This is a genomic window from Pseudomonas sp. SK2 (assembly GCF_016772395.1).
Lineage (GTDB): Bacteria > Pseudomonadota > Gammaproteobacteria > Pseudomonadales > Pseudomonadaceae > Aquipseudomonas > Aquipseudomonas taiwanensis.
Genome location: NZ_CP061944.1, coordinates 5031700 through 5444993, shown reverse-complemented (window position 1 = coordinate 5444993; position 413294 = coordinate 5031700). Strand labels below are relative to the sequence as shown.

Genomic DNA, 413294 nt, shown 5'->3' with positions numbered 1-413294 from the left:
GGATATCCCCTGAGTTGAAAGCCGGATGAGGCAAAAACAAACCGCCATTGTACCGGTCGGGCGACCAGTTATCCACATGTGGAAACGTTCTGATCCATGCCAAAACAGCCATTTAGCGTCCAAAAAGACATTTGCCGTGTACGCATAAGCTCTGTGGATAACTATGACTGAGGGCTATGCACAACCCTAGAGCTTAGCCTGTGGATAACACTGCTGTGGATAAACGCCGATTCAATCCACAGGTTCTGCGCACGTCCGGCACATCATCAGCACCCGTTACCGACAGGGTTAAAGTTTTCTGTACAGCACGTCATTTCTGGCCTACAGCAGGTTATCCACAGAAGACTGCTCCCTAAAGATCTATAAGTTCTTCAGAAAAGCTTTTTATATGTCTCTTCTTTTTTTCATGTTGAGCTTCCGTTCAGTGATCTGTCCAGCCACCCACGGGTGCTCCACTCGTGGGCATCAGCCGACGCTCCACCTATAAGGAAAGGCTGGTTGGAAATTGACCTATTGGCTTGCTTTCTCTAGAATCGCCGATCTCTTAAAAAGGGGGCCATTCCGGCCCGTTGTCGACAAACCCAGGTAACACGCCATGAAACGTACTTTCCAACCAAGCACCATCAAGCGCGCGCGCACCCACGGCTTCCGTGCCCGTATGGCTACCAAGAACGGCCGCGCTGTTCTGTCGCGTCGTCGTGCCAAAGGCCGTAAGCGTCTGGCAATTTGATCTTTCGGCACAGGTGGTGAGTCAGGACTTCAGTCGGGATAAGCGACTGCTTACACCCCGGCATTTCAAAGCGGTCTTCGACTCCCCAACCGGCAAGGTTCCAGGGAAAAACCTGCTGATCCTTGCTCGCGAGAACGGACTCGATCACCCGCGCCTAGGCCTGGTGATTGGCAAGAAGAGCGTCAAGCTCGCCGTTCAACGCAATCGCCTCAAGCGCTTGATGCGCGATTCCTTCCGTCTGAACCAGCAGATGCTCGCTGGCTTGGACATCGTGATCGTCGCGCGCAAGGGATTGGGTGAGATAGATAACCCGGAATTGCACCAACACTTTGGCAAGCTCTGGAAGCGCCTGGCACGCAGCCGGCCATCTCCAGCGCGAAACGCCGATTCCGTAGGGGTAGACAGTCAAGATGCGTAAACTGGCACTCGTTCCGATCCAGTTTTACCGTTACGCCATTAGTCCTCTGATGGCCAGTCACTGTCGTTTCTACCCCAGTTGCTCCCATTACGCTTATGAAGCCATCGAAAATCATGGCCTCGTACGTGGTGGGTGGCTAGCCGTTCGTCGCCTGGGGCGTTGTCATCCGTGGAACGACGGTGGTTTCGATCCCGTTCCCCCCGCTCCTTCCTCCCGAACTTCTTCGATAGCCGAGTAATCATGGATATTAAACGCACGATCCTGATCGTCGCCCTGGCAATCGTGTCCTACGTCATGGTCCTCAAATGGAACCAGGACTATGGCCAGGCAGCCCTGCCGACTCAGAATACTGCTGCCAGCACTACCGCTCCGGCCTTGCCGGATGGCGTACCGGCCGGAAACGCCGGCGCCAGCGCCGATGTGCCAAGCGCCAATGCCGAATCGACCCCTGCCGAACTGGCGCCGGTCGCGGTCAGCAAGGACCTGATCCGGGTCAAGACCGACGTTCTGGAACTGGCTATCGACCCAGTGGGTGGCGACATCGTCCAACTGACCCTGCCGAAGTACCCACGTCGTCAGGACCATCCGGACATTCCATTCCAGCTGTTCGACAATGGTGGCGAGCGCGTCTACCTGGCCCAAAGCGGTCTGACCGGCGTCAACGGTCCGGATGCACGCCCAGCCGGTCGTCCTCTGTACGCCACCGAGCAGAAGAGCTACCAGCTGGCCGATGGTCAGGAACAACTGGTGGTCGACCTGAAGTTCAGTGACAACGGTGTCAACTACATCAAGCGCTTCAGCTTCAAGCGCGGTGAATATGACCTGAACGTCACCTACCTGATCGACAACCAGAGCGGCCAGGCCTGGAGCGGCAACATGTTTGCCCAGCTCAAGCGCGACGCCAGCTCGGATCCATCGTCGAGCACCGCCACCGGTACCGCCACCTACCTGGGTGCCGCCCTGTGGACAGCTTCCGAGCCGTACAAAAAGGTGTCCATGAAGGACATCGACAAAGGTAGTTTGAAAGAAAATGTGTCCGGCGGCTGGGTCGCCTGGCTGCAGCACTACTTCGTCACCGCCTGGATCCCGGCCAAGTCGGACAACAATGTCGTCCAGACCCGCAAGGACAGCCAAGGCAACTACATCATCGGCTACACCGGCCCGGCAATCAGCGTTCCAGCTGGTGGCAAGGTCGAAACCAGCGCCATGCTGTATGCCGGTCCGAAGATCCAGTCCAAGCTCAAGGAGTTGTCCCCAGGCCTGGAACTGACCGTCGACTACGGCTTCCTGTGGTTCATTGCCCAGCCGATCTTCTGGCTGCTGCAACATATCCACAGCCTGCTGGGTAACTGGGGCTGGTCGATCATCGTTCTGACCATGCTCATCAAAGGCCTGTTCTTCCCGCTGTCGGCTGCCAGCTACCGTTCGATGGCGCGTATGCGTGCCGTTGCACCGAAGCTTGCGGCGCTGAAGGAACGCTTCGGTGACGATCGCCAGAAGATGTCCCAGGCGATGATGGAGCTGTACAAGAAAGAGAAGATCAACCCACTGGGCGGCTGCTTGCCGATCCTGGTGCAGATGCCCGTGTTCCTGGCCCTGTACTGGGTACTGCTGGAAAGCGTCGAAATGCGCCAGGCCCCATGGATGCTGTGGATTACCGACCTGTCGATCAAGGATCCGTTCTTCATCCTGCCGATCATCATGGGCGCCACCATGTTCATCCAACAGCGTCTGAACCCGACGCCGCCGGATCCGATGCAGGCCAAGGTTATGAAAATGATGCCAATCATCTTCACCTTCTTCTTCCTGTGGTTCCCGGCTGGTCTGGTGCTGTACTGGGTTGTGAACAACTGCCTGTCGATCGCACAGCAGTGGTACATCACTCGCAGCATCGAAGCAGCAACCAAGAAAGCTGCTGCTTGACGGGCTACTGAGCTAGCCTGTGAATAAAAACGCCCCCTCGGGGGCGTTTTTGCTATCTGTCGTATTCGTCCTAGAGGCTTTCGAGCATGAACACTGTGCGTGAAACCATCGCTGCCATCGCCACTGCCCAGGGCCGTGGCGGGGTAGGTATCGTCAGGCTGTCCGGGCCGTTGGCCGCCAAGGCTGGCCAAATGATCACCGGGCGTACACTGACACCGCGCCACGCCCATTACGGTCCATTCCGCGACGAGGATGGGTTGGTGCTGGACGAGGGCATTGCGCTGTTCTTCCCTGGGCCGAATTCCTTCACCGGTGAGGATGTGCTCGAGTTGCAGGGGCATGGTGGCCCGGTGGTGCTGGACATGCTGCTCCAGCGCTGCGTGCAGGTGGGTTGCCGTTTAGCGCGCCCAGGGGAGTTCAGCGAACGGGCATTTCTCAATGACAAGCTCGACCTGGCTCAGGCCGAAGCGATTGCCGACCTGATCGAAGCCAGCTCCAGCCAGGCCGCACGCAATGCCTTGCGCTCTCTGCAGGGTGAATTCTCCAAACGTGTGCACAGCCTGACCGAAGCGCTGATCGCCCTGCGGATCTATGTCGAGGCGGCTATCGACTTTCCCGAGGAGGAGATCGATTTCCTCGCCGATGGCCATGTGCTGTCGATGCTCGATGCGGTGCGCAGCGAGTTGTCCACAGTGCAACGCGAGGCCGGGCAGGGCGCACTGTTGCGTGACGGCATGACGGTAGTCATCGCCGGTCGACCGAACGCTGGCAAGTCGAGCCTACTCAACCGCCTGGCTGGCAGGGAAGCCGCGATCGTGACCGATATTGCAGGCACCACTCGGGATATCCTGCGGGAACATATCCACATCGATGGTATGCCGCTGCATGTGGTCGACACTGCCGGGTTGAGGGATACCGACGACCATGTGGAAAAAATCGGCGTGGAACGTGCTCTGAAGGCCATCGGTGAAGCGGACCGTGTCCTGTTGGTGGTGGACTCCACCGCACCCGAGGCGAACGATCCGTTTGCATTGTGGCCAGAGTTCCTCGATCAGCGGCCAGACCCCGCCAAGGTGACGCTGATCCGTAACAAGGCTGACCTCAGCGGCGAGCGGGTAGGGCTGGAGCAGTGCGACGACGGCCACGTGACGATCACCCTGAGTGCCAAGGGCGACGATCAAGGCCTGCAGATGCTGCGCGATCACCTGAAAGCGTGCATGGGCTATGAGCAAACCGCTGAAAGCGGCTTCAGCGCCCGTCGCCGGCATCTGGATGCGCTGCGTCAAGCGAGTGCACACCTGGAACACGGGCGCGACCAACTGACATTGGCGGGGGCTGGGGAGCTGCTGGCTGAAGATTTGCGCCAGGCTCAACAGGCATTGGGTGAAATTACAGGAGCATTCAGCTCGGATGACCTGCTTGGGCGGATCTTCTCCAGTTTCTGCATCGGTAAGTAATCCACAGCCCACATGACCAAGGCCGCTCCTTCTGGAGCGGCTTTTTTTTGCCTGAAATTCCCCCACAGAGCCCTGTATGAGCGGGCTTTGCCCCGCGACGTGACCGTCCATCCAGCGAAATGCTCGTGGATGAGTGGTCGACTCGCGTCCCTGTCCTCGTTTTGCCTGCTCTATGCAGTACATTTTTTTCATCAACAGGCGCCACCAGGCTCCCAGGAGCTCTGTGGAAAACTCGCCTTCAGCTCCGTTGATAACCGGCATTTTTCTCTGAGGACAAACCCGCTTGTGGGTAAAGGGGCATTTAATCCACAGGCTAAATCCTGTTATCCAGAGCCCTCATGGCACTCCAGCCACAGGGTTTAATTTTCCTGTATCCAGCGTCACATATGGGGTATAGAACGTTATCCACAGAAGACCCTGTGCATAAGAATAAACATAAAAACAAAGCTTTTTTAAATTTTTCCTCTTTGATTTCTGTTGTCTGCCATTCATCCACAGACTGATCAAAAATTGCTCAGACGGTTTCTTTAAGAGGGGTGAAGTCCCTATACTTGTCCGCTTACCTTTTCTAATCGCAAAACAGGCACGAGGTGCGTGGTGGATTTCCCTTCCCGTTTTGAAGTGATCGTCATCGGCGGCGGCCATGCCGGTACCGAGGCTGCGCTTGCGTCTGCACGCATGGGTGTGAAAACCCTGCTGCTGACCCATAACGTGGAAACCCTCGGTCACATGAGCTGCAACCCCGCCATTGGCGGTATCGGTAAAAGCCATCTGGTCAAAGAGATCGATGCGCTCGGCGGCGCCATGGCGCTGGCCACCGACAAGAGCGGCATTCAGTTCCGTGTGTTGAACAACCGCAAAGGGCCCGCCGTGCGTGCGACCCGTGCGCAAGCTGACCGCGCCATCTACAAGGCGGTGGTGCGCGAGATCCTGGAAAACCAGCCGAACCTGTGGATATTCCAGCAGTCCTGCGACGACCTGATCGTCGAACAGGACCAGGTCAAAGGCGTGGTTACGCAGATGGGTCTGCGTTTCTTCGCAGAATCGGTGGTGCTGACGACCGGCACCTTCCTCGGCGGGCTTATCCACATTGGATTGCAGAACCATTCCGGTGGCCGCGCCGGCGATCCGCCCTCGATCGCCCTGGCTCACCGCATGCGTGAACTGCCGCTGCGCGTTGGCCGCTTGAAAACCGGTACCCCACCGCGTATCGATGGGCGTTCGGTGGACTTCTCGGTGATGACCGAACAGCCAGGCGACACGCCGATTCCGGTGATGTCGTTCATGGGCAACGCTCAGATGCACCCGCGCCAGGTCAGTTGCTGGATTACCCACACCAACGCGCGTACCCATGAGATCATTGCCTCGAACCTCGACCGTTCACCGATGTACTCGGGTGTCATCGAAGGGATCGGCCCGCGTTATTGCCCGTCGATCGAAGACAAGATCCACCGCTTCGCCGACAAGGAAAGCCACCAGGTGTTCATCGAGCCTGAAGGCTTGACCACCCATGAGCTTTATCCGAACGGTATTTCCACCTCGCTGCCGTTCGATGTGCAGCTGGAGCTGGTGCGTTCGATCCGCGGCATGGAAAACGCACACATCGTGCGCCCGGGTTACGCCATCGAGTACGACTACTTCGACCCGCGTGATCTGAAGTACAGTCTCGAAACCAAAGTCATCGGCGGCCTGTTCTTCGCTGGCCAGATCAACGGCACCACCGGCTACGAAGAAGCTGGCGCCCAGGGCCTGCTGGCCGGGACCAACGCGGCACTGCGTGCGCAAGGCCGTGAAAGCTGGTGCCCACGCCGTGATGAGGCATACATCGGTGTACTGGTCGACGACCTGATTACCCTCGGTACCCAAGAGCCGTACCGCATGTTCACCTCTCGCGCCGAGTACCGACTGATCCTGCGTGAAGACAACGCCGACCTACGCCTGACCGAGAAGGGCCGTGAACTCGGCTTGATCGACGACGCGCGTTGGGCCGCCTTCTGCGCCAAGCGCGATGGCATCGAGCGCGAGGAACAGCGACTGAAGTCGACTTGGGTACGACCCAACACGCCGCAAGGTCAGGCCATTGTGGATAAGTTCGGCACTCCGCTGAGCCACGAGTACAGCTTGCTGAACCTGCTGGCACGTCCGGAAATCGACTATGCCGGCCTGATTGAAGCCACCGGTGGGCAAATCATCGATCCACAAATCGCCGAGCAGGTGGAGATCAAGACCAAATACGCGGGCTACATCGACCGCCAACAGGAAGAAATCGCCCGTCTGCGGGCAAGCGAAGACACCCGCCTGCCTGTGGATATCGACTACACCACGATTTCCGGCCTGTCGAAGGAAATCCAAAGCAAGCTAGGCCAGACCCGTCCTGAAACCTTGGGCCAGGCTTCGCGTATTCCCGGTGTTACGCCGGCGGCGATTTCCCTGTTACTGATTCATCTGAAAAAACGCGGCGCCGGCCGCGAATTGGAGCAAAGCGCTTGAGTTCCCTGGTCACCCCACAACACGCAGAAGAGTTGTCCACAGGTGCGCGCCAGCTCGGCGTCGAGCTGAGCGCCGAGCAGCAGGAAAAGCTGCTGGGCTACCTGGCCCTGTTGATCAAGTGGAACAAAGCCTACAACCTGACCGCCGTGCGTGACCCGGACGAGATGGTTTCGCGCCATCTGCTCGACAGCCTTAGCGTCATGCCGTTTATCCACAGCGACCGCGAACATTGGCTGGATGTCGGGAGCGGTGGTGGCATGCCTGGCATTCCCTTGGCTATTCTGCACCCGAGCAAGAACGTGACGGTGCTGGACGCCAACGGCAAGAAGACGCGCTTCCTGACCCAGGTAAAAATGGAACTGAAATTGGACAACCTCACGGTTATCCACAGCCGGGTCGAAGCCTTCCAACCGCCGCACCCGTTCAGCGGAATCATCTCCCGCGCCTTCAGCAGCATGGAGAACTTCACCAACTGGACCCGCCATTTGGGCGACACCGGGACGCAATGGCTTGCAATGAAGGGGCTGCATCCTGCCGATGAACTGGTAGCATTGCCCGCAGACTTCACAGTGGAAAGCGAGCAGGCCCTGACCGTTCCGGGTTGCCAGGGCCAGCGCCATCTGCTGATACTGCGCCGCAAGGCATGACTGGGAACACACGCAACAATGGCTAAGGTATTCGCAATCGCGAACCAGAAAGGGGGTGTGGGTAAAACCACCACCTGTATCAATCTTGCAGCATCGCTGGCTGCGACCAAGCGTCGTGTGCTGCTGATCGACCTCGATCCGCAGGGCAACGCCACCATGGGCAGCGGTGTGGACAAACATGAACTCGAGCACTCGGTCTATGACCTGCTGATCGGGGAATGCGACCTTGCCCAGGCCATGCACTACTCCGAGCACGGCGGCTTCCAGCTGCTGCCGGCCAACCGCGACCTGACCGCCGCGGAAGTGGTGCTGCTGGAGATGCAGGTCAAGGAGAGCCGCCTGCGCAACGCCTTGGCGCCGATCCGCGACAACTACGATTACATTCTCATCGACTGCCCACCGTCGCTGTCGATGCTGACGCTCAATGCCCTGGTCGCCTCCGATGGCGTGATTATCCCGATGCAGTGCGAGTACTACGCACTGGAAGGCCTCAGTGACCTTGTGGATAACATCAAGCGCATTGCCGCTCGTCTGAACCCGGCGCTGAAGATCGAAGGCCTGCTGCGAACCATGTACGACCCGCGACTGAGCCTGAACAACGATGTTTCGGCGCAGCTCAAGGAGCATTTCGGCGAGCAGCTCTACGACACGGTCATTCCACGCAACATCCGCCTGGCTGAAGCACCGAGCTTCGGCATGCCCGCGTTGGCTTACGACAAGCAATCGCGCGGCGCACTTGCCTACCTGGCCCTGGCCGGGGAACTGGTGCGCCGTCAACGCCGTCAATCACGCACTGCACAAACAACTTAAGGAATCCGCATGGCCGTTAAGAAACGGGGTCTCGGACGTGGGTTGGATGCACTGCTAAGTGGTCCTTCCGTCAGCGCGCTCGAAGCGCAGGCTGTCAAGATCGACCAGAAAGAACTGCAACACCTGCCAGTCGAGCTGATCCAGCGTGGCAAGTACCAGCCGCGCCGCGACATGGATCCGGAGGCGCTCGAAGAACTGGCGCACTCGATTCGCACTCATGGCGTCATGCAGCCGATCGTGGTTCGCCCGATCGACGGCAGCCGCTATGAAATCATCGCCGGTGAGCGCCGCTGGCGCGCCACCCAACAGGCCGGCCTGGACACCATCCCGGCGATGGTCCGCGAAGTGCCCGACGAAGCCGCCATCGCCATGGCGCTGATCGAGAACATCCAGCGTGAAGACCTCAACCCACTGGAAGAGGCCCTTGCCCTGCAGCGCTTGCAGCAGGAGTTCGAACTGACCCAGCAGCAGGTGGCCGACGCCGTGGGCAAGTCGCGGGTGACCGTGGCCAACCTGCTGCGCCTGATCTCGCTGCCGGAAGTCATCAAGACCATGCTCGCCCACGGCGACCTGGAGATGGGCCACGCCCGAGCTTTGCTCGGCCTGGAGGAAGATCGCCAGGAAGAGGGGGCGCGTCATGTTGTCGCACGTGGGCTGACCGTGCGCCAAACTGAGGCACTGGTACGCCAGTGGCTCAATGGCAAACCTGAGCCGGTCGAACCGAGCAAACCTGATCCGGACATCGAGCGCCTTGAACAGCGGCTGGCAGAGCGCCTGGGCTCCCCGGTGCAGATCCGCCACGGCAACAAGGGCAAAGGCCAGTTGGTTATTCGTTATAACTCGCTTGACGAGTTGCAAGGCGTGCTTGCTCACATCCGCTGAAACAATTCCCGTTGTAGCGCGCAGTCGGAAATCACTACCGAAGAGTTGAATAGGGGTTAATCCACCCCTATACTCTGCGCGCATTTTGTCGGCACAAATTATGCCAAGTCATTGCTGACTTGTTGGTCGACTTCCGAGGAGCAGTTCTGATGGAAATCCGCACGCCAAACCGCTTGCCTTTCCATCGCTGGGCAGTTTTTCCGGTACTGCTGGCTCAATTTGTCGTACTGCTACTGGCAACATTGGGGTTGTGGCAGTGGAAAGGGACGGTCAGTGGATATTCAGGCCTCTGCGGAGGTTTGATTGCCTGGCTACCCAATATGTATTTCGCCTGGAAGGCTTTTCGCTACAGCGGAGCCCGGGCGGCGCAGGCCATCGTCAAGTCGTTCTACGCAGGCGAGGCAGGCAAGATGATTTTGACGGCAGTGTTGTTTGCACTGACCTTCGCAGGAGTGAAGCCATTGGCGCCGTTAGCTGTATTCGGCGTCTTCGTGCTGACCCTTTTGGTCAGCTGGTTCGCGCCCCTGCTGATGAATAAAAGACTTTCGAGACCTTAGGGCGTTTGAGGCAACCATGGCAGCAGAAACCGCTTCGGGCTATATCCAGCACCACTTGCAGAACCTGACCTACGGTCAACTACCAGACGGCAGCTGGGGCTTCGCCCATTCGGCTGCAGAAGCCAAAGCGATGGGCTTCTGGGCGTTCCACCTGGACACCCTGGGCTGGTCCGTTGCACTGGGTCTGATCTTCCTGTTCATCTTCCGCATGGCGGCGAAGAAGGCGACCTCCGGCCAACCCGGCGGCCTGCAGAACTTCGTCGAAGTGCTGGTCGACTTCGTCAACGGCAGCGTGAAGGACTCCTTCCACGGCCGTAGCCCAGTGATCGCCCCGCTGGCGCTGACCATCTTCGTCTGGGTATTCCTGATGAACGCCATCGACCTGGTTCCGGTCGACTGGATTCCTCAGCTGGCCATCCTGATCTCCGGTGATCCGCACATCCCGTTCCGCGCGGTTTCGACCACCGACCCGAACGCGACCCTGGCCATGGCCTTCTGCGTGTTCGCCCTGATCATCTTCTACAGCATCAAGGTCAAGGGCCTGGGCGGCTTCATCGGTGAGCTGACCCTGCACCCGTTCGGCAGCAAGAACATCTTCGTTCAGATCCTGCTGATCCCTGTGAACTTCCTGCTGGAATTCGTCACCCTGATTGCCAAGCCGATCTCGCTGGCACTGCGTCTGTTCGGCAACATGTACGCCGGCGAGCTGGTGTTCATCCTGATCGCCGTGATGTTCGGCGCCGGCATCCTGTGGCTCAGCGGCCTGGGTGTGGTGCTGCAGTGGGCGTGGGCTGTGTTCCACATCCTGATCATCACCCTGCAAGCCTTCATCTTCATGATGCTTACCATCGTCTACCTGTCGATGGCTCACGAAGATAACCATTAAGACCGCCTGGCGTGTCTGATAGCCTTCCCCGCTCGTTTGGGGGGAGGGCTCTAAAAGTCCGCAAGGGCAGCTGTACCAAACGATTTGTTTTACCGCTTCAAACTAAAAACCTAACCAATACGACGTAAAAGTCGGGAGGAAAGATGGAAACTGTAGTTGGTCTGACCGCTATCGCTGTTGCTCTGCTGATCGGCCTGGGTGCTCTGGGTACCGCCATTGGTTTCGGCCTGCTGGGCGGCAAGTTCCTGGAAGGCGCTGCTCGTCAGCCTGAGATGGTTCCGATGCTGCAGGTGAAAATGTTCATCGTTGCCGGTCTGCTCGACGCCGTAACCATGATCGGTGTTGGTATCGCTCTGTTCTTCACCTTCGCGAACCCCTTCGTTGGTCAGATCGCCGGCTAATCACTCGTTCCCACGAGTTGATTGGTGTGATGGACAAAGACCGAGCGAGGTGTTGGCGTGAACATTAATGCAACCCTGATTGGCCAATCCGTTGCTTTTCTGATTTTTGTACTCTTCTGCATGAAGTACGTATGGCCTCCGGTCATCACTGCCCTGCAAGAGCGCCAAAAGAAGATTGCCGACGGCTTGGACGCTGCCAACCGCGCAGCTCGCGACCTGGAGCTGGCCCAAGAGAAAGCGGGTCAGCAACTGCGTGAAGCGAAGGCACAGGCAGCTGAAATCATTGAGCAAAGCAAGAAACGCGCTGCTCAGCTTGTCGAGGAAGCCCGTGAACAGGCTCGCGTCGAAGCTGACCGTGTGAAGGCTCAGGCTCAAGCCGAGATCGAACAGGAACTGAACAGCGTCAAAGACGCCCTGCGTGCCCAAGTGGGTGCCCTGGCTGTCGGCGGTGCTGAAAAGATCCTTGGCGCCACAATCGATCAAAACGCGCATGCAGAGCTGGTTAACAAACTGGCCGCTGAAATTTAAGCGAGGGCGATCATGGCAGAACTGACCACGTTGGCCCGACCTTACGCTAAGGCTGCCTTTGAGCATGCCCAGGCCCATCAGCAACTGGCCAATTGGTCAGCCATGCTCGGCCTGGCTGCTGCGGTGTCGGAAGACGACACCATGCAGCGCCTGCTCAAGGCCCCGCGACTGACAAGCGCAGAAAAGGCCGCCGCATTCATTGAAGTGTGCGGTGACAAGTTCGATGCACAGGCACAGAATTTCATTCATGTTGCCGCGGAAAACGACCGTCTCCTGCTTCTGCCGGAGATTTCCGCTCTGTTCGACCTGTACAAGGCCGAGCAAGAGAAATCCGTGGACGTGGAAGTCACCAGTGCTTTTGCGTTGAACCAAGAACAGCAAGACAAACTCGCCAAGGTTCTCAGTGCACGGCTCAGCCGGGAAGTGCGCCTGCACGCGTCGGAGGATGCCAGCCTGATCGGCGGCGTCGTCATCCGCGCCGGCGACCTGGTAATCGATGGCTCGGTTCGCGGCAAGATCGCGAAACTGGCCGAAGCATTGAAATCTTGAGTTTGAAGGGGCAGCAGAGCAATGCAGCAACTCAATCCTTCCGAAATTAGTGAAATCATCAAGGGTCGCATCGAGAAACTCGATGTCGGCTCCCAAGCCCGCAACGAAGGTACCGTCGTATCCGTTTCTGACGGTATCGTACGGATCCACGGTCTGGCCGACGCTATGTACGGCGAAATGATCGAGTTCCCGGGCGGCGTATACGGTATGGCACTGAACCTGGAGCAAGACTCCGTAGGTGCAGTGGTACTGGGTGCGTACACCTCCCTCGCCGAGGGCATGAGCGCCAAGTGCACCGGTCGCATCCTGGAAGTTCCAGTCGGCAAAGGCCTGCTGGGCCGCGTCGTCGACGCGCTGGGTAACCCGATCGATGGCAAAGGTCCTCTGACCACTACCGAAACCGACGCAGTCGAAAAGGTTGCGCCGGGCGTTATCTGGCGTAAATCGGTAGACCAGCCTGTACAGACTGGCTACAAGTCGGTCGACGCCATGATCCCGGTTGGCCGTGGCCAGCGCGAGCTGATCATCGGTGACCGTCAGATCGGTAAGACCGCCATGGCGGTCGACGCGATCATCAACCAGAAGAACAGCGGTATCTTCTGCGTCTACGTCGCCGTTGGTCAGAAGCAGTCGACCATCGCCAACGTCGTTCGCAAGCTGGAAGAAGCCGGCGCCCTGGCCAACACCATCGTCGTTGCCGCCAGCGCCTCGGAATCCGCCGCACTGCAGTTCCTGGCACCTTACGCCGGCTGCACCATGGGCGAATACTTCCGTGACCGCGGTGAAGACGCGCTGATCGTTTACGATGACCTGTCCAAGCAGGCCGTTGCCTACCGTCAGATCTCCCTGCTGCTGCGCCGTCCGCCAGGACGTGAAGCGTACCCAGGCGACGTGTTCTATCTCCACTCCCGTCTGCTGGAGCGTGCATCGCGCGTTTCGGAAGAGTACGTCGAGAAGTTCACCAACGGTGCTGTGACTGGCAAAACCGGTTCCCTGACCGCTCTGCCGATCATTGAAACCCAGGCTGGCGACGTTTCCGCGTTCGTTCCGACCAACGTGATTTCCATCACCGACGGTCAGATCTTCCTGGAATCGGCCATGTTCAACTCGGGCATCCGTCCTGCAGTTAACGCCGGTGTTTCGGTATCCCGTGTAGGTGGTGCCGCTCAGACCAAGATCATCAAGAAGCTGTCCGGTGGTATCCGTACCGCTCTGGCTCAGTACCGTGAACTGGCTGCATTCGCCCAGTTCGCTTCCGATCTGGACGAAGCGACCCGCAAGCAGCTGGAGCATGGTCAGCGCGTCACCGAGCTGATGAAGCAGAAGCAGTACGCGCCGATGTCCATCGCGGACATGGCTCTGTCGCTGTACGCCGCTGAGCGTGGTTTCCTGACTGACGTAGAAGTCTCCAAGGTCGGCAGCTTCGAGCAAGCGCTGATTGCCTACTTCAACCGTGATCACGCCGATCTGATGGCGAAGATCAACGTGAAGGGTGACTTCAACGACGAAATCGACGCTGGCATGAAAGCTGGTATCGAGAAGTTCAAGGCCACCCAGACCTGGTAAGCCGCAGCGGGGGCTGTAGCCCCCGCTTGCTAACCTGATAGGTGATACATGGCAGGCGCAAAAGAGATTCGCAGTAAGATTGCGAGCATCAAAAGCACGCAAAAAATTACCAGCGCCATGGAGAAAGTGGCGGTCAGCAAAATGCGCAAGGCACAAATGCGCATGGCTGCTAGCCGTCCTTACGCGGAGCGTATCCGCCAGGTGATCGGTCATCTGGCCAACGCCAACCCGGAATATCGCCACCCGTTCATGATCGAGCGCCCTGTAAAGCGCGCCGGTTATATCGTGGTGAGCAGTGACCGTGGTCTGTGCGGTGGCTTGAACACCAACCTGTTCAAGGCCCTGGTCAAGGACATGAACGAAAACCGCGAACAGGGCGTTGAAATCGACCTGTGCGTGATTGGTAGCAAGGGTGCGACTTTCTTCCGCATCTTTGGTGGCAATGTCGTAGCTGCGATCAGCCACTTGGGCGAAGAGCCATCGATCAACGACCTGATCGGCTCCGTCAAAGTGATGCTGGACGCCTACCTGGACGGCCGTATCGATCGCCTCTCGGTGGTTTCGAACAAGTTCATCAACACCATGACCCAAAAACCGACGGTCGAGCAATTGGTACCGTTGGTGGCAACCCCGGATCAGGATCTCAAGCATCACTGGGACTACCTGTACGAACCCGACGCAAAAGAGCTGCTGGACGGCTTGATGGTGCGTTACGTGGAGTCGCAGGTGTACCAGGCGGTGGTCGAGAACAACGCTGCTGAACAAGCGGCCCGGATGATCGCCATGAAGAACGCCACAGACAACGCCGGTGACCTGATCAGCGAACTCCAGCTGATCTACAACAAGGCGCGTCAGGCTGCGATCACCCAGGAGATCTCGGAAATCGTCGGCGGCGCTGCCGCGGTTTAACGGTTCAAATATTCAGAGGATCCAGCTATGAGTAGCGGACGTATCGTTCAAATCATCGGCGCCGTCATCGACGTGGAATTCCCACGTGACGTCGTGCCGAGTGTTTACAACGCGCTGAAAGTACAAGGCGCGGAAACCACCCTGGAAGTTCAGCAGCAGCTGGGCGACGGCGTGGTTCGTACCATTGCGATGGGCTCGACCGAAGGCCTGAAGCGTGGTCTGGATGTCGTCGACACCGGCGCTGCCATTTCCGTTCCAGTTGGTAAGGCCACTCTGGGCCGTATCATGGACGTTCTGGGCAACCCGATCGACGAAGCTGGCCCGATCGGCGAAGAAGAGCGTCGTGGCATTCACCAGAAAGCCCCTTCGTTCGCTGACCAGGCAGGCGGCAACGACCTGCTGGAAACCGGCATCAAGGTTATCGACCTGGTTTGCCCGTTCGCCAAGGGTGGTAAGGTTGGCCTGTTCGGTGGTGCCGGCGTCGGCAAGACCGTTAACATGATGGAACTGATCCGTAACATCGCCATCGAGCACAGCGGTTACTCCGTGTTCGCCGGTGTGGGTGAGCGTACTCGTGAGGGTAACGACTTCTACCACGAGATGAAGGACTCCAACGTTCTCGACAAAGTAGCGCTGGTCTACGGTCAGATGAACGAGCCACCAGGAAACCGTCTGCGCGTTGCGCTGACCGGCCTGACCATGGCTGAGAAGTTCCGTGACGAAGGTAACGACGTTCTGCTGTTCGTCGACAACATCTATCGTTACACCCTGGCCGGTACCGAAGTATCCGCACTGCTGGGCCGTATGCCTTCTGCAGTAGGTTACCAGCCGACCCTGGCCGAAGAGATGGGCGTTCTGCAAGAGCGTATTACTTCGACCAAAGAAGGTTCGATCACCTCGATCCAGGCCGTATACGTACCTGCGGACGACTTGACCGACCCGTCGCCAGCCACCACCTTCGCCCACTTGGACGCCACCGTCGTTCTGTCCCGTGACATCGCCTCCCTGGGTATCTACCCAGCGGTCGATCCGCTGGACTCGACTTCCCGTCAGCTGGACCCGAACGTGATCGGCAACGAGCACTACGAAACCGCTCGTCAGGTTCAGTATGTTCTGCAGCGCTACAAAGAGCTGAAGGACATCATCGCGATCCTGGGTATGGACGAACTGTCCGAAGCCGACAAGCAACTGGTAGCCCGCGCTCGTAAGATCCAGCGCTTCCTGTCGCAGCCGTTCTTCGTGGCCGAGGTCTTCACCGGCTCGCCAGGCAAGTACGTTTCCCTGAAGGACACCATCGCTGGTTTCAGCGGTATCCTCAAAGGCGACTACGACCACCTGCCAGAACAAGCGTTCTACATGGTCGGCAGCATCGACGAAGCGATCGAGAAAGCCAAGAAACTGTAATCCCGGCGCCCCGCAAGGGGCGCTAATCAGGTTGAGGCAAGCAGATGGCTATGACAGTCCATTGCGATATCGTCAGCGCGGAAGGAGAAATCTTCTCCGGTCTGGTCGAGATGGTAGTAGCGCACGGCAACCTGGGCGATCTGGGTATCGCTCCAGGCCACGCGCCGCTGATCACCAATCTCAAGCCAGGTCCGATCACGCTGACCAAGCAGGGTGGCGAGCGCGAGGTGTTCTACATCTCCGGTGGCTTCCTCGAAGTGCAGCCGAACATGGTCAAGGTACTCGCCGACACCGTGCAACGTGCCGCCGACCTGGACGAAGCCTCCGCTCAGGATGCCGTCAAGGCAGCTGAGAAGGCCCTGCATGAGAAAGGCGCGGATTTCGACTACAGTGCCGCATCCGCACGTCTGGCCGAGGCCGCAGCTCAGCTGCGCACCGTCCAGCAGATCCGCAAGAAGTTCGGCGGCTAATACCGCTGGGTTCATGCAGATTGAGAAAAAGGGTAGCCATCGGCTACCCTTTTTCTTTTTTCACCCCTCAATACCGGTCATGCCACTGACCGCCCAGGATTGGTAGCCAGTCAATGTCACTCGATATCGTTATTCTCGCCGCCGGCCAAGGCACCCGCATGCGCTCGGCGCTGCCCAAGGTCCTGCACCCCGTGGCCGGCAATTCCATGCTTGGTCATGTTATCCACAGCGCGCGCCAGCTCAAGCCGCAAGGTATTCATGTGGTGATAGGGCATGGTGCCGAGCTGGTGCGTGAGCGCCTGGCTGCCGACGATCTGAATTTCGTCATGCAGGACAAGCAACTGGGCACCGGCCATGCGGTTGCCCAAGCGCTGCCTGCCCTGAGTGCGGATACTGTGCTCGTGCTGTACGGCGATGTTCCACTGATCGAAGTGGAAACGCTGCAACGCCTTCTGGCCAAAGTGAGCGAGCAACAGCTGGGACTGCTTACCGTGACGCTGGACGATCCGACCGGCTATGGCCGTATCGTGCGTGACGAACGGGGCCAGGTAGCGGCGATCGTCGAGCACAAGGATGCCAACGAAGCTCAGAAGGCGATCAAGGAAGGCAACACCGGAATTCTGGCCGTACCGGCTGCACGTCTGGCGGATTGGTTGGGCCGTCTGTCGAACAACAACGCTCAGGGTGAGTATTACCTGACTGATGTTATCGCCATGGCGGTCGCCGATGGCCTGGTGGTAGCGACCGAGCAGCCGCACGACCCGATGGAAGTGCAGGGCGCCAACGATCGGCGCCAGCTGTCTGAACTGGAGCGCCATTACCAGCTGCGTGAGGGGCGTCGCCTGATGGCCCAGGGCGTGACCCTGCGTGACCCTGCGCGTTTCGACGTGCGTGGCGAAGTGACCGTGGGGCGCGACGTTATGATCGACGTCAACGTGATTCTCGAAGGCAAGGTCATCATCGAGGACAACGTAGAGATTGGCCCCAACTGCGTCATCAAGAACAGTACGCTGCGCAAGGGAGTGGTGGTCAAGGCCAACAGCCATCTGGAAGGCGCGGTAATGGGTGAGGGCAGCGATGCCGGCCCGTTCGCTCGCTTGCGTCCGGGCAGCGTGCTCGAGGCCAAGGCCCATGTGGGTAACTTCGTTGAACTGAAGAATGCGCACCTGGGCGAAGGTGCCAAGGCCGGTCACCTCACCTACCTCGGCGATGCTGAAATCGGCGCTCGTACGAACATTGGCGCAGGCACCATTACCTGCAACTACGACGGTGCCAACAAGTTCAAGACCGTGATGGGCGAAGATGTGTTCATCGGGTCGAACAACTCGCTGGTAGCCCCTGTTGAGATCAAGGCTGGCGCCAACACCGCTGCAGGTTCCACGATCACGCAAACCGTAGAGGCTGGGCAATTGGCTGTGGCACGCGCGCGCCAACGCAATATCGATGGCTGGAAACGGCCGGAGAAGATCAAGAAAGACTGATTATCCACAGCCGTTGGATCGAAAGCCGACTTATGTGAATAAGTCGGCTTTTTTTTGGGGATCCGTCAACGCCGGCAAGTCAGCGCTTACTCGTTATCCACAGAGCGCTTTTCCGATAACGGGCCTTGACGAACGAATGTTCTTAGGTTTTGATTGCAACCATTATCTTTCGAATCGAAACTTAAGCGCCCATGTCGAAACGAAATACCCCTCAACGCCGTCACAACATCCTGGCCTTGCTCAGCGAGCAGGGTGAGGTCAGCGTTGATGCCTTGGCAAAGCGCTTCGAAACGTCGGAAGTGACCATTCGCAAAGACCTTGCCGCGCTGGAGGCCAATGGGCTGTTGCTGCGCCGTTATGGGGGGGCGGTGCCAGTGCCGCAGGAAATGCTGGGCGAGTCCGTGCAGCCGGTTTCTGCCTACAAGAAAGCCATTGCCCGCGCCGCCGTAGGTCGTATCCGTGAGCACGCGCGCATCATCATCGACAGCGGCAGCACCACCGCAGCCATGATCCCCGAGCTTGGTCGACAACCCGGTCTGGTGGTGATGACCAACTCGCTCAATGTGGCCCGCGCCATCAGCGAACTGGAACACGAGCCGGTGCTGTTGATGACCGGTGGTACCTGGGACCCACATTCCGAGTCGTTCCAGGGCCAGGTCGCCGAGCAGGTACTACGCTCTTACGATTTCGACCAGCTGTTCATCGGCGCTGATGGCATCGACCTCAATCGTGGGACCACAACGTTCAACGAGTTGCTGGGCCTTAGCCGAGTGATGGCCGAAGTGGCCCGGGAAGTGATCGTCATGGTCGAGTCGGACAAGGTCGGGCGCAAGATCCCCAACCTTGAGCTGCCGTGGAGCAGCGTGACCACCCTTATTACAGATGAGCGCCTGCCCGCATCGGCACGCGAACAGATTCAAGCCCGCGGCATCAACCTGATCTGCGCCGCGATCAGCCAGGAGCAATAATCATGTGTGGAATCGTCGGTGCCGTAGCCGAACGCAACATCACTGCCATCCTCATCGAGGGCCTGAAGCGCCTTGAGTACCGCGGGTACGACAGTGCCGGCCTTGCTGTCTACACCCAACAGGGGCAGCTCGAACGCCGTCGCCGTATCGGTAAGGTGAGCGAGTTGCAGGCTGCCGTTGCAGCCGAGCCGCTGGTAGGCCAGTTGGGCATCGCTCACACCCGCTGGGCGACCCACGGCGCGCCAACCGAAGGCAATGCCCACCCGCACTTCTCCGGCAATGAGGTTGCCGTGGTGCACAACGGCATCATCGAGAACCACGAGGAGCTGCGCGAGGAGCTCAAGGGGCTGGGCTACCTGTTTGCGTCCCAGACCGATACCGAAGTCATCGTCCATCTGATCCACCACACCCTGAAGTCTACTCCGGACCTGGCCGACGCGCTGAAGACGGCGGTCAAGCGCCTGCAGGGTGCCTATGGTCTGGCGCTTGTCAGCGCGCATCAGCCTGATCGCCTGGTCGCGGCGCGCAGCGGTAGCCCGCTGGTGATTGGCCTGGGACATGGCGAGAACTTCCTCGCCTCCGACCAACTGGCCTTGCGCCAGGTCACCGACCGCTTCATGTACCTGGAGGAGGGGGACATCGCTGAAATCCGCCGCGACCAGGTACAGATCTGGGACCAGGCCGGTCACCGGGTTCAGCGTGAGACCGTGCAGTACCACGAAGGTGCGGAAGCTGCGGACAAGGGCACGTACCGTCACTTCATGCTCAAGGAAATCCACGAGCAGCCGACCGTCGTTCAGCGCGCCCTCGAAGGTCGCCTGGGCAAGGATCATGTCATGGTCCAGGCCTTCGGCCCGCAGGCTGCCGAGCTGTTCGCCAAGGTGCGCAATGTGCAGATCGTTGCCTGCGGCACCAGCTACCATGCCGGTATGGTTGCCCGTTACTGGCTCGAGAGCCTGGCCGGTATTCCGTGCCAGGTGGAAGTGGCCAGCGAGTTCCGCTACCGCAAAGTGGTGGTTCAGCCGGATACGCTGTTCGTTTCTATCTCCCAGTCTGGCGAAACCGCAGACACCTTGGCCGCGCTGCGCAATGCCAAGGAGCTTGGCTTCCTCGGTAGCCTGGCGATCTGCAACGTCGGCATCAGCTCCCTGGTGCGTGAATCCGACCTGACCCTGCTGACCCTCGCAGGTCCAGAGATTGGTGTGGCGTCGACCAAGGCCTTCACCACCCAGTTGGTATCGCTGATGCTGCTGACCCTGGCGCTTGGCCAGGTCCGCGGAACCCTCGAGGCCGGCATAGAAGCAGAGTTGGTCGAAGAGCTGCGCCGCTTGCCGGCACGCCTTGGTGAGGCACTGGCTATGGACGGTACCGTCGAGAAGATTGCCGAGTTGTTCGCTGACAAGCACCACACTCTGTTCCTGGGCCGCGGCGCCCAGTATCCGGTGGCAATGGAAGGTGCGCTCAAGCTCAAGGAGATTTCCTACATCCATGCTGAAGCCTACCCTGCAGGTGAACTCAAGCATGGCCCGCTGGCGTTGGTAGACAGCGATATGCCTGTGGTGACTGTGGCGCCGAACAACGAGCTGCTGGAGAAGCTCAAGTCCAATCTGCAGGAAGTGCGTGCCCGTGGCGGCGAGCTGGTGGTATTTGCCGACGAGCAAGCCGGCATGAGCAACGGTGAAGGTACCCACGTGATCAAGGTGCCGCACATCGCCGATGCCCTGGCACCGATTCTGTACACCATTCCGCTGCAACTGCTTTCGTACTATGTGGCAGTGCTGAAGGGGACTGATGTGGACCAACCTCGTAACCTGGCTAAATCGGTTACGGTGGAATAAGTCTCACCGTCCAGTGGATTGAATTGTCTGCAAAGAATAAAGATTGTCACAAAAGAATAAAGGTTGTCACAAGCTCTTGCCCCGACCGTACATCGGGGCAGGAGCAGGTCTGGCAGATTAGGATCAGAATCCTTTGGACCGCTGTGACTGTCGTCCTGGTTGCGCCCGCTCCTGACATCTCCAACGCCACGTTTACCCCAGTGCCGTACCGGTCGAGTGGGTCGCCCATCGATGAGCGACTCGATAATGACATCTGTACCAACTGCATCAGTTAAGCCCGCGCATTCCAAGCTGATGACTCAGCAGAAAATCGATAGGAGAATCAAATCTGGTCGTGGGAGCGGCGTGAAAGAATCCTATGAGCCGTGGATCAAGGTGTGGGATATCAAATCCAAAGGTGTCTCTCACCTTGTGTCAGGGGGTGAAGGTACACCGCACTCATCACCTGATATCTAATGCCGAGCGCGACTACCTCACAATTCTGGAGCACGAAAATTCCATTATTGATATCCGTGAGCAGTTTCCTCTGCTAACGCAAGCCGAAACCCAAGCAATTGCTAACAGCTTAAACTATCGCCATCCGGTCTACCCAGGAACTCAGATTCCAGTAGTAATGACGACCGATTTCCTGATCACCTATCTCGATTCATCGGGGGAAGTGAAAGTTGCTGCGCGCTCCGTCAAATATAGGAAAGAGTTTGAGGATGCCAATATTGGTGTGCAGAACAGGATGGCAGAGAAACTAGCTATCGAGGAAAAGTATTGGGCATCTAGGCAGATAGAATGGAGGCTTGTGCTGCACGAAAACTTGTCAAAAGTTCGGATAGCGAACCTCACTATTCTCCGGACCTACGCAAGTATTCACCCATCTTTACCTACCGAAAAGAACATTGGTAAACTATTCGAGCTTTGGCGCCGAAGTAATATTGATTGCCCTTCTTCGTCTGATGCATCTCGGGATCGCGCTTGCCGTCCTTGTTTTTGGTCGAGCTGGGCGCGTGAATCAAGGTGGCATCGACGATGGTGCCCTGGCGCAACGACAAGCCACGATCCCCCAGATACTCATTGATGACACCGAAAATCCCACCCGCCAACTCATGCTTTTCCAGTAGACGTCGGAAGTTGAGAATGGTGGTTTCGTCCGGGATTCGTTCCAGGCTCAGTCCGGAAAACTGGCGCAGGATCGTTGCTTCATACAGCGCCTCTTCCATTGCCGGATCGCTGTAGCCAAACCAGTTCTGCAGCAGATGTACGCGCAGCATCGCCATCAACGGATAGGCCGGACGACCGTCTTCGCCCTTTGGATAATGCGGTTCGATCAGGGCGATCAAGCCTGTCCACGGCACCACCTGATCCATCTCGATCAGGAACAGCTCTTTGCGGGTCTGCTTACGCTTGCCGGCGTACTCGGCATCGGCGAAGGTCATCTGCTTCATCAGGCGTCTCGGCGGTTGAGATCAGGCATTCTGCCAAATATGGAAGTCCTCTTCAGAGTTTCCCTAACCCGATTCGCTTTCCGGGCCAGTATCAGGACAATGAAACTGGGCTACATTACAATCGTCACAGGTATTACGAGCCTCGGCAAGGACGGTTCATCAGCAAAGATCCAATTAGTTATCGAGGTGGGTTGAACCTCTATGCGTATACGCCGAATCCAGTAGGCTGGACAGATGCTTCTGGGCTGTGTAGTACTAGGCTGGATAGAAATTTAGGTGGTGTGAAATATGACAACCACCAAGCGCATCACATTATTCCAGAGGAAGTATGGAAGAATAACATTAACTTCCTGACTGATATTGGAATTGGTGCTGACATGGACAACAAGGAAAATGGTGTTTTGATGCCACATAGCGCAGCTAAAGCCACGCAAATGAAACGTAAATTTTATCATTGTGGGAGCCATGATATTTACAGTCGCGGTGTCCAGAAAGAAATTGATAAAATTCACTCCGCATTTTATAGCGAGCGCATTTCCAAAGATGAAGCCCGTCAAAGAATCTCGGCGATTCAGACTCGTAATAGAGCGCTGCTAAAGACTCCCTCCATCCCTGGTACCTCGCCTATCCGTCTGAGCTAATTGCTATGAAATATTATATGTTGTCGCGAAAAAAAGAACCGGCCTGCCCTATGGGCATGCTAGATGCAACACTTTACGACAAGGTCTACGACGACTGGGGCTCGGTCGCGCATGGCTACTTCCCATGGTATGCAAATGCAGGAAGGCCAAATCTTCATGAAAAGCTGCCGTCAGGTTTGATTCTTGTTGGTCGATCAAAAAAATATCTATTTGGTGCACGCCAACTGATACGCGATCTTTATGTGTTTAGCTCCAATTTTGTCAGTGCGTGCCGACAAGCAAATGCCTCATTTTTTGATTTTGAGCCAGTTGATTTCAAGGTTTCAAATGGTTCAGAAGTTAACCCTTTAGGATATTATGTTGGGGTGTTTGAAAGCTACGCAATCGAAGAGGTCGTGGACCCTCAATCTGTATTGCAGGTTGATGAGTTTGATCAGGTTGAATCATTTTCAAAGCTAGTGATTCGAGAAGGGTTTTCAGCGGCATTGTTTAGGATAAAGGATTTCAACCCCGAAGTAAGTACGCTTTTCTGTAATGAGATATTTATGCAGAAGGCAATGGATAATCATGTTCAGGGTATTGAGTTTTTATCACTTGACGAGTGTGATTCTTCTTCTCTTGATACGATTTGACGCCACTTGGTGAATTTTTCATGAGATTAGAGATAAATACCAGTCCAAGCCGATCCACATTGCGTTTAGATTCAAAGAAGACGCCCATGCGGATAGTCGCACGCTAGATAACCGAAGGACTAGGATGGTCTGAGATAGCCATGCATTTCTGGCTGACTTCTGCGGCGGGCAAAAGAGTAGAAGTGGGCGGATCTAATGTCCTGCTTTAATCGAGCTGCCCTTGCCCAAGAAAGGCAAGCCGCACTACAACGGCATCGATTCGTTCACCTTCGTGCGCACGGGCGAACAGCAACTGGTGCTGCTGCGTGGCCTGGACCGCCAGGAGACCTATCCCGGATCAGTTCAAGTCACTGAAGATCGTCATCTGCATGTGCTTCGGTGGAGAAATCCATGAGGCTCTGCGCGTCAACGTTGCTCAGTTCACTGCAATGAAAACGACGGAGCGCATTTCGTTTCAGGCAACGGCTCGCACGCACACTTCACCTGGGACCTGTTCGACCGGCTGGCCAGCTACAACGACGACAAGCTCAAGGTCGACTACAGCTACGACGCGTTGGGCCGGCGCCTGCACAAGCATTCGGTGGCGCACTTCTGGGACAAGCCCGAAGCGGGCACTGGCTGGAACCAGATGCAGCGCGCCAAACGGCAGCGTGATCTGGAATGTGGCTTTACCCTGTTTGGCTGGGATGGCAACAACCTGGCGTGGGAAAGTTCACCGCCCCGGGACGACGGTGATAGCGGCCGCACCGTGCACTACCTGTATGAACCGGGCAGCTTCGTGCCCGTCGCCCAGGCGCTGCGCAAGAGCCCGATCCGTTTGCACAAGCAGCCGGATTGGAGCCAGCGCGAGTACGATTTCGATCAGGATCCGTTGTGGCATACGGAGGTGAAGCCTCAGGGGTTCGATGCAATTGCCTGGTACCAGTGCGATCACCTTGGGACACCGATGGAGCTGACCGACGAGCAGGGTAATGTCGCTTGGGCAGGGCAGTACAAGGCGTGGGGGGAGGTGCGGGAGGAGCGTTCTGAGTGGGCAAGGCAGCAGGGGCTGAGTAACCCGATCCGCTTCCCTGGGCAGTACCAGGACTGTGAAACGGGGCTACATTACAATCGCCACAGGTATTACGAGCCTCGGCAAGGGCGGTTCATCAGCAGAGATCCAATCAGCTATCGAGGTGGGTTGAACCTCTATGCGTATACGCCGAACCCCGTAGGCTGGACAGACGCTTCTGGGCTCTGTAGTACTAGGCTGAATCGAAATCTGGGGGGCATAAAGTACGACAATCTCCAGGCGCATCACATTATTCCAGAGGAGATATGGGAAGATAACATCACCTTTATGGATGATATTGGGGTCGGCGGCAATATGGACAATAAAGAAAATGGTGTGTTGATGCCGGATAGCGCAGATAAAGCAAAGCAGATGAAGCGAAAGTTTTATCATTGCGGAAGCCATGATGTTTATAGTCGAGCAGTCCAAGAGGAAATTTCCGAAATCGCTTCTGCATTTTACAGTGGCGCCATATCCGATGGAGAGGCGCGTCAGGAAATATCGGCAATTCAAGTTCGTAATAGAATGTGGCTTAAAATGCCTGCTATTCCCGGGACTTCACCAATTCGTTTGAGGTAACCCAATGAAATACTACATGATGTCGCGTAAAAAAGCGCCAGGTTGCCCTGTGGGTAGACTAGACGCCACTTTATATGATAAGCATTATGATGATTGGGGTTCGGTCGAACATGGTTACTTGCCTTGGTATGCGAATTCAGTGAGGAGGCGCCCTCACGAAAAACTGCCTTCTGGGTTGGTTCTTGTGGGGCGATCAAAAAAGTACCTTTTTGGTGTGCGCCAACTTATTGGTGATATTTATATTTTGAGTGACAGTTTTTTCAAGGCATGCCAACAAGCCAACGTTGTACTCGTAGATGCCGAGCCTGTTGAGTTTAAGGTTTCTGAAGGTTCGGCTCTAAATCCACTTAGCTATTATGCCGGCTTGTTTGAAAGTTTTTCGAGCAAGGATGTCTTAGAGCCTGCTTCAGTTGTAGAGCGTGACAAATACGGAAGGGTGAAATCATTTGAGAGGCTAGTGATTAGTGAGGGGGCGCGTGCGCCTGTATTTAAGATCAAAGACTTCAATTCATACGTTGATACACTTTTTTGTAACGAGGAATTCAGGCGTAGAGCCGAGGAGCAAAAGATTCAAGGTGTTGAGTTTTTGCCGCTAGATGAGTATGGCTCTGCCTCACTTGATACAATTTGAAAGCACATGGCGGGGAATTTTTGACGTAAGGAAATACTGCCAAGGGGGCCCTCACTGCTCTGAGCTATGGCTCAGCCAACAAGAGCAGATAAGGTGTTAGGCGGCAAAGGGTTTGGTTATACTAAGCCCCTTCCTCATTATGGAAAAACATGGCGATTGTGATGCATGACTCGTAATGAGGCCAGATGCCTTCAGGGGGCAGATGTCGTCGACATCTGCCCCCTGAAGGACAACATCAACCTGCTGGCCAAACTCGACATCACCGCCAAGATCGAGCTGGTGATCCAGGGCGGCGGCAGCGCTACCAAGCTGCGCAGCGGCGCCGGGGCCATGCTGCACTACTAGCACCGCCACCATGACCAGCCCGTGCTGTCGGACATCAACACCTACCAGGACAACGACCCGAGCAAGGTGCACCTGCAGCTTGGGACGTTGCATGACGACCACGGCCACCTGCAGGGCCTGTGGCAGGTTGTCGACGGCAAGCCGCTGCGCCAGCTGTGTGCCTATCACTACGATGACCAGGGCAACCTCATTGGCGCCCAGGACGAGAATGGCGCCGCCTGGCATTACCAGCACCGCAATCACCTGATCACCCGCTACAACCTGGCGTGGGAAAGCTCACCGCCACGGGACGACGGTGATAGCGGACGTACCGTGCACTACCTGTATGAACCGGGCAGCTTCGTGCCCGTCGCCCAGGCGCTGCGCAAGAGCCCAATCCGTTTGCACAAACAGCCGGATTGGAGCCAGCGCGAGTACGACTTTGATCAGGATCCGTTGTGGCACACGGAGGTGAAGCCGCAGGGGTTCGATGCGATTGCCTGGTACCAGTGCGATCACCTTGGGACACCGATGGAGCTGACCGACGAGCAGGGAATATTGCTTGGGCAGGGCAGTACAAAGCGTGGGGGGAGGTGCGGGAGGTGCGTTCGGAGAGGGCAAGGCAGCAAGGCTTGGCTAACCCGATTCGCTTCCCGGGCCAGAATCAGGACAATGACGACAATCTCCAGGCGCATCACATTATTCCAGAAGAAGTATGGAAGGAAAACATTACTTTCCTGGGATTGGAATTGGCGGAAATATGGACCATAAGGAAAATGGAGTGTTGATGCCCGATAGTCCAGCTAAGGCCAATCAAATGCGACGGCAGTTTTATCATTGTGGGAGCCATGCGGCGTATAGCAAGGAAGTCCAGGAAGAGATTGATGCTATTGCATCAGATTATTACGACAATGACATCACAAAGGAGCAGGCTCGACAACGGATCTCAGCGATCCAGAGTCGTAATAGAGCACTACTCAAATCTCCCGCCATCCCGGGGCTTTCACCCGTACGTTTGAGCTGAATAATATGAATTACTACATGCTGTCCTGTAAGAAAGAACCGGCCTGCCCAGTGGGGAAGTTGGATGCAGTTCTATACGATAAAGCGTATGGTAATTGGAGTGGTATTGAATATGGTTACTTTCCATGGTACTCGAATTCTGTAAGAAGGCAGCCACATGAAAAGCTGCCTGCAGGACTGGTTCTTGTCGGGCAGTCAAAAAAGTATCTTTTCGGTGTGCGAAGACTGATACGTGATCTGTATGTATTGAGCGATAATTTCAAAAAAGCCTGCGAGCTAACAAATGTTAATTTTATTGATGTTGAAGCAGTGGATTTCAGAGTGTCTGCAGGGGCGCATGCTAATCCAGTTAGCTACTGCGTCGGAATGTTCGAAAGCTATTCTAGCGAACGCGCATTAGATGCTAGCTCGATAGTGGAGCGCGATGAGTTTAACAAAATCATATCATTCTCAAGGCTTGTTATTAGTGATAATGTATCTTCGCCTCTATTCAAAATTCAGGGTCTTCGCCCAAAGATAGATACGCTTTTTTGCAGCGAGGAATTCAAGATCAGATGTGTCGAGTTAAATGTGAGAGGAATTGATTTTCTGCCGTTGAGTACGTCCATGTCCAGCACCTTAGATTCAGTTTGAAGATGCTTGCAATTTATGTTGTTTATCTAATAAGTGCGAATGCTCTCTTCTTCATTGAAATCCTGCCTATAAGCAAAGCAGAGCACGCGTGGACGTGCTCTGGCGTAGCGTGTATTCGCTTTGCTTATGGGATTTACAGTTTTCAAATTGAAGGGCTACTCCCTCGCATTTAGCCTCCTCAAAACCGTGCCAGAAAGAACCATAAATTTCCGCACAGCCTCGGGAAATCGTGGTCTGTACAGGGAGATTGAGCTTGCCTTTATCGTAAGCGCTCCATGAACCCCACATTCAAAGCGCTTACCTGATCCCCGATGCTGTGCTCCCGATTTCTTTCTGGAGCTCGCCGACCATGATGCGACCCGACGCCAAAGTCGAAAAAGTGTACCTCTACCCCAAGCCTGTCGACTTTCGAAAATCCATCGATGGCCTGGCCGCGCTGATCGAACTCGATATCAAGGTGGCGGTGTTCGACCCAGTGCTTTTCGTCTTCCTCAACAAGCCGCGCAACCGCGTGAAGATCCTGTATTGGGAACGCAACGGCTTCTGCCTCTGGCTCAAACGCCTGGAGTCCGAACGTTTCAAAACTTCACCCGATGCGACTGACGTCGCCATTGTCCTGACCGTTCGAAGTTGTCCACGAACTGCCCGAGCATGAACTGACCTGCGCTTGTGGCTGCCGTAAACATGCCATCGGTGAAGAAGTCAGCGAACAGCTTGAAATCGTCCCGATGCAGATTCGCGTCATCAAACATGTTCGCAAGGTGTACGGCTGCCGGGACTGCGAGTCAGCGCCCGTAACGGCGGACAAGCCCGCCCAGATGATCGAGAAAAGCATGGCCAGCCCGAGTGTGCTGGCCACGCTGCTGACCACCAAATACGTAGACGGCTTGCCGCTTCACCGCTTCGAAAAAGTGCTGGGGCGTCACGGTATCGATATCCCGCGCCAAACCCTGGCACGCTGGGTGATTCAATGCAGCGAGCACTTTCAGCCGCTGCTGAATCTGATGCGCGAAAGCCTGTTGAACAGTCGGATCATCCACTGCGATGAAACACGTGTGCAGGTGTTGAAAGAGCCGGGGCGTGAGCCCAGCAGCCAATCCTGGATGTGGGTACAAACCGGCGGCCCACCTGATCGGCCAGTGATCCTTTTCGACTACGCCACCAGCAGAGCGCAGGAGGTGCCGGTGCGCCTGCTGGACGGCTATCGCGGCTATGTCATGACCGACGACTACGCCGGTTACAACGCGCTGGCTGCACAGGACGGACTGGAGCGATTGGGCTGCTGGGCGCACGCGCGCCGCAAGTTCGTCGAAGCGCAGAAAGTACAGCCCAAGGGCAAAACAGGACGCGCTGACATCGCATTGAACCTGATCAATAAGCTCTATGGCGTCGAGCGCGACTTGAAGGACAGTGACGACGAAGATCGTAAGGTTGCCCGCATGGAGCGCAGTCTGCCATTGCTGACTCAGCTGAAAACTGGGTAGAGAAAACGCAACCTCAGGTCACGACGCAGAATGCCTTGGGCAAGGCCATCGGTTACTTGGCCAGCAACTGGAGCAAATTGGAACGCTACGTCGAGCACGGCTACTTGCCGATGGACAACAACGCGGCCGAGCGTGCGATCCGCCCGTTTGTCATCGGGAGAAAGAACTGGTTGTTCAGTGACACGCCCAAAGGTGCCACTGCCAGCGCACAACTTTACAGCTTGGTAGAAACGGCCAAAGCCAACGGCCAAGAACCCTATGCGTGGCTGCGCCACGCACTGGAACGCCTGCCGCAGGCGTGCTCAGTGGAAGACTACGAAGCGCTACTCCCATGGAATTGCACACCTCAAATACACAGCTAGGTGCGCTGCCCATCTTTGGTTGGGTGGGGTTTATGGAGCGCTTACAAACCATTTAGTATCCTGCTTAGAGTTTTTCGCTCAGCTCCAAGGACACAGATCAGAAAGATACCATCATAATTTCCCGGGGTTTTGCACGGCATATCCCTGTCATTTTCTGTGGCTGAACCTTTGCTGTGACAACCTTTATTAAATGACAAAGCTGAAGAACTCTTAAAAAATTATTTTTTGTGACAATCTTTATTTTTGCTTTCCAAGGATCAGCGGCCCCGCTAGGCCGCGAAATCCTAGGGATTTTGTGACAAAGTTTATTAATCGGCAACATGAATTGATTCTTGAGAATAAAAACTGTCGCTAGACAATAAGGACTGTCGCAGAGGAAGGGAGCCGTCCCGGCTCCCTTCGTCGGCTCAGGCTTATTTCTCTGCAAACTCAGCCTGATGAGTCCCTCTCCTTCGTACGTCAGGCCTGATGGCCCAGGCGCCCGGACCAGTGATGGCCAAGCCTGCAAACAGGATGGTGAACAGCCACGCGAATTGCGCTTGTTCCAACGTCCAGTCGGGGTGGACTACCACCAGCGCAACTCCGAGCACGGCCAGCACTGGCAGGCAAGCGAGGCGCGCGAAAACGCCCAGGATCAACAAGATCGGGCAAACCACTTCCGCAAACACCGCCATCGAGAGTGTCAGGGTTGCCCCCAGACCGAACGGATCCTCGATCCGTTGCAGCTCGCTGCTCCAGTGAAGAAGCTTCGGCAGACCGTGGATCTGAAGAAGCAACAGAGCGGCAGATACGCGTAGAAACAGCAGGCCAAGCGGCAATGAGATTTTTGCCAGGCCCGCGGGCCCCTGGCGGATTTCAGTTGGAGTCATTTTCAAAGGTCCTCTTGCGACGTCCGCGCTTTAGCGGTGATGTGTATGTGATTCAGCCAGAAGGTGGCGGATACGCACGGGAACATCTTCGGTTTGAAACTTCCGCACGCGGGCCTCGATTTTCAGCTCACCCCGTGTGACGCGGTGGTGATGGCGCAAGTGTTCAAGCCACGATTCCTCGAAGAAGAACTCCTGCCACAGTGCGGGTTCGGCACTGTCTTGCATCAATCCCCAAGACAACGCGCCGTTACGCTTGCGCATTGCCTCCAGGTCGCGGGCAGCCTCGGAGAACGCCTCGGCCTTCGCAGGGTCGATGTGGTATTCGACCGTCACCATTACCGGTCCGCGTTCTTGATCCATCTCAGCGTTGATCAGAGGGGTTGGCCAGTGCAGTGAGGGCGCGAGTTCGTCGGCTTCGGTCTCGGGAAGCGTAACGTTGCATGTGAGAATCGTGCCTAGCGCCAACCCGCCAGAAGCCACCAGCAAGCTCAGGGTGATCGAGGCATGGCTCGCCACGGAGCCCCACAAAAAGCCTCCGCTGGCCATGGCCCCGAAGAAGACCAGGATATAAACCGACAGCGCACGGGCTCTGACCCACGCTGGGACCGATGTTTGCGCAGCGACCTGCATGTTCGAGAGCACCGCGATCCAGGCCGCACCGCTCAACAGCATGGCGGGCATCAGCACATAGAAATTTCGCACCAAAGCCAAAACCAGCAGGAAAAGCGCATAGAGAAGGCTGGCGATCATCACCAGTCGATCTCTGCTGATGCGTTCGCGCAGGCGAGGCAGCAGGGTAGCCCCACCCACTGCGCCAATACCGATGGCGGCGAGAAGCATGCCGAAGTCAGCGGCGGTACCTTGCATTTCACCGCGGACGATCAGCGGCAGCAGCGAGGTACCGGCACTCGCGAACAAGAAGAATGCCAGTGCACGAATCAGCACTGCTTGAAGGGGTTTGGAACTGCGAGCGAAGCGCAAACCAGTACGCATGGCACCCATGAAACGTTCTGCTGGAAGCAGTGGCTCCTTGATCTCACGTTTCCATGTGAACAGCACCAGGATGACACCCGCGAATGAAATGGCGTTGAGGGCGAATGTCAGCCACGGGCCGACCAGGCTCACGACAACGCCTGCTAACGCTGGGCCTATCGCGCGCGATACGTTGATCCCGACACTGGAGATCGCCACCGCATTGGGCAGGTCGTCCTTGCTGACGAGCTCAGGCGTCAGTGCACTCCACGCCGGCATCATCAAGGCCGTACCGATGCCCAAGGCGAGGGTGAGCATCAGCAGCAAAGGAATGTTCATCAGCCCCAGCAAGGTAAGGCCAGCGAGTGTTACCGCTACTGCAGACATCCACAGCTGCACGAGCAGCAGGTAGCGACGTTTATCGACGATGTCAGCGGCGGCACCGGCGGGTAGCGCCAGGAAGAACATTGGTAGCGAGCCGGCCACTTGGATCAATGCCACGTGGAGCGGGTTGGCGGAAAGGGTCGTCATCAACCATCCGGCGCCGACCTCATGCATCCAGGTACCGATGTTGGAAGCAATCGTTGCGATCCACAACATGCGGAAGGTGGTGTTGCGCAGGGGGCTCCAAGCGCTTGCAGTCGATGTGTTCATTCCGTTGCTGCCCTTTAGGTGTTATCGGGTCCAGGTGATTCCCGGTGCTTGGTAACGAAGCCTGGCAGTGCGAGAAAGCATGCGCAGCCCAGTACGCAGGCTTCGAGGTTTGCGATGAGAGGAATCTACTGTCAATGCCTGGGTTGAAAAACCCGCTTCGGCAGGAATAAGTGTCTCGCTGAGTGGGACAAACTGAGCTCATCAGCCAGTGGGAGACGCCCGCCCTGCCGCAGGCATTCATGCGAGAGCAGGGCGACTATCTGTTACAGTCCGCCAGTCAATCCCCAGGAGATGTACAAGGATGTCACTTCACGATTGGTTCGGCTTTGTCGTCGTCGCCATGCTGGTCACCCTGACCCCAGGTCCCGGCGTGATCATGGCGCTGTCCAATTCGGTGGCCTTTGGGCCGCGACGGGCCATGCTGGGTTCGGTCGGAAACGCCTTGGGCTTGCTGGTGATCTCGGCCGCCACCAGTGCGGGACTGGGCGTGCTACTGCAGGCGTCGGCCACGGCCTTCCTGCTGCTGAAGGTGCTCGGTGCAAGCTATCTGATCTACCTGGGCGTGAAGCAGTGGAAGAGCCGCACCAGTGCCTTCGATAAACTCGATCAGCCGGCCAGGCGCGCTACCCCCCTCAACAGACTGATGCTCAACGGTGTGACCGTGGCGCTGACCAATCCCAAGGCGATTTTGTTCTTCGCAGCGTTCCTGCCGCAGTTCATCCGCCCGGGTAATGATTCGAACGTGCAGTTGGGCATTCTCGTGCTGACCTTCGCGGCCTGCTCGATGATCTCCCATGCCTTCTATGTGACCTTGGCCCAGGTGCTGCGCAGCAAGCTTGCTGCGCCGAACCGTGCGAGGCTGATGAATCGGCTGTTCGGCGCCTCGTTCGTGGCGCTGGGGGCGAGCCTGTTCACCGTTCAGGCCAAGGTAGCCTGAATCTCGGTCATCATCCCTGGAGGGGAGAGAGGGGTATCTGAGCGCCAGACACGCTGGCGCCATCAACCAAGCCACCCTTGTCATGGAACTTGCGCACCCAGCCGCCCAACAGTGAATGTTTTTTTTCACGAACCGATCCTGTGAAACTGTGTATCGCGGAGGAAATCCTTCTTCAAGCACTTTAGCGCGCGGTACTTCAAATTTCCCCCTTCTCGAAACGTCCGGTCAAATCCCCAAAACCAGCTAAATAGAGCCTTTTCTATGGGTTTAGTGTCATTCTGCATCTGACACAAATATTTCTGCATTGTAGATTTATGAAAATAAACGTGTCATAAATGCTGCCGAAACCGGTCCCGTGAGCGGGTAGGCTTTCACGTCAGGGCTGCACGCAGGCTCTAGGACTTGGCGCTGAAAAGCTTGCCACTCGGTGCGGGAAAAGAACTGTCAGGAGCAGGGGTGAAGCCCTGCGTCGACAACCACCTCGCCCCAGTCAGGAGTCAATAAGATGAACAAGATCGTACTTCTCGGAGCACTGGCGCTCTACGCCTCCACCAGCATCGCTTCCGCCAGCGAAGACACCCTGCGTATTGGTATCGAAGCGGCTTATCCGCCCTTCGCCTTCAAAACCCCTGAAGGCCAGATCAGCGGGTTCGACTACGACATCGGCAACGCCTTGTGTGCCGAAATGAAGGTCAAATGCGAGTGGGTCGAGCAGGAATTCGATGGGCTGATTCCATCGCTGAAAGTACGCAAGATCGACGCGGTGCTGTCGTCGATGTCCATCACTGAAGACCGTCTGAAGTCAGTGGATTTCACCAAGAAGTATTACCAGACCCCAGGCAAGCTGGCGATGAAAGCTGGCAGCGTGGTGAATGATCCATTGGTTGACCTCAAGGGCAAGAAGGTCGGTGTACAGCGCGCGTCTACCTACGATCGCTTTGCCTCCGACCAGTTTGAACCCGCTGGCATCGAAGTGGTGCGTTATGCCTCACAAAACGAAGCCTTCCTCGACCTGGTGGCCGGTCGGCTGGACGCTACCTTGGCCGACATCATCAATACCAGTGAAGGGTTTATCAAAACCCCCATAAGCAAGGGCTTCGCCTTGGTCGGGCCGGACTTCAACGACCCAAGGTACTTCGGCAAAGGGGCTGGTATTGCGGTTCGCAAGGGCGACAGCGAGAACGCTGCGCGCATAAATGCTGCGATCGACGCGGTACGTGCCAACGGCAAGTACCAGCAAGTGCAGGCCAAGTACTTCGCGTTCGATATCTACGGCAAGTGACTGCTGGGAGCGCAACCGCTTCCACCTTTTAGTGCTTGAGCGCCGCCTCGGACGGCGCCGGTTGAGGACCCCCACCATGCTGCACGGCTATGGCCCGACCATTCTCCAGGGTGCCTGGCTCACGCTGAGCCTGGCGCTGATTTCCATGACGGTGGCGATTGCCCTTGGCTTGTTGGGGGCGGCGGTTCGCTTGTCGCATGTGAAATGGTTGGCAGCACTCGGCGAAGGCTATGCCACGGTCATCCGTGGCATTCCCGACCTGGTGCTGATCCTGCTGATCTTTTACGGAGGCCAGGACCTGGTCAACCGCTTGGCTCCCTTGCTGGGTCACCCTCGATACATCGACATCAACCCTTTCATCGCTGGCGTCTGCACCATGGGCTTCATCTTCGGAGCCTACCTCTCGGAAACGTTTCGCGGGGCTTTCATGGCTATCCCCAGAGGACAAGCGGAAGCCGGTGCGGCCTACGGCATGAGCGGGATGCAGGTATTTCGGCGGGTGCTGTTGCCGCAGATGATTCGCTTTGCCATCCCAGGTTTCACGAACAACTGGCTGGTCCTGACCAAGGCGACGGCACTGATATCGCTAGTGGGCTTGCAGGACATGATGTTCAAAGCCAAGAACGCCGCTGACGCTACCCGCGAACCCTTCACCTTTTTCCTGGCCGTTGCCGGGTTGTACCTGCTGCTCACTACGGTGTCCCTGGTGATTCTGCGCTGGGTGGAACAGCGCTACGCCGTCGGTACCCGCCTGGCCGAATTCTGAGGAAACGCCCGTGCTGGATTTCAAGCTGATCGCCGACAGCCTTCCGCTCTACGCTGGAGGCGTCCTGGTGACCTTCAAACTGCTTCTGATCGCCCTGGCCGCGGGCCTGGCATTGGCCATTCCCTTGGCACTGCTGCGCATATCCCGCACGCCTTGGCTCAACCGCTTGGCCTGGTTGTATACCTACGTGATCCGGGGCACGCCAATGCTGGTGCAGCTTTTTCTCATCTACTACGGGCTGGCGCAATTCGAGGCCGTGCGGGGGAGTGTGTTCTGGCCGTACCTCTCCAGCGCCACTTTTTGCGCTTGTCTGGCGTTTGCCATCAACACCAGTGCCTACAGTGCGGAGATTCTTGCTGGCGCCTTGAAAGCTACGCCCAGTGGTGAAATCGAAGCGGCGCGAGCTGTGGGCATGTCGCGCTTCACGCTGTATCGCCGGATCCTGTTGCCCTCGTCCCTACGCCGGGCGCTGCCGCAATACAGCAATGAAGTGATCATGATGCTGCACACCACTTCGCTTGCCTCGATCGTCACCTTGGTCGATATCACCGGCGTGGCGCGTACGGTCAGCTCGCGCTACTACATGCCGTTCGAGGCTTTTGTCACCGCTGGCCTGTTTTACCTGTGCCTGACCTTTATCCTGCTGCGCCTGTTCAAGCTGGCCGAAGGTCGCTGGCTTGCGCACCTGGCCCCGCGCAAGAGTTGAGAGATATCCATGGAACATATTCAACACCCACTGCCCTGGAGCACCGCTGGAACGGAGCGTCGACTCTCGGTGTTTCGCTTTGGCAGCGGCCCGCGCAAGGCCTATATCCAGGCCGCCCTGCACGCCGACGAACTGCCAGGCATGCGCGTGGCGGTGGAGCTCAAACAACGTCTGATCGAGCTGGAGCGGCAGGGCCAACTCAACGGCGTCATCGAGCTTGTACCCGTGGCGAATCCGATTGGCCTGGGGCAAATGTTTCAAGCCACCCATCAGGGACGTTTCGACCTGGCCAGCGGACAGAACTTCAACCGCGATTTTCCTGCGTTGGCGGAGCTGATCGTTCCGCAGCTCGAAGGCAGGTTGAGCGACGATCCGCAGGTGAACGTCACGCTGATTCGCCACCTGATGCAAGAGGCCATCGCCGCGTTGCCGCCGGCCAGATCGGAGCTCGATGGGCTGCGCCGCTTGCTGCTGCAACAGGCCTGCGATGCGGATGTGGTGCTCGACCTGCATTGCGATTTCGAATCGATCATGCTGCTCTACGCGCTGCCACAGCTTTGGCCAGCCCTGAAGCCGTTGGCCGCTCGTTTGAACGCGGGCGCGGTGTTGTTGGCCGAAGACAGCGGCGGCAATTCCTTCGATGAAGCCTGCGCGCTCCCTTGGCTGCATTTGGCGCAGCGCTTCGCGCAACACAACATTCCGCTGGCGTGCACGGCTACCACCATCGAATTGCGTGGCATGGCCGATACCGATCGACCACAGGTACAGCAGAGTGCCGAGGACATACTCGGCTTCCTTGCCGACCAAGGGTTGATCAGCGGCGAGTGGCCAGCCGTGCCTTCTACATGTTGTGAAGCCACCCCTTTTTCTGGCGCGCAGTATGCCTATGCACCGCACCCAGGCGTAGTGAGTTTTCTCCAGCCGCTAGGCAAGCAGGTCAACGTCGGCGACCCATTGTTCGAGGTCATCGACCCGCTCAGCGATCGGCACTCTGTGGTGTACGCCACGACCTGCGGCGTTCTCTATGCCCGCGAGCGTCTGCGCTATGCCCAGCCCGGCCTGTGGCTGGCCAAAGTTGCCGGTCGGCACCCGATTCGTCAGGGCCGCCTGCTCACCGACTGACAACAAGAGCACCGACTGCCATGTACACCTTGGAAATCGACAACCTACACAAGCGCTACGGCACCCATGAAGTGCTCAAGGGCGTGTCCCTGACGGCCAAAGCCGGTGATGTCACCAGCATCATCGGATCCAGCGGGTCGGGCAAGAGTACCTTCCTGCGTTGCATCAACCTGCTGGAAGAGCCGCATAGCGGGCGCATTCTGCTCAACAACGAAGAGCTCAAGCTGCGGTCGCACAAGACCCGCGGAACCCTCACTGCCAGCGACAGCAGGCAATTGCAACGGATGCGATCACGCCTGTCCATGGTCTTTCAGCACTTCAATCTGTGGTCCCATATGACTGCCCTGGAGAACGTCATGGAAGCACCGGTGCATGTGCTGGGCGTTGGCAAGAAAGAAGCCCGTGAGAAAGCCGAGCACTATCTGGCGAAGGTTGGTGTTGGCCATCGCCGAACCGCATACCCGGGGCACATGAGTGGGGGAGAGCAGCAGCGCGTGGCCATTGCCCGAGCCCTGGCTGTCGAGCCTGAAGTGATGTTGTTCGACGAACCGACCTCGGCGTTGGATCCGGAGCTGGTTGGCGAGGTGCTCAAGGTCATGCGTGACCTGGCGCAAGAGGGGCGGACCATGGTGGTCGTCACCCACGAAATGGGTTTCGCCCGGGAAGTCTCCAACCAGCTGCTCTTCCTTCATCAAGGTCGCGTCGAGGAAAGGGGCTGCCCACGCGAAGTTCTGGCCCAGCCAAAGTCCGAGCGCCTACAGCAGTTTCTGGCCGGTAGCCTGAAGTAGGCGACGCGCAGGACACCCAGTAGAGCGCTACACCGGCGCTCTGCTTCGGATACACTTCAGCCGGAACTTCCCAAGCCTCGCCCCGATAGAGCGCGTAGGTCCATTCATTCAAACGTGCTGAAAGCCCATCCATGCCGACATCTACCAAGCATGTAACCGTCTACGCTGCCCCGGTGATGCGCAAGCTGGCGGAGGCTGCACCCCATCTGCAACCCTCGCTGCGCAAGGTGGCCGACTTCATCCTGCGTCATCCGCTGAAGGCTGCGACCCTGACCATCGAGGAGATGGCAGTTGAAACCGCCACTTCGCCAGCCGCGGTCAACCGCCTGGCCAAAGCGATAGACATGGGCGGCTATACCGGTCTGAAGGCCGAACTGGTAGCCACACTGCAGCAGATGGTGTCGCCAGTGGACAAGCTGCGTAATGAGCTTGCGCATCGCCCGGACGGGGCCTTCGGCCTGCATGAGCAAATACAGATCGCCGCCAGCAATCTCGACACCGCTGGCGCCAACAATTCCGCCGATACCTTCGAAATTTTCATCCGTTGCCTGACCCAGGCACGCAAGATTTTCATCCTGGGCTTTGGCAACAGTGCGTACATGGCAGGCTTGGCGGCAGCGAACCTGGTACCGTTCTGTGCCGATGCCACGGCGGTGAGTATGGAGGGGGGCAATGAAAACGCCGCTTATCGCCTGGCGGCTATCACCGAACAGGATGTATTGCTGTCGATTTCCCTGCCGCGCTACTCGCTCGATACGCTGCAGCTGTCGCGCTTTGCACGCGAACGCGGGGCAACGGTCCTGGCGATAACCGACTCGCCCGCTTCACCGCTGACCAATATCGCCGACCATGCGCTCTTTGCCCCAGCGGACCACCCTGTGCTGATCAGTTCCAACGGCAGCGTACTGGCGCTGATAGAGGCATTGGTGGCGGGTGTGATGGCCCGCAACACAGAAGCGGTGCAGTTGGCTTCAGAGCTGACCGAAAGCGTGATGTCCTACCTGCACATGCCGAGCAACGATAAGCCGTTGCGCAAACCGATCAAGCGCCGAGTGAAATCCGTTTAGACCCGACGGCCGAGCTGATTCCACGAGCTGAGCGTCTGCTTGGCCAGGCGCCAAACGGTGGCCTACCACCGTCTGGCACCGTACCCTGGGGTCAGATCTGCATCGCCATCCCATCGACGTTCATCGCGGCCTGGCGCAACGCCTCGGACCGGGTCGGGTGTGGGTGGCAGGTGAGGGCGATGTCCTCGGCCGAGGCGGAGAACTCCATGGCCACGCAGAACTCACCGATCATCTCGCTGACGCTCGGGCCGACCAGATGCACGCCCAGCACTTCATCGGTATTGGCGTCGGCGATGACCTTGGCGAAGCCTTCGGTCTCGTGGTTGATCTTGGCGCGGCTGTTGGCGGTGAAGGGGAACTTGCCTACCTTGTAGGCACGGCCTTCGGCCTTTAGCTGCTCCTCGGTCTTGCCCACGCTGGCCAGTTCCGGCCGGGTGTAGATCACGCCGGGGATCAGGTTGTAGTTGACCTCATGGGGCTTGCCTGCAATGCGCTCGATGCAGGCCACCGCTTCGTCTTCGGCTTTGTGCGCCAGCATCGGGCCGGAGGTGACGTCGCCGATGACCCAGATGCCTGGCACCGAAGTGCGGTGATGCTGATTGTCGAGCATGCCGCGCTTGTCAGTTTCCAGGCCCACGCTTTCCAGGTTAAGGCCCTTGGTATAAGGACGGCGACCGATGGCCACCAGTACGTAATCGGCTTGCAGGGTTTCGGCGGCGCCCCCTGCGGCGGGTTCGAGGGTAAGGCTGACGCCATCGGCCGAGGCGTTTGCCTGAGTGACCTTGCTGCCCAACTTGAAGGCCATGCCTTGCTTGGCCAGGGCTTTTTGCAGGGTCTTGGCGGTTTCTTCGTCGGTGCCAGGGCAAATGCGGTCAAGGTATTCGATGACAGTGACCTGGGCGCCCAGGCGACGCCACACCGAACCCAGTTCCAGGCCAATCACACCGGCGCCGATCACCACCAGGTGCTTGGGCACCTGGGGCAGGGCGAGGGCACCGGTGGAGTCGATGATGCGCTGGTTATCGATTGTCACACCTGGTAGCGGGGTGGGCTCGGAACCAGTGGCGATGACGATGTCCTTGGCTTGCAGCGTGGTTTCGCTGCCATCCTCTGCCTTGACCACTACCTTGCCGACGCCATCCAGGCGACCCCAGCCTTTGACCCAGTCGACCTTGTTCTTGCGGAACAGGTACTCGATGCCCTTGGTCAGGCCGGTCACGCTCTCGTCCTTCTGCTTCATCATCTGGGCGAGATTGAGGGTGGGCTTCACCTCGATGCCAAGGTGCGCAAATTCGGCCCCGCTGGCGGCTTCGTACAGTTCGGAGGCATGTAGTAGCGCCTTGGACGGCATGCAGCCGACGTTCAGGCACGTACCGCCCAAGGTCGGGCGGCCTTCCACACAAGCAACGCTCATGCCCAGCTGACCTGCGCGAATTGCTGCGTTATAGCCACCGGGGCCGCCGCCGATGATCACCACGTCATAGGATTTCATGGGTTCTACTCCAGGATGAAGAAGCGCGAGAGGGGCACAAGGTTAGTCGTAGTGCCTTGAATTGTATACAATCTGCGTCGTTTTCATTGCTGTTGGTTCTAGACGATGGTCGTGATAAGCGGAAACTTTGTTTCAATGAACTACCCTGTTGCGGTGGCGTCCCAATTTTCAGGGGGCACGTCCGTTACATGAAGGGGAGGGTCATCGATGCTTGCGCAACTTCCACCAGCCTTGCAAAGCCTGCACTTACCTTTGCGTCTGAAGTTGTGGGACGGTAACCAGTTCGATCTGGGGCCCAGCCCGCAAGTCACCATCCTGATCAAGGAACCTCAACTCATTGCCCAATTGAATCATCCTAGCCTGGGTGAACTGGGTGAGGCGTTCGTTGAAGGCAAGCTGGAGCTCGAGGGCAATATCGGGGAGGTCATTCGGGTTTGCGATGAGCTCAGTGAAGCCCTGCTCACGGATGAGGATGAAACCTCGCCGCAGCGCATTGCCCATGACAAGGCAACCGACGCCGAAGCCATTTCCTACCATTACGACCTCTCCAACGAGTTCTATCAGCTGTGGCTCGATCCGGACATGGCGTACTCCTGTGCCTATTTCAGAGAGCCCGACAATACACTTGCCCAAGCCCAGCAAGACAAGTTCGACCACCTGTGCCGCAAGCTGCGGTTGCAGGCCGGTGACTATCTGCTGGATGTCGGTTGTGGTTGGGGTGGGCTATCACGTTTCGCCGCGCGTGAGTACGGTGCGAAAGTGTTCGGTATCACGCTGAGTAAAGAGCAGCTCAAACTTGGCCGTCAGCGCGTCAAGGAGGAGGGGCTGGCCGGCAAGGTCGACTTGCAGATCCTCGACTACCGCGACTTGCCCCAGGACGGTCGTTTCAACAAGGTGGTCAGCGTCGGCATGTTCGAACACGTAGGTCACGCCAACCTCGCCTTGTACTGCCAGAAGCTGTACGGGGCTGTGCGTGAAGGCGGCTTGGTCATGAACCATGGGATCACTGCCAAGCACGTGGATGGTCGACCGGTCGGGCGTGGCGCCGGGGAGTTCATCGACCGCTACGTGTTCCCCCATGGTGAGCTGCCGCACCTGTCGATGATCAGTGCCAGCATCTGCGAGACCGGCCTTGAGGTGGTGGATGTCGAGAGCCTGCGTCTGCATTACGCCAAGACCCTCAACCACTGGAGCGAAAACCTGGAGAACCAGTTGCACAGGGCCGCAGGCCTGGTGCCCGAAAAGACCCTGCGCATCTGGCGCCTGTACCTGGCCGGTTGTGCCTATGCCTTCCAGAAGGGCTGGATCAACCTGCACCAGATACTGGCGGTGAAGCCGTATGCCGATGGACACCATGACCTGCCCTGGACTCGGGAGGACCTGTACCGCTGAGCCATTCAGAGAATCGGTGAGATCAGCCGGGCGATACGCATCCCAAGTTGTTGCAGGCGATGCGTGTCGCGGCTGTCTTCTGCGGTGATCTCCCTGGCATGCTCGAAGTCATGGGACAACATCGCTTCGACCTGGTCGGCGAACGTGCGGTCGATGGTCAGCAGGGTGATCTCGAAGTTCAGGCGAAACGAACGGTTATCCAGGTTCGCGCTACCGATAGCGCTGACCTCATCATCCACCAGTACCACCTTCTGGTGCAGAAAGCCCGGCAGGTACCGGAACATGCGCACGCCTGCGCGTACCGCTTCGAAGGCGAACAGACTGGAGGCGGCGTAGACGATCCTGTGGTCTGGGCGCGACGGAATCAAAATCCTCACATCCACGCCCCGTAGCACTGCCAGACGCAAGGCCGCGAACACGGCTTCGTCGGGGATGAAGTAGGGGCTGGTTATCCAGACTCGCCGGGTCGCGGAATGGATCGCTTCGATGAAGAACAGCGAGCAGGTTTCCTGAGAGTCTGCCGGGCCACTGGCCAAGGCCTGGCAGAGTACGCCGTTCTCTGGGTACGCATCTGGCAGGATCAGCGGCGGTAGCTGGCGCGTGGCCCAGTACCAGTCTTCGGCGAACGACTCCTGAAGGCAGGCCAAGACAGGCCCGCTGACTTGCACATGGGTGTCGCGCCACGGTGACAATCGAGGATGCCCGCCCAGGTACTCATCACCCACATTGTGGCCACCGATGAAGCCCAGCAGGCCATCCACCACGACGATCTTGCGGTGATTGCGGAAGTTGACCTGGAAACGATTGAACCAGCCGCGGCGGGTGGCGAACGCATGGATCTGCACGCCGCCCTCACGCAGCACTTGGCTGTAGCTTGCTGGCAGCGCATGGCTACCAACCCGATCGTAAAGCACGAAGACCCTCACCCCCTCGGCAGCTTTGCGTAACAACAGCTGCTGAAGCTCCTGGCCGATGACGTCATCGTGGATGATGAAGAACTGCACCAACACTGCTTCTTTGGCGTCGGCGATGGCAGCGAAAATGGCATCGAAGGTCGCCCTGCCATTGACCAGCAACTTCACCTGGTTGTTAGCCAGGCAAGGCATGCGCCCAAGTTTGGGCATGGCACGCAGGGCGGCGTAGCTTTCCGACTCTCTGGCCGTGAGGGCTTCCTCGACCCAGGGCCGCCAGTTGAGGTTAGCCATGGCCACGTGCATTTCCTGGTTGGCCTGGCGTCGGGCGTGGATGTAGGCGTAGAAGGAGCGGGCGCCGAACACCAGGTAGGGGATCAACGTGAAGTAGGGAATGAAGAAGAGTGACATCGCCCAGGCGATTGCGCCTTGGGCAGTGCGCACGGTGAACACCGCATGGAGGGCGGCGAAAATCCCGATCAGGTGAATCACACCAAGCACGTAACCGAAGAAGTAGGGGCTGTGGTAATCCATACGCATCCTGCTTGCCGAATACACTTGGGCTAACAGAACACGTTCAGGGTGTGGCTTGCAACCTGCGTGCGGTTTTAGCGTCTAAGGCTCAGTCCGGCCCGTTGACCGGTTTTCTCTAGGAGCGTTCGTCCATGAAGATTCGTCTGCCACTGTTGGTCTTGGCCGTGGGCCTGAGTAGCCCCGTGGTGCATGCGCAGATGTTGCAACCAGGCCTGTGGGAACTGACCACCAGCAACATGCAGGTCGATGGTAAACCGCTGCCCGACATGGAATTCATGCTCGGCCAACTGAAAAATCTTCCACCGGAGCAGCGGGCGATGATGGAGGGGGTGTTGGCCAAACAAGGTGTGACGGTAGGGGGCAAGGGCGTGCGTTCGTGCCTCACGCCGGAGCAGGTCAAGACCAACGACATCCCCCTGCAGGATCCTCAGTCCGGATGCACGCAGAAGATCACCGACCGCACGGGTAATGTCTGGAAGTTCCAGTTCAGTTGCCCTCGCGCCCAAGGCAGCGGGCAAGCGACTTTCCTCAGCGATCGGGAGTTTCACACGCAGGTCAGCGGGACCTTCAATGCCTCCGGGGTTCAGCAGCAGGGCAGCATGAATACCAAAGCGGTCTGGCTGGGAAATGATTGCGGTACCGTCAAACCACGAAGCTGATGGTTCACCATTGCCACTGGCTCGTGGCGACCGCGTCGTGGGCATGCAGACTTTCCGCATGTTCCACGCGCAAGGTGAAAGCAGTGCTCCAACTCAACTGCCGCAGCGTCTGATGAACGCGTCGTGCGGCGTCCTCACAGAACATCAGGTTCTGTCCGTTGGCCAGTGCGAAGGCTTGTTCATCGGCGCGCTTGACCGCCGTCTGCACCGGCGTGCCCAGGCTCGATTCGATGCTATCGATCAGTTCGGTCACGGGTAAACGGTCCAAGTTATCCTGCAATCGTACGCCCACCAGTGCCAGGCTGCGTTGGCTATGGGGTGTCGCGACGATTCCCTGGGTGCTGCCCAGCCACTGCAATACGGCTTCATGATTGATCGGTTGCCCGGCAAAATCTGCCTGAAACTGCTGTTGAATCAATTGTCTGGCCAAGGCCGCCGAGCAGGGGCAGGTCGACGAATAGGGCACACGCACCGATAGTTCCACGTGGAACATTTCGTGTTCCATCCTAGCGTCCACGGTGATGGCGTAACTTTTCCAACCCGCCAACGGGCTGACCAAGGCTGGCCGTTTCAGCAGATGATCGAAACGTAGGCGCAGGTATGCACCGGATGACAGCTCCGCGTGGCTGGCCAGAAACTCCGCCAGGCATCGCCGAATGGCGAGTGGAGTGAGTGGTTGCCGCTCCAATGCTTCCAACGAAAGGTACAGCCGCGACATGTGAATACCGCGCGATGCTCCGTCGCTCAGGTTCACCCCTGCGTCGGCCAGTGCAGCCACGCTGCGTGTCTCGAACTGAATAGGCACGGCGATCCCACACATGCCAACCCAGTCCAGCGGGGTTGCGTGCTGTTGGGTTTGTGCGGCGATATCGGGAAGCGTGAGGCTGGTCATGTGAATATCCAAGGGAAGTATTGTCAGCGGCAACCGCCGACCAGGCTGCAATGCAGGTTGAACCGGGCTCCGCTGGAGCTCGATACACGATTGAGCGTGGTCCAGCCGACGCGGTGGCTGTAGCCGACCCAAGCTTCGCCGTCGCTGGCCAGACCAGTGAAAAAGGTCATCGCGCCGAAGCGGCTATTGGTCTGTGCCCACAAGCGGCGGCTGGCGCTGTCATAACCCCGCAGGTAAAGCGTGCCCCGTTCGCTGCGCACGCTGTAGTAATTGCCTTTGCCATCTTGGCAGGCCAGCAGCGTGGCGCTGCGTGTGCACAGCGCCAGGTTGCCGACCTTGGGCATGGCGAACAGTGGCAAAGGCGTGAAAAGCAGCAGCAATGCCACCGCGCGCGACAGGTTCATTTACAGCTCCGGGCAACACGTCCGACGAGAACGGCTTGGCGAAATTGTATTGTTACTTTATAACATTATGCAATGCATCGTTTCGAATGCGTCCGCCTGATGAGGTTTACCATGTCCAATCGCTTACCCGTTACCGTGTTGTCCGGCTTCCTTGGAGCGGGCAAGAGCACGTTGCTCAACCATGTCCTGCGTAACCGCGACAACCTGCGTGTGGCGGTGATCGTCAACGACATGAGCGAAATCAACATCGACGCCAGTGAAGTGCAGCGCAACGTCAGCCTTAACCGCGCTGAAGAAAAACTGGTGGAGATGAGCAACGGCTGCATCTGCTGCACGCTACGGGAAGATCTGCTGGAGGAAGTTGCCCGGTTGGCGCAGGAGAAGCGTTTCGATTACCTGCTGATCGAGTCCACGGGGATTTCCGAACCCTTGCCCGTGGCGGAAACTTTCACTTTCCGCGACGAGCAAGGGCGCAGTCTGTCTGACATGGCGCGCCTGGACACCATGGTTACCGTCGTCGATGGCCTGAACTTCATGCGTGACTACCAGGCGGCCGAAAGCTTGGCCAGCCGTGGTGAGACACTGGGCGAGGAGGATGAACGCTCGATCAGCGACCTGCTGATCGAGCAGGTGGAATTTGCCGATGTGCTGTTGCTGAGCAAGATCGACCTCATCAGCCAGCACGAGCGAGAAGAGCTGACGGCCATCTTGCGCAGCCTGAACGCTCGGGCGCAGATCGTGCCGATGGTCATGGGGCAGGTGCCGCTGGCGCGCATCCTGGACACGGGTCTGTTCGACTTCGACCAAGCTGCACAGTCGCCGGGCTGGTTACGTGAGCTGCGGGGCGAGCACGTGCCAGAGACTGAGGAATACGGCATCGCCGCGAGCACCTGGCAGGCCCGTCGACCCCTGCATCCACAACGCTTCTTTGATTTTATCCACAGCCCTTGGAGCAATGGTCGTTTACTGCGCTCCAAGGGGTTCTTCTGGCTTGCTAGCAAGTTTCAGGAGGCCGGCAGTTGGTCGCAGGCTGGCGGCATGATGCGCCATGGGTTGGCGGGGCGTTGGTGGCGGTTCGTGCCGAAGGAGCAATGGCCTCAGGACGAGGAGAACATCGCCGCCATTCTTAAGCTGTGGACCGAAGAATGCGGAGATTGCCGGCAGGAGCTTGTATTCATCGGGCAGAACATCGACTTCGAGAGGTTATCCACAGAGCTCGATGCATGCCTGTTGACCGACCAGGAGATGGCGCTTGGCGCAATGGCTTGGCTGCGGTTGCCTGATCCTTTTGGTCCCTGGCATGAGGAGGCGGCGGCATGACGCCCGCGCTCAGGGCTGTGGATATCCGTCAGGTCGCAGGTGAATCACCGCGCAGCCTGTCCGACATTCTGCTCGATGGCGTCAACCTGGCCGTGTGGCAACGTCGACTGCCGGTCCAGGTGCAGGACTTTGCCAGCTTGCTGCTCGGTCAAGGCCAATTGCTGGCGGATGCGCGTGTGCTGGAGGTGAATGAAGATCGCCCGCTCCAACTGAGCCCTCTATTGCCCGAGGCGGCTGATCTGCATGGTTACGAAGGGTTCGTCGCCGATGTCTACTGGCTGGTCTCTGCGTTTACCTGCCTTGTCGGTGCGCGCCGTGTCGGCCTGCGTGTGCGCGTACTGGAGGGGGCCATGTGTCCCCGCTTTCATGTTGATCATGTGCCTTTGCGCTTGCTCACGACCTACGCCGGCCCCGGTAGCGAGTGGTTACCCGAGGGGTCTATAGCCCGCGACGGCCTGTCGCTGGCGCACGAGCCTGTGGATAAGATACAGCGCCTGCAAGCGGGCGAAGTTGCCATTCTCAAAGGTGAGAAATGGTTGGGTAACGAAGGTGCCGGATTGGTCCATCGTTCGCCGTCGAGTAACGAGCGGCGTTTGCTGCTCAGTCTTGACTGGTTGGCGTGACGGGGCATAGTGGGTGACACACCCGCCTTGAACTCATCGCATGCTGCAGAATATTCCCACCCATGTCATCGCCGGTCCCTTGGGCGCTGGCAAGACCAGTCTGGTTCGCCAGTTGCTGGCCCAGCGCCCACTCAATGAGCGTTGGGCGGTACTGGTCAACGAGTTTGGGCAAATAGGACTGGATGCCGCCCTGCTGCACCGCGATGACGATGGCATTGCCATCGGCGAGGTGGCAGGAGGCTGCCTGTGCTGCGTCAATGGCATGCCGTTTCAGGTAGGATTGGGCCGGCTGCTGCGCAAAGCTCGGCCCGACCGCCTGTTCATCGAACCCTCGGGGCTGGGTCACCCTGTGCAGCTGTTGAAGCAGCTTGGGCAAGCGCCGTGGACTGGGGTCCTGGCTGTCCAGCCGCTGTTGATGGTGGTGGACGCAGAAGCGCTGGCGCGCGGCGAGCCTCTGGCAGATGCTCAAGCACAGGCGTTACAGGCATCGGGTTTGGTGGTTTTCAATAAGGCCGCTGCTGTGGATGAACAGAAACGGCTGTTGATAACTGCCGCCTTGGCCGGCCAGGAAGGCTACTGGACGGACTTTGGCGCATTGCCCTTGGCCCGACTTCCGGTTTCGTCCACAGGGACGGCCGGTCGAGGTTCGGTAGAAGCACTGGCTGTGGGTAATGCGCCGGCTCCACCTCAGCCCCTGTGGACAGACCCACGAATCCCAATGTGCCTTGTCCACGCGGGAGAGGAGAGTTGGAGCATCGGTTGGCGCTGGCACCCCAGCCAGTGTTTCGATCAGCAGCGGCTGCGCGGTCTTCTTGAGTCCTGGCCTTGGCGTCGCGCCAAGGGTGTTATCCACAGTGCGCAGGGCTGGAAATCGTTCAACGGTGTCCATGGCAGGGCGCCTGATTGGCAGCCCAGCGATTGGCGCAGGGACACCCGTATCGAATTGATCTTCGACCAAGCCCAGCCCCAGCAAGTCCTGCAGGACGCGCTGGCTGACTGCCGGATCGATTGATCAATTGCGCCAGCGGTTGTGCTCCTGGCGCCACTGCTGCATCTCGATCACGTTGTCGCCGCGAGGCGGGGTCTTGATCTCGAACGGGTAAGGCGCCAATTCGATCTGCATACTGTGGGCACCGAATTGCGTTACGGTGCCTGGGTGACGTTGCTCGCCTGTGACAGTGAACTCGAAGGCGTATACCCGCGCCAAGCGCTTGCGCCCATTGGCATCGCGGACAAAGGCGATGCGCTTGAGGGCGACGGCGTCGTCGAGCAGCTCAAGGTCGAGCTTGGCGCAATGCTGCTTGACCCGTTCCAAGGCTTTTTCGCGCAGCCCATGGTTGTGCCACAACCAAGCGCCTGCCGTGGCCACCAGCATCAGGACGAGAAGATTCTCAAGGGTCAACATTTGCATATGCTCCAAACAGGTCGAACCAGCTTAACTGCGTCCCTGGCCTGTCGTACAGGTGGCAATCGAGTTCATACTGCGCTGCGCACAATCCTTGAAACAGCTTTGGAAATCTCCCGCATGAAACGTACCCCGCACCTGCTCGCAATCCAGTCCCATGTGGTGTTTGGCCATGCCGGAAACAGTGCTGCGGTGTTTCCCATGCAGCGTATCGGGGTCAACGTCTGGCCGCTCAATACCGTGCAGTTTTCCAATCACACTCAGTATGGCCAGTGGGCAGGAGAAGTGCTTGCTCCAGCGCAAATTCCTGCGTTGGTGGAAGGCATTAGCAACATCGGGGAGCTAGGCAACTGTGACGCCGTGCTTTCCGGCTACCTGGGCAGTGCGGAGCAAGGGCGGGCGATTCTGGCGGGAGTGGAGCGTATCAAGGCGGTGAACCCGAATGCCTTGTACCTGTGCGACCCGGTCATGGGCCATGCGGAAAAGGGCTGTATCGTCCCGGTCGAGGTGAGCGAGTTCCTGCTCGAAGAGGCCGTCGCGAAGGCTGACATTCTATGTCCGAATCAGCTGGAGCTGGACAGCTTCTGCGGCCGGCGCGCAGAGTCGCTGGCCGATTGCGTGGCCATGGCGCGCAGCCTGCTCAAGCGTGGCCCGCAGGTGGTGCTGGTCAAGCACGTGTCCTACCCCGATCGGGCGCCAGATTCGTTCGAGATGCTGCTGGTTACCGAGCAGGCGAGCTGGCATCTGAAGCGGCCGCTGCTGGCCTTCCCGCGCCAGCCGGTGGGTGTCGGTGACCTTACCTCGGGGCTGTTCCTGGCGCGTGTGCTGCTGGGGGACAGCTGGCAGCAGGCCTTCGAGTTCACTGCGGCGGCGGTGCACGAGGTATTGCTGGAAACCCAAGCCTGCACCAGCTACGAATTGCAGCTGGTGAGGGCCCATGATCGCATCGCCCATCCGCGTGTGCGCTTCGAGGCGCAACGCCTGGCGTTCTAGATCGAGTCGGTCTTCAGGTCCTGGTAGCGCTTTTCCAGTTCCTGGCGGATCTGGCGGCGCTGCTGGCCTTGCAGGAAGCGCCGCTTCTCTTCGCTGGTTTGTGGCTGACGCGGTGGTACCTGGACCGGGCGGCGATTGTCATCGACAGCCACCATGGTGAAGAAGCAGCTGTTTGAGTGGCGAACGGAGCGTTCGCGGATGTTCTCGGTCACCACCTTGATGCCCACCTCCATCGAGGTATTGCCGGTGTAGTTGACCGAAGCCAGGAAGGTCACCAGTTCGCCGACGTGTACCGGCTCACGGAATATCACCTGGTCCACCGACAGCGTCACCACGTAGCTGCCGGCATATCGGCTGGCGCAGGCGTAAGCCACTTCATCGAGATACTTGAGCAGGGTGCCGCCATGTACGTTGCCGGAGAAGTTGGCCATGTCCGGCGTCATCAAAACGGTCATAGTCAGCTGGGCGTTTCCAGGTTCCATAGAGTGCTCACGGTGAGGTTGCGCTGAAGCGGGGTGGGTATCTACAGACACGTCGGTTCCCCTCTTGGTGTTTGCCATCCTGATACGGGACGTTGGCTGACGCTCCATCGTCACGCCGATCACGCCATCGGCGGCGGTTAAGTAGCCGATCTGTTTCTGCATATTGCACCGGCAATTTGCGGCGAGGTGCGATGTTAACCTGAGTACGCCCCTGCAACATGGGCTTTCCAGCATTCAATACAGTATGTACTTGCTGCTCGCTCGGGGCTGCTTTGGCAGAGGAGCGGTCTGCCTTGGCATCGAGAAAAAGGAGAATCGCGCCATGCATGCCATCAGCTTCATCCAGGACCTCGCAGTGATCATGCTTGTCGCTGGTGTCGTGACCATTCTCTTTCATCGGCTCAAACAGCCCGTGGTGCTGGGCTACATCGTCGCAGGCTTCATCATCGGCCCGCACACTCCGCCCTTTGGCCTGATCCACGACGAAGACACCATCAAGACCCTGGCCGAGCTTGGGGTGATCTTCCTGATGTTCTGCCTGGGCCTTGAGTTCAGTCTGCGCAAACTGTTCAAGGTCGGTGCCACCGCCTTCATCGCAGCGTTTCTGGAAATCGTCCTGATGATCTGGATCGGCTTCGAGATAGGCCGCTGGTTCGGCTGGAGCACCATGGATTCGCTGTTCCTAGGGGCGATCCTGGCGATTTCGTCGACCACCATCATCGTCAAGGCGCTCAATGACCTGAAGATGAAGAACGAGCGTTTCGCACAGCTGATCTTCGGCGTGCTAATCGTCGAGGACATCCTCGGTATCGGCATCATCGCCTTGCTGTCAGGAATCGCGGTCAGTGGCACTGTCAGCTCCGGGGAAGTGTTTTCCACCGTAGGCAAGCTGTCCTTGTTCATGATCGTGGCGCTGGTCATCGGCATTCTGCTGGTGCCGAGGCTGTTGGCCTACGTCGCCAAATTCGAAAGCAACGAGATGCTGCTGATCACCGTGCTTGGGCTGTGCTTTGGCTTCTGCCTGCTGGTGGTGAAGCTCGAATACAGCATGGTACTGGGGGCCTTCCTGATTGGCGCGATCATGGCCGAGTCGCGGCAGTTGCTGAAAATCGAACGCCTGATCGAACCCGTTCGCGACCTGTTCAGCGCGATCTTCTTCGTCGCCATCGGTTTGATGATCGATCCTCAGGTGCTGGTCGATTATGCCTGGCCGATCGTGGTCATCACCTTGGCGGTGGTGCTGGGCAAAATGCTGTCCTGTGGCATGGGGGCATTCATTGCCGGCAATGACGGCCGCACGTCGCTACGCGTGGGCATGGGCCTTTCGCAGATTGGCGAGTTTTCGTTCATCATCGCTGCCTTGGGCATGACCCTGCAGGTAACCAGCGACTTCCTTTACCCCGTCGCCGTTGCGGTGTCGGCCATCACCACGCTGCTGACGCCGTATCTGATCCGCGCCGCTGATCCGCTTTCGATCAAACTCGGGCACGTGGTGCCGCGCCGCCTGGCACGGGTGCTGTCGCTGTATGGCGAGTGGTTGCGCAGCATCCAGCCGCAGGGCGAGGGCGCGATGCTGGCCGCGATGATCCGTCGCATCCTGCTGCAGGTGGGGGTGAATCTGGCACTGGTGATCGCGATCTTCTTCAGCGGAGGCTATTTTGCTGGCCGTATCGGCAATTGGCTGACCGAGTGGGTGAGCGATGTCAGTCAGCAGAAGGCGGTGATCTGGGGCGCTGCACTGCTGCTTTCGCTCCCGTTTCTGATTGCGGCCTATCGCAAGCTCAAGGCGCTGTCGATGCTGCTGGCGGAGATGGGCGTCAAGCCGGAGATGGCCGGGCGTCACACGCAGCGCGTGCGGAGGGTGATTGCCGAGGTGATCCCGCTGTTGTCGTTGCTGGTCATCTTCCTGCTGCTGTCGGCGCTATCGGCGAGCATTCTGCCCACCAGCGAGTTGCTGCTGGTGATCGCGGTGGTGGCGGCATTGGTGGTGGCGTTGCTTTGGCGTTGGTTCATACGCGTACACACGCGCATGCAAATCGCCCTGCTTGAAACCCTGGAGAACAGTCGCGATCACTCGCACTGAGCGGGTTGGGCTTTCTGCGCCAGCGTTCACCGAAGTCCGAGGGGATGGAGCGGTAGCGATGGCGCCAAGCGCAGAAAGCCTGGGGATTCTACGGGGCAAAATGGCCATGGGCCATTATTTTGTGAGTTTAATTCTCACTCAGCTTTCAAGCCAGACGTCCCGGGCCCAGTGCCAGACCGACTCCCAGCTGTCTTCGCCCAAGGCTTCCTCTTCGGCATCCCACAACACGACAGTGCCGTCTTCCTCGACGCAGTAGTAGTTGTCGCCGTCCTGGCAGATGGGGATCAGGTCGCGCGGTACGCCAGCATCCCAAGCGTTTGCCGCGACGTCGGGCAGGTAGGTGTGCGACTGCGGGTCGGTGACGGTTACCGGTTCAAGAGAGCCATAGACCACATCGCTGACGGTCAGCAGGAACTCTTTGAACACGAAAGGGATGTTGATGAACAGTTGTTCCTCGATCTCGACCAGCAGATCTTCGTCGGGAAGTTCCAAGGGTACCGGTACCGGCTCGTTGGCTTCACGGAGTTGTTCGATCACTTCTTCCACGGTTCACATCCTCTAACCTTGATGAACGCTGCGCGTTATACCCTAGTATCCCACTTTGGCAAAAGCAAAAACCCCGGGGCAAGCCCGGGGTTTTTTGCACAGCGTGCGTCGGTTAACCGTTCTGGCGGATACCGGCGACCAGCCACGGCTGGTTCTCGCCTTGAGCGCGAACCATGTGCCAGCTCTCGCTGAAGGCCTCACCTTGATCGAAGCGCGAATTCTTCGACACGCCACGGAAGGTCAGGGTAGCGTCGGTGCGGTCTGGGCGATCGTCTACACCGTCCAGTTGCACATCGAGGTTGTCGATGTAGGTGGACTGGAAGCCATCACCCAGTTCGGCACGTTCACGCTTGAGGAACTCGAGCATTTGCGGGGTCACGAACTCAGCGATCTTGTCCATCTCGTTGGCATCCCAGTGCTGCTGCAGCGCCTGGAAGTGGTTGCGAGCGGCGGCCAGGAAGTTCTGCTCGTTGAACCAGGCTGGTGCGTTGATCACCGGAGCGGCTGCGGCGGCTGGCGCGGCCGAACCACCGAAGATCGACGGCTGGGCAGGCTGGGCGTGAGCTTCACGCTGGAACGGCGCATGGCCAGGCGCGGCCATTTGCGGCTGCTGCTGGCGGCGGCGCGCAGCAATGAAGCGGAACACCAGGAACGCGATCAGGGCGACGATCAGGAAGTCCATGATCTGCAGGCCCTCGAAGCCGTCACCCATGAACATGGACGCCAGCAGGCCACCGGCGGCGAGGCCGGCGAGTGGGCCCAGCCAGCGCGAAGCACCGCTGGCGGCGGCCGGAGCACGGCCAGGAGCGGTCGGCGCGGCAGCAGGCGTGGTTGGCGTGGCCTGGCGGGTCTGGTGGATAGGCGCGGAGCCCGAACTCTTGCCGCCGCCGAAACGCTTGGCGTTGGCGTCCAGGCTCAGCGTCAGGCCGACGCAGAGCGCCAGAGCGATGCTAAGAAAACGTTGCATAAATGGGATTTCCCCTGTTGTGGATTGCACGCGCGTCATGTTGCACAGGTTCCTGGGCACATGACCAGCGTCATAATGTTTCGAGCTTTTGCCTGATGTTGCCAAGACCTTGTGGCGGGCAAGCCGGCTCCTGCCCGTATGGCACCGATCCCGAAATCCCGCAGGAGTCTACTTGCCAGCGATGGCGGCGCAGGAGCCTCAGATAGCCTCGAGCTTGGCGTACCCCAGCATGAGCCACTTGCTGCCTTCGGCGAAGTTGACCTGCACCCGTGCCTGGGCGCCGGAACCTTCGAAGTTGAGAATCACCCCTTCGCCGAACACTGCATGCTGCACGCGCTGGCCAAGGTTGAAGGCGGTCTGCGGAATACTGGCGTTGGCGAACAGGCTACTGGCCGAGCTGGTCTTCGCCCCACCGAATGGTCGGCTGACGCTATTGGACAAACGCACTTCCTGAACCAGGCCGGCCGGGATTTCCCGTACGAAACGCGACACTTTGTTGTAGGTCTCGCTGCCGTACAGGCGTCGGGTCTCGGCGTAAGTCATGATCAGCTGACGCATGGCGCGGGTAATGCCCACATACGCCAAGCGGCGTTCTTCCTCCAAGCGGCCAGGCTCTTCCAGGCTCATCTTGTGCGGGAACAGGCCTTCTTCCATGCCCACCAGGAACACATAGGGGAACTCCAGGCCCTTGGCGCTGTGCAGGGTCATCAGCTGAATGCTGTCCTCGTGCTCGTCGGCCTGCGCCTCGCCCGCTTCCAGCGACGCATGACCCAGGAAGGCCGAGAGCGGCGTCAGATCGGCATCTTCTTCGCCCGCTTCGAAGTTGCGTGCTGCGCTGACCAGTTCCTCAAGGTTTTCTACCCGTGCCTGGCCCTTTTCACCTTTTTCTTCCTGGTGATAGATGATCAAGCCGGACTGTTCGATGACCGTCTGGGTCATCAGGTGCAAGGGCATGTCAGCCGTTTTGCCTGTCAGGCTTTCGATCAACTCGATGAAGGCCCCCAGGGCGCTGGCGGCGCGCCCCTTGAGAGCCTTGGCGGCCAGCAACTGGCACATCGCCTCCCACATCGACAGTTGGCTGTGGCGGGCATGTTCACGGATGGCCTCGACGGTTTTCTCGCCGATGCCCCGTGGCGGTACGTTGATGACCCGCTCGAGAGCGGCATCGTTGCCACGGCCTTCGAGCAGGCGCAGGTAGGCCATGGCGTTCTTGATTTCGGCACGCTCGAAGAAGCGCTGGCCGCCGTAGATGCGATACGGGATGCGTTCGCGAAGCAGCGCCTCTTCCAATACCCGCGACTGGGCGTTGGAGCGATAGAGAATGGCGATGTCGCTGCGCGAGTTGCCTTGCTTGATGAGGCTCTCGATGGTCTCGACCACGTAGCGCGCTTCGTCATGCTCGTTGTAGGCGGCGTAGAGGGTCAGCGGTTCGCCTTCGCCCAGGTCCGTCCACAGCTCCTTGCCCAGGCGCCCGCTGTTGTTGGCGATCAGCGCGTTGGCGGCCTTGAGGATGCCGCCGGTGGAGCGATAGTTCTGCTCCAGGCGAATCAGTTCGGCGTCGGGGAAATCGGCGGTGTATTGGTGGATGTTCTCGATCTTGGCGCCACGCCAGCCGTAGATCGACTGGTCGTCGTCACCCACGGCCATCAGGCTCACGCCGCCGCCGGCCAGCAGGCGCAGCCAGGCGTACTGCACGGCGTTGGTATCCTGGAACTCGTCCACCAGTACATGGCGGAAGCGCCGTTGGTAGTGCTCCAGCAGGCCGGGGTGGTCGCGCCACAGGTCGAGGGCGCGCAGCAGCAGTTCGGAAAAGTCGATGACCCCGGCTCGCTCGCAAGCCTGTTCGTAGGCTTCGTAGATGCTGCGCATGGTGCCCAGGAACAGGTCGCCGCTGGCCTGGATGTGCTGCGGGCGAAGCCCTTCGTCCTTCTGCCCGTTGATGAACCATTGTGCCTGGCGTGCTGGCCAGCGCTGTTCGTCCAGCCCCAGGTCGCGGATCACCCGCTTGATCAGGCGCTGCTGGTCGTCGCTGTCGAGAATCTGGAAGTTCTGCACCAGCCGCGCCTCCTGCCAGTGCGCGCGCAGCAGGCGGTGAGCCAGGCCGTGGAAGGTACCGACCCACATGCCAGCCGGGTTGATGCCCAGCAATTGCTCGATTCGATGGCGCATTTCTGCTGCGGCCTTGTTGGTGAAGGTCACCGACAGGATCGAATGCGGTGAAGCCTGCTCGACCTGGATCAGCCAGGCGATACGGTGCACCAGCACACGGGTCTTGCCGGAGCCGGCGCCAGCAAGCACCAGTTGACGCCCCAGCGAGGCTGCTACGGCCTGGCGTTGGGCATCGTTGAGGGAGTTCAGCAGGAGGGAGAGGTCATCATTGTGCATCCGGCCATTCTAGGGCCGTGCAGGGGACAGGGGCAAACGCCGATGGGGCAAAACTTGCCGCTCGTCCGTTGCCGTTCATCCGGGCTTGTGCCAGGGCAGCGTAATTGAGCGGTTCGGTGCGGGTTTGTCGGGGTTTTGGCAAATCATGATCCAGAGCAGTTTGGTCTGGCGCGGCGCTTGTGTATTCTCCCAGCACGTTTGCGGTCATCCATAACAATAACAGCACAAGAACCCGACATTATGACCCAGGATTGCGTGGCGATCGGAGCATCGCCGGATACGACACGGAGTGTTCGCAGGCAATTCGCTACCCAGCTTTCGATCGAGCGCACCCGTCTGCTCTACCAGGGCTCTTTGTTGCCCACCTTGTTCATGCTGCTCAACGGCCTGCTCTGCGCCTGGTTGCTGTGGAGCCCTGAGCGCTACCTGCTGGTCAGTGTCTGGATTGTCTGGCTGCTGGCGCTGGTGGCCTTGCGAGTCATTCAGGTAACCGCTTTCGAAGCGGCCGACACCCAGCGCCAGGCCCGGCCTATATGGTGGCGGATGTTCCTGCTTGGCTCGGGTTTCAGCGGCCTGACCCTGGCCTGTGCGGCCATCGCTCTGGTACCTGCGGAGAGTTTCGTCCAGCAGGCGTGGGGGTTTGGCCTGTTGGGCGCGGCTACGCTGTCGGCCAGTGTCGCCTACGCGGTGAGTTTGCCAGCCTTCCTCAGCTTTGCCCTGCCATGCCTATTGCCACCTATTGCGTTTCTGTTCTTTTACGATGCCGGCGAACAACGGGGTTGGGGATGTTTTGGCCTGATTCTGCTGGCGGCATTGCTGGTCGTGGCCTGGCAGGTTAATCGCCTGATCGAGCGCGGGCTGTTGCGGCGCTTCCAGAACCAGCTGTTGACCGAGGACCTGCAGCGCGTCCAGGCCCAGAAAGCCCTGGAGGACCACCAACGGCTCGCGGCCTCGGTGTTCGAGGCTTCCAGTGAAGGTATCGTCATCCTGAGCGCTGACTTCACGCTGCTGACCGTCAATCGGGCTTTCTGTCAGATGACCGGTTACTCGCGCAGCGAGCTGCTGGCGCGCAATGTCCTGGATCTGCCCTGCAGCAGCGATGCTCGGCGGCACAGCGGCCAGATCGAGCAGTCGCTGCGTCAGCAGGGGTACTGGCAGGGTGAGTTGGTGGAAGCTCGCAAGAGTGGAGAACTGTACCCGCAATGGCTGCAGTTCACGGGCGTTCGTGATGCTTCGGGGAATTTGAGCAATATCGTTGGCTTTTTCTCCGATCTTTCCGCGAGACGGGCGTCCGAAGAGCGCATTCGTTACCTGGCCCAGCACGACGAGCTCAGTGGCCTGGCCAACCGTGCGTTGTTCCGCATGCGCCTCGATGAGGCCGGGCGGCGTGTGCGTCTGAGTGGCCGCAGCCTGGCGTTGCTGCACATCGACCTGGACCGCTTCAAGCTGCTGAACGAAAGCCTCGGCCATGAGCATGCCGATCAACTGTTGAAGAAGATCTCTCAGCGAATCGCCAATGCCGTACCCGAGGCCGACACCGTGGCGCGCTTGTCTGGCGATGAGTTTGCCGTGCTGTTCGACGGTTATAGCAACCTGTCGAGCCTGGTGCGGGTGACCACCCGGCTGCTGGACAAGCTGCGCGTGCCGTTGCGTCTGGGCGAGCATGAAGTGGTGATCAGCGCATCGGTTGGCATCAGCCTGGCGGCTGACGGCAGTTTCGAACCCAACCAGTTGATCAGCCAGGCTGACATGGCCAAGCAGCACGCCAAGCACCTGGGTGGCGATAATTTCCAGTTCTACACCGAGAGCCTGCGCGCCAGCACCTTGGAGCGTCTGCAACTGGAGAACCAGCTGCGCAAGGCCATTGATGAAGGCCAGCTGCTGGTCTACTACCAACCCAAGCTCTGCTTGCGCACCGGGCGTTTGCATGCGGCTGAAGCTCTGGTGCGCTGGCTTCATCCTCAATGGGGCATGGTACCGCCCGGTGATTTCATCGGCCTGGCCGAGGAAACCGGGCTGATTGCGCCAATGGGCGAGTTCGTTTTGCGGCGTGCCTGCTGGCAGGCTTGTCAGTGGCAGCGTCAGGGGCTGGATGTGCGTGTCTCGGTGAACCTGTCGGTTTACCAGGTGCGCCAAGGCAAGATCGTCAGCCTGGTGCGGCAGGTGCTCGAAGAAACGGGCCTGCAGCCGCATCTGCTGGAGCTCGAACTGACCGAGAGCCAGTTGTTGGAGAATGTCGAGCACATCATTTCGACCTTCAGGCAGCTGCACGAACTCGGTGTGAAACTGGCCATCGACGATTTCGGAACCGGTTACTCCTCGCTCAGCTACTTGAAGCGCTTACCGGTGGATTTCGTGAAGATCGACCAGGCCTTCATCCGAGGCTTGCACGAAGGCAGCCAGGATGCGGCCATCACCCGGGCAATCATCGCCATGGCGCGTAGCCTGAACCTGAGAGTGGTCGCGGAAGGGGTAGAGACGCAGGAGCAGATGGCGTTCCTGCGTGAGCAAGGGTGTGACGAGGCACAGGGTTATCTGATCAGCCGACCGATCTGCGAAATGGACTTCGAACGCTTGATCGCCACCCGCCAGGCCTGATGCGCACCTGGCGTCGCGCGGTAACTTGAGCTCAGCTGTGCCACGCCCGTCCCTGATGGGCCAGCAGGCTATTGGCCTGCTCGGGGCCGTTGGTGCCCGCCGGGTAGTGGCGTGGCGCTTGGAAATGCTCCTCCCAGCCCTTGATGATCGGGTCGATCCAGGCCCAGGCCGCTTCGACCTCGTCGCGCCGCATGAACAAGGTCGAATCGCCTTCGAGCACGTCCAGCAGCAAGCGCTCGTAAGCTTCCCAGCGCCGGGTCTGGCCAAACACCTGGGCAAGGTTCAGATCCAGGTCGACCGGTTCCAGGCGCATGCCCTTGCCGGGGGTCTTGGTCATCATGCGCAGGCTGATGCGTTCGTCCGGTTGCAGCTGTATCAGGAGCTGGTTGGCCTGGCCGCCGTTGAACAGCTCATGGGGTACTGGTTTGAATTGGATGACGATTTGCGAGGAGCGCCTTGCCATTCGCTTGCCGGTGCGCAAGTAAAACGGTACGCCCGCCCAGCGCCAGTTTTCGATATGAGCCTGAACGGCGACGAAAGTCTCCGTATCGCTGTCGTTGTCGACATCTTTTTCGAAGTAGTACGCCGGCACTTCCTGGCCACCAATGCGTCCAGCGCCGTACTGACCGCGCACGGTCTTGTCCTGCACGTCTTGGCCGGTAATCGGTTTGAGGGCTCGAAGGATCTTCACTTTCTCATCACGCACCGCCTCGGCTTCGAATTGGGCAGGCGGTTCCATGGCCACCAGGCACAACAGCTGCAGCAGGTGGTTCTGCAGCATGTCTCGGGTCGCGCCAGCACGGTCGTAATAGGCACCACGATTCTCGACGCCCAGTGTTTCACAGACACTGATTTGCACATGGTCGACCTGGCCATTGCGCCATACCGGCTCCAGCAGGGCGTTGGCGAAACGCAGGGCCATCAGGTTTTGCACGGTCTCCTTGCCCAGGTAGTGATCGATCCGGAACACGTGGGACTCGTCGAACACCGCGCCAATGGCTTCGTTGATGGCGGTGGCCGATTCCAGCGAATGGCCAATGGGCTTTTCCAGCACGATGCGGGCTTCGCTGTCAGCCAGGCCGGCGATGCGCAGGTGGTTGACGATCGGCACGAACAGGTTGGGCGCGGTGGCCAGGTAGTAGATGCGGGTAAGCCCACCGGGTTCGCCAAGGTAGCGGGCCAGGCGCCCGAAGTCCGCGCTTTGCGAAGCATCCATGGCGAAGTAGTCCAGGCGTGCGGAAAAACGCCGCCACACTTCTTCGTCGAAATCGTTGCGGGCGATCTGTGCCCGGCAATGGCGTTCGGCGAGCTTCACATAGTCGTTGTGTGGCAGGTTGCGCCGGGCCAGCGCAATGATGCGCACGGCATTATTCAGGCGAGCCTCGCGATACAGGTGGTAGAGCGCCGGCAGCAGCTTGTGCAGGGCCAGATCGCCAGTGCCACCGAAAACCAGAATGTCGCAAGGAATAGTCAAAACCACCACTCTCCACGTTCGTTTAACTGGGCGGGTTGGCGTGCATGTAGTATAACTACAAGAAAGCTACATCCCGGCCAGCCGATCATAACCGAGTCCAGCCTGTGAATCTGTTGCAACATATCGCTCAATCGCGCCACCTGCTGCGCAAATCGGAACTGAAAGTGGCTGACCATGTGCTGCTTGATCCGGCTGCAGTCATGCACAGCTCGATGGCCGACCTGGCTCACAGCGTGGGTATCAGCGAACCTACCATCGTGCGCTTCTGCCGTGCGATTGGCTGCTCGGGTTTCCAAGACCTCAAGTTGAAGTTGGCGCAGAGCCTGGCGGCCGGTGCCAGTTTCGGCCAGTTCGCGATCCACGAGGATGACTCGGTCGCCGACTACAGCCTGAAAATTTTCGACACCACGCTGCACACCCTCATGGAAGTGCGCGAACACCTCGACCCTCAGGCGTTGCAGCAGGCGGTGAGCGCCATGGCGCAGGCGCAGCGCGTGGAGTTCTATGGGTTCGGTGCCTCGGGTGCGGTGGCCGCCGATGCCCAGCACAAGTTCTTCCGTCTGTTGCTCAGCGCCGCGGCGTACTCCGACCCGCACATGCAGGCGATGTCTGCCGTCACCTTGAAACCTGGTGATGTTGCGGTCTGCATCTCGCAATCCGGGCGCTCAAAGGACTTGCTGATCACCGCCAACCTGGTGCGTGAGAGCGGTGCCAACCTGATTACCCTGTGCCCAAGCCAGACGCCATTGGCGGAGCTGTCCACGGTGAACCTGGCGATCGATGTGCACGAGGACACGGAAATCTATACGCCGCTGACCTCGCGTATCGCCCACCTGGTCGTGATCGACGTGCTGGCCATGGGCGTAGCCATGGCGCGCGGGCCAAGCCTGGTCAACCACCTGAAGAGCGTGAAGCGCAGTCTGCGCAGCCTGCGGTTGTCGCCGAAGTCGATCAAGGCGATGGACGACTGACCGGGCAGGCACTGCAGGCGTCGGCTTGCCGGCGATGCTCCGGTACCCAAACGACCAAATTTCACCATTTTGTCACCGTTTCACAGCCAAACCGTAAACCGCCAACGTCACGCTGAAGCTCCCGCATCTTAATCTGGGAGACAGGCAATGGCTCGTGACTACGACGGTACGTACCAACCCAGCGCCAAGGCTCGCAAGCAGCAGGAAAAAGATCAGCGTCGCATGGAATATCGACGCGCGATCGAAAGCTACTGCGACCAACGTCAATTGCTCCGCGACCTGGCGGACTACCCTGAGCTACAAGCGCTCACGGTGTGGCGGGCATCGTCGGCAGCTTCCCCGAAAAACGCTCAACAAGCGCACTGATCAAAGCACGTTCGCTGCGGATGAACGCCAGAAACGCCAAGGCCACCGGCGACTGTCGCTTGGCCTTGGACTGCACCACGCACCAGCTGCGATACAGGGGCAGCTCTTCGACCGGCAGCTCTTTGAGCACCCCAGTGGCGAGCTCCAGGTTCAGCGCATGGCGGGTCAGCAGGGCAATGCCAAGCCCGGCGATCACACATTCGCGCTGGGCATCGGCCGAGGCCACCTCCAAGGTCTGGGTGAAGTGCACGCGCTTGTCCTTGAAGTACTCCTCGCAAGCCTTGCGCGTGCCGGAACCCTGTTCCCGCACGAGCAGGGTATGAGGCTCAAGATCTTGCAGGCGCAAGTGTTCGAGCTTGCACAACGGGTGGTCCGGAGGCGCTACGGCAACGATCGGGTTGTTGAGGAATGGCAGAAACTCCAAGCCCATGTCCTGGGGCACCATCGACATGATGATCAGGTCATCGCGGTTGTCCGAAAGGCGCCGGATGGCCTGGGCGCGGTTGACCACCGTCAGGGTCAGGTTGACCTCCGGGTGACGCTGCTTGAAGGCGGCGAACAGGTGTGGCACGAAGTATTTGGCACTGGACTCGATCGCCAGCTTCAGCTGCCCCTGCAATGAGCCCTGCATGTCCGACAGTTGCATGTCGAGGCTTTCCAGGCGACCGAAGATATCCCGGCTGGCGCGCTGCAAAGCTTCAGCCGCCTCGGTCAGGTAGAGCTTCTTGCCGACATACTCGAACAGCGGTTGGCCGATCAGCTCTTCGAGCTGCCGAATCTGTAGACTAACGGCGGGTTGCGTCAACGCCATTTCTTCCGCAGCCCGGCTGTACGAGCGCAAATCGCACACCTCGTTGAAGATCTGCAGCTGACGCAATGTCATACGCATCAAGGACTTACGCATTTTTATCCGGGCTCCTGCAAAACCTTGTAACTGCACTATAAGCTTTTGCTAATACAGCCTCTAACAAATATTGATTTTTGTTTATCGACCTTCGGCGCTAGGGTGAATACGCGACTGGCCATCAACGTCTGGTCACGCGCCGACCGGTAGAACCGGCTCGTCTGTTCCTACGGCTTTGGGAAGACTCCAGTGATAAAAAAAATCCTGATCGCCAACCGAGGTGAAATCGCAGTTCGGATCGTGCGTGCTTGCGCCGAGATGGGCATTCGCTCGGTGGCGATCTATTCCGACGCCGACCGTCATGCCTTGCACGTCAAGCGTGCCGATGAGGCCTACAGCATTGGTGCCGAGCCGCTGGCCGGTTACCTGAACCCGCGCAAGCTGGTGAACCTGGCTGTGGAAACCGGCTGCGATGCGTTGCACCCCGGTTACGGTTTCCTGTCGGAAAACGCTGAACTGGCAGAGATCTGCGCTGAGCGCGGCATCAAGTTCATCGGGCCGGCTGCCGACGTCATTCGCCGTATGGGCGACAAGACCGAAGCGCGCCGTACCATGATCGCCGCTGGCGTTCCGGTGACCCCTGGCACCGAAGGCAACGTTGCCGATATCCACGAAGCCCTGAGCGAAGGCGACCGCATCGGTTACCCGGTGATGCTCAAGGCCACCTCCGGCGGTGGCGGCCGCGGCATTCGCCGTTGCAACAGCCGTGAAGAACTGGAACAGAACTTCCCCCGGGTCATTTCCGAGGCCACCAAGGCATTTGGTTCGGCTGAAGTGTTCCTGGAGAAGTGCATCGTCAACCCCAAGCACATCGAAGCGCAAATCCTCGGTGACAGCTTCGGCAATGTGGTGCACCTGTTCGAGCGCGACTGCTCGATCCAGCGCCGTAACCAGAAGCTCATCGAAATTGCCCCAAGCCCACAGCTGACCCCCGAGCAGCGCGCCTACATCGGCGACCTGGCGGTGCGTGCGGCCAAGGCAGTGAATTACGAGAACGCCGGTACCGTGGAGTTCCTGCTCGCCGATGGCGAGGTGTACTTCATGGAGATGAACACCCGGGTGCAGGTGGAACACACCATCACCGAGGAAATCACCGGCATCGACATCGTCCGTGAACAGATCCGCATTGCCTCTGGCCTGCCACTGTCGGTCAAGCAGGAAGACATCCAGCACCGCGGCTACGCGTTGCAGTTCCGTATCAACGCTGAAGATCCGAAGAACAACTTCCTCCCAAGCTTCGGCAAGATCACCCGTTACTACGCTCCCGGCGGCCCGGGCGTGCGCACCGATACGGCGATCTATACCGGCTACACCATTCCGCCGTTCTACGACTCGATGTGTCTGAAGCTGGTGGTCTGGGCGCTTACCTGGGAAGAGGCCATGGACCGCGGCCTGCGGGCTCTGGACGACATGCGCGTGCAAGGGGTGAAAACCACCGCCGCGTACTACCAGGAAATTCTGCGCAACCCAGAATTCCGTAGCGGCCAGTTCAACACCAGCTTCGTCGAAAGCCATCCTGAACTGACCAACTACTCGATCAAGCGCAAACCCGAAGAGCTGGCCCTGGCCATCGCTGCCGCCATCGCCGCCCACGCAGGCCTGTGAGGAATTCCATAATGTCCAAGAAAATTCACGTAACCGACACGATCCTGCGCGACGCCCACCAGTCCCTGCTGGCTACCCGCATGCGCACCGAAGACATGCTGCCGATCTGCGACAAGCTCGACAAAGTCGGCTACTGGTCGCTGGAAGTCTGGGGCGGTGCCACCTTCGATGCCTGCGTGCGCTTCCTCAAGGAAGACCCGTGGGAACGCCTGCGCAAGCTGCGCGCTGCGCTGCCCAACACCCGCCTGCAAATGCTGCTGCGCGGCCAGAACCTGCTGGGCTATCGTCACTACAGCGATGATGTGGTCAAGGCTTTCGTGGCCAAGGCTGCTGTCAACGGCATCGACGTGTTCCGTATCTTCGACGCCATGAACGACGTGCGTAACCTGCGTGTGGCCATCGAGGCGGTCAAGGCTGCGGGCAAGCATGCCCAGGGCACCATTGCCTACACCACCAGCCCGGTACACACCATCGATGCGTTCGTCGCCCAGGCCAAGCAGATGGAAGCCATGGGTTGCGACTCGGTGGCGATCAAGGACATGGCCGGCCTGCTGACTCCCTACGCCACCGGCGAACTGGTCAAGGCGCTGAAAGCTGAGCAGTCGCTGCCGGTGTTCATCCACTCCCATGACACTGCCGGCCTGGCAGCCATGTGCCAGCTCAAGGCGGTGGAAAACGGTGCCGACCACATCGACACCGCCATCTCCAGCTTCGCCTGGGGCACCAGCCACCCGGGTACCGAGTCGATGGTCGCCGCGCTCAAGGGCAGCGAGTTCGACACCGGCCTGGACCTGGAACTGCTGCAGGAAATCGGCCTGTACTTCTATGCCGTGCGCAAGAAGTACCATCAGTTCGAAAGTGAATTCACCGCCGTGGACACCCGCGTGCAGGTGAACCAGGTACCCGGTGGCATGATCTCCAACCTGGCCAACCAGCTCAAGGAGCAGGGCGCTCTGAACCGCATGAACGAGGTGCTGGCCGAGATCCCGCGTGTTCGCGAAGACCTTGGCTTCCCGCCGCTGGTCACCCCGACTTCGCAGATCGTCGGCACCCAGGCGTTCTTCAACGTGCTGGCTGGCGAGCGCTACAAGACCATCACCAACGAAGTGAAGCTGTACCTGCAAGGCGGTTACGGCAAAGCGCCAGGCGTGGTGAACGAGCAACTGCGTCGCCAGGCCATCGGTAGCGAAGAAGTGATCGACGTGCGTCCGGCCGACCTGCTGAAGCCGGAAATGGCCAAGCTGCGCGCCGATATCGGCGCCCTGGCGCGCTGCGAGGAAGACGTGCTGACCTACGCCATGTTCCCGGACATCGGCCGCAAGTTCCTCGAAGAGCGTGAAGCCGGCACCTTGGTCCCCGAAGCCCTGCTGCCGATTCCGGAAGCCGGCGCAGCGGCGGCGCCAGGCGGAGAAGGCGTGCCGACCGAGTTCGTCATCGACGTGCATGGCGAAACCTACCGCGTCGACATCACCGGTGTGGGGGTCAAGGCCGAAGGCAAGCGTCACTTCTACCTGTCGATCGACGGCATGCCGGAGGAAGTGGTGTTCGAGCCGCTCAACGAGTTCGTCAGCGGTGGCGGCAGCAAGCGCAAGCAGGCCAGCGCGCCGGGCCACATCAGCACGACCATGCCAGGCAACATCGTCGATGTACTGGTCACGGAAGGCGTTGTGGTCAAGGCCGGCCAAGCGGTGCTGATCACCGAGGCCATGAAGATGGAGACCGAAGTGCAGGCGGCGATCGCCGGCAAGGTCGTGGCTATCCATGTGGCCAAGGGCGACCGTGTGACGCCGGGTGAGATCCTGATCGAGATCGAGGGCTGAGATACGCCCTCATCTACAAGCGGTTAACCTCTGGGGAGCGGGTGCTCCCCTTTTTTTGCCTGGACGCCGGCAAGTCGGTCCAGTACCACCATCAGCCGTTGCGGCACGCCTCGAGTGTCTTGATCTGGCCCTCGGGACGCTGGTTGTCAGCACTCAACCACTGCTCGAACCCCGCGGCCACTCGCGGCCACTCATCATCGGTAATCGAATACCAGGCCGTGTCGCGGTTACGATCCTTGACCACCAGGTGCTTGCGGAACACGCCCTCGAACTGGAAGCCGAATCGCTCTGCAGCCCGCTTGGAGCGAGCGTTGGCGTTATTGCACTTCCATTCCAGGCGGCGGTTGCCCAGCTCGAAGCTCAGCTTGCCTAGCAGGTACACCGCCTCGGTGCTCTTTGGCGTGCGCTGCATGGCGGCGCCGAAGGCGATATGACCGATCTCGATGCGGCCATGATCGGGCACGATCGACATCAGGCTCAGGATGCCCTGCGCCTGTCCGCTGCGGCGGTCGATGACGGCATAGTAGAGCGGGTCACGCCCCGCAGCGTTGCTGTCTAGCCAGCGGTCGAAGGTGGCGCGCTCGGTGAAGGGTCCGTAAGGCAGGTAGTCCCATAGCCGCGGGTCCGAGGCTGGGCCTTGCAGCACCTCCCAGAGGTCGTCGCCATGGCGCGCTGGGTCGAGCTTTTCCAGGCGGATGAAACGGCCTTCGATGGGTTCTGCCGTAGGCGTAGATGCAGGTTTCCAGTTCAATGCGTCAGTCATGCTCAGCCTACAGCCCTTTGCGGAATTGGATGAAGCCAGGGCGCTCGGCAACCTGCTCGTACAGGCTGATGGCGGTGGCGTTGGTCTCGTGAGTCAGCCAGTGCACCTTGATGCAGCCAGCGGCCTTGGCCGTGGCATAAACGTGTTCGATCAGCTGGCGGCCGATGCCCAGGCCCCGTTGCTTGCTGTCCACGTACAAGTCCTGCAGGTAGCAGGAATTCTCGATGCTCCAGTTGGAACGATGATAGATCCAGTTGACCATCCCGACCGCCTCGCCATCGACCCAGGCCAGCGCCGAATGGGTAGGCTCGTTCGGGTCGAGCAGGCGCTGCCAGGTGCTGACGCTGACCTCCTCTGCCAGTTCGGTTTCATAAAAGCGCAGGTAGGCTTGCCACAGGGCGAGCCAGGCGGCGTGGTCTTCGGCGCGGACGGGGCGCAGGGTGACGCAGGTCATGGGGCTTTTCCTTCAGAGTTGGCGCATGTGCGCCGCGAGTTGATTGTCCAGGTGGTCGGCGCTGGCGCTGAGGCCTTCGCGCACGCCAGCGATGTCCTGCTCCGAGCGGTTCTGGCTGAGCTTGCGTGCTCCCTGCAGGCGGGCAATGGGCATGCGGATGCCGACAATGGCGCGGAGCATGCCGTCCACGTAGTCGGTGGGAGCGTCCGTCACGCTCCATGGCAGGTTACGGCCTTGCTCGTGGCGGTCGGTCAGGCGGCTGACGATGTCCAGCAAAGGGGTGGCATCGTGGATGACGTCGACCGAGCCATAGGCATGAACCGCCAGGTAGTTCCACGTTGGCACGACCTTGGGGTTGTCGGCTTTGCTGGGGTAGTAGCTGGGGCTGACATAAGCGTCCGCTCCTGGGAATACCAGCATTGCCTCGCTGCCGTGCTGCAGGTCCTGCCATTGGCGATTGGCTCGGGCAAGGTGAGCATAGACGGTGCCGAACTCGCCTTCGCTTGGCTCGACAAGCACGGGTAGGTGGCTGGCCAGCAGGCCGTGCTCGCCATGGCTGACCAGCACGGCAAGGCGTGTATCGAGCATGTGCTGGTGCAGGCGCTGGAGATCATGTTCCTGATGAGGCTTGCTGTTGTACATGGCGAGGTTCCTTGTCGAATCACTCCATCCTAGGCAGGCTATTGGCACCGAGTAAGAGCCATTAACGGCTGATTTCATAGGTCCAATTCCATGAGCGAGCGTCCTCTCGTATTGCCATTCGACCCTGCCGGCATCGTCCTCGACCGCCGCCGAGGCCTCAGCCAACAGCTGTATCAGGCACTGCGGGCACGGGTGCTCGATGGCCGGCTCAGCAGTGGTACACGTTTGCCAGCAACCCGCGACCTGGCCGCCATACTGGCGTTGTCCCGCAACAGCGTGATCCGCGCGTATGACCAGTTGTATGCCGAGGGCTACATCGAAAGCCGGGTTGGCGATGGCACCTATGTCAGTCGGCTGCCAAAACTATCCACACAACTATCCACAGGGTTATCCCGGGGTTTATCAACAGAGTTATCCACATTTTCATCGAAAAACACTGAGGATATATCCAGCCGAGAGCGTTCCAGCGAGCCGCTTGAGCGTCTGAAAAATAACCATTTACCACCCCCAAAAAGTGGCGCGCCACGGGCATTTCGGGTGGGCATTCCCGCGTTCGACCTTTTCCCGTTCGAGGTCTGGGCCAAGCTGCAAGCGGGTTTCTGGAGAAATCCGGATCCCGCGCGACTCGGCTATGGGGACCCCGCAGGCGAGCGAGCTTTGCGAGAGCTGGTAGCGGCCTATATGCGTCGTTCCCGAGGACTTTCGTGCACGGCTGAGCAAATTGTGATCACCCATGGCGCGCAGCAGGCCATCAGCCTTTGTGCACAGTTGCTGCTGCAGCCCGGCGACAAGGTGGCTGTGGAAAACCCAGGCTACCGGGCAGCAGGTCACGCCTTCGCCATTGCAGGGGCCAGGGTGATTGGGGTAGCGGTGGACGAGCAGGGCATGGACTGCCAACGACTGGCGCAGGTGACGGACTGCCGGTTGGCCTATGTGACGCCCGCTCATCAGTACCCCACGGGGGTAACCATGAGCCTGGCGAGACGCCTGGCGTTGCTGGACTGGGCCGAACGCAACGAGGGCTGGATCGTCGAAGACGACTATGACGGCGAGTATCGCTACAGCGGCGCGCCATTGGCACCCTTGGCCGCCCTCGATCAGCAGGGGCGCGTGTTGTACGTGGGTACCTTCGGCAAGATTGCCTTCCCGGCCTTGCGCCTGGGGTATCTGGTATTGCCTGCGCGCCTGGCGGAGGCCTTCAGCCAGGGCCGCGCGCTGGCGGTGCGGCATTCGGAAGTGGGCTCGCAGTGCGTAATGGCCGAGTTCATGGCCCAGGGGCACTTTCAGCGGCATATCCGGCGCATGCGCCGGGCAGCGTTGAGCCGCCGCAACGTGCTCAAGGCGGGATGGCCGGTGGATGTTCCCGGGCTAGGCGAAATGCCGGAAGTCGAGGCTGGGCTTCATGTGAAGGTAGATGTGGATAACCATGCCCGGGAGCAGGAACTGGTAGCCAAGGCTGAGGCGGTGGGGGTCGAGGTCAATCCGCTGAGCAGTTATTGGCTTGAGGACAGCGAGGTGCCTGTGGATAAACGCGCTGGGTTGGTTCTTGGGTTTGCGGCGGTGCCAGAAGGGGAGATCGCCGAGGCGTTGATGCGCTTGCGCAAGGCATGGAAGCAACGGTGACGCTGATGGCCACTTCGCGGGCGTATCCGCTCCCACAGGCACGGGTGTTCAAGGATATCGCCCCCGAGGGTTGGATTTGGGTCCACTTCCTTGGGGGCATACCCTTACGGGGAGCGGCTTTGCCCGCGAAGTGAGCGACTCAGGTGCCTGACTTGATCCGTGTCCAAGCCCGCGTGCGTGCCCGCTCCGCATCCCGTGGCAACGGCTTGAGGGTATACAGCTTGGTCATCGCCTCCGCTGTCGGGTACAGGTTGGGGTTGTTGCGAATAGCCGGGCTCACTTTTTCGGTGGCATCCTTGTTCGGGTTTGGATACCCGACGAAGTCGCTAATCGGCGCAATCACCTCTGGGCGCAGCAGGTAATTGATGAACGTGTGGGCATCTTCCGGGTTAGCCGCATTCTTCGGAATCGCCAGCATGTCGAACCAGATCGGCGCGCCTTCCTTGGGCAGGCGCATATCGACCACCACACCATTCTTGGCATCGCGGGCGCGGTTGGCGGCCTGGGAGAAGCTGCCCGAATAGCCCACTGCGACGCAGATATCGCCGTTGGCGATGTCCGCCATGTACTTCGAGGAATGGAAGTAGGTGATGTGCGGGCGGATCTTGAGCAGCAAGGCTTCGGCTTTCTTGTAGTCGTCAGGTTTGCCGCTGTTGGGGTCCAGGCCGAGGTACTGCAGAGCCAGCGGTAGAATCTCTGATGGCGAGTCGAGCAGTGCGACACCGCACTGCTTGAGCTTGGCGATGTTCTCTTCCTTGAAGATCAGGTCCCAGCTGTCCACAGGTGCTTTGTCGCCCAGCGCCGCCTTGACCTTGTCCGGGTTGAAACCGATGAGCACGGTGCCGTACATGTAGGGCACGGCGAACTTGTTGCCAGGGTCGTTGGCTTCGATCAGCTTCATCAGCGCAGGGTCCAAGTGTTGCCAATTCGGCAGCTTGGCGCGATCCAGCGGCTGGAACACGCCCGCCTCGATCTGCTTGGCCAGGAACACGTTGGACGGTACTACGACGTCATAACCGGAGTTACCGGTAAGCAACTTGGCCTCGAGCGCTTCGTTGGTGTCGAAGATGTCGTAGATCAGTTTGACGCCACTGTCCTTCTGGAAGTCGGTCAAGGTCTGTGGCGTGATGTAGTCGAACCAGTTGTATACGCGCAGGGTACGCTGTTCGGCCTGGGCATTGAGGGCGCCGGTGAACAGCGTGGCGGCGATGAGCGGGGCGAGCAGACGCTTGAGTCGGACCATTACCGGGCTCCTGGTTGTGCTTGCTGGAAGCCTTCCAGCACATTCACTGCGTTGATACCGATTTCTTCCACAGCGTAGCCACCTTCCATCACGAACAAGGTCGGCTTGCCCAGGGCGGCGATGCGCTTGCCCATTTCCAGGTAGTCCGGGCTGTCCAGTTTGAACTGGGAGATTGGATCGTCCTTGAAAGTGTCCACGCCAAGGGAGATCACCAGCACGTCCGCGTCATAGCTGGCGATGCGTAGGCAGGCGTCTTCCAATGCGGCGCTCCAGGCTGCCCAGTCGCTGCCAGCCGGCAGTGGATAGTTGATGTTGCACCCTTCACCCGCACCCTCGCCGGTTTCGTCGGCGTAGCCGAGGAAGAACGGGAATTCCGCTTGTGGGTCGCCGTGGATCGAGGCGAAGAACACATCGTTGCGGCTGTAGAAGATGTCCTGGGTGCCGTTGCCGTGGTGGTAGTCGACATCCAGGATCGCCACTTTCCCATAGCCTTGATCGAGGAAGGCCTGGGCGGCGATGGCGGCATTGTTCAGGTAGCAATATCCGCCCATGACTTCGGCGGCAGCGTGGTGCCCCGGTGGACGGCACAGGGCGAAGGCGGAATGTGCGCCTTCGACGATGGCGGCCTGGGCGGTCAGGGCTACCTGGGCGGCGCTGTAGGCCGCCTGCCAGGTCCCGGCTGTGATCGGGGCGCCAGCGTCGAAGCTGTAGTAGCCCAGTTCGCCATGCAGGCCAGTGGGCTTGACCTGGCGCAATGTGCGGGCGGGCCAGGTGAAGGGCAGCAAGTCGCCCTCGTGACCCAATGCGGCCCAACGTGCCCACGCACCTTCGAAGAAGTTCAGGTACTCGGCGCTGTGGATGCGCTGCAATGGCGCACGACCAAAGTCGCTCGGCCCTTTTACCTCGCCGAGGTTGCGCTTTTTCACGCGTTCGAGCACATGATCGGCGCGCGATGGCATTTCGAAGCAAGGCATCAGCTTGCCGTCGATCAGCTCGCAGCGGCCGTGGTGCAGGCGATGATCATCGGAATAGATCGTCAGCATTGTTGTTCTCCGGTTTTACTGGCGTAGGCCCATTGTCATGGGCAGGCTTGGGGTGGAGAACGACGCAAACGGCCAAAAGGGGATAGATGTGGCCAAGCTCGTTGGCCGTTCAACGACCCATGGGCCGACTTGCCGGCGATAAGACCCGTCAGCCTCGATAATGACTTGGCGCCACACCACTCCAGCGCTGGAACGCATGGCGAAAGCTCGCTGTTTCGCTGAATCCCAGGGTTTCGGCGATCCGGTAGATCGGCATCTGCGCATCGGCCAGCAGCTGCTTGGCCCGCTCGAAGCGCAGCTCATCCAGTAGTTGTTGATAACTGCAGCCCAGCGCTTGCAGGTGCCGGCGCAGGGTGCGCGATGAACAGTTCATCTGCCGCGCCAGGCCGTCCAACCCAGGTGCGGCATCCAGCTGTTGCAGCAGTAATTGGCGAATGCGCCCGAGCCAGGCCTGGCGACCGGTGAACTCCAGGTTCAGGCGCCGGCAACGCTCGCTCATGGCTTTGTGCGTGATGGGGTCGGCCAGTGGCAGTGGCGTGTCTAGCCAGCGGCGCTCGAAGGCGAAGGCATTGTCCTCGGCATCGAAACCCAGCGGACACTGGAATGCACCGGTATAGAGCGCATGGTAGACGGGCCGACGGTGTTCGAAGCGGGCACCAAGCAGCGGCAGTGTGCGTCCCAGCAGGTCATCGCAGATGACTTTCAGCGACACCAGGCAGAACTCGGCATTGAAGGCCGCCAGCGCTGGGCTGTCGCGGTAGTCGCTGGCACTGAACCAGACGCGCTGGCCATCATCCACCAGGCGCAGCTGGAAGACTGTTCCCAGCAGTGCCGGGTAGCGCAACGCCAGGCGCAGGGCGTCACCCAAAGTGGCACTGGAGAGCAAGGCGTAACCGAGCATGCCATAGCACGACACATGCATCCGCCGGCCCAATTCCAGGCCGATATCCTCGCGCCGAGCCACAGCATTGGCGCAGACCTGCAGCTCCTGCTGGGTGGTGATGCGCGCATCGGGATGCCCCAGGTCTGCCGGGCCTATGCCACTGCCGGCCAGCAGCGACGCAGCCTCGCAACCTTCTTCCTGGAAGAGGTTGAGAATCAGCGAAACCGCGTTGAGGGTGGTGAGGTGGCTGTGCAGCATGCTCGGAATCCCGTTGGGCTGGGCAGATTCTGGAGCAATTAGCGTGCCTTTTCACTTTAACAACGGCGATAGAAGTGAATTAGACGGGTACGACGCCAAATACGGCCTCGATGTGTGGCCGTGGATGGCCCCGCAGCGTGCCCAGGGGCGTGAAGTCATTGTGCTGCTGGATGGCGAAGCATTCACTCGCCGCGAGTTGATGGCCGCCCTGGGCAGCGACCGATGGTGCGCGCTTCATAGCCAGACGCCGGCCGCCTAATCGTCTAATGCTGGCCCAGTGGCATTCCGGGTGATGCCTGGCGAGCCAAGTCTGGCCGAGCCTGACCGTTCGACGCCGCAGCAGAATTGGGGTTGGTTGGCCAGCTTGGCCCCGGCTGAGCTGCCCGCTTACCACCGTGGCCGGAGGAAACACCCGAGACGCATTTTCAGCGGATGCGACGGTTTGCGCCGCTCGGCGCTAGGGGGTGTGAAATGAAATATTGTTTGAAACGAGTCGTTGTGGTGACCGCAGCATGGTTACAGACCAATTGTTTTGAAGAGCAATCGAATACGTTCACGTAGGTAAGTGAGCTACCGCCAAACTTTTCTTATTGGCTGGTGTGATTTACAAGCCCGAGCCAGGCACTCACAGCACAGTGACATCCTCGCCATGCTCGACGCTGAGGACGACCCGTCCGACCCGTTGAATTTGATATAAAAAAAGGGCCCTAAGCGTGCGCTAGGGCCCTTGAAAGGTTGAGAGGTGTCTAGTCCCTCGACCTGGTGAGACGTTTCAAGCGGTCGGTTACGCCTTCAGCGGAACCAGACGTGGAGCGATCATGTTTTCCGGACGCAGGATGTCGTTGAGCATCTCTTCGTCCAGCAGCTGTTCTTCGCGCACCAGTTCCAGTACGCCGCGGCCGGTTTCCAGGGCAACGCGGGCGATACGGGTGGCGTTTTCGTAGCCGATGTAAGGGTTCAGGGCGGTGACCAGGCCGATCGAGTGCTCGACCAGTTCACGGCAACGCTGTTCGTTGGCGGTAATGCCGACGATGCAGTGCTCGCGCAGCATGTCCATGGCGCGTTGCAGCAGGCGGATCGAGTCGAAGATCTTGTAGGCGATCAGCGGCTCCATCACGTTCAACTGCAGCTGGCCACCTTCGGCGGCGACGGTCAGCGCCAGGTCGTTGCCCATGATGGCGAAGGCGACTTGGTTCACCGCTTCCGGGATAACCGGGTTGACCTTGCCTGGCATGATCGAGCTGCCTGGCTGGCGTGCCGGCAGGTTGATCTCGTTGATGCCGGTGCGTGGGCCGCTGGACAGCAGGCGCAGGTCGTTGCAGATCTTCGACAGCTTGACCGCGGTACGCTTGAGCATGCCGGAGAACAGCACGAAGGCGCCCATGTCGGAGGTGGCTTCGATCAGGTCGGCAGCCGGTACCAGCGGCTGGCCGCTGATGGTAGCCAGGCGCTGCACGGCCAGGGCCTGATAGCCAGGGTCGGCGTTGATGCCGGTACCGATGGCGGTGCCGCCCAGGTTGATTTCGGTCAGCAGCTCCGGAGCCAGCGAGCGCAGGCGCTGCAGGTCTTCGGTCATGGTGGTGGCGAAGGCGCGGAATTCCTGGCCCAGGGTCATCGGCACGGCGTCCTGCAGCTGGGTACGACCCATCTTCAGTACGTGGTCGAATTCCTTGCCTTTGGCGGCGAAGGCCTGGATCAGGCTGTCGAGGCTGGCCAGCAGGGCGTCGTGACCCAGCAGCAGACCCAGGCGGATCGCGGTCGGGTAGGCATCGTTGGTCGATTGAGCCATGTTCACGTCGTTGTTCGGGTGCAGGTACTGGTACTCACCCTTCTGGTGGCCCATGGCCTCCAGTGCGACGTTGGCGATGACTTCGTTGGCGTTCATGTTGGTGGAAGTACCAGCACCACCCTGGATCATGTCCACCACGAACTGGTCGTGGAAGTCGCCTTTGATCAGGCGGGCGCAGGCTGCGGTAATGGCAGCATGCTTGGCATCGCTCAGGTGACCCAGCTCACGGTTGGCGTCGGCAGCGGCCTGCTTGACCATGGCCAGGGCCACGACCAGCTTCGGGTAGTGCGACAGCGGAACACCGGAGAGGTGGAAGTTGTTGGCAGCGCGCAGGGTCTGGATGCCGTAGTAGGCATCGGCAGGGACTTCAAGGGTACCAAGCAGATCTTTTTCGACGCGGAACGATGCAGCGGAGGACATGATGGATATCATCTCGATTTTGACCCGGCACATGCCGGAATGGCGCCAATCCTAGGGCTGCCGCGATTTTGCGGCCAATGCTGTTGCACGCTAACCTATGCATAAACGGCATACGGTTTGATGTGACGCCGATTGACAATCGAGCGTGTTCCATTTTGGTGCACGCCTTGCGGAGTAGTCGATGAACCTCGAAAGCAAGTGGCTGGAAGACTTCAGTGCCCTGGCCGCCACACGTAGTTTTTCTCAGGCGGCAGAGCGCCGCTTCGTCACCCAGCCAGCCTTCAGCCGTCGTATCCGCAGCCTCGAAGCTGCCCTGGGCTTGACCTTGGTGAATCGTTCCCGCACGCCCATCGAGCTGACTGAGGCAGGACAGCTTTTTCTGGTCACGGCGCGCACGGTTGTCGACCAGTTGAGCGAAGTTCTCCGCCATTTACATCATCTTGAAGGTGGGCAGGGTGAGGTGATCCAGGTGGCTGCGGCGCACTCCTTGGCATCGGGCTTTTTCCCCCGTTGGGTGGCACAGTTACGCAACGATGGGTTGAACATCGCCACGCGCCTGGTCGCCACCAACGTGGGGGATGCCGTGCATGCCTTGCGTGAGGGTGGCTGCGACCTGATGCTGGCTTTCTATGACCCGGATGCCGCCCTGCAGATGGATGCCGAGATCTTCCCGTCGCTGCACATGGGCACCACGGAAATGCTGCCGGTGTGCGCGGTGGGCGCAGATCGCAAGCCGTTGTTCGACCTCGATGGTGACAGCAGCGTGCCGCTGCTCGCCTACAGTGCCGGCGCCTTCCTGGGGCGGTCGGTGAGCCTGCTGCTACGTCAACGCAACCTGCGCTACACCACGGTCTACGAAACGGCCATGGCCGACAGTCTCAAGAGCATGGCTCTGGAAGGAATGGGCGTGGCCTGGGTGCCGCGGCTTTCCATGCGGGGTGAACTGGAGCGGGGCGAACTGGTGGTCTGTGGTGGTAGCCAGTGGCATGTTCCGCTGGAAATACGCTTGTACCGCTGCGCCCTGGTGCGCAAGGCCAACGTGCGTTTGTTGTGGCGCAAACTGGAGTCGGCCGGTAACCAGGCGGACCCTGCACTCTGAATCATTAGGGGGTAAAAAGTTGTCCCGCGAGACAGCTTGCCCTTTGATCCGACATGTGCTTGTGGGGGTGGGCGGGCTGCTTCGCTATACGCTATAATCCCGCGCCTTCGGCCGGCTAGGTCGATTCAGAATCCGTATGACAAGCCACGCCGGTCGACCTGCGTGGCTTGTTGCTTTTAGCGCGCCTGAAGGCGCTTGCAGGAGAGGCTCGACGATGAGTGCACTGGTTGGCGTGATCATGGGCTCCAAGTCCGATTGGTCCACCCTTAGCCACACCGCCGATATGCTGGAAAAACTCGGCATTCCCTATGAAGTGAAGGTGGTTTCCGCCCACCGCACCCCGGACTTGCTGTTCCAGTACGCTGAAGAAGCCGAAGGGCGTGGTATCGAGGTGATCATCGCCGGTGCTGGTGGTGCAGCCCACCTGCCAGGCATGTGCGCGGCCAAGACCCACCTGCCGGTGCTGGGCGTACCGGTGCAGTCGTCGATGCTGTCGGGCGTGGACTCGCTGCTGTCGATCGTGCAGATGCCTGCCGGCGTACCGGTTGCTACCTTGGCTATCGGTCGCGCCGGAGCTGTTAACGCCGCTTTGCTGTCGGCGAGCATCCTGGGCGCCAAGTACCCTCAGTACCATGCAGCGCTCAAGCAGTTCCGCACAGAGCAGACCGAGACCGTCCTGGACAATCCAGATCCACGTCAGGCTTGAGGCTGAACCCATGAAGATCGGTGTAATCGGTGGCGGCCAGTTGGGCCGCATGCTGGCTCTGGCGGGTACTCCGCTGGGCATGAACTTCGCTTTCCTCGACCCGGCGCCGGACGCCTGTGCCGCCGCACTGGGCGAGCACCTGCGTGCCGACTATGGCGACCAGGACCACCTGCGCCAGCTGGCCGACGAAGTCGACCTGGTGACCTTCGAGTTCGAGAGCGTCCCGGCCGAGACCGTGGCTTTCCTGTCGCAATTCGTACCGGTGTACCCGAGCGCCGAGGCGCTGCGCATCGCCCGTGACCGCCTGTTCGAGAAGAGCATGTTCCGTGACCTGGGCATCCCGACCCCAGCCTTCGCCGACATCCTCTCGCAGCAAGATCTGGACGCTGCCGTGGCCACCATCGGCCTGCCGGCGGTGCTCAAGACCCGCACCCTCGGTTACGACGGCAAAGGCCAGAAGGTCCTGCGCACGCCCGAGGACGTGGTCGGCACCTTCGCCGAACTGGGTAGCGTACCGTGCCTGCTCGAAGGCTTCGTGCCGTTCACCGGCGAAGTCTCGCTGGTGGCCGTGCGTGCCCGGGATGGCGAAACCCGTTTTTACCCGCTGGTGCACAACACGCACGAGAGCGGCATCCTGCGTCTGTCGGTGGCCAGCGAGGCTCACCCGCTCCAGGCGCTGGCTGAAGACTATGTTGGCCGTGTACTGCAGAAGCTCGACTACGTGGGCGTCCTGGCGTTCGAGTTCTTCGAAGTCGACGGTGGCCTGAAGGCCAACGAAATCGCCCCGCGGGTGCACAACTCCGGGCACTGGACCATCGAAGGCGCCGAATGCAGCCAGTTCGAGAACCACCTGCGCGCCGTTGCCGGCCTGCCACTGGGTTCGACCGCCAAGGTGGGTGAGAGCGCGATGCTCAACTTCATCGGCGAAGTCCCGGCGGTCGACAAGGTCTTGGCTATCGAAGATTGCCACCTGCATCACTACGGCAAGGCCTTCAAGGCCGGACGCAAGGTGGGTCACGCCACATTGCGCTGCCAGGACATGCCCACCCTCAAGAGCAAAATCGCCGAGGTAGAGGCGCTGATCAGCAACTGATCGAACTTCTGCCACGGGCAGGGTCTCTGAAATGGCAACAAGCCAAAGCGCTGTCTAGGCTTTGGCTTGTTCCATCTTCACTGCAGAGGGACTGCCATGGGCATCATTGGAACTATCTTCATCGGCCTCATCGTTGGCCTGCTGGCGCGCTTCATCAAGCCAGGGGACGACAGCATGGGCTGGATCATGACCATCCTGCTGGGTATCGCCGGCTCCTTGCTCGCCACCTACGGTGGGCAGGCCTTGGGGATCTACCAGGCGGGCCAGGCTGCAGGCTTCTTCGGAGCGCTGGTAGGTGCCGTCGTCCTTCTGGTGATCTATGGATTCATCAAGAAGCGTTGAATAGGCGGTAGAATGCCCGGCAATTCATCCGAGTTGCCGAGCATTTCATGCGAGCCTTTTTTCTCATTCCCTTGCTTCTGGCCAGCACCCTGGCCCATGCCGAACTGCCCGAGACCGACTGGCTGGAGCTGATGCCCAAGTCGGATCAGAAAGCGCTCGAGCAGATGCCCGAGATCGACCACAACTCGCCGGAGGCCATGGGCACCTTCACCGACAAGGGCGGCCTCAAGCAGAGCAAGGGCTTGCCGGCGGTGATGTACTCGACCAAGACCGTGGCGGCGATGGACGGCCGGGAAATCCGCTTGGGTGGCTACCCGGTGCCGTTGGAAAGCGATGCCAAGGGCAACAGCACCTTGTTCTTCCTGGTGCCGTACCCAGGAGCTTGCATTCACGTGCCACCGCCGCCGCCCAACCAGCTGGTGCTGGTGCGCTACCCGAAGGGACTGAAGATCGACGATATCTACACCCCGCTTTGGGTCAGCGGCAAGCTGAAGGTGGAGAAGGTCAGCAATGACCTGGCCGATGCGGCGTATGCGATGGATGCGGGGCAGGTGAGGGTGGTTGAAGACGCCGACCTCTGAGTGCCTGCGCCGGCCTCTTCGCGAGAGAACCCTAGAAGAGGCCCATGAGCTAGGCGCAGGCTGTCAGATCGTGTCACTACCCACCCGGACCTGCAGCGAACTGCTGGCCCCAGGTTCCAACTCCACTACGTCATCCCACACGTTCGCCGTCTCGATGCACAGCATCCGTTGCCAGCCATCATCGGCCATGTCTGGCAGTTCGCGGGCGCGGTCGGTCCATGGGTTCCAGATCACCGCCGAGCGTGAACCCTGGCTGCTCAAGGTGATGCGCCGGTTCCAGTGTGGATCGACGATGCTCAGTCGAGCGGGTGTGTTCAGGTAGATGCGGTCGGTCTCGCCGGTGAAGCCCAGTGCACCCTGTTGTTGGCGTTGCTCCCAGTCTGCCAGGGTCTCGATGTAGCTCAGCCCCTCGACGCCTTCGACCCGCGCCTGTCGCACATCGCTGAGCGCAAAGTAGCTGTGCAGGGCCTGGCTGATGGTGACCGGGGTAGTGCCCTGATTACAGCTGGTCAGCGTCAGCGTCAGGTCCTGGTCCAGCTCCACCACAAGCTTGAGTTCGACTTCATGAGGCCAGCCGGGCAGTTCACCCTTTGCCTCGGGCAGCTCGAACTCGATGCGCAGGCCATCGCCAACTTCTTCGATACCCAGCAATTGCCAGTCACGCGTGCGCGCCAAACCATGGGCAGGCGGCTGCTCGCCACGGTACATGGCCTGCACCGACTGGGGGTTGCGCTGCAGATTGCCGAACCACGGCCAGCACACTGGCACCCCCGCGCGCACCGACTTGTCCTTTCGGAAGATGGCCTGGTCGCTCAGCCACAGCAGCGGTGGCTCGCCCACGCGCTGGTAGCTGAGGATCTGCGCACCCTGCTGGGCGATCAGTAATTCGGCGCGGTCGCTGGTGATGCGCCAGCAGTTGAGTTCGCCATGTTGCTCGGATTCGACCTTGAAGGTAGCCATTGCGCTCGTCTCATTGAATGCCTGTGGGTCTTGGACCCTGTGACTTGCAATGAGTTTACCGCTCGCCGGGCTCAGCGACGAGGCACAGAGCGGGTGCGGCCGCTGCCATCGATGGCCACGAAAACAAATACCGCTTCGGTCACCTTGCGCCATTCGCTGGACAGCGGGTCGTCGCTCCAGACTTCCACCATCATCTGGATCGAGCTGCGGCCGATTTCCAGGGTCTGGGTATAGAACGACAGCTGCGCGCCGACGGCCACCGGGACCAGGAATGCCATGCGATCGATGGCCACCGTGGCAACCCGGCCGCCGGCGACGCGGCTGGCCATGGCGGTGCCGGCCAAGTCCATCTGGGCAACCAGCCAACCGCCGAAGATGTCGCCGAAACCGTTGGTTTCGCGGGGGAGTGCGGTGATTTGCAAGGCCAGGTCGCCTTGCGGAATAGGATCTTCTTGTTCGAGCTCAATCATGCGGTGGGGCCTCTGACCCGTGACGCTTCGTTGGTATGGCGCAAGGCCGTGAAAACGATTCAGCTCGAAACATACTACGCTGATTTCGCTTTGCTGGGCGGCCGTAGGGAAACTCTGCGAAACCGCCTGAGCATAGTGACCGGCGTTTTCGCACAACATCCCACAGTTGGACCAACCTTTTTCCTACGAGTGGGCAGTATATAGAGCAGAACAGCCAGCGACGACCGTGCATTGATGAATATCTGTATGGATTTTGTATCGCTAACGATGCGCCTCGGCAATTTGCTATCTTCGCCTGTCTCCCAATCCAGAAGCCGCGTGCCAAGCGGTCTGCATGACCTACAAGAGAACAACGAGCGATGACCTCCGTGCCCAGCAGTATCGAGCAGCCTTCGCGGCCGCTGACCCGCAGTGACTACAAGACTCTCTCACTGTCCGCCCTTGGCGGAGCGCTGGAGTTCTACGACTTCATCATCTTCGTATTCTTTGCCACCGTGGTCGGCAAGCTGTTCTTCCCGGCCGACATGCCTGAGTGGCTGCGCCTGATGCAAACGTTCGGCATCTTTGCCGCCGGCTACCTGGCGCGGCCGCTGGGCGGGATCATCATGGCCCACTTCGGCGACCTGCTGGGTCGCAAGAAGATGTTCACCTTGAGCATTTTCATGATGGCGCTGCCAACCTTGGTCATGGGCCTGCTGCCGACCTACGCGCAAATTGGCATGTGGGCACCCATCCTGCTGCTGCTGATGCGCGTCATCCAGGGCGCGGCCATTGGTGGTGAGGTGCCGGGTGCGTGGGTATTCGTCTCCGAGCACGTACCAGCGCGCAACACAGGTTATGCCTGCGGCACCCTGACTGCGGGGCTTACCGCCGGCATCCTGCTGGGTTCGCTGGTCGCGACCCTGATCAACAGCGTGTACAGCGCCGAGGAAGTCGCCGGCTACGCCTGGCGTATCCCATTCCTGCTCGGTGGCGTGTTCGGCCTGTTCTCGGTGTACCTGCGTCGTTGGCTGCATGAAACCCCGGTGTTCGCCGAAATGCAGGAACGCAAGGCACTGGCCGAAGAGCTGCCATTGCGCGCGGTACTGCGCGATCACCGTGGCCCGATCATCCTGTCCATGCTGCTGACCTGGATGCTGTCGGCGGGTATCGTCGTGGTGATCCTGATGACTCCGGCGTTGCTGCAGAGCATCTACCACATCAGCCCCACCGACTCGCTCAAGGCCAACAGCCTGGCGATCGTGCTGCTCAGCCTCGGTTGCATCGGTGCCGGCAGCCTGGCCGACCGCTTCGGCGCGGGCCGCGTGTTCGTGGTTGGCAGTCTGCTGCTGCTGGCAAGCTCCTGGACCTTCTATCACAGCCTGCCGGTCCGGCCTGACCTGCTGTTCCCGTTGTATGCCTTCACTGGCCTGTGCGTGGGCGTGATCGGGGCGGTGCCTTACGTAATGGTCAAAGCCTTCCCGCCGGTGGTGCGTTTCAGTGGCCTGTCGTTCTCTTACAACGTGGCATACGCCATCTTCGGCGGCTTGACGCCAATGGTGGTCACTGCGCTGCTGAAGGTCAGCCCGATGGCGCCCGCCTACTATGTGGCGGGGTTGTGCGCCGTTGGTCTGGTCGTGGGCCTTTATTTGCTCGCCAACAAACGCTGATTGGCAGAGGTACCGCTCCGATCGCTGGCAAGCCCCGACCCTGTAGGTGCCGGCTTGCCAGCGATAAGGTTCCCCCTTTCTGAAACATCCTGAAAAGGCCATCCCGGCAACCGGTGATGGCCTTTCATCCAATTGTCACATTGAAGTCATATCGTGTTCATGCGGCCTGCAGATACTTGGGCCCGATCCATCCAACACCCCCAATATTCCTGCTAGGAGCAAGGCATGAAACTGAAGCGTTTGATGGCGGCCCTCACCTTTGCCGCCGCTGGCGTTGCAACCGCCAATGCGGTAGCCGCTGTCGATCCTGCGATCCCGACCTACACCAAGACCACCGGTGTATCGGGCAACCTCTCCAGCGTCGGTTCCGATACCCTCGCGAACCTGATGACTCTGTGGGCCGAGGCCTACAAGAAGGAATATCCGAACGTAAACATCCAGATCCAGGCTGCCGGCTCCTCCACCGCGCCACCTGCGCTGACCGAAGGCACCGCCAACCTCGGCCCGATGAGCCGCAAGATGAAGGATGTCGAGCTGCAGGCCTTCGAGCAGAAGTACGGCTACAAGCCGACCGCCATCCCGGTTGCCGTCGACGCCCTCGCCGTGTTCGTACACAAGGACAACCCGATCAAAGGCCTGACCATGGCCCAGGTCGATGCGATCTTCTCCTCGACCCGCCTTTGCGGCGGCAAGGCCGACGTCAAGACCTGGGGCGACCTGGGCGTGACCGGCGACCTGGCCAACAAGCCGGTTCAGCTGTTCGGTCGTAACTCGGTGTCCGGCACCTACGGCTACTTCAAGGAAGAAGCCCTGTGCAAAGGCGACTTCAAGCCTAACGTCAACGAACAGCCTGGCTCGGCTTCGGTCGTGCAGTCGATCAGCTCCTCGCTCAACGGCATCGGCTACTCGGGCATCGGCTACAAGACCGCCAGCGTCAAGACCGTAGCCCTGGCCAAGAAAGAAGGCGGCGAGTTCATCGAGGACAACGAAGCCAACGCCCTGAACGGCACTTACCCGCTGTCGCGTTTCCTGTACGTCTACGTCAACAAGGCCCCGAACAAGCCTCTGGCCCCGCTGGAAGCCGAGTTCGTGAAGCTGGTCCTGTCGCAAGCTGGTCAGCAGGTCGTGGTGAAGGATGGCTACATCCCGCTGCCGGCCAAAGTGGTCGACAAGACCCTGGCTGACCTGGGCCTGTCCCACGCAGGTAACGTTGCAAAGAAGTAAGTAACTGAGGAAGAGGCCGGCGCGGATGCCGGCCTTTTCCACGAATTCCCAGTCCGAAGCCAGGGTTCCTGAGCGGCGGGCTTTTGTGCGTCAACGCACTGTCATGTTTTTGTCATACGGGACCGCTAGGGTGTGCGCATGAATGATCTGGCCAACTCCACAATGACCCAAAATTCCCCTCCCGTGCGGATTGACTTCAATACGCCGGAGCTGCAACGCAAGCGCCGCATGCGCGCCCTCAAGGATCGCCTGACCCGCTGGTATGTACTGGTGGGCGGGCTTGCCGTATTGGCAGCCATTACCCTGATCTTCTTCTACCTGGCCTATGTGGTGCTGCCACTGTTCCAGGGCGCCGAGCTGACCAGCAAGAAGGCCCTGGAGCCGACCTGGTTGCAGCAGGACGCCGGCAAGCCGCTGATGATCGCGCTTGAAGAGCAGAACCTGGTGGGCATGCGGGTTTCCGACAAGGGGCAGGCGCTGTTCTTTGACTCCAAGACCGGTGCCGAAGTGAAGCGCGTCGACCTGCCGTTGCCAGCTGGCACCCAGGTCAGCTCGATCAGTACCGACCAGCCGGGCAGCCCGCTGGTGGTGTTGGGGTTGTCCAACGGCCAGGCGTTGGTGTTCCACCACACCTACAAGATCACCTACCCGGACAACAAGAAAACCATTACCCCCGACATCGACTTCCCGTACGGCCAGGCGCCGTTCGTGCTCGATGACGAGGGTCGTCCGCTCGAGCACGTAAGCGTGAACCTCAATGGCGAGACCTTGCTGCTGGCTGGTTCCACCGGTTCGCACCTGCAGGTGGTCGAGCTGACGAGCACCGAGAACATGATGACCGGCGAGGTCACCACCGAGCAGAACCGTATCGAACTGCCGCAGATGACCGAAGTGGTGAAGAACATCTTCATCGACCCGCGTCAGCAGTGGCTGTACGTGATCAACGGTCGCGCCACTGCCGACGTCTTCAGCCTGCGTGAGAAAAGCCTCAATGGCCGCTACAAGCTGCTTGAAGACGGCCAGGCCGAAATCACAGCCACTGCCCAGCTGGTCGGCGGCATCTCGCTGATCTTCGGTGACTCCAAGGGGGGGCTGAGCCAGTGGTTCATGGCGCGTGACCCCGATGGCGAATCGCGCTTCAAGCTGATCCGCAGCTTCCAGATGGGCAACGCGCCTGTCGTCCAGATCGACGCCGAGGAGCGCCGCAAGGGCTTCATTGCGCTGGATGCGGCAGGCAAACTGGGCGTGTTCCACAGCACTGCGCACCGAACCCTGTTGGTCGAGCAAGCGGCTGAAGGCCCGGGTATCCTGGCGCTGTCGCCGCGCGCCAACCGCATCATCATCGAGGAAGGTGGCAAGCTGCTGCCACTGAGCCTAAAGAACCCGCACCCTGAAATTTCCTTCAGCGCGCTGTGGGGCAAGGTCTGGTACGAAAACTACGACGAGCCGAAGTATGTATGGCAGTCGACCGCATCGAACACCGATTTCGAACCCAAGCTGAGCCTGTCGCCGCTGACCTTCGGTACTCTGAAGGCCGCCTTCTACGCGATGATCCTGGCTGCTCCACTGGCCATCGCCGCCGCCATCTACACCGCTTACTTCATGGCCCCGGGCATGCGCCGCAAGGTCAAGCCGGTGATCGAACTGATGGAAGCGATGCCGACGGTGATCCTGGGCTTCTTCGCCGGCCTGTTCCTGGCCCCGTACCTGGAAGGCCACCTGCCAGGTGTGTTCAGCCTGTTCGTGATCATGCCCCTTGGTATCCTCCTCACAGGCTTCACCTGGAGCCGTCTGCCTGAGTCGATCCGCCTGCGTATTCCAGACGGCTGGGAAGCCGCGATCCTGATCCCGGTGATCCTGGTGATCGGTTGGTTCGCCCTGTACATGAGCCCGTTCATGGAGACCTGGTTCTTCGGCGGCGACATGCGCCTGTGGATCACCAACGACCTGGGCATCACCTACGACCAGCGCAACGCCCTGGTAGTTGGTATCGCCATGGGCTTCGCGGTCATTCCGAACATCTACTCCATCGCCGAAGACGCCGTGTTCAGCGTGCCGCGCAGCCTGACCCTGGGCTCCCTGGCCCTGGGTGCGACACCGTGGCAGACCCTGACCCGCGTGGTCATCCTCACCGCCAGCCCGGGTATCTTCTCGGCGCTGATGATCGGCATGGGCCGTGCGGTTGGCGAGACCATGATCGTGCTCATGGCCACCGGCAACACCCCGGTGATGGAGCTGAACCTGTTCGAAGGCATGCGCACCCTGGCCGCCAACGTGGCGGTGGAAATGCCTGAATCCGAAGTCGGCGGCAGCCACTACCGTGTGCTGTTCCTCGCTGCCCTCGTGCTGCTGATGTTCACCTTCATCATGAACACCTTGGCCGAGCTGATTCGCCAGCGTCTGCGCAAGAAATACTCGTCGCTTTGATAGGAAGGTAGAGATCCGTGAAAAAGGATTCCCTCAAAAGCTGGTTCAAGAGCGGCGCCCCAGGCGTCTGGATCAGCGGTGGCGCGGTCGCCATGGCGGTGATCATGACCGTCGGCCTGCTGGCGGTGATCGCCGTGCGCGGCCTGGGCCACTTCTGGCCGGCCGACCTGGTCCAGGCCACCTACAAGGTGCCGGGCCAGGCCGACCATATCGTCATCGGTGAAGTGGTACAGAAAGAAGAAGTCCCGCGTGCCCGTCTCAAGGGTGCTGGCTTGCCAGTACCGGACGAGGGGCCGGAGTTCATGACCCGCGAGCTGATCAAGGTCGGTAACCGCGACCTCAATGGCAGCGACTTCACCTGGGTGGTCGGCGAATGGCTGGTCGACGAGCAGAAGCCGGTCGACCTGATCGCCCTGGAACGTCGCGAGTGGGGCAACTTCTACGGCTACCTGGTCAGCGTCAAGGAAGAGGGCAAGGTCGTCGCCGAAGGCCCTGCGGCCTGGAACGAGCTACAGACTCGCCTCAAGCGCGCCAACCAGCTCAACAGCGAGCTGCAGAGCCTCGAGAAGAAAGACATTGGTGCCATCAACCATGGCCTCGAACGCCTGCGCCTGCATGCCCGTAAACTGGAGCTGGACGGCAAACTGGACGCCGCTGCCCAAGCAGACATGGACGCCGAGCGTGCCGAGCTGAACAGCCGCTACAAGGCCATCGAAGACCGACTGACCAGTCTGCACCAGGCTTTTGCCCGTGACAGCCTGGTGGCGCGTGACGGTAATGGCCGCGAAGTCGAGATCAACCTGAGCAAAGTGGTACATGCCATCCAGCCGAACGCCATGTCCGGCATGACGAAGATGGGCACCTACTTCGCCAAGGTCTGGGAGTTCCTCAGCGACGACCCGCGTGAAGCCAACACTGAAGGCGGTATCTTCCCAGCCATCTTCGGTACCGTGATGATGACCCTGATCATGGCCGTGATCGTCACCCCGTTCGGTGTGCTGGCCGCCGTTTACCTGCGCGAGTACGCCAAGCAGGGACCGGTGACCCGCCTGATTCGTATTGCGGTGAACAACCTGGCGGGTGTTCCGGCCATCGTCTACGGCGTGTTCGGACTGGGCTTCTTCGTCTACGTGCTGGGCGGTTCGATCGACCGTCTGTTCTTCCCCGAAGCGCTGCCGGCACCGACCCTGGGTACTCCGGGCCTGCTGTGGGCCTCGTTGACCTTGGCACTGCTGGCCGTGCCCGTGGTGATCGTGGCCACCGAGGAAGGCCTGGCGCGCATTCCACGTACCGTGCGCGAAGGCTCCCTGGCCTTGGGTGCGACCAAGGCCGAGACCCTGTGGAAAATTGTCCTGCCGATGGCCAGCCCGGCCATGATGACCGGCATGATCCTCGCGGTGGCCCGCGCTGCCGGTGAGGTCGCGCCGCTGATGCTGGTGGGTGTGGTGAAACTGGCACCGTCGCTGCCGGTTGACGGCAACTACCCGTACCTGCACCTGGATCAAAAGATCATGCACCTGGGCTTCCACATCTACGACGTCGGCTTCCAAAGCCCTAACGTCGAGGCCGCGCGGCCGTTGGTGTACGCCACCGCGCTGCTGCTGGTGCTGGTGATCGCCACCCTAAACCTCTCGGCGGTGTGGATCCGTAACCACCTGCGCGAGAAGTACAAGGCTCTCGACAGCTGAACCTGATTGCAAGCGTGCCGCCCGCCCGTCGGGCGGCCCTTTGAAACGCATTGATAGCGTATGGAGTTGACCATGCAGCATGAATCCCACGCCCACGGCATCGACATGTCGGCCCTGGGCCGCGACAAGCAGAGCCTGCGCCTGGCCGAAGAAACCGTGGCCATCGAAGTACCGGGCCTGTCCCTGTTCTATGGCGAGAAGCAAGCGCTGTTCGATGTGCAGATGAATATCCCCAAGCAGCGCGTGACCGCCTTCATCGGCCCGTCCGGTTGCGGCAAGTCGACCCTGCTGCGTACCTTCAACCGCATGAACGACCTGGTTGACGGTTGCCGCGTGGAAGGCGCGATCAACCTGTACGGCAACAACATTTACCGCAAGGGCGAAGACGTGGCCGAGCTGCGTCGCCGTGTGGGCATGGTGTTCCAGAAGCCCAACCCGTTCCCCAAGACCATCTACGAGAACGTGGTCTACGGCCTGCGCATCCAGGGCATCAACAAGAAGCGTGTGCTCGATGAGGCTGTCGAATGGGCACTCAAGGGCGCTGCCCTCTGGGATGAGGTGAAGGACCGCCTGCACGAATCGGCACTGGGCCTCTCTGGCGGTCAGCAGCAGCGTCTGGTCATCGCCCGCACCATCGCGGTAGAACCGGAAGTGCTGCTGCTCGACGAGCCATGCTCGGCACTGGACCCGATCTCGACCCTGAAGGTCGAAGAGCTGATCTACGAGCTGAAATCCAAGTACACCATCGTCATCGTGACCCACAACATGCAGCAGGCGGCCCGTGTCTCGGACTACACCGCGTTCATGTACATGGGCAAACTGGTCGAATTCGGGGATACCGACACCCTGTTCACCAACCCGGCGAAGAAGCAGACCGAAGACTACATCACCGGTCGCTACGGCTAACAACCGAAGCCAGGGAACGACACGAACTTCTTGAAGCTTGCAGCTTCTTCGCGGAGCGAGACGATGATCAACAAAGAAAGCCTTACGCATCACATTTCCCAGCAGTTCAACGCCGAGCTCGAAGAGGTGCGCAGCCACCTGCTGGCCATGGGTGGCCTGGTCGAGAAGCAGGTCAACGACGCCGTTACCGCGCTGATCGAGGCCGACTCGGGCCTGGCCCAGCAAGTGCGCGAAGTGGACGAGCAGATCAACCAGATGGAGCGCAACATCGACGAGGAGTGCGTGCGCATCCTCGCTCGCCGTCAGCCTGCCGCGTCCGACCTGCGCCTGATCATCAGCATTTCCAAGTCGGTGATCGACCTGGAGCGCATTGGTGACGAGTCGACCAAGATCGCCCGCCGTGCCATCCAGCTGTGCGAGGAAGGCGAATCGCCGCGTGGCTATGTCGAGGTTCGCCATATCGGCGACCAGGTGCGCAACATGGTGCGTGACGCGCTGGATGCGTTCGCCCGCTTCGACGCCGACCTGGCATTGTCGGTGGCTCAGTACGACAAGACCATCGACCGCGAGTACAAGACCGCGCTGCGCGAGCTGGTGACCTACATGATGGAAGACCCGCGCTCGATCTCGCGGGTACTGAGTGTGATCTGGGCCCTGCGTTCGCTGGAACGCATCGGCGACCACGCGCGCAACATCTCGGAGCTGGTGATCTATCTGGTGCGCGGCACTGATGTGCGCCACCTGGGCCTCAAGCGCATGAAAGAGGAAGTCGAAGGAACGGCCGATAGCGCTAATGTTCCGGCCGGAGCGGACGATAAATAGGATTGCTCCCGAGCCTCAACGCCCGGCCTGTGCCGGGCGTTTTCGTTTGCGGTCGAGCAGCCAGCAGGCACCCGCGAATGATGTGAAGAACTCCCGGCGTGGTCCATGTTTTGGCAAATGGCCATCAGTCAGCGTTATGCTAGCCGGGATTCAAGAGGAGTATCGATGAGTAAAGTCAATGTGCTGGTCGTGGATGACGCACCGTTCATTCGTGACCTGGTGAGGAAGTGCTTGCGCAATGCCTTCCCCGGCATGGTCATCGACGATGCGGTCAACGGCCGCAAGGCCATGACCATGCTGAGCAAAGAACCGTTCGACCTGGTGCTGTGCGACTGGGAGATGCCGGAAATGTCCGGTTTGGAACTGCTGACCTGGTGCCGTCAGCAGCCCGAGATGAAGAACCTGCAGTTCATCATGGTAACCAGCCGTGGTGACAAGGAGAACGTGATCCAGGCCATTCAGGCCGGCGTCTCAGACTTCGTCGGCAAGCCGTTCACCAACGAGCAGCTGCTGACCAAGGTAAAAAAGGCGCTGACCAAGATCGGCAAACTCGAAGGCCTGGTGGCGGGTGCGCAGGCACGGGTCAACTCGGCATTCGCCAACGACTCGTTGAGCGCCCTGACTGGCGGCAAGCCTGAAGCGGCCAAGGTCTCGGCGCCCGCGCCTGCCTCAGCCCCGGCCCCTGCCAAACCCTTGATCAACGCGCCAACCCCCACTACCGCCGCTGCTGCTGCGCAGACGGGCCGTGGTCAGGGGCAGCTGCGGTTGTCCAGCGGTACACAGCCTTGTGTGATCAAGGCCTTGAGCCTCAAGGAAGCCTTGCTGGTGGTTCGGCGTAGTGCGGTCCTGCCACAAGTGCTAGAAGGTGCGGTGTTGGACCTGGAGCAGGGCGAGAACGCCGAGGTGGCACGTTTGAACGGCTACTTGCATGCGATTGCGGCTCTGGAACCGAAACCAGAGAGTGATTGGCTGCAATTGACGTTCAAGTTCGTCGATCAGGATGCACAGAAGCTGGATTACCTGTCGCGCCTGATCGCGCGCGGCACCCAGCAGAAGCATTTCACTCCGGGGGCCTGAGCCCATCGTCGATAAGCTGGCGCCTTGGGTTGCACGACCACCAGGTGCCGGCTTGTCGGGTGCTGGCTGTTCACCCGACCAACTGCAGCCCATCGGCCAAATCCCCCTGCTAGGCTTCGACAGACAATAACTGTCAAAAAGCCACTATCATGCCAGCCTCTCGCCTGCTGCTGTTCTGTGCCTTGCTCACGGCTTCGGCGTCGAGCCTGGGCATGACCATCTACAAGACCGTCGACAATTTCGGCGTGGTCTCGTACTCCGACCGTTACAGCCCCGGCGCGAAAACCTTCGAGCTGCGTGAGCCGATGCTCGAACGGATCGAGGGCAAGGTGCGTTTGCAGACCGAGACCTTTCCTGGCGGTGTGCGCTTTGTCGTGCGAAATGACCTGTACGTACCGATGCAGGTCGAGCTGCGTATCGACAAGCTGGCCAACGCCTTTGGCGGCAACGCGCCCCGCACCGTGCGCGCCATCGTCGGCCCGCGTTCGAGCAAAACGTTGAGCTCGGTGCTGGCGGCGCCGGGCGGGCCGCTCAAGTATGTCAGCCAGTTCCAGTACGCCATGGGAGACCCCACTCAGCGCTCGCTGGCTTACCGATATCCCTTCCCCTGGAAAGGCGGACCGTTCCGCTTGACCCAGGGGCCCAATGGCCGTTTCAGCCACTTCGGCCCTAAGGGGCGCTATGCCATGGACATCGCCATGCCAGAGGGCACGCCGATCATCGCTGCGCGGGGTGGGGTGGTGGTCAGGATCGAGAACAACCAGAGTGGGCGGGGCACCAACCCGTCGGGCAACTTCGTGCGTATTCTGCACCCGGACGGCACCATGGGCGTCTACCTGCACCTGATGCGCGGGTCGGTGGTGGTCGCTGAGGGGCAACAGGTGGTAGTAGGGCAGGCCTTGGCCAAGTCGGGCAACACGGGCAACAGCACCGGGCCACATCTGCATTTCGTGGTGCAACGCAATGTGGGGCTGGCGCTGGAGTCGATACCCTTTCAGTTCGACCGGCCGATTGGCGGGCTGCCGGATTTTACCGCTGGCAACCCTTGAGGAGGGTGTGGGCTTCACCGTCGGCAAGCCGGCTCCTGCAGGTTCGGGAGTCGGCTTGCCGGGTGGCGCCACGGTCGGTCAATCCAGCTTGAGCACCTTGGCCAGCACGATCTTTGGCCCTTTCATCTTCTTGATGATGATACGCAGCCCCTCGACCTCCAGCACTTCTTCTTCCTCAGGTACCCGCTTGAGCGTCTCGTACACCAGGCCAGCCAGGGTTTCTGCCTCGATATGGTCCAGGTCGATGCCCAACAGGCGCTCGACCTTGAACAGCGGTGTATCGCCACGCACCAGCAGTTTGCCCGGCTGGTAGGCGAGGATGCCGCGTTCGGTCTTGCGGTGTTCGTCCTGGATGTCGCCGACCAGCACTTCCAGCACGTCTTCCATGGTCAGGTAGCCGATTACCTTGCCATCGGCTTCCTCGACCAGCACGAAATGCGCGCCGCCCTTGCGGAACTGCTCCAGCAGTTGCGCCAGCGGCATGTGCCGGGAAACACGCTCCAGCGGGCGGGAGAGGTCTTCCAGGTCGATGGTCTCGGGCAGGTGCTCCAGCTCGGCAAGCTCCAGCAGCAAGTCCTTGATGTGCAGCAGTCCGGTGAACTCCTCGCGCTCGGCGTCGTACACCGGGTAACGGCTGAACTTGTGGCGGCGTACCAGGGCCAGGATCTCCCTCAGCGGCGCATGGGCGTCGATACTGACCATGTCTTCGCGCGAGTTGGCCCAGTCGACCACCTCCAGCTCGCCCATTTCGACCGCCGAGGCGAGTACGCGCATGCCCTGGTCACTCGGGTCCTGGCCTCGGCTGGAGTGCAGGATGAGCTTGAGCTCCTCGCGGCTGTAGTGGTGCTCGTGGTGTGGGCCGGGCTCACCCTGGCCGGCAATGCGCAGGATGGTGTTGGCGCTGGCGTTGAGCAGATAGATGGCCGGGTACATCAGCCAGTAGAACAGGTACAGCGGCACGGCTGTCCACAGCGACAGCAGTTCCGGTTTGCGGATGGCCCAGGACTTGGGCGCCAGCTCGCCGACCACGATGTGCAGGTAGGAGATCACGAAGAAGGCGACGAAGAACGAAATCGCCTTGATCAGCTCAGGCGTGTCCACACCCATGTATGCCAGCAATGGCTCGAGCAAGTGGGCGAAGGCCGGCTCACCGACCCAGCCCAGGCCTAGGGAGGCGAGGGTGATACCCAACTGGCAGGCCGAGAGGTAGGCGTCCAGCTGGTTGTGAACCTTGCGCAGGATGCTGCCGCGCCAGCCGTGCAGTTCGGCAATGGATTCGACGCGGGTAGCGCGCAGCTTGACCATGGCGAACTCGGCGGCAACGAAGAAGCCGTTGAGCAGCACCAGCAGCAGGGCGAAGATGATCATGCCGAAATCGGCGAATAACGAGGTGAGGCTGATACCAGGGGAAGGGTCCATGATGGAGTTTTTACGGGGGCCGTCTTTGGGAAATTAAAAAATAAAGTGCCAGCTTTTGCTGGCACAGGGGATCCAATGTAGCGGCTGAGGGCGCAAAAGCAAAGGGTGGTGGTCCTATTGGGGCCGACTGCACGCCCAAACGCTTCGCCGACAGGTCAGTCCTGGTCAGCTTTGCCGTTGGCCAATTGAGCCGGTGCGAAGTGACAGGTGAAGGTGCTGCCATGCCCCGGAACGCTGCTGATCTCCAGCTTGCCGCGATGGCGCATCAGCACATGCTTGACGATGGCCAGGCCAAGCCCGGTACCTCCGGTGTTGGAAGCGCGGCTGGAGTCGACCCGGTAGAAACGTTCGGTCAGGCGGGGCAGGTGCTTGGCGTCGATACCCACACCTGAATCCTGCACAGACAGATGGGCGCCCTGTTCATCGGCCCACCAGCGGATGCGGATGCTGCCTTCGTCCTGGGTGTACTTGACTGCATTGAACACCAGGTTGGAGAACGCGCTGCGCAGCTCCGCCTCGCTGCCCTTCAGGCGCAGGCCCGGCGCAGCTTCCAGGCTGATTCGCTGGTTACGTGGGCCAGACAGCGCCTGGGCATCGCTCTTGATCGACTGCAGCAGGGCGTCCACAGCCACCGGATGGTTGTCCGATGGGTAGTCCGTGGCTTCCAGCTTGGCCAGCAGCAACAGGTCGTTGAGCAGGGTCTGCATGCGTGAGCCCTGCTGGCTCATCTGCTGCAATGCCCGGCCCCAGCGTGGGTTCACGTCATCGACGTTGTCCAGCAGCGTTTCCAGATAGCCAGTGATCACCGTCAGCGGGGTGCGCAGTTCATGCGAGACGTTGGCCACGAAGTCCTTGCGCATCTGTTCGAGCTGATGAATGCGGGTGACATCGCGCACCAGCATCAGATGCTCGTTGTTGCCGTAACGGGTGATATGCAACTGGACCCGCATGCGGTCGTTGATCGGCGACGGGATTTCCAGCGGCTCGGCGTAGTTCCCGGCCTCGAAGTATTCCTTGAAACGGGGATGACGCACCAGGTTGGTGACGGGTTGTCCGCCATCCTGAGGGGTCTTGAAGCCCAGCAGGGTTTCAGCGGCGCGGTTCCACCATTCCAGGTTGCCGTCGCTGTCGAGCATGATCACTGCATCGCGCAGCGCGGCGGTGGATTCCTGAACCCGGTCGATCACTGCCTGCAGGCGGCCACGCACTCGTTGGTCGCGCCGCTGCAGGTGGTAGATGCTGTCGAAGACCTCGCCCCACAGGCCGTAGCCATCGGGTGGAGCTTCGTCGGGCTGATGGTTGCGCAGCCAGTCATGCAGGCGCAGCAGTTGCTTGAGGGTCCAACCCAGGTAAAGCGCCAGGCCAATGGCCAGGCTCCAGCCGTAGTAGCCACTGATCAGTCCACCGATCAGGCAAACGGTGATCAGTAGCAGCAGGTGACGAATCAGGGTCGCGTGCCAGTTCTGGTTCAATTGACGGTCCTTGTACAGCGGCGTGCGGCTGGCTTGCGGGTTAGTCAGCTTTTGGTCGAGAAGCGGTAACCCGTGCCCCGGACGGTTTGTACCAGATTTTCATAGGCCTCACCCAAGGCTTTGCGCAGGCGGCGGATATGCACGTCGACGGTGCGTTCCTCGACATAGACGTTGCCGCCCCAGACCTGGTCCAGCAGTTGCCCACGGGTGTAGGCGCGTTCCTGGTGGGTCATGAAGAACTGCAGCAGGCGGTACTCGGTAGGCCCCATTTCCGCAGGCTTGCCATCGATGGTCACGCGGTGGCTGATCGGGTCGAGCAGCAGGCCGCCGACTTCGATGGGGGCTTCACTGTCACTGGGGCCGGTGCGACGCAGCACGGCCTTCAGGCGTGCCACCAGCTCGCGCGGCGAGAACGGCTTGGTGATGTAGTCGTCGGCGCCGACTTCCAGGCCTTGGATCTTGTTGTCCTCTTCACCTTTGGCGGTGAGCATGATGATCGGGATGTCCCCGGTCAGCTCGTCACGCTTGAGGCGACGAGCCAGCTCGATGCCGGAAGTGCCGGGGAGCATCCAGTCCAGCAGGATCAGGTCGGGCTTGCGGTCGACGATGATCGCGTGGGCCTGCTGCGAGTTCTCCGCTTCCAGGCAGTCATAGCCGGCCATTTCCAATGCAACGGCGATCATCTCGCGGATAGGCGCCTCGTCGTCGACGATCAGAATGTTTCTGCCAACCATGCTCAAAACCTCTCCCAGGAACGATGTCTTGGCCCGCATTAGATAACGGAATTATTGCAGCTGTGTGACAGGGCGTTGGCCGTTCTGGCGACATTCCATGACTGGACTAGGCTTCAAAGGGCCGCTGCGGCGGCTCTTCGAACCCATAGCCCCCGAACAATGGTGATTCCAATGACACGACATACGCTGAGCTGGATGGCCCTTTTCGCTGCCCTGGCGCTCCCGGGGGTGGCGTCCGCCCACCATGCCATGGAAAAAGATGGCATGTGGGTCGATGATGCCGGGATGACGCTCTACACCTTCGACAAGGACAGCGGTGGCAAGTCGATGTGCAATGGTGAGTGTGCGAAGAACTGGCCGCCGCTGATGGTCTCGAAGGACGATGAGGCACCAAAGGACAAGTGGACCCACGTCACCCGCGACGATGGTTCAATGCAGTGGGCCTATGACGGCAAGCCGCTGTACACCTTCATCAAGGACAAGAAAGCCGGGGACAAGACCGGCGATGGCATGAAAGACGTCTGGCACATCGCCAAGCCTTGAGGTCCTGCGGGCCCACACGCCGCGTCGATCACGAACCTGCTGCGGCTGTTGCACAGCCCTTTCTCGACATAAGGCCGCTCCTACAAGGCACGCGCGTTGCCTGTAGGAGCCGGCTTGACTGCGATGAACTCAGCGCAAGGCGTAATCCAGCACCACGCCAATGAACACCAGCATCCCCGCCCAGTGATTGTGCAGGAAGGCCTTGAAGCACGACTCGCGGTCCAGCTTGCGCGTCGACCAGAACTCCCAGGCGAAGCACAGCGCCGCACCCAGCAGCCCCAAGTGGAACCAGCCCCCCAGCTCGAAGCGGTTTCCCGCCAGCAACAGGCAGCCCAGCGACAGCATCTGCAGGCTCAGGATGATGACCCGGTCGGCCTCGCCGAACAGAATCGCGGTGGATTTCACCCCAATCTTCAAGTCGTCGTCGCGGTCGACCATGGCGTAGTAGGTGTCGTAGCCCACCGTCCATAGCAGGTTGGCGATGTACAGCAGCCAGGCACTGGCTGGCAGTTCACCACCGGCCGCCGTGAATGCCATGGGGATACCCCAGGAATACGCGGCGCCCAGCACCACTTGGGGGTAGTAGGTGAAGCGCTTCATGAACGGGTAGCAGAAAGCCAGGGCCACCGCCCCGAACGACAGCCAGACCGTCTTGCTGTTGGTGCACAGCACCAGCAGGAAACTCACCCCGACCAGAATCGCGAACAGCGCCACGGCCTCGCGTGGCCTGACCCGGCCGCTGGCCAGGGGACGATCGGCGGTGCGCTTGACGTGGCCGTCCACTTTGCGATCGGCGAAGTCGTTGATGCAGCAGCCGGCGGCGCGCATCAGTACCACCCCCAGGCCGAAGATCAGCACGTTGGCCAGTGTCGGCGAGCCATTGCCGGCGATCCACACTGCCGACAAGGTTGGCCACAGCAGCAGGTAGATACCGATGGGTCGATCCATACGGCTGAGCTGTATGAAATCCCAGGCACGCGGATGGACGCGATTGAGCGACTTGAGCATTTGCAGGTACATCAGCGAGTTTCCTCCTTGGCCGCTTGCCATAGCGCCGGCAGGAAGACTTCCGCCACCAGCAGGTCGAGGCCATCGCGTTCGAAGCGTGAGCGTCGTCCCCACAGATTTGCCTGGGCTGCTTCGGCGGGCAACCAGGCCTGTGGATACTGGCAGGCCTCGATCGGGTGGCGAACGAATGCCTGGTCGCAGAACAGTAGCTCGCCGAGTGAGCGGCTGCCCAGCGACTCCAGGTCCAGGCCGCCACGCGCCAGTGCACTGCGGCTCGAGACGCTACGGGCGAAGACCCATGGTTCGCCATGGCCGCGCAGGAACACTTCGCGCACCCAGCCTTCGGCCCCCGTGGGGATGCCCAGGGCCAGGCATTCGTCCTCGCGCAGGGCTTGCCAGCCCTCGAACAGCGGGGTGACGGTGAAGTGGTTCTGGGAAAGATGGGTCAGGCGGCGGGTCAGCGAGCCTTCGTCGAACAGCCAGTCAACAATGGGCTGGCCCAGGCCGGTTGCCAGTTGCGAATACGGCAGCCACGCGGCAGCGGCTGCTTGCGGGGTTTCGTACGACACGTCGGTATGCTTGTTACAACCAGAGAGGCGGCGAGCTTAGCATGATTGCCCCGACTGCTTGCATACTGCTGGCTGGGCCATTACAAAGCCCCACCTGACTGAGGAACGAGCCTGATGAAAAAGTGGCAGTGTATTGTTTGCGGATTGATCTACGACGAAGCCGAAGGCTGGCCGGACGACGGCATCGCTCCGGGCACCCGTTGGGAAGATGTACCGGAAGATTGGCTGTGCCCCGACTGCGGCGTCGGCAAGAGTGACTTCGAAATGATCGCCATCGGCTGATCGAACCTGTTCAAGAGCGAGGAAAGCACGACATGTCATCCCCTGTGGTCATCATCGGTACTGGTCTGGCGGGCTATAACCTGGCCCGTGAGTTTCGCAAGCTCGATACCCAGACGCCGCTGCTGCTGATTACCGCCGACGACGGCCGCTCCTACTCCAAGCCAATGCTCTCCACCGGCTTTGCCAAGCACAAGGATGCCGACGGCCTATGCATGGCCGAACCTGGCGCCATGGCCGACCAGCTCAATGCCGAAATCCGCACCCATACCCGCATCAGCGGTATCGACCCAGGCCACAAGCGCCTGTGGATTGGCGAGGAGGCCATCGAGTATCGGGACTTGGTATTGGCCTGGGGCGCGCAGACAGTGCAAGTGCCCATCGAAGGGGATGCTGGTGAATGGGTATTCCCGATCAATGACCTGGAAGACTACGCCCGGTTTCGCGCCGCCGCTGCGGGCAAGCAGCGCGTACTGATCCTGGGTGCCGGGCTGATTGGCTGCGAGTTCGCCAACGACCTGACCTTGGGTGGTTACCAGGTCGATGTCGTGGCCCCGTGCGAGCAATTGATGCCAACCCTGCTGCATCCGGCTGCCGCCGCGGCGGTACAGGACGGGCTGCAAGAGTTGGGCGTACGCTTTCATCTGGGGCCCGTGCTGACGCGCCTGCAACGGGCGGGTGATGGGCTTGAGGCGCATCTGTCGGACGGTACCGTGATCGCCTGCGAACTGGTGGTGTCCGCCATTGGCCTGCGCCCACGCATCGACCTGGCCGCTGCCGCGGGCCTGCAGACCAATCGCGGTGTGGTGGTGGACCGACAGTTGCGTACGTCCCACGGCAATATCTTCGCGCTGGGGGACTGCGCCGAGGTCGACGGTATCAACCTGCTGTATGTGATGCCGCTGATGGCTTGTGCCCGTGCCTTGGCCCAGACCCTGGCCGGCAACCCCACCACAGTCAGTTATGGGCCGATGCCGGTCACAGTGAAGACCCCGGCCTGCCCACTGGTAGTCTCGCCGCCACCTCCGGGCCGGGAGGGTATTTGGCGGGTGCACGGCGAGGGTCGTGACCTCAAGGTGCTCTGCCACGATGCTGACGGCCAGTTGTTGGGCTATGCCCTGACGGGCGCCGGGGTGATGGAGAAACTGGCCCTGAATCGGCAGTTACCACCCCTGATGGCGTAAATGACAGGCGTTCTGTCGGGTTTACCCTTTAGTTGCCACTACAATGGCCGCCCAGATACTGGCGCGGCCTCGGTGGGCGTGCCATTCTCACTCCCGTCTGCCGCAGATTAGAGCCTGCGGTGCCTTGAGCGCTGCCTCTTCGGGCAGCACGGCATAACAACAAGAATTCCGTCAAAGAGGCTTCACTATGCGTAAACCAGAACTCGCCGCCGTCATCGCCGAAAAGGCCGATCTGACCAAGGAAAAAGCCAACCAAGTGCTGAACGCGATTCTCGACAGCATCACAGGTGCCCTGGACAAGGACACCGTCACCTTGGTCGGCTTCGGCACCTTCGAAAAACGCCATCGTGGTGCCCGCACCGGCAAGAACCCGCAAACCGGCCAGCCGGTGAAGATCAAGGCCAGCAACACCGTTGCCTTCAAACCTGGCAAGAACCTTCGTGACAGCGTCAACGCCCCAGCCAAGCCGGCTAAAAAAGGCAAGTGATGCACACCTGACAATCCCCAGTGTCAGTAAGACGGGCGCCCCAGGGCGCCCGTCGTGTTTTGCAAGCGATGCATTCGGCAGAGCTGTATAAAAAGTTCAGGAAACGGATAAACTCCGCGTCTCAGTCATTTTTTATTCGAGGCGCGTTGATGAAGTTTCGCTTTCTTCTTTGGGCCATGGGGCTATTGATGGCCAGGGCCAGCCGCAGCAACCCGGCCTTCCAACAGCAGCTCAAGGACAAAGACCTGGTGTTCCAGATGCAGACACTGGACGGCAAGGTTGCGCGTCACTTCATCGTCAGCGGCGAGCGCGTCAGCAGCAAGGGTGGGTTGCACCCGCAACCGGCTTTCGCCATTGCATTCAAGGATGCGGCTTACGGTTTTGCCACGATGCAGGCGGGTAACAAGCAGTTGGCCTTCATGCAGGGTATCCAGGACAAGAACATCCAGATCAAGGGCAATCCAGCGTTGGTGATGTGGTTCCAGGGTTTGATGAAGTACCTGAAGCCGAAAAAGAAGGGTTGAGATCCCAGAAACTGTTGCGCTGAACCTGTGAGCGCGGGCTCATCCGCCAAGCCCGCGCCACAGGGGCGAATACCCCGAAAGATTGGACGGATCCAACCCTGGGGATCAATGCGGTGCGTGGAATTGCGAGGCCAGCTCGCGCAACAGGCTTTCGGCCTCCAGCACCTTGTTCACCACATCCTCCGCCTTTTCCCGCGTGATGCCCAGACGGTCCAGTAAATCATCAGGGATTTCAGCCTGTGGCCCTGAGCCGATTCCGCGCGAGCGCAGCAGCCGGGTCGCCAGGCACACCAAATTGGGGAATGCTGAATTTTCGCCGTCGTAGGACGGGTCATGCTGGAAACGCAGCGCGGCCGACAGCTCTTCTGGCATGTCCCACAGCTTCATCAGCCAAGTGCCGATCTGTTCGCGGCTGATGCCCAGCAGGTGCTGTTCCACATAGGTGTGGCACAGGTGCGGGTTGACCTCCAGATGACGGCAGATCAGCGAGAAGTGCGGTGGGAACACGTGGGCCAGCAGTAGATAGCCGAAATTGTGCAGCAGCCCCGCGAGGTAGGTCAGACCGGCTTCAGGGCGCTCGGCCCGTGGCATGGCGCGGGTCAGGCCTTCGATGATCGCGGCGGTGTAGATCGACTGCTGCCAGTAAGGCGTGGCTTGCTGGGGGTGGTCTTTCGGCAGGCTCAGGGTCTTGCCCAGGGCCAGGCCCAAGGCCAGGTTGATCACCAGGTCGAAGCCCAGCACGCGCACGATGGCGTCCTCTACCGAGCGGATCTTGCCGGGTGAGGCGTAGTAAGGGGACGCCGCCCAGCTGACCACTTGGGCAGCCAGCGCTGGATCGGTTTCCACTACGCCGGTGATGTCATCGATGCTGGCATTGGGGTCGACCCGCAGCTTGATGATCTTCTGTGCGGTGTCTGCCAGCGGCGGAATTTCGATGGTCTGCTCCAGTCGTTGCTGGATGCGCCGGGCGGTGAAGGCCTGCACGGCCTGGGTGATTTCCTTCGAGTCGTCGTCGGGGCGGTCCAGGTTGGGGCGGATGTCCCTGACGGGCTGTCCGAAGCTGCCTGCGCTGGCTTTCTTCAGCATTCGCTTGAAGTCATCCCGCTCGATTCTCAGCAAAAGACCGGTTTCTCCGGACTCGATGAGCAGCGTCTGGCTGTCGAGCAGTTTCTGTTCGTACAGGCAAGGCGAGCTGGTCAGCGCCGGGATGCCAGGCAGCGCCTTGAGACTGTGCTTGTCGAGCATCTGCTTGAGGCGTGCAACGGGGACCGCACGGAGCTTGCGTCCGGTCAATTCCTCAAGGCGATTGAGGTCCAGCAGCTTGCTCTGTGGGAACAGCACCATCAGGGCGCCGACCTCATCGTCGAGCAGAATCGCCTGTACCCGCGAAGCCGCCGGCAGGGCCGGATCCTCAGGCACCTCGCGATAGCTGACGCCAAGCTTTTCCAGCAGCAGCTTGATCACCGAGGGTGCATGTGGGGTTGCGGTATCCAGGGCAACTTCAGTCATGGTCCGTATCCACTATTTCTTTTAAACGCGAAGTATAACCAGCCTGGCCCGCAAGCTGGATCCAATTTGGGACAATCGTCACACTTGGCCATATTGCTGGCCATGGCGCAGCCAGCGATCGAGCAGCGGGCTGACATGGTCGGGCCAGCGGGCTAGCAGGGCCTGGGCCGCGTCACGCACGGCCGGCAGCAGATCGGCATCGCGCATCAAGTCGGCAACCTTGAACTGTAGCAGGCCAGTCTGACGGGTTCCGAGCATCTCGCCAGGGCCACGCAGCTCCAGGTCTTTCTCGGCGATGATGAAGCCATCGTTGGTTTCCCGCATGATCCCCAGCCGTTCGCGGCCGATCTGCGACAGGGGCGGGTGGTACAACAGGACGCAATGGCTGACCGCGCTGCCACGGCCGACGCGGCCACGCAGCTGGTGCAACTGGGCCAGGCCAAGGCGCTCGGGGTTCTCGATGATCATCAGGCTGGCATTCGGTACATCCACCCCGACCTCGATCACCGTGGTGGCCACCAGCAGTTGCAGCTTGCCTTCCTTGAACTCGGCCATCACCGCCGCCTTCTCGGCCGGTTTCATGCGGCCGTGGATCAAGCCCACGCGCAGCTCGCCCAGGGCGCTGCCCAGCTCCTCGAAGGTGCTTTCTGCCGCCTGGCAGGTCAGCTCTTCGGACTCCTCGATCAACGTGCACACCCAATACGCCTGGCGCCCTTCGGCACAGGCAGCGCGGACCCGCTCGACCACTTCGAAACGCCGGCTGTCTGCGACCAGAACGGTGTTGACCGGTGTGCGGCCAGGCGGCAGCTCGTCAAGGATCGAGGTGTCGAGGTCGGCGTAGGCGCTCATGGCCAGGGTGCGGGGGATCGGCGTGGCCGTCATGATCAGTTGGTGCGGGCACAGTTCGCCGGCCACACCTTTCTTGCGCAAGGCCAGGCGTTGCTGGACACCGAATCGGTGCTGCTCGTCGATGATCGCCAGGGCCAGGTGCTTGAACCGGACCTCGTCCTGGAACAGCGCGTGGGTACCGACCACCATGGGTGCGCCATTGGCGATCTGCTCCAGGGCACTGGTACGGGCCTTGCCCTTGAGTTTGCCGGCCAACCAGGCCACCTCTATGCCCAGTGGTTCCAACCAGCGCTTGAACGTGATGTAGTGCTGCTCGGCCAAGATCTCGGTCGGGGCCATCAGTGCCACCTGGTAGCCGGCTTCCAGCGCCTGAAGCGCCGCCAGGGCAGCTACCACGGTCTTGCCGGCGCCGACATCGCCTTGCACCAGGCGCATCATCGGCTCGGCCTGGCTGAGGTCGTAGGCAATTTCATTGGCAACCCGTTGCTGGGCGCCGGTCGGCTTGAAGCCGAGGTTGGCCAGGTATTGCGCTTGCAGACGGCCAGCCTTGGGCAGCACGGGGGCACGTAGGCTGCGCAGGCTTTCGCGCAGGCGCTGCTGCGAAAGCTGGTGGGTCAGCAGCTCTTCGAACGCCAGGCGATGCTGGGCCCAGTGCTGGCCTTCGGCGAGTTCGTCGAGGTCAGCGTCAGCCGGTGGGTTGTGCAGGTAGCGGATGGCATCGTCCAGCGGTGCCAGGTGGTAATCGCGAGCCAATTGCTCCGGCAGCCAGTCCGGCAGGCTGCGCGGGCCGAGCATGCCCAGGCTCTGTTGGCACAGCAGGCGCAAGCGCTGCTGGGTGAGCCCTTCGGTGGACGGGTAGATCGGCGTCAGTGTCTGCTCGACAGGAGGCGGTGGTTCGTCTCCGTTCAGTGCACGGTACTCTGGGTGGTAGATTTCCAGCCCTGATGCACCTGGCCGGGCTTCGCCGTAGCAGCGCAGGTGCGTGCCACGCTTCAGGCCCTCTTTCTGAGCATTGCTGAAGTGGTAGAAGCGCAGGCTCAGCACGCCGCTCCCGTCACCCAGGCGTACCACCAGGCTGCGGCGTTTGCCCATGGTCACATCGGCACCGCTGACCACACCTTCGATGACCGCGTCCTGGCCGGGGCGCAGGGCCCCGATGGGAACGACGCGCGTGCGGTCCTGGTAGCGCAGCGGCAGGTGGAACAGCAGGTCCTGCAGATTCTCGAGTCCAACCTTGGCGAGTTTTTCCGCCATGGCTTCGCCCACTCCCTTGAGTGCCGTGACCGGCACCTTAGACAGCTCAGTCATGGTTCAGGCCGATTGTTCCACGGGCGGCTTGGCGACCGAGCAGAGGCGGATCGAGTCAGCGAGGATCTCGATCGCCTTGGGCCGTGGGAAGCTGGCGCGCCAGGCAATGGCCACGGTGCGGAACGGCGCGGGCGGTGTGAGTGGACGCACTTCGATGACGCCGGGCGCATAGTGGTGGCTGTGCACCGCCGACAACGGCAGGATCGATACGCCGAGGCCTGAGGCAACCATGTGGCGGATGGTTTCCAGGGAGCTGGATTCTACGGTGGTGTGTTTGGAACCTTCGCCTTTATTCAAGGTCGGGCACGCTTCCAGCACTTGGTCGCGGAAGCAGTGGCCTTCGCCGAGCAGGAGCAGGCTCTTGTCGTTGAGCATGGAGGTGTCGATGGTCTTTTTGGCCGTCCATGGGTGATCGGCGGGCATCAGCGCGCAGAATGGCTCATCGTAGAGTGGCAGGGTCAGCACGTCGGCCTCGTTGAACGGCAGGGCGATGATCACTGCGTCCAGCTCGCCATTGCGCAACTTCTCGCGCAGGACGTGGGTGAAGTTCTCTTCGATGTACAGCGGCATCTGTGGGGCAACCCGGTGCAGCTGTGGGATCAGGTGCGGGAACAGGTAAGGGCCGACGGTATAGATGGCGCCCACCTTGAGCGGCGCGGTCAGCTGGTTCTTGCCGGCTTGGGCCAGTTCGCGGATGCCCTGTGCCTGCTCCAGCACCTTCTGCGCCTGGGCCACGATGCTTTCGCCGACCGGTGTCAGGCGCACCGCGCTTTTGCTGCGCTCGAAAATCAGTACACCCAGCTCGTCCTCAAGCTTCTTCACGCCGACCGACAGGGTCGGTTGGCTGACGTGGCAGCGCTCGGCGGCATGGCCGAAGTGCTGCTCTTGGGCGAGTGTGACGATGTAGCGTAATTCTGTGAGGGTCATAACGTGCGTCCATGAAGTTGCGGGCCCAGCATAGCGGCTGCAAACGATAGACGCACGTTATCAGACTTGTTGATTTGTGACAGAAACAACCGTATCAGCGGCGATCCAGCGAGTAGACGAAAGGTGCCACTACTTCGATGGTGCCATTGTTCAGCAACTCGGCCGGTGGCTTAGGCACCGTACCGGCACGACGGATCATCTCCAGAGTCGCCCGGTCCAGTGCTGCGCTACCGGAGCCGCCAGCCAACGAGTACGACACCACCTTGCCCTCGGCGTCGACCACGAACCGCAGGCGGTTGATGCCTTGCAGACCGCGGCGTCGCGCGTCTTCCGGGTAGCGCTTGTACTTCGCCAAGTGGCGCAGCAGGTCGCTTTGCCAGGTCGGCAACGCTTTGCTGTTGGACGCGATGCTTGGCGCCGGTGCCGCCGACTTCTGCGGTGGCGTGTTGCTTGGCGGCGTGTCCGCGACTTCTTCCTTGGCCGGTGGCTCATCCTTCGGCGGCTCAAGCTTTTTCTCTGGCTTGGGCGGCTGCGGCTTAGGCTTGGGCTTCGGGGGTTTCGGGATGGCGATCTTGGGCTTGGGGGCCTCCGCCAGCTTGGGTAACGGCGGTTCTTCAACCGGTGCCGGCGGTTGTGGAGCCGCTTTGGGAGGTGGTGGTGGCGCGGGCTCGGGCAGCGGCGCCAACTCGACCATCATCGCTGCCGGGGGCAGTTCGATGGCCTGGGGCACCGACCAGTTGAGCGTAAGCAGCACAGCGACGGCATGGACACCCAGCACGAGTGCCAGGCTGCCGCTGTAACGCGCCAGATTGTGCCGCGTCTTCGTCATTTCTTGGCTGCCGTCTCGAGACCTACCAGGCCGACTTTCAGGTAGCCGGCCGCGCGCATGTTGTTCATCACTTCCATCAGGTCACCGTAATCCACGCCTTTATCGGCCTGGAAGAAGATGGTGGTTTCCTTGTCGCCCTTGGTCTTGGCGTCGAGCATCGGGCCAAGCTGGTCGGGTGCCGGAACCTGATCGTCGCCGACATAAAGCTTTTGGTCGGCCTTGACGCTGACGAACACCGGTTTCTCGGGCCTCGGCGCCGGTTTGGCGGTCGAGGCGGGCAGGTCGACCTTGATGTCAACCGTGGCCAAGGGGGCGGCGACCATGAAGATGATCAGCAGCACCAGCATCACGTCGATGAACGGCGTGACGTTGATTTCGTGGTTTTCGGCGAGGTCATCGCCACCTTCGTTCAGATGCAGGCCCATGGTTTACCCCACTTTCACCATGTGCGGGGTGGCGCGCTCGCTACCCTGGTGGTCGAGGTCACGGCTTACCAGCAGCAGTACCTGCGCCGACGCGTCGGAGACTTGAGCCTTGTAGCCCGCGATGGAGCGGGCGAAGACGTTGTAGATCACCACGGCCGGGATAGCCGCAACCAGGCCCAGTGCGGTGGCCAGCAGGGCTTCAGCGATACCAGGGGCAACCACGGCGAGGTTGGTGGTCTGGGTCTTGGCGATGCCGATGAAGCTGTTCATGATGCCCCAGACGGTACCAAACAGGCCGACGAACGGTGCGGTCGAGCCGATGGTGGCGAGGACCCCGGTGCCGCTGCTCATGCTGCGGCCGCTGGCTGCTACCAGGCGCTCCAGGCGGAAGCTGACGCGTTCCTTGATGCCTTCTTTCTCGCGGGCATTGGCCGACAAGCGCATTTCCTCCAGTGCATCGTGGACCAGCGTGTGGGCCAGCGTGCCTTCCTTGTTAGAGGCGTCGCTGGCCTCCTTGAGGCTGGCGGACTTCTTCAGGACCGCGATCTCACCGCGCAGACGACGTTTGGCGCCCATCAGTTCGAAGCCTTTGGCGATCCAGATGGTCCAGGTAATGATCGAGGCGATGGCCAGGCCGATCATCACCGCTTTGACCACGACGTCGGCGTTCTTGTACATGCCCCATGGAGACAGGTCATGTGCCATGCCCAGGGAGTTGTCCTCGACGATTGCTTGCGTCTGTTCGCCTGCTGGCGCCGCTGAATCTACCGGGGCGGCGGCGTTGGCAGCTGGGGCAGCGGCCTGAGCATCGCCAGCGGGCGCGGCAGCCGGTGCAGTGGCAGCTGCAGGGGTGGAGGCATTGGTGCTTGGTTCATCAGCCATGGCAGCTGGGGCCAGTACCAGGCTGAACATCAGCGCGGCAATGGCGCGCCAGGCGCGCGAGGTGGTTGGCGAAGCGGAAGGTTGAGTACGTGTCATGCTGGCCGGACCTGATGAAGAAGAAAAGTCAGCGTTCTTCAAAGCCTCGAAGCAGGCCGAGAACAGATAGGGGTGCCATTATTGCAAGTAATTCTTGTTAACAAAAGTAATCTCGTTGCTTTTTTCCACCTTGGTCTAGCCGCCTATCGCGTAATCCGGCTAGCCTGACCCTTTGATCTTCGGAGTTTTGTGATGTCAGACCTATCCGCGATGATCGTAGGATGCGGTGATGTAGGCGGCCGCCTGGCCCGGCAACTGCTGGCTCGCGGTTGGCAGGTCAGTGGCCTGCGACGTTCGGTTGGCCAACTGCCGGCCGGAGTGATACCGGTCGCCGCAGACCTCTTGAGCCCGGAGATTCCCCAGGCATGGCCAGTGCGTGCGCCGGACTACCTGGTGTACTGCGTAGCGGCCAGCCAGCACGATGAAGCCGGTTACCAGGCTGCGTACGTAGAGGGTTTGCGGCACGTATTGTCTTGGTTGAACGAGCGAGGACAACGCCCGCATCGCCTGCTGTTCGTCTCCAGCAGCAGTGTCTATGCGCAGAAAGATGGCGAATGGATCGACGAGACCGCCGCCACCGAACCCGAGGGTTACTCCGGGCGGATCATGCTGGAGGCAGAGCGGCTAGCCCTGGGCAGTGGCATTCCAGCTACCCTGGTGCGCTTGACGGGAATCTACGGGCCAGGTCGCGAATGGCTGCTCAGCCAGGTGCGTCAAGGTTACCGCGTGGCCGAGGAGCCGCCGCTGTATGGCAACCGCATCCACGCTGAAGATGCCGCAAGCCTGCTCGCCTTCCTGTTGCAGGCCGACGCTAAGGGTGTGACGTTGGAAGATTGCTATATCGGTGTCGACAATGACCCGGCGCCCTTGGCCGATGTGGTGGCCTGGCTGCGAGCGTACATGGGTGTCACCGAGTGGTCGGATGAGCAACGCGTGCGGCGCACCGGTAGCAAACGCTGCAGCAACGCCCGGGCACGCGCGTTGGGGTGGGCCCCGGTGTATCCGAGCTACAAGGAAGGGTACGCAGCCATTCTTGCGCAGCGTTGACCTTGTCGCCGACTTGCCCGCATCCCCAAATCTCACATAGGGCTGGCCTGCCCCCAAGAAGCTGGACACAAATCCAACCCTTGGGGGCCGTCCAGGGCAGTGCAGGTCGTTATGCCGCGATCAGCCGCGCTCGAGCACCCACTTGCGAGCGCCCGGTGCCAGGGTTGGCACCTCATCGGGCTGTGCGCTGTTGATTGCCTGGAAGATCTCCAGCTTGTCGCCATCGCGTTTGAAGATGAATGGCGCGCCACGCTGGTCACGCTCCAGCCACAGGCTGTCATTGCTGCCGCCCATGGCGGCGCAGTCGCCGGCAAGGCACAGGGCATAGCGGTCCGGGCCGGGCAGGCCAGTGACGCTGCCGTTATCGGCGAAACGCACCACGCCGCCTTTACCCTGTCCTTCGACGATCTTCCATTCGCCGCCCAGATAGGACTGGTACAACGCCTTTTCGAAGCTGCTGCCAAGCGGAGCGTCAGCCGCATTCGGTTGCTTGGCACGGACGAAGGTCTGCTCAGCGCCGCGCTGGTCGGTGGCTTTCAGTTCATCGCCATCCAGTTTCAACTGCTCGGTCTGGCCACCGGGGAAGCTGGCTTGCCATTGCTTGTCATTGGCGCTCAACTGGCCATCGGCAGCTTCGAAGCCGTTGCTGTAGCTGACTTGCTGGTTGGCGACATCGAGTTTCCACTCAAGGACCGGCCCATGCTTGTCCAGCGCCTGGCGCAGGCTACCGCCCTTGGCGGCCTCGATGGCGTCCTGGTTGATCCAGACGCCGTTGAAATCTTCGGGTTTGTGGCTGGCACAGCCGCTCATGAGCAGGGCGGCCAGTGCGAAGGGGAGTGCTTGACGCATGGCTGTATAACCTTGGCAGGAAGGTGACGGGCAGGGCGCCCGTCACCAGGGCATCATTCGATGACCAGAATGGCGTCCATTTCAACCTGGGCGCCTTTCGGCAGTGCGGCAACGCCGATGGCGGCGCGGGCCGGGTACGGCTGCTCGAAGTAACGGCCCATGACTTCGTTGACTTTGGCGAAGTGGCTCAGGTCAGTGAGGAAGATGTTGAGCTTGACGATGTCCTTGAAGGAACCACCAGCAGCTTCAGCCACGGCCTTGAGGTTTTCGAATACCTGTACGGTCTGGGCTTCGAAACCTTCGACCAGTTCCATGGTTTTTGGGTCCAGCGGGATCTGGCCCGACATGTACACGGTGTTACCGGCCTTGATCGCCTGGGAGTAGGTGCCGATAGCGGCAGGGGCCTTGTCGCTGTTGATAACAGTCTTGCTCATGATGACTCCTTGCTGTTGACGGACTACGCACGCATGCGGGTGATGCGGACCACGCCGGTCAGCGTACGCAGCTTCTTGATCACTCGCGCCAGGTGCACGCGGTCGTGCACGCTGACCACCAACTGGACCACGCTGATTCGACCGTCGCGTTCGTCCATGCTGATCTTCTCGATGTTGCCATCGGCGGCATTGACACTGCTGGCGAGCAGGGCGATCAGACCGCGCTGGTGCTCCAGCTCGACGCGCAGCTCGACATTGAATTCGCCAGTGATGTCCTTGGCCCAGGAGAGCTGCACGCACTTCTCTGGGTTGTGTCGGATTTCGCTGATGTTCCGGCAGTTCTCAAGGTGCACGACCATGCCTTTGCCTGCGGACAGGTGGCCGACGATGGGGTCGCCCGGAATCGGTGTGCAGCACTTGGCGTAACTGAGCACCAGGCCTTCGGTGCCACGAATGGCCAGCGGGCCTTCCGGAGCCGGCAATGGTTCGCCTTCGGCCGAAAGCAGGCGGCGGGCGACGACATAGGCCATGCGATTGCCCAAGCCGATGTCTTCGAGCAGGTCTTCGATCAGTTCCAGACGGTACTCGGCAAGAATCGCCAGGATACGGTCCTGCGGTATCTGCTCCAGACTGCTGTCGAACCCGGTCAGCACTTTGTTCAGCAGGCGTTCGCCCAGGCTGATGGATTCGGAGCGGCGTTGCTGCTTGAGCGCGTGGCGGATGTGCGTGCGCGCCTTGCCGGTGACGACGAAGTTGAGCCAGGCCGGGTTGGGCCGGGCACCTGGCGCACTGACGATTTCCACGGTCGAGCCGCTTTGCAGGGGTTCGGAGAGCGGTGCCAGGCGGCGATTGATGCGGCAGGCGATACAGCTGTTGCCAACGTCAGTGTGCACGGCATAGGCAAAGTCGACAGCGGTGGAGCCTTTGGGCAGCTCCATGATTCGCCCTTTGGGCGTGAAGACGTAGACCTCGTCGGGGAACAGGTCGATCTTCACGCTCTCGATGAATTCCAGCGAGTTGCCGGCGCGTTGCTGCAGTTCGAGGATGCCCTTGACCCACTGGCGGGCGCGGGCATGGCTGCCTTTGGGCTGCTCGTCCTCGTTGGACTTGTAGAGCCAGTGCGCGGCGATGCCGTTGTTGGCCATCTCTTCCATCTCGCGGGTGCGGATCTGGATTTCGATGGGCACGCCGTGCATGCCGAACAAGGTGGTGTGCAACGATTGGTAGCCGTTGGCCTTGGGGATCGCGATGTAATCCTTGAACCGGCCCGGCAGCGGCTTGTACAGGTTGTGCACGGCACCGAGCACGCGGTAGCAAGTGTCGACCTTGTCGACGATGATGCGGAAGGCATACACGTCCATGATCTCGTTGAAGGCGCGACGCTTGCCGCGCATCTTCTTGTAGATGCCATAGAGGTGTTTCTGCCGGCCGCTGACTTCGCCCTCGATACCGTCTGCAGCCAGGCAGTTGGCCAGTGACTGCTCGATCTTGGCGACGATTTCCTTGCGGTTGCCGCGAGCGCTCTTGACTGCCCGGTGGATGAGCGACGAGCGCATCGGGTGCATGGCCTTGAAGCCGAGGTCTTCGAACTCCACGCGCACGGTGTGCATCCCCAGACGATTGGCGATGGGGGCGTAGATTTCGAGGGTTTCCTTGGCGATGCGCCGGCGTTTTTCGCCCGACAGCACTTCCAGGGTGCGCATGTTGTGCAGGCGGTCAGCCAGCTTGACCAGGATCACGCGGATATCGCGAGCCATGGCCATGGCCATTTTCTGGAAGTTCTCGGCTTGCGCCTCGGCCTTGGTTTCGAAGTTCATCTGGGTCAGCTTGCTGACCCCGTCGACCAGCTCGGCGACGGTTTCGCCGAACTGCTGGCAGAGGGCTTCCTTGGCGATGCCGGTGTCTTCGATCACGTCGTGCAGCATGGCGGCCATCAGGCTTTGATGGTCCATGTGCATGTCGGCAAGGATGCTGGCCACGGCCAGCGGATGGGTCACGTAGGGCTCACCGCTGCGGCGGCGCTGCCCGTCGTGGGCCTGTTCGGCGTAAAAGTAGGCGCGACGAACCAGGTTGACCTGCTCCGGGCCCAGATAGGTCGACAGCCGTTCGGCTAAGGCTTCTATACCCGGCATGGATTCACCTCTTGCCGAGGAAGAGGGCCTTGTGCCGCACGATGTCGACCAGGCATGGATCAGACCGCCTCGTTGGACTCGTCCTCGAACGCGGCGAAGACCGGATCCTCGGTGACGATCTCTTCTGCGGCGATGAACTCAGGGGTAACGATACCTTCGGCGATTTCGCGCAGGGCGACCACGGTCGGCTTGTCGTTTTCCCAAGCTACGCGCGGTTCTTTGCCGCCGGTAGCCAGCTGACGTGCGCGCTTGGTCGAGAGCATGACCAGCTCAAAACGGTTATCCACGTGTTCCAGGCAGTCTTCAACAGTAACGCGGGCCATGGTCTTCCTCAGTAGCAAATGCGGTAGGCGTGCAGCCCAATATGGGCGGGCGGACTCGATAGTTTAAAAAATCACCAGCCAATAGGGAAGCGCTGTTTTGTCCGGTGGCTCGGTGTCGGCTTCTGCGCGGGTACATCCGCGTCTGCTGGGAATGCGCGGGTCATGAACCGCGGCAGCCGCGAAAGGGCCGTTACAGAAACCCTCGATGCATGATTCCGACGATAACGTCCCAGGCCCCAGGAACACAACATCCCTTACAACATTGCGTCGCGCAACCGGGGTGTCAGTTCTTCGAAGAGTGTCTGTACCGAGCGCAACGCCCGGCAGTCCGGCCGCGTCAACAGCCACAACTGGGTGTCGCAACCCGGTAGCGGGCCGCTCAGCGCCTCCACTCCAGGCAATGCGTGCACCATGTAGTCAGGCAGCGCCGCTACACCAAGGCCAGTGCTCACCAGCTGGGCGATGGTCGACATGCCGCTGCACTGGTAGCGCGGGCTAAGCCCTGGGTACTGCTGGTTGCGCCAAACCACCGTGGGGTGATCCTGCATCGAGTCGTCCGGGGCGATCCACGGCACGCTGCTGGCAGACTCGGCCAGGCGTTCGCGCCACTGCGCTTGGCCGCAGATCACGTAGGAGGTGGACCCCAGGCAGCGTCCGACCAGATGTTCCGGTGGCGTGTTGGTCAAGCGCAGGGCGATGTCGGCATCGCGTCGGCTCAGGTTGGCGAAGGTGTTGGACGTACCCATCTCCAGCGACAGCGCTGGGTAGTTCGGCATGAACGCAGCCAGCGCGGGCAGCAGCAAGGTGTGCATCACCGCCTCGGTGCAGGTCAGTCGAACCGTGCCGCTGACTACCTGCTCGCCGCTGGTCATGGCGATGCGCGCAGCGTCCAGCGCTTGTTCGGCACGTTCGGCCTGTTCTGCCAGGGCCTGTGCGGTGTCGGTGGGCAGGTAGCCCTTGCGGCTTTTGACGAACAAGGCGGTGCCCAGCGCCGACTCAAGGCGACGTATGGAGCGGAACACGGTCGAGACGTCGACCTTGAGCAATTCGGCAGCCTTGGCCAGCGAGCGGCCACGTTCCAGGGCCAGGACCAGAGAAAGGTCGGCATGGGTAATCTGATATTGCATTGGTGCACGCTCTGCTTGCCGAATTGCCAATGTCTGTTGCGTTGAGGCCATTTTATAGTGAAACGGCCCCCGGTAATCAATGCAGCCGGTCGGGCAACCTATCCCCCGATGGGAAAGTGAAAAGAACAACAGTAGCAACCATCGCCGCCGCCGAGGCGCCAGCCGTATCCCCTCACATCGCCGCAGCAAATCAAAGGATGTACAGCCATGACGTCGGTAACCCCGTGCGCCAGTTCTTCCAGCGAGATGAATGAATTCCTCAAGGCCCATCCGGACACTCAGTACGTCGATCTGCTGATCTCCGACATGAATGGAGTGGTACGTGGCAAGCGTATCGAGCGCGCCAGCCTGCACAAGGTGTACGAGAAGGGCATCAACCTGCCTGCCTCGCTGTTCGCCCTGGATATCAACGGCTCGACCGTCGAGAGCACCGGGCTTGGCCTGGATATCGGCGATGCCGACCGCATCTGCTACCCGATCCCTGGGACGCTTTCCGATGAGCCGTGGCAGAAACGTCCGACCGCCCAGTTGCTGATGACCATGCACGAACTGGATGGGCAGCCGTTCTTCGCCGACCCGCGCGAGGTGCTGCGTCAGGTGGTCAGCAAGTTCGACGATCTTGGCCTGGACATCTGCGCCGCGTTCGAGCTGGAGTTCTACCTGATCGACCAGGACAACCTCAACGGTCGTCCGCAACCGCCGCGTTCGCCCATTTCGGGCAAGCGCCCGCAGTCCACCCAGGTGTACCTGATCGACGACCTCGACGAATACGCCGACTGCCTCCAGGACATGCTCGAAGCTGCCAAGGAGCAGGGCCTGCCGGCTGACGCCATCGTCAAGGAAAGCGCCCCGGCGCAGTTCGAAGTCAATCTGCACCATGTCGCTGACCCGCTGAAGGCCTGCGACTATGCGATTCTGCTCAAGCGCTTGATCAAGAACATCGCCTACGACCATGAGATGGATACCACCTTCATGGCCAAGCCCTATCCGGGTCAGGCGGGCAACGGCTTGCATGTGCATATCTCGTTGCTGGACAAGAAGACCGGCAAGAACATCTTCGCCAGCGATGATCCGCAGGAAAGTGAAACCCTGCGCCATGCCATCGGTGGCGTCCTGGAAACCATGCCTGCCTCCATGGCGTTCCTGTGCCCGAACATCAATTCCTACCGCCGTTTCGGTGCGCAGTTCTATGTACCCAACGCCCCGAGCTGGGGCCTGGACAACCGCACAGTGGCTGTACGCGTACCCACCGACAGCCGCGAAAACGTGCGTATCGAGCACCGCGTGGCCGGTGCGGACGCCAACCCGTACCTGATGCTCGCGGCGATTCTCGCCGGTATCCATCACGGCCTGACCCACAAAGTCGAGCCAGGTGAACCGATCGAAGGCAACTCGTACGAACAGTTGGAGCAGAGCCTGCCGAACAACCTGCGCGATGCCTTGCGCGCGCTGGACGACAGCGAAGTGCTCAATCAATACATCAGCCCGGACTACATCGATATCTTCGTGGCCTGCAAGGAAAGCGAACTGGCCGAGTTCGAAGTATCGATTTCCGACCTCGAGTACAACTGGTACCTGCACACGGTGTAAGCCCATGAGCGCAATTGCGGTCCCCTTGATCGGTGTCAGCGCCTGCCGTCAGCAGGTGGGGAAGAACTCGTCGCACACGGTGGGCGACAAGTATGTCGAGGCGGCGGGCTTTGCCGGGCTGCCACTGCTGTTGCCGGCTCGCGATGCCGGCAGTGACACGCAGGCGCTGTTGGCGCAGCTCGACGGCATTGTTTTTACCGGTTCGCCTTCAAATATCGAGCCGCATCATTACAATGGCGCCCCCAGCGCGGAAGGGACCCGGCACGACCCTGCTCGTGACCGCCTGACCTTGCCGCTGCTGCAGGCGGCCATTGCCGCCGGTGTACCGGTGTTCTGCATTTGTCGTGGTTTCCAGGAATTGAATGTGGCCTTGGGCGGCACTCTGCACCAGCGCGTGCAGGAGCTGCCTGGCTTCCTGGACCACCGTGAACCTGAGGATGCACCCCTGGAGGTGCAATACGGCCTTCGTCACCCCGTCAGCATCGAGCCGGGCGGGTTGTTCGAGCGCCTGGGCCTGGCTGCGCAGTTCGAAGTCAATTCGTTGCACAGCCAGGGTATCGACCGCCTGGCCCCAGGGCTGCGTGTCGAGGCACGGGCCCCGGATGGCCTGATCGAAGCGGTGTCGATGGTTGATGCACCTGGCTTTGTGCTGGGTGTTCAGTGGCACCCTGAGTGGCGTTTCGCCGAAAACCCGGTCTCCTTGCGCCTGTTCCAGGCGTTTCGTGAGGCCTGCATTGCCCATGCTGCACGGTAGGGTCATGACCCGAAGGTCTTGGATGACCTAAACCGATTCGCAAGCTTTCAATGAGTGAAAGCGCCTTGCTTGCAAGGCCTGTGACAACAATTCCAATAGTTACGGCGTTTTCTCATGAGCAATTACACAGAAGCCGGCCGCCCACCTGACGTGGCGACCGACTCGGGCAATACCTCGCGCGGCAAAGGCCTGGCCAAGGGCCGTTTGGGCTTGCTGGCCAGCGTGGTGCTGGGCATTTCCACCATCGCGCCGGTCTACACCTTGACCGGCGCCCTCGGGCCAACCGTCCGCGAAGTCGGCGCTCACCTGCCGGCGGTGTTCATCGTCGGTTTCCTGCCAATGCTGCTGGTGGCCCTCGGCTATCGCGAGCTCAACTCGGCGGAGCCTGACAGCGGTACTTCATTCACATGGTCGGCCCGTGCCTTCGGCCCAATGATCGGCTGGATCGGCGGCTGGGGGTTGGTAGTTGCCACCACCATCGTGTTATCCAACCTGGCGGGCGTGGCGGTCGACTTCTTCTACCTGTTCCTTGCCCAGATCACCGGTCAGCACGAACTGGCGGCCCTGGCGGACAACCTGTTGATCAACATCACGACCTGTTGCGTGTTCATCGCCTTGGCGGTGTGGATCTGCTGTCGCGGCATGACCACGACCATGACGGTGCAATATGGCCTGGTAGCCTTGCAGCTGTTGGTATTGATCGGCTTTGCCTTTGCAGCGTTCGGCGAGACCACGGCGCCGCCCCCGCTGGAATTCGATTTTGCCTGGTTCAACCCGTTTGGCGTCGAGTCGTTCTCGGCGTTCGCTGCCGGGCTGTCGCTGTCGATCTTCATCTTCTGGGGTTGGGACGTATGCCTGACCGTCAGCGAGGAGTCGATTGGCAGTGACGAGGTGCCGGGCAAGGCAGCGACCTGGACCGTGCTGCTGATTCTCGGGCTGTACCTGCTCACGGCCATCGCCACCCTGCAGTTCGCTGGCATCAGTGAGGAAGGCCTGGGCCTGAACAATCCGCGCATTCAGGAAAACGTCTTTGCCCACCTGGCCGGTCCGGTGATGGGGCCGTTGGCGATCCTGATGTCCATTGCCGTGCTGGCCAGCACCGCCGCTTCGTTGCAGTCGACCTTCGTTTCGCCCGCGCGCACCTTGCTTGCCATGGGGTACTACGGTGCCGTTCCGCAGAAGTTCGCCAGCGTCTGCCCGCGTTCGCAGACGCCGCGTTACGCCACCATCTGCGCAGGCGTTGCCGCGGGGCTGTTCTACGTTACCATGCGTACCCTCAGTGAGAACGTGCTGGCCGACACCATCACCGCGCTGGGGATGATGATCTGCTTCTACTACTCGCTGACGGCTTTCGCCTGTGTCTGGTACTTCCGTGACAGCCTGTTCGACAGTCTGCGCCACTTCTTCATGCGTGGCCTGTGCCCGTTGGTGGGTGGGGTGATTCTGTCGGTGATCTTCGTGCGCACCGCGATCGACAGCGCTTCGCCAGACTTCGGTAGCGGCTCGCATGTGGGGGGGCTGGGGTTGGTGTTCGTGATTGCAGCGATCATCTCGGCACTGGGGATCGTACTGATGATGCTGTCGCGGATGCGCGCGCCGGCCTACTTCCTGGGGGCTACCCTGCGTCAGCAGGCTACCCTGCCTCTGCCGGAGTGATGTTGGGGCCGCACAGCGGCCCCTGTGAACCTTCAGCCGACCAGCTGCTTCAACAACGCCCCATGCCGCTGCTGTTGTTTCTTCAGCAGCAGCCGGTTGGCGACGAACACCGCCTTCAACTCCTGCAGCGCGACATCGAAATCATCGTTGATGATCACATAGTCGTACTCGTCGTAGTGCACCATCTCGCTGACCGCTTCCTTCATGCGTCCGGCGATGATCTCTTCGCTGTCCTGTCCACGGCCATCCAGGCGCTCGCGCAGCGCCTGCTGGCTTGGCGGCAGAATGAAAATCGACAGTGCGTCCGGCATCAGCTTGCGCACTTGCTGCGCACCTTGCCAGTCGATCTCCAGGATCAGGTCGTAGCCCTGGTCGAGGGTCTGCTGCAGTGCGCTGCGCGAGGTGCCGTAGAAGTTGCCGAAGACTTCGGCATGTTCCAGGAAGTCGCCTTGCTCGATCAGCGCCTTGAACTCTTCGTGGATGACGAAGTGGTAGTTCACGCCGTGCGTTTCGCCTGGGCGCATGGCGCGCGTGGTGTGCGAGACCGAGACGCGGATCTGCTGGTCGTCATTGGTCAGGGCGGTGACCAGGCTGGTCTTGCCGGCGCCCGAAGGGGCCGAGACGATATAGAGGGTGCCGCTGCTGTGATTCATGGTAGGGGTGGCCTTACTCGATGTTCTGTACTTGTTCACGCATCTGTTCGATCAGCACCTTCAGGTTGACCGCCGCTTGCGTGCTGCGCGGGTCGAAGGCCTTGGAGCCCAGGGTGTTGGCCTCACGGTTGAGTTCCTGCATCAGGAAATCCAGGCGCCGTCCCGCTGCGCCACCGGACTTGAGTACCCGGCGCACTTCGTTGACGTGGGTGCTCAGGCGGTCCAGTTCTTCGGCGACGTCGCTCTTCTGGGCCAGCAGGACCATCTCCTGCTCCAGGCGCTGCGGGTCGAGCTCGGCCTGCAGGTCGCCGAAGCGATCAAGGATCTTCTGCCGTTGGGCTGCCAGCATTTGTGGCACCAGGGCGCGTAGGGTGGTGACCTCGCTGGCCATACTGTCCAGGCGCTCGTTGATCAGACGCGCCAGCTCCTGGCCTTCGCGCAGACGACCGGCCTTGAGCTCGGCCAGGGCTTCGTCGAACAGCGCCATGGCCTCGGCGTTCAGGGCCTGCGGGTCACTGGCGTCAGCCACCAGTACCCCCGGCCACGACAGCACTTCCAGCGGGTTGAGCGGGGCTGGCTGCTTGATCAGGCCGGCGACCTCTTCGGCTGCGGCAACCAGTTGCGAGGCGCGCTCACGGTCGACCTTGAGCGGCTTGCCGGCGTTGTCTTCATTGAGACGCAGGGTGCATTCCACCTTGCCCCGGGACACGCCCTGGCGCAGACCTTCGCGGACGGCGCCCTCAAGGTCGCGCAGCGCTTCGGGCAGGCGCAGATGGGGTTCCAGGTAACGGTGGTTGACCGAACGCAGCTCCCAGACCAGGGTGCCTTGGCTGCCGGCGCGCTCGACTCGAGCAAAAGCGGTCATGCTGTGCACCATGGGGAGTACCTCGCGTTGATGGAGTGAACGGAAAAGCCTTTCGGCTGCAAGGCGCAGGATTGTAGCGCAGTGGGACCTTGGCGCCCAATCCACCCATGTTACAGAGTGGCCGCTGGGCAGTGGGAAAAGTCGACAGGCTGCCAGGCGCACGACAATAGGCATGTCCTCGCAAGGCGTCGGGCCCTATAATGCAGGGCAGATTCAAAGTCCCGGTACAGGTATCCCAGATGAAACGTCCAAGTGGTCGCGCCGCCGATCAGCTTCGCTCGATCCGCCTCACCCGCAACTACACCAAGCACGCCGAGGGGTCGGTACTGGTCGAGTTCGGCGACACCAAGGTCGTCTGCACGGTCAGCGTCGAGAATGGTGTTCCCCGCTTCCTCAAAGGCCAGGGCCAAGGCTGGCTGACGGCAGAGTACGGCATGCTGCCGCGCTCCACCGGTGAGCGAAACCAGCGCGAGGCCAGCCGTGGCAAGCAGGGTGGTCGCACCCTGGAAATCCAGCGTTTGATCGGCCGTTCGCTACGCGCCGCCCTGGACATGAGCAAGCTGGGCGACATCACGCTGTACATCGACTGCGACGTGATCCAGGCCGACGGTGGTACGCGCACCGCTTCGATTACCGGTGCCATGGTCGCCCTGTGCGACGCCCTGGCGGTGATCAAGAAGCGTGGTGGCCTGAAGGCTGGCAACCCGCTCAAGCACATGATCGCCGCCGTGTCGGTGGGTATGTATCAGGGTGAGGCCGTGCTGGACCTGGACTACCTGGAAGACTCCGCTGCCGAGACCGACCTGAACGTGGTCATGACCAGTGCCGGCGGCTTCATCGAAGTGCAGGGCACTGCCGAGGGCGCGCCATTCCAGTCGGAAGACTTCAACGCCATGCTGGCGCTCGCGCAGAAGGGCATGAACGAAATCTTCGAGCTGCAGCAGGCTTCGTTGGCTGACTGATTCCAGTCGATCCAGACGAAAATGGGGCCGCAAAAGCGGCCCCATTTCGTTTAGATGGTCAGCGTCCAGTCGTAATCCACAATCAGCGGCGCATGCTGCGAGAAGCGCGGCTGGCGTGGCAGGCGGGCATTGCGCACGAAGCGGCGCAGGCCTGGAGTGAGGATCTGGTAGTCGAACCGGTAACCCAGGTTGAGCATCTCAGCCTGCTCGTTGTCCGGCCACCAGCTGTACTGGTCACCTTCACGACTGACCTCGCGCAGCGCATCCACGTAACCCATGTCGCCGGTGATGGCGTCCATCCAGGCACGCTCCGGCGCCAGGAAGCCTGGCGACTGCTGGCTATCACGCCAGTTCTTGATGTCGAGCTTCTGCTGCGCCACGTAGAACGAGCCGCAATAGATGTATTCACGACGCTTGCGCCGCTGCTTGTCCAGGTACTTGGCGAAGTCGTCCATCAACTTGAACTTCTGGTTCAAATCTTCGTCGCCGTTCATTCCCGAAGGTAGCAGCAGGGTAGCGATGCTTACCTTGTCGAAGTCGGCCTGCAGGTAACGCCCGTAGCGGTCGGCTGTCTCGAAGCCCAGGCCCGTGATGACTGCCTTGGGCTGCATCCGCGAATACAGTGCCACGCCACCTTGGGCAGGCACTTCCGCGTCGCAGGCATAAAGGAAATAGCCATCGAGCTGGAAAGCTGGGTCATCGAGTTCAAAGGCCGAGGCGCGGGTATCCTGAAGGCAGATGACGTCGGCATTCTGGGCTTGCAGCCAGCTGAGCAATCCTCGCTCGGCCGCAGCCTGAATGCCATTCACGTTCACACTGATGATCCGCATAAATGGCCCCAAAAATCTCGTGCGTGTATGATACCCGAGCTCAACTCATTTAGCTAAATCCGTGGTGCCCGGGACATTTATGCAGCCGTATCAGCGCGACTTCATTCGTTTTGCCATCGATCGCGGGGTTCTGCGTTTCGGTGAATTCACCCTGAAATCGGGGCGTACCAGCCCGTACTTCTTCAATGCAGGCCTGTTCAACACAGGCTCCGCCCTGGCGCAGCTGGGTCGTTGCTACGCGGCGGCCATCGTCGACAGCAAGATCCCGTTCGACGTACTGTTTGGCCCAGCCTACAAGGGTATTCCCCTCGCAGCGGCCACTGCCGTGGCCCTGGCCGAGCAGCATCAGCTCGATGTGCCATGGTGCTTCAACCGCAAGGAAGCCAAGGACCACGGCGAAGGCGGCAGCCTGGTTGGCGCGCCGCTGGCCGGCGACGTGCTGATCATCGACGATGTGATCACTGCCGGTACCGCCATTCGTGAAGTCATGCAGATCATCAATGCCCAGCAGGCCAAGGCCGCGGGCGTGCTGATCGCGCTGAACCGTGAAGAACGTGGCAATGGCGAGCTGTCGGCGATCCAGGAAGTGGAACGCGACTTCGGTATTCCGGTGGTCAGCATCGTTTCGCTGACCCAGGTGCTGGAGTTCCTGGCCGATGACCCGCAGCTCAAGCAGCATCTGCCGGCTGTCGAGGCGTATCGGGCGCAGTACGGGATCTGATCCTGGCCCGGTAATGAAAAAGGCGACCTTCGTGAGACGGTCGCCTTTTTTGTGTCGCCTGTTCCGGCCCTTTCGCCGGTTAGCCGTGACGCTTGCGGTTGGTGATCAGGGTGCCGACACCGCTGTCGGTGAAGATCTCAAGCAGCACCGCATTCGGCACGCGGCCGTCGATGATGTGCGAGCTGTTCACGCCACCCTGGACCGCTTCCAGGGCGCACTTGATCTTCGGCAGCATGCCGCCGTAGATGGTCCCGTCGGCGATCAGTTCGTTGACCTGCTCGGTGGTCAGGCCGGTCAGGACCTGGCCTTGCTTGTCCATCAGGCCGGCGATGTTGGTCAGCAGCATAAGCTTCTCGGCTTTGAGCGCCTCGGCCACTTTGCCAGCCACCAGGTCGGCGTTGATGTTGTACGACTCGCCATTGGCGCCCACGCCGATTGGCGCGATCACCGGGATGAAGTCGCCCTTGACCAGCATGTTCAGCAGGTCGGTGTTCACGCCCACGACTTCGCCGACGTGGCCGATGTCGATGATTTCCGGCGTGGTCATCTCCGGGGTCTGACGGGTGACGGTGAGCTTCTTGGCGCGGATCAGCTCCGCGTCCTTGCCGGTCAGGCCAATGGCACTACCGCCATGACGGTTGATCAGGTTGACGATGTCCTTGTTGACCTGGCCGCCCAGCACCATTTCCACGACGTCCATGGTTGCCGCGTCGGTAACGCGCATGCCGTCGATGAAGTGGCTTTCGATCGACAGGCGCTTTAGCAGGTCGCCAATCTGCGGGCCGCCGCCGTGAACCACCACCGGGTTGATGCCGACGGCCTTCATCAGCACGATGTCACGGGCAAAGCCGGTCTTGAGCTCTTCGCTCTCCATCGCGTTGCCGCCGTACTTGATCACCAGGGTCTTGCCGACAAAGCGGCGGATATAGGGCAGCGCTTCGGACAAAACCTCGGCTACATGGGAAGCGGCATCGCGATCGAGGGTCATGCAGGGCTCCAGTAAGGAACAGATAGTCGGTCAGAACGGCAGTTGCAGCTCAGGGGCAACCCGCAGCAACTGAGTGCGGAAAACATCCTTGATACGTTGCAACTCGGCGTCGCTTTCGGCCTCGAAGCGCAGCACCAGCACCGGCGTGGTGTTGGAGGCGCGAACCAGGCCCCAGCCGCGGGCATAGTCCACCCGGACACCGTCGATGGTGGTCAGGCTGGCTTCGCCCCAGTCGGCGTCGCGTTGCAGTGCATCAATGATGCTGAATTTACCCTCGTCGGTCACATCAATATTGATTTCCGGCGTGGAAATATCGTTCGGGAACGCTGCGAACAGGCTTTCGGCATCCTGGTCGGCCTTGCTGAGGATCTCCAGCAGGCGCGCGGCGCTGTAGATGCCGTCGTCGAAACCATACCAGCGTTCCTTGATGAAGATATGGCCGCTCATCTCGCCCGCGAGCAAGGAGCCGGTCTGCTTCATCTTCTTCTTGATCAACGAGTGACCGGTCTTCCACATTAGCGCGCGGCCACCGTGCTGTTCGATCAGCGGGGTCAGGCGGCGGGTGCATTTGACGTCGAAGATGATTTCGGCGCCAGGGTTGCGGGCCAGTACGTCCTGGGCGAACAGCATCAGCAGGCGGTCTGGGTAGACGATGCTGCCGGTGTTGGTCACTACGCCGACGCGGTCGCCGTCACCGTCGAAGGCCAGGCCGATGTCGGCACCGGTTTCCTTCACCTTGGCGATCAGGTCCTTGAGGTTCTCGGGTTTGCCTGGGTCCGGGTGGTGGTTGGGGAAGTTGCCATCCACCTCGCAGAACAGCGGGATGACTTCGCAGCCCAGCGCTTCGATCAGTCGCGGTGCGATGACGCCTGCGGCGCCGTTGCCGCAGTCCACCACCACCTTGAGTTTCTTGGCCAGCTTCACGTCACTGACGATCTGCTGGAAGTAGCGGTCCAGAATCTCGACCTTTTCCACACTGCCCTGGGCGCGCGGCACGTCGTTGGTCTGCAGGCGGGTCAACAGGGCCTGGATTTGCTCGTTGGCCAGGGTGTCGCCGGCGATGACGATCTTGAAACCGTTGTAGTCCGATGGGTTATGGCTACCCGTCAGCATCACGCCTGATTTGCCGGCCAGTACATTGGCGGCGTAGTACAGCGCGGGGGTCGGCACCAGACCGACATCGCTGACATGGCAACCAGCATCGGCCAGCCCCTTGATCAGTTGTTCGACCAGCATCGGGCCGGACAAACGGCCGTCGCGGCCGACCGAAACCTTTGGCTCGCCCTGGGCAATGCTTTGGGCACCGATGGCGCGGCCAATCCAATAAGCCGTTTCAGCATGCAGGGTTTTGCCGACCACGCCGCGAATGTCATAGGCGCGGAAGATGCTCTCGGGCAGTGCGGGTACCAGGTGGGCCATGTCATTCATCTCGGGAAGCTCCATTAGTCAAAGGCTTTCTGGGCAGGCACAAACTGAACGCTTGGACGGTGGAATTGCCAGAGAGTTCGCCATCCTTGGCCTGAACGGTTGTCGGTCGGCTCAGTGGCTGCCGGAGTGACCGAAGCCGCCCGCGCCACGCTGGGTCTCATCGAAGGCCTCGACGATGTCGAAGTGAGCCTGCACCACCGGCACCAGCACCAACTGCGCGATGCGCTCGCCGACGGCGATGGTGAAGGGGGTATTGCCACGGTTCCAGCACGACACCATCAGCTCACCCTGGTAGTCCGAGTCGATCAGCCCAACCAGGTTGCCGAGCACGATGCCGTGTTTATGACCCAGGCCCGAGCGCGGCAGGATCATGGCGGCCAGGCCTGGGTCGCCGATGTAGATCGACAGGCCAGTGGGAATCAGCAGGGTCTGGCCGGGTTCGAGGACAGTGTCCTCCTTGAGCAGTGCGCGCAGGTCCAGGCCGGCGGAGCCGGGGGTGGCGTACTGCGGCAGGGGGAATTCAGTGCCCAGGCGTGGGTCGAGAATCTTGGCTTGAAGAGCGTGCATGTAACTTATTGAACCTGGTTGAGCCGTTCGGCGATGAAGGCGACCAACTGGCGGGCAATCTTGCCCTTGCTGGTCTGCGCGAAGAGGGTCTGGTGCTGCTGGCGGTCGATCACGGTCAAGGCATTCTCTTCGCTGTTGAAGCCAATGCTGGGGTTGGCCACATCATTGGCGACGATCAGGTCGAGGTTCTTGTCCTTGAGCTTGCGCGTGGCGTAATCGAGCAAGTGCTCGGTCTCGGCGGCGAAGCCGACGCTGAACGGGCGGTCGTCACGGCCAGCAATGGTGGCGAGGATATCCGGATTGCGCACCATCTGCAGCAGCATGCCGTCGCCAGTCGTAGGATCTTTCTTGAGTTTCTGTGTGGCGACGACTTCCGGGCGGTAGTCCGCAACCGCTGCCGAAGCGATGAACAGGTCGCACGGCATGGCCGCTTCGCAGGCCGCAAGCATGTCCCGTGCGCTCACCACGTCGATACGGGTCACCCGGTCGGGTGTTGGCAGGTGGACAGGGCCGGTGACGAGGGTCACCCGAGCCCCGGCTTCTGCAGCCGCCTCGGCCAGGGCAAAGCCCATCTTCCCGGAGCTATGATTGGTGATGTAGCGCACCGGGTCGATGTTTTCCTGGGTCGGGCCGGCGGTAATCAGTACGTGCTTGCCGGTCAGGGCCTCGCGCTTGAAGCTCTCGGCGGCGCACCAGGCCAGGTCGGTGGGTTCGAGCATGCGGCCGAGGCCGACATCGCCACAGGCCTGGCTGCCGGAGGCCGGGCCGAACACCTGGATGCCGCGGCTCTTGAGCAGGTCGAGGTTGGCCTGGGTGGCAGGGTCGCGCCACATGGCCTGGTTCATTGCGGGGGCTACGGCCACGGTGGCGTCGGTCGCCAGCACCAGGGTAGTCAGCAGGTCATCGGCCATGCCCTGGGCCATGCGCGCCATGAGGTCGGCGGTGGCGGGGGCGATGAGCACGAGGTCGGCCCACTTGGCCAGTTCGATATGGCCCATGGCCGCTTCAGCGGCAGGGTCGAGCAAATCCATGTGCACGGGGTGCCCGGAGAGCGCTTGCAAGGTCAGCGGGGTGATGAACTCGGCACCACCACGGGTCATGACGACGCGCACCTGCGCGCCGTGCTCCAGGAGTCGGCGAATCAGTTCGGCACTCTTGTAGGCGGCGATGCCGCCTCCCACGCCGAGAACGATGCGCTTGCGATACAGCCGCTGCATAGGCTTGCCTTTTTCCAGTGAAAGCGGGCGGCGACGAAGACTGCCTGCGGCAGAACGTCGCATGTACGAGGCGAAATAGATTAACACAGGGCCGAAACGCGCCGCAGTAGGTTGCCAGGAGGGGGCATGAACATGAGGGAGTGGCCGACTGAAGAGCGGCCGAGGGAGAAGTTGCTGCAACGGGGAGTGGGTAGCTTATCGGATGCTGAGCTATTGGCGGTGTTCCTTGGCTCTGGTGTTCGCGGTCGGAATGTTGTGGAGCTGGCGCGAGGGCTGTTGGTGAAATTCGGAAGTCTGCGCCAGTTGCTTGAGGCCGATAGAGAGGCATTCATGGCTGAACTTGGGCTTGGGCCAGTGAAGTACAGTCAGTTGCAGGCGCTTCTGGAAATCGGGCGAAGGCATCTGGCTACGGCTATCGAGCGCGAGTCGGCCATGGAGAGCCCATCGGCGGTTCGGCGTTATCTGAAGGCCATGTTGCGCCATGAGGCCAGTGAAGTGTTCGGTTGCCTGTTCTTGGATACCAAGCATCGGCCACTGGCCTTCGAGATCTTGTTCAGGGGCACGATAGACCGGGCCAGCGTCTACCCGCGTGAAGTGGTCCGGCGGGCGTTGCTGCATAACGCCGCGGCCTTGATTCTGTGCCACAACCATCCTTCGGGTAACTGCGAACCGAGCCAGGACGATGTGCACCTGACGCTATCGCTGAAGCGGGGGTTGGCGTTGATCGATGTGCGGGTGCTGGACCACATCATCATCGGCGACGGGGAGCCGCTGTCGATGGTCGAGCATGGGTGGATCGTGGCTTAGGGGGGAAGTGCTTGTCTTGCTGGAGGGGGAGCCTGTGAGATCGAGCGCCGCCCGTGCGGCGCATCGCGAGCAAGGCTCGCTCCTACGATTGTTTTTGGCCAGTAACGCCAAGGGCAAATGCACGACCGCCTTGTTTGTACGACGTGGATTGGGCCAAGTCACCCAAGCGGTCGCGCGCAAATCCTACAGAAATAATTGGCCCGAAACAGGCGTAGGAGCGAGCCTTGCTCGCGATGCGCCGCACGGGCGGCGCTCGATTTCACAGGCTCTCCCCCTCAAGTCAGCCGCGGAATCAGCGGTTCACCGAAACCTTGCTGAAATCAAGTCGCCCGAACGGGCTGACCTGATACCCCTCGACGCCCTGGCGCAGCAGTGTCGTCGCCGTCGGGTGCGCCAGCGGTACCCACAGCGCCTGCTGCTGAATCAGCGTCTGCGCCTGCTGGTAAAGCCGGCTGCGCACGCTCTGGTCGTTGGTGGTGCGTCCAGCGCTGATCAACTGGTCCAGCCGGCTGTCGCAGAACCGTGCGAAGTTGGTCCCCGACTTCACCGCAGCACAGGCAAACTGAGGGCTCAGGAAGTTGTCCGGGTCGCCGTTATCACCGGCCCAGCCCATGAACAGCAGGTCATGTTCGCCCGCTTTGGCGCGGCGAATCAGCTCGCCCCATTCGATGACCTTGATCTCGGCCTTGATGCCCACCTTGGCGAGGTCTGCCTGGAGCATCTGCGCGCCCAGGCTGGGGTTGGGGTTGAGCAGGCTGCCCGACGGACGGGTCCAGATCGTCGTGGTGAAGCCATCCGGCAAGCCAGCCTTGGCAAGCAGGGCCTTGGCCTTGGTGGGGTCCAGTGCATAGCCCGGCAGATCCTTGGCATAGCTCCAGGTGTTCGGCGGGTAGGGGCCGTTGGCGGCGGTGGCGGTGTCTTCGAACACGGCTTTGAGGTAGGCCTGTTTATCGAACGCCAGGTTGATCGCCTGGCGTACCTCAGGCTTGTCCAGCGGTGGGTGCTCGCTGTTGATAGCCACGAATGCGGTCATGAAGGCCGGAGTGGTCGCCACCTTGAGGTTGCCGTCCTTGCCTGCTTCTGCGATGTCCAGCGGCTTGGGCGACAGGGCCACCTGGCATTCTCCGCGCTTGAGTTTCTGCAGGCGGACGTTGGCGTCAGGCGTGATGGCGAAGATCAGTGGGTCGACCGTGGGCTTGCCGTCGAAATAGTCGGGGTTCGCGCGGTAGCGAACCACGGAGTCTTTCTGGAAGCGCTGGAAGACGAACGGACCGGTGCCGATCGGCTGGCTGTTGAGTTTCTCGGGAGTTCCTGCCTTGAGCAGCTTGTCGGCGTACTCGGCGGAGTAGATCGAGGCGAAGCCCATGCTCAGGGTGGCCAGGAAGGTGGCATCCGGATGAGTGAGGGTGAAGCGCACGGTGCGTGGCTCGGGCGCCTCGATCGACTTGATCAGGTTGCCCAGTTGCAGCGACTGAGCGTGTGGATAACCACCCGGAGCGGTCTTGTGCCAAGCATGGGCGGGGTAGAGCATTCGCTGGAAGCTGAACAGCACATCGTCTGCATCCAGATCACGGCTGGGCTTGAAATAGGGCGTGGTGTGGAATTTCACACCGTTGCGCAGCGTGAAGTCATAGACCAGGCCATCGGCCGACACCGTCCAGCTTTGCGCAAGTCCCGGCACCACCTTGCCCTGGGTCGCATCGAATTCCACCAAGCGGTTCATCAGCATGTCAGCCGAGGCATTGGTGGTGGTCAGCGAGTTGTACTGGACCACGTCGAAGCCCTCGGGGCTGGCTTCGCTACATACGCTCAGCGGGGCCGCCTGGGCGAGTCCGGTTGCAAGCAGGGAGGTGAACATTAAGGAAAGGGCGGCGGCACGCATCAAAGCTCCTTGGCGAGTCAGTGGCCCATCTGCCAGTGCAGTCTGGAAATGTCCTACCCTAGTGCGCGCGTCGGGAAATGGCCACCCCCTTTTTATGCCAGTCTGCGACGAGCGGTCGACAGGCCGGCGCGCGAGTCGCTATGCTGCCCGCGCGCCATCGGCAGCAATCAGATGCTCATCTTCTGTTGTTGCGGCGTAGTCTTTCTGGTATAAAGCAGCGCTCTTTTCTAGGGGCTCGGCCTGTCGCATCAGCGGATCCGGTCGATAAGACCTCCAGAATCACGGCGCCTGGCGCCAAAGACTGAGAGATTAAGCGGCCAACCCATGCCGGGTTGGGCATGAGGTTTTAGAGGGCTGAGTCATGTCGAGAGTCTGTCAAGTTACTGGTAAGGGTCCAGTAACCGGGAACAACATTTCCCACGCAAACAACAAAACCCGTCGTCGTTTCCTGCCGAACCTGCAGCACCACCGTTTCTGGGTTGAGTCCGAGAAGCGTTTCGTGCGTCTGCGCGTTTCTGCCAAAGGCATGCGCGTCATTGACAAGCGTGGTATCGACGTAGTGCTGGCCGAGCTGCGTGCTCGCGGCGAAAAGTTCTAAGGAGAACGTCATGCGTGAATTGATCCGTCTGGTTTCGAGTGCTGGCACTGGCCACTTCTACACCACCGACAAGAACAAGCGCACCACTCCGGACAAAATCGAGATCAAGAAGTACGATCCCGTTGTTCGCAAGCACGTGGTGTACAAGGAAGCCAAGATCAAGTAATTGATCGGCGACCAAGAAAAACCCGCATCCGAAAGGACGCGGGTTTTTTTATGCCCGGATGCCGGTCATTGGAAGCGGAAGCCCTGAATCACGGCGTGTGCATCGGTCTTGATGTGAACACGGTTGATGTCGTACTCGCGAGTGGTGATTTCATTGGGGCCGACGACCCGAGGGCGGCCGGTGATCGCTGTGATGGCGTCCTTGATCGATGGCTCGTACGGGGTGCCGATCAGGTGAGCCAGGGCTTGCAGGACTTCTTCGTTGTTCATGATGTATTTCCTTTGGTAGGAGGACAGCCCGACATGGGCAGGGGCATCCTCCTCCAGAGGTGCAAGGCGCCTGCGCTACATAGTTACTTTTGCTCGAACATCACATAGATCTTGCGGCAGGGCTCCAGCACCTCCCAGGTACCTTTGAAGCCGGCCGGGATAACGAACCGATCACCGGTACGCAGGGTCTTGGCGTTGCCTTCCTGGTCGCGCAGTACCGAAACGCCTTGCACGATTTCACAGTATTCGTGCTCGGTGTAGTTCACGCTCCATTGCCCCACTTCACCTTCCCACACGCCCGCAGCGAACTGCCCGCAGGGGCTGGAGTAGTGGTTGTAGACGGTCTGGTCCGGCTCGCCTTTGATGATTTTTTCCGCAGCCGGGCGGTAGCGTTCGGCCTCGGTGAGGGCCTGGGCGAAGTCGATGATGCTGGCGATGCTCATGGTGCGGCTCCTGTTGTTGTTTAATAAAATGCACATCAGTAGGCTTTTAGGCCTTTCGTGTCAAATATATTGATAGTTTGCATCGGCTGGTTTAGGGTATCGCGTGCCAGTGTGCGCTTGTCGCCCGGCCAGATTTCTGACAACGCCAGTGAGTCCTCAGTGCGGCGTTGCACCTTAACAAGAGGAGGAGTTTCGTATGACCACCCTGACTCGTGCGGACTGGGAACAGCGTGCCCAGCAACTGAAGATCGAAGGACGCGCCTTCATCAACGGCGAATACACCGACGCCGCATCCGGTGAAACCTTCGACTGCCTGAGCCCGGTCGACGGACGCTTCCTGGCCAAGGTCGCCAGCTGTGACCTGGCTGACGCCAACCGTGCCGTGGATAACGCCCGCGCTACCTTCGACTCCGGCGTCTGGTCGCAACTGGCCCCGGCCAAGCGCAAGGCCAAACTGATTCGCTTCGCCGACTTGCTGCGAAAGAACGTCGAAGAGCTGGCACTGCTCGAAACCCTGGACATGGGTAAGCCAATCGGCGACTCCTCCACCATCGACATTCCGGGCGCGGCCAACGCCATCCACTGGACTGCCGAAGCCATCGACAAAGTGTACGACGAAGTCGCGCCGACGCCGCACGACCAACTCGGCCTGGTCACCCGCGAACCTGTTGGTGTGGTCGGTGCCATCGTGCCGTGGAACTTCCCGCTGCTGATGGCATGCTGGAAGCTCGGCCCGGCCTTGGCCACCGGTAACTCGGTCGTGCTCAAACCGTCCGAAAAGTCGCCACTGACCGCCATCCGTATCGCCCAGCTGGCCATTGAAGCTGGCATCCCGGCAGGTGTGCTGAACGTGCTGCCAGGCTACGGCCACACCGTGGGCAAGGCCCTGGCCCTGCACATGGACGTCGACACCCTGGTGTTCACCGGTTCGACCAAGATCGCCAAGCAGTTGATGGTCTATGCGGGCGAGTCGAACATGAAGCGTATCTGGCTGGAAGCCGGTGGCAAGAGCCCGAACATCGTCTTCGCCGACGCTCCGGACCTGAAAGCCGCCGCCGAGGCTGCTGCCAGCGCCATCGCCTTCAACCAGGGCGAGGTCTGCACCGCCGGTTCTCGCCTGCTGGTCGAGCGCTCGATCAAGGACAAGTTCCTGCCCATGGTGGTCGAAGCCCTCAAGGGCTGGAAGCCAGGCAACCCTCTGGACCCTGCCACGACTGTCGGCGCTCTGGTCGATACCCAGCAGATGAACACCGTGCTGTCGTACATCGACGCCGGCCACAAGGACGGCGCCAAACTGCTGGCCGGCGGCAAGCGCACCCTGGAAGAGACCGGCGGTACCTACGTCGAGCCGACCATCTTCGACGGCGTGACCAACGCCATGAAGATCGCCCAGGAAGAGATCTTCGGCCCAGTGCTGTCGGTGATCGCCTTCGACACCGCCGAGGAAGCCATCGCCATCGCCAACGACACCCCGTACGGCCTGGCTGCGGGCATCTGGACCTCGGACATCTCCAAGGCCCACAAGACCGCTCGTGCCGTGCGCGCGGGCAGTGTCTGGGTCAACCAGTACGACGGCGGCGACATGACCGCGCCGTTCGGTGGCTTCAAGCAGTCGGGCAACGGCCGTGACAAGTCGCTGCATGCGCTGGAGAAGTACACCGAGCTGAAGGCGACCTGGATCAAGTTGTAAGTCCAGGGGGCCGCTTAGCGGCCCAATCGCCAGCTTGTCGTGGCGACGAACCACAGCCGGGACGGTTCACACCGCCCCGGCTTTGTCGTCTTTGCAATTCATGAAGACTGCCTGGGAGGCTGCAATGCGTTGGGGAACCTATTTCGCCGTACTGGCATCGGTGCTCAGTGTCGGGCTGGCGCTCGGCGTGAGCATGCCGCTGGTGTCCCTGCGCCTGGAAGCCTGGGGCTACGGCAGCTTCGCCATCGGCGTCATGGCGGCGATGCCGGCGCTGGGTGTACTGGCAGGTGCCAGTGTGGCCAGCCGTCTGGCCGGGTGGGTCGGCGTGCCCTCGGCCATGCGCCTTTGCCTGTGGGGCGGGGCGCTGTCGATCGGCCTGCTTGCATTGCTGCCCAGCTACCCGTTGTGGTTGCTGCTGCGGCTGATGATCGGTATGTCGCTGACTGTGGTGTTCATCCTGGGCGAGAGCTGGATCAACCAACTGGTGGTCGAGCAATGGCGGGGACGGCTGGTGGCGCTGTACGGCAGCAGCTACGCGCTGAGCCAGCTGGCCGGGCCGTTGGTACTGGGCTTTCTCGGCTCGGATGATGACTTCGGCTTCTGGGCGGCGACTGGCCTGCTGCTAGCCGCGCCGCTGGTCCTGCTAGGCCGTGGCGGTGCGCCGAGCACCGAAGCCTGCAGCGTGACCTTCGGCGACCTGCTCGCGTTCTGCCGGCGTTTACCAGTGATTGCCTGGGCGATTGCCCTGTTCGCGTCCTTCGAGGCGATGATCCTCACCTTGCTGCCGGTGTATTGCCTGCAGCAAGGCTTCAGTACCGAAATCGCCTTGTTCATGGTCAGTACCGTGGTGGTGGGCGATGCTGTGCTGCAGTTGCCGATCGGTGCGCTCGCCGACCATATGTCGCGACGGGCTCTGTTCACGGGCTGTGCGGTAACCTTGCTGGTCTCAAGCCTGGCGATCCCATTGCTGTTGCACACACCTGTGATCTGGCCGTTATGGGTGCTGTTCGGGGCTAGCGCCGGGGGGCTGTTCACCTTGTCGCTGGTGCTGATTGGCGAGCGTTATCGCGACGATGAGCTGGTGCGGGCCAATGCCCATGTGGCGCAGCTCTGGGGTATCGGCTGCCTGCTCGGGCCATTGTTGGCCGGAGCAGGCAGCCAGTGGATCAGCGGGCACGCGTTGCTGTTGCTGATGGCGGCAGGGGCGGCTGTTCTGGTGCTGTTGACCCGGCGGCGCGGGGCGTTCGAGCCAGCCTCCGCCTGAGGCATGGGGCTAGAGCATCTTCTCCAGCCCCACCGCCTTGCTGATCCAGGCATTGAAACGCCGCCACAGGCCGCCAGGCTCGGAGGTCAGCATGCGGCGCTTGCCATTTTCCTCGGTTACCCAGACCAGCTTGTCGTCCACCAGCCTGGGCTGGTAACTCAGTGCGGGTGCCATGCCTTGTACCGCCAGAAAACGGGTGTATTCAGCCAGTTCCGGGCTATCGACCAGCACTCCAACCTCGGTGTTCCACAGCAATGATCGCGGGTCGAAGTTGAACGAGCCGATGAAGGTCTTGCGCCGGTCGAAGACGATTGCCTTGCTGTGAAGGCTCGAATCCGAACTGCCATGGAAGCTCAAACGGTATCTGGCGTTGGTGTCACCAGGTTGGCGGCGCAGTTCGTACAACTGCACGCCGTGCTCCAGCAGGGCGCGGCGGTAGGGCGCATACCCGCCATGCACAGCCGGCACGTCGGTGGCTTCCAGGGAGTTGGTCAACAGCTTGATCGAAACGCCCGCATCGGCAGCGCCGGTCAGGTACAGCAGGCCTGACTTGCCCGGCACGAAGTAGGCCGAAACCAGAATCAGCTCGTGATGCACGTTGTCCAGGTCCGGCGCCAGTTGCTGGCTAAGCAGCAGGTGCGGGTCTGGCTCGTCGTCGGCCAGGACTTTGCTCGGCGCATCCCACAAGGCCTGGCTATGTGCCCAGATCAGTTCGTTGCGCCAGATATCCAGGCGCGGCTGCGTCTGGTAGGCCATCAACCTGTCGTACAGGGCCTTGTGCCTGACCCGCGCCTCGGCCAAGGACACCTCAAGGCGTCGACGGCTGGCATGCAGGTCGCTGGCATCTGGCTGGCGCCATAGGAAGTCTCCAATGGGACGGCTCAGCGCGCTGTTCCAGTACTGGTCGAAACCATGACTGAGCTGCTCGGCCACGGGGCCGACTCCCAACAGGTCGATGTCGGTGAAGTTGAGGTTGGGCTCGGCATCGAAATACTCGTCACCCAGGTTACGTCCGCCGACGATGGCCATGGCGTTGTCCACCACGAACAATTTGTTGTGCATGCGCCGGTGTTGTCGGGAGAGGTTGAACAGACGTCCTGCGGCGCGTGTCACGCCTGTGCTGCGGCCGAGGTGCAGCGGGTTGAACACGCGAATCTGGATGTTGGGGTGGGCGTCGAGGGTGCCCATGATGGTGTCGAGGCCATCGCTGGTGGTGTCATCGAGGAGAATGCGCACCCGAACGCCACGGTCGGCCGCGCGCAGCAGTTCGTGGACCAGCGCCCGCGTGCTCAAGCCGTCATGGACGATGTAGTACTGCAGGTCGATGCTGGCCTGTGCGTTACGGATCAGCTCGGCCCGGGCGCGGAAGGCCTCGTTGCTGTTAGGCAGCAGCCGGAATCCGGAGCGGCCGTCATAGGGTGCGGCCTGGCGAAGTACGGAGCGGCCGAAGGCCGACTCGTTCGCTGGCAGCGCCTGGCTGACTTCGCGGGTCGTACCGACGCTGGCGCAGCCCGCGAGGCCGAGCAGCAGCGCTAGCAACAGAGGCAGGGCAGGCGTGAATCTCAAGGGTGGATCGTCCTGTGCAGCAAGGGCCTGAAGGTTGGACTGTGGAGGGCGGCGCAAAGTTACGCTCAGGTGATGTCCTGATCCAGTAGACGAAGGGCGGTTTCACCGACCTTGCGCACGGCATCCTCGATCTGTGGTGTGGGGCGCGAGGCGAAGTTCATGCGCAGGCAGTGACGAAACTTGCCCGAGGCCGAGAAGATGCCGCCTACCGCGATTTGCACTCCCTGCTCCAGTAAAGCTCGGTTCAGCCGCAGCGTGTCGAAATCTTCAGGCAATTCGACCCACAGCATGAAGCCCCCTTGTGGCCGGCTGACACGCGTCCCGCTCGGGAAGTACTGGGTGACCCAGTCGCTCATCAGGTCGCGACCGCGCTGATACTGGCTGCGCATGCGGCGCACATGGGGTTGGTAGTGCCCGGCGGCGATGAAGTCGGCGATGGCCAGTTGCGGTTGGGTGGCCGTGCTGCCGGTGCTGATGTACTTCATGTGCAGCACCCGCTCCAGATAACGCCCCGGCGCGACCCAGCCTATGCGCAAGCCCGGGGCCAGGGTCTTGGAGAAGGAGCTGCACAGCAGCACGCGGCCGTCGTCGTCGAACGACTTGAGGGTGCGCGGGCGAGGGTAGGTATATGCCAGGTCGCCATACACATCGTCTTCGAGAATCGCCACGTCATAGCGCTGGGCCAGGCTCAGCAGCGCCTTCTTGCGGGCCTCGGGCATTATGTAGCCGAGCGGGTTGTTGCAGTTCGGGGTGATCTGGATGAGCTTGATCGGCCATTGTTCCAAGGCCAGTTCCAGCGCTTCCAGACTGATTCCGGTGACGGGGTCAGTGGGGATCTCCAGGGCTTTCATGCCCAAACCTTTGAGGGTTTGCATGGCGCCGTGGAAGCTCGGCGAGTCAACCGCGACGATGTCCCCCGGGTCGCACACCGCGCGGATGCTGCAGGACAGCGCTTCATGGCAGCCGGTCGTCACCACCAGGTCAGCCGGCCCCAGGCGGCAGCCGGAATCGAGCATCAACCGGGCGATCTGCTCGCGCAGGGCCAGGTTGCCGTGGATGTTGTCGTAGTAAAGGCCGGGCATGTCCTGGCGCCGGCTCAACTGGGCGAGGCTGCGCAACAGCGGCTTGAGGGTGGGGCTGTCGATGTCGGGCATGCCGCGGCCGAGCTGGATCACATCCTTGCGGGGCGTGCTGCGCACCAGCTCCAGCACCTGTTCCCACTGGGAGATATCCACAGGGCGCTGCGCCGGCCGGCTGACGGCGGGCAGGGCGGGGAGGTGGCGTCCTTCGCTGACGAAGTACCCGGACTTTGGGCGTGGCGAGACCAGGCCGCTGTCCTCGAGCATGCGATAAGCCTGCTGTACGGTGCTGAGGCTGACGCCATGTTCCTCGCTGAGGGCTCGCACCGATGGCAGCCGCTGACCAGGGCGATACAGGCCCTGCTCGATGCGGGCGCCGAGCAGTTCGGCGAGGTTCAGGTAGAGGGTCACGGCATACTCCTGCGCTGCATTGGCATAGCGACCGGTACAGTTGGGTTGAAAATACAGCATTCAGTCGATCTTCAGCCAATTCTGTATGGGAATAATAAGGCTGTATTGGATCTGTATTGCCGGTGCTGCCGACGTGCATGCTTTCTCCACGGTATCAACTGAACGGGAGAATGCAGCGATGGGTGGCATGAGCGATATGCGCTTGCAACTGTTGGCCAAGGAGCTGGAAGTCGGGCAGCAGGCCAAGGTATTCAACGCGCCGGAGGGTTTGGGGCGTTGGGGGCTGATGCTGCATCGCTGGCACACCCGCAGGGCGCTGCTGCAGTTGACGGATGACGAGCTGCGCGATGTCGGGCTGAGCTGGGAGCAGGCCCGGACAGAAGGGCGTAAGCCCTTCTGGAAAGATTGAGGCCTTAGACCAGTTCTTTAAGCCGGTGCCACAGCATCCCCAATGCCAGCAGCGGCGAGCGCAGGTGCTTGCCGCCGGGGAAGGTGATGTGTGGCACCTTGGCGAACAGGTCGAAACGCCCGCTCTGCTGGCCGCTGATGGCTTCGCCCAGCAGGCGCGCGGCCAGGTGGGTGGCGTTGAGCCCATGGCCTGAATAGGCTTGGGCGTAATACACGTTCGGCTGGCTGACCAAGCGGCCAACCTGTGGCAGGCGGTTGGCGCCGATGCCGATCATGCCACCCCACTGGTAATCGATGCGCACGTCGGCCAACTCAGGGAACACCTTGAGCATCTTCGGCTGCATGTAGGCGGCAATGTCCTTCGGGTCGCGGCCCGAGTAATGGCAGGCCCCACCGAACAGTAGGCGGTTGTCGGCAGACAGGCGATAGTAGTCCAGCGCCACACGCTGGTCGCACACCGCCATGTTTTGCGGCAGCAACCTGCGCGCGCGTTCCTCACCCAGCGGCTCGGTGGCGATGATGTAGCTGCCGGCTGGCAGCACCTTGCCGCCCAGTTCGCGGTTGAGGTTGTTGTGATAGGCGTTGCAGCACAGTACCAGGGTCTTGGCGCGCACCCGGCCTTGGGCAGTATGCACCTGAACCTCGGGACCATAGTCGATACGGGTGACCTCGGACTGCTCGAACAGCTTCACGCCTAGGCGGGCTGCCACGGCGGCTTCGCCCAGGGCCAGGTTGAGCGGGTGCAGGTGCCCCGAGCCCATGTCGACCAACCCACCCACATAGCAGTCGGCGCCGACCACACTGTGGATATCATCTTTGCCGACCAGACGCAGTTCATGCGCGTAGCCCAGGCTGCGCAGTTCTTCGGCGTCCTCGGCAAAGCCCAGCAATTCGACGGGTTTGTTGGCCAGGTCGCAGTAACCCCAGGTCAGGTCACAGGCGATGGCATGCTTTTCCACCCGCTCGCGCACGATCTGCACGGCCTCCAGGCCCATCAGCTTCATGCTGCGCACGCCGTCCTCGCCAATTACCGGCAGGAACTGTTCAAGGCCATGACCAACGCCACGGATCAACTGCCCGCCATTGCGCCCACTGGCGCCCCAGCCCAGTTTGCGTGCTTCCAGCAGGATGACCGAGAAGCCGCGTTCGGCCAGTTCGATGGCAGTGTTCAGGCCCGAGTAGCCCCCGCCGACGATGCACACATCGGCGCTGTGTGCGCCTTGCAGGAAGGCGTAGTCAGGGTGTGGCGCGCTGCTGGCGGCGTAGTAGGAGGCGGCGTGCTGCGCGCTGTGAATCATTGTGCAGGTCCCGAGGTTATCGACAAAGCATGGAGGATAAGCTCGGGACCAAGAGGGGGCAACCAAGCGGCTATTCAGGTCTGTCTTGTTATCCCAACCGTCAACGGTAGAGATTGCGCTGGGTCGGGCGCATCCATGGTACCGGCGCCACGGATGTCGTAAAGCTGGTGAGCTGTAGCTACCGCAGCAAGAATCCCGTTGTCGGTTTGTGTGGGCAGCTTGTTTTTACTCATCCGTAACAGAGTGTTGGTTGCCTTCAAGGACACAGCCGCCGGGAGTGCTCTGTTCCCGGCTTGAGCGTTTGCCCGGGTAAGCTCAATAAGTGAGTTGACCACCCTTATATTGCCATTGTGCATTTCCAGAACTTGCTCCCCATTCATTGGGGTTACGTGATACGGCCTTGTCTGATTACCGTTGGATTTCAGCGGCGCATTTGAGTCGTACGGCGGCGGTGGCTCGCCCCAACCAAAGTACGTTGGTGGGGCCGGGCTTTTACCTGTGACTACTGCTCCGGGGGCGGCTGGTGAATAGTGAGGCAGCGTAGGCTGTGCCGGAGGCTGGTTACGGTTGTTTCGGAAGATTGAATGAATAAGGCTTTGCGGAGCTTTCCGGAGGTCACGCAACCTGACTCGCCCCGACGGGTCCGAGTAGTTGACCGGATCGTTCGAGCAGTAAGCATGAGTATTGATCCCGCCTCTGAGGAACGGGCTTTGTGAGTCGGGGCTATGGAAGCGCATCAATTCAGGACTGTAGCTGCGATGACCCGCCCCGAGTAGGTAGCAACCACTGGCAAGATCCAACCGCTCCCCGACGAATCCAATGCTCACTGAGATTGCAGTGGGCATATGGCCAAAAGGAGTAAATGCAAAAGAGTGGTGAGTTTTACTCGATCCGATCATTACGGGCGTTCGTCTTTGATCTAGAGCGACCAAGGCAACACCCGCGGTTTTCCTTTCGGCGAGAGGGAGGTCCAGTGCCTGAACGATGCGAAGCGTATCCTGGGTGCCTTTCAGCACAACAAGCTTCTTTCGGCTGTAGAAGAGTAGAATATGGTTCTTCATTCGCTAGGCTCGATTAGCTGGACTGGGTCGCTGTCTCGTCAGTGTGTGTAGCAAGTAGGCTTACCCACAACTGTCAGAACTACTAGGTCCGCTACCTTTACCGAGCACAAGCGTTATCCGGATAAAACAGCCATCTTCGCCATGTCCTGCAACCGCCACAAAATCCACTTCCTGCGCGAACTCATCCCCTCATTCGAGTGCGAACCCGGCTGCCACGACTGCTGCGGCCCGGTCACCACCTCGGCAGAAGAAATGGCCCGCCTCCCGCGCAAGTCCCAGGCCGAACAGGACGCCGCTCTGGAGCGCCTGGACTGTGTGCACCTCGGCCCCAACGGCTGCACGGTGTATGAAGAACGGCCCATGATCTGCCGCCTGTTCGGCACCACCCCGCGCATGGCCTGCCCGCGTGGCCGTGGCCCTGAACCGATGATCGACCCTGCCGCCGAGCAACTGGTCCATCAGTTCATTGCCACCACCCGCCAGGTGCTGGTCTAGCCTCAGTCCGGAATCGGCAGGCAGAGGCTCTCCTTTACCTCCTCCATCACGATGTAGCTCTTCGATTCGCGCACATGCGGCAGCTTCAGCAGGATGTCGCCAAGCAGCTTGCGGTACGACGCCATCTCCGAAATACGCGCTTTCACCAGGTAGTCGAAGTCACCCGACACCAGGTGGCATTCCAACACATGGGGCAGCTTCAACACCGCGCGGCGGAACTCCTCGAAGGTGTCGCCCGATTTGTAGTCCAGGCTGATTTCCACGAATACCAGCAGGCTGCCCTTGAGGTGCTGCGGGTTCAGGCGGGCGTTGTAGCCCATGATGATGCCCTCGCGCTCCAGGCGGCGAACCCGCTCGGTGCAAGGGGTGGTGGAAAGCCCAACTTTCTCGCCCAGTTCGGTGAAGGAAATACGCCCGTCATTCTGCAGGATGCGCAGGATGTTGCGGTCGATCTTGTCCAGCTCACGCTTACTCTGGTGCTGGGTTCTCATAGGGGATGCCCCTCCGTGAAAGGCGATTTTGCCGAGAATTCTCGCCAATAATAGGCTTTTATATAGTGAATTGCACTGGGCCTACCTTTTTATACTGCGCGCATCCATGCCATTTCAACAAAAGACAGCGGTGCGCCGCGTGCGAGGAATAAACGATGCGAGTTCTGGTACTTGGTAGCGGTGTGATCGGAACCGCCAGCGCCTACTACCTGGCCCGTCAAGGTTTCGAAGTGACGGTGGTCGACCGCCAACCCGCGGTGGCCATGGAAACCAGTTTTGCCAACGCAGGTCAGATCTCGCCTGGTTATGCCTCGCCCTGGGCTGCCCCTGGCGTACCGCTGAAGGCCATCAAGTGGCTGCTTGAGCGCCACGCGCCCCTCGCCATCAAGCTGACCGGCGATGTCGACCAATACCTGTGGATGGCGCAGATGCTGCGCAACTGCACCGCCAGCCGTTACGCGGTCAACAAAGAGCGCATGGTGCGGCTGTCCGAGTACAGCCGCGACTGCCTCGACGAGTTGCGCGCTGAAACCGGCATCGCCTACGAAAACCGCAGCCTGGGAACTACCCAGCTGTTCCGTACCCAGGCCCAGGTGGATGCCGCGGCCAAGGATATCGCCGTGCTCGAACAGTCCGGCGTGCCTTACGAGCTGCTCGACCGCGACGGCATCGCCCGCGTCGAACCGGCCCTGGCGGGCGTGAAAGACATTCTCGCTGGCGCCCTGCGTCTGCCCAACGACCAGACCGGCGACTGCCAGCTGTTCACCACCAAGCTGGCCGAGATGGCCGTGAAGCTGGGCGTGGAGTTCCGCTTCGGCCAGGACATCCAGCGCCTGGACTTCGCGGGTGATCGCATCAATGGCGTGTGGATCGACGGCAAGCTGGAAACCGCCGATCGCTATGTGCTGGCCCTGGGCAGCTACTCGCCGCAGATGCTCAAGCCGCTGGGTATCAAGGCCCCGGTGTACCCGCTGAAGGGTTACTCGCTGACCGTGCCGATCACCAACGCTGACATGGCGCCGACTTCGACCATCCTCGATGAGACCTACAAGGTCGCCATCACTCGCTTCGACAACCGTATTCGTGTCGGCGGCATGGCTGAAATCGCTGGTTTTGACCTGTCGCTGAACCCGCGTCGTCGCGAAACACTGGAGATGATCGTCAACGACCTTTATCCTCGCGGCGGCGACCTGAGCCAGGCCAGTTTCTGGACCGGCCTGCGCCCGGCTACCCCGGACGGTACGCCGATCGTGGGTGCGACCTCGTTCCGTAACCTGTTCCTCAATACCGGTCACGGCACACTGGGCTGGACGATGGCGTGCGGCTCCGGTCGCCTGCTGGCTGACCTGATCGCGCGCAAGAAGCCGCAGATCAGCGCCGAAGGCCTGGATATCTCTCGTTATGGCAACCGCCGTGAGGTTGCCAAGCAGGGTCAGACCGCGCCAGCCCATCAGCAGTAAGGTCGACTGACCCGGCCTCATCGGCGGCAAGCCGGCTCCTGCAGGATCAGCCTGAAGTTCTGGTCCTGAGGAGAACCGGCCTGCCGGCGATCAATCCAACACCGATGACAACCCGAACACCATAAGGCAGCCGCCATGCGACCCGCCCGCGCCCTGATCGACCTGCAAGCCCTCCGCCACAATTACCGCCTGGCCCGTGAACTGTCCGGTGCCAAGGCCCTCGCCGTGATCAAGGCCGACGCCTATGGTCACGGTGCCGTGCGCTGCGCCCTGGCGCTGGAGCCGGAAGCCGATGGCTTTGCCGTGGCCTGCATCGAGGAGGCGCTGGAGCTGCGTGCAGCGGGTATCAAGGCACCCGTGTTGTTGCTCGAAGGCTTTTTCGAAGCCAGCGAGTTGGCGCTGATCGCCGAGCATGACCTGTGGTGTGTCGTGCACTCGCTGTGGCAACTGGAGGCGATCGAAAGGACTCAGGTGCACAAGCCCCTGACCACCTGGCTGAAACTCGACAGCGGCATGCACCGGGCGGGCCTGCACCCCAAGGATTACCACGAGGCCTACCAGCGGCTGCTGGCCAGCGGCAAGGTTTCGCGCATCGTGTTGATGAGCCACTTCGCCCGTGCGGACGAGTTGGATGCCGATGCCACCGCCCAACAAATCGCCGTGTTCGAGGCTGCCCGCCAAGGCCTGGCTGCCGAGTGCAGCCTACGCAATTCGCCCGGTGTGCTGGCCTGGCCTCAGGCGCCAAGCGACTGGGTGCGACCTGGCATCATGCTGTACGGCGCCACGCCCTTCGAAGTGGATCAGGCCCAGGCTGCGCGCCTGCAGCCGGTGATGACCCTGCAATCGCGCATCATCAGTGTGCGGGAGCTGCCGGCTGGCGAACCGGTGGGTTACGGCGCCAAGTTCATCAGCTCTCGGCCGACCCGTGTGGGTGTGGTCGCCATGGGCTATGCCGACGGCTACCCTCGCCAGGCACCCACTGGCACGCCGGTGATGGTCGCTGGCAAGCTCACCCAACTGATTGGCAGGGTTTCGATGGACATGCTCTGCGTCGACCTCACCGACGTGCCTGAAGCCACCATCGGCAGCCCGGTCGAGTTGTGGGGCAAACAGGTACTGGCCAGCGACGTGGCCATGCGCGCTGGCACCATTCCGTACCAGATCTTCTGCAATCTCAAGCGTGTACCGCTGGACTATTACGGCGAATAAGGCGCCGAAGCGGACAGGATGGAGGGGGTGTGTTGTAAATACTGAACGGCATTGCCATGATATCGTTCACATCACCCCCCATTTCTACCGTTTCAGGAGGCTCCAGCTTTGGACGTCGGCGAACGACTGCAAGCCATCCGCAAGCTCAAGGGCCTGTCCCAGCGTGAACTCGCCAAGCGTGCGGGTGTGACCAACAGCACCATCTCGATGATCGAGAAGAACAGCGTGAGCCCTTCGATCAGCTCGCTGCGCAAGGTGCTCAGTGGCATTCCCATGTCCATGGTCGAGTTCTTCTCCGTCGAGCTGGAACCCGAAAGCCCTTCCCAGATCGTCTACAAAGCTCACGAGCTGATCGACATCTCGGACGGTGCGGTAACCATGAAGCTGGTGGGCAAGTCGCACCCCAACCGCGCCATCGCTTTCCTCAACGAGGTCTACCCGCCGGGTGCCGACACCGGAGAAGAAATGCTCACCCACGATGGCGAAGAGACCGGCATCCTGCTGGAAGGGCGCCTGGAGCTGGTGGTCGGGAATGAGACCTTCATCCTCGAAGCAGGCGACAGCTACTACTTCGAAAGCACCCGGCCGCATCGATTCCGCAACCCCTTCGCAGAGCCAGCACGGCTGATCAGTGCGGCGACGCCTTCGAACTTTTGATCCAGCGCAGCGTATTGTTTCGCTAATACCCCTTTCACCTGTGGGGTCGTTTCACGGGTTCCGGGTTCCCGCTATACTTTTCAACGCTCGCAATTTCGTGGTGCGGGCATGATTAGCCACCATGAGGGTGTTCGCGTGAACCAAATCAAGAAGATGCTGGCCTTACCAGCCGCCGTACTCGCCCTCTGGGCAATCAATGCAACTGCTGCAACCAACGACGACATTGCCAAGCGCCTGGAGCCTGTAGGGCAGGTGTGCATTCAGGGTCAGGAGTGCAAAGGCATGGAAGTGGCTGCCGCAGCGGGCGGTGGCGGGGCCAAGACGCCGGACGAGATCATCGCCAAGCACTGCAACGCCTGCCATGGCAGCGGCTTGCTCGGTGCGCCGAAGATTGGCGATACCGCCGCGTGGAAAGAGCGCGCCGACCACCAGGGCGGCCTGGATGGCATCCTGGCCAAAGCCATTACCGGCATAAACGCCATGCCACCGAAAGGTACCTGTGCCGACTGTTCGGACGAGGATCTCAAAGGCGCGATCAAGAAGATGTCGGGGCTTTGATCCAAACCTGAATTGCACGAGGCCCGCCATCGATGGCGGGCTTTGTTTTTGTGCTGCGTGTGTCGGCCGCTTTCGTGGCTAAAGCCTTCGAGTCCTATGCTGCCCATGTGGGAGCGGCTTTAGCCGCGAAAGGGCCGGCACAGGCAACTAACCCCACCCAATCTCTGAAACCATGGACAATCCAGAAAGCCCCGGTGTTTGAACCATGCTGATGATTAACTAGCATTTTTACCAGTTTTATTTTTCGGGTCTACGAATAACACTCAAGCTTCTGGTAATGGTGTTGGATGGGAGCCAATAGACTTGAGAATAGCGGACAATAACGGTCGGAAGCAGAATGCAGTCAGCCGGGTGAAGCTGCAAAGGCAACCCTCCGGCAGTGCCCCTCTGCATCGGGGCTATTCGCCCTATGGCTATCATTCGCTCCTACGCACCATGCTCGGTTTCAATGGTGGCCGACTCGATCCTGTTACAGGGTGTTATCCATTGGGCAATGGGCGTCGATCATTCAATCCATCATTGTTGCGTTTCATCAGCTCGGACAGCATGAGCCCCTTCGCGGCGGGTGGGTTAAATTCATATTCATACTGTCTAGGTGATCCGGTGAACCGCGAGGACCCGAGCGGGAATTGCTGTTTATTTAAGCCCTTCGCACGAATGTTTAGAAGGGGTTTTTCCTAAAAAAGAGCTCCCTGGTAAGTTATATGTGTCGCCTATCATCGAGAGAATGGTTATTAACAAAGACTACAAGAATATTAATTCTGTCATCAACATCAGCCTGGTGGGTAGTTCAGGGCGTGTGCCGCAGGGCTATGAGTTGATCGGCTTTCATGGGAGTCAAGCAAAACATGCGCGGTCGTTGGAATCAGGCCTTGATCCTGGTTACTCAAAGGGTGGAACTTACGGCAGCGGCTTCTACTTTTTCACTAATCTCGATGTGGCCAATAAGTACGCAGGTTCGGATGGAGACGGAATCGTATTCGGCGTGTACGCAGAAAATTTCGGGGAATGGAAAAAAGGGAAGGACTATTTCAGCGCTAATCGAAACGTAATGGTAATCAGGGAGAATGCTTATGGGAAGGTCGCTGTGCGCAGGGAAGTAGCGTTTCCAATTTTAATCAGTGATAAAACCACTGTCACATACTAACAGCGCCAGCATTGATAGCCGGTACGTAGGTGTTTCTGGTGAGTCGAGCACTATTCAGGCCTCTGCGAATATAGGAGGTGCAAAGTCTGTGTGGGAGATTGACCACGAAGACACCTCCTGAGGCAACCAAGCCGCGCGAATTCGTGTCCAACCTCTGACCCCCATGGATGAATGAGGAGATCTCGATGCACCTCTGCTCCATCGACCAGGCTGTCGAGCAAGTGCTGTCGCGCCTGCCAGCTCATATTCACATGGGCCTGCCCTTGGGCCTGGGCAAGCCCAATGCTTTCGTCAACGCTCTCTATGCCCGGGTGCGTGACCTACCCGAACGGCAACTGACTATCTACACGGCGCTTACACTAGGCCGCCCCCCGCTGGGCGACGGTTTGCAACGGCGCTTTCTCGAACCCTTCGTCGAGCGTGTGTTCGCTGACTACGAAGAACTCACTTACCTTGCCGACCTGCGCAACGACAGCTTGCCGCCGAACATCCGTGTCGAGCAGTTCTTCATGCAGCCCGGCAGCCTGCTGCATAGCGAGGCTGCCCAGCAGGACTATGTCAGCAGCAATTACAGCCACGCTGCCCGTGACATCAATGCCAAGGGGCTGAACCTGATCGCGCAGTTGGTCGCCGCCACACCGGAAAGGCCCGTGCACCTGAGCCTGGCCTGCAACCCCGACATCACCCTTGACCTGCTGCCGATGATTGCCAAGCGCCGCAAGGCTGGTGAGACCATCCTCATGCTTGGTCAGGTCCATGCCGAGCTGCCTTACATGCCAGGCGACGCAGAGCTGGGTATCGACCACTTCGACCTGCTGATCGACGTAGCGGAGCAACGCCGGCTGTTTTCGACCCCGAACATGCCGGTCACCACCCAGGACCACTGCATTGGCCTGTTCGCCAGCGCACTGGTGCGTGATGGCGGCACCCTACAGATCGGCATCGGTGCCATGGGCGATGCGCTGGCGGCTGCCTTGCTGGCGCGCCAGGGCGACAACGCGGGCTATCGCGCCTTGCTCGACGAGTTGGACATTCGCCCCTGGCAGACGCTGATCGAGCGGGAAGGGGGCTTGGAAGCGCTTGCCCAAGGGCTGTATGGCTGCAGCGAAATGTTCGTCAACGGCCTGCTGGCGCTGGCCGAAGCCGGGGTAGTTCGGCGCCCGATCAATGGTCAGGGCGTGCTCGTGCATGGCGGGTTTTTCCTGGGGCCGCAGTCCTTCTACCGGCGCTTGCGAGAGCTGCCGCTGGAGCAGCGGGCGCGTTACGCCATGACCCGTATCAGCTTCATCAACGAGCTGTACGGGCAGGAAGCCCTGAAGCGTCGACAGCGCCGCGATGCCCGTTTCGTCAATACGGTGTTCGGCATGACCTTGCTTGGCGCCGGGGTGGCTGACCAGTTGGAAGACGGCCGTGTACTCAGCGGTGTCGGTGGGCAGTACAACTTCGTCGCCCAGGGCCATGCCCTGGCGGGTGGGCGTTCGGTCTTGCTGCTGCGCAGCTGGCGCGAGGCGGGTGGTGAGGTCAGCTCGAACCTGTTCTGGACCTATGGCCACTGCACCATCCCCCGACACCTACGCGATATCGTGGTGACCGAGTACGGCATCGCCGACTTGCGCGGGCAGACCGACAGCGAAGTGATTGCGCGGTTGCTGGCGGTGAGTGACTCGCGGTTCCAGGACACGTTGATGGAGCAAGCCAAGCGTGCCGGTAAATTGGCCAGGGACTTTCAGCTGGATCCGCGCTTCACCGACAACACGCCCGAGCGGCTTGAGGCGGTGCGGGCACGGCACGCACGGTTGTTCCCAGAGTATCCGCTGGGCACGGATTTCACGGCACAAGAGCAGGATTTGCTGCGCGCGCTCAACTGGTTGAAGAGCAAGTTCAAGCTCAGAGAGGTGCTGGAGCTGGGCAAGGCGGCACTGGAGGCACCGGGGCCGGAGGGGTATGAGGCGCACCTGGCGCGGATGCAGCTGGATCAACCGCAGGGGCTGAAGGAAGAGTTGTATCAGCGGTTGTTGCTGGCGGGGCTAGAGGCAACCCGCTAAACCAAGGTTCAGCGCCTTACCCTGTGGGAGCGGGTTCACCTACGAATGAGAGGGTGACGTCACCGTTGTCTTCGCGGGTAAACCCGCTCCTACAGGAGAGGTGCTCAGGCTTTAGTCGATGAAGCTGACCACACCACCTTCCAGCGACTTTACCCGGGCCAGCGATTCGACGCGGTAACCCTGGCTGTCCAGCTCGGCACGGCCGCCCTGGAACGATTTCTCGATGACGATACCCAGGCCCGCCACGGTAGCACCGGCTTGCTTGATGATCGAGATCAGTGCCTGCGAAGCCTTGCCGTTGGCCAGGAAATCGTCGATCACCAGCACGCGGTCGCTGCTGTTGAGGTGGCGCGGCGAGATGGCCACGGTGTTCTCGGTCTGCTTGGTGAAGGAGTACACCGAGGCGGTCAGCAGGTTCTCGGTCAGGGTCAGCGACTGGTGCTTGCGCGCGAAGATCACCGGTACGCCCAGCTTCAGGCCAGTCATCACGGCCGGGGCAATGCCCGAGGCTTCGATGGTGACGATCTTGGTCACGCCGGCGTCGGCGAACAGGCGGGCGAATTCGTCACCGATCAGCTGCATCAGCGCAGGGTCGATCTGGTGGTTGAGAAACGCGTCGACTTTGAGAACCTGATCGGAAAGCACGATGCCTTCTTCGCGAATCTTCTGCTGCAGTGCTTCCACTGTGTATTCCTCGATGTAGCAAAGGTGGCCGCATGAAGCGGCAGTGTTAAAGAGTAATGGTTGATCAGCGTTTGAGCATTGCCCGGATGTCGGCCAGGGCGTTATTGCCGCGAGCGGCTTTCACTTCTACCGGCGCATCGTCCAGGCCTTCCCAGGCCAGGTCCTCCGGCGGCAGCTCGTCAAGGAAGCGGCTGGGCGTGCAGTCGATGATTTCGCCATACTGCTTGCGCTTGGCGGCGAAGGTGAAGGCCAGGGTCTGGCGGGCGCGGGTGATGCCCACATAGGCCAGGCGGCGTTCCTCTTCGATGGTGTCGGCTTCGATGCTGGAACGGTGCGGGAGGATTTCCTCTTCCATGCCCATGATGAACACGTAGGGGAATTCCAGGCCCTTGGACGCATGCAGAGTCATCATCTGCACGCCTTCGGCGTTTTCTTCCTCTTCCTGCTGGCGCTCGAGCATGTCGCGCAGCACCAGTTTGCCGATGGCGTCCTCGATGGTCATGTCACCCTCTTCGTCTTTCTCGAGGGTGTTCTTCAGCGCTTCGACCAGGAACCAGACGTTGCTGATGCGGAACTCCGCCGCCTTGTCGCTGGCGGTCTGCTGGCGGATCCAGTTCTCGTAGTCGATGTCGCGGATCATCTCGTGCAACGCGGCAATCGGGTCTTCCAGGGCGACCTTGTGACGCACGCCATCGAGCCAGTGCTTGAAGCGCTGCAGGCGCTCTGTGTAGCGGGCATCCAGGTGCTCACCCAGGCCCAGCTCTTCGCTGGCGGCGTACATCGAGATGCCGCGCTCGGTGGCGTAGTTGCCGAGCTTTTCCAAAGTGGTCGAGCCGATCTCCCGGCGCGGTACGTTGATCACCCGCAGGTAGGCGTTGTCGTCGTCCGGGTTCACCAGCAAGCGCAGGTAGGCCATCAGGTCCTTGACCTCCTGGCGGCCGAAGAAGCTGTTGCCGCCGGACAGGCGATATGGCACCTGGTGGTGTTGCAGCTTCAACTCGATCAGCTTGGCCTGGTAGTTGCCACGGTAGAGGATGGCGAAATCGCTGTAGGGGCGATTGGTGCGCAGGTGCAGGGTGAGGATCTCCATGGCCACCCGCTCGGCTTCGGCTTCCTCGTTCTTGCAGCGGATCACGCGGATCTCGTCGCCCACGCCCATCTCGCTCCACAGCTGCTTTTCGAACGCGTGGGGGTTGTTGGCGATCAGCACGTTGGCGCAGCGCAGGATGCGGCTGGTGGAGCGGTAGTTCTGCTCCAGCATCACCACTTTCAGGGAGGGATAGTCCTCCTTGAGCAGCATGAGGTTCTCCGGGCGGGCGCCACGCCAGGCATAGATCGACTGGTCATCGTCGCCGACCACGGTGAACTGGTTGCGCATGCCGATCAGCATCTTCACCAGCAGGTACTGGCTGGCGTTGGTGTCCTGATACTCGTCCACCAGCAGGTAGCGCACACGGTTCTGCCAGCGTTCGAGCACGTCGGGGTGTTCCTGGAACAGCTTGACCGGCAGCAGGATCAAGTCGTCGAAGTCCACGGCGTTGAACGCCTTGAGCGTGCGCTGGTAGTGGGTATAGACGATTGCGGCGGTCTGTTCGCGCGGGTTGCGCGCTTTCTCCAGCGCCTCGGCAGGCAGGACCAGGTCGTTCTTCCAGGCACCGATCATGTTCTTGATCTCGTCGATGCCATCGTCGCCGGAGTATTCCTTCTGCATGATGTCCGACAGCAATGCCTTGATGTCGGACTCGTCGAAGATCGAGAAACCAGGCTTGTAGCCCAGGCGCTCGTGTTCTTTGCGGATGATGTTCAGGCCCAGGTTGTGGAAGGTGCACACCGTCAGGCCACGGCCTTCGCCCGGACGCAGCAGGGTAGCGACCCGCTCCTTCATCTCGCGGGCGGCCTTGTTGGTGAAGGTCATCGCCACGATGTACTGGGCGCGGATGCCGCAGTTCTGGATGAGGTGGGCAATCTTGCGCGTGATCACGCTGGTCTTGCCGGAGCCAGCACCGGCGAGCACCAAAAGAGGGCCGCCGACGTAGTCTCGGGCTTCTTGTTGCCGGGGATTGAGTCGGGACATGCTAGAAACCGGGGGTCGCCAGAAAATAGCCGCGCATTCTAACAGGCATGGGGCAGTTGTGGCGCGACCGTCTGACGTCTGAGTCAGACTTTTGTCTCTGGCTACTATTAGTCAGACTCATGATATCCAAGAAAAAAATCGGATTTGCTGGTTTAGCGAGTTTCGCGCAGGATGCACGTCAAAATGCGTCGGGGAGCACTGCAGGCAAGGATATGTCTAAAAGTGAAAATCGTTTTCATTTATGCAGTAGCATATCCGGCCTCATACGCTTCACTGTCCAAGCCTTTAAGGAGCCCGCTTGTCCACGCCTGTCGAACCTTTGCGTTTGCTGTTGTTGGCTGATGAGCCGGAATGGGCTGCCCTGTTGCGCGACTGCCTGCTGCCCTTGGGCGGCAGCGCCGTATTGCTGACCGCACCCAGTTGGGAGGCTGTCGACACCCTGTTCAACCAAGACCGCCAAGCGGTGGTGCTGGCTACCCCGGCCTTGCAACCCGCGCCGGGGCGTTGCGAACTCCCCACCATCTTGCTGCTTGAGCATGAGCCTGACTCACCACCGACGGCTGTCAGCGATTGGTTGGTGCGCGATCAACTCAGCGCCGACGCCATCCGCCGATCCTTGCGCCATGTGCGTGAGCGCGGCGTACTGGTGGCCACCCTGCAGCGCCTGGCCGAACAAGACCCGCTTACCGGCATCGCCAATCGTCAGGGCTTCCAGGCCTTACTGACCGCGCGCCTGGCCGAGAATGACGGGCGCGGTCTGGCGCTTGGCCACCTGGACCTCGACAATTTCCGCCACGTCAACGATGCCCTTGGCCACCAGAGCGGCGACCGGTTGATCTTGCAGGTGGTGGCCCGGCTGAAGCAGCAACTGGAAGCGGGGGACCAGCTGGCACGTCTGGGCAGTGACGAATTCGCCCTGCTGATCGACACCCGACGCGATGCCAACCGCGCCGAATGGATGGCCGAACGGATCGTCGAAGCGCTGGCCGAACCCTTCTGGATAGACGGCGAGAGCCTGCTGCTGGGCTGCAGCCTGGGCCTGGCCCATGCCCGCGCTCAGGCTGGGCCAGACCCATTGATGTGGCATGCCCACATCGCCATGCGCCAGGCCAAGGGCAGCCAGGGCTGCACCTTCCATGTATTCAATGAGCGCATCAACCGCAACGCACGCAGCCTGGCCGACCTGGAAAGCGAGTTGCGCCGTGCGCTGCGCCGCGATGAGTTGGAGCTGCATTACCAGCCACGATTGAACCTGGAAGACGGTCGTATCGTTGGCCTGGAGGCCCTGGTCCGTTGGCGCCATGCCGAACGTGGCCTGCTGCCGCCCAGTGAGTTCGTGCCGCTGGCCGAGCAGAGCGGGCTGATCGTGCCGTTGGGATACTGGGTGATTTCCCGCGCCCTGCGTGACATGCAAGCCTTGCGTGAAGAGGGCCTGGCCCCCTTGCACATGGCGGTGAACCTGAGCTTCCGTCAGTTCCAGGACAGCCAGTTGCTGGCTACCCTGAGCCGCTTGATCATCGAGCACGGTGTCGATGCCCGCTGGCTGGAGTTCGAGCTTACCGAGACCGCCGTCATGCGTCGCAACGAACTGGTCCGCCAGACCATGGATGCCCTGGCGCGCCTTGGCGTGCGGTTTTCGCTGGATGACTTCGGTACCGGCTTCTCTTCGTTCGTCCACCTCAACAGCTTGCCGATCACGCTACTCAAGGTCGACCGCAGCTTCGTCGCTGAAATGGAGATGCGCGAAGAGAACCGCAAGTTGGTGCACGCCATGATCAACCTGGCGCACAACCTCAACCTCGAAGTGGTCGCCGAGGGGGTGGAGAGCGAAGAGCAGATGCAGTTGCTGCGCGAGTTCGGTTGCGACCAGGTACAGGGGTTCCTGGTCAGCAAGCCGTTGCCGGTCGAGGCGTTGATCGATTACCTGTTGCAGGTTCCGGGGCGGCGGTCGGCCTGAGGCGCACCGCCGGTCCCGCAGGGCTCATCGCGGTCCATGCACGAGCTGCCCAGCCAGCGTAGGTGCCCTGGACTTCAGCAACCGCTTCATCCGCCACTCGAAGCCGATCGTCAGTGCCACCGAAGCGCACGCCAGCCCCAAGGCCAGCCCCCACCACACGCCGACCGCACCGCCGCCCAGGGTGAAGGTGAGCAGCCACGCTGCCGGTGCGCCTACCAGCCAGTAGCAGCACAGCCCGATCAGGAAGGTGGTCTTGGCATCCTTCAGCCCACGTATCGAGCCCATGGCGATGGTCTGCACGCCATCGAACAGCTCGAACCAGGCCGCGACCATCAGCAGGCTTACCGCCAGCTGGTAGATCGCCGCGAAGGCTGGGTCATCGCCGTCGATGAACAGGCCTACCAGCATCTCCGGACGCAGCCAGAACAGCGCGGCAAAGGCGAACATGATCATCGCGCCGAAGCCGATCCCCACACGCCCAGCGCTGCGTGCCGCCAACAGGTTGTCGGCGCCGTAGTAAAGCCCCACTCGCATGGTCACCGCGTACGACAGCCCGGTTGGTACCATGAATGCGGTGGACACGATTTGCAGGGCGATCTGGTGCGCCGCCAGTTCCGTGCTACCGAGCACACCCATGCACAGCGCGGCGAAGGCGAACAGCCCCACCTCCACCATGTAGGTACCGCCAATCGGCAGACCTAGCCGCCACAGTTCCCGCAGGGCAGGCAGGGAAGGGCGCGACAGGCCCCGGCGTAGCGGGTAGGGTGTATAGGCCGGGTGCCAGTGGATGTACAGCGCCAGGGCAATGGCCATGCCCATCGACACCACGGCGGTGACCAGGCCGATGCCCATCAGGCCAAGCTTGGGCAGGCCGAACATGCCTTCGATCAGCGCGACGTTGAACAGATAGTTGAGCACCGTGCCCACCAGGCTGATGACCATCACTGGCGTCGAGCGACCCAATGCGCTGGTGAATCCGCGCAAGGCCATGAACGTCAGGTAGCCAGGCAGGGCCAAGGGCAGCAGGGTAAGGAATTCGGCCGCCGAGGCCACGTTCTCGGGCTTCTGGCCGAACAGCAGTAACACAGGCTCGAGGTTCCACAGCACCAGGGCCGCGACCAGCGCCAGACCCCAGGCCAACCACAGGCCGTTCTGTGCCAGGCGGGTAGCGCCCTCGATGTCATTCGCCCCTTTGCGAATCGCCACCAGAGTGCCGACTGCAGCGATCACACCCAGGCAGAAAATCGACACGAACGAATAGCTCGCCGCACCCAGGCCGCCACCTGCCAGGGCCTGTGGGCTGATACGGGCCATCATCAAGGTGTCGGTCAACACCATCAGCATGTGCGCCAACTGCGAGGCGATCAGCGGCCCCGCCAGGCGCAGCAAAGCCTTGAGTTCAGTAGCGGGCGCGACATGCATGGTTGAGGTCCTTGATGCTTATCCTGTAGGCGAGGCGACGATTCTGAGGCTTTGGTCAACTTTCCACAAAAGGATAATAGCGATGCTTGGCATGAGTTGAACTCATGCATATATGATTATCTGCATTCCTTTCCACGCCCTCTTTCAGGTGCCCCATGTCCCGTCAGTTGCCTGCGCTCTATGCACTGCGCGCATTCGAAGCCGCCGCTCGGCTGAGCTCTTTCACCCGCGCTGGCGAAGAGCTCTCGATTACCCAGAGTGCGGTCAGTCGACACATTCGCACCTTGGAGGATCATTTCGCCTGTCGCCTATTCGTACGCAGCGGGCGCAGCCTGCAATTGACCGAGGCCGCGCGGGTGCTGCTGCCGGGTGTGCGCGAGGGCTTCGCCGCGCTGGAGCGGGCTTGCGATACCCTGCGCGGTGAAGATGACATCCTGCGCATGAAGGCGCCTTCGACCTTGACCATGCGCTGGTTGCTGGCACGCCTGAGCCGCTTTCGCCATTTGCAGCCGGGTAACGAGGTGCAGCTGACCAGCGCCTGGATGGACGTCGACCATGTGGACTTCAATCAGGAGCCGTTCGACTGTGCAGTGTTGCTCAGTGACGGTGTGTTCCCACCAGACTGGGAAGTGCGCCGGTTATTCAGCGAGTTACTGATCCCGGTGGGGGCGCCGGATTTGCTCAAGGATGGCCCCTGGGACGAGCGCCGGTTGGCGGGTATCGAGTTGCTGCACCCAACGCCGGACAAGCGTGACTGGCGGGCTTGGCTAGAGCGCATGGGGCTTGCCGAAAAGGTTTCGCTCAAGGGCGGCCAGGTATTCGACACGCTGGAGCTGGGCATGATTGCGGCTGCCAGGGGTTATGGGATTTCCATGGGTGACCTGCTGATGGTGGCGGAGGACGTTGCGCAAGGACGCCTGAGCCTGCCGTGGCCCACGGCGGTGCCCAGTGGCATGGACTACTATCTGGTGTGGCCGCGCACCCGACCGGGTGGCGAGCGGTTGCGACGGCTGAGCGTGTTTCTGCAGGAGGAGGCGGCTGCGGTGAGTTTGCCGGATGTGCAGATGCTGCCTCCCCTCTAGCCGGCAAGCCGCCTTCTTCGGGGCTGGGTGGGATCCTGGGCTTGCTGCAACAACGAAAACGTTTGCGAATATCCCGGCCCGACACTCAAGTATTGGCTTGCGACGCCGATTCTCTGGCACCAGCGTCCCGGAAGAGGATGCGATTTTCGTCGATAACCCGCAGGTGGCCTGGGTGATCAGGATGATCCCGGCCACTTGTCAGGAGCTTCCCCATGTCGCAACCGCGTGCACGCATCGCCTCGCAGCTCGGAATCGCCCTCGCCATCGTGCTGGCGTTGGTGATCACCGGCAGTACCTTGTTCGCCCTGCGCTCGTTGGACCAGGCCAACCTCGCCACCCGCCAGCAGCACCTGGCCAGCGAGGCCCGGCTGTTGGCCGACCAGCTCGAAACCTTCCACAGCTCGCTCAAGGACAACACCCAGCGCCTGAGCGGCTTGTTCGAGCGGCGTTTCGCCTCGGGCCTGACAGTGCATGCCGGTGAAACCGTCAATGTCGCAGGCCAGGCTACGCCTGCGTTGTACTTGGGCGAGCGGCTGCTGAACAACGACTTCCAGCAGGTGGACGAATTCCAGCAGATGACCGCGGGTGTCGCGACGCTGTTCGTGCGCAGCGGTGACGACTTCGTGCGCATCAGCACCTCGCTGACCAAGCAGGATGGTAGCCGCGCCATCGGTACCCAGCTCGACCGTCAGCACCCGGCTTATGCAAAGCTGATGGCGGGCCAGACCTATGTCGGGCGTGCCGTGCTGTTCGAGCGCAACTACATGACTCGCTACGTGCCGGTCAGCGATGGCAGTGGGCGGGTGATAGCTGTGTTGTTCGTCGGCTTCGACTACACCGACGCGCAGAATGCCCAGTTCGCCAACCTCAAGCGGTTCCGCATTGGTGAAACCGGCTCGCTGGCCCTGCGTGATGAACGAGGTCAATGGCTGGTTCCGCCGGCCAATGCCGAGCAGCCACTGTTCAGCGTCACCGCGCCCTTCGCCGAAGGCCCATGGACGGTGGTGGCGAGCATGCCGGAAGCGGAGATTCGTGAGGTGACCTGGAGCGTCGGCTGGCGCCTGGCCATCGGCAGCCTGCTGGCCATGCTGCTGGCGGTGGCGGCGACCCTGTGGTTGTTGCGGCGCAAGCTTCGGCCCCTCGATGACCTGGTGCTGCAGGCCGAAGCCCTCGGAGCAGGCGACCTCAATGCACGTCTGAATGTCACCAGTCATGACGAAATCGGCCAGCTGGCACGCAGTTTCAACAAGATGGGCGAGGCCCTGTCGACCATGGTCGAGCACATTCGCAATGCATCCGAGCAAGTCAGCGGGCGGGCACGCTCGTTGGCCGGGTTGTCGGCCGGGGCTTGCGAAGGCATGGACCAACAGTCCGGCGAGATCACCAGCATGGCAGGCGCGGTGGAGGAGTTCAGCGCCACCTCGATGAACATCGCCGACAACATGGCGGGCACCGAGCGCATGGCCCGCGACAATGCCCAGCAGACCCGCATCGGCCGTAACGCCATGGATCAGGCATCGAGCTCGCTACGCCAGATCGCCGAGGCGCTGGGTGGCACGGCTACGGTGATGGACACCCTGGGTGCTCGCTCCCAGGAAATCGGTGGGATCGTTGGGGTGATCACCGCGATTGCCGAGCAGACCAACTTGCTGGCGCTCAACGCCGCCATTGAAGCGGCCCGGGCCGGCGAGCAGGGACGAGGCTTCGCCGTGGTGGCTGATGAGGTGCGAGGACTGGCTGCCCGCACGCGCCAGGCGACGGACGAAATTTCCGGCATGATCGCCAGTATCCAGCAACAGACCGGGCATGCGATCAGCACCCTGGAGCAGGGCAACCAGTTGATGCAGGAGGGCCTGGAGCGCAACGACAAAGTGGCCGAGGCACTGGCGCGCATCGATGAGCAAAGCCGCGTTGCCGGTGAACAGTTCGCCGTCATCAGCACCGCGACACAGGAGCAGAGCAGCACGGCAACGGTGCTTAGCCGCAACCTGCAGAGCATCGCGCAAGCCAACAGCGAGCAACGCGACGTGGCCAACGAGCTGGCGTTCACTGCCCGGGAGCTGGAAGGGCTGGCAGCGCAGTTGAGGCAGGAAGTGGATCGATTTCGGGTAGGCCGCTGACTGCTACGGACCTGTCGCCGGCAAGCGGGCTTGCCGGCGACTTTATGACCGAGGCTTAGATCGAGCCGAGGTTCAACGCCTGCGCACATGCCTGCAGCGAACGCTGTTCACTCTGTGCATACAGCGTCAATTCATCCTGTACCTTCAGCCCAAGTGCCGCCTCGAAAGCATCCCGGTTGGCATTGCTACCGTACTCGGCCTGGGCATCGTCACCGAGGTTGGATTGGAAAATGCCCGCGGCACTGACCGGCAGGAAGTCTTCGTACACCAGCGCCTCGAAGTGCACATGGCCAGCTTCGATCAGCCCTTCCAGCGTGGTCGGGCGATCATCCTGATCCCGTACGGCCAAGCCCTTCTCGGTGGGGAAGTAGCGGAAGTAGGCCAGACCCTGTTCGCGCATTTGGGCCAGGTCATCCGGAAATGCGGCGAATTGCTCCTTGAGCAACACCATGTAGCGTTCGGCGTTGGCCTCGGCCGGGGCGCCGCCCAGGGCCGCGCGGGTCGCATCCAGCAGCGTGTCGTAGAGCTGGCGGCCTTTGGGCGTCAGTGCCGCGCCGCGTTGCTCGATTTCGCCGAAGCGCGCGGTGTGGCTGCCTTCGCTGCCCTGCTGACCGCTGAACGCGACCGTCTCTTGCAGCGCCTTGAAGCTGGTCTGGCGCAACAGGATCGGGTGACGGCGAGTAGGAGGGCCTTCGACCACGGCTTTTGGCGGGATGCCCTTGGCAGGCATGCCGGCCTGGATCGCGTCGATATCCAGCGTGCGCGGCGTCAGGTGGTTGATGTGTGGGCCTTTGAAGGCCACCACATCGGCGATCAGGCGGTGCTGGTCATGCAGCTGCTGATACTGCTCGGCGGTCACCGTGGCATCCTGGTGCCAGCGGAAGGTGTGCAGCGCCTCTTGGACGAAGGTGTGGGCATCGACTGCATTCAGGCCGCCGTCACGCTCGCTTTGGGCGATCAGTTCCAGTACCCGTGGGGTGAAGATCTTGCGCTTGGCCAGAATGGTCTGGGCCAGTTCACGCAGTGGCGGGTTGTCGATCAGCTCCAGTCGTAACAGCGAGGTGAATACCCGGAAGGGGCTGACATGCAGGGACTGCTCGTGCACCGCGCGGAACGCGGTGGAATGGACCGGTACACCGGCCGAGCTGAGATCGTAGTAGCCGACAGGTTCCATGCCCATGACGGCGAACAATTTGGCGATGGTCGCCAGTTCCTCTGCGGTGCCCACGCGGATCGCGCCGTGGCGCTCCTGGTCCAGGCGCTCGATTTCGCCGGTCCAGCGCAGGGCCTCGGCCACTGCTGGCTGTTGGGTCATGACCTGCTGGTTGACTTCGCTCACCAGCTCCAGCAGCGTGCCGTACAGCGGCACTTCCTGTTTGTACATGAGTGACATGGCGGCAGAGAACTGCGCACGGATGCTGTCGGGGCTGACGAAATCGTGGGCGGGCATCGCAAGCTTCCTGGTTGGGTTCGGACACTTACATGAAAACTGGGAATGCACGTTGGCCACAAGCGAAAAAAAGTGAGTGTGTCATTCCTTTTTTGATCGACCCTGAGTCGTTGCGACCGCCGCTGCAGAATGTGGCAGGCCGCGCCACGCGCCTGACAACGTCAAACCGACAACTGCTCGTTGATCCACGCCATCAGCGCTCGCACCTTCGGCACCTCGGCCGCATGTTCGGCATACGCCAGGTAATGCGCCCCCGCGCTACGCATCGCATGATCCCAGGGGATGACCAGGCTTCCCTCGGCCAACTCCTTGGCAGCCAGGTATTTGGGCACCAGCGCCACTCCACACCCCGCCTGCGCCGCGCTTAATGCCATGTAGAACGTATCGAAGCGTGGTCCGTGGTAGGCGCTGACACTGTGCAGTCCAAGCTCCAGGAACCATTCATGCCAGGCCTCTGGGCGAGATGTGCTTTGCAACAGCACCAGTTCCGCCAGTTCAGCGGCATCGGCCAGGGTTCGGCCGGCCAGCAATTCCGGCGCGCATACCGGCACCACGTCCTCACGGAACAGTTCAAGGCAGGTAGCGCCCGGCCAGGTGCCCTGGCCGTAGAAGAACACCACATCGGCCGAGCCTTGCAGCAGGGCAAAAGGCTCCATTTCGTTGCGGATATCCAAGTGGATATTCGGGTGGCGTTTGCCGAAGCCCTTGAGGTGCGGGATCAGCCAGCGCACGCCAAAACTCGGTTGAGTGGCTACCTTCAATATCTCGGTCTGCTCGCCATAGGTCAGGACATAGCGGCTGGACATGTCGACCTGGGTCAGGATCTTGTTCACCTCGGCCAGGTACAGGCTGCCGGCAGGCGTGAGTTGCAGACGCCGGCGAATACGCAGGAACAGGTGGTGACGCAGCATGTCCTCAAGCTGTGCCACCTGTTTACTGACCGCGCTCTGGGTCAGGTGCAGCTCTTCGGCGGCACGGGTAAAACTCAAGTGACGGGCTGCGGCTTCGAAGCACTGCAGGGCGGTCATGGAGGGAACCAGGCGTTTTGACATAGCGGTCTCTGCGGCAGAAATCATTACCTGACGGAATGATATGCGGAATAAAGGTCGTTTGTTGCACTGGTGTGATCGGATTAATACTGATCCACATCATTTTTCCATCCCTTCACCCGATGTAGGAGAAGCACAAATGGTTGCTGGATTGCTCGAGCGCCTTGGCGTTGCTGCCGAGGCTCACACCCAGGGCGACTACCCTGTTCACACGCCGATCGACGGCAGCCAGATCGCCTCGGTGAAACTGCTCGGCAAAGCCGAGACCATCGCCTGCATCGACAGGGCGCAGAACGCCTTCGAAGCCTGGCGCAGCGTCCCGGCCCCACGCCGTGGCGAGCTGGTGCGCCTGTTCGGCGAAGTGCTGCGCGAGCACAAGGCCGACCTCGGCGAGCTGGTATCCATCGAAGCGGGCAAGATCACCCAGGAAGGCCTGGGCGAAGTACAGGAAATGATCGACATTTGCGACTTCGCCGTTGGCCTGTCGCGTCAGTTGTACGGCCTGACCATCGCGTCCGAGCGTCCTGGCCACCACATGCGTGAAACCTGGCATCCGCTGGGCGTGGTCGGCGTCATCAGCGCTTTCAACTTCCCAGTCGCCGTCTGGGCCTGGAATACCGCCCTGGCCCTGGTGGCCGGTAACTCGGTGGTATGGAAACCGTCCGAGAAGACCCCGCTGACCGCCCTGGCTTGCCAGGCGCTGTTCGAGAAAGCCCTGAAAGCCTTCGGCGATGCTCCGGCTGGTCTGTCGCAACTGGTGATCGGCGGCCGCGAAGCGGGTGAAGCCCTGGTCGACGACCCACGCGTTCCGCTGGTCAGCGCCACCGGCAGCACCCGTATGGGTCGCGAAGTCGGCCCGCGTGTGGCCGCACGCTTCGGCCGCAGCATCCTGGAGCTGGGTGGCAACAACGCCATGATCCTGGCCCCGAGCGCCGACCTGGACCTGGCCGTGCGCGGCATTCTGTTCTCCGCAGTCGGCACCGCGGGCCAGCGCTGCACCACCCTGCGTCGCCTGATCGTGCACCGCTCCATCAAGGACGAAGTGGTTGCTCGCGTCAAAGCGGCATACGGCAAGGTGCGCATCGGCGACCCGCGCAAAGACAACCTGGTTGGCCCGCTGATCGACAAGCAGTCGTTCGATGCGATGCAGGGTGCCTTGGCCAAGGCCCGTGATGAGGGTGGCCAGGTATTCGGTGGCGAGCGTCAGCTGGCCGATCAGTACCCCAACGCCTACTACGTGTCGCCCGCCATCGCCGAGATGCCGGCGCAGAGCGATGTAGTGCGCCACGAGACCTTCGCGCCGATCCTGTACGTGCTGGCCTATGACGACTTCGAAGAGGCCTTGCGCCTGAACAACGAAGTGCCACAAGGTCTGTCCTCGTGCATCTTCACCACCGACATTCGTGAAGCCGAGCGCTTCCAGAGTGCTTCGGGTAGCGACTGCGGTATCGCCAACGTCAACATCGGTACCAGCGGCGCGGAAATCGGCGGTGCTTTCGGTGGCGAGAAGGAGACTGGCGGTGGTCGTGAGTCGGGTTCGGATGCCTGGAAGGGCTACATGCGGCGCCAGACCAACACCGTGAACTACTCCCGTGAGCTGCCGTTGGCGCAGGGGATCGTGTTCGACTGATGGATTGATGCTGCATGGCCGGGGGCGTTGCCCCCGGTTCGCAGTGGTGCGGCGACCCAATATACCCGTTCCCACAGGTTCTCCACTGCCCTCGAGGCCTGGGTGGCCCCTGTGTGAGCGGGTTTATCGGTTCGTCGTACCGCCGCGAATGGGCCGCTTGGCGGCCCCAACAAGAACAAATCGCTGGAGCCGGGCCATGTCCGAACTGCGTCAAGAATGTCTGTGGGAACACGTCACCAAACCGACCGTCGCCGCCCAGGCCCTGGCCGGTGAGCACAAGGCTGACGTCTGCGTGATCGGTGGCGGTATCACTGGCCTGTCTGCGGCCATCCACCTGCTGGAACAGGGCAAGTCGGTGATTCTGCTGGAGGCCTGGAAGATCGGCCACGGTGGCTCAGGGCGCAACGTAGGCCTGGTGAACGCTGGCACCTGGATTCGTCCCGACGATGTCGAGGCAACGCTTGGCCAGAAGCAAGGCAGCCGCCTGAACAAGGTACTGGGTGAAGCCCCAGCCGAAGTGTTCGCCATGATCGAGCGCCTCGGCATCGACTGCCAGGCGCAGCACAAAGGCACCCTGCACATGGCGCACAACGCCACCGGTATTGCCGACCTGCAAGCGCGTCACGAGCAATGGCGCCGTCGTGGTGCCGATGTGGAGTTGCTCACTGGCGTGCAATGCCAGGAATACTGCGGCACCGACAAGATCTCCGCCGCGCTGCTAGACCGCCGCGCCGGCACCATCAACCCCATGGGTTACACCCAAGGCCTGGCCGCCGCTGTCTCCCGCCTGGGTGGCAAGGTGTTCCAGCAATCATCGGTCGAAGGCCTGGCGCGTGACGGCGATGGCTGGCAGGTAAGAACCGCGCGCGGTTCGGTATGCGCCGACAAGGTGGTGATATCCACTGGCGCGTACACCGAAGGCGATTGGAGCAACCTGCAGAAGCAGTTCTTCCGCGGCTACTACTACCAGGTGGCCTCCAAGCCGCTGCAGGGTGCTGCCGCCGACAAGGTGCTGCCCTATGGCCAGGGTTCGTGGGATACCCGCACCGTGCTCAGCAGTATTCGCCGTGACGATCAGGGCCGCTTGTTGCTTGGCAGCCTGGGCCGGGTCGACAACAAGCCAACCTGGTTCGTGCGCAGCTGGGCCGACCGCATCCAGAGCCACTACTACCCCGAACTGGGCAAGGTCGAGTGGGAGATGCACTGGACCGGTTGCATCGACTTCACTCCAGATCACCTGATGCGTCTGTTCGAGCCTGCGCCCGGATTGGTGGCGGTGACGGGTTACAACGGGCGTGGCAATACCACCGGAACGGTGATTGGCCGGGCGTTCGCTGAGTTCCTGCTCAAAGATGATCCGGACAGCCTGCCGATTCCCTTCTCGCCGATGACGGGGGTCAGTGCGCCGTCGCTGCGCACCGCGTTCTACGAGTCTGGGTTCTCGCTGTACCATGCCGGGCAGTGCTTGAGAGTCGTGCTCTAGCTGATGGCCTCATCGGCGGCAAGCCGGCGATGGGGCCCGTTCCAACAACGGCCTACTTGTGCAGCCAGCTTAGGAAACCGCCCTTCTTGATCAGGGCCGGCTTTTGCAGCAAAAGCGACTCCCGGCTCTGGCGCCGGAAGCGCTGCAGTTTGGTCAGCGCGGTCTGCACCTCGCCCCGCTGGGCCAGGCAGCTGCGCACCTGCTCCTTGTCGATGCGGAACAGCACACAGCTGGTCAGCGTGCGGAATTCGGCGAACGAATCGTCCTCGTCGATCAGACCCTCGATCCCCAGCACTTCTCCCGGTCCCATACGCCCAGCCTCCAGCAGCTTGTCACCGTCGCGTACCGACGCCGAGACCACGCCGCTGCCAATTACCAGCAGGTGATCGGACTGCTCGCCCACCCCCAGGATCACCTGATCGGCCAGGTACTCCACAGCGGTCATGCGCTGGCTCAGGGTGTCGCGCTCTTCGTCGGTGAGCGAGCGGAACACGCGCACCTCGTCCAGCACTTCACGCTGGCGACTGCGCGCAGGCATGGCCAAGTCGACGTTCCACATCACACCGCTGGCTTCCAGATGCCGATGTGCCAGATCGAACAGCTGGTTGCGCACTTCGGTCTTGCGCGCCATGTCGGCGATGAAACCACTGGCCTCGTACTCGACCGACTCCAGTGTCGAGGCCTTGACAGTAACCTTTGGCGCGGGGTTCGCGAGCAGGGCGCTGGTGCCTTGCAGTGCTTTCTCCAGGGCATCGAAAACCCGCCTCGGCCGCACCTTGGCAGGCACCACCACGCTGATTGACACCCCATGGCGGTCGATGGGACGGCTGTGGTTGAGCAGTTTGGCCTTGGCCGCCACGGAGTTGGGGATGACCGCCAGACTACCGCTGCCGGTGATCATGCGCGTGGCGCGCCAGTCGATATCCACCACCTTACCCTCGGTGCCGTCGATGGAGATAGCATCGCCGATCTGGTAAGGCCGGGTGGTATTCAGCACGATGCCGGAAAACACGTCGGCCAGAGTGCTTTGCAGCGCAAGACCAATGACGATGGCCATGACACCAGAGGTGGCCAGCAGGCCCTTCACGGGCAGTTGCATCACGTAAGCCGCGGCAGCTACCACCGCCGCCAGGAAGATCAACGCCCCTAGCACATCCTGCAACAGCCGACCGCCGTGGCTGCCCCGTGCCACCAATAGCAGCCCGAACACTACGGTCACCGTTCGTGCGCCGAACAGCCACCAGCCAATCGCCAGCACCGTGGCCAACAGGTTACGCGAAACATCGTCTGGCCAGGGTGGCGGTTGCAGCGGGCTCATGCCAGCGGCCACCAGCACCGAACTGAACAGCAGGAAGATCACCAACCGCGTGCCGATGCGCCAGGCGTGGCGCTGGAGGGGGATCAGTTGCCAGAGCACGAGGTCAAGCAGGATCAAGGCGGTGCCGAGCAACAACGGGGACGACTGGATGAACGCCAGCATGATGGTCTCGGGATGAGGGAGGGCTGCGGGTAGTAATAGAGTAGGTTGAGGTGGCAGGCAATGGGGGAGGGGTGAGGTTTCTCCAGTGGCGGGGGCCGTTGCCCTGCCACTGAAACGGCCCCTTTGGTCCAGGCTAGTGTCCTGTCTTGGAAATACGTTCTCTTCTGGCGAGTGGCCTGGGTGTTCGGCAAAGGCGCCGCGACGAGTCATAGCAGGGCTATGGCGAGGAGTGGCAACGCAGGCCGAAAGCCCAGGACGCCGCCAAAAGTGAAGAGCTTATTTCCGAGACAGGACACTAGGTAAATGTTGGGGTCAAATCAGCGCTGCGTGACCTGCCACGTAGACGAAAATGGCGGTGATCGGCAACCAGCTGATCATTATCCAGAAAATATTAACCCAGGTGATTTTAGAGTTTTCCAGTCCCAGTGGATCACCTGCACATGCATTGGCGGCTTGCTGAATTCTCAACAGTGAAACGGTGCCAAAGGTCGCGATCGCAAAGACGAGAGTGATAGTCATCAAAAACCTGACCATCAGGGGTAGGCTGTTAAGGAAATTCTCGGGATTAAACAAATCCCAAGACAGCGTGACCAAATAGGGAATCCACCACATCAACGTGACGCCGAGTGCAGTACCTTCGACAGATTGATTCACCTCGCGGCTGCGGGCGACTATGTTTTTCATTAACCTATACATTGTGAGTCCGCCAAATAGCGTGCACAGCAGCGGAGTGAGTTTTAATCCGCGTTGGCCTCGAATATGTAGCCAGTGTCGATAATTGCAGTATGCGATGTAAAGGCCAAGGGTGAATACCCCCATGATTGCGTATTTTGATATAGAGACTACGTGAAACTGAGTGCGATCATTGGGTAGGTGTGATTGTTGCTCGGTGTTATGTGTCAGGGGTTTGTTCAATTTGTTGCTCCCGCCGCGAAAGTTACATGAAGAAATGATTGAAAGTTAGCCAGATGCATGCGGCTACGTTTAATTGCGAGGATATAATGAGTCTTTTTTTGAGGCGGTGAGGGAACGCCCTGTAGTCTTGCGCGTCTAGTGAACCTCTGCGAATGCAGAATTTAGGAGATGTGAGGGTGCCGGCTATCATGGAAATAACGAGTACTCTCGAACGTAAACTGGTCTCTCCCCAAAGCGTTGTGGCGTATGACAGGCATGGGCTTCTTTGAAGTGCTGACGTCATTATTTTATAGTGGCGAGTGCAGGCGATATGGATATCCATTGCCAGCCCGATCAAGCCTATGAAGAAAGGAGCGGCCAATGAGAATAATTTTACCTTGAAGTCGAGGTTATCAATCATCTTGAAAGGCCTCGAAAAGTATTTCCCCAAGTACTTCTCCGCCGTCCATCCCTTGTGTGCTGCCGACATAGACTCCTAATCCAGTTACTGCTATTCCGCATATCAAGGCGCCGGCACCCGGTCTAATGCAAACTGTCGCAGCCAATTTTGATCCTGCTCTACCTCCAATCCAGCCCCCGGCTAAACCGCCGGAAAAATTTCCCGCCTCAGTGATCTTGACTTTTTCACAGGCTCTTGTATTACCCGCTCGGCATACGTCGGCAACTTTCATGGCCGAACCAACCCCTCCGATAGCAACGCCTAGACGTCCTCCTGCCTTCAAATACTTAGAGATGCTTGCCAGCTTATTGAGGTGTGTCGAATAGCCGGGAATCTGGCCTGGCGCCCCTATTTTACTCCAGTGGTGCACCAGGCTTTTTGACGAAATTCCGAGGTGTCGGCGTAGGGTTTCATAATTTCCAAGGTTAAGGCGCTTGTTCAGAACGGTCGCTTTCAAAATTGTATTTAATTGCTTGAGTAGCTTCATGCGTTCTTCAAAAAACTCTTTGCTATGCAGGTGTCCGTACTTGGCAAACTGCTGCTGATGCAGTTCTTCAATCTTTCGCAATATAAGACCCAGTTCGTCCAGCGACTTTGCCAGCATCGCCTCGCTCACCCCCATCGCCTGGCTCACCTCACCAAGCAATCCGGCAATGTCGGCCTGATGTTGCATCATGAACTCGGCCTCTTCCGGCGTCAGGCTTGCCAATGCCTCCCGCGCCTGTTTTGCCGCGCTCATCGAATACAGCTCTTCACGGGTGCAAACCGGTCGGCTCAGGCCGTCGCCGATGACGAAGATCTCTCCTGCCTTGAACCCTTGCTGATAAGTCGGGTTCAGGCGCTGCAGAATCGAGCTCGGCAGGTTCGCCTGCTGCGCGCCGAGCTCAATCAGAACCTCCTGGTAGGTCATGCACCGCGGCACGATATAGAAGCCAGGCTCCATGCCTTGAGGCGCGGTCGATGATTGAAATGCCGAAGGCCGGTACCTGTTCACGTGCGGGGTTGCCTGGGCTGGGGCTTGTGCCTCGACAACGGTTCCAGCCGCCGTCATGCGACGCGGTGCAGGGCCCTGATTCAACGGCGCCAACACGCGGTTGCTGCCCAACGGGCAGCCGCACTTGACCAGCGAGCCGTCCACGGCGGTGGGCCGACCGTCCTGCATCCAACGTTGCTCGCCTTCGATGATGACGCCTTCCTCACCACAGCGTGGGCAGGCGGTAGTTCGGTCGCCTTCGATCAACCACCGGCGGCCATTGAACGTGCCCCGGGAATGGCTGGCGATGCACGTGGCACCTGTGGTGGTGACGTCGCCGTCGAGGCCTTGGCCGTTACCGAAAATGTTGGTGCGCTGATTCATGTCTCGATTCCCTGAGATGTGAATCCGGCAAGCTATCACTCTGAAGGCCCCTATTTTCGGGCGGGGCAGCGCTTAAGACATGCCTTACGCAAGATGCAGATTGACCTGTAGGAAAGGTCCTGCTTTTAGGGTGAAGGTATCCAAAAGTATGTCGTGTGCGTGGAGCCGAGCGGGTAGGCAACGCTTGTAACGGTGTGCTCAGATCGTTCACATAATGGAACGCTAAAGCCAAAATTCACTATCTTCCGCGCCAAAGGGTCTGGTTTTAATCTTCTCCCATCAACGCGAAACACCCCACTTACTGAAGATCAGAACCCCTTAGGAGCGACGACCATGACCCAGTTCAAATACAACCGCCTGAACAAAGACGACGCTGCCGTGCTGCTGGTCGACCACCAGGCTGGCCTGCTGTCCCTGGTGCGCGACATCGAGCCGGACACGTTCAAGAACAACGTGCTGGCCCTGGCGGACCTGGCCAAGTTCTTCAACCTGCCGACCATTCTCACCACCAGCTTCGAGCAAGGCCCCAACGGCCCACTGGTACCGGAACTCAAGGCGCTGTTCCCGGATGCCCCGTACATTGCCCGCCCTGGTCAGATCAACGCCTGGGACAACGAAGACTTCGTCAAGGCGGTGAAGGCCACCGGCAAGAAGCAGCTGATCATCGCTGGCGTGGTGACCGAAGTGTGCGTGGCGTTCCCGGCGCTGTCGGCCCTGGAGGAAGAATTCGATGTGTTCGTGGTGACCGACGCTTCGGGCACCTTCAACGAGATGACCCGCGATGCTGCCCACAACCGCATGAGCCAGGCGGGTGCGCAAATGATGACCTGGTTCGGCGTGGCCTGTGAGCTGCACCGCGACTGGCGCAACGATATCGAAGGCTTGGCGGCACTGTGCTCGAACCACATCCCGGACTACCGCAACCTGATCACCACCTACAACGCCCTCACCGCCGGCAAGTAAGCCCCGCCGCCCGGGCACCAAGCATCGGTGCCCGGGCAAGGCAGCACACCCATCCAATCCTCAGCCCGTCCGCCGTTGCACAGTGGATGCGGGCAAGCTCATCCCAAGGAACGCCGATGAACACCGCATTCCAAGACAACCGCAACGTGGTGACCCTGGTCATCCAACACAAGGTCCGCGCCGAGTCGCTGGCGGGCTACGAGGCGTGGCTAAAGCGCACGGTCAGCACCGCGCGCCGTCAGCCGGGGCACCTGGATGTCAATGTCATTCGCCCCGACGACGGTGGGCGCCACTTCACCACCGTGGTTCGCTTTGCCGATGCCAGTCTGTTGCAGGCCTGGGTCAACTCGGCCGAACGCCAGGCGCTGGTCGAAGAGGTGCTGCCGCTGCTCGAAGACGGTGACCACACCCAGGTCCACGAAGATCCCGAGTTCTGGTTCACCCCGCCCAGCACCAGCGTTGCACCGCCGCCGCGTTGGAAGCAGGCGCTGCTGACCTACCTGGTGATCTGTCCGATGACTCTGGTCATTCCTCAACTGCTGGCACCCTTGTTCGCGCACTTCCCGCTGTTGGGCGGCCGGGTTACCAGCAACCTGATCGTCAACCTGTTCGTCATCCTGCCCGTGGTGTTCTACATCATGCCTTGGGTAACCCGCCGCTGCGCCAAGTGGCTGCGCGGCTGATTCACACCTCACCTGCAGACTTTCAAGGAGATACCGACATGAGCACACTCGTCACCCGCGATGGCACTTCGATCTATTACAAGGACTGGGGCAGCGGCAAGCCTGTACTGTTCAGCCACGGTTGGCCGCTGGACGCCGACATGTGGGATTCGCAGATGGAGTACCTGGCCAGCCGTGGCTACCGTGCCATCGCCTTCGACCGTCGAGGGTTTGGCCGCTCCGATCAGCCGTGGACCGGTTATGACTACGACACCTTCGCCGATGACATCGCACAACTGATCGAACACCTCGACCTGCGCGAGGTAACCCTGGTGGGCTTCTCGATGGGCGGTGGCGATGTCAGCCGCTACATCGCCCGTCACGGTAGCGCGCGCGTTGCCGGCCTGGTGCTGCTGGGGGCGGTGACGCCAGTGTTTGGCAAGATCGAAAGCAACCAGGAGGGTGTCGACCTTTCGGTGTTCGAAGGCATCAAGGCTGGCCTGCGCGCCGATCGCGCACAGTTCATCGCCGACTTCGCCACGCCATTCTATGGCCTGAACCATGGGCAGCAGGTATCTCAGGGCGTGCAGACCCAGACCCTGAATATCGCCCTGATGGCGTCGATCAAGGGCACCCTCGATTGCGTGACGGCATTCTCCGAGACCGACTTCCGTCCGGATATGGCCAAGATCGATGTGCCAACCCTGGTAATCCACGGGGATGACGACCAGATCGTGCCGTTCGAGACCACCGGCAAGCGTGCCGCGGAACTGATCCGTGGGGCCGAGTTGAAGGTGTACAGCGGTGCACCGCACGGCTTTGCGGTGACCCATGCGCAACAGCTGAACGAAGACCTGCTGGCGTTCCTGCAGCGCTGAAGGCGGGGCCGCTGTGCGGCCCATCGCCAGCGAGTCGGCTCCCGCATCGATCGTGTCGTCACTGGGATCCGCGGGAGTCGGCTTGCCGGCCAAAGGGCTGGGGCAGGCGGCACGAATCCGAGTGGTTGCTAGTCTTCAACCACTTCACCGCACATCCATCCAATCCTTAGCCCGGCGCGAACCGGCATGCTCGGCAGTCGCCTGCCGCCCCAGCCAGACGGAGAAGACCATGTCCCAGGACCCCAACGACAAGACCCGTCGCCAGTTCATCGCCACCAGCACCCTGCTCGGTGCCGCTGGCGCGCTCTGGTCCGCATTGCCCTTCACCGGCCAAGCCGGTTCCGCTCACGCATCGACCCAAGGAGGTTCCATGATCGCCGACCTGATTCTGTTCAACGGCAAACTGCACACCGTTGACCGCGAAAAGCCCACCGCGACTGCCGTCGCCATCAAGGATGGCCGCTTCATCGCCGTGGGCAACGACGCCGAGGCCATGGCCCACAAGGGCTCCGCCACGCAGATCATCGACCTCAAGCAACGCACCGTGATCCCCGGCCTCAATGACTCGCACCTGCACCTGATCCGAGGTGGCCTGAACTACAACCTCGAACTGCGTTGGGAAGGCGTGCCATCGCTGGCCGATGCCCTGCGCATGCTCAAGGATCAGGCCGAGCGTACGCCAAGCCCGCAGTGGGTGAGGGTGGTGGGCGGCTGGAACGAATTCCAGTTCGCTGAAAAACGCATGCCGACCCTGGAGGAAATCAACCAGGCCGCACCCGACACCCCGGTGTTCCTGTTGCACCTCTACGACCGTGCGCTGCTCAATCGCGCAGCGCTCAGGGCCGTGGGCTACACCAAGGATACGCCGAACCCGCCAGGTGGCGAGATCCAGCGCGACAAGTTCGGCAACCCGACCGGCATGCTGATCGCTCGTCCCAACGCCACTATCCTGTATGCCACCCTGGCCAAGGGGCCGAAGCTGCCGCTGGAATACCAGGTCAACTCGACCCGTCAGTTCATGCGTGAGCTCAACCGCCTGGGCTTGACCAGCGCCATCGATGCCGGCGGTGGTTACCAGAACTACCCGGACGACTACCAGGTCATCCAAGAGCTGGCCGACAATGACCAGTTGACCGTGCGGATTGCCTACAACCTGTTCACCCAAAAGCCCAAGGAAGAGCTGGCGGACTTCAAGAACTGGACCACCAAGGTCAAGCCGGGCGACGGCACGGACTTCTTCCGCCACAACGGTGCCGGCGAAATGCTGGTGTTCTCCGCCGCCGACTTCGAAGACTTCCTCGAACCGCGCCCTGACCTGCCGCAGACCATGGAGCAAGAGCTCGAACCGGTGGTGCGTCACCTGGTTGAGCAGCGTTGGCCGTTCCGCCTGCACGCCACCTATGATGAGTCGATCTCGCGCATGCTCGACGTGTTCGAGAAGGTCAACCGCGACATCCCGTTCAACGGCCTGCCGTGGTTCTTCGACCATGCCGAAACCATCTCGCCGAAGAACATCGAGCGCGTGCGCGCCCTGGGCGGTGGCATCGCGATTCAAGACCGCATGGCCTTCCAGGGCGAGTATTTCGTCGACCGCTATGGCGCCAAGGCCGCCGAGAAGACCCCGCCGATCCAGCGCATGCTGGCCGAAGGTATCCCCGTCGGGGCCGGTACCGATGCGACCCGCGTGTCCAGTTACAACCCATGGACCTCGCTGTACTGGCTGGTCAGCGGCAAGACCGTTGGAGGCCTGGAGTTGTACCCCGAAGGCCTGAGCCGCGAGACCGCACTGCAGTTGTTCACCCATGGCAGCGCCTGGTTCTCCAGCGAGCAGGGCAAGAAAGGTCAGATCAAGGTCGGCCAGCTGGCAGACCTGGCCGCACTGTCGCTGGACTTCTTCAGCGTCGAGGAAGAAGCCATCAAAGGGATCGAGTCGGTGCTGACCATCGTCGATGGCAAGGTGGTGTACGGCGCGGCAGAGTTCGACAAGCTCGGCCCGGCGCAGGTGCCCGTGCTGCCAGAGTGGTCGCCAGTGGCCAAGGTGCCAGGGCACTGGCGTGCCGGCGCGCCAATGGCGGCGGCCTTGCACCAGTGCGTTGGCCCATGTGGGGTGCATGCCCACAGTCATGAGAAGGCTCGCCATTCCAGTGTGCCGGTCAGTGACTTCCAGGGCTTCTGGGGAGCGTTGGGTTGTTCGTGCTTCGCGTTCTGAGGTAAGCGGGGGCCATCAGGGCCCCCTCCGTTGGCAACCTGGCGCCTATACGATCTTGTAGGTGCCGGCTTGCCAGCGATTCAGTTCAGAAAACCCCTTTGAGCGGGTATTCGATGATGAGGTACAGGCGGTCGATATCGTCGCCCGCCTGGGCCTCGTTGGCGCGATGGCTGACGTGGGACAGCGACACGCCGAGGTCCTTGGCAGCGCCGGACTGCACCACGTACTTGAGGTCCAGGTCACGCTCCCAGTGGCGCCCTCCTTTGCCCTGTTGCGACACATAGGCACCCGCCGCCGGAGCATGGCTGCCATCGATGCCGCGCCCGCTGACGTAGCGCCCCATCACGCTCAGGCCCGGCACACCGAGGGTGGCGAAATCCAGGTCGTAGCGCAGTTGCCACGAGCGTTCGCCGGGTCCGTTGAAGTCTGCATACTTGATCGAGTTGGCGAGGTAGATGGAGTCGCCGCCGACGAAGTCGAACGGGGTGTCGCCCTCGACCTTCTGATAGGCAAGGGTCACGGCCTGGGCGCCGGCTCTGTACTTGGCCGCCAGACTGTAAGCCAGGGTGTCGATGTTGCCTGCACTGGCTGCACCGGTATCGCGGGTGTGATAGAGGTTGCCGTCCAGCCGCCAGCGGCCTTCCGCCAGGTTCAGGTTGAGGTAGGCCTGGTTCCAGGTGTCCTGCAGCTGCGAGGCGAACAGTGCTCCGCCAAACGGACCGTTGGGGGCGAAAGTGACACCCGCCAGGCTGATCGCGCGCCCATGGGTGCTGGCGCCGTAGCCGGCGAAGTCGTCGTGCGTCGAACTGTTGTCTTGATTATTGAACGCGGTGAATCGCCCGGCTTGCACGCGCCAGTCGGTTAAGTCGGTGTTTTCCAGTAGCCAGCCTGTGGCGTACTCCGGGTGCAGGCGCTTATCGCCGGTATCGAACACTGGCGTTTCCACTGTCATTTCGCCATAGCGCAGCACGGTGTTGCCCAGGCGCATTTTCAGCGCAGCGCCTGCGCTGGAGTAGTCAGACTCAGCGCGCCCGTCGCTGTCTCGGGGCAACAGACCCGTGCCGGCGTGACCGCGTCCACCGTCGAGCTTGAGCCCCAGGAAACCGTGGGCATCCACACCGAGGCCGACCGTGCCCTCGGTGAAGCCCGAGCGAATTTCACCGATGAAACCCTGGGCCCATTCCTGGCGATAGCTTTGGCCGCTGGGTGACGGCGAGCGGAAGTCACTGTGCAAGAAATAGTTGCGGCTGAGCAGTGACCAGCCTGGCTCGTCGGCCAGTGCAAAAGCAGGGCCGAGGGCGGCGAAGGCGATCAGCAGGGCGCGAGGAGGTAAGGTTCCGTTATGCATGAGCCGGGACTGTGCACCAGCGACGCGTGAGGTTCTTGTATGGGTGTGCTGGCCTCATCACGGGCAAGAGGCATCGGGCCGCTCCCGTAGGAGCCTGCTTGCCGGCGATAAGGCCAGGGGAACCCGAATCAAGCCATGTCGCTGGCCGCGAACTCTTCCGCCAGATGATCGATCAACGACCGCACCGAAGGCAGCAAGCCCCGCCGCGACGGGAAGATCGCGTGCACGATACCGCAGCGCGGGTGCCACTGCGGCAGCAACTCCACCAGCCGCCCCTCGGCCAGGTCCTCGCGCACCGCTACCCGTGGCAAGTGGGCGATACCCACGCCAGCCACGACGAAGTGGCGTAGCGCGAACAAGTCGTCAGTGACCATGCGCGGTGTATGCGGGATCACCAGGCTGTGCGTCATGTCCTCGCCCTGGAACAGTTCCCACTGATACTCGCGCTGGGCGCTGCCCCAATGCAGGCTGGGAAGTTCGCCGAGTTTTCGCGGGTCGAAGCCCTCTGGCAGTTGTTCCAGAAAGGCTGGGTGCCCGACCAGGCACTGGGTGCTGTTGCTCAGCACCTTCATCACCATGTCGGTGTTCTCCAGCGGTGGAAAACGCACGCGCAGGGCGACGTCGAAACCTTCATGAAGCAGGTCGACGCGGCGGTTGGTGCTCTCGATGAACAGCTCCACTTGCGGGTACTTGAGCATGTAGCGGGTCAGCATGGGGCCGACCCAGGAGTTGAGCAGCGTGGTCGGGCAGCTGATGCGCACCAGACCGCGTGGTTCGCTGCGGTTGCGTTCGATGATCTCCGCTGCGCCTTCGGCCTCGACCCGCATGGCCAGGCATCGGTTGTAGTAGGCCTGGCCGATCTCGGTCAGCGAACAGTGCCGGCTGGTGCGGTGCAACAAGCGCACACCCAGGCGGTCCTCAAGGTCGGCGATGCGCCGGCTGAGCTTGGATTTGGGCATGTCCAGCGCTCGCCCTGCGGGAGCGAATCCACCGTGCTCGACCACTTGGGTGAAGTAGTAGAGGGAGTTGAGGTCTTCCAATGATCGTTCTCCAAATGGAACGCTAAGGGCAATTTTCGCAGTCTACCGCGCCAAAGGTGATGAATCTAATCTTTGCTCATCAACGCGAAACACCCCACTTACTGAAGATCAGAACCCCTTAGGAGCGACGACCATGACCCAGTTCAAATACAACCGCCTGAACAAAGACGACGCTGCCGTGCTGCTGGTCGACCACCAGGCTGGCCTGCTGTCCCTGGTGCGCGACATCGAGCCGGACACGTTCAAGAACAACGTGCTGGCCCTGGCGGACCTGGCCAAGTTCTTCAACCTGCCGACCATTCTCACCACCAGCTTCGAGCAAGGCCCCAACGGCCCACTGGTACCGGAACTCAAGGCGCTGTTCCCGGATGCCCCGTACATTGCCCGCCCTGGTCAGATCAACGCCTGGGACAACGAAGACTTCGTCAAGGCGGTGAAGGCCACCGGCAAGAAGCAGCTGATCATCGCTGGCGTGGTGACCGAAGTGTGCGTGGCGTTCCCGGCGCTGTCGGCCCTGGAGGAAGAATTCGATGTGTTCGTGGTGACCGACGCTTCGGGCACCTTCAACGAGATGACCCGCGATGCTGCCCACAACCGCATGAGCCAGGCGGGTGCGCAAATGATGACCTGGTTCGGCGTGGCCTGTGAGCTGCACCGCGACTGGCGCAACGACATCGAGGGTCTGGCGGCGCTGTGCTCGAACCACATCCCGGACTACCGCAACCTGATCACCACCTACAACGCCCTCACCGCCGGCAAATAACGCCAAAGCGCTTGAAGGATGAGGCCGGCCCCTGTCGCAGGGGCCGGCTTTTTCGTTCAGCCCTGGTAGCGCGCTGCTGCCTTGTTCAAGGTGTTGGCAACTTCCTGCCGCAATTCGATCGGCAGCTCCACTTCGATCTGGTCGCCCTGGCTCAACAGCCACCATCGCAGCGGCCAGCCATCACTTAAGGTGGCCTGCAGCCGGTGCCCCTGGTCGAGGGCTGTCAGTCGCATGTCGGCACACAGCGGGGACTCACGCAGTTGGCGTGCCAGCGTGTCGCTGATCCATAGTTGCACTTCCAGGCCATCGCCCTGTGGCGGCTGCAAGGCATCGCCACGCAGGTACCCTTGCAGATCGAAGTTGCCGCGCAGGTCGCCCACGGGATTGGCCGACCAATGCCAACCGAACGGAATGCTCTTGTCATTGCGCTCAAGCGGGAAGATCAGCGACAGCTCGTTAAGGTCGCGCTCGACCGTGCGCTTGCTGACATTGAAGCCTACATCACGCAGGCGCCAGACCAGTTCGGCGCTGGTGGTTCCGGGGGAGCGGCTGGGTAGCTGGCGCAGCAGCGCCCACTGACGGCTAAGGGTGGCGCGGGTGGTGGCGAACGGCAAAAGAAACGTCCTTGTCTAGGCTTGCCGCACTAGGATGGCGGCACGGGCGCGGCATGGCAATTGGCCATTGGTTGATCAGATCAACGATTGTGCATTTGGTTGCCTGTGCTTGAATCGTTCGCGACAGGTTCTGTCGTGGTGTCGCGCAGAATCACGCCTCATCACAGCCGAGGTCGGGACTGTGGGTCGTTCAATGAGGATGAACATGTCTGCTGCCAGCAATATCCATTCGCTGCTCGCCCGTCTTCTGCCTGAGCGGGTCTTCTCGTCTCCAATCCCCGCCCAGAGGCGGCTCCGTCAGTTCGCAGGCGTTGGGATGCCCAGCCAACGGGCGTTACTGGTCAGCCGTCTGGACGAAGCGGTCGACGTGCAAGTGGTGTACGACGATCTCCGGCGTCAGGCATTGCAAGGGAATGTTGCCGCACTCAATGACCTGGGCTGGATCTGGCTCAACGGCAAGTACTGGCACGCCGATACCGATCTGGCCGGACACCTGCTGCGCATGGCGGCATTGCAGGGTCATCCGGTGGCCTGGTTCAACCTCGGGCAGCAGCATTATTTCGGCAAGGGCGTCGCGACCTCCTACGTGCAAGCAGCCGAGTGCTATCGACAGGCGTTCGAGCGCGGCGTTTTGCAGGCTGCCGCTGCGCTGGCCGATCTGTACGAGGAAGAGGTCTGCGATGAGCAGTTGGCCTGGCAGGTCGACTTTCCCCAGGCCTACCAGTGGTTTCTTCGGGGGGCCGAGCAGGGTGAGGCGCGCTGTCGGTTCGAGGTGGGGTACCGGCTGCTGCATGGCTTGACGGTGGCGCGCGATGTGAAGGCGGCCTTGTACTGGCTGGAGCTGGCGGCGGCGGCGGGGGTGATGCAAGCGGCCGAGGAGCTGGCCGTACATTTCAGCCGCAGCGACAGTGCGCGTTACCTCGACTGGCGCGACCGAGCGGTGCGATTGGGCAGTAGCCTGGCGCTGGCGATGAAGCTGGAGGACCAGGTACAGACCTGATCCGCCCGGCTTGGCGGCGATATCCCGAGCAGGCCCGGGGAACTGCCGAATAAAAAACAATTCATCCAGGCTGTCCGTCGCCCACGGTTGACGACAGGGGGAGGGCGAAGCGTATATTGATAGTTAGCAAACTATGAATATGTTCGGTTTCTCTCATGACGCTCGATGCACTGCACCTGAAAGTCAGTAGCGGTATGGTCGTGGCCGCCCGCCATTGGCGGCGGATCTGCCATGCCGCGCTGACCAGCTACGGCATTTCCGAGGCCTGTGCCGCGCCTTTGCTGATGATCGTGCGCCTGGGCGATGGGGTGCACCAGGTGGCGGTGGCTCAGGCTGCGGGCCTGGAAAGCCCGTCGCTGGTGCGCCTGCTCGACCAGCTGTGCAAGGCCGGCCTGGTGTGCCGCAGCGAAGACCCCCTGGACCGTCGCGCCAAGGCCTTGAGCCTCACGGCTGAAGGTCGCGCACTGGCCGAGGCCATCGAAACCGAGCTGGTGCGTCTGCGTCGCGACGTACTGCACGGCATCGACCAGGCAGATCTTGAAGCCACCCTGCGGGTGCTGGGCGCGTTCGAGGCTGCTGGTCTGGGCACGGTCGGCGGGGTGGCATGAACGGTTTCTTCAGCTCAGTGCCCCCGGCCCGCGACTGGTTCTACGGCGTGCGTACCTTTGCCGCGTCGATGATCGCACTGTACATCGCTCTCTACATGGAGCTGCCACGCCCCTACTGGGCCATGGCCACGGTCTACATCGTCTCCAGTCCCTTCGTCGGTCCGACCAGTTCCAAGGCGCTGTACCGTGCCTTGGGTACCCTGCTTGGGGCGGGCGGGGCAATCTTTCTGGTGCCGCCGCTGGTCCAGTCGCCCTTGCTGTTGAGCACCGCTATCGCGCTGTGGACCGGCACCCTGCTGTTCCTCTCGCTGAACCTGCGCACCGCCAACAACTATGTGCTGATGCTGGCCGGCTACACCTTGCCGATGATCGCCCTGGCGGTGGTCGACAACCCTACGGCGGTGTTCGACGTGGCCTCTTCACGGGCACAGGAAATCTGCCTGGGTATCGTCTGTGCAGCGGTGGTGGGCGCAATCTTCTGGCCTCGCCGCCTGGCACCGGTGGTGGTCGGCTCGACCGGCAATTGGTTCAACGAAGCGATCCGCTACAGCGATACTTACCTGGCGCGCGAAGCCGCCGCCGACAAGGTAGGCGGCATGCGGGCTTCCATGGTGGCGACTTTCAACACCCTGGAAATGATGATCGGCCAGCTCGGCCACGAAGGCGCCGGGCCTCACACCCTGAAGAACGCGCGTGAATTGCGTGGGCGGATGATCCACCTGCTGCCTGTGATCGATGCCCTGGACGATGCCCTGGTCGCCCTCGAAGGTCGGGCCCCGGCACAGTTCGCTCAATTGCAGCCGGTGCTCGGCGCGGCCCGCCAGTGGCTCGAAGGGACCGCCAAGGACGCCTCGCTGGCCCGCTGGACCGTCTTGCATGAACAGATAGATCGCCTGCAACCTAGCGCAGCGGCGCTGGATCAGCGCGCCGAGTTGCTGCTGTCCAACGCGCTGTATCGCCTGACCGAGTGGGTCGACCTCTGGCAGGATTGCTGCGCCCTGCAGCATGCCCTGCGTCTGGATGACGCCACGCCTTGGCGTGCCACCTACCGTCATTGGCGCCTGGGTCGCCTGACCCCGTTCTTCGACCGTGGCCTGATGCTCTATTCGGTGTTCTCCACCGTGACCGCGATCATCGTCGCCAGCGGCCTGTGGATTCTGCTGGGCTGGAACGATGGTGGCAGCGCGGTGATCCTTGCTGCCGTTGCCTGCAGCTTCTTCGCCGCCATGGACGACCCCGCGCCGCAGATCTACCGGTTCTTCTTCTGGACGCTGATGTCGGTGATTTTCTCCAGTGTCTACCTGTTCCTGGTGCTGCCCAATCTGCACGACTTCCCGATGTTGGTACTGGCCTTTGCCGTTCCGTTCATCTGCGTCGGCACGCTGACGGTGCAGCCGCGCTTCTATCTCGGCACCTTGCTGACCATCGTCAACACCGCGACCTTCATCAGCATCCAGGGCGCCTACGACGCGGACTTCCTGACCTTCATCAACGCCAACCTGGCCGGCCCCGTTGGCTTGCTGTTCGCCTTCATCTGGACCCTGCTGCTGCGTCCGTTCGGCGTGGAACTGGCCGCCAAGCGCATGACCCGGTTCGCCTGGCGCGACATTGTCGAGATGACCCAGTCGGCGACCTTGGCCGAACACCGCCAGGTCGGCGTGCAGATGCTCGACCGCCTGATGCAGCACCTGCCGCGCCTGTCGCAGACCGGACAGGACAGCGGCGTGGCGCTGCGTGACCTGCGCGTGGGCCTGAACCTGCTCGACCTGCTGGCCTACATGCCCCGTGTCGGCCCACAGGCCCGCGAGCGGCTTGAGACGGTGATCCACGAAGTCGGTGCCCATTACGCCGCCTGCCTGCGCGCCAACCGCCGCCTGCATGCGCCAGCAGAACTGCTGCGCAGCATGGAGTACGCCCGCCAGGGCCTGGCGCTGGACGAGCACAACGACCGTGGCGATGCCCGCGTGCATCTGCTGCACGCCCTGAGCGGCCTGCGCCTGGCCTTGTTGCCGGGTGTGGAGGTCATGCTCGAACCAACCGAACAACCGCAACTGCCCGAAGGCATCGATGGAGCGCCCCTGTGATCGGTGATCTGGATATCAGCGGGGTATTCCTGCCCACGCTGCTGGTGATGATGGTGTTCACCTACTTGCTGTTCCTGGGCGTGCACGCCGTGCTGGTGCGCCTGCATTTCTACCGCCTGGTCTGGCACCGGGCGTTGTTCAACGTTGCCCTGTATGCCGTGCTGCTGGGCGCGGTCGACCACTTTTGCCGAAACCTGATGCTGCCATGAAAAAACCTTTGCTGACCCTGGGCCGCGTGGTCCTGACCTTGCTGGTAGTGAGCTTCGCCGCCGTGCTCGTGTGGCAGATGGTGGTGTACTACCTGTTCGCCCCCTGGACCCGCGACGGCCATATCCGCGCCGACGTGATCCAGATCGCCCCAGATGTATCGGGGTTGATCCAGAAGGTCGAGGTGCGCGACAACCAGGTGGTCAAGCGCGGCGACGTGCTGTTCACCATCGATCAGGACCGCTTTACCCTGGCCTTGCGCCAGGCCAAGGCGACCCTGGCCGAGCGTTCGGAAACCCTGGCCCAGGCCTCCCGCGAGGCGCAGCGTAACCGCAAGTTGGGCAACCTGGTGGCGGCCGAGCAGTTGGAAGAAAGCCAGTCCCGCGAGGCCCGTGCCCGCTCGGCGGTGAACGAGGCCCAGGTGGCGGTCGACAGCGCCCAGCTCAACCTCGATCGCTCCGTGGTTCGCAGCCCTGTGGACGGGTACCTCAACGACCGTGCGCCGCGAAATCATGAGTTCGTCACTGCTGGCCGCCCAGTGCTGTCGGTGGTCGACAGTGCCTCGTACCACGTCGATGGTTACTTCGAGGAAACCAAGCTCGGTGGCATCCACATCGGCGATGCCGTGGACATTCGCGTGATGGGCGACAACACCCGTCTTCGCGGCCATGTGCAGAGCTTCGCCGCCGCCATCGAAGACCGCGACCGCAGCAGCGGTGCCAACCTGCTGCCTAACGTCAACCCTGCGTTCAGCTGGGTACGCCTGGCCCAACGGATTCCGGTGCGTATCGCCTTCGACGAAGTGCCGGAAGACTTCCGCATGATCGCCGGTCGCACCGCGACCGTCTCGATCATCGAGGGCCAGCGCCCATGAAACAGTTGATCCTGGCCGGTTTGTGCCTGTCTCTGGGTGCCTGCATGATGGTTGGCCCGGACTATGACGTGCCGAAGGACGCGGCACTGCAGCGCCGCGACCTCAACGGCCCGTTGCGCCAGGATGCCGACAGCGTGGTATCGGCGCCGGTGCCCGAGGACTGGTGGCAGCTGTATCAGGATCAGCGGCTCAATGCGTTGGTGCGCCAGGCGTTGAGTGCCAACACCGAGCTGCGCGTGGCGGCGGCCAACATCGCCAAGGCCCGTGCCCAGGTTGAAGTGGCTGAATCGCAGGGTGGTTTCAATGGGGGGGTGAAGCTCGGCGCGCAGCGCTTGCAGGAGTCCGGCGAAGCGTTCCTGCTGAGTGAAAAAGTGCCGGTGGCCAACATCGGCGAAGCGATCATCAGCGCGTCCTACCAGTTCGACCTGTGGGGTACCTTCAAGCGAGGTACCGAAGCGGCCAAGGCCAATGCCGACGCCGTGCAGGCCGCTGCCGATACCGCCCGTATCACGCTGGTGGCCGATGTGGTCAAGGCCTATACCCAGGTGTGCTCGGCTAACGAGGAGTACCACATTGCCCGTGAGTCGCTGGATTTGCAGCAGCAGAGCGTCGAGCTGAACCAGCGCCTGCGCGATGCTGGCCGGGGTGACGAAACCCAGGTGACCCGTTCGCAAACCCAGTTCAAGTCGTTGCGCGCCGAGTTGCCGCGCTTCACGGCCGAGCGGGAGACGGGCTTGTACACCTTGGCGGCGCTGCTGGCCAAGCCGGTCGACCAACTGCCGGCCGGGACGGCCGATTGCGCGGAATTGCCGCACCTTGCCCAGCGGGTGCCGGTGGGTGACGGCGCCGCACTGCTCAAACGCCGCCCCGACGTGCGTCAGGCGGAACGTCAGCTGGCTGCTGCAACGGCCAACATCGGCGTGGCCACCGGCGCGTTGTACCCGGACATCAGCATCGGCGCCCAGGTCGGCACCATCGGCATTCTTGAGAATCTTGGCGAACCTGCAACCAACCGCTGGGGCTTCGGGCCACAGGTCAGCTGGACCATTCCCACCAACGGCACCCGCGCCCGCATCCGCATGGCCGAAGCCTCGACCCAGGCGGCACTGGCGCACTTCGATGGCGTGGTGTTGAACGCTATCCGCGAGACCCAGACGCGGTTGGCCCAGTACAGCGCGCTGCTTGATCGTCGAGATGCCCTGGCCGAGGCTGAAAAGTCGGCCAAGGAAGCGGCTGAACAGACGCACCGGTATTACCTGGCTGGACGTGAGTCGTTCCTGGCGGATTTGCAGGCGACACGGACCTACACCGACATGCGGGCGCAGTTGGCGGCAGCCAACAGCCAGGTGGTGTTGGGGCAGATTGGGGTGTTCCTGGCGTTGGGTGGTGGATGGAAGGATACCGGCAAACAGTAATGGCTTGACCACTTGTAGGCGCACTGCCTTGGTCAATTTCTACAAGCTGGCGAGATTCATGTGGCTACAGGTTACGCCGCTTCATGGCGGTCGCGCGCGGGCAGGCTGCTGTCTGGCCGGGTCTACTGTACCTCGGGTCTCACTTCGTGCATGACTGCCACTCCAATCCATGGGACGAAGAGGAAGGGCAGGGCATTCCCCACCGCCTCTGGAAGCATGCGACGAATTGATCGCGCAATGAGCTATCGCCGCCTGTCGGTCTTACAGAGTTGTCACAAGATTTTTCATGAAATCCGCCGAGAAACCTTGAGTGAAATAGAGTGGAAGTGAACAATGTTCTCTTTCGCATTCCCTTCGAGACTGCCCATGAAACATTCCCGTCTGCTTGCCTGGCTCTCGTGGCCGGTGCTGGCGCTGTGCAGCACCTTGGTATTGGCCGGTGCGCCCGCCGAGGCGAGCAAGGCCATGCATCTGCTCGACTACCTGAGCGCTGACTACCCGCCGACCGTGCGCGACGGCAACGTGGTCGACGAGAGTGAATACCGCGAGCAACAGGAGTTCAGCGCGGTGCTGGCGGAGCTGGTCAAAGGTTTGCCGGCCAATGCCGAGCAGGCCGCATTGGCGCAGGGTGTACAGACCCTGCGCCAGGCCATCGACCAGCGCCAGGATGGGGCGGTGGTCGCCAAGCAAGCGCGTCAGCTGGGCGCTCGCCTGGCTGTTGCCTATGAGGTCAGCCAAGCTCCGGTGATTACCCCGGACCCTGCACGTGGCGCATCGCTGTACGCGCAGAACTGCTCGATCTGCCACGGTGACACCGGCGCGGGCGATGGTCCGGCCGGGGTGGGACTGGAGCCACCTCCCGCCAACCTGCGCAGCGCCGAGCGCCTGGATCGGTTGAGCCTGTTCGACCTTTACAACACGCTAGCACTGGGTATCGACGGCACCGAGATGCCCTCCTTCGCCGACCAGCTCGATGACCGTCAGCGCTGGGATGTGGCTGCGTACGTCGCCAGCTTCACCGCCGACCCGCAGGCTGCCAAGGGCGGGAAGACCTGGAACCTGGCCGATCTGGCCCGCCAGACGCCAGCGGAAGTCGCGGCCAGCCAGGGTAGCGACGCCGTCGCGGCGTTCCGTGCCCAGCGTGCCCAACCACCACAGGTCAAGCGTGGCCCGGCGCAGTTGCTCGAGTACACCGCCAGCACGCTGGACAAGAGCCTGGCGGCTTACCGCGAAGGTGATCACGATCAGGCCTATGACCTGTCGGTCGCTGCCTACCTGGAAGGCTTCGAGCTGGTGGAAAGCTCGCTGGACAACATCGATAGCCAAGCGCGCAAGGAGACCGAAAAAGCCCTGATGGCCTACCGTCAGTCGTTGCAGGATGGCGTACCGGTGGCCCAGGCCGAACAGCGTCTGGTCGAGGCCAAGACCAAGCTCGACCAGGCCGCCAAGCTGCTGGGCAGCGATGGCCTGAGCTGGTCGTTGAGCTATATCTCCGGGTTGCTGATTCTGCTGCGTGAGGGCATCGAGGCGATTCTGGTGCTGGCGGCGATCCTCGCTTTCCTGCGCAACACCGGCCAGCAGTCGGCGGTGCGCAGCGTCAACGTCGGTTGGGGCCTGGCGTTGGCCGCGGGCTTCGCGACCTGGGCGTTGGCAGCGTATGTGATCGACGTAGGCGGCGCACAGCGCGAGCTGCTCGAAGGCAGTACGGCGCTGTTCGCCAGTGTCATGGTGTTGTGGCTTGGTGTGTGGATGCATGACCGCCGCCACGCCGCCGCATGGCAGAACTACATCAAGAGCTCGCTGGTCAGTGGCGGTGGGCGGTTTGGTTTCGCGGTGCTGGCGTTCTTCTCGGTGTACCGCGAGCTGTTCGAAGTGATCCTGTTCTATGAAACCCTGTGGTTGCAGGCAGGCCCGGCGGGTCACCAGGCAGTGCTGGCCGGTGGCGCCACGGCACTGGTGTTGCTGATGGGGTTGGCCTGGGTGATTCTGCGAGGTTCGGCGAAGCTGCCGCTGTCGCTGTTCTTCAGTATCAACGCCGCGCTGTTGTGCGCGCTGTCGGTGGTGTTCGCCGGGCATGGCGTGAAGGCGCTGCAAGAGGCTGGCGTGCTGGGCACACGGCCAGTGTCGTTCTTCGAGTTCGATTGGCTGGGGATTCATGCCGATGCCTATTCGCTGGCGGCGCAGGTGGTGGCGGTGATGGCTATCGTTGTGTTGTATGGGCGCAGTCGCCTGGCCGAGAAGCGCCGGGCCGCGGCGAGCTGACTACAGTGTGGGCCGCTTCGCGGGTTTACCCAGGAAAGGGCCGGACCTGACACAATGCCGACCTCACAGAAGATGGGACAAGTTGCATGCGTGTATGGATCGATGCCGACGCCTGCCCCAAGGCAGCCAAGGACCTGATCGTCAAATTCGCCCTCAAGCGCAAGATCGAGGTGGTGATGGTGGCTGGCCAGGCCGTGGCCAAGCCGGCCTTCGCCCTGGTGCGGCTGATCGTGGTGCCAAGCGGTATGGATGCGGCGGACGACTATCTGGTCGAGAATGCCGTGCCCGGCGAACTGGTCATCTGCAGTGATGTGCCGTTGGCCGACCGCTTGATCAAGAAGGGCGTGGCCGCGCTCGACCCCAGGGGGCGCGAGTTCGATGAGCGCAACATGGGCGAGCGGCTGGCAGTGCGCAACCTGTTTACCGAGTTGCGTGAGCAAGGACAGGTAGGGGGCGGGCAAGCGCCCTACGGCGAGAAGGAAAAGCAGGCATTTGCCAATGCGCTGGACCGGATTTTGACGCGTTTGTCGAAAGGGTAGTGGGTCCAATGGCCGGCGAGCCGGCCCCTGCAGTCACCGCAACGGTGGAGGGGCCGGCGCACTGGCGATCGCCTGTGAAGCAGGCGCAAGGCGCTTACTGCTCGCCTTCGTGGGTCAGCTCCAGCACCCGGTCCACCAGCTTGTAGATACCGCCCGCCGCTTCGCTGATCGATTGGGCCAGCATGTAGGCCGGGGTGGTCACCAGCTTGCGCTGGGTGTCTTCGACGATGTCGTGCACATCGCACTCTTCATGGGTCCCGCCCATCTTCGCCACCGCCGCAGCGGTGCCGGCATCGTTGCCAATGGTGCAGACCACGCCAGGGCCATAGATCTTGGCCGCCAGGGCGGGCGAAATGCAGATCAGGCCAACCGGTTTGCAGGCGTCGGCAAAGGCTTCGGCCAGGGCCAGCACGTCCGGATTGACGGAGCAGTTGGCGCCCTCGACGGCAAAGTTCGAGAGGTTCTTCGCCGCGCCGAAACCGCCCGGTACGATCAGCGCGTCGAAGTCTTCGACCTTGGCTTCGCGGATGTCCTTCACCTCACCACGTGCGATGCGCGCCGACTCAACCAGCACATTGCGTGACTCGGGCATTGCCTCGCCAGTCAGGTGGTTGATCACATGCATCTGCGCAATGTTCGGCGCGAAGCACTGCACCTGCGCTCCGCGCTGGTCGAGGCGCAGCAGGGTGATCACGCTTTCATGGATTTCGGCGCCGTCGTAAACGCCACAGCCGGAAAGAATCACCGCTACTTTTTTCGTCATGCTCATTACTCCAGTGTCGAGGCGCTAAATGTCCTCTAGTTTGGCAGATGTCGCCATAGGGTTTCCTGTGGCCGCGGCCTAATCTCTTCAGATCATGCCGGAGCCGTTGCCCATGGACCTGATTCTGCTGGCCGTGCCGTTCTTCTTTGTGCTGATCGCTGTCGAACTGGTGGCTGACCTGGTGCGTGGCCAACGCAATTTCACCGTGGCCGACTCGATCAACAGCCTGAGCACGGGGGTGCTGTCGACCAGCACCGGGCTGCTGACCAAAGGGGTTGGGCTGGTGACCTACGCCGTGGCCTGGGAGCACCTGGCGTTGCTGCGTTTGCCAGAGCAGGCCGGGTGGGTATGGCTGCTGGCATTCGTGCTGTATGACCTGTGCTACTACTGGCTGCACCGCCTGGGGCACGAGCGCAACGTGCTGTGGGCGGCCCATTCGGTGCATCACCAGAGTGAGGAATACAACCTCACCACCGCCCTGCGCCAGACCAGCAGCGGTTTCATTTTTTCGTGGGTCTTCTACCTGCCTCTGGCCTTGGTCGGCGTCCCGCCGGTGGTGTTCATCACCGTAGCGTCGCTGAATTTGCTGTACCAGTTCTGGGTGCACACCCGGCACATACCTAAACTGGGTTGGCTCGAGTGGGTGCTGATCACGCCATCCAACCATCGCGTCCACCATGCGCAGAATCCTGCTTACTTGGATCGTAACTATGGCGGCGTGTTCATTCTCTGGGACCGCTTGTTCGGTACCTTCAAGGAGGAAGACCCGGCCGAGCCCGTGGTGTTCGGCGTGACCACGCCACTGGCCAGCTGGAATCCGTTGTGGGCCAACCTGCAGTTCTACGCCCAGCTTTGGCACGATGCATGTCGCACCCATCGCTTTTGGGACAAGCTGCGCATCTGGTTCATGCCCACTGGCTGGCGGCCGGCCGATGTCGCGGCTGGTTATCCACAGGCCAAGCAGGACCTGGCGTCGTTTCGCAAGTTCGACGTGGTCATCGGGCGTGCGCAACAGCGCTACGTGGTGGCGCAGTTTGCGGTGCACGTCGCGTTGGGCAGTTACTTGATGGGGGTGGCAGAGCAGGTGACGACTGGCGCCCTGGTGCTGGGCTGGTCGGTAATGGCGTTTGGTTTGTTCGTGCTGGGCGCGATGCTGGAAAACCGCCGCTGGGCGCCGCGTCTGGAACTGGCGCGCCTGGTCTGCAACGTACCGGCGCTCTACCTGGCTGGCGTGCTGGGCTTAGCGCCGGTCACGGTGCTGGTCTGGGGCCTGCTCCTGGCCTACAGCTTGGCCTGCCTCTGGGCCCTGGCCATTTGCCGCCGCCTTGCGCTCGGCACGCAGGGTGCGGAACCGTCGGCGCAGCCACAACAGGCCGCCCAGCACCAGCAGGCCGCCAAGCACCCATAGCTCGTACTTCTTCACATTGCCCAGCAGGCCTTCGAGGATGGCGCCGAAGTGATAGGCGGCCGCGCCCAATGCCAGGGCCCAGACCGCAGCACCGATGCCGTTGAGCAGCAAGTAGCGGCGCGGCGGGTAGCCGGACAGCCCGATCGCTACCGGCATGACCGTACGCAGGCCATACACGAAGCGGAAGCTCAGCACCCAGATGTCGGGATGTCGGCGAATGTGGTCCAGCGCTCGGTCGCCCATGGCCTGCCAGCGGGGCTTGCGCGCCAGAATCTTGCGGCCGTGGCGACGGCCCATGAAGTACCACAGCTGGTCGCCAGCGTAGCTGCCGAAGAACGCGGTCAGCACGACCAGGTTGATGTCCATGTAACCGCGGAACGCAAGGAATCCCGCAAGCACCAGGATGGTCTCGCCTTCGAAGAAGGTGCCAAGAAAGAGGGCGAAGTAGCCGAAATCCTGCAGGAATTGTTGAAGCATTTTCTGAGGTGCTGGCGAAATGAACGCGCAGCCTACCCCTTCGCGCGCATTCGTGAAAGTGTCCAAATGTGTCTCGACGTGAACAATCCCTGTGCGGACAATGCCTGCGGCCATAAGTCGCGACTTGCCTTGGTATGTAACACAGGCGTCATAATGGCCGCTTATCGTGCCGCTCAATTGATGATAGGGCGTTAACGTCCTCCAGGAACGCCAGATGAATAATGAAGTGCTAACCCCTGTCGCGATCAAGGACGCCCAGGCTCTTCCCGAAGAAATGGTGCAGACCCCGCCGGACCTGCCAGAGGCACCGGAACCTGTGGTCGAGGCCACTGCCACGCCAGCCCCCGCGCCAGCACCGGCAATCGCCATTCCGAGCCTGGACGACAGCAGCCTGTACATTCATCGCGAGCTTTCGCAGCTGCAATTCAATATCCGAGTGCTGGAGCAGGCGCTGGATGAGTCCTATCCGCTGCTCGAACGCCTCAAGTTCTTGCTGATCTTCTCCAGCAACCTGGACGAATTCTTCGAAATCCGTGTTGCCGGCCTGAAGAAGCAGATCAACTTTGCCCGGGAACAAGCCGGTGCCGATGGCCTGCAGCCGCACCAGGCGCTGGCACGGATCAGCGAGCTGGTGCATGGCGAGGTGGACCGTCAATACGCGATCCTCAACGATGTGCTGTTGCCGGAGCTGGAAAAACACCAGATCCGCTTCATCCGCCGCCGTTACTGGACGCCCAAGCTCAAGACCTGGGTGCGTCGTTACTTCCGCGACGAGATCGCGCCGATCATCACCCCCATTGGCCTCGACCCGACGCACCCGTTCCCGTTGCTGGTGAACAAGAGCCTCAACTTCATCGTCGAGCTCGAAGGTGTCGACGCCTTCGGCCGCGACTCGGGCCTGGCGATCATCCCGGCCCCGCGGTTGCTGCCACGGGTCATTCGCGTACCTGAGGACGTGGGGGGGGCAGGCGACAACTATGTGTTCCTGTCGTCGATGATCCACGCTCACGCCGACGACTTGTTCCAGGGCATGAAGGTCAAGGGCTGCTACCAGTTCCGCCTGACGCGAAACGCTGACCTCGCGCTGGACTCCGAAGAGGTCGACGACCTGGCCCGTGCTTTGCGCGGTGAACTGTTTTCGCGTCGTTACGGCGACGCCGTGCGTCTGGAAGTGGCCGACACCTGCCCGAAGCACCTGTCCGACTACCTGCTCAAGCAGTTCAGCCTCAGCGAGAGCGAGCTGTATCAAGTCAATGGTCCGGTCAACCTGACCCGCCTGTTCAGCATCACAGGCCTGGATAGCCATCCTGAACTGCAGTACACCCCGTTCACCCCGGCGATTCCCAAGCTGCTGCAGAACGCCGACAACATCTTCAGCGTGATCGGCAAGCAGGATGTACTGCTGATGCACCCGTTCGAGTCGTTCACCCCGGTGATCGACCTGCTGCGCCAGGCTGCCAAGGACCCGCATGTGCTTGCCGTGCGCCAGACGCTGTACCGCTCCGGCGCCAACTCGGAGATCGTCGATGCGTTGGTGGACGCAGCGCGCAACGGCAAGGAGGTCACCGCGGTGATCGAGTTGCGTGCGCGCTTCGATGAAGAGTCCAACCTGCAAATGGCCAGCCGTCTGCAGGCAGCTGGCGCGGTGGTGATCTATGGCGTGGTGGGCTTCAAGACCCACGCCAAGATGATGCTGATCCTGCGCCGCGAGCAGGGAGAGATCGTCCGTTATGCACATCTGGGTACTGGTAACTACCATGCCGGCAACGCCCGGTTGTACACCGACTACAGCCTGCTCACCTCCGACGATGCCCTGACCGAGGACGTGGGCAAGCTGTTCAGCCAGCTGATTGGCATGGGCAAGACACTGCGCATGAAAAAGCTGCTGCATGCGCCGTTCACGTTGAAGAAGGGCATGCTCGACATGATTGCCCGCGAGACGCAGTTCGCCCTCGAAGGCAAGCCGGCGCACATCATCGCCAAGTTCAACTCGCTGACCGATGCGAAGGTCATCAAGGCGCTGTACAAGGCCAGCCAGTCTGGCGTGAAAATCGACCTGGTGGTGCGTGGCATGTGCTGCCTGCGGCCGGGCATTCCCGGGGTGTCGCACAACATCCAGGTACGCTCGATCATCGGCCGCTTCCTGGAGCACACCCGGGTGTTCTACTTCCTCAATGGAGGCGAAGAGCAGATCTACCTGTCCAGTGCCGACTGGATGGAGCGAAACCTCGACAAGCGTGTGGAGACCTGCTTCCCGGTAGAAGGCAAGAAGTTGCTGCTGCGGGTTAAGAAGGAGCTGGAAGGTTACCTGACCGACAACACCCATGCCTGGGTCCTGCAATCGGACGGCCGCTACGTGCGCACCGCCCCGACCGGTAACCAGAACGCTCGCAGTGCCCAGGCCGCTCTGCTGGAGCGCCTGAGCAACCCGGTCCTCAACGTACGCTGAGGACGAAGCCGACCCGGGCCAGCCACTCCGCTTCGTTGGCGAAGTCGGCCTGGGTCAGCTGGTTTTGCTCCAGCCAACCATTGGGGAAGGCCACATCCAGCGATTGCTCGCCAGCCTGCAGTGACACGGTGGGCATCTGTTGGGTGCCACGGATGTGGTGGAACAGAATGGCGAAACGCAGCAGCACGCACAGACGCAGCAGCTTCACACCTTCCTCGCCCAGTTCGGCGAACTTGTCCTTGGGGATGTTGCGCCGATGGCCACGCACCAGCAGGGCCATCATCTGCTGGTCTTCGCGCGAGAAGCCGGCAAGGTCGGAGTGCTCGACCAGGTAGGCGCCATGCTTGTGGTAATGGTAGTGAGCGATATCCAGGCCAATTTCATGGATTTTGGCTGCCCATCCCAGTAGATCGCGCCAGTTACCGTCTTCCAGGTCCCACGCCTTGGCCACTTGGTCGAAGGCATGCAGTGCCTTGCGCTCCACGCGAGCAGCTTGGCCCTGGTCGACGTGGTAACGCTCCATCAACGAATTGAGTGTGCGCTCGCGCACATCTTCGTGGTGATGGCGGCCGAGCAGGTCGAACAGCACGCCTTCACGCAGGGCACCGTCGCAATGGTCCATGCGTTGCAGTTCCAGGGCGTCGAAGATGGCTTCGAGAATCGCAAGGCCGGCCGGGAAGATGGCGCGGCGGTCCGGTTTGACCCCTTCAAAGTCGATCTTGTCGACGTCGCCGAGCTTGAACAGTTTGCGTTTGACCCAGGCCAGGCCTTCGGCGTTGACTTCGCCGTTGCCCAGGTTGCTGGCCTTGATCGCGGCGCCGATGGCGCGAATGGTGCCGGACGAGCCGATGGCTTCATCCCAGGTCAGTCGGTGCAGGGCATTCTCGATGCTCATCAGCTCCAGGCGCGCCGCCGTGTAGGCCTGTGCATAGCGCGCCGGGGTGATCTTGCCATCGCGGAAATAGCGCTGGGTGAAGCTCACGCAGCCCATTTGCAGGCTTTCGCGCAGTAGCGGTTCGAATCGCTGGCCAATGATGAACTCGGTGCTGCCGCCGCCAATGTCGGCCACCAGGCGTTTGCCGGGGGTGTCGGCCAGGGTATGGGAGACACCGAGGTAGATGAGGCGAGCCTCTTCGCGGCCGGAGATCACCTCCACTGGGTGGCCCAGAATGGCCTCCGCGCGCTGGATGAACTCATTGCGGTTGCGCGCTTCGCGCAGGGCGTTGGTGCCGACGATGCGCACGGCGCCGGAAGGCATACCGTTGATCAGTTGAGCGAAGCGCTTGAGGCATTCGAGCCCCCGTTGCATGGCTTCTTCGCTCAGCAGACGATCCTCGCCGATGCCGGCGGCCAGCTGAACCTTCTCGCCAAGCCGTTCAAGAATACGGATCTCGGTGTGGTGAGCCTTGGCCACGACCATGTGAAAACTGTTGGAGCCAAGGTCGATGGCGGCGATCAGAGACAGGTTCTTCGCGGTTGTTTGCGGCATGATCTGAGTGTTCTCGGTCGTTAACCTGGCAATCGTGCCACGATACGTGGCTGTCGCCAACGCGGGGCACGCCAAGGTTTGATGCAAGGCAATGTGCCATTCGATGCTATGACACTTATGTGACGGTTTCGATTCGCGGCGTCTTGCACAACTATAGTTACACTCAATCGTCCGTGACTTCCTGTAGGCAGCCTGTGCGGCTATGATGGGCCACGTTTTTTGCTTACGACCCTGGAGATATCCATGAGCAGCGATCTGATCAAACACGTCACCGACGCCACCTTCGAAGCCGAAGTCCTGCAGGCTCAAGGCCCGGTGCTGGTCGACTACTGGGCTGAATGGTGCGGTCCATGCAAGATGATCGCTCCGGTTCTGGACGACATCGCCGCCACCTACGAAGGTAAACTGACCGTCGCCAAGCTGAACATCGACGACAACCAGGAAACCCCGGCCAAGCATGGCGTGCGTGGCATCCCGACCCTGATGCTGTTCAAGAACGGCAACGTCGAAGCTACCAAGGTCGGCGCTCTGTCCAAATCCCAGCTGGCTGCGTTCCTCGACGCCCATCTGTGATGTGAAAAAGCCCCGCGAATGCGGGGCTTTTCTTTTGCTCGACGACCCTGTGGGAGCGGGATCCCCCGCGAATCCAAGGTTCAGCCGGTCAATGCCTTCGCAGCTAAATCCGGTCCCAAAAGGTTCGATTTCCCTCGTCAAAACCACTAGACGTCGAAAAATGCAAGTGTTACATTCGGCCTCGCACTGCTTCTTCAGTGCCCTCTGCACGCCGTCGCCGAAGCATCCCTAATTCGAATCAGTACGCGATCCTGTCGCCATCTAGCGGCGCGGCCTCATTAAGCCAAAGCTTAATTCTCCCTTCTTACATGATTACGTCACTCCCCTTATGAACCTGACTGAACTCAAGCAAAAGCCGATTACCGATCTTTTGGAAATGGCCGAACAGATGGGCATCGAAAACATGGCCCGTTCGCGCAAACAGGACGTGATTTTCGCCCTGCTGAAAAAGCACGCGAAAAGCGGCGAAGAGATCTCGGGTGACGGCGTGCTGGAGATTCTCCAGGATGGTTTCGGTTTCCTGCGTTCGGCTGATGCGTCCTACCTGGCCGGCCCCGATGACATCTACGTCTCGCCTAGCCAGATCCGCCGTTTCAACCTGCGTACCGGCGACACCATCGTCGGCAAGATCCGTCCACCGAAGGAAGGGGAGCGTTACTTCGCGCTGCTGAAGGTCGATACCATCAACTTCGACCGTCCGGAAAACGCGAAGAACAAGATTCTGTTCGAGAACCTGACGCCGCTGTTCCCCAACGAGCGCCTTAAGATGGAAGCCGGCAACGGTTCCACCGAAGACCTCACCGGCCGTGTCATCGACCTGTGCGCCCCGATCGGTAAAGGCCAGCGTGGCCTGATCGTCGCTCCGCCGAAAGCGGGTAAGACGATCATGCTGCAGAACATCGCGGCCAACATCACCCGTAACAACCCCGAGTGCCACCTGATCGTCCTGCTGATCGACGAGCGCCCGGAAGAAGTGACCGAGATGCAGCGCACCGTGCGCGGCGAAGTGGTCGCCTCGACCTTCGACGAGCCGCCAACCCGTCACGTGCAGGTGGCCGAGATGGTCATCGAGAAGGCCAAGCGCCTGGTCGAGCACAAGAAGGACGTGGTCATTCTGCTCGACTCCATCACCCGTCTGGCCCGTGCCTACAACACCGTGATCCCGAGCTCCGGCAAGGTGCTGACCGGTGGTGTCGACGCACATGCCCTTGAGAAGCCGAAGCGCTTCTTCGGTGCCGCCCGTAACATCGAGGAAGGTGGTTCGCTGACCATCATCGCCACCGCGCTGGTAGAAACCGGCTCGAAGATGGACGAGGTGATCTACGAAGAGTTCAAGGGTACCGGCAACATGGAGCTGCCCCTGGACCGTCGTATCGCCGAGAAACGTGTGTTCCCTGCCATCAACATCAACCGCTCCGGTACCCGTCGCGAAGAGCTGCTGACCGCCGACGACGAGTTGCAGCGCATGTGGATTCTGCGCAAGCTGCTGCACCCGATGGACGAAGTCGCTGCCATCGAGTTCCTGGTCGACAAGCTCAAGCAGACCAAGACCAACGATGAGTTCTTCCTGTCGATGAAGCGCAAGTAAGCACTTCAAGCTGGAATTGATTGGGGCCGCTTCGCGCCTCTTCGCGGGCAAGCCCGCTTCCACAGGGTCAGTGTGATGCTTGTGGGAGCGGGCTTGCTCGCGAAAGGGGCGCGAAGCGGCCCCACATCATTTTTGCCCCCAATAAAGGCCTGAACGGCGCTACACTCTGCACCCCGACCGATACGGCCAATACGAGGCTCATGCATGCAGTATCGCGACTTGCGCGACTTCATCCGTGGCCTGGAGCAGCGCGGTGAACTCAAGCGCATCCAGGTTCCGATCTCCCCAGTCCTGGAAATGACCGAGGTCTGTGACCGTACCCTGCGCGCCAAGGGCCCAGCTTTGCTGTTCGAAAAGCCCACCGGCTTCGATATGCCGGTGCTGGGCAACCTGTTCGGCACCCCGGAGCGGGTGGCCATGGGCATGGGCGCCGAGTCGGTCGACGAACTGCGCGAAATCGGCAAGCTGTTGGCCTTCCTCAAGGAACCCGAGCCGCCCAAGGGCTTGAAGGACGCCTGGTCCAAGCTGCCGATCTTCAAGAAAGTCGTGTCCATGGCGCCGAAAGTGGTCAAGGACGCGGTCTGTCAGGAAGTGGTGGTCGAGGGCGAGGATGTCGACCTTACCCAGCTGCCGATCCAGCATTGCTGGCCGGGCGACGTGGCTCCGCTGATCACCTGGGGTCTGACCGTCACCCGCGGCCCCAACAAGGACCGCCAGAACCTGGGCATCTACCGCCAGCAGCTGATGGGTCGCAACAAGGTCATCATGCGTTGGTTGAGCCACCGTGGTGGTGCGCTGGACTACCGTGAGTGGTGCGAGAAGCACCCAGGCCAGCCTTTCCCGGTCGCAGTGGCGCTTGGGGCGGACCCGGCGACCATCCTTGGCGCGGTCACGCCTGTGCCTGACACCTTGTCCGAGTATGCCTTCGCCGGCCTGCTGCGCGGCAACCGTACCGAGCTGGTCAAATGCCGTGGCAGCGACCTGCAGGTCCCGGCAACCGCCGAGATCATTCTCGAAGGTGTGATCCATCCGGGTGAAATGGCCCCGGAAGGCCCCTATGGCGACCACACCGGCTACTACAACGAGGTCGACAGCTTCCCGGTGTTCACCGTGGAGCGCATCACCCACCGCCAGAAGCCGATCTACCACAGCACCTACACCGGCCGTCCACCGGATGAGCCGGCGATCCTCGGTGTGGCGCTGAATGAAGTGTTCGTGCCGATCCTGCAGAAGCAGTTCCCGGAAATCGTGGACTTCTACCTGCCTCCGGAAGGTTGCTCGTACCGCATGGCGGTGGTGACCATGAAGAAGCAGTATCCAGGGCACGCCAAGCGCGTAATGCTGGGCGTGTGGTCGTTCCTGCGACAGTTCATGTACACCAAGTTCGTTATCGTTACCGACGATGACATCAACGCCCGCGACTGGAACGATGTGATCTGGGCGATCACCACGCGCATGGACCCCAAGCGTGATACGGTGATGATCGACAATACGCCGATTGACTACCTGGATTTCGCGTCGCCGGTATCGGGGCTTGGGTCGAAGATGGGCCTGGATGCCACCCACAAGTGGCCAGGCGAGACCACGCGGGAATGGGGCCGTGCCATCGTCAAGGACGAGGCGGTCACCCGCCGTATCGATGAGCTGTGGGATCAGTTGGGAATAGATTGATGCAGGTAACGTTGCAGCCGTCCGGGGCAGTGCTGGCGCTCGAACCCGGGGAACGGATCCTGGATGGGGCGCGGCGACTGGGCTATGACTGCCCGAACAGCTGCCGCAATGGCAATTGCCATGTCTGCGCCGCGTTGTTGGTGGAGGGGCGGGTGCGCCAGGATGGCGAAGTCCGTGACCATGGCGAGCTGTTCACCTGCATTGCCGAGCCACTGGAGGACTGTGTCTTGCTGTGGGATGGTGTGCTGGCGTTGGGCGAGCTGCCGGTGCGTAAACTGGCTTGCACCGTGAGCGAATGCGCCGAGGTAGGTGGCGATGTCTGGCGCGTGCGTCTGCGTGCGCCGGCCGGAAAGCCGCCGCGCTACCACGCCGGGCAGTACCTGATGATCGAGCGCAAGGGTGGCAAGCAGGCGGCCTTCTCGCTGGCTTCAGCCCCCCATTGCGGGCGGGACCTGGAGCTGCATGTGTTGGTCCGCGAAGACAGCGCCCGACAATTGATCGAGCAACTGCAGCGTGATGGCGTGGCGCGCATCGAAATGCCATTTGGCGATGCCCACCTGGCCGAGCTGCCCGACGGGCCGTTGGTATTGATCGCTGCGGGCACGGGTATGGGGCAGATGCACAGCCTGGTCGAACATTGCCGCGCTCAAGGTTTCAAGCACCCGGTCCACCTGTACTGGGGAGTGCGGCGCCCCGAAGATTTCTATGCCATCGAGCATTGGGACGAGTGGGAGCGCCTGCCCAATCTGTACTTGCACAAGGTCGTCAGCGACCTGTGCGATTGGGAAGGGCGCTGCGGCATGCTGCATGAAGCGGTCTGCGAAGACATGGACGACCTGAATGCCGTGCATGTTTACGCCAGTGGCTCGCCCAACATGGTCTATGCCACGCTCGATGCATTGGTCGAGGCTGGTATGGACGCGCACCGTATGCGTGCCGATGTGTTTGCCTACGCCCCCCGCAGTTAATAACCGAAGTTTGAAAGCGTCGGTATAAGGCGGTAACTATTACCGCCTTGGTTAATAACTTTCGCGTTTTTCGGAATAATAATTCCCAATCGTCGGAAGGCCCCATGAAAATTTCGACATATACTTGAGCTAAGGCGGTGGCTGTCTTAAGTTAGACATGACGCCTCCACGGGAGCCGGCCAGCCGGCGATTTGGCTGGCATGGGCAGCAGAGTAAGATCTGCCTTGAATCGTCTTTTCCGCTACAAGCGCTATTCACAGGGAATCATGGCGGCAGCTTATGTCGGCACTTGAAAGTTCATCCTGGAAAGTTTCATATCCACCCTCGCTTGACTTCGGGCAACAACTGACCCGTGAGCAACTGTACAACTCCATGCAGACGACCATGTCACGGCACCAGGGCGGCCCGGTCTGGCTGTTCGCCTATGGTTCCTTGATCTGGCGCCCGGAATGCAACTCCGTGGAGCGCCAACGCGCGCGGGTGCATGGTTACCACCGTGGGTTGTACTTGTGGTCGCATGAGCACCGTGGCACGCCTGAAACGCCCGGCCTGGTGTTTGGCCTGGATCGGGGTGGCTCTTGCAGCGGTTTTGCCTACCGGCTTGATGAAAGCAACCTGGACGACTCGCTGATGGCCCTGTGGCAGCGCGAAATGCCTTACCCGGCGTATCGGCCGCACTGGTTGAGCTGCCGGCTCAGCGATGGGAGCAAGGTCCAGGCCCTGGGGTTCGTGTTGGAGCGGCATTTGCCCTGTTACGCAGGGAACCTGCCGGATACCTTGCTCAGCCAGATCCTGGCCAGTGCCAAGGGGCGCTATGGCACTACGCGCGATTATGTCGAGCAGACCTTGAATGCCTTGCGCAGCCACCAGATGCCGGATCGCAACCTCGAGGCGCGTTTCAGGCGCTGCCATAACCTGCGCGAGGTTTGAGTTCCCCACTGCCTGTACCTTCCCAAGCATCCCCCTTCAGCAGACGCCTGGCCGGCGATAGGGCGGGTACAGGCAATGAACGCTTCCAGCCCTACTTGGCCAGCACCACCAACTTACCCACAGCTTGCCGCTGCCCCAGTCGATCGATAGCCGCCCCAGCTTCGGCCAGTGGATAAGTCTGCGAGACCAGCGGTTTCAGCTTGCCCTGGCCATGCCAGACGAACAGCTGTTGGAAGTTGGCGGCATTGTCCTCTGGCTGGCGCTGGGCGAATGCTCCCCAAAACACCCCGAGCACCGCTGCGCCCTTGAGCAGCACCAGGTTCGCCGCCAGCTGAGGGATGGTGCCGCTGGCAAACCCCACCACCAGCAACCGACCATTCCAGGCCAGCCCGCGCACTGCCTGTTCGAACAGCTCGCCTCCCACTGGGTCGTAGATCACATCCACGCCCTGGCCGCCGGTCAGTCGCTTGATCTCATCCTTCAGGCTGGCCTTGCTGTAATCGATCACTTCATCGGCACCCGCAGCCTTGGCCACGGCGAGTTTTTCCGCGCTGCTGGCTGCAGCGATCACCTTGGCGCCCATGGCCTTGCCAATTTCCACAGCCGCCAGGCCGACGCCCCCGGATGCACCCAGTACCAGCAGGGTTTCGCCAGGCTTCAGTTGGCCGCGCTGTTTGAGCGCATGCATCGAAGTGCCGTAGGTCATGCCGAAGGCAGCGGCGGTGGCGAAATCCATACCCTGCGGGATCGGCATCACGTTGTAGAAGGGCACCGCCACGTGTTCGGCGAAGGCGCCCCAGCCGGTCAGCGCCATGACCCGGTCACCGACCTTGAAAGCGCCGGCCTTCTCGCCTACCGCCGCCACCACACCAGCCGCCTCACCACCGGGAGAGAAGGGCAGTGGTGGTTGGAACTGGTATTTGCCTTCGATGATCAGGGTGTCAGGGAAATTCACCCCGGCCGCGTGTACGTCGAGCAGGATCTCGTTCTTCTTCAGCACCGGGCTGGCCACTTCCTCCACTACCAGGTTGCTGGCAGGGCCCAGGGTTTTGCACAACACAGCTTTCATCGGGGCTATTCCTTTGCGTGTGGTGGCCGATAAGTGTAGGAGTGCCGCCTGCCCGGTCAACGAGCATGCCCCGGCCTGATGGGCTGGCATAAGCCGGAGCTTGGGTTTGAGCGGCGTGCTGGGTAAGCTGGCGCCAACTGTATTGAGGAGCTAATTCGTGAAAGCGTGGATCTTGATGGTACTGGCCCTGATGCTGCCAGCGGCGGCCATGGCCGAAGAAGCCAAGGAAGGAGAGCCCAAGGTCTCCTACATCAGCCTGAGCCCGCCCTTCGTCGGCAACTATGCCCTCGATGGTGGCCCTAAGCTGCGCGTGTACAAAGCCGATGTGGCCCTGCGTGTGACGGGCGATGCCGCCGCTGCTGCGGTCAAACACCATGAGCCGTTGATTCGCAATCAGCTGGTGGCGCTGTTCACCCAGCAGGGTGTGGATAACATGAGCAATGTAGAGGCCAAGGAAAAGCTGCGCCAGGAAGCGCTGAAACAGGTGCAGCAGGTAATGGAGGCCGAGGAAGGCAAGCCGATCGTCGAGGACCTGCTGTTCAACAATTTGATCGTGCAGTGATGCTGCCTCGATAGGCTCGCCGGTAATTGTGTGGTGCGGTTGAGATCGCGCGCCGCCCGCGCGGCGCATCGCGAGCAAGGCTCGCTCCTACGTTTGTTTCTGGCCAGTCATGTCTGTGCCAACGCACGCGACCGCCTTGTGTGCACTCGCGCGCATTTCCCACAGGAATAATTGGCCCGGAATAGACGTAGGAGCGAGCCTTGCTCGCGATGCGCCGCGCGGGCGGCGCTCGATGGTGACGGCGCTGAACAACGCCAGACGGACCACTCGAATTCACCGGGCCAAGGCAATAATCGCCGCCCACTGCTCATCGGTCACGGGCATCACCGACAGCCGCGTGCCCTTCTGCACCAACGGCAACGCCTCCAATGCACTCTGCTGCTTGAGCAAGCCCAGCCCCAGCACCTGGCTGAACGTTTTTACGTGCGCCACGTCCACTGCGCTCCAGGGGTTCTTATCGGTAGTGGCCTTTGCGTCGAAATAGTGGCTTAGCGGATCCAGCGCAGTCGGGTCCGGGTAAGCTGCGTTGACGACTCTGGCAATGCCGGCGATTCCCGGCTGCGGGCAGCTGGAATGGTAGAAAAAGAACTCGTCTCCGACACTCATGGCGCGCATGAAATTACGTGCCTGGTAGTTGCGCACACCATCCCAGCGCGCTTCCCCCAGCCGGCCCAGGCCTTCGATCGAGAGCTCGTCGGGCTCGGATTTCATCAGCCAATAGGCCATGGATGCTGCTCCTGAAAAAGTTTGAAATAACCTGTTGCATGAAACCGACAGTCGGTTGGCGTCAACGTTTGCGTGTCGACTCAGGTTGTCGGAAAATGCGCCGATTTTAACGCTAGACGCTCCGGCGACACCAAGAAGGTCGCCGAGCCTGACCATTGCCTAGGGGGGCAATTTTCGATGAACCAACGTAAACCAGATCTGCTTTGGATCCTGGTATTCATCTTTGGACTTGGCGTGGTCACCACCGGTTATGCGCAGGGTATCTGGGAGCGCAAGCTCGATGCCGCTTACCAGGCGCCAGTCGACGCCGGCCAGCAGCAGCGCTGATTCCCCCGCTGGCGCCGATCAGTTCGGCGCCATGTACCAGCCGCGGTCCGAGACCGTGCCTTGTAGCGGTACATCCCAGCTGGCCTGAGCCAGTCGCTCCACTTTCTGACACTCATGGGCCAGCCCCAGCAGCAGTGGCTTTTTCCAGGTTTGACGACGAGCCTGGTAGGCGAGGCTGCGATCATAGAAACCGCCGCCCATGCCCAGGCGTCCGCCGACCTCATCGAACCCCACCAGTGGCAGCAGGATCAGATCCAGCGACCAGATCGGACGCTGACGCTTGCGGTCGGTGACCGGTTCTGGAATGCGAAACCGATTGCGTTTGAGTTTTTCGCCGTGCTCGAAGCGTTGGAACACCATGCGCGTGCGCGGCCAGGCGTGCAGCACTGGCAGGTAGGTGCGCTTGCCACGACGCTGGGCTTCGCGCAGTAGCAACTGCGGGTCGATTTCGCCATCGTTGGGCAGGTACAGGGCAATGTGCCGGGCACGGCGGAACAGCGGGTGCTGCGCCAGTTGGCGATACAGGCCACGTGCGGCTCGATGTTGCTGTGCCGGCGTCAGGGCGCGGCGGGCATCGCGAAGCAGGCGACGAAGCTGGGGGCGGGTGAGCGGCGCGGTGTCGGTCATGGCACGGGCGTTCCCAGGTGTGCTGGCCGACTGGGCCGGCCAAAACGAATTGCCCGCCAGAGGAGGCGGGCAAGCGAATTCAGGCTCCCCGATAAGACCGCTATCGGTGTAGCCCTTGAACCCGAAAGTTCAAGGTGGAGATTGCAGGGGGCGTTAAGGCTTTCCGTCGGGCGGACATGCACACCGGCCCCAGCGTGCAACCCCCGTGGTTGTGCGTATCGGCTCAGGGACATAACCGACTGGCGCATCCCCCAGGGAGTGGCGCCAGTATACCAATCTCAGCCGATTTTGGTATCCGCGTCGTCGGACAGCGCTTGGTCGACCCGTTCCAGCAGGTCGCGTACCTGTTCACGGGTAGTGCCTGTGCTGGCCGTTTCCGGGGTGTCCTGGCGGTGCAGCAGCTCGTGGGTGATGTTCAGGGCCGCCATGACGGCGATGCGGTCGGCACCGATGACCTTGCCGCTGCTGCGGATCTCGCGCATCTTGCTGTCCAGATAGCGTGCGGCGCTGACCAGGTTGTTGCGTTCTTCCGGAGGGCAGATGATCGAGTACTCCTTGTCGAGGATCTGCACGGTAACGCTATTGCTTGAACTCATGAGTCTTGCTCCAGGGCCTTCAGGCGTAAAATCATCGACTCGATCTTGCGCTTGGCGATTTCGTTCTTTTCGATGAGGTGGGCGCGTTCCTCGCGCCAGGATTTTTCCTGAGCAATTAGGAGTGCATTTTGCCGTTTAAGTTGCTCGACACGTTCGATCAGCAACTCGAACCGGCTCATCAGCGCTTGCAGGTCTTTCTCTTGCATGGGTTGCACTCGATTCGCTCCGTCGTTGACTCACCTGGCGATGATGCCTCTCCCTGGGCAATGGCGGCCAGTGCCGATGGTCTTGGCGCGCCTGCCGGTGCTAGGATACAAGGTCTTCATTCTAGTCATTGCGCCGCCTGGCGCCTAGCTGCCCATGCCTAATACTCAATCGCCTTACACCGCTTTCGCCTCGCTGCTTTCGAGCAACGGTCACCCTGTATCTCCCGCCGAACTGCATGGTCTGCTGATCGGCCGCAGCTGCGCTGGCGCGGGCTTCGACCCCGAAGCCTGGCTGGCCGATGCCGCAGGCGCGCTGGAAAGCGAGCCCGCGGACTCCGTGCGCAATGCCTTGGTTGGCCTGCAGGAAATGGTCAAGGCCGAACTCACTGGCGAGGACATCGCCATCGTCCTGCTGCTGCCAGGCGACGAAGCCCCGCTGACCGAGCGCGCCACCGCGCTGGGCCAATGGTGCCAAGGTTTCATTACCGGCTTTGGTCTGAACGCTGGCGGCAAGGACCTGTCCACCGATGCGAAAGAGGTCCTGCAGGACCTGGTCGCCATTTCTCAAGTCCAGGAAGCCTTGGAAGAGTCCGAGGATGGCGAAAGCGACTACATGGAAGTGATGGAGTATCTGCGTGTCGCGCCGCTGCTGCTCTATACGGAGCTGGCCGCACCCGCCGCACCCGCACCCAAGCCATCGCTGCACTGATTCGATCACCCTGGGGGGAAGTCTTGTCCATGAGCCACATACCCAAGGCCGAGTATGCCCGTCGGCGCAAGGCGCTGATGGCGCAGATGGTTCCCAACAGCATCGCCATCCTGCCTGCCGCTGCAGTCGCCATTCGCAACCGCGACGTCGAGCATGTGTACCGCCAGGACAGCGACTTCCAGTACCTCAGCGGCTTCCCCGAGCCTGAAGCCGTGATTGCGCTCATTCCTGGGCGCGAGCACGGTGAGTACGTGTTGTTCTGCCGTGAGCGCAACCTCGAGCGTGAGCAGTGGGACGGTGTGCGGGCCGGCCAGGAAGGGGCGATTCGCGACTTTGCAGCCGATGACGCCTTTCCGATCACCGACATCGACGAGATCCTCCCGGGCCTGATCGAAGGGCGCGAGCGGGTGTACAGCGCCATGGGCAGTAACCCCGAGTTCGATCGCCGGCTCATGGACTGGATCAACGTGATCCGTTCCAAGGCCCGTCTGGGCGCCCAGCCACCGAACGAGTTCGTTGCGCTGGATCATCTGCTGCATGACATGCGCCTGTATAAATCGGCGGCGGAGGTGAAGGTCATGCGTGCTGCCGCGCAAATCTCCGCGCGCGCCCATGTGCGGGCCATGCAGGTCTGCCGGGCGGGGCTGCACGAGTACAGCCTGGAAGCCGAGTTGGATTACGAATTCCGCAAAGGTGGCGCCAAAATGCCGGCCTACGGCTCGATCGTCGCGGCCGGGCGCAATGGCTGCATTCTGCATTACCAGCAAAATGACGCCCTGCTCAAGGATGGCGACCTGGTGCTGATCGACGCTGGCTGTGAGATCGACTGCTATGCCAGCGACATTACCCGCACCTTCCCGGTCAGTGGACGCTTTTCCCCCGAGCAGAAGGCGATCTATGAACTGGTGCTCAAGGCCCAGGAGGCCGCGTTCGCCGAGATCGCTCCGGGCAAGCACTGGAATCACGCCCACGAGGCGACCGTGCGGGTCATCACCGAGGGCCTGGTGGAACTGGGGCTGCTCAAGGGCCAGGTGCAGGCGTTGATCGAAAGCGAGGCCTATCGCGCCTTCTACATGCACCGAGCCGGACATTGGCTGGGCATGGATGTGCACGATGTGGGCGAGTACAAGGTCGGTGGCCAGTGGCGGGTGCTCGAGCCCGGCATGGCGCTGACGGTAGAGCCAGGTATCTACATTGCTGCCGACAATCAGACGGTGGCGAAGAAGTGGCGTGGCATTGGTGTGCGAATCGAGGACGATGTAGTGGTGACCAGGCAGGGCTGTGAAATTCTGACGTCGGATGTGCCCAAGACAGTCGCTGAAATCGAGGCACTGATGGCGGCCGCGCGCAGGGATGCAGCATGAGCCGGGTCAACCTGGCGATCATCGGCGGCGGCCTCGTCGGTGCAAGCCTGGCCTTGGCCCTCCAGGCAGGTGCCAAGGCACGAGGCTGGAAGATTCTGCTGATCGAGCCGTTTGCCCCGGGTGATAGCTTCCAGCCCAGTTATGACGCACGTTCATCCGCGCTGTCGTTTGGTACCCAACAGATCTACCATCACCTGGGCCTGTGGCCGACCATCAGCCGACGTGCCGAACCCATCCTGCAGATCCAGGTCTCCGACCGTGGACGCTTTGGCGCAACACGCCTGGATGCTTCGCAAGAAGGTGTGCCGGCACTGGGCTACGTGGTGGAGAACGCCTGGCTTGGCCAGTGCCTGTGGCAAGGGTTGGACAGCGAGGTGGTGAGCTGGCGCTGTCCGGCGGAGGTCCGGTCGATGCAGGCCGTCGACGGTGGATACCGATTGCGACTGGACGATGACACCAGCCTGGAATGCGACCTGGCGATTCTGGCCGACGGCGGCCGCTCGGGTCTGCGTGAGCAATTGGGCATCCATGTGCGTCGCAGGCCCTACGAACAAAGTGCACTGATCGCCAATATCACACCGGGTGAGGCCCATCGCGGGCAAGCCTTCGAGCGTTTCACCGAACAAGGTCCGATGGCCCTGCTGCCATTGCCGGACAATCGCTGCGCGCTCGTCTGGACCCGCCAGGGAATGGACGCCCAGCGCCTGGCGGATATCAACGAGCGCCATTTCCTGCGTGAGCTGCAGGACGCCTTTGGCTATCGCCTCGGCGCCCTGCGTCAGGTGGGCGCGCGGCACCTTTATCCGCTGGCGCTGGTGGAGGCCGAGGAACAGGTGCGACCGCACCTGGTGGTACTGGGCAATGCTGCGCACAGCCTGCACCCGATAGCCGGCCAGGGCTTCAACCTTTCATTGCGCGATGTGCAGGCACTGACCGACGCGCTGTTGGCTGGCCCGCAACATCCGGGCGACCTTGCGACACTGCAGGCCTATCACCAGCGCCAGCGACTCGACCAGGCGCTGACCATCGGCTTTTCCGACCAGGTGACCCGCCTGTTCGGCAGCAGCCAGCCATTGCTGGCGGCAGGGCGAAACATCGGATTGCTCGGGCTTGACCTGCTGCCGCCGGCGAAAAGTTGGTTCGCGCGCCAGGCCATGGGCCTGGGCACCCGCCCTGACGCGCGGGGCCAGGCATGAGCGATTCACGCCGCCTGGCTCGCCGGGCTCGCATGCTGCGTTGGTTGCTGAACCTGTACCCTCCCTACCTCGGCGCCGGTATCCGCGTGCAGCACATCAGCCCGGACATGCGCAGCGCCAAGGTCCGCATGAAACTGACCCGCTGGAACCGCAACTACGTCGGTACCCAGTTCGGTGGCAGTCTGTACTCGATGGTCGATCCGTTCTACATGTTGCTGCTGATCGAACAGCTGGGCCGCGAGTACATCGTCTGGGACAAGGCTGCCAGCATCGACTTCATCGCCCCGGGCAAAGGACCGGTGTACGCCGAGTTCCACCTCGACGATGCGTTGCTGGACGACATTCGCCAGCAAACCGCTTCCGGCAAGAAGTACCTGCCGCGTTTGCAGGTGGATGTACGCGATGGCGCCGGCGAGCTGGTGGCGCGGGTCGATAAAACCCTATACGTGCGGCTCAAGCCGCAAGCGAGGCAGGCGTAAAGCATGGAAATGCGCGCAGATGTACTGATTGTCGGTGCCGGTATGGTCGGTAGCGCCCTGGCCCTGGCCTTGCGCCACAGTGGCCTGGATATTCTCCTGCTCGACGGCAGCCCGCTGTCGGTCAAACCCTTCGATGCCCAGGCGCCGTTCGAGCCCAGGGTGAGCGCCTTGTCCGCAGCGAGCCAGCGAATTCTGGAGCGCCTGGGGGCCTGGGAAGGCATCGCTGGGCGACGCGTGTCGCCCTATACGGACATGCAGGTCTGGGACGGAAGCGGCACCGGCCAGATTCATTTCTCGGCGGCCAGCGTGCATGCCCAGGTACTTGGCCACATCGTCGAGAACCGGGTGGTGCAGGATGGGTTGCTGGAGCGCCTGCACGACAGCGATATCGGCCTCTTGCCCAATGCACGCCTGGAGCAGCTGCGCCGCTCCGGTGACGAGTGGCTGCTGACCTTGGCCGACGGTCGCAGCCTGCGAGCTCCTCTGGTGGTGGCCGCCGACGGCGCCAATTCGGCGGTGAGACGCCTGGCGGGTTGCCAGACCCGTGAATGGGATTACCTGCACCACGCTATCGTGACCAGTGTGCGCTGCAGCGCGGCGCATCGAGCCACCGCCTGGCAGCGTTTTACCGACGAGGGGCCGCTGGCGTTTCTGCCTTTATCGCGCGATGGCAACCAGCAGTGGTGCTCGATCGTATGGTCGACCACGCCTGAACAAGCCGAGCAGATCATGGCGTTGGAGGACGACGCCTTCCGCAGGGCGCTGCAGGAAGCCTTCGAGGGGCGACTGGGCGATGTGCTGGAGGCCGACCCGCGTGTTTGCGTGCCGCTGCGCCAACGCCATGCCAAGCGCTACGTGGATGAAGGCCTGGTGCTGATTGGCGATGCCGCGCACACCATTCATCCGTTGGCCGGGCAGGGCGTCAACCTGGGGTTCCTCGACGCCGCCGTGCTGGCCGAGGTGTTGGTCAATGCCTGTGAGCGTGGTGAGCGGTTGGCGGATGTGAAGGTGCTGAGCCGATACGAGCGCCGGCGTATGCCGCACAACCTGGCGCTGATGGCGGCCATGGAGGGCTTCGAGCGGCTGTTCCAGGCCAATCCGCTGCCGTTGCGCTGGCTGCGTAACACCGGCTTGAAGCTGGTGGAGCAGATGCCGGAGGCCAAGGCGGTGTTCGTGCGCCAGGCGTTGGGCTTGAGTGGGGATCTGCCTGAGTTGGCCAAGGCCTGATGCGTGGGTGCCGCTTGGCGGCCTCATTGCCGACAAGCCGGCTTCTGGTGGTGCTGGGGCTTTGCAACATCCGGTAACGGCTCCGAGGATGAGCTGCAAAATGGGATTCACTACCATTTGCACCTCTCATACCATTCGAGGAGTGCTTTTCATGTTGCCACGCAAGCCCCTACTGGCCGTTCTGGCCTTGACCCTGCTGGGCGGCACTGCCCAGGCAGCGGACGAAGTGGTGGTGTACTCCTCGCGCATCGACGAGCTGATCAAGCCAGTTTTCGACGCCTATACCGCCAAGACCGGCACCCAGATCAAGTTCATCACCGACAAGGAAGCCCCGCTGATGCAGCGCATCAAGGCCGAGGGCGAGAATGGTGTGGCCGACCTGCTGCTTACCGTCGATGCCGGCAACCTGTGGCAAGCCGAGCAGATGGGCATCCTGCAGCCGATCAAGTCGGACATCATCGACAAGAACATCCCCCCGCAGTATCGCGCGTCGTCCCATGACTGGACCGGCCTGAGCCTGCGTGCGCGGACCATCATCTACTCCACCGAGCGGGTCAAGCCTGAAGAGTTGAGCACCTACGAAGCTCTGGCCGACAAGCAGTGGGAAGGCCGCCTGTGCCTGCGGACGGCGAAGAAGGTCTATAACCAGTCGCTGACCGCCACGATGATCGAGACACACGGTGAGGCCAAGACCGAGCAAATCATCAAAGGCTGGGTCAATAACCTGTCCACGGACGTGTTCTCCGACGACAACGCGGTGATCCAGGCCATCGCGGCAGGCCAGTGCGATGTGGGGGTGGTCAACACCTACTACTACGGACGTCTGCACAATCAGAATCCACAACTGCCGGTGAAGATCTTCTGGCCAAACCAGGGCGACCGAGGCGTGCACGTCAATCTCTCGGGTATCGGCCTGACCAAGCATGCGCCGCATCCTGAAGCGGCGAAGAAGCTGGTCGAGTGGATGACCGGCGAGCAAGCGCAAAAGCTGTTCGCCGATATCAACCAGGAATTCCCGGCCAACCCAAAGGTCAAGCCATCGGACGAGGTGGCGGCCTGGGGTAGCTTCAAGGCCGACAGCATTCCGGTTGAAGTCGCCGGCAAGCGCCAGGCCGAAGCGATTCGCTTGATGGACCGGGCTGGCTGGAACTAAGCCCCAGGCCTTATCCTTTCGGGGGCCTGCGAAGGCCCTTTCGCGGGTGAACCCGCTCCCCCAGGTATTTCGCCGTCATCAAGAGCGGCGCCGCACCCTGTGGGAGCGGGTTTACCCGCGAATGACCCCAAAGCGGTCGCAATTCAGCCTCAGAGACAGTCAACTTGCCGCACACGCCCCAACGCCGTTGGTACCTCCCGGTCTTGATGACCGCCGCCCTGGTGCTCTTGCCCCTGAGCGTGCTGCTGCTGTCGTGGCAGTCGATCGACCCGCAAATATGGTCGCACCTGCTCGATACCCAGATGAGCCGCTTGCTGGGCAACACGGCCACCCTGGTACTCGGGGTCGGCGTCGGGGTCACCGTGTTAGGCGTCAGCCTGGCCTGGCTCACCAGCCTCTGTGAATTCCCCGGCCGACGCTGGCTGGACTGGGCGTTGATGCTGCCATTCGCCATTCCGGCGTATGTGCTGGCCTTCGTCTTCGTCGGCCTGCTGGATTTCTCCGGCCCGGTGCAGACTGCCCTGCGCGAAATGTTTGGGCCGATGCGCTTGCCCCGTGTGCGCTCCACGGGCGGGGTGATCGTCGTGCTGGTGCTGGTGTTCTACCCCTACGTCTACCTGCTGGCGCGCACGGCGTTCCTCGCCCAGGGCAAGGGCCTGATGGAAGCGGCGCGGGTGCTGGGGCTGTCGCCGCTGCAAGCGTTCTGGCGGGTCGCGTTGCCAATGGCCCGACCCGCCATCGGTGCGGGTATTGCCTTGGCGTTGATGGAGACACTGGCCGACTTCGGCGCAGTTGCGGTATTCAACTTCGACACCTTCACCACGGCCATCTACAAGACCTGGTACGGTTTCTTCAGCCTCTCCAGCGCGGCGCAGTTGGCCAGCCTGCTGCTGCTGGCGGTGATGCTGGTGCTGTATGGCGAGCGTCGTGCCCGGGGTGCCAGTCACCATGGCAACGAGCGGCCACGAGGGCGGGCGCTTTACCATTTACGCGGCGGCAAGGCGCTGCTGGCCAGTGGCTGGTGCCTGCTCGTATTCGCCTGTGCCTTCGTCATTCCGCTGCTGCAATTGCTGGCGTGGTTCTGGCAGCGCGGGCGGTATGACCTGGATGAGCGATACGTCAGCCTGGTGCTGCACACCCTGTATCTGGGCGCCATGGCGGCGCTGATCACCGTTGGCGTGGCGTTGGTGTTGGCCTTTGCCCGACGTCAGGCACCGACGCACGTCATCCGTGCTGGCGTGAGCCTGGCCAATGTGGGTTACGCGTTGCCGGGGTCGGTGTTGGCGGTGTCCATCATGCTGGCCTTCAGTTATCTGGATAACCAGTTGGTGGTGCCGCTGTCCCAGTGGCTGGGGGGCGCAGGCAAGCCACTGTTGCTGGGCAGCCTGGCGGCGCTGCTGCTGGCGTATCTGGTGCGTTTCATCGCAGTGGCTTACGGACCCTTGGAAAGCAGCCTGGAGCGTATCCGGCCTTCGCTGCCGGAGGCATCGCGCAGCCTGGGTGTCGGTGGCGCGAGATTGTTTTGCAAGGTGTATCTGCCATTACTGGTTCCAGGTGCTCTCAGCGCGGCCTTGCTGGTATTTGTCGATGTGCTCAAGGAAATGCCGGCAACCTTGCTGATGCGTCCTTTCGGCTGGGATACGTTGGCGGTGCGGGTGTTCGAGATGACCAGCGAAGGGGAGTGGGCGCGTGCTTCGTTACCCGCGCTGACCCTTGTGCTGGTTGGGCTGCTACCGGTCATCGGCTTGATCCGCCGTTCGGCCAGACGTCCCGGTCACAGTCAGTAAGGATGCCAGCCCGCGCCCTTGCGGCTACAATGCGCGGCATTCGCAGCGGCGGGTCCTATAACAAGAGTTGACGACCAAACGTCATCGCCCGCTGCCGCTTCGCCAAGCCCGGAAGGAGAAACCCATGGGACAGCGCACGCCTTTGTATGACCTGCACCTGGCGCTCGGCGCCAAGACGGTCGATTTCGGCGGTTGGGATATGCCCCTGCACTATGGCTCGCAAGTCGAAGAGCACCACCAGGTGCGTAGCGACTGCGGGGTTTTCGACGTGTCCCACATGACCGTCATCGACATCGATGGCAGGGCCGCCACGCCTTGGCTGCAACAGCTGCTGGCCAACGATGTCGCTCGCCTGGACAGCCCCGGCAAAGCCCTGTACAGCCCGCTGTTGAACCACGCAGGCGGGGTCATCGATGACCTGATCGTCTATCGCACCGAGGACGGCTACCGCCTGGTGACCAATGCCGCGACCCGAGCCAGCGTGCTGTCCTGGCTGACGACACGCAGCGCGGGTTTCGAGGTGGGTGTGGATGAGCGTTCCGACCTGGCCATCCTTGCCATTCAGGGCCCCCACGCCCGCGAGAAGGTCGCCGCGCTGGTCAGTGCCTCGCGTGCCGCGCTGATCCGCGAATTGCGCCCGTTCGAAGGCATGGCCGAAGGTGACTGGTTCATCGCCCGAACCGGTTACACCGGTGAAGACGGCCTCGAGATCATCTTGCCCGGTCATCAGGCCCCTGCATTCTTCAACGACCTGGTCGGTGCCGGCATCGCCCCCAGCGGCCTTGGCGCCCGCGATACCCTGCGACTGGAAGCCGGCATGAACCTGTACGGCCAGGACATCGACGAAAACCACACGCCGCTCACCTCCAACCTGGGCTGGAGCATTGCCTGGGAACCTGCCGAGCGCGACTTCATTGGCCGCACTGCGCTGCAGGACGAGATCAAGAGTGGCGTGAAGGAAAAACTGGTTGGGCTGGTGCTCGAAGAACGTGGCGTGTTGCGTGCCCATCAGGTGGTACGTGTCGCTGGGATTGGCGAAGGAGAGATCACCAGTGGTAGTTTCTCGCCTACGCTGAGCAAGTCCATCGCCTTGGCGCGCGTGCCCATGGCCACTGGCGACCGCGCCGAAGTCGAAATTCGCGGCAAGTGGTACCCGGTGCGTGTGGTAAAACCCACTTTCGTGCGCCACGGCAAGATTCTGATCTGAACAATCAACGGCGGACCGACCGCTGAGCCAATCGAGGAATACAAGACATGAGCAATATCCCCGCCGACCTGCGTTATGCCGAAAGCCATGAATGGGCACGCCTGGAAACTGACGGGACCGTCACCGTGGGCATCAGCGATCACGCCCAGGCAGCCCTGGGTGATGTGGTGTTCGTAGAGCTGGCGGAAGTTGGCAAGGTGTTCGCCGCTGGCGACGCTGCCGGCGTTGTGGAGTCGGTCAAGGCCGCTTCCGACATCTACGCCCCGGTCGGTGGCGAAGTCATCGCCGTCAACGAAGAACTGGCCGACAGCCCCGAGCTGCTCAACGAAAAACCTTACGAGTCGTGGATCTTCAAGCTCAAGCCAAGCGACACGTCCGAGCTGGACAAGCTGATGGATGCCGCCGGCTACAAGGCTGCCATCGGCGAGTAATCGCCTGGTCGCTGGCTCCTGCAGCAGGCACCCTCCTGCAGGAGCCCGGTACTGCAACCCCAAGAATTCCCGCAGAATCGGCAATCCTTCCTAGACTTATAAGTCTCCATGAGGCCTGGTCTAGGAAGAGAGCGTCGTCATGTCCCAGTCGCCATCCCTGCATCAACTGCAAGAGCTCAACCCTTTCCTGCGTCGCCACCTGGGGCCTGATGCCTCGGAGCAGCAGGCCATGCTCACCACGTTGGGCGTTGCCAGCCGCAGTGAGCTGATCGAGCAGACTGTCCCCCCTGGAATCCGACTGAACCGTCCGCTCGACCTTCCGCCGGCCCTGGATGAACAGGCTGCACTGGCCAAGCTCGCTGGCTATGCCGAGCAGAACCAGGTATGGACCAGTCTGATCGGCATGGGCTATCACGGCACGGTCACGCCGACGGTGATCCTGCGAAACGTGTTGGAGAACCCCGGCTGGTACACCGCCTACACGCCCTATCAGCCGGAAATCGCCCAAGGCCGGCTGGAGGCGCTGTTGAACTTCCAGCAGATGATCATCGACCTGACCGGGCTGGCCCTGGCTAATGCGTCGTTGCTCGACGAGGCCACCGCTGCCGCCGAAGCCATGGCCTTGGCCAAGCGTGTGGCGCGCAGCAAGAGCAACGCGTTCTTCGCTGATGAGCATTGCCACCCGCAAACCCTCTCGGTGCTGAAAACCCGCGCCGAAGGGTTTGGCTTCGAGCTGATCGTGGACTGCGTGGATAACCTCGCCAAGCACTCGGTATTCGGCGCGCTGCTGCAATACCCGGATACCCACGGCGAGGTGCGCGACTTGCGTCCGCTGGTCGACCAGCTCCACAGCCAGCAGGCATTGGCCTGTGTAGCGGCCGACCTGTTGAGCCTGGTGGTGCTGGCACCGCCCGGCGAGTGGGGTGCGGACGTAGTGCTGGGTTCGACCCAGCGCTTTGGCGTGCCCATGGGCTACGGCGGCCCCCATGCGGCCTATTTCGCCTGCCGCGATGATTACAAGCGCGCCATGCCGGGGCGCATCATCGGTGTCTCCCGCGATGCCCGCGGCAACACCGCGCTGCGCATGGCGCTGCAGACCCGCGAGCAGCACATTCGCCGTGAGAAGGCCAACTCCAACATCTGCACGGCCCAGGTGCTGCTGGCCAACATCGCCGGTTTCTATGCCGTCTACCACGGCCCGGAAGGCCTGCAGCGCATCGCCCAGCGGGTCCATCGGTTGACGTTTATCCTGGCAGCAGGGCTTGAGGCCAAGGGTATAAAGCGCCTCAACCAGCATTTCTTCGACACCCTTACACTGGATGTCGGTGGCGCCCAGGCCGCGATCATCGAAAGTGCCGAACATGCCCGGATCAACCTGCGAATTCTTGGACGCGGGCACCTGGGCGTGAGCCTGGACGAGACCTGCAACGAAGCGACGGTACTGCGGCTGTTCGACATCTTCCTCGGTGTGGACCATGGCCTGGACATCGCTGAACTCGACAAGCATGCCTTGCCCGAGGGTATTCCTGCCGCGTTGGTACGGCGCACGCCCTTGCTCGCTCACCCGGTGTTCAACCTGCACCACAGCGAGACCGAGATGTTGCGTTACCTCAAGCACCTGGAGAACAAGGACCTGGCGCTGAACCAGTCGATGATCCCACTGGGCTCATGCACCATGAAGCTCAACGCGACCAGCGAGATGATTCCCATCACCTGGCCGGGCTTTGCCAACATCCACCCCTTCGCGCCGGCCGCCCAGGTGACGGGCTACAAGGCGATGATCGACGAGCTGGAGGCTTGGTTGTGCGCCATTACCGGCTTCGACGCCATCTGCATGCAGCCCAACTCGGGCGCCCAGGGTGAATATGCCGGGCTCATGGCCATCACCCGATATCATCACAGCCGTCATCAGCCCCACCGCACCTTGTGCCTGATACCCTCATCGGCCCACGGCACCAACCCGGCTTCGGCGCAGATGGCGGGGATGGAGGTGGTGATCGTCGAATGCGATGACGAGGGCAACGTCGACCTCGACGACCTCAAGGCCAAAGCCCGAGCGGCTGGCGACCGGCTGTCCTGCCTGATGATCACCTACCCGTCCACCCATGGGGTGTACGAGGAGGGTATTCGCGAGATTTGCGACGTGATCCACCAGCACGGCGGCCAGGTGTACATGGATGGCGCCAACCTCAATGCCCAGGTTGGCCTGACCAGGCCGGCGGACATCGGCGCAGACGTTTCGCACATGAACCTGCACAAGACGTTTTGCATCCCCCACGGCGGGGGTGGCCCAGGCATGGGGCCAATTGGGATTCGCGCCCACCTCAAGCCGTTCGTCGCCAGCCACCCGGTAGTGCCGGTGCCTGGGCTGGACCCGAACAACAGCGCGGTCAGCGCCGCGCCGTGGGGCAGCGCGAGCATCTTGCCGATCAGCTGGATGTACATCGCCATGATGGGCCCGCAGCTGGCTGACGCCAGCGAGGTGGCGATCCTCTCGGCGAACTATTTGGCCAGCCAGCTGAGTGGCGCGTTCCCCGTGCTGTATCGCGGCCGCAACCAGCGGGTGGCGCACGAATGCATTCTCGACCTGCGCCCGCTCAAGGCGCAGACCGGCATCACCGAGGAAGACGTGGCCAAGCGCCTGATGGACTACGGTTTCCATGCCCCGACCATGTCGTTCCCGGTGCCTGGCACGTTGATGGTGGAGCCGACCGAAAGCGAGTCGAAGGCGGAGCTGGATCGCTTTGTCGATGCCATGCTGGCAATTCGCGCCGAGATCGGCGAGGTGCAGGAGGGTAATTGGCCGGCGGAGGACAACCCGCTCAAGCACGCGCCGCATACGCTGGCTGATGTCCTCGCACCGTGGAATCGGCCGTACAGCCTGGAGCAAGGCGTCGCCCCCAGTGGCCACGTTCGCCAGCACAAGTATTGGCCAGCGGTGAACCGGGTCGACAATGTCTATGGGGACAGGAATCTGTTCTGTGCGTGTGTGCCGGTGGAGGCCTACCGCTGAGAGAAGGGGCTGCGTTGCAGCCCCCCACGCTTACTCGGCTACTGCATTCTTGGCAAGAATGGCATTGGCCAGTTCCATGTCGCTGGCTTCAATCCCTGGGTTCTCGGTGCGTACCTGGTGCAGGGCTGCCTCCAGGAAAGGTCCGCGAATGGCGCCTTCACTGGCGACGAAGCTGCCGGCATCATCCTGTGCCGCCAATACCAGCTTGTGATCTCTGGACGTCAGGTAGCTCGACGCTGTGGTCGCACCTGTCGTCATGAGGTTACGCAAGAACTCATCGGCCATGGCGGAGCCAATCGGCAGCGACAGCAAGGCAGTAGCTGCGATGGCGGTTTTGAGACGCATGATGAAACACCTCAAAGGGTGGGGGTTGAAGATGCCCGCTTTGATCCTGCCGCACTGACGCAAGTTCCTTGAATACAAGGCTTTTTTTGCTCAGGTGCAGACCCTCAGGACCTCCTCGAGGCTGGTCAGACCCAGCGCCACTTTCGCTTCCCCGCAGCTTCGAAGATCCTTTAGTCCATCCTCCCTGGCCTGGTCACGCAATGCTGCAAGGTCGGTGCCCGGGCTTATCCGCGCGCGAAGCTCGTCGCTTGGGGTCAGCAGCTCGAAAAGACCGGTTCGGCCTTGGAAACCAGTGCCACGGCAGCGGCGGCATGGCTGGCCTTCTCCCATCGTCGGACGTCCATTGCACTCGTCGCACAAGGTGCGCACCAGACGCTGGGCCATGACGCCGATAAGGGTTGCCTTGATCAGGTAATCGGCGACGCCCAGCTCTTGCAGCCGAGTGATGGCGCTACAGGCGTCGTTGGTGTGTAACGTGGACAGCACCAGATGCCCGGTCAAGGCCGCCTGAACCGCCACCAGCGCCGTTTCGCGGTCGCGAATTTCACCGATCATGATGATATCCGGGTCTTGGCGCAGCAGGGCGCGGGCGCCGTTGGCGAAGCTCAGGTCAAGGCTTGGTTGGACTTGCAACTGGTTGAACGCAGGCTCCAGGCGCTCGACAGGGTCTTCGATGGTGCACAGGTTGACCTCGGGCGTGGCCAGCGACTTAAGGCTCGCGTACAGGGTGCTGGTCTTGCCGGAGCCGGTGGGTCCGGTGACCAGGATGATGCCCTGTCGTCGACGCAACAGTGCTTGCCACAGGGCAAGCTGTTCGCCTTCAAGACCCAGGCTGTCGAAGCGCTCATGCAATTGCTGCGGGTCGAACAGGCGCAGCACCAGTTTTTCGCCAAACGGGGTAGGGAGGGACGAAAGGCGCAGCTCGACTTCTTCGCCGCCAGGCAGACGGCTCTTAAGTCGACCATCCTGAGGCCGGCGTTTTTCCGCGACATCCATGCGCCCTAGGTGCTTGAGGCGGCTGACGACCGCCAGGGTCACGCCGGCAGGGAAGGCATAGACCGTGTGCAGCAGGCCGTCGATGCGGTAGCGCAGTCGGCCCTGGTCGCGGCGGGGCTCCAGGTGGATGTCACTGGCCCGTTGTTCGACGGCATACTGCAGCAGCCAATCGACGATGTGCACGATATGGGCATCGTCAGCCGAGGCTTCGGCCTGGCGCTTGCCCAGCTCCAGCAACTGCTCCAGGTCGCCCAGGCTGGCCGATTGCTGATGCTGCGCGCCCTTTACCGAATGGGCCAGGCGAAAGAGCGACTGGCCTAGCTGGCGGAGTTGCACCGGGTTGGCCAGCACGCGGCGAATGGGTTTACCCAGGCTGCGCGCCAGGTCGGCCTGCCAACTGTCCTGAAAAGGTTGGGCGCTGGCGACGGTGACGCGCTGGGCATCGGCGTGCACGACCAGGATGCCATGGCGTTGAGCGAATGCTGGGGAAACCAGACCCGTGACCTGGGACAGGTCGAGCTGCATGGGGTCGATTTGCATGTAGGGCTGGCCGACCTTGTTCGCAAGCCATTGGCAGAGGCGGTCCAGATCAAGGCGTTGGCCTGGCTGCTGGCGATCTTGCAGGCCACAGGCGGCGATTTGTTCCAACGGATGGCGGGCGGGTTGGGTGGCGGCGTGCCTAAGCACCTGCAGGGTGTCGTTGGCGTGCAGGTGCTGGTCGGTGAGCAGGGCTTCGAGCACGCGCCTGAGGTCGAGTGCCGGATTGTCTTGGCTATGCATGGAGGCGTCCGTGCCTGATGGAGGTGCTGCTCAGGCTAGCCGGGCGGGGGGAGGTTGCCGAACATGAAGGGTTTCTGGATCTTGCAGGGCCTGTCACTGCCCGGTCATTGGCGAGACGGCGCTTACAGTGATCGTGACGACCTGACGAGCCACTGCTGGTTGGTCAGGCTCACCTCACCCACACACACCAGGTTACGCAGTTTTTGCGCTATCACCTCGGCCCGGTGCCAGCTCAGTCCACCGATGCCCACCTCGATATTCAACCAGTCATCCTGCTGGCTGACCTGCACGCTGTGTGGCGTGAGGAACTGCAGGGCAAACAGGTTGAGTACCCGGCACAGGCTGTCGGGTTCGGCCTCGGCCTGCAGGCGATAGTTGACGGTGCTGTGGGCGTTGTTGGCCGCCCAGACGTCGGTACGGGGCTGTGCGTTCATGCTGTTCTCCGCAAGAGTGGGAAGAATTCTTGCACGTTTCCAAAGGCATTTTTTCGCTATGATGGGTGGATTTCGCCGTTGAGGCGAATTGATCAATTCAAAAAACACTCTATGAGAGAATTAAAAATGCATGGCGAGCTGGACGCCTACGACCGACGCATTCTTGAGCTGCTGCAGGAGGACGCCTCGCTGTCCAGCGCACAGATCGCCGAGCGTGTCGGGCTTTCGCAATCGCCGTGCTGGCGTCGCATTCAGCGCCTGAAGGAGGAGGGGGTGATTCGGGGCCAGGTGACCTTGCTCGATCGCAAGAAAGTCGGGCTCAACACGCAGATTTTCGCCGAGGTGAAACTCAACGCTCACGGGCGCTCCAACTTCACCGAGTTCACCGAGGCAATTCGCGGCTTTCCGGAAGTGCTGGAGTGTTATGTGCTGATGGGGTCGGTGGACTTTCTGTTGCGCATCGTCACGCCGGACATCGAAGCCTACGAACGGTTTTTCTTCGAGAAGCTGTCGAATGTGCCGGGGATCCAGGAGGTCAATTCGATCGTGGCCTTGTCCGAGATCAAGTCCACGACCAGCTTGCCGCTGGCGCGCTGAGCGACTGCGATGATCCGCAAATCATCGCAGCCCCTGCATGAGCGGCTAGCCGGCGGGGTTTACGCTGACTCAAGCCTTGATCAGATACTTCCAACCGCGGCTCTGATCCACCGCGCGGGCCTGCTCGATGCGCGCTTCGAGCAGCTCATCGGACAGGGGTTGTTCGGCCAGCTCGTGCAGTTTCTTCAGGTCGCCATACAGGCGGTCCATCTGCGGCGCTTCGAGCACCTGGCGTGCGTGGTGCAGCCAGGCCAGCAGCTGTTCGAGACGCGGCAACTGCTCGGCCAGGTCTTCTGGACGCTGAGTGTAGAGCGGCAGCTTCAGGGCGCGGCCTTCCTCGCCCAGCAGGTGGCCCAGCCAGCTGGCCAGTTGCGCCTTGCCCTGGCGCTCGCCACGGCCTTTACGATCCAGAGTCCAACTACGGGCTAGCAGCCAGCGAGACGTTTCCAGCGAGAACTGGCCCCAACGGATGTCTTCCAGCTCTTCGGCGAACTGCTCGGGCGCGGCGCGGCGGATGTCTTCGTCATCGTTGCCGGCCTGAACCAGCGGGCGCCAGTCTTCCAGCAGTGCGTCCAGGCGGGTGCGCAGGGCGCGAGTAGTCGGGCGTGGTGCGGCCTGGCCCAGGCTGCTGGTCAGGGCGCGCAGTTCGCTGAGGCACAGGACCCATTCCTGCAACAAGCGCCAGTGACCGTTGTGGCGGTATTGCTCAGCCAGGCGCTGGCTGCTGCCCAGCAGTTGCCAGGCGAGTGCGGCGTAGGCGTCGTCCACGGCCATTTCGGCGTCCAGCTCGGTGTGGGGCAGGCCCAACTCGTAGCTGTCGGGATCCAGCAGGCGGTAGCCGCGCTCGGCCTTGCTGATGTCGCAGGGCATCAGTGGCAGGCTGGCGGCCAGCTCGGCGGCAAGTTCGAGCAATGCCTCCGGGGCACCTTCGCGCAGTTCGAGTTCCAGCTCGCAGATCTCTTCCTTGCGTTTGCCGGCGATCACGAAGCCCTGGTCCAGCGCGGCTTCGATCACCACCTTGCTCTTGCCCCGACCCCAGGCGATTTCAGCGTATTCGCGGGTGAAGTCGGTGGTGAACAGCGGCTTGATGGTTTTCTTGTCCAGGTCGGCCAGTTGCTCGGGCCAGCAGGTGGCGTCGAGCTTTTTCAGGTCCAGCTTGACCTTGTCCAGCTGCCATTCGAATTCGTTGCGCTCGGACAGGCCGGCAACGCTTTGGCCACGGCACTTGAGGGTCTGGATGATCACATCGCCGTCACGGCGCAGGCGCAGGGCGACGCGGGCAGCCGAGAGGTCGCGCTCGGGGGTATCGAAGTACTGGTTGAGCAGCTCGCGGGTCTGCCAGCCGGACTTGTTGCGCTTCTTCAGCAGGGGGTGCTCGCGCAGGGCGGCAAGGGTCTCGCGGCTGGCGCGGAGCTTGAGTTCGGTTTCTTTGTGCATCACAGGCTCGAAGGGAGGGGCGTGGTTGGCGGTGAGTCTACAGGAGTCGGCTGTGGACTGTTGAGTTTGCCAGGGCTTTGCCCTGCTTTGGCGACGCAAGGGGACATCCACAGGGCCAGCGGGTTGCCCGCGAGCAGGAATGCGTTGCTATGATGGGCAACGCTTTCGAGGAGTATGCGCATGCCGTTGCCGACGCTCAAAGACCAGTTCGCCGCCTTGGTTGCCGCGCCCTCGGTCAGTTGCACCCAGCCCGCGCTGGACCAGTCCAACCGCCAGGTCATCGACCTGCTGGCAGGCTGGTTGGCCGACCTGGGGTTCAAGTGCGACATTCAGCCAGTCAGCCCCGGCAAGTTCAACCTGTTGGCCAGTCGTGGCACCGGCCCTGGCGGCCTTGTGCTGGCAGGTCACAGCGATACGGTGCCCTATGACCCGCAGCTGTGGGCGAGTGATCCGCTCAAGCTGACCGAGGTCGATGGTCGCTGGGTCGGGCTTGGCAGTTGCGACATGAAGGGCTTTTTCGCCTTGGTGATCGAAGCGGTGCTGCCGTTGCTGGAGCACGACTTCAAGCAGCCGTTGCTGATCCTGGCCACCTGCGACGAAGAAAGCTCCATGTCTGGGGCCCGCGCCCTGGCAGAAGCCGGGCAGCCTCTTGGGCGTGCGGCGGTGATTGGCGAGCCCACGGGCCTGCGGCCGATTCGCATGCACAAGGGCATTCTCATGGACCGAATCGACATCCTCGGGCGCAGCGGCCACTCCTCCGACCCAAGCCTGGGGCGCAGCGCCATGGAGGCCATGCATGCGGTCATGGGCGAGTTGATGGGCTTGCGCCGGCAATGGCAGGAAACCTACCGCAACCCGCAGTTCTCCGTACCGACACCGACCATGAACTTCGGCTGCATCCACGGTGGCGACAACCCTAACCGCATCTGTGGCCAGTGCGCGCTGGAGTTCGACCTGCGTCCTTTGCCTGGCATGGACGTGGAGCAGTTGCGCGCGGCCATCCGCGAGAAGTTGGTGCCGCTGGCTGAGCGCCATGAGGTGCGTATCGACTACGCGCCGCTGTTCCCGGAAGTGCCACCGTTCGAGCAGGCCGCCGATGCCGAGCTGGTACAGGTAGCCGAACGTCTGACCGGGCATCGCGCCGAAGCGGTGGCGTTCGGCACCGAAGCGCCTTATCTTCAGCAGCTGGGTTGCCAGACCATCGTGCTCGGCCCCGGTGACATCGCCTGTGCCCACCAGCCGGGCGAATACCTTGAAATGTCACGAATCGAGCCTACCGTGCGTCTATTGCGTGACCTGATCCGGCACTATTGCCTGAATTAAACGTCAATCGAGCTGATTCGTTCTTGCCTAGAGGAGACCGCGCGTGACCGCAAGCCTGTTCCGACGATGATCCTGAACGCCGTGTGATCCACCGTTCTCCGTCCACTTTATCCACAGGCCCTGTCATGCCCGAATACGTCAACTGGCTGCGTCATGCCTCCCCGTACATCAATGCTCATCGCGATTGCACCTTCGTGGTCATGCTCCCCGGCGATGGTGTGGAGCACCCGAACTTCGGCAATATCGTCCATGACCTGGTACTGCTGCACAGTCTTGGCGTGCGGCTGGTACTGGTGCATGGCTCGCGTCCACAAATCGAAAGCCGCCTGGCGGCTCGCGGGCTGACGCCGCACTACCACCGCGGCTTGCGCATCACTGACGCGGCCACCCTGGACTGCGTGATCGATGCAGTCGGCGCCTTGCGTCTTGCCATCGAGGCGCGGCTGTCGATGGATATCGCCGCCTCACCGATGCAGGGCTCGCGCTTGCGTGTGGCCTGCGGCAACCTGGTCACCGCACGGCCGATCGGCGTACTCGAAGGGGTCGATTTCCACCACACCGGCGAAGTGCGTCGGATCGACCGCAAGGGCATCAGCCGCTTGCTCGACGAGCGCTCCATCGTGCTGCTGTCGCCCCTGGGGTATTCGCCTACGGGTGAAATCTTCAATTTGGCCTGCGAAGACGTCGCCACCCGGGCGGCCATCGAATTGGGTGCTGACAAGCTGCTGTTGTTCGGCGCCGAACCGGGTTTGCTGGACGAGAACGGCAAGCTGGTGCGCGAGCTGCGCCCGCAACAGGTCGCACCGCATTTGGCCCGTCTGGGCAGCGATTACCAGGGCGAGTTGCTCGATGCTGCCGCCGAGGCGTGCAAGGGGGGCGTGGCGCGCAGTCATATCGTCAGTTATGCCGAAGATGGCGCGCTGTTGACCGAGCTGTTCACCCGTGAGGGTGGCGGTACGCTGGTTTCCCAGGAACAGTTCGAGGTGGTGCGCGAGGCTACCATCGACGACGTCGGCGGCTTGCTGGAGTTGATCAGTCCGCTGGAAGAGCAGGGCATTCTGGTACGTCGTTCGCGCGAGGTGCTGGAGCGGGAGATCGAGCAGTTTAGCGTGGTCGAGCGTGAGGGCATGATCATCGCCTGTGCGGCGTTGTACCCGATAGCCGATTCCGAAGCGGGCGAACTGGCGTGCCTGGCGGTCAACCCAGAGTACCGCCATGGCGGGCGCGGGGACGAGTTGCTGGAGCGCATCGAGAGCCGGGCGCGGCAGTTGGGGTTGAATACCTTGTTCGTGTTGACGACGCGTACCGCGCACTGGTTCCGCGAGCGTGGGTTCGCGCCCAGTGGGGTCGAGCGGCTGCCGGCGGCGCGAGCTTCGCTGTACAACTATCAGCGCAATTCGAAGATTTTCGAGAAATCCCTGTAAGCCTGTGCTTGCCGGCTTCGCGGCCCGCAATGAAAAACGCCGCCCTTGTGGGCGGCGTTTTCGTTTACACGGTATGCAGGTACCAGTTGTACTCGAGGTCGGAGATCGAGTGCTCGAACTCCTCCAGCTCGCTTTCCTTGCACGCGACAAAGATGTCGATGTACTTCGGATCGATGTACTTGTTCAGGATCTCGCTGTCGTCCAGCTCGCGCAGGGCATCGCGCAGGTTGTTCGGCAGGCTCTGTTCCAGCTGCTCGTACGAGTTGCCTTCGATCGGCTCGCCTGGCTCGATTTTGTTGGTCAGGCCATGGTGCACGCCCGCCAGGACGGCCGCCATCATCAGGTACGGGTTGGCATCGGCACCGGCAACGCGATGCTCGATGCGCACGGCATCTGGCGAGCCAGTCGGCACGCGCAGGGCCACGGTGCGGTTGTCCAGACCCCAGCTCGGCGCGTTCGGCACGTAGAACTGGGCGCCGAAGCGGCGGTACGAGTTGACGTTCGGGCAGAGGAACGCCATGGACGCGGGCAGGGTCTCGAGCACACCGCCGACAGCGTGACGTAGCGCGGCGTTCTGCTCGGGATCCTCGCTGGTGAAGATGTTGTTGCCATCTTTGTCCAGCACGGAGATGTGTACATGCAGGCCGTTGCCTGCCTGGCCCGGGTAGGGCTTGGCCATGAAGGTGGTGTCCATTTCATGGTCGTAGGCGATGTTCTTGATCAAGCGCTTGAGCAGCACGGCATAGTCGCAGGCCTTGAGCGGGTCGGCGACGTGGTGCAGGTTGACTTCGAACTGCGCCGGGGCGCTTTCCTTGACGATGGCGTCGGCCGGAATACCTTGCTCCTTGGCACCTTCGAGGATGTCCTGGAGGCAGTCGGCGTATTCGTCGAGGTCGTCGATCAGGTACACCTGGGTCGACTGCGGACGCTTGCCCGAAATGGGTGAACGCGGTGGCTGTGGACGGCCGTTCACGTTCTCCTGGTCGATCAGGTAGAACTCCAGCTCGAAGGCTGCGCAGATGGTGAGGCCCATCTCGGTGAATTTGCTCACTACCTGACGCAGCACTTCGCGCGGGTCGGCGAAGAACGGCTCGCCTTCGAGCTCGTGCATGGTCATCAGCAGCTGAGCGGTGGGGCGCTTCTGCCAGGGTTCGTTGGAGAGGGTGCCGGGAATCGGGTAGCAGATGCGGTCGGCATCGCCGATGTCCAGGCCCAGCCCGGTGCTTTCAACGGTGGAACCGTTGATATCCAGGGCGAAGAGGGAGGCCGGCAGGTTGATGCCTTTCTCGTAAACCTTGTGGAGGCTGGTGCGTTCGATTCGCTTGCCACGAACCACACCATTCATATCTGCAATCAGAAGGTCAACGTAGAGAACCTCAGGATGTTCCTTAAGGAACGCGTTCGCTTCGTTAAGCTGAACGGCACGCGGGGGTACCGACATGATGCAACACCTTTGTTGTTAAAAATATCAATCAAGGGGGGCTTGCAGGTCCAGTCAATCGAAAAGACATACTGATGTCAAGCCAACCCCATGATGCCCTGAAATGGCACATCGACGGCAGATTTGCTGCATATCGGGGCAATCCATTATCCGCTATTTCCGCTGCGAAGGGCTATCTCCGACACGCCGTGTTTTATTTTTTACGGAGGTGTTGTGTAAAAAAATGAACAAGGCTAAGCTCGGTCTCAACCCAGAACACAATAATACGAGGGTCACATGGTCCGCTTGTCGCGACCTGTACGTGCTGCCAGTGCAGCACCATCGGGTATCTCCGTCCTATTTGCGCGCCCCGACGATTGGTCGGCTGCACTGGCCGCAATAATTGACGCCTGGCCTTCGCGGACCACGCCCCGTAGCGGTCTATCGCACCTCTTTTCGCCTTTCTGCCCATCGAACTCATTACGGATACGCCTGTTTCCAGTGTATCCACTGCGGTCCTGCGCGCGGGTTTTTGCTTTAGCAATGTACTCCATCCAGAATCAGAGCGCGGACCACCTTACCTCCTGAGGTATTTATGAGTAACAACCTCGACCAGCTCACCGATTGGTTGAAAGAGCACAAGATCACCGAAGTCGAGTGCCTGATCAGCGACTTGACCGGCATCACGCGCGGCAAGATATCGCCCACCAACAAGTTCATCGCCGAAAAAGGCATGCGCCTGCCCGAGAGCGTGTTGTTGCAAACCGTGACCGGCGACTACGTCGACGACGACATCTATTACGAACTGCTCGATCCTGCCGACATCGACATGATCTGCCGCCCGGACGAGAACGCCGTGTTCCTGGTGCCGTGGGCCATCGAGCCAACCGCCCAGGTCATTCACGACACCTACGACAAGAAGGGCAACCCGGTCGAACTATCGCCGCGCAACGTCCTGAAAAAAGTGCTCAAACTCTATGCCGACAAGGGCTGGCAGCCGATCGTCGCGCCCGAGATGGAGTTCTACCTGACCAAGCGTAGCGAAGACCCGGACTTCCCGCTGCAGCCCCCGGTGGGCCGTTCGGGCCGCCCGGAAACCGGTCGGCAGTCGTTCTCCATCGAGGCAGCCAACGAATTCGACCCGCTGTTCGAAGATGTCTACGACTGGTGCGAGCTGCAGCAGCTGGACCTCGACACGCTGATCCACGAAGACGGCACGGCGCAGATGGAGATCAACTTCCGTCATGGCGACGCCCTGCACCTGGCCGACCAGATCCTGGTGTTCAAACGCACCATGCGCGAGGCGGCGCTCAAGCACAATGTGGCCGCGACCTTCATGGCCAAGCCGATGACCGGCGAGCCGGGCAGTGCCATGCACTTGCACCAGAGCGTGGTTGACGTGCACACCGGCAAGAACATCTTCTCCAATGAAGACGGCAGCATGAGTCAGCTGTTCCTCCACCACATCGGTGGCTTGCAGAGATTCATTCCCGAAGCGCTGCCGCTGTTCGCTCCCAACGTCAACTCGTTCCGTCGTTTCCTGCCCGATACCTCGGCGCCGGTGAACGTCGAATGGGGCGAAGAGAACCGCACGGTTGGCCTGCGGGTGCCGGATGCCGGGCCACAGAGCCGGCGTGTCGAAAACCGCCTCCCCGGTGCTGATGCGAACCCCTACCTGGCCATCGCGGCGAGCCTGCTGTGCGGCTACATCGGCATGGTCGAAGGTATCGAAGCCAGCGCACCGGTGGTGGGCCGAGGCTATGAGCGGCGTAACCTGCGCCTGCCGCTGACCATCGAGGATGCCCTTGAGCGTATGGAAATCAGCCGCGCGCTGACCCAGTACCTGGGCAAGAAATTCATCACCGGCTACGTCGCCACCAAGCGCGCCGAGCATGAAAACTTCAAACGCGTCATCAGCTCCTGGGAACGTGAGTTCCTGCTGTTCGCTGTCTGATCAACCCTGAGGCCGCTCAAGGGCGGCCGCCGGAAAATGGAGAGGCACATGAGCGTCAACAACCCGCAAACCCGTGAATGGCAAACCCTGAGCGGCGAGCACCACCTTGCACCTTTCTCTGACTACAAGCAGTTGAAGGAGAAAGGGCCGCGCATCATCACCAAGGCGCAGGGTGTGCATTTGTGGGACAGCGAGGGGCACAAGATCCTCGACGGCATGGCTGGCCTGTGGTGCGTTGCAGTCGGCTATGGCCGTGAAGAGCTGGTGCAGGCGGCAGAAAAGCAGATGCGAGAACTGCCGTACTACAACCTGTTCTTCCAGACCGCCCACCCACCTGCGTTGGAGCTGGCCAAGGCCATTACCGACGTGGCGCCGAAGGGCATGACCCATGTGTTCTTCACCGGTTCCGGCTCCGAAGGCAATGACACCGTGCTGCGCATGGTCCGTCATTACTGGGCGCTCAAGGGCAAGCCGCAGAAACAGACCATCATCGGCCGCATCAACGGTTACCACGGCTCCACTGTCGCCGGTGCAAGCCTGGGTGGTATGAGCGGCATGCACGAGCAGGGCGGCCTGCCGATCCCGGGCATCGTGCACATCCCTCAGCCGTACTGGTTCGGCGAGGGCGGCGACATGACCCCTGATGAATTCGGGGTTTGGGCTGCCGAGCAACTGGAGAAGAAAATTCTGGAGGTTGGCGAAGACAACGTCGCGGCCTTCATCGCCGAGCCGATTCAGGGCGCTGGCGGCGTGATCATTCCGCCAGTGACCTACTGGCCGAAGGTCAAGGAGATCCTTGCCAAGTACGACATCCTGTTCGTCGCCGACGAAGTGATCTGCGGTTTCGGCCGTACCGGCGAGTGGTTCGGTTCGGACTACTACGACCTCAAGCCAGACCTGATGACCATCGCCAAGGGCCTGACCTCCGGTTACATCCCCATGGGCGGTGTGATCGTGCGTGACACAGTCGCCCAGGTGCTCAGCGAAGGTGGTGACTTCAACCACGGCTTCACCTACTCCGGCCACCCGGTTGCGGCGGCGGTGGGCCTGGAAAACCTGCGCATCCTGCGCGACGAGAAGATCGTCGAGAAGGCTCGCACAGATGTGGCACCCTACTTGCAAAAGCGTCTGCGAGAGCTGCAAGACCACCCGCTGGTTGGCGAAGTGCGCGGCCTGGGCCTGCTCGGTGCGATCGAGCTGGTCAAGGACAAAGCCACCCGCAGCCGTTACGAAGGCAAGGGCGTAGGCATGATCTGCCGCAACTTCTGCTTCGAGAACGGCCTGATCATGCGTGCGGTCGGCGACACCATGATCATCGCCCCGCCCCTGGTCATCAGCCATGCAGAGGTGGACGAGTTGGTAGAGAAGGCGCGCAAGTGCCTGGACCTGACCTATGAAGCGATCAAGTGAGCGCCTGCTAGGCTAGCGTTGTGACATTAGTTGCGGACAAGGCTCTGCTTTCCTTGAAACAGCGCCTTGGAACTTGCCAGACTAGCGACTGTTTCAGTCGCCCAACGCGTGTACTGCGGGACCTGGCAGCTGAACGGATGGCTAATCAAAAAAATCTGGAGCATGACGCATGAAGAAAATGGGCAAGACGTTGCTGGCCGCAGCCCTGATGGGTGCCATGGCCACCGCTGTGCAGGCTGAAGACAAAGTCCTGAACGTCTACAACTGGTCGGACTACATCGCTCCGGAAACGGTCGCCAAGTTCGAGAAGCAGACTGGCATCAAGGTCAAGTACGACGTCTTCGACAGCAACGAAACCCTGGAAGCCAAGCTGCTGGCGGGCAAGTCCGGTTACGACATCGTTGTGCCGTCCAACAACTTCCTGGCCAAGCAGATCAAGGCTGGTGTGTATCAGGAGCTGGACCGTTCCAAGCTGCCGAACTGGAAAAACCTCGACGAAGACCTGCTCAAGGCCGTCGGCGATGCCAGCGACCCGGGTAACAAATACGCCTTCCCCTACATGTGGGGTTCGATCGGTATTGGCTACAACCCTGAGAAGGTCAAGGCCGCGCTGGGCGTCGACAAGATCGACTCCTGGGACGCCGTGTTCAAGCCAGAGAACATCGCCAAGCTCAAGAGCTGCGGCGTGAGCTTCCTCGATGCGCCGACCGAAATGCTGCCGGCCGCACTGCACTACCTGGGCAAGCCGACCAACAGCACCAAGAAGGAAGACCTGAAGGCCGCCGAGGACCTGTTCCTGAGCATCCGTCCTTCGATCACCTACTTCCACTCGTCCAAGTACATCGGTGACCTGGCCAACGGCAACATCTGCGTCGCCGTCGGTTACTCGGGTGACCTGGAGCAGTCCAAGGCGCGTGCCCATGAAGCGGGCGACAAGGTCAAGCTGGACTACGTCATTCCGAAAGAAGGCGCCGGTACCTTCTACGACATGGTCGCCATGCCGAAGGATGCCGAGCACAAGGACGCTGCCTACAAGTTCATGGACTTCCTGATGCAGCCGGAGATCATGGCCGAGATCACCAACGCCGTGCGCTTCCCGAATGGCAACAAGGCCGCGACCCAGTTCGTGGACAAGGACATCACCAGCGACCCAAGCATCTATCCGCCTGCCGAAGTGAAGAAACAGCTGTACGCGATTGCTGCTCCAGAAGCCGCCGCCCAGCGCGTCATCACTCGCAGCTGGACCAAGATCAAGTCGGGCAAGTAAACCCGATGCTGAACCCTCTGGGCCGGGGCTTTCCGGCCCAGAGGCAGTGAAAGGCAATTGATGATTGCGGCATCGAGGCTGCGAAGGTAAGTTGCGCGCCGGTTTTACGTGTGCGGCAGCGCTCGTACCCATGAAGCGAGCCGTCACCGAGGCACTGATTGTGAGGACCACCCACTTGTCTATTTCTGTTTTACGCAAGGCCTTGATGGCTGGAGCGGGCCTGACGCTGGCATGCAGCGTCCAAGCGGCGCCTACGGTGCACTTCTACAACTGGTCCGATTATATCGGCCCTAACACCCTCGCGGATTTCGAGAAAGCGACCGGTATCAAGCCGGTGCAGGACGTCTTCGACTCCAATGAAACCTTGGAAGGCAAGTTGCTGGCCGGTAACACCGGCTACGACGTAGTCGTGCCGTCCAACCATTTCCTGGGCAAGCAGATCAAGGCGGGCGCGTTCCAGAAGCTCGACAAGAGCCTGCTGCCTGATTATTCCAACCTGGACCCGGCGCTGATGAAGCGCCTGGAAAAGAACGATCCGGGCAACCAGTACGCCGTGCCGTACCTGTGGGGCACCAATGGAATCGGCTACAACGTCGACAAGGTCAAGGCCGCGCTCGGCGTGGACACCATCGACTCGTGGGCGGTGCTGTTCGAGCCCGAGAACATGAAGAAGCTGTCCAAGTGCGGTGTGGCCTTCCTCGACTCGGCGGACGAAATGCTGCCGGCGGTGCTCAACTACATGGGTTTGAACCCCAATAGCACCGATGCCAAGGACTACGCCAAGGCTGAGAAGAAGCTGCTGGCGGTACGCCCCTACGTGACGTATTTCCACTCCTCCAAGTACATCACCGACCTGGCCAACGGCGACATCTGCGTCGCGGCAGGGTTCTCCGGTGACGTGTTCCAGGCCAAGACCCGCGCTGAAGAAGCGAAGAAAGGCGTGAACCTGGCCTACGCGATTCCCAAGGAGGGCGGCAACCTCTGGTTCGACGTACTGGCGATTCCCAAGGACGCCAAGAACGTGAAAGAGGCCCACGCCTTCATCAACTATTTGCTGAAGCCTGAGGTTATCGCCCAGGTCAGTGATTACGTCGGTTACGCCAACCCGAACCCCAAGGCTGGCGACCTGATGGACCAGGCCGTGAGGACTGACGCTGCGGTTTACCCACCGCAGGAAGTGCTGGACAAGATGTTCGTGAACAGTGAGTTGCCACCCAAGGTGCAACGTTTGATGACCCGCAGCTGGACCAAGGTCAAGTCGGGCAAGTAACAATCCAGGCCTGCCGCGCCAGACGGGGCGGGCACACAAATCTTGTTGGGAGTTTCACTCATGGCAGTTGCCTCCGGTGCCTATAAAAAAGCCCTCGAGGGTGGCCAGCAACCCAAGCAGGTGCTGGTCAAGATCGACCGGGTCACGAAAAAATTCGACGAAACGGTAGCCGTGGACGATGTGTCCCTGGAAATCCGCAAGGGTGAAATCTTCGCCCTGCTGGGAGGCTCCGGTTCCGGTAAATCGACCCTCCTGCGTATGCTGGCGGGCTTCGAGCGTCCGACCGAAGGGCGGATTTTCCTCGATGGCGTAGACATCACCGACATGCCGCCCTACGAGCGGCCGATCAACATGATGTTCCAGTCCTATGCGCTGTTCCCGCACATGACCGTGGCGCAGAACATCGCCTTCGGCCTGCAGCAGGACAAGATGCCCAAGGCCGAGATCGAAGCCCGCGTGGCGGAGATGCTCAAGCTGGTGCACATGACCCAGTACGCCAAGCGCAAGCCGCACCAGCTTTCCGGTGGTCAGCGTCAGCGTGTGGCACTGGCCCGCTCGCTGGCCAAACGCCCAAAACTGTTGCTGCTCGACGAGCCGATGGGCGCTCTGGACAAGAAGCTGCGCTCGCAGATGCAACTTGAACTGGTCGAAATCATCGAGCGGGTCGGTGTGACCTGCGTGATGGTGACCCACGACCAGGAAGAGGCCATGACCATGGCCCAGCGTATCGCCATCATGCACCTGGGCTGGATCGCCCAGATCGGCAGCCCTATCGACGTCTACGAGACCCCGACCAGCCGCCTGGTCTGCGAGTTCATCGGCAACGTCAACCTGTTCGAAGGTGAGGTGGTCGACGACGCCGAAGGCCACGCGATCATCGCAAGCCCGGAGCTCGAACGTAAAATCTATGTCGGCCACGGTGTCACTACCTCGGTAGAAGACAAGCACATCACCTACGCGTTGCGCCCGGAGAAGCTGCTGGTCACCACCACCCAGCCGACCTGCGAGCACAACTGGTCGCGTGGCAAGGTGCATGACATCGCTTACCTGGGTGGCCATTCGGTGTTCTACGTCGAACTGCCGAGTGGCAAGGTCGTCCAGTCGTTCGTTGCCAACGCCGAGCGCCAGGGTACCCGCCCGACCTGGGGCGACGAAGTGTACGTATGGTGGGAAGACGACAGCGGCGTGGTACTGCGGTCATGAAACCGAGCAAGCTCAAGCGAGCCTTCAAGCGCATCACCCCGGAGGGGCGGCATCTGGTGATCGGCGTGCCCTTCATCTGGCTGTTCCTGTTCTTCATGCTGCCGTTCTTCATCGTTCTGAAGATCAGCTTTGCCGAAGCCGACGTGGCGATCCCGCCGTACACCGAGATCTACAGCTACGTCGAAGACAAGGTTCAACTGGTGCTGAACCTGGCCAACTACGGACTGCTGACCGAGGATGAGCTGTACATCTCGGCCTATCTGGGTTCGTTGAAGATGGCGTTCTTCAGCACGCTGTTGTGCCTGCTGATCGGCTATCCCATGGCGTATGCGATTGCCAACGCCAAGAAGGAAACCCAGACAGTACTGCTGCTGCTGATCATGATGCCGACCTGGACCGCGATCCTGATCCGCGTCTATGCCTGGATGGGCATTCTCAGCAACAACGGCCTGCTCAATGGCTTCCTGCTGTGGACCGGGTTGATCGACCAGCCGCTGCAGATCCTCAACACCAACCTGGCGGTGTATATCGGCGTGGTCTATTCGTACCTGCCGTTCATGATCCTGCCGCTGTACGCGAACCTGGTCAAACACGACCCGAGCTTGTTAGAGGCCGCGTCTGACCTGGGTTCGAGCACCTTCAACAGCTTCTGGAAGATCACCGTGCCGCTGTCGAAGAACGGCATCATCGCCGGCTGCATGCTGGTGTTCATCCCGGTCGTGGGTGAGTTCGTGATTCCTGAACTGCTGGGTGGCCCGGAAACCTTGATGATCGGTAAGGTGCTGTGGCAGGAGTTCTTCAACAACCGTGACTGGCCGGTGGCATCTGCCTTGGCGGTGGTGATGCTGGCGATCCTGATCGTGCCGATCCTGCTGTTCAACCGCAGCCAGGCCAAAGAAATGGAGGGCAGGGCATGAAGCGCTTCAGTTTCTCCAAGCTGATGCTGGTGCTCGGCTTGCTGTTCATCTACCTGCCGATGCTGATCCTGGTGATCTACTCGTTCAACGCCTCGAAGCTGGTGACGGTGTGGGGCGGCTGGTCGGTGAAGTGGTACGTTGGCCTGCTGGACAACAGCCAGTTGATGGGTTCGGTGATGCGCTCGCTGGAGATCGCCTGCTACACGGCGGTGGCAGCGGTGGCGCTGGGTACCCTGGCGGCCTTCGTGCTGACCCGTGTGACACGCTTCAAGGGCCGCACGCTGTTCGGTGGCCTGGTGACCGCGCCGTTGGTGATGCCTGAGGTGATTACCGGTCTGTCGCTGTTGCTGCTGTTCGTGGCCATGGCGCAGATGATCGGCTGGCCGCAGGAGCGTGGCATCGTCACCATCTGGATCGCCCACACCACGTTCTGTGCGGCTTATGTGGCGGTAGTGGTGTCGGCGCGCTTGCGTGAGCTGGACCTGTCGATCGAGGAAGCGGCGATGGACCTGGGTGCCAAGCCGTGGAAGGTGTTCTTCCTGATTACCATCCCGATGATCGCGCCCTCGCTGGCGGCGGGCGGCATGATGTCGTTCGCCCTGTCGCTGGATGACCTGGTGCTGGCCAGCTTCGTGTCCGGCCCCGGTTCGACCACCTTGCCGATGGAAGTGTTCTCGGCGGTGCGCCTGGGCGTGAAGCCGGAAATCAACGCCGTGGCCAGCCTGATCCTGCTGTCGGTGTCGCTGGTAACCTTCCTGGTCTGGTACTTCAGCCGCCAGGCCGAAGAGCGTCGTCGCAAGGCGATTCAGCAGGCGATCGAAGAAGGTGCGGCGGCGAACGTATCGCAGCCCCAGGTGCGGCGCCCGGCTCCGGCCACTGCGTCGGCCTGACCGGCCTCTTCGCGGGTGACCCGCTCCCACAGGTCTCATGCAGGCTGCACTGAGCCTGTGGGAGCGGGTTCACCCGCGAAGACCTCACCAGGGACTCAAAGCCAAGCCGCATCCCAGAGGGGTTGGGTCGCTGACGCAACATGCGCCAAACGTTTCTCCCGCCGCACAGGCCAATCATGGGCAGGTTTTCTGTAGCGATGGGCTCATGCGGAATCTGCAAGCGCAGGTTTCCCCGCGAAGGCGCCCTCGAAGCCGCCATGATTTCCCCACCTTCCTGCCATCAGTGCCGTTTCCCAAAGCCTGATCTACGCTAACAGTCGCATCCCAAGAATCGTTCGCGCGCAAGCCAGGAGGCCTGCATGACGGTGACGCGTCTGCTGTCGGTCGTCTGCCTGGGGCTGTTGTACATGCTCACGGGCTGTAGCAAGGAAGAAACGCCTGAGGTACTGCCTCGGGTGGGGGTACTGGAGGTCCAACCAACCGATTTCGCCGCCAGGGTCACGCTGACCGGTGATGTACAGGCGCGGGTGCAGACTGACCTGTCGTTTCGGGTCGGCGGCAAGATCATCTCGCGTAGCGTCGATGTGGGGGATCACGTCAAGGCCAACCAGGTGCTGGCGAGGCTGGATCCGAAAGACTTGCAGAACAACGTCGACTCGGCCAAGGCCGAGGTGTTCGCTGCCCAGGCTCGGGTCACGCAGACCAGCGCGGCGTTCGTCCGGCAACAGAAGCTGCTGCCCAAGGGCTATACCAGCCAGAGCGAATACGACTCCGCCGAAGCCGCCCTGCGCAGCAACCAGAGCGCGCTGAAGGCCGCCCAGGCGCAACTGGCCAACGCCAACGAACAACTGAGCTACACCGCGTTGGTGTCCGAAGCCGATGGCGTCATCACCGAGCGCCAGGCCGAGGTCGGACAGGTGGTGCAGGCGACCATGCCGATTTTCAGCCTCGCCCAGGATGGCGACCGTGATGCAGTGTTCAACGTCTATGAATCGTTGCTGGTAGCGCCGCCCAGCGATGCAGGTGTCATCGTCAGTCTGCTGGATAACCCGAAGGTGAAGGCGCGGGGCTTCGTTCGGGAAATCACCCCGACCGTCTCCGCGCAGAGCGGCACGGTACAGGTCAAGGTAGGCCTGCGCGATGTGCCGCCCGGCATGCAGCTGGGCGCACCCGTCACCGCCACCACCAATGCCGAAGGCCGGCCGAGCATCGAGCTGCCCTGGGCCGCGCTGACCAAAGCCCTGCACGAGCCAGCGGTCTGGGTGGTGGGCGAGGGCGACAAGGTCGAGCTGCGCAAGGTCGAAGTCACCCGCTACCTCACCGGCAAGATCGTGGTCGCCAGCGGCCTCAAGAGCGGCGAGACCGTCGTGGTCAATGGTGGGCAGCTGCTGCACCCGGGCATGCAAGTGGAGAAGATCGACGCCAAGGCCGAAGGAGGTGAGCTATGAAGCGCCTGCTGCTGTTGCCATTGGCCGGCCTGCTGCTTGCCGGATGCGGCGATGAGCAACAGGTGGCTGAACCGATCCGGCCAGTACTGTCGGTCAAGGTCGAGCCGCTGGAACAATCCCAGCTCGGGCGCTTTGCCGGGAGCATCCAGGCGCGCTTCGAAAGCACCCTGGGCTTTCGTGTTTCCGGTCGCATCGCCCGGCGCTGGCTGGACGTTGGCGCCCAGGTGAAACCAGGCGATACCTTGGCCACGCTCGACCCGACCGACCAGCAAAACCAGTTGCGTGCCGCCGAGGGCGACCTGGCGAAGGTGCAGGCGCAGTGGATCAATGCCCAGGCCGACGCCCGCCGCCAGCAGCAATTGTATGATCGCGGTGTCGGCGCCCAGGCCCAGTTGGACATCGCCCAGACCAACCTCAAGACGACTGGCGCTGCGCTCGAGCAGGCGCGCTCGGCAGTCAGCCAGGCTCGCGACCAGCTCGACTACAGCACCTTGCGCACCGATCACGCGGCAGTCATCACCGCTTGGCAGGCCGAAGCCGGGCAGACCATCACTGCCGGTCAGGCCGTGGTCACCCTGGCCCGCCCGGACGTCAAGGAGGCGGTCATCGACTTGCCGATCAGCCTGGCCGACCAGCTCGGCAAGGGCGTTACCTTCACCGTGGCCTCTCAGCTCGATCCCACTATCAGCACCACTGCCACCCTACGGGAACTGGAGCCCCAGGCGGATGCCACGACCCGCACACGACGTGCACGCCTGACCTTGGCGAGTACGCCCGCGGCTTTCCATTTGGGTACTGCCATCAGCGTGACCCTGAGCTCGGCGATCACGCCACGCAGCGAACTTCCCCTGAGCGCATTGCTCGAGCGTGATGGCAAGCCGCAGGTCTGGGTGATCGATCCGCAGCAAAAGACTGTGGCTGTCCGCGACGTGAAGCTGATCGAGCGCACCCACGACAGCATCGTTCTGGCCTCAGGCGTTCAGCCCGGCGAGCGGGTCGTCACGGCGGGTGTGAACAGTCTCAAGCCTGGCCAGAAGGTCGCCTTCGATGAGGACGCGCAATGAAAGGAAGCTTCAACCTGTCCGAATGGGCGCTCCGGCATCAGTCCTTCGTCTGGTACCTGATGTTCGTCGGTTTGCTGATGGGGATCTTTTCGTACTTCAACCTGGGGCGTGAGGAAGACCCTTCCTTCACCATCAAGACCATGGTGATCCAGACCCGTTGGCCAGGGGCGACTCAGGACGAGACGCTGTACCAGGTCACCGACCGCATCGAGAAAAAGCTTGAGGAGCTCGACTCGCTCGATTACACCAAGAGCTATACCCGCCCCGGCGAGTCCACGGTCTATGTCTATCTTCGCGATACCACCAAGGCCAAGGACATCCCGGACATCTGGTACCAGGTGCGCAAGAAGATCCAGGACATACGCGGTCAGTTCCCCCAGGGTATCCAGGGCCCTGGTTTCAACGACGAGTTCGGCGATGTGTTCGGTTCGATCTACGCCTTCACCGCCGATGGCCTCACCCTGCGCCAATTGCGTGACTATGTGGAGCAGGCCAGGGCCGAGGTCCGTGATGTGCCCAATATCGGCAAGATCGAGCTGGTCGGCACCCAGGACGAAGTGCTGTACCTGAACTTCTCGACCCGCAAACTGGCGGCGCTGGGCATAGACCAGCGGCAGGTCATGCAGGCCCTGCAATCGCAGAACGCCGTCACGCCGGCGGGCGTGATCGAGGCGGGTCCGGAGCGCATTTCGCTGCGGACCACCGGGCAATTCGCCTCTGAGAAAGACTTGGAAACCGTCAACCTGCGCATCAACGACCGGTTCTTCCGCCTGGCGGACATTGCCGACATCGAGCGCGGTTACGTCGACCCACCATCGCCCATGTTCCGCTACAACGGCCAAACCGCCATCGGCCTGGCCATCGGCATGAAGGCCGGTGGCAATATCCAGGTGTTTGGTGCGGCGCTGAAAAAGCGCATGGATCAGGTGGTCGAAGACTTGCCGATAGGGGTCGGAGTGCACACTGTTTCCGACCAGGCGGTGGTGGTCAAGCAGGCTGTCGGTGGCTTCACCAGTGCCCTGTTCGAGGCGGTGGTGATCGTGCTGGGGGTGAGCTTCGTCAGCCTTGGGGTGCGTGCCGGCCTGGTGGTGGCCTGTTCGATTCCATTGGTGCTGGCGATGGTGTTCGTGTTCATGGAATACAGCGGCATCACCATGCAGCGGATTTCCCTGGGTGCACTGATCATCGCCCTGGGCCTGCTGGTGGACGATGCGATGATCACCGTGGAGGTCATGGTCACGCGGCTCGAGATGGGCGAGAGCAAGGAGCAGGCAGCCACTTTCGCCTACACCTCCACCGCTTTTCCTATGCTGACCGGCACCTTGGTGACCGTGGCGGGCTTCGTGCCCATCGGGCTCAATGCCAGTTCCGCCGGTGAATATACCTACACCTTGTTTGCCGTGATCGCCGTCGCGCTGATGGTGTCATGGGTGGTGGCGGTGTTCTTTGCGCCGGTGTTGGGTGTGCACATTCTCAGCAGTCAGGTGAAGCCCCATGAAGCCGAGCCGGGGCGGGTGGGCAAGGCCTTCGAAAATGGCTTGCTGTGGTGCATGCGCAACCGCTGGCTGACCATCATCGGCACCGTGCTGCTGTTCGTCCTGGCCATCTTCTGCGAGCGTTTCGTGCAGAACCAGTTTTTCCCCTCCTCGGACCGACCGGAAATCCTGGTCGACCTGAACCTGCCGCAAAATGCCTCGATCGAAGAGACCCGCAAGGTAGTCGACCGGCTGGAAGCCAAGATCAAGGACGATCCGGACCTGGTGCACTGGAGCACCTATATCGGCCAGGGCGCCATTCGCTTCTACCTGCCGCTCGATCAGCAACTGCAGAACCCTTACTACGCCCAGCTGGTGATCGTCAGCAAAGGATTCGAAGAGCGCCAGGCCATGATGGACCGCCTGCAAAAGCTACTGCGCGAGGAGTTCGTCGGCATCGGTACCAACGTCCAGTCGCTGGAAATGGGCCCACCGGTAGGGCGGCCGATTCAGTACCGGATCAGCGGCCCGGACATCGACCAGGTGCGCAAGCACGCCATCGAACTGGCGACCTTGCTCGACCGCAACGAGCATATCGGTGAAATGATCTATGACTGGAACGAGCCCGGTAAGGTGATGCGCATCGAAATTGCCCAGGACAAGGCACGCCAGCTTGGGCTTTCGTCCGAGGATGTAGCCAATGTGATGAACAGCATCGTCAGCGGCGTGCAGATCACCCAGGTCAACGACAACATCTACCTGGTGAACGTGGTCGCGCGCGCCGAAGACAGCGAACGAGGCTCGCCCGATACCCTGCAGAACCTGCAAATCGTCAGCCCCAACGGGACTTCCATTCCGCTGCTGGCCTTCGCCACCGTGCGCTATGAGCTGGAGCAACCGCTGGTGTGGCGTCGTGACCGCAAGCCGACCATCACCATCAAGTCCTCGGTGACCGGCGACATACAGCCCACCGACCTGGTGACCCAGCTCAAACCGAGCATTGACGAATTCATCAGCAAACTGCCGACCGGCTACGAGGTGGCCACCGGCGGTACCGTGGAGGAAAGCGCCAAGGCGCAGGGGCCGATCCGCAAAGTCATTCCGCTGATGCTGTTCCTCATGGCGACCTTCCTGATGATCCAGCTGCACAGTGTGCAGAAGCTGTTCCTGGTGGTGAGCGTGGCACCGCTGGGATTGATCGGTGTCATCATCGCCCTTGTGCCCACCGGCACGCCCATGGGCTTCGTGGCAATCCTGGGGATTCTGGCCCTGGCCGGGATCATCATTCGCAACTCGGTGATTCTGGTGACCCAGATCGACGAGTTCGAGGCGCAGGGCTTCTCGCCCTGGGATGCCGTGGTGGAGGCCACCAACCACCGGCGCCGGCCGATTCTGCTGACGGCGGCAGCGGCGAGCCTTGGCATGATCCCGATTGCCCGCGAAGTGTTCTGGGGGCCGATGGCCTACGCCATGATTGGTGGGATCATCGTGGCTACCCTGCTGACGCTGTTGTTCCTGCCGGCGTTGTATGTGGCCTGGTACAAGATCCGCGAGCCTGAACACAGCACTAAAACCCAACATTAAACCCTGTGGGAGCGGGCATGCCCACGAATGCGATGGTGGATTCACTGCCGCATTCGCGGGCACGCCCGCTCCCACCGAGGCTTTTTGTCGCGTGTAAAATCGCGATTTAATTTTGGTTATATAAAAATTCTTAAACAGTATTTTTAAGAATAAACCCACCTCACTACTATTGCACTCAAGCCAGGCGTACATCCCCTTCAAACCTCTGCCCGGCACCTCACTCCAAGGAGAACGAGCATGAGTGCATCTCTGCGTAGCATCGACGGTCAGGACGAAGCCACCATTCTGCGTGAGATCCAGAGCGCCTTGCGCGATCTGCGTTTCGGTGCGGTGGAGATAACCGTGCACAACGCGCAGGTCGTACAGATCGAGCGCAAGGAGAAGTTCCGCCTGCAGCAGCCTGGCAACAAGTCCGGCTGATCGCGATTCACATTCAAAACTAGAAAAATGCCAATCGGGAGCTTCACCATGTCCATCCGCCGTTATGCGCTCGCCGCCCTGGCCAGTGCTGTTTTTGCCGGTTCCGCCATCGCCAAGGACTACGAACTGTTGAACGTGTCCTACGACCCGACCCGTGAGCTGTACCAGCAGTACAACGCCGAATTCATCAAGCACTGGCAGCAGGCTCACCCGGACGACAAGGTGAAGATCCAGCAATCCCATGGCGGCTCGGGCAAGCAGGCCCGCGCGGTGATCGATGGCTTGCGCGCTGACGTGGTGACCCTGGCCCTGGCCGGAGACATCGACGAAGTCGCCAAGCTTGGCAAGTCGCTGCCCGAGGACTGGCAGAAGCGCCTGCCGGATGCCAGCACCCCGTACACCTCGACAATCGTGTTCCTGGTGCGCAAGGGCAACCCGAAAGGCATCAAGGACTGGGGCGACCTGATCAAGCAGGATGTCTCTGTCATCACCCCCAACCCGAAAACCTCTGGTGGCGCCCGCTGGAACTTCCTGGCCGCCTGGGCCTACGGCCTGAAAACCGGTGGCAGTGAAGACAAGGCCAAGGCCTATGTGCAGGAGCTGTTCAAGCACGTGCCAGTGTTGGATACCGGCGCCCGCGGCTCGACCATCACCTTCGTCAACAATGGTCAGGGCGATGTTCTGCTGGCCTGGGAAAACGAAGCTTTCCTGGCGTTGAAGGAAGATGGCGGTAGCGACAAGTTCGAGATCGTCGTGCCTTCGCTGTCGATTCTGGCCGAGCCGCCGGTGGCCGTGGTCGACAAGAACGCCCAGAAGAAGGGTAACGAGAAGATCGCCGAGGAGTACCTCAAGCATCTGTATAGCCCTGCAGGCCAGAAGATCGCCGCAGAGAACTTCTACCGTCCGCGTGACGCGAAGGTGGCCGCCGAATTCGGCAAGCAGTTCCCGAAACTGGAACTGGTGACGATCGACAAGGACTTCGGCGGCTGGAAGACTGCACAACCTAAGTTCTTCAATGACGGCGGTGTATTCGACCAGATCTATCAGGCACAGTAAGGGTCATGAAAAAGCGCGGGGGCCGCTATGCAGCCCTTTCGCGACACGAGGCCGCTGCCATTAGGAATCGCGATCTCCTGTGGCGGCGGCCGCGTGATTCAGAAGCTTGCACCGGCCCGGCAGAATTGCCGGGCCAAGTGCGTTAAACCAGGGATATTTATGTCGCGTCGCATTTCCCCCGTCATACCCGGCTTCGGGCTGACACTGGGCTACACCTTGGTGTACCTCAGTCTGATAGTGCTGATACCACTGGCCGCCATGTTCGTGCATGCCGCACAGCTCACCTGGGAACAGTTCTGGAACATCGTCAGCGCGCCGCGAGTGCTTGCCGCGCTCAAGCTGAGTTTCGGCACTGCGCTGTTCGCCGCCATCATCAATGGCGTGATCGGCACCTTGTTGGCCTGGGTGCTGGTGCGCTACACCTTCCCGGGACGCAAGATCATCGATGCGATGATCGACCTGCCGTTCGCCCTGCCCACCGCGGTGGCGGGTATCGCCCTGACGGCCTTGTATGCACCGGCCGGCTGGGTAGGGCAGTTCGCCACCGATCTGGGCTTCAAGATCGCCTACACCCCGCTGGGCATCACGCTTGCGCTGACCTTCGTCACCCTGCCGTTCGTGGTGCGCACCGTGCAGCCGGTGCTGGCGGATATCCCGCGTGAAGTCGAAGAAGCCGCTGCCTGCCTGGGTGCCAAGCCGCTACAAGTGTTTCGCCACATCCTGGCGCCAGCGCTGCTGCCCGCCTGGCTGACCGGTTTCGCCCTGGCTTTTGCCCGTGGCGTGGGTGAGTACGGTTCGGTGATCTTCATTGCCGGCAACATGCCGATGAAGACCGAGATCCTGCCGTTGCTGATCATGGTCAAGCTCGACCAGTACGACTACACCGGCGCCACGGCCATCGGCGTGCTGATGCTGGTGGTTTCCTTCATCCTGCTGCTGCTGATCAACCTGCTGCAGCGCCGCATCGAAACCCCTTGAAGGAGGCCGTGGCTCATGTCTAGTTCATCCATTGGCGCCGCTGCCGCCGCCAACGCCGCCCGTCGTGGCAGTGCTACTTCGCGACGGGTACTGATCGGTCTGGCTTGGCTGGTCTTCACGCTGTTCCTGTTGTTGCCGTTGTTCATCGTGGTGTCGCAGGCACTCAAGAATGGCTTCGGTACGTTCTTCGAGGCAATCTTCGAGCCAGACGCACTGTCGGCGCTCAAGCTCACCCTGCTGGCGGTGTTCATCTCTGTGCCGCTGAACCTTGTATTCGGTGTCAGCGCCGCATGGTGCGTGAGCAAGTACACCTTCCGCGGCAAAAGCCTGCTGGTCACCCTGATCGACTTGCCGTTCTCGGTCTCGCCGGTCATCGCAGGTCTGGTCTATGTGCTGATGTTCGGTGCACAGGGCCTGTTCGGGCCTTGGTTGCAGGACCATGATATCCAGATCGTGTTCGCCCTTCCGGGCATCGTCCTGGCGACCATTTTCGTTACCGTGCCCTTCGTGGCCCGTGAACTGATCCCGCTGATGCAGGAGCAGGGGACCCAGGAAGAAGAAGCAGCACGCCTGCTCGGTGCCAACGGCTGGCAGATGTTCTGGCACGTGACCTTGCCGAACATCAAGTGGGGCCTGATCTACGGCGTGGTGCTGTGCACCGCCCGGGCCATGGGCGAGTTCGGCGCGGTGTCGGTGGTCTCTGGCCATATTCGCGGCGTCACCAATACCTTGCCGCTGCACGTGGAGATCCTCTACAACGAGTACAACCACGTCGCGGCCTTCAGCGTGGCCAGCCTGCTGCTGATCCTGGCGCTCTTCATCCTGCTGCTCAAGCAGTGGAGCGAGAACCGTATTAACCGCCTGCGCCAAAGCGCAGCGGAGGAATAATTCATGTCGATCGAAGTTCGTAACGTCAGCAAGCGCTTCAACAGCTTCCAGGCCCTGGACAACATCAACCTGGATATCCACAGCGGTGAGCTGGTGGCTTTGCTCGGCCCGTCCGGCTGCGGCAAGACCACGCTGCTGCGCATCATCGCTGGCCTGGAAACCCCGGATCAGGGCAGCATCGTGTTTCACGGCGAGGACGTATCCGGCCACGATGTGCGCGACCGTAACGTGGGTTTTGTGTTCCAGCACTACGCGCTGTTCCGCCATATGAGTGTGTTCGACAACGTTGCCTTCGGCCTGCGCATGAAGCCAAAGGGCGAGCGTCCGAGCGAAAGCAAGATTGCCGACAAGGTGCACGAGCTGCTGAACATGGTTCAGCTCGACTGGCTGGCCGACCGTTACCCCGAGCAGTTGTCCGGTGGCCAGCGCCAGCGTATCGCCCTGGCGCGCGCACTGGCGGTAGAGCCCAAGGTGCTGTTGCTCGATGAACCATTTGGCGCCTTGGACGCCAAGGTCCGTAAAGAGCTGCGCCGCTGGTTGGCGCGCCTGCACGAGGACATCAACCTGACCTCGGTGTTCGTCACCCATGACCAGGAAGAGGCCATGGAAGTGGCTGACCGCATCGTGGTGATGAACAAGGGCGTGATCGAGCAGATTGGCTCGCCAGGTGAGGTGTACGAAAAGCCGGCCAACGATTTCGTCTATCACTTCCTGGGTGACTCCAACCGCCTGAGCTTGAGCGAAGGCCACCATGTGCTGTTCCGCCCGCACGAGGTGTCGCTGTCGCGGCACGAGACGGAAGGACATCACGCGGCAGAGGTGCGGGACATTCGCCCATTGGGCGCCACGACCCGGGTGACCTTGAAGGTGGAGGGGCAGAGCGAGCTGATCGAGGCAGAGGTGGTCAAGGATCACGACAGCCTTACCGGATTGGCCCGTGGGGAGACCTTGTTCTTCCGGCCGAAGGTTTGGCAGAAGGTGGCGGATATCTGAGCCGCCAGAAACAAAGAACCCGGGCATGTCCCGGGTTTTTTGCATTCACGGACGGCAGTAATTTTGGTTATTAATAAATAGCTTCTTATTCCTTTACGAATATAACTCCCTCCCTATACTGGTCTCCAAGCACGCAAACTTACTGGAGGCGTCCCCATGCGCAATGAGTCGATTCGTTACCTGATTGTGCCGGGCTGGCAAGGATCGCCAGACAACCACTGGCAGAGTCACTGGCAGCGTACCTTGCCCAACAGTGCCCGGGTCGAACAGCACGACTGGCTGACCCCGCAACGCCATGATTGGGTTCAAGCACTGGAGCAGGCCATCGCCGCTGAACGCTCGCCGGTGATTCTCATTGCCCATAGCCTGGGTTGCATTACCGTGGCCCATTGGGCTGCACACGCCAGCCCGTCCCTGCTACGTCGAGTGCGCGGTGCATTGCTCGTGGCGCCCGCCGATGTCGAGCGCCCTACCTGTGCGCCGGCACTGCGCAACTTTGCGCCTATCCCGCTGCAGGCACTGCCGTTCCCCAGCCAGGTGGTCAGCTCCGACAATGACCCGGCGGTGAGCGTGCCCCGTGCGCTGTACCTGGCTCGCGCCTGGGGTGCCGAAGCGGGGTTGTTGGCCAACGCCGGACATATCAACGTGAAGTCCGGACATGAGCGCTGGGAGCAGGGCTTCGCCTACCTGTACCGCCTGCAAAGCCGGGTCGAACAGCGCGCACTGCGCCGCGCCTGAGCGACCCTACCGATTACCGCTGCACCTGACGCCCGGCCATCGCAGGTCTGGGGCGGGAGTTCGTCATGACCCTTCAAAACCCATTTGGCCAGCCGCTGCTGACCTTTCCTGAACTGGACAAAAGCCCCCTGAGCATCCGTGCCAAGGCGCTGGTGTTCATCGACCCTCGTTCGCAGGCCTTGCGTCAGGCGCTGGAGCGACTGGCCCCCCAACCGCTGCCAGTGTTGATACGGGGTGAAACCGGCACCGGCAAGGAATTGCTGGCGCGTCAGGTCCATCGGGCCAGTGATCGCAGCGGGCTGTTCGTGTCGGTCAACTGCGCGGCCATCAGTCCCACCTATGCCGATGCCGAACTGTTCGGCTACAGCGCCGGCGCCCATGGTGGAACCGCCAGCAGTCGAGCCGGTTGGTTCGGGTCGGCCAATGGCGGCACCTTGTACCTGGACGAGATAGCCGACTTGCCGCTGGCTGTTCAGGGCAAGCTGCTTGCCGCCCTCGAGACCCGTGAAGTCACCCGGGTCGGCGCCCAGCAACCGCAGGCGGTTGATGTACGCCTGGTCGCTGCCTCCAGCGTCGATCTGGCGCGAGTGGTGAAGGCCGGTCGATTCAACGAGAGGCTTTACCTGTACCTGCGCGAAGGCGCGCTGGACCTGCCGCCGCTGCGCCAAAGGCGTGGCGATATCCTGCCGCTGGCCGAGTATTTCGTCGGCATCTACAGCGTGCGGCAACAGCGCGCTGTGCCGCTGATCAGCGAGGCTGCGCAGCACGCGCTCGAAGCCCACGCCTGGCCTGGAAATACCCGCGAGTTGGAAAATGTCATCCACTTCGCGTTGCTGGTCTGTGACGGTGAAGAGATCCTGCCGGAGCACCTGGACCTGCTGAATATCCCGCGCTAGACGGCGGGCAACAGGGCTCATAAGCAAAGTGGGTGATGGCTTTTTGATTTTGGAATAAGCAGCTAATTAAAAGATATTGTTACGGTATAAAAAATCTCGGTATTGTCCGCCTCACGCCCCCCCGCTAGAACGGTTGGGCACCCGACTTTGCCATCACCGATGGCCCAGGTTCATAACAAGGAACACCATGAAGAAGACTCTGTTGACCACTGCCCTGGCCGCTGCGCTGTCGTTCGCCGGCCTGGCCTGCGCCGCCGAGAAACTGGTAGTTGCAGCGACCCCCGTACCGCATGCCGAGATCCTGGAGCTGATCAAGCCGACCCTGGCCAAGGAAGGTGTCGACCTGCAGATCAAGGTCTTCACCGACTACGTCCAGCCCAACGTGCAGGTCGACCAGAAGCGCCTGGACGCCAACTACTTCCAGACCTTGCCGTACCTGCAGAACTTCAACGAAGGCAAGGGTACCCACCTGGAAACCGTGATCGGCGTGCACGTCGAGCCGTTCGGTGGCTATTCGAAGAAGGTCAAGTCCCTGGCCGAGCTCAAAGAAGGCGCCACCATTGCAATCCCTAACGAGGGCAGCAACAGCGGCCGTGCCCTGCTGCTCCTGCAGAAGGCTGGCCTGATTACCCTGAAAGATCCGAAGAACGCGCTGGCCACGCCGAAAGACATCGCCGAGAACCCCAAGAAGCTCAAGTTCCGTGAGCTGGAATCGGCCATGCTGCCGCGTGTGCTGGACCAGGTCGACCTGGACATGATCAACACCAACTACGCGCTGGAAGCCGGCCTGAACCCTGCCAAGGATGCCTTGGTGATCGAGGGCAGCGACTCGCCGTATGTGAACTTCCTGGTGGCGCGTCCGGACAACAAGGACAGCGAAGCCATCCAGAAGCTGGCCAAGGCCCTGACCAGCCCCGAGGTGAAGGCATTCATCACCAAGAAGTACCAGGGTGCAGTGTTGCCGGCGTTCTGATGCGCCGTTAACGCGTTGCCTGATGTGAAAACGCCGACACCTGTGTGTCGGCGTTTTCGTTTTCGGCCGATAGGAGCGCGCCGTTCTTCTCAGGCGCTGCGCGGCAACCAGCTCAGCAGGAAATCATTCACCACCTGCGGGTTCTCAAGGCTGGAGATGTGTCCTGCAAACGGGATCTGCGCCGCCAGGCAGCCGATGATCCTTGCCATTTCGCCAGACTCGGCCGGCGGCCGGGGGATGTCCTGGTCGCCACAGAGGACGATGGTCCTGTGCGCCGCCAGTTCACCCAGCCGCGCCAGCAGGTCGGGGCGTCCGAAGATCACCCGGCCCATGGGGTCCAGGCTGTTGCGAATGGCCTGCGCGGTGCTGGCCTTCAGGTCCGCGCGGAAACGCTCGCGAACCGCTGGCACCGTCTGGCCTTCGGCATGGAAGAAAATCGGCACGACGATATCCAGCAGCGGCTCCGGGAAACAGCCTGCTGCACTGGCGGCATCCAGCAGGCCGAAGTACTTCAGCCGGGTCGCTTCAGGTTCGGCACCCAGGTAAGTGTCCATCAGCACCAGGCGGTCGATGCGCGTCGGGTGCTCGATGGCCAACTGTGCGCCCCACATGCCGCCGACCGACAGGCCTACCAGGTGGCACTTGGGAATATCCAGGGCATCCAGCAACGCCAGGTGCTGGCGAGTCAGGGCGCCCATGTCGGTAGTGGTGGCCGGTGGCGCGTCGGAGTCGCCATGGCCCCACAGCTCGGGGACGATGACTCGGAAGTGTTGTGACAGCGCCTCGATCTGCGGTTGCCACATCTGGGCCGACCACAGGTAGCTGTGGCCCAGCAGGACCGGGAAGCCCTGGCCTTGGTCGACGTAGCTCATGCGGGCGCCGTCGATTTCGATGAAGTGTTTCTGCATGGGGGTGCCTTGCTGGTTAATGTGCCGGGTTCAATCGTAGCGTGCCTTGGGCCGGTATGACGCCCATTTGCGCTTTGGCGTAGCGGCCGTTGATGTAGTCCTCGGCCTGGTCGGCGTAATGGGTGTCGAACAGCACGCCACTCTGCCCGACCGGGTTGCTGGTCAGCGCTTGCGAGGCGTCTGCGAAGTCGATCAACCGCCGCGTCGAAGGCCCGTAGGTGACCGGCCAGGGCGCCGGGCCGATCTTCGCCGAGAGGTTGTTCGGTACCTCATGGGTGCCGGGCGCCGCGAATGGACCGACATTGAACAACAGGTTCAGCGGCTTCTTCGCTCCCAGCGGGTGGTTGTGGGTGAGGGTGTGGGCCTTGCCCCATTGCCAGCTCGCCGGGTCCTTGCCGAAGGTATCCCGCAGGTGCACAAGGCTCTTTTGCCAGGCCATGCGCACGATGGCCGTCCGGTCGGTGCGTTCATTGCCGCCGCGCAGGTTCCACCAGGGCGACTGTGGGTCGGCGGCCAGGCGTGGGAGGGCGGCGTCGATGGCACGGGTGCTGATCAACACCGGGAACCAGGTATCACCCAGTTCGTCATGCAAGGCCGCGAACGCCAGCTCATAGAGAAACTGGTTGAACAGCGTGGCACTGATCGAGTCCAGCGGGTAATCGCCGCGCCAGGCGGCCAGCTGTTCGACCAGCTCTTTTTCCTCGTCGCCCTGGGCCACCGCACGCAGGGTCGACAGCAGTGGTGCCAGGGTGCGAGGGCCATAATCGTTGCTGGTGTCCAATTGCAGGGACTGGCTGTTGCGGGTGTCCCACTTGATATCAGGGTCGGCCAGCCGGCGGTCGAGTTGGCGGCCCCGATCCGGCAAGTTGTAATAGCCCGGTATGGGCACCGTGGCGGGTGGCTGGAAGTTGGCTGACACGATGTAGCCGCTGGCTGGGTTTTCCTGCTGTGGGTTGACGCTGAACGGGTAGAAGCCCAGCTTGTTCGCCTGCGCGCTGGCGCCGTCGAGGATGAAGGTTGGGTTCACGCCATCGGGGCGTATCGGCAGCTTCGCCGCCGCCCACCAGCCGATGTCGCCGCGCGCGTTGGCCCAGACGAAGTTCAGGCCGGGCGCCTGCACCTTGGCCACCGCCTCGCGCATCTTGCCCAGGGTGTCCGCACGGTTGAGCTGGTAGAAGCCTTCCAGGATTGGGTTCTCGGTTTCGAGGAACGCCCACCACATGGCAATGGGCGTGGTGCTGGCGGTGGCACCGAGCACATCGTTGACGATCGGGCCGTGGGGGGAGCGGCGCAGGGTGAGGGTGACTGGCGCTTCACCTTTGACTGCAATCTTCTGCTCTGTCTTTTTGAGGGGGCGCCACTTGCCATCGACCATCACGTGTTCGGCATTGGCCGGATTGGTCCGCTCCGCGATCAGATCGACATCGTCGTTCTGGAACATGGTCAGGCTCCAGCCGAAGTCGCGGTTGTGCCCGAGCATGGCGAAGGGGTTGAGTGCCTGAAAATACCCATACAAGTTGAAGCCGGGGGCTGAAAGCTCGGCTTCATACCACACCGCCGGCACCGCAAAGCTGATGTGCGGGTCGCCGGCCAGCAGGGGCAGGCCGCTGCGGGTGCGGCTACCGGCTATGGCCCAGGCGTTGCTGCCCTCGAACTGCGGGATGCCCGCATCGCCCAGCGCTTCTTGGCTGAGCCGGGCGAGGGTTTCCAGGCTGGTCCAGTCGGCAGCCGCCAGGGGGGCGTTCAAGTCACCCTGGGGCTTCCAGTCCAGATCGAACAGAGTCAGGTACTGTGGGCCGAGTTGATCGCGAATGTAGGTCAGCGCAGGCTCGGTCCGGAACGCAGCGGCAAAGCTATAGGCCAGGTAGCCTGCGATGCTCAGGGTGTCCTCGGCGGTGAACGGGCGCGGCGTGATGCCTAGCAGGTCGAACTCCATGGGCTTGGGGTGGCTGCTCTGCCAGGCGTTGACGCCATCGAGATAAGCTTGCAGGGCTTGCCAGGCCGGCGCGCTGTGGTCTTGGCGGCGCGCCATGAGCGCAGCCTGCTCGCGGATGCGCAAGCTGCGGAACAGGGTGTCTGTGGGCACCAGCTTGCTGCCCAGCACTTCGGCCAGTTCACCCTGGGCCAGCCGGCGCATGATTTCCATCTGGAACAGCCGATCCTGGGCGTGCACATAACCCAGGGCGCGGTACAGGTCTTGCTCGTTCCGTGCCTGCAGGTGCGGCACCCCCCGGGCGTCGTAGCGCACGCTGACCGGCGCTTGCAGGCCGGCCAAGGCAACCTCGCCCTCGCGTCGCGGCAACTTGCCTTGCACGTACCAGTAACCGGCTCCCGCGGCCACCGCCATGACGAGGGCCAACACGGTCAAGCTGCGCTTCATCGATACTCCTTGTGTGCATGAACGCCAAAACTGTGGTCCGATCATCGACGGATTCGCGAACAGAGCATAGCCCTTGGAGAGCCGTACCCATGTCCCTCAGCGAAAAACAGAAGATGCTCAGTGGCCAGCTTTACCACGCCAGTTGTCCTGAACTCCAGGCCGAGCAGATCGCCAACAAACACTGGATGCAGCGATACAACAACAGCTTCGAATTGCTCAACGAACAGCGCCATGGCCTGCTCGCCGAACACTTCGGTCATGCTGGCGAAGGTGCGGTAATCCGGCCGCCGTTCTATTGCGACTATGGCTACAACATCAGCATCGGCCGCAACAGCTTCATGAATTTCAACTGCGTGATTCTGGATGTGCTGCCTGTGCGGATCGGCGACGACTGCCAGGTCGGACCCGCCGTGCAGATCTATACCGCCGACCATCCCCTCGACCCGGCACTGCGGCGAACCGGCCTTGAAAGTGGTCGGCCGGTGACTATCGGTAACAACGTGTGGATCGGTGGGGCGGCGATCATCTTGCCAGGCGTGACCATCGGTGACGATGCCGTGATCGGCGCGGGCAGCGTGGTCACGCGCGATGTGCCTGCGGGTGCTGTGGTGGTGGGTAACCCTGCGCGCGAGCGTCACCCTGCCCAAGTGCAATAGCAGCCGACGGCCAAGGTGTTGGAGGCCGTGACTGGGCGGCCGTCGAGCAACGCCTTGAGGATGGGTTCAATGAAGCTGTTGCTGGCATTGCACACCGCGCCTTCGCTATAGGGGCCGAAGTAGGCCAGGCGGCCCTGGCGGTCCCAGATCGCCACGGCAGGTGAGGCTGGCAGCTGCTCGCTGCCGGGAAGACGGGTGATAGGTTTCAGGCTGCTGAGGTTGGCTGGCAACTGGCCGTGGCTGCCTGGCTTGTGCACGACGAAGAAGGTGACGCCTTGGTCGGCAAAGTGGCTGACCAGGTCACCCAGGTGCTGCTGGTTGCCGACGTTGCAGGGGCAAGCTGGGTCCCAGAAGTGCACCACCCGGATCGGCCCGGGGCCCGCCAGCTCTGCAGGCAGGCGCAGTTGGCTGCCGTCGAACAGGGTGGCCTGGTTGTCGAACGAGCGCAGGTAACGGGACTGGAAACTATCGTAGGCCCACCACAGTCCGGCGGCGCAGAGTGCAAGTGCCAGTAGGGTGATTGCAGGCTTGATGACGTGGGCGTTCATGGGGTTTCCGGAGCCTTGTGCGAGCGGCAGTGCAGTGCGTTCGAAGGTCAGCAAGCTTGCCATGACGCCAGGCAGAGCTGAATATCCCAGATCAATACTTGCTCTACCGTGGATGCACCTGATGCCCGCTGTTTTCGACCCCAATCACCTGCGTACCAGCCTTGCACCGCTGACAGCCTGTGAGCGTTTGTCGGCGCAGGCCCAGCAATACCAGCGCTTCTACGGCCTGGACCTGCCGGCCCGCAGTTGGCTTGGCCGCTTCCAGGCAGCGGGTTTCGAGGTGGTCGGCCAGGTGTGGCTACCCAGGGAGCCGACGGCAACGCTATTTCTGATGCACGGTTACTACGACCACATGGGCCTGTACCGACATGTGATCGAATGGGCCCTGGGCCTGGGTTATGCGGTCATCAGTTGCGACCTGCCAGGCCACGGCCTGTCTAGCGGCGAGCGCGCCAGCATCAAGGATTTTGCGCTGTACCAGCAGGTGCTCGATGCGTTGTTCGAGCAGGCGCGCATGCTTGAGCTACCTCGTCCATGGCACCTGTGTGGGCAAAGCACGGGTGGGGCAATCGTGATCGACCACCTGTTGAGCAAGGGCGAGCATAGCCCGTCCGATGGCCAAGTGATTCTGTTGGCGCCGTTGGTGCGGCCAAGGGGGTGGCGCTGGTCGAAGTTGAGCTATTGTGTGTTGCGCCACTTCGTCAATGGCATCGAGCGGCGCTTCAGCGAGAACACCAACGACCCTGCTTTCTTGCCCTTTCTCGAAGCGGACCCGCTCCAACCTCGGCGCCTGCCCACGGCCTGGGTTGGGGCGTTGGCGGCTTGGGTCAAGCGGATCGAGGCGGCGCCGCGCAGCACGCGGCAACCGCTGATCGTGCAGGGCGAGGCAGACGGCACGGTGGATTGGCAGCATAACCTCAAGGTGCTCAAGGCCAAATTCCGCGAACCACAGATTCTGATGCTGCCGGAAGCACGACACCACCTGGCCAACGAGTTGCCTGGCATCCGCCAGCGCTACTTCGCATTCATCGACCAGCGGCTGGGCGTGACTACTTGAGATCCTCGGTACTTTGCCCCACCGCCAGCCCCGCACGCACAGCGGCAAGGGCTGCCTGGTAGTACGCCTTGCCTTCAGGCGACTCGGCGAAGGTGGCGAATTGCTCCAGCTCGGCATCGGACAAGTCGCGATAGACATACAGCAGCGTGTTGTTCAGGTCTTCGCCGATTTGCGACATCAGGCGCTGGCGCTGGCCGTCGAGCATGCCCTGGGCCTGCCCGCCCCCGAACAGTCCGGGGATCATCGAGCTGAGGCTGTCGGCGGCCACGCCGGCGATCGCCAGGCTCACTTCGGCTCCGGCCTCGCGTGCCGGCAAGGCCTGGGCCAGGTGGCCGATGATCAGCAGGCGGTCGTCGCTGGCCTGGACCTTTGGCAGGCCCTTGGCATTCTTGGCCAACTGGTCCTTGCGGGTAGCTTGAAGTTCAGCCGCCACCACCTTGCGCCCCAGTGGCGACTGGAAAAAGGCCAGCGCTGGCGAAGGGTTGGGCAGGGTAGCGCGCAGTTGCGCCTGGGCACGGCGGTCCATGGCCTGGGCCTGGAAGCGCTGGTTGCTGTTGTTGACCAGGGCCTGGTAGACGGCAGGCGGCAAACTGTTGCGGTAGCGCTGCTGGGCAGCGGTCAGGGCATCGTTGAAATGGGCGCGCTGGTCGGGCCAGCCGGCGGCCTTGTACAGTTGATCGAGGCTGTCTGCCCAGACAGGCATGGTGCAGATCATCAGCAGAAGCAGGGAAAACAGACGGCGCATTCAGGACTCCTGTCGGCAGGCGGCTATTGTCCTTGGCTCGGCGGTATTTTGTCGAGATATCAGAGTGGTTCTCAGCCAAGTGGCGCTGTCCGTGGTCATGGCTAATGGATATGATGCGCGCCATGCACATCTCTCCTGAACACCCTATGCTGTCGGCCGTCGTCGATGACCTCGCCACCCGTGGCTGGTCGCAGCAGGCCCTTTTCTTGCCTGCGGACCTGGTGCGCGCCCTGGCGGCCGAGTGTCGGCGCCGTCATGCCGAAGGCGAACTCAACCCTGCCGGGGTTGGACGGGGCGCTTCCCAGGAAGTGCGCGAGGCCATTCGCGGCGACCAGATCCAGTGGATCGACCCCGGTCAGGCCGACGCCTGCGATCGCTATCTCGAAGCCATGGACTGCTTGCGTCAGGCCATCAACCGTAGCCTGTTCCTGGGGCTCGAGGACTTCGAATGCCATTTCGCCCTGTATCCACCGGGTGCATTCTATCGCCGGCACCTGGATCGTTTCCGCGACGATGATCGCCGCAGCGTTTCGGCGGTGTTCTACCTCAATGAAGACTGGCAGCCCCAGGACGGCGGCCAGTTGCGCATGTTCCTGGCCGACGAAGTCGAGCACGACGTCCTGCCGTTGGCCGGCAGCCTGGTGGTATTCCTCTCGGGTGATGTTCCCCATGAAGTCTTGCCGGCCGGGCGCGAGCGCTTGTCGCTGACGGGCTGGTTCCGCCGCCGTGGCAACGAACCCTTCTGACTTGCCGAAGGTCCTGGTCAGCGCCTGCCTGCTGGGGCAACCGGTGCGCTACGACGGCCGGGCCAGCGGGCACCACGATCAGTTGCAGCGCTGGCAGGCCGAAGGCCGTGTAGTGCCGTTGTGTCCGGAAGTGGCCGGCGGCTTGCCGACGCCGCGTCCTCCTGCGGAGATTCCGGGCGGGCAAGGCGGACAGGTACTCGATGGCATGGCGCAGGTGCTGACAGTCACCGGGGAGGATGTCAGCGGTGCCTTTCTGGCTGGGGCGCGGCAGGCGCTGGCGTTGGTGCGCCAGCACGCGATCGGCGTGGCGGTGCTCAAAGCCGGCAGCCCCTCGTGTGGCAACCGTTTGACCTACGATGGCACCTTCAGCGCGGTGAAGGTGCCGGGGGAGGGCGTCACGGCGGCATTGCTGCGGCGCGAGGGCGTGCTGGTGTTCAGTGAGCTGGAGTTGGAGCAAGCGCAGCGGGCGCTGGCTCGGCTGTCTGAATCGCCTTGAACCACTTCTGTTCGAGTTGTGCGGTACGGCCACTGTCCTTCAGGCGCTGAAGGGCATTGTTCAGCGCGCTTTGGAAGGCCGGGTTGTCCTTCTGGAACGGAATGACCAGCTGCTTCTCGCCATAAGGCTGGCTGACATCCAATGTGCCGTTGGCGGCGGTCTGTGCTTGCTCCGCCGTCAGTGCGACGTCGTACTTCCCGCTTTCTACGCCTGGTAGCACATCGGCAGCAGGCGCCTCGATGAACTCGGCGCGCAGGTCCAGCTCACGGGCAAGGTCCTGGCCAAACTCGACCTGAAAGCCGGTCAGGCGGTCGTTTTCCTTGAAGGCGTAAGGCTTGTTATCAGCCTGCACGACAATGCGCAGTTCGCCGCGGTCGTTGATTTCATCTATCAGCTCGGCCTGAGCCAATGGAGTGATCAGTACTGCCAGCAGTACGCCTATGGTCGAACGCATGAATGCCCCTTTTATTTGGCAGATGAATAACCTTCGCCGCGACTTTCTTCCTCGTCACGGTCGAGCGCAGCCTATGACCTTGAAGCCTTGGCGAGGTTTAACCCTAACTGAAAAAATTCTCTTTGTGGGCTATGGTGAATTACCGCCGCCATTCGTTTTACTGGGGGCGGCCAATAAGTGAATCACAGGAGAAGTGAATGAACAGCCTATTTTCGCGTGCTGCCGTCGCCGGTTTGCTGATGGGGGTATCGGTGTTCGCCGGCGCTGCGGATGCGCTCAAGAGCCAGGAACCGCCCCAGGATGCCAAGGTCTTCATCGTTTCCCCCGCCGATGGTGCCACGGTCGACAAGACCTTTACCGTCAAGTTCGGTATCGAAGGCATGGCGCTCAAGCCCGCTGGCGACCAGACCCCGCACACCGGCCATCACCACCTGCTGGTGGATGTCGACACAGCACCGGCTGCCGATCAGCCATTGCCAACCAGCCTGATGCCGGAGAACAACGCGCCGCTGCCGGCCGGCCCGCAAGTGCTGCACTTCGGCAAGGCGCAGACCGAAGCGACCATTACCCTGACCCCAGGCAAGCACACCTTGCAGCTGGTGCTGGGCGACCAGTATCACGTGCCGTTCAAGCCGAGCGTCGAGTCGAAGAAAATCACGGTAACCGTGAAATGATTGCTGCTCCTTTCGCATGCTGAAGCTGCCGGAGCGGGTTCATTCGCGAAAGAGCCGGGACACAGGCAATAAAAAAGGCGACCTTCATCGAAGGTCGCCTTTTTCGTTAGCGGTGGAAACTCAGAACAGTACGCGGGAACGGATGGTGCCCTTGACGTGCTGCAGTTTCTCTTGCGCCAGGTCCGAGTACTCGGCGTCCACGTCGATTACCACGTAACCCACTTTCTCGTCGGTCTGCAGGAACTGACCGGAGATGTTGATGCCGTTTTCGGCGAAGACCTTGTTGATCTCGCTGAGTACGCCAGGGATGTTTTCGTGGATGTGCAGCAGGCGATGCTTGCCTGGGTGCGCTGGCAGGGCCACTTCCGGGAAGTTGACCGACGATACCGAGGTACCGTTGTCGCTGTACTTGACCAGCTTCTCGGCCACTTCCAGGCCGATGTTGGCCTGCGCTTCGGCGGTGGAACCACCGATGTGCGGGGTCAGGATCACGTTGTCCAGGCCACGCAGCGGGCTTTCGAACTGCTCGTCGTTGGAGCGAGGCTCGACCGGGAATACGTCGATGGCGGCGCCGATCAGGTGCTTGTCCTTGATGGCGGCGGCCAGGTGATCCAGTTCGACCACGGTGCCACGGGCGGCGTTGATCAGGATCGAGCCCTTCTTCATCGCACGGATTTCCTTCTCGCCAATCATCCACTGGGTGGAGGGCAGCTCAGGAACGTGCAGCGAGACGATGTCGGCCAGGCCCAGCAGTTCGTGCAGGCTGGTGACCTGGGTGGCGTTACCCAGCGGCAGCTTGGTCAGCGGGTCGTAGAAGTAGACCTGCATGCCCAGGCTTTCGGCCAGGACCGACAGCTGGGTACCGATCGAGCCGTAGCCGACGATGCCCAGTTTCTTGCCACGGATTTCGAACGAGTTGGCCGCGCTCTTGATCCAGCCGCCACGGTGGCACGAGGCGTTTTTCTCAGGGATGCCGCGCAGCAGCAGGATGGCTTCAGCCAGTACCAGTTCGGCCACCGAACGGGTGTTGGAGTACGGGGCGTTGAACACGGCGATGCCGCGCTCGCGGGCAGCGTTCAGGTCGACCTGGTTGGTACCGATGCAGAAGCAGCCGACAGCGACCAGTTTCTTGGCACTGTCGAAGATCTCTTCGGTCAGCTGGGTACGCGAGCGGATGCCGATGAAGTGGGCATCAGCGATCTTTTCCTTGAGTTCCGCCTCTGGCAGCGAGCCAGTGTGGTACTCGATATTGGTGTACCCGGCAGCCTTGAGGGTATCCACCGCGTTCTGGTGCACACCTTCAAGAAGAAGGAACCTGATCTTGCTCTTGTCGAGAGAAGTCTTGCTCATCTGCGTAAACCTGTATCCCGGAGAAAAAATGGCGAGGGGGTAAAGCGGCGCGGTGTCGGCCTTAGCACGAACAGCAGGGGGGCTATGCTAGCATACGCGACACAATCTGAGCTTATCCCGACAGGTGAAGAGTGCTCAGGGTGACTATGAATAAGTCGAGAGTTCCGGCGATGACCCACCCGGCGGTAATTGATGAACTGAAGACCCTGGTCGACCCTGGCCGGGTGCTGACCGACGCGGCTTCTCTTGATACCTACGGCAAGGACTGGACCAAGCATTTTCCCCCAGCACCCTCGGCCATCGTCTTTCCCAAGACGGTCGAGCAGGTACAGGCCATCGTCCGCTGGGCCAATTACCACAAGGTCGCGCTGGTGCCTTCTGGCGGGCGGACCGGGCTTTCTGCCGGCGCCGTGGCGGCCAACGGCGAAGTCGTCGTCGCTTTCGACTACATGAACCAGATTCTCGACTTCAATGCCTTCGACCGCACCGTGGTCTGTCAGCCGGGTGTCATCACCCGCCAACTGCAATTGTTCGCCGAAGAACATGGCTTGTATTACCCGGTGGACTTCGCTTCCTCCGGCTCCAGTCAGATTGGCGGCAATATCGGCACCAATGCCGGTGGGATCAAGGTCATTCGCTACGGCATGACCCGCAACTGGGTCGCGGGCCTCAAGGTGGTCACTGGCAAGGGTGAACTGCTCGAATTGAACAAGGACCTGATCAAGAACGCCACAGGCTATGACCTTCGCCAGCTGTTCATCGGTGCCGAAGGTACGCTGGGCTTCGTGGTCGAGGCCACCATGCGCCTGGATCGCGCTGCGCGCAACCTTACTGCCATGGTGCTGGGCACACCGGACTTCGACTCGATCATGCCAGTGCTGCATGCCTTCCAGGCCAGGCTGGACCTGACCGCCTTCGAGTTCTTCTCCGACAAGGGCCTGGCCAAGATCATGGCACGAGGCGATGTGCCGGCACCGTTCGAGACCGACTGCCCGTTCTATGCCCTGCTGGAATTCGAGGCCACCACCGAGGACGTCGCCAACGAGGCCCTGGCCACCTTCGAGCATTGCGTCGAGCAGGGCTGGGTGCTGGATGGGGTGATGAGCCAGAGCGAGACCCAGCTCAAGAACCTGTGGAAGCTACGCGAGTACCTGTCCGAGACCATCTCCCACTGGACGCCGTACAAGAACGACATCTCGGTCACCGTTTCGAAAGTGCCGGCTTTCCTGCGTGACATCGACGCCATTGTCGCCGAGCACTACCCGGACTACGAAGTGGTCTGGTATGGCCACATCGGCGACGGCAACCTGCACCTGAACATCCTCAAGCCCGACTCTATGAGCAAGGATGATTTCTTCGCCTCCTGTGCCAAGGTCAACAAGTGGGTGTTCGAGATCGTGCAGCGCTATGACGGCTCGATCTCCGCGGAGCACGGCGTAGGCATGACCAAGCGCGACTACCTGGGCTACAGCCGCTCGCCTGAAGAAATTGCCTGCATGAAGGCAATTAAGGCCGTCTTCGACCCTAACGGGATCATGAATCCGGGTAAGATCTTCGCTCCTGAATAAAAAGCAGTATCCAGAGGAGTCGGCCATGAGTTACCAGCACCAGTACGTAGACGGCACGCGCATCCACTTCCCACTGGGCAAGGTGGTGTGCATCGGCCGTAACTATGCCGAGCATGCCAAGGAACTGGACAACCCCATTCCCACCGAGCCGCTGCTGTTCATCAAGCCAGGCAGTTGCGTGGTGCCGCTGGAAGGTGGCTTCAAGATTCCGACCGACCGTGGCTCGGTTCACTACGAAGCGGAGATCGCAGTTCTGCTGGGCAAGCCGCTGTCCACCAAGCCGACCGAGGAAGAGGTGCTCGACGCTATTTCCGGTTATGCGCCAGCCCTGGACCTGACCCTGCGCGACGTGCAGGCCAAGCTCAAGGAAAAGGGCCTGCCGTGGGAGCTGAGCAAGAGCTTCGATGGTGCCTGCGTGCTGCCGCCGTTCGTTTCCGCCGCCAGCTTCGAGGATCTGACCGACATCGGCATTCGCCTGACCATCAATGGCGAAGTGCGCCAGGATGGCAACAGCGCGATGATGCTCAACCCCATCGTGCCGATGATCCAGCACATTGCCGCGCACTTTTCCCTGCAGGCGGGCGATGTGGTTCTGACCGGCACGCCAGCCGGCGTTGGCCCGTTCAGCGTGGGCGATGAGCTGGTGCTGGAGCTGCCGGGCGTCAGCCGTTTCGAAAGCCGCGTGCTCTGACGGCTGGCCTGCCGGCATCGCCGGATATCGCCGGCAAGCCGGCTCCCACAGGTTGCACGGTTTGACCGGGGAGCCGGCTTGTCGGCCAGGTGGCCTTCAGCGCGTGTGCAAGACAGTTTTTTCACAAACCATCTGGATAATGCGCTGATCATCGTCCATCTACCGGCGCCAGCGTTAGCCCGGCACATTCCAGGAACTCTTCGCATGGCTCCCTCCCCCAGCGCCTCTGCCACCTCCCGTCACAAGCGTCGCTTCTTCCTGCGCTGGCCGTTCGGGCTGGCCGTGGCGGCCGTGATCGGTTACGGCGTTGCCGTGGCGATGCACTGGGATGACCGGGGGCTGCTGTGGGTCAAGGAGCGCTTCGAGAGCTCGGCCGAACGCAGCGAGAGCGTCTGGCTGCCGAACTATCGGGTTGACATCGACGCCAAGGTCTTGCCGGGCATGGAGGACGACGAGGCATCGGACCTGTCCTTCAACCCGCGCACCCGCACCCTGTTCGCCGTCATGGGCAAGAATCCGTTCCTGGTCGAGTTGAGCCTCGATGGCGATGTGCTGCGCAAGATGCCACTCAACGGCTGGGAGAACCCCGAAGGCGTCGCTGTGCTGGAGGACGGGCACCTGGCTATTGTCGACGAGCGCCGCCACGACCTGACCCTGGTCAAGGTGGATGAGCACACCACGGCCTTGAACCGAACCGACTTCCAGAGCTACGACCTGGGTGAGTCGGTCAAGAGCAACAAGGGCTACGAATCGGTGGCCTGGGACCCCCTGCGACAGCGGCTGGTCATCGGGGAAGAACGCCCGCCGAAGCTATTCACCTGGAGCACCGATGGCCGCAGCCCTTTGAAGGGCGAGAAGCAATCGCTGCCTAATGACGAACTGGACCTGCGCAACCTGTCGGCCCTTGACGTTGACCCGCGTACCGGCCATTTGCTCGCGCTGTCGGCTGACTCCAACATGCTGCTTGAGCTGGACGAACAGGGCCAGCAAGTCAGCTTCATGACGCTGCTGGGCGGTTTCAACGGCCTGGAAGACACCGTGCCGCGTGCCGAGGGGGTGGCCATGGATGACCAAGGCAACCTGTACATGGTCAGCGAGCCCAACCTGTTCTATCGCTTCAGAAAAGACTGAAGATTGCTTCGGGCCATTCTTACGCCAGCATTAAGCTTTACTTCAGTTGATCATGGTTAGATTCGCCATCCTCACGTCGAGTCTGCCGTTATGCGCCGTTTTGTCCGCCCGCCACTGATCCTTGCCACCTTCGGTTTGCTTGCCTTGTGCATGGTGGTGGTGGCCGGCTATGAGTTTCGCCTGTTCGAGCGGGGCTGGTTCAACCTGAAGACCTGGTGGCAGCCTGCGCAGCAGAGCATCGGCCTGGATCGCTACCGGGTGGTGGTCGAGGCGCAACCTGTCGAAGGGCTGGACGATGACGTTTCGGCGCTGACCTACGACCCCGACCGCAAGACCCTCTTCACAGTGACCAACAAGCGCTCGGAATTGATCGAGCTGTCGTTGGCTGGCCGCATTCTACGCCGTGTTCCATTGACCGGGTTCGGCGATCCCGAAGCTGTGGAGTACGTCGGGCCGAACAGCTACGTGATCACCGACGAACGCCAGCAGCGGTTGATCCGTGTGCGTCTGGACGATGACACGATGTTCCTTGATGCCCATGATGCCGAGCAACTGACGCTGGGCATTGGCCTGAACGGAAACAAGGGCTTCGAGGGCCTGGCATACGACTCGACGGGCAAGCGCCTGTTCGTGGCCAAGGAGCGGGATCCGATGATGATCTATGAGGTTCATGGCTTCCCGCATGCCAACCCCGAACAGCCCTACGCCGTGCATGTGGTGCAGGACCGCGAGCGCGATTCACGGCTGTTCGTACGGGACCTGTCGAGCCTGCAGTTCGATGAGCGCAGCGGGCACTTGCTGGCGCTGTCCGACGAGTCGCGCCTGGTGCTGGAACTGGATGTGGAGGGCCGGCCGCTGAGCTCCTTGTCGCTGCGCAAGGGCTATCAGGGGTTGAAGGAAACGGTACCGCAGGCAGAGGGTATCGCCATGGATGAAGCCGGAACGATCTACCTGGTCAGCGAGCCGAATCTGTTCTACGTGTTCAAGCAGCCGGCTGACTGAAGGTCCAGCGCGCCGGCTGATGGCCTTCAATCGCCGGCTGCAGTTCCCAGGAACTTGCGCAGGAACTGCCGTGTGCGCTCTTCCTTGGGGTTGGCGAACAGTGCCTTGGCCTCGCCCTGTTCCACGATCACGCCCTTGTCGAAGAAAATCACCCGGTTCGCCACGTCGCGAGCAAAGCTCATCTCGTGGGTGACGATGATCATGGTGCGTTTTTCCTCGGCCAGCCCACGGATGGTGGCCAGCACTTCTCCGACCAGCTCGGGGTCGAGCGCCGACGTCGGCTCGTCGAACAGGATGACTTCCGGCTCCATGGCCAGGGCGCGGGCAATGGCGACCCGTTGCTGCTGGCCACCGGACAGGCGCCGTGGGTAGGCATCTTCCTTGCCAGCCAGGCCCACCTTGGCCAATAACCGCCGGCCCAATTCCGCCGCTTGTGCTTTCGGGGTCTTCTTGACGATCACCGGCCCCTCGATCACGTTTTCCAGGGCCGTGCGGTGGGGGAACAGGTTGAAGTTCTGGAACACGAAGCCGGCTTGCTGGCGCAGCTGGCGGATTGCACCTTGCTGGCTACCCAGCGGACGGTTGGCATCGATGCGAATGTTGCCGATCTGGATCTGCCCGGCATCAGGGGTTTCCAGCAGGTTCAGGCAGCGCAGGAAGGTGGTCTTGCCCGAGCCGCTGGGGCCGATGATGGCCACCACTTCGCCGGGCTGCACCGTCAGGTCGATACCGTTGAGCACGGTCTGGCCCTTGAACTGCTTCGTCAGGCCTTTTACTTCGATCATGCTCAATGCTCCTGGTCGTGCTGGTTGACCCGCGCTTCCATGCGGTTCTGGAAGTGCGCGAGGATGCTGCAGAGAATCCAGTAGATCACCGCAACAGCCAGGTACATGGTGAAGACTTCGAAGGTGCGTGCGGTGATCAACTGCGCCTGGCGGAACAGCTCTGGCACCTGGATGGTCGCCGCGAGGGCAGTGTCCTTGACCAATGAGATGAAGCTGTTACCCAACGGCGGCAGTGCGGTTCGCAAGGCCTGCGGCAGGATGGCCCGGCGCATGGCCTGGGTGCGGGTCATGCCGATACTGGCGGCGGCTTCCCACTGGCCGCGGTCGATCGACGAGATGGCCGCCCGCAGGATTTCGCAGATGTAGGCCGCCATGTTCAGCGACAGGCCGATCAGCGATGCCGGGATCGGGTCGAGCTCGATACCGATCTGTGGCATGCCGAAATAGATGACGAACAACTGCACCAGCAGGGGGGTGCCCCGGAAGAACGACACGTAGACACGTGCCAGCCAGTTCAGTGGCAGGATTTTCGACAGGCGCATCAGTGCCAGGGCAAACCCCAGCACAAGGCCGAAGAACATGCCGCCGACACTGAGCAGTACCGTATAACCCGCGCCCTTGAGCAGGAAGGGCGCGGAATCGACAACGAGTTGCAGGCTTTCAGCGATCATTTAGTGACATCGGCACCGAAGTATTTCTCGGACAGCTTGGCCAGCGTGCCGTCAGCCTTGAGCTTGTCCAGCGCCTTGTTGATGGCCGCCAGCAGCTCAGGCTCGCCCTTGCGCAAGGCAACACCGGACTCCAGGCGCGAGAACGCATCGCCGGCCAGTTGGGTGTCCTTGGCTTTCTGCGCGTACTCCAGCGCGGCCAAACGATCGATCAGGATCGCGTCGATGCGGCCGTTGCGCAGGTCGGCGAACTTGCTTGGGTCATCTTCATAGGTGCGCACATCGGCTTGCGGGACGTCCTGTTTCACCCACTGTTCGTAGTTGGTGCCCAGGCCCACGCCGACCTTCTTGCCCGCCAGGTCTGCCGCCTTGTGGATGTTCAGCTGGTCAGCCTTCTTCTTCAGGATCAGGGCCTGGATACCGGAGACGGTGTAGGGCTCGGAGAAGTCGTACTTCTTCTTGCGCTCCTCGGAAATGGTGACCTGGTTGATCACCACGTCCAGGCGCTTGGATTCCAGTGCTGCGAGAATGCCATCCCATTTGGTCGGCTGGACCTTGGCCTTCACCCCAAGCTCTTTGGCCAGCAGCTCGGAAAGCTCCACTTCGAAGCCGGTCAGCTTGCCGTTTTCGTCCTGGAAGCTGAAGGGGGGATAGGTGCCTTCCAGGCCGACGTTGATCACGCCTTTTTCCTGGATGGTTTTCAGTTGCTCGCCAGCGAAGGCCTGGCTGAGCAGACCGGCGCCCAGCAGGACGGCCAGGGTAGCGTTGAGTAGCGGTTTGGCAAATTTCGGCATGACAGGCCCCGCGCTTGTTGTGGAAGTAGTGGTTGGCGACTATAGGGGTGAATTTGATAGGTCGGGAAATAATAAAAAATCAGGTTGTTATTCCTAAATCCCGATTTTGAATCAGCTTATGCCCGAGTTAGCTCAGGATGGAATAAAGCGTTGTTTTTTCCAAGGGGGAGAATTGACGTATCGTGGGACAAAAGGCTGGCACTTCCTTTGTGGGCGGCGGATGCCGTAGCCGACAAGCCGGTTGCTACAGGGGATGCGTGCCTATTCGAGAACACCGGCAGGAGAACACCGTGAGCGAACAATCTTCATCTGGGCATTGGCAATTGCAGAGCATCGTCAGCGGCCTGCGCAGCGCCCGGGAGCAGTGGCGCACCCGCAATGGCCGTAGCAGTGGTGAGCAAGGCGGGCGCGAACTGCCCTCGCGCGAGGCCATGCGGCACATTCTCGAACAGTTGTGCGGGGCGTTGTTTCCCATGCGCCTGGGGCCGGTGGACCTGCGGGAAGAAAGCGAAGACTTCTATGTCGGTCATACCCTCGATGCCGCGCTGACCGCGCTGTTGGCCCAGGCGCGCCTGGAGTTGCGTTACGCGGCAAGGCACAACAAGGGCGACCTGAGTACCGTGGACGCCCAGGCCCTGCGCTTGATCCAGGACTTCGCTGCGGCCCTGCCGAATCTGCGTGTGCTGCTCGACACCGATGTGCTGGCCGCATACCACGGCGACCCAGCGGCACGTAGTGTGGATGAGGTCCTGCTGTGCTACCCCGGCATTCTGGCGATCATCCACCATCGCCTGGCGCACCACCTCTATCAGGCCGGCCTGCCGTTGTTGGCGCGGATCAGCTCGGAGCTGGCGCACTCGGCCACGGGTATCGACATACACCCGGGTGCGCAGATTGGCCCGAGCTTCTTCATCGACCATGGCACCGGTGTGGTGATCGGTGAAACCGCCATCATTGGTGAGCGGGTCCGTATCTACCAGGCGGTGACGTTGGGCGCCAAGCGCTTCCCCAGCGACGAGTCGGGAACGTTGCACAAGGGCCTGGCGCGCCACCCGATCGTCGAAGACGATGTGGTGATCTACGCCGGGGCGACTATTCTGGGGCGGATCACCATTGGCAAGGGGTCGACCATCGGCGGCAACGTGTGGCTGACGCGCAGCGTGCCAGCCGAGAGCAACATCACCCAGGCGAATTTGCAGTTGGATTGCCAGGACAAGACTTGACCTGATGGGGGGCGGGTCGGGTTGGCGCCATCGCGGGTGAACCCGCTCCCACAGGGGCCTGAGTGAGCCTGTGGGAGCCCCGCCACAAGCTGGTTCTACCTTCGCCAGTCGGCACCCCAGGTCGCATTGAAAGTCGATCCATGTTTAACTTGAACGCTTGTTCAACGAAAAACGCTGGTCCGCTGCCGGTGTTCAACAGGAGGATTCCTTTGCTGAACCCGTTCAATCCGAACCTCACGTCCTTCGACGAGGTGCATGCCCAATGAGTGCACCGACCGCTTCCCTTGCCCACGGCAAGATCCGCATGAACCCTCCGGTGTTCTACTTCGCGGCAAGTTTCATCCTTTTGTTCGGCCTGGTGGTCATCGCATTCCCTCAAGCCTCAGGTGAGTGGCTGCTGGCGGCACAGAACTGGGCGGCCAACACGGTCGGCTGGTACTACATGCTGGCGATGACCCTGTACCTGGTCTTCGTGGTGGTCACCGCCTTGTCCGGCTACGGCAAGATCAAGCTCGGTGCCGACCACGACGAACCCGAGTTCAGTTACCTGTCCTGGGCCGGCATGCTGTTCGCCGCTGGCATCAGCATTACCCTGTTCTTCTTTTGCGTCTCCGAACCGCTGACCCACATGCTGCAACCGCCTCAGGGCGAAGCGGGTACGGCGGAGGCCGGGCGCCAGGCGATGCAGATCCTGTTCCTGCACTGGGGCCTGCATGGCTGGGGCGTGTTCGCCTTCGTCGGCATGGCCCTGGCCTACTTCGCCTACCGCCACAACCTGCCGCTGGCCCTGCGGTCGGCGCTGTATCCGCTGATCGGCAAGCGTATCAACGGCCCCATCGGCTATGCGGTGGACGGCTTTGGCATCATTGCCACGGTCTTCGGCCTCGGTGCCGATATGGGTTTCGGCGTGCTGCACCTGAATTCCGGGCTGGACTACCTGTTCGGTATCAGCCATAGCCAGTGGGTGCAGGTCATCCTCATCACCCTGATGATGGGTGCGGCGGTAGCCGTTGCGGTGGCAGGGGTCGAGAAGGGCGTGCGGGTGATGAGCGACATCAACCTGTTCCTGGCCTGTGCGCTGTTGCTGTTCGTGCTGTTCGCCGGGCCTACCCAGCACTTGTTCAACACCCTGATCCAGAACCTCGGCGACTACCTCGGTGCCTTGCCGCGCAAGAGTTTCGATGTATACGCCTACGGTGAGAATCGCGACTGGCTCGGCGGCTGGACGGTGTTCTACTGGGCCTGGTGGATTGCCTGGGCTCCGTTCGTGGGCTTGTTCATCGCACGTATTTCCCGTGGCCGGACCATCCGCGAATTCGTCTTCGGCGTGCTGCTGATTCCGCTGGGCTTCACCCTGGCGTGGATGTCGATCTTCGGCAACAGCGCCTTGGACCAGGTGATCAACCACGGCATGACCGCGCTCGGGCAGTCGGCGCTGGATAACCCGTCGATGAGTCTGTACCTGCTGCTGGAAACCTACCCGTGGAGCAAGACCGTCATCGCGGTGACGGTCTTCATCAGCTTCGTGTTCTTCGTCACGTCGGCCGACTCGGGCACGGTGGTGCTGTCGACGCTGTCCGCCAAGGGCGGTGGTGCCGATGAAGATGGGCCGAACTGGCTGCGGATCTTCTGGGGCGCGATGACGGCGCTGATCACCAGCGGGTTGCTGTTCGCTGGCAGCATCGACTCGCTCAAGTCGGCGGTGGTGCTGACTTCGCTGCCATTCTCGCTGATTTTGCTGAGCATGATGTGGGGGCTGCACAAGGCGTTTTACCTGGAGTCCCAGCGGCAGATCGCGCAGATGCACTCGTTGGCGCCGTTCGCCCAGTCACGTCGTGGTCGTGGTGGCTGGCGCCAGCGTCTGAGCCAGGCGGTGCACTTCCCGTCACGCGATGAGGTGTATCGCTTCATGGATGACGTGGTGCGCCCGGCGATTGCCGACGTGACCGAAGTGTTCGAGCAGAAGGGCCTGGCGCTGATTACCCAGGACGACCCGAGTCACGACAACGTCAGCCTGAAGATTGGCCATGGCGAGGAGCAGCCATTCCTTTACCAGGTGCAGATGCGCGGGTATTTCACGCCATCGTTCGCCTTGGGTGGATTGGGGACCCAGGATTTGAAGAACCGCCGCTACTACCGGGCGGAGGTGCATCTGAGCGAGGGCAGCCAGAACTACGACCTGGTGGGCTACAGCAAGGAGCAGATCATCAACGACATTCTCGACCAGTACGAACGGCACATGCAGTTCCTGCACCTGGTCCGATAGATCGCGGGGGCCGCGTTGCGGCCCTTTCGCGACACAAGGCCGCGGCCACCAGCCGAGGGCATTCAGAACGGCGCGTCCCCCAGGATGGTCGCCCGATGCATCACCCGCCGGCTCGGCCGGTAATCATCCACCGCGAAATGCTGGGTCACGCGGTTGTCCCAGAAGGCCACGTCGTTCTCCTGCCACCGCCAGCGAATGCTGAACTCTGGCCGCGTGGCGTGGGCGAACAGCAACTTCAGCAGCGCCTCGCTCTCCAGTTCGCTCAACTCGTTGATGCGAGTCGTGAAGCCTTCGTTGACGAACAGCGCCTTGCGCCCGCTCACCGGGTGGGTGCGCACCACCGGGTGAGACAGCGGCGGGTTGTTGCGGCGGGTAGCTTCCCAGCGCGCCAGGTCTTCAGCCGTGGTGCCGAAGCGCTCGAGCGGGAACGACTTGGTGAAGTCATGGGTGGCGGTCAGACCGTCGAGCATCTCGCGCAGCGGCGCTGACAACGCCTCGAAGGCGGCGATACCACTGGCCCACAGTGTATCGCCGCCGTAGGCCGGCAGCTGCTTGGCGCTAAGTACCGCGCCCAGCGCCGGGGTGCGCAAGAAGGTCACATCGGTGTGCCAGACCGCGTTATCGCGCATGTCGGTGACCGCGGTGTCGAGGATCAGCACCTGCGGGGTTTCCGGCACATTGGGGTAGATCGGGTGAATGTGCAGGTCGCCGAAGCGGGCAGCGAAACGGGCCTGCTGTTCAGGCGTGATCGGTTGGTCGCGGAAGAACAGCACCTGATGCTTGAGCAGCGCTTGTTCGATGGCATCGCGTTGCTCGACGGTGATCTCGCGGCTGATATCCACGCCACTGATCAGCGCACCGAGCGCTGGGCTGAGAGGGGTAACGGTCAGGCTCATGTCTTGTCTCGTTCTAGCGCCGGCGTGCCAGCGTGGTCAGTCGGTAATCAGTGGCTTTGCCCATGCCAGGGCACCAGCTTGCGTTGCAGGGCGCGCAGGCCCATCTCCAGGGCGAAGGCGATCAGCGCGATCAGCAGGATGCCCAGTACCACCACGTCGGTAACCAGGAACTGCGCCGCAGACTGCACCATGAAGCCCAGGCCGCTGGTGGCGGCGATCAGCTCGGCGGCCACCAGGGTCGACCAGCCGACACCCAGGCCGATCCGAATGCCGGTGAGGATGTCGGGCAGGGCACTTGGCAGGATCACGTGGCGAATCAATTGCGCCTGGGTAGCGCCCAGCGATTGCGCGGCCCGCAGTTTGGCAGGGTCGACGGTGCGCACGCCGGTGGCGGTGGCGATGGCGATCGGAGCAAAGATCGCCAAGTAGATCAGCAGCACCTTGGACAGCTCGCCGATACCGCACCAGATGACGATCAACGGCAGGTAGGCCAGCGGCGGAATCGGGCGGTAGAACTCGATCAGCGGGTCGAGGATGCCCCGGGCCACGCGGTTGTAGCCGATGGCGATGCCGACCGGGATGGCGGTCAGCGTTGCCGCGACCAGCGCCAGCCCGATGCGGCCCAGGCTTGCGCCCAGGTGCTGCCACAGGCTGGCGTCCATGTAGCCTTGGGTAAGCAGCGTCCACGCCTTGGCCAGGATGTCGGCGGGCGAGGGCAGGAACAAAGGTTCGATCCAGCCAGCGGCAGTGACCAGCCACCACAAGGACAGTAGCAACCCGAGGGTCAGAGCGCTGATCCAGCGGGTTGGCAGTGGCTTGCGGGGCTTGGCCGCTGGCGCGGTACGCTTGGTGGCAACCGGCAGTTCGAGGATGCTCATGCGGATGCCTCCCGGCGGGCCGTTTCACGTTCGGAAAACACTCGCGCCAGCACGTGTTCGCGGGTTTCGATGAAGCGAGGATCGGACTTGATCGCCCGGGCCGATTCGCCAGCCGCGTAGCGCTGGCCAAAGTCCAGTTGCAAGCGTTCGACCACGCGGCCGGGGCTCGGCGCCAGCAATACGAGTTCGGAGGCCAGGAAGACCGCCTCCTCGATGTCGTGGGTAATCAGGAACACCGGCTTGGCGGTGCGCTGCCATACCTGCAGCAGCAGCTCTTGCATTTGTTCGCGGGTGAAGGCATCCAGGGCGCCGAACGGTTCGTCCATCAGCAGTATCCGAGGGTTTGCCGCCAGCGCCCGGGCCAGGCCCACGCGTTGTTTCTGGCCGCCGGACAACTGCCAGATGCGCCGCTCGCCGAAGCCTTCCAGGTCGACCAGGGCCAGCATCTCGCGAGCTTTGGCCTCGCGCTCCGGGCGAGCGACACCGGCCAGTTCCAGGCCAAAGGCGACGTTGCCCAGCACGTTCTGCCAAGGCAGCAAGGCATCGTCCTGGAACACCACGCCACGCTCGGCGCCAGGGCCTTGCACCGGGACACCATCCAGGGTGATGCGTCCGCCGCTGGGGGCGACGAAGCCGGCGATCAGGTTCAGCAGCGAGGTCTTGCCGCTGCCGGAAGGCCCGAGGGCCACCAGCAGCTGGCGCGGCCCCAGGCTCAGGTTGATGTCGGCCAGCACCGGGGTGGTGGCGCCGGGGTACTGTGCGCTGATGCGCTCCAGCTCAAGCAAGGCCATGACAGCCTCCCGTCGGTTGCAGTCTTAGTTGGGGATGTACTGGGCGCTGACGTACGGCGAGTAGTCAGGCAGCACTGCGTCGACCTTGCCTTGCTGCTTGAGGAAGGTGGCCGTGTCAGTGAGGGCCTGGGTCGTCGGCGCGCCAAGCGCACTGGCCTGGTCGGCGGCCAGCGGGTAGACGTTGCCTTGCAGCAGCACAGGGATGTCCGATGGCTTGGCGCCGGACAGCTTGGCCAGCTTGGCGACGTTGTCAGGGTTGGCCAACCAGGCTTTAGGGTCCTTGCGGTAGTCGGCGTAGGCGTCGAGGGTGACCTTGGCGAAGGCCTTGACCACATCAGGGTGCTTGGCGGCGAAGTCCTTGCGCACGATCCACGCGTCGAAGGTCGGTGCGCCTTTCTCGGCCAGCTCGCCGGAGGTGATCAGCACCTTGCCGTTCTCCTTGGCGACGCCCAGGGCCGGGTCCCAAACGTAGGTGGCGTCGATGTCGCCACGTTTCCAGGCGGCGATGATGGCCGGAGGCGCCAGGTTGAGGATCTGAACCTTGGACGGATCGATGTTCCAGCTCTTGAGCGCCGCCAGCAGGCTGTAATGACCGGTCGAGACGAAGGGCACCGCGACCTTCTTGCCGATCAGGTCTTGCGGGGTCTTGATGGTGTCGCGAGCGACCAGCGCTTCGCCGGCGCCGATCTGGGTGGCGATCAGGAACGTCTCGACCGGGAGTTTGCGGGTGGCGGCGGCAGCCAGCGGGCTGGAGCCCAGGTAGCCGATCTGCACATCGCCGCTGGCCACCGCGGTGATCACGTCGGCGCCATTGTCGAATTTGCGCCAGTCGATGCTGGCCTTGCTGGCTTTTTCATAGTCGCCATCGACCTGGGCCACTTTGGCCGGATCGACGGTGGTCTGGTAGGCCACGGTCAGGTCAGCGGCCTGGGCCAACCAGCTGGCGCTGGCGAGGGTCAGGGCGGCGAACAGGCGCAGCGGAGCGTGCGGGATCATGGTTGAACTCCTCGTCAGGCAATCGTGGTGATGGATGGCGAGAAGACTAGATGATCTAAGAAATCAGAAATAAATAACGTTTTGGAATTAGCTTAGGAGCCAAAGGTTTTAACCCTTGTCAAGTGGTCTGGGTGCCGCTGGCGAAACAGGTTTCCGCTGCTAGGCTCTTTTGCCTTTAGAAGAGAGGTGGGGGGCTAGCAGGTTGGCAAACGTTTGCAAATAACCTAAAGGTATGATTTGCGCGGACGATACAACTTTTGGCTGTAAAGGTTCCTACCTTATTCCGCAAAAATCTTAGAAATTCATAAAACGGTCATTTTTGATTTATAGGATTGTCATTATCCTGTAGCCCAGGCGGCGCCTTAGACCAAAGTCTAGAAATGTTTAGTAACCATTGACTAGACAGTCACACTTTGGGACTAAATCGCCAATCCATGGTGAGCACGGCAGAAGACCTGGCCACCTGAGACCTACAAGAATTAGAACGTAGAGGAGCAAAACATGTACAAGTCCAGCCTGGCTCTGGCCGTGGCACTGGGGGTTCTCGCCCAACAAGCAGGCGCTGCCGGTTTCGTAGAGGACAGCAAGCTGTCCCTGAGCTCGCGCACCATGTATTTCAATAACGATAACCGTGCGGGCGGTGCCGATAACCGTGAATCGGGTCAGGGCTTCAAGCTCGACTACAGCTCCGGTTTCACCGAGGGCACCGTAGGCTTTGGTGTCGATGCTCAGGCTCTCTGGGGCATTCACCTGGACGGCGGCCGCGGCAAGCACCCGAATAGCAGCACCTTCTTCCCAAGTGAAACCAACGGTTCTGCGGTGGATCAGTGGGCTCGTTTCGGTGCCAATGCGAAGGCCCGCTTCTCCAAGACCGAAGCGCACTTCGGTAGTGCACTCGCACCTATGCTGCCAATCCTGGTCTCTAACGATGGCCGTCTGCTGCCGCAGACCTTCGAAGGTGGCACCATCACCTCGAAGGAAATTGACAATCTGACCATCAATGCTGGTCAGCTGACTCATGCGATGGGCCGTGCATCTAGCAACCGAACTGGTCTGTCGGTCAGCGGTGCTACCGCAGATAGCAACAAGTTCCGCTACGGTGGTCTGGACTACAAGCTCACGCCTGATCTGACCCTGCAGTACTACTACTCGAATCTGGAAGACTTCTATAAGCAGCACTTCTTGGGTGCCACTCACATCTTCAAGATCTCTGATGATCAGTCATTCAAGACTGACCTGCGCTACTTCGATAGCAGCAGCGATGGTAAGAATGGCGAGGATGATGCCTATGCCTTTGACAACAACAAAGGCTATGCCAAGCACAAAGGTGAGGTGGACAACAAAACCTGGTCCGCGATGTTCACCTACACCCTCGGTTCGCACTCCTTCCTGCTGGGGCATCAGCAGGTCAGTGACGACGGTGCTTTCGTATGGCTGAACCAAGGTTCCGTGCGTGATGGAAACAACCGTCCCGAAGGTGCTGGTGGCTCAAGCTTCTATCTGTTCACCGACAGCATGATCAACCAGTTCGCTCGTGCCGGCGAAAACACCACTTTCGGCCAATACTCCTATGACTTCGCGCGTTTGGGTGTACCGGGCTTGAAGGCTTCCGTCTCGTACCTGCGTGGTACCGATGTTCGTTACGCCTCGGGCAACGGCACCTACAGCGAGTGGGAGCGTGATGCACGGATCGACTATGTGATTCAAGAAGGCACGCTCAAAGGCCTCGGTTTCAGCCTGCGTCAAGGTGTCTACCGTGGGACCAATGGTGACACCGGCGAGTTCACCAAAGACACCGACCAAACTCGCTTCATCGTGAACTACACTTACAGCTTCCTGTAAGTCGTAACCACAAAAAGAGCCTCGCCTAGTGCGAGGCTTTTTTGTGTCTCAACTTCTGTATTCCGCCTGGTTATAAATAAATCAATATTTATTCTTTTTGTTTTGAATCGAATGCAGGCACATTGAATCCCATAAGGCAAACACAGCACAGGAGCCGCAGCCCATGAGTCTCAAACTTGGCGACATCGCCCCCGATTTCGAACAAGCGTCCAGCGAAGGCAATATCCGCTTCCACGAATGGCTCGGCAACAGCTGGGGTGTGCTGTTCTCCCACCCGGCCGATTTCACGCCGGTATGCACCACCGAGTTGGGCCTGACCGCCAAGCTCAAGGACGATTTCGCCAAGCGCGGCGTCAAGGTCATCGCGCTGTCGGTAGACCCAGTCGACTCCCACCACCGTTGGATCGACGACATCAACGAAACCCAGAATACCGTGGTGAATTTCCCGATCATCGCTGACGCCGACCGCAAGGTGTCCGACCTGTACGACCTGATTCACCCCAACGCCAGCGATACCCTCACCGTGCGATCGCTGTTCGTCATCGACCCGAACAAGAAGGTGCGCCTGACCATTACCTATCCGGCCAGTACCGGGCGCAACTTCAACGAAATCCTGCGGGTGATCGACTCGCTGCAGCTCACCGACAACCACAAGGTCGCCACGCCAGGTAACTGGCAGGACGGCGACGACGTGGTGATCGTGCCGTCGCTGAAGGACGAGGACGAGATCAAGCAGCGCTTCCCTAAAGGCTACCGTGCCGTGAAGCCCTATCTGCGTCTGACCCCGCAACCTAATCGTTAAGGATCCTCGTTGCATTGCTCTTAGCCATAGCAGGGATATTCGGGCCGTTTCGACGGCCCTTTTTTATGGCTGCAGGAATGGTGTTCGGGCCGCTGGGTGATTGGCGCGAGAGGTACGGTGATCATGAGAACGAGCGCCGCCCGCGCGGCGCATCGCGAGCAAGGCTCGCTCCTACGTTTGTTTACGGCCAATAACGCCTGTGACAGACGCGCGCGACCGCCTTGTTTGTTCGGCTCGATATCGCGGCGCACGCCAAAGCGGTCGCGCGCATTTCCCGCTGGCATCACTGGCCCGAAACAAACGTAGGAGCGAGCCTTGCTCGCGATGCGCCGCGCGGGCGGCGCTCGATTGACGCATCAATGCAAATGCAAAATGGAATAAACAAATAAAAAAATATGATTTCTAGATATATAAGCCGACTGTTAATGTCTCTCCCCATAGAACTCAAGGAAGCGCTCCAATGCTGGTCGTCTCTATCGGTGGTAGCCCCAGTCCTCGTTCACGCTCTGGCGTGCTGCTCGAGCGTTCGCGCAATTGGCTACAGGAGCGTGGCGTCGAAGTGGTGAACTTCCAGGTGCGTGACTTTCCAGCCGAGGACCTGCTGCATGCGCGTTTCGACAGCCCGCATGTCCAGCACTTCCAGCAGGTGGTCGCCCAGGCCGATGGCCTGATAGTCGCAACCCCGGTGTACAAGGCGTCTTTCGCTGGTGCCCTGAAAACCCTGCTCGACCTGCTGCCCGAGCGCGCCCTGGTGCACAAGATCGTTTTGCCCATCGCTACCGGCGGCAGCATTGCCCATATGCTGGCGGTGGATTACGCACTCAAGCCCGTGCTGTCGGCACTTAAGGCGCAAGAGACCCTGCAAGGGATCTTCGCCGACGACAGCCAGGTCAGTTACGCAGAGGGCAGCAAGCCTGCCCAGCTGACACCCGCGTTGGAAGCGCGGCTGCTGGACTCGCTGGAAACCTTCCACGTTGCCTTGGCCCGTCGGCCGAGCGCCGTGGCCCCTGGCGTACTCAACGAACGCCTGATCAGTGCTCGCTGGAGCATCTGACCCGGCAACACCGCTTCACTGCTTTTCCACCTTACTCGCCCGTCAACGAGGCAAGCAGGTGCAACCCGAACCTCATTCGCACAGGAGAGCGCCATGCGCACAGTCTTCTTGCGTCGTGGTCTGGTCGCCCTGTTCGCGGCGGCTGTGTCCTTCGGCGCCATCACTCAGGCCCAGGCTGAAAGCCTGCGTATCGGTTATCAGAAATACGGCACCCTAGTGCTGCTCAAGGCCAAGGGTACGTTGGAAAAGCGCCTGGCCGAGCAAGGCATTCAGGTGCAATGGACCGAATTCCCCGGCGGTCCGCAGCTGCTCGAAGGGTTGAACGTTGGCTCCATTGACTTCGGCGTGACCGGCGAAACGCCACCCGTGTTCGCCCAGGCAGCTGGCGCTGACCTGCTCTATGTCGCTTATGAGCCACCTGCGCCGCACAGCGAAGCGATCCTGGTACCGAAGGGTTCGTCGATCCAGTCGGTCAAGGATCTCAAAGGCAGGAAAGTTGCCCTGAACAAGGGCTCCAACGTTCATTACCTGCTGGTCCGCGCCCTGGAAGACGCCGGCCTCAAGTACAGCGATATCCAGCCGGTCTACCTGCCGCCTGCCGATGCCCGCGCCGCTTTCGAGCGAGGCAGCGTCGATGCCTGGGTGATCTGGGACCCTTACCAGGCCGCCGCTGAGCAGCAGCTGCAGGCGCGTACCCTGCGCGACGGCAAAGGCCTGGTCGACAACCACCAGTTCTACCTGGCTACCCGCAATTACGCGACCCAGCACCCGGCGGTGATCAACACGCTGATCGATGAGGTGCGCGGTGTGGGTGAATGGTCCAAGGCCAACCCGCAGCAAGTCACCGAACAGGTAGCGCCGCTGCTTGGCCTACCTGCCGACATCACCCTGACGTCGGTCAAGCGCCAAGGCTACGGTGCCGCGCCGCTGACGCCGGAAGTGGTCGCCGCGCAGCAGAAGATCGCCGACACCTTCCAAGCGCTCAAGCTGATTCCCAAGCCGCTGAGCATCAAGGACGTGATCTGGACACCCCCGGCCAAGGTCGCCAGCGCGCCTTGAACCATTCGCTACGCCGGGGCGCCGCGCCGGCTTGAGCCACCCTTGAGGAGACAACTCCAATGAGCCTTAACATTTTCTGGTTCCTTCCGACCCACGGCGACGGCAAGTACCTGGGTACTTCCGAGGGCGCCCGCGCAGTCGATCATGGCTATTTGCAGCAGATCGCCCAGGCCGCCGACCGCCTTGGCTTTGGTGGTGTGCTGATTCCCACCGGGCGCTCCTGCGAAGACTCCTGGTTGGTCGCGGCATCGCTGATCCCCGTGACTCAACGCCTGAAATTCCTCGTCGCCCTGCGCCCAGGCATCATTTCGCCGACCGTCGCTGCCCGCCAGGCGGCGACCCTCGATCGTCTGTCCAATGGCCGTGCGCTGTTCAACCTGGTTACCGGTGGCGACCCGGACGAGCTGGCCGGTGATGGCCTGCATCTTAACCACCAGGAGCGCTACGAAGCGTCCGTCGAGTTCACCCGCATCTGGCGCAAGGTGCTCGAAGGCGAAGTGGTGGATTACGACGGCAAGCACATTCAGGTCAAGGGCGCCAAACTGCTCTACCCGCCGATCCAGCAGCCGCGTCCGCCGCTGTATTTCGGTGGCTCTTCAGAGGCTGCCCAGGATCTGGCCGCCGAACAGGTCGAGTTGTACCTGACTTGGGGCGAGCCGCCGGCCGCCGTGGCCGAGAAAATCGCCCAGGTGCGTGAGAAGGCCGCGGCGCAGGGCCGGGAAGTACGCTTTGGTATTCGTCTGCACGTAATCGTGCGGGAAACCAACGAGCAAGCCTGGGCCGCCGCCGACAAGCTCATCTCGCACCTGGACGACGACACCATCGCTCGCGCCCAGGCCTCGTTGGCGCGGTTCGATTCGGTCGGCCAGCAACGCATGGCGGCCCTGCACAACGGTAACCGCGACAAGCTGGAAGTCAGCCCCAACCTGTGGGCCGGCGTCGGCCTGGTTCGCGGTGGCGCAGGCACTGCACTGGTGGGCGACGGCCCGACGGTGGCGCAGCGGGTCAAGGAATACGCGGCACTGGGCATCGATACCTTCATCTTCTCGGGCTACCCACACCTGGAAGAGTCCTATCGCGTGGCTGAACTGCTGTTCCCCCACCTGGATGTACAGCGTCCACAGCAACCGAGCAGTGGTGGCTACGTGAGCCCGTTTGGCGAGATGGTGGCTAACGACATCCTGCCCAAATCCGTCGCGCAGAGCTGAGGGCCAGGCCATGAGTCGTGCAACGTCATCCAACTTGCAGCAGCGTCTGGCGCCATGGGCGCTGCCGGTATTGCTCCTGGCCGTCTGGCAACTGTCGGTCAGCGCTGGCTGGCTGTCGACCCGCATCCTGCCGGCCCCGAGCGCGGTGATCAGTGCCGGGGTCGAGCTGGTGCGCAGCGGTGAGATCTGGTCTCACCTGGCCATCAGTGGCTGGCGGGCAGGCCTAGGTTTCTTGATCGGTGGCAGCATCGGCCTGGTGCTGGGCTTCATCACCGGGTTGTCGAACTGGGGCGAGCGCCTGCTCGACAGCTCGGTGCAGATGATTCGAAACGTGCCGCACCTGGCGCTGATTCCACTGGTGATCCTGTGGTTCGGCATCGACGAGTCGGCGAAGATTTTCCTGGTGGCGCTGGGCACGCTGTTCCCCATCTACCTGAACACCTACCACGGCATCCGTAATGTCGACCCGGCATTGGTGGAAATGGCGCGCAGCTACGGCCTGTCAGGCTTCTCGCTGTTCCGTCAGGTGATCCTGCCGGGGGCGCTGCCCTCGATCCTGGTGGGCGTGCGCTTCGCCCTGGGCTTCATGTGGCTGACGTTGATCGTTGCCGAGACCATTTCGGCCAACGCCGGCATCGGTTACCTGGCCATGAATGCCCGTGAGTTTCTGCAAACCGACGTCGTGGTGCTGGCCATCGTCCTGTACGCCGTGCTTGGCAAGCTCGCCGACCTGGCGGCCCGTGGTCTGGAGCGTGTCTGGCTGCGTTGGCACCCGGCCTATCAGCCGGCGAAGAAGGAGGGCGCATGACCGTGCTCAATGAACAGCCGCCACGCCTGCTGCGTGGCATCCCCCTGGCTGCCAACGACCTGCGCAAGACCTTTGGCAAACGTGAAGTGTTGCGTGGCATCGACTTGCACATCCCGGCCGGTCAGTTCGTCGCCATCGTTGGCCGCAGCGGCTGCGGCAAGAGCACCTTGCTGCGTCTGCTGGCCGGTCTCGACAAGCCTACTGCCGGCGAGCTTCTGGCCGGTGCTGCGCCTCTGGCCGAGGCGCGCGAGGAAACCCGGTTGATGTTCCAGGACGCACGCCTGCTGCCCTGGAAGAAGGTGATCGACAACGTCGGCTTGGGCCTGTCGGGCGACTGGCGGACGAAGGCGCTGGATGCCCTGGAGGCGGTCGGCCTGGCCGATCGCGCCAACGAGTGGCCGGCGGCGCTGTCCGGTGGCCAGAAACAGCGCGTGGCCCTGGCCCGTGCCCTGATCCATCAGCCGCGCCTGCTGCTGCTGGATGAGCCGCTCGGTGCGCTGGATGCTCTGACCCGGATCGAAATGCAGCAACTGATCGAACGGCTGTGGCGCCAGCACGGTTTTACCGTGCTGCTGGTTACCCACGATGTCAGCGAAGCGGTTGCCGTTGCCGACCGCGTGATTCTGATCGAGGACGGTGAGGTCGGTCTCGACCTGGTCGTCGACTTGCCAAGGCCCAGGGCGCGTGGCTCGCACCGCCTGGCGGCGTTGGAAAGCGAAGTGCTCGACCGTGTTCTTTCCGTGCCGGGCGCTGCGCCCGAGCCGGACCCTGTAGCCCCTTTGCCCACGCAACTGCGTTGGGCGCACTGAACCCCAGAAGCCAAATAGAAGGAATCAAGTCATGACCATCAAAGCGATCAATGTCCGCAACCAGTTCAAAGGCACTGTGAAAGAAATCCTCGAAGGCCCGGTACTGTCGGAAATCGACGTGCAGACCGCCTCCGGCATCGTCACCTCGGTGATCACCACCCGTTCCGTGAAGGAGCTGGAGCTGCAGGTTGGCAGTGAGGTCATTGCCTTCGTGAAGTCGACCGAAGTGTCCATCGCCAAGTTGTGAGGTTGGCCATCCGGGGCCGCGCAGCGGCCCCAACAATCTCAAACCGGACGCTTGCTCAGAAACGGCGGCAGGTAAAGCCCCAGATACGCCTCGAACACCCGTTTGCCTTCCTCGGCCATGCGTGGGGTAATCGCCTCATGCAACTGCACCGACCGCGCATACACCCGGTCGCTGAGCTCCATGGCCAAGGCGAACACATCCACATCCACAGGCATCACCGGCAACTGGAAGTGCTGGTTGAACAGCTTGTGCATCAGCTCGCCCAACTCCATGTCGTGCTGGCGGTCAGCCTGCACCACTTCACTCAAGCCGTGCTGCGCCAGAATCAACTGGCGGGCAGCGGCGTCTTCGTTGTAGATGGCGAGCATGCGCTCTTCGATCAGCCGTGACAGCTCATGCCAGGTGTTGAATGCCGAGCTGTCGATGGGCGCGCTGAGGGCCTCGCGGAAGGCGCGATGCACATCGGCGGTCAAGGCTTCGAGCAAGGCCGGAACACTGGCGAAGAAGTGGTACACCGACGACGGTGGAATCTGCGCCCGATCGGCCACGCTGTAGATCGACAACCCTGCCACCCCTTGATCGGCCAGTAGCTCGCGTGCCGCTGCCAGGATCGCTTCGATCCTGGCCTGGCTGCTGGCGCGTGGCTTGCGCGGGGTGACGGTACGGGTCATCAGTTGCTGATCGCCAGAATGCTGGCCTGGTAGGCGCCGACGAACAGGTCGAAGTCGCCGACCTCTTGCTGTTCCAGGCGCGCCTGCTCGGCCAGCGACTCGCGGGCTAGGGTTTCGAAAGCCTGCTGGCGCTCGACGGGCAGGGGCTGGTCGCGGAAGGTCTCGGCGTGCAGGCGGCTCTGGCGCAGGGCGAACTTGACGAAAGATTCGTCATGTTCGGTCATGCGCGCCAGTACCTGGGCAGAAGGGGTCAGCGAAGCGTCATCGACCTTGGCCTGCTGGGCACGCAGCGCCTTGGCGTGCTCGTCGCCACCGTTGGCTCGGTCGAGCAGTTCGGCCAGTTGCCCGATACGCTCGATCAGCTCGCTGGCCCATGCCTTGAGGCCGATCGGTTGGCCGTCACGGCGCAGTTCGAGGCCAGGACGGCGGCCTTCCTTGACCACGGTAAGGAAGTTGCTGGTGCACTGGCCGCATTCGCCGTTGTCCAGCTGCGGGCTGTTCTCCAGGGCGCAGAACAGCAGGAACGCGTCGAGGAAACGCGCTTCGGTCAGGTCGATGCCTACCGGCAGGAACGGGTTGATGTCCAGGCAGCGCACCTCGACATACTGCACGCCACGCGAGGTCAGGGCCTGGATCGGCCGCTCGCCGGTGTAGGTCACGCGCTTGGGGCGGATGTTCGAGTAGTACTCGTTCTCGATCTGCAGGATGTTGGTGTTCAGCTGCACCCACTCGCCATCTTTGTGGGTTCCCACTTCGACATAGGGCGGGTAGGGCGTGCCGACGGCCTTGCGCAGGCTGTCGGTGTAGCTCGACAGGTTGTTGTAGCAAGGCGTCAGGCCCGCCTGGGCGTTGCTCTGGTAGCCCAGGTCGCTCATGCGCAGGCTGGTGGCGTAGGGCAGGTACAGGGTCTCGGCGTCCAGCTCTTCGAGCTGGTGCGGGCGACCGCGCAGGAAGCCTTTGTCCAGCGCCGGCGAGGCACCGAACAGGTACATCAGCAGCCAGCTGTAGCGGCGGAAGTTGCGGATCAACGCAATGTAGGCCGAGGACTGGTAGTCGCGGTCGCTCTCCTGACCACCCTCGGCCTCGCGCAGCAGCGGCCAGAGGGCTTCAGGCAGGGAGAAGTTGTAGTGGATGCCGGCGATGCACTGCATGGTGCGGCCGTAGCGCAGGGCCAGGCCCTTGCGATAGACATGCTTGAGCTTGCCGATGTTCGAGGTGCCGTACTCGGCGATCGGAATATCCTCCTCGGCCGGCAACGTGCAGGGCATCGACGGGCTCCACAGGTACTCGTCGCCCAGCTTGCTGTAGACGAAGCGGTGGGTCTGTTCAAGGCTTTCGAGCACCTTGGCCGGGTCGGCCAGTGCCGGGGTGATGAACTCCAGCAGCGACTCGGAATAGTCGGTGGTGATCTGCTCGTTGGTCAGCGCCGAACCCAATGCTTCCGGGTGTGGGGTCTGGGCCAGGCGACCTTCGTCGGTCACGCGCAGGCATTCGCGCTCAATACCGTGCAGGCACTGCTTGAGCAGGGGAAGATTGGCGCCGAGCAGGCTCAGGCGGCGGTTGAGGAGGTCGCTCAAGATGGATTCCTTCACGCGTCAGTCGCCCCAATATGGGGGTAGCGTTGACGGTCTACAAGGGTAGTTGGAAAAGGAACTGGCGTTGTCGCCTGGTTTGCCTGGGTTCTCGGCAGTGCCAGCGCCGACTTGGGACCGCCTCGCGCGGCGAAGCGGCCCTCATCTGCTGCCGAAAATACCGCAGATACTGCTTTGGGAGCTAGAGAACAGCGAAGGTTCCTTGCGCTTTGGCCACCAGCTTGTCGCCTTGGACTACGTCAGCGTCGACAACCAGCGTGCGGCGCCCGGCGTGCAATACGCGGGCGGTGCACAGCACGTCGCCGTCGCTGACGGCGCGCAGGTAGTTGATCTTGCATTCGATGGTCACGCTTTGCTGGTCGAAGCCATGGCTGGCCGAGCAGGCCAGGCCCATGGCGATGTCCACCAGGCTGAAGATCGCCCCACCGTGCAACTTCTGGCCACGGTTGCGCAGGTGCGTTTCGACCGCCAGAGCCACCTCGGCAACACCTGTGTCCAGGCGTTGCAGGCGGCAGCCCAGCAGTTGGCTGAAGGCGCTTTCGACGTATTCGCGAGGAACGTCCATTACTTCTTCTTCAGCTGCTTGGCGTTGGCGAACAATGCCGCCATAGCGTTGTTGGCCGGCGCGGCTGTCGCGGTTTCACGCTGGCGGGGCGCCTGCTGCGAACGGTTGCCGCCGTTGCCGCGGTTGCCGCCCCCACGGTTGCCCTCGACCTTCTCGCCCGGGGTATCGCTCATGCGCATGGACAGGCCGACGCGCTTGCGCGGGATGTCCACTTCCATGACCTTGACCTTGACCACATCGCCGGCCTTGACCGCTTCACGTGGGTCCTTGATGAACTTCTCCGAAAGCGCCGAGATGTGCACCAGGCCATCCTGGTGCACGCCGATGTCGACGAAGGCACCAAAGTTGGTGACGTTGGTGACCACGCCTTCGAGGATCATGCCGGGCTCCAGGTCCTTGAGGTCTTCGACGCCGTCCTGGAAGGTGGCGGTCTTGAACTCGGGGCGTGGGTCGCGGCCGGGCTTGTCCAGTTCCTGCAGAATGTCGGTGACGGTCGGCAGGCCGAAGGTTTCATCGGTGAACTTCTTCGGGTCGAGGCGCTTGAGGAAGGCGCTGTCGCCGATCAGCGAGCGAATGTCGCGGCCGGTGTCGGCGGCGATGCGTTGCACCAGCGGATAGGCCTCCGGGTGAACCGCGGAGGCATCCAGCGGGTTGTCGCCGTTCATCACCCGTAGGAAGCCGGCGGCCTGCTCGAAGGTTTTTTCGCCCAGGCGGCTGACTTTCTTCAGCGCGGCACGCGTGGCGAACGGGCCATTGGCGTCGCGGTGGGCGACGATGTTCTGCGCCAGCGTGGCGTTCAGGCCGGAGATGCGGGTCAACAGCGCAACGGAAGCCGTGTTGACGTCCACGCCCACGGCGTTCACGCAGTCCTCGACCACGGCGTCCAGGCCGCGAGCCAGCTTCACCTGCGACACGTCGTGCTGGTACTGGCCGACACCGATGGATTTCGGGTCGATCTTGACCAGTTCGGCCAGCGGGTCCTGCAGGCGGCGGGCGATCGACACGGCGCCACGGATCGACACGTCCAGGTCCGGGAATTCGCGGGCAGCCAGTTCCGATGCCGAATACACCGAAGCGCCGGCCTCGGAGACCATGATCTTGGTGATCTTCAGTGCGGGGTACTTTTTCACCAGCTCGGCCACCAGCTTGTCGCTCTCGCGGCTGGCGGTGCCGTTGCCGATGGCGATCAGTTCCACCGAATGCTTGGCGCACAGGGCGGCCATGATGGAAATGGTGCGGTCCCAGTCATTCTTCGGTGCGTGCGGGTACACGGTGGTGTGGTCCAGCAGCTTGCCGGTGGCGTCGACCACGGCGATCTTGCAGCCGGTGCGCAGGCCCGGGTCGAAGCCCAGGGTAGCGCGTGGGCCAGCTGGGGCGGCCAGCAGCAGGTCATGCAGGTTGTGGGCGAAGACGTTGATCGCCTCGCCTTCGGCGTTGTCGCGCAGCTCGCCGAACAGGTCGGTTTCCAGGTGGGTGTACAGCTTTACCTTCCAGGTCCAGCGCACCACCTCGCCCAGCCACTTGTCGGCCGGGCGGTTGCGGTTCTCGATGCCGACGTGGTTGCCGATCATCAGTTCGCACGGGTGCAGGGTGCCGGGCAGCTCTTCGCCGACTTTCAGCGAGGCGCTGAGCACACCTTCGTTACGGCCACGGAAGATGGCCAGGGCGCGGTGCGACGGAGCGTTGCGCAGCAACTCGTCGTGGGCGAAGTAATCGCGGAACTTGGCGCCTTCCTCTTCCTTGCCGGCCACCACGCGTGCACTGAGCACCGCTTCCTGCTTGAGGAAGTTGCGCAGCTTGTCGAGCAGGGCGGCGTCTTCGGCGAAGCGCTCCATCAGAATGTACTTGGCGCCTTCCAAAGCGGCCTTGACGTCGGCGACGCCCTTGTCGGCGTTGACGAAGCGCGCGGCCTCGGTTTCCGGCGTCAGCTGCGGGTCGTTGAACAGGCCGTCGGCCAGCTCGCCCAGGCCGGCTTCCAGGGCGATCTGGCCCTTGGTGCGGCGCTTTTGCTTGTAGGGAAGGTAGAGGTCTTCGAGGCGGGTCTTGGTGTCGGCGAGCTTGATCTCGCGGGCCAGTTCCGGGGTCAGCTTGCCCTGTTCCTCGATGCTGGCCAGGATGCTGGCGCGGCGCTCGTCGAGCTCGCGCAGGTAACGCAGGCGCTCTTCCAGGTGGCGCAATTGCGTGTCGTCCAGGCTGCCGGTCACTTCCTTGCGGTAACGGGCGATGAAGGGCACGGTCGAGCCTTCGTCCAACAGGCCCACGGCCGCTTCGACCTGCTGGGGGCGTACGCCCAGTTCCTCGGCGATACGGCTGTTGATGCTGTCCATGTAAACCACCTGACAAATGTGAATGCTGGGGGCCGCGGTGGGGCTCAAGGCCCGGCGACACAGGGTGAAAGCCGCGCATTATACCCATCGGGGACGGCTTGCGGTGATGGCGCCCAGCCACTGCTGCGCGGCCAGGAAGTGGCACCATGGGAAAAATCTGCTAACAATGCTCACGGCACGCGCAGCAATGGCTACGCCATAATGCACGGCGATATCAGAGGAGTTATTCATGACCGGCACTGCAAACAACGCTGAAGGCGAAAAAATTCTCATCGTCGATGACGATCCAGGGCTGAGCAGCCTGCTGGAACGTTTCTTCACCAGCAAGGGCTACCGCGCCCGTGCAGTGCCCAACACCGAACAGATGGATCGGCTGCTGTCGCGTGAAGTGTTCAACCTGGTGGTGCTGGACCTGATGATGCCTGGCGAAGACGGCCTTTCCGCGTGCAAACGGCTGCGCCAGTCCAACAACCAGATCCCCATCATCATGCTCACCGCCAAGGGCGACGAGCTCAGCCGTATCAAGGGGCTGGAGCTGGGGGCTGACGACTACCTGGGCAAGCCGTTCAACCCGGACGAGCTGATGGCGCGGGTCAAGGCCGTGTTGCGTCGCCAGGCGCCAAGCGTGCCGGGTGCGCCGGGCAGCGAGGACGAGTCGGTCACCTTCGGCGACTACGAGCTGTCGCTGGCCACCCGCGAACTCAAGCGTGGCGATGAAGTGCACATGCTCACCACCGGCGAGTTCGCAGTGCTCAAGGCCCTGGTCATGCATGCCCGCGAGCCGCTGACCCGCGACAAACTGATGAACCTGGCCCGTGGTCGCGAGTGGGACGCGTTGGAGCGCTCCATCGACGTGCAGATCTCGCGCCTGCGCCGCATGATCGAGCCGGACCCGTCCAAGCCGCGCTACATCCAGACGGTCTGGGGTGTGGGCTATGTCTTCGTGCCGGACGGAAACGCCGGCAAATGATGGTCGGCCTGCTGGCTTGCCAGGACGCGACAGGGCGACCCGAACGGGTCGCCCTGTTTTCGTCTGCGCCGGTCGGCGTTGTTGGCGAGCCAGTCTCGCGTCTGTGCAGTAGTTGTCCTCGATGAAAACGCCTCTCTGGTTTCCGCAAAGTTTCTTCGCCCGCACCCTGTGGCTGGTGCTGATCGTCGTCCTGTTCTCCAAGGCGCTGACCCTGGTCTACCTGCTGATGAACGAGGACGTGCTGGTCGACCGCCAGTACAGCCACGGCGTGGCACTCACCCTGCGGGCCTATTGGGCTGCGGATGAAGAAAACCGTGACAAGATCGCCGAAGCGGCAGGGCTTATCCGGGTCACGGGTTCCGGGGTGCCCGAGGGTGAGCAGCACTGGCCTTACAGCGAAATCTATCAGCGGCAGATGCAGGCCGAGTTGGGCGAGGACACCGAAGTTCGCCTGCGCGTGCATGCGCCGCCGGCCTTGTGGGTCAATGCGCCTAGCCTGGGGCCTGGCTGGCTCAAGGTGCCGCTGTACCCGCACCCGCTGCGCGGGCAGAAAATCTGGAACGTGCTGGGCTGGTTCCTGGCCATCGGCCTGTTGTCCACCGCGTCGGCGTGGATCTTCGTACGGCAGCTGAACCAGCCACTCAAGCGCCTGGTGTTTGCGGCTCGCCAACTGGGCCAGGGCCGCAGCGTGCGCCTGCCGATCAGCGATACGCCCAGCGAGATGACCGAGGTATACCGCGCATTCAACCAGATGGCCGAGGATGTGGAGCAGGCCGGTCGCGAGCGCGAGCTGATGCTGGCAGGGGTATCGCACGACCTGCGCACACCGCTCACGCGCCTGCGCCTGTCGTTGTCGCTGATGGCCAACGACAGCGAGCTGACCGACGACATGGTCCGCGACATCGAGGACATGGACGCTATTCTCGACCAGTTCCTGGCCTTCATTCGGGATGGCCGTGACGAGCCGGTGGAGGAAGTGGACCTGGCGGACCTGGTGCGCGAGGTGGTTGCGCCCTACAACCAGCCCGAGGAGCGAGTGCGCCTGTGCCTGGAGCCGATTCCACCGTTCCCGCTGCGCCGGGTTTCGCTCAAGCGCATGCTCGGCAACCTGATTGGCAATGCGTTGCACCATGCCGGCAAAGGCGTCGAGGTGGCGGCTTACGTGTCGGGTGATGAAAGCGCGCCGTACGTGGTGCTCAGCGTGCTGGACCGTGGGGCAGGGATCGACGAATCGGAGCTTGAGACCATCTTCAACCCGTTCATCCGCGGTGACCGTGCCCGGGGCGGCAAGGGCACCGGGTTGGGCTTGGCGATCGTCAAGCGGATCGCGGCGCAGCACGGCGGAAATGTGGAACTGCGCAACCGGTCTGGCGGCGGGATCGAGGCGCGGGTGCGTCTGCCGTTGGGGCTGTTGCTGCCGCGTAATGCCGTCTGATCCTTCAGGGCTGTGCCGGTCTCTGCGCGGGTAGACCCGCGCCTATAGGGACTGCGCAGTGCCTGAGCGCTGCGCTGTAGCTGTGGGAGCGACTCTAGCCGCAAAATAGGCCGGCGCCATCACCCTCATCCCTTACCTTTGGTTCGGGTCTGATTCGGCCCGCCATTTTTCTCCAGATGCTCGATGATCATCCCGGCCACGTTCTTGCCGGTGGTCACCTCGATGCCTTCAAGCCCTGGCGATGAGTTCACCTCCATCACCAGCGGCCCGTGGTTGGAGCGCAGGATGTCCACCCCGGCTACGCTCAGCCCCATGACCTTGGCGGCGCGAATGGCGGTCATGCGCTCTTCAGGGGTGATCTTGATCAAGCTGGCGACGCCACCTCGGTGCAGGTTGGAGCGGAACTCGCCCGGCTTGGCCTGGCGCTTCATCGAGGCGATCACCTTGTCACCAACCACGAAGCAACGGATATCCGCGCCACCGGCCTCCTTGATGTATTCCTGAACCATAATGTTCTGCTTCAGGCCCATGAACGCCTCGATCACCGACTCGGCCGCCTTGGTGGTCTCGCACAACACCACGCCAATGCCCTGGGTACCTTCGAGCACCTTGATCACCAACGGGGCACCATTGACCATCTGGATCAGGTCGGGAATGTCATCCGGCGAGTGGGCGAATCCGGTGATCGGCAAACCGATGCCACGGCGTGACAGCAACTGCAATGAACGCAGCTTGTCCCGCGAGCGGGCGATAGCGACCGACTCGTTGAGTGGGTAGACACCCATCATCTCGAACTGGCGCAACACTGCGCAGCCGTAGAATGTCACGGAGGCACCGATGCGCGGAATGACCGCGTCGAAGCCTTCCAGTGGCTTGCCGCGGTAGTGGATCTGCGGCTTGTGGCTGGCGATGTTCATATAGGCCCGCAAGGTATCGATCACTACCATTTCATGGCCCCGCTGGGTACCGGCCTCGACCAGGCGGCGGGTGGAATACAGACGCGGATTGCGCGACAGCACAGCGATCTTCATGCAGCACCTGTGACAGTGGAGAGAGTGGCCGGGAAGGCCGGTTTGTCTTGAACGTATTTAAGGCCCGGGTTGACCACCAGTTGGCCATGGATGAGTGCCTTGGACCCCAGCAGCAGTCGGTAACGCATGTTCTTGCGGCAGGCCAGGGTGAATTCGACCTCCCACACACCATCGCCCAGGGCCAGCGATGTGCGGATCACGTAGCGGGTCTGGGCCTGGCCGTTGGAGCTCTTGATGGTTTTCATGGTCACCAGCGGCGCCTCGCAGCGACGGTGACGCAGTTGCACCACCGAACCCAGGTGAGCGGTGAAGCGCACCCACGGCTGGCCATCGCGCTCGAAGGGTTCGATGTCGGTGGCATGCAGGCTGGACGTGCTGGCGCCGGTGTCGATCTTGGCGCGCAAGCCTGCGACGCCGAGGTCGGGCAGGGCGACCCACTCGCGCAGGCCGATCACTGTCAGATGGTCAAATGTCTTCACTAAGCACACCCTGCGAATGAGGTGGTGAACTGTAAGCACGGCGCGGACTTTTTGCATCCGTTAGTGAAGGTAGTACAGTTCGATGAAAGACAGAATTTGAGGTATCGGGATGGCTCAGAAGCCGGAAGACGACGACAAAGTACGCCTCGACAAATGGCTGTGGGCAGCGCGCTTCTACAAGACCCGCGCCCTGGCCAAGGCGGCTATCGAGAGTGGCAAGGTGCATTGCCGGGGCGAGCGCTGCAAGCCTGGCAAGGAGCCACGGGTGGGGGACGAATTCGTGCTGCGGACCGGCTTCGATGAACGCACGGTGGTAGTCAAGGCGCTATCGGTGGTGCGCCGTGGCGCGCCAGAGGCGCAGACCTTGTACGAGGAGACCGAGGATAGCGTGCGGCGCCGGGAGCAGGCCGCCGAGATGCGCAAGGCAGGGGCGATGGGCGTAACCACCGATGGCCGGCCGAACAAGAAGCAGCGGCGTCAGATTCACCAACTGCACGGCAGTTTCGAGTAGTTGGGATGCCTTGCGCCCTATCGCTTTCAAGCCAGCCCCCACGATGATTTTTGCAGGAGCCGGCTTGTCGGCGATGGCAGTGGGGCAACGCTCAGGCGGCTAACGAAGGATCGCTAATCGCCCGACAAACGGTACCCGCCCCAGCAACCCGAACAACGGTTCTGTCCAACGCACCAGTGCTTCGCTTGCCTTGGCCGCCAGCGGCGTGTGGCAGCTCCAGCCCAACGCCAGCACCGCCATCAGCAGGCCGCCGATGTAATCGTCCTGGCCCCAATGCGCGCCCGCGACAAGGCGCGGCATCATGAACAGAAACGCCAGACCCCAGATCACCAGGTGCTGAATCAGGCGGCGGCTGAACAAACTCATGAACAGCGCCCAGATCAACAGCACCGAGGCATGGTCGCCAGGGAAACTGTTGCTGGAGCGGTCTTTGAGCTCCCACTTGGCTTCGAGGTTGGGGTAGTAATCCTTCAGGTGCACGGCGTCGTCGAACATCATCGACGGACTGTCGTGTTGCCAGCCCATTGCATCCACCCACTTGGAAAACAGCGCGCGAATCACCACTAAGAGCAACAGGGTGACCAGGAAGCCGAAAAACGCCTGGCGCACCTGACAGGCTTTGAACACCCAGTCGCCACGGATGAGCAGGGCTAGCAGGATCAGACCCACGACGATGTCGAAGGGCCGTAGGCTGCCGACGGTCCAGGTGTAACGCCAGAGGGTGTGATCGGCCAGCGGTGAGTTCAGGCTATGGAATAGCCATTCGTCGACTGTCAGACACAAGATCTGGCCAATGGGCCATAACCAGAAACACAGTAGGGCGATAGGCAGCAAAGTGCAGGCTGCCAAGGGGCCCCAGGACCACCTTGCTTGGAACAGTGGTCGATTGTCCATAAAATACCTCTATTGCCAACAGGAATCGGAGCGGCCTTTTGAGCGCTCTGCCACGGGGGTTCGTAACTCCCTGTAATTATTTTGTCATCATTTTTAGATAGCCAGACAACCATGAGCGACTTGCCAGATACAGATTTCACCCAACGTTTCATCTTCGACGAGCGCGATGTGCGCGGTGAGTGGGTGTCGCTCGACCAGAGCTATGCCGATGTGCTGGCTCGCCATCCGTACCCGCAACCGGTCGCCAAGCTGCTTGGTGAACTGATGGCGGCGACCTCGCTGCTGGTCGGTGCGCTCAAGTTCGACGGGCTGCTGATCCTGCAGGCGCGTTCGGCAGGGCCGATCCCACTGCTGATGATGGAGTGCTCGAGCGAGCGCGAGATCCGCGGCATGGCGCGCTATGAGGCTGACCAGATTCCTGACGACGCGACCCTGTCGCAGTTGATGCCGGACGGCCACCTGACCTTGACCATCGACCCGATCAAAGGCCAGCGCTACCAGGGCACCGTCGACCTCGATGGCGCCACGCTGTCGGAATGCTTCACCAATTACTTCGTTCAGTCGCAGCAGCTCAACACCCGCTTCTGGCTCGATGCCAGTAATGGCGAAGCGCGCGGATTGTTGCTGCAGCAGTTGCCGCGCGATCGTCAGCCGGACGATGAAGAGCGTGAAGACAGCTGGCAGCACGTCATTGCGATGGCCAGCACGCTCAAGCCCGAAGAGTGGAAGCTGGGCAACGAAACCCTGCTGCACCGCCTCTACCACGAAGACGCCGTTCGCTTGTTCGATATCCAGCCGCTGCATTTCAAATGCAGTTGCTCGCGCGAACGTTCCGGCAATGCGCTTGTCAGTCTTGGCGAGCACGACGCTACGCAGCTGGTGGAAGAATGTGGCGGACAGGTCGAGATCGACTGCCAGTTCTGCAACGAGCGCTATTTCTTCGATGCCAGCGATGTTGCGCAACTGTTTGCCGGCGGTGGCACGAACTCGGCGTCAGAAACTCGCCACTGAAACGTTTAATTTCAGGGAAATCTCCTGTCGAATTGCGCAAAAGAGCAGTTCTGACAGGAGGGGCCTACTTTTTTTGGGCGTTTCTGGCATAATCCGGCCACTTTTTTCGCTGTAGTAGTTTTTTACAGACAACTACAAAACGTTTGGAGCACTCGGCCTCGGGCCGGATGGGGTATCTCATGACGCAAGCCAACAACACCGTGTACACCGACCTGAGCGTCGATGAGCTGGTAAAAGAAGCGCTGTCCCGCGGTGAAGGCGTGCTGGCCGATACTGGCGCACTGGTAGTCGAGACCGGTCACCGTACTGGTCGTTCGCCGGCTGACCGTTTCATCGTCGAAGAACCTTCCACTCAGGACGCCATCGCCTGGGGCCCGATCAACCGCAAGTTCCCGGCCGACAAGTTCGATGCCCTGTGGGATCGCGTCGAAGCGTTCAACAACGCTCAGGATCACTTCGTTTCCTACGTTCACGTAGGGGCTGCCGCCGAGCACTACCTGCCGGTCAAGATGACCACCCAGACCGCCTGGCAGAACCTGTTCGGCCGTTGCCTGTTCATCAACCCGGAGAAGGGCCAGTACAACCCGGCCGGTCGCGACCAGTGGCAGATCCTCAACGTCGCCAACTTCGTCTGCGAGCCTGAGCGTGACGGCACCAACTCCGATGGTTGCGTGATCATCAACTTCGCCCAGAAGAAAGTGCTGATCGCTGGCATGCGCTACGCCGGTGAAATGAAGAAAGCCATGTTCTCGGTGCAGAACTTCCTGCTGCCGGCCGCCGACGTGCTGCCGATGCACTGCGCCGCCAACATCGGCGAAGAAGGCGATGTAACCCTGTTCTTCGGCCTGTCCGGCACTGGCAAGACCACCCTGTCGGCCGACGAAAGCCGTTACCTGATCGGTGACGACGAGCACGGTTGGGGTGAAGGCGTCGTCTTCAACATGGAAGGCGGCTGCTATGCCAAGTGCATCGACTTGTCCGAGAAGAACGAGCCGGTCATCTGGAAAGCCATCAAGCACGGTGCAGTGCTGGAAAACGTCGTTCTCGACGCCAACAAGCACGCCGACTACGCCGATGTCAGCCTGACCCAGAACAGCCGCGCTGCCTACCCGCTGGAGCACGTTGCCAAGCGTTCCGAAGCCAACCTGGGCGGCGAGCCTAACGCGGTCATCTTCCTGACCTGCGACCTGACTGGTGTTCTGCCTCCGGTTTCGATCCTGAACAACGAACAGGCTGCCTACCACTTCCTGTCCGGCTACACCGCGCTGGTCGGTTCCACCGAAATGGGCTCGGGCGGCGGCATCAAGTCGACCTTCTCCACCTGCTTCGGCGCACCGTTCTTCCCGCGTCCGGCTGGCGAGTACGCCGAGCTGCTGATCAAGCGCATCAATGCCTTTGGCTCCAAGGTCTACCTGGTCAACACCGGCTGGACCGGCGGTGGCTACGGCGTCGGCAAGCGCTTCAGCATCCCGACCACCCGTGGCGTGATCTCCGCTATCCAGAGCGGCGCACTGATCGGTGCCGAGACCGAGCACCTGGACATCATCAACCTGGACGTGCCCAAGGCTGTTCCAGGCGTCGAGACCGAGCTGCTCAACCCACGTAACACCTGGGCTGACAAAGCCGCCTACGATGAAGCCGCCAAGGGTCTGGCCAAGCTGTTCACCGAGAACTTCAAGAAGTTCGACGTATCCGACGCCATCAAGGCCGCTGGTCCGCAGCTGTAAGCTGTCGCTGGTTGCAACGAAGAAGCCGCCCCAAGGGGCGGCTTTTTCGTGTCTAGCGTTGCTACCGGCGGTCAAGCCGATTCCCCATCGCTGGCAAACCAGCGCTTGCAGGTTCTGCGCTGCCTCTGTGCCGCCATGGGCCCTTTAGCAGCCGGTAAAATTTATCCGCCTTCAGGAAAATTCTGTTTCACTTGTCGATATCCGTGCAAATCACCGGGCCAGGTCAATGACAGAATCCCCAAACCGAACCGCCTTTTCCCACTTTCACCCGATACTCACTCGCCCTCAGGACAACGACCACAACGGTCATGTCGCCGGTGCCACCGTGCATGGCTTCTTCGAGACCGCCATTCAGGCATTTCTCGTCGAGCAAGCCGATATGGACTTGCGCGATGGTGAGTTGGCAGCCTTCGTGGTCAGTTCGTCGGCGGACTTCTATGCGCTGCCGGGTTTCCCGGATGTGCTGGAGGTGGGCTTGGGTATAACCCGCCTGGCGGGCAGCACGGTGGAGTACCGTCTGGCGCTGTTTCGCCCTGGGGATCAGGATGCCTGTGCGGCCGGTAGGGTGGTGCAGGTGTTCATCGAGCGGGAAAGCGGTCGCCCGGTGCCGCTGCCGAGCGCGTTGAGCAGCATTCTCTCGGGCCTGCAGTTGGACCCTCAGACATAAAAAAGCCCCGCGGGTGAGGGCGGGGCTTTTTGTTGCCAGGCCAGAGGCCTCAGGCATTAGTCGCGCCAGTGGCGCTTGTGCTTGCGGTGACCGTAGTGGTGGCCACGGTCCCAGTGACGACGGTCGTCGTAGTCACGACGATAACGGCGGTGCTCGTGACGCTCGTCTTCATCGGCCTTGTTACCCATGTAGTTACCCAGCGCACCACCGGCACCACCGCCGGCTGCTGCGCCAATGTAGCTACCGGTGGTACCGCCTACGGAGCGACCTACCACGTTACCGCCTGCCGCACCCAGCGCACCGCCGATGGCGGCCTCACCACGCTGGTGCTTGTCGGCACCTACCGCACTGCCTGCGGCACCGCCCAGGCCAGCGCCAATGGCGCCGCCGGTGCTACCACCGATGGACTGGCCCACAACCGAGCCCAGTACCCCACCCAATGCGCCGCCAATGCCGGCCTCGGTGGTGCCGCCTGCCATGGCAACGCCGCTGAGCAAGCTGAAAGACAACAACAGAATCGAGGAGTACTTCTTCATCGAGAAAGCCTCATAGGGATGACGAGGCGAATTTGAGGCTCTGCGAGGCTGCTGGCAACGAAAATCCGACGAGTAACACGAGTTGTACACAATTCTCTAAGTTACTGTTTTTTCGTTGAAACTTTCTCGATTTTCGCTTGTCTTAGGCTGTTATGACAAAAGCCCTGAGCCATTACGGACAGGGCTTTTTTCGTTTTCGCAGGTGCGTTTTCAGGCCTGATCGTCGCCCAGCCGGTGCCTACAGAATACGGCCATCATCCCGCGCTCGCTCCAGTTTGATGGCGACGAATTTGGAGGTTGGCGTATGGCTGCCCTCACCGATGCTCTCAAGCGGAATCAGCGGGTTCACTTCCGGATAGTAAGCCGCTGCCTGGCCAGCCGGGATGTCGAACGCCAGCAACGTGAACCCGTGCACACGGCGTACATGATCATCCCCCCACAATGAGACGATGTCGACCTTTTGCCCCGGTTGGAAGCCCAGCCGGATGATGTCCGCTTCGTTGGCGAACAGTACTTCGCGCTGACCACGTACCCCCCTGTAGCGGTCATCCAGGCCGTAGATCGTGGTGTTGTACTGGTCGTGCGAGCGCATCGACTGCATGATCAGGTCGGGCAACTGGCCGCTGGCCTGGACGCGCTCATCGAGCAAAGTGTCCGGTAGCAGGTTGGCCTTGAAGTTGGCGCGACCGGTGTTGGTTTTCCACTCACGGCTGCTGGCGCTGTTACCCAGGTAGAAGCCGCCGGGATGACGAAGGCGCTCGTTGAAGCCGCTGAAACCGGCAATGGTGTCGCCGATCAGGTTGCGAATACGGTCGTAGTCGGCCACCAGCCAGTGCCAGTCCACCGGACGCTTGCCCAGTGTGGCGGCGGCGATGCCGGCGATAACGGCTGGTTCCGAACGCATCAGGGTCGACAGCGGCTTGAGCTGGCCGTTGGAGGCGTGGACCATGCTGAACGAGTCTTCCACAGTGACCGCCTGCGGGCCTTCGCTCTGCAGGTCGATGTCGGTGCGGCCCAGGCACGGCAGAATCAGCGCTTGCTTGCCATGGATCAGGTGGCTGCGGTTGAGCTTGGTGCTGATGTGCACGGTCAGATCGCAGTTGCGCAGGGCCTGAGCGGTGCGCTCGGTGTCCGGCGTGGCCTGGGCGAAGTTGCCACCCAGGCCGATGAACACCTTGGCCCGGCCATCGAGCATGGCGTGGATCGCCTCGACGGTATTGTGGCCATTGTGGCGTGGCACACGGAAGTTGAAGCGCTTCTCGATGGCATCGAGCAGCGCTGCCGGTGGGCGTTCGTTGATGCCCATGGTGCGGTCGCCCTGCACGTTGCTGTGGCCACGTACCGGGCACAGGCCGGCGCCTGGTACACCGATGTTGCCGCGCAGCATCTGCAAGTTGACGATTTCCTGGATGGTTGGCACCGAATGGCGATGCTGGGTGATGCCCATCGCCCAGCACATGATCACGCGCTTGCCGCGGCAATACATGCGCGCTGCCAGCTCGATGTCGGCAAGGGCCAGGCCGGACTGGGCCTGGATATGCTCCCACGAGGTGGCATCCACTGCTGCCAGGTACTCATCGACGCCATGGCCGTGCTCGGCGATGAAGGCATGGTCGAATACGGCTGGCTCGCCCTTGGCCTGGGCTTCGCGCTCCCACTGCAGGACGAACTTGGCCATACCGCGCAGCATCGCCATGTCGCCGCCCAGGGCCGGGCGGAAAAAGGCGGTATTGGTCGGGCGGTCGCTGTTGGTCAGCATTTCCAGCGGGTTTTGCGGATGCTGGAAGCGTTCCAGGCCACGTTCCTTGAGCGGGTTGACGCACACCACCTGGGCGCCGCGTTTGACCGCATCGCGCAGTGGGTCGAGCATGCGTGGATGGTTGGTGCCGGGGTTCTGGCCCCAGACGAAGATCGCGTCGGCATGCTCGAAGTCGTCGAAGGTGACGGTACCCTTGCCGACCCCGACGCTCTGGCTCAAGGCTACGCCGCTGGCCTCGTGGCACATGTTCGAACAGTCGGGGAAGTTGTTGGTGCCGTAGGCGCGCACGAACAGCTGGTAGAGGAATGCCGCTTCGTTGCTGGCCCTGCCCGAGGTATAGAACTCAGCTTGATCGGGGGTGAGCAGGGCGTTCAGCTCGCGGGCGATCAGGGCGAAGGCGTCGTCCCAGGCGATAGGTCGGTAACGGTCGCTGGCCGGATCGTAAACCATTGGCTCGGTCAGGCGGCCCTGGTATTCGAGCCAGTAGTCGCTTTGTTCGAGCAATGCGCTCACGCTGTAGCGTGCAAAGAAGGCCGCATCCACCCGACGCTTGGTGGCTTCCCAGTTGACCGCCTTGGCGCCGTTCTCGCAGAACTTGACCATGCCGCTTTCGGGCGAGTCGCCCCAGGCGCAGCCGGGGCAGTCGAAGCCGCCGTTCTGGTTGGTCTTGAGCAGTGCGCGAATGTTCTTCAGCGCGTTGTCGCTCGCGACCCAGGCCTTGGCCACGCTGCGCAGCGCGCCCCAGCCTCCGGCGGGGCCGTCATAGGGCTTGTAGCGAGGGGTGGAAGCTGGGGCGTTGTCTGGAAGGTGCTGGTACGAGGTCACGACTGTTACGACTCCGCCGCTGGGCTGTAGACCCGCGGTGCGCTGTGTTTGGGCAGGTGGATGAGGTTGAGGTTGTGCTTGCGCGCCCACTGCAGGGCCAGGCCGGTCGGGGCCGAGAGGCTCACCAGGGTCTGGATCCCGGCGCGCAGGACTTTCTGGATCAGTTCCAGGCTGCAGCGGCTGGTGACGATGGCCAGGCCGCCGTCGGTGCTGATTTCCCGACGCAGCAGCGCGCCGATCAGCTTGTCCAGGGCGTTGTGTCGGCCGATGTCTTCACGGCCGAGCAGCAACTCGCCGTTACGGTCCATGAACAGTGCGGCGTGTACCGCCCCACAGTGCTGCCCCAAGGGCTGGAACTGGTCGATACGCTGGCGCAGGCCGACCAGCCAGGCCGCCGGCGGCAGGGGCGCGCCGGGCAACTCGGTCAACTCTGGCAAGGCCTGTTCCAGGGCCTCGACCCCGCACAGGCCGCAGCCACTGGTGCCGGCCAACTGACGGCGTTGGTTCTTCAGGTTCCAGAAGGCGCGGCTGGATATCTCGATGTCGGCATACATGGCCGAGCCGCTGCCCGAGAGCTTGAGGTCGTAGATTTCCGCTGTGCCTTCGACGATGCCACTGCCGACACTGAAGCCGACCGCGAAGTCCTCAAGGTCGGTGGGGCTGACCAGCATCACGGCCTGATTGAGGCCGTTGTAGGCGATGGCCAGGGCGACTTCCTCGGCAAGCGGGGTGCTGGCTCGTTCGCCATCGTCGAGCTGCACGTAATCGTAGGTATTGCTGGCGGCCGGCATGGACAGGGGTGTGGAGGCCGCGCAGACCGGAGGCTTGCTGTTCATCGGAGCTGGCTTTCGACGGCTTTTTGATAGCACAAGCCTAGGCGCGTGGGCTGCCCACGTCTAATCGCTAGGGTCTATGCCTTGATAGAGCGCGTCGATTGGTCGCAGGGGAGCGGGGGCGGCGATCCTGGCCTAGACTCCTGGCTCCGAGGTTTCATCAACAAGGAGCGCGTCATGAGCCTGTTCAGTTTCGTGAAGGAAGCCGGCGAGAAGTTGATCGACCTGCTGACCCCCGGCAATGCCAAGGCCGAGGAACAGCTCAAGAAGCATGTGGAGACCGTCGGGCTGGGAAACCCGAACATCAGCGCCACTGTGGAAGGAGACAAGATCATCCTCAAGGGCGAGGTGGCCAGCCAGGAGGAAAAGGAAAAGATCATTCTGGCAGCCGGCAATATCGCCGGAGTGGCCACTGTCGAGGACCAGATCACCGTCACCGGGCCGGTTGCCCAGGCCGCGCGGTTCGTCACGGTCAAGAAGGGTGACACCCTCAGTGCCATCGCCAAAGCCGAATATGGCGATGCCAACCAGTACAACAAGATCTTCGAGGCGAACAAGCCGATGCTCAAGCACCCTGACAAGATCTATCCGGGGCAGGTGCTGCGGATTCCGGACTGATCGGGTGGTGCTATCGAGGCCAAGCCGGCTCGTGCAGGGGAAGGCTTGGCGTCGATCACGGTGCTACAGCCCGGCCAGTAATTCCCGGTAATCCTCGACCGCCGCAAACTCCTGGGTGTCCCGCGGGGCTGCCTGGCTGTCGGGTTGGCGTACCGCCAGCAGATGCCCCACGCCAAACCTTTGTGCACTGCGCAGAATCGCCAGGGTGTCGTCGATGAACAGGCTACGGGCCGGATCGAAACCGATATCGGCTTGCAGTGCGTCCCAGAATTGCGGGCTTTCCTTTGGGTACCCATAGTCATGGGAGCTGATCAGCCGCTCGAAGTAACACGCCAGCTCCACACGCTCCAGTTTCAGCGACAGCGAGTCGCGGTGGGCATTGGTGATCATTACCACCCGCTTGCCTGCCTTGCGGACTGCCGCCAGGAAGGTGTCGGCATCGGGTCGCAGGGCGATCAGGTGGGCGATTTCGCGTTTGAGTTCGCGGATCGGCAGGTTCAGTTCGCGACTCCAGAAATCCAGGCAGTACCAGTTGAGCGTACCGGCGTTGCGCTCGAACAACGGTTGCAGCTCCAGTTCCGCCATGACCCGGCTCACCCCATGCAGTTCGGCGTAGCGCTGGGGCAGGTGGTCCAGCCAGAAACGGTTGTCGTAGTGCAGGTCGAGCAGTGTGCCATCCATGTCCAGCAGGACGGTATCGATGGCGGACCAGGGAAGAACAGGCATGGGAAACTCTCGATCAGTCGGCAAGCCACGGTATAGTAACCCGTTCACGCCAAGGAGCCGCCCCATGCGCCAGAAACCTACCGTCCTCAATCGCGAGATCGTCGCCAGCAGCCGCCTGTTTCGCGTCGAGGCCGTGCAGTTGCGCTTCGCCAACGGCAACGAGCGCACCTACGAGCGCTTGGTGGGCCGAGGCAACGGTTACGGCGCGGTGATGGTGGTGGCTATGCTCGATGCAGAGCACGCGGTGTTGGTCGAAGAGTATTGCGGCGGTACCGACGAGTACGAGCTGTCGCTGCCCAAAGGCCTGATCGAACCGGGCGAAGACGTGCTGGCGGCGGCTGACCGTGAGCTCAAGGAAGAAGCCGGTTTCGGCGCTCGGCAGCTTGAGCACCTGACCGAGCTGTCGCTGTCGCCGGGCTACATGAGCCAGAAGATCCAGGTGGTATTGGCCACTGACTTGTACGAAGAGCGCCTGGAAGGTGACGAGCCGGAGCCGATGCGGGTCGACAAGGTCAACCTGCGCGAGTTGTCCGCCTTGGCCATGCACCCGCAGTTCACCGAGGGCAGGGCGCTGGCGGCGCTGTACCTGGCCCGCGACCTGCTGATCCAGCGGGGGCTGCTCGACGCATGAACGACCAACAGCTGATGCATGAAGTGGTGAAGCTGGCCGTGCAGGCGGGCGAGGCTATCTTGCCGTTCTGGCAGTCGGACGTAGCGGTGACCGCCAAGGCCGACGATTCGCCGGTGACGGCTGCCGACCTGGCAGCGCACCGGGTCATCGCCGACGGCCTGGCGGCCCTGGCGCCGCACATTCCCGTGCTGTCGGAAGAGGACTGCAACATCCCGCTGACTGAGCGCCAGGGCTGGACGCGCTGGTGGTTGGTCGACCCGCTGGATGGCACCAAGGAGTTCATCGCCGGCAGCGAAGAGTTCACGGTCAATATCGCCCTGATCGAGGAAGGCGAGGTGGTGTTTGGCGTGGTGGCCATGCCGACCAATGGTCGCTGCTACTTCGGTGGTCGGCAGTTCGGTGCCTGGCGTGCCGATCCAGGTGCCGATCCCCTGTCTATTCGGGTGCGCAACACGCCGCCTGCCGGTAGCCGTTTCACGGTGGTGGCCAGCCGTCGTCATTCCAGCCCTCAGCAGGAGGCGCTACTGGCGGGGTTGGGAGGCACTGTCGGTGAGCTGGAACTGGCCAATATCGGCAGCTCCCTGAAGTTTTGCCTGCTGGCTGAGGGGAGCGCCGATTGCTACCCGCGTCTGGCGCCGACTTCGCAATGGGACACGGCAGCTGCCCAGGGTGTCGTGGAGGGTGCGGGCGGCGAGGTCATCGAAGTGGACGGTCAGCCATTTCGCTATCCCGCGCGGGAGTCGCTGCTCAACCCCTTCTTCCTGGCCTTGCCGGCCGCTGCCAGCTGGCGTGAGGCGTTCATCGAGCACTGTGTCAAACGTTGATGGTGTGCGGGTCGATCGCCGGCTTGCCGGCGATCTGCTGCTTTAGCGATGCAGTACGTACTGCCCGCTGAAACGCACCGCAGGCTCGTCGCTGCCAAGATTGCTGACGGTGGTTTCCAGCGTCAGCCGCGCCCGTCCGCGACGCTGATACAGCGTGATGAACCGCTCCCAGGTCTTGTCGTCTGGCGCCGGGCACCGCGCCTGGGCCGCACCCGTCACCGGCAGCGGATAGCTGATCTGGACTTCCTGAATGACGATGTGGCCGTCATCGATGCCCAGCTCGCGTAGACGCAGGTGCAACCAGCCCCAACCTACCAGCACTGCGGCGCAATACAGACTGCCGCCAAACATGGTGCTCTTGTGGTTGACGTTGGCCTCCAGCGGTAGTTGCAGCTGCAGGCAGTGATTTTGCCAGCCAACGACTTCCAGCCCCATTTCGCGGGTCAGGGGAATGTCATGGTGCAGTACGGACTGCAGGTACTGGCTGTCGGTGGTCATGGGCGAGGGTCCTCTTGGTCGTCGTTTCCGCTGCTGGCGCCTTCGAAGCTAAGGCCATGCTTGCGCAGCTTGTCGTGCAGGGTCTTGCGGGGGATGCCAAGGGCTTCGGCCAGGCTGCGCATCGAGCTGTGCGGCTGGGCCAGCTCGGCGGCGATCAGCGAGCGTTCGAACTGTTCGACCTGTTCGCTGAGATTGCCGCTGAGCACCGGGGCTGCCGGTGCCGTCGCGGCTGGCAACTGGCCGTCGAGGGCCAGCTCCAGGCCCAGGGCGAAACGCTCGGCGGCGTTCTGCAGTTCGCGCACATTGCCTGGCCAGTCGTGGCGCAGCAGCATGGCGCGTTGCGCCGGTTGCAGGCTGTGTGGCGCAAGACCGTGGCGCTGGCTGGCGGCATCGGCAAAATGCTGGAACAGCACCAGAATATCGTCGCCGCGTTCACGCAGTGGCGGGATACGCAGCGGGGCGACGTTCAGGCGGTAGTAAAGGTCGGCGCGGAAGCGGCCCTGGTCGGCGGACTGGCGCAAGTCTTCCTTGGTGGCAGCGATCACGCGGATATCCAGCGGGATAAGCTGGTTGCCGCCCAGGCGTTCGACCACGCGTTCTTGCAGCAGGCGCAGCAGCTTGACCTGCACATCCAGGCTCATGCTCTCGATTTCGTCGAGGAACAGCGTGCCACCATTGGCGAACTCGAACTTGCCGATGCGGCGTTTTTGCGCGCCAGTGAAGGCGCCCGGCTCATGGCCGAACAGTTCGCTTTCCACCACCGACTCGGCCAGCGCCCCGGCGTTGATCGCCACGAACGGCCCATCGCGGCGGCTGGAAAGGTCATGCAGGGCACGTGCGACCACCTCTTTGCCGGCGCCAGTCTCGCCCAGAATCAGGACATCCGCGCGGGTACCGGCCAGGGCGCCGATCTGCTCGCGCAGGCGCTGCATGGCGGGCGACTGGCCAACCAGGCGAGTGGACAGCTGCTGACGGTCGCTCAGGGCCAGACGCAGGCTGCGGTTGTCCAGCACCAGGCGGCGCAAGGCCAGGGCGCGGCGCACGCTATCGAGCAAGGCATCGGTGGCGAACGGCTTTTCCAGAAAGTCGTAGGCCCCGGCGCGCATGGCCTGTACCGCCAGCGGCACATCGCCGTGGCCGGTGATCAGCAGCACCGGCAGCTCGTTGTCGCGCCCGTGCAGTTGTTCCAGCAGTTGCAGGCCATCGATGCCAGGCATGCGGATATCGCTGACCACCACCCCCGGCCAGTCAGGCTCGATGCGCCCGGCCAGGTCCTGTGCATCGGCCAGGGCGACCACCTTCAGCCCCGCCAGGTCGAGGGTCTGGCTCAGGGCCTGGCGCAGGTGTGGATCGTCGTCCACCAGAATGACCTGGGCGTGGCTGTCGATGAATGTCTCGGTCGTCATGCCGAGGGGTCCTCCGAAGGTTGCAGGTTGGCGCCAGGCTTGGCCACACGCAGCTGCAAGGTCAGCAGGGCGCCACCTTCCGGGTGGTTGCCGAGCAGCAGTTCGCCACCCAGGGCGCGCATCAGGCTTTCGCAGATAGCCAGGCCCAGGCCCAGGCCTTGGGTGCGGGTCTTGGTGGTGAAGAATGGCTCCTTGGCATGCTCCAGGGCCTGGCGGCTGAAACCTGGGCCATTGTCGCGAATGTACAGGTAGACGTAGTCGTCACGCTTTTCGGCACTCAACCAAAGTCGACGTGGGTTGGCTTTTTCGGTCAGTGCATCGAGGGCGTTGGCCAGCAGGTTACCGAGCACCTGGCGCAGGCGGGTTTCACCGGCCTGCACCCAAAGGGTGGCGTCCGGCAGGTCGCGGATCAGTTCCACGGCCATGGCGCGCCGACGCTTGGCCAGCAGGGCCAGGGCATCATCCAGGGCCGGCTGCAGGGCCACGCTCTCCGGGGCATGGCGATCGCGCCGGGCGAACGCACGCAGGTGGGCGATGATCGAAGCCATGCGCCCGGTCAGCTCGCCGATCAGCTTGAGGTTGCCGCGGGCATCTTCGGTGCGCTGGTGGTCGAGCAGGATCTCGGCGTTTTCCGCGTAGCTGCGGATCGCGGCCAGGGGCTGGTTGAGCTCATGGCTGATGCTCGCCGACATGGTACCGAGCACCGACAGCTTGCCGGCCTGGACCAGCTCGTCCTGGGCACGGACCAATTCCTGCTGGGCATTCTCACGTTCGAGCACCGCGCTTTTGAGGCGGGCGTTGAGGCCTTCGAGGTCGGCGGTACGTTCCATCACACGCTTTTCGAGCTCTTGGCGGCCACGTGCCTCGAAGTCGATGCGATCGATATAGTGGCGTCGTCGCTGCATTACCAGCCCGGCCAGCAACATCAGCACCAGCAAGGCGCCGCCACCGATGGCCATGACGGTCTGCACCGAGCGGTCGACCAGGATGCGTGGGGCGAGAATACTGACTTGCCAGCCGGTTTCCTTGATGTCGCGGGTCTGGATCAGCCAGGCCTGAGGGTCCAGGGTCAACGGCTGCGGCGCCTGGGTCGGGTAGGGCTGGATGGCGATGATCGCCTGGCGTTCGGCCTCGGTCAGCTCACGGGTGGAACGGAAACGCCAGTCTGGCCGCGAGGTCAGCACCACCACGCCGTTCTGGTCGGTCAGCAGCAGTTGCTCGGGCGTCCGGCCCCAAAGGGTTTCGGTGTGGTCCAGGTCGACCTTGACCACCAGCACGCCGACCACCCGTTCGCGGTCGCGCACGGCCGCGGCGAAGAAGTAGCCGCGTTTGGCCGAGGTGGTGCCCTGACCGAAGAAGCGCCCCAGACGTCCTTCCATGGCTTCGATGAAGTACGGGCGGAAGGCGAAGTTACGGCCGACGAAGCTGTCGTGCTTGTCCCAGTTCGACGCGGCCAGGGTGTTGCCGCTCACGTCCATCAGGTACATCACCTCGGCACCGGTCTGGTGGACGATGTCCTTGAGCAAGCGATTGGCGTTGGTGACCGCTTCTATGCGAAACGGGTCGGCCAGCACGTTGCGCAGCGCCGGCAGGTCGCCGAGGATCTGCGGCAAGGTCTCGTACCGGTGCAGGGTGCCGAGCAGGTTCGCGACATACAGGTCGAGGGTCTGGCGGTTCTGCGAGGCCAGTTCGTCCTGATAGTAACGTTCGGCGAGGTGGTGCAGGGGCCACAGCAACGGAGCCAGGCACAGGGCCAGCAGGGCCAGGCTGCGCCAGCGGGGGCGGCGAGGGGGCGTGGGTTTTGCAATCATCGCGTAAAGGCGCCAGAAGAGTCTGGCGCAATTATGCGCTAGTTACGGCAGGTCATCAGCGCCTGCGGCCATCACGCGACTCAGGGGAACAGATCCGCTTCGCTCAACGGGGCGCCTGCCTGGTCCTTGGCAGAAAGGATGGGCGGGTACTTCTTGTCCCACTCGATGGCAAGCTCAAGGTCGTCCCAGCGGATGCAACGTTCGGCGGCGGGGTTGTAGTAATCGGTGGTCTTGTACAGGAAGTCCGCCGACTCGCTCAGCACCTGGAAGCCATGGGCAAACCCAGGGGGAATCCAGAACTGGCGGTGGCCATCGGCGCTCAGTCGGGTAGCCACCCAACGCCCGAAGGTGGGCGAGCTGCGCCGAATGTCCACGGCCACATCCAGCACTTCGCCATGCGTTACCCGAACCAATTTCCCCTGGGGGTTGTCGATCTGGTAGTGCAGCCCGCGCAGCACACCGCGTCGAGAGCGTGAGTGGTTGTCCTGGACGAAGGGCGAAGTGAAACCTGTTTGCCTGGCGAAGTCGCGGGCGTTGAAACTCTCGAAGAAAAAGCCGCGGCTGTCGCCGAAGACCTTGGGTTCGATGATCAGCACATCAGGGATGTCGGTGGCAATGATGTTCATGGCGATAACTGGCCCCCTGAGCTCTGATTCGACCGTGTCAGTCCCTGTTCAATTTAGCCACCCTGGCCTCTTGCAGCCTAGATTGCCAGCATGGCAGCGCTTGCGGTCACGCTCATCATTTCATCTTCAACGCTTGTTTATCGGCGATTTTGCGGGCGAGATAAGTGAAATGTGAAAGAGGTTTCATCTTCAGTGCTTGCGATGCGGGGCCGCTTTGCTGACAGGTTTAATGTGGCTGTGTTACACATTTAAGTCGATTTTTATCGGCGTGATTCCGTTCTCTTATGCTTAAACGGTTGGTCTTGTGGCTTCTAAAGCCGATATTTATCGGTTAAATTGGCAGGCAACTGAACAGCGCAACCCCTGGCCAGCACGCCGGGCTCTACAAGAGGTTAACCATGAAAACCCTTAACTCGACACCCCGCGCCGACGGCTTCCACATGCCCGCCGAGTGGGCGCCGCAGAGCCAGGTCTGGATGGTCTGGCCGGAGCGTCCGGACAACTGGCGCCTGGGTGGCAAGCCGGCGCAGGCCGCCCATGTGACCCTGGCCAAGGCCATCGCGCGCTTCGAGCCTGTTACCGTGGCGGTTTCCGCGGGCCAGTACGAGAACGCCCGTCGTCAGCTCGACCTGCCGAACATCCGTGTGGTTGAGATCAGCAACGATGATGCCTGGGTGCGCGACACCGGCCCGACTTTCGTCATCAACGACCATGGCGAAGTGCGCGGTGTGGACTGGGGCTTCAATGCCTGGGGTGGTTTCGACGGGGGCCTGTACGCGCCGTGGAACCGCGATGAAGAGCTGGCGGCCAAGGTCCTGGAAATGGAACGTTGCCAGCGTTACCACACCGAGGGTTTCGTGCTTGAGGGCGGTTCGATTCACGTGGATGGTGAAGGCACCCTGATCACCACCGAGGAATGCCTGCTCAACCGTAACCGTAACCCGCACCTGAACCGCGAGCAGATCGAAGACATCCTGCGCGAGCACCTGTCGGTCGAGACCATCATCTGGCTTCCCGATGGCCTGTACAACGACGAAACCGACGGCCATGTCGACAACTTCTGCTGTTACGTCAGCCCAGGCGAAGTGTTACTGGCCTGGACCGATGATTCCAACGATCCCAACTATGCACGCTGCCACGCGGCCTATGAGGTGCTAAAAAATAGCCGCGACGCCAAAGGGCGCGAGTTTGTGGTGCACAAGATGCCGATTCCGGGCCCACTGTTCGCCACCCAGGAAGAATGTGACGGCGTCGACCATGTCGCGGGTAGCCAGGAGCGCGACCCCTCCGTCCGCCTGGCAGGGTCGTATGTGAACTTCCTGATCGTCAACGGCGGCATCATTGCTCCAAGCTTCGACGACCCAGCAGATGCGCAGGCTAGAGCGATTCTGGCCAAGGTCTTCCCGGACCACGAGGTGGTCATGATTCCGGGGCGTGAACTGCTGCTGGGCGGAGGCAACATCCACTGCCTGACTCAACAGCAACCGGCACCGGTCAAGCGCTGATACGCAACTCCCACAAAAGGCCCGTCAATTGACGGGCCTTTTGTTTCCGGCAGATGTTCGGCAGGCCACATGGCATATGTTTTGTATTGTTTTTCATGGGCTTAGACCCAGCAGACGGGAAGTGCCGTTCTGTAACAATACCAACGTAAATTTGCCGCTCACGGGGCCCAGGGAGTACGTGGAAAGATGAATGCAGCAAGTGAGTCGGCATTGCCCCCATCGGCAGTGGATCACCAATCGCTCCAAATTCTGGCGCAGTGGTTGAAACACCATGGATGCAAACGGGTCAGGACGACCGACCCTCGCCGCCTGCTGGACGGGCGATACCCCCAAGGGCTGATCAGCGATGCAGAGCTAGAAGCGCTGCTGGCCGTATGGCATTGATCAGGGGTTGACCTGTCAACAAATGAACGCCACCGCACTTGCGGTGGCGTTTTTTTTGGGGTGCGCTTTTTGCGTATCTGCTCCCCCTCGGCTTGTTCAACAAGCGCTGTGGGTAGTGTCCACTTCGGCCGGTCGATTTTTCCTCGGCCAGAGATAAATTGTCTGTCTTGACCGGGCACCTGCATTGAAATGCACCAGACCTTAGGGTGATTTTGGTTATATCAACCTGCATTTCACGAGTTTTTGACATTTGTAATCGCACGCGGCTACGATTCGGCCAACGCCTGCTGGCCACCTATGGCCATGCTGCTGCACAAGGCCCGCCACCCGACCATTGGCGGGCTTTTCAGTTTGGATCCGCAAAGCGTCGAACCTACGAAGGGGCGTTGGTTCCTGGCGTCATATTGCAGAGCGTTTTTGATTAAGAAATAAGGAAAACAACATGTTGAAAACCAGGATCAGCCTGGTCGCGCTGGCGATGATCGCCGCGACCCAGGCCCAGGCCAACGAGCAGGCCGAAAGCAAGGGCTTCATCGAAGACAGCCACGCAAACGTTCTCCTGCGTAACGCTTACATCAACCGTGACAAGAAGCACGGTACCGATGACCAGATCGAATGGGGCCAAGCGTTCATCGCCAACTTCTCCTCTGGCTTCACCCAAGGCACCGTTGGTGTCGGCGTCGACGCATTCGGCCTGTACGCCGTGCGTCTGGATGGCGGCAAAGGTCACAATGGCGGTGCCGGCGTCGACTTCTTCAAACCGCACAACACCAAGAACGCCGATGACAATGCCAGCTCGCCGCATGATCTGGCCCGTGCGGGCGCTGCCGTGAAGTTCCGCATCTCCAACACCGTGCTCAAGTACGGTGACCAGATGCCAACCCTGCCAGTGCTGCAATACGACGACGCACGTCTGCTGCCAGAAAGCTTCACCGGCACCCTGATCACCTCCAAGGAGATCGAAGGCCTGGAGCTGAACGCCGGCCGCTTCACCCAGGAAGCGCGCAAGAGTGCCGAGCGTCGTGACGGTGGCGGCCTGAAGTCGATCAACGTCTTCGGCGGTAGCTACAAGTTCACCGATAACTTCACCGCTTCGTTGTACACCGCAGACAACGAAGACGTGATGAAGAAGCACTACCTGGGCCTGAACTACGTCTTCCCGATCGCCAATGACCAGTCCCTGACCCTGGACTTCAACGGCTACAAGTCGGACATCGACAAGAAGTATGTGCAGTCCGCTGGTCTTAACGGCGACTCCAACACCATCTGGAGCCTGGCTGCGACCTACGCCTACGGCCCGCACTCCTTCACCCTTGCGCACCAGCGCAGCACCGGCAGCACTGGCTACAACTACGGTTGGTACCAGAACGAAGGTGGCGTGGGTGACGGTGGTTCGACCATCTACCTGGCCAACTCCTACTGGTCCGACTTCAACGCCGAGGACGAGCGTTCCTGGCAGCTGGGCTATGGCCTGGACTTCGGTGCCTTCGGCATTCCTGGTCTGACCTACAAAGTGGCCTACGTCGTGGGTGACAACATCAACACCCGCAAGGTCGGCGCCCCGCAAGGCTTCGGTGAAGGTAAAGAGCGCGAGATCTTCAACCAGATCCGTTACGTCGTTCAAGACGGTCCGGCCAAGGACCTGTCGATCAAGCTGCGTAGCTCGTTCGTGCGTACCAACAACGCTGTCCAGCAGAACGGCAACTACATGGACGACGGCAACGAAGTTCGTGTGTTCGTCGAGTACCCGATCAGCATCTTCTGATCCTGATCGCGTCACCAGCAGCCCCGGCCTATGCCGGGGCTGTTTCGTTTCGGCGTACCGCAGCCACCGCTGGCGCCACCAGGGCCTCACCGGTATCTGGCGCGAAGCTGTCGCTGCGGGCCATGCGCCACATCCGCGCGTAGAACTCACTTTCGATCGAGCCACTGAGCAATTCGCCTGGCTTGAGGAACTGATGCAAGTCCGAGAACAGGCTGATTTCGCTGGTGCTGATGCGCCGCGCCAGGTGCTTGGGCTTGAGCTCCGACGGGTGTTCCAGGCCCGCCGCGGCCAGCATCTCGGCCAGCGCGTGCAAGGTGTTGCGGTGGAAGCTGGCGACGCGCTCGGCCTTGTCCGGCACCACCAGGGCGCGTTGACGCAGTGGGTCCTGGGTCGCGACGCCGGTCGGGCATTTGTTGGTATGGCAGCTTTGCGACTGGATGCAGCCAATGGCGAACATGAAGCCACGCGCCGAGTTGACCCAATCGGCACCGATGGCCAGCACGCTGGCGATATCGAAGGCGCTGACGATCTTGCCGGCGGCACCGATGCGGATACTGCTGCGCAAGTTCAGGCCCACCAGGGTGTTGTGCACGAACATCAGGCCTTCACGCATGGGCACGCCCATGTTGTCGCTGAATTCGCGTGGCGCCGCGCCGGTGCCGCCTTCCTTGCCGTCGACGACGATGAAATCAGGCGTGATGCCGGTGGCCAGCATGGCCTTGGCGATGGCCATGAACTCCCACGGGTGGCCCAGGCAGAACTTGAACCCCACGGGTTTGCCCCCTGACAACTCACGCAGGCTAGCGATGAACTTGAGCAGTTCCACCGGCGTGCGGAAGGCGCTGTGGGCGGCGGGTGAGATGCAGTCTTCGCCAACGCGCACGCCACGGGTGGCGGCAATCTCCGGGCTGACCTTGTGCCCTGGCAGGATGCCGCCGTGGCCAGGCTTGGCGCCTTGGCTGAGCTTGACCTCGATCATCTTCACCTGGGGCGAGCGCGCCTGCTCGGCGAAGCGTTTAGGGTCGAAGCGACCCTCCTCGGTCCGGCAACCGAAGTAGCCGCTGCCGATCTCCCAAATCAGGTCGCCACCGTGTTCGCGGTGGTAGGGGCTGATGCTGCCCTCGCCGGTGTCATGGGCGAAACGCCCCATGCGTGCGCCCTGGTTGAGGGCGGCGATGGCGTTGGCGCTGAGTGCGCCGAAACTCATGGCCGAGATGTTGAAGATCGACGCCGAGTACGGCAGCCGGCACTGCGGACCACCGATGGCGATGCGGAACGACGCCGGGTCAGGCGTGGCCACCGGCACCATGGAGTGGCTGATGAACTCGAAGCCAGGCTTGTAGGCATCGTTGAGGGTGCCGAATGCCTTCTCGGCGCTCTCGTTCTTGGCCCGGGCGTACACCAGCGAGCGCTGCGAACGGGAGAAGGGCAGCTTGTCGTCATCGCCCTCGATCAGGTACTGGCGGATTTCCGGGCGGATGGTTTCGATCAAGTAGCGAATGTTGCCCAGGATCGGGTAGTTGCGCCGCACCGCGTGATGGCTTTGGCGCAGGTCGTTGAGGCCGATCAGGCTGAGCAGCGCGGTGATGACCGTGACGGGCCAGAGCCAGTCATGTTGGCCAAGGTACGGGAGGCTGGCGAAGGTGAAGATCAGGCAAGTCGCCAGGCAGGCGTAACGGCTGGGAAGAGAGTGTTTCATGGATCCATCGCTGACAGGATGACCGGGCCTAGGATAGGCAAAGCGACAGTTGGGAAAACCTGGAGAATCGGTAAAACACTGTTACGCGATGATGGGTTGTGCGGGCGCTTTTGGCCTCATGGGGGCAAACCGTTGGCCAATCCGGCCCTACCCCGGCAGTAGAACACTGACCCGCAAGCCACCGCCCTCGCGGTTCATCAACCTCAGCTCGCCACCATGGCTGGCAGCGATCCGCTGGGCGATGCTCAATCCCAGCCCGTAGCCACCCGAGGCCTGGTTGCGCGAACCTTCACCCCGCACGAACGGGTCAACGATGGTCGCCAGCAGCCCCGGTGCGATACCCGGCCCGCGGTCGTCGATGTGGATGAGCACATGCGTGGTGGCACGTTCCAGCGTCACCGACACCGCTTTGGCATAACGCAGGGCATTGACCAGCAGGTTTTGCAGGCAGCGCTGCAACAGCAAGGCATCGCCCTCCACATTGCCCACCTTGCCCTGTACCGGCAGTGGCTCGTCGGCGCTGGCCAGGTCGGCGCATAACCGGGCCACCAAGCGGTCGAGGTCGACTGGCTGCAGGTTCTGTTGCTCGCCAGCGCGCAGGTAATCGAGCACCTGGCCGATCATGTTGTCCATCTGGGTGATGTTCTGCCGCAGGCGTTCACGCTGTTCGGCGTCTTGCAGGCGTTCCAATCGCAGCCGCATGCGCGTCAGCGGCGTGCGCAAGTCGTGGGATACGGCGGCCAGAAAATGAGCCTTGTCGTTGACCATGGCAATCAGGCGCTGCTGCATGGCATTGAATGCCTGCGCTGCCTGGCGCACTTCTTGGGGCCCGTCCAGGGCCAGCGGCGGTTGTTCCAGGTTGCTGCCTAACCCACGTGCAGCATCGGCCAACCGCCTTAGTGGGCGCAGGCAAAGGCGCACCGCGACCAGGCAGACCAGCAGCACCGCAACGATCCGCAAGGCGTATACCCGCAGCAGGTAGTCACTGATCAGCAGCCAAGCCGATTCACCGCTCCAGCCTTGCAGCTCCTGGCCGTCGATGGTCAGCCAATGGCCGTCGGCCAAGGGAACCGCGAACTGGATATGCGCCTGCGCCGTACGCAGGCCGAACAGGCTGCGCCAGACGATCGGTTGGCCCAGTTCATCGGTCAGTTGCACGTTCAACAGGCGCACATCCTGAGCCTTGCCCAGCTCGTATTCCAAAGCCTGGCGCAGTAGCAGCTCGACTCGCCGTCGCCCCCGGCGCTCGTCCTGTTTCGCCCCCGGCAAGGCCTCGACGCAGCGCAAGCGGTAATGCGTCGGCGCCTGCAGTTGGCCGACCGGGCAGTCCGCCTGGGCGATCAGCGGCGCGCTGCGGGCGGCGAGCAACCGCACTGGCGCTTCCAGCACCTGAGCGAAACGCACATCGAACCAGATGCTGCTCGACATCAGCTGGATCACCAGCGTGCCACTGACCATGATCAGCAGCAGCTGGCCAAACAACGTACGCGGCCACAGTCGGCGCAGCCAAGGCACCTCAGGCATCCGCCCCCGCGCGGGCGATGTTCAACAGATAGCCTTCGTTGCGAATGGTCAGAATCTGCACGTCGCCTTCGGGGGCGCGGCGCAACTGCTGGCGCAGGCGACTGATGCACATATCCACCGAGCGGTCGTCGGGGTGGTGGTCGCGACCGAACGCGCTGCGGGTCAGTTGGTCGCGGGACACCACGCGGCTGTTGGCGTCCAGCAGCTCGCGCAGGACACGGTGGTCCGAGCGCGGCAGGGTCAGCGACTCCCCGTCCGGGCGGGTGAGCAGGCGCTTGATATGGTCGATGGCAAAACCCGCGAAGTGTTGTGTTTCGGCCACCGGCGCGTCGGTGGCCGCCTCCAGGCGCTGGGGACGGCGCAGCACCGCCTTGATGCGAGCGGTCAATTCGCGCGGTTCGAAGGGCTTGGCCAGGTAATCGTCGGCACCCACCTCAAGGCCGATGATGCGGTCCAGGGTGCTGCCCTTGGCCGACAGCATGATCACCGCCAGGCCGGGCGTTGCCTGCAACTGACGGCACAGGCTCAGGCCGTCTTCGCCAGGCAGCATCAGGTCGAGTACCACCAGGTCGACCTTGTGCCGCGCCAACTGCGCGCGCATCTCGTCGCCATGGGCTGCTGCCAGCACGCTATAGCCGGCTTCGGTCAAATACTCGCAAAGAAGTTCGCGGATCTCGTCGTCATCATCGACGACAAGCAAGGTTGTGCTCATCGAAAAACACCTGTTGGCGGAAGGTCGGCAGCGCTCGTTACGTTCGATTACATGCCCGTACAAGCCGGACATGGAGCCCGAAGGGCGGATGCCTAGAATCGTAACAAAAAATCAACTGCGAATACGAAGCCTTCCCAAATGAATCATCAGCGCATCATGCCCGACGTCTCACCCATCCACCGAGGCGTTAACCACCTTCACCCGCTTGCCTTCTTCATTGCCGTCGCCTTGAGCGGCGGTGCCATGGCTGCCGACAGCCAACCGCTGGAGCTGGAGGCCACGCAAATCGAGGACAGCGCCCTGGTCCCGGCCGACGAGGCTGGCCAGCTGGGTTACACGGTCGAGAGCACCCGAAGCTCCACCGGCCTGAATCTGACCCCACGCCAGACCCCGCAATCGGTCACTACCATCACCCGCCAGCAGATGGACGACCGCGACATCCATACCCTCGAACAGGCGCTGGACACCACGCCAGGCGTGAGCGCCACCAAGTCCGAGGTCGGTGGTCGCACCGACTTTCGTGCCCGGGGTTACTCGATCAGCAACTGGAAGGTCGATGGACTGCAGTTCCAGGGCGGTTCCGACTTCAGCGGCGGCGGCAATGCGCTGAACATGGACCTGTACGAACGCATCGACATCGTGCGCGGCGCCAACGGCCTGCTCGGCGGCACCGGCGACCCGTCGGCCACCGTCAACCTGATCCGCAAGGCCCCGACCCGCACCTTCGGTGGCAGTGCATACGCCACCTATGGCAGTTGGGACAAACGCCGCCTGGGCGCCGACCTGAACCTGCCGTTGTCCGAAGATGGCCGCCTGCGCTCGCGCTTCGTGATGACCCAGCAGGACGCCAACTCATTCCGCGACAACCAGTCCGAGCGCTCCCGCGCTGCCCTGGCCAACTTCGAGTTCGACCTGGACGACGCCACCACCCTCGGTGCCGGTTACCAGTACGAGTACAACAAAGTGGTCGGCGGCGGATGGGGCGCGAACATCCCCATCTGGTATCGCGACGGCAGCAAGACCGACCTGCCGCGCAGCACCAACCTGGTCCCGAGCTGGAGCTTTGGCGAGTACACCACCCGCACGGCATTCGGCTCGTTGGAGCACCATTTCGACAACGACTGGACACTGGACCTCAAGGCCGCCCAGAGCACTGCCGAAGTGCTCAACCACCGAGGCTTGGCCAAGGTCAACTCGGCGGGGCGCGGCCGCTACGGCGGCTACTGGGACCAGGACGGCAGCGGCGCCGTGCTCAACGGCCTGCACAGCACCAGCGACACCACCCAGCAATCCGCCCAGATCGACCTCTCGGGCCCGTTCCAGCTGTTCGGCCGCACCCACCAGGCCATGGTCGGTTACAACGACAGCCGCACCGTGGCCTGGTCGCCGGAATACAGCTGCACCATGGTCAGCGACGACCGCATCAGCGCGCCATCGGTGGGCTGCCAGTTCCGCGCCAACAACGGCTTCCCGGTGACCGACTGGCACAACGGCGTTGACAGCGACTACGACATGATCGCCTCCCGCACCGGCCGCCACACCAAGACCACCACCCGCCTGCAAGGCCTGTACGCCGCCACCCGCCTGAGCATCACCGACCCCCTGTCGGTGATCGTCGGCGTGCGCAGCACTGATTATTCGGCCACCACCCGCAACGTCAGCGGCGTGCGCAGCAACCAGCAGAACCACGGCATCGTCACGCCCTACCTGGGGGCGGTCTATGACCTCGACGACACCTACTCGCTGTACGCCAGCTACACCGACATCTTCAACCCCCAGACTGCCGAAACGGCCAGCGGCACCAAGGTCGAGCCGATTCGCGGCCAGAGCTACGAAACCGGTATCAAGGGTGAGTGGCTGGATGGCCGCTTGAACGCATCGGCGGCGTATTTCCGCACCAAGCAGCAGAACAAGGCCGTGCTAGACGACGGCCTGACCACGCCAACCGGCGGCGACGCCTACAAGGCCGGCACCGGCCAGGAAACCGACGGTATCGACCTCGAAATCGCTGGCGCCCTGACACCGAACTGGAACGTCTATGCCGGCTACACCTACCTGCATTTCCGCCGCGTCGACAGCGACGGCAGAAGTGACCCGTCGCACCTGTTCAAGGCATCGACCACCTACCGCCTGAGCGGCCCGCTCGACCGCTTGACCCTCGGCGCAGGCGTCAAGGCACAAACCAACATCCGCGCAATCTCAAGCCCGGCTGGGCAGCCGGTGAACGGTGTGAGTGGAGGGGCTACTGACGTGAACTGGTCCGGATATGCGATTTGGAATGCCATGGCCAAGTACCAGCTGACTGACGACACCACGGTGAGCTTCAACGTCGATAACTTGTTCGATAAGCATTACTACACGCAGTACGGGTTCTATGCGGGGGCGATCTACGGGGATCCGCGGAATATGGCGGTGACGGTGAGTACGGCGTTCTGATCAGGCGAGGGCTGCGTTGCAGCCCTTTGGTGATACCAGTGCGTCGCATCGGTGGAGTGCGCTTTTTGCGGGGCGGATTCAGGTGACGGAACGCCAAAACGAAAAAACCCGCCAGAAGGCGGGTTTTTCGGGGGTTCCAGAGATTTTGAAAGCTTTCTATGGAACCTTGAATGGTGCCGGCACCAGACGAACGGTTTAACGCTGTGAGGGCAGGGGATTCGGAATCGAATCGGCGTGTAACGGCCTTGTCCTTCGTCGGTCTGTGCTCATAAGCCACTTGTCTGCTGCCCAGAATTGCGCCACTGTAAAGACTATTGTCATTACAGTGAGCTAGCCATCATGGCATCCATCAATGTTCGTATCGACGACGATCTCAAAATCCGAGCCTATCGTGAGCTTGAGCGGTTGGGTGTTACGCCCTCCGAGCTCATGCGCCAAGCCTTGCAGTACGTCGCCGAGCGCGGGCAGTTGCCTTTTAAGCCTGTGCTCATGACTGATGAAGATGAGGCGCTGCTAGCGATCGTTCGCGAGCGCCTTGCCGACCCTCAGCGAGTGAGGGTTTCGCTGGATGACCTATAGCCTTGAGTTCGATGCGCGAGCGCTAAAGGAATGGCAAAAGCTGGGGGATACGGTCCGGCAGCAACTCAAGAAAAAACTCGCCTCGGTTTTGCTCAATCCGAGGGTTGAGGCGAACCGGCTGCATAGCTTGCCGGACTGCTACAAGATCAAGCTGCGCAGTAGCGGCTACCGATTGGTCTACCAGGTGATCGAACAAGAGGTTGTAGTTTTTGTGGTAGCTGTGGATAAGCGCGAGCGGGAACAGGCTTATCTTAAGGCGGCAGAGCGAGTGGTAGGTAAAACGTCATAACGAAAAAACCGTTAAAGGGCAGTTTTAGGCTCTGTCTGAAATCCCAAGAAACTGAAATGTGGCCCCCGGAACAGCCGGGGTTCTGTACAGTCGCCGGCCATCTGCGGAAAGGAATTCTGTGATGGCAAAGCGTTATGAACTCTCGGATGAGGCGTGGGCAGTGGTCGCCGATCTCTTTACGGCAGCCCACGTCAGGGGCAGGCCCCGCAGCAGTGATCGCTTGATGCTCGATGGTGTGCTCTGGGTGCTGTGCTCAGGAGCAGCCTGGCGAGATATGCCCGAGCGCTTCGGGTCTTGGGCGACGGTCTATCACCGCTTCCGGGTCTGGCGAAACCGCGGAACATTCGATCAGATGCTCAGACGATTGCACCTCAGACTCAATGACAAAGGCTGGATCGATCCCCACACCTGGATGATCGATTCGACCGCTGTTCGAGCAACCCGTGCTTCATCTGGAGCGCGGAAAAAAGGGGGCCTGACGAGCCTACCGATCACGCTCTAGGCCGCAGTCGCGGCGGACTGACAACCCAAATTCATATGCTCTGCGATGCCAACGGGATACCGTTGCGCTTCCTTCTCTCTGGCGGCCAAGCCAGCGACATCAGCTATGCCCAGCCGTTACTTGATGATGTCAGCATCCCGACAAACCAGCGTGGTCGTCCACGCAAACGATGCAAATGGTTGCTGTCTGACAAAGGCTACGACGCCGAGGCCTTGCGCCGTTACTGCGATCGATATCGGATGCAGCCGGTCATTCCGCTGCGCTCAATGAAACGCAAGCCCAAACCCGGCTTGCCAAGACTGTTTGACCGCCCAAAATATCGACAGCGCAACATCATCGAACGCATGTTCGGCTGGCTAAAAGAGAACCGCCGAATCGTCACGCGCTTCGACAAGCTCGCAAAAAGTTATGCCGCAATGGTCTCGCTGGCTTGTGTCATCCGGTGTATGCGACGGCTTTTTTCAGACAGCGCCTAGCGCTGGCTACCCTCGGAATCCGACGGAACGCCAAAACGAAAAAACCCGCCAGAAGGCGGGTTTTTCGGGGGTTCCAGAGATTTTGAAAGCTTTCTATGGAACCTTGAATGGTGCGGCACCAGGAGTCGAAGTAAATCATAATTTTTTGATTCTTATGGAATTTATTCCTGAGAGTTTTTTTCTCTATCTCTTAAACTACCCTTTGATGCCAAATTAAACTGTCTCTTGTCTAGGCCGGCTGTTGGATTCTGAATTTTTTTCAGCGATATCTTGATTGGTTTTTGTGTTGTATCTGAAATGGCTTATTGCTTTCAAGCACCCCGAAAAATTCAGGGGCTGTAGTTGATGCCTTGCTTGTTTTGTTTGCCTATAACTTTAGTTTCGATGCTGCGATGCTTAACTGTTTCGTCGGGATGTACTCATTTCTTGTAGTGGTGTAAATGCCTTTTTCGGAGAATAAATACAGAGCGGACTTGGCTCTCGAAGATATCACGTACAACAGTCGTCTTGCCATGTAAGCGGAGTAGCTCGGGCTCTTGCGAATTATTTCATCCCAGTGAGGTATTTTGCCTTCTAATAGGCCGGCGCATATAACAACTTCGTATTCGTCACCCTTGGTTGAATGGCATGTGGTTATTTTAATGCCTGTAGATTCGTTGAAGTATTTAGAAATATTACTTGGGTCTCTGTCTATGCCGTCTTTATTTATACGTTTTTCAGTCGCTTTCACTAGTGACTCATATTGCTCAAGAAGTCCCCTGTGGTTTTCTATCGATATGTTCAGGGCTGAGCAGAAAGCTTTGGTTAGCGATTGGATGTGCCCAATGATGTCGGGCTCGTTGATAATAATTTTGTTAGAGGATTTGAGCAGTGACCGGGCATTAAGGTTTTCGTTCATGGTTACCGATATTTCTTGCAGGTCCAGAAGTATCTCACTGGCAAGTCGGGCTCTCCTGTTATAGTTTTTGTTGCTTGTATTTATGTTGTGCAATCTGATTAATTTATACCATATGTTTTCATGGCAGTGCGGTATTGGAGATAATCCCGGTGCGTCAAAGGGAATGTTTGGAAGGATCTTAGAAATTGCTCTACCTAGAGAAGTTACCTCGTACCATTGGGGGTGTAGTATTGCAATTTCGCTTGGTGAGACTCCAAGTGATAGGTGCTTTTGTACAATTTTGCTAATTGAGTTCGGCAAGTCGTCTCTAGTGGTGATTCTGTCATATGACAATGTTTCCAGCGGGAAATTATTATTTTGGAGGGATCTAATGATGATGCTGTTATCTTGGAACTCAGAGTAAAAGTCTATAATTTGCTGTTTTGATCTGAAACATCCCGAGAGCGTCATTTCCTTTATGGTTTTTAGGGAGAACTCTTTGCATATCTCAATGCCATTTTTTACTACTGCACCTAGCCCTGTGTAAATTGCTTGGTCTACGTCTCCGATCAAACATACTTTAGTATTTCCGTGTTTTAGAATTTCCCGCATTATGTCATATTGAGTTTGGTTTGTGTCCTGATACTCGTCGATGAATATTGAGTCAAACAGGTACGACAATCTGTGGCCTATTGAAGGATGACTGTTCAAAATTTCTGCAGCTGTGCTAAGTATCAGATCGAAATCAATCAGCTTGTATGTTGAAAGATGGCTGTGGTACAACTCAGCTGCGCGAATGGATTCGGGACTTAGTCCGATAGTTTGAATTGTTCCATCAGGGTTTAATTTTGTATTTATTTTGTCGTAACTTTTGAGATCTAGCTTTGCTCTAATAGAATCAAGTATGTCTTGGCATTCATACTGATCGAGTAACCTATACCCCTTGCAAGTTCGGGCTGAGTGGCCCCGGTATGGCTTTATTATCCACTCTAGACAAAACGAGTGGATAGTTCCTACCCAGAGATTATCTGATGGGATTGAAAATGCGTCCAGCCGATCAATGATTGTGTCTGCAGCTATGTTCGTATATGTAATGGCGACGAGTATTTTCTTGCGAAGATCATAAGTCTGTAATTTGTGGGCAATTTTTGCTACTAAAGTCTTGGTTTTTCCGCTTCCTGGACATGCAGTAAGCAAAAGGTTGTCGTCGTATGTGGCGGCAGTATACTGCTCTTTTGTGAGGTTTCTGAGAGGCATAGTTTACCCTCGAATCAAAACTGCGACTGGGTCATATGTAAAGTGGTTTGCAAATGTGGAAGAGGTGCCATTTTGGCTTAAGTCTCCCACAGATGTACGGTGCTTCTCATAGTTCTTCAATGTGTCGCCAGACTTATAGAATTCAAGCCTGTAAGAGATCATTTTTTGCCATATTTCTTCGGTGGCGTGACCCCGCAAAACATGGTGTAGAGCGTTAAGTATATATGTCGGCAGATAAAGGCAAGGATGAGATTTTTCAGATAAAAGCAGGGCGAACCACCCTTTGCCGACTTTATTAGCAAGCTTTAATATGTAGTGATTTCGTATAGACTCATCAGAGGATGTTAGATGCTTCTCGTAAGCAGTTATGAATGCCTTTCGTTCGTAAATTAAGGGCAGTACTGAGGTGAAAAGAGCCATGTTGTTAGGGTAAATTGCCGCCGCGTTTATTAATTCGGTCTCGAAAGTATTTTTTGCATAGAATGCGCGCGTGTATAAATTCCCTGCTAAGGACGAGTTTAGCTCGTTCTGCCTTTGCAGGCCGTCTCTGTCAGCAGCAATCAAGTGATCTATATCTTTCTTGTTTGCATATGAGTTCGGCGTTGTTAAGTATGCCTCATCCCTGTCAGTCAATATCGCGCAGTATGTGCGTAGTCGATCTTGATGAAAGAGATGTGAGACGTGCTTGAAAACCGTGCCGCCCATACTTACTAAGCTAATCCCAAGTTCATCAAGTGATATGCCAGTGATTTTCTTGATTAAAGTTGGTATTAGTATTTGCTCTGCTTCGCCTTCTACTAGGATAACTCCCTTGGCAAAAAGCAGAGTGCTCCTGATAGCGTCTAGGTAACGTTCAATTCGCGAAATATCACGCGGCTCTAGGCCATTCGATGGCTGATACACTTCGGATTTTGATTGCTTCCTCGATAATACGTTGACAGCAGAAATTTTCGAAACGGAACTTATCTGTGAAGAGTGGGTAGAGATGAATACTTGAGTGTTTATATGGCTGACGTTTGAGAATAATGTTTTTTTGATATGGGTATGAATATGTGCTTCTGGTTCTTCAATGAGTAAGAAGTGAGCTATTTTGTTATTTGAATCAACTTGTGCCTCGTATTCGTATAGCTTTAGTGCAAGATAGATTAAGTTGGCACCTCCCAAGCTTAGATCCTCTAACTTCCCAGAGCCTAAGTACCCGCTGCTATCTTCGACCAACAGTCCAAGAGATTTTATTAGCTCTTCAAAGTCTTCAGGTAGATTAGAAGATATCTCTAGTGTAGGAGAGTAAGTATGGCCCACTGCGCCAAGCAAGGTTTTTCGAATTTTCGCACTTAAAGACTGTATTTCGGCTAAGCCTGAAATAGTGGTGTTAACATCTTTGACTTTTGCAGTTATTAAGTGAGAGTTGGCAATTGTTTTGCTTTGTTTTGATAGGAGCTTTACAAGTGGGTTGCTGTTTGTGTACTTCATATCCGCAACAACGTTGCGTAATGCCTTGACATATGTACATGAGATTTCCCGTATCAGGGAAAAATGTGGTGGTCTAATGTTCCCTATTATTGAGGAGTCTTCACTCTCAGGATCTGGGAAGATATAATTTGTAAAGTCTCCAGCGGTGGAGTTATAGACTGCGTCAGAAATTAAATCAGCTGCGGTTCTCGTGAATGCTGTGATCTCGTAATATTCCCGGTCAATACTGATGGTGCTCAAATACTCTGTAATAGCTTGTTTTCGGCTATTAAAATCAGTGATGGCTGATGTAATGTCGAAGAGCTTTTGGCGAATATGCTTTTTTGGTCTGTATACAAAAGTATATGTCCCCTTTGTGTTCTCGCCTCCAGGTAGCAGACTATGATTGGCGAGTACAAGGTCTTCATCAGAATCACCCAGGCCAGCAAATTGCAAAGCAATTATTATCCAGTGGCCAGCGGGTGATCCTAGCCCTCTATAAAAATCTGAGCTAGTCAACTGGCGCGCATTCATCGGCAAGTTTTCATCAAGTACTAAGCGCATTGCATAGAATAAATTAGTTTTGCCTGCCGCATTTTCTCCTATTAAAGTATTGACTTCGTCTTTTATAAACTTAAATTTAGCTGATTCGAAGTTTCTGAAATTTTTAATTCCTATTTCTGTTATGTGCATCTTTAGTCCTTTATATGCGTTGAATGTGCTGCTTTAACTATGTAGGCGCTAGCTTATCATTTGATTTAGTGACAATTGTGCGTTTGATAAGCGGCTGATGTCATGGTGACACTATTTCCTATTCTGCCTTTGGTCAAGCTCTTGTTGCGGCTGAGCCTCTACCCAGCTTCTTCCCGAGCCGCCACGATTTTGGTTTTTAAGGCATAGCGCTAGTTGACCTTGATGGTGCCTAACCCAACTGCTTTGACCAGTGGTCTCATGCAGCTGTGCGGGATGAGGGGGGAAGCGGATGCACCGATTAATACCGATCATAGCGACGGACAAATCTACTCGGTTATCAATTTAATACCCATGACCTCCCCAGTCGACGAACGATGATTTTTACTGTGAGCAGGTAAAAGTACCTCGTACGTTCACTACGGCCAGCGAGACGATGCTTAAGAAACCAAGTTATATGCTTTTTCTGCCATCTCCAGGGTGTCTCCCGCTGCCAGCGCTCTGCGATAGCTGCCTGAATGATCTCCGCCTGTTTTAAATGACGCCGTCGCGTTGCGTGCGCCCCCGTGAGTGCTGCAACTAAAAATAGCTCCATATCGAAAATTTTAGTCACGGCCACCCCCGATGTAGGCTGCTACTACATCGATCCGACCGTGCCCCAACTCATAGCTGATTTGTCGTCGGGCCTCTCGATCAAGGTTCCTGTCTACCTGGCAACATTGGCCGCCGTTTATAGGCGCACGGTGCTGGGTGATTTGCTCATAGCGCTCACATGCGTACGCCGCTCGTAGCTCATGAAATCCTTTGAGGTTGTGCGCATGGAGGACGTCTCGTGCTGGTCGGATGATTTCTTGCTGAAGACTCAGGTAGCTTTCGTGTGGAGCAATCAGGTTGCGGCTACCCACAGGTGACACCTGCGCTGCAAATTTAAGCGCATCTCGAACTTGGTCATCCATCGCAATCCAACGTGGCGCCGAGGCGCCAGCGCGGCCGCCTTTAGTACCATCCTGAATGTTAATCCTGCCTAGGTCGTTAGCCTCACGGCTTAGCCGTGGCAGGTCAGCCAAAATGGCCTCACGCAAGCGCATGCCGGTGGCTCGCGCTAGCAGAACGATCGCGGCGGCGCGTTGTTGATGTTGGCGGCAAAGTGCATCGACGATCTGCATAACCTGCTTGCGGTCCTGGCCCTGTGGCACAGACTGTCGAACCCCAGTGCGCTGCATACCCAACGCCTTGCTCGGACTTGGCACCTTCACGCACTGATCACCGCGGAGCGCCGCCATGGTCCTGTTAACGCTGGATAGCCGGTTCTGTGCGGTGCTGACGGCGAGGTTACCGTGCCGAACCAGGTCGCGCAGATACGCCGCGTAGTCTGCCAACACTTTTCGATCAATTTGCCGCGCATCATTGAGACCAGGTCCTTGTCCGGAGCGGCACCATTTCACGAACGCCAACCACCGGTCACAGTGCGCTTTGACCGTTCCGTAATGGCCACCGCCGAACATGTCTTTCAGTGCCTGCGGCCCTGCGTAGCTCAGTTGCCTGCCGTAGCCGAAATTGCGGCCGTCGCGCCTACCCACCAATGCCATGTCGGTCACCTCATCGTTCGCTCTCCGATCCTCGCCCCCACGTCATCCCGCCAAGAATGTTTAGTGTTATCAGGGATCAAGGCCCCTGCGACCTGTGGGGAATGTCCACTACGCGGGACTGGCGGCTCCTTACAACCGGGAGCAAGGGCATCTCATGATCTGGCCTCCTGAGCACCGTTACCGGTGGGCGGGTGGAGGCAGCATTGGTTGACGACACCAGTGCCTGAAGATCCTGAGCCTGGTGCAAGCAGCAATGCGATGACCGGGGCGTGCCTGACTGTCAGTCAGGTGCAGTTCATTCCTTAGTCTGCGGCACCATCATCTACAGCGCTGTTGCTGGTGACATCGGCGTTTATCACGCCGATTGTCACGAGGGGGAATGCCGCAAAGCCTTGTGCGATCAGGGCTGCAGCAGTGGTAGAAGTGCCCGTCTCTTTCCAGAAGAAAGAGACGGGCACAGGTTGGCGCAACATTCGGCCAAGCGGATAGGTTGCTGCAGGGCAGCGAGGTACTGTGTATCTGGCGCACGAGCGCTATGTGTGTAAGAGCATCCATCACATGGGTAGTGACCGGGCGAGCTGCCGGATGCGAATCGCCCTTGGGGAGAACCACCGCCAGAGCGGCGTGACCTTTAAGGTTCGGGTCACCTAGGGTGCTGTCATCGACAGCGCTTGCAACTCCCGGTCTACGCCTGTGGACAATATTCGTCAAGCAAAGAGATTTCAGGGATTTAGCGCCTGTGGATAAAACTATCCCCCGGTGGACATCAGTGGTTTTCCACAGACGTGCGCTGTGCCAGCAGTTTTTTTCTTAGGAATGGTCCTTTCAAACGGCGCGGCTTTGCAGCCCCGTTTGAAAGGACCCGCGCGGAGGAACTTCATGGGGTGCTGTGGGTAACTTCACAGCGAGTTTGAGGTGGCGGTGTGGCGGGTTACTCGGTCCTCTTGGCACTGCGCAGGCGCGTGACGTTCTCGCCCGTCTGCTTGGCAAACTCGTGCGGCGTCACATGGTCCTCGCGGTTCGCCTCCAGAAACCGGCTCCACCAGGTCATGATCATCCGGCGCTCTTCGAGGAACTCGGCCTTGTGGGTATAAGCGGCCCGTACGTTGTTGCGTTCCTTGTGGCTCATCTGCCGCTCGATAGCCGTTTCCGACCACAGCCCGGACTCGACCAGCGCACTGCACGCCATGGCTCGGAACCCGTGCCCGCAGATATCCACCTTGGTGTCGTAGCCCATTGTCCTTAGCGCGGCATTCACCGTGTTCTCGGACATCGGTTTCCACGGTTTGGCATCCCCCGCGAACACCAGCTCGAACTTGCCGGTGATCGCGTAGATCTGCTCAAGCAAGGCCACTGCCTGCGGCGATAAGGGTACAACGTGAATGTCCCCGGCCATCTTCGTACCCCTTGTGGAGAAGGGCACTCCGTCCAGCGCCGGGCGGGTGTCGGGGATCTCCCAAATTCCGCGCTTGAGGTCGAACTCATTCCAACGGGCGAAGCGCAGTTCACTGGAGCGTACGAATACATGCAACGACAGCATCACCGTGAGGCGCGTGAGCGGGCGACCTCTGTAGTCCTCAATACATGCCAGTAGCTCTGGCAGCCGCGATAAGGGTAGTGCGGGTCTGTGAGTTACCCGTGGTGTCTTGATCGAGCCATCGAGGTCGTGAGCTGGGTTCGCTGTGATCAGCCGCAGCCGTTTGGCTTCACGCATGATGCTTTGCAGGTAGTTCTTGATCCTGAGCGCCACGTCGATGGTGCCGCGCTTCGTCACGGCTTCCAGTGGCTGCATGAGGTCGTGGGTGTCCAACTCAACGATTGCTCTGGCACCGATCAAAGGAAATACGTGAGTTTTCAATCGGCTGAGCACTGTCTTGGCGTGGCCGGGCGCCCACTTGGGCACCATGCTGGCGTGCCAGTCGAGCGCAACGCTTTCGAAGGTGCGGCCGTTGATCACGGCCTGGGTCTTGTTTTGTTGCTTGTACTGGATGGGATCTATGCCGTTGGCGAGCTGCTGCTTGATCTCGAAGCGCTTGCGGCGTGCGTCGCCCAACCCGACCACCGGATAGTTACCGAGGGCGGTCAGGCCTTCGCGGCCATCGGGTTTCACGTACCTGAGCCGCCAGCCTTTGCGGCCGTTGGGTTGCACAAGCAGGTAAAGACCGTCGCCGTCGAAGAGCTTGTACTCGCGCTCTCTGGGCTTTGCGGTACGACAGGTGGTGTCTGTAAGCGGGGCAGTGGTGCGAGCCATAAGGGTAGTCTCCGATATCGAAACGGACCTCTATCCTTAAAACTACCCTTATTAGCGCTGGCTACCCTCGGAATCCGACGGAAGGCCAAAACGAAAAAACCCGCCAGAAGGCGGGTTTTTCAGGGGTTCCAGAGATTTTGAAAGCTTTCTATGGAACCTTGAATGGTGCCGGCACCAGGAATCGAACCCGGGACCTACTGATTACAAGAAAGCTACTTTCTATAGAAATATCAGTCACATAGCTCGATTCTTGTTACGCGAATGCTGCGATAGCGGCAAGATTCCACGCTGAGCCTGCCAAGCTTGTTACGTAGGCTTGAATGAGGGGTTAGAGGGGCCGGTGAGCGAGAGCTACCCTGTCAGCCAGTTGGGTTGATTGCGCCAATCGTCGGGGAAACCCATCTGCTGTAACGCATCCTCTCTGCAGGTCTCCAAGACAGCAATTAGGCCTGCTTTCCATCTACTATCTGGGCTCACTATGTCCGTCAGATAGGCCAATACCGTCAGTACGATGTAAACCCGATCCTTTGGACGAGGCCGGCCCACCGGAACCATCGGTATGGCCCAGCTGTTCGGAAGCTTGGGTCGAACACCTAGCTCCCGATTCCAGAGCCTTGCGTGATGTGCACAGCAGTTTCTGATGAATGTGAGCGTATGGAGCCATGAGGCCAGTACTTCGTGCGCGACGCCGAATCTTTTCGCAATGGCTTTCCTATCCTGGGCGCGTGCCAGTGAGCTATATAGGGTCGAAATGGTGCCCAAACTGAGCTCTTCGGTTATCGCCCAAGACGGGGGCAGATCCGGGGTGTTGTATGTGTGACCGTAGAATCGGAAATAGTTGTCGCGCATTCGGCTTTCGATTCGTGCGCGCTTTTGATCATTCGTTTGGGTGCCAGCGTTGATGCGATTGGCCTCCCTTTCGAGCTTTTCTTTCTCGTTCCGGATTTTTTCATGGAGCGGCCGAAGTAGCTCTGCATGGCGAAATTCACGCAGAAAATTGTTCTTGTCGCAGAACCAGTCGGCGCCATAGTTCGGAGACATGTAATTACTTAGGCAGGCGCGCATGGCGACCTCTACCTTTTCGATGGCAGCCATTACCTGATGGCGAAGCTTGGCATCGAAGCGGTAAATCTCAACGATCTCTCGCAGGGAGCTGCCTTCCTTGAACCTATGGTCTGCGCCAAGCTCTTGGAAAGGGCGCATGTAAGGGCTGAGTCGAAAAAGCGTTACGACCTCAAGGAATCGAGTGGCGCGCTCGTCGTTAGCTACAGTGAGGCCGCGGTGCTTAAGCAGATCCAGTTGCTCTTCTACTGTGAGGGCCGGTTTATCGAATGGCCTCATGCAGCGAATCTCCATGGCAAAAAAAACCCGCCGATTTGAGCATTCTGAAGAGGCTTCAGCAGAGGCTTGGCGGGTGTGTTGGTGCGGAATCTAGATGACAATCCCAGTACCGTCAAATTTTGGCGCGAGCGGCCCGACAGGCGGGGGGGTGAAAAATAGAACTCTGGAGCTAGAGCCGACGCTGATGTAGCCCCTATGTACGTGGCTGATGGGCTTAGGGGGCTATCGCGTAATGGCAGCGCTAGCGGCCGGATTCCTTGCGGAGCCCGGCGCGTTTGTTACGCAAGTTTTGGGGGGATCAGAGTGCGGAGGGGGCGACTTTCGGGACGCTGAGGTCGTAGATGTCGAGCATGGATTCGTCCCGGTGGCCACTGGCTTCCTGCTTGTCGGCCCTGGTGCCGGGCGTGTCGGTGATGCCGCGACGCTTGAGGTCGTGCAGGCCGAAGCGCTGCTCGGCGGTGATGACGCCCGCCGCGATCGCGTTACGCATGAAGCGGTTCCAGGCGGTGTCCAGGCCGGACTTGCCCAGCGGCCCGCCGTGGTCGGCAGTGATGATGAAGCGCTTCTCGGGGTTGACCGGCACCGCGGTGCCTCGCGCTTTCCACACCTGGGCGCGGCGAGCCTTGGCGGCATCCCAGGCAGCGCGCAGACGCGGCGTCCAGGTGACCACGTTGTCGCGGCTGCCCTTGCGCCGGTTGGTGAGTACGCCGTCGGCCAGCTCGTTGGCGTCGGTCAGGGTGACGACCTCGATGCCGCGCAGCCGGCATAGGTAGGCCAGCTCCATGACGTAGCTCAGGTGCGGCGGCACCGCATCCTTTTGCCCGCGTTTCAGCTGGCCCAGCTCGCGGGCGCGGACGATCAGGCGTTGCATTACATCATGGGATGGCAGGCGCCGCTGCTTGCGCTCCACCGGCGCCTCGATGCCCATGGCCGGGTTGTCGTCCAGGTAGCCGCGGTTGCGGCCCCACTGCATCACCAGGCGCAGGTACCGCAGCGCGTGGGCGGCCTTCGACGGCGTGCCCTCGTCGGCGATCCGGTCAATGAGCCGCTGTATCAGCGCCGGAGTGAACTTGCGCACGGCCAGCTCGCCGAGGGGCTTGCCCAGCTTGGTAGGGATGTTGACCAGGACGTCGCGCGACCAGCTGTAGCTCTCCTGGGTCTTCGGGGCCAGGCGCTTGAACTTGGCGCTGTCGTGGTACTCCTTGCACAGGAAGTTGAGGCTCTCGCGGTCGACGCCGTTGCGCACCTCCATGATCTTGTGCAGCTCGGCGAGCGTGGCCGAACTGTTGGCGATGTTCTGCCGGCGCTGCCGACCGGCTTCATCGCGGTGCAAGGTGTACCAGGTGCCTTTGCCGCGGTGATCAAAGAAAACGGCCGCTGGGATAGCGGCCTGATCAATGTGCGGTGGGATGTGGGGGTTGTGCTTCCTCGATCGCCTCATAGGATCTCGACGCCGTACTGCTCCTGGTTGCCGGCTTTCAGCCCTCCGGCCTGGTTGATCAGCTCCACGGTGGTCCATGGTCCAGTGCGGCCACGGAACAGGCGGATGCCCTGCTCGTGCAGGGTACGCTCCACGTCAGCCCGGCGGGCGTAGCCGGTGATGCGCTTGAGGTCATCGAAGGTCAGCACACCTGCAGGTGACCCGATCATGGCTGCGCCTCCAGTCTACCTCCGGGCGCTGGCCACCAGCGCCGAGAAACTGCGGGCCAGTGTTCTCGCCTACGCATCGCCCACCTCCAGCCAGTCACGGCGCCGGCCCCATTGCCGGCGCATCTCGTCGACCAGGCGGGTGACAGCCGCCTCGCCGCGCTTCTTGACCAGCACCTCCTTCAAGTCCTCGACCTTCTCCAGCGTGGTGTTCCCACGCCGGAGCCAGTACCGAGCCTCGCATTCCAGCATCTGCTGGCGGACGTCCTGGTCAGCCACGGAACTGCCCTCCCTGGTACCAGATTTCGACCAGCTCGGAGCGATGCTGCTGCCCGGTCCAGATCCCGACCGGGCGCTCCCAGTCGAGGCCCATCAGCCGATCGGCTTCGAGGTGGGCCGCCGGCAAGCCGGCGACCTCGATGTCGGTACCACGGAAGTCCAGCAGCGCGCCCACCTGGTAGGTGATGCCCTCCCGCCCGCTGTTGCGGCAGGCGGTACAGCCGGAGCCAGCACAGAAACGGCACTCAGCCATTGGCCACCTCCTCCAGCGGCAGCCCTCTGCAGTGCAGCGCATTCATGCAAGCCGGGTTCAGCCACAGGCATTCTGTACGGGTGTCGCCGCCCCGGCCTGCACTGATGCGAGCCGAGGTGCTGTTCATCGTCCAGCCCTCGAGGCGCTCGGCATATAGGTCGCTAGGGTAGCCGCTCAGCACGACCATGCCCTGCAGCGTGTTCAGCATGTCCAGCAGCTCGGCGTGCTGTCCGTCGTCCAGCTCGTGCCGGTAGTAACGGCCCTTCTGCGCGCCGCGCACGCGGGTGTCGTGCATGTAGGGCGGGTCTACATAGTGCAGCGCCTGCGGCGAGTCGTGCGCGAGCATGATGTCGATCGCCGGGCGGTTCTCGATCAGCACTCCTGCCAGGCGCTGGCCGATGTTGGCCAGTTGTTCAGGGTAGCGCGCCCACAGTTGCTGCGCGGTGCCGTACTGGCGGTAGCAGTCGATCCGGAAGCCCGTGGTTCCCTTGCTGGCTCCGGCAGAGCCGAAGCCCATCTGCGCTCGGATGATGGTGCGCCGTGCGCGCTCCACCGGCTCGTCTGTGAAGATCCAGGCCTGCTCGAACTCTTCACGGGCATAGGGAGTCAGCACCAGGAGCTCCGTCAACACCTCGCGCATACGGCTGTTCTGCAGCACGCGGAACAGGTTGACGACGTCGCCGTCGAGGTCGTTGTAGACCTCGCCATGGCTGCGCGGCTTCTGCATCAGCACGCCGGCGGCACCGCCGAAAGGCTCGACGTATACCAGGTGGGGCGGAAAGTGCTCGATCACCCAAGGGGCCAGCCGGAACTTGCCGCCGTGGTAGCGGATGACAGGGGCCGTGATGGTCATGCGGCCTCCTTTTTGTCATTCGCCAGCCCAGCCTGGCGAAGCCCGGCTTGCACGGCCAGCACGATGCGCTGCAGGTACTGGTAGTCCGGGTTCGGCTCAGTGGCGTCATCAGCGGCGTGCCACCACTCGTCGCTGAACAGCTCGGAGAGCAGATCGGAGTGGTTCCAGCAATGATCCTCCCGCTCGACGCTGCGCAGCTCGTCCTCGATGCGGTCGAACAGCTTGCGGGCCTCTTCCTTGTCCATGCTGTACGGGTGGTGGTTGGCCGTGCGCCCGCGTCGGCAATCCAGAACCACGCGCTTCGCCATATTGACCAGGGCGTCACCGCTGAAACGGCTCCCGCCAAGGCTGGGTGCCAGGCTGCCGATCAGGTACTCGCTATGCTCGTCGCTGAAGAACTGGGCCACCGTCCGGTCACCCATTCCGCCCCAGTAGGCCGACCAGGACTTGCCGTAGCACTCGACAATGATCTTTCCCTGCCGGGTGGTGTAACCCTTGCCGTCCATTGGAATCACGCGGTGCCCAGTGTCCTCAAGGATGACTGTCACCGGGTCCAGCCTGTTCGGCTCGCCCATCAGGTCGCTGATCAGCAGCTTGGTGATCTGAGTTGTTTCGGTCTTCATGCCGGCTCTCCTGGATGAATGAAGGTCACCCGGTCTTTCTGGTCGATCAGGTCGCGCTGTTGCTCCACCAGGTGGGCCGGATCGAGGCCCAGCTTGGTGGCCATGGCCTCGGCGGCGTGACGCGCGCTGATGGTGTTGCTGGCGGTCATCTTCTGGCCCTTGACGGTGGCCACGTAGGTGCCGGTGGTGTACCGGCAGCGAATCTCAACGGGCATGGCGGCTGCCTCCCTGGGCTTTCTTGGCGGCGACGTTGGCCATGTAGCTGGCCCACTCGTCCTGCTTGAGTTGCTGGCGGGTGCGGCTGCAGGCGGCGTGCTTGCGGGTGGAGCGGGCCTTGCCGCAGATGTCGCAAATGCTGGGGAGGTCGAGACGGTGGCTGGCCATGGTCGGGCGGGTGCGGGCAGTGCTAGCCTTGGCCCCGCTGACTTCTTGGGGGTTCACTTGCATGGTGCTTCTCCTTGGGGTTGGTCTGGCCTCGGAGGGTTGCCGCCCTCCGGGGCCTTCCTGTTTCTGGGCTCAGGCCCAGGCGCGTTTCAGTTGCGACCAGATGTCGTCGCCGTTCTCGATGTATTCATGCACCTCCAGCTCCGGCCGCCGGTCGAGGCGCAGCACTGCGAGGCAGTCGTCCCAGAGGGAGCTGTCGAGGCCGCGCAGATCAGTGAGCGCGAAAGGAAATGCGCTGCCGTTGTAGAGGCTAAGCAGGAAGCGCCCGACGATGCGGCTTTGGCCGCTGTCGCGCAGCGCAACCGGAACCAGACGCTGTAGCGCTTCGATGCCCTTGACACGGATAGTGGGCCGTTCGGCTTCCTCCGCTGCGATCCTGGCCATGTCTTGCAGGAAGCGGTCTTGTGGGCTCATGACCACCACCTCACGCCTGAGCCAGCACAGGCGGCACGCCCTGGCTGAGCATGTTGCGTACGTTGGCCGCCAGTTCGGTCGGGGCCAGCGCTTTCTCGTTCTTCACCGGCTGCGGCAGCAGCTTTGCCGCCTCGGGGAAGAGATCCTCGACCTGCCGGGAGCTACGGCAGGCCAGCAGAACGCTCATGGCTTGCGCGCGGAATGCGACTGCTGCCTCCACCACTCCCGCCAAGTCCGCGCACACCAGGAGGGCCATGGATTCCAGTACGGGGTCGGTGATGACGGCCATCTTGGTCAGCCGCGGTACGGCGCCTGTCGGGCTTTTCAGAGTGAGCACCCAGTTGCCCTCATAACGCTGCGATGCCAGGTACCGGCTCACACCTTCAAAGGCTGTTGATCCCAGCACCCTGGAGACCAAGGCGTTGCGAGCCTCTGCTTTGTATTCCTTGTAAACGGCAACAAGCTGGGTTTCCCTCGGCTCGTCACCCTCGCGCGGCTTGAGGTAGTACGGCTCGCAGGTAGCGGTAGCGGCCACCGCTCCCGCCTGGATCAGCTCGGGCCAGTGCGCTTTGTCCAGCCCTGGAAGGGCATCGACGGCGGCGCAGTGCTTCGCCCAGAACTGGTCGTTCAACGCAGTCAGGTCGGTGGCGATGCGCGGGCCATGCTGTGCTACGGCCTGCAGGGTCAGCTTGTTGGCGACCTCTTCGCGCATGGCGTGGGTGATGGTGAAGGGCTTGTGCATGGTGCTTGTCCTTGGAATGGCCCAGGCGTTGCCGCGCCTGGGCGCTGGGGTTAGCGGGCCGCGATGACCAGCAGTGAAGGGGCGAGGTAGCCAGCGCCGATCAGCACCGCCAGCGTCAGGCCGCTGATGACCAGGGTGAGCAGGGTTTCGCGCCGGTTAGGGCTGTAAAAGTCGTCGTCGTGATTGGTTTGCATGGTGCTTCTCCTTGGGGTTGAAGCCTGGGCGTTGCCGCGCCCTGGCGTTTCGTCACTGCTGGAACAGCCAGCAGCGGACGGTCTTGGCGCGGTTGAACGCATCGGTCTGCCGCGCGGAATTGATGGCCTTGTTGGATTCCACGAACTTCGGGGACTTGCTGGTCTTGAGCAGGCGCTTGAGCTCGCTTAGCGGCGGCACTTGCTGCCGCTTGTTGGCCGCCATCTCCACGAACTCGTTGAGGTTCACGGCGATATAGCCCTGCCGCCGGGAGTGGTTGAGCGCTCCGTCGTCGTCCATGCCGTTGAGGAACTCGAATAGGTCCCAAAACTCGCGCACGGTCGGGTGGTCGGCGTTGATGGCCTGCTGGCGTTCCTCGGCCATGCGGGCGACTTCCTGGTGCACCAGGGCAACGCGCTCCTCGCCGAGCGGCACGACCAGAGCCAGCGCGTCCACCAGGCTGAGCAGCTGAGCGTGGTTCTTGGCGATCCGCACAGTGCGGATGCCCGGGCGAGCCAGCAGCTCCTGCTCGTAGCCAGAGGTGCGCTCGGTGACGGTCTGCACAATTTCCTGCTCGCGCTGCAGCGCCTTGACCAGGAAGCCGCTCACGCTCTCGATCGGCCAGCGCTCCAGCTGCTCGGCCAGCTGCTTGGTCTGCGGCGTGTGGTTCTCGCTGGTGAGGTGGACGTGGCAGATCCGCTGCAGGATCGGCTCGGACGCTTTGACCGGGTTGTTCTGAGCGATCAGCAGGGCGCCGCGGAATGGCGGTTCGCGGGTGTCGTTGCCGTTGTTCTTCACACCGGTGGAGCGGACGCTGCGGCCGTTGTAGGCGGTCTTGAGTTCGTCCCAGTCGTAGTGCTTCACCGGCGCGCCGTCCTGCTGCTCGCGCTCGGACTCGATCAGCACCACCGGCAGGTTGCCCACCTGGGCGAAGTTGCGCGCGCGGCTGGCCGGGGTGGCCTTGGACGGGTCGAAGCCCTCGTACTCCATCCGTCCGACCAGCTTCCAAAACAGCTCCACGATGGTGGACTTGCCCGCGCCGGGCTCGCCGACCAGCTCCAGGAAGGGGAAAGACTTCTGAACCTGCCGGATTTGCTCCACCGTCAGGGCGCCCAGCCACCAGGCCAGTACCACCACGCCGCGGGCGCCGAAGCAGCGCCAGAACACGTCGAACCAGCTTTCATCGTAGGCGCTGATGTCGGTATTGACCTGCAGCACCGGCGACTGGCTCTGCGACTTGATGCTCAGCGCACCGACGTCGAAGAAGTCCTCCTCGTTGAGCTTGTAGACCTTGCCGCCGGCGATGGCCAGGTCGTTGAAGACATAGGCACCGTGCTCGCGGCTATAGCCGATCCAGTCGATGGTGTTCACGGTTTTAAGCCGATCGAGCTGCGGTTCGAGCATGCGCTCAAGCTGCAGCGGGCTGCCGGTGTACATGGCGCCGTTGGCCACGTTGAGTAGGCGCTTCTTGAACTCCGGCGCCGAGGACAGCTGCGCAGCGCTGAATGTGCTCTTGATGGCCGGGCCGTCCGGGCGCTCGACGCGGAAGTAGTACCAGGCCTCATCGGTCAGCTCGTTGCGCATGTAGTACAACGCCTGGAAGCAGCAGTTAGCGATGCGCACGACCGAGCCGCTCTGGCGCAGAGCCTTCTCGCGGCGCTGCTTGTCGTTGAGCTGCTGGTCCTCGATGCGCTCCGACTCCTCTAGGTCGCGCATGGTGCGGTCGTACTTCTCCAGGTCGAACCTGAACCAGTACAGGCGGCTCTTGAACGAGAAGGAAAACTCGGCTTTGGGCGCCCAGTCATATATGAGCAGACCTTTCTCCTCGGCGCTTTCCGCCAGCAGCAGGTCACCCTCGTGGCGTGCCTCCTTGAGGTCTTGGTCGATGCGTTTGGCGCGGTCGTCGGCGCTCTCGATGAAGGCCCAGCGCTGATGCAGGTCGTTCCAGTCGGTCTTCTTGCCGCCGCGCTGCGGGATGACCGCCGCCTTGCAGGTGAAGCCCAGCTCGCGTGCTTCTTTCGCCCAGCGGCGCATATTGGCCCTGGCTACCGGCTCGTTATCTAGCGCCCAGACCAGGCGCGGCAGGCGCTTGCCTGTCTCGGTGCGCAGCTTGATTAGCGCCTGCAGGGACTCGGTCGGGAATGGCGCGCTGGACATCATCGACACGGCGGCGGTGTCGTGGTGCAGCAGAGCGATCGCGTCGAAGATTCCCTCCACGACCCACAGCTCGTCGACCTCTAGCAGATCCACGCTCGGCGGACACCACCAGACGCCCTTGTAGCTCTCGCCCGGCTTGAAGCGGGCTTTCTGCTTGCCGAAGCGCTCCGGGCGGTCGATCAGCCGTTCCCAATAACCGCCCTTCTCCAACGGGAAGCGCACGGTCGCGCTGCCGGCGTTGATGTCGCGGCTCCAGTAGTTCTCCTGGGTAAACCAGCCCTGGATTAGGTCAAGGCGGAAGCCCCGGGCAAACTCCAGGTAGGCGCGGGCCGTTGCGGTGGGGTTTTCAGCCGTGGCCGGGGCGGTCTTGCTCCAGTCGTTGAACAGGTCGTCATACAGCTCCTTGACGTGGACACGGTGGCCACACTTCTCCGGGCGCCCGCAGATCAGCATCCACGGCGAGTCGTGAAAGGTGTACAGGGTCTTCTTGCCGCAGCTGTGCGCCGGGCACTTGCCCTTGCGCATGTAGTTTGTGCCGGTCATGTGCTTGAGCTCGAAGTCTCGCTCAATGCGCCGGAGCACCTCGGCCCGTAGTGATTCTTTCATCTGCATGGTGTGGCTGGCCTTACTCGTTGGCGCCGAGGGCGGCTTTCAGCGCGCCAATGGTGCGTTTGTGGCCGGCGAGGGCCGGGTAGTCGTCGAGGATGCGGCGGCTGCGCTGGAACTCCGGCACGGCACGATAGCGATCGTCGTACCAATGCTCGGTCAGGCCACGGCGCAGCTCGCAGCGCAGGCTGCTGAGCAGGGCCTCGGCCACGGGCTTCGGCATGTCCAACTGGATGGCGACGGCTTCTGGCATGGCGGCGTCCTCGGTTTTCGGGTGCAACTTCCCCAAACCCGCAGCAGCGGGCATGGGCTTTAGGGGCTAGGGATTAACCGACTTGGCGCAGGGTGCGCCGGGCGGGGTTGGCGATCAGGTGACGGACGATCAGAGCCACCGGCACGGCGAAAGTCAGGCCGCTGGCCGGGTCAGTGATGACGGCCGTGTGGCCGGTACTGGTGCTGATGTCGAGGTGCATGCGGCAGTCAGCTGAGCGCAGCTCGCCATAGGCCTTGACCACCAGGTTCTCTGCCAGCGCTTTGGGGACGTCCAGCGTCTGGTGCAGGTGCTGCACTGCACGGCTGAACAGGCTTTGCTCGTCTGTGAGGTGTTCGGCCTGGTGGCGCTCGAGGAAGGCATAGGCCGCGGCCTGCATGGCGCTGCGATAGTCCTGGCCCGCTTCCGGGTGCTGCTGGTTGGCGGTATTCATGCGGTTGCCCCCATGTGGTCGAGCAGATCGAGTTGGTCAGTTTTCGGCTGGCTGTCGCGCAGGGCCTGCATCCGTTGCACGGAAGGCGCGAGCGGCAGCGCCACCCGCGGCTTTTCCAGGCCGCTGGGGCTTAGCGCATAGTCCCAGGTGAGCGATCCGGAGAAGGTCGCGCCGCAGGCAAAGTTTGTGCACTGGGCATACATGGTCTTAAAGATGGGCGTCTGCGACTCGCTGTTGCGGATGCGCATGCGGCTGCCGCAGGCAGGGCACAGGCACTTGTAACCGCCATTGTTCATCGTGCTCATGGTTTGGCCTTCCTGTGCAGGGCGATGACGGCGAGTACCTCGGTGTGCAGCGCGGCCAGGTGCTGGCGATGTACCTGGAGGATCTGGGCCAACTCCTGGTTGTCGATGCCGTCGACGATCGCGTCAGAGATGGTCTGGTTGAGCTGGCCTTCCTTTACGTCAGCCGCCAGGGCCAGGTGGTAGAGCTCCACATTGTCCAACTCGGAGGCATCGGGCAGAGCAGTGAACAGGCCGTTGTAAAGGCCGGCAATGTAGTCCGCCAGGTAGTGGGTGCCGTTGACCTGCTCCAGCTGCTGCAGCTGTTCATCGCTGAGAGGGCGGTGGCCGTTGCTCTCGTAGAGCTGGTTGTCGAAGCGCTTGAGGTCAAGCCCCAGGAAGGTGGCAGCGCACTCGCGACCTCCTGGGAAAGCTCCGACGATGGCCATGGCGACCTTGCGGCGGCTATCGAGGATTGCCCGCTTCATCTTCTCGTTTTCTCCCTTGGCGGACCGCATTACCGTGATACCTCGCCATCTTTGATACCGAGCAGAACAGCCGCTCGGTGGGCTTCACCGCGACGGCCTTTCTTGCGGCCGTTGAGCAGATCGCTGACCAGATTTCTGTTCAAGCCATGCTGGCGGCAGAAATCGGCAATGGAGATGCCCTTGCGGTCAAGCACCGCGCGGGCTTGCTCGGGGGACAAAGTGCCGTGCATAGTGTTATTCCGTGTTTAATCGTGTTCGACGAAAAGGATTCTTGGCCAGAAAAATGGTCAAGTCAACTGGTATTGATCAAAAAAATGCTCATCGCATCAGGGATAGGCGAGCGCCTAAGAGAGGAGCGAGATCGTTTGGGCTTGAACCAGACGGATTTCGGCGTGGCCGCAGGAGTGAGCCGAGGTACCCAAAAAGCCTACGAGCTGGAGTCCAGCTCTCCTGACATTCGTTACCTTTGCGCGCTACAAGGGATGGACGTGGACGTCCACTACATCCTGACGGGCAGCCGCATCTCGCAAGACCCTGCCGGTCTGTCCCCCGAAGAGGCGCAAGTGCTTGAGCAATTCCGCTCGTTGCCTGCCAAGGACAGGGACGCAGTCACCCGGCTCACCGCTGGGCTGGTGCTCATGAAGAACACCACTACATAACTTCTGCTGAACAAGGAATCGAACGGATGCGAAAGGCTTTCGGCCAGGCGCTGCTCAGTGCCTCCATCATCACCGTCGCCGGCTGTGGCGACTCCCTGCAAGCCAGTCCCAAGCCGGCCGCCGCCGTACAGACTGAGGCCCTGGCGCCGATGCACTTCGCCTCGGTGGACCTAATGATCGAGGATTTCGGCGATTACTCGGCGGAGAACGGCACCTTCGTCCTGGAGTCCAGCGAGCCGCTGAAGGTGCAGTTCGCCCCGACCGTTATGCCCGGAGACTTGCAGGAGAACATCGAGCGTGAAGTGCGGCGCGCCGCTCTGTACGGGGTTTTCCGCACCCTCATCCATACCGACGCTGGGGTGGTGGCCGTGACCAGCGTGCCTAACGAGACCACCTTCAATCCGCACTCCACCCGGTTGCTGGATAAGCCGCGCTTGACCATCAGCACCACGCGCGAGCAGGCCCTGCAGGCCGTCAAGTCGCTGATCAATGCGCAGCAGCTTTCGGAACTGGTAGTGCCGGAGCGTGCTGGCACCATCCAGCTCGACAACTGGCGCAAGGACTTCGAGGATCTCTACTTCAAGGACGAAGGGCAGAAAGCGCTGCTGCAGGCGCTCCAGGCCAGCGGCGCAGTCGTCTCCTTCAAAGGCTAGACCTCCTCCTGGTGCGATCAAAGCCCGGCCAAGCGCCGGGCTTTCTGTTTCCGACAACAGTCCGTGTTGGCAAAGAGAAAGCGCCCGTATACTGTATGTCTATACAGTATTAGCGTATGGAGTTCGCGCATGTTGTCGAGTCGCCAGTCGGTCAGTAGTAGTGCTCAAGAATGCTCCCAGCCACGTGGTTATCTGAGCCGCAACGAGCGCTATCTGCTCCGGTGGTACCGACGCCTGGCAAAGGAGGACCAGGCAAGCATGCTGCGATTCATCAAGGCGATGGCGATCGCCCATCAACGGCCCCCGACCTGAGCGAAGGAATACAAGGAAGGCGCCCTTGGGCGCCTTTTCTCATGCCTGCTGCACCTGCAGCCGCTTCCACTCCCGATCCACAGCCCGCTGGGCGTTGGCCTTGCTGGCGTAGAGGTGCGTCAGCCGCTTGGGCTTGGTCTGGTCGCCCGCAGTGATCTGCTTCTGCTCCCCCGTCTTCTCGTCGCGGTACCAGGCGACGACGCCGGTGTGGTCGCCGTCATTGTCGGCCAGCAGATCCACGTCGTCGCCGTCGGGCAGTTTGGACTCTAGCTCCAGGCTGGTGGTGTAGCTCTCCGGCGTGAAGCTGTGGCGCAGGTTGCCGCCCAGCCAGACGATGGCCGCGATCTCGGCCTTGATGCCGAGCAGGCTGTAGGTCTGGTCGGGGGTCAGCTCCGGGCGCCCCTTGGCCAGCATGTAGCTGAGCGTGGCGGTACCGCGCTGCAGGCGGTTCCACTCGGCTCTGGCCGCACGTAGGGCGCTGGCCTGGTCGGTGTAGCTGTGGCGCAGCTCCTTGAGGTTGTCGCCGCCGCCGGCGATGGCCTCCTTCTTCTCGGCGCTGTTGACCTCGTAGTAGTAGGCCTTGACGCCGGTGTAGCTGTCGCGGTCGGCCTGCAGGAAGCGGTGCTGGTCGCCGTCGGCCCTGGTGAGGGTGACGTGGGGCAGGGCCAGCCCGCTGGCGGTGGCGCTTTTGCCGGCCGGCATGAATAGCAGCCGCCCGGCCTTAACGGTGCTGATGGCGTCGTGTTGCAGGCCCAGGCGGCTGAGCAGGTTGGCGTCGCTCTCGTTGGCCTGGTCCAGGTGCAGCAGCTCGATCGCGGCCAGCAGCGGGCTGATCACCGGTGCTAGGTTGTGGGCTGCCGCGATGGCTCCGACCACGGTGCCGAGGGTGGTGTCGTTCCAGGAGCGCTCGCGCTTGACCTTGAGGCCGCCGCGCAAGTCCGCGCTGCGGGCGCGGATGTTGAGCACGTCCGGCGCGCCGCTGTGCTCGGTCTCGTCCACGGTGTAGCTGCCCTTGTCCACCAGGCCGCTATCACTCCAGCCCAGCCACAGCCGCACGGTGGCGCCCCGGGGCGGGATGGCCAGCAGCCCGTCGTGGTCGCTGAGGGTGATGTCGAGCTGGTCCGCCTCCATGCCGCGGTTGTCGGTCAGTTCGATGCTGACCAGGCGCTGCTCGATATCGAGGGTGATGTCGCGGCCGTTGACCATCACGCGGCAGATCGGCCGCGGGTAGGACGTGGCCTCGCGGTAGCGGTTTGCCGCCTCGCCCAGTAGCGCGCCGGCTTGCTCGAGCACGTTCATAGTACCCCCCGCAGGATTCCGCCGACGCTGCCGGTGAGGCTGCCGAGCAGGTCGACACGCCCGTCGTCGATACGGGCCAGCTTGAGGTTGAACTCGATGCGGCGGGCGGCGCCGTCACGGAAGAACAGCGTGCGCGTCTCGCTGAGCGACTCGATCACCCACAGACCGAAGATGCGGCCGTCGCCCTGTACCAGGGGCCAGGCCTTGCCGGTGTCAGCCATCATGCGCAGGGTGTCGAGGCTCAGCGGGCTGCCGGCCAGACCGGGCAGCAGCACGCCGGGCAGTGTGATGCTGTCTTCGCCGCGTCCCATGTACTGCCGCGCGGGGGTGGTGCCGATGCGGCTGGTTGAGCCATGCCGCCAGTCCGTCTGGCGCTGGAACTCCTGGTAGGCCAGGGTCTCCAGGCTGAATACGAACATGCCGAGGGCCATCATCATAAGGCGTTACTCCTGGTCGCTCAGCGAGCTGCGGTTGCGGATCTGGTTGGCGCGCATGGCCTCGGCCACTTTTTGGCCGACCAGCTGTGCCAGTTGCTGCTCATTCATGCCGGCGGATGGGTAGACGTTGACGGTCACCGGGGGCAGCGGCGCCGCTGCGGCCCGCGCGCTTGCAGCCGGTACCGGCGAGAGCGGCGGGCGGTTGTCCATGGCGATCGCCGGACCAGACAGCCCGAAGGTGACTGCACCCGCCGCGGCTAGCTGCTTGGTCATGGCCGTGACAGCGCCCAGCGGGCCGCCCTGGCCGCCCACCAGCCCCTGCTCGAGTCCCTGCATGGTGAAGCTGCCCAGCTCGGCGAACACGCGCGACGGGGAGTGGATGCCCAGCTTCTCCTTGAACCAGCCGACGGTGCTGTCGCCGACGCTGCTGATGGCGTCCTTCACTGCGCCGAGCTTGTTCTTGATGCCGTTGACTAGGCCGTCCAGGAGCATGCCGCCGAAGTCGGAGAACTTGGCCGGCATATCGACGCCGAAGTAGTCCATCACCGCGGCGAAGGCCCGGTAGAACAGGCCAAGCGGGGAGAAGTTGAGGATCAGCGTGGCAATGCCAGTAAGGCCGCCGGCGAAGCCCTGCTTGATCTCGGCCCACAGGCCGAGGAAGAAGGCCTTGATCGGCTCCCAGTTCTTGTAGATCAGGTAGGCCGCGCCGGCGATGGCGGTCACCGCCAGGGCGATTGGGTTCATCATCAGCGCTCGCCCAATGAACAGAATGGCCTTGCCTACGATCGGCAGCGTGACCTTGCCCAGGTTGAACAGAACGCTACCCAAGCTTGCGCTTTTGATGCCGAACAGGGTCAGCGCGTAGCGGGCCATGGCGAACGGCCCAAGGAAGCTGGCCATGCCCAGGGTGACGGCACCGAAACTGGCCGCCAGCGCGGAAACGCCGGCTACCGTCTTGAGGATCTGCCCGGCTAGTACTGGGTTGGCCTTGACCCAGTCATTCACGCGGCTGACCACGTTGTTGAAGCTTTCAAACAGCTCCACCAGTGTCGGACGAAGCGTCTCGCCCAGAGTCGCCGAGAGATTGAAGGCGCGGTTCTTGGCCATTTCCAGGCGCGCCGACACCAGAGCGGCGCGAATATCCGCTTCGCGCTGCATGGAGCCCGCACCTGCGACGGAGTTGGCCAGCTCCAGCTGGCGGCGGTATTCGCCAATGTTCTGGGCCAGTTTCGCGGCGTCATCACCGAACTCCTTGCCGAAAAGCTGGGTGGTGACACCGAGCTGCTCGGCTTTGGGCAGTTTGTTGATGGCGTCCAGCACCTGCTGCAACGTGCCAGTGGCATTCTCGGCCATGCCGTTTTGCAGTGCCTTGGCTTCGAGGCCCAGCGCTTTGAGACCGGACTGGAACCTGGTCGGCTGCTGAGTGGCAATGGCCAGCTCGCGGATCATCGCATTGGTGGCCGTGCCGGCAACCTCAGCAGTGGCGCCCAAGGTGAGGAAGGTGGAGCCCAGTGCGGCGGCATCCTTGTAGCTCATGCCTACCGAGGCAGCGACGCCTGCGGTGCGCTGCAGAACGTCGATGATGTCAGCACCCTTCGATTTGGCGTTGTCATCCAGGTAGTTGATGGCGTCGCCCAGCTGGCTGACGTTTTTGATCGGGACCTTGTACAGATCGGCAATGCGCGCGAGGTTCTCGCCGATCTGGTCGGCCGGCAGCTCGAACGCGGTGGCGGCGTTGGCGGCCACCTCGGCGAATGCCAGCAAGTTGTCCTTGCCGTTCACGCCCATGCGCGCCGCGCCTTCTACCAGGGCGGCGATCTCGGTGGTGGCCATGGGGATGCGCTGGGCCATGGCCTTGATGGCGTCTGCCATCTCGAAGTATGTGCTGGTGAGCTGCCCGTTGTCGTCGCGTGCTCCCGCCACCTGCTTGGCGACGCCGGCCATGGCGTCCTCGAAGCTCATGTAGCTCTGGACGGTGCTCAGCACCGGCATGCCCATGGCTGCCCCTGCGGCGGCCGAGCCTGCGCCGACGCCCGCCATGCTGCCGGCGAGCTGCTGGCTCTTGTCATATTGAGTCCGGGCCAACGCCAGCTGCTTGGTCTGCGCGGTCAGGCGCTGCATGCGCCGGCCCTGCTCGATGATGGTCTTGTTGGTCTGCTCGATGCGTTGGCGCAGTTCGCGTTCGTGCTGGCTGAGGTTGCGCGTGCTGATGCCGGCAGCACCGAGCTTGCTGCGCAGCCCCTGGAGCTGTACCTGCTGCTCCTGGTGCTGCTTCTTGAGGGCGGTGGCTTCGCGGATGGCGCCCTTGAGGTCGCGCGTCATCTGCCGGGTGGGCACGCCGGCGGCGGCCAGATCCTGGCCGAGGGCCTTCACGCGATCGCGGGCAGCCTGCAGGGCGGTTTCGGTCTGCTCGCTGGCAGCGCGCAGCGTGCGCCAGCTGCTGACGTCGCGCTGCTGTTCCTGCAGCGTCTTGAGCTGGTCGCGAGATTCCTTGAGGGCGCGGCCGAGGCCGACGCTCCCCTGGGTGATGGCGCGGATGGGGCGGGTGGCTCGGTCAATGGCCTGGAGGATGACCTCCATCTTCAAGTCATTGGCCATAGCTTTGCTCCCAGCGTGTTCTGGCCCGCTCCCGCCATTCGATCAGATCAGAAAGGGCGAGCGGGTCCATGTCCGCCGGCGCCCAGTGAAAGACCATGGCCAGGTCGGCCATGGCGTCTTCTACGCAACGAGGGCAGCTTCCTTCGCCGACTTCTGCAGCAAAAAACCGGACACCGCGACGCCGCAGGCCATCAGGTCGGCCGGGTCCATGGTGCCGATCTCATGGTCGGTGAGGCTGGGGGTGCTGATACGCGGCAGCACCTTGCGCAGGGCCAGCACGTCCATCTGCACCAGGTCGACTAGGGTCACGCCGCGCAGCTCGCCGCTCATGGGCTTGCGCAGGGTGACGGTGTCGTGGGTGGTCTCGCCGCGCTTGATGGGGGTGTCGAGCTTGATGACGGCCTCGTTGGGGTCCTGGGCCTTGTCGGTAGTCTCGGGGGTTGCCATGGGTTTGCTCCTTGGGGGTGGAAAGCCGCCAGCGCAGGCCGGCGGCGGGTTGGGTTAGATGCCCAGCGCCTTGCGGTGCTCGGCGAGCAGGTCAACGCCGTTGACGGTGTAGACAAAGTTGAGCAGGTCGATCTCGACCAGGACTTCGCCGTCGACGCTGAGCTTGTAGTAGGTCAGGGCGGTGGTGATCTTGTGCTCGGTGTCTTCGCCTGGCTCGGCGTCGCCGAAGTCGATCTCCTCATGCCGCCCGCGGGCGACGATCTCCACGGCGCTGACTTCGCTGGTGTCGTCACGCTGCACCGATCCGGTGAAGCGCAGCTGTACGCCGTCGACCTTGGTAGCGCCGAACTGGCGCACGGCGATCAGATCCCAGCCGCCGAGCGTCCACTCCAGCTGCAGGCCGTCGTCGCTGTGGCCGAGGTCGACCTTGACCGGGCCATCCATGCCGCCGCCGCGGTAGGCCTCCAGCTTGCGGGCGAGAACCGGCAGGGTGAGGGACTTGGCGACGCCGAGGTAGCTGTTGCCGTCGTTGAACAGGTTGAGGTGCTTGAGCTTCTTGGGCAGGGCCATGGTCGGGCGCTCCTACGGCGCGGCCTGGGCCGCGCGGGTGAGTGGGGGTCAGGCGTTGACGGCGGCGGCGAAGTCGACCAGGTAGCGGTCGGTGATACGCTGGCGCAGCAGCAGGTTTTCCAGCGGCGGCACCGGGGTGTAGTCGTAGTCCAGGTACAGCTTGCCGGCCTTGAGGGTGGTGGCGTCGTTGGCCGCCTCGTCGTACCAGCACTCGCCGCCGATCAGGTAACCGTTGCGCACCAGCTCGCGGAACTTGGCGTTGATGCCCTCGACGATGTCGCGCACCAGGGAGGGGTGCATGGGCTTGTCCACCGCCCAGAAGTGCGCCTCGGCCATGGTGTCCGCCAGCACCTGCGCCGAGCGGGTGTAGTTCTCGAAGGCAAACAGCGGGTCAGCGCTGCAGGTGCGGGAGCCCCAGAAGCGGAAGCCGTCGCGGCGGATCAGGGTGGTGACCTCGTCGGCGTTGAGCAGGCCGGCGTCGGTGGCGGGGTTCTGCAGGTCGAAGTAGATGTCCTTCGACAGGCCCGATACGCCGTTGACCGGCACGTTGGAGAGCGTCTTGTGCCAGCCGACCTGCTCGTCGAGCTTGGCGCGCAGGCCCAGGGCACGGGCCACGGCATTGGCCGGCGCGTTGGCGTTGGCGACGGTGTCCCAGGAGACGAAGTCCGGCCAGATGAGCATCAGCTCGCGGGCGCCGAAGCCGGCGCGGTAGGCGATGGCTTCGCTGACGGTCTCGCAACCGTAGGCGCTGGCATAGGCGAAGGCGCGCAGCTTCTCGGCGATCGCCACCAGCTCGGTGGTGACCGGCAACGAGTCGAGGCCCGGCACGCCGAGGATGCGCGGCTTGACGCCGAGCTGGGCCTCGGCAGCGAGCAATGCCTTCATGCCGGTGTACTGACCGTCGGCGGTAACGCCGCCGATGATCTTTCTGACCTGGTCAGCTTCTTTCGCGGCATCGTCGACGCCTTCGCCATCGGCCACGCGCACCACGACAGTGACGGGGCTGGCCTGGTCGGCGATGGCATCCAAGCTTCGGGCCAGCGTGCCAAGCTCGCCGGCCTTGCCGGAAGCGGTGAGCACGTCGGTCAGCAGAACGGGCTTGTTGAGTGGGAAGGTGGCGGCATCGGCATCACTGCCGGTGCAAACCATGCCCACCACGGAGGTGGCCATAGTGCGGATTGGGCGGGAGCCCTCGTTAATTTCGAGGACCCGGACGCCGTGGTGGTAGTCGGTGGCCATTGGGCAGCTCCTGGTGGGCGTGGTGCCGATTCAGTGAGCCTTGAGGGTGACGCGCGCGCGCAAGCGGGGCGAGCGAGTGGTCCTGTAGCGGATGGCGTTACAGCATGGACAATAAATAAGCCCCGGCTGGCGGGGCGCTGACTACTGGATTTCTTCCGCCACCCATATCGGTGCCGTGGGGCGTGCTGCGCTGTCTGGGAAGGATGCAGCAGCAGGCCAATCGCGCAGTGCCTGTAAGTAGGTCAGAAACTCGATGAACCGTTCGTCGCTCAGCGTTGTGGGACCTCCTAGGTCCTGTTCGTCCCTGTGTCGGTCGCGTATCCATTGAACGCTAGCCAGCTCTGCATCACGCCATGCGCGTTCCTTCGCTACCAGCTGAATTTCAGAAAGTGCTGGCGGGTCGACGAGGATCGGCAGGCCGTCCTCGTCATGACTCCGCACCTTGCCTGGATCAGGGTTTCCGATCACTGTTACGAATCGATCATCCGATATTTCCACAGCATCGCCGGGTATTCCTTGATGAATGCCCTGCAAATAGCAAAACCCAGTGCTCCTGCTGTAAAGCCTTTTCATGATCAGTACCCAATGGCGAAGTAAGAGTTAGTCTGGCCAGCAAGGTTGGCACTGAAAAACGTTGATTCTGTTGCACCCCAGAACTCGGCAGACTCAAAGGTTGAGGACAGGTTTCCCCACGGCGAGCCGACCATGCACAAGAACTTCGTCGGGAAAGGAATCACAAAGTTTTTCTGCGATCCGCCCGTGGGCGATGCGGGCACCGTTCCCCACTGAAAGACGAAACCGCCAAGCCAGCTCGGCAGGATCAGGTAGCCATTCGAGGTCCAGCTCGCGGCAAACCCTAGGCGCAGCCGTTTTGGGGTCACTACAGCCGTATCGCTCAGGCCCTGTTCGGTTTCAGCCTGGGTTGCAATAGTGCCGGTCAGCAGTGGATTCCCTTGCCACTTGAGGGCACCTAGGGAATCCATGATCAACCGTCCGACCTTCTTGTTTAACCAGTAGAAGCCGATTGCTGGTGCATATTCATCACCACTTTGCGCCGCCCCAACTTCCTGCGCCTCGCGCAAGACCATTGCAGCATCTGCAGCTGTTAAGCCGGCAGAAGGTGCAGCGAGGGTCGGCAGCTGGCGACTGACAAAGTTGGGCTTAACCTGCAGAGCATCGACAATGCCATAGCCGGCTAGGGTCGTGGACTTGTCTGCCTTACCGGCAGGGTTGAAGTTGCCTGAATGGTAGATGGTGCGTACTGCCCCATAAGCGTTGGCGGTGTGCCCGCGATAAAGCAAGTTATCGTCACGCCCATACAGCTGGAAGCCTGCCGCTCCGGGCTGACTAATCGTCAGCACGCACCCCGCCGCCGTCCCTAAACCGTTCTGATGTCCGCCCGAGGGATTCTGGTAATTCACTGAGCTGTTCAAGATCGCGGCGATATCGCTCGGTGCTGAGGCAAAACAGGGAATCGAATCTAGAATTCCATAGCCGCCCAGCGTGGTGGCTTTATTCGCTTTTTTGCCCAGTTCCTCGGCCATCGTGGCGGCGAAGTTCGGATCGTTTCCGAGCGCTGCTGCTAACTCGTTCAGCGTGTCCAAAGTCGCCGGCGATGATCCTACGAGAGCCGACACTACTAACTTCACAAACGCCGTGCTTGCTGCCTGTTCGTTATTGGTCGCGACAGGCAGCGTTGGCACTTTCACCGCGCCCGAGAAAGTCGGACTTTCCAGCGCCGCCTTAAGCGCCAGGGCCTGATCAATCTGCGTCTTGGTATAGACGTCGGTCAGGCCATAACCCGCAACCGTGGTCGGGTTGGTCGCCGCAACCACCCGGCCATAGGCGTCCACCTGTACGCTGCGATAAGTGCCCGCGGCTACGCCCGTGCGGCCAAAGGCCATTTCGAACGTCAGGGCAGTTACGCCCAAGGTGATCGGCCCGTCGGTTGTCAGCTGCCAGGCGCTGTCGGCATTGAGCGTGCCGCGCTCCACCAGAACCAGCAGGCCAGGGCTTACCTCGGCGCTGATATCGGCGTCACTGCAGCGCGTCCAGGCGCCACCCGCCACGACCTGATACAACCCATTGTCCTTGGCGGCGGCTTGGTTTTTCACCAGCACCCGCGCACCAGCTGTCAGCGCCACGCCGTCAACCGTCTGCAGGCCGCTCAGGGTGATTGGAGCCGTGGTAGCGGCCAGCACCGAGTGCTTGAAGTCCTGCTTGGCCAGCTCGTCGGTGACCCACTCGCGCGTGGCGAGCACCACGCTTGGGTCAATCTTGAGCTGCACATTGCTGGAGCTGCTGACGATGAGGTTCATGCGCACCACTTGGGTGCGGCCAGAACCTTGGTTGAGCAGCGGTTTATAAGTCGGCGGGCAGTTGGCCACCGCGACCATGTCGCCGTCGGCGTCATAGAGCGCGATCTCGCGAATCCAGCGCCCCCCAATTTCGGCAGGTATGACTTGCTCGGCAACGATGATCGAGCTGTCCTTGTCGTCAACCTTGAGCTGATTCAATGGCGCGCGACGCCACTCGTTGATCAGGCTGATCTGGCTGGCGTTTGGCGTTGGGTCGAGGCCGTTGGCATCCCCCACGCCCAACTGGGTGATTTTCCATGGAATGCCCAGGGCATCCGCATTGGCCTGCTTTGCTGCCCCCACGTTGGTGAGGATGGCGTAGAACTGCGAGTTCTGATCAACCATGTGCGATATCCATTGTGTCAGTTGTGTGTTCGCGGCCGCCCCGACCGATCGATCCGGTGACATCGATGTCGCGCAGGGCAGGGGGGTAGATGTCCAGCTCGTCGCCGTCGGACAGGCTGGCTCCGATGTGGAAGGCTCCTGTCGCTTCGAGGCTGATGGCCAAGCCTGTGAGGTGACGGCTTACCGGGCGGGCGTCATCGATGAGCCACGTAAGTTCCTGGTACGTCTCTTCGCTGATCCCCGCGTCGGATACCCCGACCTTTATCGCAAAGGTGCCCGGTATACCTTTGGGCTCGGTCTGGAACCACTCGACGACTTCAATGAGGTAGCCCAGGGGCTCGACGACACGCCGAAGGGCGCCGATCGTTCCCTTTCGTGAGTGGATGTAGAAGGACGACCGGATCGCGCCGCGCTTGGCGGGCTCTGGCCATCGACTGTCCCAACGGTCCACGGAGAAAGCCCAGGCCAGGAGCGGAAGTAGGGCGGTCGGGCAGCGATCTGGGTTCATCAAGTCGCGGATCGGCACGGGCACACGCTCGATCTGTGCAAGGGCCTCGGCGGCCTGGCGCTCCAGCTCCGTGGCATTTCCGGGCAACAGCCTCATGGCTCAGTACCCTGGGTTAGCGTGATGGCGGTGCAGTAGGGGGCCTGGCTGAGCGTGGCGTTGATATCTGTCCAGCCCTGGAGCTCGACCTTACGCACGCCCTCGACGTGAAGCGCAGCATGGATAGCGGACTCGGAAACCTGCATGCCCAGCCGGCGACGCTGGGCGACGAAGGCCTGCAACTGCTGCTCAGCGGCCGCCAGGATAGGCTCCGCCTCGGGGCCCAGGGTCTTGAGGTACAGCTTGGCGTTCACCTGATATGGCAGGACCTGGGCCCCCTGGACGGTAAGGCGGTCGGCCACGGGCCGGCGATCCTCATCGTTGAGGTAGGCGCGGACGGCCTCCAGCAGTCCCTCAGCGGCTGTACCTTCGCCCAGGACAGATTGAATCGTGACCACCACCTCAGCAGGGAACGGACTCTCGGCGGTGGCATCAGCCACCTGGCCGTTGGCTGCTCGAGCATGGAACACGTACGAGTTGCGTGGCCCGGCGGTGCTCAGCCCCTCGAACGCCATCTGGGCCCGCTCGCGCAGGGCGTTGTCACTCTCCAGCACCTCGGGCACCGGTGGAACCGCCTGCGGCTGTGCTGGCTGGATGACCAAGCGCTTGACGTTGAAGTTGCCAGCGAGTTGGTCCAAGTCGTTGCCCACGGCCGAGCTGAGCATCACAGCGAGCGAAGCCTCATTGACCCGTTGACGCAGGACCATTTCGCGGTAGGCGTTCTCTTGGAGCAGCTTGGTGACTGGTTCTGACTCCAGCTCAAGCGTGGCGGCAACCTCAGCCTGCTTTTCGACTGGGAAAAGGCTGATGAAGTAGGCCTTGCGCTCGGCCAGGATCACCTCGTAGTCGATCTGCTCCACCACGGTTGGCGCGGGCAGGCGCGAGAGGTCGATGGGGGTGAAGGTGGTGGTCATGCGGAGGCTCCCAGGCTGAGCGGCACGCGTAGGCTGAGCGGCGCGTTGCTGTCGGTGAGGGTGCCTTCCAGGTCGAGAATGGCCTGGCCGGCGATGTCGCCCAGACTAAGCTGCACGCGGCTGAGGCGGATGCGCGGTTCCCAGCGCATCAGGGCCATGGCGGTGGCGGCATAGGCCTGCAGGCGGGTGGCGCTGTTGAGCGGCCAGTCGATCAGATCAGCCAGTTGGCTGCCGTATTCGCGGCGCATGATGCGGCTGCCGATGGGCGTGGTGAGCACGTCGGCGATGGACTGCGCCAGGTGCTGGCTGTCGGTCACGGCGCGGCCGTTCTTGGCGTTCATGCCGATCATGCGGTGGGCACTCCGGTATTTGCGCTACCCGCCTGCACGCCGCCATGACGGTGGTTGACCAAGCTGATGCCGGCGGCGATCACGTCTTCGCTGACGGTCACCAGGCCGGTGATGTCCACGTCGCCGAGGATGGTGATGCCGCCTGTGGCCTGTAGCTCTGCCTGGCCACCGGCCGGCAGGATGGCGGCCAGGCGGTGGGCGATGCTGTCGTACTCGATGACAGCGCCGTCGCGGTAGGTGCGGCGGTGGAGGCCTTCGCGCTCGCCGTTGGCGGGGATCAGGTCGGAGAACAGGCCGGTCAGCACCACGCCCTGGGCGAGATTGCCGGACGGGCTGAGCAGCACCACCTGCTCGCCGATGGTGGGCGGGTCCCACTCCCGGTCGGCGCCGGCGCGCAGGTTCAACCAGGGGCGCCAGGCGGTGGTGATCTTGCCGCTTTTCACCTGGACGCGAGGCGGCTGCATCTGGACCGCTTCGACGGTACCGAAGCGGACGATGTTTTCGAGCAGGCGGGCGAGGTCGGCGATGTTCATGCCGCTGATGCTGCGGCTCGCGCGCGCAGGGCGCACGGTGCTGAGCCTGTAGCGGGGGGCGCTACAGGGCAAGGTCAGCGGGTGAGGTGTTCCAGGAGCTGGTCGCGGATCAATTCCAGGTCGGCCTCGGTGAATCCGAGCAGCTCGCGGCGCTCGTACTGCACCTCGGCCTGGCCGCGATCGGGGCGGTCGCGCAGGCCGTACTGGTGGACGCGGGCGATGCGGGCTACGCGGCCCATGAAGCTGATGGCGATGGCGTCCGGGGTGCTGCGCAGCTTGAGGTGCGCGGCCTGGCGCAGCTTGGTGAACATCTGTCGCTTGATGCGCCCCACCTTACCGCGCAGCTTGCGGGGGGCGTAGGGTGTGCCGTCCGGGTTGCGCTGGCTGGCCACGCGCTGCTGCTGGCTGCGGCGCAGCTCGCGGCCGATCTGCTGGTTGAGCTGGCGGCGGGCACCGGGCTCCAGCCTGGCCAGCAGAACGCCGGCCCAATCTTCCAGGGCGCGCAGGTCGTCAGCCATGGCGCACCGGATGCGAGCTTGCGATGTCGCCGCCGTCCTGGGCGGTGCTCTGCCACTCGGCCAGCAGCATTCCTTCGGCGTACAGCTGCCAGGTGCCCGCCTCCAGGAATGGCTCCAGCTGGGGCTCTTCAGGATGGGTCACGACCAGGGCGCCGCCTTCCTCCTTCTTGACGATTACCCGCTCGGTGAGTGGCAACTTGATGGAGAGGTCGACCTTGCTGTTGTCCAGGACGTCCGCCTCGAAGGCGATGGCGGTCTTGCCCTTCTCCAGGTTGGCCAGCAGCTCGTGCTGATTGACGGCTACCCAGGCGAGCAGGGGGATGGCGACGGCGTCCGGGTGGCCGGCGTAGTCGGTGAGGATGACATTGAGCGTGTAGCTGTACTCAAAAGACAGCCCGTGGGCGGCGGTGCTGCGGATGGTGCCGTTGTCGATGAACACCAGCAGACGGTCGGGGTTCTTGTGCAGCTCGGGCACGGCGGCGAGCAGTTGCGCGCGGAGGCTATTGGGCTTGTTCACGGGTTGGCTGCCTTCTGCTGGCACTCATAGACCATGTCGACCTTGGCGGCGCAGGCTGCCCAGTCGGCCTCGGTGATGTCCTGGTCGTCGAGCAGCTCGCCGTTGGTGGCCGGATCAGTCGCGCTCAGGGTGCAGCGCGTTACGGCCGGACAGCCAGTCACGATAAGCGTCTGCTCCGGTGATTGCGGGGCGCTGCCGCAGCCGGCGAGCAGCAGCAGGCAGCTGAGTAGCAGCCCACTCGCGTAGTTCGGCGTTTTCACGTTTCAGCTCCTTGATCTGTTGCTTGCGGACGTCCAGCTCGCGGCGCAGGTCCTGGCCGGTCTGTTGCAGCGCGGCTTGGGCCTGGCGTTCGCTTGCGAGGGCGGTGCGCAGGGTGGTGATGGTGGTGGCGTCGCGCTCGATGCGGGCGTTGACGTTGGCCAGCTTCTCCTGGGCCAGGGCGTTGCGCCCCTGCTCGGCCTCGCTGCGCTGGTGGTTGCCCCACAGTAGCAGGGCCAGGGCGCCCAGCAGGGCGGCGCCGTAGAGGGCCTGGCGCAGGGTGGTCATTTGCGGTACCAGCCGGCGGCGTTCATGGCGGCTTCATCCAGGGCATGGACGTCGCCCAGGACGATCAGGCAGCGGATGTTGAGGCCGTCCGGGCCGAGGGCCGCCACAAGCTCGCTGGCCTGTTCGTATGTGGTGTCGGCTGGCAGGCAAACGACGTCGCCGTTGCGCAGTTCCAGGCGGCGGGCGTGCTCGATCAGGCTCATGTCGCCTCCTTGCCGCAGCCGCAGCCGGCGTGCAGCTCGTAGGCGCGTTCGAGCTTCACGTCGTAGAGGTTCCGCGCGTAGTTGGGGCCGTTGTAGGCCTTGGCGAAGGCTGCCCACTTCTTACCCTTGAGGGCCTTGAGCAGGGCCGGGTCGGCCTCGATCAAGCGGACGAACGCCTCGAAGTGCTGGTTTTCGTCCTGGCTCATGAGCCGGACGAACTCGTCGACGCTGGCGTAGCCAAGGCGCTCGGCGTGGTAGCCCATGATCTGGAAGGCGCCCCAGCTGGCCGACTCGTTGGCGCAGAGCGCGTCGATCATGCGGGCCTGGGCCAGGCGCTGGTGTTCCGCGGCGCCGCCGATGTAGCCACCGGGCTTGGTGTTGACCAGGGTGGGATACTGGGCGGCGAGTTCTTCGGCGTGGCGGCGCAGGGCGGCCTGGTCGTCACCTTCGGCGCGCGGCAGGGCCAGGCGTTGGTGCATGACGTGGCGCTCGAAAAGGATCTTCGGCTTGCCGGTTCCCAGGAAGCCGGAGCCGTTGCTCTCCACCTCGTTGACGGCGTAGATGGCGGCCAGCTCGACACCCAGCCGAGCCGCGGCGGCCACGAGGGTGGCATTGCGCAGCAGCTTGCTGCAGTCGGCGCCGGCCAGAGCGGCTAGGGTCTTCTCGCCGGCCTTGCCGTCGACCACCAGGCCGATCTTGGCTTGATAGGCGCGGACGGCCTTCTCGGTTTCGTCGCCGTAGTCGCCGTCGACGAACAGCTTGGCGCCGTTGGCCTTGAGCTGTTCCTGCAGGCGGCGAACGGCCAGCCCTTTGCTGCCGTGGATGAGGGTCTCGGTCATAGCTGGTCTGCCTTGCGGGTAGCGATGCGTTTGAGGCTGGAGCGCACGAAGTCGGCGCCGAGCAGGCCGACCACGCCGCCGAAGAACGGGGCGAACTGTTCAGGGATGCCGAACAGGGCCAGGCCGTTGCTCACTGCCAGGGTGATGAGGCCGCAGATGAAGCCCTCGCCCAGGGCGCGGCGAAGGCTGCCGCCGGCGTAGATGAAGCGGGCCGAGGCGAGCAGTGCCGAGAGCACGGCGGCATAAATGAGTGGGTGATGCTGCTCCATCCAGGCGAGCAGCATGGCCCAGGTTTCGGGGCGGTCAGGCATCTGCGACATTCCTTGCGTCCTGTGGCCGGGGAGCCGGCGGCTCGAAGGGCAGGCGGTTCATGCGCTGGACCACTTCGTACAGGACGAGCTGGACGACAGCCTTGTCTTGGTTCAGTCCCATAGGTTCACCACTTGGCGCTGTTCGGGTTGAGGGGCGGCATCCGGCAGGACGACGGTGGTGCCGTGAGGGATGATCGGGCCAAGGTCAGCGAGGCCTGGGTTGGCGTCGAGGACGGCCTCGGTGACGCCCGCAGTGCGGCCGTAGTAGTGCCAGCAGATGCTGTCGACGGTGTCGCCCTGGGCGGCGATGACAGTGGCCATCAGTTGCGCCCCTGTTGTTCGACTTGGTCGGGACAAACCCAGGTGCCGTCCTCGGAGACGAGGGCGCCAGGGGATCGGCCGGTTTCGACTTCACGGCAAACGGCGAACCCCAGTGGGTGCATGATTTCGCGGTTGATCCGCTCCAGCAGACCGAGCTGGGAAATTTCGCTCCAGTCGATGACCTTGGGCTTGTTCATCAGAGCAGCTCCACGGTGGCGTGGCTGATGCCGAGGATGGTGCGCAGGGCATTGCGGGCGTCGCGGCGCAGCTGGTCCGGGCTGCTCTCTTCCTCTGTGACCTTCTGCCCGCCGCTGTTGGTGGCGTCGAAGCTGTTGTAGCGCTCGATCAGCTCGGCCAGGGCGCCGCAGTAGATGACGCGGCGGTAGAGGTGCAGCCACTGGCTTTCGCCCTTGATCTGCTCGGCCGGCACGTCCGCCAGGGTGGCGTGGCCTTCGGCCTGGCGGGCGGCGCGGTAGGTGGCAAGCTCGCGGTTGGCCTCGATCATGGCGTTGACGGTGGCCACTTCGAGGCGGTCGTCGGTGACGCTGGAGTCGACACGCATGGCGGCGCGCAGTTGATGGCCGTCGATGTCCGGCCAGAAGTCCGCATTGCTGATCGGGTAAGCGGCGCTAGTGTCGCCGCCAGCTATGAATCCGCTCATGCATACCTCTCGTATGGGTCGGCGGTGGTCGGGGCTTCACAGCGAGGCCAAGGAGAAAAACCTGCTGATCAGCCCCGAGCCGCCGGGGTTGCGGGGGACCGCTCGGTTAGCTGGCGGGGCCAGCGTGTTTTTTGAGGAGACGCTCGGCGCGCTCCAGGTCTTTCTTGCCGCCGCAGCTGCTGTGCAGCTGGATGGCGCGCTTGATTAGGTCGATGCCGCACTGCAACCAGGACTGTTCGGTAGAGCTGAGCGCTTCGGCGTCGTAGTTGAGCTGGGCCAACTGGGCGCGACCTTGGGCGAGCACCAGTTTGGCGCGGGCTTCGTCGGGCATGTCCTGGTTGGCAGTGAGTTTTGCGGTACGGTTGAGGGTTCCCAGCGGGAAGGGGCTGCCGGCCTTCTGTGCGTTGAGTGCCGCGGTGGCGACTTCCTCGGCTACCAGGCAGCCGGTGGTGCGGTTGAAGCGATCCGGCATCACCAACTGATAGCGCAGGACGTACTCAGCGATCTGCAGGCCGCCGTCGAAGTCGCTGGCGTCGAAACGCCAGACCATGACAGTGACCAGCACGTCGTCCTGGGCGCCCTGGCCTGCCGAGAGCACGCCCTCGATGTAGGGGACATACTCCGGCAGCAGCTCGGCCTTGAGCTTCGCCTTGCCTTCCGTGGACTGCACCTGCTTGAGGCGGAACTGGTCCTGCTGCAGCTTGGCCAGCATCACCTCGTAGGTGGTGGCGCCCTCCATGAGCGCGGCAGGGGCGGCGGCTGCCGCCTCCTGGGCTGCGCGTTTGCGCAGCTGGTTAGTTTGGGCATGGGTAAGGCTCATGAATCACCTATCAGCTCGCGGCCGGGTAGACGAAGGGCTGGATGTTCTCGACCAGGGCGACCAGGCCGAGGTCTTCCACGACGTAGGCGTCGTTGGAGGACTGGTAGTCGGCGATACGGTCGTACTCCGGCTCGTCCTTGAGATGGCGGCGGCGAGCGCCTTCCTGCCAGTAGATGGACAGGTTGCTGAGGGTGGTGACCAGCACGGTGCCGTCCGGGAAGTAAGGCGCGTCGACGACCGGCAGGCCACCCAGGCGGGCGCGGGTGACGATCTCCTGGGCGGCGTTCTCTTCCTGGTTGGAGGTGGCGCCCTTCTCTACCGCGGCCAGCAGCTTCTCGTGCATCAGGTTGCGCGAGACGATGACGACCAGGTCGGGGTGGTTGCGGTGCCACGGCTCCAGCATCTGAACGGCGTCGAAGACCAGGCCGTCGAGGCTCTCGTAGTCGCCCTTGACCTCGGTGTCTACGCCAGCGACCTTGATGATCTTCTTGGCGCCGATGGTGACCTTGCCAGAGGCCTCAACCACTTCATCCAGGACCCGATCAGGCGCACCGGTGCGGATCTTTTGTAGCCAGCCGATGTTGACGTCTTGGCGCAGCGGGTAGGTGGCCGGGTTGGTCGCAGCCGCCGCCGATGTGCCGTTCCACCCGATCATGATTCGGTCCAGACCCTGGCGTTGGGCGATGGCCGCGGTGAGACGGGTCTGGAAGTCCGGGAACTTGGCCCAAGCATCGAGCAGCGCATAGCGGAAGGCGCTATCGAAGTTGGTCTGCTTGCAGGTGTAGCTGTCCTTGGCCAGGGCATGGTGCTCGCCAGGGTTGCGGCGGTTGCCGCCGGCGGTATCGGTGCGGCTGGCGATGGGGCCGTTGACGCCCAGCAGCAGGGCCTCGCCGGACTGTTCCATCACGCCGATGACGTTGATGCGGCCGAGCAGGGTCGTGGCCTCCTGGATGGCGGTTTCCAGGTTCTGCTGCACGCTGGGCTCGACGTTGAACTTGACGGCGGCGCTGTCGACGCCGTTCAGCTTGGCCACCTGTGCCAGGTAGCCGTTGTAGGCGATTCGGGTTTCTTTACGCATGGTGTGCTCCGAGTGGGCGCTGGTGATGGGTCAGAACTTGGCCAGTGCTTTGCCGTCGCCGCCTGTGGCGGCCGGGCGCTGCTGCTGGCTGTGGTCCACGGTTTCGCTGAGGCGCTTGACTAGGTCGGCCAGATCGGTTTCGAGCTTGTCGACCTTGGTGCTCAGCTCCTGGCGGGCCTTCTGTTCTGCGGCGAAGGCTTCGCCCTGCTCCTGGGCGTGCGAGGCCAGGGCCTCGACGGCTTCGGTCAGCTCGGAGAACTGGGCGTCGTCCTTGACGGCTTTGTCCTTGCTCTTGCCGAGGGCATCGAGCACGCGTTTGAACAGACCATCGGTCTTGCTCTCGGGCTCGGTGACTTCCTCGAATTCGAGGGCGACTTCGACGGCCTCGGAGAACAGGTTCTCCGGGTCATTTTTGCGCGCCTTGAGTGGGTTGGCGTCGGGATGCTGGGCGCTGAAGGTGAGCATCTCGGTGCCCAGGCTGGCCGGGGTATCGGTGACGGCGATGCCGTCCAGATACGCGCGACCGGTGTCGGCGAACTTCGGGCGGATCTCGATGCTGGTGAAAATCTTCTGGCGGGCCTTGTTTAGGGCGATCAGGTCGGCGGTCGGCTCGATCTGGGCAAACAGGGCCAGCTTCTTCTTGCCGGCGATTTCGACTTCTTCGGTTTTCAGGGCGACAACGTCGCCGTAGGCCTTGAACGGACCATCCGGCAGCAGGCTACGAAAGTGCTCCAGCCAGACGCGGGCGCCGTAAGTGTTGGGGTTGTAAGTTTCGGCAGCGTCCACCAGCCATTGACGTTCGATGGTGCGGCCGTCGGTGGTGGCGCCTTCAACGGCGACGCGGAAGAACTTACTGCGGTACTTCTTGGCGGTGGGGTTGCTTGCGGCCATGGGGCTTGTCCTCAATCCGGGGCTGTGGGCCTTTCGTTGAGGGCATGGTCGGCACCTGGAGGGTGCGCAGCAACGCGGTCATGGTGTAGCGCGCGGCGCTACAGGGCGCGCTGGTAGGGACGCGCGCGCGCGAACGGCAGCATCTGCGCCATGAACGCTATCGTCGAACTCCCCACCGATCACCGCCGCCACGCCAAGCACCTGTATTGGCAGGGCTACCGCGTCTGCGAGATTGCCGAGCTGCTCGGCGAGAAGGAGAAGACGCTGCACAGCTGGAAGGCCCGCGACGAGTGGGACCGGGCCACGCCGCTGGAGCGCATCCAGGCCGCCACCGAGGCGCGCCTGGTGCAGCTGATCCTCAAAGACCCGAAGAGCGGTTCGGACTACAAGGAAATCGACCTGCTCCACCGGCAAATGGAGCGGCAGGCCCGCATCCAGCGCTACCAGGACGGCGGTACCGAGACCGACCTCAACCCGGAGCTGGCCAAGCGCAACGCCGGGGAAAAGCGTAAACCCAAGCGCAACGACATCCCAGAGGAGATGGTCGAGAAACTGGTGGAGGCGTTTCTCGATGGCTGCTTCGACTATCAGAAGGACTGGTACCGGGCGGGCAACCAGCGCACGCGCGCCATCCTCAAGAGCCGCCAGATCGGTGCGACGTTCTACTTCGCTCGCGAGGCGCTGATCGACGCGCTGACCACCGGGCGCAACCAGATCTTCCTGTCGGCCAGCAAGGCGCAGGCGCATATCTTCAAGGCGTATATCCAGGCCTTCGCCCGCGACACGGTCGGGGTGGAGCTCACCGGCGACCCGATCATTCTGCCGAACGGCGCCGAGATGCACTTCCTGGGCACCAACGCACGCACCGCCCAGGGCTACCACGGCAACTTCTACTTCGACGAGTTCTTCTGGACGTTCAAGTTCAACGAGCTGAACAAGGTGGCCAGCGGCATGGCCATGCAGAAGCAGTACCGCCGCACCTACTTCTCGACGCCCAGCTCGATGGCGCACGAGGCCTATTCGTTCTGGACGGGCGAGCGCTTCAACAAGGGCAAGCCGGCGGCCAAGCACCTCAAGCTGGACGTGAGCCACGACGCGCTGCAGCAGGGCCGGCTGTGCGATGACAGGATTTGGCGGCAGATCGTCACCATCCTGGACGCCGAGGAGCGTGGCTGCGACCTGTTCGATATCGACGAGCTGCGCCTGGAATACGACGCGGCGGCCTTCCAGAACCTGCTGATGTGCCAGTTCGTCGACGACGGGGCGAGCATCTTCCCGCTCAACCTGCTGCAGCCGTGCATGGTGGACAGCTGGTCGGTGTGGACTGACTACCAGCCGATGGCCATGCGACCGTTTGCCGATCGGCAGGTGTGGGTGGGCTATGACCCGGCCGAGTCGGGCGATTCCGCTGGCCTGATCGTGGTGGCGCCGCCGCTGGTACCGGGCGGCAAGTTTCGCGTCCTGGAGCGGCACCAGTTCCGCGGCATGGACTTCAACGCCCAGGCTGAGACGATCCGCCAGGTGACGCGCCGCTACTGGGTGACCTACATCGGCATCGACACCACCGGGCTGGGCAGCGCGGTGGCGCAGCTGGTGCGCCAGTTCTTCCCGGGCTTGAAGACCTTCTCCTACAGCCCGGAGGTGAAGACGCGCCTGGTGATGAAGGCCTGGGACGTGATCAGCAAGGGCCGGCTGGAGTTCGACGCCGGCTGGACTGACCTGGCGTCGTCACTGATGGCCATCCGTAAGACGGTTACGCCGGGCGGGCGCCAGTTCACCTATACCGCTGGGCGCAACGAACACACCGGCCATGCCGACCTGGCCTGGGCGCTTTTCCACGCATTGCACAACGAGCCGCTGGAGGGCCAGACCGCCCAGAACACCGGCATCATGGAGATTTACTGATGAGCAAACGTCGCAACCGCCCCCCGCAGGTGGCCACCACTGACCAGGTGCGTGAGGGCGAGGTGCTGGTCAAGGGCGAGGGCGGGCAGTCGATGGCCTTCACGTTCGGCGACCCGATGCCGGTGCTCGATGGCCGCGAGATCCTGGACTACCTGGAGTGCTGGGCCAACGGGCGCTGGTACGAGCCGCCGGTCTCGCTGGACGGGCTGTCGAAGTCGTCAAAGGCGAGCGTCTACCTCCAGTCGGGCCTGATCTTCAAGCGCAATGCGCTGGCCCGCACCTTCATCCCCCACCGGCTGCTCAGCCGGGCGGCCTTCGAGCAGATCGTCATGGACTGGGGCTGGTCGGGCAACCTGTACCTGGAGAAGCGCGACAACATGCTGCGCCAGGCGATCGGCCTGCAGCCCTGCCTGGCGAAGTACATGCGGCGCGGTACCGACCTGCAGACCTACTACCAGGCGCGCGGCTGGAAGGACGAGCACGAGTTCAAGGCCGGCAGCATCTGCCACCTGCGGGTGGCGGATATCAACCAGGAGGTCTACGGCCTGCCGGAATGGCTGCCCGCCCTGCAGAGCGCGCTGCTCAACGAGAGCGCCACGCTGTTCCGCCGCAAGTATTACCAGAACGGCAGCCATGCCGGCTTCATCCTGTACATGACCGACGCGGCGCAGAACGAGGACTTCGTCACCGACCTGCGCAACGCGATGAAAAACAGCAAGGGGCCGGGCAACTTCCGCAACCTGTTCATGTACGCACCGAACGGCAAGAAGGACGGCCTGCAGCTGATCCCGATCAGTGAGGTGGCGGCGAAGGACGACTTCGGCGCGATCAAGAACATCAGCCGCGACGACCAGCTGGCGATGCTGCGCATCCCGCCCCAGTTGATGGGCGTGGTACCGCAGAACGCGGGGGGCTTCGGTTCGATCCGCGAGGCGGCCCAGGTGTGGGCGGTCAACGAGCTGGAGCCTGAGCAGGCCCGCTTGCGGCAGATCAACGATTGGCTGGGGGAGGAGGTGGTGCGCTTCCAGCCGTATGAGGTACCGGCGCAGGGGTGAAATCCCCTGCGCAGTAAACGAGGCGACGGGTAGGTGGTGGAACACCTGCCCGACGTCGAACCACTCGAGCTAGCCGGGTGATCCAACCGAGGCCTCGCCCCACTGCGCAGGGGGTGCAGAGCCTAAGCGAATCCGAAAACAGAGACAAGGATCACTTATGTCGCAACCGATTTTTCCCTGGATGGGCGGCAAGCGCCGCATGGCTAAACACATCCTCCCGGAGTTCCCTGACCACGAGTGCTACGTCGAGCCGTTCTGCGGTGGCGCGGCGCTCTTCTTCATGAAGGAGCCCAGCCACGTGGAGGTTATCAACGACTTCGACGGGGAGGTGGTGAACCTGTACCGGGTGGTCGCCCACCACCTGGAGGAGTTCGTCCGCCAGTTCCGCTGGTCGCTGGTGAGCCGCAAGATGTTCGAGTGGGCCAACATGCAGGTCACACCCACGCTGACGGATATTCAGCGGGCCGCCCGCTTCTTCTACCTGCAGCAGCTCTGCTTCGGCGGCAAGCCGACCGGGCGCACCTTCGGTACCGCGACCACGGCGGCGCCCAAGCTGAACCTGTTGCGGATCGAGGAGAAGCTCAGCGAGGCGCACCTGCGCCTGGCCCGTACCACCATCGAGCACTTGGACTGGAAGGAGTGCGTGCGCCGGTACGACCGGGAGCACACGCTGTTCTACCTCGACCCGCCCTACTGGAAGACCGCCGGTTATGACCCGGGCCTGTTTACCTTCGAGCAGTACCAGGCCATGGCTGAGCTGGCCAAGTCGGTGAAAGGGCGCATGGTTATCTCGATCAACGACCATCCGCAGATCCGCGAGGTGTTCTCCGACCTGCGCCTCAAGGAGGTGCCGCTCCGCCACATGGTTGGCGGCCAGGGCGGGAAGCAGGCCAACGAGCTGATCTACTTCAACTGGTAGCCCACCAGCACCACCAGGAAGCCGCCCTCGAGGCGGCTTTTTTCTATCCGAGAGAAATGTCGGTGAGCTTCTCGACTTGTTTGCGCAGGAAGCCTTTCCCCAGGGCCGCCAGCATTTCCAGGGTGAAGCCACCAGCGGCACTCACACCATCTTTGGTCAGTTTCCAAATTGCGTCGTCTCTGACTGAATCGACGAAATCATGCCCGGCCGGAGTCAATGCTCTGAAAGAGAAGTGTCCGCTTGGATTCATCCCACGCCCGCCAGCCATATCCACCCAGCCGCTCATCAGTATCTGATCGACGTGGTAGTAGACCTGGTCGTCCGTGTATCCCTCGATGGCAAGGTTCTCTCGATAGCCCACGGTAGCTATGGCGGTTGCCGGCTTTTCCAGCGACTCCAGCTTGAGCAGCAGCAGCCGGATCAGTTCAGGGTCTCGACGCATCTCTCTTCTCCTTGAGGCGGCCTCATGCCGCGCGCCAAACGATAGCCTCAGCCGGCCGCCGGGGCCACCCCAGATAGCACCCGGCGCGCGCGCTCGTCCCCCCGCCACGCCCCCGGGCTAAATGTGTCGTTTTTTCGGCACCCCTGCGACCACCGCGAGCCGGCCCAGTACGGGGGCTTAGTGAGGTGATGAAGGGGGTGGCCATCCCTGCGAATCCCTGCGCGCAGAGGGCTTATCACGTTGCCGCTGAGGGACTTCTGCGTAACAAGGGCAGGGGGGGCTGCTGGAAAAGAGTAATTTCAGTAATCCGGCGCTGTGGCAGTGCTGGAGGCCGCGTCTTTTGGGGCTTTCAGGATTACAAAAGGGAGTAACAGAGGAGTAATAAAAAAGGTAATTTTTTGCTAAGCGCCTGATTTATAAGGCTTTTAGAAAGGTCGAAAATCACCTTTTCAAAGAGTAATCAGATTACTTCAAGGTTACTTAAAGATTACTTCCTGCCGTTTCAGAAAAGCCCTGAAAAATCAGAGGCTTGCGAGCGTCAAACGGTCAAGATTACTGATGTTACTCTTTTTTCAGACCCCCCCTATACCTTTGGCCGGAGCCTTATCGCGTAGGGGCGCGCACGCGTATACGTGCGTTGGTCTTGTTACGCGCCTTGTTACGTTGTGGCGCGTTCACTCCAGCCGGAACGGCTGTAAGTGCTTGATTTAGATGGTGCCGGCACCAGGAATCGAACCCGGGACCTACTGATTACAAGTCAGTTGCTCTACCATCTGAGCTATACCGGCAATGGGGCGTCATTATAACGATCGGTTGGCGCCTGTAAACCACTTCCTTTCGATTCAGCGCAAATGAGCTAAGTCACCGGCCTAAAAGGAGAATTTTCTTACCAGCCGCGGTGGATGGTATTGACGCTGGGCTCGGTCTTGCCGGGGTTGAAGAACAGCTTGTGGTTGTCGCAGCCGCGCTTGCGGCATGGGGTTTCGCCGCGCAGCGGCAGGCCGTTGTCGCCGCCCAGTTGCATGCCTGGGGTGTTCCAGTCCAAGTTGCCGTGATGGTGCGTCGGGGCGCTGCTAGCGCAGGCGCTCAGGGTCAGGGCGGAAGCCAGCAGGGCGAGAAGTTTGGCTCGGTTCACGATGTCTAAGTCCGTTTGTCCACTGTCGGTTCTGGCGCAACGCCAGAAGGTCGCGAGGCTGGCGGGCAGCATGCGACGTCGCTTTTTAATGATTTGGGGGGCGGATGATACACCGTTGGCTCGCAAGGCGGTGCATCGGTTCGGGATTGCGCCGCACGCCCGCAGAGTAGGGCGGTGGAGCCTCCTGATTCTTTGCTCTTCTGTAGGGCATTTCTGAACCTGAAACCAAATGCTTCAGAAGCGGCCCACTTCGGAACTATCCTACGCGACTTGCCGAACCTTCTCTGTTGGCAGGGAAATGCCTCATGGATAACGTTTTCGGGTCGCCTAGCGACCGGGTGTGAGAACCCGAATTCGAATCCAAACGGCACCACCGTTTATGGCAGTTGTGCGCGGGCAGACCTCGGTCTGGCCGGGACTTCCTGGATTCGCTCGGTTTCTCACCCCGCGTACAGCTGCCACCCTCACCCGTGAGAAGGTCAAGTGGCCAGCTACCTGATCTCGAACCCAGGAAAGCGCCATGAAAAAGATTGTCCCCGACCCACCCCGTCGCATCCTCGATTTCCCATTCTTCTCTATCCACAGCGGCATCACCCCACCCGACGCCCTCGCTCACGCCAGCGAACTCATGCGCGGCGTGGCCGAAACCATCGACGAACACTGCCGACTCCATGCCGGTGAACCAGGCCTGAACATGCTGAGCACCGCCGCGCATGCCGCCGAATCTGCCCGGGCATTGGCCGAACATGCACTGGCCCGCATCAGCACCACAAAGCAAGAGGACTGAAAGCGATGAGCGACCAACCTAAAACCGCCGTCACCGCTGGCGTGGCAACGTTGATCGAAGTGGGTAACCCTCCGGTGGATCTGCTGCGCGTGGTCGCGGGCATCCCGGTGGACTATGCCTACGATCAGGTGTCGGTGCTGCTGGGCTACATCACGCATCTTGTGCGCGAAGGCGATGCCGAGGATGACCACAAGCTGCTCGGTGCAGCCGATTACCTGAGCGCCTTGGCGAAGGCATTGATGAATGATGTCGAGATTGCCAGGAACAAGATGAACTGAGGGAGGCTCTTGTGAAAGGTGGCCCGGAGTGGCGATGACACTTCAGGGTCATTGGGGTCGCTTTGCATCCTTTTCGCGACGCAAAGCCGCTCCCACAAGGTGGGTTTGGGGATGGAGCTCAATGGAGTGGCTTATGCTTATGCACAATCGGCAGCGGGGGGCCGAGCGAAACGCGTGCCGGTTTTCATTACCATTGGTCTTTGCGCAAATGCCTGTTTTTACTGGCTTCAGTGGCTGGCTGGAATAAGCCGTGAGCCTCAAATAGCGCTTGGATCCAACGATTCATCACAAGCTTGTTCACAGAGTTATCCACAGGTTTTTCTGCGGCTAACGGTCGCGTTCTGCCAGCAACAGAAGGTTGCGCGGAGTCAGTGGATAGTCGCAGAACAATCCCAGTTGCACGGTGTAACCGTGCGCTTGCAGATACAGCGCACGGTCCAGTACCAGCCAAAGCTCCAACGGTCGGCGGAACAGGTTGCGTAGCCGTTCGAGGTTGCGCACCTGCGCCAGGCGCTGCCAGCCAGCGGCCTCCAGGGCTTGCCAGTCCGGTGTGCCGTGCAGGGGCAGCTGCTTGAGCGCTGCGAGGTCGCGGCAGTATTGCTCGAAGGTCTTGTCCAGCCATGCGGTTGGCAGCGACGGGGTGGGCAGGTAATCGTCGCATTGCCGCTGCTGGCGCTGCAGCAGGTCGAAGCCCAGGCGGCGCGCCATCGAGGCGTCACGTTGGCGGCGCACGCGGGCGCTGGCAGTGACGGCTTCGCACAAGGGCAACGCCAGGTCATCCACGGACAGTGTCAGCGCTGAACGCTGCGCCGCTGTGGATAACGCCTGGTACTGCGGGGTACGGATCCGGTTGTAGCAGCAAGGGGCGACCGCCAGGTGGCGGCAACCTGCCTGGCTGGCCGATTGCAGCAGGCGCACATGCAGGTCGCCGCAGGCGTGCAAGGCCACGGCGCTGGTGTCTGGGCCCAGGTGGCGGGCACTGTCGGCGGCCATCACGTCCTGCTGCACGTGGGTGGCTGGCAGACGGTGGTGATCGCTCAGCGCCTGGCCGGCGGCCACCAGCTCGGCGTCGTACTCCAGGCAGGTCAGCTGCTGGCCCGGCTGCAACAGCCTGCGCCCCAGGTGGCCCTTGCCGGAACACCAATCCAGCCAGTGACGCGGTTGCTCGCGAAAGCCCAGGCGGCGGCTGAAGGCGTCTATCTGCTGCCATTTGCGACCGGGAACGTTGACCTCCAGGCGGTGGTTGGCGAAGGAGGCGCTGACGTCCGGAAGGTCGCCGAGGGCCGACAGCTCAGCGGCCCGTTGGGCCAGCTGGGGGAACGGCGAGGGCAGCAAGTCGGGGGCTTGCTCGGCTTCGGCGTCGGCCAGCGAGCCTTGGCGCAGATGGGCGGCGAGTTCGGGGTATTGGGCTTCCCAATCCAGGCGAAGGCGGGTGAATGGCCTTGGTTTCCACAGCTGTTGATGCTCGATCAGGAACTGGTCGAGGGCCTGGAAGCGGTCGCTTAAGTGGTGGCTGTGGAGGACGGGGCGCATGGGGTCGGGGAGCGGGTTGATTGGAAGGGGTATCGCTGGCAAGCCGGCTCCTGCAGGAGCCGGCGACGGGGGTCAGCGGCCTTGGCAGGCGTCGACGCGCAACCAGCGTTCGAGCACTTTGAAGCCCTGCACCAGCACGAACGAGATGACCAGGTAGAACACCCCGGCCGCGAAGAAGATCTCCACCGGCAGGTAGGTTCGGGCGATGATGGTGCGGGCCATACCGGTCAGTTCCAGCAAGGTCACCGTACTGGCCAGGGCGCTGGCCTTGAGCATCAGGATCACTTCGTTGCTGTAGGCCGGCAGGCCGATGCGGGCCGCGCGCGGCAGCATGATGTAGAACAGCGTCTTGCCGCGAGACATGCCCAGCGCCCGTGCCGCTTCGATCTCGCCCTTGGGGATGGCCTGCAATGCACCGCGCAGAATCTCGGCGATGTAGGCGGCGGTGTGCAGGGTCATGGTCAGCACCGTGCACCAGAACGGATCGCGCAGGTACGGCCACAGGCTGCTGGAGCGCACCAGGTCGAACTGAGCCAGGCCGTAGTAGACCAGGAACAACTGCACCAGCAGCGGCGTACCACGGAAGAAGAAGATGTAGCCGTAGGGCAGGGCGCGCACGTACCAATGCCGCGACGAGCGGGCGATGCCCAGCGGGATGGCCAGGATCAGCCCGGCGACGACCGCGATGGCGACCAGCTCCAGGGTCAGGGTGGCGCCTTGAGCCAGGCGTGGCAGCCACTTGATGATCACTTCCCAATTCATTATTCGGCCCTCGCAAAGCCGCGAGCGGCGCGTTTTTCCAGGAAGTGCATGCCGGTCATGGCGACGATGGTCAGGCTCAGGTAGATGCAGGCCGCGACCATGTAGAAGGTGAAGGGCTCCTTGGTCACGGTCACGCCGATTTGCGCATGGCGCATGATCTCTTCAAGGCCGATCACCGACACCAGCGCGGTGTCCTTCATCAGGATCATGAACAGGTTGCCAAGGCCAGGCAGGGCGATACGCCACATCTGCGGCAGGATGATCCGCGAGAGGATGCGCCCTTTCGAAAGGCCCAGCGCCAGGCCGGCCTCACGGTGGCCCTTGGGGATGGCCAGGATGGCGCCGCGGAACACTTCCGTGGCATAGGCGCCGAAGCACAGGCCCAGGGCGATCACGCCGGCGGCGAAGGCGCTGAGTTCAAGGCCGGGCAGGTTCAGGGCTTCGCCGAGGCTGTTCATCAGGCCGACGGTGCCGAAGTAAATCAGCAGGACCCAAAGCAGTTCCGGTACGCCGCGAACCAGGGTCGAGTAGGTGCCGCCAAGCCATTGCAGTGGCTTGGCCGAGGAAGTCTTGGCCAGTGCGCCGAGCAGACCGAGGACCAGCCCCAGCAGCAATGCGCAGAGCGCCAGTTTTACGGTCATCAGGGTGCCGGCCGCCATGGCCGGACCGAATCCGTGCAGGTCGATATTCATTGGCAGGTGCGTTCTAGGGACTGGCGCGCCGCAGGGGCGCGCCGGTCGGGGCGGATCATTCGATGCTGAATGGGAAGTACTTGTCGTTGATCTTCTTGTACGTTCCGTCGGCCTTGATTTCAGCCAGGGCTTTGTTCAGCTTCTCGCGCAGTGGGTCACCCTTGCGCACGGCGATGCCGATCTTGTCGCTGTCCATCACAGGCTCGCCCTTGAACTCGAAGTTCGAGCCGTCTTTGCTTTTGAGCCACTCGTACTGCACGTACTTGTCGGCCAGGATGCCGTCGATGCGGCCGGAGACCAGGTCCAGGTAGGCGTTTTCCTGGGTGTCGTACAGCTTGATTTCAACAGCGTCGCCGTAGTTGTCTTCCAGCCAGGTGCCGGCCAGGGTAGCGCGCTGGGTACCGATCACCTTGCCCTTGAGCGAGGCCTTGTCGGTCTTGAAGTCGACGTTCTTCGGCGCGATGAACTGCAGTTTGTTGGAGTAGTACGGGTCGGTGAAGTCAACGGCCTGCTTGCGCTCGTCGGTGATCGACAGCGAAGACACCAGGAAGTCGAACTTCTTGGCGTTCAGGGCCGGGATGATGCCGTCCCAGTCGGAAGTGACGACCGAGCACTCGACTTTCATCTTGGCGCACAGGGCGTCGCCGATGTCTTTGTCGAAGCCAACCACGTTACCGCTGGCATCCTTGTTGTTGAAGGGTGGGTAGGCCGCTTCGATACCCATGCGCAGTTTTTCCGCGGCCATGGCGTTTGCCGACATCACCAGGGTGGCAGCAGCTGCCAGTAGGAACTTCTTGTAGGTCTGCATGTATTGCTCCGTTAGCGGTGGCTGGACATGAATTGCTTGCAACGCGCCGAGGTCGGGTTCTCGAAGACCTGCTGCGGCGATCCTTGCTCTTCGACCAGGCCCTGGTGCAGGAAGACGACTTCACTGGACACCTGGCGGGCAAAGTTCATCTCGTGCGTCACCAGCAGCATGGTACGGCCTTCTTCGGCCAATGCGCGGATAACGTTAAGCACTTCCTGGACCATTTCCGGATCGAGCGCCGAGGTCGGCTCGTCGAACAGGATGACTTTGGGCTTCATGGCCAGCGTGCGGGCGATGGCCGCGCGTTGTTGCTGGCCACCGGAAAGCTGGGCGGGGTAGCTGTGACGCTTGTCGTAGATGCCGACCTTGTTCAGCAGCGCTTCGGCGGATTCGATGGCTTCGGCCTTGCTCTGGCCAAGCACGCGGCGCGGCGCCTCGATGATGTTGTCGAGGATCGACATGTGCGGCCACAGGTTGAAATTCTGGAAGACAAAGCCGATTTCGCTGCGCAGGCGGTTGATCTGGCGATTGTCGGCGGCGATCAGGTCGCCATTCTTGGCAGCCTTGAGCTTGAGCGACTCACCGGCGACCAGGATTTCACCCTGGTGCGGGTTCTCCAGCAGGTTGATGCAGCGCAGCAGCGTGGACTTGCCGGAACCGGACGACCCCAGGATGGAGATCACGTCACCGTCGCGGGCGGTCAGCGAAATGCCCTTGAGAATTTCCTGATCGCCGTAGCGTTTATGCAGATTGCGGATTTCCAGCGCGGGCGTGGCCTGAGCCATGTGCGGTCCTCATGTGTACGGGTGCGTTCCCAGCTGTTGGCGGCCTTCCTGGCGAGCGCCACGCTAGCATAGCGGCAATATGGCGGCCAACCGGGTTGCAGGGGGCTTGGGGTGCTGGCGGGGCGGTTTGTCGCATCGTTGCAGTGCAACGTCGCGCAGATGTCCGCATAGGTTTTGTCCAGCACCGGAGCCTTGATGAAAAAAGGCGCGATGGTGCCAGCTTTGGACAGCCCTGAAAAGCCGTTTTTGGCCGGGTGGCGCTTTGCCGCCAGTTGTGTCTCGGTGCGGTTGCGCCTTCCGGTTGCGCTTTTGCCTGCCGCATTTTTGTGCACAGGTGTTACCGAGGAGCACCTCTGGTGCATTTGTAAGTGGGTATTTCAGTAATCCAGAAGTCGTATGGAAATTTGGCGGCCTTTCGGCCATTGGCTGGCCGAAGGGCCTGCAACCCGCGTTCTATACGGGTGCAACGGACGATCGGACGAATGCCTGGTGTACCTGGCCCGCTTATTGCCCTAGGGAAACCGCCGATTGCAGCGACGCCTAAATCAACCCCGGGCGCGCTTCGTTACAGCAATCGGGTGGTCCACTCCTTACAAAGGTAGTTTTATGAGCGGTAAGCACAATTCCAATGACCTCGCTCAGGGGCTCAAACAACGGCATGTGACCATGCTGTCCATTGCTGGCGTGATCGGCGCCGGTTTGTTCGTGGGCTCCGGCCATGCCATCGCTGCAGCCGGCCCGGCCGTGCTGCTGGCTTATGCCGCTGCCGGTACCCTGGTGGTGCTGGTGATGCGCATGTTGGGCGAAATGGCCGTCGCCTCGCCTGACACGGGTTCTTTCTCGACATACGCCGACCGCGCCATTGGCCGCTGGGCCGGTTTCACCATCGGTTGGCTGTACTGGTGGTTCTGGGTGCTGGTCATTCCACTGGAAGCCAACGCCGCTGCGGCAATCCTGCATGCCTGGTTCCCGGCTGTGGACCTGTGGGCCTTCTCGCTGGTCATTACCCTGGCGCTGACCCTGACCAACCTGTGCAGCGTCAAGAACTATGGCGAGTTCGAGTTCTGGTTCGCCCTGCTCAAGGTGCTGGCGATCATCGGCTTCATCGTCGTGGGCTGCGCGGCCCTGTTCGGCATGGTACCGAGCAGCCAGGTCAGCGGTGCCAGCCACCTGTTCGACACCCAGGGCTTCATGCCTAACGGCCTGGGCGCCGTGCTCGCAGCGATGCTGACTACCATGTTCTCCTTCATGGGTACCGAAATCGTCACTATCGCCGCTGCCGAGTCGAAAGACCCAGGCAAGCAGATCAGCCGTGCCACCAACTCGGTCATCTGGCGTATCTGCCTGTTCTACCTGGTGTCGATCTTCCTGGTCGTGGCCCTGGTACCGTGGAACGATCCAGCGTTGGCTGAACTGGGCTCTTACCAGACCGTGCTGAGCCGCATCGGCGTGCCGAACGCCAAGCTGATCGTCGACATCGTCGTGCTGATCGCGGTGACCAGTTGCCTGAACTCGGCGCTGTACACCTCGTCGCGCATGCTGTTCTCGCTGAGCAAGCGTGGGGATGCACCTGCCGTAGCGCAGCGCACCACCAAGGCCGGCACCCCGCACTGGGCGGTGCTGCTGTCTACCGCCGCAGCGTTCCTTTGCGTGTTCGCCAACTTCGTCGCGCCGGCCCAGGTGTTCGAATTCCTGCTGGCCAGCTCGGGCGCCATCGCGTTGCTGGTGTACCTGGTGATCGCCGTGTCGCAACTGCGCATGCGCAGCCAGCGTGAAGCCCGCGGCGAGAAGATCTCCTTCAAGATGTGGCTGTTCCCTGGGCTGACCTGGGCGACCATCGCGTTCATCATCGCCATTCTGGTGGTGATGGGGCTGCGTGAGGATCACCGTGTCGAGATCCTCGCGACTGCACTGTTGAGCATTGGTGTGGTGGCGGCTGGTTTGCTGGTGCACCGCAAGCGCGAAGCGGCTGGGCGAGTGGCGCTGGATAACTGATCCGGGCTGCTTGAAATGAAAAGGCCGCGTCCTGTGAAGGGCGCGGCCTTTTTATTGGGCGCATCGCGAGCAAGGCTCGCTCCTACGTCTATCATCGGCGTTACTGTAGGAGCGAGCCTTGCTCGCGATGCGCCGCTCGGTCTCAACCAAACTGCTTCTGCTGCTGTTGCTGCTTGGCCACCAGCTCGGAAGCGGCGATGTACGCCTCCTGGAACTCGTCGCTCTCCAGCCAGGCCATGGTGGTGTCTTCGTCGGCGCCATCGAGCCAGGTGCGGTAGGCGTTGAACACCAGCACGATGTAGTCGGTGGCGTGCTCTTCCTTGTGGCCCTTGAGCACCAATGCCAGCAGCGGGTCGACCAGGAACACCGAGATCATCGCCACCAGGCTGGTTTCCTGCGCCACCTTCATCTTGGCGAACAGCTCCTTGTAGCTGTCCGACTCCATGGCCTTGTTGAACACCTGTTCGATGCTGGCGCTGTCACCGGCGCTGGCCTTCACGGCCTGGCCGCTGCGCACCATGCGGTTCTGCTTGGCCTTGGTGGCGGCGCGTTTGGCGCGTTTCTGTTGCTTGGTATTGGAGGCCATGGGGCGAATCCTTGGGTATGTCCGGAAATTGCGCGTATTGAAACGCAGACCCCCTAGGTATTCAACTGAGCCGGCTCATCCTCTTCGAACCCCTTGGAGGCTTTGCCCACCAGCAAGGGATCTGGGGCGTGCGCGACGCTGTGGTCCTTGCCGGGGTAATCCAGTGAATGCAGGAAATGGCGGATGCAGTTGATGCGTGCGCGTTTCTTGTCGTCGGACTTGATCACCGTCCATGGCGCATCGGCTGTGTCGGTATGGAAGAACATCGCCTCCTTGGCGGCGGTGTAGTCCTCCCACTTGTCCAGCGACTTGATGTCGATCGGCGACAGCTTCCAGTGCTTGAGCGGGTCGTCGCGGCGTGAGATGAAGCGGCGTAGCTGTTCCTCGCGGTTTACCGAGAACCAGTACTTGAACAGCAGGATGCCGCTGTTGCACAGCATGCGTTCAAGGTCGGGCGCCTGGCGCATGAACTCCAGGTATTGCAGCGGTGTGCAGAAATCCATGACCTTCTCGACCCCGGCGCGGTTGTACCAGGAGCGGTCGAAGAACACCATTTCGCCTGCCGTGGGCAGGTGCTGGATGTAACGCTGGAAGTACCACTGGCCCTTTTCCTGTTCCGAAGGCTTCTCCAGTGCGACGATCCGGGCACCCCGTGGGTTGAGGTGCTCCATGAAGCGCTTGATGGTGCCGCCCTTGCCTGCCGCGTCCCGACCCTCGAACAGGATCACCACGCGCTGGCCGGTTTCCTTCACCCAGCTTTGTACCTTCAGCAACTCGATTTGCAGCGCGTGCTTGGCCTTCTCATAGTCCTGGCGGCGCAGGCGGGTGCGGTACGGGTAGGTGGCCGGCAGGCGCGCTGAAGTGCTGTCCTCGTTGCTGCCCTTGGGGGCCGTCGCCACCTCAAGCGCGGCGGGCTGCTGGCTGACACGGGTAATGGTGGGTTCGGGCTTGCGCTGGCGTGGCCGGCGGGGGCGAGGTGTCGGTTTGGCGCTTGGGGCGGATTCGCTGGGGGCGGGAAGGAGGAGGGGGGATTCTTCGCTCATGGAGGTCCTTGCGGGTCGACTCGGAGGGTGGAACCGCAGTGTAGGGATGAGCAATTGCTGGCGACTTGATACTGATCAAGGCTTACTGCCAGCTTGGCGAGCGCACTGCATCAGGCGCGTACAACAAGCGCTGCCTTTCTCGGAGAAAATCCCAGACAACAAAAAACCCGCACTAGGCGGGTTTCTTGTTGTCGCTTCGGGTAACTTTGCAACCACCAGAAGCTTGAAGGTGGTGCCCAGAGACGGAGTCGAACCGCCGACACGAGGATTTTCAATCCTCTGCTCTACCGACTGAGCTATCTGGGCGACGAGGTGCATTAAATAGATTTCCAGACCGTCCGTCAACGACTTTTTGAAAAAATTTTAAATTAATTCCGTCGCTTACGTTTTCTGGGGTCATTCGGCCGGCGGAACGTAGCCTTCGGCCTGGGCGTATTCTTCGCCGGCGAAAAACTTGTCCATTTCGCCCTGGAGGTACTTGCGGTCTTCACCGTTCATCATGTTCAGGCGCTTTTCGTTGATCAGCATGGTCTGGTGCTTCTGCCAGTCGGCCCAGGCCTTCTGCGAGATGTGTTCGAAAATGTCCTGGCCTTTGGCGCCGGGGTAGGGCGGGCGGTCCAGGCCTGGCAGTTCTTCTTTGTATTTGCGGCACATCACGGTGCGGGTCATCGTGCTTCTCCTGCAATCAGTTCGTCGGCCGCGCGTTTGAGCAGCTTCTTGACCGGGGCGGCGAGGCCCAGGCGCGGCGGGGTGGCGAGGTTATACCAGAGCCAGTCGGCCTCGGCCACGGGCTGGCCGACCGGGTCGACGCGGACCAGCCAAGGCTCGATCGCCAGCTGGAAATGGCTGAAAGTGTGAGTCAGGCCTTCTAGCGCGCGGCTGTCGGCCAGGCGCAAGCCGTGTTGGTAGGCCAGGTCGTCGAGCTGTTCGATGTCGTCCAGTTCGGGCAGGCTCCACAGGCCACCCCACAGGCCGCTGGAGGGGCGGCGATACAGCAGAATGGCGCCTTCGTGGTTGGCCAGCAGCGGCATCAGCGTGCGGCGCTGGGGCAGGGCTTTGCGCGGCTTGGGTTCGGGGTAGCGGGTTTCTTCGCCGTGCAGGTGCGCCTCGCAGCCGCGCTGCAATGGGCAGATCAGGCAACTGGGCTTGCTGCGGGTGCACAGCGTTGCGCCCATGTCCATCATCGCCTGGGTGTAGTGGTTGGCGCGCTGCTGCGGGGTGAAGCGCTCGGCGGTGGCCCACAGTGCATTGGCCACTTTTGGCTCGCCTGGGTAGCCAGCTTGAGCGGTGTAGCGGGCGAGCACGCGCTTGACGTTGCCATCGAGGATCGGTGCGCGGATGCCCATGCTGATGCTGGCGATGGCGCCGGCCGTCGAGCGGCCGATACCCGGCAACTCGGTGAGCTGCTCGACGCTGCGCGGGAACTCGCCGCCGTACTGCTCGACCACCATTTTCGCGGCTTTCTGCAAGTTGCGGGCGCGGGTGTAGTAGCCCAGGCCCGTCCATAGGTGCAGCACTTCGTCCTCCGGCGCGGCCGCCAGGGCCTGCACGGTGGGCAGGGCCTGCATGAAGCGGTCGAAGTAGTTGAGCACGGTGCTCACCTGGGTCTGTTGCAACATGATTTCCGACACCCACACCCGATACGGGGTGATGCCCTGTTGCCAGGGCAGGTCATGCCGACCGTGCTGGTCGTACCAATCCAGCACGGCGCTGGAGAACTGCTCGGGGCTCATCGCTTGAACAGCCCCTTGAGCGCGTCTTTGAGTTCTGGGCTCACCTTGTCTCCGAGTTTTTCGTCAATCTTGTCTTTAAGGCGGTTACCGGCCAGCTTGGCGGCGACCTTGCCCAGGCCTTCCTGATCGAGGCGGCAGGCTTTGGCGCCCAGCTCCAGCGGGCCACGGCAACGCAACGGCACTTCAATGCCCACGAAACGCTCGTTGACCTGGCAGGCAGGGTCCGGCATGGCGCGCTGGTCACCTTCCACGATCACGCCAACGTTGTAGTCCATGCCCAGCACACGCAGGTCGAGGTCGCCCTGGCCATTGACGGTCAGGCCGGGAATGCGGGCCTTGAGGTCCGGGTTGCTGGCCACGCCGTTGCGTATCACCAGGCTGCCGCGCAGTTCTTCGAACGGGGTGTCCTTGCCGCGTGGCTCGCCGCTGAGCGACTTGCGGTTCAGCGTGGCGATGGCTTGGCACAGTTGCTGTTCGAGGTTGGCATTGACCAGCACACCGTCATTGATGGTGAAGTTGGCGGCGCCGTTGAGGGTGTCGATCAGCGCTTTCTGGCTGTTGCCGGTGGCGGTCAGGTCGCTGGACAGGGTGAGCAGCCCCTTGACTGGAGGTGCCTGTTCCTTGCCTTCAGCCTTGATGAAATGCTCGACCGGCACCCGGTTGATCTTGGTGCTGATGCCGATTTGCGGCACAGCGGGGCGCACGTCGACGGTGCCTTTGGCATCGAAGCTGCCGTTGTACAGGCCGCCGCGCAGGGTCTGCAGAGTGACCAAGCCACCCTGGCCGGTGACGGCCAGCTGGGCGTCGCTGATGGGCAGCTTGTCCAGGGTCAGCGAGCCGAACGCAATGTCAGCCTGCAGGTCCAGGGCACGCAGGCGGTCCACCGGCAACAGTTTGTCGTTGCTCCAGGCTACCTGGGTCGGGGCATTGGGCAGCGGCGAGGTGCCGGCACCTGCGACGGCGCTGGCCTCCTGCTGCTTGACCTCGGCCTGGCGGGCGGCGGTGGCGCCCTTGGCCTCTTCGCTCTTGGCCGGCAAGTAGCGGTCGGCGTCGAAGGTGTCGCCTTTGAGTTGCAGGCGCAGGGCCTGCTTGGCGAAGTCTTCGATGGCCACCCGACCACTGAAGCCGCTGTCGTCGAGCTTCACCGCCAGGTCTTCCAGGGTCAGGCTATTGGGCGTGCCTTGCAGGCGGCTGACCAGTTCCAGCTTGCCGAAGACGGTCGGGTCGTTGGTGGCTGGCAGCGGGTGGCCGATGCCGTCGAGGAAGGTGCGCAGGTCGAACTGGGCGATGGACAGGCCGCCACTGAGCTGCGGCGTCTTGTCCAGGTCACGCACGTTCAGCTCGCCGAGCGCGCGCATCTGGTTGGCCGAGACCTTGAGCCCGCTCCAGGAGGCCACGTTGGCCGCCAGGTCCACCAGCAGCTGGCCTTGCGCGGAGAAGGTCATGGTTTTGCCGGCCAGGGGCTCGCCCGACGTTTCGCCAGAAAGTCGCATGTCCTCGAAGTTGTAACGCTTGAGCTTGCGATCGAAGCGCAGTTCACCCGCCAACTCGGTGCGGGCCTTGATATTCGGTTGGCTGGCACTGAGGAAGGCGCTGGCCTTGAGCGGGATGTTCGCGCCTTCGTGAACGGGGCCGGTGCTCAACTGGATGCTTTCGGCGCTGAAGGCCTGGCCGCTCTTGGCATCGGTGTACTGCACGCGCGCGTTGTTCACGGTCAGGCTGTCGATGTCGAGTTTGACCGAGCGTTCGCTACCGCTGTCCGAGGGTGTCGAGGTGGGTTCGGCGGGAGCTTGCGCAGGCGCGTCGGCGGGGGCGCCGGTCTGTGCGGGCAGGGGTTTGCCGATGTCTTCCCAGTTGCCGTGGCCGTGCTCGTCGCGGGCCAGGGTCAGGTTCAGGCCTTCTACACGGACATCGCTCATTTGTACTTCGCGGCGCAGCAGCGGCAGCACACGTACCGACAGGCCCAGCATCTGCAGGTCGGCGAACGGTTGCTTCGGCGCCGTGAGCGTAGCGATGCTGGCATCGTGCAGCTCCAGGCCCAACCAGGGGAACAGGCTCCAGCCGATGTCGCCATTGAGGGTCAGTTCAACGTGCGCCTTGTCGCGCGCCAGCTGGCGAATCTCGTCTTTATAGTCGTTGGGATCGAAGAGGTGGGTCAGGGCGAAGCCCAGCGCCACGATGATCAGCAGCAACCCGAGTAACCCAAGCCCCAGGATTTTGCCGAACGCTTTCATGGGCGAGTCCTTGTAGTCCGATTTTTGAATTCAAGCGGCAGAGTATAGCGCCGCACGGGTTGTGCCTGCGTATTCGACAAGAGGCACAGGGTATTTCCTACGAAGGAAGGGTGCAGCAATACCGATTCAGCGGTTCAAAAAATAACGATATCAGATTGCTTTCATGTCACTTGATCCTGTTAACCTTGCGCCGCTTCCACGGAGCGCCGCGACGGATTGTCGCGGACGTTGCCGCAAATGGCCGGGCCTTGCCTTGTGTGCAGCCAGAAGAGCCGGGCATTCAATCCGCGAGCATCGTCTACCTACAAAAGGATCGAATCCATGAACAGCAGTATCACGGCAGGAGCGGTCGCCACTGCGCCGAGCTTCCTGTCGAAGGAGCGCATCATCGCCCGTCCGGGCTTCAACCGCTGGCTGGTACCCCCGGCAGCCCTGGCCATTCACCTGTGCATCGGCATGGCCTATGGCTTCTCGGTATTCTGGTTGCCACTGTCCCAGGCCATCGGTATCAGTGCCCCAGTCGCCTGTTCGGCCGACATGGGCTTCATCGCCAAGTTGTTCACCGCTGAGTGCGATTGGCCTATCTCGATGTTGAGCTGGATCTACACCCTGTTCTTCGTCTTCCTCGGCTGCTCGGCCGCTGTGCTTGGCGGTTGGCTGGAACACGCCGGTCCGCGCAAGGCTGGCCTGGTATCGGCGCTGTGCTGGTGTGGTGGCATGCTGATCTCGGCGATTGGCGTGAAGACCCACCAATTGTGGCTGATGTGGCTGGGGTCCGGCGTCATCGGTGGCATCGGCCTGGGCCTGGGTTATATCTCCCCCGTGTCGACCCTGATCAAGTGGTTCCCGGACAAGCGTGGCATGGCGACCGGCATGGCGATCATGGGCTTTGGCGGTGGTGCGATGGTTGGCGCCCCGCTGGCGACCGCATTGATGGGCCACTTCGGCAACGCGCAGGAAGTGGGCGTATGGCAGAGTTTTGTGGCGATGGCCGCGATCTACTTCGTGTTCATGACCGCTGGCGCCCTGGCCTACCGCGTGCCGCCGACCGGCTGGAAGCCTGAGGGCTGGACCGCGCCGGTGAAGAAAGCCAACGCGATGGTCACCGACCGCCACGTTCACGTCAGCGTGGCCTGGAAGACCCCGCAGTTCGCGCTGATCTGGCTGGTGCTGTGCCTGAATGTTTCGGCGGGCATTGGCATCCTGGGCATGGCTTCGCCACTGCTGCAGGAAGTCTTCGCCGGCAAGCTGCTGGGCAACCAGCTCAGCTTCAGCGAACTCAATGCCGCGCAACTGGCGCAGATCGCCGCCATTGCCGCTGGCTTCACCGGTTTGCTGAGCCTGTTCAACATCGGTGGTCGCTTCTTCTGGGCTTCGTTCTCCGACTACATCGGCCGCAAGAACACCTATTTTGCCTTCTTCGCCCTGGGCGTGGGCCTCTACAGCCTGGTGCCGAACATGGGCCACCTGGGCAACGTGGCACTGTTCGTGGCGGCGTTCTGCATCATTCTGTCGATGTACGGTGGTGGTTTCGCCACGGTGCCGGCTTACCTGGCCGACCTGTTCGGTACACAGATGGTGGGTGCCATTCACGGTCGCCTGCTGACTGCCTGGGCGGCGGCGGGCGTGCTGGGGCCAGTGCTGATCACCTACCTGCGCGAATATCAGCTGGCAGCGGGTGTCGAACGTGCAGCGGCGTATGACATGACCCTGTACATCCTTGCCGGCCTGCTGGTGCTGGGTTTCATCTGCAACCTGCTGGTACGTCCGGTGGCGGACAAGCACTTCATGACCGACGCCGAGTTGGCCGCAGAGCGTGCGTTGAGCCATGACAAAGGCGCCGATGGCGCTCGCTCGCTGGAATGGCATGCGGCACCGGGCAGCCTGCCGCTGGTGCTGTTCGCCTGGGCGGTGGTGGTGATTCCGTTGGCCTGGGGGGTGTGGATCACCCTGCAGAAGACGGCCGTTCTGTTCCACTGATCGTCCGGCCGCTATCGCCGGCAAGCCGCCGCCTACCGGTGTCTGGTGGAGGCGTCGGCTTGCTGGTGATAGGGGCAACACAGCTTGTATAGACCTGTAGCGCATTCGGCCTTGCGAAATTGCTTTGCCTGCCATATGTCATCCGCGTTTCAAGCTGGCGCGTCTTGGGCCTATAATGGAGCCCTTTTCGCCCAATGATTTTGCGGAGCTGGTGATGGTCGAACGTAAGGCTTCCGTCGAGCGCAATACCCTGGAAACCCAGGTCAAGTGCTCGATCAACCTCGATGGCAGTGGCAAGGCCCGATTCGATATCGGCGTGCCTTTCCTTGAACACATGCTCGACCAGATCGCCCGACACGGGCTGATCGATCTGGATATCGAGTGCAAGGGTGACCTGCATATCGACGATCACCATACCGTCGAAGACGTCGGCATTACCCTGGGCCAGGCATTCGCCCAGGCCATCGGTGACAAGAAGGGTATCTTCCGCTACGGCCATGCCTACGTGCCGCTGGACGAAGCCCTGTCGCGCGTGGTCATCGACTTCTCGGGCCGTCCAGGCCTGCAGATGCATGTGCCCTATACCCGCGCCACCGTTGGCGGTTTCGACGTCGACCTGTTCCAGGAGTTCTTCCAGGGCTTCGTCAACCATGCCTTGGTGACCCTGCACATCGACAACCTGCGGGGCCATAACACCCACCACCAGATCGAAACCGTGTTCAAGGCCTTCGGCCGCGCGCTGCGCATGGCGGTGACGCTGGACGAGCGCATGGCCGGACAGATGCCTTCCACCAAGGGATGCCTGTAAATGCAGACGGTAGCCGTAATCGACTATGGCATGGGCAACTTGCACTCGGTGGCCAAGGCGCTTGAACACGTCGGCGCCGGCAAGGTGCTGGTGACCAGCGACGCCGCAGTCATCCGCGAGGCGGACCGCGTGGTGTTCCCGGGTGTGGGCGCGATTCGCGACTGCATGGCCGAAATCCGCCGCCTGGGCTTCGACAGCCTGGTGCGCGAGGTCAGCCAGGACCGCCCGTTCCTCGGGATCTGCGTCGGCATGCAAGCGCTGCTGGACCACAGCGAGGAAAACGACGGTGTCGACTGCATCGGCCTGTTCCCCGGCCAGGTGCGCTTTTTCGGCAAAGACCTGCAAGAAGACGGCGAGCACCTGAAGGTGCCGCACATGGGTTGGAACGAAGTCAGCCAGACCATCGACCACCCGCTGTGGCATGACATTCCCGACCGCGCACGGTTCTACTTCGTGCACAGCTATTACATCAACGCCGGCAAGCCCGGCCAGGTGGTCGGTCGTGGCCACTATGGCGTCGACTTCGCCGCAGCATTGGCTGATGGTTCGCGCTTTGCCGTGCAGTTCCACCCGGAGAAGAGCCACACCCACGGTCTGCAGCTGCTGCAGAACTTCGTGGCCTGGGACGGGCGCTGGTAAATGAGCAGGTCGCGGACCAAGGCCCCGGTCATCACCCTGGCACCCGAGCAGGAGCGCGAAGCGCTCGATACCTTGAAGCGCTTCCTTGAAGACCGCTTCGAGCTGGAGCTGGGGTCGTTCGAGGTGGCTGAGGTCCTCGAGCTGTTCAGCAAAGAAATTGCACCCCTTTACTACAACAGGGCGATTGCCGATGTTCAGCTGCACCTCAAGGAGCGGTTCGAGAGCATCGAAAGCGACCTGTGGGCGCTCGAGAAGCCCTGAACTCCACCGAATAGACAGGTTTCCAAGATGCTGATTATCCCCGCTATCGATCTCAAGGACGGTGCCTGCGTACGTCTGCGCCAGGGCCGTATGGAAGACTCCACGGTATTTTCCGACGACCCGGTGAGCATGGCCGCCAAGTGGGTCGAAGGTGGCTGCCGCCGCCTGCACCTGGTTGACCTCAACGGCGCCTTCGAAGGCCAGCCGGTCAATGGCGAGGTGGTGACTGCCATCGCCAAGCGTTACCCGAACCTGCCGATCCAGATCGGCGGTGGCATCCGCTCGCTGGAAACCATCGAGCATTACGTCAAGGCTGGCGTCAGCTACGTGATCATCGGCACCAAGGCGGTCAAGCAGCCTGAGTTCGTCGCCGAGGCCTGCAAGGCCTTCCCGGGCAAGGTCATCGTCGGCCTGGACGCCAAGGACGGTTTCGTCGCCACCGATGGCTGGGCAGAAGTCAGCTCGGTGCAGGTCATCGACCTGGCCAAGCGTTTCGAGGCCGATGGCGTCTCGGCGATCGTCTACACCGACATCGCCAAGGACGGCATGATGCAGGGCTGCAACGTGCCCTTCACCAAGGCCCTGGCCGAAGCCACGTCGATCCCGGTCATCGCTTCGGGTGGCATTCACAACCTGGGCGACATCAAGGCCCTGCTGGATGCCAAGGCCCCTGGCATCATTGGCGCCATCACCGGCCGTGCCATCTACGAAGGCACCCTCGATGTCGCCGAGGCCCAGGCCTTCTGCGACAACTACCAAGGCTGAGGACTGAACCATGGCACTGGCCAAGCGCATCATCCCTTGCCTGGACGTGGACAACGGCCGGGTGGTCAAGGGCGTCAAGTTCGAGAACATTCGGGATGCCGGCGACCCGGTGGAAATCGCCCGTCGCTACAATGAGCAAGGTGCCGACGAGATCACCTTCCTCGACATCACCGCCAGCGTCGACGGTCGCGACACCACCCTGCATACCGTCGAGCGCATGGCCAGCCAGGTGTTCATTCCGCTGACCGTGGGCGGTGGCGTGCGCACCGTGCAGGACATCCGCAACCTGCTCAATGCCGGTGCCGACAAGGTCTCGATCAACACCGCGGCGGTGTTCAACCCCGAGTTCGTCGGTGAAGCTGCCGACCGTTTCGGTTCGCAGTGCATCGTCGTCGCCATCGACGCGAAGAAGGTTTCCGGCCCCGGCGAAGCGCCGCGTTGGGAGATCTTCACCCACGGTGGCCGCAAGCCGACCGGCCTGGATGCCGTCGAGTGGGCGAAGAAGATGGAAGGTCTGGGGGCCGGCGAAATCCTGCTGACCAGCATGGATCAGGACGGCATGAAGAACGGTTTCGACCTGGGTGTGACCCGGGCCATCAGCGATGCGCTGGGGATTCCGGTGATCGCTTCGGGTGGTGTGGGTAACCTGCAGCACCTGGCCGACGGCATTCTGGAAGGGCATGCCAGTGCGGTTCTGGCGGCCAGTATCTTCCACTTCGGTGAGTACACGGTACCGGAAGCCAAGGCCTACATGGCTTCGCGCGGGATTGTGGTGCGCTGAACAATGATTGGGGCCGCTTTGCGGCCCATCTGCCGTAGCCGGCCCTCCAGAGGAGCCCGCTCGCCGGCGATGGGCCGCAAGGCGGCCCCAATTGCATCATCCGTGGGTCTTGCCCAGCAACGCGTGATACAACTCGGTATCCCCGAGAATCCCTACCACTTTGTCGTTATCCTGCAGCACCAGCTTGTTGCCCGTCTGATAACGAATCTGCAGCGCCTCACGCATGCCGATATCGGCGTGCACCACAGTTGGCCTGCGTTCGAGCAGCTCTACATCCTGCCCCGGTGCCCATTTCTGCATGTCCAGGCCGTTCTGGCCCTGGCGTGCGCGCTTGAGCGAGCCTCCTTCGCCAAGGTCCAGCCACGAGTCGATACCTGGGTCCAGGCAAACCGAGCCGTTGACCCGTTTGCAGTTGTCCAGGCTGCGCATCAGGCTGCGGCCGCACAGCACGTTGAGCGGGTTGGTGTGGGCGACGAAGGTGCGCACATACTCATCCGCCGGGTTGAGGACGATTTCCTCGGGCTTGCTGTACTGGATGATCCGGCCATCTTTCATGATGGCGATGCGGCTGCCCAGTTTCAGCGCCTCGTCCAGGTCGTGGCTGACGAACACGATGGTCTTGCTCAACTTGCTTTGCAGCGCCAGCAGCTCGTCCTGCAGGCCCTGGCGGATCAGCGGGTCAAGCGCGGAGAAGGGTTCGTCCATCAGCAGGATGTCGGCATCCATGGCCAGTGCGCGGGCCAGACCCACACGTTGCTGCATGCCGCCTGACAGTTCGTCCGGCTTCTTGTTGCGCCATTGGGTCAGGCCCACCAGTTCAAGCTTTTCGTCCACCAGCTTGCGCCGTTCCTTCTCCGGACGGCCCTGCATTTCGAGGCCGAAGCTGATGTTCTCGCGCACCGTCAGCCAAGGCATCAGGGCAAACTTCTGGAACACCATGGCGATGCGCTTGGTGCGCATCATTTTCAGCTCGGCCGGGGTGCAGTGGGCAATGTCGATGTTCCGGCCTTCATGCTCGACGAACAGTTTGCCGCGGCTGACGGTGTTCAGGCCGTTGATGCAGCGCAGCAGGCTCGACTTGCCCGAGCCCGACAGGCCCATGAGCACGCAGATCTCGCCTTTGTTGATATCCAGGTTGGCCTTTTCCACGCCCACCACGAGGCCGGTCTGCTTGAGGATCTGCTCGCGGGTCTTGCCCTGGTCGAGCAGGGCCAGCGCCTCGCGTGGCTTGTTGGAGAAGATGACGTCGACGTCTTCGAATCGAATGATGCTCATGCTTCACCCCTTACCGGCAGCTCCGGTTGCTTGCAGATACGGTCGAGCATGATCGCCAGCAGCACGATCGCCAGGCCCGCTTCGAAGCCCAGGGAAATATCAGCGGTGTTCAGTGCGTTGACCACAGGTTTGCCCAGGCCATCGGCCCCTACCAGTGCAGCGATCACCACCATCGACAGCGACAGCATGATGCACTGGGTCACGCCGGCGGCGATGCTCGGCATCGCGTGCGGCAGCTCGATGCGGGTCAGCAGTTGGCGGCGTGAGCAGCCGAATGCCTTGCCGGCGTCCATCAGCTCTTGCGGCACGTCGCAAATGCCCAGGTAAGTGAGGCGGATGGGGGCGGCGATGGCGAACACCACCGTCGAGATCAGCCCCGGCACCACTCCCAGCCCGAACAAGGTCAGGGTCGGGATCAGGTAAACGAAGGTGGGCACGGTCTGCATCAGGTCGAGGACCGGGCGCATGGCGGTATAGAACATTGGCTTGTGCGCGGCGACGATGCCCAGCGGCACGCCGATGGCCACGCAGACCACTGTGGCGAAGGTGACCTGTGCCAGGGTCTCCATGGTTTCCTGCCAGTACCCCAGGTTAAGGATCAGCAGGAAGGAAAGGGCAACGAAAGCGGTCAGCGCCCACTTGCGCTGAATCAGGTGCGCGAGGGCGGCGAATACAGCCACCAGAACGAACGGGTTGAACCACGTCAGGGCGCTGGTGACGCCGTGGATCATGAATTCCAGGCCTTGGGCGATGGCGTCGAAGTAGCTGGCGCCGTTCTGGGTCAACCATTCGACGAATGAGGCGATGTACTGCCCCAGGGGTATTTTCTGATCGATAAGCATGATAGCGAGCTTCCACCTGCAAAGATTGAAATCAGTCCGGGGCGGGAAGGTTCCCGCCCCGGCGGTGTTGCCATAGCGTCTTGCGTTATTGCGTCAGTTTGGCCTTGGCCGCCTCAAGGCCGGGTTTGCCATCAACGGTGGTAACGCCGGCCAGCCAGTTATCCAACTTGCCGGGGTTGGCCTTGAGCCATTTCTTGGCGGCGTCCTCGGGCTTCATCTTGTCGTCCAGGACATAGCCCATCATGGTGCTTTCATCCTTGAGCTCGAACGACAGGTTCTTCAACAGTTGCCCGACGTTGCTGCATTCCTGCGTATAGCCTTTGCGCGTATTGGTCAGCACGGTGGCCTTGCCGAAATCGGGACCGAAGAATTCGTCCCCTCCGGTCAGGTACTGCATCTTGAAGCGGGTGTTCATCGGGTGCGGTTCCCAGCCCAGGAACACGATCGCTTCGCCGCGCTTCTGTGCCCTGTCCACTTGCGACAGCATGCCGGCCTCGCTGGACTGCACGATCTTGAAGCCTGCGTCCTTCAGGCCGAAGGCGTTCTTGTCGATCATGCTCTGGATGGTGCGGTTACCGTCGTTACCCGGCTCGATGCCGTAGATCTTGCCGTCCAGCTCTTTCTTGAACTTGGGGATGTCGGAGAAATCCTTCAGGCCCTTGTCATAGAGCGCCTGGGGGACGGCCAAGGTGTACTTGGCGTTCTCCAGGTTGGCGCGCACCGTTTCCACGGTACCGGCATCGCGGTACTGCTTGATGTCGTTTTCCATGGTCGGCATCCAGTTGCCGAGAAACACGTCCAGGTCCTTGCCGGTGGCCAGCGACTTGTAGGTCACCGGTACCGAGATCATGGTGGTGTGGGTCTTGTAACCCAGTGCTTCGAGCACAACGCTGGTGGTAGCGGTGGTTACGGTGATGTCAGTCCAGCCGACGTCGGAAAAACGTACCGTCTGGCACTGCTCAGGCTCTGCAGCCTGGGCCAGCATCGGTGCGGACAGCAACGCAACCAGCAACAGCGAGGGTGAACCTTTCATGGATGGACTCCTGTGATTTTATCTTCGGGTTCGCGTGGGTCTCCGGGCTTTCTGAGGGTCCGGTAGACCAGGCCTGCAGAGGGCAGGATGCGAGGCCGTGCAAAACGAGTCGCTTTCGATAATCCTCCAGCGCCGGTTAATCGCCTACTGGTAGGGTCGTAACCAGTACGGAACGGGTCGCATCCAGTATCGGCGACGTCGTTTATGGATTTCTCCACCCCGTCGGCCGCGTTTTTGCGTCACAAGGTCGCTTGAAAACGGCGCACGGGTGGCCGGATCGACAGCGGCGCTGCTGAGCAAAAGTACGTCGGTTGCAGACGGCGAGGGGAGGCATAAAAGCCCGATGATGCGTGCATTCGTGGCGGCTCGCAGCTTCAGCCTAGCAGTTGCCCCGCCCTGCGCATGGCGCGCAGAGACAAGCCCAGCAAGAGGTGAAGCGACAATGGCCATCAGCGTGTTCGACCTGTTCAAGATTGGTGTCGGGCCTTCCAGCTCCCACACCGTTGGCCCCATGCGTGCCGGCGCCCTGTTCGTCCAAGGGCTGCGCGAGCGCGGCGAGCTGGAACAGGTAAAACGGATCGAGGTGAGGCTGTACGGCTCGCTGTCGGCCACCGGTATCGGCCACGGCACCGACAACGCCACCATCATGGGCCTGATGGGCGAATGGCCTGACGCCATCGACCCCACCCAGATCGTCCCGCGCATCGCCGACCTGCGTGAAACCAACACCCTGCAGCTGGACGGGCGCCTGCCCATCGAGTTCGTCTGGGCCCGCGACATGCTGCTGCTGGATGAGAACCTGCCGTACCACCCCAACGCCATGACCCTGATCGCCGAAGGCGCGCAGGGCGAGCTGCACCGCGATACCTATTACTCGGTAGGCGGCGGCTTCGTGGTCGATGCAGCCCAGGCCGCCAGCGGTGTGCTGGACGCCGACCAGACGGTGTTGCCATACGATTTCAACAGCGCGGCCGAACTGCTGCGCCTGTGCAAACAAAACGACATGAGCGTGTCGCAATTGATGATGGCCAACGAGAAGGTCTGGCGCAGCGAAGAAGAGATTCGCGCTGGCTTGCACAAGCTCTGGGATGCCATGCAGGAATGCGTCAACAACGGCCTGAAATACGAAGGCACGCTGCCCGGCGGGCTCAACGTCCGCCGTCGCGCCGCCAAGCTGCATCGCAGCTTGAAGGAGATCGGCAAGCCCAACGTGATCGGCTCGACCATGAGCGCGATGGAGTGGGTCAACCTGTTCGCCCTGGCGGTCAATGAAGAGAACGCCGCGGGCGGGCGCATGGTCACGGCGCCCACCAACGGCGCCGCGGGCATCATTCCGGCAGTGTTGCACTACTACATGCGCTTCAGCGATGCGGTGAACGAGTCCAGCGTGGTCGACTTCTTCCTCGCCGCGGCAGCCGTGGGCATCCTGTGCAAGAAGAACGCTTCCATCTCTGGTGCCGAGGTCGGCTGCCAGGGCGAGGTGGGCTCGGCGTGCGCCATGGCGGCGGCAGGCCTTGCCGAAGTGCTGGGGGCAACGCCTCCACAAGTGGAGAACGCGGCGGAAATCGCCCTGGAGCATAACCTTGGCCTGACTTGCGACCCGGTTGGTGGGCTGGTGCAGGTGCCGTGCATCGAGCGCAACGCCATTGCCGCGGTGAAGGCGATCAACGCCGTGCAGATGGCTTTGCGTGGGGATGGCGAGCACTTCATTTCCCTCGACCAGGTGATCCGCACCATGCGAGACACCGGCGCCGACATGCACGACAAATACAAGGAAACCTCGCGTGGTGGCCTGGCGGTCAGTGCCATCGAATGCTGATGCGCTGATTTCGAACTGATGTGAGCTCTGCGCCCCTTTTTGGGGCGCTGTTTTTGGAAGTACCGGCTGTCGGCTGTCGCACTCAGTGTGGGTATTGTCGGTGACACTCAAATGTGTCGCTTCTGGGCATCCTTCCCAACCGTGCTACCGTTCTGCTCAGCAGTTACACGCAAAGGCGCTGGCGCGCCTGTTTGCGTTTTTCCGCAAGCGCGTACGAAACGCTTGATTTGCCGAAAGAAGACGTCGTTTTTGGTTTTTTTTGGATGCGCGTTCAATTTCCGGCACGCCGTTTGCGTTGAGATTGGCAAAGCCCCTGCATAACGAACGGGGGCACTAACAAGAAATCAGTGTCCGCCTGAGGCACACCCTGCATTTGTGTGAGGAGAAATCGCGATGACGTCGTACACCTCCGGGAACCCAACCCAGAACCGCACAGCCCCACAGTCCATCGGTTTTCTCCTGCTGGACAATTTCACCCTGATTTCCCTGGCATCGGCCGTCGAGCCGCTGCGCATGGCCAACCAGCTCTCCGGTCGTGAGCTGTACCGCTGGCATACGCTGACAGTCGATGGCGGCCAGGTATGGGCCAGCGATGGTCTGCAGATCACCCCGGATGCAGCCATCAACAACGCACCGCCCATGGACACCGTGATCGTCTGCGGTGGCGTGGGCATCCAGCGTTCGGTCACCCGCGAGCATGTCACCTGGCTGCAGGCCCAGGCCCGCCAGTCGCGCAGGCTTGGCGCGGTATGCACCGGCAGCTGGGCTCTGGCATGTGCCGGCCTGCTCGACGGCTTCGATTGCAGCGTGCACTGGGAATGTCTGGCGGCGATGCAGGAAGCCTTCCCTCGCGTGAACATGAGCACCCGTCTGTTCACCCTGGACCGTAACCGCTTCACCAGCTCGGGTGGCACTGCGCCGCTGGACATGATGCTGCACCTGATCAGCCGCGATCATGGTCGTGAACTGTCGGCAGCGATTTCCGAAATGTTCGTCTACGAGCGCATCCGCAACGAGCAGGATCACCAGCGCGTGCCGCTCAAGCACATGCTTGGTACCAACCAGCCGAAGCTGCAAGAGATCGTCGCGCTGATGGAAGCCAACCTGGAAGAGCCGATCGACCTGGACGAGTTGGCTGTTTATGTGTCGGTGTCGCGGCGCCAGCTCGAGCGCCTGTTCCAGAAATACCTGCACTGCTCGCCGTCGCGCTATTACCTCAAGCTGAGACTGATTCGTGCGCGGCAGTTGCTCAAGCAGACGCCGATGTCGATCATCGAAGTGGCGTCGGTGTGCGGCTTCGTTTCCACACCGCACTTCTCCAAGTGCTACCGCGAATACTTCGGTATTCCGCCGCGTGACGAGCGTGTCGGTTCCAACACCGCTCAGCAGGTAGCGATGATGCCGATCCCGCAGGCCATGACCCTGTCGCCGCACAGCGGGCCGATGGCCGCCCTGAGCCAGGCGCGCAACGAGTCGACGTTCGCCAGTGTGAGGATCTGACGCTCAATCGCCGGCCAGCCGGCGCCTACAGGTAACCCGCTAACCTATAGGCGCCGGCTGGCCGGCGATGGGCGAGGGTGAAATCAGGTGCGCTTGTTGAACTGCGCCAACGCAGGCAGCAATTGCTTGTCGATCGCCTGGCGCACGGCCGGCAGAATCGTTGCGCTACCGGTATACATCTGTTCGACCATACCCTTCAGGGCACGGGCGTTGGGCTCGGTCAACCCGCGAACCACCACCTCGCACGCCTGCTCGGCGCTGGCACCGGCCGGAATGTCGAATCCCCGTGCGCGCAGGTGGCCCAACAGGTCGTCCTGATCAATCAAATCCGCATGCATCATGGCTGTTGTCCTTGTTTGCTGCTGTGATCGTCAGCCGATTCTGTGACGTGCCAGGCAAGGCGGCAAGGACAGAATGTCGCAATGGCTGCTTTGGCTAAGAACAGGTCGTTCCCGACTAAATCTGCGAGCGGGGAAGTCAGCACACTGAACTCATTCACGGTACCAGGGGGTTTGGTCACCCTCGCTCACACAGTGGATGTTTGCTCGCTCTTGGCCCCGGATGCTCACGGCTTTCCGGGGTTATTTTTTTGCGTCCAAGGGCCATTCGCGGAAAAACCCGCTCCTCTAGATACCCGCTGCTCTCGTGAGCCGTGGAACACCTGTAGGAGCGGGTTCAGCCGCGAGCGGGCAATGGAATCTATGCAGGAAGACCAATCACACGCCCGGCGAATTCAGGCGCTGACAGGTCGCGCTGGTTCTCTACCCAGTCGTTGAGCAATGCCACGCTGCGCTCCCCGAACGGCGCCGATTTAGGCCCCGCCAGGTCTACATGCAGCAGCATCTGCTCGCTTGCCGCCAATGCTTCGTCGAACCCCGCCCGGTGCAGGCTGTGGTAAAGGTGCAGGCGCTTGCGGTCGAAACCGATGATCTGCGTCTGCACCCACACTTCGGTGCCCAGCTTCACTTCATGCAGGTAGTTGATGTGCGCCTCGAGGGTGAACAGCGAATGTCCGCTTTGCCCACGGCTGTCGGCATCCAGGCCGATGCGCTCCATCAATGCGTCGGTGGCGTAGCTGAAGATCAGCAGGTAATAGGCATCGCGCAGATGCCCGTTGTAGTCGACCCAGTCCTCCTGGACCGGGGTACGGTAGGTGATCGAAGCGGGCATTGCGGTCTCCTCACTCGCCAAACGCCAGGCCGTGGCTGGCTTTGCTGTTTTTCACAGCTTCCAGTACTGCCAGCAGGGTGTCATCACGATAGCGCTCCAGCGCGGCGATGCTGCGCTCGCCCAGTTGCTCCGAGGTGCCTTCGACCACGTCGTCGATCAGTTTGTCCGTCAGCTCCGGTGCTGGCAGGTAGGTCCAGGGCAGCTTCAGCGCCGGGCCGAACTGGGACATGAAGTGGCGCATGCCAGCATCGCCGCCCGCCAGGGTGTAAGTGAGGAAGGTGCCCATGAACGACCAGCGCAGACCGGCACCGAAGCGGATGGCGTCGTCGATCTCGCCCGTCGTGGCTACGCCGTCGTTGACCAGGTGCAGGGCTTCGCGCCACAGCGCTTCGAGCAGGCGGTCGGCGATGAAGCCGGGGACTTCCTTGCGTACGTGCAGCGGGCGCATGCCCAAGGCCGTGTAGAAGGTCTTCGCGGCCTCGATGGCGTCCGGGGAAGTGCGGTTGCCACCGACGATCTCGACCAACGGCAGCAGGTACACCGGGTTGAACGGGTGGCCGACCACGCAGCGCTCGGGGTGGGTGGCCGACTCGTAGAACTCACTGGGCAGCAGCCCCGAGGTGCTGGAACCGATGATGGCGTTCGGTTTGGCCGCGGCGCTGATCTTGGCGTGCAGGTCGAGCTTGAGGTCGAGGCGTTCCGGGGCGCTTTCCTGGATGAAATCGGCGTCGCGAACGCATTCTTCGATGGTCGCGACGAACTTCAGCCGCTGCTGCGAAGCACCGGGCGCCAGGCCTTGTTTCTCAAGGGCCGGCCAGGCATTGGCGATGCGCTTGCGAAGCGCCTGTTCGGCACCGGGGGCCGGGTCCCAGGCGATGACATCCAGGCCATGGGCGAGGGCGCGGGCGACCCAGCCGCTGCCAATCACGCCGCTACCGAGGGCGGCGAAGGTCTTGATTTCGGTGATGAAGGGCATGTCGATCTCCTTGGCTCGGTATCAGCGGCGCTTGAGGTTCATTTTTTCCCGGCCTTCTGCCGGGGTGAGCACGCGGGCGCCCATGCGGGTGATGATTTCCGCTGCCCGCTCGACCAGCTGGCCGTTGCTCGCCAGTACGCCACGGTCCAGGTACAGGTTGTCTTCCAGGCCCACGCGAACGTTGCCGCCGAGCAGTACCGCCTGCGCCGCCATGGGCATCTGCATGCGGCCGATGCCGAAGCCTGCCCAGGTCACGTTCGCCGGCAGGTTGTCGACCATCGCCTTCATGGTGGTGGTGTCGGCCGGTGCCCCCCACGGGATGCCCAGGCACAGCTGGAACAGCGGGTCCTCTAGCAGGCCCTCCTTCATCATCTGCTTGGCGAACCACAGGTGGCCTGTGTCGAAGATCTCCAGCTCGGCTTTCACGCCCAGCTCGGTAATGCGCTTGGCGCCGGCACGCAGTTGCGCGGGGGTCGAGACGTAGATGGCGTTGCCATCGCCGAAGTTGAGGGTGCCGCAGTCGAGGGTGCAGATTTCCGGCAACAGTGCCTCGACGTGGGCCAGGCGTTCCAGCGGGCCGATCAGGTCGGTGCCTGGGCCGAATTCCATTGGCGACTCGCCTGGGCCGATTTCAAGGTCGCCGCCCATGCCGGCAGTGAGGTTGACGATGATGTCCACGTCGGCTTCGCGGATGCGTTCCATCACTTCGCGGTACAACGCTACGTCGCGGCTGAAGCGGCCGGTTTGCGGGTCGCGGACGTGGCAGTGGACCACGGTGGCGCCAGCCTTGGCGGCTTCGACGGCGGATTCGGCGATCTGTTTGGGGGTGACCGGGACCAAGTGGCTCTTGGCAACGGTGTCGCCGGCACCGGTGAGGGCGCAGGTGATGATGACGTCATGGTTCATGGCGTGGTTCCTGGTGATATCGGGGGTGGATTTTTCGCGGGCAAGCCCGCTCCCACAGGATCGACGTGACCCTGAATGTAGCGCTGTACCTGTAGGCGCGAGCTTGCTGGCGAAGAGGCCGGATCAGTTGGCGCTGAGCTTGAGGTTCTCGGCAGCTGGCTGGCCGTCGAAGGTGGTCACACCTTCAAGCCAGCGGGCCTTGTCTTCGGGGTGGTCCTTGAGCCACTGGCGGGCCGATTCCAGGGCGTCCTTGTGGTCGAGCAACGGCTGCATCATGCGGCTCTCGTCCTCGGCACTGAAGTTCAGGTTGGTCAGCAGGCGGTGGGCATTGGGACAGCGTTGGGCGTAGTCTGGCGCCGTGACCGTCCACACCGTCGCCCGGCCTTCGTCAGGGCCCAGGGCATCCTGGCTGTCGCCCAGGTAGGCCATCTCGATGTTCACATTCATCGGGTGCGGCGCCCAGCCAAAGAACACTACCGCTTCCTTGCGCCGTACGGCGCGGTCGACAGCGGCGAGCATGCCTGCCTCACTCGATTCGACCAGCTGGAACTTGCCCAGGTCGAACTGGTTCTTGGTGATCATCGCCTTGATCTGGGTATTGGCGCCGGAACCCGGTTCGATGCCATAGATCTTGCCGCCCAGTTCTTTCTCGAACTTGTGGATGTCGGCGAAGGTTTTCAGGCCTTTGTCATAGAGGTATTTCGGCACGGCCAGGGTGGCGCGGGCGTCCTCCAGGCTGGGCTTGTCCAAGACCTTGACCTGGTTGGCATCGACGAACGGGGTGATGGTTTGGGTCATGAGCGGGTTCCAGTACCCCAGGAACATGTCCAGGCGCTTGTCGCGGATACCGGCGAAGATGATCTGCTGCGAGGCGCTGGTCTGCTTGGTCTGGTAACCCAGCCCATCGAGCAGCACCTGCGCCATGGCGCTGGTGGCGATGACGTCGGTCCAGTTGACCACGCCCAGGCGCACGTCCTTGCAGACGGCGGGTTCGGCGGCGAATACGGGGCTTGCAAGGGTGGTGCTCAGAGCGAGGGAAAACAGGCTGCGGCGGATCAAGCTGTGCATGGTGGCTCTCCAACGGCAGTGCATATTGTTATAGGGGCCGGTCTCTCTGGACCGTGTGTTTAAGCTACGCGGGTGGCACACTGGAAAATCGCACGCTGGCGACTCACACTTGCACCCTGGCGACCTGTCCTCATCAGAGAAACCTCGATGTCGCAAACTATCCAGTTCCTCCTGCTTCCAGGCTTTTCGGCCATGGGCTTCATCAGCGCCTTGGAGCCGCTGCGCGTGGCCAACCGCTTCCGTGGGCCACAGTACCGTTGGCAGGTGCTGAGCCTGGATGGCGGGGCGGTGCAGGCGAGCAACGGTATGTCGGTCAACGCCGATGGCGCGTTGGGCGATGAGCCGCACGGGCAGATGCTGCTGGTGGTCGCAGGGTTCGATCCGTTGGCCAGTTATGGCCATGGCTTGCAACAAGCGCTACGTCGTCTCGACCACGAGGGGGTGATTCTGGGCGGCATCGATACCGGCGCGATGGTATTGGCCGAAGCGGGCCTGCTGGATGGGCATCGGGCGACCTTGCATTGGGAGGCGCTGGAGGCTTTCAAGGAGCGTTATCCACGGTTGCAGGCGACGCAGGAGCTGTTCGAGATCGACCGCCGAAGAATTACCTGCGCGGGTGGCACGGCGTCGATCGACCTGATGCTCGACCTGATCGGCCAGGCCCATGGCAGCGAGTTGGCGGTGCAGGTTTCCGAGCAGTTCGTGCTGGGGCGTATCCGTCCGCGACAGGATCACCAGCGCATGCAGATCGCCTCCCGCTACGGCATCAGCAACAAGAAGCTGGTGAAGGTCATTGGCGAGATGGAGCGCAACACCGAGCAGCCGCTCAATACCCAGGTGCTGGCCGATGCCGTGCAGGTGACCCGGCGGCAGCTCGAGCGGTTGTTTCGCCTGTACCTGAACGACACGCCCAGTGGCTTCTATTTGCGGCTGCGCTTGGACAAGGCGCGGCAGTTGTTGCGTCAGACCGACATGAGCGTGCTGGAGGTCGGCGTGGCATGCGGGTTCGAGTCTGCGTCGTACTTTACCCGCTGCTACCGAACGCGGTTCGAGCGCTGTCCGCGGGAGGACCGGTTGGCTCGGGTGGTCTGAGGTCTTCCTGCGCTGGCCTCTTTGCGGGGTTGCCCGCGAAGAGGCCGTTACAGGGCTACTGCTGACCGATGGATTGCAGGTACTCCGAGCGGTCATCGCTGCGCTGTGCAACGCAGGTATCCCAGGCCGCCTGGAACGCTTTGCTGCCGGGTTTCTCGGCATAGGTTTCGACCTTGCAGTCGGCATCGCGCAGCTGCGTCCACAGTTTTTCGGCGGCATCCATGCGCCCGACCAGGGCTGTGGCCTTGTCGCCTTCATCGGCATATTGGTCGCGAATGCGCTGAATCAGGTCGTCATACGCCGACTTCAACTCGCGCTCGGCGGTCTGTTTATTGAACGCCGCGCAAGCGAAGGCCTGCTGGTCGCTCTCGACGTTATCGCAGGGCGTGCTTTCTTCCTCGCCGGCCTGGGCGCCCATCGCAAAGGCCATCAGAACCAGCCATGCCATTGATTTCATCCGTTATCTCCTCGAACCGGCTGACGAATCGCCGCGATTCTCGCTCAGCCCACGTCTGTGCGGTAGCTCCCTGACGAAATGTTCATAAACGCCTGGCGAATGTCGTTATCGAGACTGGCTCTCATCGGCGGATGGCGCGCCAGAGCGTGCCATGTCGCGCATTGACGCTTTCGGCAAACCCCCTGTCGTTTTTGCATCGGGGCGCCTCGGGGCACAGGCATATGCTGGCTCCAAAGCGCCGGCACAAGGTTTGGCGCGAGCCAACTCGATAAAAGGGGACAGCCTGATGAGCCCAGCCGAACTTCACGCCGACAGCATCGTCATCGACGGTCTGATCATTGCCAAATGGAACCGCGAGCTGTTCGAGGACATGCGCAAGGGCGGGCTGACCGCGGCCAACTGCACGGTGTCGGTGTGGGAGGGCTTCAAGGCCACCGTCGATAACATCGCCGCCAGCCAGAAGCTGATCCGCGAGAACAGCGACCTGGTAATGCCGGTACGTACCACCGCCGACATTCGCAAGGCCAAGGAACTGGGCAAGACCGGCATCCTCTTCGGTTTCCAGAACGCCCATGCGTTCGAAGACCAGATCGCCTACGTCGACGTGTTCAAGCAGCTGGGCGTGGGCATCGTGCAGATGTGCTACAACACCCAGAACCTGGTTGGCACCGGCTGCTACGAGCGTGACGGCGGCCTGTCGGGCTTCGGTCGCGAAATCGTCGCCGAGATGAACCGCGTCGGCATCATGTGCGACCTGTCCCACGTGGGCTCCAAGACCTCCGAGGAAGTCATCCTCGAATCGAAAAAGCCGGTCTGCTACTCCCACTGCCTGCCTTCTGGCCTGAAGGAGCACCCGCGCAACAAGTCGGACGAAGAGCTGAAGTTCATCGCCGACCACGGCGGCTTCGTCGGCGTGACCATGTTCGCACCGTTCCTGGCCAAGGGCATCGACTCGACCATCGACGACTACGCCGAGGCCATCGAGTACACCATGAACATCGTCGGCGAAGACGCTATCGGTATCGGTACCGACTTCACCCAAGGCCACGGCCAGGATTTCTTCGAATACCTGACCCATGACAAGGGCTACGCCCGTCGCCTGACCAACTTCGGCAAGATCATCAACCCGCTCGGCATTCGCACTGTCGGCGAGTTCCCCAACCTCACCGAAACCCTGCTCAAGCGCGGCCACTCCGAGCGTGTGGTGCGCAAGATCATGGGCGAGAACTGGGTCAACGTCCTCAAGGATGTCTGGGGCGAGTAAGCCGCTCTCCAAGCCTGATAGCCCCTGCCAGCAACGCCGGGGCACCCACATAAAAATTTTTATGGAGTTGAGTTTCCATGGCCAAGATCGCCCCGCAATTGCCAATCGAAGTCGACAGCGAGACCGGTGTCTGGACCAGCGACGCCCTGCCGATGCTGTACGTGCCGCGCCATTTCTTCGTTAACAACCACATCGGCATCGAGGAAGTGCTGGGCGCCGAAGCCTACGCCGAGATTCTGTACAAGGCCGGCTACAAGTCCGCCTGGCACTGGTGTGAAAAAGAAGCCGAATGCCATGGCCTGGAAGGCGTCGCGGTGTTCGAGCACTACATGAAGCGCCTGTCCCAGCGTGGTTGGGGCCTGTTCGAAATCCAGGACATCGACCTCGACAAAGGCACCTGCAGCGTCAAGCTCAAGCACTCGGCGTTCGTGTACGTCTATGGCAAGTGCGGCCGCAAGGTCGACTACATGTTCACTGGCTGGTTCGCCGGTGCCATGGACCAGATTCTCGCCGCCCGTGGCAGTTCGATCCGCACCGTGGCCGAGCAGGTCTACGGCGGTTCGGAAGAAGGTCACGATGACGGCCTGTTCGTCGTCAAGCCGTTGTAAGTCGGAGAGAGCGTCATGGCATTCGAAGCAATGTTCCAGCCGATCCAGATCGGCAAACTGACCATCCGCAACCGCGTGCTCAGCACCGCGCATGCCGAGGTCTACGCCACCGACGGCGGCATGACTACCGACCGTTACGTGAAGTACTACGAAGAGAAGGCCAAGGGCGGCATCGGCCTGGCCATCTGCGGTGGCTCGTCGGTGGTCGCCATCGACAGCCCGCAGGAGTGGTGGTCGTCGGTGAACCTGTCCACCGACCGGATCATCCCGCACTTCCAGAACTTGGCCGACGCCATGCACAAGCATGGCGCCAAGATCATGATCCAGATTACCCACATGGGTCGTCGTTCGCGTTGGGACGGCTTCAACTGGCCGACCCTGATGTCGCCGTCGGGCATCCGTGAACCGGTGCACCGCGCTACCTGCAAGACCATCGAGGTGGAAGAGATCTGGCGCGTGATCGGCAACTACGCGCAAGCTGCGCGTCGTGCCAAGGAAGGTGGTCTGGACGGCGTCGAACTGTCGGCCGTGCACCAGCACATGATCGACCAGTTCTGGAGCCCTCGGGTCAACAAACGTACCGACGAATGGGGCGGTACCTTCGAAGGCCGCATGAAGTTCGGCCTGGAAGTGCTCAAGGCCGTGCGCAAGGAAGTCGGCGACGACTTCTGCGTGGGCATGCGTATCTGTGGCGACGAGTTCCACCCCGATGGCCTGAGCCACGAGGACATGAAGCAGATCGCTGCCTACTACGACGCCACTGGCATGATCGACTTCATCGGCGTGGTCGGCTCGGGTTGCGACACCCACAACACCTTGGCCAACGTCATCCCGAACATGAGCTACCCGCCGGAGCCGTTCCTGCACCTGGCGGCGGGCATCAAGGAAGTGGTCAAGGTCCCGGTGCTGCACGCGCAGAACATCAAGGACCCGAACCAGGCCACGCGTATCCTGGAAGGCGGCTACGTGGACATGGTCGGCATGACCCGCGCCCATATCGCCGACCCGCACCTGATCGCCAAGATCAAGATGGGCCAGGTCGACCAGATCAAGCAGTGCGTCGGTGCCAACTACTGTATCGACCGTCAGTACCAGGGCTTGGATGTACTGTGCATCCAGAACGCCGCGACTTCCCGTGAATACATGGGCGTGCCGCACATCATCGAGAAGTCCACCGGGCCCAAGCGCAAGGTGGTGGTGGTCGGTGCCGGCCCTGCCGGTATGGAAGCTGCGCGTGTCGCCGCCGAGCGTGGCCACGACGTGACCGTGTTCGAGAAGAAAGACCAGATCGGCGGGCAGATCACCATCGCCGCCAAGGCGCCGCAGCGCGACCAGATCGCCGGTATCACCCGCTGGTACCAGCTGGAGTTCGCCCGCCTGAAAGTCGACCTGCGCCTGGGCACTGCCGCTGACGTGGATGCCATCCAGGACCTGCGTCCGGACATCATCGTCCTGGCGGTGGGCGGCCATCCGTTCGTCGAACAGAACGAGCACTGGGGCGCTGCCGAAGGGCTGGTGGTCAGCAGCTGGGACGTACTCGACGGCAAGGTCGCGCCGGGCAAGAACGTGCTGGTGTACGACACCATCTGCGAATTCACTGGTATGTCTGCCGCGGACTTCCTGGCCGACAAGGGCAGCCAGGTGGAAATCGTCACTGACGATATCAAGCCGGGTGTCGCGATGGGGGGGACCACCTTCCCGACCTACTACCGCAGCATCTACCCGAAAGAAGTGATCATGACCGGCGACATGATGCTGGAAAAGGTCTACCGCGAGGGTGACAAGGTGGTGGCGGTGCTGGAGAACGAGTACACCGGCGCCAAGGAAGAACGGGTGGTCGACCAGGTGGTGATCGAGAACGGCGTGCGTCCTGACGAGCAGCTGTACTACGCGCTCAAGGAGGGTTCGCGCAACAAAGGCCAGATCGACATCGAGGCCCTGTTCGCGATCAAGCCGCAGCCGATCCTCAGCCAGCCGGGCGAAGGTTACCTGCTGTATCGCATCGGTGACTGCGTGGCCCAGCGCAACGTGCATGCTGCGATCTATGACGCCCTTCGCCTGTGCAAGGACTTCTGATCGCTCCGCCTCTCTAGAGGCGGACTGGCCCCCCTGTAGGAGCGAGTTCGCTCGCGATGGCGGCAGCCCTGGCAACCAGGTTGTCTGATCGGTCGCTATCGCGAGCACGCTCGCTCCTACAGGGGTCCGCGCCGACCTTCAGGGCGGCGCAAGAATTCAGCTGTTGTGGGAGCCTCCCATGTTGAACACCCTTCTACCCATCCTGCTGTTCGCTGCCCTTGGCCTGGCAGTGCTCGGCGCCCTGCGTCGCGTGCGCATGTGGCGGCGTGGTCGGGCCGCCAAGGTCGACTTGATCGGCGGCCTGCTGGCCATGCCAAGGCGCTACCTGGTGGACCTGCACCATGTGGTCGAGCGCGACAAGTACATGTCCAAGACCCACGTCGCCACCGCGGGCGGCTTCGTGCTGTCGGCCGTTCTGGCGATCCTTGTGCATGGCTTCGGCCTGCAGAGCAAGATTCTTGGCTATGCCTTGCTGGTAGCCACGGTGATCATGTTCAGCGGCGCCATCTTCGTCTTCAAACGCCGTCGCAACCCACCCGCACGCCTGTCCAAGGGCCCGTGGATGCGGCTGCCCAAGAGCTTGCTGGCGTTCGCCGCGAGCTTCTTCATCGCCACCTTGCCAGTCGCTGGCATCCTGCCGGCCGATACCGGCGGCTGGGTCATGGTCGCGGTTCTGGGCCTGGGCGTGCTGTGGGGCGTGTCGGAGCTGTTCTTCGGCATGACCTGGGGAGGCCCGATGAAGCACGCCTTCGCCGGGGCTTTGCACCTGGCCTGGCACCGGCGCGCAGAACGCTTTGGCGGTGGCCGCTCCACCGGCCTCAAGCCGCTGGACCTGGAAGACCCCAACGCACCGCTGGGCGTGGAAAAACCGGTGGACTTCACCTGGAACCAGCTACTTGGCTTCGATGCCTGCGTGCAGTGCGGTAAATGTGAAGCGATGTGCCCGGCGTTCGCCGCCGGTCAGCCGCTGAACCCGAAAAAACTGATTCAGGACATGGTCATCGGCCTGGCCGGTGGTACTGACGCCCAGTTCGCGGGCAGCCCGTATCCGGGCAAGCCGATCGGCGAACACGGCGGCCACCCGCACCAGCCGATCGTCAACGGCCTGGTCGACGCTGAAACGCTGTGGTCGTGCACCACTTGCCGCGCCTGCGTCGAGGAATGCCCGATGATGATCGAGCACGTCGATGCCATCGTTGACATGCGCCGCCACCTGACCCTGGAAAAAGGTGCGACCCCCAACAAAGGCGCCGAGGTGCTGGACAACCTGATCGCCACCGACAACCCGGGCGGTTTCAACCCTGGCGGGCGCATGAACTGGGCGGCCGACCTCAACCTGAAGCTGCTGTCGGACGTGAAAGCCACCGAGGTGCTGTTCTGGGTCGGCGACGGTGCCTTCGACATGCGCAACCAGCGCACCCTGCGCTCGTTCGTGAAAGTGCTCAAGGCCTCTGGCGTGGACTTCGCCGTGCTCGGCCTGGAAGAGCGCGACAGCGGTGATGTGGCGCGGCGCCTGGGCGATGAAGCGACCTTCCAGCAGTTGGCCAAGCGCAACATCCAGACCCTGGCCAAGTACAAGTTCCAGCGCATCGTCACTTGCGACCCGCACAGCTTCCACGTACTGAAGAACGAGTATGGCGCGCTGGGCGGCGAGTACCAGGTGCAGCACCACAGCACCTACATCGCCGAGCTGATCGCCGCGAACAAGCTCAACCTCGGCCAGCACAAGGGCGGCAGCGTCACCTATCACGACCCATGCTACCTGGGGCGCTACAACGGCGAGTACGAAGCCCCGCGCGCGGTGCTCAAGGCGCTGGGTATCGAAGTGCGCGAGATGGAGCGTTCGGGCTTCCGCTCCCGCTGCTGCGGCGGTGGTGGTGGTGCGCCGATCACTGACATCCCTGGCAAGCAACGTATTCCGGACATGCGCATGGACGATATCCGCCAGACCGAAGCCGAGCTGGTGGCGGTTGGTTGCCCGCAGTGCACGGCAATGCTCGAAGGCGTGGTCGAACCGCGTCCACAGATCAAGGACCTCGCCGAGTTGGTAGCCGATGTGCTGATCGAAGAGGAAACCCCTGCAAGCGCAAAGTCGCAAGCGGCCAAACGTGAACCTGCGGAGGTGCACTGATGAGCGACATCATCCGCCGCGACCCACGCGCCGAGTGGATCGCCCGTAACCGTCTGCATCCGCTGCACGCGGCGATGCAGACGCAGCAGACCAGCTGGATGGGGCCCAACGGCCTCATCCGCAAGAACCCCCATGCCATTGCCGCAGGCTTCATCGGCCCCCATGGCATCAAGCGCATCGACCGCAGTGGCGCCCAGCAGGGCACTGGTGTGGGCGGGCGCCGCGCCGCCGCCGCGCAAGTGCAGCTGCCGCTGCACCAGGTGCCGGCCCCTGCGTTCTACATCGCCGTGGTTCCAGACATGGTCGGTGGTCGCCTGAGCAGCCACGACCGTGACCTGCTTGGCCTGGCCCATAGCCTGGCCGGCAGCGACGGTGCGGTGCTGGCGATCGTGTTTGGCGAGCACAAGGAAAGCAACTTTTCCACAGCCGGCGTCGACCGCTTGCTGGTCATCGAAGGCGAGCAGTACCAAGGTTATGCGCCGGAACAACTGGTACAAGCCCTGCGCGCTGTGGATAACCAATTCACCCCGCGCCATTGGTTGCTGCCCGACAGCCGCACCGGGGGCGGCGAACTGGGGCGGCGTCTGGGCGCGACGTTGGGCGAGCGCCCGGCAACGCGGGTCTGGCAGGTCAAGGACGGCCAGTGCATCGGCCGCGCCGGTGCCGGTCAGCAGGACCTGCAACGCAGTGTGCCTCGGTTGATCCTGGCCGCCGCGGAGTGCGCCGAGCCGGTCAGCGAAACCCGTCACGAAGCCTTGCCGGTGGAGTTGTCCACAAGCGTTGCGCGCAGCCTGTCGCGTATTGAAGACCTGGGTTCGGTCGCGGTCGATCCGGCCACCATCGCCATGGCCGAGGCCGAGTTCATCGTCTCGGGTGGCAATGGTGTCAAGGACTGGGACCTGTACCACAAGGCCACCGCAGCGCTCGGTGCCACCGAAGGCGCCTCGCGGGTGGCGGTGGACGACGGCTTCATGCCGCGCAACCGTCAGGTGGGTGCCACGGGTACCTGGGTAACCGCGCGGGTCTACGTGGCGGTGGGTATCTCTGGTGCGATCCAGCACCTGCAGGGCATCGGTGCCTGCGACAAGGTGGTGGCGATCAACATGGACCCTGGCTGCGACATGATCAAACGGGCGGACCTGTCGGTGATTGGCGACAGTTCGGCGATTCTCAAGGCACTGATCGAGGCTGTGGACAACTTCCGCAGCGGCGGCCAGCGCGACGCGGCATAAGGGCACGAGCATGAGTACGAAAGTCATCAGCCTGGTTTCCATCGGTGCCCACCCAAGCTCCGGCCGCGCCCGTCGCGCCGAGCAGGACGCCCGAGCCGTGGAACTGGGTTTGCAACTGGCTGGGGATAACTTGCAGGTGGTGCACGCAGGTGACCCTCGTGAGGAAGCGCTGCGTGCTTACCTGGGCATGGGGCTGGATCACCTGGATGTGCTGGAACAGCCTGCCGGCGCCGATGTGCTGGGAGTGTTGAGCGACTACCTGCGTGACGCAGGGGCCCAAATGGTATTGACCGGAAGCCAGGCCGAGACGGGTGAAGGTTCGGGCATGCTGCCGTTTCTGTTGGCTGAGAAGCTGGGTTGGCCGCTGGTGGTAGGGCTGGCCGAAGTCGAATCCATCGAGAACGGTACTGCCCAGGTACTGCAAGCGCTGCCGCGTGGTCAGCGACGCCGTTTGAAGGTACGCCTGCCGCTGCTGGCGACTGTGGATAACGCCGCACCTAAGCCCCGTCAGAGCGCCTTTGGGCCAGCGCGCCGGGGCGTGTTGGCGGCGCGCAATGTGGATATCCTCGAGGATGAACTGCTGGCGGACGCCGAGCTGCAACCGGCGCGGCCACGTCCAAAGCGGCTGAAGGTGATCAAGGCCAAGAGCGGAGCCGACCGGATGAAGGCGGCGACGGCCAAGGCCAGCGGTGGTGGGGGCAAGGTGTTGAAGGACGTTTCGCCGCAGGAAGGGGCCGAGGCCATCCTCAAGTTGCTGGTGGAGGAGGGGGTCTTGCGCTGAATCCAACGGCCCTGTCGCCGGCTTCTCGGCGATAGGGCCTTCAAGGCTGTTCCCGTATGACATTGAACGCCCAACAAGCGACTCCCTCTATCACCGGCTCGAACGATACCCGCTCTCCCTCCTGCAGGCTGCCCTGGCCACCCTCGATGATCGCAAGCTGAGTCACGAAGTAATCCACCTCTTCCTCATCGCTGCTGATAACACCCATCCCATGGTCTTCGTGGAACCACTTCACGGTACCCAGCAGACGATTGTGCATAAGTGCGCTCGCAGTGATGCCTTAATAGTGGCATCCACTTCATCACGCCCCTCCCAGGAGCGAAACTGGCAGAAATACCAGGTGAACCGCAATTTTGCCCACGGAATCTGTTCGCCAAGGTGTGGATAAAGTGTTGGTGCATGGCTGTGCGCCTTTGATCATGCGCCTTTCAGAGATTAGATCAAAAAATGATCAGCCTTCAGCGAGCGTGCTTGAGTCGTGATTCGCGGCATTGACCTGATATTGCCCACAATCCCTGTTAGCCGGTCTGTGGATAATATGTTCGCCCATCCCTGGATGCGGTGAAATCAAAGGGCTTCATGGAAACGATCATTTTTTGTCCAAATTCTCCTGTTACGCACACAAGCCACTGATTTCGGGAGTTCTAGACACTTTTCCACATCCCTTTTCGGCTGAACTGCTGTTTCCCACATTCTTTGTTGGTTGCTCTGTGGACAATGTGTTCGCAGAGGCTTCCAGGCCTTTGTTTACAGTGCCTGTAGAGGTTTGATCAGAAAATGATCAAACACACGGTCGTATGACGAGAGGTAGACGCGCGTTGTCTTTGCACTTGGGTTGTGGGTAAGTCTGTGAGTAAGAGGCTTCACACCTATCATTTTTGCTAGTTTTCAGCCGCTTCGAACTCCACTAGGTTGGGCACAACCATTCTCTGGAGCCTGTCACCATGAGCTTTGTGCAGTTGTTGGCGACTGATCGGCAGCATTCGGTCCTCAATGGTGCGCAAAACCAAGCAAGAGCCTATACAGCCTATGGATCGACTGCCGCCCAGGGTGGGCCAATGAGTGCATTCTGTGGGGAGCCCAGAGATGAGCTGACAGCTTGCTACCACTTGGGCAATGGGTATCGTCAATTCAACCCAGCGATCATGCGTCTCCACTCGCCGGATTCACGCAGCCCCTTCGGTGAGGGGGGGGTGAACAGCTACGCCTATTGCGCGGGCGACCCGGTGAACAAATATGATCCGACAGGTCGCGTTCTGGAGTGGATCCCTGTGGGCACTCAGGCATTTTCCAGCCTGTCGACGGCGCTTGCCGCTGGCAATCGTAGGGCGCTGGTCGTGACTAAACAGCGGGTGCAAAGGGCACAAGGTGAGACGGTGAGCCAGGCGCCCTTGCTCCCCGAGCTTGCGGACAGTCTGATCGGTTACGCCGCAGCGCCCATGGGGGCTGTCGCCAATGTCACCCGAAATGTCCTCCAGACCCCCTCATCCCCTGCAGCGTCATTGGCAGGGCAGCTCGCCTGGGCCGGGGCCGCAAGCAGTGGTTTTGTCGCAGTGGGGACCAATTTGCACAGTTACCAGACATTTAGAACCTGGACCGCGCTGGCTGACCAGCACGGAATAAATAGATGGAGCGTAGCGATAGAGGCCATGGGCCAGGTGCTTCTCCCTTCTTTCGTGCGAAGGGCGGCCTTGCAGGCAGGGATCAGAACAGGGAAGGCGGCACTGGATACGGTGCACTGGGCCTATCGACTACCAGGGGCCGCGCTGGCCAGGCAGGTTTCTCGTGCAGATGAGGATGTGTTGAACAGCGTGATGGTTAGAAGCCGCTGACCGGGTCGGTGTCGTACCGTCCGGCGGGGCCCGGGTTGACCGCGCCTCGCCCAGTGTGGGCGAGGCGCGGCATCGATCACTGTGCCTGAACTTCCTTCAGATACGGCGCAGGCTCGGCCCCCAGATTGTTCAGCAACCGCTGACTGTACCAATCGATGAAGTTCACCACGCCGAACTCATAGGTCTTCGAATACGGCCCAGGCTGGTAGGCGGTGGAGTTGATCCCGCGCTGGTTCTCTTCCGCCAGACGGCGGTCCTGGTCGTTGGTGGCGTCCCATACCTTGCGCATCTGCTCAGGGTCGTAGTCCACGCCTTCCACGGCATCCTTATGCACCAGCCACTTGGTGGTGACCATGGTTTCCTGGGCACTGATCGGCCACACGGTGAACACGATCATGTGGTCGCCCATGCAGTGGTTCCACGAGTGCGGCAGGTGCAGGATGCGCATCGAGCCCAGGTCCGGGTTCTTGATGCGGCCCATCAACTTCTTGCACGCCTGCTTGCCGTCCATGGTCATGGACACGGTGCCCTTGAGCAGCGGCATGCGCACGATGCGGTTACGCAGGCCATGGCTCTTGTGCAGGTACGGGATCTTCTCGGCTTCCCAGGCAGCGGCGGAGGCGGCCACGTGGTCCTTGAAGGCCTGGTCGGCGCGTGGGTCGTTGGTGTCGTCCCATTCCAGCAGGGTTTTCAGCAGCTCAGGGTGGGAGCCGTTGCAGTGATAGCACTCGCGGTTGTTTTCCAGCACCAGTTTCCAGTTGGCTTTTTCCATCAAGGTGGTCTGCACCGCCACCTTGGTGTTTTCCATGTCGTACGGTTCCATGTAGTGGTCCAGGGTGGCCAGGAACTCGTCGATGGCGGGTGGGTTTTCCGCCAGGCTGATGAAGATGTAGCCACCGGCGACCTTCACATTCACAGGCTTGAGGCCGTACTGGTTCATGTCGAAGTCGGCGCCCATTTCGGTGCCGGCGAACAGCAGGCGGCCGTCGAGCTCGTAGGTCCACTGGTGGTAAGGGCAGACCAGCTTGGCCACCTTGCCTTTTTCGCTGGTGCACAGACGCGAGCCGCGGTGACGGCAGACGTTGTGGAAGGCATGCACTTTGCCCTCGGCACCGCGGATCACGATGATCGGGTTCTTGCCGATCTGCAGGGTCAGGAAGTTGCCCTTGGTCGGGATCTCGCTGACAAGCCCCGCGATCAACCATTCCTTGTGGAAGATCTCCTGCATGTCGATCTGGAACAGACGCTCGTCGTTGTAGAACGGCTGGGGCAGCGAGAAGGTGCGCTCGCGGGTCTGCAGCATCTCGGCGGTGGCCTTGCGTGCAGGTTCCAGTGGATCGCCCAGGCTCAGTGTTGCGGTGACGTCCATCGTGTATTCCTCGGGGCCGTGTGCGGCCGGCAAAAGGTGGCTAATCGTTGTTGTGGTGCCGCAAGGCTGCTCGTCAAGAAACAGCATGTTGTTTTGCCGTGGAGTGTGCGTCCGAAGACGTCAGCAACCGTATCCATGGGCGACATGGCCGATTCGAATTCCGACGCGCCAACCCTTGTAGTGCGCGGCTGGTCGCGATAAGCACGCCGATGTCGCTGGCAGGAATGTACGTCGCCTTCAGCTTGCGCATTATCCAAGCCATAAAAGGCCAATAGTCGGCCGCTGGAGATGAACATGTCCGATACCTTCCTCAATCCGGTCACCACCCAGACCTGGGCCAACGGCCGCCACATCGTGCGCTGCGTCAAGGTCATCCAGGAGACCTGGGACGTGCGCACCTTCTGCTTCATGGCCGACCAGCCGATCATGTTCTTCTTCAAGCCAGGGCAGTTCGTCACCCTGGAGCTTGAAATCGACGGCAAGCAGGTAATGCGTTCGTACACCATCTCCAGCTCGCCATCGGTGCCGTACAGCTTCTCGATCACCGTCAAGCGCGTGCCGGGGGGGCTGGTGTCCAACTTCCTGCACGACACTATGCACGAAGGCCTTGAGGTGCCGGTGCACGGCCCTGTCGGGCTGTTCAACGCCATCGACTTCCCCGCGCCGAAAGTGCTTTACCTGTCGGGTGGCGTGGGCATTACCCCGGTGATGTCGATGGCGCGCTGGTTCTATGACACCAACGGCAATGTCGACATGGTGTTCGTCCACAGCGCCCGTTCGCCCAAAGACATCATCTACCACCGTGAGCTGGAGCAGATGGCGTCGCGCATCCCTAACTTCAGCCTGCACATCATTTGCGAGAAGCATGGTTTGGGCGAGCCGTGGGCGGGCTACCGTGGTTACCTGAACCAGCGGCTGATGGAGCTGATCGCCCCTGACTACATGGAGCGCGTGGTGTTCTGCTGCGGGCCGACGCCATACATGAGCGCGGTCAAGCGCATGCTCGAAGCGGTGGGCTTCGACATGAAGAACTACCACGAAGAGTCGTTCGGCGCCACGCCGCCAGAGGCCAAGGCCGATGCGGTCGAACATGCCGAACAGGCCGCCGACGCGCCGGAACTGGACGCATCGGACCTGAACCTGGTGGAGTTCGTCGGCAGCGACAAGAGCATCCGCGTCGCGCCGGGCGAAACAGTGCATGCGGCGGCGGCAAAGGTCGGGCTGATGATTCCCAAAGCCTGCGGCATGGGCATCTGTGGCACCTGCAAGGTACTCAAGCTCGGTGGCGAAGTGGAGATGGAGCACAACGGCGGTATTACCGAGGAAGACGAAGCCGAAGGCTACATCCTGTCGTGCTGCAGTGTGCCGAAGGGGGATGTACGGATCGAATACTGATCCGAAATGGCTGGCTCCTGCACCCTTTTGTGCAGGAGCCGGCTTGCTGCGATGGGCCGCGAGCGGCCCCGCTTTCTCAGGTGCGGAACCGCGCCACCAGTCCATTCAAATCCACTGCAAGGCGCGACAACTCCGCACTCGCCGCACTGGTCTGATGCGCTCCTGTCGCGCTTTGTACCGACAGGTCATTGATGTTGACCAGGTTGCGGTCCACTTCCCGCGCCACCTGGGCCTGCTCTTCCGCCGCGCTGGCGATCACCAGGTTTCGCTCATTGATCTGCGCCACTGCGCCGGCAATGGTATCCAGCGCCATACCGGCGCCACGGGCGATGTTGAGGGTGGACTCGGCGCGTTCGGTGCTGGTGCGCATCGACGCCACGGCCTCGTCGGTACCGCCCTGGATGCTACCGATCATGCGCTCGATTTCGCTGGTCGATTGCTGGGTACGATGGGCCAGCGCCCGCACTTCATCGGCCACCACCGCGAAACCACGGCCAGCTTCACCGGCGCGGGCGGCCTCGATGGCGGCATTGAGCGCCAACAGGTTGGTCTGGTCGGCCAGGCCCCGGATCACATCCAGCACCTTGCCGATGTCGCGTGATTGCTCGGCCAGGTGGGTGATCAGCTTGGCAGTGGCCTGCACATCGCCGCTCATGCGTTCGATGGCACCGACCGTCTCCATCACCAGGTCGCGGCCATCGCCTGCCGAACGGCTGGCCTCGCTGGAGGCTTCCGAAGTGCTGACCGCATTGCGCGCCACTTCTTCCACTGCGCTGGTCATCTCGGTGACGGCGGTGGCGGCCTGTTCGATTTCATTGTTCTGCTGCTGCAGGCCACGGGCGCTTTCGTCGGTAACGCTGTTCAACTCTTCGGCAGCCGACGCCAGCTGGGTGGCGGAGCCGGCGATCAATTGCAAAGTGTCGCGCAGTTTGTCCTGCATGCGGGCCATGGCACGCAGCAGGCGAGCAGCTTCGTCGGTGCCTTCGGCACGGATGGTGTGGGTCAGGTCGCCATCGGCCACCTGTTCGGCGCACTTGAGCGCTTCCTCGATAGGTTTGACGATGCTGCGGGTCAGTAGAAACGCGCAGAGGAAGGTCAGTACGGTGGCGGCAATCAACAGCCCGACCACCAGGGCGAAGGCGGTGTCGTACTGACTGGCGGCGGTTTCGTTGGTCGCGCGGGTCTGCTCGGTGTTGATCCGTACCAGGGTATCCATGACCTTGTTGATTTGTTCGGAGTTTGCCAACAGATCGCGATTGAGCAGGTCGCGCAGCTCGTCGGTGCGATTGGCCTGGCTCAGGCTGCGCATGCGGGCTTCGAGCTGACGGTACTGATTGAGCAGTTGCGTGTACTGGTCGAATGCGGCCTGTTCATCGGCTGCGCTGATCAGTGGCTCGTAGGCACGACGGGCCTGGTCGATCTGGGCATTGCGCTGGTCCAGCAGGGCCAGGGTATCGCGCTGAGTTTCTGGCTCCCGGTTGGTCAACAGGCGGTACGAGAGGGTACGCAGGCGCAGGTTGAGCGATGTCAGCTCATCGAGGGTCTTGATGCTCGGCACGCTGATGTTCTCGATGGCGACGCCCGCCTGTCGGATGCTGCCCATCTGGATGAGCGAGAAAACACCGAGGCCGAGCATCAGCAGGCCGATCAGCGCGAACCCGAGGAGTGCGCGCGGGGCAATGTTCATGTTGCGTAGGGACATGGGAGAGGGGTCCAGGGAAATGAAGGCGCGGTCCGTGCGACAAAATATGACCTGACAAGCTATCGGACGTGACTGATCGGTCTTGAGTGCGACCGGACAATTATGTGAGGTCGCTAACGGTTTTCCTGACCGGCGGTTGACCCAGGTCGGAACAAGGTGCTGCTTACCCTGTCAATCTGCGCAGGCAATAGCCTTGAAAATCCGATATTTAATGGCGAGGGTTCGCGCTTTTCTTTATCGTGTGCGCCCTTTGCAACAACCCGAGATAGACCTATGTTGGAAGCCTCCCTGAATCAACTCGAGCAACTGGTCAGCGACCTGATGCAGAAAAACGCTCAGCTCACCGAGCAAAATACCGCCCTCGGCCAGCAATTGGCCCAAGCCAAGGAGGAAAACGAGACCCTGCAGCTGTCGCTGATGGAGCAGGAAGAAAAGCACGGTGCTACCGCTGCCCGTATCCAGGCATTGGTTGAGCGCGCCAGCGCAGGTGTCGTCGGCGCATGAGACTGCAAGCGCAGCCGATCAACGTCGTGTCGATCCTTGGCAACGACTATTCGATCAAGGCGCCCGAAGGCCAGGAGGAGACCCTGGCGCAGGCGGTACGGATGCTCAACACCGCCCTGGCCGAGACCAAGCGACAGTACCCGACCCTGATCGGTGACAAACTGCTGGTGCTGGCGGCCCTGAATTTGTGTTCCAAGCAGGTTGAACTGCAACGCGAACACCAGCAGACCCTTGAGCGCACCCAGGCGCAGATCGACGCCACCGTGGACGCGATCGTTCGGACCATTGCCGAGCAATAACTTCTGCACCGACCCTTTGTAGGAGCGGGTTTACTCGCGAATGCGGCGGTGAACGCAACATCGCATTCGCCGGCGAACCCGCTCCCACAAGGCGCAGCAGCTTGCGTCAGATCGCTGGATTAACTGGATACGTAAGTGTATACACTTCCCCCAAAACAATAATTGGTGGGAGAGTGGTGGCATGCGTATCTGGCGGCGCAGTATCCAGTGGCAGTTGATCGCGAGCATGGGCGCGGCCCTGCTGGCGAGCATCCTGGTGGTGGTGGCGATCTATACGGTGGCGGTCAACCGCCTGACCGACCGGTATTTGGTCGACACGGCATTGCCGGCCAGCATCGAAGCCATCCGCAACGACATCGAGCGTATGCTCGGGCAGCCGCTGACCGCAGCGGCCGACATCGCGGGCAACACCCTGCTGCGCGACTGGCTCGCAGCCGGTGAGAACCCCGCCGAAGCGCCCCGTTTCATCGAGTACTTGGAGGCTGCCAAGCAGCGCAACCGAGCCTTCACCACCCTGTTCGCCTCGACCGAAACTGGCCACTACTACAACGAGAAGGGCCTGGACCGAACCCTGAGCCGCGACAACCCCAAGGACACGTGGTTCTATGGCTACATCGACAGCGGCGCCGAGCGCCTGATCAATATCGACATCGACGGCTCCACCGGGGAGCTGGCGCTGTTCATCGACTATCGCGTGGAAAAGAACGGCCAACTGGTGGGTGTGGCGGGCATGGGCCTGCGCATGACCGAATTGTCGAAGCTGATCCATGACTTCAGCTTCGGCGAGCACGGACGGGTCATGCTGGTGCGCAACGATGGCCTGATCCAGGTGCATCCAGAGAACACGTTCAGCGGCAAACGCCAGCTTACGGAGCAGATCGGCGCCGAGGCCGCCAAGGCGGTCATGGCTGCAGGTGACAACCTGCACAGCACCCGCTTCAGCCGTGACGGTGAAGACTACCTGGCCCTGGGCCTGCCCCTGCGCGACTTGAACTGGACGCTGGTGGCCGAAGTGCCGGAAGCCGAGATCTACGCCCAGGCGCGCCAGGCCGTGTGGCTCACCAGCCTGATCGGTGGTGCCGTGGCGCTGGTTTCATTGCTGTTGGTGGTACTGATGGCGCGCGGGCTGGTGCGGCCAATCCGCCAGGTCACTGCGGCATTGGTGCAGATCGGCAGTGGCGGGGGAGACCTCAGCCAGCGCCTGGATGACTCGCGTGAAGATGAGCTTGGCGACCTGGCGCGCGGCTTCAACCAGTTCGTCGACAGCCAGCGCGCACTGATCGGCGAGGTGCTGCGCACCACCGAGCGCCTGCACCTGGCGGTCGGGCAAGTGACCCGGGTAGTGGACAACACCGCCGAGCGCTCGGGGCGGCAGCAGGAAATGACCGAGATGGTCGCCACGGCTGTGCACGAGATGGGCCTGACCGTGCAGGACATCGCCCGCAACGCCGGTGATGCAGCCCAGGCATCGCAGTCGGCTCGTGACGAAGCCTTGCAGGCGCGCGAGGTGGTGCGCCGGTCGATACAGGGCATCGAGGGCATGTCCGGCGATATCGGCAAAGCGGCGGATGCAGTTGCGCAGTTGGCGGATGAAGTCTCCTCTATCGACGAAGTTCTTGCCGTTATCCGCAGCATTTCCGAGCAGACCAACCTGCTGGCGCTGAACGCTGCCATCGAAGCGGCGCGGGCGGGGGAAATGGGCCGTGGTTTCGCGGTGGTCGCCGACGAGGTACGCACGTTGGCGCGGCGTACGCAGGTGTCCACCGACGAAGTCCAGCACATGATCCAGCGCCTCAAGCATGGCGCCGGCATGGCCGTGAGTTCGATGCAGGCCGGGCAGCAGGCGACCGGTAGCGGTGTCGAGTCCAGCCAGCGCACCGGGACATCGCTGGGCGCGATTACCGATCAGGTCGAGCACATCAGCGACATGAACAGCCAAGTGGCCACGGCGACCGAAGAGCAGTCGGCGGTGACCGAGGAAATCAATCGGACAGTGCAGGGGATTTCCGACTTGGCCAGGGAGACGGCGGCCGAGGTGCAGGGCTGTAGGCAAGAGTGTCAGGCCTTGCGCGGGTTGACCGATGACCTGGCGCGGCAAATGGGCGGGTTCAAGCTTTAGATTTGTGCTGCGTTCATCGCCGGCAAGCGGTTCCTACAGGTGCTGTCCGCTCTCTGTAGGAGCCTGCTTGCCAGCGATGCTGCCTCGACGACGCAACGAACAGGCCTGCTGTTCGGGCGAAAGCGTAATTCAGTTGTGTCAGAGCGATTCGAGGTTAAGGTTTACAAAGGCGAAACCCTGCTCGCTAAAGTAAGCATATTGATAGAGTTTCACTCGATACTTTTTGCTGCTGAAGGCGATTCTTCGATCCGCTGACTGGGCCAATGTGGTGAGCACGTCATAAACAGTTATTTTATCTTGGATTATGATGCCTTCATTATCGACCGTGAGTGTGAGGCTATTTCCGTTTGGGGTTGGACTGCGTTTTGCAAGTTCAAGTAGAGGCGCGGGTGCCTCGGTGGTTACTCCGCCATTTGTAGAAGTTAGGTTGAGCCTTGTACTCCAGTCTGCCTCCTGCTTTTTTTGTACTTCCTTGAGAATGAAAGTCTGAAAGTCTCCGCCCGTCACATAAGTGAACCAGTCATTGGCGGTCAGGCAGAACAAGGGTAACCCGGCAAACTCATCTAATGTATAGGGGGTATGGTCGATGATGACTAAATTTTTATCGATGTTTTTATTCGCACTTGGCATCTGGCACCTTCCTGTGGGTATTCGGTCACGTCACGAGGCATATCAAAATAGGGCGCCCGTCGGAAAGTGCACAACTGTCAGAACTGCCAGTTGCAGCTTGCAACTAATTAACCGGTATTGAGGCCCGATGTGCCGAGCCTCAATAGTGGGCTCGATCAATGGCCCATGATGGCTCTGATATCCGCCGCCAACGCGCGAACTCTGGCCTCTTCGGTATCCCACGAGCACATGAAGCGCGCCCCACCGTTACCAATGAAGGTGTAGAACCGCCAGCCCTTTTGACGCAGCGCTTCGATGGCGGGTTCCGGCATCTGCAGGAAGACCCCGTTGGCCTCCACCGGGAACATCAGCTCCACCCCAGGCAAATCACTGACCAGCGACGCCAGCAACTGTGCGCAGCGGTTGGCGTGGGCGCCGTGGCGCAGCCAGGCGCCATCCTCCAGCAGCCCGACCCATGGCGCCGACAGGAAACGCATCTTCGAAGCCAGTTGCCCGGCTTGCTTGCAGCGGTAGTCGAAGTCTTCGGCCAGGGCGCGATTGAAGAACAGGATCGCCTCACCGACGGCCATGCCGTTCTTGGTGCCGCCAAAGCACAACACGTCGACGCCGGCCTTCCAGGTCAGCTCGGCCGGCGAGCAGCCGAGGAACGAACAGGCATTGGTGAAGCGCGCCCCGTCCATGTGTAGGTTAAGGCCCAGCTCCTTGCAGGTGGCGCTGATCGCCTTGAGCTCGTCGGGGCGGTACACGGTGCCCACTTCGGTGGCCTGGGTAATGGTGACCACACGTGGCTTGGGGTAGTGGATGTCCTGGCGCTTGAGGGCCACTTCGCGGATCGACGCCGGGGTAAGCTTGCCTTCGATGCTAGGCGCGGTGAGCAGCTTGGAGCCGTTGGAGAAGAACTCCGGCGCGCCGCATTCGTCGGTTTCGACGTGGGCGGTCTCAGAGCAGATCACACTGTGGTAGCTCTGGCACAACGAGGCCAGGGCCAGGGAGTTGGCGGCAGTGCCGTTGAAGGCGAAAAACACTTCGCAGTCGGTTTCGAACAGTTTGCGGAAGTACTCCGAGGCGCGCTCGGTCCACTGGTCGTCGCCGTAGGCGCGTTCGTGGCCATGGTTGGCCTTTTCCATCGCCGCCCAGGCTTCGGGGCAGATTCCGGAGTAGTTGTCGCTGGCGAATTGTTGGCTGTTATCTGGCATGACACGGTCCTGTGAACGACGCAGAACAGCACTCTAAACCATCGCTTCGGCGGTTGCCTATACAAGCTGCGCATCGGTTGATATGTGTGGTGGCCGGGCTGGCCTTCTCGCGGGTAAAGCCGCTCCCACAGCGATACCACAGGCCTTCAGCACACCGCACTGGCTGTGGACGCGGGTTCGCCCGTGACAGGGCCGGCATAAACAGCACAACGACGAATGTCGTAAACGCGCCATTGCAAGGCGTGCGCAGGCATCTGAGTCACCCCGGCCAGTCATACCATCGCCATAAAGGGCCACAGTGCCTTACAGACAAGAAACGATCGCTGCCGGGAGAAACAAGATGTTCAGCAAGCAAGACCAGATCCAAGGTTATGACGATGCACTGCTGGCGGCGATGAATGCCGAAGAACAGCGTCAGGAAGATCACATCGAGCTGATCGCCTCGGAGAACTACACCAGCAAGCGCGTGATGCAGGCCCAGGGCAGCGGCCTGACCAACAAGTACGCCGAGGGCTACCCAGGCAAGCGTTACTACGGCGGCTGCGAGCATGTCGACAAAGTCGAAGCGCTGGCCATCGAGCGCGCCAAGCAGCTGTTCGGCGCCGACTACGCCAACGTCCAGCCACACTCTGGCTCCTCGGCCAACGGCGCTGTCTACCTGGCCCTGCTGCAGGCCGGCGACACCATCCTGGGCATGAGCCTGGCCCATGGCGGCCACCTGACCCACGGCGCCAAGGTGTCGTCCTCGGGCAAGCTGTACAACGCCGTCCAATACGGCATCGACACCAACACCGGCCTGATCGACTACGACGAAGTCGAGCGCCTGGCTGTCGAGCACAAGCCGAAGATGATCGTTGCTGGCTTCTCGGCCTACTCCAAGACCCTCGACTTCCCACGCTTCCGCGCCATCGCCGACAAAGTGGGCGCGCTGCTGTTCGTCGACATGGCCCATGTGGCCGGCCTGGTCGCCGCTGGCCTGTACCCGAACCCGATTCCGTTCGCCGATGTGGTCACCACCACCACCCACAAGACCCTGCGCGGCCCTCGTGGCGGCCTGATCCTGGCCAAGTCGAACGAAGAGATCGAGAAGAAACTCAACGCGGCCGTCTTCCCAGGCGCCCAGGGCGGTCCGCTGATGCACGTCATCGCTGCCAAGGCCGTGTGCTTCAAGGAAGCGCTGGAACCTGAATTCAAGGCCTACCAGAAACAAGTCATCGAGAACGCCCAGGCCATGGCCCAGGTGTTCGTCGATCGCGGCTACGACGTGGTCTCCGGCGGCACTGACAACCACCTGTTCCTGGTCAGCCTGATTCGTCAGGGCCTGACCGGCAAAGACGCCGACGCCGCCCTGGGTCGCGCCCACATCACCGTCAACAAGAACGCCGTACCGAACGACCCGCAGTCGCCGTTCGTCACCTCTGGCCTGCGCATCGGTACCCCGGCCGTCACCACCCGCGGCTTCAAGGTTGCCCAGTGCGTGGCCCTGGCCGGCTGGATCTGCGACATCCTCGACAACCTCGGCGATGCCGACGTCGAAGCCGATGTGGCCAAGAACGTCGCCGCCCTGTGCGCCGATTTCCCGGTTTACCGCTGAGGGAGTAACCCACCATGCAACGTTATTCGGGCTTCGGCCTCTTCAAACACTCTCTCAGCCACCACGAGAACTGGCAGCGCATGTGGCGCACGCCGACCCCTAAGAAGGTCTACGACGTGGTCATCGTCGGCGGTGGCGGCCACGGCCTGGCCACGGCCTACTACCTGGCCAAGGAGCACGGCATCACCAACGTGGCGGTAGTCGAGAAGGGCTACCTGGGCGGCGGCAACACTGCCCGTAACACCACCATCGTGCGTTCCAACTACCTGTGGGACGAGTCGGCGCACCTGTACGAGCACGCCATGAAGCTGTGGGAGGGCCTGTCCCAGGACCTCAACTACAACGTGATGTTCTCCCAGCGCGGCGTCTACAACCTGTGCCACACCCTGCAGGACATGCGTGACTCCGAGCGTCGTGTCAGCGCCAACCGCCTCAACGGCGTGGATGGCGAGCTGCTCAACACCGCCCAGGTCGCGGCCGAGATCCCGTACCTGGACTGCTCGAAGAACACCCGTTACCCGATCCTCGGCGCGACCGTTCAGCGCCGTGGCGGCGTGGCCCGTCACGACGCCGTGGCCTGGGGCTTCGCCCGTGCCGCCGATGCCCTGGGCGTGGACCTGATCCAGCAGACCGAAGTGATCGGTTTCCGCAAGGAAAACGGCGCGGTCATCGGCGTGGAAACCAACAAGGGCTTCATCGGCGCCAAGCGCGTCGGCGTGGTCACCGCCGGTAACTCCGGGCACATGGCCAAACTGGCCGGCTTCCGCCTGCCGCTGGAATCGCACCCGCTGCAAGCACTGGTGTCCGAGCCGATCAAACCGATCATCGACAGCGTGATCATGTCCAACGCCGTGCACGGCTACATCAGCCAGTCCGACAAGGGCGACCTGGTGATCGGTGCGGGTATCGACGGCTGGGTCGGCTACGGCCAGCGTGGTTCTTACCCGATCATCGAGCACACCCTGCAAGCGATCGTCGAAATGTTCCCGAACCTGTCCCGCGTGCGCATGAACCGTCAGTGGGGCGGCATCGTCGACACCACCCCGGATGCGTGCCCGATCATCTCCAAGACCCCGGTCAAGAACATGTTCTTCAACTGCGGTTGGGGTACCGGCGGCTTCAAGGCCACCCCGGGTTCGGGCAACGTCTTCGCGGCGAGCCTGGCCAAGGGCGAGATGCACCCGCTGGCTGCGCCTTTCTCCATCGACCGTTTCTACAACGGCGCACTGATCGACGAACACGGCGCTGCTGCCGTCGCCCACTAACCGGAGACAACCGTCATGTTGCAAATTTTCTGTCCCCACTGCGGCGAGCTGCGCTCCGAAGAAGAGTTCCACGCCTCTGGCCAGGCGCACATCGCCCGCCCGCTGGACCCCAACGCCTGCTCCGACGAGGAGTGGGGCACCTACATGTTCTTCCGCGATAACCCTCGCGGTATTCACCACGAACTGTGGGACCACGTTGCCGGCTGCCGTCAGTACTTCAACGTCACCCGTGACACCGTGACTTACGAAATTCTGGAAACCTACAAGATTGGCGAGAAGCCACAGGTGACCGCCAACGGCAAGGCCAGCAGCGCACCGTCGACCGTCAAAGGCCAAGGGGAAAAAGTATGAGCCAGACCTATCGCCTCGCCAGCGGCGGCCGTATCGACCGCAGCAAGGTCCTGAACTTCACCTTCAACGGCAAGACCTACCAGGGCTATGCCGGTGACACCCTGGCCGCCGCGCTGCTGGCCAACGGCGTCGACATCGTCGGTCGTAGCTTCAAGTATTCGCGCCCTCGCGGGATCATCGCCGCCGGGACCGAAGAGCCGAACGCCATCCTGCAGATCGGCTCCAGCGAAGCCACCCAGATCCCTAACGTGCGTGCCACCCAGCAGGCGCTGTACGCAGGCCTCGTCGCGACCAGCACCAACGGCTGGCCGAACGTCAACAACGACGTCATGGGCATTCTCGGCAAGGTTGGCGGCAGCATGATGCCGCCGGGCTTCTACTACAAAACCTTCATGTACCCGAAATCGTTCTGGATGACTTACGAGAAGTACATCCGCAAGGCAGCCGGCCTGGGCCGCGCGCCGCTGCAGAACGACCCGGACAGCTACGACTACATGAACCAGCACTGCGACGTGCTGATCGTCGGTGCCGGCCCTGCTGGCCTGGCCGCCGCACTAGCCGCCGCCCGTAGCGGTGCCCGTGTGATCCTGGCCGACGAACAGGAAGAGTTCGGTGGCAGCCTGCTCGACAGCCGCGAAACCCTCGACGGCAAGCCTGCCGCGGACTGGGTCAACAGCGTCGTCAAAGAGCTGGAAAGCCTGCCGGAAGTGACCCTGCTGCCGCGTGCCACGGTCAACGGCTACCACGACCACAACTTCCTGACCATCCACGAGCGCCTCACCGACCACCTCGGTGACCGTGCCCCGATCGGTCAGGTGCGTCACCGCGTCCACCGTGTCCGCGCCAAGCGCGTGGTGCTGGCGGCCGGTGCCCACGAGCGCCCACTGGTGTACGGCAATAACGACGTGCCGGGCAATATGCTGGCCGGTGCCGTTTCCACCTACGTACGCCGCTACGGCGTGGCCCCAGGCCGCAAACTGGTGCTGTCGACCAACAACGACCACGCCTACCGCGCCGCGCTGGACTGGCACGACGCCGGCCTGCAAGTGGTGGCGATCGCCGACGCGCGCCACAATCCACGCGGTTCGCTGGTCGAGGAAGCGCGCGCCAAGGGCATTCGCATCCTCACCTCCAGCGCTGTGATCGAGGCCAAGGGCAGCAAGCACGTCACCGGCGCCCGTGTGGCCGCCATCGACGTCCAAGCGCACAAGGTCACCAGCCCTGGCGAAGTGCTCGAATGCGACCTGATCGCCACCTCCGGCGGCTACAGCCCGGTCGTTCACCTGGCCTCGCACCTGGGCGGCCGTCCGGTATGGCGTGAAGATATCCTCGGCTTCGTGCCGGGCGACGCACCGCAGAAGCGCGTGTGCGTAGGCGGCGTGAACGGCGTGTACCCACTCGGTGACGTGATTGCCAATGGTTTCGAAGGTGGTGTGCAAGCCGCCACCGAAGCCGGCTTCAAGGCTACCGTCGGCACCCTGCCAAAAGCCGTGCAGCGCAAGGAAGAAGCGACCGTCGCGCTGTTCCAGGTTCCGCACGACAAGGGCACTGCCCGTGCGCCGAAGCAGTTCGTCGATCAGCAGAACGACGTCACTGCCGCGGCCATCGAACTGGCCACTCGCGAAGGCTTCGAGTCGGTCGAGCACGTCAAGCGCTACACCGCGCTGGGCTTCGGTACCGACCAGGGCAAGCTGGGCAACATCAACGGCCTGGCCATTGCTGCCCGTTCGCTGGGTATCGGCATTCCGGAAATGGGCACCACCATGTTCCGCCCGAACTACACCCCGGTGACCTTCGGTGCGGTAGCCGGTCGCCACTGCGGCCACCTGTTCGAGCCTGTGCGATTCACCGCCCTGCATGCCTGGCACGTGAAGAACGGCGCCGAATTCGAAGACGTCGGCCAGTGGAAACGTCCGTGGTACTTCCCCAAGGCGGGTGAAGACATTCACACCGCCGTGGCCCGTGAATGCAAGGCCGTGCGCGACAGCGTGGGCCTGCTGGACGCCTCGACCCTGGGCAAGATCGACATCCAGGGCCCGGATGCCCGCGAGTTCCTCAACCGCGTGTACACCAACGCCTGGACCAAGCTCGACGTGGGCAAGGCTCGCTACGGCCTGATGTGCAAGGAAGACGGCATGGTCTTCGACGACGGCGTGACCGCCTGCGTTGGCGACAACCACTTCTACATGACCACCACCACCGGCGGCGCCGCCCGTGTGCTGCAGTGGTTGGAGCTGTACCACCAGACCGAATGGCCAGAGATGAAGGTGTACTTCACCTCGGTCACCGACCACTGGGCCACACTGACCCTGTCCGGCCCCAACAGCCGCAAGCTGCTGAGCGAGCTGACCGACGACATCGACCTGGACAAGGAAGCCTTCCCGTTCATGACCTGGAAGGAAGGCACCGTCGGCGGCGTGCCGGCCCGTGTGTTCCGAATCTCGTTCACCGGTGAGCTCTCGTACGAAGTGAACGTCCAGGCCAACTACGCCATGGGTGTGCTGGAGAAGATCGTCGAGGCAGGCAAGAAGTACAACCTGACCCCGTACGGCACCGAGACCATGCACGTGCTGCGTGCCGAGAAGGGCTTCATCATCGTTGGCCAGGATACCGACGGCTCGATGACCCCGGACGACCTGAACATGAGCTGGTGCGTGGGCCGCAACAAGCCGTTCTCGTGGATCGGCCTGCGTGGCATGAACCGCGAAGACTGCGTGCGCGAAAACCGCAAGCAGCTGGTGGGCCTCAAGCCCGTGGACCCAACCAAGTGGCTGCCGGAAGGTGCTCAGTTGGTGTTCGACCCGAAACAGCCGATCCCGATGGACATGGTCGGGCACGTCACTTCCAGCTACGCGGCCAACTCCCTGGGCTACTCGTTCGCCATGGGTGTGGTCAAGGGCGGCCTCAAGCGCATGGGCGAGCGTGTCTACTCGCCGCAGGCCGACGGCAGCGTGATCGAGGCGGAAATCGTGTCTTCGGTGTTCTTCGATCCGAAGGGTGAGCGGCAGAACGTTTGACTCTGGGCCCTGTGGGGGGTGGCTTGCCGGCGATAGTGCCGGTGGCCACACCACAGAAGCTGCTTCGCATCGACGAACAAGAATTCAAGGCAGGTAAGAAATGAGCGCTATCAACGTCTTCCAGCAAAACCCCGGCGCCGAGGCCAAGGCCCAGTCGCCACTGCACCACGCCGACCTGGCCAGCCTGGTGGGCAAAGGCCGCAAGAACGCAGGCGTGACCCTGCGTGAGAAGAAATTCCTCGGTCACCTGACCATCCGTGGCGATGGCCATGACCCAGAATTCGCCGCAGGCGTGCACAAGGCCCTGGGCCTGGAGCTGCCGGTGGCGCTGACCGTGGTCGCCAATGGCGAAATGTCGCTGCAATGGATGGGCCCAGATGAGTGGCTACTGATCGTCCCAGGCGGCCAGGAGTTCGCAACCGAGCAGAAACTGCGTGCGGCCCTCGAAGGCCAGCACATTCAAGTGGTCAACGTCAGCGGCGGACAGAGCGTGCTGGAGCTACGCGGCCCGAACGTGCGCGACGTGCTGATGAAGTCCACCAGCTACGATGTTCACCCGAACAACTTCCCGGTGGGCAAGGCGGTCGGCACCGTGTTCGCCAAGTCGCAACTGGTGATCCGCCGTACTGCCGAGGACACCTGGGAATTGGTGGTTCGCCGCAGCTTCTCCGACTACTGGTGGCTGTGGCTGCAGGACGCTTCGGCCGAGTATGGCCTGAGCATCGAAGCCTAAGGAGAACGAAACATGAGTCGGGCACCGGATACTTGGATTCTCACCGCCGACTGCCCGAGCATGCTCGGCACCGTCGATGTGGTGACGCGTTACCTCTTCGAGCAGCGTTGCTATGTCACGGAGCACCACTCCTTCGATGATCGGCTGTCGGGGCGCTTTTTCATTCGCGTCGAGTTCCGCCAGCCGGACGATTTCGACGAAGCCGGTTTCCGTGCCGGCCTTGCCGAGCGTAGCGATGCGTTCGGCATGACGTTCGAGCTGACCGCGCCGAATCACCGCCCCAAGGTGGTGATCATGGTGTCCAAGGCCGACCACTGCCTGAACGACTTGCTGTATCGCCAGCGCATCGGCCAGTTGGGCATGGACGTGGTCGCGGTGGTGTCCAACCACCCCGACCTCGAACCGCTCGCGCAGTGGCACAAGATCCCCTACTACCATTTCGCCCTCGACCCCAAGGACAAGCCTGCGCAAGAGCGCAAGGTGTTGAACGTGATCGAGGAAACTGGCGCCGAGCTGGTCATTCTTGCGCGTTACATGCAGGTACTGTCGCCTGAGCTGTGCCGGCGCCTGGATGGCTGGGCGATCAATATCCACCACTCGTTGTTGCCTGGTTTCAAAGGCGCAAAGCCGTACCACCAGGCCTACAACAAGGGCGTGAAGATGGTGGGTGCCACCGCGCACTACATCAACAACGACCTCGACGAGGGGCCGATCATCGCCCAGGGCGTCGAGGTGGTGGACCACAGCCATTACCCGGAAGACCTGATCGCCAAAGGGCGTGATATCGAGTGCCTGACCCTGGCGCGAGCGGTGGGCTATCACATCGAGCGGCGGGTGTTCCTGAACGCCAATCGGACTGTCGTTCTCTAACGGCTGTTCCAGCTTCTTCCCGACTGACGCCGCTCCCGCACGGATATCATGCCTTCAGGGGCAACGTGGTACCTGTAGGAGCGGCCTTGGCCGCGAAGAGGCCCGAACAGTTCACCCCCTCGGTTTCATCCCGCCGGTTTCCCCGCGACACTGCTGCCGCTAAAAGGCATCTGCTTGTCGCTCCCAGTCAGTGCACCCTGCGGTATCAGGCCCACAATTCTCTGCATTCCAGTAACACAAGCCGCCCATGGATGGTGGCGCTTCAACCAACGCTGCATAAATACAAATCAAGCGAGGTAAGAGCATGTCTGGCAATCGTGGAGTGGTGTATCTCGGCGCTGGCAAGGTCGAAGTACAGAAGATCGACTACCCGAAAATGCAAGACCCACGCGGCAAGAAGATCGAGCACGGCGTGATCCTCAAGGTGGTTTCCACCAACATCTGCGGCTCCGACCAGCACATGGTCCGTGGCCGCACGACTGCCCAGGTCGGCCTGGTTCTGGGCCACGAAATCACCGGTGAAATCGTCGAGAAGGGCCGCGACGTCGAGCGCATGCAGATCGGCGACCTGGTCTCGGTACCGTTCAACGTTGCCTGCGGCCGCTGCCGCTCCTGCAAAGAGATGCACACCGGTGTCTGCCTTACCGTCAACCCGGCCCGCGCCGGCGGTGCCTACGGCTACGTCGACATGGGCGACTGGACCGGCGGCCAGGCTGAGTACGTGCTGGTGCCCTACGCCGACTTCAACTTGTTGAAGCTGCCACAGCGCGACAAGGCGATGGAGAAGATCCGTGACCTGACCTGCCTGTCCGACATCCTGCCAACCGGCTACCACGGTGCCGTGACTGCCGGCGTAGGCCCAGGCAGCACCGTCTACGTTGCCGGTGCCGGCCCGGTCGGCCTGGCTGCTGCAGCCTCGGCACGCCTGCTGGGCGCTGCATGCGTCATTGTCGGCGACCTCAACCCAGCCCGCCTGGCCCACGCCAAGTCCCAGGGCTTTGAAGTGGTCGATCTGTCCAAGGACACCCCGCTGCACGAGCAGATCGTCGACATCCTCGGCGAGCCGGAAGTGGACTGCGCCGTCGACGCCGTAGGCTTCGAGGCACGTGGCCATGGCCACGAAGGTGCCAAGCACGAAGCCCCGGCCACGGTGCTGAACTCGCTGATGCAGGTTACCCGCGTCGCCGGCAACATCGGTATCCCGGGCCTGTACGTGACCGAAGACCCGGGCGCGGTAGATGCCGCTGCCAAGATCGGTGCGCTGAGCATCCGCTTCGGCCTGGGCTGGGCCAAGTCGCACAGCTTCCACACCGGCCAGACCCCGACCATGAAGTACAACCGCCAGCTGATGCAGGCGATCATGTGGGACCGCATCAATATTGCCGAAGTGGTGGGCGTGCAGGTGATCAACCTGGATCAGGCGCCGGAAGGCTACGGCGAGTTCGATGCCGGTGCGCCGAAGAAATTCGTGATCGACCCACACAAGATGTGGGGCGCGGCGTGAAGTGACTGACAAGACAAAGCCCCTCCCGTGAGGGGCTTTGTTTTTTCTGGGTTGTCCGAGGGCGGTGGAGCGGGTCAGTTCGCCTGGTCATTGTGGGGGGTGGAGCTTTCGCTTTCTTTGCCTTGCACCACGAATACAGAGCCTTTGTCATCGGTTGCCAGCAACCCTGTGCTCGATACCACGTCTACTCGCTGCTCGGCCAAGGGCATATCGGCATGTCGAATGATGATGTGGTAGCAGTCGCCTTCTTTTACGGTAGTTGGCTTGTCGGTGTTGTAGAAGAAAAGCTTGCGTTTCGATGATGTGCTCATGATTCAAGTCCCTGCCGTATCGGTT

The 413294-nt window shown here is 61.6% G+C and carries 398 protein-coding genes, 2 tRNA genes, 1 other RNA gene and 11 pseudogenes; 225 read left to right on the top strand and 187 right to left on the bottom strand.

Annotation, left to right across the window (positions count from 1 at the left end; genetic code table 11):
• Window positions 1-595 precede the first annotated feature (595 nt).
• From rpmH to IF103_RS24645, 22 genes and pseudogenes are all read left to right on the top strand, one after another.
• Window positions 596-730 carry a 50S ribosomal protein L34 gene (gene rpmH / locus IF103_RS24750; protein WP_003253163.1) on the top strand — a complete coding sequence of 45 codons (135 nt, stop codon included), beginning with the start codon at window positions 596-598 and terminating at the stop codon, window positions 728-730.
• A gap of 13 nt (window positions 731-743) precedes the next feature.
• Complete coding sequence (gene rnpA, locus IF103_RS24745) at window positions 744-1148, top strand: ribonuclease P protein component (RefSeq protein ID WP_027906650.1); 405 nt, start codon at window positions 744-746, stop codon at window positions 1146-1148.
• On the top strand, window positions 1141-1386 hold the full coding sequence (yidD, locus tag IF103_RS24740) for a membrane protein insertion efficiency factor YidD (RefSeq protein WP_023383145.1): 246 nt from the start codon (window positions 1141-1143) through the stop codon (window positions 1384-1386). The genes rnpA and yidD overlap by 8 nt, the downstream gene beginning before the upstream one ends.
• Before the next feature lie 2 nt (window positions 1387-1388).
• Window positions 1389-3071, top strand: coding sequence for a membrane protein insertase YidC (gene yidC / locus IF103_RS24735; RefSeq protein ID WP_023383144.1), 1683 nt, complete (start codon window positions 1389-1391; stop codon window positions 3069-3071).
• Window positions 3072-3157: 86 nt separating this feature from the next.
• On the top strand, window positions 3158-4528 hold the full coding sequence (gene mnmE / locus IF103_RS24730) for a tRNA uridine-5-carboxymethylaminomethyl(34) synthesis GTPase MnmE (protein ID WP_023383143.1): 1371 nt from the start codon (window positions 3158-3160) through the stop codon (window positions 4526-4528).
• Between the two features lie 597 nt (window positions 4529-5125).
• Window positions 5126-7018: a tRNA uridine-5-carboxymethylaminomethyl(34) synthesis enzyme MnmG gene (gene mnmG / locus IF103_RS24725; RefSeq protein ID WP_023383142.1), complete on the top strand. Its 1893-nt coding sequence runs from the start codon at window positions 5126-5128 to the stop codon at window positions 7016-7018.
• Window positions 7015-7665 (top strand): 16S rRNA (guanine(527)-N(7))-methyltransferase RsmG, encoded by a 651-nt coding sequence (gene rsmG / locus IF103_RS24720; protein ID WP_023383141.1) that lies wholly within the window; start codon window positions 7015-7017, stop codon window positions 7663-7665. Before mnmG ends, rsmG begins: the two co-directional genes overlap by 4 nt.
• 18 nt (window positions 7666-7683) lie before the next feature.
• Window positions 7684-8475 (top strand): ParA family protein, encoded by a 792-nt coding sequence (locus tag IF103_RS24715; RefSeq protein WP_023383140.1) that lies wholly within the window; start codon window positions 7684-7686, stop codon window positions 8473-8475.
• A gap of 9 nt (window positions 8476-8484) precedes the next feature.
• Window positions 8485-9357, top strand: a complete 873-nt coding sequence (locus IF103_RS24710) for a ParB/RepB/Spo0J family partition protein (RefSeq protein ID WP_023383139.1) — start codon at window positions 8485-8487, stop codon at window positions 9355-9357.
• A gap of 149 nt (window positions 9358-9506) precedes the next feature.
• Window positions 9507-9914, top strand: a complete 408-nt coding sequence (locus IF103_RS24705) for a F0F1 ATP synthase subunit I (protein ID WP_023383138.1) — start codon at window positions 9507-9509, stop codon at window positions 9912-9914.
• A 16-nt stretch (window positions 9915-9930) separates the two neighbouring features.
• Complete coding sequence (gene atpB, locus IF103_RS24700; protein WP_023383137.1) at window positions 9931-10800, top strand: F0F1 ATP synthase subunit A; 870 nt, start codon at window positions 9931-9933, stop codon at window positions 10798-10800.
• A 143-nt stretch (window positions 10801-10943) separates the two neighbouring features.
• Window positions 10944-11201 (top strand): F0F1 ATP synthase subunit C, encoded by a 258-nt coding sequence (atpE, locus tag IF103_RS24695; RefSeq protein ID WP_003097235.1) that lies wholly within the window; start codon window positions 10944-10946, stop codon window positions 11199-11201.
• Between the two features lie 57 nt (window positions 11202-11258).
• Window positions 11259-11729 carry a F0F1 ATP synthase subunit B gene (locus IF103_RS24690; protein WP_023383136.1) on the top strand — a complete coding sequence of 157 codons (471 nt, stop codon included), beginning with the start codon at window positions 11259-11261 and terminating at the stop codon, window positions 11727-11729.
• A gap of 12 nt (window positions 11730-11741) precedes the next feature.
• A complete protein-coding gene (locus IF103_RS24685; RefSeq protein WP_023383135.1) occupies window positions 11742-12278 on the top strand; it encodes a F0F1 ATP synthase subunit delta in 537 nt (178 codons plus the stop codon).
• Between the two features lie 21 nt (window positions 12279-12299).
• Window positions 12300-13844 carry a F0F1 ATP synthase subunit alpha gene (gene atpA / locus IF103_RS24680; RefSeq protein WP_023383134.1) on the top strand — a complete coding sequence of 515 codons (1545 nt, stop codon included), beginning with the start codon at window positions 12300-12302 and terminating at the stop codon, window positions 13842-13844.
• A 48-nt stretch (window positions 13845-13892) separates the two neighbouring features.
• Complete coding sequence (gene atpG, locus IF103_RS24675; RefSeq protein ID WP_011536502.1) at window positions 13893-14753, top strand: F0F1 ATP synthase subunit gamma; 861 nt, start codon at window positions 13893-13895, stop codon at window positions 14751-14753.
• Between the two features lie 27 nt (window positions 14754-14780).
• The gene (gene atpD, locus IF103_RS24670) at window positions 14781-16157 is read left to right on the top strand and encodes a F0F1 ATP synthase subunit beta (protein ID WP_023383132.1); all 1377 of its coding nucleotides are present in this window, start codon (window positions 14781-14783) and stop codon (window positions 16155-16157) included.
• A gap of 44 nt (window positions 16158-16201) precedes the next feature.
• Window positions 16202-16627: a F0F1 ATP synthase subunit epsilon gene (locus IF103_RS24665; RefSeq protein ID WP_023383131.1), complete on the top strand. Its 426-nt coding sequence runs from the start codon at window positions 16202-16204 to the stop codon at window positions 16625-16627.
• Between the two features lie 113 nt (window positions 16628-16740).
• Window positions 16741-18108 (top strand): bifunctional UDP-N-acetylglucosamine diphosphorylase/glucosamine-1-phosphate N-acetyltransferase GlmU, encoded by a 1368-nt coding sequence (gene glmU, locus IF103_RS24660; protein WP_202675765.1) that lies wholly within the window; start codon window positions 16741-16743, stop codon window positions 18106-18108.
• Window positions 18109-18299: 191 nt separating this feature from the next.
• Entirely contained in the window at window positions 18300-19076 is a 777-nt protein-coding gene (locus IF103_RS24655) for a DeoR/GlpR family DNA-binding transcription regulator (RefSeq protein WP_027906652.1), read from the top strand.
• Between the two features lie 2 nt (window positions 19077-19078).
• Entirely contained in the window at window positions 19079-20914 is a 1836-nt protein-coding gene (gene glmS, locus IF103_RS24650; RefSeq protein WP_202675764.1) for a glutamine--fructose-6-phosphate transaminase (isomerizing), read from the top strand.
• A gap of 246 nt (window positions 20915-21160) precedes the next feature.
• Window positions 21161-21821, top strand: a pseudogene (locus IF103_RS24645) (TnsA endonuclease N-terminal domain-containing protein); the annotation flags it as partial.
• Here IF103_RS24645 and IF103_RS25090 read toward each other — a convergent pair.
• Window positions 21814-22350: pseudogene (locus IF103_RS25090) on the bottom strand (IS5 family transposase); the annotation flags it as partial. The pseudogenes IF103_RS24645 and IF103_RS25090 overlap by 8 nt on opposite strands.
• Between IF103_RS25090 and IF103_RS25565 the strand changes: the two are divergent.
• The 12 genes and pseudogenes from IF103_RS25565 to IF103_RS24590 form a co-directional block, all read left to right on the top strand.
• A pseudogene (locus IF103_RS25565) lies at window positions 22248-22538 on the top strand (RHS repeat-associated core domain-containing protein); the annotation flags it as partial. The pseudogenes IF103_RS25090 and IF103_RS25565 sit on opposite strands and share 103 nt — an antisense overlap.
• A gap of 3 nt (window positions 22539-22541) precedes the next feature.
• On the top strand, window positions 22542-22991 hold the full coding sequence (locus IF103_RS25560; RefSeq protein ID WP_252189451.1) for an AHH domain-containing protein: 450 nt from the start codon (window positions 22542-22544) through the stop codon (window positions 22989-22991).
• Window positions 22992-22996: 5 nt separating this feature from the next.
• On the top strand, window positions 22997-23623 hold the full coding sequence (locus tag IF103_RS24635) for a hypothetical protein (protein WP_186598628.1): 627 nt from the start codon (window positions 22997-22999) through the stop codon (window positions 23621-23623).
• A gap of 220 nt (window positions 23624-23843) precedes the next feature.
• The gene (locus IF103_RS24630; RefSeq protein ID WP_202675762.1) at window positions 23844-24017 is read left to right on the top strand and encodes a hypothetical protein; all 174 of its coding nucleotides are present in this window, start codon (window positions 23844-23846) and stop codon (window positions 24015-24017) included.
• Between the two features lie 66 nt (window positions 24018-24083).
• Window positions 24084-24860 (top strand): annotated as a pseudogene (locus IF103_RS24625) (RHS repeat-associated core domain-containing protein); the annotation flags it as partial.
• A 102-nt stretch (window positions 24861-24962) separates the two neighbouring features.
• Window positions 24963-25253 carry an AHH domain-containing protein gene (locus IF103_RS25075; protein ID WP_252189450.1) on the top strand — a complete coding sequence of 97 codons (291 nt, stop codon included), beginning with the start codon at window positions 24963-24965 and terminating at the stop codon, window positions 25251-25253.
• Window positions 25254-25257: 4 nt separating this feature from the next.
• Entirely contained in the window at window positions 25258-25884 is a 627-nt protein-coding gene (locus tag IF103_RS24620) for an Imm43 family immunity protein (RefSeq protein ID WP_202675761.1), read from the top strand.
• A 207-nt stretch (window positions 25885-26091) separates the two neighbouring features.
• A pseudogene (locus IF103_RS25555) lies at window positions 26092-26996 on the top strand (RHS repeat protein); the annotation flags it as partial.
• Window positions 26924-27232 carry an AHH domain-containing protein gene (locus IF103_RS25230; RefSeq protein WP_104882321.1) on the top strand — a complete coding sequence of 103 codons (309 nt, stop codon included), beginning with the start codon at window positions 26924-26926 and terminating at the stop codon, window positions 27230-27232. The pseudogene IF103_RS25555 and the gene IF103_RS25230, both read left to right, overlap by 73 nt.
• Window positions 27233-27237: 5 nt before the next feature.
• Window positions 27238-27864 (top strand): hypothetical protein, encoded by a 627-nt coding sequence (locus IF103_RS24600; protein WP_158664615.1) that lies wholly within the window; start codon window positions 27238-27240, stop codon window positions 27862-27864.
• Window positions 27865-28213: 349 nt separating this feature from the next.
• Entirely contained in the window at window positions 28214-28519 is a 306-nt protein-coding gene (tnpB, locus tag IF103_RS24595) for an IS66 family insertion sequence element accessory protein TnpB (RefSeq protein WP_238346442.1), read from the top strand.
• A pseudogene (locus IF103_RS24590) lies at window positions 28491-29710 on the top strand (IS66-like element ISPpu13 family transposase); the annotation flags it as partial. The gene tnpB and the pseudogene IF103_RS24590, both read left to right, overlap by 29 nt.
• 413 nt (window positions 29711-30123) lie before the next feature.
• Here IF103_RS24590 and IF103_RS24585 read toward each other — a convergent pair.
• Together IF103_RS24585 and IF103_RS24580 are read right to left on the bottom strand one after the other, a co-directional pair.
• Entirely contained in the window at window positions 30124-30579 is a 456-nt protein-coding gene (locus IF103_RS24585; RefSeq protein WP_023383108.1) for a DoxX family protein, read from the bottom strand.
• Window positions 30580-30609: 30 nt separating this feature from the next.
• Entirely contained in the window at window positions 30610-32205 is a 1596-nt protein-coding gene (locus tag IF103_RS24580; RefSeq protein WP_023383107.1) for an MFS transporter, read from the bottom strand.
• A 301-nt stretch (window positions 32206-32506) separates the two neighbouring features.
• On the opposite strand from IF103_RS24580, the gene IF103_RS24575 reads away from it, so the two are divergent.
• The 7 genes from IF103_RS24575 (at window position 32507) to IF103_RS24545 (ending at window position 38873) form a co-directional block, all read left to right on the top strand.
• Window positions 32507-33142 carry a LysE family translocator gene (locus IF103_RS24575; RefSeq protein ID WP_023383106.1) on the top strand — a complete coding sequence of 212 codons (636 nt, stop codon included), beginning with the start codon at window positions 32507-32509 and terminating at the stop codon, window positions 33140-33142.
• A 505-nt stretch (window positions 33143-33647) separates the two neighbouring features.
• Window positions 33648-34424, top strand: a complete 777-nt coding sequence (gene aotJ / locus IF103_RS24570; protein ID WP_023383105.1) for an L-arginine-binding protein AotJ — start codon at window positions 33648-33650, stop codon at window positions 34422-34424.
• 76 nt (window positions 34425-34500) lie between these two features.
• A complete protein-coding gene (locus IF103_RS24565) occupies window positions 34501-35190 on the top strand; it encodes an ABC transporter permease (RefSeq protein WP_023383104.1) in 690 nt (229 codons plus the stop codon).
• 10 nt (window positions 35191-35200) lie between these two features.
• On the top strand, window positions 35201-35896 hold the full coding sequence (locus tag IF103_RS24560; RefSeq protein ID WP_023383103.1) for an ABC transporter permease: 696 nt from the start codon (window positions 35201-35203) through the stop codon (window positions 35894-35896).
• A gap of 9 nt (window positions 35897-35905) precedes the next feature.
• On the top strand, window positions 35906-37018 hold the full coding sequence (locus IF103_RS24555; protein WP_023383102.1) for a succinylglutamate desuccinylase/aspartoacylase family protein: 1113 nt from the start codon (window positions 35906-35908) through the stop codon (window positions 37016-37018).
• Window positions 37019-37038: 20 nt separating this feature from the next.
• Window positions 37039-37806 (top strand): ABC transporter ATP-binding protein, encoded by a 768-nt coding sequence (locus tag IF103_RS24550; protein WP_023383101.1) that lies wholly within the window; start codon window positions 37039-37041, stop codon window positions 37804-37806.
• A 131-nt stretch (window positions 37807-37937) separates the two neighbouring features.
• On the top strand, window positions 37938-38873 hold the full coding sequence (locus IF103_RS24545) for a MurR/RpiR family transcriptional regulator (RefSeq protein WP_023383100.1): 936 nt from the start codon (window positions 37938-37940) through the stop codon (window positions 38871-38873).
• Window positions 38874-38964: 91 nt separating this feature from the next.
• Here the strand turns inward: IF103_RS24545 and lpdA are convergent, their stop codons facing one another.
• Window positions 38965-40365: a dihydrolipoyl dehydrogenase gene (gene lpdA, locus IF103_RS24540; protein WP_023383099.1), complete on the bottom strand. Its 1401-nt coding sequence runs from the start codon at window positions 40363-40365 to the stop codon at window positions 38965-38967.
• 207 nt (window positions 40366-40572) lie between these two features.
• Here lpdA and cfaB point away from each other — a divergent pair, with 207 nt between their 5' ends.
• A complete protein-coding gene (gene cfaB, locus IF103_RS24535) occupies window positions 40573-41757 on the top strand; it encodes a C17 cyclopropane fatty acid synthase CfaB (protein WP_023383098.1) in 1185 nt (394 codons plus the stop codon).
• Window positions 41758-41762: 5 nt separating this feature from the next.
• Here cfaB and cls read toward each other — a convergent pair whose 3' ends face one another.
• Window positions 41763-43202: a cardiolipin synthase gene (cls, locus tag IF103_RS24530; RefSeq protein ID WP_023383097.1), complete on the bottom strand. Its 1440-nt coding sequence runs from the start codon at window positions 43200-43202 to the stop codon at window positions 41763-41765.
• A 131-nt stretch (window positions 43203-43333) separates the two neighbouring features.
• Between cls and IF103_RS24525 the strand changes: the two genes are divergently transcribed.
• Complete coding sequence (locus IF103_RS24525) at window positions 43334-43861, top strand: DUF3617 domain-containing protein (protein WP_023383096.1); 528 nt, start codon at window positions 43334-43336, stop codon at window positions 43859-43861.
• A 4-nt stretch (window positions 43862-43865) separates the two neighbouring features.
• Here the strand turns inward: IF103_RS24525 and folE2 are convergent, their stop codons facing one another.
• A complete protein-coding gene (gene folE2, locus IF103_RS24520) occupies window positions 43866-44753 on the bottom strand; it encodes a GTP cyclohydrolase FolE2 (RefSeq protein WP_023383095.1) in 888 nt (295 codons plus the stop codon).
• Between the two features lie 23 nt (window positions 44754-44776).
• Window positions 44777-45157, bottom strand: coding sequence for a hypothetical protein (locus IF103_RS24515; protein WP_023383094.1), 381 nt, complete (start codon window positions 45155-45157; stop codon window positions 44777-44779).
• 111 nt (window positions 45158-45268) lie between these two features.
• On the opposite strand from IF103_RS24515, the gene zigA reads away from it, so the two are divergent.
• The 3 genes from zigA to IF103_RS24500 are packed head-to-tail and all read left to right on the top strand — an operon-like array spanning window position 45269 to window position 48112.
• Entirely contained in the window at window positions 45269-46477 is a 1209-nt protein-coding gene (gene zigA / locus IF103_RS24510) for a zinc metallochaperone GTPase ZigA (RefSeq protein WP_023383093.1), read from the top strand.
• The gene (locus tag IF103_RS24505) at window positions 46474-47100 is read left to right on the top strand and encodes a DUF1826 domain-containing protein (RefSeq protein WP_023383092.1); all 627 of its coding nucleotides are present in this window, start codon (window positions 46474-46476) and stop codon (window positions 47098-47100) included. The genes zigA and IF103_RS24505 overlap by 4 nt, the downstream gene beginning before the upstream one ends.
• 40 nt (window positions 47101-47140) lie before the next feature.
• The gene (locus IF103_RS24500) at window positions 47141-48112 is read left to right on the top strand and encodes a CobW family GTP-binding protein (protein WP_104881055.1); all 972 of its coding nucleotides are present in this window, start codon (window positions 47141-47143) and stop codon (window positions 48110-48112) included.
• Here the strand turns inward: IF103_RS24500 and IF103_RS24495 are convergent, their stop codons facing one another.
• Complete coding sequence (locus IF103_RS24495) at window positions 48113-48505, bottom strand: DUF3301 domain-containing protein (protein WP_023383090.1); 393 nt, start codon at window positions 48503-48505, stop codon at window positions 48113-48115.
• Between the two features lie 120 nt (window positions 48506-48625).
• Here IF103_RS24495 and pdxY point away from each other — a divergent pair, with 120 nt between their 5' ends.
• Complete coding sequence (gene pdxY / locus IF103_RS24490) at window positions 48626-49498, top strand: pyridoxal kinase PdxY (protein WP_023383089.1); 873 nt, start codon at window positions 48626-48628, stop codon at window positions 49496-49498.
• On the opposite strand, the gene IF103_RS24485 is transcribed toward pdxY, so the two are convergent.
• Window positions 49495-49980, bottom strand: coding sequence for an acyl-CoA thioesterase (locus IF103_RS24485; protein WP_023383088.1), 486 nt, complete (start codon window positions 49978-49980; stop codon window positions 49495-49497). The two genes, pdxY and IF103_RS24485, sit on opposite strands and share 4 nt — an antisense overlap.
• 322 nt (window positions 49981-50302) lie before the next feature.
• Between IF103_RS24485 and IF103_RS24480 the strand changes: the two genes are divergently transcribed.
• Entirely contained in the window at window positions 50303-52063 is a 1761-nt protein-coding gene (locus IF103_RS24480) for a cation:proton antiporter (protein ID WP_023383087.1), read from the top strand.
• Window positions 52064-52201: 138 nt separating this feature from the next.
• On the opposite strand, the gene IF103_RS24475 is transcribed toward IF103_RS24480, so the two are convergent.
• From IF103_RS24475 to uvrD, 3 genes are all read right to left on the bottom strand, one after another.
• Entirely contained in the window at window positions 52202-52609 is a 408-nt protein-coding gene (locus IF103_RS24475) for an SMI1/KNR4 family protein (RefSeq protein WP_023383086.1), read from the bottom strand.
• 112 nt (window positions 52610-52721) lie between these two features.
• Window positions 52722-53576 (bottom strand): Tim44 domain-containing protein, encoded by an 855-nt coding sequence (locus IF103_RS24470; protein WP_023383085.1) that lies wholly within the window; start codon window positions 53574-53576, stop codon window positions 52722-52724.
• 198 nt (window positions 53577-53774) lie between these two features.
• On the bottom strand, window positions 53775-55961 hold the full coding sequence (gene uvrD / locus IF103_RS24465) for a DNA helicase II (RefSeq protein ID WP_023383084.1): 2187 nt from the start codon (window positions 55959-55961) through the stop codon (window positions 53775-53777).
• 240 nt (window positions 55962-56201) lie between these two features.
• Here uvrD and IF103_RS24460 point away from each other — a divergent pair, with 240 nt between their 5' ends.
• The gene (locus IF103_RS24460; protein ID WP_023383083.1) at window positions 56202-58559 is read left to right on the top strand and encodes a putative bifunctional diguanylate cyclase/phosphodiesterase; all 2358 of its coding nucleotides are present in this window, start codon (window positions 56202-56204) and stop codon (window positions 58557-58559) included.
• 31 nt (window positions 58560-58590) lie between these two features.
• Here the strand turns inward: IF103_RS24460 and zwf are convergent, their stop codons facing one another.
• Window positions 58591-60033, bottom strand: coding sequence for a glucose-6-phosphate dehydrogenase (gene zwf, locus IF103_RS24455; RefSeq protein ID WP_023383082.1), 1443 nt, complete (start codon window positions 60031-60033; stop codon window positions 58591-58593).
• A gap of 104 nt (window positions 60034-60137) precedes the next feature.
• Between zwf and hexR the strand changes: the two genes are divergently transcribed.
• Both hexR and IF103_RS25070 read left to right on the top strand, forming a co-directional pair.
• A complete protein-coding gene (gene hexR, locus IF103_RS24450; protein ID WP_023383081.1) occupies window positions 60138-61004 on the top strand; it encodes a transcriptional regulator HexR in 867 nt (288 codons plus the stop codon).
• A gap of 147 nt (window positions 61005-61151) precedes the next feature.
• Entirely contained in the window at window positions 61152-61370 is a 219-nt protein-coding gene (locus IF103_RS25070; protein WP_081669616.1) for a PA3496 family putative envelope integrity protein, read from the top strand.
• On the opposite strand, the gene IF103_RS24445 is transcribed toward IF103_RS25070, so the two are convergent.
• Window positions 61312-62274 carry a LysR family transcriptional regulator gene (locus tag IF103_RS24445; RefSeq protein ID WP_023383080.1) on the bottom strand — a complete coding sequence of 321 codons (963 nt, stop codon included), beginning with the start codon at window positions 62272-62274 and terminating at the stop codon, window positions 61312-61314. The two genes, IF103_RS25070 and IF103_RS24445, sit on opposite strands and share 59 nt — an antisense overlap.
• Window positions 62275-62463: 189 nt before the next feature.
• Here IF103_RS24445 and IF103_RS24440 point away from each other — a divergent pair, with 189 nt between their 5' ends.
• Entirely contained in the window at window positions 62464-63879 is a 1416-nt protein-coding gene (locus IF103_RS24440) for an acetyl-CoA carboxylase biotin carboxylase subunit (RefSeq protein ID WP_023383079.1), read from the top strand.
• An 11-nt stretch (window positions 63880-63890) separates the two neighbouring features.
• Window positions 63891-65699 carry a sodium-extruding oxaloacetate decarboxylase subunit alpha gene (gene oadA / locus IF103_RS24435; RefSeq protein ID WP_023383078.1) on the top strand — a complete coding sequence of 603 codons (1809 nt, stop codon included), beginning with the start codon at window positions 63891-63893 and terminating at the stop codon, window positions 65697-65699.
• A 91-nt stretch (window positions 65700-65790) separates the two neighbouring features.
• Here oadA and IF103_RS24430 read toward each other — a convergent pair whose 3' ends face one another.
• The 3 genes from IF103_RS24430 to IF103_RS24420 are packed head-to-tail and all read right to left on the bottom strand — an operon-like array spanning window position 65791 to window position 67558.
• Window positions 65791-66462, bottom strand: coding sequence for a GNAT family N-acetyltransferase (locus IF103_RS24430; protein ID WP_023383077.1), 672 nt, complete (start codon window positions 66460-66462; stop codon window positions 65791-65793).
• Window positions 66463-66469: 7 nt separating this feature from the next.
• A complete protein-coding gene (locus IF103_RS24425; RefSeq protein WP_023383076.1) occupies window positions 66470-66916 on the bottom strand; it encodes a GNAT family N-acetyltransferase in 447 nt (148 codons plus the stop codon).
• 12 nt (window positions 66917-66928) lie between these two features.
• Window positions 66929-67558, bottom strand: coding sequence for an FMN-binding negative transcriptional regulator (locus IF103_RS24420; RefSeq protein ID WP_023383075.1), 630 nt, complete (start codon window positions 67556-67558; stop codon window positions 66929-66931).
• Between the two features lie 90 nt (window positions 67559-67648).
• Between IF103_RS24420 and pdxR the strand changes: the two genes are divergently transcribed.
• The gene (pdxR, locus tag IF103_RS24415; protein ID WP_027906657.1) at window positions 67649-69181 is read left to right on the top strand and encodes a MocR-like pyridoxine biosynthesis transcription factor PdxR; all 1533 of its coding nucleotides are present in this window, start codon (window positions 67649-67651) and stop codon (window positions 69179-69181) included.
• A gap of 139 nt (window positions 69182-69320) precedes the next feature.
• Here pdxR and IF103_RS24410 read toward each other — a convergent pair whose 3' ends face one another.
• The 3 genes from IF103_RS24410 to IF103_RS24400 all read right to left on the bottom strand — a co-directional run bounded on the left by IF103_RS24410 (window position 69321) and on the right by IF103_RS24400 (window position 72608).
• On the bottom strand, window positions 69321-70424 hold the full coding sequence (locus IF103_RS24410; protein WP_023383073.1) for a polyamine ABC transporter substrate-binding protein: 1104 nt from the start codon (window positions 70422-70424) through the stop codon (window positions 69321-69323).
• Window positions 70424-71467, bottom strand: coding sequence for a histone deacetylase family protein (locus IF103_RS24405; protein WP_023383072.1), 1044 nt, complete (start codon window positions 71465-71467; stop codon window positions 70424-70426). The genes IF103_RS24410 and IF103_RS24405 overlap by 1 nt, the downstream gene beginning before the upstream one ends.
• A 148-nt stretch (window positions 71468-71615) precedes the next feature.
• Complete coding sequence (locus IF103_RS24400; protein ID WP_023383071.1) at window positions 71616-72608, bottom strand: AraC family transcriptional regulator; 993 nt, start codon at window positions 72606-72608, stop codon at window positions 71616-71618.
• Window positions 72609-72651: 43 nt separating this feature from the next.
• Between IF103_RS24400 and IF103_RS24395 the strand changes: the two genes are divergently transcribed.
• Window positions 72652-72867, top strand: coding sequence for a hypothetical protein (locus tag IF103_RS24395; RefSeq protein WP_148299942.1), 216 nt, complete (start codon window positions 72652-72654; stop codon window positions 72865-72867).
• Window positions 72868-73392: 525 nt separating this feature from the next.
• Here the strand turns inward: IF103_RS24395 and aspA are convergent.
• Window positions 73393-74817: an aspartate ammonia-lyase gene (gene aspA / locus IF103_RS24390; RefSeq protein ID WP_023383069.1), complete on the bottom strand. Its 1425-nt coding sequence runs from the start codon at window positions 74815-74817 to the stop codon at window positions 73393-73395.
• A 181-nt stretch (window positions 74818-74998) separates the two neighbouring features.
• Here aspA and IF103_RS24385 point away from each other — a divergent pair, with 181 nt between their 5' ends.
• The 5 genes from IF103_RS24385 (at window position 74999) to IF103_RS24365 (ending at window position 78638) form a co-directional block, all read left to right on the top strand.
• Window positions 74999-75916 (top strand): LysR substrate-binding domain-containing protein, encoded by a 918-nt coding sequence (locus tag IF103_RS24385; protein ID WP_023383068.1) that lies wholly within the window; start codon window positions 74999-75001, stop codon window positions 75914-75916.
• Between the two features lie 214 nt (window positions 75917-76130).
• The gene (purE, locus tag IF103_RS24380) at window positions 76131-76622 is read left to right on the top strand and encodes a 5-(carboxyamino)imidazole ribonucleotide mutase (RefSeq protein WP_023383067.1); all 492 of its coding nucleotides are present in this window, start codon (window positions 76131-76133) and stop codon (window positions 76620-76622) included.
• Window positions 76623-76632: 10 nt separating this feature from the next.
• On the top strand, window positions 76633-77715 hold the full coding sequence (locus tag IF103_RS24375; RefSeq protein WP_186598619.1) for a 5-(carboxyamino)imidazole ribonucleotide synthase: 1083 nt from the start codon (window positions 76633-76635) through the stop codon (window positions 77713-77715).
• A gap of 96 nt (window positions 77716-77811) precedes the next feature.
• Window positions 77812-78057, top strand: a complete 246-nt coding sequence (locus IF103_RS24370) for a GlsB/YeaQ/YmgE family stress response membrane protein (RefSeq protein ID WP_010955824.1) — start codon at window positions 77812-77814, stop codon at window positions 78055-78057.
• 47 nt (window positions 78058-78104) lie between these two features.
• On the top strand, window positions 78105-78638 hold the full coding sequence (locus IF103_RS24365; RefSeq protein WP_023383065.1) for a DUF3299 domain-containing protein: 534 nt from the start codon (window positions 78105-78107) through the stop codon (window positions 78636-78638).
• Window positions 78639-78701: 63 nt separating this feature from the next.
• Here IF103_RS24365 and IF103_RS24360 read toward each other — a convergent pair whose 3' ends face one another.
• Both IF103_RS24360 and IF103_RS24355 read right to left on the bottom strand, forming a co-directional pair.
• Complete coding sequence (locus tag IF103_RS24360; RefSeq protein ID WP_023383064.1) at window positions 78702-79598, bottom strand: D-hexose-6-phosphate mutarotase; 897 nt, start codon at window positions 79596-79598, stop codon at window positions 78702-78704.
• 71 nt (window positions 79599-79669) lie between these two features.
• Window positions 79670-80068 (bottom strand): acyl-CoA thioesterase, encoded by a 399-nt coding sequence (locus tag IF103_RS24355; protein ID WP_003253317.1) that lies wholly within the window; start codon window positions 80066-80068, stop codon window positions 79670-79672.
• A gap of 359 nt (window positions 80069-80427) precedes the next feature.
• Between IF103_RS24355 and IF103_RS24350 the strand changes: the two genes are divergently transcribed.
• From IF103_RS24350 to IF103_RS24315, 8 genes are all read left to right on the top strand, one after another.
• Entirely contained in the window at window positions 80428-81717 is a 1290-nt protein-coding gene (locus IF103_RS24350; RefSeq protein WP_202675760.1) for an MFS transporter, read from the top strand.
• Between the two features lie 225 nt (window positions 81718-81942).
• Window positions 81943-82941 (top strand): phosphate ABC transporter substrate-binding protein PstS, encoded by a 999-nt coding sequence (locus IF103_RS24345; RefSeq protein WP_003258169.1) that lies wholly within the window; start codon window positions 81943-81945, stop codon window positions 82939-82941.
• A 138-nt stretch (window positions 82942-83079) separates the two neighbouring features.
• Entirely contained in the window at window positions 83080-85368 is a 2289-nt protein-coding gene (locus tag IF103_RS24340; RefSeq protein ID WP_202675759.1) for an ABC transporter permease family protein, read from the top strand.
• A gap of 17 nt (window positions 85369-85385) precedes the next feature.
• A complete protein-coding gene (pstA, locus tag IF103_RS24335) occupies window positions 85386-87056 on the top strand; it encodes a phosphate ABC transporter permease PstA (RefSeq protein ID WP_023383061.1) in 1671 nt (556 codons plus the stop codon).
• Between the two features lie 72 nt (window positions 87057-87128).
• Window positions 87129-87962, top strand: coding sequence for a phosphate ABC transporter ATP-binding protein PstB (gene pstB, locus IF103_RS24330; protein WP_023383060.1), 834 nt, complete (start codon window positions 87129-87131; stop codon window positions 87960-87962).
• A 63-nt stretch (window positions 87963-88025) separates the two neighbouring features.
• Window positions 88026-88784 (top strand): phosphate signaling complex protein PhoU, encoded by a 759-nt coding sequence (phoU, locus tag IF103_RS24325; protein WP_023383059.1) that lies wholly within the window; start codon window positions 88026-88028, stop codon window positions 88782-88784.
• A gap of 165 nt (window positions 88785-88949) precedes the next feature.
• Entirely contained in the window at window positions 88950-89861 is a 912-nt protein-coding gene (locus IF103_RS24320) for a response regulator (protein WP_023383058.1), read from the top strand.
• Window positions 89862-90010: 149 nt separating this feature from the next.
• Window positions 90011-90910 (top strand): peptidoglycan DD-metalloendopeptidase family protein, encoded by a 900-nt coding sequence (locus IF103_RS24315; protein ID WP_023383057.1) that lies wholly within the window; start codon window positions 90011-90013, stop codon window positions 90908-90910.
• Window positions 90911-90988: 78 nt separating this feature from the next.
• Here the strand turns inward: IF103_RS24315 and IF103_RS24310 are convergent, their stop codons facing one another.
• The 3 genes from IF103_RS24310 to phoB all read right to left on the bottom strand — a co-directional run bounded on the left by IF103_RS24310 (window position 90989) and on the right by phoB (window position 94535).
• Complete coding sequence (locus tag IF103_RS24310; protein ID WP_023383056.1) at window positions 90989-92329, bottom strand: hemolysin family protein; 1341 nt, start codon at window positions 92327-92329, stop codon at window positions 90989-90991.
• A gap of 155 nt (window positions 92330-92484) precedes the next feature.
• Complete coding sequence (gene phoR, locus IF103_RS24305) at window positions 92485-93801, bottom strand: phosphate regulon sensor histidine kinase PhoR (RefSeq protein WP_023383055.1); 1317 nt, start codon at window positions 93799-93801, stop codon at window positions 92485-92487.
• Between the two features lie 44 nt (window positions 93802-93845).
• Window positions 93846-94535 (bottom strand): phosphate regulon transcriptional regulator PhoB, encoded by a 690-nt coding sequence (gene phoB, locus IF103_RS24300; RefSeq protein WP_003253341.1) that lies wholly within the window; start codon window positions 94533-94535, stop codon window positions 93846-93848.
• 171 nt (window positions 94536-94706) lie between these two features.
• Between phoB and IF103_RS24295 the strand changes: the two genes are divergently transcribed.
• Window positions 94707-95078 carry a COG4315 family predicted lipoprotein gene (locus tag IF103_RS24295; protein ID WP_023383054.1) on the top strand — a complete coding sequence of 124 codons (372 nt, stop codon included), beginning with the start codon at window positions 94707-94709 and terminating at the stop codon, window positions 95076-95078.
• Between the two features lie 129 nt (window positions 95079-95207).
• Here the strand turns inward: IF103_RS24295 and ubiA are convergent, their stop codons facing one another.
• Together ubiA and IF103_RS24285 are read right to left on the bottom strand one after the other, a co-directional pair.
• Window positions 95208-96098 carry a 4-hydroxybenzoate octaprenyltransferase gene (gene ubiA, locus IF103_RS24290; protein ID WP_023383053.1) on the bottom strand — a complete coding sequence of 297 codons (891 nt, stop codon included), beginning with the start codon at window positions 96096-96098 and terminating at the stop codon, window positions 95208-95210.
• Entirely contained in the window at window positions 96098-96655 is a 558-nt protein-coding gene (locus IF103_RS24285) for a chorismate--pyruvate lyase family protein (RefSeq protein WP_023383052.1), read from the bottom strand. The genes ubiA and IF103_RS24285 overlap by 1 nt, the downstream gene beginning before the upstream one ends.
• Window positions 96656-96769: 114 nt before the next feature.
• Between IF103_RS24285 and IF103_RS24280 the strand changes: the two genes are divergently transcribed.
• The 4 genes from IF103_RS24280 (at window position 96770) to IF103_RS24265 (ending at window position 99129) form a co-directional block, all read left to right on the top strand.
• Window positions 96770-96937, top strand: a complete 168-nt coding sequence (locus IF103_RS24280; RefSeq protein ID WP_011536423.1) for a rubredoxin — start codon at window positions 96770-96772, stop codon at window positions 96935-96937.
• 32 nt (window positions 96938-96969) lie between these two features.
• The gene (locus IF103_RS24275) at window positions 96970-98118 is read left to right on the top strand and encodes an NAD(P)/FAD-dependent oxidoreductase (RefSeq protein WP_027906660.1); all 1149 of its coding nucleotides are present in this window, start codon (window positions 96970-96972) and stop codon (window positions 98116-98118) included.
• Between the two features lie 187 nt (window positions 98119-98305).
• Window positions 98306-98605, top strand: a complete 300-nt coding sequence (locus IF103_RS24270; RefSeq protein ID WP_016394014.1) for an HU family DNA-binding protein — start codon at window positions 98306-98308, stop codon at window positions 98603-98605.
• Between the two features lie 149 nt (window positions 98606-98754).
• Window positions 98755-99129, top strand: coding sequence for a hypothetical protein (locus IF103_RS24265; RefSeq protein WP_023383050.1), 375 nt, complete (start codon window positions 98755-98757; stop codon window positions 99127-99129).
• A 105-nt stretch (window positions 99130-99234) separates the two neighbouring features.
• Here IF103_RS24265 and IF103_RS24260 read toward each other — a convergent pair whose 3' ends face one another.
• The 6 genes from IF103_RS24260 to exbB form a co-directional block, all read right to left on the bottom strand.
• Entirely contained in the window at window positions 99235-100638 is a 1404-nt protein-coding gene (locus IF103_RS24260) for an aminoacyl-tRNA deacylase and HDOD domain-containing protein (RefSeq protein WP_027906661.1), read from the bottom strand.
• A gap of 78 nt (window positions 100639-100716) precedes the next feature.
• A complete protein-coding gene (recG, locus tag IF103_RS24255) occupies window positions 100717-102795 on the bottom strand; it encodes an ATP-dependent DNA helicase RecG (RefSeq protein WP_023383048.1) in 2079 nt (692 codons plus the stop codon).
• 3 nt (window positions 102796-102798) lie between these two features.
• Window positions 102799-103722: a hydrogen peroxide-inducible genes activator gene (locus IF103_RS24250; RefSeq protein WP_202675758.1), complete on the bottom strand. Its 924-nt coding sequence runs from the start codon at window positions 103720-103722 to the stop codon at window positions 102799-102801.
• 94 nt (window positions 103723-103816) lie between these two features.
• A complete protein-coding gene (locus tag IF103_RS24245) occupies window positions 103817-104551 on the bottom strand; it encodes an energy transducer TonB (RefSeq protein WP_202675757.1) in 735 nt (244 codons plus the stop codon).
• Window positions 104548-104976 (bottom strand): TonB system transport protein ExbD, encoded by a 429-nt coding sequence (gene exbD / locus IF103_RS24240; RefSeq protein ID WP_013974803.1) that lies wholly within the window; start codon window positions 104974-104976, stop codon window positions 104548-104550. The genes IF103_RS24245 and exbD overlap by 4 nt, the downstream gene beginning before the upstream one ends.
• 3 nt (window positions 104977-104979) lie before the next feature.
• The gene (gene exbB, locus IF103_RS24235) at window positions 104980-105954 is read right to left on the bottom strand and encodes a tonB-system energizer ExbB (RefSeq protein ID WP_027906663.1); all 975 of its coding nucleotides are present in this window, start codon (window positions 105952-105954) and stop codon (window positions 104980-104982) included.
• Window positions 105955-106146: 192 nt separating this feature from the next.
• Here exbB and IF103_RS24230 point away from each other — a divergent pair, with 192 nt between their 5' ends.
• Window positions 106147-107001 (top strand): NAD-dependent epimerase/dehydratase family protein, encoded by an 855-nt coding sequence (locus IF103_RS24230; protein ID WP_202675756.1) that lies wholly within the window; start codon window positions 106147-106149, stop codon window positions 106999-107001.
• Between the two features lie 120 nt (window positions 107002-107121).
• Here the strand turns inward: IF103_RS24230 and IF103_RS24225 are convergent, their stop codons facing one another.
• From IF103_RS24225 to IF103_RS24205, 5 genes are all read right to left on the bottom strand, one after another.
• Window positions 107122-107850: a hypothetical protein gene (locus IF103_RS24225; RefSeq protein WP_023383043.1), complete on the bottom strand. Its 729-nt coding sequence runs from the start codon at window positions 107848-107850 to the stop codon at window positions 107122-107124.
• 53 nt (window positions 107851-107903) lie between these two features.
• On the bottom strand, window positions 107904-108284 hold the full coding sequence (ridA, locus tag IF103_RS24220) for a deaminase RidA (protein WP_009684531.1): 381 nt from the start codon (window positions 108282-108284) through the stop codon (window positions 107904-107906).
• A gap of 23 nt (window positions 108285-108307) precedes the next feature.
• The gene (spoT, locus tag IF103_RS24215; RefSeq protein ID WP_023383042.1) at window positions 108308-110416 is read right to left on the bottom strand and encodes a bifunctional GTP diphosphokinase/guanosine-3',5'-bis pyrophosphate 3'-pyrophosphohydrolase; all 2109 of its coding nucleotides are present in this window, start codon (window positions 110414-110416) and stop codon (window positions 108308-108310) included.
• Between the two features lie 59 nt (window positions 110417-110475).
• Window positions 110476-110739, bottom strand: a complete 264-nt coding sequence (gene rpoZ, locus IF103_RS24210; protein WP_016394025.1) for a DNA-directed RNA polymerase subunit omega — start codon at window positions 110737-110739, stop codon at window positions 110476-110478.
• A 254-nt stretch (window positions 110740-110993) separates the two neighbouring features.
• Window positions 110994-111866 carry a LysR family transcriptional regulator gene (locus tag IF103_RS24205; RefSeq protein WP_023383041.1) on the bottom strand — a complete coding sequence of 291 codons (873 nt, stop codon included), beginning with the start codon at window positions 111864-111866 and terminating at the stop codon, window positions 110994-110996.
• 207 nt (window positions 111867-112073) lie between these two features.
• Between IF103_RS24205 and IF103_RS24200 the strand changes: the two genes are divergently transcribed.
• The 3 genes from IF103_RS24200 (at window position 112074) to IF103_RS24190 (ending at window position 115866) form a co-directional block, all read left to right on the top strand.
• Window positions 112074-113456, top strand: coding sequence for a glutamine synthetase family protein (locus IF103_RS24200; protein WP_023383040.1), 1383 nt, complete (start codon window positions 112074-112076; stop codon window positions 113454-113456).
• A 4-nt stretch (window positions 113457-113460) separates the two neighbouring features.
• Window positions 113461-114210: a gamma-glutamyl-gamma-aminobutyrate hydrolase family protein gene (locus tag IF103_RS24195; RefSeq protein WP_104881062.1), complete on the top strand. Its 750-nt coding sequence runs from the start codon at window positions 113461-113463 to the stop codon at window positions 114208-114210.
• A gap of 114 nt (window positions 114211-114324) precedes the next feature.
• Window positions 114325-115866 carry an APC family permease gene (locus tag IF103_RS24190; RefSeq protein WP_023383037.1) on the top strand — a complete coding sequence of 514 codons (1542 nt, stop codon included), beginning with the start codon at window positions 114325-114327 and terminating at the stop codon, window positions 115864-115866.
• 32 nt (window positions 115867-115898) lie between these two features.
• Here IF103_RS24190 and gmk read toward each other — a convergent pair whose 3' ends face one another.
• Entirely contained in the window at window positions 115899-116519 is a 621-nt protein-coding gene (gene gmk / locus IF103_RS24185; protein ID WP_023383036.1) for a guanylate kinase, read from the bottom strand.
• 13 nt (window positions 116520-116532) lie between these two features.
• The gene (locus IF103_RS24180) at window positions 116533-117396 is read right to left on the bottom strand and encodes a YicC/YloC family endoribonuclease (RefSeq protein ID WP_023383035.1); all 864 of its coding nucleotides are present in this window, start codon (window positions 117394-117396) and stop codon (window positions 116533-116535) included.
• A gap of 227 nt (window positions 117397-117623) precedes the next feature.
• On the opposite strand from IF103_RS24180, the gene rph reads away from it, so the two are divergent.
• Entirely contained in the window at window positions 117624-118346 is a 723-nt protein-coding gene (gene rph, locus IF103_RS24175) for a ribonuclease PH (RefSeq protein ID WP_023383034.1), read from the top strand.
• 50 nt (window positions 118347-118396) lie between these two features.
• On the opposite strand, the gene crc is transcribed toward rph, so the two are convergent.
• Complete coding sequence (gene crc / locus IF103_RS24170) at window positions 118397-119176, bottom strand: catabolite repression control protein Crc (protein ID WP_023383033.1); 780 nt, start codon at window positions 119174-119176, stop codon at window positions 118397-118399.
• A gap of 79 nt (window positions 119177-119255) precedes the next feature.
• On the opposite strand from crc, the gene pyrE reads away from it, so the two are divergent.
• Window positions 119256-119897 (top strand): orotate phosphoribosyltransferase, encoded by a 642-nt coding sequence (gene pyrE, locus IF103_RS24165; RefSeq protein ID WP_011536401.1) that lies wholly within the window; start codon window positions 119256-119258, stop codon window positions 119895-119897.
• Between the two features lie 79 nt (window positions 119898-119976).
• Here the strand turns inward: pyrE and argB are convergent, their stop codons facing one another.
• The 4 genes and pseudogenes from argB to coaBC all read right to left on the bottom strand — a co-directional run bounded on the left by argB (window position 119977) and on the right by coaBC (window position 124097).
• Entirely contained in the window at window positions 119977-120885 is a 909-nt protein-coding gene (gene argB, locus IF103_RS24160) for an acetylglutamate kinase (RefSeq protein WP_023383032.1), read from the bottom strand.
• A 30-nt stretch (window positions 120886-120915) separates the two neighbouring features.
• A pseudogene (locus IF103_RS24155) lies at window positions 120916-122289 on the bottom strand (phosphomannomutase/phosphoglucomutase); the annotation flags it as partial.
• Window positions 122290-122424: 135 nt separating this feature from the next.
• The gene (dut, locus tag IF103_RS24150) at window positions 122425-122880 is read right to left on the bottom strand and encodes a dUTP diphosphatase (protein ID WP_023383030.1); all 456 of its coding nucleotides are present in this window, start codon (window positions 122878-122880) and stop codon (window positions 122425-122427) included.
• A gap of 5 nt (window positions 122881-122885) precedes the next feature.
• On the bottom strand, window positions 122886-124097 hold the full coding sequence (gene coaBC, locus IF103_RS24145) for a bifunctional phosphopantothenoylcysteine decarboxylase/phosphopantothenate--cysteine ligase CoaBC (RefSeq protein ID WP_023383029.1): 1212 nt from the start codon (window positions 124095-124097) through the stop codon (window positions 122886-122888).
• 126 nt (window positions 124098-124223) lie between these two features.
• On the opposite strand from coaBC, the gene radC reads away from it, so the two are divergent.
• Window positions 124224-124904, top strand: a complete 681-nt coding sequence (radC, locus tag IF103_RS24140; RefSeq protein WP_023383028.1) for a RadC family protein — start codon at window positions 124224-124226, stop codon at window positions 124902-124904.
• Between the two features lie 292 nt (window positions 124905-125196).
• Here the strand turns inward: radC and IF103_RS24135 are convergent, their stop codons facing one another.
• Window positions 125197-126786, bottom strand: coding sequence for an ABC transporter substrate-binding protein (locus tag IF103_RS24135; RefSeq protein ID WP_023383027.1), 1590 nt, complete (start codon window positions 126784-126786; stop codon window positions 125197-125199).
• Window positions 126787-127147: 361 nt separating this feature from the next.
• Here IF103_RS24135 and rpmB point away from each other — a divergent pair, with 361 nt between their 5' ends.
• The gene (gene rpmB / locus IF103_RS24130) at window positions 127148-127384 is read left to right on the top strand and encodes a 50S ribosomal protein L28 (RefSeq protein WP_003258972.1); all 237 of its coding nucleotides are present in this window, start codon (window positions 127148-127150) and stop codon (window positions 127382-127384) included.
• A gap of 10 nt (window positions 127385-127394) precedes the next feature.
• Window positions 127395-127550, top strand: coding sequence for a 50S ribosomal protein L33 (gene rpmG, locus IF103_RS24125; protein WP_003253507.1), 156 nt, complete (start codon window positions 127395-127397; stop codon window positions 127548-127550).
• A 65-nt stretch (window positions 127551-127615) separates the two neighbouring features.
• Here rpmG and IF103_RS24120 read toward each other — a convergent pair whose 3' ends face one another.
• Together IF103_RS24120 and IF103_RS24115 are read right to left on the bottom strand one after the other, a co-directional pair.
• Window positions 127616-127819, bottom strand: coding sequence for a hypothetical protein (locus IF103_RS24120; protein ID WP_023383026.1), 204 nt, complete (start codon window positions 127817-127819; stop codon window positions 127616-127618).
• A gap of 83 nt (window positions 127820-127902) precedes the next feature.
• Window positions 127903-128262: a cupin domain-containing protein gene (locus IF103_RS24115; protein ID WP_023383025.1), complete on the bottom strand. Its 360-nt coding sequence runs from the start codon at window positions 128260-128262 to the stop codon at window positions 127903-127905.
• 196 nt (window positions 128263-128458) lie between these two features.
• On the opposite strand from IF103_RS24115, the gene IF103_RS24110 reads away from it, so the two are divergent.
• Both IF103_RS24110 and IF103_RS24105 read left to right on the top strand, forming a co-directional pair.
• On the top strand, window positions 128459-129952 hold the full coding sequence (locus IF103_RS24110; protein WP_023383024.1) for an aldehyde dehydrogenase: 1494 nt from the start codon (window positions 128459-128461) through the stop codon (window positions 129950-129952).
• Between the two features lie 124 nt (window positions 129953-130076).
• Complete coding sequence (locus tag IF103_RS24105; RefSeq protein ID WP_023383023.1) at window positions 130077-131216, top strand: MFS transporter; 1140 nt, start codon at window positions 130077-130079, stop codon at window positions 131214-131216.
• 9 nt (window positions 131217-131225) lie between these two features.
• On the opposite strand, the gene IF103_RS24100 is transcribed toward IF103_RS24105, so the two are convergent.
• Window positions 131226-132782, bottom strand: coding sequence for a phospholipase D family protein (locus tag IF103_RS24100; protein WP_023383022.1), 1557 nt, complete (start codon window positions 132780-132782; stop codon window positions 131226-131228).
• Between the two features lie 65 nt (window positions 132783-132847).
• Window positions 132848-134272 (bottom strand): aminotransferase-like domain-containing protein, encoded by a 1425-nt coding sequence (locus IF103_RS24095; protein WP_202676197.1) that lies wholly within the window; start codon window positions 134270-134272, stop codon window positions 132848-132850.
• A 178-nt stretch (window positions 134273-134450) separates the two neighbouring features.
• On the opposite strand from IF103_RS24095, the gene IF103_RS24090 reads away from it, so the two are divergent.
• Complete coding sequence (locus tag IF103_RS24090; protein ID WP_023383020.1) at window positions 134451-134681, top strand: DUF1127 domain-containing protein; 231 nt, start codon at window positions 134451-134453, stop codon at window positions 134679-134681.
• Between the two features lie 4 nt (window positions 134682-134685).
• On the opposite strand, the gene IF103_RS24085 is transcribed toward IF103_RS24090, so the two are convergent.
• Both IF103_RS24085 and IF103_RS24080 read right to left on the bottom strand, forming a co-directional pair.
• Window positions 134686-135978, bottom strand: a complete 1293-nt coding sequence (locus IF103_RS24085; protein WP_104881065.1) for an NAD(P)/FAD-dependent oxidoreductase — start codon at window positions 135976-135978, stop codon at window positions 134686-134688.
• 74 nt (window positions 135979-136052) lie between these two features.
• Entirely contained in the window at window positions 136053-137039 is a 987-nt protein-coding gene (locus IF103_RS24080; RefSeq protein WP_084212886.1) for an RHS repeat-associated core domain-containing protein, read from the bottom strand.
• Window positions 137040-137180: 141 nt separating this feature from the next.
• Here IF103_RS24080 and IF103_RS24075 point away from each other — a divergent pair, with 141 nt between their 5' ends.
• On the top strand, window positions 137181-137534 hold the full coding sequence (locus IF103_RS24075; RefSeq protein WP_003253518.1) for a YkgJ family cysteine cluster protein: 354 nt from the start codon (window positions 137181-137183) through the stop codon (window positions 137532-137534).
• 2 nt (window positions 137535-137536) lie between these two features.
• On the opposite strand, the gene dadR is transcribed toward IF103_RS24075, so the two are convergent.
• Window positions 137537-138025 carry a transcriptional regulator DadR gene (gene dadR / locus IF103_RS24070; protein WP_003258963.1) on the bottom strand — a complete coding sequence of 163 codons (489 nt, stop codon included), beginning with the start codon at window positions 138023-138025 and terminating at the stop codon, window positions 137537-137539.
• Window positions 138026-138180: 155 nt separating this feature from the next.
• On the opposite strand from dadR, the gene dadA reads away from it, so the two are divergent.
• From dadA to IF103_RS24035, 7 genes are all read left to right on the top strand, one after another.
• Window positions 138181-139485 carry a D-amino acid dehydrogenase gene (dadA, locus tag IF103_RS24065; protein WP_023383017.1) on the top strand — a complete coding sequence of 435 codons (1305 nt, stop codon included), beginning with the start codon at window positions 138181-138183 and terminating at the stop codon, window positions 139483-139485.
• A gap of 135 nt (window positions 139486-139620) precedes the next feature.
• Window positions 139621-140694 (top strand): alanine racemase, encoded by a 1074-nt coding sequence (gene alr, locus IF103_RS24060; RefSeq protein WP_023383016.1) that lies wholly within the window; start codon window positions 139621-139623, stop codon window positions 140692-140694.
• A 108-nt stretch (window positions 140695-140802) separates the two neighbouring features.
• Entirely contained in the window at window positions 140803-141351 is a 549-nt protein-coding gene (locus tag IF103_RS24055; protein ID WP_023383015.1) for a cupin domain-containing protein, read from the top strand.
• 153 nt (window positions 141352-141504) lie between these two features.
• Window positions 141505-141909, top strand: a complete 405-nt coding sequence (locus tag IF103_RS24050; RefSeq protein WP_049818688.1) for a c-type cytochrome — start codon at window positions 141505-141507, stop codon at window positions 141907-141909.
• Between the two features lie 435 nt (window positions 141910-142344).
• Window positions 142345-142590, top strand: coding sequence for an RHS repeat-associated core domain-containing protein (locus tag IF103_RS24045; RefSeq protein WP_202676196.1), 246 nt, complete (start codon window positions 142345-142347; stop codon window positions 142588-142590).
• A gap of 25 nt (window positions 142591-142615) precedes the next feature.
• A complete protein-coding gene (locus IF103_RS24040; protein ID WP_202675755.1) occupies window positions 142616-143056 on the top strand; it encodes a hypothetical protein in 441 nt (146 codons plus the stop codon).
• 185 nt (window positions 143057-143241) lie between these two features.
• On the top strand, window positions 143242-145101 hold the full coding sequence (locus tag IF103_RS24035; protein ID WP_202675754.1) for an acetyl-CoA hydrolase/transferase C-terminal domain-containing protein: 1860 nt from the start codon (window positions 143242-143244) through the stop codon (window positions 145099-145101).
• Window positions 145102-145212: 111 nt separating this feature from the next.
• Here the strand turns inward: IF103_RS24035 and IF103_RS24030 are convergent, their stop codons facing one another.
• On the bottom strand, window positions 145213-145785 hold the full coding sequence (locus IF103_RS24030; RefSeq protein ID WP_023383011.1) for a xanthine phosphoribosyltransferase: 573 nt from the start codon (window positions 145783-145785) through the stop codon (window positions 145213-145215).
• A 64-nt stretch (window positions 145786-145849) separates the two neighbouring features.
• Window positions 145850-147859: a DNA helicase Rep gene (gene rep / locus IF103_RS24025; protein ID WP_027906674.1), complete on the bottom strand. Its 2010-nt coding sequence runs from the start codon at window positions 147857-147859 to the stop codon at window positions 145850-145852.
• 298 nt (window positions 147860-148157) lie between these two features.
• Between rep and IF103_RS24020 the strand changes: the two genes are divergently transcribed.
• Complete coding sequence (locus tag IF103_RS24020) at window positions 148158-149816, top strand: putative bifunctional diguanylate cyclase/phosphodiesterase (protein ID WP_023383009.1); 1659 nt, start codon at window positions 148158-148160, stop codon at window positions 149814-149816.
• Window positions 149817-149840: 24 nt separating this feature from the next.
• Here IF103_RS24020 and IF103_RS24015 read toward each other — a convergent pair whose 3' ends face one another.
• Complete coding sequence (locus IF103_RS24015; RefSeq protein ID WP_023383008.1) at window positions 149841-151238, bottom strand: NorM family multidrug efflux MATE transporter; 1398 nt, start codon at window positions 151236-151238, stop codon at window positions 149841-149843.
• 155 nt (window positions 151239-151393) lie between these two features.
• On the opposite strand from IF103_RS24015, the gene IF103_RS24010 reads away from it, so the two are divergent.
• The 3 genes and pseudogenes from IF103_RS24010 (at window position 151394) to IF103_RS25545 (ending at window position 154440) form a co-directional block, all read left to right on the top strand.
• The gene (locus IF103_RS24010; RefSeq protein WP_023383007.1) at window positions 151394-152320 is read left to right on the top strand and encodes a LysR substrate-binding domain-containing protein; all 927 of its coding nucleotides are present in this window, start codon (window positions 151394-151396) and stop codon (window positions 152318-152320) included.
• Window positions 152321-152532: 212 nt separating this feature from the next.
• Window positions 152533-153528: pseudogene (locus tag IF103_RS25550) on the top strand (Cache 3/Cache 2 fusion domain-containing protein); the annotation flags it as partial.
• Between the two features lie 42 nt (window positions 153529-153570).
• On the top strand, window positions 153571-154440 hold the full coding sequence (locus IF103_RS25545; RefSeq protein WP_374374553.1) for a methyl-accepting chemotaxis protein: 870 nt from the start codon (window positions 153571-153573) through the stop codon (window positions 154438-154440).
• 55 nt (window positions 154441-154495) lie between these two features.
• On the opposite strand, the gene hglS is transcribed toward IF103_RS25545, so the two are convergent.
• A complete protein-coding gene (gene hglS / locus IF103_RS24000; protein WP_202675753.1) occupies window positions 154496-155890 on the bottom strand; it encodes a 2-oxoadipate dioxygenase/decarboxylase HglS in 1395 nt (464 codons plus the stop codon).
• A gap of 161 nt (window positions 155891-156051) precedes the next feature.
• The gene (locus IF103_RS23995; RefSeq protein ID WP_023383004.1) at window positions 156052-156942 is read right to left on the bottom strand and encodes a LysR family transcriptional regulator; all 891 of its coding nucleotides are present in this window, start codon (window positions 156940-156942) and stop codon (window positions 156052-156054) included.
• 136 nt (window positions 156943-157078) lie between these two features.
• On the opposite strand from IF103_RS23995, the gene amaB reads away from it, so the two are divergent.
• The gene (gene amaB, locus IF103_RS23990; protein WP_023383003.1) at window positions 157079-158569 is read left to right on the top strand and encodes an L-piperidine-6-carboxylate dehydrogenase; all 1491 of its coding nucleotides are present in this window, start codon (window positions 157079-157081) and stop codon (window positions 158567-158569) included.
• Between the two features lie 196 nt (window positions 158570-158765).
• Window positions 158766-160052: an L-pipecolate oxidase gene (gene amaA / locus IF103_RS23985; protein WP_202675752.1), complete on the top strand. Its 1287-nt coding sequence runs from the start codon at window positions 158766-158768 to the stop codon at window positions 160050-160052.
• A 52-nt stretch (window positions 160053-160104) separates the two neighbouring features.
• Here the strand turns inward: amaA and IF103_RS23980 are convergent, their stop codons facing one another.
• The 3 genes from IF103_RS23980 to IF103_RS23970 form a co-directional block, all read right to left on the bottom strand.
• Window positions 160105-161532: a mechanosensitive ion channel family protein gene (locus tag IF103_RS23980; RefSeq protein WP_023383001.1), complete on the bottom strand. Its 1428-nt coding sequence runs from the start codon at window positions 161530-161532 to the stop codon at window positions 160105-160107.
• A gap of 312 nt (window positions 161533-161844) precedes the next feature.
• The gene (locus tag IF103_RS23975) at window positions 161845-162447 is read right to left on the bottom strand and encodes a hypothetical protein (RefSeq protein WP_252189424.1); all 603 of its coding nucleotides are present in this window, start codon (window positions 162445-162447) and stop codon (window positions 161845-161847) included.
• Between the two features lie 392 nt (window positions 162448-162839).
• Entirely contained in the window at window positions 162840-164243 is a 1404-nt protein-coding gene (locus tag IF103_RS23970) for a PAAR domain-containing protein (protein ID WP_023382999.1), read from the bottom strand.
• Between the two features lie 333 nt (window positions 164244-164576).
• Between IF103_RS23970 and ycaC (IF103_RS23965) the strand changes: the two genes are divergently transcribed.
• The 4 genes from ycaC (IF103_RS23965) to IF103_RS23950 all read left to right on the top strand — a co-directional run bounded on the left by ycaC (IF103_RS23965) (window position 164577) and on the right by IF103_RS23950 (window position 168955).
• A complete protein-coding gene (ycaC, locus tag IF103_RS23965) occupies window positions 164577-165206 on the top strand; it encodes an isochorismate family cysteine hydrolase YcaC (RefSeq protein ID WP_023382993.1) in 630 nt (209 codons plus the stop codon).
• Window positions 165207-165322: 116 nt separating this feature from the next.
• Window positions 165323-165889 carry an antibiotic biosynthesis monooxygenase gene (locus IF103_RS23960; RefSeq protein ID WP_023382998.1) on the top strand — a complete coding sequence of 189 codons (567 nt, stop codon included), beginning with the start codon at window positions 165323-165325 and terminating at the stop codon, window positions 165887-165889.
• 38 nt (window positions 165890-165927) lie between these two features.
• A complete protein-coding gene (locus IF103_RS23955) occupies window positions 165928-166746 on the top strand; it encodes an alpha/beta fold hydrolase (protein ID WP_023382997.1) in 819 nt (272 codons plus the stop codon).
• Between the two features lie 370 nt (window positions 166747-167116).
• Entirely contained in the window at window positions 167117-168955 is a 1839-nt protein-coding gene (locus tag IF103_RS23950) for an amidohydrolase (RefSeq protein ID WP_104882325.1), read from the top strand.
• Window positions 168956-169040: 85 nt separating this feature from the next.
• On the opposite strand, the gene IF103_RS23945 is transcribed toward IF103_RS23950, so the two are convergent.
• Together IF103_RS23945 and IF103_RS23940 are read right to left on the bottom strand one after the other, a co-directional pair.
• Window positions 169041-170303, bottom strand: a complete 1263-nt coding sequence (locus IF103_RS23945) for an OprD family porin (protein WP_027907843.1) — start codon at window positions 170301-170303, stop codon at window positions 169041-169043.
• 128 nt (window positions 170304-170431) lie between these two features.
• Entirely contained in the window at window positions 170432-171343 is a 912-nt protein-coding gene (locus IF103_RS23940; protein ID WP_023382994.1) for a LysR substrate-binding domain-containing protein, read from the bottom strand.
• 133 nt (window positions 171344-171476) lie between these two features.
• Here IF103_RS23940 and ycaC (IF103_RS23935) point away from each other — a divergent pair, with 133 nt between their 5' ends.
• Complete coding sequence (gene ycaC, locus IF103_RS23935; RefSeq protein ID WP_023382993.1) at window positions 171477-172106, top strand: isochorismate family cysteine hydrolase YcaC; 630 nt, start codon at window positions 171477-171479, stop codon at window positions 172104-172106.
• Window positions 172107-172162: 56 nt separating this feature from the next.
• Here ycaC (IF103_RS23935) and IF103_RS23930 read toward each other — a convergent pair whose 3' ends face one another.
• Window positions 172163-172720, bottom strand: a complete 558-nt coding sequence (locus tag IF103_RS23930) for a WYL domain-containing protein (RefSeq protein ID WP_023382992.1) — start codon at window positions 172718-172720, stop codon at window positions 172163-172165.
• 205 nt (window positions 172721-172925) lie between these two features.
• Here IF103_RS23930 and IF103_RS23925 point away from each other — a divergent pair, with 205 nt between their 5' ends.
• The 8 genes from IF103_RS23925 (at window position 172926) to IF103_RS23890 (ending at window position 181709) form a co-directional block, all read left to right on the top strand.
• On the top strand, window positions 172926-173720 hold the full coding sequence (locus tag IF103_RS23925) for a tetratricopeptide repeat protein (protein WP_104883122.1): 795 nt from the start codon (window positions 172926-172928) through the stop codon (window positions 173718-173720).
• 155 nt (window positions 173721-173875) lie between these two features.
• Entirely contained in the window at window positions 173876-174328 is a 453-nt protein-coding gene (locus tag IF103_RS23920; RefSeq protein ID WP_023382990.1) for a MarR family winged helix-turn-helix transcriptional regulator, read from the top strand.
• The gene (locus tag IF103_RS23915; protein ID WP_104883123.1) at window positions 174325-176412 is read left to right on the top strand and encodes an FUSC family protein; all 2088 of its coding nucleotides are present in this window, start codon (window positions 174325-174327) and stop codon (window positions 176410-176412) included. Before IF103_RS23920 ends, IF103_RS23915 begins: the two co-directional genes overlap by 4 nt.
• Complete coding sequence (locus IF103_RS23910; protein WP_023382988.1) at window positions 176409-176621, top strand: DUF1656 domain-containing protein; 213 nt, start codon at window positions 176409-176411, stop codon at window positions 176619-176621. Before IF103_RS23915 ends, IF103_RS23910 begins: the two co-directional genes overlap by 4 nt.
• Complete coding sequence (locus IF103_RS23905; protein WP_023382987.1) at window positions 176618-177493, top strand: efflux RND transporter periplasmic adaptor subunit; 876 nt, start codon at window positions 176618-176620, stop codon at window positions 177491-177493. The genes IF103_RS23910 and IF103_RS23905 overlap by 4 nt, the downstream gene beginning before the upstream one ends.
• Entirely contained in the window at window positions 177490-178908 is a 1419-nt protein-coding gene (locus IF103_RS23900; RefSeq protein WP_023382986.1) for an efflux transporter outer membrane subunit, read from the top strand. The genes IF103_RS23905 and IF103_RS23900 overlap by 4 nt, the downstream gene beginning before the upstream one ends.
• Before the next feature lie 333 nt (window positions 178909-179241).
• A complete protein-coding gene (locus IF103_RS23895) occupies window positions 179242-181170 on the top strand; it encodes a cytochrome c/FTR1 family iron permease (RefSeq protein ID WP_027907202.1) in 1929 nt (642 codons plus the stop codon).
• A gap of 86 nt (window positions 181171-181256) precedes the next feature.
• A complete protein-coding gene (locus IF103_RS23890) occupies window positions 181257-181709 on the top strand; it encodes a YaiI/YqxD family protein (RefSeq protein ID WP_023382984.1) in 453 nt (150 codons plus the stop codon).
• A 94-nt stretch (window positions 181710-181803) separates the two neighbouring features.
• Here the strand turns inward: IF103_RS23890 and elbB are convergent, their stop codons facing one another.
• Window positions 181804-182472 (bottom strand): isoprenoid biosynthesis glyoxalase ElbB, encoded by a 669-nt coding sequence (gene elbB / locus IF103_RS23885; protein ID WP_023382983.1) that lies wholly within the window; start codon window positions 182470-182472, stop codon window positions 181804-181806.
• A 94-nt stretch (window positions 182473-182566) separates the two neighbouring features.
• Between elbB and IF103_RS25065 the strand changes: the two are divergent.
• Window positions 182567-183163: pseudogene (locus tag IF103_RS25065) on the top strand (sterol desaturase family protein); the annotation flags it as partial.
• A 549-nt stretch (window positions 183164-183712) separates the two neighbouring features.
• Here IF103_RS25065 and IF103_RS23875 read toward each other — a convergent pair.
• The gene (locus IF103_RS23875) at window positions 183713-184357 is read right to left on the bottom strand and encodes a DedA family protein (protein ID WP_162144444.1); all 645 of its coding nucleotides are present in this window, start codon (window positions 184355-184357) and stop codon (window positions 183713-183715) included.
• Window positions 184358-184571: 214 nt separating this feature from the next.
• Here IF103_RS23875 and ppk1 point away from each other — a divergent pair, with 214 nt between their 5' ends.
• Window positions 184572-186806: a polyphosphate kinase 1 gene (gene ppk1, locus IF103_RS23870; protein ID WP_104881078.1), complete on the top strand. Its 2235-nt coding sequence runs from the start codon at window positions 184572-184574 to the stop codon at window positions 186804-186806.
• Here ppk1 and ppx read toward each other — a convergent pair.
• On the bottom strand, window positions 186793-188295 hold the full coding sequence (ppx, locus tag IF103_RS23865; RefSeq protein ID WP_023382979.1) for an exopolyphosphatase: 1503 nt from the start codon (window positions 188293-188295) through the stop codon (window positions 186793-186795). The genes ppk1 and ppx overlap by 14 nt on opposite strands.
• Window positions 188296-188538: 243 nt before the next feature.
• Here ppx and trxA point away from each other — a divergent pair, with 243 nt between their 5' ends.
• The 5 genes from trxA to IF103_RS23840 all read left to right on the top strand — a co-directional run bounded on the left by trxA (window position 188539) and on the right by IF103_RS23840 (window position 194025).
• Window positions 188539-188868: a thioredoxin TrxA gene (trxA, locus tag IF103_RS23860; RefSeq protein WP_016392405.1), complete on the top strand. Its 330-nt coding sequence runs from the start codon at window positions 188539-188541 to the stop codon at window positions 188866-188868.
• Window positions 188869-189196: 328 nt separating this feature from the next.
• Window positions 189197-190456 (top strand): transcription termination factor Rho, encoded by a 1260-nt coding sequence (gene rho / locus IF103_RS23855; RefSeq protein WP_023382978.1) that lies wholly within the window; start codon window positions 189197-189199, stop codon window positions 190454-190456.
• Window positions 190457-190660: 204 nt separating this feature from the next.
• On the top strand, window positions 190661-192127 hold the full coding sequence (ubiD, locus tag IF103_RS23850; RefSeq protein WP_202675751.1) for a 4-hydroxy-3-polyprenylbenzoate decarboxylase: 1467 nt from the start codon (window positions 190661-190663) through the stop codon (window positions 192125-192127).
• Window positions 192127-193095 carry a CDP-6-deoxy-delta-3,4-glucoseen reductase gene (locus tag IF103_RS23845; protein ID WP_023382976.1) on the top strand — a complete coding sequence of 323 codons (969 nt, stop codon included), beginning with the start codon at window positions 192127-192129 and terminating at the stop codon, window positions 193093-193095. The genes ubiD and IF103_RS23845 overlap by 1 nt, the downstream gene beginning before the upstream one ends.
• 279 nt (window positions 193096-193374) lie before the next feature.
• A complete protein-coding gene (locus IF103_RS23840) occupies window positions 193375-194025 on the top strand; it encodes a gamma-glutamylcyclotransferase (RefSeq protein ID WP_027907207.1) in 651 nt (216 codons plus the stop codon).
• 91 nt (window positions 194026-194116) lie between these two features.
• On the opposite strand, the gene IF103_RS23835 is transcribed toward IF103_RS23840, so the two are convergent.
• Window positions 194117-195094 (bottom strand): NADPH:quinone oxidoreductase family protein, encoded by a 978-nt coding sequence (locus tag IF103_RS23835; protein ID WP_202675750.1) that lies wholly within the window; start codon window positions 195092-195094, stop codon window positions 194117-194119.
• A 157-nt stretch (window positions 195095-195251) separates the two neighbouring features.
• Here IF103_RS23835 and IF103_RS23830 point away from each other — a divergent pair, with 157 nt between their 5' ends.
• The gene (locus IF103_RS23830; RefSeq protein WP_023382973.1) at window positions 195252-195656 is read left to right on the top strand and encodes a flagellar basal body-associated protein FliL; all 405 of its coding nucleotides are present in this window, start codon (window positions 195252-195254) and stop codon (window positions 195654-195656) included.
• Between the two features lie 273 nt (window positions 195657-195929).
• Here IF103_RS23830 and IF103_RS23825 read toward each other — a convergent pair whose 3' ends face one another.
• Window positions 195930-196382, bottom strand: a complete 453-nt coding sequence (locus IF103_RS23825; protein ID WP_023382972.1) for an EVE domain-containing protein — start codon at window positions 196380-196382, stop codon at window positions 195930-195932.
• Window positions 196383-196559: 177 nt separating this feature from the next.
• Here IF103_RS23825 and IF103_RS23820 point away from each other — a divergent pair, with 177 nt between their 5' ends.
• On the top strand, window positions 196560-196709 hold the full coding sequence (locus tag IF103_RS23820; protein ID WP_023382971.1) for a hypothetical protein: 150 nt from the start codon (window positions 196560-196562) through the stop codon (window positions 196707-196709).
• A gap of 18 nt (window positions 196710-196727) precedes the next feature.
• Here IF103_RS23820 and IF103_RS23815 read toward each other — a convergent pair whose 3' ends face one another.
• The 4 genes from IF103_RS23815 to IF103_RS23800 all read right to left on the bottom strand — a co-directional run bounded on the left by IF103_RS23815 (window position 196728) and on the right by IF103_RS23800 (window position 198138).
• Window positions 196728-197336: a 5-formyltetrahydrofolate cyclo-ligase gene (locus tag IF103_RS23815; protein ID WP_023382970.1), complete on the bottom strand. Its 609-nt coding sequence runs from the start codon at window positions 197334-197336 to the stop codon at window positions 196728-196730.
• Window positions 197337-197417: 81 nt separating this feature from the next.
• Window positions 197418-197597: non-coding RNA, 6S RNA (gene ssrS / locus IF103_RS23810), on the bottom strand.
• Between the two features lie 17 nt (window positions 197598-197614).
• Window positions 197615-197932: a cell division protein ZapA gene (locus IF103_RS23805; protein WP_023382969.1), complete on the bottom strand. Its 318-nt coding sequence runs from the start codon at window positions 197930-197932 to the stop codon at window positions 197615-197617.
• Window positions 197929-198138: a TIGR02449 family protein gene (locus IF103_RS23800; RefSeq protein WP_023382968.1), complete on the bottom strand. Its 210-nt coding sequence runs from the start codon at window positions 198136-198138 to the stop codon at window positions 197929-197931. Before IF103_RS23800 ends, IF103_RS23805 begins: the two co-directional genes overlap by 4 nt.
• A gap of 154 nt (window positions 198139-198292) precedes the next feature.
• Between IF103_RS23800 and IF103_RS23795 the strand changes: the two genes are divergently transcribed.
• The 10 genes from IF103_RS23795 (at window position 198293) to gcvP (ending at window position 210704) form a co-directional block, all read left to right on the top strand.
• Window positions 198293-198847 (top strand): YecA/YgfB family protein, encoded by a 555-nt coding sequence (locus IF103_RS23795; RefSeq protein ID WP_023382967.1) that lies wholly within the window; start codon window positions 198293-198295, stop codon window positions 198845-198847.
• A 29-nt stretch (window positions 198848-198876) separates the two neighbouring features.
• Window positions 198877-200211 (top strand): Xaa-Pro aminopeptidase, encoded by a 1335-nt coding sequence (gene pepP / locus IF103_RS23790; RefSeq protein ID WP_202675749.1) that lies wholly within the window; start codon window positions 198877-198879, stop codon window positions 200209-200211.
• The gene (gene ubiH / locus IF103_RS23785) at window positions 200208-201407 is read left to right on the top strand and encodes a 2-octaprenyl-6-methoxyphenyl hydroxylase (RefSeq protein WP_202675748.1); all 1200 of its coding nucleotides are present in this window, start codon (window positions 200208-200210) and stop codon (window positions 201405-201407) included. Before pepP ends, ubiH begins: the two co-directional genes overlap by 4 nt.
• Window positions 201404-201886 carry a DUF4442 domain-containing protein gene (locus IF103_RS23780; protein ID WP_023382964.1) on the top strand — a complete coding sequence of 161 codons (483 nt, stop codon included), beginning with the start codon at window positions 201404-201406 and terminating at the stop codon, window positions 201884-201886. The genes ubiH and IF103_RS23780 overlap by 4 nt, the downstream gene beginning before the upstream one ends.
• A 9-nt stretch (window positions 201887-201895) precedes the next feature.
• The gene (locus IF103_RS23775) at window positions 201896-203113 is read left to right on the top strand and encodes a 2-octaprenyl-3-methyl-6-methoxy-1,4-benzoquinol hydroxylase (RefSeq protein WP_202676194.1); all 1218 of its coding nucleotides are present in this window, start codon (window positions 201896-201898) and stop codon (window positions 203111-203113) included.
• A gap of 151 nt (window positions 203114-203264) precedes the next feature.
• Entirely contained in the window at window positions 203265-204266 is a 1002-nt protein-coding gene (locus IF103_RS23770) for an extracellular solute-binding protein (protein WP_027907209.1), read from the top strand.
• Between the two features lie 206 nt (window positions 204267-204472).
• The gene (locus IF103_RS23765) at window positions 204473-206053 is read left to right on the top strand and encodes an ABC transporter permease (protein ID WP_023382961.1); all 1581 of its coding nucleotides are present in this window, start codon (window positions 204473-204475) and stop codon (window positions 206051-206053) included.
• Between the two features lie 124 nt (window positions 206054-206177).
• Complete coding sequence (gcvT, locus tag IF103_RS23760; RefSeq protein ID WP_023382960.1) at window positions 206178-207260, top strand: glycine cleavage system aminomethyltransferase GcvT; 1083 nt, start codon at window positions 206178-206180, stop codon at window positions 207258-207260.
• Window positions 207261-207307: 47 nt separating this feature from the next.
• A complete protein-coding gene (gcvH, locus tag IF103_RS23755; RefSeq protein ID WP_202675747.1) occupies window positions 207308-207691 on the top strand; it encodes a glycine cleavage system protein GcvH in 384 nt (127 codons plus the stop codon).
• 139 nt (window positions 207692-207830) lie between these two features.
• Window positions 207831-210704, top strand: coding sequence for an aminomethyl-transferring glycine dehydrogenase (gene gcvP / locus IF103_RS23750; protein WP_023382958.1), 2874 nt, complete (start codon window positions 207831-207833; stop codon window positions 210702-210704).
• A gap of 30 nt (window positions 210705-210734) precedes the next feature.
• Here the strand turns inward: gcvP and IF103_RS23745 are convergent, their stop codons facing one another.
• From IF103_RS23745 to IF103_RS23735, 3 genes are all read right to left on the bottom strand, one after another.
• The gene (locus IF103_RS23745; protein WP_023382957.1) at window positions 210735-211049 is read right to left on the bottom strand and encodes a DUF2388 domain-containing protein; all 315 of its coding nucleotides are present in this window, start codon (window positions 211047-211049) and stop codon (window positions 210735-210737) included.
• A gap of 90 nt (window positions 211050-211139) precedes the next feature.
• Window positions 211140-212825 carry a GspE/PulE family protein gene (locus IF103_RS23740; protein WP_202675746.1) on the bottom strand — a complete coding sequence of 562 codons (1686 nt, stop codon included), beginning with the start codon at window positions 212823-212825 and terminating at the stop codon, window positions 211140-211142.
• Window positions 212826-212947: 122 nt separating this feature from the next.
• Window positions 212948-213259, bottom strand: a complete 312-nt coding sequence (locus tag IF103_RS23735) for an ACT-like domain-containing protein (protein ID WP_023382955.1) — start codon at window positions 213257-213259, stop codon at window positions 212948-212950.
• 126 nt (window positions 213260-213385) lie between these two features.
• On the opposite strand from IF103_RS23735, the gene IF103_RS23730 reads away from it, so the two are divergent.
• A complete protein-coding gene (locus IF103_RS23730; RefSeq protein ID WP_023382954.1) occupies window positions 213386-213856 on the top strand; it encodes an Lrp/AsnC family transcriptional regulator in 471 nt (156 codons plus the stop codon).
• A 69-nt stretch (window positions 213857-213925) separates the two neighbouring features.
• On the opposite strand, the gene IF103_RS23725 is transcribed toward IF103_RS23730, so the two are convergent.
• Window positions 213926-215293, bottom strand: a complete 1368-nt coding sequence (locus tag IF103_RS23725) for a CYTH domain-containing protein (protein WP_023382953.1) — start codon at window positions 215291-215293, stop codon at window positions 213926-213928.
• Between the two features lie 180 nt (window positions 215294-215473).
• On the opposite strand from IF103_RS23725, the gene argE reads away from it, so the two are divergent.
• Both argE and argA read left to right on the top strand, forming a co-directional pair.
• Window positions 215474-216616 (top strand): acetylornithine deacetylase, encoded by a 1143-nt coding sequence (argE, locus tag IF103_RS23720; RefSeq protein ID WP_023382952.1) that lies wholly within the window; start codon window positions 215474-215476, stop codon window positions 216614-216616.
• Between the two features lie 125 nt (window positions 216617-216741).
• Window positions 216742-218040 (top strand): amino-acid N-acetyltransferase, encoded by a 1299-nt coding sequence (gene argA, locus IF103_RS23715; protein ID WP_023382951.1) that lies wholly within the window; start codon window positions 216742-216744, stop codon window positions 218038-218040.
• 64 nt (window positions 218041-218104) lie between these two features.
• On the opposite strand, the gene IF103_RS23710 is transcribed toward argA, so the two are convergent.
• Window positions 218105-219481: a glutamine synthetase family protein gene (locus IF103_RS23710; RefSeq protein WP_016712594.1), complete on the bottom strand. Its 1377-nt coding sequence runs from the start codon at window positions 219479-219481 to the stop codon at window positions 218105-218107.
• A 574-nt stretch (window positions 219482-220055) separates the two neighbouring features.
• Here IF103_RS23710 and IF103_RS23705 point away from each other — a divergent pair.
• The 18 genes from IF103_RS23705 (at window position 220056) to IF103_RS23620 (ending at window position 240884) form a co-directional block, all read left to right on the top strand.
• Window positions 220056-221414, top strand: coding sequence for a glutamine synthetase family protein (locus IF103_RS23705; RefSeq protein ID WP_023382950.1), 1359 nt, complete (start codon window positions 220056-220058; stop codon window positions 221412-221414).
• Between the two features lie 48 nt (window positions 221415-221462).
• Window positions 221463-222824 (top strand): aspartate aminotransferase family protein, encoded by a 1362-nt coding sequence (locus IF103_RS23700; RefSeq protein WP_023382949.1) that lies wholly within the window; start codon window positions 221463-221465, stop codon window positions 222822-222824.
• A 169-nt stretch (window positions 222825-222993) separates the two neighbouring features.
• Window positions 222994-224091 (top strand): polyamine ABC transporter substrate-binding protein, encoded by a 1098-nt coding sequence (locus IF103_RS23695; RefSeq protein ID WP_027907214.1) that lies wholly within the window; start codon window positions 222994-222996, stop codon window positions 224089-224091.
• Window positions 224092-224266: 175 nt separating this feature from the next.
• Window positions 224267-225361 carry a polyamine ABC transporter substrate-binding protein gene (locus tag IF103_RS23690; RefSeq protein ID WP_023382947.1) on the top strand — a complete coding sequence of 365 codons (1095 nt, stop codon included), beginning with the start codon at window positions 224267-224269 and terminating at the stop codon, window positions 225359-225361.
• 60 nt (window positions 225362-225421) lie between these two features.
• Window positions 225422-226564 (top strand): polyamine ABC transporter ATP-binding protein, encoded by a 1143-nt coding sequence (gene potA / locus IF103_RS23685; RefSeq protein WP_023382946.1) that lies wholly within the window; start codon window positions 225422-225424, stop codon window positions 226562-226564.
• Entirely contained in the window at window positions 226561-227481 is a 921-nt protein-coding gene (locus tag IF103_RS23680; protein ID WP_023382945.1) for an ABC transporter permease subunit, read from the top strand. The genes potA and IF103_RS23680 overlap by 4 nt, the downstream gene beginning before the upstream one ends.
• The gene (locus IF103_RS23675) at window positions 227478-228371 is read left to right on the top strand and encodes an ABC transporter permease subunit (RefSeq protein ID WP_023382944.1); all 894 of its coding nucleotides are present in this window, start codon (window positions 227478-227480) and stop codon (window positions 228369-228371) included. The genes IF103_RS23680 and IF103_RS23675 overlap by 4 nt, the downstream gene beginning before the upstream one ends.
• A gap of 359 nt (window positions 228372-228730) precedes the next feature.
• Window positions 228731-229819, top strand: a complete 1089-nt coding sequence (locus IF103_RS23670) for an efflux RND transporter periplasmic adaptor subunit (protein ID WP_027907215.1) — start codon at window positions 228731-228733, stop codon at window positions 229817-229819.
• The gene (locus tag IF103_RS23665) at window positions 229816-230883 is read left to right on the top strand and encodes an efflux RND transporter periplasmic adaptor subunit (protein ID WP_104883131.1); all 1068 of its coding nucleotides are present in this window, start codon (window positions 229816-229818) and stop codon (window positions 230881-230883) included. Before IF103_RS23670 ends, IF103_RS23665 begins: the two co-directional genes overlap by 4 nt.
• Window positions 230880-233942, top strand: coding sequence for an efflux RND transporter permease subunit (locus IF103_RS23660; protein WP_023382941.1), 3063 nt, complete (start codon window positions 230880-230882; stop codon window positions 233940-233942). The genes IF103_RS23665 and IF103_RS23660 overlap by 4 nt, the downstream gene beginning before the upstream one ends.
• Before the next feature lie 237 nt (window positions 233943-234179).
• The gene (oscA, locus tag IF103_RS23655) at window positions 234180-234362 is read left to right on the top strand and encodes a sulfur starvation response protein OscA (RefSeq protein WP_016489716.1); all 183 of its coding nucleotides are present in this window, start codon (window positions 234180-234182) and stop codon (window positions 234360-234362) included.
• A gap of 48 nt (window positions 234363-234410) precedes the next feature.
• The gene (locus IF103_RS23650; RefSeq protein WP_023382938.1) at window positions 234411-235418 is read left to right on the top strand and encodes a sulfate ABC transporter substrate-binding protein; all 1008 of its coding nucleotides are present in this window, start codon (window positions 234411-234413) and stop codon (window positions 235416-235418) included.
• Window positions 235419-235577: 159 nt separating this feature from the next.
• The gene (gene cysT / locus IF103_RS23645; protein ID WP_023382937.1) at window positions 235578-236396 is read left to right on the top strand and encodes a sulfate ABC transporter permease subunit CysT; all 819 of its coding nucleotides are present in this window, start codon (window positions 235578-235580) and stop codon (window positions 236394-236396) included.
• Between the two features lie 15 nt (window positions 236397-236411).
• On the top strand, window positions 236412-237284 hold the full coding sequence (gene cysW / locus IF103_RS23640) for a sulfate ABC transporter permease subunit CysW (RefSeq protein ID WP_023382935.1): 873 nt from the start codon (window positions 236412-236414) through the stop codon (window positions 237282-237284).
• Between the two features lie 3 nt (window positions 237285-237287).
• Window positions 237288-238277, top strand: coding sequence for a sulfate/molybdate ABC transporter ATP-binding protein (locus IF103_RS23635; protein WP_023382934.1), 990 nt, complete (start codon window positions 237288-237290; stop codon window positions 238275-238277).
• 156 nt (window positions 238278-238433) lie between these two features.
• Window positions 238434-239015: an alpha/beta hydrolase gene (locus IF103_RS23630; RefSeq protein ID WP_023382933.1), complete on the top strand. Its 582-nt coding sequence runs from the start codon at window positions 238434-238436 to the stop codon at window positions 239013-239015.
• A 65-nt stretch (window positions 239016-239080) separates the two neighbouring features.
• Window positions 239081-239911 carry a sigma 54-interacting transcriptional regulator gene (locus IF103_RS23625; RefSeq protein ID WP_023382932.1) on the top strand — a complete coding sequence of 277 codons (831 nt, stop codon included), beginning with the start codon at window positions 239081-239083 and terminating at the stop codon, window positions 239909-239911.
• Window positions 239912-240098: 187 nt separating this feature from the next.
• A complete protein-coding gene (locus tag IF103_RS23620; protein WP_023382931.1) occupies window positions 240099-240884 on the top strand; it encodes a MetQ/NlpA family ABC transporter substrate-binding protein in 786 nt (261 codons plus the stop codon).
• A gap of 89 nt (window positions 240885-240973) precedes the next feature.
• Here the strand turns inward: IF103_RS23620 and IF103_RS23615 are convergent, their stop codons facing one another.
• A complete protein-coding gene (locus tag IF103_RS23615) occupies window positions 240974-241792 on the bottom strand; it encodes an alpha/beta fold hydrolase (protein WP_023382930.1) in 819 nt (272 codons plus the stop codon).
• A 16-nt stretch (window positions 241793-241808) separates the two neighbouring features.
• Complete coding sequence (locus tag IF103_RS23610; protein WP_202675745.1) at window positions 241809-244172, bottom strand: penicillin acylase family protein; 2364 nt, start codon at window positions 244170-244172, stop codon at window positions 241809-241811.
• Between the two features lie 89 nt (window positions 244173-244261).
• Here IF103_RS23610 and IF103_RS23605 point away from each other — a divergent pair, with 89 nt between their 5' ends.
• Window positions 244262-244828, top strand: a complete 567-nt coding sequence (locus IF103_RS23605) for a sugar O-acetyltransferase (protein ID WP_023382928.1) — start codon at window positions 244262-244264, stop codon at window positions 244826-244828.
• Here IF103_RS23605 and IF103_RS23600 read toward each other — a convergent pair.
• Window positions 244807-245376, bottom strand: a complete 570-nt coding sequence (locus IF103_RS23600; RefSeq protein WP_027907217.1) for a DUF6436 domain-containing protein — start codon at window positions 245374-245376, stop codon at window positions 244807-244809. The two genes, IF103_RS23605 and IF103_RS23600, sit on opposite strands and share 22 nt — an antisense overlap.
• Window positions 245377-245497: 121 nt before the next feature.
• Here IF103_RS23600 and bipL point away from each other — a divergent pair, with 121 nt between their 5' ends.
• On the top strand, window positions 245498-246433 hold the full coding sequence (gene bipL / locus IF103_RS23595; RefSeq protein WP_023382926.1) for a phospholipase BipL: 936 nt from the start codon (window positions 245498-245500) through the stop codon (window positions 246431-246433).
• On the opposite strand, the gene IF103_RS23590 is transcribed toward bipL, so the two are convergent.
• Window positions 246426-247178, bottom strand: coding sequence for a DUF2059 domain-containing protein (locus IF103_RS23590; RefSeq protein WP_023382925.1), 753 nt, complete (start codon window positions 247176-247178; stop codon window positions 246426-246428). The two genes, bipL and IF103_RS23590, sit on opposite strands and share 8 nt — an antisense overlap.
• Window positions 247179-247291: 113 nt before the next feature.
• On the opposite strand from IF103_RS23590, the gene IF103_RS23585 reads away from it, so the two are divergent.
• Both IF103_RS23585 and IF103_RS23580 read left to right on the top strand, forming a co-directional pair.
• Window positions 247292-247924, top strand: coding sequence for a 2OG-Fe(II) oxygenase (locus IF103_RS23585; protein ID WP_081669665.1), 633 nt, complete (start codon window positions 247292-247294; stop codon window positions 247922-247924).
• On the top strand, window positions 247905-248420 hold the full coding sequence (locus tag IF103_RS23580) for a 2-thiouracil desulfurase family protein (RefSeq protein WP_027907219.1): 516 nt from the start codon (window positions 247905-247907) through the stop codon (window positions 248418-248420). Before IF103_RS23585 ends, IF103_RS23580 begins: the two co-directional genes overlap by 20 nt.
• On the opposite strand, the gene IF103_RS23575 is transcribed toward IF103_RS23580, so the two are convergent.
• A complete protein-coding gene (locus tag IF103_RS23575) occupies window positions 248359-248874 on the bottom strand; it encodes a substrate-binding periplasmic protein (protein ID WP_023382922.1) in 516 nt (171 codons plus the stop codon). The genes IF103_RS23580 and IF103_RS23575 overlap by 62 nt on opposite strands.
• Between IF103_RS23575 and IF103_RS23570 the strand changes: the two genes are divergently transcribed.
• Complete coding sequence (locus IF103_RS23570; protein WP_158491103.1) at window positions 248861-249055, top strand: hypothetical protein; 195 nt, start codon at window positions 248861-248863, stop codon at window positions 249053-249055. The genes IF103_RS23575 and IF103_RS23570 overlap by 14 nt on opposite strands.
• A 16-nt stretch (window positions 249056-249071) precedes the next feature.
• Window positions 249072-249548: a DUF4399 domain-containing protein gene (locus tag IF103_RS23565; RefSeq protein WP_023382921.1), complete on the top strand. Its 477-nt coding sequence runs from the start codon at window positions 249072-249074 to the stop codon at window positions 249546-249548.
• 120 nt (window positions 249549-249668) lie between these two features.
• On the opposite strand, the gene serA is transcribed toward IF103_RS23565, so the two are convergent.
• Window positions 249669-250898 (bottom strand): phosphoglycerate dehydrogenase, encoded by a 1230-nt coding sequence (serA, locus tag IF103_RS23560; protein ID WP_023382920.1) that lies wholly within the window; start codon window positions 250896-250898, stop codon window positions 249669-249671.
• 170 nt (window positions 250899-251068) lie between these two features.
• On the opposite strand from serA, the gene IF103_RS23555 reads away from it, so the two are divergent.
• From IF103_RS23555 to IF103_RS23540, 4 genes are all read left to right on the top strand, one after another.
• A complete protein-coding gene (locus IF103_RS23555; RefSeq protein WP_202676193.1) occupies window positions 251069-252466 on the top strand; it encodes a D-2-hydroxyglutarate dehydrogenase in 1398 nt (465 codons plus the stop codon).
• 25 nt (window positions 252467-252491) lie between these two features.
• Window positions 252492-253157 (top strand): fumarylacetoacetate hydrolase family protein, encoded by a 666-nt coding sequence (locus IF103_RS23550; RefSeq protein ID WP_023382918.1) that lies wholly within the window; start codon window positions 252492-252494, stop codon window positions 253155-253157.
• A gap of 204 nt (window positions 253158-253361) precedes the next feature.
• Complete coding sequence (locus IF103_RS23545; protein WP_023382917.1) at window positions 253362-254288, top strand: SdiA-regulated domain-containing protein; 927 nt, start codon at window positions 253362-253364, stop codon at window positions 254286-254288.
• A gap of 90 nt (window positions 254289-254378) precedes the next feature.
• A complete protein-coding gene (locus tag IF103_RS23540; protein WP_202675744.1) occupies window positions 254379-255290 on the top strand; it encodes an SdiA-regulated domain-containing protein in 912 nt (303 codons plus the stop codon).
• Between the two features lie 26 nt (window positions 255291-255316).
• Here the strand turns inward: IF103_RS23540 and tcyN are convergent, their stop codons facing one another.
• Genes tcyN through tcyJ form a run of 3 tightly spaced genes read right to left on the bottom strand, consistent with a single transcriptional unit; the run spans window position 255317 to window position 257537 of the window.
• Window positions 255317-256075 carry an L-cystine ABC transporter ATP-binding protein TcyN gene (gene tcyN / locus IF103_RS23535; protein WP_023382915.1) on the bottom strand — a complete coding sequence of 253 codons (759 nt, stop codon included), beginning with the start codon at window positions 256073-256075 and terminating at the stop codon, window positions 255317-255319.
• A gap of 2 nt (window positions 256076-256077) precedes the next feature.
• On the bottom strand, window positions 256078-256746 hold the full coding sequence (tcyL, locus tag IF103_RS23530; protein WP_023382914.1) for a cystine ABC transporter permease: 669 nt from the start codon (window positions 256744-256746) through the stop codon (window positions 256078-256080).
• Window positions 256743-257537: a cystine ABC transporter substrate-binding protein gene (tcyJ, locus tag IF103_RS23525; protein ID WP_023382913.1), complete on the bottom strand. Its 795-nt coding sequence runs from the start codon at window positions 257535-257537 to the stop codon at window positions 256743-256745. The genes tcyL and tcyJ overlap by 4 nt, the downstream gene beginning before the upstream one ends.
• Before the next feature lie 290 nt (window positions 257538-257827).
• Here tcyJ and epsC point away from each other — a divergent pair, with 290 nt between their 5' ends.
• Both epsC and betT read left to right on the top strand, forming a co-directional pair.
• A complete protein-coding gene (gene epsC, locus IF103_RS23520) occupies window positions 257828-258760 on the top strand; it encodes a serine O-acetyltransferase EpsC (RefSeq protein ID WP_027907221.1) in 933 nt (310 codons plus the stop codon).
• 304 nt (window positions 258761-259064) lie between these two features.
• Window positions 259065-261026: a choline BCCT transporter BetT gene (gene betT, locus IF103_RS23515; protein ID WP_209439657.1), complete on the top strand. Its 1962-nt coding sequence runs from the start codon at window positions 259065-259067 to the stop codon at window positions 261024-261026.
• Between the two features lie 62 nt (window positions 261027-261088).
• Here betT and tauD read toward each other — a convergent pair whose 3' ends face one another.
• The 4 genes from tauD to tauA are packed head-to-tail and all read right to left on the bottom strand — an operon-like array spanning window position 261089 to window position 264587.
• The gene (gene tauD / locus IF103_RS23510; protein ID WP_202675743.1) at window positions 261089-261922 is read right to left on the bottom strand and encodes a taurine dioxygenase; all 834 of its coding nucleotides are present in this window, start codon (window positions 261920-261922) and stop codon (window positions 261089-261091) included.
• 47 nt (window positions 261923-261969) lie between these two features.
• Window positions 261970-262800 (bottom strand): taurine ABC transporter permease TauC, encoded by an 831-nt coding sequence (gene tauC / locus IF103_RS23505; protein ID WP_023382909.1) that lies wholly within the window; start codon window positions 262798-262800, stop codon window positions 261970-261972.
• Window positions 262797-263591, bottom strand: coding sequence for a taurine ABC transporter ATP-binding subunit (tauB, locus tag IF103_RS23500; RefSeq protein ID WP_202675742.1), 795 nt, complete (start codon window positions 263589-263591; stop codon window positions 262797-262799). Before tauB ends, tauC begins: the two co-directional genes overlap by 4 nt.
• Window positions 263592-263615: 24 nt before the next feature.
• The gene (gene tauA / locus IF103_RS23495; protein WP_023382907.1) at window positions 263616-264587 is read right to left on the bottom strand and encodes a taurine ABC transporter substrate-binding protein; all 972 of its coding nucleotides are present in this window, start codon (window positions 264585-264587) and stop codon (window positions 263616-263618) included.
• Between the two features lie 501 nt (window positions 264588-265088).
• Here tauA and IF103_RS23490 point away from each other — a divergent pair.
• The 8 genes from IF103_RS23490 to IF103_RS23455 all read left to right on the top strand — a co-directional run bounded on the left by IF103_RS23490 (window position 265089) and on the right by IF103_RS23455 (window position 272416).
• Window positions 265089-266429, top strand: coding sequence for an OprD family porin (locus IF103_RS23490; RefSeq protein WP_104883140.1), 1341 nt, complete (start codon window positions 265089-265091; stop codon window positions 266427-266429).
• Between the two features lie 163 nt (window positions 266430-266592).
• Window positions 266593-267231 carry a peroxiredoxin gene (locus IF103_RS23485; RefSeq protein WP_023382905.1) on the top strand — a complete coding sequence of 213 codons (639 nt, stop codon included), beginning with the start codon at window positions 266593-266595 and terminating at the stop codon, window positions 267229-267231.
• 460 nt (window positions 267232-267691) lie between these two features.
• A complete protein-coding gene (ssuE, locus tag IF103_RS23480) occupies window positions 267692-268285 on the top strand; it encodes an NADPH-dependent FMN reductase (protein ID WP_202675741.1) in 594 nt (197 codons plus the stop codon).
• Between the two features lie 93 nt (window positions 268286-268378).
• Complete coding sequence (locus tag IF103_RS23475) at window positions 268379-269344, top strand: sulfonate ABC transporter substrate-binding protein (protein ID WP_023382903.1); 966 nt, start codon at window positions 268379-268381, stop codon at window positions 269342-269344.
• Between the two features lie 59 nt (window positions 269345-269403).
• Window positions 269404-270552 carry an FMNH2-dependent alkanesulfonate monooxygenase gene (ssuD, locus tag IF103_RS23470; RefSeq protein ID WP_027907224.1) on the top strand — a complete coding sequence of 383 codons (1149 nt, stop codon included), beginning with the start codon at window positions 269404-269406 and terminating at the stop codon, window positions 270550-270552.
• A gap of 10 nt (window positions 270553-270562) precedes the next feature.
• Complete coding sequence (gene ssuC, locus IF103_RS23465) at window positions 270563-271360, top strand: aliphatic sulfonate ABC transporter permease SsuC (protein ID WP_202675740.1); 798 nt, start codon at window positions 270563-270565, stop codon at window positions 271358-271360.
• Window positions 271357-272169: an aliphatic sulfonates ABC transporter ATP-binding protein gene (ssuB, locus tag IF103_RS23460; RefSeq protein ID WP_023382900.1), complete on the top strand. Its 813-nt coding sequence runs from the start codon at window positions 271357-271359 to the stop codon at window positions 272167-272169. Before ssuC ends, ssuB begins: the two co-directional genes overlap by 4 nt.
• A gap of 31 nt (window positions 272170-272200) precedes the next feature.
• Complete coding sequence (locus tag IF103_RS23455) at window positions 272201-272416, top strand: TOBE domain-containing protein (protein WP_008095172.1); 216 nt, start codon at window positions 272201-272203, stop codon at window positions 272414-272416.
• Between the two features lie 38 nt (window positions 272417-272454).
• Here IF103_RS23455 and IF103_RS23450 read toward each other — a convergent pair whose 3' ends face one another.
• The 4 genes from IF103_RS23450 to IF103_RS23435 form a co-directional block, all read right to left on the bottom strand.
• Window positions 272455-273087, bottom strand: coding sequence for a TetR/AcrR family transcriptional regulator (locus IF103_RS23450; RefSeq protein ID WP_023382899.1), 633 nt, complete (start codon window positions 273085-273087; stop codon window positions 272455-272457).
• Window positions 273087-274664: a glutamate--cysteine ligase gene (gene gshA / locus IF103_RS23445; protein ID WP_023382898.1), complete on the bottom strand. Its 1578-nt coding sequence runs from the start codon at window positions 274662-274664 to the stop codon at window positions 273087-273089. Before gshA ends, IF103_RS23450 begins: the two co-directional genes overlap by 1 nt.
• A 196-nt stretch (window positions 274665-274860) precedes the next feature.
• Entirely contained in the window at window positions 274861-275244 is a 384-nt protein-coding gene (locus tag IF103_RS23440; protein ID WP_023382897.1) for a PaaI family thioesterase, read from the bottom strand.
• Window positions 275244-277571 carry a Tex family protein gene (locus tag IF103_RS23435; protein WP_023382896.1) on the bottom strand — a complete coding sequence of 776 codons (2328 nt, stop codon included), beginning with the start codon at window positions 277569-277571 and terminating at the stop codon, window positions 275244-275246. Before IF103_RS23435 ends, IF103_RS23440 begins: the two co-directional genes overlap by 1 nt.
• Before the next feature lie 229 nt (window positions 277572-277800).
• Between IF103_RS23435 and ompR the strand changes: the two genes are divergently transcribed.
• Window positions 277801-278541 carry an osmolarity response regulator transcription factor OmpR gene (gene ompR / locus IF103_RS23430; protein ID WP_023382895.1) on the top strand — a complete coding sequence of 247 codons (741 nt, stop codon included), beginning with the start codon at window positions 277801-277803 and terminating at the stop codon, window positions 278539-278541.
• 121 nt (window positions 278542-278662) lie between these two features.
• Window positions 278663-279976: an ATP-binding protein gene (locus IF103_RS23425; protein ID WP_023382894.1), complete on the top strand. Its 1314-nt coding sequence runs from the start codon at window positions 278663-278665 to the stop codon at window positions 279974-279976.
• 125 nt (window positions 279977-280101) lie between these two features.
• On the opposite strand, the gene rimK is transcribed toward IF103_RS23425, so the two are convergent.
• Complete coding sequence (gene rimK / locus IF103_RS23420; RefSeq protein ID WP_015268602.1) at window positions 280102-281007, bottom strand: 30S ribosomal protein S6--L-glutamate ligase; 906 nt, start codon at window positions 281005-281007, stop codon at window positions 280102-280104.
• Complete coding sequence (gene rimB / locus IF103_RS23415; protein WP_023382893.1) at window positions 281004-281486, bottom strand: retropepsin-like aspartic endopeptidase RimB; 483 nt, start codon at window positions 281484-281486, stop codon at window positions 281004-281006. Before rimB ends, rimK begins: the two co-directional genes overlap by 4 nt.
• 109 nt (window positions 281487-281595) lie before the next feature.
• Here rimB and IF103_RS23410 point away from each other — a divergent pair, with 109 nt between their 5' ends.
• Window positions 281596-281997: an RNA-binding S4 domain-containing protein gene (locus tag IF103_RS23410; protein WP_023382892.1), complete on the top strand. Its 402-nt coding sequence runs from the start codon at window positions 281596-281598 to the stop codon at window positions 281995-281997.
• Window positions 281998-282096: 99 nt separating this feature from the next.
• Here the strand turns inward: IF103_RS23410 and IF103_RS23405 are convergent, their stop codons facing one another.
• Entirely contained in the window at window positions 282097-282891 is a 795-nt protein-coding gene (locus tag IF103_RS23405; protein ID WP_023382891.1) for a phosphatase PAP2 family protein, read from the bottom strand.
• 111 nt (window positions 282892-283002) lie between these two features.
• Here IF103_RS23405 and hslO point away from each other — a divergent pair, with 111 nt between their 5' ends.
• From hslO to IF103_RS23390, 3 genes are all read left to right on the top strand, one after another.
• Window positions 283003-283902 (top strand): Hsp33 family molecular chaperone HslO, encoded by a 900-nt coding sequence (gene hslO / locus IF103_RS23400; RefSeq protein WP_023382890.1) that lies wholly within the window; start codon window positions 283003-283005, stop codon window positions 283900-283902.
• A 179-nt stretch (window positions 283903-284081) separates the two neighbouring features.
• The gene (locus IF103_RS23395) at window positions 284082-285629 is read left to right on the top strand and encodes a phosphoenolpyruvate carboxykinase (protein ID WP_023382889.1); all 1548 of its coding nucleotides are present in this window, start codon (window positions 284082-284084) and stop codon (window positions 285627-285629) included.
• Window positions 285630-285855: 226 nt separating this feature from the next.
• Window positions 285856-286296, top strand: a complete 441-nt coding sequence (locus tag IF103_RS23390) for an acyl-CoA thioesterase (protein WP_023382888.1) — start codon at window positions 285856-285858, stop codon at window positions 286294-286296.
• Window positions 286297-286352: 56 nt separating this feature from the next.
• Here the strand turns inward: IF103_RS23390 and IF103_RS23385 are convergent, their stop codons facing one another.
• From IF103_RS23385 to fdhD, 3 genes are all read right to left on the bottom strand, one after another.
• The gene (locus IF103_RS23385; protein ID WP_023382887.1) at window positions 286353-286832 is read right to left on the bottom strand and encodes a YMGG-like glycine zipper-containing protein; all 480 of its coding nucleotides are present in this window, start codon (window positions 286830-286832) and stop codon (window positions 286353-286355) included.
• A 238-nt stretch (window positions 286833-287070) separates the two neighbouring features.
• Window positions 287071-289416, bottom strand: a complete 2346-nt coding sequence (locus IF103_RS23380; protein ID WP_202675739.1) for an FdhF/YdeP family oxidoreductase — start codon at window positions 289414-289416, stop codon at window positions 287071-287073.
• A 5-nt stretch (window positions 289417-289421) separates the two neighbouring features.
• Window positions 289422-290252: a formate dehydrogenase accessory sulfurtransferase FdhD gene (gene fdhD / locus IF103_RS23375; protein WP_023382885.1), complete on the bottom strand. Its 831-nt coding sequence runs from the start codon at window positions 290250-290252 to the stop codon at window positions 289422-289424.
• Window positions 290253-290426: 174 nt separating this feature from the next.
• Between fdhD and lysM the strand changes: the two genes are divergently transcribed.
• Window positions 290427-290867, top strand: coding sequence for a peptidoglycan-binding protein LysM (gene lysM / locus IF103_RS23370; protein WP_023382884.1), 441 nt, complete (start codon window positions 290427-290429; stop codon window positions 290865-290867).
• A 63-nt stretch (window positions 290868-290930) separates the two neighbouring features.
• On the opposite strand, the gene yrfG is transcribed toward lysM, so the two are convergent.
• Window positions 290931-291593, bottom strand: a complete 663-nt coding sequence (yrfG, locus tag IF103_RS23365; RefSeq protein WP_202675738.1) for a GMP/IMP nucleotidase — start codon at window positions 291591-291593, stop codon at window positions 290931-290933.
• A 64-nt stretch (window positions 291594-291657) separates the two neighbouring features.
• Between yrfG and nudE the strand changes: the two genes are divergently transcribed.
• Both nudE and cysQ read left to right on the top strand, forming a co-directional pair.
• A complete protein-coding gene (gene nudE, locus IF103_RS23360; protein ID WP_023382882.1) occupies window positions 291658-292224 on the top strand; it encodes an ADP compounds hydrolase NudE in 567 nt (188 codons plus the stop codon).
• Window positions 292221-293048, top strand: a complete 828-nt coding sequence (gene cysQ / locus IF103_RS23355; protein ID WP_023382881.1) for a 3'(2'),5'-bisphosphate nucleotidase CysQ — start codon at window positions 292221-292223, stop codon at window positions 293046-293048. Before nudE ends, cysQ begins: the two co-directional genes overlap by 4 nt.
• A gap of 42 nt (window positions 293049-293090) precedes the next feature.
• On the opposite strand, the gene IF103_RS23350 is transcribed toward cysQ, so the two are convergent.
• From IF103_RS23350 to rfbC, 4 genes are all read right to left on the bottom strand, one after another.
• Window positions 293091-293546: a YiiD C-terminal domain-containing protein gene (locus tag IF103_RS23350; RefSeq protein WP_202675737.1), complete on the bottom strand. Its 456-nt coding sequence runs from the start codon at window positions 293544-293546 to the stop codon at window positions 293091-293093.
• The gene (locus tag IF103_RS23345; protein ID WP_023382879.1) at window positions 293543-294952 is read right to left on the bottom strand and encodes a sigma-54-dependent transcriptional regulator; all 1410 of its coding nucleotides are present in this window, start codon (window positions 294950-294952) and stop codon (window positions 293543-293545) included. Before IF103_RS23345 ends, IF103_RS23350 begins: the two co-directional genes overlap by 4 nt.
• Window positions 294949-296763, bottom strand: a complete 1815-nt coding sequence (locus IF103_RS23340) for a sensor histidine kinase (protein ID WP_027907229.1) — start codon at window positions 296761-296763, stop codon at window positions 294949-294951. The genes IF103_RS23345 and IF103_RS23340 overlap by 4 nt, the downstream gene beginning before the upstream one ends.
• Before the next feature lie 80 nt (window positions 296764-296843).
• On the bottom strand, window positions 296844-297389 hold the full coding sequence (gene rfbC, locus IF103_RS23335) for a dTDP-4-dehydrorhamnose 3,5-epimerase (RefSeq protein ID WP_023382877.1): 546 nt from the start codon (window positions 297387-297389) through the stop codon (window positions 296844-296846).
• Between the two features lie 398 nt (window positions 297390-297787).
• On the opposite strand from rfbC, the gene aguA reads away from it, so the two are divergent.
• From aguA to IF103_RS23325, 3 genes are all read left to right on the top strand, one after another.
• Window positions 297788-298894, top strand: a complete 1107-nt coding sequence (aguA, locus tag IF103_RS23330; protein ID WP_023382876.1) for an agmatine deiminase — start codon at window positions 297788-297790, stop codon at window positions 298892-298894.
• 186 nt (window positions 298895-299080) lie between these two features.
• Window positions 299081-299278, top strand: coding sequence for a hypothetical protein (locus IF103_RS25060; protein ID WP_081669664.1), 198 nt, complete (start codon window positions 299081-299083; stop codon window positions 299276-299278).
• Between the two features lie 442 nt (window positions 299279-299720).
• The gene (locus IF103_RS23325; protein WP_023382875.1) at window positions 299721-301043 is read left to right on the top strand and encodes an OprD family porin; all 1323 of its coding nucleotides are present in this window, start codon (window positions 299721-299723) and stop codon (window positions 301041-301043) included.
• 28 nt (window positions 301044-301071) lie between these two features.
• On the opposite strand, the gene IF103_RS23320 is transcribed toward IF103_RS23325, so the two are convergent.
• The 3 genes from IF103_RS23320 to IF103_RS23310 all read right to left on the bottom strand — a co-directional run bounded on the left by IF103_RS23320 (window position 301072) and on the right by IF103_RS23310 (window position 304978).
• Window positions 301072-302742: an FMN-binding glutamate synthase family protein gene (locus IF103_RS23320; RefSeq protein WP_023382874.1), complete on the bottom strand. Its 1671-nt coding sequence runs from the start codon at window positions 302740-302742 to the stop codon at window positions 301072-301074.
• 147 nt (window positions 302743-302889) lie between these two features.
• Window positions 302890-304266 carry an ATP-binding protein gene (locus IF103_RS23315; RefSeq protein ID WP_049818751.1) on the bottom strand — a complete coding sequence of 459 codons (1377 nt, stop codon included), beginning with the start codon at window positions 304264-304266 and terminating at the stop codon, window positions 302890-302892.
• Window positions 304259-304978 (bottom strand): response regulator, encoded by a 720-nt coding sequence (locus IF103_RS23310; protein ID WP_023382872.1) that lies wholly within the window; start codon window positions 304976-304978, stop codon window positions 304259-304261. The genes IF103_RS23315 and IF103_RS23310 overlap by 8 nt, the downstream gene beginning before the upstream one ends.
• Window positions 304979-305116: 138 nt before the next feature.
• Here IF103_RS23310 and IF103_RS23305 point away from each other — a divergent pair, with 138 nt between their 5' ends.
• The 4 genes from IF103_RS23305 to IF103_RS23290 all read left to right on the top strand — a co-directional run bounded on the left by IF103_RS23305 (window position 305117) and on the right by IF103_RS23290 (window position 309260).
• Window positions 305117-307414, top strand: a complete 2298-nt coding sequence (locus IF103_RS23305; RefSeq protein ID WP_027907231.1) for a TonB-dependent siderophore receptor — start codon at window positions 305117-305119, stop codon at window positions 307412-307414.
• Window positions 307415-307753: 339 nt separating this feature from the next.
• On the top strand, window positions 307754-307993 hold the full coding sequence (locus IF103_RS23300) for a type II toxin-antitoxin system RelB/DinJ family antitoxin (protein WP_023382870.1): 240 nt from the start codon (window positions 307754-307756) through the stop codon (window positions 307991-307993).
• A complete protein-coding gene (locus IF103_RS23295; protein ID WP_023382869.1) occupies window positions 307983-308282 on the top strand; it encodes a type II toxin-antitoxin system RelE family toxin in 300 nt (99 codons plus the stop codon). Before IF103_RS23300 ends, IF103_RS23295 begins: the two co-directional genes overlap by 11 nt.
• Before the next feature lie 121 nt (window positions 308283-308403).
• Window positions 308404-309260, top strand: a protein-coding gene (locus IF103_RS23290; RefSeq protein WP_202675736.1) for an IS5 family transposase whose coding sequence is annotated in 2 segments (ribosomal slippage) — window positions 308404-308739 and window positions 308742-309260 — 855 coding nt in all. Because the reading frame shifts where the segments join, the coding sequence is not laid out codon by codon here.
• 367 nt (window positions 309261-309627) lie between these two features.
• Here IF103_RS23290 and IF103_RS23285 read toward each other — a convergent pair.
• The 22 genes from IF103_RS23285 to IF103_RS23180 form a co-directional block, all read right to left on the bottom strand.
• Window positions 309628-311394: a UvrD-helicase domain-containing protein gene (locus IF103_RS23285; protein WP_202675735.1), complete on the bottom strand. Its 1767-nt coding sequence runs from the start codon at window positions 311392-311394 to the stop codon at window positions 309628-309630.
• Between the two features lie 3 nt (window positions 311395-311397).
• Entirely contained in the window at window positions 311398-313539 is a 2142-nt protein-coding gene (locus IF103_RS23280; RefSeq protein WP_202675734.1) for an ATP-dependent nuclease, read from the bottom strand.
• A gap of 602 nt (window positions 313540-314141) precedes the next feature.
• Window positions 314142-315125 (bottom strand): integrase domain-containing protein, encoded by a 984-nt coding sequence (locus tag IF103_RS23275; protein WP_202675733.1) that lies wholly within the window; start codon window positions 315123-315125, stop codon window positions 314142-314144.
• Window positions 315126-316056: 931 nt separating this feature from the next.
• On the bottom strand, window positions 316057-317376 hold the full coding sequence (locus tag IF103_RS23270) for a tyrosine-type recombinase/integrase (RefSeq protein ID WP_202675732.1): 1320 nt from the start codon (window positions 317374-317376) through the stop codon (window positions 316057-316059).
• A 351-nt stretch (window positions 317377-317727) separates the two neighbouring features.
• On the bottom strand, window positions 317728-318717 hold the full coding sequence (locus tag IF103_RS23265; RefSeq protein WP_202675731.1) for an Abi family protein: 990 nt from the start codon (window positions 318715-318717) through the stop codon (window positions 317728-317730).
• Between the two features lie 298 nt (window positions 318718-319015).
• Window positions 319016-320158, bottom strand: coding sequence for a site-specific integrase (locus IF103_RS23260; RefSeq protein ID WP_202675730.1), 1143 nt, complete (start codon window positions 320156-320158; stop codon window positions 319016-319018).
• On the bottom strand, window positions 320155-320367 hold the full coding sequence (locus IF103_RS23255) for a DUF4224 domain-containing protein (protein WP_044727301.1): 213 nt from the start codon (window positions 320365-320367) through the stop codon (window positions 320155-320157). Before IF103_RS23255 ends, IF103_RS23260 begins: the two co-directional genes overlap by 4 nt.
• 69 nt (window positions 320368-320436) lie before the next feature.
• Entirely contained in the window at window positions 320437-320643 is a 207-nt protein-coding gene (locus IF103_RS23250) for a DUF7696 family protein (protein WP_202675729.1), read from the bottom strand.
• On the bottom strand, window positions 320636-320896 hold the full coding sequence (locus IF103_RS23245) for a hypothetical protein (RefSeq protein WP_202675728.1): 261 nt from the start codon (window positions 320894-320896) through the stop codon (window positions 320636-320638). Before IF103_RS23245 ends, IF103_RS23250 begins: the two co-directional genes overlap by 8 nt.
• Window positions 320889-321749, bottom strand: a complete 861-nt coding sequence (locus IF103_RS23240) for a DNA adenine methylase (RefSeq protein ID WP_202675727.1) — start codon at window positions 321747-321749, stop codon at window positions 320889-320891. The genes IF103_RS23245 and IF103_RS23240 overlap by 8 nt, the downstream gene beginning before the upstream one ends.
• Window positions 321746-322372 carry a phiTE_072 family protein gene (locus tag IF103_RS23235; RefSeq protein ID WP_202675726.1) on the bottom strand — a complete coding sequence of 209 codons (627 nt, stop codon included), beginning with the start codon at window positions 322370-322372 and terminating at the stop codon, window positions 321746-321748. The genes IF103_RS23240 and IF103_RS23235 overlap by 4 nt, the downstream gene beginning before the upstream one ends.
• Window positions 322369-322587: a hypothetical protein gene (locus IF103_RS23230; RefSeq protein ID WP_202675725.1), complete on the bottom strand. Its 219-nt coding sequence runs from the start codon at window positions 322585-322587 to the stop codon at window positions 322369-322371. The genes IF103_RS23235 and IF103_RS23230 overlap by 4 nt, the downstream gene beginning before the upstream one ends.
• Window positions 322577-322819: a hypothetical protein gene (locus IF103_RS23225; RefSeq protein WP_202675724.1), complete on the bottom strand. Its 243-nt coding sequence runs from the start codon at window positions 322817-322819 to the stop codon at window positions 322577-322579. Before IF103_RS23225 ends, IF103_RS23230 begins: the two co-directional genes overlap by 11 nt.
• A 69-nt stretch (window positions 322820-322888) precedes the next feature.
• Window positions 322889-323230 (bottom strand): DUF7673 family protein, encoded by a 342-nt coding sequence (locus IF103_RS23220; protein ID WP_252189422.1) that lies wholly within the window; start codon window positions 323228-323230, stop codon window positions 322889-322891.
• A 10-nt stretch (window positions 323231-323240) separates the two neighbouring features.
• Window positions 323241-323972: a hypothetical protein gene (locus IF103_RS23215; RefSeq protein ID WP_202675723.1), complete on the bottom strand. Its 732-nt coding sequence runs from the start codon at window positions 323970-323972 to the stop codon at window positions 323241-323243.
• Between the two features lie 50 nt (window positions 323973-324022).
• A complete protein-coding gene (locus tag IF103_RS23210) occupies window positions 324023-324166 on the bottom strand; it encodes a hypothetical protein (protein WP_202675722.1) in 144 nt (47 codons plus the stop codon).
• 52 nt (window positions 324167-324218) lie between these two features.
• Entirely contained in the window at window positions 324219-326927 is a 2709-nt protein-coding gene (locus IF103_RS23205) for a toprim domain-containing protein (RefSeq protein WP_202676191.1), read from the bottom strand.
• A gap of 19 nt (window positions 326928-326946) precedes the next feature.
• Window positions 326947-327180, bottom strand: a complete 234-nt coding sequence (locus tag IF103_RS23200; RefSeq protein ID WP_044727295.1) for a hypothetical protein — start codon at window positions 327178-327180, stop codon at window positions 326947-326949.
• Window positions 327181-327253: 73 nt separating this feature from the next.
• Window positions 327254-327631, bottom strand: a complete 378-nt coding sequence (locus IF103_RS23195) for a hypothetical protein (RefSeq protein ID WP_252189421.1) — start codon at window positions 327629-327631, stop codon at window positions 327254-327256.
• Entirely contained in the window at window positions 327628-327936 is a 309-nt protein-coding gene (locus tag IF103_RS23190; RefSeq protein WP_202675721.1) for an Ogr/Delta-like zinc finger protein, read from the bottom strand. The genes IF103_RS23195 and IF103_RS23190 overlap by 4 nt, the downstream gene beginning before the upstream one ends.
• On the bottom strand, window positions 327933-328430 hold the full coding sequence (locus IF103_RS23185; RefSeq protein WP_252189420.1) for a YmfL family putative regulatory protein: 498 nt from the start codon (window positions 328428-328430) through the stop codon (window positions 327933-327935). Before IF103_RS23185 ends, IF103_RS23190 begins: the two co-directional genes overlap by 4 nt.
• Window positions 328430-328630, bottom strand: coding sequence for a DNA-binding protein (locus IF103_RS23180; protein WP_175361916.1), 201 nt, complete (start codon window positions 328628-328630; stop codon window positions 328430-328432). The genes IF103_RS23185 and IF103_RS23180 overlap by 1 nt, the downstream gene beginning before the upstream one ends.
• A 21-nt stretch (window positions 328631-328651) precedes the next feature.
• Here IF103_RS23180 and IF103_RS23175 point away from each other — a divergent pair, with 21 nt between their 5' ends.
• Complete coding sequence (locus IF103_RS23175; protein WP_502709910.1) at window positions 328652-329059, top strand: helix-turn-helix domain-containing protein; 408 nt, start codon at window positions 328652-328654, stop codon at window positions 329057-329059.
• A 26-nt stretch (window positions 329060-329085) separates the two neighbouring features.
• On the top strand, window positions 329086-329712 hold the full coding sequence (locus tag IF103_RS23170; protein WP_202675719.1) for a hypothetical protein: 627 nt from the start codon (window positions 329086-329088) through the stop codon (window positions 329710-329712).
• A 351-nt stretch (window positions 329713-330063) separates the two neighbouring features.
• On the opposite strand, the gene IF103_RS23165 is transcribed toward IF103_RS23170, so the two are convergent.
• From IF103_RS23165 to IF103_RS23040, 26 genes are all read right to left on the bottom strand, one after another.
• Window positions 330064-331323 (bottom strand): phage late control D family protein, encoded by a 1260-nt coding sequence (locus IF103_RS23165; protein ID WP_202675718.1) that lies wholly within the window; start codon window positions 331321-331323, stop codon window positions 330064-330066.
• The gene (locus IF103_RS23160) at window positions 331320-331760 is read right to left on the bottom strand and encodes a phage tail protein (protein WP_202675717.1); all 441 of its coding nucleotides are present in this window, start codon (window positions 331758-331760) and stop codon (window positions 331320-331322) included. The genes IF103_RS23165 and IF103_RS23160 overlap by 4 nt, the downstream gene beginning before the upstream one ends.
• Window positions 331761-331766: 6 nt before the next feature.
• The gene (locus IF103_RS23155) at window positions 331767-334358 is read right to left on the bottom strand and encodes a phage tail tape measure protein (RefSeq protein WP_202675716.1); all 2592 of its coding nucleotides are present in this window, start codon (window positions 334356-334358) and stop codon (window positions 331767-331769) included.
• Window positions 334348-334470 (bottom strand): GpE family phage tail protein, encoded by a 123-nt coding sequence (locus IF103_RS23150; RefSeq protein WP_073657391.1) that lies wholly within the window; start codon window positions 334468-334470, stop codon window positions 334348-334350. The genes IF103_RS23155 and IF103_RS23150 overlap by 11 nt, the downstream gene beginning before the upstream one ends.
• Before the next feature lie 8 nt (window positions 334471-334478).
• A complete protein-coding gene (locus IF103_RS23145; RefSeq protein ID WP_202675715.1) occupies window positions 334479-334805 on the bottom strand; it encodes a phage tail assembly protein in 327 nt (108 codons plus the stop codon).
• A gap of 54 nt (window positions 334806-334859) precedes the next feature.
• Window positions 334860-335375, bottom strand: coding sequence for a phage major tail tube protein (locus IF103_RS23140; protein ID WP_202675714.1), 516 nt, complete (start codon window positions 335373-335375; stop codon window positions 334860-334862).
• A gap of 48 nt (window positions 335376-335423) precedes the next feature.
• The gene (locus tag IF103_RS23135; protein WP_202675713.1) at window positions 335424-336614 is read right to left on the bottom strand and encodes a phage tail sheath protein; all 1191 of its coding nucleotides are present in this window, start codon (window positions 336612-336614) and stop codon (window positions 335424-335426) included.
• Between the two features lie 141 nt (window positions 336615-336755).
• Window positions 336756-337187 carry a phage tail assembly chaperone gene (locus IF103_RS23130; protein WP_202675712.1) on the bottom strand — a complete coding sequence of 144 codons (432 nt, stop codon included), beginning with the start codon at window positions 337185-337187 and terminating at the stop codon, window positions 336756-336758.
• Between the two features lie 2 nt (window positions 337188-337189).
• Window positions 337190-339316 carry a phage tail protein gene (locus IF103_RS25540; protein ID WP_202675711.1) on the bottom strand — a complete coding sequence of 709 codons (2127 nt, stop codon included), beginning with the start codon at window positions 339314-339316 and terminating at the stop codon, window positions 337190-337192.
• On the bottom strand, window positions 339309-339920 hold the full coding sequence (locus tag IF103_RS23120) for a phage tail protein I (protein WP_202675710.1): 612 nt from the start codon (window positions 339918-339920) through the stop codon (window positions 339309-339311). The genes IF103_RS25540 and IF103_RS23120 overlap by 8 nt, the downstream gene beginning before the upstream one ends.
• Window positions 339917-340834, bottom strand: a complete 918-nt coding sequence (locus IF103_RS23115; RefSeq protein ID WP_202675709.1) for a baseplate J/gp47 family protein — start codon at window positions 340832-340834, stop codon at window positions 339917-339919. The genes IF103_RS23120 and IF103_RS23115 overlap by 4 nt, the downstream gene beginning before the upstream one ends.
• A complete protein-coding gene (locus IF103_RS23110; RefSeq protein WP_202675708.1) occupies window positions 340831-341184 on the bottom strand; it encodes a GPW/gp25 family protein in 354 nt (117 codons plus the stop codon). The genes IF103_RS23115 and IF103_RS23110 overlap by 4 nt, the downstream gene beginning before the upstream one ends.
• Window positions 341181-341717 carry a phage baseplate assembly protein V gene (locus tag IF103_RS23105; protein WP_202676188.1) on the bottom strand — a complete coding sequence of 179 codons (537 nt, stop codon included), beginning with the start codon at window positions 341715-341717 and terminating at the stop codon, window positions 341181-341183. Before IF103_RS23105 ends, IF103_RS23110 begins: the two co-directional genes overlap by 4 nt.
• 74 nt (window positions 341718-341791) lie before the next feature.
• Window positions 341792-342235 (bottom strand): phage virion morphogenesis protein, encoded by a 444-nt coding sequence (locus IF103_RS23100; protein ID WP_202675707.1) that lies wholly within the window; start codon window positions 342233-342235, stop codon window positions 341792-341794.
• On the bottom strand, window positions 342228-342752 hold the full coding sequence (locus IF103_RS23095) for a phage tail protein (RefSeq protein WP_202675706.1): 525 nt from the start codon (window positions 342750-342752) through the stop codon (window positions 342228-342230). The genes IF103_RS23100 and IF103_RS23095 overlap by 8 nt, the downstream gene beginning before the upstream one ends.
• A complete protein-coding gene (gene lysC, locus IF103_RS24830; protein WP_502709920.1) occupies window positions 342749-342964 on the bottom strand; it encodes an Rz1-like lysis system protein LysC in 216 nt (71 codons plus the stop codon). The genes IF103_RS23095 and lysC overlap by 4 nt, the downstream gene beginning before the upstream one ends.
• Window positions 342867-343298 carry an Rz-like lysis system protein LysB gene (gene lysB, locus IF103_RS25045; RefSeq protein ID WP_202675705.1) on the bottom strand — a complete coding sequence of 144 codons (432 nt, stop codon included), beginning with the start codon at window positions 343296-343298 and terminating at the stop codon, window positions 342867-342869. The genes lysC and lysB overlap by 98 nt, the downstream gene beginning before the upstream one ends.
• Window positions 343295-343501: a hypothetical protein gene (locus IF103_RS23080; protein ID WP_044727277.1), complete on the bottom strand. Its 207-nt coding sequence runs from the start codon at window positions 343499-343501 to the stop codon at window positions 343295-343297. Before IF103_RS23080 ends, lysB begins: the two co-directional genes overlap by 4 nt.
• The gene (locus tag IF103_RS23075; protein WP_202675704.1) at window positions 343498-344340 is read right to left on the bottom strand and encodes an N-acetylmuramidase domain-containing protein; all 843 of its coding nucleotides are present in this window, start codon (window positions 344338-344340) and stop codon (window positions 343498-343500) included. The genes IF103_RS23080 and IF103_RS23075 overlap by 4 nt, the downstream gene beginning before the upstream one ends.
• The gene (locus tag IF103_RS23070; RefSeq protein WP_202675703.1) at window positions 344337-344651 is read right to left on the bottom strand and encodes a phage holin, lambda family; all 315 of its coding nucleotides are present in this window, start codon (window positions 344649-344651) and stop codon (window positions 344337-344339) included. The genes IF103_RS23075 and IF103_RS23070 overlap by 4 nt, the downstream gene beginning before the upstream one ends.
• Window positions 344652-344762: 111 nt before the next feature.
• Window positions 344763-344972, bottom strand: a complete 210-nt coding sequence (locus IF103_RS23065) for a tail protein X (RefSeq protein ID WP_202675702.1) — start codon at window positions 344970-344972, stop codon at window positions 344763-344765.
• A complete protein-coding gene (locus IF103_RS23060; protein ID WP_202675701.1) occupies window positions 344972-345169 on the bottom strand; it encodes a DUF7415 domain-containing protein in 198 nt (65 codons plus the stop codon). Before IF103_RS23060 ends, IF103_RS23065 begins: the two co-directional genes overlap by 1 nt.
• Window positions 345169-345633 (bottom strand): head completion/stabilization protein, encoded by a 465-nt coding sequence (locus tag IF103_RS23055; RefSeq protein WP_202675700.1) that lies wholly within the window; start codon window positions 345631-345633, stop codon window positions 345169-345171. Before IF103_RS23055 ends, IF103_RS23060 begins: the two co-directional genes overlap by 1 nt.
• A gap of 106 nt (window positions 345634-345739) precedes the next feature.
• Window positions 345740-346453 (bottom strand): phage terminase small subunit, encoded by a 714-nt coding sequence (gene gpM, locus IF103_RS23050; protein WP_202675699.1) that lies wholly within the window; start codon window positions 346451-346453, stop codon window positions 345740-345742.
• 10 nt (window positions 346454-346463) lie between these two features.
• Window positions 346464-347531, bottom strand: coding sequence for a phage major capsid protein, P2 family (locus IF103_RS23045; RefSeq protein ID WP_202675698.1), 1068 nt, complete (start codon window positions 347529-347531; stop codon window positions 346464-346466).
• Window positions 347532-347561: 30 nt separating this feature from the next.
• Complete coding sequence (locus tag IF103_RS23040) at window positions 347562-348422, bottom strand: GPO family capsid scaffolding protein (RefSeq protein ID WP_202675697.1); 861 nt, start codon at window positions 348420-348422, stop codon at window positions 347562-347564.
• A gap of 150 nt (window positions 348423-348572) precedes the next feature.
• On the opposite strand from IF103_RS23040, the gene IF103_RS23035 reads away from it, so the two are divergent.
• The 3 genes from IF103_RS23035 (at window position 348573) to IF103_RS23025 (ending at window position 352301) form a co-directional block, all read left to right on the top strand.
• On the top strand, window positions 348573-350327 hold the full coding sequence (locus IF103_RS23035) for a terminase ATPase subunit family protein (protein ID WP_202675696.1): 1755 nt from the start codon (window positions 348573-348575) through the stop codon (window positions 350325-350327).
• Window positions 350327-351382, top strand: coding sequence for a phage portal protein (locus IF103_RS23030; RefSeq protein WP_202675695.1), 1056 nt, complete (start codon window positions 350327-350329; stop codon window positions 351380-351382). Before IF103_RS23035 ends, IF103_RS23030 begins: the two co-directional genes overlap by 1 nt.
• 157 nt (window positions 351383-351539) lie before the next feature.
• Window positions 351540-352301 carry a DNA adenine methylase gene (locus IF103_RS23025; protein WP_202675694.1) on the top strand — a complete coding sequence of 254 codons (762 nt, stop codon included), beginning with the start codon at window positions 351540-351542 and terminating at the stop codon, window positions 352299-352301.
• 43 nt (window positions 352302-352344) lie between these two features.
• Here the strand turns inward: IF103_RS23025 and IF103_RS23020 are convergent, their stop codons facing one another.
• The 3 genes from IF103_RS23020 to IF103_RS23010 form a co-directional block, all read right to left on the bottom strand.
• A complete protein-coding gene (locus IF103_RS23020; RefSeq protein ID WP_202675693.1) occupies window positions 352345-352743 on the bottom strand; it encodes a DUF2513 domain-containing protein in 399 nt (132 codons plus the stop codon).
• A gap of 712 nt (window positions 352744-353455) precedes the next feature.
• Window positions 353456-353531 (bottom strand) — tRNA-Thr (locus IF103_RS23015).
• Between the two features lie 98 nt (window positions 353532-353629).
• Window positions 353630-353878, bottom strand: coding sequence for a hypothetical protein (locus tag IF103_RS23010; protein ID WP_027907601.1), 249 nt, complete (start codon window positions 353876-353878; stop codon window positions 353630-353632).
• Window positions 353879-354398: 520 nt separating this feature from the next.
• On the opposite strand from IF103_RS23010, the gene IF103_RS23005 reads away from it, so the two are divergent.
• Both IF103_RS23005 and IF103_RS23000 read left to right on the top strand, forming a co-directional pair.
• Window positions 354399-354665, top strand: a complete 267-nt coding sequence (locus IF103_RS23005) for a hypothetical protein (protein ID WP_023382812.1) — start codon at window positions 354399-354401, stop codon at window positions 354663-354665.
• Window positions 354666-354670: 5 nt separating this feature from the next.
• Window positions 354671-354943: a DUF3077 domain-containing protein gene (locus IF103_RS23000; protein ID WP_023382811.1), complete on the top strand. Its 273-nt coding sequence runs from the start codon at window positions 354671-354673 to the stop codon at window positions 354941-354943.
• 327 nt (window positions 354944-355270) lie between these two features.
• Here the strand turns inward: IF103_RS23000 and IF103_RS22995 are convergent, their stop codons facing one another.
• The 5 genes from IF103_RS22995 to IF103_RS22975 form a co-directional block, all read right to left on the bottom strand.
• Window positions 355271-356476 (bottom strand): methyltransferase, encoded by a 1206-nt coding sequence (locus IF103_RS22995; protein ID WP_023382810.1) that lies wholly within the window; start codon window positions 356474-356476, stop codon window positions 355271-355273.
• Between the two features lie 72 nt (window positions 356477-356548).
• The gene (locus IF103_RS22990) at window positions 356549-357238 is read right to left on the bottom strand and encodes an ABC transporter permease (RefSeq protein WP_023382809.1); all 690 of its coding nucleotides are present in this window, start codon (window positions 357236-357238) and stop codon (window positions 356549-356551) included.
• Window positions 357238-357930, bottom strand: a complete 693-nt coding sequence (locus tag IF103_RS22985) for an ABC transporter permease (protein ID WP_023382808.1) — start codon at window positions 357928-357930, stop codon at window positions 357238-357240. The genes IF103_RS22990 and IF103_RS22985 overlap by 1 nt, the downstream gene beginning before the upstream one ends.
• A gap of 55 nt (window positions 357931-357985) precedes the next feature.
• Window positions 357986-358738, bottom strand: a complete 753-nt coding sequence (locus tag IF103_RS22980) for an ABC transporter substrate-binding protein (protein WP_023382807.1) — start codon at window positions 358736-358738, stop codon at window positions 357986-357988.
• Between the two features lie 11 nt (window positions 358739-358749).
• A complete protein-coding gene (locus IF103_RS22975) occupies window positions 358750-359523 on the bottom strand; it encodes an ABC transporter ATP-binding protein (RefSeq protein ID WP_023382806.1) in 774 nt (257 codons plus the stop codon).
• A 606-nt stretch (window positions 359524-360129) separates the two neighbouring features.
• On the opposite strand from IF103_RS22975, the gene gabP reads away from it, so the two are divergent.
• The gene (gene gabP, locus IF103_RS22970; RefSeq protein ID WP_023382804.1) at window positions 360130-361518 is read left to right on the top strand and encodes a GABA permease; all 1389 of its coding nucleotides are present in this window, start codon (window positions 360130-360132) and stop codon (window positions 361516-361518) included.
• 142 nt (window positions 361519-361660) lie between these two features.
• Here gabP and IF103_RS22965 read toward each other — a convergent pair whose 3' ends face one another.
• From IF103_RS22965 to IF103_RS22940, 6 genes are all read right to left on the bottom strand, one after another.
• Window positions 361661-362104 (bottom strand): hypothetical protein, encoded by a 444-nt coding sequence (locus tag IF103_RS22965; RefSeq protein WP_023382803.1) that lies wholly within the window; start codon window positions 362102-362104, stop codon window positions 361661-361663.
• Between the two features lie 53 nt (window positions 362105-362157).
• Window positions 362158-363147: a polyphosphate kinase 2 gene (gene ppk2, locus IF103_RS22960; RefSeq protein WP_023382802.1), complete on the bottom strand. Its 990-nt coding sequence runs from the start codon at window positions 363145-363147 to the stop codon at window positions 362158-362160.
• Window positions 363148-363377: 230 nt separating this feature from the next.
• A tRNA-Phe gene (locus IF103_RS22955) sits at window positions 363378-363453 on the bottom strand.
• 90 nt (window positions 363454-363543) lie between these two features.
• Window positions 363544-363816 (bottom strand): oxidative damage protection protein, encoded by a 273-nt coding sequence (locus IF103_RS22950; protein ID WP_023382801.1) that lies wholly within the window; start codon window positions 363814-363816, stop codon window positions 363544-363546.
• A complete protein-coding gene (gene mutY / locus IF103_RS22945) occupies window positions 363813-364880 on the bottom strand; it encodes an A/G-specific adenine glycosylase (protein WP_027907597.1) in 1068 nt (355 codons plus the stop codon). Before mutY ends, IF103_RS22950 begins: the two co-directional genes overlap by 4 nt.
• The gene (locus IF103_RS22940) at window positions 364877-367114 is read right to left on the bottom strand and encodes an AsmA family protein (protein WP_023382799.1); all 2238 of its coding nucleotides are present in this window, start codon (window positions 367112-367114) and stop codon (window positions 364877-364879) included. The genes mutY and IF103_RS22940 overlap by 4 nt, the downstream gene beginning before the upstream one ends.
• Window positions 367115-367435: 321 nt before the next feature.
• On the opposite strand from IF103_RS22940, the gene IF103_RS22935 reads away from it, so the two are divergent.
• From IF103_RS22935 to hisF, 6 genes are all read left to right on the top strand, one after another.
• Window positions 367436-369094 (top strand): OFA family MFS transporter, encoded by a 1659-nt coding sequence (locus IF103_RS22935; protein WP_023382798.1) that lies wholly within the window; start codon window positions 367436-367438, stop codon window positions 369092-369094.
• Window positions 369095-369308: 214 nt separating this feature from the next.
• Window positions 369309-369902 carry an imidazoleglycerol-phosphate dehydratase HisB gene (gene hisB, locus IF103_RS22930; protein WP_027907596.1) on the top strand — a complete coding sequence of 198 codons (594 nt, stop codon included), beginning with the start codon at window positions 369309-369311 and terminating at the stop codon, window positions 369900-369902.
• On the top strand, window positions 369903-370541 hold the full coding sequence (gene hisH / locus IF103_RS22925) for an imidazole glycerol phosphate synthase subunit HisH (protein WP_023382796.1): 639 nt from the start codon (window positions 369903-369905) through the stop codon (window positions 370539-370541).
• Window positions 370542-370802 carry a DUF2164 domain-containing protein gene (locus IF103_RS22920; RefSeq protein WP_023382795.1) on the top strand — a complete coding sequence of 87 codons (261 nt, stop codon included), beginning with the start codon at window positions 370542-370544 and terminating at the stop codon, window positions 370800-370802.
• A 27-nt stretch (window positions 370803-370829) separates the two neighbouring features.
• Window positions 370830-371567 carry a 1-(5-phosphoribosyl)-5-[(5-phosphoribosylamino)methylideneamino]imidazole-4-carboxamide isomerase gene (gene hisA, locus IF103_RS22915; RefSeq protein WP_023382794.1) on the top strand — a complete coding sequence of 246 codons (738 nt, stop codon included), beginning with the start codon at window positions 370830-370832 and terminating at the stop codon, window positions 371565-371567.
• A 10-nt stretch (window positions 371568-371577) separates the two neighbouring features.
• Window positions 371578-372348: an imidazole glycerol phosphate synthase subunit HisF gene (hisF, locus tag IF103_RS22910; protein WP_011536177.1), complete on the top strand. Its 771-nt coding sequence runs from the start codon at window positions 371578-371580 to the stop codon at window positions 372346-372348.
• 96 nt (window positions 372349-372444) lie between these two features.
• Here the strand turns inward: hisF and choV are convergent, their stop codons facing one another.
• The 3 genes from choV to IF103_RS22895 all read right to left on the bottom strand — a co-directional run bounded on the left by choV (window position 372445) and on the right by IF103_RS22895 (window position 375498).
• Entirely contained in the window at window positions 372445-373623 is a 1179-nt protein-coding gene (gene choV / locus IF103_RS22905; RefSeq protein WP_023382793.1) for a choline ABC transporter ATP-binding protein, read from the bottom strand.
• The gene (choW, locus tag IF103_RS22900; RefSeq protein WP_177325271.1) at window positions 373620-374468 is read right to left on the bottom strand and encodes a choline ABC transporter permease subunit; all 849 of its coding nucleotides are present in this window, start codon (window positions 374466-374468) and stop codon (window positions 373620-373622) included. The genes choV and choW overlap by 4 nt, the downstream gene beginning before the upstream one ends.
• Before the next feature lie 82 nt (window positions 374469-374550).
• Window positions 374551-375498, bottom strand: coding sequence for a choline ABC transporter substrate-binding protein (locus IF103_RS22895; protein WP_023382791.1), 948 nt, complete (start codon window positions 375496-375498; stop codon window positions 374551-374553).
• 442 nt (window positions 375499-375940) lie between these two features.
• On the opposite strand from IF103_RS22895, the gene IF103_RS22890 reads away from it, so the two are divergent.
• Together IF103_RS22890 and gbdR are read left to right on the top strand one after the other, a co-directional pair.
• A complete protein-coding gene (locus IF103_RS22890; protein WP_023382790.1) occupies window positions 375941-377317 on the top strand; it encodes an L-serine ammonia-lyase in 1377 nt (458 codons plus the stop codon).
• A 393-nt stretch (window positions 377318-377710) separates the two neighbouring features.
• Window positions 377711-378817 carry a choline metabolism transcriptional regulator GbdR gene (gbdR, locus tag IF103_RS22885; RefSeq protein WP_023382789.1) on the top strand — a complete coding sequence of 369 codons (1107 nt, stop codon included), beginning with the start codon at window positions 377711-377713 and terminating at the stop codon, window positions 378815-378817.
• Between the two features lie 83 nt (window positions 378818-378900).
• Here gbdR and IF103_RS22880 read toward each other — a convergent pair whose 3' ends face one another.
• From IF103_RS22880 to choX, 5 genes are all read right to left on the bottom strand, one after another.
• Window positions 378901-379158, bottom strand: coding sequence for a hypothetical protein (locus IF103_RS22880; protein WP_023382788.1), 258 nt, complete (start codon window positions 379156-379158; stop codon window positions 378901-378903).
• Window positions 379159-379516: 358 nt separating this feature from the next.
• Window positions 379517-379987, bottom strand: coding sequence for a thioesterase family protein (locus IF103_RS22875; RefSeq protein ID WP_104881101.1), 471 nt, complete (start codon window positions 379985-379987; stop codon window positions 379517-379519).
• A 10-nt stretch (window positions 379988-379997) separates the two neighbouring features.
• Complete coding sequence (locus tag IF103_RS22870) at window positions 379998-380963, bottom strand: L-carnitine dehydrogenase (protein ID WP_023382786.1); 966 nt, start codon at window positions 380961-380963, stop codon at window positions 379998-380000.
• A 21-nt stretch (window positions 380964-380984) separates the two neighbouring features.
• Window positions 380985-381869 carry a 3-dehydrocarnitine:acetyl-CoA trimethylamine transferase CdhC gene (cdhC, locus tag IF103_RS22865; protein WP_023382785.1) on the bottom strand — a complete coding sequence of 295 codons (885 nt, stop codon included), beginning with the start codon at window positions 381867-381869 and terminating at the stop codon, window positions 380985-380987.
• A gap of 123 nt (window positions 381870-381992) precedes the next feature.
• Entirely contained in the window at window positions 381993-382937 is a 945-nt protein-coding gene (gene choX, locus IF103_RS22860) for a choline ABC transporter substrate-binding protein (protein ID WP_023382784.1), read from the bottom strand.
• A 147-nt stretch (window positions 382938-383084) separates the two neighbouring features.
• Between choX and IF103_RS22855 the strand changes: the two genes are divergently transcribed.
• A complete protein-coding gene (locus IF103_RS22855) occupies window positions 383085-384029 on the top strand; it encodes a GlxA family transcriptional regulator (protein WP_023382783.1) in 945 nt (314 codons plus the stop codon).
• Window positions 384030-384084: 55 nt separating this feature from the next.
• Here IF103_RS22855 and IF103_RS22850 read toward each other — a convergent pair whose 3' ends face one another.
• Window positions 384085-384486, bottom strand: coding sequence for a lysozyme inhibitor LprI family protein (locus IF103_RS22850; protein WP_023382782.1), 402 nt, complete (start codon window positions 384484-384486; stop codon window positions 384085-384087).
• A gap of 286 nt (window positions 384487-384772) precedes the next feature.
• Here IF103_RS22850 and IF103_RS22845 point away from each other — a divergent pair, with 286 nt between their 5' ends.
• From IF103_RS22845 to etfB, 6 genes are all read left to right on the top strand, one after another.
• On the top strand, window positions 384773-385750 hold the full coding sequence (locus IF103_RS22845) for a dipeptidase (protein WP_023382781.1): 978 nt from the start codon (window positions 384773-384775) through the stop codon (window positions 385748-385750).
• 77 nt (window positions 385751-385827) lie between these two features.
• Complete coding sequence (locus IF103_RS22840) at window positions 385828-386358, top strand: DUF5943 domain-containing protein (RefSeq protein ID WP_023382780.1); 531 nt, start codon at window positions 385828-385830, stop codon at window positions 386356-386358.
• Window positions 386359-386373: 15 nt separating this feature from the next.
• Window positions 386374-388434, top strand: coding sequence for a dimethylglycine demethylation protein DgcA (gene dgcA / locus IF103_RS22835; protein WP_023382779.1), 2061 nt, complete (start codon window positions 386374-386376; stop codon window positions 388432-388434).
• A 178-nt stretch (window positions 388435-388612) separates the two neighbouring features.
• Window positions 388613-390565 (top strand): dimethylglycine demethylation protein DgcB, encoded by a 1953-nt coding sequence (gene dgcB, locus IF103_RS22830; protein ID WP_023382778.1) that lies wholly within the window; start codon window positions 388613-388615, stop codon window positions 390563-390565.
• Window positions 390565-391797 carry an electron transfer flavoprotein subunit alpha gene (gene etfA, locus IF103_RS22825; protein WP_023382777.1) on the top strand — a complete coding sequence of 411 codons (1233 nt, stop codon included), beginning with the start codon at window positions 390565-390567 and terminating at the stop codon, window positions 391795-391797. The genes dgcB and etfA overlap by 1 nt, the downstream gene beginning before the upstream one ends.
• A 10-nt stretch (window positions 391798-391807) precedes the next feature.
• Window positions 391808-392578, top strand: coding sequence for an electron transfer flavoprotein subunit beta (etfB, locus tag IF103_RS22820; protein ID WP_023382776.1), 771 nt, complete (start codon window positions 391808-391810; stop codon window positions 392576-392578).
• A gap of 40 nt (window positions 392579-392618) precedes the next feature.
• On the opposite strand, the gene IF103_RS22815 is transcribed toward etfB, so the two are convergent.
• A complete protein-coding gene (locus IF103_RS22815) occupies window positions 392619-392837 on the bottom strand; it encodes a cold-shock protein (RefSeq protein ID WP_023382775.1) in 219 nt (72 codons plus the stop codon).
• A 685-nt stretch (window positions 392838-393522) separates the two neighbouring features.
• Here IF103_RS22815 and IF103_RS25535 point away from each other — a divergent pair.
• Window positions 393523-393768, top strand: a pseudogene (locus tag IF103_RS25535) (RHS repeat-associated core domain-containing protein); the annotation flags it as partial.
• Between the two features lie 3 nt (window positions 393769-393771).
• A complete protein-coding gene (locus IF103_RS25225) occupies window positions 393772-394410 on the top strand; it encodes an RHS repeat-associated core domain-containing protein (protein WP_347176217.1) in 639 nt (212 codons plus the stop codon).
• 76 nt (window positions 394411-394486) lie between these two features.
• Here IF103_RS25225 and gbca read toward each other — a convergent pair whose 3' ends face one another.
• Window positions 394487-395779, bottom strand: a complete 1293-nt coding sequence (gene gbca / locus IF103_RS22805) for a glycine betaine monooxygenase oxygenase subunit (RefSeq protein ID WP_023382773.1) — start codon at window positions 395777-395779, stop codon at window positions 394487-394489.
• Window positions 395780-396073: 294 nt separating this feature from the next.
• On the opposite strand from gbca, the gene gbcB reads away from it, so the two are divergent.
• Entirely contained in the window at window positions 396074-397174 is a 1101-nt protein-coding gene (gene gbcB / locus IF103_RS22800; protein ID WP_023382772.1) for a glycine betaine monooxygenase reductase subunit, read from the top strand.
• Window positions 397175-397250: 76 nt separating this feature from the next.
• On the opposite strand, the gene IF103_RS22795 is transcribed toward gbcB, so the two are convergent.
• The gene (locus tag IF103_RS22795; protein ID WP_023382771.1) at window positions 397251-398876 is read right to left on the bottom strand and encodes a methyl-accepting chemotaxis protein; all 1626 of its coding nucleotides are present in this window, start codon (window positions 398874-398876) and stop codon (window positions 397251-397253) included.
• A gap of 273 nt (window positions 398877-399149) precedes the next feature.
• Here IF103_RS22795 and IF103_RS22790 point away from each other — a divergent pair, with 273 nt between their 5' ends.
• The 4 genes and pseudogenes from IF103_RS22790 to IF103_RS25525 all read left to right on the top strand — a co-directional run bounded on the left by IF103_RS22790 (window position 399150) and on the right by IF103_RS25525 (window position 401798).
• Window positions 399150-399380, top strand: coding sequence for a hypothetical protein (locus IF103_RS22790; RefSeq protein ID WP_023382770.1), 231 nt, complete (start codon window positions 399150-399152; stop codon window positions 399378-399380).
• Window positions 399377-399679 carry a cell division protein ZapA gene (locus IF103_RS22785; RefSeq protein WP_023382769.1) on the top strand — a complete coding sequence of 101 codons (303 nt, stop codon included), beginning with the start codon at window positions 399377-399379 and terminating at the stop codon, window positions 399677-399679. The genes IF103_RS22790 and IF103_RS22785 overlap by 4 nt, the downstream gene beginning before the upstream one ends.
• A 181-nt stretch (window positions 399680-399860) precedes the next feature.
• A pseudogene (locus IF103_RS25530) lies at window positions 399861-400886 on the top strand (cache domain-containing protein); the annotation flags it as partial.
• A 174-nt stretch (window positions 400887-401060) separates the two neighbouring features.
• On the top strand, window positions 401061-401798 hold the full coding sequence (locus IF103_RS25525) for a methyl-accepting chemotaxis protein (protein ID WP_374373899.1): 738 nt from the start codon (window positions 401061-401063) through the stop codon (window positions 401796-401798).
• A gap of 138 nt (window positions 401799-401936) precedes the next feature.
• Here the strand turns inward: IF103_RS25525 and IF103_RS22775 are convergent, their stop codons facing one another.
• Window positions 401937-402428: a hypothetical protein gene (locus tag IF103_RS22775; protein WP_023382767.1), complete on the bottom strand. Its 492-nt coding sequence runs from the start codon at window positions 402426-402428 to the stop codon at window positions 401937-401939.
• A gap of 155 nt (window positions 402429-402583) precedes the next feature.
• The gene (locus IF103_RS22770; RefSeq protein WP_023382766.1) at window positions 402584-403624 is read right to left on the bottom strand and encodes a threonine aldolase family protein; all 1041 of its coding nucleotides are present in this window, start codon (window positions 403622-403624) and stop codon (window positions 402584-402586) included.
• A 340-nt stretch (window positions 403625-403964) separates the two neighbouring features.
• On the opposite strand from IF103_RS22770, the gene IF103_RS22765 reads away from it, so the two are divergent.
• From IF103_RS22765 to fdhA, 7 genes are all read left to right on the top strand, one after another.
• Complete coding sequence (locus IF103_RS22765) at window positions 403965-405218, top strand: serine hydroxymethyltransferase (RefSeq protein WP_023382765.1); 1254 nt, start codon at window positions 403965-403967, stop codon at window positions 405216-405218.
• Window positions 405219-405232: 14 nt separating this feature from the next.
• Window positions 405233-406483 carry a sarcosine oxidase subunit beta family protein gene (locus IF103_RS22760; protein ID WP_023382764.1) on the top strand — a complete coding sequence of 417 codons (1251 nt, stop codon included), beginning with the start codon at window positions 405233-405235 and terminating at the stop codon, window positions 406481-406483.
• Window positions 406484-406498: 15 nt separating this feature from the next.
• Window positions 406499-406834, top strand: a complete 336-nt coding sequence (locus IF103_RS22755; RefSeq protein WP_023382763.1) for a sarcosine oxidase subunit delta — start codon at window positions 406499-406501, stop codon at window positions 406832-406834.
• Window positions 406831-409851 (top strand): sarcosine oxidase subunit alpha, encoded by a 3021-nt coding sequence (locus IF103_RS22750; RefSeq protein WP_023382762.1) that lies wholly within the window; start codon window positions 406831-406833, stop codon window positions 409849-409851. Before IF103_RS22755 ends, IF103_RS22750 begins: the two co-directional genes overlap by 4 nt.
• 100 nt (window positions 409852-409951) lie before the next feature.
• The gene (locus IF103_RS22745; protein WP_023382761.1) at window positions 409952-410584 is read left to right on the top strand and encodes a sarcosine oxidase subunit gamma; all 633 of its coding nucleotides are present in this window, start codon (window positions 409952-409954) and stop codon (window positions 410582-410584) included.
• A 12-nt stretch (window positions 410585-410596) separates the two neighbouring features.
• The gene (purU, locus tag IF103_RS22740; protein ID WP_023382760.1) at window positions 410597-411454 is read left to right on the top strand and encodes a formyltetrahydrofolate deformylase; all 858 of its coding nucleotides are present in this window, start codon (window positions 410597-410599) and stop codon (window positions 411452-411454) included.
• Between the two features lie 304 nt (window positions 411455-411758).
• A complete protein-coding gene (gene fdhA / locus IF103_RS22735; RefSeq protein ID WP_023382759.1) occupies window positions 411759-412958 on the top strand; it encodes a formaldehyde dehydrogenase, glutathione-independent in 1200 nt (399 codons plus the stop codon).
• Window positions 412959-413032: 74 nt separating this feature from the next.
• Here the strand turns inward: fdhA and IF103_RS22730 are convergent, their stop codons facing one another.
• A complete protein-coding gene (locus IF103_RS22730) occupies window positions 413033-413269 on the bottom strand; it encodes a hypothetical protein (protein WP_202675692.1) in 237 nt (78 codons plus the stop codon).
• Between the last annotated feature and the right edge of the window lie 25 nt (window positions 413270-413294).

What these genes read in the sequence shown, in the direction of transcription:
- rpmH (WP_003253163.1), top strand. Translation starts at nt 596, where the DNA reads ATGAAACGTACTTTCCAACCAAGCACCATCAAGCGCGCGCGCACCCAC.
- yidD (WP_023383145.1), top strand. Translation starts at nt 1,141, where the DNA reads ATGCGTAAACTGGCACTCGTTCCGATCCAGTTTTACCGTTACGCCATT.
- yidC (WP_023383144.1), top strand. Translation starts at nt 1,389, where the DNA reads ATGGATATTAAACGCACGATCCTGATCGTCGCCCTGGCAATCGTGTCC.
- mnmE (WP_023383143.1), top strand. Translation starts at nt 3,158, where the DNA reads ATGAACACTGTGCGTGAAACCATCGCTGCCATCGCCACTGCCCAGGGC.
- IF103_RS24715 (WP_023383140.1), top strand. Translation starts at nt 7,684, where the DNA reads ATGGCTAAGGTATTCGCAATCGCGAACCAGAAAGGGGGTGTGGGTAAA.
- IF103_RS24710 (WP_023383139.1), top strand. Translation starts at nt 8,485, where the DNA reads ATGGCCGTTAAGAAACGGGGTCTCGGACGTGGGTTGGATGCACTGCTA.
- IF103_RS24705 (WP_023383138.1), top strand. Translation starts at nt 9,507, where the DNA reads ATGGAAATCCGCACGCCAAACCGCTTGCCTTTCCATCGCTGGGCAGTT.
- atpB (WP_023383137.1), top strand. Translation starts at nt 9,931, where the DNA reads ATGGCAGCAGAAACCGCTTCGGGCTATATCCAGCACCACTTGCAGAAC.
- atpE (WP_003097235.1), top strand. Translation starts at nt 10,944, where the DNA reads ATGGAAACTGTAGTTGGTCTGACCGCTATCGCTGTTGCTCTGCTGATC.
- IF103_RS24685 (WP_023383135.1), top strand. Translation starts at nt 11,742, where the DNA reads ATGGCAGAACTGACCACGTTGGCCCGACCTTACGCTAAGGCTGCCTTT.
- atpA (WP_023383134.1), top strand. Translation starts at nt 12,300, where the DNA reads ATGCAGCAACTCAATCCTTCCGAAATTAGTGAAATCATCAAGGGTCGC.
- atpG (WP_011536502.1), top strand. Translation starts at nt 13,893, where the DNA reads ATGGCAGGCGCAAAAGAGATTCGCAGTAAGATTGCGAGCATCAAAAGC.
- atpD (WP_023383132.1), top strand. Translation starts at nt 14,781, where the DNA reads ATGAGTAGCGGACGTATCGTTCAAATCATCGGCGCCGTCATCGACGTG.
- IF103_RS24665 (WP_023383131.1), top strand. Translation starts at nt 16,202, where the DNA reads ATGGCTATGACAGTCCATTGCGATATCGTCAGCGCGGAAGGAGAAATC.
- glmU (WP_202675765.1), top strand. Translation starts at nt 16,741, where the DNA reads ATGTCACTCGATATCGTTATTCTCGCCGCCGGCCAAGGCACCCGCATG.
- IF103_RS24655 (WP_027906652.1), top strand. Translation starts at nt 18,300, where the DNA reads ATGTCGAAACGAAATACCCCTCAACGCCGTCACAACATCCTGGCCTTG.
- glmS (WP_202675764.1), top strand. Translation starts at nt 19,079, where the DNA reads ATGTGTGGAATCGTCGGTGCCGTAGCCGAACGCAACATCACTGCCATC.
- IF103_RS24635 (WP_186598628.1), top strand. Translation starts at nt 22,997, where the DNA reads ATGAAATATTATATGTTGTCGCGAAAAAAAGAACCGGCCTGCCCTATG.
- IF103_RS25075 (WP_252189450.1), top strand. Translation starts at nt 24,963, where the DNA reads ATGGATGATATTGGGGTCGGCGGCAATATGGACAATAAAGAAAATGGT.
- IF103_RS24620 (WP_202675761.1), top strand. Translation starts at nt 25,258, where the DNA reads ATGAAATACTACATGATGTCGCGTAAAAAAGCGCCAGGTTGCCCTGTG.
- IF103_RS25230 (WP_104882321.1), top strand. Translation starts at nt 26,924, where the DNA reads ATGGAAGGAAAACATTACTTTCCTGGGATTGGAATTGGCGGAAATATG.
- IF103_RS24600 (WP_158664615.1), top strand. Translation starts at nt 27,238, where the DNA reads ATGAATTACTACATGCTGTCCTGTAAGAAAGAACCGGCCTGCCCAGTG.
- tnpB (WP_238346442.1), top strand. Translation starts at nt 28,214, where the DNA reads ATGATGCGACCCGACGCCAAAGTCGAAAAAGTGTACCTCTACCCCAAG.
- IF103_RS24585 (WP_023383108.1), bottom strand. Translation starts at nt 30,579, where the DNA reads ATGACTCCAACTGAAATCCGCCAGGGGCCCGCGGGCCTGGCAAAAATC.
- IF103_RS24580 (WP_023383107.1), bottom strand. Translation starts at nt 32,205, where the DNA reads ATGAACACATCGACTGCAAGCGCTTGGAGCCCCCTGCGCAACACCACC.
- IF103_RS24575 (WP_023383106.1), top strand. Translation starts at nt 32,507, where the DNA reads ATGTCACTTCACGATTGGTTCGGCTTTGTCGTCGTCGCCATGCTGGTC.
- aotJ (WP_023383105.1), top strand. Translation starts at nt 33,648, where the DNA reads ATGAACAAGATCGTACTTCTCGGAGCACTGGCGCTCTACGCCTCCACC.
- IF103_RS24565 (WP_023383104.1), top strand. Translation starts at nt 34,501, where the DNA reads ATGCTGCACGGCTATGGCCCGACCATTCTCCAGGGTGCCTGGCTCACG.
- IF103_RS24555 (WP_023383102.1), top strand. Translation starts at nt 35,906, where the DNA reads ATGGAACATATTCAACACCCACTGCCCTGGAGCACCGCTGGAACGGAG.
- IF103_RS24550 (WP_023383101.1), top strand. Translation starts at nt 37,039, where the DNA reads ATGTACACCTTGGAAATCGACAACCTACACAAGCGCTACGGCACCCAT.
- IF103_RS24545 (WP_023383100.1), top strand. Translation starts at nt 37,938, where the DNA reads ATGCCGACATCTACCAAGCATGTAACCGTCTACGCTGCCCCGGTGATG.
- lpdA (WP_023383099.1), bottom strand. Translation starts at nt 40,365, where the DNA reads ATGAAATCCTATGACGTGGTGATCATCGGCGGCGGCCCCGGTGGCTAT.
- cfaB (WP_023383098.1), top strand. Translation starts at nt 40,573, where the DNA reads ATGCTTGCGCAACTTCCACCAGCCTTGCAAAGCCTGCACTTACCTTTG.
- cls (WP_023383097.1), bottom strand. Translation starts at nt 43,202, where the DNA reads ATGGATTACCACAGCCCCTACTTCTTCGGTTACGTGCTTGGTGTGATT.
- IF103_RS24525 (WP_023383096.1), top strand. Translation starts at nt 43,334, where the DNA reads ATGAAGATTCGTCTGCCACTGTTGGTCTTGGCCGTGGGCCTGAGTAGC.
- folE2 (WP_023383095.1), bottom strand. Translation starts at nt 44,753, where the DNA reads ATGACCAGCCTCACGCTTCCCGATATCGCCGCACAAACCCAACAGCAC.
- IF103_RS24515 (WP_023383094.1), bottom strand. Translation starts at nt 45,157, where the DNA reads ATGAACCTGTCGCGCGCGGTGGCATTGCTGCTGCTTTTCACGCCTTTG.
- zigA (WP_023383093.1), top strand. Translation starts at nt 45,269, where the DNA reads ATGTCCAATCGCTTACCCGTTACCGTGTTGTCCGGCTTCCTTGGAGCG.
- IF103_RS24505 (WP_023383092.1), top strand. Translation starts at nt 46,474, where the DNA reads ATGACGCCCGCGCTCAGGGCTGTGGATATCCGTCAGGTCGCAGGTGAA.
- IF103_RS24500 (WP_104881055.1), top strand. Translation starts at nt 47,141, where the DNA reads ATGCTGCAGAATATTCCCACCCATGTCATCGCCGGTCCCTTGGGCGCT.
- IF103_RS24495 (WP_023383090.1), bottom strand. Translation starts at nt 48,505, where the DNA reads ATGTTGACCCTTGAGAATCTTCTCGTCCTGATGCTGGTGGCCACGGCA.
- pdxY (WP_023383089.1), top strand. Translation starts at nt 48,626, where the DNA reads ATGAAACGTACCCCGCACCTGCTCGCAATCCAGTCCCATGTGGTGTTT.
- IF103_RS24485 (WP_023383088.1), bottom strand. Translation starts at nt 49,980, where the DNA reads ATGGAACCTGGAAACGCCCAGCTGACTATGACCGTTTTGATGACGCCG.
- IF103_RS24480 (WP_023383087.1), top strand. Translation starts at nt 50,303, where the DNA reads ATGCATGCCATCAGCTTCATCCAGGACCTCGCAGTGATCATGCTTGTC.
- IF103_RS24470 (WP_023383085.1), bottom strand. Translation starts at nt 53,576, where the DNA reads ATGCAACGTTTTCTTAGCATCGCTCTGGCGCTCTGCGTCGGCCTGACG.
- uvrD (WP_023383084.1), bottom strand. Translation starts at nt 55,961, where the DNA reads ATGCACAATGATGACCTCTCCCTCCTGCTGAACTCCCTCAACGATGCC.
- IF103_RS24460 (WP_023383083.1), top strand. Translation starts at nt 56,202, where the DNA reads ATGACCCAGGATTGCGTGGCGATCGGAGCATCGCCGGATACGACACGG.
- IF103_RS25070 (WP_081669616.1), top strand. Translation starts at nt 61,152, where the DNA reads ATGGCTCGTGACTACGACGGTACGTACCAACCCAGCGCCAAGGCTCGC.
- IF103_RS24445 (WP_023383080.1), bottom strand. Translation starts at nt 62,274, where the DNA reads ATGCGTAAGTCCTTGATGCGTATGACATTGCGTCAGCTGCAGATCTTC.
- oadA (WP_023383078.1), top strand. Translation starts at nt 63,891, where the DNA reads ATGTCCAAGAAAATTCACGTAACCGACACGATCCTGCGCGACGCCCAC.
- IF103_RS24430 (WP_023383077.1), bottom strand. Translation starts at nt 66,462, where the DNA reads ATGACTGACGCATTGAACTGGAAACCTGCATCTACGCCTACGGCAGAA.
- IF103_RS24425 (WP_023383076.1), bottom strand. Translation starts at nt 66,916, where the DNA reads ATGACCTGCGTCACCCTGCGCCCCGTCCGCGCCGAAGACCACGCCGCC.
- IF103_RS24420 (WP_023383075.1), bottom strand. Translation starts at nt 67,558, where the DNA reads ATGTACAACAGCAAGCCTCATCAGGAACATGATCTCCAGCGCCTGCAC.
- pdxR (WP_027906657.1), top strand. Translation starts at nt 67,649, where the DNA reads ATGAGCGAGCGTCCTCTCGTATTGCCATTCGACCCTGCCGGCATCGTC.
- IF103_RS24410 (WP_023383073.1), bottom strand. Translation starts at nt 70,424, where the DNA reads ATGGTCCGACTCAAGCGTCTGCTCGCCCCGCTCATCGCCGCCACGCTG.
- IF103_RS24405 (WP_023383072.1), bottom strand. Translation starts at nt 71,467, where the DNA reads ATGCTGACGATCTATTCCGATGATCATCGCCTGCACCACGGCCGCTGC.
- IF103_RS24400 (WP_023383071.1), bottom strand. Translation starts at nt 72,608, where the DNA reads ATGCTGCACAGCCACCTCACCACCCTCAACGCGGTTTCGCTGATTCTC.
- aspA (WP_023383069.1), bottom strand. Translation starts at nt 74,817, where the DNA reads ATGTCCTCCGCTGCATCGTTCCGCGTCGAAAAAGATCTGCTTGGTACC.
- IF103_RS24385 (WP_023383068.1), top strand. Translation starts at nt 74,999, where the DNA reads ATGAACCTCGAAAGCAAGTGGCTGGAAGACTTCAGTGCCCTGGCCGCC.
- purE (WP_023383067.1), top strand. Translation starts at nt 76,131, where the DNA reads ATGAGTGCACTGGTTGGCGTGATCATGGGCTCCAAGTCCGATTGGTCC.
- IF103_RS24375 (WP_186598619.1), top strand. Translation starts at nt 76,633, where the DNA reads ATGAAGATCGGTGTAATCGGTGGCGGCCAGTTGGGCCGCATGCTGGCT.
- IF103_RS24370 (WP_010955824.1), top strand. Translation starts at nt 77,812, where the DNA reads ATGGGCATCATTGGAACTATCTTCATCGGCCTCATCGTTGGCCTGCTG.
- IF103_RS24365 (WP_023383065.1), top strand. Translation starts at nt 78,105, where the DNA reads ATGCGAGCCTTTTTTCTCATTCCCTTGCTTCTGGCCAGCACCCTGGCC.
- IF103_RS24360 (WP_023383064.1), bottom strand. Translation starts at nt 79,598, where the DNA reads ATGGCTACCTTCAAGGTCGAATCCGAGCAACATGGCGAACTCAACTGC.
- IF103_RS24355 (WP_003253317.1), bottom strand. Translation starts at nt 80,068, where the DNA reads ATGATTGAGCTCGAACAAGAAGATCCTATTCCGCAAGGCGACCTGGCC.
- IF103_RS24350 (WP_202675760.1), top strand. Translation starts at nt 80,428, where the DNA reads ATGACCTCCGTGCCCAGCAGTATCGAGCAGCCTTCGCGGCCGCTGACC.
- IF103_RS24345 (WP_003258169.1), top strand. Translation starts at nt 81,943, where the DNA reads ATGAAACTGAAGCGTTTGATGGCGGCCCTCACCTTTGCCGCCGCTGGC.
- IF103_RS24340 (WP_202675759.1), top strand. Translation starts at nt 83,080, where the DNA reads ATGAATGATCTGGCCAACTCCACAATGACCCAAAATTCCCCTCCCGTG.
- pstB (WP_023383060.1), top strand. Translation starts at nt 87,129, where the DNA reads ATGCAGCATGAATCCCACGCCCACGGCATCGACATGTCGGCCCTGGGC.
- phoU (WP_023383059.1), top strand. Translation starts at nt 88,026, where the DNA reads ATGATCAACAAAGAAAGCCTTACGCATCACATTTCCCAGCAGTTCAAC.
- IF103_RS24320 (WP_023383058.1), top strand. Translation starts at nt 88,950, where the DNA reads ATGAGTAAAGTCAATGTGCTGGTCGTGGATGACGCACCGTTCATTCGT.
- IF103_RS24315 (WP_023383057.1), top strand. Translation starts at nt 90,011, where the DNA reads ATGCCAGCCTCTCGCCTGCTGCTGTTCTGTGCCTTGCTCACGGCTTCG.
- IF103_RS24310 (WP_023383056.1), bottom strand. Translation starts at nt 92,329, where the DNA reads ATGGACCCTTCCCCTGGTATCAGCCTCACCTCGTTATTCGCCGATTTC.
- phoB (WP_003253341.1), bottom strand. Translation starts at nt 94,535, where the DNA reads ATGGTTGGCAGAAACATTCTGATCGTCGACGACGAGGCGCCTATCCGC.
- IF103_RS24295 (WP_023383054.1), top strand. Translation starts at nt 94,707, where the DNA reads ATGACACGACATACGCTGAGCTGGATGGCCCTTTTCGCTGCCCTGGCG.
- ubiA (WP_023383053.1), bottom strand. Translation starts at nt 96,098, where the DNA reads ATGTACCTGCAAATGCTCAAGTCGCTCAATCGCGTCCATCCGCGTGCC.
- IF103_RS24280 (WP_011536423.1), top strand. Translation starts at nt 96,770, where the DNA reads ATGAAAAAGTGGCAGTGTATTGTTTGCGGATTGATCTACGACGAAGCC.
- IF103_RS24275 (WP_027906660.1), top strand. Translation starts at nt 96,970, where the DNA reads ATGTCATCCCCTGTGGTCATCATCGGTACTGGTCTGGCGGGCTATAAC.
- IF103_RS24270 (WP_016394014.1), top strand. Translation starts at nt 98,306, where the DNA reads ATGCGTAAACCAGAACTCGCCGCCGTCATCGCCGAAAAGGCCGATCTG.
- IF103_RS24265 (WP_023383050.1), top strand. Translation starts at nt 98,755, where the DNA reads ATGAAGTTTCGCTTTCTTCTTTGGGCCATGGGGCTATTGATGGCCAGG.
- IF103_RS24260 (WP_027906661.1), bottom strand. Translation starts at nt 100,638, where the DNA reads ATGACTGAAGTTGCCCTGGATACCGCAACCCCACATGCACCCTCGGTG.
- recG (WP_023383048.1), bottom strand. Translation starts at nt 102,795, where the DNA reads ATGACTGAGCTGTCTAAGGTGCCGGTCACGGCACTCAAGGGAGTGGGC.
- IF103_RS24250 (WP_202675758.1), bottom strand. Translation starts at nt 103,722, where the DNA reads ATGACCCTCACAGAATTACGCTACATCGTCACACTCGCCCAAGAGCAG.
- IF103_RS24245 (WP_202675757.1), bottom strand. Translation starts at nt 104,551, where the DNA reads ATGACGAAGACGCGGCACAATCTGGCGCGTTACAGCGGCAGCCTGGCA.
- exbD (WP_013974803.1), bottom strand. Translation starts at nt 104,976, where the DNA reads ATGGGCCTGCATCTGAACGAAGGTGGCGATGACCTCGCCGAAAACCAC.
- exbB (WP_027906663.1), bottom strand. Translation starts at nt 105,954, where the DNA reads ATGACACGTACTCAACCTTCCGCTTCGCCAACCACCTCGCGCGCCTGG.
- IF103_RS24230 (WP_202675756.1), top strand. Translation starts at nt 106,147, where the DNA reads ATGTCAGACCTATCCGCGATGATCGTAGGATGCGGTGATGTAGGCGGC.
- IF103_RS24225 (WP_023383043.1), bottom strand. Translation starts at nt 107,850, where the DNA reads ATGCGTCAAGCACTCCCCTTCGCACTGGCCGCCCTGCTCATGAGCGGC.
- ridA (WP_009684531.1), bottom strand. Translation starts at nt 108,284, where the DNA reads ATGAGCAAGACTGTTATCAACAGCGACAAGGCCCCTGCCGCTATCGGC.
- spoT (WP_023383042.1), bottom strand. Translation starts at nt 110,416, where the DNA reads ATGCCGGGTATAGAAGCCTTAGCCGAACGGCTGTCGACCTATCTGGGC.
- rpoZ (WP_016394025.1), bottom strand. Translation starts at nt 110,739, where the DNA reads ATGGCCCGCGTTACTGTTGAAGACTGCCTGGAACACGTGGATAACCGT.
- IF103_RS24205 (WP_023383041.1), bottom strand. Translation starts at nt 111,866, where the DNA reads ATGCAATATCAGATTACCCATGCCGACCTTTCTCTGGTCCTGGCCCTG.
- IF103_RS24200 (WP_023383040.1), top strand. Translation starts at nt 112,074, where the DNA reads ATGACGTCGGTAACCCCGTGCGCCAGTTCTTCCAGCGAGATGAATGAA.
- IF103_RS24195 (WP_104881062.1), top strand. Translation starts at nt 113,461, where the DNA reads ATGAGCGCAATTGCGGTCCCCTTGATCGGTGTCAGCGCCTGCCGTCAG.
- IF103_RS24190 (WP_023383037.1), top strand. Translation starts at nt 114,325, where the DNA reads ATGAGCAATTACACAGAAGCCGGCCGCCCACCTGACGTGGCGACCGAC.
- gmk (WP_023383036.1), bottom strand. Translation starts at nt 116,519, where the DNA reads ATGAATCACAGCAGCGGCACCCTCTATATCGTCTCGGCCCCTTCGGGC.
- IF103_RS24180 (WP_023383035.1), bottom strand. Translation starts at nt 117,396, where the DNA reads ATGGTGCACAGCATGACCGCTTTTGCTCGAGTCGAGCGCGCCGGCAGC.
- rph (WP_023383034.1), top strand. Translation starts at nt 117,624, where the DNA reads ATGAAACGTCCAAGTGGTCGCGCCGCCGATCAGCTTCGCTCGATCCGC.
- crc (WP_023383033.1), bottom strand. Translation starts at nt 119,176, where the DNA reads ATGCGGATCATCAGTGTGAACGTGAATGGCATTCAGGCTGCGGCCGAG.
- pyrE (WP_011536401.1), top strand. Translation starts at nt 119,256, where the DNA reads ATGCAGCCGTATCAGCGCGACTTCATTCGTTTTGCCATCGATCGCGGG.
- argB (WP_023383032.1), bottom strand. Translation starts at nt 120,885, where the DNA reads ATGACCCTCGATCGCGATGCCGCTTCCCATGTAGCCGAGGTTTTGTCC.
- dut (WP_023383030.1), bottom strand. Translation starts at nt 122,880, where the DNA reads ATGCACGCTCTTCAAGCCAAGATTCTCGACCCACGCCTGGGCACTGAA.
- coaBC (WP_023383029.1), bottom strand. Translation starts at nt 124,097, where the DNA reads ATGCAGCGGCTGTATCGCAAGCGCATCGTTCTCGGCGTGGGAGGCGGC.
- radC (WP_023383028.1), top strand. Translation starts at nt 124,224, where the DNA reads ATGAACATGAGGGAGTGGCCGACTGAAGAGCGGCCGAGGGAGAAGTTG.
- IF103_RS24135 (WP_023383027.1), bottom strand. Translation starts at nt 126,786, where the DNA reads ATGCGTGCCGCCGCCCTTTCCTTAATGTTCACCTCCCTGCTTGCAACC.
- rpmB (WP_003258972.1), top strand. Translation starts at nt 127,148, where the DNA reads ATGTCGAGAGTCTGTCAAGTTACTGGTAAGGGTCCAGTAACCGGGAAC.
- rpmG (WP_003253507.1), top strand. Translation starts at nt 127,395, where the DNA reads ATGCGTGAATTGATCCGTCTGGTTTCGAGTGCTGGCACTGGCCACTTC.
- IF103_RS24120 (WP_023383026.1), bottom strand. Translation starts at nt 127,819, where the DNA reads ATGAACAACGAAGAAGTCCTGCAAGCCCTGGCTCACCTGATCGGCACC.
- IF103_RS24115 (WP_023383025.1), bottom strand. Translation starts at nt 128,262, where the DNA reads ATGAGCATCGCCAGCATCATCGACTTCGCCCAGGCCCTCACCGAGGCC.
- IF103_RS24110 (WP_023383024.1), top strand. Translation starts at nt 128,459, where the DNA reads ATGACCACCCTGACTCGTGCGGACTGGGAACAGCGTGCCCAGCAACTG.
- IF103_RS24105 (WP_023383023.1), top strand. Translation starts at nt 130,077, where the DNA reads ATGCGTTGGGGAACCTATTTCGCCGTACTGGCATCGGTGCTCAGTGTC.
- IF103_RS24090 (WP_023383020.1), top strand. Translation starts at nt 134,451, where the DNA reads ATGGGTGGCATGAGCGATATGCGCTTGCAACTGTTGGCCAAGGAGCTG.
- IF103_RS24085 (WP_104881065.1), bottom strand. Translation starts at nt 135,978, where the DNA reads ATGATTCACAGCGCGCAGCACGCCGCCTCCTACTACGCCGCCAGCAGC.
- IF103_RS24080 (WP_084212886.1), bottom strand. Translation starts at nt 137,039, where the DNA reads ATGAAGAACCATATTCTACTCTTCTACAGCCGAAAGAAGCTTGTTGTG.
- IF103_RS24075 (WP_003253518.1), top strand. Translation starts at nt 137,181, where the DNA reads ATGTCCTGCAACCGCCACAAAATCCACTTCCTGCGCGAACTCATCCCC.
- dadR (WP_003258963.1), bottom strand. Translation starts at nt 138,025, where the DNA reads ATGAGAACCCAGCACCAGAGTAAGCGTGAGCTGGACAAGATCGACCGC.
- dadA (WP_023383017.1), top strand. Translation starts at nt 138,181, where the DNA reads ATGCGAGTTCTGGTACTTGGTAGCGGTGTGATCGGAACCGCCAGCGCC.
- alr (WP_023383016.1), top strand. Translation starts at nt 139,621, where the DNA reads ATGCGACCCGCCCGCGCCCTGATCGACCTGCAAGCCCTCCGCCACAAT.
- IF103_RS24050 (WP_049818688.1), top strand. Translation starts at nt 141,505, where the DNA reads ATGCTGGCCTTACCAGCCGCCGTACTCGCCCTCTGGGCAATCAATGCA.
- IF103_RS24045 (WP_202676196.1), top strand. Translation starts at nt 142,345, where the DNA reads ATGCTCGGTTTCAATGGTGGCCGACTCGATCCTGTTACAGGGTGTTAT.
- IF103_RS24035 (WP_202675754.1), top strand. Translation starts at nt 143,242, where the DNA reads ATGCACCTCTGCTCCATCGACCAGGCTGTCGAGCAAGTGCTGTCGCGC.
- rep (WP_027906674.1), bottom strand. Translation starts at nt 147,859, where the DNA reads ATGTCCCGACTCAATCCCCGGCAACAAGAAGCCCGAGACTACGTCGGC.
- IF103_RS24015 (WP_023383008.1), bottom strand. Translation starts at nt 151,238, where the DNA reads ATGCATGTCGCGCCCGCTACTGAACTCAAGGCTTTGCTGCGCCTGGCG.
- IF103_RS24010 (WP_023383007.1), top strand. Translation starts at nt 151,394, where the DNA reads ATGTCCCGTCAGTTGCCTGCGCTCTATGCACTGCGCGCATTCGAAGCC.
- IF103_RS25545 (WP_374374553.1), top strand. Translation starts at nt 153,571, where the DNA reads ATGGGCGAGGCCCTGTCGACCATGGTCGAGCACATTCGCAATGCATCC.
- hglS (WP_202675753.1), bottom strand. Translation starts at nt 155,890, where the DNA reads ATGCCCGCCCACGATTTCGTCAGCCCCGACAGCATCCGTGCGCAGTTC.
- IF103_RS23995 (WP_023383004.1), bottom strand. Translation starts at nt 156,942, where the DNA reads ATGTCAAAACGCCTGGTTCCCTCCATGACCGCCCTGCAGTGCTTCGAA.
- amaB (WP_023383003.1), top strand. Translation starts at nt 157,079, where the DNA reads ATGGTTGCTGGATTGCTCGAGCGCCTTGGCGTTGCTGCCGAGGCTCAC.
- amaA (WP_202675752.1), top strand. Translation starts at nt 158,766, where the DNA reads ATGTCCGAACTGCGTCAAGAATGTCTGTGGGAACACGTCACCAAACCG.
- IF103_RS23980 (WP_023383001.1), bottom strand. Translation starts at nt 161,532, where the DNA reads ATGCTGGCGTTCATCCAGTCGTCCCCGTTGTTGCTCGGCACCGCCTTG.
- IF103_RS23970 (WP_023382999.1), bottom strand. Translation starts at nt 164,243, where the DNA reads ATGAATCAGCGCACCAACATTTTCGGTAACGGCCAAGGCCTCGACGGC.
- ycaC (WP_023382993.1), top strand. Translation starts at nt 164,577, where the DNA reads ATGACCCAGTTCAAATACAACCGCCTGAACAAAGACGACGCTGCCGTG.
- IF103_RS23960 (WP_023382998.1), top strand. Translation starts at nt 165,323, where the DNA reads ATGAACACCGCATTCCAAGACAACCGCAACGTGGTGACCCTGGTCATC.
- IF103_RS23955 (WP_023382997.1), top strand. Translation starts at nt 165,928, where the DNA reads ATGAGCACACTCGTCACCCGCGATGGCACTTCGATCTATTACAAGGAC.
- IF103_RS23950 (WP_104882325.1), top strand. Translation starts at nt 167,117, where the DNA reads ATGATCGCCGACCTGATTCTGTTCAACGGCAAACTGCACACCGTTGAC.
- IF103_RS23945 (WP_027907843.1), bottom strand. Translation starts at nt 170,303, where the DNA reads ATGCATAACGGAACCTTACCTCCTCGCGCCCTGCTGATCGCCTTCGCC.
- ycaC (WP_023382993.1), top strand. Translation starts at nt 171,477, where the DNA reads ATGACCCAGTTCAAATACAACCGCCTGAACAAAGACGACGCTGCCGTG.
- IF103_RS23925 (WP_104883122.1), top strand. Translation starts at nt 172,926, where the DNA reads ATGTCTGCTGCCAGCAATATCCATTCGCTGCTCGCCCGTCTTCTGCCT.
- IF103_RS23920 (WP_023382990.1), top strand. Translation starts at nt 173,876, where the DNA reads ATGACGCTCGATGCACTGCACCTGAAAGTCAGTAGCGGTATGGTCGTG.
- IF103_RS23915 (WP_104883123.1), top strand. Translation starts at nt 174,325, where the DNA reads ATGAACGGTTTCTTCAGCTCAGTGCCCCCGGCCCGCGACTGGTTCTAC.
- IF103_RS23905 (WP_023382987.1), top strand. Translation starts at nt 176,618, where the DNA reads ATGAAAAAACCTTTGCTGACCCTGGGCCGCGTGGTCCTGACCTTGCTG.
- IF103_RS23900 (WP_023382986.1), top strand. Translation starts at nt 177,490, where the DNA reads ATGAAACAGTTGATCCTGGCCGGTTTGTGCCTGTCTCTGGGTGCCTGC.
- IF103_RS23895 (WP_027907202.1), top strand. Translation starts at nt 179,242, where the DNA reads ATGTTCTCTTTCGCATTCCCTTCGAGACTGCCCATGAAACATTCCCGT.
- IF103_RS23890 (WP_023382984.1), top strand. Translation starts at nt 181,257, where the DNA reads ATGCGTGTATGGATCGATGCCGACGCCTGCCCCAAGGCAGCCAAGGAC.
- elbB (WP_023382983.1), bottom strand. Translation starts at nt 182,472, where the DNA reads ATGACGAAAAAAGTAGCGGTGATTCTTTCCGGCTGTGGCGTTTACGAC.
- IF103_RS23875 (WP_162144444.1), bottom strand. Translation starts at nt 184,357, where the DNA reads ATGCTTCAACAATTCCTGCAGGATTTCGGCTACTTCGCCCTCTTTCTT.
- ppk1 (WP_104881078.1), top strand. Translation starts at nt 184,572, where the DNA reads ATGAATAATGAAGTGCTAACCCCTGTCGCGATCAAGGACGCCCAGGCT.
- ppx (WP_023382979.1), bottom strand. Translation starts at nt 188,295, where the DNA reads ATGCCGCAAACAACCGCGAAGAACCTGTCTCTGATCGCCGCCATCGAC.
- trxA (WP_016392405.1), top strand. Translation starts at nt 188,539, where the DNA reads ATGAGCAGCGATCTGATCAAACACGTCACCGACGCCACCTTCGAAGCC.
- rho (WP_023382978.1), top strand. Translation starts at nt 189,197, where the DNA reads ATGAACCTGACTGAACTCAAGCAAAAGCCGATTACCGATCTTTTGGAA.
- ubiD (WP_202675751.1), top strand. Translation starts at nt 190,661, where the DNA reads ATGCAGTATCGCGACTTGCGCGACTTCATCCGTGGCCTGGAGCAGCGC.
- IF103_RS23845 (WP_023382976.1), top strand. Translation starts at nt 192,127, where the DNA reads ATGCAGGTAACGTTGCAGCCGTCCGGGGCAGTGCTGGCGCTCGAACCC.
- IF103_RS23840 (WP_027907207.1), top strand. Translation starts at nt 193,375, where the DNA reads ATGTCGGCACTTGAAAGTTCATCCTGGAAAGTTTCATATCCACCCTCG.
- IF103_RS23835 (WP_202675750.1), bottom strand. Translation starts at nt 195,094, where the DNA reads ATGAAAGCTGTGTTGTGCAAAACCCTGGGCCCTGCCAGCAACCTGGTA.
- IF103_RS23825 (WP_023382972.1), bottom strand. Translation starts at nt 196,382, where the DNA reads ATGGCCTATTGGCTGATGAAATCCGAGCCCGACGAGCTCTCGATCGAA.
- IF103_RS23820 (WP_023382971.1), top strand. Translation starts at nt 196,560, where the DNA reads ATGAACCAACGTAAACCAGATCTGCTTTGGATCCTGGTATTCATCTTT.
- IF103_RS23815 (WP_023382970.1), bottom strand. Translation starts at nt 197,336, where the DNA reads ATGACCGACACCGCGCCGCTCACCCGCCCCCAGCTTCGTCGCCTGCTT.
- IF103_RS23805 (WP_023382969.1), bottom strand. Translation starts at nt 197,932, where the DNA reads ATGAGTTCAAGCAATAGCGTTACCGTGCAGATCCTCGACAAGGAGTAC.
- IF103_RS23800 (WP_023382968.1), bottom strand. Translation starts at nt 198,138, where the DNA reads ATGCAAGAGAAAGACCTGCAAGCGCTGATGAGCCGGTTCGAGTTGCTG.
- IF103_RS23795 (WP_023382967.1), top strand. Translation starts at nt 198,293, where the DNA reads ATGCCTAATACTCAATCGCCTTACACCGCTTTCGCCTCGCTGCTTTCG.
- pepP (WP_202675749.1), top strand. Translation starts at nt 198,877, where the DNA reads ATGAGCCACATACCCAAGGCCGAGTATGCCCGTCGGCGCAAGGCGCTG.
- ubiH (WP_202675748.1), top strand. Translation starts at nt 200,208, where the DNA reads ATGAGCCGGGTCAACCTGGCGATCATCGGCGGCGGCCTCGTCGGTGCA.
- IF103_RS23780 (WP_023382964.1), top strand. Translation starts at nt 201,404, where the DNA reads ATGAGCGATTCACGCCGCCTGGCTCGCCGGGCTCGCATGCTGCGTTGG.
- IF103_RS23775 (WP_202676194.1), top strand. Translation starts at nt 201,896, where the DNA reads ATGCGCGCAGATGTACTGATTGTCGGTGCCGGTATGGTCGGTAGCGCC.
- IF103_RS23770 (WP_027907209.1), top strand. Translation starts at nt 203,265, where the DNA reads ATGTTGCCACGCAAGCCCCTACTGGCCGTTCTGGCCTTGACCCTGCTG.
- IF103_RS23765 (WP_023382961.1), top strand. Translation starts at nt 204,473, where the DNA reads ATGACCGCCGCCCTGGTGCTCTTGCCCCTGAGCGTGCTGCTGCTGTCG.
- gcvT (WP_023382960.1), top strand. Translation starts at nt 206,178, where the DNA reads ATGGGACAGCGCACGCCTTTGTATGACCTGCACCTGGCGCTCGGCGCC.
- gcvH (WP_202675747.1), top strand. Translation starts at nt 207,308, where the DNA reads ATGAGCAATATCCCCGCCGACCTGCGTTATGCCGAAAGCCATGAATGG.
- gcvP (WP_023382958.1), top strand. Translation starts at nt 207,831, where the DNA reads ATGTCCCAGTCGCCATCCCTGCATCAACTGCAAGAGCTCAACCCTTTC.
- IF103_RS23745 (WP_023382957.1), bottom strand. Translation starts at nt 211,049, where the DNA reads ATGCGTCTCAAAACCGCCATCGCAGCTACTGCCTTGCTGTCGCTGCCG.
- IF103_RS23740 (WP_202675746.1), bottom strand. Translation starts at nt 212,825, where the DNA reads ATGCATAGCCAAGACAATCCGGCACTCGACCTCAGGCGCGTGCTCGAA.
- IF103_RS23735 (WP_023382955.1), bottom strand. Translation starts at nt 213,259, where the DNA reads ATGAACGCACAGCCCCGTACCGACGTCTGGGCGGCCAACAACGCCCAC.
- IF103_RS23730 (WP_023382954.1), top strand. Translation starts at nt 213,386, where the DNA reads ATGCATGGCGAGCTGGACGCCTACGACCGACGCATTCTTGAGCTGCTG.
- IF103_RS23725 (WP_023382953.1), bottom strand. Translation starts at nt 215,293, where the DNA reads ATGCACAAAGAAACCGAACTCAAGCTCCGCGCCAGCCGCGAGACCCTT.
- argE (WP_023382952.1), top strand. Translation starts at nt 215,474, where the DNA reads ATGCCGTTGCCGACGCTCAAAGACCAGTTCGCCGCCTTGGTTGCCGCG.
- argA (WP_023382951.1), top strand. Translation starts at nt 216,742, where the DNA reads ATGCCCGAATACGTCAACTGGCTGCGTCATGCCTCCCCGTACATCAAT.
- IF103_RS23710 (WP_016712594.1), bottom strand. Translation starts at nt 219,481, where the DNA reads ATGTCGGTACCCCCGCGTGCCGTTCAGCTTAACGAAGCGAACGCGTTC.
- IF103_RS23705 (WP_023382950.1), top strand. Translation starts at nt 220,056, where the DNA reads ATGAGTAACAACCTCGACCAGCTCACCGATTGGTTGAAAGAGCACAAG.
- IF103_RS23700 (WP_023382949.1), top strand. Translation starts at nt 221,463, where the DNA reads ATGAGCGTCAACAACCCGCAAACCCGTGAATGGCAAACCCTGAGCGGC.
- IF103_RS23695 (WP_027907214.1), top strand. Translation starts at nt 222,994, where the DNA reads ATGAAGAAAATGGGCAAGACGTTGCTGGCCGCAGCCCTGATGGGTGCC.
- potA (WP_023382946.1), top strand. Translation starts at nt 225,422, where the DNA reads ATGGCAGTTGCCTCCGGTGCCTATAAAAAAGCCCTCGAGGGTGGCCAG.
- IF103_RS23680 (WP_023382945.1), top strand. Translation starts at nt 226,561, where the DNA reads ATGAAACCGAGCAAGCTCAAGCGAGCCTTCAAGCGCATCACCCCGGAG.
- IF103_RS23675 (WP_023382944.1), top strand. Translation starts at nt 227,478, where the DNA reads ATGAAGCGCTTCAGTTTCTCCAAGCTGATGCTGGTGCTCGGCTTGCTG.
- IF103_RS23670 (WP_027907215.1), top strand. Translation starts at nt 228,731, where the DNA reads ATGACGGTGACGCGTCTGCTGTCGGTCGTCTGCCTGGGGCTGTTGTAC.
- IF103_RS23665 (WP_104883131.1), top strand. Translation starts at nt 229,816, where the DNA reads ATGAAGCGCCTGCTGCTGTTGCCATTGGCCGGCCTGCTGCTTGCCGGA.
- IF103_RS23660 (WP_023382941.1), top strand. Translation starts at nt 230,880, where the DNA reads ATGAAAGGAAGCTTCAACCTGTCCGAATGGGCGCTCCGGCATCAGTCC.
- oscA (WP_016489716.1), top strand. Translation starts at nt 234,180, where the DNA reads ATGAGTGCATCTCTGCGTAGCATCGACGGTCAGGACGAAGCCACCATT.
- IF103_RS23650 (WP_023382938.1), top strand. Translation starts at nt 234,411, where the DNA reads ATGTCCATCCGCCGTTATGCGCTCGCCGCCCTGGCCAGTGCTGTTTTT.
- cysT (WP_023382937.1), top strand. Translation starts at nt 235,578, where the DNA reads ATGTCGCGTCGCATTTCCCCCGTCATACCCGGCTTCGGGCTGACACTG.
- cysW (WP_023382935.1), top strand. Translation starts at nt 236,412, where the DNA reads ATGTCTAGTTCATCCATTGGCGCCGCTGCCGCCGCCAACGCCGCCCGT.
- IF103_RS23635 (WP_023382934.1), top strand. Translation starts at nt 237,288, where the DNA reads ATGTCGATCGAAGTTCGTAACGTCAGCAAGCGCTTCAACAGCTTCCAG.
- IF103_RS23630 (WP_023382933.1), top strand. Translation starts at nt 238,434, where the DNA reads ATGCGCAATGAGTCGATTCGTTACCTGATTGTGCCGGGCTGGCAAGGA.
- IF103_RS23625 (WP_023382932.1), top strand. Translation starts at nt 239,081, where the DNA reads ATGACCCTTCAAAACCCATTTGGCCAGCCGCTGCTGACCTTTCCTGAA.
- IF103_RS23620 (WP_023382931.1), top strand. Translation starts at nt 240,099, where the DNA reads ATGAAGAAGACTCTGTTGACCACTGCCCTGGCCGCTGCGCTGTCGTTC.
- IF103_RS23615 (WP_023382930.1), bottom strand. Translation starts at nt 241,792, where the DNA reads ATGCAGAAACACTTCATCGAAATCGACGGCGCCCGCATGAGCTACGTC.
- IF103_RS23610 (WP_202675745.1), bottom strand. Translation starts at nt 244,172, where the DNA reads ATGAAGCGCAGCTTGACCGTGTTGGCCCTCGTCATGGCGGTGGCCGCG.
- IF103_RS23605 (WP_023382928.1), top strand. Translation starts at nt 244,262, where the DNA reads ATGTCCCTCAGCGAAAAACAGAAGATGCTCAGTGGCCAGCTTTACCAC.
- IF103_RS23600 (WP_027907217.1), bottom strand. Translation starts at nt 245,376, where the DNA reads ATGAACGCCCACGTCATCAAGCCTGCAATCACCCTACTGGCACTTGCA.
- bipL (WP_023382926.1), top strand. Translation starts at nt 245,498, where the DNA reads ATGCCCGCTGTTTTCGACCCCAATCACCTGCGTACCAGCCTTGCACCG.
- IF103_RS23590 (WP_023382925.1), bottom strand. Translation starts at nt 247,178, where the DNA reads ATGCGCCGTCTGTTTTCCCTGCTTCTGCTGATGATCTGCACCATGCCT.
- IF103_RS23585 (WP_081669665.1), top strand. Translation starts at nt 247,292, where the DNA reads ATGCGCGCCATGCACATCTCTCCTGAACACCCTATGCTGTCGGCCGTC.
- IF103_RS23570 (WP_158491103.1), top strand. Translation starts at nt 248,861, where the DNA reads ATGGTCGAACGCATGAATGCCCCTTTTATTTGGCAGATGAATAACCTT.
- IF103_RS23575 (WP_023382922.1), bottom strand. Translation starts at nt 248,874, where the DNA reads ATGCGTTCGACCATAGGCGTACTGCTGGCAGTACTGATCACTCCATTG.
- IF103_RS23565 (WP_023382921.1), top strand. Translation starts at nt 249,072, where the DNA reads ATGAACAGCCTATTTTCGCGTGCTGCCGTCGCCGGTTTGCTGATGGGG.
- serA (WP_023382920.1), bottom strand. Translation starts at nt 250,898, where the DNA reads ATGAGCAAGACTTCTCTCGACAAGAGCAAGATCAGGTTCCTTCTTCTT.
- IF103_RS23555 (WP_202676193.1), top strand. Translation starts at nt 251,069, where the DNA reads ATGACCCACCCGGCGGTAATTGATGAACTGAAGACCCTGGTCGACCCT.
- IF103_RS23550 (WP_023382918.1), top strand. Translation starts at nt 252,492, where the DNA reads ATGAGTTACCAGCACCAGTACGTAGACGGCACGCGCATCCACTTCCCA.
- IF103_RS23545 (WP_023382917.1), top strand. Translation starts at nt 253,362, where the DNA reads ATGGCTCCCTCCCCCAGCGCCTCTGCCACCTCCCGTCACAAGCGTCGC.
- IF103_RS23540 (WP_202675744.1), top strand. Translation starts at nt 254,379, where the DNA reads ATGCGCCGTTTTGTCCGCCCGCCACTGATCCTTGCCACCTTCGGTTTG.
- tcyN (WP_023382915.1), bottom strand. Translation starts at nt 256,075, where the DNA reads ATGATCGAAGTAAAAGGCCTGACGAAGCAGTTCAAGGGCCAGACCGTG.
- tcyL (WP_023382914.1), bottom strand. Translation starts at nt 256,746, where the DNA reads ATGATCGCTGAAAGCCTGCAACTCGTTGTCGATTCCGCGCCCTTCCTG.
- tcyJ (WP_023382913.1), bottom strand. Translation starts at nt 257,537, where the DNA reads ATGCCGAAATTTGCCAAACCGCTACTCAACGCTACCCTGGCCGTCCTG.
- betT (WP_209439657.1), top strand. Translation starts at nt 259,065, where the DNA reads ATGAACCCTCCGGTGTTCTACTTCGCGGCAAGTTTCATCCTTTTGTTC.
- tauD (WP_202675743.1), bottom strand. Translation starts at nt 261,922, where the DNA reads ATGAGCCTGACCGTTACCCCTCTCAGCCCAGCGCTCGGTGCGCTGATC.
- tauC (WP_023382909.1), bottom strand. Translation starts at nt 262,800, where the DNA reads ATGAGCATCCTCGAACTGCCGGTTGCCACCAAGCGTACCGCGCCAGCG.
- tauB (WP_202675742.1), bottom strand. Translation starts at nt 263,591, where the DNA reads ATGGCCTTGCTTGAGCTGGAGCGCATCAGCGCACAGTACCCCGGCGCC.
- tauA (WP_023382907.1), bottom strand. Translation starts at nt 264,587, where the DNA reads ATGATCCCGCACGCTCCGCTGCGCCTGTTCGCCGCCCTGACCCTCGCC.
- IF103_RS23490 (WP_104883140.1), top strand. Translation starts at nt 265,089, where the DNA reads ATGTACAAGTCCAGCCTGGCTCTGGCCGTGGCACTGGGGGTTCTCGCC.
- IF103_RS23485 (WP_023382905.1), top strand. Translation starts at nt 266,593, where the DNA reads ATGAGTCTCAAACTTGGCGACATCGCCCCCGATTTCGAACAAGCGTCC.
- ssuE (WP_202675741.1), top strand. Translation starts at nt 267,692, where the DNA reads ATGCTGGTCGTCTCTATCGGTGGTAGCCCCAGTCCTCGTTCACGCTCT.
- IF103_RS23475 (WP_023382903.1), top strand. Translation starts at nt 268,379, where the DNA reads ATGCGCACAGTCTTCTTGCGTCGTGGTCTGGTCGCCCTGTTCGCGGCG.
- ssuD (WP_027907224.1), top strand. Translation starts at nt 269,404, where the DNA reads ATGAGCCTTAACATTTTCTGGTTCCTTCCGACCCACGGCGACGGCAAG.
- ssuC (WP_202675740.1), top strand. Translation starts at nt 270,563, where the DNA reads ATGAGTCGTGCAACGTCATCCAACTTGCAGCAGCGTCTGGCGCCATGG.
- ssuB (WP_023382900.1), top strand. Translation starts at nt 271,357, where the DNA reads ATGACCGTGCTCAATGAACAGCCGCCACGCCTGCTGCGTGGCATCCCC.
- IF103_RS23455 (WP_008095172.1), top strand. Translation starts at nt 272,201, where the DNA reads ATGACCATCAAAGCGATCAATGTCCGCAACCAGTTCAAAGGCACTGTG.
- IF103_RS23450 (WP_023382899.1), bottom strand. Translation starts at nt 273,087, where the DNA reads ATGACCCGTACCGTCACCCCGCGCAAGCCACGCGCCAGCAGCCAGGCC.
- IF103_RS23440 (WP_023382897.1), bottom strand. Translation starts at nt 275,244, where the DNA reads ATGGACGTTCCTCGCGAATACGTCGAAAGCGCCTTCAGCCAACTGCTG.
- IF103_RS23435 (WP_023382896.1), bottom strand. Translation starts at nt 277,571, where the DNA reads ATGGACAGCATCAACAGCCGTATCGCCGAGGAACTGGGCGTACGCCCC.
- ompR (WP_023382895.1), top strand. Translation starts at nt 277,801, where the DNA reads ATGACCGGCACTGCAAACAACGCTGAAGGCGAAAAAATTCTCATCGTC.
- IF103_RS23425 (WP_023382894.1), top strand. Translation starts at nt 278,663, where the DNA reads ATGAAAACGCCTCTCTGGTTTCCGCAAAGTTTCTTCGCCCGCACCCTG.
- rimK (WP_015268602.1), bottom strand. Translation starts at nt 281,007, where the DNA reads ATGAAGATCGCTGTGCTGTCGCGCAATCCGCGTCTGTATTCCACCCGC.
- IF103_RS23410 (WP_023382892.1), top strand. Translation starts at nt 281,596, where the DNA reads ATGGCTCAGAAGCCGGAAGACGACGACAAAGTACGCCTCGACAAATGG.
- IF103_RS23405 (WP_023382891.1), bottom strand. Translation starts at nt 282,891, where the DNA reads ATGGACAATCGACCACTGTTCCAAGCAAGGTGGTCCTGGGGCCCCTTG.
- hslO (WP_023382890.1), top strand. Translation starts at nt 283,003, where the DNA reads ATGAGCGACTTGCCAGATACAGATTTCACCCAACGTTTCATCTTCGAC.
- IF103_RS23395 (WP_023382889.1), top strand. Translation starts at nt 284,082, where the DNA reads ATGACGCAAGCCAACAACACCGTGTACACCGACCTGAGCGTCGATGAG.
- IF103_RS23390 (WP_023382888.1), top strand. Translation starts at nt 285,856, where the DNA reads ATGACAGAATCCCCAAACCGAACCGCCTTTTCCCACTTTCACCCGATA.
- IF103_RS23385 (WP_023382887.1), bottom strand. Translation starts at nt 286,832, where the DNA reads ATGAAGAAGTACTCCTCGATTCTGTTGTTGTCTTTCAGCTTGCTCAGC.
- fdhD (WP_023382885.1), bottom strand. Translation starts at nt 290,252, where the DNA reads ATGAACAGCAAGCCTCCGGTCTGCGCGGCCTCCACACCCCTGTCCATG.
- lysM (WP_023382884.1), top strand. Translation starts at nt 290,427, where the DNA reads ATGAGCCTGTTCAGTTTCGTGAAGGAAGCCGGCGAGAAGTTGATCGAC.
- yrfG (WP_202675738.1), bottom strand. Translation starts at nt 291,593, where the DNA reads ATGCCTGTTCTTCCCTGGTCCGCCATCGATACCGTCCTGCTGGACATG.
- nudE (WP_023382882.1), top strand. Translation starts at nt 291,658, where the DNA reads ATGCGCCAGAAACCTACCGTCCTCAATCGCGAGATCGTCGCCAGCAGC.
- cysQ (WP_023382881.1), top strand. Translation starts at nt 292,221, where the DNA reads ATGAACGACCAACAGCTGATGCATGAAGTGGTGAAGCTGGCCGTGCAG.
- IF103_RS23350 (WP_202675737.1), bottom strand. Translation starts at nt 293,546, where the DNA reads ATGACCACCGACAGCCAGTACCTGCAGTCCGTACTGCACCATGACATT.
- IF103_RS23345 (WP_023382879.1), bottom strand. Translation starts at nt 294,952, where the DNA reads ATGACGACCGAGACATTCATCGACAGCCACGCCCAGGTCATTCTGGTG.
- IF103_RS23340 (WP_027907229.1), bottom strand. Translation starts at nt 296,763, where the DNA reads ATGATTGCAAAACCCACGCCCCCTCGCCGCCCCCGCTGGCGCAGCCTG.
- rfbC (WP_023382877.1), bottom strand. Translation starts at nt 297,389, where the DNA reads ATGAACATCATTGCCACCGACATCCCTGATGTGCTGATCATCGAACCC.
- aguA (WP_023382876.1), top strand. Translation starts at nt 297,788, where the DNA reads ATGAAAACCCTTAACTCGACACCCCGCGCCGACGGCTTCCACATGCCC.
- IF103_RS25060 (WP_081669664.1), top strand. Translation starts at nt 299,081, where the DNA reads ATGAATGCAGCAAGTGAGTCGGCATTGCCCCCATCGGCAGTGGATCAC.
- IF103_RS23325 (WP_023382875.1), top strand. Translation starts at nt 299,721, where the DNA reads ATGTTGAAAACCAGGATCAGCCTGGTCGCGCTGGCGATGATCGCCGCG.
- IF103_RS23320 (WP_023382874.1), bottom strand. Translation starts at nt 302,742, where the DNA reads ATGAAACACTCTCTTCCCAGCCGTTACGCCTGCCTGGCGACTTGCCTG.
- IF103_RS23315 (WP_049818751.1), bottom strand. Translation starts at nt 304,266, where the DNA reads ATGCCTGAGGTGCCTTGGCTGCGCCGACTGTGGCCGCGTACGTTGTTT.
- IF103_RS23310 (WP_023382872.1), bottom strand. Translation starts at nt 304,978, where the DNA reads ATGAGCACAACCTTGCTTGTCGTCGATGATGACGACGAGATCCGCGAA.
- IF103_RS23305 (WP_027907231.1), top strand. Translation starts at nt 305,117, where the DNA reads ATGAATCATCAGCGCATCATGCCCGACGTCTCACCCATCCACCGAGGC.
- IF103_RS23300 (WP_023382870.1), top strand. Translation starts at nt 307,754, where the DNA reads ATGGCATCCATCAATGTTCGTATCGACGACGATCTCAAAATCCGAGCC.
- IF103_RS23295 (WP_023382869.1), top strand. Translation starts at nt 307,983, where the DNA reads ATGACCTATAGCCTTGAGTTCGATGCGCGAGCGCTAAAGGAATGGCAA.
- IF103_RS23285 (WP_202675735.1), bottom strand. Translation starts at nt 311,394, where the DNA reads ATGCCTCTCAGAAACCTCACAAAAGAGCAGTATACTGCCGCCACATAC.
- IF103_RS23280 (WP_202675734.1), bottom strand. Translation starts at nt 313,539, where the DNA reads ATGCACATAACAGAAATAGGAATTAAAAATTTCAGAAACTTCGAATCA.
- IF103_RS23275 (WP_202675733.1), bottom strand. Translation starts at nt 315,125, where the DNA reads ATGGCATTGGTGGGTAGGCGCGACGGCCGCAATTTCGGCTACGGCAGG.
- IF103_RS23270 (WP_202675732.1), bottom strand. Translation starts at nt 317,376, where the DNA reads ATGGCTCGCACCACTGCCCCGCTTACAGACACCACCTGTCGTACCGCA.
- IF103_RS23265 (WP_202675731.1), bottom strand. Translation starts at nt 318,717, where the DNA reads ATGAGGCCATTCGATAAACCGGCCCTCACAGTAGAAGAGCAACTGGAT.
- IF103_RS23260 (WP_202675730.1), bottom strand. Translation starts at nt 320,158, where the DNA reads ATGAGGCGATCGAGGAAGCACAACCCCCACATCCCACCGCACATTGAT.
- IF103_RS23255 (WP_044727301.1), bottom strand. Translation starts at nt 320,367, where the DNA reads ATGATCGGGTCACCTGCAGGTGTGCTGACCTTCGATGACCTCAAGCGC.
- IF103_RS23245 (WP_202675728.1), bottom strand. Translation starts at nt 320,896, where the DNA reads ATGGCTGAGTGCCGTTTCTGTGCTGGCTCCGGCTGTACCGCCTGCCGC.
- IF103_RS23240 (WP_202675727.1), bottom strand. Translation starts at nt 321,749, where the DNA reads ATGACCATCACGGCCCCTGTCATCCGCTACCACGGCGGCAAGTTCCGG.
- IF103_RS23235 (WP_202675726.1), bottom strand. Translation starts at nt 322,372, where the DNA reads ATGAAGACCGAAACAACTCAGATCACCAAGCTGCTGATCAGCGACCTG.
- IF103_RS23230 (WP_202675725.1), bottom strand. Translation starts at nt 322,587, where the DNA reads ATGCCCGTTGAGATTCGCTGCCGGTACACCACCGGCACCTACGTGGCC.
- IF103_RS23225 (WP_202675724.1), bottom strand. Translation starts at nt 322,819, where the DNA reads ATGCAAGTGAACCCCCAAGAAGTCAGCGGGGCCAAGGCTAGCACTGCC.
- IF103_RS23220 (WP_252189422.1), bottom strand. Translation starts at nt 323,230, where the DNA reads ATGAGCCCACAAGACCGCTTCCTGCAAGACATGGCCAGGATCGCAGCG.
- IF103_RS23215 (WP_202675723.1), bottom strand. Translation starts at nt 323,972, where the DNA reads ATGCACAAGCCCTTCACCATCACCCACGCCATGCGCGAAGAGGTCGCC.
- IF103_RS23210 (WP_202675722.1), bottom strand. Translation starts at nt 324,166, where the DNA reads ATGCAAACCAATCACGACGACGACTTTTACAGCCCTAACCGGCGCGAA.
- IF103_RS23205 (WP_202676191.1), bottom strand. Translation starts at nt 326,927, where the DNA reads ATGAAAGAATCACTACGGGCCGAGGTGCTCCGGCGCATTGAGCGAGAC.
- IF103_RS23200 (WP_044727295.1), bottom strand. Translation starts at nt 327,180, where the DNA reads ATGCCAGAAGCCGTCGCCATCCAGTTGGACATGCCGAAGCCCGTGGCC.
- IF103_RS23195 (WP_252189421.1), bottom strand. Translation starts at nt 327,631, where the DNA reads ATGAATACCGCCAACCAGCAGCACCCGGAAGCGGGCCAGGACTATCGC.
- IF103_RS23190 (WP_202675721.1), bottom strand. Translation starts at nt 327,936, where the DNA reads ATGAGCACGATGAACAATGGCGGTTACAAGTGCCTGTGCCCTGCCTGC.
- IF103_RS23185 (WP_252189420.1), bottom strand. Translation starts at nt 328,430, where the DNA reads ATGCGGTCCGCCAAGGGAGAAAACGAGAAGATGAAGCGGGCAATCCTC.
- IF103_RS23180 (WP_175361916.1), bottom strand. Translation starts at nt 328,630, where the DNA reads ATGCACGGCACTTTGTCCCCCGAGCAAGCCCGCGCGGTGCTTGACCGC.
- IF103_RS23170 (WP_202675719.1), top strand. Translation starts at nt 329,086, where the DNA reads ATGCGAAAGGCTTTCGGCCAGGCGCTGCTCAGTGCCTCCATCATCACC.
- IF103_RS23165 (WP_202675718.1), bottom strand. Translation starts at nt 331,323, where the DNA reads ATGAACGTGCTCGAGCAAGCCGGCGCGCTACTGGGCGAGGCGGCAAAC.
- IF103_RS23160 (WP_202675717.1), bottom strand. Translation starts at nt 331,760, where the DNA reads ATGATGATGGCCCTCGGCATGTTCGTATTCAGCCTGGAGACCCTGGCC.
- IF103_RS23155 (WP_202675716.1), bottom strand. Translation starts at nt 334,358, where the DNA reads ATGGCCAATGACTTGAAGATGGAGGTCATCCTCCAGGCCATTGACCGA.
- IF103_RS23150 (WP_073657391.1), bottom strand. Translation starts at nt 334,470, where the DNA reads ATGGCCGACCTGGCCATGGTCTTTCACTGGGCGCCGGCGGACATGGAC.
- IF103_RS23145 (WP_202675715.1), bottom strand. Translation starts at nt 334,805, where the DNA reads ATGGCAACCCCCGAGACTACCGACAAGGCCCAGGACCCCAACGAGGCC.
- IF103_RS23140 (WP_202675714.1), bottom strand. Translation starts at nt 335,375, where the DNA reads ATGGCCCTGCCCAAGAAGCTCAAGCACCTCAACCTGTTCAACGACGGC.
- IF103_RS23135 (WP_202675713.1), bottom strand. Translation starts at nt 336,614, where the DNA reads ATGGCCACCGACTACCACCACGGCGTCCGGGTCCTCGAAATTAACGAG.
- IF103_RS23130 (WP_202675712.1), bottom strand. Translation starts at nt 337,187, where the DNA reads ATGAAAAGGCTTTACAGCAGGAGCACTGGGTTTTGCTATTTGCAGGGC.
- IF103_RS25540 (WP_202675711.1), bottom strand. Translation starts at nt 339,316, where the DNA reads ATGGTTGATCAGAACTCGCAGTTCTACGCCATCCTCACCAACGTGGGG.
- IF103_RS23120 (WP_202675710.1), bottom strand. Translation starts at nt 339,920, where the DNA reads ATGAGGCTGTTGCCCGGAAATGCCACGGAGCTGGAGCGCCAGGCCGCC.
- IF103_RS23115 (WP_202675709.1), bottom strand. Translation starts at nt 340,834, where the DNA reads ATGACCACCACCTTCACCCCCATCGACCTCTCGCGCCTGCCCGCGCCA.
- IF103_RS23110 (WP_202675708.1), bottom strand. Translation starts at nt 341,184, where the DNA reads ATGATCGGCATGAACGCCAAGAACGGCCGCGCCGTGACCGACAGCCAG.
- IF103_RS23105 (WP_202676188.1), bottom strand. Translation starts at nt 341,717, where the DNA reads ATGAACATCGCCGACCTCGCCCGCCTGCTCGAAAACATCGTCCGCTTC.
- IF103_RS23100 (WP_202675707.1), bottom strand. Translation starts at nt 342,235, where the DNA reads ATGGCTGACGACCTGCGCGCCCTGGAAGATTGGGCCGGCGTTCTGCTG.
- lysB (WP_202675705.1), bottom strand. Translation starts at nt 343,298, where the DNA reads ATGACCACCCTGCGCCAGGCCCTCTACGGCGCCGCCCTGCTGGGCGCC.
- IF103_RS23080 (WP_044727277.1), bottom strand. Translation starts at nt 343,501, where the DNA reads ATGAGCCTGATCGAGCACGCCCGCCGCCTGGAACTGCGCAACGGCGAC.
- IF103_RS23075 (WP_202675704.1), bottom strand. Translation starts at nt 344,340, where the DNA reads ATGACCGAGACCCTCATCCACGGCAGCAAAGGGCTGGCCGTTCGCCGC.
- IF103_RS23070 (WP_202675703.1), bottom strand. Translation starts at nt 344,651, where the DNA reads ATGCCTGACCGCCCCGAAACCTGGGCCATGCTGCTCGCCTGGATGGAG.
- IF103_RS23065 (WP_202675702.1), bottom strand. Translation starts at nt 344,972, where the DNA reads ATGGCCACTGTCATCGCCGCCCAGGGCGACACCGTCGACAGCATCTGC.
- IF103_RS23060 (WP_202675701.1), bottom strand. Translation starts at nt 345,169, where the DNA reads ATGAACAAGCCCAAGGTCATCGACTGGAGCGAAATTTCCCAGCTCGGT.
- IF103_RS23055 (WP_202675700.1), bottom strand. Translation starts at nt 345,633, where the DNA reads ATGAGCGGATTCATAGCTGGCGGCGACACTAGCGCCGCTTACCCGATC.
- gpM (WP_202675699.1), bottom strand. Translation starts at nt 346,453, where the DNA reads ATGAGCCTTACCCATGCCCAAACTAACCAGCTGCGCAAACGCGCAGCC.
- IF103_RS23045 (WP_202675698.1), bottom strand. Translation starts at nt 347,531, where the DNA reads ATGCGTAAAGAAACCCGAATCGCCTACAACGGCTACCTGGCACAGGTG.
- IF103_RS23040 (WP_202675697.1), bottom strand. Translation starts at nt 348,422, where the DNA reads ATGGCCGCAAGCAACCCCACCGCCAAGAAGTACCGCAGTAAGTTCTTC.
- IF103_RS23035 (WP_202675696.1), top strand. Translation starts at nt 348,573, where the DNA reads ATGAACGCTATCGTCGAACTCCCCACCGATCACCGCCGCCACGCCAAG.
- IF103_RS23030 (WP_202675695.1), top strand. Translation starts at nt 350,327, where the DNA reads ATGAGCAAACGTCGCAACCGCCCCCCGCAGGTGGCCACCACTGACCAG.
- IF103_RS23025 (WP_202675694.1), top strand. Translation starts at nt 351,540, where the DNA reads ATGTCGCAACCGATTTTTCCCTGGATGGGCGGCAAGCGCCGCATGGCT.
- IF103_RS23020 (WP_202675693.1), bottom strand. Translation starts at nt 352,743, where the DNA reads ATGCGTCGAGACCCTGAACTGATCCGGCTGCTGCTGCTCAAGCTGGAG.
- IF103_RS23005 (WP_023382812.1), top strand. Translation starts at nt 354,399, where the DNA reads ATGAAAAAGATTGTCCCCGACCCACCCCGTCGCATCCTCGATTTCCCA.
- IF103_RS23000 (WP_023382811.1), top strand. Translation starts at nt 354,671, where the DNA reads ATGAGCGACCAACCTAAAACCGCCGTCACCGCTGGCGTGGCAACGTTG.
- IF103_RS22995 (WP_023382810.1), bottom strand. Translation starts at nt 356,476, where the DNA reads ATGCGCCCCGTCCTCCACAGCCACCACTTAAGCGACCGCTTCCAGGCC.
- IF103_RS22990 (WP_023382809.1), bottom strand. Translation starts at nt 357,238, where the DNA reads ATGAATTGGGAAGTGATCATCAAGTGGCTGCCACGCCTGGCTCAAGGC.
- IF103_RS22985 (WP_023382808.1), bottom strand. Translation starts at nt 357,930, where the DNA reads ATGAATATCGACCTGCACGGATTCGGTCCGGCCATGGCGGCCGGCACC.
- IF103_RS22980 (WP_023382807.1), bottom strand. Translation starts at nt 358,738, where the DNA reads ATGCAGACCTACAAGAAGTTCCTACTGGCAGCTGCTGCCACCCTGGTG.
- IF103_RS22975 (WP_023382806.1), bottom strand. Translation starts at nt 359,523, where the DNA reads ATGGCTCAGGCCACGCCCGCGCTGGAAATCCGCAATCTGCATAAACGC.
- gabP (WP_023382804.1), top strand. Translation starts at nt 360,130, where the DNA reads ATGAGCGGTAAGCACAATTCCAATGACCTCGCTCAGGGGCTCAAACAA.
- IF103_RS22965 (WP_023382803.1), bottom strand. Translation starts at nt 362,104, where the DNA reads ATGGCCTCCAATACCAAGCAACAGAAACGCGCCAAACGCGCCGCCACC.
- ppk2 (WP_023382802.1), bottom strand. Translation starts at nt 363,147, where the DNA reads ATGAGCGAAGAATCCCCCCTCCTCCTTCCCGCCCCCAGCGAATCCGCC.
- IF103_RS22950 (WP_023382801.1), bottom strand. Translation starts at nt 363,816, where the DNA reads ATGACCCGCACCGTGATGTGCCGCAAATACAAAGAAGAACTGCCAGGC.
- mutY (WP_027907597.1), bottom strand. Translation starts at nt 364,880, where the DNA reads ATGAGCCCCGAGCAGTTCTCCAGCGCCGTGCTGGATTGGTACGACCAG.
- IF103_RS22940 (WP_023382799.1), bottom strand. Translation starts at nt 367,114, where the DNA reads ATGAAAGCGTTCGGCAAAATCCTGGGGCTTGGGTTACTCGGGTTGCTG.
- IF103_RS22935 (WP_023382798.1), top strand. Translation starts at nt 367,436, where the DNA reads ATGAACAGCAGTATCACGGCAGGAGCGGTCGCCACTGCGCCGAGCTTC.
- hisB (WP_027907596.1), top strand. Translation starts at nt 369,309, where the DNA reads ATGGTCGAACGTAAGGCTTCCGTCGAGCGCAATACCCTGGAAACCCAG.
- hisH (WP_023382796.1), top strand. Translation starts at nt 369,903, where the DNA reads ATGCAGACGGTAGCCGTAATCGACTATGGCATGGGCAACTTGCACTCG.
- IF103_RS22920 (WP_023382795.1), top strand. Translation starts at nt 370,542, where the DNA reads ATGAGCAGGTCGCGGACCAAGGCCCCGGTCATCACCCTGGCACCCGAG.
- hisA (WP_023382794.1), top strand. Translation starts at nt 370,830, where the DNA reads ATGCTGATTATCCCCGCTATCGATCTCAAGGACGGTGCCTGCGTACGT.
- hisF (WP_011536177.1), top strand. Translation starts at nt 371,578, where the DNA reads ATGGCACTGGCCAAGCGCATCATCCCTTGCCTGGACGTGGACAACGGC.
- choV (WP_023382793.1), bottom strand. Translation starts at nt 373,623, where the DNA reads ATGAGCATCATTCGATTCGAAGACGTCGACGTCATCTTCTCCAACAAG.
- IF103_RS22895 (WP_023382791.1), bottom strand. Translation starts at nt 375,498, where the DNA reads ATGAAAGGTTCACCCTCGCTGTTGCTGGTTGCGTTGCTGTCCGCACCG.
- IF103_RS22890 (WP_023382790.1), top strand. Translation starts at nt 375,941, where the DNA reads ATGGCCATCAGCGTGTTCGACCTGTTCAAGATTGGTGTCGGGCCTTCC.
- gbdR (WP_023382789.1), top strand. Translation starts at nt 377,711, where the DNA reads ATGACGTCGTACACCTCCGGGAACCCAACCCAGAACCGCACAGCCCCA.
- IF103_RS22880 (WP_023382788.1), bottom strand. Translation starts at nt 379,158, where the DNA reads ATGATGCATGCGGATTTGATTGATCAGGACGACCTGTTGGGCCACCTG.
- IF103_RS22875 (WP_104881101.1), bottom strand. Translation starts at nt 379,987, where the DNA reads ATGCCCGCTTCGATCACCTACCGTACCCCGGTCCAGGAGGACTGGGTC.
- IF103_RS22870 (WP_023382786.1), bottom strand. Translation starts at nt 380,963, where the DNA reads ATGCCCTTCATCACCGAAATCAAGACCTTCGCCGCCCTCGGTAGCGGC.
- cdhC (WP_023382785.1), bottom strand. Translation starts at nt 381,869, where the DNA reads ATGAACCATGACGTCATCATCACCTGCGCCCTCACCGGTGCCGGCGAC.
- choX (WP_023382784.1), bottom strand. Translation starts at nt 382,937, where the DNA reads ATGCACAGCTTGATCCGCCGCAGCCTGTTTTCCCTCGCTCTGAGCACC.
- IF103_RS22855 (WP_023382783.1), top strand. Translation starts at nt 383,085, where the DNA reads ATGTCGCAAACTATCCAGTTCCTCCTGCTTCCAGGCTTTTCGGCCATG.
- IF103_RS22850 (WP_023382782.1), bottom strand. Translation starts at nt 384,486, where the DNA reads ATGAAATCAATGGCATGGCTGGTTCTGATGGCCTTTGCGATGGGCGCC.
- IF103_RS22845 (WP_023382781.1), top strand. Translation starts at nt 384,773, where the DNA reads ATGAGCCCAGCCGAACTTCACGCCGACAGCATCGTCATCGACGGTCTG.
- IF103_RS22840 (WP_023382780.1), top strand. Translation starts at nt 385,828, where the DNA reads ATGGCCAAGATCGCCCCGCAATTGCCAATCGAAGTCGACAGCGAGACC.
- dgcA (WP_023382779.1), top strand. Translation starts at nt 386,374, where the DNA reads ATGGCATTCGAAGCAATGTTCCAGCCGATCCAGATCGGCAAACTGACC.
- dgcB (WP_023382778.1), top strand. Translation starts at nt 388,613, where the DNA reads ATGTTGAACACCCTTCTACCCATCCTGCTGTTCGCTGCCCTTGGCCTG.
- etfA (WP_023382777.1), top strand. Translation starts at nt 390,565, where the DNA reads ATGAGCGACATCATCCGCCGCGACCCACGCGCCGAGTGGATCGCCCGT.
- etfB (WP_023382776.1), top strand. Translation starts at nt 391,808, where the DNA reads ATGAGTACGAAAGTCATCAGCCTGGTTTCCATCGGTGCCCACCCAAGC.
- IF103_RS22815 (WP_023382775.1), bottom strand. Translation starts at nt 392,837, where the DNA reads ATGCACAATCGTCTGCTGGGTACCGTGAAGTGGTTCCACGAAGACCAT.
- gbca (WP_023382773.1), bottom strand. Translation starts at nt 395,779, where the DNA reads ATGGACGTCACCGCAACACTGAGCCTGGGCGATCCACTGGAACCTGCA.
- gbcB (WP_023382772.1), top strand. Translation starts at nt 396,074, where the DNA reads ATGTCCGATACCTTCCTCAATCCGGTCACCACCCAGACCTGGGCCAAC.
- IF103_RS22795 (WP_023382771.1), bottom strand. Translation starts at nt 398,876, where the DNA reads ATGTCCCTACGCAACATGAACATTGCCCCGCGCGCACTCCTCGGGTTC.
- IF103_RS22790 (WP_023382770.1), top strand. Translation starts at nt 399,150, where the DNA reads ATGTTGGAAGCCTCCCTGAATCAACTCGAGCAACTGGTCAGCGACCTG.
- IF103_RS22785 (WP_023382769.1), top strand. Translation starts at nt 399,377, where the DNA reads ATGAGACTGCAAGCGCAGCCGATCAACGTCGTGTCGATCCTTGGCAAC.
- IF103_RS25525 (WP_374373899.1), top strand. Translation starts at nt 401,061, where the DNA reads ATGACCGAGATGGTCGCCACGGCTGTGCACGAGATGGGCCTGACCGTG.
- IF103_RS22775 (WP_023382767.1), bottom strand. Translation starts at nt 402,428, where the DNA reads ATGCCAAGTGCGAATAAAAACATCGATAAAAATTTAGTCATCATCGAC.
- IF103_RS22770 (WP_023382766.1), bottom strand. Translation starts at nt 403,624, where the DNA reads ATGCCAGATAACAGCCAACAATTCGCCAGCGACAACTACTCCGGAATC.
- IF103_RS22765 (WP_023382765.1), top strand. Translation starts at nt 403,965, where the DNA reads ATGTTCAGCAAGCAAGACCAGATCCAAGGTTATGACGATGCACTGCTG.
- IF103_RS22760 (WP_023382764.1), top strand. Translation starts at nt 405,233, where the DNA reads ATGCAACGTTATTCGGGCTTCGGCCTCTTCAAACACTCTCTCAGCCAC.
- IF103_RS22755 (WP_023382763.1), top strand. Translation starts at nt 406,499, where the DNA reads ATGTTGCAAATTTTCTGTCCCCACTGCGGCGAGCTGCGCTCCGAAGAA.
- IF103_RS22750 (WP_023382762.1), top strand. Translation starts at nt 406,831, where the DNA reads ATGAGCCAGACCTATCGCCTCGCCAGCGGCGGCCGTATCGACCGCAGC.
- IF103_RS22745 (WP_023382761.1), top strand. Translation starts at nt 409,952, where the DNA reads ATGAGCGCTATCAACGTCTTCCAGCAAAACCCCGGCGCCGAGGCCAAG.
- purU (WP_023382760.1), top strand. Translation starts at nt 410,597, where the DNA reads ATGAGTCGGGCACCGGATACTTGGATTCTCACCGCCGACTGCCCGAGC.
- fdhA (WP_023382759.1), top strand. Translation starts at nt 411,759, where the DNA reads ATGTCTGGCAATCGTGGAGTGGTGTATCTCGGCGCTGGCAAGGTCGAA.
- IF103_RS22730 (WP_202675692.1), bottom strand. Translation starts at nt 413,269, where the DNA reads ATGAGCACATCATCGAAACGCAAGCTTTTCTTCTACAACACCGACAAG.